Here is a 458,778-nt window from a genome sequence, read left to right as displayed (position 1 = left end):
TGCTGGAGGGGCTGCGTGCCCAAGGTGATATCACGCTGCGCGCTTTCGACACCGAGATGGCGCTACTGGAGCAGCGCCTGAGGGGCGACGTGACGCTGCATTTACAGCTTACCGAAGGCGATATCGAGACACGTCGGTTCACCGCCAACGACTCCTACCTGCGCTTGGAAAACGTCTTTCGTCGCAGCGACGATGGCACTCAGGATGCGGGCTGGTGGGTACAGCTCACCATGGAGGAGGCGCAACTGGAGTGGAGTGATCCGATTCAACTCACTAGCCAGCTACGTTTAGGGATGCGCGATACGGGGCTCTTGGCACGGCTCTTTCTCGCCCGCGCCCGGGAGAGCGACTGGCTGGGTAGGCTACTGAACGTGCATGACATCCATGGCAGTGCGGCACTGGCGATGAGCGGAGAGCAAATACGCCTGCATGATCTCACGCTCACAGGCGGGCCGCTGCGACTGCTCTCCGATGTGACCCTAGCCAACGGCCAAGCCAATGGCGCCCTCTATGCCCGGCTTGGTGCCGTGGGCCTTGGCGTGGAGCTGAACGACAGCGAACCGGCCCTGCGTGTACTCCAGCCCAAGCGCTGGTTTGACCGCTGGCGCGACGCCCAGCGTTTTCCCAGGCCTTAGCGGCGCGTGCGCTCCCGACGAATCATACGTACACGCTCTTTGGCCTTTTGCGGTGTCGACAGCGGCGCGTTGGCGTCTTGGTGTTTAGGCGGCAGCGTGACCCAGGCAAACACCGGCAAAGCCAAGTGCCAATGAATCGCCGCTAAGCGCAGCCCCAGTGTCACACTGAGCGAGGCGGCAATGGCGAATGTCAGTGGCGCATCGAGCGCCTGCAGCGCGACATAGACAATTCCACCCGCCATGGCGGCGGTGGCGTAAATCTCTTCGCGCAGCACCATCGGCACTCGTTGGGCCAGCACATCACGAATCATGCCGCCCGCCACGCCGGTCATCATGCCCATCAGTACCGCGACGACGCCAGAGGTGCCCAGCAGCAGCGCTTTGTGCGTGCCGATGACGGTAAACAAGGCCAGCCCAAAGGCATCCGCCACCGGTAAAAAGCCCCGAGAGAGCCGGTGAATATAGTGAAACCCCACCAGCGACACGCCCACCGTGGCCAAGATCACCCACAAGTAGGTAGGGTCGGTCACCCAGAACACCGGCCGCACACCCAGCACCAAATCTCGCAGCGTACCGCCCCCAATGCCCGTCACCGCCGCCAGCACCAGCATACCGAACGGGTCCATCCGTGAACGGCAGGCCAAAATCACGCCCGACAGGGCAAACACGATCACACCCGCCATATCCAACCCATAAATCACACCCGACACGCGGCTCTCCTTTTCATCGCCATCAGAGGCGAAGATTACCACTTCTTGCCAGCCCCACCCTGCCATATCTGCTCATTTTTTAATCAATCAACGCGCATTTTGTAAGAGATTGCCGACACGGCTTGTAAGACATTGCCGCTTTGTCGCCTTGGCGGGTTGCAGTATCGATTCTGATGATTAACCTGAGCGTTTCTCATTTGTACTCATGAGCATTGAAACTTCCCAGGAGGGGGCATGGCACTCAGCACCGGACTGCACTTTACCGTGACGCTACCCGGCGTTGACGACGTGGCCGTGATCGACTTCACCCACCGTGAAGCCCTCTCCCAACCCTTCGAGCTAACGCTGAACCTGGCCAGCCGCGACGGCAGCCTCGATGCCGCCGAGTTACTCGACCGCGAGGCCAGCCTCACGATTTGGCAGGATGGCGAGCCACTGCGCCGGGTACACGGCATCATCAGCGAGTTTGGCCGGGGCGACCGCGGCCACCGCCGCACGTTTTACTCGCTGGTACTACGCCCCGCTCTATGGCGACTCTCGCTGCGCCACAACTCGCGCATCTTCCAAAAGGTCGACCCGCTGACCATCATCAATACCCTGTGCGACGAGCGGGGCATTACCGACGTAGCTTTTGCCGTGAACCGCGAACTGCCGGAGCGCGAGTACTGCGTGCAGTATCGCGAGACCGACCTGGCATTCATTGAACGTCTAGCCGCCGAAGAGGGGCTCTTCTACTTCCACGAATTCGAGGAGAGCGCTCACCGTCTGGTGTTTGCCGATGATCCGCAGGTGCTCACTAACCTGGGCGCACGCAGTTACCACAACCGCGCTGGTGGAACGGCCCCCAACCGCCATGTTCGCAAACTCAGCCACACGGCAAGAGTTGCCGCGGCCACCGCCACGCTAAAAGACTACAGTTTTAAAAAGCCTGCTTACGCACAACGACATGAACACCTGGGTCGCGATGTAGAAAACCATGGGCAGCAAGTCGATTACGAACACTACGACTATCCTGGCCGCTATAAACAGGACGCCTCAGGTAAACCGTTTGCCCGCATTCGCTTAGAACAGCTGCGTCGCGAGGCGATCGTCGCCAGTGCCGAAAGCGACCTCCCCGAACTCGCTCCCGGCCTGCGTTTCACACTGACAGATCACGATACTGACAGCCTCAACCGCGACTGGCAGGCCATTGACGTCCATCACGTCGGTGAGCAACCCCAAGCGCTGGAAGAGGATGGGGTTACGCAAGGGGATGCCAACGGCATGACCCGCTATTACAACCACGTCACGCTAATCCCTGGCGATACCCCCTGGCGCGCCACACCCAACCCCAAACCTCGTGTCGATGGCCCGCAAGTCGCCTTCGTGGTGGGCCCAGAAGGTGAAGAGATCCACTGCGACGAGCACGGCCGGGTCAAGGTCCAGTTCCCCTGGGACCGCTACGCCGAACCCAACGACACCGCCAGCTGCTGGGTACGCGTGGCCCAGGGCTGGGCTGGGGGCGGGTACGGCAGCATCGCCATTCCGCGTATTGGCCACGAAGTGATCGTGTCGTTTTTAGAGGGCGACCCGGACCAACCGCTGGTCACCGGGCGCACCTACCACGCGGTGAACACCGCCCCGTACCCGCTGCCGGAGCACAAGACCCGCACGGTACTACGCACCCAGAGCCACAAGGCCGACGGCTTCAACGAGCTGCGCTTCGAAGACGAAGCGGGTGAAGAGCAAATCTGGCTCCACGCCCAGAAAGACCTGGAGCTGCTCACCCTTAACGACCGCACCGAAGAAATCCGCCACGACAGCTTCTTGAAAGTTCAGAACGACCGCATCAGCGAGATTGGTAATGACGACCATCACACGGTGCACGGCAACCGCTTCGAGCACACCGAGGGCCAGCAGCACCTCACCATAGACGGCACGCTGCACATCAAGGCCGGGCAGGCCTGGCTCAGTGAAAGTGGCCGAGAACTGCACATCAAGGCAGGCCACAAGGTGGTGCTGGAAGCCGGTAACGAACTCACCCTGAACGCCGGGGGCAGTTTTCTCAAGCTGGACGGCGGCGGCGTGACGATGGTCGGCCCGAAGGTGCGGGTCAACGCAGGCGGCAGCCCTGGCAACGGCTCCGGGCAGGCAGTGGAAGGCCCGCTATTGCCGGGGCGGGCGGTGGCGGAAGTGCATGAAGCCATACCACCTACCTCGCTGCCCAAGCTAAAGGATTACCAGCTCAGCGAAGCAGCCATCATGCCGCTATGCGGCAAGATCAACGACACCCAGTGCAGTCGTGAGGATTGCCCATGTCTCGCTGGTTGAGCCAACTGGCGGAACGTACCCGCCACGCCCAAACGCTGACAGGCAACCTCACTGCGGGCCAGACCGCCTATATGGTGCTCGATCAACGGCGTGCTCCCGAACAAAGTCGAACTCTGCTGGCCTGCGAGGGCAAGCGCGATTTTACGAGCCTATTTGCAGGCACCGCTTTATCGCCGTTGCTGGACGCCAGCCCTTGGCTGCTAGAACTCAGCGTGGGCAGTGCCGCTTGGCGGCATGCCCAAACCCTCTGCCACCAGCGCCTGGGATGGGTGTGCCAGCCTGCCCCTGACCAGACACTACTTAGTCTCGCCAACTACCTTCAGACGTTATTTGTGCTGGATGACCCGCAGGGGGGCAAATCGCTCATCAACCTTCAGCAGCCCTCCGTTTGGAGTGCGTTGCTGGCCAGCGCACCCCCAACTTGTTACGCCCAGTGCTCGTTACTCCTGGGCCAGGTGGCCACGCCCACGCCACAGAGCCAATGGCTCCTCTGGCAGCCGGGCACATCCGAAGAGCCTGCCACCCCCACCTGGTCACTGACGAGCGATATGGAAACCGCCCTGAAGGAGAGCCAGCAAGCGTGGTGGCTGAGCCGCATGACAGAGACGCCACTCACCTCTTTACCCGCTGTATGGCTGGCTCGCATGAACACCCTGGTGAGCGCAGGCATCAGCCGCTCTGATCATTTGAAACGACTGCTACCGCTGATGACGGATGAAAGCGATAGGCGGCATGAGCAGTTAGACGACATTCTCCACTCCCACCTTCCTACACGCCAAAAAGTACAGCAGTTGGAGCGCCTGTTATGAGTGCCGAGCAAACCCAAGAGCGCCATTTGAACCCTGTGGTGGTGAATGTGTTCGAACCACCCGAATCTGATGGTGAAAGCGCTGGTGAAAACGCAACGCATGTCTGTCAGGAGCAGTGCTGGGCCGATATTTTGTATCTACCCGGCACCCATACGTTTTGGCTGCTGACAGAAGAGGTCTCAGACATACTGCTGGAGGCCGCCGAGCAACTGAAAGCGTGGACCCAGGAAGAGGACGCATTCGAGCGACTTCGCCTGCTCAATGATGAAGCGGGCCTGATGGAGTGCCTGTTACCGACGAGAGCCGAAAATTTTCTCGACGAGAGCGAGCGAGCGCGTTACCAATCTTGTTTCGAGCAGTTGATAGACATCACGACCGATGACGAAGCCACACTTGAGGAACAGATCGCACATCAACGCTCTTTTCTGGAAAGCCTTTGGCAGTTGACCACGCCAGCACTACTGAATCAATTGGCGCGCCACCTGACCAATGCCGAAGCGGTGCGGCTGGAAAGTGAACTACGTGACCTTTATCAAGCAGGTTTGCAACGCGCGCAGGAAGCGGGCTACAGCGTAGAAGGCGAGCGCTATTACGGCCCTTGGGAAGCCGAGATTGCAGAAGCATTGGAAACCTACCGCACGTGCCGAGCGGCGGCGCAGCGTGAATACCATTTCAACCCAGGCAGCGAAGGAGAAGCTACGCCTTTTTCACTGCAAGAGGTGCTCGCCGAGTATCAAACCTTCATCCGCTTATGTGAATCCATGCCCCCTGACGAGGCTGCGCAGGCGTGCCGTTTCGTGGGCTACGTACAGCAGTTGTCAGAGCATCAAGAAAGCAAATACACCGACTACCTCAATAGCATCTTGACGCTCGCTTCCCTGGGCATTGCCACGCCTGAACTGGCCCTATCGTTCACGGAGGATGGCGCTCCACCATTAGAAGACGGCGTCAGCGCCTTCGATACCTACTGCCGCACTCTGAAGCAAAGCGTTGAGCTGCACCGTGCGGTCGAGGAAAAACTCAGCGAGTGGGAAAGCGGTACGGCAGGCCAAGCCAAGCTGCCTATCTTTTTGTTCGAGCAGGAACGGCAGCTCTATGAAAGTATTCAGGAAGAATTAGGTGATCTATTCCAGCAAGCGGATGCTGCCATTAAAAAAATGGAGCCCAACCGCGTATTGATTTGGCACACCGATATCGAAGATGACCGTCATGCCATGGGTTATCAGAAGCGTCAGATCGAACTGCTGGTGCGTCGCGACTTCCCCTTGAGAGAGTTCAGCTCTCCTCAGGCGGATCAATCGCTTAGCCACCTCAGCCTGTACCAGTTGATGCCCGCCATGACGCCCATCGAGCGGCAACGGCTAGACGCGGCGATGAGCGCGGATGGCGTGCTGCCCGCTCAGCTATGGGAGTCACTGGAAACGGCGCTTTCGCAGTGGCTACGCGGGCGTGGGTGTGAACCCATCGAGCACCGAGGTGAGTGGCACGATGACCCATTGGGATTCTTCCAGCCTGAGCGTTTTTTCGCCTACCTGGAGGAACAAGGGCATGACATCACCTCTCTAAACGGCGACAGCAAGGAACGCTGGGGAGCCGCCTTGCAGAAAGTGCTCTTTACGGGGCCAGGGCGGGAACAGCTACGCCTGTTTGATGCCAGCGCTCAGGCACAAATGATGCGACTGGTCGGCATGGCCCGATTCGACCTTAACGAACCACGTAGTGACGACGAACGCGATACGCCATGGGAAGTGGTCGCCCAGCAACCCACACTCACCTTTTTCGACGCTGATCTTGAAATGAGCAGCGGGGGCAGCAATGGGCTTTCTACAACACGGCGCGATGAGCTAGCCATTAAAAAGCCTTCTAATGGACAATGGCAGCTAGATGAGAGCGACCCGAACAAGACGGCAGCCTCGGTGGCCTACCGCTGGGAGGCCAAGGGTACCTTCAGCCTGGCACGGGGAGAGCTGCCTTTGGGGCGTCTGGTGCTACCCCGAGAAGAGCAGGCCCAGCAAGTCGTTGCCACCTTGAATGAAGTGAACGAGCAGCGTGAACTGGGCCGCTATGTAGTCGTCGTGGATGCCGTAGCTAAAGGCTTTGCCGGGGCCAGCTTGGCACTGGCCACTGAGACAGGCTTTTCGCTTGGCGAAGACGGGCTCAGTATTACTGGGATTGACTGGGCAAAACGGGAAGCCGAGGGCGCGACCATCGAAGCCTTCGCGGGGGCTAAGCTGGGCGTCGAAACCCGTTGCTCGCTGAGCTGGGAGCCCCCCGCGAACCTGGAACGCCTCCTCCCCGGTCGCGCAGCGCTCTCCGACATGAGTATGGCCAATCCCAATCAGTCACTCACTGGGTGGCGCAGTCTGGGTACTGCCACCCTGGCGGTGGAGCTTGCCGCAGGCTTGGGGGGGACACTCGGTTTCGCGCTGGGCATGCAGAACGGTAAGTTCGTGTTGCGCATGGCCGCACGTGTCGTCATTGGTAAAGGCGCAGGGGGTGGGCTCTCGGTAGAGCTGGATGTCGATAGCCTGGACCTGTGGCTCGCCATGCTCCATCGCGCCATGGTGGACAACAACTACGTGAAGCCCGAGTGGATCGACGAAGAGGCTTACGAAAGCATGAGCTGGCTGGGCTACCTCGCTACCACGACCCTGCTGAACGTCGGTCTACTGGCCGCACGAGGACAAGCCGGTATTGAACGGCTCTACAACGCCATGACGGGTGGCCAAAATGCGGGGCCGATTGCATATGTAATTGTTAATGACCCAAGACAAGACAAAATGCGTGACTGGGTGCAGCAATTAACCCCAGAAGGGCTCGGAGCACTGCTATATCTACTCGTTAGTGAGCCAAGGGCATTTGAAGTAGAAGAGCCCGGCAGGGGCAGGAGTGCCGGAAGAATCCAACGCTTTAGTTCTCAGGAAGCACTGGATTTTCAGCAGATGGCCATTGCCAACTGCTTGGGCTGGATAGTGGAAGGCGTCACCATGAGCGTTTACGGCCCGCTTTGCCGCTTCAGCCGCGAAGACCCCACCCCTTCACAATACCTGTTTACCAAAGCAGTGGTCAGAATGACCGCCAACGGTCAACCGCCCCATAATTATCCAGACACCGCTTATCATAACCATAAGCTGGCCTTGGATCGTTTTATGGAACGGATATCAGGCACTGATAATCCTGATGTTCCTGGTTCAAAGATTGATTATCGCAGGTACGTTGCTGGCCTAGGGACTGACATCTGTGCCAGTTAATAAGATGGCTATGAAAGGAATGACATCATGCGATCAATTACCCTGACAATGTTAGCCGGTTTAACGCTAACGTCCTTTCTGTCCCACGCCTGGGCTCCGAATGACGAGGCGCAAGCTGCCAAGGATGAAGGCATGCGGCTATGGGGTATTCATCAGTGGGAAAAGATGCAACCTCCACTAGAAATAGCCGCAGCCAGTGGTGACGTAGAGGCAATGTATTACCTAGGCGAGGCTAATAGACTACTTAGCCGTGGGCTATCTCAGGCCGCCTTGGACTGGTACTACCAAGCTGCCCAACACGGTGAACCTTATGCCATGCTGCGCCTGTTCGATGGCGGCGCCTGTGAATTAGGCGATGTCTGCCCCGAAAACGGTGATGACTGGCCACAGGCGGCGCTGGAACTGACCTTACCCAAGGCCGAGGCGGGTGATCCTGAGGCGATGTCCGTCCTGTATGACATCTACTTCTACGTCGAAGAGCCCGACGAAGAAAAAGCCATGGAGTGGTTACTGCGCGCCGCCGAGGCAGGCCATGTGGAATCAATGAACTTACTCGGCAAAATTGCCCGTAACGATGAAGATAGTTATGCCAACGACACTGAGCGCTTGGAAGCGGCAGAGCCATGGTTCCGCCAAGCCGCAGAGGCGGGCTATGCACCTGCCATGCATAACCTCTCATCTGTATTAAACCACCTAGGCCAGCCCGAGGAATCATGGGAATGGGTCAACAAAGCTTCCGATGCAGGACATATTTACGGACGAACCTGGTTGGCTGCCTGTAACATTGCACCTGATTGGGAAGAGTTGACTCTATGTAATTCTGCTACCGCCCCAGAGCCAGCAAAAGGCTGGGCGATTTTCCTTGCTATACATGAAGAGGTCCCCGGCACTTCTTCAGAACGATCACTGCGTGTTTATCGGGAAAGCGTCACCCCAGAACAGCGCGAGGAAGGAGAGCGCATGATGGATGAGTGGCTGAACCTCGAACCGCCTCTCTCTTATTTCCCAGAAAAGTTTGGCCCCTGATGCGGTTAATTCAACGCTCCGTGATATTCGCCGGACTAACGCTGACAACGTTCATGTTTCCGCACGCCTGGGCACTGGATGACGAGACGCAAGCTGCCAAGGATGAAGGCATGCGGCTATATGGTATCAGTAGACCACAAACAGCTATATCTTATTTAGAACAAGCAGCAGTGGCTGGTGATGCAGAGGCGATGTATTACCTGGGCGAAGCGAACCGCCGTTTGGTGATGGGTGGCATGAACCAAGCCGCCTTGGACTGGTACTACCAAGCAGCTCAACACGGTGAACCCTACGCCATGCTTCGCTTGTTCGATGGCGGTGCCTGTGAACTAGGCGATGTCTGCCCAGACAACGGTGACGACTGGCCTCAGGCGGCACTGGAGCTTACCCTGCCCAAAGCCGAAGCGGGTGACCCTGAGGCGATGTCCGTCCTGTACGACATCTACTTCTACGTCGAAGAGCCCGATGAAGAAAAGGCCATGGAGTGGTTACTGCGCGCCGCTGAGGCAGGCCATGTGGAATCCATGAACTTACTCGGTAAAATCGCCCGTAACGATGAAGAGAGTTACGCCAACGACGTGGAGCGCTTAGAAGCCGCAGAACCATGGTTCCGCCAAGCGGCAGAGGCGGGTTATGCACCAGCAATGAATAATTTAGCTGCTATTCTGACCAATTTAGGACGCAACGATGAAGCTTGGGAGTGGATAACAAAGGCTTCTGAAGCAGGACATATAAATGGCCGCCGATGGATAGTGGCTTGCCATATTGTGCCTGATGAAGAGGGGCGGAACTTATGTAACTCTGCACCAAAGCCAGATCCAGCCCAAGGATGGGCAATGATGCTGGCAATCCAAGAAGAAGTGCCAAACACATACTCAATAGCGACCACTCAGCGTTTTGGTGAACAAATCCCCCCAGAACAGCGCGAGGAAGGAGAACGCATAATGGATGAATGGCTCAACCTCGAACCGCCCCTCTCTTACTTTCCAGAGAAGTTTGGACCCTGATGCCGTTAATACAACGCTCTGGCTGGCGGGCAGAGTTAGCAGGGCTAACGCTGACAGCGCTCATGGCGCCGCTCGCCTGGGCGCTGGATGACGAGACGCAAGCTGCTAAATAGCAAGGTATTGGCTGTAGGTCTCCAACAATGAAAAAAGTTATCTCTCATGCAAGTGCAGCTGAAAAAAATTAAAAATGATTCTTTGGCTGAACGCAAGTATTGCCTGGCAAACCACAAGGGAGCTCCTATCTAATTTTTACTTAAAAACCAACAGCATAAACACCTCAAAAAGCATGCGAAATGAATTTAACCAAGAAGATAAAGACCTATTCTTTAACACTTCAAAATCACAGCAAAAACATCATCAAGGATGAGAAGAAAATGAATTTTTGGATAAAACTCATTACCCTAATTATTATCACAATACTTTTGGCAGGATGTTCAAAGGAAGAGCGTGAAGCAAACAGCCTACATGAGTCCTTAATGAAAGATATTGAAGCAATCGATGCGTTAGAAAACAACACTTCTATCATCGAAAAGCTTACAATCTATAGTCAAGCGAAACACAAAATAGAAAGACTTCGTACACGCTATGCAGCTACCAAAAAAGGTGAAGAGCTTCTCGAAAACTCAATCCTTTCATCTGACTTGACTGCCGAGGATATAATATCAGAAGCATTAGCGCTCGAAGACAGGGCATCAGATGAGCTTTCTGAAATTCAAATACAGCGTATTATCATTGATGCAATACCCACACCTGAAATTCGCAACCACCGTTTGGAAAGCCATGGGATATCGCTGGCTAGACAAGGAAACATTGAAGAAGCTAACGAAGTTATTCCCAGTTTACAAAATTCGCTAAGCATAGCTATCGTGCAACTGGAAGTTGCCAAAGCGTATCATAGAAACAGCAATATTGAAGCGGCTAAAAATATTTCGTTAGAAGCTAGCGATACAATTTCACAGTATAGTCTAGATGAACAATTCTGCAGCACAATCAACTGTGAAAATGAAGAAGCAAGAAAAAGATTTGTAGAGGCCGAATTGCGGCTGTTTAGGTCTGAGCTCTACTCATCTTAATATCTTAATAAAATTTTACGCCAACTATTTCTCGGTTGGCGTTCAACCGGCGAGCTTTTTTAAAATGAAACTCAAGATCATTATATTTTCAATAGTAGCGACGTTTTCAGTATCAATATTTTTATACATGCAACCAAAAGGGCCTCCCCCTCACCCTACAATGACCAACTTCATTGAAGCTATTAAGAATCAAGATCATGAGCAAGCAACATTGTACTTGCTTTCATCTCACAATAGAGAGATATACCGTAAAAAATATGTGAGAGAAAACAAAACCAATGAAAGCGATCAGTCTTATCAAATGGATTTCGATGGAGCGTGGCCATCTTATTCAGAAGCTAGCCAGACGAGTATTAACCCAAGAGAGTGGATCGAAGATAAAATAACACAGCTTAACTGGATGGCCAACAATCTTCGAGTTAGCTGGAGAAAAATGCATCCAAAAGAATGTAAAGAATTTTACCAGTCTAGACAAACCTTGACATGTGAATATTCTAATGAGGCACGAATTTGGTCACCTAATAGATTTCATAGAACCTATGAGATGAAGTTAAATTATGATTATGAAGAAGACCGGATTATTTCTTACTGGGTTTACCCAAAAAGTCAGCAATAATAGTAGCGAACTAAAAAATCAGCTGACACGAAGTTAACAATGGAGGTGGCTCTTAGGCACTGAAAAGTTAGGAAAAAGCAGCTAAGAAAAAATAAAGCTGAGAGACTATCTCACAAAAAGACATGCAACTCCCGCTTGGACTCACAAAAGAGCGGGAGTATCGAGGCAACATACCTCTTTAAATAATGAATCGCGCATTATTACAGAGTCAAACAATTAATTCTTTAGCTCACCCTACTCAATGCTTGCGTTAATACCCTTGCCTAGCCAACCACGCTTTCAAGAAAGCAATTTCACTCTCTTGGGCGGCAATAATGTCCTCGGCCAGTTGACGAATTTCGTCATCTTCGCCGTGCGCCAGCACAATTTCTGCCATGGCGATAGCGCCCTCATGGTGTGGAATCATGCCCTGCGCAAAGTCCACGTCGGGTTGGCCGGTAAACGCCATATTCATATCGTTGTGCATGCGATCATTTGCGGCTCGATAAGCGATAACAGCAGGGTTGTCGCTATGGGTAGCGCTGTGCTCTCCCCCATGCTGCTGATGGCCGCCATGCCCCTCTTCTGTGTGATGGTGCGCATAGCTATTCGAGGAGATTAAAAAGCCTGACAGCAAACAAAGGCTCAGTACCGGCATCACACGTGGCTTTGCAGACACCGCCCGAAGTGCAACATAACGAAACATAGACTTCTCCTGATGAAGGAACGCGTGATCGCGTGTCACAACCATTAACACTTACCAATAAAGCCGAACGAAGTGTAAAACCTATAGGCAGCCCACAGGTCAATATGGGCTAAGTGCGTTACTCTGTTAAACAATCTTTTTCGTCATTCATGGAGTCAATATGGATTGGAACCCTGCTTACAGCTGGCTGGTGCTCGCCTTGCTGTTGAGTCTTGCCGAACTGACCTCGGGCGCCATGGTGCTGTTGGCGCTCGGCATCGCGGCGGCGCTGACCGCCGCCGTCACGGCATTGGGGCTATCGCTGCCCTGGCAGTTGCTCAGCATGGGCATCTTTGCGGGCGTGATGGTGCCGGTGAGCGTGATGGTGATTCGGCCACGCTTCTCCCCCAAAGGGGTTGCCTACGGCACCACCGGGACCGGCGTCGAAAAAGGCAACCGCTATACCACGCTTTTACGAGAGTATGATCAGGCCACCGGCATTAAAGTAAACGGCGATTTTTACCGTTTACGTGTGCTCGAAAGTGGCCAAACCGAGCTGCCCGAAGGCACTCAGGTCGTGTTCAGACGCTTTGAAGGCACGACCGCGCTGGTGAATTTAACGTCATTCGTCACGGATGATCATTCACGTGCCCCCACTCAGGAGTCTTAAAATGGATTTACCGATAAGCCCCGGCCTACTGATTAGCCTGATCATCGTCGTCATCGGCATTTTGATCATTTCGAAAGGCTTGGTGATCGTTCGCCAATCGGAAGTGATGGTGATCGAGCGTCTCGGCTCTTTTCACCGCGTGCTGGAGAGCGGTATCAACATCATCATTCCGTTCATCGAACAGCCCCGCGCCATCACTATGCTGCGCTATCGCAAAATGGGCGAGGAGTACACGGCCATCACCACCGATGAGACCCGCATCGACCGCCGCGAGACAGTGATGGATTTCCCCGGCCAACCCGTGGTGACCACGGACAACGTCACCGTGCGCATCAACGGCGCGCTGTATTACCAGATCATCGATCCCAAGCGGGCGGTCTATGAAGTCGAGAACATGAGCCAAGCCGTCGAGGTATTGGCGAAAACCACGCTCCGCTCGGTGGTGGGTAAGATGGAGTTGGATAAACTGTTCGAGTCCCGCGCGGAGGTCAACAACGAGATTCAGGCGGCGATGGAAGAGCCCGCCTCCAAGTGGGGCGTCAAGATCTCCCGTGTGGAAGTGCAGGATATCGCCATGCCGGAAGAGGTCGAGTCGGCCATGCGCCTGCAGATGGCAGCCGAGCGGAAGCGTCGCGCCACCGTGACCGAAGCCGAGGGTGAAAAATCGGCCGCCATTGCCATGGCCCAAGGCCAGCGTGAATCCGCCATCTTGAATGCCCAGGGCGATAAAGAGTCTGCCATTCTGCGCGCCCAGGGTGAGCAGGAGTCCATCAAGCTGGTGCTGAGCGCTATTGGCGATAGCGAAGAGAACAAGCGCACGGTGGTAGGTTACCTGCTTGGCCAAAGCTATATCAAAGTGTTGCCCACGATGGCGAAAGACGGCGAGCGAGTCTTCGTGCCTTACGAATCTTCGGCTCTGCTGGGCTCCATGGGCATGTTCCGTGAAATGGCAGGCTCCCCAGAAGACACCGTGTCTCATCATTTAAAAAGCCGCTCCGGTCAGGAAAGCGGCTTGAGAAGTGGCATCGTCGGTGGTGCCAGTAGCAGCTAACGCGTTAAGTATTAAGCCACTGGCACGGCACTACTCAACCTATGATGCCGTGTCGTTGGCTTGAAAATGCTCCATGAACACTTGGTAGTCTTGAGTAACACAGTCGGCATAGGCCTTAGCAAGCGTTGCGACCACGCCAATAAACTGCTCCTCACGCCCTTCTAATCGCTGGCATACCGCGTTGGCAAACGGTGCGGCTTTGCCTCGGTTAAGCGCCTGCGCGCCGCGCAGGTGTTCCCGGGCCAGAATCTCACCCCACTGCCGTGCCAGCTTGCGGTAGGCTTTACCGCTAGAAAGCTTATGGGTGGGATAGTCTTTTTTGAACGGTGATCGCTCGCGTACCGAAAACACCTTGCCGTTCATGGTCAACCAGCCAAGGTAGGCATCCGGGTGTTCGGCAATGGCATGGAACGCCGCGGCATGGCGAATGCCTTCATTGGGAAATAGCTTGCGCCACGCCTGCTGCTGCGCTTTGTCCATCAGGCGGTAGGCTTCTGGCGTGATCTGCTCTTTAATGTCTAGGATCACATCGTCGTGCTCGTGATCCGCACCGCCTTCGATCAGCACATAGTATCGCTCGACGCCCAGCGACCCGGTGCCGGCATCCAAACGCCGTGCGGTGTCTTTGACGAAGAAGTGCTGCGGGTCGCTCTCCTTGATGGGGTGCTGCAGCGTTTGCTGGTACTCCTGCTCGATGATGCGGCGTAGCTGGCTTGCTACATCGGCAGGCAGATTGGCGAGCTTGCCGGGGCGCTCGGCAAAGTGACGTCCTTTGTCGGGGTCAAGAGTCGTCCACTTCTCCAGCATGCGCGCCCGGCTTTGTTTATCGGCTACTTTACCCATAAAGGATTTGAGCGGGTCTTTCGCGCTGTCGAGTGTTACCGCATAAATCGGCCGCTCTTCATCACGGTACGCACTCAGCGTCTCCATGTAGCCTTCCAGCAATTTTTTGAGCGCTTTATCCACCGCTTTGGAGCTTAACTCAGCGTTCTCACAGGCATCCAACACGAGACTGATAGCTAGCCGCCACACGTCGTACTGATAATCCCCAATGAGCGCATCATCGAAGTCATCCATGCCGTAGCGTACTTGGTCATCGTGATGGCCGTAAGCGCCAAAGTTGTAGGCATGGGCATCGCCTTGTAGCCATGTTTGAGTATTGGGCCAGCCGCCGAACAGCGCGAAGCGCCAGTCGTGCCAAACATCCTGCCAATACAGATGGTTGGAACCGCGAAAGAAACGATAAGGAGAGGCTGCCATTTTGGCGTATTTCGCCTGCCGATGCGCCGCGCTCAGCGACGCATTCGCCTGTTGAATGGCCTCGATGACCTGTTGAGGGCGGTTATGTCCAGTCAATGCATGGCTCATTGCAGTGCCTTTGTCAGTGCATTAAAACGCTCTGAGATAAGCGTAGACGATGGACGTTAACAGATTAAGACACCCGTCTGCCCAAACGCGTCAGTCCGCGAGGGGCTGAAATGCGAAAGAAACGCTCGACCACCTCTTCACACGTAGCAGGCGTCACCAGCGACACCAGCACGAACAGCGGCAAATTGACCATGAGCCCCCAAAAACCGGCATGAATGCCGAGCGGGTGTCGCCATAGCGTGGTGAATGCCACCGTCACAACGAAACCGCCCAGAATGCCCGCCATGACGCCCAACCTAGAGGCGCGAGGCCAAAAGAACATACCAATGAACGCAGGCAACACCTGCGACGCAAAACCAAGCCCTACCAGCAGAATCATTACTAGGCTACCCGGCTCGGCAATCGCCAACGGCGCAATCAGCAAGAACATGATGGGTAGAATCAAAAGCCGCGCCAACTGGGCGGTGACACCCTCCGAGAGCTTCAAAAGCGGCTGCAGCACGTCTTTGCTCACCGAGAGAGAAACCGAGTGAATGAATGGCTCGCTGGAGGACATGGAGGCTGCCAGGGTGCCCGCGCCCAGCAGCCCCACCAGCACCACGGGCAAGTGCTGCGTGGCGTATTCCAGCACCACGATATCTGCCCGCGCCAACTCCGGCAGAGAGAAAATACCGATGAACCCCACCACCACCATGGGCAGAATCACCACGTAATAGGTAGGCAGCCACGTTGCGCTACGACGCAGGGTACGTGCGGAGGAGGCGCTCATCCACTGCGTCCACACTGGGGGCATGAACGACAGCATCGACACGATGATCGAAGTGGTCCAGAAGCTAACACTCATATCGCCACCTGCGCCGGGTAGGGTCAAAAACTCAGGGTGCTCGGCAGCGATACGTTCGAACACCCCGGCAACACTCAGCCCGCCGGTGGCGCTGTGTACGGCCCACAGGCCTACCGCCCAGGCCACCGCCAGCATCAGCACACCCTGGAACGCGTTAGTGCGGCCTATCGCCCGCTGCCCGCTGGCGTAGAGATACACGGCTATACAAGTCAGCACCAACAGCACGCCTAGCCAAACGGGTAACAACCCGCCGCTCATAACAAACAGGATATAAGCGGAACCAATGGTTTGTAGCACTGCGTAGGCCACCGAGCCCACCGCCATCACCAGCGCGGAGAGCGCCCCTAGCGCAGGGCTTTGATAACGGTCGGCAATGGCGCTTGCTTGGGTCACATGGCCAAACTGCTCGCCGAACTGCCACACCTTCGGCCCGAAGTACCACGCCACCAGCGCTAAATAGGCCAAATAAACCGCCACATAAAATACCGCCACGCCCTTGGAGTAGGCCCAGCCCGGTGCGCCCATGAAGGTGTAAGCACTCACACTGCCCGCCGCGATCAGTAAGTAGAGGGTCACTGGCCCCATACTGCGCCCAGCCACGCCCCACTCTTCTAGCGTATTCATAGAGCGCCCCGCCCGTGCGCGAAGGCCGATCAACATGGCGGTGGCCACGTATAACAGCGTGATCACTAACGGCCAGGCACTATTCATGGTCGTCTCGCTCTACAATGCGATTGCCCACCAGCATGACCGCTACGCAGGAGAGGATGATCACATAGCTCCACACCACCATCAGCGGCAGCCCCATTACCAGCGTGGCCCGATTGACCAGGCCGATCACCGGCCATGTGCCTGCTAGCACCAGCATCATAAAGGCAATGAAAAGCCCCCAGCCCGCCCAGGACGTGGGCAGCACAAAAATACGTCGCATGTCATATCCATCATGATGAAAAGAAGTCGACACCACCACGGCTGTCATGGCGGTGTCACGGCGCGTTGCCATACTGGCAGCCACCCTAGCCGTTAAGTCGTTCATGATGAAGATTTTAATGCTTTCCGACGTCTATTTCCCTCGGGTGAACGGCGTGTCGACGTCGATCGAAAGCTTTCGGGGGGCGCTGGAACGCCAGGGACATCAGGTGAACCTCATTTGCCCTCGCTACACCGACCACGACGAGGCGGGGCCTCAGATTTGGCGCATCGACTCGCGCGGGGTGCTCGGCGACCCGGAAGACCGCATGATGCGCTACCGCGCCATCATGGCGCTGGCGACGAGACTGCAAGCCAACGAATTTGACCTAATTCATATCCACACGCCCTTCGTAGCCCACTACGCGGGCGTGGCACTGAGCAAACGGCTTGGGATCCCTGTGATCGGCACCTACCACACGCTGTTCGAAGAGTATTTGCACCACTACGTGCCGTGGCTACCCCGCCGCTGCCTGCGTTTTGCCGCTAGGCGCTTTTCGGTACACCAGTGCCAGCAACTCGCGACCGTCGTGGCGCCGTCATCGGCCATGGCTGCCGCACTGAATGCCTATGGCGTTCGTACGTCCGTCGCCACCATCGCCACGGGTTTATCGCTTACCCGCTTTACCACGCAAACCGTGGGCGCCCACTTTCGTGAGCGCCACGGACTTCCGAAGCACGGTCGACTACTGCTCTTCGTGGGGCGTGCGGCACACGAGAAGAACATCGGTTTTTTGATCGATATGCTGCCCGAAGTGCATCGGCACCACCCAGAGACCCACTTGGCGGTCGTGGGCGAGGGCCCTGCCTTGGCATCGCTCAAGCAGCAGGCCGAATACGCGGGGCTTTTAAATTCCGTTCACTTCCTAGGCTACCTGCCACGCGATGGCGCGCTACAGGACGCATATCGAGCAGCCGACGTCTTCGTGTTTGCCTCGCGTACCGAAACTCAAGGCTTGGTGTTACTGGAAGCTTTGGCGCTGGGCACCCCCGTCGTCTCGACCGCCATCATGGGCACCCAGGATGTTCTACAGCAGGACGAGGGCTGCCTAATTGCCGAAGAACACCGTAGCCACTTCGCCGAACAGATCAACCGGCTGCTCGACGATGACGCCCTTCGCACACGCCTCGCCCAGCGAGGCCGCATCTACGCCCAGCGCTGGAACGAGGATACCCAAGCGGAAATGCTAGTCAGCCTGTATCACTCTCTGTGTCCCAATGCATGGGGGTCATCACCCGCCTAATGGCCAAGCCGACTATCGAGAAATCTCCTGCCGCACGATCGCTGCGCCAGCGCTCAGCGCCTGCAGCTTACCCTGGGCGACTTCACGAGGCAGGGGCGTCATACCGCAGTTGGTGCAGGGGTAGAGCTTGTCGGCATCGACGAACTGCAGCGCCTTGCGCAGCGTGTCGGCGACCTCTTCCGGCGTCTCGATGGCGTGGGTGGCCACGTCGATGGCCCCGACCATCACCTTCTTGCCGCGAATCAGCTCGATCAGCTCCATCGGCACGTGGGAGTTCTGGCACTCCAGCGAAACGATGTCGATGTTCGACGCCTGAAGTTTGGGGAAGATCTCTTCGTACTGGCGCCACTCCGACCCGAGGGTCTTCTTCCAATCGGTGTTGGCCTTGATGCCGTAGCCGTAGCAGATATGCACGGCGGTCTCGCACTCGACCCCTTCGATAGCTTTCTCCAGGGCGGCGATACCCCAGTCGTTCACCTCATCGAAGAAAACGTTGAAGGCGGGCTCATCGAACTGAATGATGTCCACGCCCGCCGCTGCCAGATCACGGGCTTCCTGGTTGAGGATCTTGGCGAACTCCCAGGCAAGCTTTTCGCGGCTCTTGTAGTGGCCATCATAGAGCGTATCGACCATGGTCATGGGCCCGGGCAGCGCCCACTTGATCGGCTGGTCGGTCTGCTGGCGCAGGAACTTGGCATCCTCGACGAAGACCGGCTTCTCACGCGCCACGGGGCCAACCACCGAAGGCACGCTGGCGTCGTAGCGGTCGCGGATCTTGACGATCTCGCGCTGTTCGAAATCGACGCCGTTCAAGTGCTCGATGAAGGTGGTAACGAAGTGCTGGCGAGTCTGCTCACCGTCGCTGACGATGTCGATACCCGCCAAGCGCTGATCGTGCAGCGATACCCGCAGTGCATCCTGCTTGCCTTGGGTCAGCTCCTCGCCCTGCAGCTTCCAGTCCGACCAGAGTTTTTCGGGCTCGGCCAGCCAAGCGGGCTTGGGCAGGCTTCCGGCCGTCGATGTGGGCAGCAATGTCTTCATAACGATATCCTTGGTAAACAGTGAATCAAAGGGCGACATCGGCCGACCAGCGCTCGAGCACGTGACGAAAAGGTTCGATGAAATAGCGCTCGGCAAACTTGCCCTGCTCGACGGCTAACTGGCTACGCTCTTCGCGGTCGTACTCGATACGGGTCAACGAGTAGTCCTGATGGGTCAGATGCGGCTGATAGACCTTACCTGCCGCCGAGTTAGCGTTGTAAATTTCTGGACGATAGATCTTCTGGAACGTCTCCATGGTGCTGATGGCGCTGATCAGTTCGAGATCGCTGTAATCGGCCAGCAGATCGCCGGAAAAGTAGAACGCCAGCGGTGCCACGCTATGGGGCGGCATGAAGTAACGCACCTGCAGGCCCATCTTGGCGAAATAGAAATCCGTAAGTGACGATGTGTCGTTCACGTATTCGACGCCCAGCACCGGGTGGCGATTTTCCGTCTGGCGATACACCTTGTTGCTGGAAACGCTGAGACAGATCACCGGCGCCTTGCTGGCAACGGATCGATACGCCTCGGAGTCGACGAAACGCTTGAACAGCTTGCCGTGAAGATCGCCAAACCCCTCCGGAATACCAAATTCCGACCGCTCCTTGTTGTGCTCCGAGAGCCACACGCTGAAGTCGTAGTCGCGGACGTAGGAGGAGAAGTTGTTCCCCGTCATGCCCTCGATGCGTTTGTCGAGATGCCGATCGATGATGGTCGTCTTCAACATCTCGATCGCCGGGAAGGTAGTGCCTTCAGCCGCCACGCTCAGCTCACCGGTAATGATCTCCAGCTCAACGGCGTAGCGGTCTGCCTTGGGGTTATCCCAATGGGCCAGGGTATTGAAGCGATTGCCGATCATGGTCAGCGCGTTACGCAGGTTTTCCCGGCAGCGCTCCCCCCTGGCGAGGTTAGCGAAGTTGGTCGTGGTACGCGTGCTCTCGGCAGGACGGTAGTTTTCGTCGAACCGGACGCTCTTGATGTCGAAGGTAAAGTCGTAGCTCATCGCGAACAGGCACCCTGTTGGTCGAGATTGGCGACGGCGCTGCCAGTGAACAAGCAACATCCATCGAAGCGAATGCGCCCTTTATGCCAGACCACGCAGATGAATGAAAAGCGATATCGGCTCAAATAAAAATGAATTAAATTCATGTCACGAAAAGCACTTGCCCTGGCAGGGCGGATGTTGCCCAGCAGGCGTCCATCGCGGGCAGCAGTCAGGACTCGGGCATGACCGCCGGGAGAAGGTGATTTAACGCAGTGTTCGCTGCATGGTGATGACATCGCCGTCGGTTCGACACACTCGAAACCCCAGGCGCTGATAGAGATGGCGGGCAGGGTTGATACGAAACACGCGCAGACGCAGTGAGGCGACGTCGGCCTGCCGAGCGAGATCCTCGACGTAATGGATGGCCGCCGTACCTAACCCTCGCCGCTGCCATGGAGGATCGATCTGCAATTCGCGAATGTCGTAAGCAGTGTCGTCGCGATAAAGACACAGCAGCCCGACGCGCGAGGTGTTCACGCAGAGTTCGATGCTGTCCATCTCGCCCCACTGCTTAGCGAACAGTTGGGTATCCCAGTGCCATCCCAACCGTTCGTAGTAAGCCGTCATGTTGCGACGAATGAGCGTTTCAGCAAAGGTCCTATCGTTCGTCGCGCGGAATACCGGCGTCATAGCTTCTCGCTCTATCGCCGACAAAAGGTGGATGAAGGACCTGCAACCGTTACCCCAACTGGAAGGGATACACCGAGCCAATGTTCAGCAGCTGCGTCAGCTCATCCAGCGCGGTGAGCACCTCCGTCGCGAGCTGCGGATCGGCCAGGTCGTCGGTGGCGAGGCGGTCGCGGTAGTGGCGGCTCACCCAGGCGGTGAGGTCGTCGTAAAGCGCATCATCGAGCAGTACCCGACCGCTGAGGGCAGCCCGCTCGGCCTCGCTGAGCACCACGCGCAAACGCAGGCAGGCGGGGCCACCGCCGTTGCGCATGCTCTGCTTCACGTCCTTGACGATCACTTCGCCAATGGGGTTATTGCCTGCCAGGATGAAGTCCTTCAGCGTGCGCCACACGGATTCCCGCTCCTGGCACTCGCTGGGCACCACTAGGGTCATGGTGCCATCCGGGTTGGAGAGCAGTTGCGAGTTGAACAGGTACGACGCTACCGCGTCTTCCATGCTCACCGCTTCCACCGGCACCCGGACAGGAATCAGCGGCGTGCTCATCTTGGCGCGCAGCTCGTTAAGCGTGTGCTCTTCATCAAGAAATGCCATTTCGTGGTAGAGCAGCACCGGGCCGTTGCCCACGGCAATCACATCGTTGTGGAACACCCCGGCATCGATGGCCTCGGGATGCTGCTGAGCAAATACGGTCTGGGCGTCGCTCAGCCCGTGCTGGCGGGCCACCGCCTGGCTGGCTTCCAGCGTTTGCCGGGCCGGATAACGCTTGGGCTCGTTCCGCCCGCCGCCAAACGCCTGTCGGCCATACACGAACAGGTGCACGCCGGGCTCGCCATACTCACCGCACAGCCGGGTGTGGTTGGCCGCCCCTTCATCGGAAAACGCGGGGGTGGCGGGCAGCACCGGGTGGTGGGCGAAGTGCTGCTCATCGCGGAAAATCGCCTGGAGCACGCGCCCCGTGGTGCGCGGCTCCAGGTAGCGGTGGAAACTCGACTGCAGGTTGGCCGGGGTAATGTGCATCCGACCATCGGGTGCATCCACGCTAGGCGTAATGGTGCCCGCGTTGGCGGTCCACATGCTGGACGCCGAGCACACGGCTCGCAAAAGTTGAGGGTCTTGTGTCGCGGCACGTGCCAGCATCTCACGGTCGCTGCCGGTGAAGCCCAAGTCGCGCAGCGCGCCCAAATCGGGGCGCTGCTGAGGAGGCAAAACGCCCTGGGCGTAGCCCGCGTCCATCAGCGATTTCATCTTGGCCAGCCCCTGCAGCGCCCCCTCTTTGGGGTTCGAAACCAAGCCGCCGTGGCTCATGGAGGCCACGTTGCCGTGGGCAAGCCCCGAGTAGTTGTGGGTCAGCCCTACCAAGCCATCGAAGTTGACTTCCCGGATGCTGTTCAGGCTCATAGATGGACTCCCGGTGGCAGGGTTTCGGGCATTTCCAGGCTTTCGGCCTCCATGGAGGCGACCGGGTAAGCGCAGTAGTCTGCGGCGTAGTAGGCACTGGGGCGGTGGTTGCCGCTGTCGCCCACGCCGCCGAAGGGCGCATCGCCCGAGGCACCGGTGGTCTGGCGGTTCCAGTTGACGATACCGGCGCGGATACGCAGCAGGAAGTCGTCCCAATCCGCCTGCTCGCCCCCGATCAACCCAGCCGACAGGCCATAGCGGGTGTCGTTGGCCAGGGCAAGCGCCTCATCCCAATCCGTATAGCGATGGACTTTCAGCAGCGGGCCGAAGTGCTCCTCGTCGGGCACGTTCAACCCCGTCACGTCGATCAGCGCGGGGCTGAGCAAGCTAGTGCCCTCTTTGAGGCGCTGCATACGATTGATCACCGTGCCGCCCATGGCTTCCAGTTCATCCTGCGCCTTGAGCAGGCCATCGGCGGCGACAACGCTGACCAAGCCGCCATAGAACGGCGCAGGCTCCTCGTCGAACTGCCCCGCCACGTGCAGCTTGGCGATGGCATCCGAAAGCGCATCGATGAGGTGGTCGCCCACCTCCCCCTGGGGCACAATCAAGCGGCGGGCGCAAGTGCAGCGCTGCCCCCCTGAGAGAAACGCCGACTGGAGAATCGTCAGCACGGCAGCGCGCTCATCCTCCACATCCTTCACCACCAGCGGATTGTTGCCGCCTAATTCCAGCGCGAGGATTTTATCCAGCTGCCCGGCAAACTGCTGCTGCAGCATGCCACCCACTTTGGCACTGCCGGTAAACAGCAGACCGTCGATACCGGGGTGGGCAGAGAGCGCCTGTCCCACGGCCACACCGCCCTGCACGAGGTTGATCACCCCAGCAGGCAGCCCGGCTTCTATCCAGCACTGCAGGGTGAGATCCGCGGTGAGCGGGGTTTGGTCGCTGGGCTTGAACACCACGGTGTTACCCGCCAGCAGCGCAGGCACCATATGGCCATTGGGCAGGTGGCCAGGGAAGTTATAGGGGCCAAATACTGCCATGACGCCGTGGGGGCGATGACGAAGGACCGCTTTGGCACTGCCGACGGCTTTTTCACGCTCCCCGGTGCGCTCGTGGTACGCCTTGATGGAGAGCGCGATTTTACCAATCATCGCACCTGCTTCGGTGCGGGCTTCCCACAGCGGTTTGCCGGTTTCCGAGGCAATGGCAATAGCTAAGTCTTCTCGTCGAGCGGTGACGACCTCGACAAACCGCTCAACCAGCGCCTGACGCTCAGCAAAAGGCGTACGTGCCCAGGCCGGGAATGCCGCTCGCGCCGCCTCCACCGCAGCGCCGACTTGGCTGCTGGAAGCTGCCGCTCCTTGCCAAAGCAGCATACCCGCCACCGGATCATGCTTGGTAAAAGGCTCGGCGTTGCCGACGACCCAAGTGCCGTTGATCAGTTGTTGCTGCTGGGCATGCATGTTCTCGGTGTGCATCATGCTCTCCTTTACTGAATTTTTGTCGTCGTTCGCACGGGTAGAGGGACGTTCCAGGCGTTCATGTTAGGTTTCCAGCAGGCGAACGACGTCGCCGGTGGAAACCCCTAGCCGATCGGCCTCATCGGGGGTGAGCACGATCGTGCTACTGTCGGCAGGGCCACGGCCGATCCAGCTCGCGGTAAAGTTCAGCATCTGGGTAGATGCCGCCAACCAGCGGCTAACGCTCTCTTGCGGCGCGTTAGGTGACACTTCCACCTGATAAAGCTGGGAGTTGCGAATCGCCCGCACGTCATCGATGTAGGCTTCTACCGTAGGGCCACCGTCGAAGATGTCGATATAGCCTTCCCAGCGCAGCCCCTCTTTTTTGAGCATTTCTAATGCCGGTCGGGTGTGCCGGTGCACCTGACCAATACACCCCCGCGCCTCTTCCGACATAAAAGTGGTGTAGATCGGGAACTTGGGCATCAGCTCGCCGATGAAGCTCTTCTGGCCCAGGCCGGTCAAGCGGTCGGCTTCGTTGAAATCCATGGGGAAGAAGTGTTTCCCCAGGCTCTCCCAGAAGGGACTAACGTTGTTCTCGTCGAACACGCCGCGCATCTCGGCCAGCACTTTCTGCGGAAAGCGGTCGCGAAACTGGGCAATGAACAGCCAGCGCGCTTTGGAAAGCAGCGCCCCGTTACGCAGGTGCTTGTTGGCCTCGCCGCGATACTCCGGACGCAGAAACAGCGAACACACTTCGGCGTCGCCGGTGTGGTCGGAGCTCAAGAATAGCGTGTCGATGGTGCGATGCAGATCGAGCTGTACCGACGAGTGCGCCAGCGTACCCAACCGGTAGTTATAGAACGGCACTTCCCGCCCTACTTGGCCCTCAATGGCACAGCAGCCCGCCAGTTCACCATTAGTCTCATCTTCCAATACGAAGAAGTAGAGACGGTCGTCTACCGGCGTGCGCTCTTCGAAGGCGCGGGCGGCGGACTCGATTTTACCGGCCAAAAACTCGCGGTTATCCGGCAAGGAGGTAAAACCAACGCCTGCCTGCTGCGCAAGTGCCTGGAGCCCATCCAGATCATCACGGGCAATGGGTCGAATGCGCATTACATCTCTCCTTCATCGAGCGCGTCCACGGCGCTGGGCAGACTCAGCGGCGCGGCCAGCACCGCCCGTCCCTCTTCGACGCCCAAACGCGCGGCATGCTGCGGCGAGAGCATCAGCTGCCCCGTGGGCGAGAGCGCGTAGCGCGCGACGATGCATCGGAAATCACTCAGCGTTTGGTTGGCAATCATCGCCGGTTCGGCATCGGGTAGCGCGTGCTCGGGGCGTATCCGTACCGGGTGCCAGGCGGCGCGGCGGAAGGTTTCCAGGCGCTCGCGCTCGGCTTTGACGATGGGGCCTGCATCGAAAATATCCACGTGTCGGGAGCGCACGAACCCTTCGGCCAGCATTTCGCCCAGCGCCTCTTCATGGGCAGGATGCTCGCGGCCAATGGCAGCACGGGCCTGGGGCGTGAGCAGTGGCAAATAGAGCGGAAACTGCGGCATCACCTCGGCAATGAAGCTCTTTGAGCGCACGCCCGCTATGTGATTCATTTCTTGGAAGCTGCGGGCAAAAAAGTGGCGGCCCACGCTCTCCCAAAAGGGGGACTCGTTCTGGCTATCCAAATAGCCGGGGAAAGCCACCGCTAATATCCGCGAGAAACGCTCCGGGTACTGGGCAATAAACATCAGCCGCGCCCGGCGCAGAAGGCTCTCGGCGCTGGTGCCCTTGTAGCGCGGGTCGAGCGACAGTGCACAGAGCAGTGTGGCATCCGAGGCTTCATGAGAGAGCGCCAGTGTTTGCACCTCACGGCGCACGTTGAGCTGCTGCGATGCGTGAATCAGCGTCTCTTGGCGGTAGGTGTAGTAGGCCTCGGCAGCCCCCGCCTGGGCGCGGATGGTGGCCGTCCCCAGCACCTCGTTGCGGCTATCGTCCGCCAGCACGAACATATAGTGCTCGTTACCGGGGTACTCGATCTCGCTCTCGAATGCTTCTTGGGAGCGCACGATGCGCTCCTCGAGGCGATCCCGATTGGCGGGCAGGTTGGTAAGCCGAGGCACCGCATGCTCTGCCAATTGCTCCAAGGCGGGAAGGTCAGCCAGCGTGACCGGTCGGATTACCAACATAGTTAACGCCCCCTCTTGTGTGACTTGCGCCTGACTCATGCGCTAGCGACAAGTCGCTCGATGGCACGCTCGAGACGCGCCATGCCCTCGGCGATGTCTTCCTCGGGAATCACCAGCGAGGGCGCCATACGCAGCACGTTGGGGCCTGCAATCAGCGCCATCACGCCCTCTTCGATCGCCAACGGCAGAATATCTTTGGCGCGGCCTTCGAAAGCGTCCGACATCTGGGCCCCCATCAGCATGCCCATGCCGCGGATCTCTTTGAAAACGCCGTGTTTGCGGTTGATGGTTTCCAGATGCTCGCGGAACAGATCGTGACGATGTTTGACCCCCTGCAGCACCTCGGGCGTATCGATGAACTCGACCGCCGCCAGCGCCACCGCAGAGGCCAGCGCGTTGCCGCCGTAGGTAGAGCCGTGGGTACCGATGGCCAGCGACTTGGCAATGGCATCGGTGGTCAGCGTGGCGCCAATCGGGAAGCCGCCACCCAGCGATTTGGCGCTGGTGAGTATGTCTGGCGTGATGCCAAAATTTTTATAAGCATACAGCTCGCCGCTACGGCCAACACCGGTTTGCACTTCATCGAAAATCAGCAGCGCATTGTGCTCGTCACACAGATCGCGCAGGCCCTGCAAGAATTCCTGAGTGGCGGGTACGATGCCGCCTTCGCCCTGCATCGGCTCGACCATGATGGCGCAGGTATCGTCGCCCACGAGCTTGCGCACGCTCTCCAGGTCGTTGAAGTTGGCGTGCAGAATGCCGCCCGGTACTGGGCCAAAGCCTTGGGAGTACTTGGGCTGGCCGCCGACACTGACGGTAAAGAAGGTGCGGCCATGGAACGATTGGTAGAACGAGATGATTTTGTCTTTGTGCTCACCGTAGTGGTCGACCGCCCAGCGGCGGGCCAGCTTTAATGCGGCTTCGTTGGCTTCACCGCCAGAGGAGCACAGGAACACTTTATCGGCGAACGTGCGCTCGGTGAGAGTTTTGGCCAGCTTTAACGCCGGTTCGTTGGTGAATACGTTGGAAAGATGCCAAAGCTTTTCGCCCTGCTCTTTTAACGCGTTGACCAGCACCGGATGGCAGTGACCCAGGGAGTTCACCGCAATACCGCCAGCGAAATCGATGTACTCGCGGCCTTCTTGGTCCCACAAGCGGCTGCCTTCACCACGTACCGGAATAATCTGCTGCGGCGCGTAGTTGGGCGCCATGTAGTGGTCGAAGTCTTGACGGTTCGGGGTGTGGCTCATGGAACGATACCTCCAGTGGAGTAAACAGTGGATTCAGTATACGGGGGGCAATGGGCGCCCTGCTTTCAGTATTGGGACGGTAAATTACGAATAGCGACGTGCGCCTGCCGTTGATCGTATCACCTTGAAGAATGGCCGAAGCCCCCCATAGTGAGTAAAGGGTAATGACCCGCGCTTTATGGCGCAGTACGGATATTTTTGACCCAAGGAGCGTAATCATGAAGATCGATCTGAGCGGCAAACGTGCCATTATCACGGGATCCACCGCTGGTATCGGCTATGCCATTGCAGAAGGATTGGCTCACGCAGGGGCCGACATCGTCATTACTGGGCGAACGCAGCAACGGCTGGATGACGCCATCGAGGCGGTCAAAAAGCGCTACCCACAAGCTCGCGTCACCGGGGTGGCTGCCGATTTGGGTACTGCAGAAGGGTGTCAGACGTTGATCGACCAGCAGCCCGATACCGACATCCTCATTAACAATGTCGGGATATTCGGCCCGCAAGACTTTTTCGACGTGGATGACGCCACTTGGCAACAGTTTTTCGATGTTAACATCATGAGCGCCGTTCGCTTGTCACGCCATTACGCCAAAGGCATGCGCGAGCGCGATTGGGGACGCATTCAGTTCGTATCAAGCGAATCTGGTATCAACATTCCCAGCGAAATGGTCCACTACGGAATGACGAAGTCTGCATTGCTGTCCATTTCACGCGGCCTGGCGAAAGTATTGAGCGGCTCTCAGGTGACGGTCAATGCCATTCTGCCAGGGCCCACACGCTCGGAGGGTGTATTGAACATGCTCAGCGATATCGCTCAGCAAGAGGGCACCTCACAACAGGATGTCGAAGCGCGTTTCGTTCGAGAGAACCGTCCGTCGTCGATCATTCAGCGTTTGGCCACTCCTGAAGAAGTCGCCCATATGAGCGTCTATGCTGCTTCGCCCCAGGCAAGTGCCACGACCGGCGCCGCACTGCGTGTCGAGGGCGGCATTGTGGACACCCTGACATAGTGCGTTACCCAAGACGCTCTTCTCGGGGCGTCATGCCAAAGTGGTGGCGATAAGCCGTCGAGAAGTGTGCACCCGACGAAAATCCGGTGGCAAAGGCAATCTCGCCCACCGCCCGGTCGCTCTCACGCAGCTGCTTGCGTGCTTCCTGTAAACGTAAATCCAGGTAGTAGCGACTGGGCACTGCCTGTAAGTACTTCTTGAATAGCCGCTCTAACTGCCGCCTGGAAATTCCCAGATGCTCAGAGAGTTCCAACGTCGAGAGCGGCTCTTCGATATTGGCCTCCATCAGCGTCACCGCATCCACGAGACTTTGTGGCGCATGCCCCAAACGGCTGCGCAAAGGTACGTGCTGGCGCTCATCGGCCAGTCGAATACGGTCGCAGACGAACTGTTCGGAGACCTGCTCGGCCAAGCGCGGACCGTGATGCTTACCAATCAGCGTAAGCATCATGTCCATCGCGGCGGTGCCGCCTGCGCAGGTCAGGCGGTCGCGATCGATTTCGAACAGCTGCTGTGAGAGTGTGACTTGAGGGTACGCCTGGGCAAAGGCGTCAAAACGCTGCCAAGGAAGCGTCGCGCGGTAGCCCTCCAGCAGACCACAACGGGCCAATACTTCGGTGCCGCCCGCCAGCCCCCCAAAGGCGACGCCTCGCCCTTGGTGACTACGCAGCCACTCATTCAGCTTTGCGGGTAGTGCGTAGGGAAGTGGCGTCGGTGCACATATGAAAAGCAGATCCATCGGCCCAAGGGGTGCGCTCAGCGTGTGCTGCGCCAGGAGCGAAAGCTGCGCGCCGCTGCGCACGGGCTCGTCATCCAAACTGAGGGTCACGGTATGATAGAGCATGTGACCGCTAAGCTGATTGGCCATCTGTAGCGGTTCGATAGCGCTGGCGTGAGCCAACAGAGAAAACCCGGGAAGCAACACAAACGCCACCCGCCTGCGGTGGCTAGGTGGCGTTAACGTATTGGAATGCATGTGACTTCGCTATGCTGCCTATCGCGCTGCATGAAAACCGCCGCTGGCTAACTGGGTCGTGGGTGTAAACGACATCTTACCCAATTGTGCCAATGAAGGCAGCGCCTGCTGTCGCTATCTAAAAAAAGGCGTCGCAGGGGTGTAGCGAAGTCACGTTAGGCATTCTCTTCGGCGTCTGAGAGCGCCGTCTGGTTATCGATGATTTGGTAATCGCTTTCGCGATATTCGTCCGCAGAGGCCTCGATCTCCTCGCTACCATAATCGGTATTGACGACCAGTTGGTCCTCTTCACGCTGCATCTCTTTGACGGGAAGCGCGACATCACTTGCACCAAAACCCCAAAAACCGCCAATCGCGACAATCGCGAATAGCTCACCGCTCTCTTGATGACGCGCAATGTGCTGGATGTCACCCACTTCGTCTCCCTGCTGGTTAACGACGGTCATGCCCTCCAGATCACGTGCGCGCTCCGACATCAGCGAATGACCCTGCTCGTCCTGCTGAACGTCTTCTCGCACTACTTGTTGGCTTTGATTTTGGTTTTGCTGAGCTGACTGCTGTGAGCCATCACGCTCGTCCTCGGCCCGGTTTACCTCTACCTCAGCATTATCGGCCTGCTCGATGGAGACATCGGGCTCGCCCTGCTGCTCGACCGTCACGTTCGGCTCTGCTTCTTCGACCGTCACGTCTGGTTCCGGCTGCTCGATGGTCACTTCAGGTTTAGGCTGCTCGATAGTGACATCGGGCTTGGACTGCTCCACTTTGATGTTGGGAGACTCCTGCTGAACCTGCACGTCCGCTGGCGCTTGATCGACCGTGACGTCCATCGTTTCGCTGCCATCTTGGGTCTGGCCATCTCGACGCTGCTGCTCGGCCACCTCGTTCTGTCGCTGTTGCGACATGTCCCTGGCGGTTGATGGGTCTGTTTGGTCATCATTTTGTGCCAAGGCGACGCCTGAGAAGCTGGCACATACCATTCCAATGGCGACTGCGAGTGCTGTCCGTTTCATACCTTTGCTCCTTTCGCTGAAGTACCTAATTTCCTAAAGCACTTTTCCCAAAGCACTTCTGTACTGAAGTACACTTTGCAAACTAGTGAACCAGCGCGCATAAATGCAAAGCGAAAAGGCAAAAATCGACAACGTTGTACTTAAATTAACGGTCTTTTAGCAGGAAATAGGCGCAAAAGATTACAAACATCAAATTGACATGTTTACTCTGGGTATTTCTCAGCGCGCCACGCCAGGGGCTCAAACGCAAATCGCCGGGCCATGTAGCCCGGCGATGTCTTTTACAATATCTCACAATAGCGTAGCCGTTAGCCGCCGCTATTGCCCAACCCCAACAGCACGATACCCGCGACGATGATACCCATCACCACGATGACCAATGGCAGCATCTTATGGAGACCATTGGCGGGTTTTCTCGCTTCGGGCTGCTGCTGGGGTTGCGAGGTTTCGAAGTCCTCGGGGACGCGTTCGCTCAGCACGTGCTCTTTCTCTTCTTCCGGGGTTTTGCTTTCTCGGGTATCCATACAGCACCTCATCCAGTCCGGTCGATGATTCATAGCGCGTCGGCGTGCGCTGCCCGTCGCGCTGCGCTTATAACGTTACGACATCGAACTCGACCTCGGGGTTCACATCGGCATCGTAGTCCACGTCGTCACGCTCGAAGCCAAACAGCTTCAAAAACTCATGCTTATAACCAGCATAGTCGGTAATGTCGAAGAGGTTGTCCGTCGTGACTTCCGGCCAGAGGTCTTGGCAGGCTTTTTGAACGTCCTCGCGCAGCTCCCAGTCGTCCAACCGCAAGCGCCCCTGATCGTCAGTGACCATGTCGCCCGGCTCACCGGAATAAAGACGCTCGCCGAACAGGCGGTTCAACTGGTCGATGGTGCCTTCGTGCAGGCCCTGCTCTTTCATGATGCGGTAAACCATGGCGATATACAGCGGCATCACCGGGATCGCAGCACTGGCCTGAGTGACCACGGACTTCAGAACGGCGACGTTGGCACCGCCCCCGCTCTCTTTGAGTTTGGCATCGATGGCCGCAGCCGCGCGATCCAGGTCCTCTTTGGCTTTACCCAGAGCACCGTGCCAGTAAATCGGCCACGTGATTTCGGTACCGATATAGCTAAACGCCACGCTGCGCGCGCCTTTGGCCAACACGCCCGCATCATCTAGCGCACTCATCCAAAGTTCCCAATCTTCGCCACCCATGACGGTAATGGTGTCGTCGATCTCCTCCTGAGTCGCCGGTTCTACTTCGGCTTCGATGATAGCGTCCTTGTTGGTGTCGATCGCCGTGGCGCGGTAAGTCTCGCCAATCGGCTTCAGGCTAGAGCGCTTCAGCTCGCCGCTGTCGGGCAGCTTGCGCACTGGGGAGGCCAGCGAGTAGACCACGAGATCGATTTCGCCCATATCCTGCTTGATCAGCTCGATGGCTTTGTCGCGCGCTTCATGGGAGAACGCGTCACCGTTGATGGATTTGCTGTACAGGCCTTCCTGCTTGGCAAACTTGTCGAACGCGGCGCTGTTGTACCAGCCTGCGGTGCCCGGCTTCTTCTCGGTGCCCGGCTTTTCGAAAAACACGCCCAAGGTATCGGCGCCGTAACCAAAGGCGGCGGTGATACGTGCCGCTAGGCCGTAGCCGCTAGAGGCACCGATTACGAGCACTTTCTTCGGGCCTTGGCGTTTATCCAAACCACGGGCGCGGGTCGCCTCGATTTGCTCGAGCACGTTCTGCTCGCAGCCTTTCGGATGGGTGGTGGTGCAGATAAAGCCGCGCACTTTCGGTTTAATGATCACGTTGGACCCCTTCATCAGATGAGTATCGCATTCGGCACGGCGGGTGCCGAGTTACCAATGAGGGTATTCTAGCGGTCTCGGCGCGCCCTGTCCGCTCTTGAGCTTATCCGCCATTCGGGGCACGATAGCGCCCTGCCCACCACTTGCCGACGGGATCTTGGATGAATGCACAGCAGCTAGTCGATGAGCGAGGCGATTTATGGCTGGCCCTTGCCCCTCTCTGGCTCGATCGTGAGCCCAGCGAGCGCGACTACGCCCATATGATCGAAGTGATCGAGCAGCACGCGATGTCACTCAAGGAGCTGGAATGGGTGCTGCGCCTGGAGCTAGCACCCGTCATGTCACGTCACCAGCTTTCCGTCGCCAGCGAGTGGCGAAAGTTCGACGATTACAAGCTGATGAAGCAGCTCGTGAACCACAACATGAAACTCACTGGTTGGCGGCGCAAAAGCTGGGCGCTCTTTTCGGGGCTGACGACCATGATGGTACGCCACCGTTGGAACGAACTGATGCAGCGTCTCATGGTCTTTCGCGGGGACGTCTAGGCCTACTCTTTGTCGAGGGCAGCCTCGAGGGCCAAACGTAGCGTGAGACCGCGATCCCTAGGACCAAAACGAGCAATTACTTTGCCATCTCGGCCAACGAGGAACTTGGTAAAGTTCCACTTTACGGCCTTGGTACCCAATACCCCCGGCGCTTCTTGCTTGAGCTGTGCGAACAGCGGGTGGGCATCGGCGCCGTTGACCTTCACTTTCTCCATGAGCGGGAAACTCACGCCAAACTGCTGCTCTCCGAAGGCACAAAATGCCTCGGCGCTCTCTGGTGACTGGCGGCCAAACTGGTTACAGGGGAAGCCCAACACGGTAAATCCACGATCCCGGTAACGCTGGTACAGCCCCTCGAGCTCTTTCAACTGCGGCGTAAAACCGCACTGGCTGGCCACATTGACCACCAATAATACCTGCCCACGCAAAGCGCGCAGATTGAAGGGCTTACCTTGATGGGTATAACAATCCTGCTCGTAAATCGTCATCGCCAGGCCTCTAAAATGCCTTTGCCAGCATACGCTTTACCTTGCCACGGCAACGTTGGCGACACCAGCCTCGTGATCAAAGGATCGGCCCCGCCGCCACCCGCAGCGCCAGCGCGATCAGCAATACGCCAGTCATCCGATTGATCCAGTGCGCGTGGCGTTGCAGCCAGGGCAATACCCGTGAGTGAGACAGCCCAACGGCGACCAGCACGTACCAGCCACCATCGATGATAATCGCCGTGGCCACGATGATCGCCTTGGCAAGCAAGGACATCTCCGGCGTCACGAACTGGCTCAATAGCGCGACGAAAAAGATGATCAGCTTGGGATTGCCCAGGGCCACCAGTACGGCTTCCTTGGCGGCTTGCTGCGGCGTCGTGGCCACGGCACTCGGCGAGAGCGCACCGCTACGGCCAGCGCGCAGCGCCTTGATACCCAGCCACGCCAAATACGCCGCGCCGCACCATGTAATCAACTGAAACAATTCGGGAAAACGCACCACCAGCGCGCCTAACCCCAATACCGTCAGCAGCGCGTAGACCCCAACGCCGAAGGCGTGAAAAATAGCCGCCGTGATGCCTGGCACGCGGCCACCGCCCAAGGTATGACGCAGCACCAACGCCAAGCTCGGCCCGGGCGACATGGCCCCCATCGCACAAATAGCGGCCAATGAAAGCCATAGTGTCAGCGGCATGGTCTCCTCCCTGAAGAATTCGTGGAACACTCGATGAGCCGCCAGTATACGCCAGACAGAAGAGGTATAGCGCCTATCTTGATCTTAGCGGTCGTCGTAACGTCTCGACGCAACGCATTAACGTCTCGCACGCTTAAATAACGCTGTTAGCATGGTACGCTGTTGGGTAGAATTTTCTCCTTTTTGAACACGATGACGCCTGCCATGCAGGCGTTTCATGGCTAATGAAGGACTTCAATATGGGTAGGGCGTTTCAAAACCGTAAGGAATCCATGGCCAAAACGGCCGCTGCGAAAACCAAGGTTTACAGCAAGTATGGACGTGAAATTTACGTCTGTGCCAAAGCGGGCGGTACGGATCCCAATGGCAACCTTGCGCTGCGCGGTTTGATGGAGCGCGCCAAGAAAGACCAGGTGCCCTCTCACGTGATCGACAAGGCCCTGGATAAAGCCAGCGGCGCAGGCGGTGAGGATTTTTCACCGGCGCGCTACGAAGGCTTTGGCCCTGGCAACGCCATGGTGATCGTCGACTGCCTGACCGACAATCCCAACCGTACCTTTGGCGATGTGCGCGGCTGCTTCACCAAAACCAAAAGCAAGATCGGCACGCCAGGCAGCGTCAGCCACATGTTCGACCACTGCGCTATTTTCTCCTTCAACGGCAGTGATGAAGAAGCCGTCCTAGAGGCGCTAATGGAAGCCGACGTGGATGTGACCGATATCGAGCAGGAAGAAGGTCGTATTACGGTGTTTGCTCCCCATACCGATTACGCCAAAGCCAAGCAGGCCTTGCTGGATGCGTTCGGCGAGATCGACTTCGAGGTCGACGAGATTCAGTTCCTGCCGCAAACCACCACGCCCATCGAAGGCGATGACGTGGCGATGTTCGAGAAATTTCTCAATATGCTCAACGAGCTGGACGACGTACAGAACGTCTTCCATAACGCGGAGCTACCGGAAGAGAGCGCTTGAGCCGTTAGGCGCTTAACGCATCTTTGGGTACGAAGATCCACCCTTCCGCCGCTGGCATCTCTGCTGGCGGCCAAGCCACACACCCTTTGGCATGCTCCAAGCTCCACGCCAGTAGTGCACAGTGCCAGGCATCCTGGATATCCTGCTGCTTCGGCGTTGGTTGATGAAGCATGGCGTGCAGCCCTTCAGTCATGCACACGCGCCGACGCAGCGCTGCAAATTCAGCCGATCGTTTAGCGGGCGATGGATACCCCTCCACCGCACACAGCTCGCCCCCCTTCGATTGCCACTGCCCGCAGGCCGCGACGTGTGGGGCAAAGCGAGCTAGAAAGTGCATGCCTTTCGTGGCTTGACTGCCGATCATGTCTTTGATGGGAGACAGCGGCGTGATCCCCCGAGCGAACAGCCAGCGCTCGGTTTCCCGATACAGGTAAGGATTTTCTTGGGAGCGGCCCAGTTTATCCACCGCCTCTCCACGTGCGAGCGCTAGGAGCGCCTGAGGGAGTGCCAACGGCGTATCGATGGCCATGATCACCCGCTCATCGCCGCTGGCCACGTGCTGGCAAAGCGCCAGCAGCCGATGGATCACATCACGACTCGAGGTCGCCTCGTTCAGCGTCTCACGGAGGTTGCCTCGCCAAGGCGTGCCGATCACATGGAGTGCGTCATCCAACACCACCAACGCATCGCGGCTGGCGGGATTGTGGTCGCAATTCCAACCGCCCACGTCCCACCCAATATAGAGCGTCGAAGCCGTCATTATCGACTTTCCGCACCGTGGGCATCGAGCGCTGCATCCGGGGGCAAGAGCGCGGGCGTGACGCCTGCCTCGCTCAGCACCGCCTTGCCACGCACCGTCAAATCGGTGATGAAGAGAAATTGCTGACGCGGATCCACCGGATACGCGCGGATGCGATAGTGAGTGCCCCAAGGTTTTTCTTCGGCCACCACGATGATCGGTTCATCGAATTTTAAATAAGCGCTGGTCAGCGCCACGTCACGAAGCGCCTTGCGTACCCAGCCCGCCTCGTGCTCGGGGTGAAGATAAAAACTCGCCACGCACTGCAGGCTAGTGCCACCATTATTGGCGTTGTAAATCGCGGTGTCCCAGAGCTTCAAATGCGGCACGGCGACCAGATCGTCATCAGGAGTTTGTACTTCTACCGTACGCATGCCCACGTGTTTCACTTCACCATAAGTGTCTTCGATCCGGACCCAGTCCCCTGGGCGGTATGGCAACTCGACCGCTGAGACGACGCCAGCAATCAGGCTACTCACATAATCTTTCATCGCAAAACCAATGGCCAAGCCAATGGCACCTAGCAGCGTCACCATATTACGCAACGACGGCTCGACGATGATCGGCACAGCGATGGCCAGTGCCACGATGAGGATGATCAGGCGGGTTAGCGGTACCAACGCAAAGACGCGAAAGCGCACCTGACCATGCAGCCGATTGGCCAGCCAGTTGAGACCGCGCTGGCTGGCAATGATCAATACGATGGCACTGCCCACCACAATGCCTAGCGTGATTAGCGCTTGGCTATCGAGCTCATTAAATAACTTGGCATACTGCCCTTGATCGTCCATCGACGCTCCTTAAAGCGGATCTACCAAATAATTACGCGACGCCAGCAATTGTCGTACGCTGGCGTAGCACAGCGGCGCCACCTGCCAACGCCCCTCCTGACCGCTCAGAATGCCGCGTTGCGCCAAGGAGAATCGTGCGTTCAACGCTTCATGATCGGAAAACGGCAGCACGTACCTCAACGCTTGGTCATCGAGCCCGCCGTGTATGAGCAGCGTATGAAGCAGCAGGGTAGCGACGTCGCCGGTATCCGCCGGTAGCTCGGCATCGGCCAACGCATCAAGGAGCCACAGCTCTTGCATGTCGCTGCGCGTCTCTTGGCCGTCATCCGATGCATTCTCCTCCGATGGCTCTCGCAGCCGCTCGCGCCAGTAGTGCCAGGCAATGCCCAAATGTCCGCGACAGTGCGCGGCCAATCGCTGCAGTTCGCTGTAAACCGCCTTATCGTCGCTTTCGCTCGTGAGCACCGGCCTCCCCGTGCGTGTGCTGTACACCGTTGGGCACACCTGCACCGTTCGATCCACGTGGTGGGCAAAATAGTGGGCCAGCTGCTCACCTTCGAGCCCTTGGAGGGTGAGCACCGGCACGCCCTCAAGGCCTACGGCGTGCTGTAAGTAGGCATACGTCCAGCTATCGCAGCCAATCACGCTCTGCCCCATTCGGCCGCTCAGGGAGCGCTCGACCAGCTCACGCACGCCCTGCAAGCCGTTGGTGTGACGCAGAAAGTGGCGCTCGAGGGCGGGGATGGCCCAGCGCTTGCGCGGGGCTACATGATCGAGCCATACGGTACTTCCCTCGAGCAGCTCGGGAAGCGTAGGAGGAGTAAGGCACTCCACGCTTCGCTGCGCGGCCCAGTGCCGCACCACTGCTGCATGTCCACCATGAGGTGGCGAAACGAACATCACCATGGGCGCTTCATCATAGGCTTGCAGTGACTGGGCCAAACCACGCGCGGCGGGTGTCCAGTCGATACTGGGCGCCCAGTGGGCCAATTTGACCTCCGGCAGCGCGCGTAGCTCGCTCTCTCGTTTGGCTTGGCGTTCGGAAGCTTCGCGGCCAACCATCCAAGTGGTAGCTGCTCGAAAGCTGCGCCGCCACTGGCTTGCCTGGGTGCGTTCAGGGGTGTGAAAGCTATCCAATGACACTACTTTCCATGGCGATAACGCCGCGTTCGTTGAGCTCTGCGCCATCGTCTGCCTCGGTTAGGTAAAGTAGATTAAGGTTAGCATGCCTGAGACTCCTCCCAAGGGGCCAGTCGAACTTATCGTCTAGAATAAAGTCGTTATTGCCAAGTAACTCACTTTTGAGCGATGCGCAGGAGGCAACGATGAGCGTGGTGAATGTCACGATGGCTGAACTACACGAGAAGCTTGCGAAGTGCATTGCAGGCGAGCGGGTGCTCATTGAGCAGGAGGGCAATCGATTCAGCGGCCGCATCCAACATGTGGGTGTCATGGGGGTGAAGATCATCCCCGAAACCGTCATCAAAAACAGTACCGGCGACCCTGGGGACGTGGATGGCGTCACCGTACCCTATGACGATATCTGGGAGTTGGAAGTCAAAGGCGTGGTCTACAGTCGGTTAGGAGAGTAATGTCTCTGCCCTTGTACGACCTTCCTCCGGCTGGCCAATAAAAAAGCGCGTCCGCCCATGGCAGACGCGCTTTTCTCACTCTTTACGCAACGTGCATTTTACGCAAAGTGCATCGCGTCGCTCAGAACGTCAGGCAAATTTTACCAAAGTGCTTGCCCGATTCTTGATGACGAAACGCCTCGGCAATCTCGCTAAGCGGGAACTCACGATCGATGATCGGTTTCAAATTCGCCGCTTCGATCGCGTCGATCATCTCGATCTGGTGGCGACGGCTACCGACGATCAAACCCTGCAGCTTGGCCTGCTTGGCCATGAGTTTGGCAGTGGGAATGTCTCCCTCGCGGCCGGTCAGCACGCCAATCAGCGAAATGTGTCCACCAATTTTCACGGCGTCGATGGATTGCGGCAGCGTACCGGGGCCGCCTACCTCGACGACGTGATCCACGCCTTTGCCGTCGGTCAACGCTTTGACCGCTTTTCCCCACTCGGGTGTCTCGCGGTAGTTGATGGTGTGCTCCGCGCCTAAAGCGCGCAGGCGCTCCAGCTTCTCATTGGAAGAGGAGGTCGCGATCACTCGAGCCCCCATCAGCTTGGCGAACTGCAGTGCAAAGATCGACACTCCGCCGGTACCCAGTACCAGCACGGTATCGCCCGCTTTCAAGCCGCCGTCCACCACCAGCGCGCGCCAAGCGGTCAATCCCGCAGTGGTCAGCGTGGCGGATTCTGCATGGCTGTAGCCGATCGGCTGGCGAGTGAACCATGTGGCCGGTCGAATTACCTGCTCCCGGGCATAGCCATCGACGCCATCACCGGGGGTAGTGGTGAAGTCGCCTACCCGTGCCGGGCCTTCCAGCCAGTAGGGAAAGAACGTCGAGACGACCGCGTCGCCCACGGCAAACTCCTCAACGCCTTCGCCCACGGCCTCCACCACGCCCGCGCCGTCGGACATCGGGATGCGCTTGTCGTCGGTGGGGATCATCCCCGCCACCACCGCGTAGTCGTGAAAGTTCAGCGAGCTGGCGTGCAGGCGCACTTTGATCTCGCCAGGGCCAGGCTCGCCGGGCGCGGCCGTGTCGACGACGTTCAATTTATCTAAACCGCCGGGTTGTTGAAGCTCAATCGTTTGCATCTCTACCTCCTGTTGAAGCGCCTTCACTAGGCGACCGGTCTAGTCTCAAATAAGGGCGTTGTTATCAGGATCAAGGTCGTTACCCAAAAAGCCGCCCGACTGCCGCTGCCAAAGACCGGCATAGATACCATTGCGGGCGAGCAATTCCTGATGGGTGCCGCTCTCCACCATGCGCCCTTCGTCCACCACGATCAAACGATCCAGCATGGCGATGGTAGAGAGCCGGTGGGCAATGGCGATGACCGTTTTGCCCTCCATCAACGCATCCAATTGCTCTTGAATCGCCGCCTCGACTTCGGAATCCAGCGCCGAAGTGGCTTCGTCCAACACCAGAATCGGGGCGTCCTTGAGCAGCACTCGGGCAATGGCAATGCGCTGGCGCTGACCGCCGGAGAGTTTGACGCCCCGCTCTCCCACGTGGGCATCCAGACCACGCCGACCTTTGGGATCGACCAGATCATTGATGAACGTGTCGGCATGGGCGCGGCACACCGCCTGCCAGACGTCCTCATCGCTGGCGTTAGGGCTGCCGTAGCGGATGTTGTCCCGCAGCGAGCGGTGCAACAGCGAGGTATCTTGGGTCACCATGCCGATCTGGTGGCGTAGCGAGGTTTGGGAGACCTCGGCGATGTTTTGACCATCGATCAGAATGCGTCCGCCCTGCAGGTCGTAAAAGCGCAGCAGCAGGTTTGCCAGGGTCGATTTCCCGGCCCCAGAGCGGCCAATCAGGCCAATTTTCTCGCCGGGCTTGATGGTCAGGCTCAGACCATCGAACACGTTTTTGCTCTCCCCTTTTGCCTGGGCATATTGGAAACGCAACGCGTCGAAGACGATCTCGCCGTTGGGCACGCACAATGCTTTGGCATTAGGAGCATCTTTGACAGTCGGTTCCTGGGCGATGGTGTTCATGCCATCCTGCACCGTGCCGATGTTTTCGAACAGCCCGGCCACTTCCCACAAAATCCAGTCGGACATGAAGCGAATCCGCATTACCAGGGCAATGGCAATGGCCAGTACGCCCAACGAGATCGCCTCCATGTACCAGGCGGCGATGGCCATGCCGGCGGTGCCGACCAATAGTAGCGTGTTGAGTAGCGTCAAGCAGACGCTCATCACGGTCACCAGCCGCATCTGGCGATGCACGGTAGTCATGAAGCCTTCCATGGCATCTTTGGCATAGCGCTCTTCGCGCTGGGTATCGGCAAACAGCTTGATGGTTTGGATGTTGCTGTAGCTATCCACCACGCGACCGGTCATTTGCGCACGCGCATCCGCCTGGGCCATGGAAACGTCCCGCAGACGCGGTACGAAAAAACGCATGATGCCCAAATAGCCGACCAGCCAAAGCCCCAGCGGCAGCAGCAGCCATGGGTCGGCGCGGCCCAGCAAGATGGCCGCCCCGGTAAAATAGACGATGGCGTACACCAGTAGATCCATCACTTTGGTGACGGTTTCCCGCACGGCCAGCGCGGTTTGCATCACTTTTTGCGATACCCGCCCGGCAAACTCATCCTGATAAAATGCCAGGCTCTGGCTGAGCATATGGCGATGCGATAGCCAGCGGCCAATCATCGGGTAATTGCCGAAAATGCTCTGATGCGTCACCAGCGACTGCAGCAACACCAGCAGCGGCAATCCCACCACCACCAACACCGCCACACCCGCCAGCCAGAGACCGTGGCTCGACCAAAAGTCGGCGCGCTCGACGCCGCCCAGCCAATCCACCAAATCCCCCATGTAGCTAAAGAACACGACCTCGGCGGCGGACACCACCGCCGTGATCAGCGACATCACCAGCAGCCACGGCCATACCGGGCGGGAAAAGTGCCAAATGAACGGCAACAGCCCTTTGGGCGGTGTGGTGACCTCACCCTCTGGGTAGGGGTTGACGCGCGCCTCGAAAAAGCGGAACAGCGGCGAGAGCAAACGTGACAGCATGGACATTCCTTACAAGACGCAATAAAAGAAAGGACGGCGTAAGAACGCTTAGAAGCATGATCGCGACGTCAAGCGTCAGGATGATGACGCATGAGCCAACGGGCCCAAAAAGGAGCGACGACCATGAGTGTGACCATGCGCAGCAGGTGATGAAACGCCACGAACACCGGGTCGATGTTGAGCGCGACGGCGAGTATCGCCATTTCACCAATGCCGCCTGGGGCCAGCGCCAAGAGCGCCACATCGCGCCCTACCCCCACGGTTTGGTGGATGAGTTCGGCAAACAGTGCCAGAACCACCAGCGCAAGCAACGTCGCCACCCCCGATTGCCAAAGATAGCGCCCGAGTAGCCGCCGCGTCATACCTTGAAAGCGCGAGCCGATGGCGCTACCTAGCACCCAGAGCATCACGTTCATACCCCAGCTTGGCAGGGCGAGACTCGCCATATCCAGCCCGGAGAGCAGCGCGGTGGCTAACAAGGGAGCGAGCAGCGCAGGGCTTGGCAGGCGCAACCACTTACCCAACGGAAGTAAAAGAGGGATGGTGAGCAGTAGCCAGCCATCCGTGAGTGACGACGCCGCCGGACCCAGCGTGCCCTCTCCGCCCTCGCAAGCCCAAAATAGCGGCGGTAGGAAAAGAATCACCAGCACGATACGTAGCGACTGTGCAATGGCAATGCGCTGCGGGTCGCCGCCGCACCGTTCACCGAGCAGGATCATCGCGGTCATGGCGCCCGGTGATGCGCCAAACCAGGCGCTGACGGGGTCGAAGCCGCAGCGGCGATACCAGGCAGACGCCACGGCGGTCGACGCGGCCACGCCTGCAAGCAGAAGCATGGCCGAGATGGGCCAATCAAGCACCCGCTGGGCCAGCTCAGGGGTGACCTGGCTGCCCAGTACCATGCCCATGACGGCTAGGAACACACTGCGCAGCGACTCGGGCACCGCTACGCTCAGCCCTCTGGCAGACACCAGCAAATTCGCCACTAGAGGGCCCAACATCCAGGCTAGCGGCAGCCCGGTCACATGAAACAGCGTGCCGCCTGCGGCGCCAACACCGAGTGATAAGACAAGCGCCTTGGCTCTCCCTGCACTGTAACGGCTGCCCTTCACACTCCCCTCCCATGATCTCTCAGGCGATGCGGTATGGCAGAGTCGTCTCGTTCAACTACTTACTCTGCTAATCGTTGCCTCAGTTTATCACTATTGGGGTCAATCCTCGTCGTCGTCATCGCGCAGGCGCGCTTGGCGCTCGGCCTCCTCCTCTTTGGCGTCGTCGATCACTTCCATCAGCTCGTCCACATTGGCAATGTGGTCATCGAACTCGAAGTGGCCGGTCAGCTGGCTATCGGGATGCAGCTTCCCCGCTTCATACAGCGCCCACATCTCTTTACCGTAATGGGTAGCGAGCAGCTCGGGCGCAAAACGGCCAAAATAGGCACGCATGTTGTTCACATCGCGCTCCAGCATGGCAGCAGCGCTGTTATTGCCCGCCGCATCCACCGCCTGAGGTAAATCGATGATGACCGGGCCATCGGCGTCGACGAGCACGTTGAATTCCGATAAATCACCGTGGATCAAGCCTGCACAGAGCATTCGCACCACGTCTTGGATCACTTTGGCGTGATAGCGCAGCGCCTGCTCTTCGGTCAGGGTGACCTCGTCCAAGCGCGGTGCCACATCCCCCTCTGCATCGGTGATCATCTCCATGAGCAGTACGCCATCCACGAAACCATAGGGCTTGGGCACACGCACCTCGGCCGCGGCCAAGCGGTACAACGCATCCACCTCGGCGGTCAGCCACGCCTGCTCCTGCTCTTTCTGGCCGTAGCGGGTCTTCTTGGCCATGGCGCGGGCGCGGCGGCTGTTGCGCTCTTTACGCCCTTCCTGGTACTGCACCGCCTGCTTGAAGCTACGCTGTTTGGCCTCTTTGAAGACTTTGGCACAGCGCGTGTCGTCGCCACAGCGCACTATGTACACCTGCGCTTCCTTGCCGCTCATCAACTGCATCAGCACCTCATCGATCAGGCCATCGTCGACCAGGGGCTGTAATCGTTTGGGTGTTTTCATAACTTGCTGCGAAGGCTCCTTATGATAGCGACCACGTCATTGGGATCGTTAATGGCGAATGCGTCGCACGCGGAAAGCGCGCCCTTTGAGTTTATCCCGCTCCAGCTTGGCCTGAGCTTTCTGGACAGCGCTGCGCGCCACCGCGACGTAAGCGCTTCGAGCCAACACCTTGATCTTACCCACCTGATCACCGCGCAGACCGCCTTCGCTGGTCAATGCGCCCAGAATGTCGCCAGGGCGCAGCTTATCTTTCTTGCCACCCGCCAACTGTAGCGTGGCCATGGGGGGCTCGAACGGCGAACCGTTGGTGGCTTTCGGCAGCGGCTCGGTCGCGAGCGGCTCGCCCAACAGCTCAGCGAGGCGTTCGAGTCGATAATCTTCTTGCGGTGTGACCAGGGTACAGGCGATACCGCTGGCTCCTGCGCGCCCCGTGCGGCCGACGCGATGAACGTGGACGTCCAGCTCGCGGGCGATTTGGTAATTGAAGACGGCGTCTAGTTGAGCAATGTCGAGCCCGCGGGCGGCCACATCGGTGGCGACCAAGATCGATGCGCTCTGATTGGCAAACAGCACCAGCAGCCGGTCGCGGTCTTTCTGCTCGAGATCGCCGTGCAGCGCGACGGCGCTAAATCCCGCATCGACCAAGCCATCGGCCACGGCCTGGGTTTCCCGCTTGGTATTACAGAACACCACGCTAGTGGTAGGACGCGTGGCGAGCAACAGCTCGATCAACGCAGCAAAACGGTCGTCCTCATGGGACACCCGGTAAAAGTGCTGCTCGATGGTCGTGGCATCGTGGGTCTCTGCCACCTTGACACTGACCGGGTCGCGCAGCATACCGCGCGTCATGGCTGCCAGCCCCTCCCGCTCGTCGGGAAACGTCGCGCTGAACAGCAGCGTTTGTCGGTCAGCGGGGGTATCGGCGATGATGTCGTCGATGGTGACCTGAAAGCCCATGTCCAGCATGCGGTCGGCTTCGTCCAGCACCAGCACGGCCAGCGACCCAAGCGTGAGCGAGCCTTTGCGCAAGTGCTCGTCCACCCGCCCCGGCGTGCCCACCACGATATGCGCACCGTGCTCCAGCGAGGCGAGCTGCGGCCCAAAGGGCGCGCCGCCACACAGTGTGAGTACTTTGACGTTGGGCATGCCCCGCGCCAGGCGTCGCAGCTCCTCGGCGACCTGATCCGCCAGTTCGCGGGTGGGGCACAGCACCAAGCCCTGTACGCTGAAGGCTTCTACACGCAGCTGTGACAACAGCGCCAAACCAAACGCGGCGGTTTTACCCGAGCCCGTTTTGGCCTGCGCCATCACATCGCGCCCCACCAGCATGGGCGGCAGGCTCTGCGCCTGAACGGGCGTCATGTCGTGATAGCCCAGAGAGTCGAGCGTGCTCAGCAGCGCGGGCGAGAGGGCAAGGGAGGCAAAAGAGGTATCTGACACAAAAAATTCCTGAAGGGGCGGCGGTGCCCAGCGATCCGATTGATGGAAGCACCATACCAGAAAGCGCCCTCTCCTGCTTTGCCAGGCACTTAACCCGATGCGTATCGTTCTATGCAGAGAGCGCTGCGAAACGGCCCTGGCTGAGTGCAGCGAGGTCCTCCGGCGAGAGTTCGATTTCTAACCCTCGCCGACCAGCACTCACGTAAAGCGTCGACCACGCTTGTGCCGAGGCATCAATGAACGTCGGCAGGCGCTTTTTCTGGCCTAGCGGGCTCACTCCTCCTAGCACGTAGCCGGTGATACGTTCGACGATATCCGGCGCGGCCATCGCGGCCTTTTTAGCGCCGGCCGCTTTGGCGATCTGCTTCAGCCCCAACTGGCTATTCACGGGGACGATACCCACGGCCAACTGCTTGCCATCCAAGCTAACGACGAGGGTTTTGAAGACCTGTTCGGCGGTAACGCCAAGTTTGTCGGCCGCTTCTAACCCGTAGGACGGGGCGGTGGCATCGTGCTGATATTCATGGAGCTGAAACGCAATACCTGCGTGCCTTGCGCTGTTGATTGCCGGTGTCATGGAGGTCTCTTAAGTTAAACGCGCCAGCCTATCTGAAAACATCACTTCCCACTGCTAGGCTTAATAGCGTGACCACCTCATGGAAGTCAACTGACAGGAGTCGTTAAATGAAAGCCACGTCGAAAGCCCAGCAAAAAGCCGCTGGCGCCGCCCTTTCCGCCAAACGCGGCGAGACCAAGCCCAGCGAGCTGTATGACGCCTCGAAAGAGATGTACGACTCGATGAGCGAAGAGGAATTGGAAGAGATGGCGGGTACCCAACGTAAAGGCAAACCGCAAAAGAAAGAGGACGATTGAGCGAGGCTGCGCCAGCGGCTTGCGCTGGCGCAGCTTTCGTGAGCCTATGTCAGCCAATTATTGGCAAGGCACCACGCGGCGCAGCGTATCTTTCGCCCACAGCGTTTGGCCATCGGGCGTGCGGCCATGTTCGTTCCAGCGCTCGGTGGTTTCCAGGCAGAACGAACCAGCGTTTTCGGTACGCGGATCCGCACTGACGGGGCGATCTCCGCCGATCCGCATGACGTCCGGATTTTCAGTGGTGTAACGTGGGGCAATGGTAGAACTTGCGCAGCCAGCCACCAAAGCGGTGACCAGCAGCACGGGCAAACAGCGGCGCAGTGGCATGTTTTTGCAACCCTCAAAAGTGCAGTGTTAAGCCGACACCCGTTGTCGGTAGCGCTTGATATCACCACACCTTCGATAGCGTCAACACTTTTTCAATGCACGCATTACGTGACCAGCGTAATGCTCGTCACCGGGCGTAAATTACGCAGCTTACAGTGCTGCTCGACGCTCTCGACGATCTCTTCCGCGTCATCGATTTGCTGCTTATCGAGCTGAATGTCGACCATCAGGAAGCTGCCTACCTGCGCAAGGCGTACATCGTCGTCGGCGATATCGAACTCCGCCACTTCTTGCACCACTTCCTGGCGCACGCTGCCGACCGGTTCGCCGAACATCAACTCGCGCAGCGCGCCTTTGACCATACGAATGGGCATGGGCAGGAAGTAACCGGCAATGATAAGAACCATCACCGGGTCCGCAAAACGCGCCAAGTGTGCCCAAGGCGAGAGGGTTAACCCCCAGGTAAGGGCAAAGCCCAGCATGACGGCGGCACTCAGCCAAGTATCCATTTGCCACTGGCGAAGCTCTGCAGCCAGTAGCGAGGACTTTGCCACCTTGGCGTAGCGGTTCAACCACCCCCAGGTGAGCAAACAGCCGCTCACGTTGACCACGCCAAACATCAGCGCCAAGTCCAGCGTGACCAAACGTCCTCCCTGCGCCAAGCTCCACAGAGCAGAGACCAGGGAGAACAGGCACACCAGCGCAATCACCACGCCTTTGAGCAGCACGGCCAGCGGCTCGACCGTCAGCCGCCCAAAGGGGTAGTGATCATCCGCCGGTTTGCGGGCCTGCTGAAGCGCAAACAGAGAGAGCGATGCCAGCACTAAACTTAATAGCGAATAGCCGCTATCGAAGAGGATCGTTATCGAGCCACTCGCAAGGCCCAAGGCAAGTCCGGTAAAGGCAAACAGACTAGCGGAGATGGCGGAAAATCTGAGCGCACGGCGCTCGGCGACAAAGGGGGTCACGCGGGTTGCTCCAGTAGAAGGGGAGATAAGAGCAAGCCATCATAGTGAGTAAAACAACGCTACACTAGTCGCTCAGCGCCAACTATATTGGCGCTCGAAAGCTTTTACTTTATGAGGTGGTTTGCATGCGCGCGGAACAGGTCCAAGCGTTCATCGATGTCACGGAGCACGGCTCGTTTGCCGCCGCCGCACGGCACACCGGCATGAAGCGCAGCACCCTGAGCGCCGCCGTCAATGCGCTGGAAGATAGCCTGGGCGTGGCACTCTTCGAGCGGTCGGGGAACAGCCTTCAGCTCACGGCCGTGGGGGAAAGCGTGCTACCCGACTGCTACCGCCTGCTGACCAGTGCCAACCGCATCAACAAGCACTGCCAGCAGCATTTGCAGGGGGTAGAGAGCCAGCTCTGCATCGCGCGGGACGACGCGCTGCCCGAAGCGTTTTGGCGACAGGTCATGCACGACCTGAAGCAGCGCTACCCGCTCACGGCCATTTCGGTATACCTGCTCCCACCTCAGGAGCACGCCCAGTTCGTGCTGCGCCAAACGGTAGATATTGCCTTTGGGCTGTATACCGCCGAAGGAGCCGCGGTGAATGCCAGCAACCTTGCCCCAGTGAGCATGAGTCTCGTGGCGGCACCTGGGCATCCACTCAGTCGCCTGCCCAACGTCACCAAAGATGATTTGGCACAGTACACCCAGGTATGCCTGACCTTCGACCAAGGCGACAAATTGGTGAGCGAGGCGCTGTTCTCCACCAACTATCTGGGCCTGACCATGTTCGAGGTGATTCGTGATGCGGTGATCAATGGCACCGGCTGGGCCTTGCTGCCCTACCCGCTCGTCAAAGACGCCTTGGCCAGCCACACTCTGTGTGCGCTCAATCACGACCTGCTGCTGGAAAGCCATTACTACCGTTACGTGGAAGGCGAGAGCCTCGGGGTGGTCGCCACGGCGCTGCTGACCAACGTCATCCGTTTCTTGGGTACCACACGCTGAGGCCCCCTCTCAGTCGGAAAGCCGAGCACGGCGCATGAGTAACGTTGAAATTTAGCAGTGGCGAAAAAAGCGATTGCCCACCACGCTGTAAAAAAAGCCATTGAAGGAGCCCAAAGGACACGCTAGAGAACCGACACAGGCACGTGTCATCTAAGCGTAAAGTGCATCTGCCAGTGTCGATGTTGCCGTCAACCAAGGAGTAGTTTCCGCGATGGTACGACTCGATAAGAAAGCGACTAGGCTGTATGTCCTAGACACGAATGTCCTGATCCACGACCCCGCCGCGCTCTACCATTTCGATGAGCATGATGTGGTCATCCCCATGACCGTGCTCGAAGAGCTGGACAAGCATAAGAATGGCATCCGCGAAATCGCCCGAACGGCACGGCAAATCAGCCGCACGCTGTCCGATCTCACCAGCCAGGTGACGTTCGACGAAATTCAGCAAGGTATCCCCATTCCCCGCATCAGCGGAGAGTCTGGCCGCCTACACTTTCTGTGCTACAACGATCTCAAGCCCTTCGACGCGTTAGACGATAGCCCCGACAACCGTATTCTGGCAGAAACCTGCCGGTTGCGTGACGAACGCCCGGATGCGTCGGTCATTCTCATCACGAAAGACATCAATCTGCGGGTAAAAGCCGCCGCGCTAAAAGTCCCGGTGGAGGATTACCTCAACGACCGCGCCTTCTCCGATAGCGATGCGATGATCGAAGGCGCGCAGGTGTATACCCAGGCAGGCCAGAATGGCGCATCGCTCTGGGAAGCGCTGAATGTCGATGTCACGGTCGAACGCGTGGATCATCACACCTTTTATCAACTAAGCGGCACTATGCCCCGCGACTGGCACGTGGGTATGCTAGTGTCCGACAGCGAAAACGGCGCCGAATTCGAAGCCATCGTGCGCGAGCTTTCCCCCAGCTCGGCGCGGCTGCAGCTGCTCACCAACTATCGCCACCACGCGGGCGTATGGGGCGTGCACGCCCACGACAGTCGCCAAAATTTTACCCTCAACCTACTGATGGACCCAGAGATCGATCTCGTCACCATTGCCGGTAACGCAGGCACCGGTAAAACCTTCATGACCCTTGCGGCTGCGTTTCAACAAACCCTGGATGCCAAACGTTTCGAGCGCATCGTCTTTACCCGCGCGCCGATTCCCATGGGCGAGGACATTGGCTTCTTGCCGGGCACCGAAGAGGAGAAAATGTCACCGTGGATGGGCGCCTTCCACGACAACATGGATAACCTGTTGCGCAACGACGAGGGGGAGTCGAGCTGGGACAACGGCGCCACGCGACAGCTGATAGGGTCGCGGGTACAAATCCGCTCGCCCAGCTTCATGCGCGGGCGCACCCTGAACGACACCTTTTTGATCATCGACGAGGCGCAAAACTTCACACCCAAGCAACTGAAATCGCTGGTCACCCGCGCCGGGCGCAACACCAAAATCGTTTGCCTGGGCAACGTCGGGCAGATCGACACGCCCTACCTGACCGCCAACACCTGCGGCATGGCCGCTGTGGTCGAACGGTTCCGAGACTGGCCCCACGCTGGGCATATCACTCTAAAAAGCGTCGAGCGCTCCCGCTTGGCACTGGCCGCCGAGGAGCTGCTGTAGCGCTCTTTCCCCCGAACGTCTACACCGCCCAGCTCACTGGGCGGTTCACTCTTGACCTCCATCGCACGGCGGCCGCTGTCTCGCGGCACGGTCGCTATTCCAGGGGTTTTCGATGCCGATGGTATCGGCAGCAAACGCCTCGCGCTCGCCTAACGGGCGCGCCTCGCCCACGGTGGTGTCGTGGCAGGTTTGACGCTCCATTTCGCAGTTGAGCTCCGCTCCGAACAACACGACGAAGGCCGAGAGCCAAAACCACAGCATCAGGGCCACCACGGCACCTATCGAGCCGTACAGTTCGCTAAAGGTCGAAAAGTAGCGCACGTAGAGTGACAACCCTCCCGAGCCCAGCAGCCACATAAGCGTCGCAAACAGCGTGCCGTAACTCAGCCAACGCCACTGCGGTGAGCGGCGATAAGGTGCAAAGCGGTAGAGCAGTGCGATCAGTAGGCTCATCAATACCAGCAGCGCCGGCCAGCGCAGCCACTGCAGCACTCGATCCATAGGAGGCTCGATCATCAATCGGTCCACTAGCGCTGGCACGATGGCGATGAATCCCAGGGAGACCAGCGTCATGCAAATCAAGCCAAAGGTCAGCGAAACGAGGACCACCCCTCGATAGAGCAGTGAACGCTGCTCTTGCTCGCCATATACCGCGTTGAGACCAATGACCAGCACCGAGACTGCTTTCGAGGCAATGAACATGGCAATGAGCAGCCCCGCCAACGCGGTCAGGACATTACCCGACTCGGTGCTCTCGACCACGTCTTGCGCCTGCTGATCGATCAAGTTGGCCGCGTCCGGCGGCATGAAGCGGCTGATCGTATAGAGCTGCCGCCCCGCCTCGACAGGATCGAACAGTAGTCCCCATACCGACACTACCGCCGCAATGGTCGGAAACAGCGCCAGCAGCGCGTAAAACGCCACCCCTGCGGCAAACATGGTGACCCGGTCTCGGCGCGCGGCGCGCACGACGCGCCATGCAATATCCTGCCAACCACGCTTTGGAATATCGTTGGGCACATCGGCACTTCGGCCGCGCTCACCCAATGGCTCTCTTGCTTGTTGCCCCACTACTGTCCCTCCCAAATGAGCAAAAGTGCCAGGAGAACGGCCAACGCCATCATCAAGCCTCCACCATGCTGGCGCATCCATGACTCCACTGATAGTCCGCGCAACAACCCCTTCATGAGCAAACGCTCACCCTTCAGTGCCAGCGCCACGGAGGTTGTTTTACCTCTTCCACATCGCGCGGCCAGTGAGCGTGCGGCGCTCAAGCCTAGAGTGGCAAGGGAATGGTATCCCCACCACCAATCCCCGGCAGGTGGCGTTGGCACATCAAAACGGCGCAGCGCCAACAAGCCTAACGCCATGCCGACAACGCCTACCGGAAAAGGCCAAATAATGCCCAACCACTCGTTCAAGGGAGGAGCGATCACACTCCCCTCCGGTAACGGCAGCCACAGCGGTGTCATTAGCGCAGCGATCAATGCCGCTAGCCACGCCCCCCACTGAAACGAATGGCTGTTTCCTCGCTGCCGCTGCTGCCATTGTCGCCACACGCAGACCGTCACCAGCGCGGCCGTGCCCATCGCCGCCCAAGTCAATAGTGCGATAATGCGCTCTTGCTCGAACTCATAGAGCGCATGCTTCACCCCCCACTTGCTGAACATGCCTGCCGCGAGTGCGCCTGTCAGCGAAATGCCCGGTAGAGCAATCAAAAGAAACAGCAGCGAGGTGGGCCACTTGGGCATATGCTCACTCACACTGGTACCCATAAAGAGAGCGCCCTTCGCTAACGCATGGTGACCCGCAAACAAAATGATGGCAGGTAGCAAGGCCGGCCATACCGCTGGCACGACGATTCCCATACCCACTAACGCCGTTAACATGCCCATTTGGCTGATACTGGAGTAGGCCAAAATCGCTTTGGGATGCGACTGCCAAATGCCGTACAGGGCCGCACCAAATGCTGCTGCAAACCCTGCCACCAATACGACATTGCCAAACTGCATCATGGCAGGAGATAGCGACTCCATTCCCAACGGCAACACGGTCAACCAACCCAACAAGCCTGCCTTGATCATGGCGCCGCTGAGGACAGCGCTGGCGGGCGCGGGAGCCACGGGGTGCGCTAATGGTAACCAAGCATGCAGCCCGATCACCCCCGCTTTCACGCCTAAACCCAGCCACAGCAACAGCGCCATCCACGCACCATGGTCTGCCGTGGCCAGGGTGTCGCGCACGCCTTTGAGTGTTAACGTATCCGAGGTGCCTGCGGCCCAGAGAAAACCACCTAATATCAAACCTTCACCGATAACGGCCAGCACAAGATAGGCCTTAGCCCCCAGCTTCGCGGCCGGAGTGCCGTTATGCACCACCAGCGCATACGCAGCGAAGGTCATCAGCGCAAAGCCAAAATAAAAACTGGCAATATCCTGGGCGACTATCAGAAGAATGTTGCCCAGCAAGGTTAGCGGCCACAGTAAGGTTAAACGCTGTAAACGCCGTTGTGCCGACGCATCCCCTCCTTGTGCCTGACGCTGTTCATCGGCGAAGTAACCTCGTGCATGAAACGCCGCCATACTCCAAAGCAGAGCAGTAAAGGCTAGCCACGGTCGGCTGAGCGCATTCAGCTCCCAATACCCACCTAACATCCAAGCATCCATGGTCCACTGCACGTCACCCACATACGCCAGCGGTAAAGCAGGCCAGGCAGCACTTACCCACAGCATCGAAATGAAATGACGCTGTTGAACAGGGACTCGGTAAGCGCTCCAAACGCTACTGCCTGCCACGATAAGCGGCCAGAGTAAGGCCACGGCCAACAGCAGTGAACTCATGGCAGGTACTCCCCAACGGCTACGCGCGTTGCCCAATCCAGCGGACTAAATGGCAACCCAGCCAACAAACCAGCCCCTATACTAATGACGGCCGTCAATACCGCTGGCCACAACAGCCATCCGTGGGTTTCCAGCCGCCCTAATGACTGCTCTTTAGGCCATTGCCCCTTGCCATGGGCCGGACCCTCACGGAACCAGAGGCGATGTACGATAGGGAGAAAATAAATCGCATTCAGCGTACTGCTTGCTACTAGCACGGCCACTACCCAGTACATATCTGCCTCGATAGCGCCCATGCCTAGGTACCATTTAGTAATGAACCCAGCGGTCGGTGGCAACCCGATCATCCCTAGCGCCCCCACCGTAAACGCTAGGCTAGTCAATGGCATGCGCTTGCCTGCACCGTCCATTTCATCAAGGCGATGAATCCCCAGCTCTTCTGCATAATTGCCAGCACAAAAGAACAGCGTCACTTTCATCAGGCCTTGGTGAAGCAAATGCGCCAGCGCGCCTATCGTCCCGAAAGGGCCAAACAAGCTAACGCCTAACACCACATAGGAAACTTGGCTAATCGTCGAAAACGCCAAGCGTGGCTTTAACTCCTCTTGGGCAATCGCCCGCAGCGACCCATAAATAATGGTGATAGACGCAGCGACGGCCAGCACGGTGGTGACGCCCAACTCCACGCTAAGTTCAATGCCGTATAGGTCGTATATGACACGCAAAATGCCAAACGCACCGGCTTTTACCACAGCAACGGCATGCAGCAATGCACTCACCGGCGCCGGTGCCACCATCGCCCTGGGCAGCCAGCCATGCAGCGGCACCATGGCTGCCTTCACCGCCAAGCCACCGACCAGCAGCGCAAAAATAAGGGTTAGCAAACCACGGTGATCATCCAGATAGGGGGACAACCCTTGCTCTGACGCAAAAGAGTGATCGTTGGTTAAGCTGTACAGCAAGACAACGCCTAGCAGCAGCACGACGCCCGCCGTGAGGGTGTAACGCAAATACACTCGACCGGCCGCTAAGGCTTTTGCTGAACCCGCGTGCACCACGAGCGGGTAAGTTGAGAGTGTCAGCATTTCGTAGAAAATCAGGAAGGTAAACAGGTTTCCCGACAGGGCAATCCCTAGCGTACTGGTGACACACAGGCTGAAGAAGCCAAAGAAACGCTTCCGATTGGCCGCCCCTTCCAAGTACCCAATCGCGTAAATCGTCGTGCATAGCCACAGCAGTGACGAAAGACCCGCAAACATAACGCCGAGGGCATCCGCCCGCAGCACAAAATCAACGCCTCCCACGATTTGAAAGCTAAAGGTGTCTTCATAGCCTTCTGAAACACGCCCAACCATCACTATCACTAGGAGAATTTTAACGACCGCCGCCAGTAAGTTGATGCTCGTGCGGACACGTCGAGCCTCTTCTGGCAACGAGAAAATAATCACCGCCGCGAATAAGGAGGTTGCCAGCGTCGTCAGGGGTAACCAAGCCGCGTTCATCCACCACCTCCATGCAGCAACCCCAGCGGAAAGTGGGCGAGTAAGCCAAGCGCAAAGGCTGCTACCGCCAAACACAGAGCAATGGCATCCATGCCGGGCGCAAGCGGCTGATAATCGTGTCGCGGTGCGGTTTCATCAAACGAGTAGCGAAATACGCGAAACACGTAGGCAGCCGTCAATAGCGTGCCTGCCAGTAGGGCCGCCACGGCTAACCATTGCTGAGTCAGCACCATGGATTGAAGCAAGAGCCACTTTGCCGTAAAGCCAGCGCTGGGGGGTAGCCCCATTAACGTAACGGCAGCCATGCCAAAGATAAGTAGCGAAAGTGGCAGCCGACGACTGGTTCCTGCCAGCGCTTTCAGTGAGCTTTCACCCGTGGCAATGATCAAATTGCCTGCCGCCATAAACATGGCTGCTTTGGCTAGTGCGTGTCCCACCAAATGTAACCAAAACCCGTCCCATGCCAGCGACAAAGGCAGCGGAGCGATGTTGGGACCTAATACCAGAGGAAAGGCCACCATCAAATAGCCCAACTGGCCCACAGTGGAAGAGGCAATCAGCGTTTTGAGTGAATCGGCTCGCCAGGCCACCAATCCACCCCAAACAATCGCCAACATGCCCAACCAGGCCACCAAACGGGGAGCAAACAGCGTCTCCGGCAGCAAGATGCCCCACAGCATCATTAAAATATAGAGCGAGGCCTTAATGACGAGCGCTGCATGCAGTGCACTGACCGGCGTCCAAGCATTCTCGTGTACGGGGGTTAGCCAACCATGCAAAGGGAATAGCGCCGCCTTTAAGGCAAGCCCCGCGCCTATAAGGGCTGCTGCAACCCAAGTAAGGGGCTCTGGCTCCACCCGTGCTTCAAGTGCGATTAAATCTAACGTTCCCCATTGACTCATTAATAGGGCAACGCCCAGTAAAAACGCGAGCGACCCCACCAGAGCCAAAAGGAGGTAACGCATACCGGCCTGTAGCGCCGCAGACTTACCCGACAGCAGCAACATCCCCACGGCCGCGAGTCCCATTGCCTCCAGCGCGGCATACAGAATCAACAGATCCGCCGCCAGCCAAATCAGTGAAAGCGCACTAACGAGCAACCCCATTAATGGCCATAACCAACGGACGCTGGCATTGGGGAGCGTTAGGCGGAGATAGCCAGGGGTATAAACGGCAACGGCGGCGGCCGTCCACTGGGTAATCAAGAGCATTAGAGCACTAAGGCCACTCAAGCGCAGCGTTAGCTCGATACCCGCCACCTCCCACTGCCAACGCAGCAATCCGACCTGTTGGTAGTCCAATACCATGACCCCTCCAGCCAGTAAAATCGGCAAGCAGGCCAAGGCCACCGGCAGCAAACGAGAGGGGCGAAACACGGCTCCGAGCGCACCAAACACCATCGGCAGCAGTAGCACAGCGGCGAGTGCCCAGTCCGTCATCCATAAGGGATCAAAGGTATTGTCGTACAGACCAAAGCGCCAGATCATGAAGGCGGCCTTACAGGGGCGTATTCATCGTTGAGGGCGGCGCTACCTTCCTGGTGCACTAGCTGGCGAAGGAGTAAAACCCCCAATAGCGACCCCAGCCAAGCGATGAGCAACCCCACCGTGATGAGCGCCTGGGCGCTGGGTGACGTACCCGCCATGCCTGCGAGCATCAAGAAAACGCCCGATCCAAGCACATTAAAGGCCATCAAGCGGCGCATCAGATGGTGGTGTAAAGCAAACGCCCCCATTCCCAACGATACAATGACCACAGAGCACAAAATAAGCGGATGCGCGGTCAGTGAAAGCGCCATATCAGGTAATAGAAACTGAGTCGCCACGCCTAGCATGATACTCCAGGCAATGATGAGCAGCCCCTTCGTCAAACGGTGTGGCCACTCGACGCGCGTACGATCATAACGTGGCATCGATAGCCTCTGACTGGGCAGTGTGCGCAAGACGTAAATAAAGCCACCCCCCGTGAGCGCACTCCCTAATATCACTTCCACCAAGGCTAACCACGGGGCGTTCAGGTACCACCACGCTGCACTCATCAACAGCGCAAATAGCACCAAAAGCCAACACGCCCTTAATAGGTGGCGATCGAATAAGCACCCAATGGCGGTCATCAGTAGACAAACGGCTAACCCACTTTCAACGGTATCGATAGACGCTATCATGTGCCCCTGCCTGTCCCTTGCCGCGGCATTAATAGCAGCAGCGTACTATCAAAGGCGCCGAACGCCTACTGCTCTCCCCTTAACCCAGACGCTCGCTTAGCCATTTGCCGATATCGTTGACCTGCTGCGGACACAGTGCATGTGCCATGGGGTACTGGCGATAGTTGACGCTGTAGCCCATGGTTTTCAAACGATCGACGCCGCTGCGACCCAGCGTCTCGGGCACGATGGGGTCGAAGTTGCCGTGATGGACTTCGATCGGCAGCTGACGGTTCGCCTCGGCAGGCGAGATGCTGTCGGCAGTGGCAAAGTAGGTGGACATCGCCAGCAGTCCGCCTAGCGGCTGCGGAAACGACAGCGCGGCCTGATACGCCACCGCACCGCCTTGCGAGAAGCCCGCCACGATGATGCGCTGGCTATCGATCCCTTGGTCGATCTGCTCTTGGATCAGCGCCTGGATGCGCTCGGCGGATTTCTTGAGCTGCACCTCATCGACGCGGCGTCCCAGGTCCATTGCCAGGATGTCGTACCAAGCAGGCATCACCATACCGCCGTTGATGGTCACCTGTAGGCGCGGCGCATGGGGCATGATGAAGCGCACATGGGCGCTTTCCGGCAGCGCCAGGGCGGGTACTAGCGGCTCGAAATCGTGCCCATCGGCACCCAGGCCGTGGATGATGAACACGCATGCATCGGCGGGTTGACCATTTTTCGGTTCAATAATCAGTTCGCCAGGGGCTGTCATGGGCTATGTCCTTGCTGATATTAAAAGCGCCACCCTAGCGTAAAGCAGCCCAGGGAGCGAGTCATTCGCGGCTTAGAATGGCCACACCCATGGAATCAGCGCCACCACGATCACCCCCGTCAGCACGTTCAGGCCACCCCCGACGCGGAGAAAATCAGCGATCCGATAACCACCGGGCCCGTGCACCATGAGGTTGGTTTGGTAGCCAATGGGGGTAAGAAAACTGGCCGACGCCGCAAACATGACCGCGACCACATAGGGCATGGGGCTAACCCCTAGGCTTTCCGCCGCCGCCATGACCACCGGAAAAATGATCACGGCGGCGGCATTGTTAGTCACCAACTCCGTAAGCAGTGCCACGACGGCATAAGTGCCCACAAGCAGCAGCCATGGATTGCCAGCCACCACCGAGAGCACCCCACCGGCCATGGCATCCGCCGCCCCGGAGACGTGCAACGCCGCCCCTACCCCAAACGATGCCGCAATGGTCAACAGCACCTGGGTATCCAACCCGCGCTTGGCCGCCCCCACCGAGCAGCAGCCGGTCAACAGTGCCATGGCGGCGCCCAACATGGCGGCATTGAGCATGCTCAACACACCCAGCGCCGCCAGCAGCACCGCGCCAATCAGAATACCCCAGGCCAGCGGAGCCTTCTCGTGGATGGGCCGCGCCGAGCCATTGAGCTCACTGATCAGCAAAAAGTCTTTCGACTGTCGGTGGCGCTCGATGAACGGCGGGCGCGCCTCTAATAGCAACACATCGGCAGGCTGCAGGCGTACCTGTCCAAGGTTTCCCGTCACCCGCTCGCCGCCGCGACAAATGGCCAGCACGGCCGCACCGTATAGCGTTCTAAATCGTCCATCTCGAATCCGCTGACCAATGAATTGACACTGGTTGGAGACCACGGCCTCGACCAAACGGCGCTCTTTGAACTCCTTCTCCAGACTCGACGCGCCATCCCGTGAGGGGATCAGCCCGCGAATCTGCTGTAACTCGACGGCGGCGTCAGAGGTGCCCACGAAGACGAGGCGGTCTCCGCCTTTTAACTGCTCGCCAGGGCCGACGACGCTGACCACGTTACCGGCGCGTTCGATTTCGACGAGAAACAGCTCCTGCAAATGGCGCAGACCTGCCTCCTCGACGGTGCGGTCGACCAAGACACCGCCCGGGTCGACTTCCATTTCGATCGTGAACTCGCGGGGGTTGGCAAAGGCTTTGGCCGTACCGCCACGGGCAGGTAGAAGGCGCGGGCCGAGAAGAATTAGATACGCCAACCCCGCCACGGCGACGGGGATACCGACCCATGCCAGGTCGAACAACCCCATGGATAAGTCCGGATAGCGCTCGATCAAAAGCCCGTGCACGACCAAGTTAGTGCTGGTGCCAATAAGCGTGATCGTGCCGCCCAGAATCGACGCGAAGCTCAGTGGCATGAGCAGGCGCTGGGGAGAGAGTCTCAGGCGGCGGCTCCAGCTCAAAACGGCAGGGATATAGGTGGCTACCACCGGGGTATTATTGAGAAAGCCGCTGAGCGATGCCACCGGCAATAGCAGCCGCGTCAGCGCGCCACGTTCGCTCGAGGGACGGCCCAACACATAGCGAATGATCAGATCGATACCGCCGGTTTCACGTATGCTGGCCACCAGTACATACATGAACGCAACGGTAAACAGACCGCTATTGGAAAACCCGCCGAGTGCCTGCTGAGGATCGATGACGCCCAGCGTCATCAGCACGACCACCGCACCCATTAAAATGATATCCGGTCCGAGGCGTGAGAGCGCCATCAGCGGAAAAATCGTCAGCACGACCCCTACTGCAATCCAAGCATCCAGCGACATAACCCCACATCCTTTCTCAAGCCCACTCACTGACATAACCGAATAGTACGAGGGGCATTGTGCCGCTTATCGGATATTCTAAAAAGTTATTTTTAGACACACAGTAAGAAGAAAATAGAATATATCGTGAGGCGTGAGGCGTGAGGCGTGAGGCAGATAAGCATACACCAACGAAAAAACCCCGCATTAAGCGGGGTTTTTCTAGCTCGCTAGCAGACGCTGCTAGCGGCAAACATCAAGCTGGAATTAACCCAGAACTTTGATGTTAGAAGCCTGAAGGCCTTTTTTACCCTGGGTGACGTCGAAGGAAACCTTCTGGCCGTCTTGCAGAGTTTTGAAGCCGTCAGCTTGAATTTCGGAGAAGTGAGCGAACAGGTCGTCGCCATTGTCGTCCGGAGAAATGAAGCCGAAGCCTTTAGTGTCGTTAAACCACTTAACGGTACCAGTTGCCATGATCGAAATCCTCGATTTAGCTTTAATGTAGAGCCGGGTAATACCCGAGTTGCAGTGGGTAGAACAAGAAACCTTCACCAGACTCAACGCTAGAGCGTTTCGATACTGCTGACAACGTTCGACTTGCTAACCAACTGCATGCAGCATGCGCTTAACGACGCTGCACGTCAACACTATGATGGAAAAAAAAGTCAATGCAATGAATTTTCTTTTAAAATCCATCCGGCGGCTTTTTCAGCGATCATGAGGGTCGGCGAATTGGTGTTTCCACTGGTGATGGTGGGCATCACGCCCGCATCCGCAATCCGCAGCCCCGACACCCCTCTCACGCGCAGTGTTGCGTCCACCACCGCCATTGGGTCATCACCTTTACCCATTCGTGTGGTGCCCACCGGATGAAAAATCGTCGTACCGATATCCCCTGCCAGCCGCGTTAACTCCTCGTCCGTTTGATACTCGACGCCCGGCTTCACCTCTTCAGGTGAGTACTTCGCAAAGGCAGGCTGTTCGGCGATACGCCGGGTTACCCGCAGCGAATCGGCCGCCACCTTGCGATCCTCCGGCGTGCTGAGATAGTTCGGCGAAATCGCCGGTGCCTGACGCGGGTCGGCGCTTTTCAACCGCACCGTTCCTCGGCTGGTAGGGTTCAAGTTGCATACGCTCGCGGTAATGGCCGGATAAGGATGCAGCGGCTGCCCAAAGGCCTCTAGGCTGAGCGGTTGGACGTGATACTGAATATTGGGGTACGGCTGATCGTTGGAGCTGCGAGTAAATGCGCCAAGCTGCGAGGGGGCCATGCTCATTGGCCCGGTGCGTTTGGTCACATATTCCCAGCCGATGCCCGCTTTGCCCCACAGCGTGCTGGCAATGGCATTGAGCGTCTTGGCGTTACTGACACGATATACCGAGCGTATTTGGAGGTGATCTTGCAGGTTTTCGCCAACGCCCGGCAAATCGTGAATGGCCTCGATACCATGCTCGCGCAGATGCTCCGCAGGCCCAATGCCCGATAGCTGTAAAAGGTGGGGCGAGCCAATCGCCCCTGCGCACAGCACCACTTCTTTTTGCGCCTGCACCCGCAGGGTTTTGCCGCTGCGCACCACCTCTACCCCGGTACAGCGAGGCGCTTGCGAAAGATCGAAGCAGAGCCGGTTCACCTGGGTAGAGTGCCAAAGCGTCAAGTTGTCCCGCTTTAGCGCGCTACGCAAAAATGCCTTGGCGGTATTCCAACGCCAGCCATCGCGCTGGTTCACTTCGAAATAGGCGACCCCTTCGTTACTGCCCCGGTTAAAGTCCTCGGTGCGGGGAATGCCCGCCTGAACCGCCGCTTCGGCAAAGTCGTCCAGCACTTCCCACTTTAGGCGCTGCTTCTCGACCCGCCACTCACCGCCATGGCCGTGAAACGCACGGTGTGTCTCGTCACCGTCGCTGCCCTTATCCAGCCGGTAGTGGTTTTCGTGTTTGATGAAGTCCGGCAGGCAGTTCTCCCAGCGCCACTCGTCACTGCCGGTGACCTCCGCCCAGTGGTCGTAATCCCGCGCCTGGCCACGCATATAGATCATACCGTTGATGCTGGAGCAGCCCCCCAGGGTTTTTCCTCGAGGGTAGATCAGCGAGCGGCCATTTAGCCCCGTGTCCGGCTCGGTGCGGAACAGCCAGTCGGTGCGCGGGTTATTGATGCAATACAGGTAGCCCACCGGAATATGGATCCAGTGGTAGTTATCCCGACCGCCCGCCTCGATCAGCAGCACCCGATTTTGTGGGTCGGCGCTGAGCCGGTTGGCCATCAGGCACCCTGCGGTGCCTGCGCCTACCACGATGTAGTCGAACGACTCAGCGTGGGAGTTTGTCATTGTATTCGTTGGCATAGGCTAGGCTCCCGTAACGGTCTGGCGCTACTTCGCCGTCGGCATCACGAATTCGGCGCCCGCGTCGATGGAGTCGGACCAGCGCTGCATAATCGACTTCTGTTTGGTATAGAAGCGCACGCCCTCTTCGCCATACGCGTGGGTATCGCCAAACAGCGAGCGCTTCCAGCCACCGAAGCCGTGCCACGCCATGGGCACTGGGATAGGCACGTTGATGCCGACCATACCCACCTGAATCCGCCGACCAAATTCGCGGGCGACGCTGCCGCTTTCTGTAAAGCAGCTCACCCCGTTGCCAAACTCGTGGTCATTGATCAGTTGAATAGCGGTCGCCACATCCGGCACCCGCACGCAGACCAGCACCGGGCCGAAGATCTCTTCTTTATAGATAGTCATTTCCGGCGTGACGTGATCAAACAGCGTGCCGCCCATCCAAAAACCGTCAGAACAGCCCTCGCCTGCTTGCGCGCCGTCGAACTCGCGGCCATCGACGACGAGCTCGGCGCCTTCTGCCACGCCCTTTTCTATATAGCCGGTGATCCGCTGGTGCGCCTGACGGGTCACGATCGGCCCCATTTCTGCATCCAGCTGCATGCCATCTTTCACCTTCAGCGCCTTGGCGCGTTCGGTGAGCATCGGTACCACCTTGTCGGCCACGTCGCCGACCAACACGGCCACACTAATCGCCATGCAGCGCTCGCCCGCACTGCCGTAGGCCGCACCGATCAGCGCATCAACGGCTTTATCCAGGTGGGCATCCGGCATCACGACCATATGGTTTTTTGCGCCCCCCAGCGCCTGGACGCGCTTGCCGTGCTTGGCGCCACGCTCATAGATCAGGTTGGCGATCGGCGTAGAACCCACGAACGACAGCGCCTTCACGTCAGGGTGATCGATTAGCGCTTCGACCGAATCTTTATCGCCCTGCACCACGTTGAAGACGCCATCCGGCAAGCCTGCTTGCTGCAATAGATCCGCTATCATCAGCGAGGCGCTGGGGTCCAGCGGGCTAGGCTTGAGAATGAAGGTATTGCCAGCGGCAATGGCAATGGGGAACATCCACATGGGCACCATCGCCGGAAAGTTGAACGGCGTGATGCCCGCCGCCACCCCCAGTGGCTGGCGCACGGTCCAGTTATCGATACCGGTGCTGACCTGCTCGGTGTAATCACCCTTCAAGAGCTGGGGGATGCCGCAAGCGAATTCGACGATATCGATGCCCCGGGCCACCTCGCCTTGCGCGTCGGTGAAGACTTTGCCGTGCTCTTTGGTGATTGCCTCGGCCAGGGCATCTTTATTAGCGTTCAGCAGCTCCAGAAATTTGAACATGACCCGAGCGCGGCGGATGGGCGGCGTATCGGCCCAGGCGGGGAATGCCGCCTGAGCGGCTTGCACGGCCGTATCTACGTCAGCGCTCGACGCCAGGGCTACACGCCCGGTGACCTGCCCGGTGGCGGGGTTGAACACCTCTTGGGCGCTACCGGAGGTGCCTTCGCTACGCTGGCCGTTGATGAAGTGATGGATGGCGTGGGTGGTCATGGTCGCTACCTTTATAAAAAAAGCTTAAGTGATTAGAGAATGATCACAAGACTACCCCGCCGAACAGGCTAATCAATTGAGTAATTTTTAACCAAGATATAAGATTCATTAATAACATATCGGGGTAGGTTCATCACCATGCAGGAGTACGCCACGCTGCGGGCCTTTGTGACCGTTGCCCACACCGGAAGCGTCTCGCGGGCGGCCGAGCAGCTCCACCTGACTCAACCCGCCGTCAGCCTAAAGTTGAAGCAGCTACAGCAGCATCTAGGATTAACGCTCTTTACCCGCCGCCCGCAGGGGTTAACCCTCACCGCTGACGGCTATGCACTCCTACCCGCTGCAGAAAATGCGCTGGCCAGCGCGCTCGCCTTCGAGCAGACCGCCAGCGCTTTGCACAGCACCCTGCGTGGCAAGCTGCGCATTGGCACCATCGTCGACCCAGAGTTCATCCGCCTTGGCGGCTTTCTCAGCCGCTTGATGGCCCGCGCGCCCCAGCTGGAAACCGAACTTCACCACGGCATGAGCGGCAATGTTTTGAGTAAGGTGGAACAGGGGGAGTTGGACGTAGGCTTCTTTCTCGCCACGCCCGGTGAAGGCACCGGCCGTCCAGCCCTTGATTGGCGCGAATTGACCCACTTTCATTATCACGTCGTCGCCCCGCCAGGCTGGGAAGCCAAGCTCGTCGATACCCGCTGGGAGACGCTTGCCCAGTTACCCTGGATCGTCACCCCCACCGTGTCAGCGCACTCCCGGCTACTCGAACGGGCTTTGGCCGACAGCGGCGCGATACCGCGCCGCGTTGCCCAAGTCGACCAGGAGGTCTGTATGCTGGATTTGGTCAGAGCGGGTGTGGGGCTAAGCTTGGCGCGCGACGCGCTGGCCATGGCCGAACGGCAGGAGAGCGGTTTGACAGTGGCGGATAACGTTCGCTTGCCCTGCGCGCTCAGCCTGATTTGGCGCAGCGACCGCGCTACCGAACCCACCATAAAAGCCGCACTGGATACCCTCGATACGGTGTGGCCTCAGCGTGGTCGGTCGCGTTAAGAACGCGGAACCTCTCGATACTAATGGGCTCAATACCGAGCATCGATTCGTCACTGGAGTGCTAGACATGTACCGATTTTCCTCTTTTCGTCCGTTGACGCTGTGCGTGATGGCCGCCGCCGGTCTGGCAAGCGCACCGCTCCAGGCGCAATCCAATAGCGAGGCAACGTTTGCTGGCGGCTGCTTCTGGTGCATGGAGCCGCCCTACGACAAACAGCCGGGCGTCAGCGCCACCACCTCCGGCTATATGGGCGGCGAGCTGGACAACCCCACCTACGAACAGGTCTCCCGGGGCGGCACCGGCCACATAGAAGTCGTCAACATCGAGTACGACGACAGCCAGATCAGCTACGAACAGCTACTGGAGATTTTCTGGCGCAATATCGATCCCTTCGCCGTCAACCGCCAGTTTTGCGATAGCGGCGATCAATACCGCTCGGCCATCTTCTACAGCAACGAGGAGGAGCAGGCGTTAGCGGAAGCCTCGAAAGCCGAGATGGAAGCGAGGTTCGATCAAGAGATCACGACCGAGATCCTGCCGGCCAGCGAGTTTTGGCGCGCCGAGGAGTACCATCAGGATTACTACGAGAAAAACCCGCTCCGCTACAAGTTTTACCGCCTGAGCTGCGGCCGAGATGACCGTTTAGAAGAAGTATGGGGCGAAGAGGCAGGCGGTCCTACTTTTGAGTAATCACGCCCTGTGACCTTTAAAAGCGCCAAGTCGGTTTATCTGTCTTGGCGCTTTTTATGGAACCATTGTCTACCCGTCTTGCCCCAACGAGGGTGTCACGACATGCCTGATAATTCATTTGGGCAAAACGCCATTTATCTACTAAGGTAGAAATTCAGCATTAATAGACCAGTCGGCTAAAGGACTGCTCTACCTGATCGAACGCCCGTTGATCTAAAGATAGGAGATCTTATGAGCAACACCATCTCGACAGTCAATCCGACCACCGGCGAAACGCTTGAGACCTACACGCTGATGGATGAAAGCCAGGCCAAGCAGATCGTCGAGGCCAGCCATGAGGCGTTTCTGGATTGGCGGCTCAAGCCGCTAGAGCACCGCGCCAAGGTCGTCAAAGCCATTGGCGAAGCGATGAAGGCGCATAAAGACGAGCTTGCCGACCTAATGGTCAAAGAGATGGGCAAGCTGCCCTCACAGGCGCGCCAGGAAGTGGATCTGTGTGTCGGCATCTGTGATTATACCGCCGAGCACGGACCCACCAAGCTCGCCGACGAAGAGCGCAAGCCCGGCAACGGCGAGCGCGGAATCGTCACCTACTCCCCGATGGGCGTGATTTACGGCATTCAGCCGTGGAACTTCCCTGCGTATCAAGTCGTGCGCTACTCCATCGCCAACATCATGGCGGGCAACAGCGTGCTGCTAAAACACGCAGAGAACGTTACGGGTAGCGGGCTGCTGCTGGAGAAAATCTACCGCGAAGCGGGCCTGCCGGAAAACGTCTTCCGCACGCTGGTGATTTCTCACGATGTCTCCGACACGGTGATTGCCCACAAAGCCGTGCGTGGCGTCACCTTGACCGGCAGCGACGGCGCTGGTCGAAAAGTGGCCGCCAAAGCCGCCGAGCATCTGAAAAAGACGGTACTGGAGCTGGGCTCCAACGATGCCTACCTGGTACTGGACGATGCCGACCTTGATGTCGCGGTCGACACCTGCGTGACCGGTCGCGTCTTCAACGGCGGCCAAACCTGCGTGGCGGCCAAACGCTTTGTGGTCACCGAAAAGAACTACGAAGCATTCAAAGAGCGCTACGTAGCGCGCATGAAGGATTTGAAAGCGGGCGACCCAACCAAAGAAGATAGCGACCTAGGCCCGATGGCCCGCGTCGATCTTCGCGACGACCTTCACGAGCAGGTGGAAGAGAGCGTGCGTAAAGGCGCGACAATCCTCTGCGGCGGCGAAAAACCCGAAGGCAAAGGGGCGTTCTACCCGGTCACCGTGCTGGATAACGTCACCCCTGGACAGCCTGCCTACGACGATGAGCTGTTTGGCCCGGTCGCTGCGTTGATTCGTGCCAAAGACGATGAAGACGCTATGCGCATTGCTAACGACAGTCGCTACGGCTTGGGCGGCGGCATCATCTCCAAAGACGTGAAGCGCGCCACCGAGCTTGCCAGCCAGTATTTCGACACCGGTATGGTGTTCATCAACGGCTTCGGTGTCGCCACGCCGGAAATGCCGTTTGGCGGCGTGAAGGATTCAGGCTATGGGCGTGAGCACGGCGGCTTTGGGATGCACGAGTTCGTCAACGCCAAATCGGTGATCGTCGTACAAAGCTAAGGTGACCACGCTTTTCGTCTAGCGCTAGGCGGAGAGCACGTTACCCAAAACGCCGCAGCGTCGTTTTCACGACCTGCGGCGTTTTCGTGGTCCGCCTTGTTTGCAGCCTCTTTTACAGTATCAGGCGATTTGCCGCCGACGCTGCCAGAGCGTTAGCAGCAGCGCGACCACCAGCCAGCTCACCAGCGCGGCAATGACGTCATCCAACACGATACCGAACCCGCCGCTCACGTATTCTGCCAAATGAATGGGCGGCGGTTTCAATCCATCGAAGAAGCGGTAGACGCCAAACGCCAATGCCAGTACCAGCGGATGGCGGGCGGCTTTTAGCCCCAGCACCGCGAGCGGAAAAGCGACGTACTCATCGGCGACGATGCTGCCATGGTCCAGGCCATCATAATGCCACGCAGCGATATGACAGACCGGCACGGCCGCTATCAGCATCAGCGCGATGATGACCGCCTGCTGCCCCGTTGGGCGGCCCAAGAGCCACCACGCCAGCGGCAGGCCAATCAGTGACCCAAAGGTACCCGGCGCAACGGGCGCTAGCCCCAACCCAAAGCCAGTGGCTAGCCAGAAGTTGAGCGTATCGAGCATTAGCCAGCCTGCTGCGCCTGACGCTCGAGCTCTGCCGCCATCTCAGGCGTTAGGTTTAGCGCACTGGCGAGTTGATCCAACCAGGCGCGCTCCATGGGGTTTTGGTCGTCGATTACGGCGACGCTGATCAAATACATTTCGCGAGCGGCCTGGGGAGAGTCCGCTTCACGGGCCAAGGCCTGGGCGTCCAGCGGGGCTTTTAGCTGCTGTTCGACCCAGCGGTGCATCTCCTCATCCGCGCCGAGGGCATCGATCTGATCGGTAATCAGCGCCTGCTCCTGCTCGTCGATATGGCCATCCGCCCGGGCGGCCATGATCATGGCCTGCAGCAGCTCCAAGCTGCGGCGCTCTTGAACCTCGCCGCTCAACACCTCGACACGCTCGCCTTCCGAGGAGGATTGGGTCCCAGCCCCCTTCTTCTCCTTCTCCTGAGTACTTTGCCACGCCTTCCAGGCCAGTACGCCGACTCCCGCAATGGCACCATATTTGAGCGCTTTGCCGCCCATGCTGCGGCCACGCTTCGAGCCCACCAGCATGCCCAGGGCACCGCCGCCCAGCAGGCTTTTCATGTCGAAACCGCTGGAACCGCTGCTTTGGCGCGAGCCTTGGCTGCCACTGCCGCCCAACTGGCGGGAGAGGCCATCGATCACCCCTTTGACATCCATGCCGCCGCTACTGCCCTTGCTGCCGCTGGCCTGACTCATCAACTGCTGAAGAATTTTGCTTGCGTTCATCCTTGCACTCCTCAATGGTTACTCATTCGACGGGTCGAACGCGGGTCGTTTAATGTTCGTTATAGCGCATGCTACATGAATACAGCATGAATCGATCCTGCACTCGCGCTTAGCCCAGCGCCCCTTTTACCGCGACCGAACTGCCATGACGGCTAGCGCTCACCTCGATGCGCACTGGCATCTGCTCTTTGAGTTCGCTGACGTGGGAAATGATCCCTATCGTTCGCCCGCTCATTTGCAGTTCGCTCAACATGGCGATGGCTTGATCCAGCGCGTCTTGGTCCAGACTGCCAAATCCCTCGTCGATGAACAGCGTATCCAGTTGAATTCCCCCCGCGTAGGCCTGGACCACATCGGAAAGCCCTAGGGCCAACGATAGCGCGGCCATGAACGATTCCCCACCAGAGAGCGTGGCCACCGGACGGTTCTTGCCAGTGTAAGTATCGGCCACGTCGAGCTCGAGCCCTGAGGCTTTATTGCCTTTGGAAGGATCTTCCCGGCGCACGAGCTGATAACGCCCGCGGCTCATTCGCACCAAACGTTCGGAGGCTTGGATCAGCACATCGTCCAGCAGCACGCCCAGCACGAAGCGCTGCAGGCTAATGCGGTGACCGGTGCGGCCGTTGGCGACCTCGCTGAGCGTTCCCCAAAGCTGATACTGCGCCTCGAGCGCTGCCTCGGCGCGGCGTGCCTCCGCCAAGCGCTGCTGGGTACTCGTAAGCTGATCGACGCGTGCCGCCAAGCGCTGATACGTTTGGCGGCACGCCGCTTCGTGAGACTTGGCCGCTTCGGCGTGGGTCTCCCAGGCAGCAACGTCGGGGGGCGTTTTGCCTTCCAGCAGCGGCTCGCTGGCCTCGAGCTGCCCCTCCAATTTGGCGAGCTCCCGCTGAAAACGCGCGACGCTTTCACTCAGGCGCTGCTGTTCCGACGCCTCTAGGCGGGCAGCGGTAAACGCCGCTTCGTCTCTGAAGGGGCTGGCCTGCAGCGCTGCTTGCCACTCGGTTCGAGCGGTGCCTAACGTGTGCTGCGCCTCGGTTTGGCGCTGGGTGGCCTCGGTTAGCGTGGTTTGTGCTTGAGTGAGCGCCATATGAGCCGTTTGGGCCTGGGCCTGGGCCGTTTTCCAGGTCCGTTCGCAGGTGTCGATCTCGCGGTTCACAGAGGCTAACGACGCGTTCACGCTCTCCAGCGACACGCTATCGCCCAACTGCTCGCGAAGCCGTTGGCAACGTTCGTCGAGGTGGTGAGACTGCTGCTCCAAGCCCTGGGCATGCTGCTGGGCACTCACCCAGGCCTGGCGAGCGTGCTCGTAAACATTGCGTGCCTGCTTCATCTCCGCTTGCGTCACCAGCGCTTGGGAGGGAGTGGCGGGAGCCGGATGCTCACGGCTGCCGCACACCGGGCAGGGCTGGCCGCTGTCCAACCGCTGGGCCAGCAGCGCCGCCTGGCCCTGGTGCCAGCGCATCTCTTGCTCGATGGCGTGCTGCTCTTGGCGGGTGGCCTCTTGCTGCGTCTGCTCTAACGTCTCGAGCGCTTGGGCGACCTGTTGGGCAAGGGTGGCGCGCTGCCCTTCCAGCGTGGCCAGCTCCTGACACGTAGCGAGGGATTGCTCCCACTCATACGCTTGACGCTGCAGCGCGGGCACCCGCTCATGCTGGGCATTGGCCTCCGCCAGTGCCGCCTGGGCCTGCTGGTGGGCGGCCTGTCGAGGGGCTATGGCCTGCTGGGCGGCCTGGCATTCGCTCTCGGCGGCAGCGGCGTTTTTCTCGGCGCTTTGCAGCGCGTAAAACGGCGTGGCGAGCGCTTGGGTTTGTTCGTGCCGGTGCAGCTGCGCTTGGGCGTGCTGAATCGCGGGCTGCTGCTCCAATAGGGCCGCTTTTGCCTTGACCAGCGTGGCGTGCTGCTCGAACTGGCGGGCCAGCGCCGTGCCCGCCTGGGCGGTCGCCACGGCCTGCTCGCGCTGCTCGGTGGCGGCCGCCAGCGCCTGTTTGGCGGCGTGATGATCCGGGTCGAGCGCGGCGAGCGCTTCCTGTAGCGCGGCCTCGCTCTCGACATCGCTGGCCGACAGGATGCCCTGCACCCGCTGGCGGTGGTCGTTCACCTCACGGACGATCTGCTTGGCTCGATCCAGCAGGCGCTGCTCGATACGCTGAAAAATTTCGGTTTGAAACAGCTGGGCAAAAATCTCTTCGCGCTCTTTCGAGCCCGCCAGCAGCAGCTCGCGAAATTTACCCTGGGGAAGCACCATGACTTGGCGAAACTGACGCGCATCCAAGCCCAGCAACTGCTGCAGCTGGACGTTGGCATCGGTGATCTTTCGTGCCACCAAGCATTCGTCCTCCTCGCCCTTGGGAGTAACTCGCCATAATTGAGCTTCCGCCGCTTGCGTGGTCGTGCCTTCGCCGCTGGCTTTGGGGCGCTCCTGCTGCGGCACTCGGCGCACTCGATAAATGGCATCTCGTAGACGGAACGTCAGCGTCACTTCGGTCAACAGGGTCGCGGGCGCTTGGTCGCAGCGCATTTGGCCAGCGTCGCGCTCGTTGCCGGTGGTTTGGCCGTACAAGGCAAAACACATCGCATCGAGGATCGAGCTTTTACCCGCCCCGGTGGGGCCGTTGATCAGAAACAGCGGGCTTCTACCCAGCGCGGTGAAGTCGATGGCCTCAGTACTCGCAAAGGGGCCAAAGGCCTGCATGGTGAGTGTCAACGGCGTCATGCTTGGCCCTCCTGCTCACGGCTGAGGGTGGTGATCAGCTCGCTCATGGCGCGGGCCTGCTCGTCGCTCATTGGCTCACCGCTGGCTTGGGTGAAAAAGTCGCTGAACATATCCAGCGCGCTGAACTGCAGCCGCTCGCGGTCTAGCTGCTGGCGCCCTTTTGCTTCCAGCATGCCGGGCTTCTCCAGGTGCAGCACGTTGGGGTAGACCTCCCGCAGTTTGCCCATGGGGTCGAGAATGGCATGGCGGTCGGTGAGGCGCACCAGCAAGTAGTCATCGGCGTAGGGATCGCTGGCGCCTTGGGCCAGCAGCTGCGTCAGCTCGCCTTCCAGTACGCGTACGTCACGACGGGGTAGCAGCGGATGATGCTCGATCTGGGTGACACCTTCGCTGCCCACCTCGACGAGGGTGACGCCTTTACGCTGAGTGGCTTCGGAAAAGCTGTACTTCAGCAGCGAGCCGCTGTAGCGAATGTGCTCGCCACCGCGAGTTTGCGGGCCGTGAAGATGGCCAAGCGCCACGTAGTCGAAACGCTGCATGGGCTCCCAAGCCACGCTCTCCGCCCCGCCCAGGGTGAGCGGGCGCTCGGAGTCGCTGGCGGTGCCGCCATCGACAAAGCAGTGGCTCATGAGCATCGTCGGGCGGCCCGGCTGGCGCTGCGCCTCGATGCGCTCCAGCAGGTAGCGGTGGGCGCCGTCGAAGTCGCGCACGTCCACGCCAAACGCGCTGCGCACGTACTCCGGATCGGCGTAGGGGATGCCGAACACATCCAACGTGTCACCGCCCATCGTTAGCGTGACCGGCTGATCGCAGGTGGCCAGGTCGGTGAGGATATGCAGCCCGGCCTGACGCAAATGGCGGGCGCCAAAACCCAAGCGCTCGGCACCGTCGTGGTTACCGGAAATCATGATGACCGGCAGGCTGCGCTTCTCGCACAGCTCGACCAATATCTCATCCAGCAGCGTGACCGCCGCAGCGGGTGGCACCGAGCGGTCGTAAATATCGCCCGCGACCAGCACGGCATCCACCTGCTCGCGGTCGATGATCGCCAGCAGCTGCTGCAACACATGGCGCTGGTCTTCCAGCAGGGAGAGGTTATGGAATAGCCGCCCCAAATGCCAATCGGCGGTGTGAAGTAATCGCATGACGCACTCGATACAGAAACGTTAGCTGCATCATAACAACCTCACACCGCGACGCTAGCGCTCAGGGGGTGATGGGCAGGTGCCGTTTATGCGCTGAGCGCTGATACGTTTGTATCATCGTGGCACGCGCTTCCTCGCTTACCTGTTTACCCGTCAAGAAAGCATCGATATCTGCGTAGCTAACGCCAAGTGCCTCCTCATCGGCTAGCTGGGGTTTCAGAGTCTCTAGATCAGCCGTGGGCTGCTTCTCTACCAGCGCTTCGGGCGCGCCTAGCACCGCACCTAATTGGCGTACCTGGGCTTTAGTCAGACCGGTTAATGGAGCGATATCGCAGGCCCCATCGCCATATTTGGTAAAAAAGCCCATGAGCGCCTCCGCCGCCTGATCGGTTCCCACGACCAGCCCCGCGTTAGCCCCTGCGACAGCATATTGAGCCAACATACGTTGACGCGCTTTGATATTGCCCAGGACGAAATCGCGTTGCTGCGCATCGGTAAAGCCCAGCCCACCTGCTTCAAGCGAAGCCAACATTGCATCGCTCGCGGCCTGGATATTCACACTCAGCACGCTATCGGGTTTGATGAATGCCAACGCCTGCTGGGCGTCTACTTCATCGTGCTGAGTATCGTAGGGTAAACGCATCGCATAGAAGTGGGCTGACACACCCTCTTGGCGAGCTTTTTCTACCGCCAACTGCGCCAAGCGCCCTGCTACAGTGGAATCGACCCCGCCACTGATACCCAACACCAAGCTCTTTTGCCCAGAGTTTAGGAGTTGGCGATAGAGAAACATCACACGGCGCTCGACTTCTTGCTGCGGATCGATGGCGGATACGACCCGCAACGCGGTTTGAATATGCGCTTGATGGGCTTGATGAGCGACGGCGCTGACCTCTCCCTCTACCACTGCAGCGTGGTGAGTCATTAAGCGCTTCAAAGCGTAGTGGGCCGCCGCTAAACGCACTTCGTTACGGTCACCTGAAAAATGCCGTGTCTCTGCGATGAGATAAATCTGCTGCTCGTACCGAAACGCCCAGGCAAAGCATACCGTTCCTACGGGAATGCCATCGTGGGGCTCTGGTCCAGCGATACCGGTATTGGCTATCGCAACGTTGGCATCATTGTTAGTGAGTGCCCCCACGGCCATTTCTTTGGATGTCGCCTCGCTGGTCAAACCACAACGCTCAAGGGTTTGAGCGCTTACCGAAAGATAACGCTGCTTAGCCTCTGGCGAGTACACGGCAAGGCCGCAATCCATCGATTGGCCACTGCCTGGCACCCGCGCCAGTTCCGACGCAATCAGTCCTGCCGTACAGGATTCGGCAGTAGCGAGCTTAAGTGAGTAGTCTTGTAAATAATCGCGAACTTGTCTCAGCAGTTCCATTGCGGGTCTCCTTGAAGGATGCATCCGTGCAGGTGGGGTTACTAAAGCCACTATAGATAATCACTCTGGTTTGTCGAAAACCCTCCTCGTCGTCTTAAGGTCATCTTTCGCGCCGTAACCCGCATACACAAAGCCCCCATCGCAAGGATGAGGGCTTTGTGTTAGTGACATAAAATTAACCTAGATTAATCTCTAAACGCATCCGGATAGGTGGTGAGATCCACGCCCCACAGCATCGGCAGCAGGAAGTAGACCGCGGCCACGATCAACAGCATCGCAATGATGTTGAGCCAGAAACCGTTGCGCACCATCTCGATGATTTTGATTTTACCCGTGGCGAAGATGATCGCATTGGGCGGGGTGCCTACCGGTAGCATGAAGGCGCAGTTGGCCGCCATGGCCGCTGGCACCATCAGCACGAACGGATGAATATCGAGCGCCAGCGCCAATGAGGCTAGCACCGGCAAAATCATCGTCGCTGTGGCCGTGTTGGAGGTGATCTCGGTCAAAAATAGCACCATGCCTGTCGCCAGCAAAATGACCAGCAGGAAGTTGACGCCTTCTAGCACGCTCATTTGGCCGCCAATCCATGAAGCCAGACCCGATGAGCCAAAACCTGCGGCAATCGCCAAGCCGCCACCGAACAGCAGCAAAATGCCCCACGGCACGTCTTTGGCTACGTCCCACCCCAACAGGCAGCCACCTTTATTGGGCGAAGGAATCAGAAACAGCGCCACGGCAGCAGTGATCGCAATCATGGTGTCGTTAATGCCTGGAATATTGAAGATCTGTCCCTGCCAAAGAAACGAGCGGGTAATCCAGAAGAACGCGGCAAACAGGAACACACCGAGCACCGCCTTCTCTTCGAAGGTGATCCTACCCAGCGCTTCTTTCTCTTTTCGAATCAGCGCCCGGCCGCCCGGCAATTTGGCGAGCTTGATCGGATAAATGAAGCGCGTCAGCATCACCCAGCCAATCACCAGCAGCGTCACTACCACCGGGAAGGCAAACATCAGCCAGCCCGCGAACGAAATCTCGACACCGAACAGCTCGTTCACGATCGCCGCCAGGATAATGTTCGGCGGCGTGCCGATCAGCGTGCCTAAACCACCAATGGTGCCACCATAGCCCACGCCGAAAATGAGCGCCTTGCTGAATTTATCGATTTCGTCGCTGTGGTCACCTTCGGTTTTATTCAGTTCCTGGGTGACTTGATAGACAATCGCAGTGCCAATAGGCAGCATCATCATCACAGCGGCGGTATTGGACACCCACATGGACAAGAAGCCCGTCGCCGCCATGAAACCAAACACGATGCTGTTGATGCTAGTACCGAGCACGGAGATGATCGACAGCGCAATGCGTTTATGTAGATCCCACTTCTCCATCGCCAGGGCGATCATAAAGCCGCCCAGGAACAGGAAAATAATCGGGTTGCCGTAGGCCGCCGTAACGGCGTTGCTCTCCAACGCCCCGGTAATGGGTAGGAGAATAATCGGCAGCAGAGAAGTGACAGGAATCGGGATGGCTTCGGTAATCCACCACACCGCTACCCACAAGGTAGTGGCCAGCACCATCCGGCCTTCGAAGCTAAGATCAGCCGGGTGGAAAAACATCACTACCATTGCAAACAGCAATGGCCCCAGCACCAAGCCGATTTTCTGCGCTCGGTTATACGCAGGAGGACGGGGTGAGTGGCCGCTGCTGCCTTGTGTACCATTAGCCTCGCTGCGGGATGAGGAGCCACCGGTACTTGAGGTAGGCAACGCACACATCAGAAGGTTTTTGACTTGATCGTGGGAGTGCCAAAGCTGATCCCACAGCGTCATCGTAGCAGTTCTGCGCATTATTAACGTACCGCTCGCAGTCAGGGTGAACGAAAGGGCTCAACACGGGGCAGGCCCTACGGCATTTTTACCAGCGCCGCTGGCGTTTGTGGTGCCCTTTATTCACTGCAATAAGCCTTTAGTCCAGCGAATTGGCCGTTATTACAACCAAAGTCTAAACACTTTAGTCTTAATTATTAGCCGCTACTAACATTAAACCCAGTCCCCTTTTACGGAGATATCATCGTGTTAGACCGCTTTACCATGCCGCTGACCCAGCGACCGCTTCTCGCGCTTGCTGACATCCTGCATCGTCAAAAAATTACCGCTGATCAAGTCACGCTAGCGGCCTTCATCGTGGGGCTCAGCGCCTTGCCGCTACTGGCATTCGAACAGTACGGGTGGGCGTTGGCTGCAATCGTGCTCAATCGTGTGGGAGATGGGGTAGATGGTGCCTTGGCCCGGCTGAATAATCAGCAAAGCGACGCGGGCGGCTTTCTAGACATTGGGCTTGATTTTGTCTTTTATGCGTCGGTAGTGCTCGGCTTTGCGCTGGCCGACCCTGAGCAGAATGCACTGCCTGCTGCGCTGCTGCTCTTTGCGTTCATTGGCACCGGCACATCATTTTTGGCCTTCGCCATCGCCGCCAAGGCCCGGCAGATAGAACGGCCTAACTTTCCTAAAAAAGCCTTTTACTATTTAGAAGGCTTGACCGAGGGCACCGAAACGGTCGCGGCGTTCGTGTTGTTCTGTTTGTTCCCCACGGCGTTTCCCTTGTTGGCTTGCCTGTTCGCTGCTGCGTGCTTGATCACCACCATCACGCGGCTCTGGGGTGGCTACTGGACACTGCGTTCATGACCCGATCATGTCATCATCGTTAACATTTTGTATAGCTTTTATGAACTCCTTTTCGGTGCCGCTGGTCTATGCTGTGGGTATGAGTTCATCGCGCTCGTCAGGGCATGAAACTTGGCGCAGCTGTACTCTCTGAGGGGGGATCGACCACATTACCGACCGTTTGGGAGGTTGCATGATCCGTCAACACATCTACCAGGGCACCCAGCCCGGCAGCCGAGAGCATCTTGAGAAATTTCTTACGGAACAAAAGCATAGTCGTGCAAAAGCAAAACAACCTGACGTAGTGACCGTTGCCACCGTGTCATTCTTCACAGGTTGTTTAGTCACTTTGCTAGCCACTATGACGCTCTAATGATAGACACTGAGCGCTCCATCACAGCGAAAATCCCCACACGAAATGTGGGGATTTTTTATGGCTTTTGATCCATGTGAATTTTTGCAGACAGTCGAAAACGGTGATTGATTCTCACCAATCTCTGTATTACTCTCGAAGCGTACAAGACGCGTACAAATAGCGTTTCGACACTTACGCTGCTATTTCGAGCAGCCAATGGCATTCACAAGGAGTCGTGGCATGCATACCCATTCTCTGGTCGATATCTCGCAGGCGGGCCTTGAACTGGCCATTCAAGAAATCAAGGAAGAGATGTTCGATACACCGCAGTGTGACTACACCATTGCCAAACTGCTGAGCCATTGTGGCCAGTTTGAGGCGGCTGAGCGCCATATTGATGACATGTTGTTGAAATGGGGCGCTTCTCCCGATGTGCTCGCCCTTACCGAACAGGCTTATGCCGACATGGCACGTTTCAGCGTCGATCAAACGGCTAACGCCTTGTCAGCGGCCAACCGCGCTTCCGTGGCACAAGCCAGCGCCGCAGCTTGAAGTTTTGAGCGCTCGTCCCTAACGAGCGATGCGAACGGCCTGCCGCTCTTCGAGTGGCAGGCCGTTTTTATAATTAGTCTAAATGCTCTAGCGTCACCACGATATCTTGGGTAGAAACATCGACGTTCCAGAAGGTATAGCTGTCATCGTCCTCGTCGACCAAGCGAATATCGAATAAGGGACTTTTATACCCCGTTAGCGTCACGCGCTGGGTATCCCCATTCATCAACACGTCGCTGCCCAGCACGTCCTCCTCCCAACTTTTCGAATCCGCCGGGCTCACGTACATATAGTAAATGGTGTAGCCAGTACGGTTGGTGATATCGACGTAGTAGTCGGCCGCCATGACGAGCGACGAGCTGCACATCATCAGCAGTGCGGCAAACAACACTTTCATACGCATGAAACGTTCCTTCTTCTTCTTTTGGGGATAGGCGGGAAGTAGCACTAAAGCCACGCTGCGATGATGCCCCGCAGCAAGCGAAGTATAGTCTGGCGCTCATCTCTGTGACAGCGAGTGCCGATTTTTGGCACCCCCACCCCAGAGAAGCCCTCAACTGATAGAATGCTGCCCCTTTCAGGCGCGGTGGCGCTTACCGCCGCATCGCTTCCCCCCTTTTACTACCTGAGAGTCACGCAATGATTGCCACCGCTACCACCGTTTTTCGACCCTTGTTACGGCTGGGGCTTATTCCTCAAATCGTCATCGGTATTGTCGCTGGGGTGCTGTTGGCCCTACTCGTACCCGACATAGCCAGCGATGTAGCGCTTCTCGGGCAGCTTTTCATTGCCGCGCTGCAAGCCGTGGCGCCTATTTTGGTCTTCGTACTGGTGGCGGCGGCCATTGCCGCCCATCAGGCGGGCCAGCCGACCCATATTCGCTCGGTGCTCTTACTCTACGTCGCAGGTACGCTGATTGCCGCGTTGATTGCCGTAGCCGCAAGCTTCGCACTTCCCACGGAGCTGGCCTTGGATGCGGGACAAGTCGACGGCAACCCGCCGAGCGATATTTTTACCGTGCTGCGTGACTTACTGCTCAACGCGGTGGCGAACCCTGTGACGGCTCTGATGGACGCCAATTTCATCGCCATTCTGGCCTGGGCCATTGGTTTGGGGTTGACACTTCGCCAGGCCAGCGACACGACTCGCCAAGCGCTGAGCGATTTATCGGCGGCCATTACGCGTATCGTCACCCTGGTGATTCGCCTGGCCCCCCTGGGTATCTTCGGTCTAGTGGCCGGTACACTCGCGGAGTCTGGCGTTCAGGCTCTGCTGAACTACGCCCAGCTATTGGGGGTGATCGTTGGCTGTATGCTGTTCGTCGCGCTAGTAAGTAACCCGCTATTGGTCTACTTGGCTACCCGCCAAAATCCTTACCCGCTGGTGTTTGCCTGCCTGCGGGGCAGCGCCATTACGGCGTTTTTCACTCGCAGCTCGGCGGCCAACATTCCGGTCAACCTGGAACTTTGCCGCCACTTGGACCTGGATGCCGACACCTACGCGATCTCTATTCCATTAGGTGCCACCATCAATATGTGCGGGGCGGCGATCACCATTACCGTGATTACGCTGGCGACTACGCACACCCTGGGAATTAGCGTGGATTTCCCCACCGCGCTGCTGCTCTGCATCGTATCGGCGCTGGCGGCCTGCGGTGTGTCTGGCGTGGCGGGCGGTTCGTTGATGCTGATTCCCATGGCCGCCAGCCTGTTCGGCATTCCGACCGAAGTGGCCATGCAGGCCGTCGCCATTGGCTTTGTGATTAGCGTGGTGCAAGACTCTACCGAAACGGCGCTCAACTCCTCCACCGATGTGCTGTTTACCGCCGCCGCCTGTCGAGCGCGCAAGCCTGATTAACGCTCCTTTGTGGCTCGTCGATTGACAGATCGGTGTTCCTTATATAGAACGTTCTATAAAAGGAACAGCGAGGACGTCCATGGACGAGCACTCTCTTGTTACGCTAGGCCAACACCTCCAAGCGCTTCGTAAAGCGCAGGATTTATCGCTCTCGCAACTTGCCAACGCGGCGGGCATCGCGAAATCCAACCTATGCCGCTTAGAGCAAGGCAATGGCAACCCGACGCTCGACACGATCTGGCGGCTGGCCGTCCAACTCAACGTTCCGTTTGGCACCCTAGTTGCACCGATTAGCGTGCCGCTCGGCGAGGATGGCGTGCAGGTACAATTGATTGACCAAGGTAAAGGCGCACCACAGGTAGATGCCTACTGGATGCGCTGCGCGCCCCACACCCTGCGCCACGCCGAGGCCCACACACCGGGCACCCAAGAGACGCTGACGCTGATCAGCGGCTATTTGGAAGCCGGACCAGAAGGCGCAACGCTCTCGCTCGCTCCCGGCGATAGCGTCACTTTCCCCGCCGATCAGCCACACCTTTACCGCACTCAGGCGGCAGAAGCCACTCTGCTGCTCACCGTCACCTACGGGCTAGAGGGCACCCGCTCATGAGCCAGCCAGCCGATCACACCGTTAACGCCCAGCACTCATCGCTGCGCTCTGCCTTACAGGGTGTGCGTGAAGCCATTCCGCTACTAGGCGGCTATATTCCAGTCGCGCTCTCGTTTGGTTTGGTCGCGACGCAGGCCGGTTTTACCACCTGGGAAGCCGCCGCCATTTCAGCACTGATCTATGCGGGTGCGTCGCAGTTTCTGTTCGTGGGCATGATTGCCGCGGGCGCACCGCTGTGGCTGGTGGTCATCATGACGCTGCTCATCAACGTGCGCCACGTGGTGTACGGCCCCAATTTGGCCGCGCTGCTGCCCCGCAGCCGCCACTGGCCTTGGTTGATGCACGGCCTGACCGACCAAGTCTTTGCCTTGGCACTCACACGGCTACCCCAGCTACCGGAAGTCAAGCGGTTCAGTTGGTTCGTGGGTGCCTCGCTGCTGGCGTGGGCGGTGTGGATCATCGGTACCATCGTCGGCGCGTCCGGCGGCGAGGCGGTCACCGCCCGCTGGCCGCTGCTGGGGGAGATCATGCCCTTCGCCCTTCCAGCCCTATTTCTTACCATGGTGGCACCGCGCTTTACCGACCAGCGCTGGGCCGCCGCCATGCTGTGTACCATCCTTGCCGCGCTGGCCTTGAACTTGGCCGGGTGGAGTAATGTCGCGATTCCGCTGGCCGCCGCCTGCGGCGCGCTGTGCTTTTATACGGTCACGTTCCAACCACGGAGGAGCCGCCCATGAGCAGCACCATGTGGATCGCCGTCATTATCTGCGCACTCGGCACGTTGCTGATGCGAGTGGTGCCCTTTTTATGGATGCAGCGCCGTCTTGGTAGCGCAGCGGGCATGAATGCCATGCCCCAATGGCTGGTGATTCTGGGCCCGATGATGATTGCCGCCGTGTTGGGCGTCTCGATCGTACCGGTCAACCCCAACGCCATCTCTTGGCTCGCCACAGCGATAGGCCTTGGCGTCACGCTATTGGTGTGGCTACGGCTGCGCTCACTGGGCTGGCCGGTGGCCGCCGGGGTGGCGATGTTTGGTGCAGTAGAGGTAGCGGCTGCTCTCCTTTGAGAGCGCGGCGACTGACGCACCCCCGCCCAATCACAACTGATAACTATTTGCATTAAATACCTTTAACATGGCATCATCCCCCTCTGGCTAAGGCGTCATAGCAGCACGTCTGCTTTGCCATATCCCCATGACATCTCAGAAAGCGGGTTTCATGCCGAACGCGACCTCCAACGGCAAAAAAGTGCTGATCAGCGTGCTACTGGGCACCTTTACCGTCAGCCTCAATAACAGCGCTCTTAACCTAGCCGTCGCAGACCTCATGGTGACGTTTAACGCAAGCGCCACCCAGGTCAGCTGGGTGGTGACCATCTTTATGATTGCCATGGCGATGACAATGCCGCTAACGGGCTATTTAGCGGGCAGATGGGGGCGAAAAACGGTTTACCTCGTGGGCCTGTGCGGTTTTTTGGCCGGCTCGGGGCTGGGTGCCTTAGCGCCACATCTCAATGGCATCATCGTAGCCCGAGGCGTGCAAGGAATCGCCGCTGGCTTGATGATTCCGCTGTCTCTGTCGTTGATTTTTTCTGCTTACCCGCGCGAACAGCGGGGACGGGCCAGCGGTGTGTGGGGCTTTGCCGTGATGATGGCGCCCGCCATCGGACCGACGGTGGGAGGGCTACTGCTGGAGGTCAGCCACTGGCGCGCCCTGTTTTTGATGAATATGCCCTTCGCGATCCTAGGGCTGATATGCGGCTATCGTTATTTATCCGCCGACTCGCGGCCGCCTCGACGCCAGTTTGACTTACCGGGCTTTTGTCTCATCACGCTGGGTATCGGGGGCGTACTGCTGTCTCTCAACGGCGTTGAAACGTTATCAGACCTGTTGCGTCCCGCTACTCTCGTACCGCTCCTGCTAGGTGCCATCGCGTTAACGCTTTTCATACGCGTCGAGCGACAGCAAGCTCAGCCGCTACTCGACCTGTCACTGTTTCACCACCCTCGCTTTCGCTACAGCGTGCTGCTCGCCTGTTTGCAATCGATCATCCTGTTTGGATGCATCTTGTTAATCCCTCTGTGGATGCAGAACACGCTGGGCTTTAGCCCGCTGACGACAGGCCTCGTGTTTCTCGCCACTGCGCTGGCTGCCGCTGCCTGTTCGCCCATTGCAGGCCGCTGTATCGACCGGGCACCCCCTCAATGGTGTATTGGTTTAGGCCTGATTGCCACGGTCATCAGCTTGATAGGCCTCGGCACGCTGAGCGCGGCGACCTCCGTTTGGATCATCGCAGCCTGGATGGGGCTTCGCGGCATGGGGTTGGGGTTCGCTTACTTACCGGCGACCACGGTGGGCATGAAAGATCTTCCTGAGCAGCAAGTGGCCCAGGCCTCGGCCATGAACAACATGGCGCGTCGACTCGTCTCCTCACTCGGGGTGGTCGCCCTATCGGTCTACTACGACATGAGTGTTCGCGCCTCCCTGGACCTGGGCACCGCCTACTCCGAGGCCAGTGCCTCTGCCCTGCATGTGGCCTTTTTTGTCTTGGCGGGTATCGCGCTGGCCTGTCTACCTTTGGCGTGGATGCTGGGGCGCACAGGTGCCTCGTTGAACATGGCGATACCTTCCTCCTCAAACGGCCAGCCGCAAACGTCGCTTCAAGGAAGAGCCAAATGATCCCCTTTCAAACGCACCAAATCACATGGCGACCTTCATTGGGCAAAACGCTGCTGAGCATTGCCTTCGTCGTGAGCTTGATGGGCGCTACCTGTGCCGCCCAACCCCTTAGGAGCCAAACATCCTCCGTTGAACGCGTCGTAACGCTTTACCAAGGAGCCACCGATAGCGCCGTCGCCTTGGGGATCACTCCCATTGGCGTGGTGGACTCATGGTTGGAAAAACCCATGTATCGCTACCTGCGCGACGAATTAAACGACGTGCCGCACGTGGGCCTGGAAACACAGCCAAACTTGGAAAAAATCGCTTGGCTGAACCCTGATGTCATCGTGGCCACGGATTTTCGTCATCAGAGAATACGGCCGTTGCTGACAGCCATTGCCCCCACTGCCACGGCCGATAACGTTTATGACTTCAAAGAGACGCTGACCCTGGTGGCTGATGCCACAGGTCGCGAGGAAGCAGCCAATGCGTTACTGCGCGATTGGGCGACACGTGTCGACGACTTTCACCGACAGATAGCAGACGCGCTCGGAGACGCGTGGCCGCAAAAAGTCGCGGTGATCCGCTTCAAAAGTGATCACCTGCGTATCTACTCGGGCGGCTTTGCAGGCTATATTCTCGACGAGCTAGGGTTCGAACAACCCGACACCTTGAACACGCACGGGTGGGGCATGAAGCTTTCCAGCACGGAGAACATCCCTATGTTGGATGCCGATGTCATTTTCGTGCTGCTGGAGCCGGACCCCGCCATTCTCGATAACTACCAGCACTGGTCGTCCCACCCTTTGTGGCAGCAGCTAGAGGCCGTCGAACATCAGCGGGTATTCGAAGTCGACCCCGTCAACTGGATGATGGGCGGCGGTATACTCGCCGCCAATGCCATGCTCGATGACCTGTATCGCCACTATGGTCTTGAAGGCCTCGAGCAAGGTGATGCGCTTGCTAGCCGCCAGGAGACGCAGGATGCTAGATAGCCACATCGCTAAAAGTCTCGGGCTGCTGTTTGGGGTGGTGGTGACCTGGAGCGCATTTTTAACCAGCACGCTATCAGGAACGACCGATATTGCGTGGCACGCGCTCTGGTCAACCTTACATCACTATGATCCCGGCAATGTCGCGCACATCATCCTCATCACCGAGCGTCTGCCGCGGGCGATCATCGCAGCGTTAGTGGGTGCGAGCCTCGCCATTGCCGGGGCTCTGATGCAAACCATCACACGCAACCCGCTGGCCTCACCTAGCATCCTAGGCATCAACGCGGGGGCCATGTTTTTTGTCGTGGTGGCCGTGTCTTTACTGCCGCTTTCAGCGCCTGCCCACTATGTCTGGGCGGCGCTTTGCGGTGCATCGGTGGCGGCGCTCTTAGTCATTCTGCTCAGTAGAGGACGACGCGGAGAGCTATCCCCGCTGCGCGTCGTACTGGCCGGGGTGGCCGTGACGGCCATGTTCGTCGCCTTTAGCCAGGGGCTCCTGGTGATCGATCAGCAAAGCTTCGAAAGCGTGCTCTACTGGCTGGCAGGCTCGGTATCTGGGCGAGAACTTGCGCTGGTAGTTCCTTTATTACCGCTATTTGGCGCAGCGCTCCTGCTCTGCACCCTGCTGGTCCGTCATGCCAATGCGCTCTTGTTAGGCGATGACATGGCAACAGGTCTGGGGTTACAGGCCACCACGATCAAACTGCTGCTTGGGCTCGTCGTGATCGTATTGGCGGGTAGTTCCGTGGCCTTGTCAGGGATGATCGGGTTCGTAGGGTTGATCGTTCCTCACATGGCGAGGAGTCTGTTTGGTATCGATCACCGCTGGCTGTTGCCCGCCTGCGCGCTAATGGGCGCCAGCCTTCTATTGCTGGCAGATGTGGCGTCGCGATTTTTAATTGCTCCCCAGGAGATCCCTGTAGGCGTGATGACCGCTTTGCTAGGGACGCCTTTCTTCATTTATCTGGCGCGACGCAACATGGCAGCCCAATGACATCGCATATCTCAAGCTCCTTTATCTCTTCTGAACAGCGCCATGACGATCGGTCGCTGCTCACGGTCGTCGGTTTGGCCGTTTTGCTGTTTGCCAGCGCGGGCGTATCGCTGAGCTTGGGTAGCTTTCCTACCTCATTCGCGGACGTTTTAAAGGCGTTAGCAGCGCCGCAGAGTAGCGACATTGCCTTTATCGTTTGGGAGTTGCGTCTACCGAGAATCGTATTGGCTATCTTGGTGGGTGGCGCCTTGGCGATGGCCGGCGCCATTTTGCAGGGTATCGTCCGCAATCCGCTGGCATCTCCTGATGTCATCGGCATGACTAGCGGCGCCGCACTGGCGGCGGTCCTATTTTTAGCGCTATTCAGCAGTACTTTGGGTATTCACTGGCAGCCACTCTTTGCCATGCTGGGTGCCCTGGTATCGGCCTTGCTGGTCTTTGTACTCGCTTGGAAAAGCGGGCTGCACCCATCGCGTATGGTACTCGTGGGTATTGGTTTGGCAGCAGCCATGGGCGCAGGCACCACGCTATTGATCGTCATTAGCAGCGACGCTGCTGCCATGTCGGCCTACGTCTGGCTCACCGGCAGTCTCTATGCGGCACAGTGGCGGGACGTCAATGGCTTACTGCCGTGGCTGGTGGTGACCACACCGGTATGTTTGGCCTTCGCCCGCCATGCAGATGCCATGGCGCTGGGGGATCAGGTGGCACAAGGGCTAGGCGTCGCGGTGATACGTAGCCGAGTCATCCTACTGGCCTGTGCTGTGGTGTTGGCAGGCGCTGCGGTGGCCTATGCAGGGGCCATCAGTTTCGTGGGCTTAATAGCGCCGCATATCGCGTCTAAATTCGTGGGGCGCCATATGGCACGCCTCCTTCCCGTATCGGCGCTGGTCGGGGCACTGATCGTCCTATATGCCGATTTGCTGGGCCGGGTCGCTTTTCTTCCCAAAGACCTGCCCGCAGGCATTTTCGTGGCCGGCATCGGCGCGCCCTTCTTCGTTTATTTACTTCACCGCACGCGCTATTAGCGCGCTCGAGGTAAACAAAGAGAGTCCCATGTTCCATGTCCTTCCCCGGCAAGAAAACATCACCCCCCAGCAGCGGCAACGATTCGAGGACATTGCCACCTCGACACTCGGACATTTTACCGATATCGGAGCCATCGCGACCCTTCTGCCACTCAAGCGCCCTGTTCGGCTTTTAGGCACGGCCCTCACGGTACGCATTCCCCATGTGGATGGCAGCATCATCCGTGAGGCGCTGATCATGGCACGCCCAGGCGACGTGCTGGTGATCGACGTCGGCAGCGATGTTCAACGTGCCTGCTGGGGGGAGTTTCGCGCTTACGCCGCCTTACAAAAGAGCTTGGCGGGCGTGGTGACGAATGGACCGGTCACCGACTGGGCCTATCTTTCTCAGCTGCCGCTCCCCACCTTTGCACGGGGAACAAGCCCGTTAACCACCCGGGCACTCTCGCTAGAGGGTGAAATCAATACGCCCGTCACAATCGAGGGGTGTGTCATAACCCCAGGGGATCTGGTCATTGGAGATGACGATGGGCTCTTCGTGGTGCCTCCTCACCGCGCAGAGGCGCTAGCGAGTGCTGCAGAGGAAAAGCAGACGCAGGAGGACGAGAAGCGGCGAGCGCTGAAAGCAAACCATCCCGCTTGGTTTTGCTAATTCGGCATGTTGATTGAATAGCCGCCTAGCAGATCTACTAGGCGGCTTTTGACTCAGTGCTCCGTGACCGCTTCCTGGTGGCGTTGCTGCTTCGAAACGATAACTTGGCGAAGCGGATTACAGGTTGCGCTGGTGCCGAAGGGCATACTGCCTGGCCCCCCCGCTCGCTCGATGATGGGTGAAATCAGGCGTTTATAGGGCCACTGCTCCTGTTCGAACAACTGCTTTAGCAGTCTATCCCGGTCATGTTGGTCAAAAGCAACCTCGTTCAGCTGGGCTCTCAACCGTATCGCCAACGTCTCCCATAGAGTGTGCGCCGAGACTCCGTAGTAGCCTACCAGCGCGTCGATGATGGCGCGTAGATTGACTTGAATGGCAAGGGTTTGCAGCCAAAACAGCAGGGCTTCCAGGCTATCGTGGTAAAGGGTATTGGAGTGACCTTGCTTGATGCGGTAGCACGGGTCCTGCATCCCATGCTGTTCCAGCCGCTCAACGCAAATACGCAGCGAGTCATGATCGCGTAACAGCACGCCGTGGCACCGGCCTGATTTAAAGACCATGACCGCATTCTGCCCATGGACTTCTGCCAGCATCCCCAACCGAAACAGGCGTAGGTTGATCTCGAAGAAGCGGTCGCACAGCTCGCCGAAGAGGGCTGTCACGGATGATGCACTCGCAGGCCACTCCCGCTCGGCTAACCAGTCATCGAACACATGGTGCTCACCACCCGGTAGTGGCGTTCCCAGCGTGGCCATGGGCACCAAACGCACGGTATCGTCTTCCAGTAACTCAGAGGGGTAGCTACGCACCATGGCCGACAGGTGACGAGGCGCTTCATCAAAGAGCGTTGCCCCTTGCGGCATATACGCCCACCACTTGCTTTCATCACATAGATAGAGGCCTTGCGCTAATCGAGCGTCGCGTGCCTTGGCCTGCTGCAGCAAGCGGGCACTGAGATCGCCATTGATCATTTTCACGGCCGGTAAATAGCGAGAAGCCCCCAGAGAGTAAATGGCCATGGGCAGTTTGAGAAAGTGCGGACTGGCCGTGGTGGGCGCAAGCGACCGTAACGAGGAGGTGGCTAGCCAGGGTTCCGTGACGGTCGTGAGTGACACGCAGGCACCGGCTTCAAAGGCGTCTTGCAACCAATGGGGCAACGCATGCTCGTACTGCCACGGATGTACCGGAAGGGCGGTATGCGTATGCGCTAGGCCTCGCTCGACCATCTCCTGCTCCAACATCCCAGCGCTGGTCTCGCTGGCGAGCCAGCGCACTGGCAGCGGCGTTTCTTCGTTGACACCGTCACCACTGAGCAAAGCGTTATTGTCGATGGCGACCCAACGGAGTTCGATAGGCAGATTGAACTCCGCCATATAGGCGTGATACTCCTGATTATTCAACCCCTGCTTGGCTTTCGCCGTGGGGTGATAAGGGCGATCCAACAGCGATGCCCACTGCTCCATCACAGCAAAATGATCAGCCGTGGCAAGCGCTGGCAAACCCGCCGTTCTTACCTGATGCTTCACCGAGCTGGTCGCTTGCCAAAGCGTATCGGAGAGCGCCTGCAAAAACACCTCCTGCCCCTGGGTTAGGGCTGCGTCATCCCCGCCTCCGTTAGCAAAGAGGTAATGCATGAAGGCCTCAGGTGACAAAGCGTGATGCTGACCTGCGGCATGGTCGACCAACACGACCGGCGTCTGCGGCACTTTCTCCCAAGCCTGCGTGATACCAGGCTGAAGCAGCATCGCGACATGCCAACCCGGCTTTGCTGGCCAGCGCCAAAGACGCTGCGCGGGATCACGGGTAAAACCACCAAACAAGCCAGTCAGTGCTTTCTCGTCGTCACCGACGATGCTCCACTGCGCATCGAGCCCCTCTAGCAAGCCTTCTACCAAGCACCCATCGACCAAACATTGCAGAATCTGCTGTTGCGCATAGTGCTGAGCATTAACGGATGTCATGTGCCTAACCTCCAAAACGGTATCAGTAACGTGAAAACATCGATCAGTGTGAAACGTCTTTAGCTTCGTGAAGGCTCTTCTGCAGCGCGCGAAACGCAATCCCTCGTTCATCTCCCAGCATGAAGGTACGAACACCCCGTGCCTGCCATCGCGCTTTAGCGCGGGATTGGCGGAGAAAGGCGCAATAAGGGATCCCGAATGCCTGGGCCGTCTGCTGAACATGCTCGAGCGACTGGACGACATCTGGATGGTCGGTTTGCCACGTCACCCCCAGGGACTGGGAAAGATCCGCCGCACCCTCCAGCACCATATCCAAGCCAGGCACGGCACAAATCGCTTCGATTTGCTGCACGCCTTGGTGGCTTTCAATCATGGCAACGACCATCGTTTCTTGGTTGGCTTGCCCCACGTACTTGGCGAGAGAGGACTTACCAAACCCTCCAGGGCGACCGGCGTTGAGGCTTCTTGCTCCCTCAGGCGCGTATTTACAGGCAGCCACCGCGTCGGCTAACGACGCGGCCGACGCCACATTGGGCAACACGATGCCTTGCGCACCGCCGTCCAGCAGGCGCAGCAGCTGTTTGGGGTCCGTATCCGCCACTCGAACCAGTGGCGTCATCCCATAGCTCTCTGCGGTACGGATCATGTGTTCGATGGTTTCTGGGTTGATCAGAACGTGCTCGGTATCGATGACCACGTAGTCAAAGCCTGCTTCTCCGATCAACTCAATCGAGGCAGCAGTCGGCATGGAGGCCATCACCCCGTAGACTTCCCTGCCCTCTAGCAGCGCACGCTTTAGCTGATTCGTTCTCAACATACGCGCGCTCCTTCAGGTGCATAGGCGGCCAGTGGGTTGGGCACCTTTTTGACCTGGGGCTGCTCGTCTCCAAAGAGACGGCGACGAGTCAGTGCCTCTACCTCCCACTCTGGAGTAAACACGTCAAAACAGCGATAGCGCTCAGCGTGCTGGGGATGCTCGCGCTGGTACTCTTTGACGACCTCTGCCGCCATGGCCCAAAAGTGCGTCTCCTCCAAGCCAAAGTGGCGCTTCAAAAAAATGGCCATGTCACCAAGCGCAATGAAGAAAAAGGCATCGCAAGAGTAGTCACGCACCGCTGCTAGATCATCGGTGACGATAAAGGAGTTGCGATTGAGCGCGGCATGGCGCGGAGGCACCGGCTCGAGCTTGGGTGCCAGCTCGGGCCGGGCGAGCTGCGCCTTGCTAAAACGTACGCCGTCATGAAAATCTTTGAGGGCAACGCGTGTAGGCCAGCCATCACGATGAATGACGACGATATTTTGCCCGTGGGACTCCATTCCGATACCTTCCGCAAACAGCAGATGGATGATCGGCAGCGTCGTGACGCGGATCAGTTGGCGCGTCCACGCAACGAGCCCGTAGCGCTCTACCCAGGGGGTGATGAATGGGTCAGAGGGCTCCCCTTGCGACGTGCGAGTAAGCTGGCTCAACCCGTTGAGTGGGGCAGCTTGCTCGCCCTCATGTAAATATTGGCGGATATTTTGTCGCCAAATAGCCCCGACCTTGCCATACACCTCTGCATAGCGCTTGTCAGCAAATGCGCGCTCATCCAAGGCCACGCCAGCGATCTCTCCCAATAGGACGAAACCCGCAGAGGAGGCGGTCTCATTCGTCTCGATCAGCCGCTGAAGCCACTGCGTGATGAGGGGGCCGTTGGTGACGGTATGGCGCGCCAAGATACGTGTGCTAGACGTATTCGTGATACTCATCGCCAGCTTGAGATAGGGCAGATGACGCGTTACCGGAGCCAGGGTACGTATCGACTGCTGAGGGGTATAAACCGCTTCGCCCTCCCCTAGGAAGGCAATATCGCCACTGGCAAGCTCGGGATAGAGCACCTCGACCAGAGCATTTTCCCACTGCCATGGATGCACGGGCATGAGCACGACCTCATCGCGTCGACGCTGCTGGCGTTCGAGATAGTCCTCCAACCTCGCCAGCACCTCAGGCCCGGCCTCCTCCATGGCCCGGCCTAGGCAGGTTTCTCCGTCCACCGCACTTGCATGAGCCAACTGGTTGGGCACTGCCAACCAAATGACACGCAGCGGTTGAGCAAACTCAGGGCCGTAGCGCTGATTATCCTGTAAGGAGAACCCCAGCCGTGACTTGTAGCAAGGATGGTAACTATGGGCATCCGTGAAATAGCGCTCTAATGCATCCGCCTCCAACGTTTGAGGCGATGCAGTGTCACTTAGCGCATACGTGGCCGATTGGGTGTCTTTGATGAGTGTCTGCACCAACTCGTTGACGAAGCCTGGCTGAATGGCTCCCTCCCCCAGCGTCTCTTCGAGATCCGTGATGAAGCACTGCAAACTGACGGTATCGGGTTGGTTCGGCGCGCCACTCACCGAGAGCGTGGTATGGTCCAGGCGGATCAAATGGAAGCTGTGGCATACCCACCCATCAACGCTATAGCAGCGGCTACCCAACGTGATCGAAAATCGTGACGCTCCAGCCCGCGTTGCGGCCGGGTTTGGCACGACGGTATAGCTCAGTACATCCTCATACAGCAGGGTTTGCAGCAGTTGACCAATGACACGCTGCTCGATACGGCGGTAGTGGCGCCAGCTATCCAAAGAAGAAAAGGGTGTGGAGACAACGGAGTTCTCGATGACCGCCCGCGTGGGCAGCCAAGATGCTTGAGACGTCATGGAGTACCTTCACAACATAGAGAAATGGATAACGATTAGCCTGAGTAACCTTCAGCCAACACGCGACGAAGCCCGGGGCGAGAATGCAGCGCTTCAGCGGTGTCCGTCACAAAGTGCTGAGATGGCCGGGGATGGCAAAGGAAGTCCGCATGGGAAATGTTGTAGCCATAGGCACCTGCCAAAGGCAGCACCAATAAGTCCCCCACCCTGACGCCACGCAGCTCTTGGTGTCGGCTCAATACATCTTTTGGGGTGCAAAGCTGCCCCACGACCGTCCAAGCGCGTTGTTCGCCATTGCTCGACTGCTCTGGGTCACGGGGTAAGTGAATAACCGGATGGTCGTGCCCCTGCGCCACAGGCAAGCGGAATTGATGCGTTCCCCCTCGACAGACTAAAAACCCTTCACCATGACTGACTTTGGCATCCAACACTTCCATGACGTAGTAGCCACAAAAGGCGGAGAGGTAGCGCCCAATCTCGAAACGAACGCGTGGCTGTTCGGATAGGGTGTCGAGCTGTTGCCCAAGCGCGTGGCAGAGACCAGCCCAGTCGAACTGGTGGGAAGGCTGGCGATAATTCACCCCAATGCCGCCTCCCACGTTGAGCTGAGTCAGTTGCTCGGGGTAACGGGCCAGCGCTCGCCACGATGGCCAACGCTCCAGGTAGAACGCGAGTAACTGTTGATGGCGCTGCTCACTTGTTTGATGCGACATGGCATGCACATGAAAGCCGCAGAGCGTTAGGTTTGGCGCGTTATCCACGGCACTGACGGCCTGGGGGAGCTGTGCTTCATCGATACCAAACGGTGTCGCCGTGCCAGCCATGCGCAAACGGCTGGAAAACGATTCAGGTAACCAAGGGTTGATACGCAAAAGAACGGGCTGTGTACGCCCCACCGCAGCAGCGATGGACTGCAAACGCGCAATTTCTCCGAGACTTTCGACATGAAACGCCTCTACGCCCCGTTCGATGGCACTCCGCATGTCCGCATCCAGCTTGCCAGGCCCCGATAACACCCATGGCCGTGGCGTGGCACTTCGGCACGCGCGCTCGATTTCTCCACCGGAAGATAACTCTAGGCCATCCACGATAGGGGCCAAGGTATCGATGATGGCGGGCTCGCTATTCGCCTTGATGGCGTAGTACAGCTCCACTCCAAGTGGCAGCGCCGCTTTCATGGCACGCGCGTGGGCGGCCAAGGCAGGCAGATCGTAGAAAAAGGCGGCCATGGGATCGCTACACTGCTGTCGGTATCGCTCTATTGCTGACAGGATCGTACGTGGCAGCGCATTTGGCTCAGCCATAAGCCACCTCCCGCCCCATGACCCGAAGAGCGTGCCAAGGATTGGGCAACGACACATACTGCGCCTGGCGATCAGCCTGAGCCATGAGCCGTAATTTGAAGTTGGTCTTGCAGGGCAGCGCGCCGCCTTGCAATAGCGCATCGAGCTCTGGCGCGGCTACCTCCAGCTGGCTACGCACATGCTGCAACGCCGTCGATGTGTCTTGCCATAACGCATCCGCCAACGCGGGACGTCGCCAGCTCAGCGCGAGAATGGCCTCCGCAATGTGGTTGACGAACAGGCAGTAGGCGATTCGGTTCCAACCTTGCTCCCGGCTGTAGATCATGGAGGCTTCGACGCGAGGGTGAAGGACTTCACCCGCCAACCAGGCGGTGCCCTTATCACGGGTCAACTTGACCCCCTCGAAGTCACGTAACAGCATTTTCTGGGGCGTTCCAGCCTCATGAATCAAGACGCAGTTTTGTAAGTGCGGCTCCATGACGATACCGTGCCGAAAGAACAGCCCCAGCACCGGTGGCAGCAGCGCCTTCAAATAGGCCTGAAACCATGCTCTCACTTGGTTCTGTTCAGGCAAGGTACTGGTACCGGTACTGAGCGAGCCTTCATACGCCTGTGAAATGAAGTGGAGCACCATAGGCACCAGCGTCGTATCACGCGCAAACAGCGTCCCCGTCAACAAGCAGGCTTGAGGAGAAAACCGTCGGCAGAAATTTTCTCGCAAGATGATGCCCGTTTGTTCGCGGAACCAGCGCTGCTGCTCCTCGTTGCCCTCGTTAGGCGTCCAATGCACCGTGGCGGGCTCCTCGGCAACGAGTAGCGTCGCCAGGGAAGGGTCTTCCAAGCGACCCAGTTGATGCATGATGCGATCGATCACCAGCGTGCTTTCCAGCTCGTACCACGCGTTTTTACGCACGCAGTTGGTGATGCGCACATTGAGCGATCCTTTGATGAACCAGGGATGCTCTTCGATATACCACGTGCGCATGGAGGCCGTTGGCACTGCGCTAAAACCACTTTGACCAAGATCTCTGATCACGTTGCGCTGAAGCAGCGCTTTGACGGCAGACGATTGTTTGAACATGGCCGCTTGCACCGGATGCATGCTCAGAACGATGCGTTCACCGCTCTCGGCGGCCGCTTGGTCTGCCACGTAGGAAAGGACGTCCTCTTCTTCAACACGGTTGGCCAGAACGCGTACCCCGTCTGCGGGAAAGGAGAACTGGTAGAGCGAGGTAGCGACGCCATATTCCGGGGCGTAAGAAGGCGTGCCATCAGCCAAGCAGTCATCAGGCCACTGGCGTGCTTTGGGCGTGGGATGATTCGGATGGCCAAACCATAACCCTTGCTCGCTGCTCGGATAGTCGGCTAGCGGCTGCCGGTTAGATTGCTTGGCAGCATGTCTGACAATCTCAGCCATCACTTGACGACTCTGACGAACCTGCTGCGCCAACTCTTGATTGATGCCGGCATCGACTCGCAGCAGATGTTTGAGCAGACGGCTGATGAGCATCTCGGCACTAGCGGCCATCCACGTCGTGTCGTCTTTACTCTTTAAGTAAACATCGGAAAGATAATACTGGCTACCTACCGTCGACTGGCGGTCTACCATCACCCATAAGTGCAGTGAGGTTGACCACTCGATCAGAAGAGGAATACCCGACAGCGCCTCAGGTAACCCGCGACGATGGCTCGGCCATTGAAACGCTAACGTTCGTTCAGGTATGGCGACTTCTTTGATAATACAGTTGAGTAACGCATGCACCGAGGCACACTGACTGATATCGCTCGCTGAGCGATGCTCCTGTGCGTAGCTCATATAGCCCCCGCAGAATGTCATCCTTTTGAAAGGTTTACTTACCTATCGATAGGTAAACCCACGCATCCATGGCTAGTCACATCGCGCGGTTTTTATTGTGTTACTGCTTGAACGAAACACGTTCCTTCATGCACGTTCAGTTGGTTGACGGCTAGCCACCCCTTCCATCGAAGGAGTGGCCAGACGTTAGACAGCACAAAAACAAGACGCCGAAGCCTTAGAAATCCAGCTGATATCCAACCGTGAACGTGCGCCCACGACCGGTGAAGTAGTACTCATCGCTGATGCGAGCGGCTTGGGAGTAATAAGTGAGGTAGTCTTCGTCGGTCAGGTTCTCGATACCCAGCGATAGCTGCCCTGCGGGAAGCTGGTAAGCCAGCGAGGCATCCACCAACCCGTAGCCATCGAAGTCGAGCGCCGGATTATCGACGCTGCGGTCGAAGTAGTAGCGGCCCTGTAGGCGCGTCGAGAGACGGTCGTTCCACACGGCGCTCCAGCCCAACTTGAGCGTATCGGGCGCGATGTTGATCCCGGTGAGTTTGGTATCCACGCTGCCATCGCCGTCTTGGTCCGACTTACCTTCGGTATGGGCATAGGAGAGCGACAGATCATGCTGGTCATTGACCTGCATGTTGCCGGTCACTTCCACCCCTTGGATTTCGGTTTTTTCCCGGCTGCCCACCCACGTACCGTTCTGCTCGGCCAAGCGCTGGCCAAAATCAGAGTTCGACTCGTAGTAGCTCACTTCCAGGCCGTAACGCTCCCAGTCGAAACGCGCGCCAATTTCCTGGTTATCGGTGACGATGGGCTGCAATTGAAGCAGCGTATCCACATCCTGGCCCGGTTCGCTGATGCCCCGCAGCACGCGGCCAACGTCCGGCATGCCAAAACCTTCCGAGTAGCTGGCATATAGCTGTGCCCACTCCGTGGCCTGGTACGTCAACCCCACGTTGTAGAGCGTTTCATCGAAGCTGGGATTGCCGCCCCCTACCGCGACGTTGTCTTGAGTGACGTTGCTACGGTCAATCGTCTCGTAGGCATCCACCTCAAGATCGGCGTGCTCATGGCGAACCCCGGCATGCAGCGTGAGCGGGTCGGCGATCTTGAACTGCCCCTGCAGGAACGGCGCAATGTTGCTGTAGCGGCTTTCCGGCACGTAGGTGCGACCGGTCTCTACCAGCATTTGGCGGGTTTCATCCTCGAGGATGTCGAGCCCCACCGTCACACCGAGCCGGTCGTCCAGCATACCCTGGCGGTTCAGGGTGAACTTGGCCCCCTGCTTATCGGACTCGTTACGGGTTTGGTCGTACTGGGTATTGCCGTTGCCGTCCAGGTAAGGGAAGAACGGTGTGGTGGCAAAGCGCGCCCGAAAGCGCTGGTGGTACACCTGAGCATCGACCGCGTTGCCGTACCAATCCGCGTGGGAGTAGGCCAAGCGAGCCGTGGTCACTTCATTGAAGCCCGGGGCGCCATCGGGTGTGCCCCGCTCGGCGCTAGTGGGAATGCCTGCATCACGGTCGCCCACCACGGGCACGTAGTCGTCGCCCTCTTCCAAATCGAAATGATTGAGCGACAGCTCGATATTCTGATTGTCGTCGATCCAGTAGCCCAGCTTGCCGAACAGGTCGTAACTTTCGGAGTTTTGCAACTCGCCGGGGTAGGCAATGCCCACGCGGCGGTCGCCGCCATCGTAAAACACGCCCCGCTCCTGGCGGGTGGCCGAGGCCACGAAATCCCAGTCGCCCTGCTGACCGCTAATGCGATAGTTGAGCTTGTTGCCCAGGCCTTCCGAGTGCAGGTCGTCGTCAATGGTGACGCTAATGCCCGCGCTTTGGCTAATACCGCCCCCTTCGGCCCGACGGGTGACGAAGTTGATCAAACCGCCGGTGGCCCCCAAGCCATGCTCGGCGCTGGCCCCGTGAATCACTTCAATCCGCTCGACCATGGAGAGGTCGATGGTGTAACTATCACGAGAGCTATCGCGCAGCGGATTGGACTGAGGCACGCCATCGATCAGGAACAGCGCATCGCGCCCGCGCAGCGTCTCCCCAGCGTTGGACAGCTTCTGACGGCTAGGTGAAAAGGAGGGAATCAAGTTGCTCAAGACCTGGCCAGGGTCGTCGGTGATGGCGAGCTGCTGTTCGATCTGCTCACGGGTGATCACTGTCACCCGCCGCGGGGTTTGACCCTCTTCGCTGCGGCTACGCGTCGCCGTCACGACCATGGTGGGTGATGACTCGTTGAGCGCCTGCCCCACGTCAGTTGCCTCTTGCTGGGCATTGGCCTGAGTGGCCGCCACTAATCCTGCCAAGGTGACCGTTGGCCAGAAAGCGGCGTGTTTCATCGTTTGCATGTCTGCTCCCTTGCGTTGTGTGTGTTGCGTCGTGTTGATGAGCCCTTGTTGACTATCACGTTAGCGCGCACTGAAATGACAATGCGCATCTAAATGATAATGATTATATTATCCATAAAGAGCCAAGCAGGTCTACCTTTGCGAACGAACCGTTCGAACTAACGAACTAACGAACTACCTCGACATGAGGCAGCCACAAGAACAACATTGAAAATGAGAATATTTTGTCTTAGGGTGCTGGCTGCCCTGATTTCGTGACTGAGCTTGCCTGAGCCTACCTTATGCCCGCCTATTCCCACCCTGCATCACGACTCACCGCTGACGGCCTGCACGCGGGCTACGACACCAAGCGCATCCTGCAAGGGGTAGATATGGCTGTAGCGGAAGGCCAACTCACCGTGCTGCTAGGGCCCAATGGCAGCGGCAAATCGACTCTGCTGAAAACGCTGGCGCGCACGCTGACGCCCAGCGGCGGGCATGTCTATCTCGATGGCAAGGATATTCATCGCAGCAACACCCGGGAGGTCGCCCAGCGGCTAGGCATTTTGCCGCAAGGCCCCATCGCCCCCGAGGGGTTGAGCGTAAAACAGCTGGTGGGGATGGGACGCTTTCCCCACCAAGGGTTTTGGAAAAAAGACCCGCAGCAGGATGCCAACGCCATCGCCGAAGCCATGGCCTATATGCACGTGACCGAGTTTGCCGACCGAGATGTGGAAGCGCTCTCTGGCGGCCAGCGCCAGCGCTGCTGGATCGCGATGGTGCTCGCCCAGCAGACCGATTTAATTTTGCTGGATGAACCCACCACCTTTTTAGATTTGAAGGTGCAGGTAGACCTGTTGGCGCTGCTATCTCGGCTGGCCCACGACCATGGCCGCACGCTGCTGCTGGTACTGCACGACTTGAACCTCGCCGCCGCCTACGCCGACCATCTAGTGATGATGCGCGATGGGCAAATCGTCACCAGCGGCGCGCCAAACGACGTGTTCACCGCGGCCAACCTAAAGCGCGTCTTCGACCTAGATGCGCATATTCTGCGCGACCCCGCTAGCGGCAGCCCAGTGTGCGTGCCCTTCACCTCGGCGACGTTACAGGCAGCTCTATGAACCATACCTTCTGCGCAGATTTAAGCCGTGAACAGCACGATCCGCTGGCCGGTAGCGCCGCCCATGCCGAGCGCAACTTACTGCTTAGCTGGCCGCGCGCGAAGTGGCAGCGCAAACTGCGCCACGCCAGCGATATGAGCGATTCATTAAAGCAAACGCTGGATACACTGGCCGACGATGGCCTACGCATCAACCTGATCCAACAGCCGGGCATGGAAAAGTACCAGCATCAGCTCTTTCTGATGCCGGAGAGGCGCCGCTTTCGCGTGGCACGATGGGAATTAGAGGCGTTCTTCAGCGCCTTTCAAAGTGGCAGCCGCCTTAGCCAGTGGGAGCAGCCAGCGATGCTCAATGATTTGGTTCTTTGCTGTACCCACGGCACCAAAGATAAGTGCTGCGCGAAGTACGGTTATAAAACGTTCAAAGCGCTAGCCAGCACGGTAGCTGAGCACCCGCTGCCGTTCGAGGTATGGGAGAGCAGCCACCTCGGCGGCTGCCGACTCGCTGCCAGCGTGATCGTGCTGCCAAACGTGCGCAAATATGGGCGTATTACGCCAGAACAAGCGCTGCCCTTCTTACAGGCCGAAGCCCGCCAACAGCGCTTTTTGCCCGGCTATCGCGGCGGCTCGCAATTAACCCCCGCACAACAAAGCGCTGAAATCGCTGCGCTAACACACCTCAGCACAGATACCGCACAACCAAAGCTTGCTCTGATCAGCGATCACGGCGACGACCAAACACGAGAGATACGCTTTCAGTGGCGGCTCGACCAGCAGCAAGGTGAACTGACCGTGCACTGCCAAGCCACCACGCTATGGCGGGTAGACACCTGTGCCGACCTTGAGCAAGGCCCCACCGAAAGCATCGTATGGCACGCGATGGTGAATGGGTAATACATAGACGAACAACAACGCCCGGCTTAAAGCCGGGCGTTGTGGGTTAAAGCTGAGTGCGAGTGATCGCTCTTACCAGCGGTATTTCACGCTGCCGATGATGCTGCGAGATTCGCCGTAGTAGCACCAGTACTCACAGCTGGCCACATACTCTTCATCAGTCAGATTATTGACGTTTACCTGAGCCTGCCAGCCATCGGCAAACTCATAACCGACCATGGCATCCGCCACCATATAACTATCGACGGCGGTATTGTCCGCAACGCTCGTGTCCACCGTACTGCCCACGTAGCGTACACCAGCACCCAAACTCACGCCTTGCAAGGCCCCATTGGTAAAGGCGTAATCCAGCCAAGTAGACGCTTGATGGCGCGGAATTAATGGCGCGCGCTGATCATCTTCCAAGCGTGAATCCGTGTAGGTATAGGCAGCCGTCACTTTTAACGCATCGGTGAGGTAACCCACGCCCTCCAGCTCAAACCCTTGAGAGGTACGCTCGCCTTCCTGAACCTGGAACCCGGCAGGAGAACTCACGAGCGTATTGTTCTCTTTCAGATCGAACACGGCAGCCGTCACGTAGCCATCCCAGCCAAACGGCGCGATTTTGATACCGGCCTCCCACTGTTCGCCTTCGCGGGGCTCGTACAGATCGCCCGCATCATCCACACGCCCCACCGGATCGAACGACTCGGTGTAGCTGATGTACGGGTTGATCCCTTGGTCGCTCAAGTACATCGCGCCGCCCGACCAAGAGACCTGGTCATCATCAGAGCGCTGCGTGACGCCTGAGGTCAGATTGCGGTTCTCGGTTTCGGCCTGATCGACACGCACACCGCCAAGCAGCACCCAGCGATCATCGATGCGCAGCTGGTTTTGAGCGTACAAACCGGTCTGCTCTTTATCGATCTCGCGGCTCAACAAATCATCCGCGCCCACCGGCGTGAAGTTGCCGTAGGTAGGGTCGAACACATCGATAGGATCGCCAAATGGGAACGGGTCGGCTTCTTGCCCACTCACCCCCAGGTTCTGATAATCGACACCCAATAACAGCGTGTTTTCGGTGCGGTCCGTGTACCAGTTACCCACCATGCGGTTATCGACCGTCCAGCTGTCGATAGAACCATCGCGATAGACATGGCCACGCGTTGCCCGACGGGCGTCCGACATGAAGAACGCATAGGTGCTGCGTAGCTCCAGGTCTAGCTCGCTGTAGCGTAAATCTTGTTCAAACCGCCACGTATCGTTGAGGTCATGGCGCAGCTCGTAACCCAGCGCCCACTGCGTGCGGTTATCACGGTCGTAGCCCGGCTCGCTGAGGTTGGTTTGCGGGTCGACGCGGCCAAACGGCGTATCCTGCACGGTGCCGTAGGGCAGTTTGAACGGGTTGACCGGTACGCCATCGTCTTTCTGCACGCTGGCCAAGAAAGTAACGGTTGTATCGTCGCTCATATCGACGGCGAGGCTAGGCGCGAAGTAATAACGCTCGTTGTCCGTGTGGTCGAGATCGCCATCGCGCTCTTTGTACAAGCCCACCAACCGATAGCGAACGTCACCCGACTCACCCAACGGCCCGCTGGTATCGACGCCTACTTGGCGATGATTCCGGTTGCCCAGCTGGAAATTCACCTCGCCCTGCGGCGTTTCCGTAGGACGCTTGCTCACCGCATTGATCAAACCGCCGGGAGGCGCCTCGCCGTACAGAATCGAGGAAGGCCCTTTGAAGACTTCGACTTGCTCCAGGCCATACGGCTCAGGCAGCCACTGGTAAAAGCCTTCACGGTAAATGCGCAACCCATCCTGATAAGTGGACTGGTCAAAACCACGCACCTTGAACCAATCCGTATTGTTGTCACTGCCATAGTGGCCTGACAGTACACCGGCACGATAGCGGAAGGTTTCATCCAGCTGCTGCACGTTGCGGGTTTCCAGCTCTTCCCGATCCACGCTAGAGACCGGGCGCGGCGTCTCCACCAGCGGCGTATCGACCTTCAACGCGGTCGCGGTGACCACGGTGGTGCCGGTGTCAATGGTATCTTCTTGGGCCAGCGCGGCCAGCGGCGCAGCGCACAGCATTCCACCGAGCGACACCACCAGTGAACGACGAACGGCAGCAGGCAACGGCGCGACGGAAAACGGGAGAGTTTTACGGAGCATGAGAAGTCTCAACGGGTAGGAAGAGGAGTATCGTTATAGTAAGGCGAATGATACGGATTTTTATTCACAACCACAATCACTCTGGTGGGGCAAGGGGCTAGGCGGGAACGGAGTGTTCGAGGGGGATCATCGGTGGAAGAGCCCACAGAGAGACATGAGGTTTTGAGAAATAGAAAATATGGCAAAGGAGCCGTTTACTGATGTTAGTCAGCGGCTTGAAGATAAGGCGATCTAGGGGGAGAGGCTAAGAAATGGTGGGCCCAGTAGGACTTGAACCTACGACCTAGGGATTATGAGTTCGCTTTTAAAACTATAAGATACTGATACCCAAGGAAAAGCAACCGTAATCGAGCGAAAGGTACAGTTCATTGAAATCAATAGCTTACCAAAATTTGAGGATAGCATACGAAGCTGGTGTGTGTACCGCTGGTGTACCGATGAGTAACTTTTGTCACGCATCCCTATGCTAGATGCGTAAGCGATGGCAACCAGGCGTGCAGCATCATCAGATGAATGCAGCCATCACCAACCGAGCATGGCCGGTAGCTGGGGTCGCGATCGTCCACTGATACCAACCATTCCGTTAACGTGAAGAGATATTCAGCGAAATGAGGAAAACATCAAAAGGGAAACGTATCGAGATTGATATTCTCCGGAATAACCTCAGGCTCACGTTCGATTTTAACGAAATGCTTCTCGAATGCGGTGATCAAACTCGGATTGCGGGTCTGTCTTATTATCTCAAAAAGATCGCGTCCCAATTTCAAGTCGATCGTATAGCGGCTCGGCCGGATTCTCTCTTTGGCTTTAGCGAACAACGCCATTGATTCATCGGATAGCGGCGCGGTCGTCCAAAACTCGAAGGCAACTGGCAAGTTCTTCCAGTCAGGGTGCTGTTTGATCGCCGCGTAGCAGGTCGGGACATTGTGCTCAAGCCAGCGTTTGAATAGCTTGTCTGGGATAGTTGCCCTAGGGCTATAACCCTTGCACTCAATAAGAGTAATTCTATGGTGCGGTGTCACAGCAACGATATCCGCTTCGGCCTCACTGCCAGGCACCTTGAAGATGCGGTTCATGCTGACTTCAGTCGCGAGTTTCTGACGGGCGACCTCTGCGGCAATATACTCGAACAGAGTGCCACGAAGCTGGTTAGCAGCGCCTTCGATTTTGCTGAGCTTCCTGAACAGGTCATCGAACTGGCCGGGATCGATGATCGCGTGTGCAGCATTGATCAGCACCGAAGTGAGCTGGGTTAGCGCTTCGGCCACCTCCTCGCCGAACAGTGTCTTTGGCGTTGCGGGAATAATCCCGTGGCGCTTGAGTAATAGGAAGGCATCATGATCGAAACGATTGGCGACGAGAATTTGCATGCATGGCCCAATCTTGGGAAGGCTGCGCAAGGTTAAACATTTACGGATGAAAGGTGCAACGCCAGCCCCGGTCATGTCCTCGCCCAGGAAGACGTCACAGGCGACAAAACCGGGCTTTGCCTTACCATCTGGGCCTTTGCGAACCATGTGGCCGAGATAGCAGGGAGCGGACAGGTCCCAAGCGAAGGTTCCAACCTGAGGTATTTTTTCGCCGCCACGCAGCGCCACCTGCCCGAAGCTCGCAATTCCGAGCCTGCGCAGCCAATCCTTGACGGCAGTGAGTAGGATATCTTCGGTGAGGAGCTCTGCACGCATTTGGTCGGCTTGGGTTCCGTAGTGCCCCTCCTCCTGGATGAAAGCAATGCACTCCCCGACACCCGAGAGTGTGACCTTGGTCAGCAGCTTGGCATCGGATAGCCGCTCGAAGATCGTGTCAGGCGAGAGTTGGCGTTGCTGACGAAGCGGCGCACCGCAGATGATGGGAAACTGCTTTGCTGGCACGATACCGCCACGCTGTCGAAGGGCGGCGATGGTATAGCCATATGCTGAGTTGGACTCGATTAGTGCTTGCGCCAAGTTATCCCAATACCACGGTGAACCGAATTGATGCTGGAGGTAGAGGAAACGCGCCTTGTGCGGGAAGACGATCCCCGCCAGCCGACGCACCTCGCTGCCTGCCCGCGAGACACGTTTACGCGCTGCTGATGGTGTGAGGCTGTAGGTGTCGATCAGATATTGGGCGACCTCACTGGTGAGCGAGGGCCCATTGGTTTCAAGATAGTCAGTGATTAGATCCATACTCGCTCCCCATGCCTCATGTCACACAGCGCTATTAATAACATTAATACATGTGCCTGCTCTTCGTTTTTTAATAATCTAATATAGCATTGATTCAAAAAGATAAATTTTATGATTCTCACCAATTCTACAGGCCTTCGGTCACAATGTACGGGAGTGAGTTAGTCACACGACCAGTTGCGGGAGGCTGCTATTGACCTTAGCTGCACGCTGATCCTGCCCCTCCGACCCAGATCACTGATCCAAGATTACGCGGGCTCCGCACTTACAACGGCAGGTATGTGGCTAGCGAGGGTGTGAGCGGTCTCGCAGCTTCTCACACCGTATCACGGCGTTATTGCCGTCTAAGGTCGATTGGCTTTGGCAAGCTTCGTGAGATCACTTGGTCTCTTTCGTCGGCCGGGAACCTTGACGATCAAAATCAGCCGTGACTGGGATTCGCTGTGGCGGCGGACGTGGCGTATTTCAAACAAGCTCGTTAAATGTGGAGTGCCTTCGCGGTTGGGTGTCGCCAGGTCGAGCACCAGCAGTACGCCCAACCGGATGCTGACGTTCTGATAGTCCGTCGTTTGTGCTGCATACGATTTGAAAAGTGTATCGAAGGAGCAGTCCTTTTCCTCGCGCTTAACCTCGACAACGAGACGTTCGGGGCCAGACCTAAGGCGTATGTCGGCCCTGCCACTTGCAATGTTTGTCGATTCAAGGTCGCTTGCTGCGGCATACGTTGCCACCCAGCGAAAAAAGTCTTGCTGGAGTGCATCTTCATGAGGCAGTGAACCGTCAGTGCGTTCGAAGAGATAGGCACCAGTTGGGTCGTCGCCCTTAGTTAATTCCAGGCGATTGAAGATAAAACGGACCAACCAGAGAAGAACGGTGTCGAAGAGACGCGCCCCGTTTGTATTCGCGCTGTAGTCGGTGTGGTTCCTCGCCTCCTTACAACAGCGTTCGATAACATCAACTTCAGCCTTTGTCAGATTGGAAAGTTGCAAAGACACTGCGTTCGCAACTACATCAAGGACGACATTCCTCTGCTCTTCCGGGATGCTGGATCTTGCGATGATGGCGGCGAGCGAGGTCCGTTCGCTCGCCGCCTCAGAAGGGTTTTCCCGGCTACCTGACTGTTCAATGTACGCATCAATCTGCGCAATCAGATCTCGTGTTTCCGTGGCCCATTGGTGGGAGGTGTTTTGTTGGAGCCACATGCGCACTTGATGCGCCTGCCCGGCCTGCATGGCGACACTTGCGCGTATTCGAGGTCTGAGCATCGCTTCAACGCCACCATACTGATCTCGACGCAGGATCGATCGACCTGCGCTGTACACAGACAGGAGTCCCTCTTCGATGACAGCTGCCGGTTCCCACCAACTTGGCTCATCAAGTGAACCTGCCAGTCCTGCAACAGCACTGGCCAACGCGCTCCAACACGCCGCCTCGGCCTGCCTTATCCCCAACCACGGAGGGCCGGATCCTCCGGACCAAGCGTGCAGCTCGAACGCATGCTGCTGGACGCGGGCGCTCACGGTGCCGAGCGATGTGCTTGCTGCACCGCTGTGGAAGCTAATGAGTAGGTCAAGGCCATCAATGTACAAGCTGGCTTCCGGACGGTGCTCAGATACTGCGTCGCACTCACCAAACCAGTCTCTGGCCTCACGGAAGGCGGTAGCTGCGGCGGTGCTGTCCGCTCTGTCCATCGCTTCAGCAAGAGCCGCCATCCCCAACTCGAAAGCTGCCTCAGGCCGGACCGCTTCGAGTTGAGCGAGTTTATTCAGAACCTCGACCAGTTCCTTGTCACGCCAATGGGAATAAGCGACGCCGACAATCTTGGCGGTCCGTCGCAGGAATTCTGTGTCGTCGCTTGGCGCGAGACCGAGGAAAAAGTCCAGTAAGCGAAGCTGCCAGCGTCTGTTGTCGCTGGCCCAGCGAAATGCACCATCAAGCGCTGCGCCGCGTGAGAGCCCGGATAGTGAGTGGTCGCCGATTGCCGCCTTCTCCAGGAAGAGCATGAAGAAACACTCATCTCCGTCGTCAGGCAGCGGCCGATGATGCTCGAGGATATCGATTGCCTCAAGCAGTATGAAGTCCGTTGTCGCGACCTCTAATAGATCGTGCAGGATTCCCTTGTGTATATCTCTATCTGCCCCCTTGGCATTGCTCCACTCCAACACAAGGGGGTGAAGCAGCTCAGGCATCATCGGCGTATTGCCGAGTGAACGCGCTGCCGGTGCGAGCATCTCGATTCCACCAAGATCTTCCAATTTACAATCTCGACCACCTTTCACGATCTCTAGGAGTTCGGCTTCGATAGGATGCATGCCAGTCACCATAAGAAGGCATTTCCGGCAACTTCACGGCGATGCGCTTTTGGTATGTGATCGGTTATCGCCTTGGATGAGATACCAGCAACAAACACTTGAAAATGCGGAAGCTTGGTGGAGACTGTCTGAAGCCCGGCGATGAGGTGATCCACGTCAATGGGAGATACCTCTTGAGCGGCGGGGGAATCAATCATAAGCAATCCCGGGTGACGACCAACACCTCGCACTTCAGCAATTTCGATCATCGCGAGAACGGTAGCCACCTTCAGACGCAGCTTCTCACCCTCCGTCACCTTACTGTAGCTTGTAGGCACCCCACCTTTGATCAACGAGAGCGATGCATTTCCCTTCAATGATGCTTTCGACAGGTTCTCCATTCCGAAGGCATTAGCGTACTCGACCAAGCGCTCAGAAACATCCTTGAGCAATCCGTCTCGTACGGCCCTAACCCGAGCCTCCGTTTCTGTCACGATAGCAGACAGAATTTTTAATTCGCCGCTTCGGTCATTATCTTGCACGCTAGGACTTATCGAGGCTTCAGCTTCCTCCAGACGTCCCTCTAGGACTGCCACGGCTGTTGCAGCCTCCTGCCGCCGCACTGCGGAGCCTAGCTCTTTAGAAGCTGCCTCAAGGCGACTCTGTAGGAGATCAATCTTTCCGCGAAGGTCTGCTAGTTCATTTTCCGCCTCGTCCTTCTTGGCCGAGGCGCGTGCTACTGCGGCCTTGGATGCCACAACACGTTCCTGCAGCTCAGCCTTGATGGCCTCGCCATCTTCAGAGTTCGTGATCGACTCACCGCAAACAGAGCATGAGTGCGTAGAACTCTCAAGCTCTTTCTTTGCCTTGGAAATCGTATGATCGCAGCGAGGACAACACTTCGGTTCCAGACGACGAAACACTGCCGTCGCGGACATGGCATCTATGTGCGTCTGGAGGTCTCGCCGATCTTCTTGGTGGACAGTGGTCAACTCTCGGAGCGCGGCAATGGCGCGTTCCGTATGTTCCACCCTGACTCGCTCTTGGCGACGAGCATCAGCCAGCTCTGTCGTATAAGCATCAATGGCGTTGCGCACGGCCTCATCGCTTGGAATCTTTGCTAGCTCAGCACGCTTCTCTGCCAGTTGGGCTCTAATACTTCCAATGCGCTCTTTAGTCGCCTCATGTGCTTGTTCTGTTCTTCGAGCAGAAATTTGAACAGCTTGCTCAACGCCCTGGTGCGCAGTTTTTGCAGCAGCGAGTGTCGAAACCCATGGAACTCCTAGGTACATCTGCATCAATCGTGATGTGAGACCAGTGGCAACGGGCATGTCGCCAAGAAGCACCTCATAGTTGGTACCGATGAACATGGCGCCTGAGAAGGCTACCCAGCTATGTGTAACTGATTGCCCCCCTTCCTCTCTTCCCTGTCGCCAGCTTGATATCGGGTCCATCGCGAATGTGCGCATGAAGAAATCCGCCATGACTGCTTCGAACTCACCATCACTGGCAAAGTTAGCAAGAACAGTTCTCCCCGGTTCGCCTCCGGCAGTGCCTGGCGCACGAATACGATACAGGCTACCAATAGGCTCGCCCTGAGTCTTGGCAACAATCCCGTATTCGTCTGAGTCAAGGGAGAAGTCCAGCCGCACGGCATGGACCCATCGCCGAACATCATCTTGCAAGTTGCTTGATGGCCTTCCTCTTATCATCCATCGAACGATTTCGATGATGGTTGATTTACCCCGGAGGTTATGCTCAGAGAGCATGGCCCATAGGCCGCGATCAAGAGCAGTCCATAAAAACGTGAAAGTCCCAGCGTTCGCCACGCCGTCCTTCTCGCCAGAAAATTCGATCTCTCGCAGAACAAGTCTGCGAGGCTGGGCGAGTACAGGTGATGGTTGAATTCGGTGAGCGGAAAGCACTCCCTCAACTACGGACGTTTCCACGTCTGCCCTCGTGGCTATCGCTTGTAGCCATTCTTCCTTGGGTTGCGCCATATTTCCCCCACTCGCTAGTCGGTTTGCAGCTGCGTTAGGCGAACTCTCACATCTTCTGTGATGGCAGGAATAACCCCGCCCAACTTGGTCTCCGCGTAGCTCGCTCGCTGATACTGTTTTTGCTTCAACGCTGTCCCGCCCATGGTTCCGGCAACTTTCGCTACCAACTCAGCCCTGTCCGCATACCATTGAAGGATTGGCTCTTGCGACACTGCGGTCGAACATGTGTCATGGCCGGTCTGAGTGAGAACGAAGTTTGTCTCCAAGACCTTGTCGTTAGCTCCTTTGGTGCCAGTAATGCGAACGAGATCGCGGGACCTCAGTAACGACAAGGCATCATCCAGGCGTTCATAGGCGCCAAAGAAGTACCGGACCATCGGAACGCGGCGAAGGTCGGGTTCATCGTCGTCCAGGATCGCCTGTGCTACTTCGTAGTAGCTCTTGTCCTTTGTCTCTACGAACAAATCAAGCAACTCAGCCGCAAGATAGTCTGGATTTCGCATCCAGAAGTCGAACGCTTGTAGTCGTGCTTCGCCTTTGAAGATAAGAGCATGCTCTGCCGTTGGTGGTTCGACGGGGCTACCTCCCGCCCTCAAGACAAACAGAATTCGCAGGGCGTCGCGATGGGGTGACCGAACCGTCATATTGCCGTGCCTCTTCTCGAAATAGGCGCTGTCACAGGCCAAAGGCCATGAGCTCGCAGCAGGCGCGCTGTCGTAATACCATCCATGAAAACGATCTGGCAGGGGACGACAAAACTGCATGCAAGCGCAAACGCCTCTGCCTGGTTGCGTACGGCGGCACCAATAGCGTGGCAATGTTGTACGACGTAGATCCGGGCAGGAATATTGGGGAGGCGATAGAGTTGGTCGCTATTTTTCACAAGGTCGGTTGGCTTCATCGGGTGAAACCGTTCTGGCCCCTTGAGTAAAAATGAGAAGGGACTAGGTATACGCTTCGATACCCGCTTCGAGAACGAAAATAGTCGGGAGCATCCCTTCACTACCCCATAGGTGGAAAAATCACGTACCGAGCCGCACATTTCCCTCGATCCTCCCCACCAAAAGCTTCAGTATCAGCAGCGCGAACTGCCTACCCGTTTCCTTATCCTCCAGCAGCGGCATGTTGAGTTTCTCGTAGTCGCTGAGGGCATCGAGCACTGCGTCGGTAACCTTCTTCGGAAACAGGCCTTGCGTAACCAGGTCTTCGCTGTGGCTGCCAACCTGGGCCATCATTGCCTCATCGCGCTCGTTGCGATCGGCGATGCCGTTGGCGAAGTGCAGCTTGTCGTCGCTGACCTCGGCGCCGTAGAGGCATTGAGCCGGTCGATGATCTCGGCTAGGCGCTGCTTCTCGGCGTGGTGGGGCTTGCCAGAGCGGGCATCATTGACCGAGGTAAGGCCATAGCCCTCCCCGGCCACTTCCAGGAGCAGGCGTTCCTCCTCACGCTTGATGAGGCGATAGTGGGGCAACTCCAGCCAGCTGACGTACTCCCAGCCGCCGGCAGACATGGCCTTGGTGATGCTCCACTGGAACAGAGCTTCCCTGCTGTTCGCCATGTCATCCCCTGCGCGTAGCGTAATTATGAGTAACAGCTTAGCGTTTAAAGGATATAAGGAGAAGTCTACTTAAGACGGTACGTCGCTGGGATATTTGGCATTATCTCCGAAAGCTACCCAAAGCCTGTTCCAACAGCTCCAGAGACTGACGATGTTTGTCAGCCCCCATCTTCTGGATGTTAGCGAGCTTCCAGCGAACGGCAGGCAGTCGATCCACGCCCGCCAGCGGAAGCAGTGCCCAGTCGGGTGCACCCTGCTTGAAGGACAGAAGAAAGCGAACATCCTCGTCCGTCATCAGCTGGCCTAGCCGCGTCAGAAGTTCATGCCGGGCGCCCTCCAACTGCTGCAACGAGATATCAGCCCTGGCCATCCCGACAAACTCCTGTCGGTAGACATCATCTAACGCTTTCAGCCGTGGGTTGATCACTTCGTTCAAGGGCCTCGGGTGCCCCAGCAGATAGACCAAGTAGCCTTCGAACACGCTTCGGTCCAGGCCGCCCTGGTCCAGCAGAAGCTTCACATCGAAGAGATCTCTGGGGTGCTGGCGATCCAGCGCGGCGCAGATCTTGCCACCATATAAGTCCGGCAGTGACACCACCTGCACCGCAGCAAATCCGTACTCGTCCTCCACGGCTTCCACGACATCGCGTTCCTGGGGCGGGTGCAGAGTGCCACGCAGTACCGGTGATACCTCCACCTTCACCTGGCTACGCCCCCGGCGCACCAGGATTCTCAGCTCGTCTCGGCGATTATCCTGAAGCTCGGCGCGCACGCCTGGCAGCCGCGCAGTGAAGGTCCCTGTCAGTCGCTGCAGCGCCTCGCGACAGCGTTGCAGTGCCTCGTCACGGGGCTCCAGCGGCAGGTAGGCCAGGTCGATGTCGACCGAAAGGCGGGGTAATGGCTGCACGAAGAGATTGATGGCCGTACCGCCCTTCAGGGCGAAGCACGGCTCGTCATTGAGGAATGGCAGCAGCGAGACCAGCAGCCTGACCTGTTCGTGGTAGCGAGCTTCAATCGGCATGCAGGAACGCCTCCGGCACCGTCACATGATATTCCTTGTCCAGCTTGCCGCCCTGGCAGAGCTGCCGTTTGCCTTTGCCGAGATCCAGTCGACGTGGTTCCAGACGACCGTACCAGGCATGCCCGGCGTGGCGAGCCAGCACCAGGAAGGCCCGCTTGGTTCTCACCGAACGGCACCCCTCAAGCAATGGCTGCAGCCGTCGCGGACGCAGTGTATTGAGCCCGCCGAAGGTATCTACCAGCTCACTACTGAACAGCAGCTCGTTCGGCGTCACGGAAATCCACTCCAGAACCGCTCTCTCAGGGGTCGATACCTGCAAGTTGAAGGCCCTGCCATCCGGCGCGTAGTCCGTGAAGCTACCTGGAAGCTGCGCTGGCAGGCCCTTTTCAGAGTGGAGCACCATCCGCCCTGCCCACTCGGCATCATTCAACCACCGGGGCAGTCGAGCGGCCTCCTTTCCATACAGGTGCGTTGTGCGCTCCCCCATGGGCAGATAGTGGACAAAGCCATGCAGTGCCAGGGCCGTCTGGCCACCCGGCCAAGATGGTGGTATCCCCGAGCCATCGTTCGCCTGCAGGGCGAAAACTGCGCTCTCCCAGGTAAGAGGCTCCCCCGCTTGGCAGTAGGCGCCGTGACCCACGCGTTGCAGCCAGCCACTGCTGGCCAGCTTACGCGCCTGATCAGATGTGACGCCGTGTGACGCCAGCCAGGCGGTCGTCACGACGGCACCATAGGGGATCTTGTGCAGCAGCTGGTTTATTTTCACATCAAAAAGCGGCCTTTAATTCCGTCTTCAGAGTGAAGAATAAACCACGATGGTTTATTTTCAAGCACAAAAGCGACCTTTAAAGTCGCTTTAAGAAAGAATTTTAAACCTCGATCTCCGCTAAATTTAGCACGTGCTCATTTTCTCAAAGAGTGGCTAAGTAATAGGCGATAGGCATTGAGTGAAGAAAAGCCAATGAGTCAAAGTGATCAAAGGAAAGAAAATGCCAAAATACGTTTCGTATGAGACGTCCGTAGACACGTTGTGGACGCTCAGAAAAAGGCGCAGCTGGGAGAGGTCAAAAAGGCGGGTAAGTCTTTGAAAATATGGTGGGCCCAGTAGGACTTGAACCTACGACCAAGGGATTATGAGTCCCCTGCTCTAACCAACTGAGCTATAGGCCCGAAAAGCGTGCATATCATAGCGAATGTGGGGGGGCGAGGCTACCCCTTCGGGCGCTATCTTACGGCGTGATCGGCATTTTTTCGGCACTAATTACCGGCGCTGGGGTCTGGTGGTGAATGCTTCTATGGAGAACCGCTTTGAAAGCTTTGATGGCTCTTTTCCCGCTGCTGTTGGCGCTGCCGGTGCAGGCGGATTGGCAGCTCGATCCTGGCCAGTCTCGGGTGCAGGCGTCGATTACCCAACTGGATGGCGAGGCCCCGCAAACCCATCACCATCGGGTGAGCAATTTACAGGGCGATATTTCGGCCGATGGCACGCTGCGCCTGCCGCTGCGCTTGAGCCAAACCGACCTGCTCGACCGCTTTGGCGAGCTGCCGCCGTGGGTGGGCATGCTGGCGAACACCCCGCTGGTGACGCTGGTGGCGCAAATGCCGCCGGAGCGGTTAGACGGCTTGGATATTGGCGAGTCGATGGTGGAAACCCTCACCTTTCGGGTGCAAACCGATCTGATTAACCAGGAAGAGGCGGTGCCGCTGCGCTTTACCCGCGAGGGGTTGAACGAGGTGCGCGTGACCCACGCCGAACCCATGGCGTTGGATGGCAACGCGCTGATGGCCAACAGCACGGTACGCACCGTGCTGTCGATGTTGGGCTACCAGCAGATCGATGAGCATGTACCCGTCACGCTCAATGCGCTGCTGGTGAACCGCTAACGCTTGGCTTAGCCACTAAGCGCTTAGTGGCTAAGCGCTTCCACATCGCCTGCTTGGGCGGCCCCGGTTTGTACCCGCCACTGGGCGGCGTAGTGGCCGTTGGCGTCTAGCAGGCTGGCGTGGGTGCCGCGCTCGGCCACTTGGCCTTTATCAATCACCACAATCTCGTCAGCGTGCACAATGGTGGAAAGGCGGTGGGCAATCATGATCACCGTGCGGCCATGGGCGATGCGTTTTAGCGAGCGCTGAATGGCCGCTTCGGTTTCGTTATCCACCGCGCTGGTGGCTTCATCCAGCACCAGAATCGGCGGGTCTTTTAATAGCGCCCGCGCCAGTGACAGCCGCTGGCGTTGGCCGCCGGAAAGGCGCACGCCCCGCTCGCCCACCGGCGTATCCAGCCCTTGGGGCAGTGTTGCGATAAAGCCCCAGGCTTCGGCGGTTTTAGCGGCGTCGATAATCGCGGCATCGCTGGCATCCGGCTGTCCGTAGGCGATGTTGTCGCGAATGCTGCCTTCGAATAGGTACACGTCCTGGCTGACAAGGCCAATCGCTTGGCGAAGTGAGTGCATACTGACGTCGGTGATCGGCTGGCCATCTACCAACACACGGCCGCTGGCGGGGTCGTAGAAACGCAGCAGCAGTTTGATCAACGTCGATTTACCCGAGCCGGTGGCCCCCACTAGCGCCAGTGTCCTGCCTGCGGGCACGTGGAGGTCCACGCCGTTCACGCCTACTTGGCTAGCCTCATATTGGAAACTCACCGCCTCGAAACGCACGTCGCCTTTTACCGGGGCGGCCAACGGCGTGGTGCTGTCGTCCTTCACGGTAATCGGTACTTCGAGCAAATCCAGAATCCGTTTGGTGCTGGCCATGGCGCGCTCGAACAGATCGATCACCTGGGCAAGGCCAGTGAGCGGCCACAGCAGGCGCTGGGTCAGGAACACCAGCACGCCGTAAGCGCCGACGTTGAGGCTGCCGTTCAGTGCCATCATGCCGCCGACGGTGAAGGTAGCAAGAAAGCCCGCAAGAATCGCCATGCGAATGACCGGAATGAACGCAGAACTGACTTTGATCGCGCGGCGGTTGGCGTCCACATAGGCTTCGCTGGCCTCCCGCAGCCGCTCGGCTTCCCGCGCTTCGCTGGTGAAGCTTTTGATCGTGGCGATGCCGCTGAGGTTGTTGGAGAGACGGCTGGCCAGGTCACCTACTTTCTCGCGCACGTCGCTATATAGCGGCCCCGCTTTGCGCTGGAAGAAGAACGCGCCCCAAACGATCAGCGGAATCGGCGTGAATGCCAGCAGCGCGATGAGCGGAGAAAGCACGAAGAACACCGCGCCTACGGCCACCACCGTTACCACCACTTGAATCAACGCGTTGGCACCGCCGTCCAAAAAGCGCTCCAACTGGTTGACGTCGTCGTTCATGGTGGCCACTAGCTGGCCGGAGCTTTTCGATTCGAAAAACGCCATGTCGAGGCGCTGGGCGTGCTCATACGTGTCCTGGCGCATATCTGCTTGCAGCCGCTGAGCCAAGTTGCGCCAGAGGATCTGGAACAGGTACTCGAACAGCGACTCCCCCGCCCAAATAAAGAAGGTGAGCACCGCCAAAATGGTGATTTGTTCCTGGGGGGACTCGAACCCCAGCCGCGCCACGAAGCTGCTCTCCTGGTTCACTACCACGTCGATGGCGACACCGATCAAAATCTCTGGAGCGATATCGAACAGCTTGTTGATGATCGAGCAGATCGTCGCGGTGATGATTTGCCGTCGATAGCCTTTGGCGTAGCGCAGCAGGCGCATCAAGGCATGAAAGCTTTGATTGACGGACGCTTTGTCAGCGCGGGGTGGGGAAGAAGCCACATCGATTCCTTTTACGTCGTTATCTAGCGTTGTTATAGAGCATTAGCCGCCTTTAAACGGGTGGCTCAGCTCGGCGCACGTTGGCCAGCAAAGGGCTGCCGGTATCGGGGTCGAGCAGCAGCGTGCACTCTACCTGATACAGCTCCCGCACTAGCGCTGGCGTAACCACTTCAGCGGGCGCCCCCTGGGCAACGATTTGCCCGTCGCGCATGGCAATCAGGTGGTCGGCGTAGCGGCAGGCGCTGGCCAGGTCGTGCAGCACCATCACCACCGTGCGGCCGTGGCAGGCCAAGTCGCGCACCAGCTCAAACACCTCTATTTGGTGGCCTAAGTCTAACGCGGAGGTGGGCTCGTCGAGTAGTAAAAGCGGCGTTTGCTGGGCGATGGTCATAGCGATCCAGGCGCGCTGGCGCTGGCCGCCGGAAAGCGCTTCCAGCGGCCGGTCGGCCAGCGCTTCCAACCCCGCAGCGGCAAGGGCATGGTGCACCACCTGCTGATCTTCCGCCGACCACTGGCGCAGCCAGCCTTGGTGGGGCTGGCGGCCAAAGCGAATCAGCTCGGTCACGGTCAGCCCTTCCGGCGCAACCGCCTCTTGGGGCAGTAGCGCTAGCTTAGTAGCCAATTTGCGGGCGGGTATCTGGGCGATGTCGTGGCCGTTAAGCAGCACGGCACCGCTGTCCGGTTTATGCAAGCGGGCAAGCCCAGAGAGCAGCGTGGATTTACCGCAACCGTTGGGGCCGACGATGGCAGTCACCTGCCCGCTAGGGAGGCTGACGCCGAGGTCGTGAATCACTTGGCGCTGGCCGTAGCTCATGCGGAGTGCATCGGTGGAAAGCTTGGGTAACGAGATCATGGGCGGCTCCGTTGCGGGCGCATTAGTATCCAGAGTAGCCAGGGGCCACCCACCACGGCGGTGACGATCCCCACGGGAATCTCGATGGGGGCAAACAGCGTGCGGCCCGCTAAATCGGCCAGCACCATCACCAGCGCCCCCGCCAGCGTGGCGGCTAAAATGGGCACATGGCGGGCGCTGGAGAGCGAACGGGCAATTTCAGGGCCAATCAGCGCCACCAAGCCCACCGGCCCCGCCACGGCAACGGCTAGCGCCGTGAGCACCACTGACAGTAACAGCACCTGCAGCCGCCGCGCTTTCACCGCGGTGCCCAGGCCGCTGGCGGTCGCATCTTTAAAGCGCAGCAGCGTGAGCGAGCGGGCCAGCGCCAGCGCTGCCACCAGCCCAAGCGCTAAGCCAATACCCAATAGCTGTACCGCGCTTGCCGGGCGGGCATTGAGGGAACCGACGGTCCAGGGGTAGGCGGCGTTGGCGGTATCGATCGCTACCCGCGCCAGCATCAGCTGCGTGACCGCACCAAATACCGCGCCCACGCCGATGCCCGCCACGATAAAGCGGTAGCCCTGGGTGCCGCTGCCCGCCGCCAGGCCAAAGGTGAGTACCGCGGCGGTAGTCGCCCCCGCCAGCGCCATGGCGGACGGGGCGATGCCGACGCCCAAGCCGACAATCGAGGCCACCGCAAAGGCAGTGGCACCGTTATCGATGCCGATGATGCCGGGGGTCGCCAAGCGGTTACGGGCCAGGGTCTGCATCAGCACGCCGGCCAGCGCAAAGGCAGCCCCGGTGAAACAGGCAGCGATCAGGCGCGGCAGGCGCAGCTGCTGTACCATGAATGTGGTCATGCTATCGCCCTGCCCTATTATGGAAGCCACCACCGCATTCGGGGAAAGCGTCACGCTCCCCAGGCTTAAATAGAGCACGCAGGCGGCCAACAGCACGGCACTCAACCCGATATTGACCGCCACGGCGCGCTTTTCCAGTAGCACGCTCACCCCATAACGGGGCAGCGCGGCGCGCCAGTAGCCCAGCGGGGCAGCCACCGTCTGGGCACTCGCCTCTTCTTGATACGCGGGAGATGTGCGGGGCAGTGCCACGCCGCTCATCGACTGTTTTGCCGTGATTTTCATAGCATCAGATAACCAAAGGGAACGTTAGAGCATCGGCAGGCGCTTGGCCCGCACCACCGCAATCAGCACCGGCGCGCCGCATAGCGCGGTGAGCACGCCCAAGGGCAGCTCGGAGGGAGCAACGACGACGCGGGAGATGATATCGGCGGTAAGCACGATCAGCGGGCCAATGGGCAGGCAGAACCAGAGCGTGCGGCGAATATCCGGCCCGGCGATGGCACGGGCCACGAACGGTACCACTAGCCCCACGAAGGCAATCGGCCCGGCAATGGCGGTCGCCGCGCCGACCAGCAGCGCCACACAGCCCACCGCCAGCCAGCGAATCAGCCCAGGGCGGTGCCCTAGTCCGCTTGCGGCCCTTTCCCCTAGCGCCATTGCGGCCAATGGCCGGGCAATCACGACAACGCCCGCTCCTGCTATCAACAGGCTTGGCAGCACGGCCCATAAATCGTCCAGTCGCCTTCCTGCCAAGCTGCCTACCACCCAAAAGCGAATTTCATCGGCGGCGCGCTGGTCGTAAAGCAGCATCAGGGCGCTGAGCGAACCGAGCAGCCCAGAAAACGCAGCCCCCGCTAACACTAAGCGCACCGGGTCGCTACCAACACCGCGCAGCCGCGCCACGCTGAGCACGCACACACAGCCGATGAGCGCGCCTAGCTGGGCCACGGGAATACGCAGCGTGGCCGCGCTGGCACCGAGCACCAGCGCCAGGGAAACGGCAAATGCCGCGCCTGCGCTCACGCCCAACAAGCCCGGCTCGGCCAGCGGGTTGCGGGAAACCGCCTGCAGCAGCGCCCCCGCTACGCCCAGCGCCACGCCAACGGCAATGCCAATCAGCGTGCGGGGCGCGCGCAGCTCCCAGACGATAAAACGCACTTCCGCGTGATCACTACCGCTCAGCAGCCCTAACACTTGCCGGGGGCCAACGCTGCCTGCGCCTATCAATAAACTAACGACGCTCACCGCCACGAGGGCGGTGAGCAGAATAAGCATCCAAGCGCGTGGCGAACAACGCCAGCCGCTCGCGAGGTGAGCAAAACGATTCACGGCACTCGTCACGGCAACAGGGCGTTCTCGATATCATCCAGAATCGCCTGGGCCGCCAGCGGGCCGTTGGCGCTGCTCCAAAGCTGGCCGTTGACTGGCACCACCCGCTCGTTCTGGACCACGCTCAAGCGGTTGAAGGCCGCGCTCTGTTTAGCGCTCTCCAGGGCGGCTTGGCCATCGTCGTTCAGCGTGGCCAGGAACAGCCAGTCGCCGTCTACCTGGGAGAGGTTTTCAAGGCTCAACACGTCGCTATGCACACCCCGCTCCCCAATCAGCTCGCCGCCTTGAACGTCCAAGCCCACGCGCTCCAACAGGCCAGTGGCAATCAGTTTTTCCGACATGACCATGGGGCCGCCGGGCATCCAGCGCACCAGATAGGCGTTGTCGCCTACATCGGCGTCAGCCACCGCCTCTGCCATCGCGTCGACCCGCTGATCGACGGCGCTGATCGCTTCGTCAATGGCCTCTTCCTGGTTCAAGGCCTGGCCGAACAGGCGCGCTTCGGCTTCCCAGTTATCGGCTGCCAGTGGCTGTGTGGGAGGTACCACGGTGGGGGCGATTTGCGATAGCAGCTGGTACTGCTCCTCCGGCAGTTGGGCCGCGGTCAGAATCAGATCCGGCTGCTGGGCCAACACGGCTTCGATATTGATTTCCCGCACGACGCCCACGATCTCGGGGTGCGCAAGCTCGTGGGCATTCAGGTAGTCAGTAACGTATTGCGCCACGTTATCACCGCCACGGGTGGTGACGGCCCCTATCGGCGTCACGCCCGCCGCCAACGCGGCATCCAGCGCGCCTTCATACAGTGTGACGACACGCACCGGGTTATCAGCAACCTCCACGTCGCCATAGGCCGTCTCCAAGGTGCGCGCTTGGGCAGTACTCGCCAGCAAACCGCCCATCAACATTCCCAGTAAACCGCGCTGCAGTAACGTGTGTCGCATATGACTCTCCGGTGAAACGCTATGCCTAAATGATCCTCGCCGCTGATAATAACGATTCTCAAAAACACTTGCACCTATATTCCAACGAATCTCCCGTTGCATGTCATGCAACGCTGGGTGGAACGGCCCATGGCGCTTCTAACCCCATGGGCAAATCAGCGTCTCTCTGCCAGCGATCGTTCCATTACTAGCAACGCATTGTTCGATAAAACCATCTCGCAAGTGGGAACTTTTATTCTTAGAATCCGCAACTCATTTGATAATCAGTTTCATTAACAAACAAGATTCATATCAGGGGATCGCCATGCCACGCTTTACTCGCACCGCCCTCGCGAGCGCCATCGCGCTTAGCGTTACTGCGGTGGCTCATGCCCAAGAAGCCACCCAAAGCAGCACACCGCTCAACAATATGGTGGTCACCGCCGCCGGTTATGAGCAAACGCTGAACAATGCCCCTGCGAGTATTGCCGTGATTACCCGTGAAGAGCTGGAGCAACAACAGTTCTCTAACATCGCCGAGGCGATTGCCGATGTGCCGGGGGTCGATGTGCGCGCCGGGACGGGCAAAACCGGCGGATTGAACATCTCCATCCGCGGCATGCCTAGCGACTACACGCTGATTTTGATCGATGGCCGCCGCCAGAACACCTCAGGTAGCGTCACGCCGAACGGTTTTGGCGAAACCTCCACCAGCTTCATGCCGCCGCTCTCTGCCATCGAGCGTATCGAGGTCATTCGTGGCCCGATGTCGACGCTATATGGCTCGGACGCCATGGGCGGGGTCATCAACATCATTACGCGCCGCATTGGTGACGACTGGGCGGGCTCGGTGAGTGTCGAAAACACCTTCCAGGAAGATCGCGATGCGGGCAACCGCTCGGCCATCAATCTCTACAGTGCCGGGCCGCTGGTGGAGGACACGGTCGGCCTGCAAGTACGTGGCCGCCTGTTCGACCGCGACAGCTCCGAACGCATGATCGAGAACAGCGCTGGTCGCGACCCGCGCCCTTCTGAAGCGCGCATTTACTCCATCGGCGGGCGTTTGAACGTTACCCCGGATGAAGCCAACGAGTTGTGGCTGGATGCAGAGCGCGCTCGTCAGGTGTACTCCAACGACGATAACCGCCTGGGTACCCAGGATGGCACCGACCGTGCCGGTCAGCCTTCGCCGGGCCGGATCAACGGCTATAGAGACGAGCTGCGCTTCAATCGCGACCAAATCGCCATTGGCCACACCGGCCACTACAGCGCAGGCACATGGGAAAGCAGCGTAACGCGTAACTTCACCGAAACCCTCGGCCGCACGCTGCCAGCAGGCAGCGCCCCGGATTACGGCTATGAAGCCCAGGGCGGTGAAGATCGCCTGCTGGAAAACCGCGATATTATCGTCGACACCAAATTTGTAGCGCCTTTAGGTGACCACATGGCCACTATTGGCGGCCAGTACATCGATGCCGAGCTGCAGGACGGCACCGCAGGCGATATTACCTTCGAGCAAACCAGCTGGGCGCTGTTTGCCGAAGATGAATGGATGCTGCGCGACGACTTAGCGCTAACACTAGGTGGCCGCTATGAACACCACGATGCTTTCGGCGGCCACTTTAGCCCACGGGGTTACTTGGTGTGGAACACCACGCCCGAATGGACGCTGAAAGGCGGCGTGAGCCGTGGCTACAAAACGCCGAGCCTGAACGACCTGCATAGCGGTATAAACGGTTTTGGCGGCCAGGGCACTACGGTCAACATTGGCTCGCCGGACCTAGAACCCGAGAAGAGCACTAACTACGAAATTGGCGCTATTTACGATAACCAAAGCGGCTTCTCGGCAGGGGCGACGGTGTTCTACAACCGGTTCACCGACCGTATCGCCGATGCGGCCGACATTCCTAACTGCCAGTTTGTGGATGGTAATGGCAATACGCCCAACGCCGGGCTGGCGAACTGCCTGAGCGTCGGCAACTTTACCCAGCAGGAGAGCTTTGGCCAGCTGACCAATATCGACGAAGCCGAAACCCGTGGCGTCGAGCTGAATGCCAGCTACCAGCTAGCGCCGGCATGGCGGGTCAGCGGTGGCTACACCTTCACCGATTCCAAAATCACCTCGGGGGCCAATGAAGGCCAGGTGCTGACCAACACGCCTGATCACAAGCTGACCGCTGACCTCACCTGGGCGATCAACGACCGCTGGAGCACTACGCTGGAAGGTGAGTACTACTCTTCCCGCGAGCGTTTCGTGGGCGAGGTAAGCGGTGAATCCGCCTCGCTGGTAGAGCAGTTGGGCAACAAGCTGGATGGTTACGAGCTGTTCAACCTGCGCAGCTCCTACCGCTTCAGCGACAACGTGCGCCTGACCGGCACCATCTACAACCTGTTCGATAAAGACTTCACCGGCGCGGATACCTTCGTGCACAACGGCGACACGCTGCTGGCCTACCGCTTTACCCAAACCGGCCGTTCCACCGACGGCGTAGCGCTGGATGGCCGCAGCGTCTGGGTCTCTGCCACTTACGACTTCTAACGCTTGAGGTTTCACTTACTGTTTCAATGCTGACTTGCTGCCCCGGCTACGGCCGGGGCTTTTTTATGACGTGCTGTTCGTGACGTGCTGTGCGTGAAGCGCCCCTACAGTAGCTTTCCTCTATGGCGATCATTCATGGTTTTAATCTATGTCAACGCATGCGCTTGGGTAGTATGGGCAAGGAACGTGACTTGCGCGCCTACGCCTTGACCACCCTTCACCTAAGTGAGGATACGACCTGTTATGACGGTGCCTATACTTGCCCGCCCGCTTCCATTAGCTCGCTTAGTGCTGCTACTGGCTTTTTCACTCGTTGCTGGCGACGCGCTGGCCCAATCGGCCCCACGGGTGGAACTGGCGAGTGTCCACCGTGAGCCCATTTATCAAGAGCTCAACCTGGTCGGCACGGTGAACTCCTTGGAGGATGCGCTGCTCTCCTCCTCGGTGGCCGGGCTGGTCGCGGCGATTAACGTGAACCCGGGCGACCGAGTCGATGCAGGCGACACGCTAGTGGCGCTGGATGATGATTTGGCACGCTACGAGCTCGCTGGGGCAGAAGCAGCGGCGGAGGAAGCGCGGGCCGCGCTTAGCGAAGCGCAGCGCCTGCTGCGCGAGGCGGAATCGGTCGGGGCGGGACGCAACATCGCCGCCACCGAAGTGAGCGCTCGGCGCAGCGCGGTAAGCGTCGCCAACGCCGCCCTTTCCCGCCTGAACGCCGAACGATCACGGCTCGAGGCGCTACTGGAGCGCCACACCCTGACGGCACCGTTCAGCGGCGTGGTCAGCGAGCGAAGCGTCAATCTGGGCGAGTGGGTCACGCCAGGCGACAGCGTCGCCCGGTTGGTCAACCTAGACGCTCTGCGCGCTGATTTTCAGGTGCCCGAGGCGTTCTATACCGCCTTGGAGGAGAACGCCACACTCACCCTGTCTGCGGGCGAGCAGAGCGCCGACGCCCGCATCGCCACCCTGGTGCCAGTCAGCGCCAGCGGTGCGCGCACGTTTTTGCTGCGCGCCGAGGTGCCCGAGTCGCTGCCGCTCTACCCTGGCAATGCGGTCGACGCCGTGGTAAATGCCGCCACCGGCCGCGATGGGCTCACCGTCTCTCGGGATGCGCTAAGCCGCTACTCGGATGGCCGCGTGACGGTGTGGGTCGCCGTGCCTGATGATACCGGCACGCACCAGGTGCGCGAACAGCGGGTCGAGGTCGGCATCAACTTTGCCGAGCGCGTCGAAATCACCAGCGGGCTTTCCGGCAACGAGCAGGTGGTGATACGCGGCAATGAAGCCTTGGTGGAAGGCGTGAACGTCGAAGCCGTCTCGGAGGGTAGCGAATGATGTTTGCTGCCCTGCTGCGCCAGCAAACGCTGGTGATCGTGATTGCGCTGATTTTCCTGCTGCTGGGCATCGCCGCGACGCTGCGCATTCCGGTGCAGATGATTCCGGATATCGAAGCGCGCACCATCACCGTGGAGACGCGCTGGGCGGGCGCGACGCCCCAGGATATCGAAAAAGAGATATTGATCGAGCAGGAGCAGTATCTGCGCAACGTCCCCAATCTCACCCGCATGACGGCGGTGGCGGAAAGCGGCAGCGCCGAGATCGAGCTGGAGTTTCCATTTAGCGTGGACATGACCGCCGCGTTGATTCAAGTGAACAACGCGTTGAGCCAAGTCTCCTCCTACCCCAATAACGTCGACCAGCCCCGGGTGGTGTCGGCGGCGTTCTCCACCGATGCGTTTTTGCGTTTTCACGTTGGCACCCTGCCCGGCAACCCCAAGGCGCTGGATATCCAGCTGATGAGCGACTTCATCGAAGACCGCGTGCGCCCGCGTTTAGAGAGCATCGAAGGGGTCTCGGAAGTCGGTGTGAACGGCGGCGCCCAGCGCCAGCTACAAGTGTTGGTCGACCCCGCCGCCCTGGCCCAGCGCGGCGTCTCGCTGCTGGAGCTGCGCGAGGCGATCACCCAGCGCAATCGGGATATCTCCGGCGGCGAGCTGGACGCGGGCAAGCGGCGTTACCTGGTGCGCACGCTGGGCCGGTTCGATAGCGCCGAGGCCCTGGCGCAGCTGGTGGTGACGCGTGAAGGCGATAGCATCGTGCGGCTGGCCGACGTGGCGGAGGTTCGCCAAGGGCAGTCGCGGCTCAACCAGCTGTCGTTCTTCAATGGCGAGGCGGGGATCGGGATGGACCTGCGCCGGGAGAGCGGCGCCAATGTCATCGACATCAAATACGCAGTACAAGAAGAACTGGCAGCGATCAACGAGACCGTGCTGCGCCCTGCCGGTATGGAGATCGTCCTCACCGCCGATGACGTGCGCTACGTAGAAGCCTCGGTGAGCAACGTATGGAGCAACCTGCTGCTCGGGGCCGCCTTCGCGACCCTGGTAATGTACCTGTTCTTGCGCTCGGCCCGCGCCACCTTCATCGGCGTAATTGGCATTCCGTTCTGCACCATTGCAGCCTTCGTCGGCCTGATGCTGACCGGCCGCACCATCAACGTGATCTCCATGGCGGGCATTGCCTTTGCCATCGGCATGAGCGTGGATAACAGCATCGTGGTGCTGGAGAACATCGAGCGCTACCGCCGCCAGGGGCTGGACCGCATCGAATCGGCGCTGCGCGGCGTGCAGGAAGTGTGGCCCGCCACGCTCGCCTCCACCGCCACCACCATATTGGTATTCCTACCCATTCTGTTCATTGAAGAAGAGGCCGGGCAGCTCTACTCCGATGTAGCCATTGCGGTATCGGCGGCAATTTTTGCCTCCATGCTGGTGGCGGTCACCTTGGTGCCTTCGCTCTGCTCTCGTTTCAATTTTTCGATGCATCACGCCTCTAAACTCGACGGCGCTCTAGCGTCCGGCGACGAGCGACCTTCACGGCTGGGCGCACTACTTGAGCGGCTGATGGCGACCCCGCTGCGCCGCGGGGTGACCCTAGTGCTGACGCTGCTGATGAGTGGCTGGACGATACTCGTTCTGACACCACCCGCCGAGTACCTGCCCGAAGGCGAAGAGCCCAAAACCTTTGCCCGCATGAGCCCGCCTCCTGGCTACAGCCTGCAGGAGATGGCTGGTATTGCCGAACAGATCGAAGCGTACTTTCTGCCCCATGTGCAGGCGGAGCCGGATGCCTTCTTAGCGGGCGACACCGAGGTGCCGCCGCTGGCCTACATGAACATGCGCGTGGCGCCCACGCAGCTGTTCATCGTCGCAGAAGCCGCCGACCCATCACATATCGAAGCGTTGATGGAAGCGCTCACGAACTACTACGAGCGCTTCCCCGGCATGCGCGCCTTTGCCTCGAAAGGCTCGATCATTTCCAGCAACGACGGCGGCACGCGCAGCATCAACCTGGATGTGGCGGGCCCAGACTTAGCCACGGTGTACGGCGCGGCCAACACGCTCTACCGGGAAGCCCAGGCGCTATTTGGCAACCCGCGTATTCAAAGCCAGCCCTCGTCGCTGTCGCTCGACCAGCCCTTGATCCAAATTCGCCCCGACTGGGCCAGAGTCGCGGAACTGGGGATGTCTGCCGAGGCGGTGGGTTTCTCGGTCTCTGCCTTGGGAGAAGGGGCGTATGTGGATGACTTCTTTTTAGACGACGAGAAGATCGATATTTACTTCTATGGCTCACAGGCGACGCTGCCATTAGACCAACTGCCGAACCTGCCGCTGCACACCCCCGATGGCTATACGCTGCCGCTGTCGGCGGTGGCGCGTATCGATGAGACCATGGATACCAGCGTGATTCGTCGGGTGGACAGTAGCCGCACGGTGACGCTGAACGTGATCCCCCCAGACAGCGTTGCATTAGAGGTCGGCGTCGCGCAGGCCGAGGCGATGCTAGAGCGGCTGCGCCAAGAGGGCGTATTGCCGTCGTCGGTGGATGTGTCGATTTCCGGCGCCAGCGACCAGCTAAACGCCACCCGTGAGGCGCTTACCGGCAACTTCCTGATCGCTATCGTGATCGTTTACCTGCTCCTGGTGGCGATCTTCTCCCACTGGGGTTATCCGCTGCTGATTCTGACGTCGATACCGCTGGGCGTGGTGGGCGGCATCATGGGGCTGGCCGCCATGAACGGCGTGGGCAGCCTACTGCCATTGATCGGTATGGCACCGCTCAGCCAGCCCTTCGATATGATTACCATGCTGGGCTTTTTGATTCTGATGGGCACGGTGGTCAACAACCCGATTTTGGTGGTCGACCAAGCCAGACGGCGCTTGCATGACAAAACACTCAGCGTTCAGGAGGCGGTGTCCCAGGCGGTACAGACCCGCCTGCGTCCCATCGCCATCACCACGCTGACCACTCTGTGCGGGCTGTCGCCGCTGGTCTTTTTACCCGGCGAGGGCACCGAGCTGTACCGCGGCGTGGGGGCCATCGTGCTGTTTGGCCTGTTAGGTACGGCCATCGTCACAGTGACGTTCCTCCCTGCGTTGATGATCAGCGTGCTCAATATCACCGAGCGCCGCTCTGCTCGCTCGCAGGCATGAAAAAACGCGGCCACTTGGCGGTGGCCGCGTCGATTGACGACTTGCAGGATGATGAATGACGTTCGCGTTATTTAGAAAGCGACGTTCAGGCCCAACCATACCCGGCGGCCGTCATCCACGTAGCCATACTCATCGTAGGTGATGCGCTCGTCGAACAGGTTGTAGATTCCGGCATTCACCGTGGTGCTATCGTTGAGCTGATAGCCGATACCGGCATCCACGAAGGTGTAAGACGGCGCGATGATGGCGCTTTGCGAGGGCCCGGTGGTGGGCTGGCTCTCTTCTCCCCGGTAGGTCACTTTGGTCCACTGGCTGAGCCGTGCGCTCATGTCCCAATCCAGCGAGGCCGACACCTGATGGCGGGGCAGCTGGGTCAGCGGCTCGCCGGCGTACTCACCGCTTTTCTGTTCGGAATCGGTGAACGTGTAGCTGGCGGTCAGCGCCAGCGTATCGCTCAACGGTGCGCTCAGGCTGGCCTCGACCCCTTGGGTCACCGCGTCATCGATGTTGACGCGATACGTCGGGTCGCTGCCAAACTGATTCGCGCCATCATTGCAAATATCAATCGGGCAGGCGATACGGGTAATTTTGTCTTCGAAGTCGTTGTGGAACAGCGTCAGGCTGCCGTTCAGGCCTGCGTCGTTACCGTAAAGCAGCGCGATCTCTTTGTTGAGCGAGGTTTCCGGCTCGAGATCCGGGTTGCCATAAATATTACCGCCGCGGCTGACCTGCCCCCAATCCGGGGTGATTTCCCGCAGGTTGGGCGAGCGGTAGCCGGTAGACACGCCGCCTTTCAGGGTCCATTCCGGCGTCATGTTCCATACGCTATAAAGACGCGGGCTCAGGTGGCTGCCGTAGTTGTCGTCATCGTCCAAGCGCAGCCCGCCGGTCAATGCCCAAGCGTCGGTCAGCATCCACTCATCTTCCACGAACAGCGCCCACTGGCTGTTTTCGATGGTCTGCCGGTCGGAGATTTGGTTGGTCGAGCTATCGTCCAGCGACTCCTCCTCCCAGCTCGCGCCGACGGTCACCATGTGCATACCCAGAGGAATCAGCGCGCTGGTTTTCGCGGTGGTGTTGGTAATCTCGATATCCCGAGACTGGTTTTCGCTGCGCTCGCGCTGTACGAAGGTCTCGCTGGTGCCCCAATCGAAGCGTCCGCTGTGGGTCACCGCCACGTGGGTGTTGGTGTACTCGCCGATGCTGTCGGTGCAGCCGCCGCGGCAGCCGTCCACCGGCCCGGAGCGGCCCACTAGCGAGCGCCGGTCCTGCTCGGTAATCCCCGCTTCGGCAGTCACGTCGTGGTTGTCGCTAGCCGCCAAGCTCAACCGTGCGGTGAGGCTCTGCAGACGCTTCTCTTCGTAGCCGTATTCGATGTCGTCTTCGTCGCGCTCGGAGGTGCGGCCATAGAGCTGTAGCCCTAAGCGCTCACCCACCAGCGGCCCGCTGAGATAAAAGTTCGCTTGGCGGCTATCGCCAGAGGCGCTGTCTTCCTGCAGTACGGTGTCGAGCTGGATGTTGCCGTGCCAGGTATCCGCCACTTTGCGGGTAATCACGTTGATCACCCCGCCGATGGCATCGGAGCCGTACAGGGTCGACATCGGCCCTCGCACCACCTCGATGCGCTCGATGGCCTGCAGCGGTGGCAGCCAGTCCTGCTCGAAGCCCGCATCGCCGTTGGGGCGCGATTCGCGTGAGTTGATCGGGCGACCATCTACCAGAATGAGCGTGTACTGCGACGGCATACCGCGAATGGAAATATCGTTGCCGTTATCGCCACGTCCACCGCCGGTGACCACCACGCCCGGCACGTCGCGCAGGGCATCGGTGACGTTTTGATAGTAACCCCGCTCCAGCTCTTCACGGGAGATCACGCTGATCGAGGCGGGGGCGCTGCTGATTTGCTGCTCGAAGCCGGAGGCCGTCACCACGATATCGTTGAGCTGGGGCGTTTCTTGTGCAACGGCGGTCGTGCAGGCAACAGAGGCGACAGCGCTGGCCAGCAGCGAACGGCGCAAACGAGAAGACATAGTGGGTTCCTTGAGATGAAAGAGCACTTTTTACAAATACGAATTATTAGCATTTATATTTTTACATACTCTTTGCACAAAGGGGCGGGACGGTGCGTTCAATCAAACGGAACACAAATGGCAATTATTTTCATTCAGCCAATTCGGTGGCACAATAGCGTGACTCCGTTTCGCCAGTGGTCCCGACTATGTACGATTTCGACGAACTTGCCGCTTTTGCCGATGTGATGACCACCGGCAGCCTGACGCGCAGCGCACAGAAGCTCGGGCTGGCAAAATCGACGTTGAGCCGCCGAATTAGCCAGCTAGAGGCGCGCCTGAACCAGCCGCTGCTGCGTCGCCAGGCGAACCGTTTGATTCCTACCGAAGCGGGCCTGCTGTTTCATCAGTACTGCACCGAGCTGCTGGCCATGGCCGCCCACAGCCAGGAGGCGCTGGCGGAGCTGCGCGAGGAGATCAGTGGGAAAGTGACGCTGGAAGTCCATGGCGCGCTGGCACGGGGCTGGATGGCAGGCGTCGTGGATGCGTTTCTGACCCGCTATCCCAAGGTCGAGCTGACCCTGCATACTCGGGAAACGCCGCCCACCAAGATGCACAGCAACAGCGTGCACATTTGGCTAGGCGCCACCCATGAGTGCGGGCTGAATCAAGAGCGCTTGGGCCACCTCACCCGCGGCCTCTACGCCAACCCACACTATCTGGCCCACGCAGGAACGCCGCAACACCCCCAAGAGCTGGATACGCATGCCTGGATCGACTTGTTGGATACCGCATCGAGCGGTCTTATGCTGCATCACCCCGAACACGCCGACTACCTATTCAACGCGCCCCGCTCGCGGCTCCGGGTAGATCTCACGGCACTGCACATCGATGCCATTGCTTATGGCCAAGGGATCGGCCTGCTGCCCCACTGGGTGGTCGAAAAACGCGAACGCCACCACCCTGGGGATCTGGTCAACTGCCTGCCCGGCTGGGAGCCCGCCCCCTTACCCGTGACGCTGCTGTATGCCTATGGGCATCACTCCCGCCGGGTCAACGCGCTGCTGGACTTTCTGCGTGACCAGGTGCCTAACGAGTGGCAAACCCACGCAAACGCCGTTTACGCCCATTAGCAATTCGCCTTGCCAGTTAGCCGCCTAATTACCCACAATAGGCGGCCGATGATCGTCAAGGAACGTTAATGCTCGCTGAACTCTTCGCCGTCATGGCCCCCGTGTTGGCCGGTGCCGGACTGGGCTTTTTATGGGTTCGCCTTGGCCAACCCTACCCCGTCGACTTTGTGACACGCCTCGTTTTCAATATTGGGACGCCCGCGCTGGTGCTGGCGTCGCTGTCGGGGGCAACGATCGATGCCAGCACGTTCGGTCAGGTCATGCTGGCTGCCGCCCTAGTGATCGTCGGCATGGGGGCCGCTAGTTTTGCCGTTGCCAAGGTGTTGCGGCGAGACTGGCGAGTGCTCATCGCGCCGATGATGTACCCCAACACGGGCAATATGGGGCTGCCGGTGGTGCTGTACGCCTTTGGGAGCGCGGGCTTTGCTTACGGCATTACGGTCATGGTGACGGTCTCGCTGTTTCAATTCACCTTGGGAGCGGTACTCAGTAGCCAGGGCAACCCGGTTAAAACTCTGCTCAAAACCCCGACAGTGTATGCCATCGTCATCTCCATGGCGCTGCTGCTGACCGAGACCCCGCTGCCGCTGTGGATGGCCAATACGGTCGATCTCATGTCGGGCTTTACCGTGCCCCTCATGCTCATCACGCTTGGCGTATCGCTCGCCAGCATTCAGGTGAAAAGCCTGCGCTCTGGGGTTGGCTTCAGCCTCATCCGCATTCCCCTGGCCGCGGCGGCCGCGTGGCTCATCGCTGGCTGGCTAGGCCTGCCGCCGCTAGCGCAGAACATTCTGGTGGTACAGATGTGCATGCCAGTGGCGGTCTTCAACTACCTATTTGCCCAACGCGCCCAACGCGAACCAGCCTATGTGGCCAGCCTCGTGTTCTGCTCGACCTTGATGGCACTGTTCTATTTACCGGCCTTGCTGGCGCTACTGATGTAGCGCTGGGGAACCCCCACCCGTCGATGGCAGTCACTGCTAGACTACTACAGACGTTGCGCCACTCGAGGACCTACAATGCCCATGCGATACGCCCTGCCCATTCGACCGCAAACGCCACACCCCCGCTCGCTCTGCCATCGCGCCGCTCGCTGGGTGGCCCCTTCTTTAACGGGGCTTCTGCTTGCCAGCGCTGCCCATGCGGACGTCGTTCACCAAGCACTAGACACCGATCATCTAGCCATCACTATCGAGCGCGTGGCCGATGGCTTCGAGAATCCCTGGGCGGTGGCGTTTTTGCCCGATGGCCGCTACCTGGTCAGCGAGCGCAGCGGGGAGTTGAATCTGGTCGACGCCGAGGGGCACGTTGAGGAACTGAGCGGCCTGCCCCGCGTCAGCCAAAACGGCCAGGGAGGACTGCTCGACGTGGCCCTGCACCCTGAGTTCGGCGACGGCGAGCACGATTGGATCTACTTCACCTGGAGCAAGCCGGAAGGCAGCCAAAGCCGCTCGGCGCTGTCGCGCGTCAAGTGGCAAGACGACGCCTTGGGCGACGTCGAGCATTTGTTCGAGCAGGATCGCGCCTCCTCCCCCGGCCGACACTACGGTTCTCGTATGGCGTGGCTCCAGGATGGCACGCTGCTGATGAGCATTGGCGACCGTGGCGTCGACCCTTCCCGTGCCCAGGACAGCGGTGACCATGCGGGCTCGACGCTGCGGCTCACCGAAACCGGCGGCGTGCCCGATGACAATCCCTTCGTGGATGACGACGACACGCTGAATGAGATTTACAGCCTAGGCAACCGTAATATTCAGGGCATGACCGTGCTAAGTAATGGTGAGTCCTGGGCCACCGAACACGGCCCGCGCACCGGCGATGAATTGAACCAGATCGTGCCTGGCAACAACTACGGCTGGCCGGAGGTGAGCTTGGGCAACGATTATGCCACCAACGAACCCATCGGCGTGGAATCCAAACCCGGCATGGAAGACCCGGTTTACCGCTTCGAGGGACGCTTTGCCCCTTCTGGCTTGGCCGAAGTGACCAGCGATGCCTTCGCACCTTGGCAAGGTAGCTTGCTGGCGGGCGGCCTGGGCAGCCAAAAGCTGCTGCGCCTCACCCTCGACGAGGGTCAAGTGGCCGATGAAGAGCTGATTCTGGAAGGCGAGATTGGCCGTATCCGCGACGTTCGCCAAGGGCCCGATGAGGCGATTTACTTGCTAACCGACGGTAGCCAGGGCAGCCTTTATCGCTTGACGCCCACACAGCGCTAACCTTGTTCGACTCCCGAGACACCACCAGGAAGCACGATGCGATTACGTAACCTCATCATCTTAACGGTCATCGTGCCGCTCTTCGTGATCCTGGTGGTGTTTAGTCTAGTGGCGATCAAATCGCTGGAAGACAACGTTCGCTCCAAACTGCAAACCGAAGTCGAGATCATTACTCGCGCACTGAGCACGTCGTTGAGCTATGCGGTAGCCCGCGACAGCGCCACCCCGTTGGAAGAGGCGCTGCAGTCGGCGTTTTCGTTTCACCGTATCTATGGCGCTTACGTGTTCGATCCCCAAGGGCGTGAAGTATATGGTTTAGGGTTGGGTAAAGATCTCTTCACGCCAGAAGAGATCCAGCAGGTCATCGAAACCGACGACATGCATAGCAGCTACCGTCAGCAGGAGGGCTGGACCTACTACTCCGCCCTGACGCCGTTGCGCACCCAAGATGGCACGGTGCTGGGCGTGCTGCAGGTCAACCGCCTCAATACCGGCATCGAGAATTACACCGGTTTCATTAGCATCGTGGCGGTGCTGGTCTTCGTCATTGGCGCGGCGGGCATCGTGTTCAGCATTTGGTGGGGGTTTCGTCACTACATCGAGCGGCCGCTCAACCGCCTGCTGCGCGTCATGCTCTTGGTCGAAGATGGTGACCGCAGCCAGCGGGCCACGGCAGATGGCCCCACGGAGTATCGCCGCTTAGCCTCTGGCCTGAATGGCATGCTGGATGCCATGGCCGAAAAAGATCGCGACATCGATGCCCGCCAGCGCCGTGAAATCGAGCTGGAAAAACGCCTGCGCAAATCCAAAAAGCTGGCCGAGCTGGGCGTGCTCGCCGCCGGGGTCGCCCACGAGATCGGTGCCCCGTTGACGGTCATCAACGGTCAAGCCCAACGACTGGCACGCCGCGATACGATTGGCGACGATGAGCGGGCACGGCTGGGCAGGATACGTGGCGAAGTGGAACGTATCGTCGATATCGTCCGTCAATTGATGGAGCTTGGCCGACAACATAACGTAGAGAAAGGACACCAAGCGCTCGATCAGCTTATCATCAGCGCCAGCGAGCTGGTCGAAGAGGAGCTGGAACCACGAAATATCCACTTGGATATTGATCTTCCCACTCCGACACCCCATTTATTGGTCAATGGTCAGCAAATCGTTCAGGTGTTGACCAATTTATTACGCAATGCCGCCCAAGCTCCCCAGGTCAGCCACATTCGTGTGCGCGCGCAGGCACACAGTGAAGAGTTGACCCTTTGGGTTGAAGACGACGGGCCCGGCATACCTGCATCGCACCATCACCAAGTGTTCGATCCTTTTTTCACCACCAAGCCGGTGGGTCAAGGCAGCGGCTTGGGATTATCGATGGTGCACCGCATTATCAACGACCACGGCGGGACGATTGGCGTATTTGACAGCGCACTTGGCGGCGCTGGCTTTGAAATTACGCTGCCCCTTAGTGAAACCGCATCCGCTTGAGGACGACGTTTGTGACCCATCAGGAACACCTTTTACCGTTATTGGTGGTGGAAGATGACGCCGCTATCCGTGAGTTGCTAGAGGAGGAGCTCAACGACGCGGGCTACGACACACTGGGTGTCCCCAGCGCAGAAGAAGCCATTGCCCTACTGAGCCATACGCCGGTGGCGATGATGATTACCGATGTACGGCTACCGGGCATGACCGGCATTCAGTTACTTCAACAGCTCCGCCAGAGCGGCAGCGAGCTAGGCATCATCGTGATTACCGCCTTTGGCACCATCGATCAGGCGGTAGAAGCCCTCAAGCTAGGTGCCGATGACTTTTTGACCAAACCGCTCGATTTGGATGCCATTCGTGACGCCGTTTTTCGCGTACTGGAGCGTCAGCGCTTGTCGCTGTCTCATGATACGGAGCTCAGCCATTTCCACGGCATCGTGGGTAAAAGTCCGGCCATGCAGTCGCTGTTTCACGATGCCTCTCGGTTGGCGAAAAGCGATGCGCCCATTTTGATTCTGGGTGAAAGCGGCACCGGCAAAGAGCTGCTGGCCCGGGCGATCCACCAGGAAAGTAGCCGTCACGACGCGCCCTTCGTGCCCGTGAACTGCGCCAGTATTCCTGCCGATCTGATGGAGAGCGAATTCTTCGGCCACGTAAAAGGCGCTTTCACGGGCGCAAACGAGGCCAGAAAAGGGCTTTTCCAAAGTGCCCAAGGCGGTAGCCTATTCCTCGATGAGATTGGTGAAATGCCGATCAATCTGCAGGCCAAGCTGCTGCGCGCCCTGCAAGAGAAAACCGTACGCCCCGTGGGCGGTGAGCGGGAGGAACCGGTGGATGTGCGCATCATTGCCGCTACGCACCGCCACCTGGAGAAAGAGATCGAGCAGGAGAACTTCCGTAGCGACCTGTTTTACCGCCTGGAAACCTTCTCGCTGCGCATTCCACCGCTACGTGAGCGCGGCACGGACATCGAGCACTTGGTGTTCGCCTTGATCGACAAACATGCCGACACCCAAGGGAAACAGATCGAGCAGATCGAGCCGGAGGCCCTCAATAGCCTGTTGAACTACTCCTATCCCGGCAACGTGCGCGAGTTGGAGAACGCGATCATGCGCGCGGTCACGCTCAGCGAAGCAGGCGTGCTACAGCATCAGGATCTCCCCGAGCGCCTGCGCGAACAGTCCAGCCAGCAAAAGAGCAGTACCGACACGACGCCCACGCTAAGCGGGGAGGTACTGCCAGGCACGCAAATTCCGGCACCCGCGCCAGCTCGCTGGCCAAGTTTGGAAGAGGTGGAAAAGCGCTATATTCGCAAAGTGTTGGAAGCGACAGGAGGAAATAAACGGCGGACGGCCGAAGTATTAGGCATCGCCCGCCGCACTCTTTATCGGCGTTTGGAAGATAGCGAGGAGTAAGTCCAAGCCGGTCGCACTCGCCGACCGGCTTTTTCATGCTTACTCCGGGTCACTCACGCCATCGCCGGGCGACTCACGTGTCGCTTGCCCATCATTCGCCATGGGGCCGGTATCCATGGGCTCTTGAGGTTCGTCGGTCGGTACTTCCGAATCGGTGGTCGGTGCTTCGGAATCACCGCAGCCTGTCAGCACGCCCGCCATGAGCAGTGCGCTCAACAGTAGCGCCGTCCCACGCGCATTGCGTAATCGTGACATCATGTCCATTCTCCTTCCTTGTTCATGGGCTAGCAGCCGCCAAAGCAGCGTCTGCTCCCCCTAACCTTAGCGGCTGTCGGGTAACTTGCAACCGCCCAAACTCACCGTCATACGCTTTAAACAAGCAAAAAAAGCCCCCGCGGGCGCGGGGGCGAAAGGATGATAAACCGTGTGGAGCAGCCGCAGGGAACAGACAGCTGGGTCGGCTTACCATCGTAGGGAGCGTTGACGGCTATTGGCCGTTAACCATGTCGTCTTCATCATCGGTACTGTTAACGTCGTCGGTAGTGGTATCGCTTGCACCGGGCATGGGATCGGTACCTTCACCGAAACCAGGGTTCTCTTCAGGATCATTGACAGCGCCCGTTTGCGTATTCTCACCCGGCATTGGCTCTTGCGTCGCCGCGGGATCTTCGCCTAAGCCCGGGTCTTCATTCATCGGCTCGTCTGCCATGGTAGGCTCGTTACCGGAAGCCGGAGCCGTCGTGGTCGTCGCGTCCTGCTCCATGGTGTCAGGTTGCTGCGCCGGGGGCATTTCCTCTTCGCCGTTGCCACACCCCGCCAGGGCCAAGGTGCTAACGGTTGCGGCTAACATGCACAGTGTCAGCACACGTGGACGCTTGCGCGATTGGCTCACTTGTTTATCCATAAAGATTGCCTCCTTTTTCAACTAACGTGCTTGCGTCACTTGCCAAGCTTTTCTAGAAAGATACTTTCACACTTCGTGCCAACATTGAAAAAAATAAATTTATTTTTTAAAAAACAGCAACTTATTAAAAAATCGTAGCCACCATTCGCTGTCACGACAGGGTCATGGTTGGGGGTTCAAAATGGCACATGTGGCGTAAATTGCCGGGGTGAGCAGGAGCGTTGTGGCACATCCTGCTCACTTATGTATAATAATTTGTAATAACTTGTTAAATATAATCTTAACTCCTACTTATGAACCGTTTTGTGTCGCTGCTTGCAGGAAGCACGTCTAGGCCGCAGGTAAGCGCGTTGAGTAACGACACAAGGCTGCTCATTCAATCAAAAGGCACCGCTGATGGACGAGACACGCCCTGTCAAAATTCAGGTACGCGGCTTGAGCAAGGTCTTTGGTAAACAGCCCAAAAAAGCTCTCGAGTTACGCGACCAGGGCCTCAAACGCCCTGAGATTCTCGAAAAAACCGGCCAAACCCTCGGCCTTTCCGATATCTCCTTCGACGTCTACGAAGGGGAACTACTGGTCATTATGGGCCTGTCTGGCTCGGGTAAATCCACGCTGATTCGCTGTTTGAATCGCCTGATCGATACGACCGAAGGCGAGATCATCATCGACGGAGAGAACATCCCCACGTTGGGTGAAAAAGCGCTGCTGGAGTGCCGCCGCCGTCATTTCTCGATGGTGTTTCAAAACTTCGCGCTTTTCCCTCACCGGACGGTACAGCAGAACGCCGAATTTGGTTTGGAGATTCGCGGGGTAGAGAAGTCCGAGCGGCAGTCGATCGCCCACAACGCGCTCAAGCAGGTGGGCTTGGAAGGCTGGGAAGACGCCTACCCCAACCAGCTATCGGGCGGTATGCAGCAGCGGGTAGGACTTGCCCGCGCACTGGCCAACGATGCCAGCGTACTGCTCATGGACGAGGCCTTCTCAGCCCTTGATCCGCTCATCCGCAAGGACATGCAGCAAGAGCTTCTGCAGCTGCAAACCAAAATGCAGAAGACTACGGTTTTCATTACTCACGACTTGGATGAGGCGCTCAATATCGGCGACCGCATCGTGCTGCTGAAAGATGGCGAGGTGGTGCAGATCGGTACGCCCGAGGAGATTTTGACCAAGCCTGCCGATGATTACGTGCGTCGCTTCATCGAAGGGGTCGATCGTTCTCGTATCTTGACCGCCGAAAGCGCCATGCGCCCGGTGCGCACCACCGCCCGCGACAGCGACGGCCCGCGTACGGCACTGCACCGCATGCGTGATCACAGCATCGACTCCATCTATGTGACCGACCGTGACCGCCAGCTATTGGGCTTGCTGGAGGCCGACGCTGCTAGCCGTGCCATCGAGGAGAAAGCCGACACCATCACCGATTACCTGACCCAAGATTTCCGCAAAGTGCCGCCAGACGAGCCGCTGCAGCATCTTTTCGCCATGTTCAGCGAGAAGAGCTACCCCATTGCCGTGGTCGATGAGCAGCAGCGCCTATTGGGCGTCGTGGTAAAAGGCGCAGTCCTGGATGAACTGGCACGAGCAGGAGAACAGTAATGGAGATAACACGCATTCCTTTAGGTAGTTGGATTGAATCCGGCCTGACATGGCTGACCAGCGAATACTCCGCCGTGACGCGCGGCATTTCGCGTATTACGCAAACCGGCATCAATAGTTTGAACGATAGCCTGATGTGGTTGCCCGAGTGGGCGTTGCTGGCGATCATTGCCCTGCTGTGCTGGAAACTGGCCAGCATGCGCTTGGCGATTGGCGCCACGGCTGGGCTTGCGTTGATCTGGAACCTAGGGCTTTGGAACCCGATGATCGAAACGCTGACGCTGGTGGTGATTGCCACACTAGTGGCGGTGGTCATCGCGCTGCCCGTAGGCATCGCCGCGGCGCTTTCCGAGCGACTCTACCGGCTGATCATGCCCGTGCTGGACTTCATGCAGACCATGCCCGCGTTCGTGTACCTGATCCCTGCCATCCCGTTTTTCGGCATTGGCTCGGTGTCGGCGATTTTTGCCACGGTCATCTTCTCCATGCCGCCCGCCATTCGCTTTACTACACTGGGCATCCGCCAAGTGCCGACCGAACTCATCGAAGCTGCCGACGCCTACGGTGCCACGCGAGGCCAAAAACTGTTCAAAGTGCAGTTGCCGCTGTCGCTGCCCACGGTGATGGCGGGCATCAACCAAACCATCATGCTGGCCCTGTCGATGGTGGTCATTGCCGCCATGATTGGCGCCGATGGTTTGGGTAGCGAAGTCTGGCGTGCCATTCAGCGCTTGCGTCCAGGGGATGGCTTCGAGGCCGGGATTGCCGTGGTCATTCTAGCCATGCTGCTGGACCGTCTGACGCAGTCGCTGCGCAAATCGCGCCGCTCGTCTTAGCATTGAGCGCTGCGTTGATTGGCATGCTTGAACCACCGGTCATGAATGACCATGCTGATCGATTCAAGCGATCATTAAGGTCAAGACCTTGAAGTAAGCAAAGAACGACCTCTTCATACCGCAGTGGCAAGTGCCACTGCCCATCAACAGGGAGCAAGTGAATGAAAACGCGTACGTTGAATCACCGCATCCGTCTCGCCTCTTTGGCCCTGGTCGCGGGTACCGGGCTAGCCGCTGGCAGCCTGGCCCACGCCCAAGATCAAGGCACGGTCAACTTGGCCTATGTCGAGTGGTCCTCTGAAGTCGCTTCCACTAACGTCATTGCTGCGGTTCTCGAGCAGGCAGGGTTCGAGGTGGAACTGACCTCGCTGTCCGCAGCGGCCATGTTCCAAGCCCTCTCCACGGGTGATGCCGATGCCATCGTCGCCGCCTGGCTGCCGACGACCCACGCAGACTACATGGAGCGTGTCGGTGACAATACCGAAGACTTAGGCCCCAATCTGGATGGCACCAAACTCGGCTTGGTCGTACCTGAGTACACCGACGTGGACTCCATCGCCGATCTGAACGACAACGCCGACAGCTTCAACGGCGAGATCATCGGTATTGACCCCGGTGCTGGCCTGATGGCACTCACCGAAGAGGTCGTGGATACCTATGACCTCGGGCTGAACCTGCGCAGCGGCAGCGGCGCCACCATGACGGCTGCTTTGGCCAGCGCCATCCAAAACGAAGAAGATGTGGTCGTCACTGGCTGGACGCCGCATTGGATGTTTGCTCGGTTCGATCTGAAATATCTCGAAGACCCAGAAAACGTCTACGGCGGTGCCGAGCAGATCCATACCGTCGTACGTAGCGGTCTGGAAGAAGACATGCCAGAAGCCTACGCCATTCTGGATGCCTTCGAGTGGACGCCCGAGCAGATGGGCGAGGTGATGCTGATGAACCAAGAAGAGGGCAGCGACCCCTACGAAAATGCCAAGCAGTGGGTAGAAGAGAACCAAGACGTGGTCGAGCAGTGGCTCAACGGCTAGTCATACTCTGCCCCGAGCGTTAAATGACAGAGGGCTTCGGCCCTCTGTCGTCGTTGTAAATGTGACGTTTTTTCGTGCTAATGTGCCCGCGCGTTGAACAAAGATTAAGCAACGTTTGCTACTGTTACTGATGTAATACACGCCTGCTAATGCATTTGTGATTGACCAGAAGGTAACTGCTGGTCCATCCAGGTGCGTTTGGCGGTTTCTGTCCGACATGGAGAGGCTCCCGTGGATAATCCTGACTCTAAGCGTCCCGCTGATGAGCCGGTATCAGAAGGCATCCCCGCCCCTGATGGCCCGGCTAACCTGATCGATACCGATTATGTGATCGGCCAAGACAACATTACGACGAGTGCAATGGGCTTCAACCTTGACCTACACGGCAAGGTATTCACCATTTCGTCACTCGTGGTGCTGCTGTTCGTCATACTCACCTTGGCACTGCAAGATACGATTTCGCCGATCTACGACGCCGTTTTTGGCTTCCTGACCGGCAATCTGGCTTGGTTCTTCATTTTGGCCGCCAATATCTTCGTCATTCTTTGCCTGGGTTTGATCGTCTCTCCCCTGGGTAAAATCCGCATTGGCGGGGCAGATGCCAAGCCGGACTTTACCTATGCCGGCTGGTTTTCGATGCTGTTCGCCGCCGGTATGGGCATTGGGCTAATGTTCTTTGGCGTCAATGAGCCGCTGACCCACTTCGGCACCTCTTTGGATGGTGGCGACTGGGCACCGCTGGCTGGCGCTGAGGGCGATACGGCAGGCGCAGCGGCGCTGGGCATGGCGGCAACGATCTTCCACTGGGGTCTGCATCCGTGGGCGATTTATGCCGTGGTGGCTCTGTCATTGGCGCTATTCTCGTTCAACAAAGGCTTGCCGCTCTCCATGCGCTCGGTGTTCTACCCGCTACTGGGTGAACGCGTTTGGGGTTGGCCGGGCCACTTGATCGACATTCTGGCAGTGTTTGCCACACTGTTTGGTCTGGCCACGTCACTGGGGCTGGGCGCTACCCAGGCCGCTGCTGGCTTGACCTATCTGTTTGGCGCGCCGGAAAGTGATATCACGATGATTCTGCTCATCATCGGTATCACGATGATAGCGATTGGCTCGATCGTTGCCGGTGTCGACAAGGGCGTACAGCTGCTGTCGAAAATCAACATCGCCATGGCTGCCGCGCTGCTGTTCTTCGTGATCGGTGTCGGCCCGACGCTGCTGATCGCGACCGGTTTTTTCGAGAACCTATTGAGCTACGTGGTTCATCTTCCGGCGCTGTCGAACCCCTTTGGCCGTGAAGACGCGAACTTTAGCCAAGGCTGGACGGCCTTCTACTGGGCATGGTGGATCTCCTGGTCTCCGTACGTCGGCATGTTCATTGCGCGGGTATCCCGCGGCCGTACCGTACGTGAGTTCCTGGTCTCAGTGCTGATCGTGCCGTCCGTCGTTTCGGTACTGTGGATGACGACCTTCGGTGGCACCGCCATCGATCAGTACGTCAGCCAAGGCATCGAGGCCGTGCGCGACGCAGGCGTGGATCTGCAGCTGTTCATCATGCTCGAGCAACTGCCGCTGTCACAGATCACCTCGTTCATCGCCATCGTGCTGGTCATCGTGTTCTTCGTGACCTCGTCGGATTCTGGCTCGCTGGTCATCGACTCCATTACCGCAGGTGGCAAGGTCGATGCACCGAAACCGCAGCGCGTGTTCTGGGCGATCATCGAAGGCGCGATTGCCATTGCACTGCTGCTGGGGGGCGGTTTGACCGCGCTGCAAACCATGGCCGTGTCGACCGGGTTCCCGTTCACCATCATTCTACTGGTGGCCTGCTACGCCATCATCAAAGGCTTGATGAGCGAACCCAAAGCAGTGTAAGTAACAGCTTCAACTCGGCAAGACGTCAACGGGCAGCCCAAGGGCTGCCCGTTTTATTATGCAAAGAAGGTGCGAGCGCTAACACCACAGCGCTTTTAAAGGCGTCTCAGGGCTATAGCGATTGGCGATTTGCGCCTGCAAAAGCTCGGCAGTGGCCAGAGCATCAATGAGCGCATGGTGGCCTTGGTAAACGGGTAAGCCGTAGCGCTCGCGGCTGGCGTTGAGGCGAATCGATACCGGCGGACGACCCAGCCAGCGGCGAAAGCGGGCCCACAGTGTTTGTCGATGCAACCGCGCTTCCAACGACATGGTATCGATCATGGGAAACAACACTCCCTCACCACGGCGCGCCTTCACCGCCGCATCGAGAAAAGGTCGCTCGATATTACGAAAGTGAACCACCACGACCCGCCCGGCCAACACCGCCAACAGCTCGTCTAGCACGCTATCCAAGTCTGGCGCATCGGCAATCTCCGAGTGCGTGATGTGGTGATACGCTATCGAGTCCTCATCTAACGGACGGGGCGGTTTCACTACCCAGTAACGGCGCTGAGCCATGGATATACGCCCTAACGTAAACGGCACGACGCCAATGCTGACGATCGCATGGCGTCGCTCATCGAGTCCGGTGGTTTCCATATCCAGCGCGACGAGCGGCACCTCGGACAGCGGCGTCTCGGGATCAGGCATCGGCGTATCGAAAAAGCGTATCAAGGTGTCATCTTTGGCCCGCTCGGCCCGAGCGGCCATATAGCCCTTCCAATCGGCTTGAGTGACCTTTTGGCGCGGACGAATACCGTGCATATCAGCGCCTCTGCCGTTGGGTGGGAACGGGGTAGCGGAACTTCAAAAACTTCTGAGCATTGCTCAACACCTGAAAAGCATCCTTTAGGGTGTGCCGTTCGCTGTCTTCTACGTTCTCCGGCTCGATATTATTGTCCGGCTCACGCTCCTCCTGCAGGTCGATCATTTGGTGACGGATCCGCGACATGCACAAGAACTCGAGCGCATAGCTGAGTTTGTCACTCACCCCGGTGGCTAGCAGCTGGGTTTTGCTGATGTCGTCCAACCGTTGAAAGGAGCTTTGAGCTTTAGAACCACAGGCCAAGGCATGCACACGAATCAAATCTACCATCGGCGCCGTGCCGCGCCGCTTGAGGTTGATGGAGTTGTTGTGCTTGCCATCTTTTTCCATGACGATAGTGCGGAAAAAGCCCAAAGGTGGGGTGCGATTGAGCGCATTACGCGCCATGGCCGCCAGGAACAGCGGTGATTTGGGAGCCGTTTGGGCAATTAAATCCTGCAGCGTTTCAACGAACAGGTCCTCCCCGTAAACACTATCGAGATCGAAAAAGATCGAGCTGTGCAGCAGCTTCTCGGGCGTTGGGTTCGCCATCCAGTCCTGGAAGTAGCGCTTCCATACCGCCAACGGCTGACGCCACTGCCGGTTGGTCGCCATGACATCCCCTTTGCAGTACGTATAGCCACAGGCGGCAAGGCCGTCGCTGACGAACGCGGCCAACGCATGGAAGTACTCATCATGCTCTTCGGCAACGAAGTCATCGGAGAGAATCAGCGCGTTATCCTGATCCGTGACGATGCTCTGCTCGTTACGCGCCATGGAGCCATTGACCATGAAGCAGTAGGGTACCGGCGGCGGACCCAACGTATCTTCTGCCAACTCCAGCAGTCGGCGGGTGAAGCTGCGGCCGATGGTAGAGAGCGCGCTGCCCACCATTTGCGAGTTTGCGCCCTCCTGCACCATGCGTACGAACGCTGCTCGAACGTCGGGCGCCAGCTTGGCAAGCCCTTGTGCACTGGACTGGTTGAAGATATTGCTCACCAGGTAGAGTCCGCTGTGCGTTTCGTAGCGAATGATATCGGATAGGTGCACCACACCCACCGGGCGCTGGCGGTAGAGTACCGGGAGGTGATGGACGTTGCTACGCAGCATGGTCAGCATCGCTTCATACACGGATGCATCGGACTGGACGGTAATCAGCCGCTCGGAGATGACCTCTCCCACAGGGGTGCTGGGCGATAGCCCCTCGGCCACGACCCGCGTGCGGAAATCGCTATCGGTGAGAATACCGCACATCTGCCAAATTTGGCCTTCGCTATCCTGAAAGCTATAGCGAGGGTTATCGCTCCCCTCTTTGATGACCAACACCGCAGACGCCTGGGCATCGATAATTTGCCTAGCCGCCTGCTGGACACTCGTCGTCGCCTCCACCATGACCGGATAGCGGGTGACCAGTTTGCGAATACGCGTCACCATCATGTCGTTCGACTTCTTCTGCTGCTCTGCGGCAGTTTCTAACCGTGGGCGCTCGAGTTCGACGAAGTCGGCAAAGTCATCGTCCTCTTCACATAGGCGCTGAAATACCGCGTCGGGAATAAAGTAAATCAGCGTGTCTTCAATGGCTTTGGCAGGAAAGCGAACCTTGTGATTTCGCAGCAGGCTGAAGTGACCAAAAATATCGCCCTCGCCCAAGCGGTTGTAGAGCTCTCCTTGGCGACGATACACCTCGACCGCGCCGCTGCGGATGTAGCAAAGCTCGTCGAGGGTATCGTTGAGCGCCAGAATATCGCTGCCCGTTTTGAAGTAGCTTACCTCTACCTGCTCGGCAATCGCATCCAGCAGTTCATCCGATAAGCCATCAAACGGGGGAAACTGCCCCATGTGCTGGCGTATTTCTAATAACTCGACGTCCATACGCTCTCCTGCTGGGCGCTGACTCTGTTGAACGGACGGTGCTTTGATGCATCATGGGACGACAATAGGCCGTCCTGGTCTCAGTGTGTCGTGAACATTCACCTTGGACAACCCTTTGAGGTGAAACGAAAGTGCCGGACTCAATGACCCGCACAAAAAAAGCCCAACGCATGTACGTTGGGCTTTGGTCGGCTTGCGGCGTGACAGTTACTTCGCTCGTTAAGGAAAATCTGGCACTATCCACATAGCCTTGGGTAAAACATTCAATTCATGGCCTTTACGACTGGCTAGCCATTTCCTGAACGCGCTGCATCATTTCTGGATCTTGCTGAATGGACTGACCGATTGCGTTGAACGTATCGACATCCAAGCCGCTATCTTCGACGACTTCGATCATGCGGTCGTTAGCTTCAGCGCGTACTTCCTGTTGTGCGGCTTCGTCTTCTGCTTCCTGCAGACGCTGTGTGTACTCTTGCGAGATCACGGCGATTTCTTGAGAAGCATCGGCGAACTGCTGTAGCTGCTGATCAGAAAAATCCTGAGTCGGGGCTTGTTGAGTAGCCATTGGGTCTTGCGCTTGACCGTCGGCTTGTTGGGCGTGAGCGGTGCCCGCCATCAGACCCGTCGCAAGAAGTGCAGCAGAGAACAAAGCAGTCATACGTTGCATGGTAAGAAACCTCATTGGCGCGTTATGAATGTGCCCAGTGTGACGCGTCGTTTGGGCGCTGGTTCAATCTTTTATGTAAAACTCAGTAACAAAAAGAACAAAGCGTAAGTCACCCAACTCACGAATCATGCTACTCCAGGAAGATTATGTCTATTAATTTCAGAAAGTTAACAGATAAGGACGCTGCCTCCCTTGGTTTGACTGCCATGCCAGGCCTGTTCGTTCTGTTGTGGAGTACTGGCTTTATTGGCGCAAAATTTGGCCTCCCCTACGCCGAACCCTTCACCTTTTTGTTCATCCGTTTCGTACTCACCCTACTGCTACTGACTCCCTTGATATGGGTAATGCGTATTTCTTGGCCTTCATCACCTACGTTATGGAAACATATTGCGGTATCGGGTTTGCTGGTCCATGGCACCTACTTAGGCGGTGTATTTTACGGTATCTATTTGGGCATGCCTGCAGGTCTGGCTGCGCTCTTGGTCGGCCTGCAGCCACTCCTCACCGCCGCCTGCGCAGGACCGCTGCTCGGCGAGCGGTTGACCAGACGGCAGTGGTTAGGCCTGTTGTTGGGATTGGTCGGCATCAGCTTGGTTCTGGGCAGTAAGCTGGAGCTCGGCAGCACGCTCTTTAGCGGCTTCGGGATGGGTGCGTTGGTGAGCGTGATGGCCGCCCTAGTGGGTATCTCGCTTGGCACCCTATACCAAAAGCGCTACTGCACCAGCATGCCACTGCTGTCGGGCGCAGCGATCCAGTACATGGCGGCAGGTGGACTGTTGGGCATTGGCGCCCTACTGTTCGAAAGCCGCGAGGTGGAGTGGAGCACAACGTTCATACTCACGCTTGGCTGGCTCGTGCTGATTCTCTCAATTGCCGCTATCCTGCTATTGATGGCCTTGATAAAGAAGGGGGAGGCTTCTCGTGTAGCGAGTCTCTTTTATCTGGTGCCTCCAGTCACGGCGCTTCAGGCGTGGTGGCTATTCGATGAGCGTTTGCCGCTGCTGGGATTGGCAGGCATGGTCATTGCCATTATCGGTGTGGTCATGGTGGTACGCCCCTCGACGACATAATTCGATACGAAAAAAACGAATCTTCCAGGGCTTGGAAAAAATGACTGCACAACCTCACTGCGCCAGGGTCGACGGCGTTTGCAACCGATGCGATACCCCAGTTCCCTTTGCGTTTACGATGGCCTTTCAACCCATTGTCGATGTTTCCCAACGACGAGTGGTGTATTACGAAGCATTGGTGCGCGGAGTTAACGGCGAATCGGCCTTTTCGATCCTGAATCAAGTGACCGATGAGCTGATGTATCGCTTCGACCAAGCCTGTCGCGTAAAGGCCATCGAGCTTGCCAGCGAACTGGGCATGACCGAGCGGCTGTCGATCAATTTTTTACCGAATGCCGTGTACGAACCGGAGGCGTGCATTCAGTCCACGCTCGACACGTCACGCCGCGTGGGCTGGCCCACCGAGCGGCTTAACTTCGAAATCACCGAAACTGAGCGTGTCGTCGATAGAGCGCATATGCGTAATATTATCGATAGCTATCGACGGATGGGGTTTACCACCTCGCTAGATGACTTCGGCAATGGCTACGCCAACTTGGATTTGTTGACCGACCTTCGCCCCGACACCCTCAAAATCGACCGCGAGCTGGTCATGGGCTGCGATAGCAACGTGCGTCGTCAGGCCATTCTCAAGAGCATGGTGTCATTGGCACGCACCCTAGGCACACAGCTCGTCGCTGAAGGGGTCGAAACCCGAGAAGAGTCCCGCTGCCTGCTGGCGCTAGGCATTTCCGTGCAGCAAGGTTACTACTTTGCGCGCCCTCAGATCGGCGAACTGCCTACCGTGGCACCCGTGCGATACGACTGAGCCAAGCGGCTCAGTCAAACGCCCACCTCATTACCTCTACGCTCATAGCCGCTCCAAGTAGGCCGTGCCGCCTAAATTGCGCATCTGCTGACGAATCCACTGGCTGCGACGCTCGACCTGGGCGTCGGGCCGGGAAGCGCTGCGAGTACGTGGGCTGGGTAGTATGGCGGCCAACAAACTAGCCTGACGCTCGGTCAACGCGCTGCCTGAAGCACCGAAGTAGTGATTGGCCGCCGCTTCCAAACCGAACACGCCGGTATCCCACTCGGCGACGTTGAGATACACCTCTAGAATTCGCTGTTTCCCCCAGAGCGTTTCGATCAACAGAGTGAACCACGCTTCTAGGCCTTTGCGTAACCAACTACGCCCGGTCCATAGAAACACGTTTTTGGCAGTCTGTTGGCTCAGGGTACTGGCGCCGCGCAGCCGCTCACCGTCTCGACTTGCTTCCCAGGCGCGACGCATTTCGACGAAATCGAACCCGCGATGCTGGGGGAACCGCTGATCCTCTGCGGAGATCACCGCCAGTTTGGCATTGCTAGACAGTTGCTCCCAACTACGCCACTGACGCTGAATGTCGATGGGCTCACTGTTGATCCAGCTCTGCACTTTACGCTCGACCATCACCATGGAGCCAGGCGGCGGTACGAAACGAAATAGCAGCACCAACGCCACGGAGAGCACCACGAACCCCAGCGCACCACGCCAGACAAGCCGCCATAGCAGACGAAGAAAACGGCGCAGCGCGCGATCGAGCATCTCGGAATCCTTAGCGTTTCATGAGGTGTTCCGCATGATAGCGCAAATGATCCTCGATGAACGAGGCGATGAAGAAGTAGCTATGGTCATAGCCCGGCTGGCGACGCAATGTCAGCGGGTGATCGTGCTCTTCACAGACGGCTTCCAGGCGCTCAGGCATGAGCTGCTCTTCCAAGAACTGGTCCGCCTCGCCCTGGTCGATGAACAGCCGCTGGCGAGACGCACCGTTGGCCACTAGCTCACAGGCATCGTATTGACGCCAGCGCGACTGGTCGTCGCCCAAGTAGCTGGTAAAGGCTTTTTGGCCCCAAGGGCAGTTCATTGGATTGACGATCGGCGCGAAGGCCGAGACCGAACGGAACCGACCGGGATGGCGCAGCGCAAGGATCAGCGCGCCGTGCCCGCCCATGGAGTGACCGCTGATCGATTCACGACCATTGACGGGAAAGTGCTGGCGCACGACCGACGGTAGCTCCTCGATCACATAGTCGTACATCCGGTAATGCGGCTTCCACGGCGCTTGGGTGGCATTGACGTAGAAACCGGCCCCAGAGCCGAGATCGTAGCTGTCGTGCTCGCCGGGTAGATCGGTACCTCGCGGGCTGGTATCGGGGCAGACGATCGCCACCCCAAGCTCAGCAGCAATCCGGTGGGCGCCCGCCTTCTGCATGAAGTTTTCGTCATTACAGGTCAGCCCGGACAGCCACCACAACAGCGGCACCCGCTCGTTTTCCGCTTGCGGCGGCAGGTAAACGGCGAAGACCATGTCGCAGTCAAGCGCCCGGGAGTAGTGGCGGTAGCGCTTGTGCCAGCCGCCGCTGCTGCGGTTGGCCGACACCAGTTCTAAGGTTTCACTCATGCTCATGGGGCAGGCTCCTCGAGAAGATGAAAACGCGGAGGGTCGCCCCTACCGCGTTCGTTTACCCGGTTTCGTTGACTTGATGATACTCAGTAATGCAGCACGGTACGAATGCTCTTGCCCTCGTGCAGCAAGTCGAAGGCTTCGTTGATCTGCTCGAACGGCATGTCGTGGGTGATGAAGTCGTCGATATTGAGCTCGCCGTTCATGTAGCGCTCGACGTAACCCGGCAGCTCGCTGCGCCCCTTCACACCGCCAAACGCAGAGCCTTTCCAAACACGACCCGTGACCAATTGGAATGGACGTGTAGAGATCTCTTCGCCTGCGCCAGCCACACCAATGATGATCGATTCGCCCCAACCCTTATGGCAGCACTCCAGCGCCGAGCGCATGACGTTGACGTTGCCGATACACTCGAAAGAGTAGTCGACGCCACCATCGGTCATATCGACGATGACCTGCTGGATCGGATCGCTGTAATCTTTAGGATTGACGAAATCCGTCGCGCCGAACTGCTTGGCCAGGGCGAATTTATCCGGATTGACGTCGATCGCGATGATTTTGGACGCCTTGGCCATCACCGCACCCTGAATGACCGCCAAGCCGATGGCGCCCAAACCAAACACGGCCACCGTCGAGCCGGGCTCTACTTTAGCGGTGTTCAAGACGGCACCAATGCCCGTGGTCACGCCACAGCCCAATAGACAGATTTTGTCCATGGGTGCTTCTTTGGACACCACCGCTAGGGACACCTCCGGCAGCACCGTGTACTCGCTGAACGTGGACGTCCCCATGTAGTGGTGCAACATCTTACCGTCTAGGGAGAAACGCGACGTGCCATCAGGCATGACGCCTTTGCCTTGAGTCGCCCGTACACTGCCGCACAGGTTGGTTTTACCTGACAGGCAGAATTTGCACTTGCCGCACTCTGCAGTGTAAAGAGGAATGACATGATCGCCTGGCTTGACGCTGGTGACGCCTTCCCCCACCTCTTGAACGACGCCCGCACCCTCGTGCCCGAGCACTGCCGGGAAGTTGCCCTCTGGGTCGGCGCCAGAGAGCGTGTAAGCGTCGGTATGGCACACGCTTGTAGCGGCCATTTTGACCAACACTTCTCCCGCCTTCGGGCCTTCTACATCGATCTCTACCAGCTCTAGGGGCTTACCCGCTTCGAGTGCAACTGCCGCGCGTGATTTCATGGTGACTCCTTGGGGTTCACGGTCATCGAACGCGTCGTGACGCGTTCGCGAAAACAGACAGAAAGTGTAGGTCAGCTAGGCGACCGGGATAAAGCGGGATACACTCATAAGATTATTGTCACTGAGCAACAATCCACTCGATTAAGGGCTCGCCATGCAGCGCTGGGATCGTATCGAAGCCTTCGTCGAGGTGGTCAGGCTGGGCACCTTTTCCGCCGCTGCTCGACACCTCAAAGTCTCTACTTCACATATCAGCCGTTTGGTCAGCCAGTTAGAGAACCAGCTAGGCGTGCAGCTACTCTACCGCACCACGCGGCAGATTCGGCTGACCGATGCGGGGGCGCTTTACGTGGAGCACTGCCGGCATCTCTTCGACGGACTGCGCGACGCCGAGCAAGCCATCAGCGAACTTCAAGCCAGCCCGCAAGGTCTGTTGAAGCTCACCTCGGCCACCACCTTTGGCGAGCGCTATATCGCGCCGCTGGTCAACGACTTCCAGCGCCTGCACCCCCAGTTGGAAGTCCACATGCACTTTACCAATCGCCCGGTCGAGCTGATCGAGGAAGGCTTCGACATTGCCATCCGCATGGGCGTACTCAAAGACTCCAGCCTGATTGCCCGACGGCTGTGTGAACGCCAGGAGTACGTGGTGGGGTCGAGCGCCTACTTTCGTCAAGCGCCCAGGCCACACACCCTGGCGGAATTGAGCCAGCACCGCTGCCTGATCGGCTCGCGGCCCAACTGGCTCTTCGAAGTCAACGGCCAGCGCCGGGAGGTAAAGGTAGAGGGATGTTGGAGCGCTAATTCTGGACCGGCCCTGCTGGATGCCGCCCTCAAAGGGCTGGGGCTCGCCCAGCTGCCGGATTACTACGTGGCGCCTTATCTGGCCAGTGGAGAGTTAGTGTCGGTGCTGGAGCCGTTCCAACACCACGACACGGCGGTCTGGGCGGTGTACCCTCGCCACCGCCACTTATCGCCCAAGATTCGTCAGCTGGTCGATCATTTGGTCGACCATATCGACACTCTGTTACCTGCTCATTAGCACTCGATGGCATTGACTGCGAGACCACCTTTCGAGGTCTCTTTGTACTTGTCCTGCATATCGCGACCGGTATCGCGCATGGTGCGGATCACCTTATCCAGCGAAACGAAGTGGTCTCCGTCGCCATGTAGCGCCATACGCGCGGCGTTGATTGCCTTCACCGAGGCGATCGCGTTGCGCTCGATACAGGGTACCTGGACTAGTCCTGCCACTGGGTCGCAGGTCAGCCCCAAGTTATGCTCCAAGCCGATTTCGGCAGCGTTCTCTACCTGCTTGGGCGTGCCGCCCAGCACCTCGGCAAGGCCCGCGGCGGCCATGGCGCAGGCGGAGCCCACCTCCCCCTGACAGCCTACTTCAGCGCCGGAAATGGACGCGTTCTTTTTACACAGGATGCCCATGGCCCCCGCCGCCAACAAGAAATCCACCACATCGGCATCGCAGGCGTCCGGCTCGAACTTCAGATAGTACGCCAGCACGGCGGGCACGATGCCCGCAGCGCCGTTGGTCGGCGCGGTCACCATTCGCTTACCGGCGGCATTCTCTTCGTTCACCGCTAGGGCAAACAGATTGACCCAATCCATGACCGAGAAACTGGTCACGATGAGACGCTGATGGTCGGGCGGTGCAAGCAGCTGCTGATGCAGCGAATGAGCGCGGCGGCGGACGTTCAAACCACCCGGCAGCCGCCCGGTGGCCATCAAACCGTTATCGATACTCTGGCGCATGGCGTGCCAAATCGTTAACAGCGTTTGGCGAATCGACGCTTCGCTGCGCCACGCTTTCTCGTTTTCGAGCATCAGCTCGCTAATCCGCAGATCGTGCTGCTGACACAATGCCAGCAGCTCATTGGCCGATTCGAACGGGTATGGCAGCGCCGTTTTATCCTCATCCAGCCCCCCCTGATCGGCACAGGCCTGGTCCACGTAGAACCCACCGCCGAGCGAATAATAGGTGTTCGTGCTAACCACCGTATCGTCATGGTAGGCCGTTAGCGTCATGGCGTTAGGGTGGAAGGGCAAGCAGGTGTCGTCCCATTCGATGTCCTGAGCGCGCTGAAATACCAGGGACTGGCCGTGGGGAAGCGTCAACGGCTTACCGTCATCCAAACCGGCCAATCGCCCGGCAATGATGTCCGGGTCGATCGCTTCGGGTGTCTCACCCATGAGCCCCATGATGACCGCACTATCGGTCCCGTGCCCAACGCCAGTGGCGGCCAGCGATCCATGCAGCCTTACCACCACTCGGGTGACGTCTGGTACGGTCAGTGACATCACGAAATCCCGCGCGGCCCGCATGGGGCCCACGGTATGCGAGCTGGAGGGCCCAATCCCTATTCGAAACAGATCAAACACGCTAATGGCCATAATAGTGCCCGCCCCTCAACGGTCATGCTTAGTAGTGACGACGACTTGATACCATCGCCGCTTGGTATTTTCTTGGTTACTCTTACTTTGCAGCGTTATCGACTGTCCGTCGAGTCATGCATAGAAGGTGAGACGTGCGAGCACAGGAAAGTGACGATATAATGAACATTCATTTCTGAATGTTTACTCTCCTCGCCTCACCCCCAATAAGGATGTTGGTATGCCATCGTCACCCCCCTGGGCGATCAGTTTTCGCACCGCGCTACTTCGTGCCACTCTGTACACGCTCGCCATCGGCGGTATCGCCCAAGGCGGTTACCTGGAAGTGCTTTACCTGCCCGAGGTTCGCTACACCGAGCTTGGTTTTACCGAATTCACACAAACCTTGGTATTGGCAAGCTGCTGCGCGCTACTGATCTATATTCGCCACGTATTGAAAGTATGGCCCACCGTCACGCTGCTGCTGCTGGCGTTTATCGGCGCATCGCTCGTGCGTGAGCAGGACTACTTTCTCGATCACTACGTGGCGGAAGACACCTGGAAATATCTCGTCGCGCTGATCGTGCTCCCCAGTCTTGGCTGGGTCATCTTTCACCGCCAGCGGTTTTTGGAAGAGTTTCGCCACTACAGCAACACCTTCTCGTTTGGTCTATTTGCGGCAGGCGTGCTGGTCACCTATATCTTTTCTCGCCTTTATGGACGCCAAGATTTTTGGCGAGCCGTGTTGCAAGAGCACTATATCCGTGACTTCAAAGATATTGCCGAAGAGGCCATCGAACTACTCGGCTACAGCTTGATTCTGTTTGCCACCATCGAGCTTCTCTTTCTCGCACGACGCATCTATCGCGCACGGCAAACGCCTTAACCAATCACTTATCCCCCCAGCCAAACACCGCTGACGCCCCGCATCAGCGGTGTTTCATTTTTTACATCTCGCTATACGTAAAGCCATTTGCGCCCTTGGCACCATCAACGTAGTGTCAGCCGATCTGTTTTCATAGGCATTTTTGCTAAACAATAACCTACCAACGATATAAACCTTATGACAAACCCACGAAATCGCGAAGAAAACCTGAACCGCGGAGCGTTCACACGCTTTCTCGATAGCGTCGAATGGCTGGGAAATCTATTACCGCACCCGGTCACACTGTTTGCCATTCTCTGTGTACTGGTCGTGCTGGCTAGCGGTATCGCTGCCGCCCTGGGCGTATCCGTCGCCGACCCGCGCCCCGCGAACGAGGGTGAGTGGATTGCGGTGAATTCACTGCTCAATGCGGAAGGGCTACGCCTTCTCGTCACCAATATGGTGACCAACTTCACCGGTTTTGCACCTTTGGGCACGGTGCTGGTGGCCATGTTAGGAGTCGGCGTTGCCGAACACTCCGGCCTATTATCGGCGAGTATGCGCGCGCTGGTGCTCAACCGCTCTCCGCGCATCGTGACTTACGCCGTAGTGTTTGCCGGGATCATGTCGAACATGGCCGCCGAGCTTGGCTATGTGGTGCTCATTCCGTTGGCCGCAATGATCTTCCATTCCTTGGGTCGCCACCCACTGGCCGGCTTGGCAGCGGCTTTCTGCGGCGTTTCCGGTGGCTATAGCGCCAACCTTTTGATCGGCACGGTCGACCCGCTGCTTTCCGGCATCACCCAAGAAGCCGCACGCCTGCTCGACCCTGCCTACGTCGTTGGCGCTGAGGCTAACTGGTTCTTCATGTTTGCCAGCACGTTCTTCGTCACCCTGATTGGCGGTTTGGTTACCGAACGCATCGTCGAACCCAAGCTTGGCAAATTCGATTCGGCCTATGCCGATAGCGATATCGACCAGCACCGTATGGATGGTCTGACCGCTACAGAGAAACGGGCACTCAAAGGTACGGGCTTAGCCGCCCTGGCGCTGGTAGCGTTAGTGGCCGTCATGGTGGTGCCGGAGAGTGGCATTCTGCGCAACCCAGAGACGGGCCTCGTGAGCGGTTCGCCGTTCCTACGCGGTATTGTGGTCATCGTTGCCATTGCGTTCACCGTACTGGGCTTTGTCTATGGCCGTTTGGCGGGCACCATGCAAAACGATCGCGATATCGTCGATGCCATGGCCAAAAGCATGAGCAGTCTCGGCCTCTATATCGTGCTGGTGTTCTTTGCCGCTCAGTTCGTGGCGCTGTTCAACTGGAGTAATTTTGGCACTGTGACTGCCGTGGCGGGCGCTGACCTGTTGGACTCCCTTGGCTTGCGAGGCCCCGGTCTGTTTGCGCTGTTCATTCTCATGTGTGCCTTCGTCAACCTGTCGCTGGGTAGCGCCTCGGCGCAGTGGGCGGTCACCGCCCCTATCTTCGTCCCCATGCTGATGCTCATGGGTTACGCGCCCGAAGTCATTCAGGCGGCGTATAGGATCGGCGATTCCGTCACCAACCTAATTACGCCCATGATGAGCTACTTTGGCCTGATTCTCGCGGTGGCGACCCGTTATCGTAACGACATGGGCATCGGCACGCTGGTGGCGCTCATGCTGCCTTACACGCTGTTCATGCTGATCGGTTGGAGTGTGCTGTTCTTTATCTGGGTGTTTATTCTTGGCCTACCGGTTGGTCCAGGCTCTGCCACTTACTACACGCTCTAAGCTTTAAACGGCATAACATAAAAAGCCCGCCGTTCAGAGAACGGCGGGCTTTTCGGTCTTCGTGGCTACTCTATTCACCACTCACTCTGCACTACTCGCGGCTTTACTCGTCCAGGAACGAGCGCAGCGGTTCTGAGCGGCTGGGGTGACGCAGCTTGCGCAGCGCTTTGGCTTCGATCTGACGAATCCGCTCGCGGGTAACGTCAAACTGTTTGCCCACTTCTTCCAGCGTGTGGTCGGTGTTCATGTCGATACCGAAACGCATACGCAGGACTTTCGCTTCGCGGGCCGTCAAACCACCCAGCACGTTGCGGGTCGCTTCGATCAAGCCTTCGCCGGTGGCCATATCGATCGGCAGTAGCATGGTGCCGTCCTCGATGAAATCCCCCAGGTGCGAATCGTCGTCATCACCAATCGGCGTCTCCATGGAGATCGGCTCTTTGGCGATCTTGAGCACCTTACGCACCTTGTCTTCAGGCATTTCCAGACGCTCGCCCAGCTCTTCCGGCGTCGGCTCGCGCCCCATCTCTTGCAGCATTTGACGGGAGACGCGGTTGAGCTTGTTGATCGTCTCGATCATGTGGACCGGAATACGAATGGTCCGCGCCTGATCGGCAATCGAGCGAGTGATGGCCTGACGAATCCACCATGTCGCATAGGTCGAGAACTTGTAGCCACGACGGTATTCGAACTTGTCCACCGCCTTCATCAAGCCAATGTTGCCTTCCTGAATCAGATCGAGGAATTGCAGGCCGCGGTTGGTGTACTTCTTGGCAATCGAGATCACCAAGCGCAAGTTCGCCTCGACCATCTCTTTCTTGGCACGACGTGCTTTCGCTTCGCCAATCGACAGCTTGCGGTTGACCTCTTTCAGATCGGCTACCGAGAGCTGCACCATGTCCTCTTCGAAGGCAATCTTGCGCTGAGAACGGGCGATATCGGCACGCAGTGGCTCTAAGCGGTCAGCGTACTTGGGCTGCGCTTCTTGGAAGGCGTCCAGCCACGTCTGATCCGACTCGTGGCCCGGGAACGACTTGATGAACGTCTTGCGCGGCACCTTGGCTTTCTTGACGCACAGCTGCATGACCGCTTTTTCTTGGGCACGCACCTGCTCGACGCTGATCCGCACTTGGCCTACCAGTCGCTCGAAGTGCTTCGGCACCAGCTTGATCGGCGAGAACAGCTCGGCGAGGCGCTCCTGTTCGAATTTCAATTCGGAGCTACCACGACCGTGTTTGGCCAGCGCGGCTTCCACCGCCGCGTTCTGCTCACGAATCTGCTCGAAACGCGCTTTAGCCTCTTCTGGATCTGGACCGCCTTCGCTGGCGCTGGTGTCTTCTTCGTCATCGTCGGCGTCGCTATCGATATCGTCATCGTCGCTCAGCTCGGTATCGACGTCAGGTTCCGGCGTTTCTGCCTCGGCAACCCCGGGGATACCTTCGTCGGGGTCGATGAAGCCAGAGAAAAGATCGGATAAGCGCCCAGGCGCTTCTTCGTCCTGAGTGGCGTCGTAGGCTTCGAGGATCGACGCGACCGCGCCCGGCAGATACGCCAGTGCGGACATCACTTCCCGCGTGCCTTCTTCGATTCGCTTGGCGATTTCGATTTCGCCTTCGCGGGTCAAAAGCTCGACCGTTCCCATTTCACGCATGTACATGCGCACGGGGTCGGTGGTGCGACCTACGTCGCTTTCCACGGCGGCGAGCGCCGCAACGGCCTCTTCCGCAGCGGACTCGTCCGTGGAGTGATCCGACATCATCAAAGTGTCTTCATCTGGCGCTTCCTCAACGACACTGATACCCATGTCGTTGATCATGCCAATGATGTCTTCCACTTGATCCGGGTCGGCGATATCCTCGGGTAGATGGTCGTTGACCTCGGCATAGGTCAGGTAGCCCTGCTCCTTGCCGCGCGCGATCAACTCCTTCAGACGTGACTGCTGCTGCGCATTTCCAGCCATAGAAACCCTATCTCGACGAAGAAGAATGAAACACCTGGGGCGCTGAATCGATTAAACTCAACAAGCCGAACAGTATAGCGTAAATAGCGGGATTTTTTCCAGCGAAACGTATTTGCGCGGTCATTCAGGTGTGTTAGGTTGTTCGGTTAGGCCAGCGCCTGGCGACTAACCCTGTATGTGGTGTTGAAGCGTCGTAATTCAACCCCTCGCTATGTATTGCTCTTGACTGGTCTGTCTCCTGAGCGCTGAACCAGCTCCATCATCAGACTTGCCAATCGCTGACGCTGCTCCTTATTCAGTCTCTGTCCAGAGCGCTCCAGCGCCAGCAGCGCATCGTACTCTTCCTGAGGCGAGCGCTTGCGCTGCTTTTCTAGCAAATGCTCGACCAAGCCATTGATCTCCGCCTCCCGAGTGCTTTTCGGAATCAGCAGCTCGCGCTGGGCGAGCTCGGCCAACACCTGACCCTCATGGCTACCCTGAAAATGCGCCAGCACCACCTGCGGACTCCGGTAGCGCCCGGCGCGCAGCAGCGCGATCAGGTCGCGACACAGCGGTGCCTCTTCGCTGTTGTCGGGTAGCCACTCCAACGTCTCGGGCAGCACCGTCACCAAGCGTGGTTCGTGAAGCAGTAGCTGTACGATCCGAGCCACCGTCGATAGCGCCTGCAGCTTCGCTCCCTGACGGCGGCGGGCAGCAGGGCGTGAAGCCTCGTCCGCCACCACCGGCTCGAGCGGCGCGTCATCCACTGGCTCCCACTGCGGCGGTGCGCTGGCGGCAGCGGTGCGCTTATCCAGCAGCGCCTGAAGCTGCGACTGGGCCAGCCCGCTGCGTTTGGCCAGTGACTCGAGCAGTAGCGATTTCAGCATACCGTCAGGCACCTTGTTCAGCGCCTCCAGCACTTGACTCGCAAATCGCTCGCGCCCTTCCACCGTATTCAAATCGCGCCCCTGGGCGGCCTGCTCGAAGAGAAACTCCGAGAGCGGCATCGCACAGGTGACACGATCTTCGAACGCCTCTCTGCCCTCTCGACGCACCAGCGAATCCGGGTCGTCACCTTCCGGCAAAAACAGAAACCTTGCCTCGCGCCCATCGATCATCTGCGGGAGAGCGGTTTCCAGCGCGCGACTTGCCGCCTGGCGGCCCGCCCGGTCACCGTCGAAGCAGAACACTACCCGGCTCACCAAACGAAACAGGCGGCTCAAGTGATCTTCCGTGGTCGCCGTGCCCAACGTAGCGACGGCGTTATGAATGCCGAACTGAGCCAGCGCCACCACGTCCATATAGCCTTCGACCATCACCAACTGCTCGAGTTTGCTAGACGCTTGACGCGCCTCGTACAAACCGTATAGCTCGCGCCCTTTATGAAAGACAGGCGTTTCTGGTGAATTGAGATATTTGGGCTGTTCATCCCCCATGACCCGGCCGCCAAAGCCTAGGGTACGACCACGCAAGTCGCGGATGGGAAACATCACTCGGTCGCGAAAACGATCGTAGGTGCGCCCAGTGTCTTCGCGGTGGATCAGCAGTCCGTACTCGACCTGTACCGGCTCGCCGATCCCTTTTGCCGACAGATGCTGCTTGAGCGCCTCCCAGCCACCCGGCGCATAACCAATACCGTAGGTGTCGATGACCTCTGGCGACAGTCCGCGGCCCTGCAGGTAGCGCTGAGCACTTTGACCCTCCTGCATTTTCAGCCGCTCGCGGTAGAAGCTGGCGGCCACTTCCAGCAGGTTGACGCCCTCTTTACGCTTTTTCTCGCGCTGCTGAGCACGCGGGTCATCCGCTCCCTCACGGGGAACATCGAGACCTAAACGCCCGGCCAACTGCTCTACCGCTTCGGGGAACGGCAGCTTGTCGTACTCCATCAAAAAGCGCAGCGCGTTGCCATGAGCGCCACAGCCAAAGCAGTGGTAAAACTGCTTGTCGGCACTCACCGTGAACGACGGTGTTTTTTCCTGATGGAAAGGGCACAAACCGGAGAAGTTACGACCCGCTTTCTTAAGCTGCACGCGCTCGCCGACAACCTCCACCACGTCAACGCGGCCGAGCAGGTCGTCAATGAAACGCTGTGGAATTTGGCCTGCCATGAACTGCGGGCATCCTCGCGCGAAGCGCTAATGGGCGGGTCTAACGTCATCAGACAATGCGCCTGATCACCTTAAACCGCGCAAAACACACATCACAGAACGAAAAACAAACGGCCACCTAGTGGCGGCCGCTTGGCATCCCTCTTGGGATAACCGGTCAATTGCGCTGGCTATCCCCAGGTACGGATCAATAGAGCCGTTCGAAACGCTTACGCTCACGCTGCAACTTCTTAGCGTGACGTTTTACGGCAGCGGCCGCTTTGCGTTTACGCTCAGCAGTCGGCTTCTCGTAGTGCTCGCGACGACGTACTTCAGACAGAACGCCAGCTTTTTCGCAAGAACGCTTGAAGCGACGCAGGGCGACGTCAAACGGCTCGTTATCACGTACTTTTACAGAAGGCATTAAGCACTCACCTACCTTAAGGAGTCTTGAGTTCGGATAGTACGCACACCGAACACAACGGTGTACGACCCAGTTTTACAGCGCACAGTAGTCTAGTCGCGGTTGGCGATCTTTGCAAATGCTTACGCCCCTCTACTGCCATAATGCTAGACTAGCCGGTTTGTAACCTCTGCCTTACCACCTACACGAGTTCTTTTGCCATGCGCGTACTGGGCATTGAAACGTCTTGCGACGAAACCGGCGTCGCCATTTACGATACCGCGTTCACCGGCGGGCGCGGCCTGTTGGCCGATGCGCTGTATAGCCAAATCGCCATGCATGCGGAGTACGGCGGCGTCGTGCCGGAGCTGGCCTCCCGAGATCACACCCGCAAGCTGTTGCCGTTGATCGAGCAAGTATTGAAAGACGCCCAGCTCACCCGCCAAGACCTGGACGGTATCGCTTACACCGCCGGACCGGGCCTCGTCGGCGCTCTGATGGTTGGCGCCAGCACTGCCCACGGCATGGCCAAAGCGCTGAACATACCGGTGCTGGGCGTTCACCACATGGAGGGTCACCTGCTCGCCCCGATGCTGGAAGATGACGCCCCCGATTTCCCGTTCGTGGCCCTTCTGGTCTCGGGCGGCCACACTCAGCTAGTCGAAGTACAGGGGTTAGGGCACTACCAACTGCTGGGGGAGTCGGTGGATGACGCCGCCGGGGAGGCTTTCGACAAGGCCGCCAAAATGCTCGGCCTTGCTTATCCAGGCGGACCGCTGGTCGCAAAGCTTGCCGAACAGGGCGACCCGACGCGCTTTCGTTTTCCGCGCCCAATGACTGATCGTCCGGGGCTGGACTTCAGTTTCTCAGGCCTTAAAACCCACACCCTAACGGCCATTCGACAGCTAGAAGCGGCAGACGAATTGGATGATCAGGCGAAGGCCGACGTTGCGCGAGCCTTCGAAGAAGCCGTCGTCGATACACTGGTGATCAAATGCCGCCGCGCCCTTGACCAAACCGGCCTAAAACGCATCGTGATGGCAGGCGGCGTCAGCGCCAATACTCGCCTGCGTGAACGGCTAGCGCTGGAGACCCAAAAGCGCCAAGCCCGTGCTTATTACCCTCGCGGGCGCTTTTGTACCGACAACGGCGCCATGATTGCCTATGTCGGTGCGCAGCGCTTGGCAGCCGGCGAGCGGGATGACAACGGCGTGATGCAGGCGACCCCTCGCTGGCCGCTCGATACGCTTACCGCACCACGGTAGCTCTCGCGCCTATCCGCGTAGGGGCGGCTCTTCCCCGCGGCGCAAACGGCGAATATTGAGGCCATGGCGGGCCAATACGAGCAGGCTAAAGCCCCCTACAACGCTGACGTAGCCGGGGGCTAGCCAGAGACACAGCAGCGGTGCCAACAGCGCGCTAACGAGCGATGCCGCCGCCGCCGTGCGCAAACGCCACGCGAGTAGCGCCCAGCAAAGCGCCGTGAGCAGCGCCACGCTGGGTACCAGCACCAACAGCACGCCAAACGCGCTGGAGACCGACTTTCCGCCGCGAAAGCCGTGCCAGATCGGATAGCTATGACCCAGCAACACGGCCAGCCCCACAATTCCCTGCAACCATACCGGCAGCGCCAGCAGCTTGGCAGCCAGTACGGCAGGCACCCCTTTTAACGCATCGAGCAGCAGCGTGGCCGCGGCGAGCCTTGGACCATATAGGCGGAGCACGTTCGAAAATCCTGGGTTGTAAGAGCCGCAAAACCGTGGATCCGTCACACCGGCCCACCGACATACGCTCACCGCCGCCAGCCAACTACCGCTCAAATAACCGATTACGATCCATATCATGGACTGCCTACCCTGGCATGGGCGGCCGACGCCGCTGCCTTACTGTCGTTTCTGGTCATCCTCAAGTACAATCGCCCGCTTGTTGACCCTGGGGGAAGGCCTGTGGACCGCATTTTGATCGAAGCACTCACCGTCGACACCGTCATCGGTGTGTACGACTGGGAACGCACGATAACGCAATCGCTGAGCCTGGATCTATCGCTGGCAACGGATATTCGGCCAGCGGCCGCCACGGACGAGCTACGCCTAACGCTGGATTATGCCGCTATCTGCCAGCGAATCCAGCAGTTTGCCGACGAGCATCAATTCGCCTTGGTGGAAACGTTCGCAGAGCGCCTTGCTGCCTGCTTGCAGCACGAATTTCCGATCAGTTGGCTTCGCATGACCGTCCGCAAACCCGGTGCCGTTCCTCAAGCGGCCAGCGTCGGCCTGGAAATCACGCGCGGCACGCTGCCGGAGGCCACGCAGGACACATCGTCATGAATCTGGTCACACTCAGCTTGGGCAGCAACATCGATCCTGACACCCATATCCGACTTTGCCTAGACGCCCTGGAAGATACCTTCGGCCCGCTGCAGATATCACGCATTTTCGAAAGTGAGCCGGTCGGCTTCAACGATAGCCGCAACTTCTACAACTTGGTGGTCGCTTTCTATAGCGACTGGTCGGTGAGCGAGCTTCAAGCATGGTCCAAAGAGCTCGAAATCGCCCACGGCCGAACGCCGGACATGATGAAATGCAGCCCCCGCGCGCTGGACATCGATCTACTGACCGTCGGCGATGCCTGCGGGGTCATCGATGACGTCGCGCTGCCGCGTGGCGAAATCACCCGTAACGCCTTCGTGCTTCAACCCCTGGCGGAGCTTTTGCCCAACACGCGCCACCCCGCCTGCCAAACCCCCTATGCCACACTCTGGAAGCGCTTTACCTTAGGCGACCAACGCCTATGGCCGATCGATTTTCACTGGCGAGGCCGCTGGATTTCCCAAGCCGACCCGCAGCTCCGGGTGGCCATAGCGCGCTAGCGCGACGCCCCCTCGTCTAACGCGCCTGCCACCGCTTTTTGGCGATGCTGGCGCAGCGCGTCTCCTAGGGCGGCGCCACGATACCCCTCACCGAGCAATGCCTGGGGGCTCACTGCCTGAGCGGCTTGCCACGCCTTCTCAAGCCGGGGTTGGCGCGCCGGTGCCAAACGGCTGACAAGTTGTAACTGCGCAATGACTTGAGCGGGTTTGCGCCAGCCATCCAAGCGCTCCAACCAGTGCAGCACTCGCTCATCGTCGAGCGGTTCATCGAGCAGCGCTTTCGTCAGCGCGGTATGGCGGGCCAACTGCGCCACCGCGTTGGGCAGCCGCAGCCTGCTCGCTAACGCGTCGCGCTGCTCATCACTAAGCACCGACACCAATAGCGCATAGCGCCAGTGGGCCAGCGCGGGTGACGAGGTCTCAGGCGCGCTGGCTAGCGCATCGAGGGCAGCAGCCAACGTTTCGTCATCGGCAAGTTCCGGCCACCAAGTGGCCAGCGCTTGGCACTCGTGTAGCGTCGTGAAATAGCGCTCTGGATTGGGTTCGCCAAGCGCTTTTTCGGTCTCGACCCACACCCGCTCTGCGGCGAGATGGCCAAGTTCGCCGCTTTCACTGACATGACGCATCAACGCCTGGGTATCTGGGGCGATGGCAAAGCCCAGATGCGCATAGCGAGCTAAAAAGCGCGCGGTACGTAGCACCCGCAGCGGATCTTCGCTGAAGGCAGGCGATACGTGGCGCAACAGGCGTTGCTGGATATCCTGCCGACCGTGAAACGGGTCGGTCAGCGCTCCGTTAGTCCCTTGAGCGATGGCATTGATCGTCAGGTCACGCCGTGACAGATCTTCCTCCAGCGTCACGTCCGGGCTGGCATACACCTCGAAGCCCCCGTAGCCATGACCGGATTTGCGCTCGGTGCGCGCCAGCGCATACTCCTCTGACGTATGGGGATGCAAAAAAACCGGAAAGTCGCGACCCACAGGCTTGAAGCCCCGCCGACGCATGTCGTCCGGCGTCGCCCCTACTACGACCCAGTCGTGATCGACCACCGGCCAGCCCAGCAGCGCATCCCGCACTGCTCCACCTACCCGGTACACCTCTAACCCTTGGGTAAGAGCATCCTGTTGAAACACTTAACGGCCTCCTTGCTGGCTAATCACGCAGGTGCGCTCGCCGGTCTCCAGATTCATAGCGGTCAACGCGCCGCCCCATACACAGCCGGTGTCCAGCCCCTCGACGTTGATCTTGGCGTGGGGCGTGCGCCCCTCCAACGCGGCCCAGTGGCCAAACATTAGGCGTATATCATCCTGACGTGGAAACTGGAACCAGGGAGCGAATCCATCAGGGGCGCTATCGAGCCCCTCTTTGGCCGCAAAATCGAGACGCTCCTGGGTGTCGATGAAGCGCATCCGGGTCAACACGTTGACGATACAGCGCAGACGATCCATGCCTTCCAGGTCGTCCCGAAAACGATCCGGCTGATTGCCAAAAAGCTGGGACAGAAACTCGCCCGAACGCTCGCTCTGAAGTGCCGACTGCACTTCACCGCTAAGCGCTAGCGCCTGCTCGGCACTCCAACTTGGCAGTAGGCCCGCGTGCGCCATGAGCGTACTCTCCTCGCGCACGACCAGGGGCTGGTTCTGCAGCCAATCCAGCAGCGACTCACGCTGGGGAGATGCCAGAATATCGTCCAAGGTATCGTTCTTTTTCAACTTGCCGCCCCCACGAGCCACCACCAGCAAATGAAAATCGTGGTTGCCCAGCACGCAGCGCACGGCCCCCCCCAACGCCTTGGCCTCCATCAGGCAAGCGAGCGAACCAGGGCCGCGATTAATCAGATCCCCTACCAGCCAAAGCCTATCCTGGGCCGGGTTGAAGCGTAGTTTTTCCAACAGGCTGACAAATTCGGCATGGCAACCATGGAGATCGCCAATGGCGTACGTACTCATAGGCTAAGGCCTTGTGATGAATGGAATGAAAATGATGGACAACACGCCTAACGACTCAAGGGAACGCCTCGGCGTTATCTCCCTCCGTCAGCACAAAAATTCTGGAGCAATCGGCAAAGTTACATCACTATGTACTCAGACAGCTCGCGACTCTCTGTTAAGGATAACGGTACGCTAATGAGCCCTTACTTTCCGCGTCACTCCCCGATCGATCTTGCCCGCCGAGACGTTTTAAAATGCCTGCTTGTTTCGACAGGCACCGTGCTCACCCTAAGCCGGTGGCCGATAGCGGCTGCACAATCCGTCTCTCCACCGGCGCCGGCACTGGTGAACGGTTGGCTGCTAAGCGCTGAAGACCGCTAATGTATCTCGCCTTTGACACCCTCGCGACCCAAGCAATCGACTACGACATCTGCATCATCGGTGCCGGTGCAGCCGGAATCGCCATGGCCGTGACGCTGGCTGAGCAAGGCCATCGTACGTTGCTGTGCGAAGGTGGAGAGGCCTCTTACAGCGAGCGCTCCCAAGCCATTTACCGAGGCGAGGTCGTCGGCGACCCCTACATTCCCCTGGATGACGCACGCCTACGCTATTTAGGTGGCTCTACCAATCACTGGGGCGGGGTATGTAGGCCTTTGGACGCCCACGATTTTACTGCAAAGACGGCCGCTCCTGATACGGCTTGGCCAATTACTCAAGAGGCGCTCGCGCCCTATTACACCCAGGCCGCCAAGCTACTGAATTTAACGCAGCCCCATGCCGATTACCCGGTGCCCGGCTCAGGATTTGAGCGTATTTACTTCTCTTTGGGCAACCCTGTGCGGCTGAAAGATAAATATGCCGCCACACTCAATGCGTCTGCCCATGTTAACTACTGTCTGACGGCCAATTTGGTGGCGCTTGAACGTCACGCTGGCCGAGTCGAGCGCGCCACCTTGCGTAACTTTCAGGGGGATGAGTGCCAGGTTCGTGCACGATACTTCGTACTCGCCTGCGGCGGCATCGAAAACTCGCGACTGCTGCTGTGGTTAAACCAGCAGTCCAATGGTCAGCTTATCCGCAACGCCTCGACATTGGGTCGCTATTGGATGGAGCATCCGCATGCTTCCGTGGGCCAAGCACTGCTGTTTGAGCCGCAGGCACTGGGGCTGGATCAAGAGTACAACGTCTTTTTATCCCCCACTCCCGATATGCTTTCCAAGCGCCAGTTGCTCAACTGCGGCCTGCGCTTACACCGCATGAACAGGGAGGCCACTCAGCAGTTGATCAATACGCTGTCACAAGACGCGCCAGCACTAGGAGAACAGCTCTCCACGTGGCAAGCCCAAGGTCGCGTCATGCATGGCGTGATTCTACGCGCCGCCTGGGAGCAGGAGCCGCGTTTCGACAATCGAGTGGCGCTGGATACGGAGGTCGATGAGTTCGGTATCCCACGCAGTCGGCTTATTTGGCAGCAGTCAGCGCTAGACCGCCACACCATTCGCGACAGTATGCTGCTACTTGGAGAACACCTGCTCAACCAGAATATCGGGCGCTTAAAGCTCGCTGATTGGTTAGCTGCCCAGCCTGTCGTAATGCCCAGCGAAGGCGAGCTGGCGGGGCGCCACCATATGGGCGGTACTCGGATGAGCCATCGCGCCGAACAGGGGATCGTCAATAGTGACTGTCGCCTGTTCGACCAAGAAAACATGTACTTAGCGGGGTCAAGCGTGTTTCCAAGCGTCGGCCACGCCAACCCTACGCTGACGATCGTTCAACTGGCGTTGCGCCTTTGTGACCATTTAGATCGTCAACTCAGGCGACCGTCCCACGCCTGATCAGCGTCAATGTAGCTGCCGTGGAACGGCGAGCCGAAACGGTGCAATGGGCACGTCGAAGGCTCGTTGGGTATAGGTATTGAGCAGCGTATAAGCCCCCTCCATCACCCCCACCGGCGTTTGTAAGATCGCTCGACTGGTGTAGCGAAAACGCTGACCAGGGCCAATCAGCGGCTGCTGGCCCACCACGCCTTTGCCGCGTACCTCTTGGCTATCGCCGCTGCCCTGGGTGATCTTCCAGTAACGCGCCATTAGCTGCACGCTATGTGGGCTTTGATTGTGGACCGTTACGGTGTAACTAAACACGTAGCGGGATTCACTGTCGCTCGACTCGGCATCACGAAACTCGGGCGTAACGCTGACCTCGATCTCCAAACCACTCACCCCTCGTCGCCTCCCTGGCGGTCGTTGTCTGCGCTGGCCGACTCGTTGGCCGCGACCTGATTGGCGATGGTGACGTACTCCGCCACCGTCAGGGTTTGCGGGCGTCGCGCCGGGTCGATGCCCAACGCTTCCAACGTCTCGGCGCTGACCCGCCCTTTCAGGTTATTGCGCAGCGTTTTACGCCGCTGCCCAAAGGCCAGCTTGACCAGTTCGAACAGCAGGGCCGGATCGTCGGCGATGTGGGGCAGGTGCTCAAAGGGAGTGAGACGCACGATCGCGGAGTCCACCTTCGGGCGCGGCACGAAGGCCTCCGGAGGCACGATGAACAGCTGATCGACCTGACAGTAGTACTGCGCCATCACCGACAGGCGACCCCAGTCGGTGCTGCCCGGCTCGGCGGCCAAGCGCTCCACCACCTCTTTCTGCAGCATGAAGTGCATATCGGCGATGGCGCTACCCATACTCAGCAAATGCACGATCAAAGGCGTGGAAATGTTGTAAGGCAGGTTACCCACTACCCTCAGCGCCGGGCCCTCGCCCTTGAGCTCGGCAAAATCGAACTTCAGCGCGTCGCCTTCATGAATCACGAATTCAGGGTAGTTAAAAAACTGTACTCGCAAGCCTGGAACCAGATCGCGGTCCAGCTCGATCACCTCCAGCTTTCCCGCCGCTTCCAGCAGCGGCGCCGTCAGTGCACCTTGCCCGGGGCCAATTTCGACGAGTCGGTCGCCTTCGCGTGGCCCAATGGCGCGGACGATACGCGAAATGATGCCGAGGTCACGCAGAAAGTTCTGACCGAAGCGTTTACGAGCACGGTGCTGCTGAGGCACTTGAGACATCTAACAGTGTTCCTTGGAGGGTTGATTCATGAAGCGGCCAGGGAGCTGGCACGCTGAGCGGCAAGCCGCTGCGCGAGGGCAAGCGCGACGCCCAGGCTATTGGGGTCGGCAGTACCGTGGCCCGCCAAATCCAGCGCGGTGCCGTGGTCCACCGAGGTACGCACCAGCGGCAGCCCCAGGGTAATGTTCGCGGCCTGACCAAAGCCGGCGTATTTTAGCACTGCCAAGCCCTGGTCGTGATACATCGCGAGAACGGCATCGATCCCGGCCAAATGACGCGGCGTGAATAGCGTATCGGCGGGCAGCGGCCCTTGGATATCCAACCCGTCGGCACGCAGCGCGTCGAGGGCCGGAATGATCGTGTCCAGCTCTTCGCGCCCCAAATGCCCTTCCTCCCCGGCATGGGGGTTGAGGCCGCACACCGCAATGCGCGGATTCGAGATGCCGAATTGGCGCTTCAAGTCAGCGGCCAGCAGGCGAGTAATCTGGGTGACCCGCTCGAATGTGATGGCATCGGCCACGTCACGCAGCGGCAGGTGAGTCGTCACCAGCGCCACGCGCAAATCGCCGCTGCCTTGCCAAAGCGGGTTCTTGGCATGCAGCGCGGCATCGGTCGCCAACAGCATCACCACCTCATCGACGCCACAGGCGTCGCGCAACCACTCGGTATGGCCGGTGAAATGGGGAAAACCCCCTTCGATGATGACCCCTTTATGCAGCGGCGCGGTGACCATAGCCGCAGCCTGCCCTGCTTGGCAGGCGTCTACGGCGATTTGCAGTGTCTCCAACACGTAGCGGGCATTGGCGGGATCGAGCACCCCAGGCGTGGCAGGCGCTCGCAGTGTGGCGGGCCACACCACCAAACGCCCTGGAGAGGATATATCCAAGCCACCCGGCGTGGCCTCGACGACCTCTACGGCCAGCCCGAGCAGCGCGGCGCGCTGGCGCAGCATCTGCGGGTCACCCACCGCCACCGTGTTGGCTAATTGCCCACGAGCGGCCAGCATCAGCGCAAGCTCTGGCCCGATGCCCGCGGGCTCACCGGTGGTCAACAGCAGCGGCCGCGTCATTAGAGACGAATATCCACGAAGGCCTGTTCACGGATTTCACGCTGCCAGGTTTGCAGCTCTTCGTTGGCACGACGCTGGAAAATCGCTTGGCGCACCTGCTCACGACGGCTCTCTTCGGTCACGTCCTGACGGCGACGCTCCAGCACTTCGATGACGTGATAGCCGAACTGCGAGCGCACAGGCTCGGAGAGCTGGTTCGGGCTGAGAGACGTCATGGCTTCTTCAAACGCAGGGACCGTTTGTCCAGGGCGCACCCAGCCCAGGTCGCCGCCGTTCATGGCGCTACCACGATCGTCGCTGTACTCACGGGCCACCGACGCGAACTCTGCGCCCTGCTGTAAACGCTGGCGAGCCTCTTCTGCGCGGGCACGGGCTTGGTTCTCGTTACGCGTAGGCGTCAGTTCCACCAGGATATGGCGGGCACGGGTTTCTTCGATAAAGGCTTGGCCCTGCTGCTGGCTCGGCTGCTGGCTCAAGAAACGCTCCACATCGCGATCGGAGACCGTGACACGCTGACTGATCTGGCGCTGCTGTACTTGGCGCATCAACATTTCACGACGTACGTCTTCGCGCACGTCGGCCAGGGTAATGCCGTCGGCTTCTACCGCATCGGCAAACTGGTCCAGCGTCATGCCGTTGGATTCGGCAATGCTGCGCAGCTGGCGGTTGAGTTCGGTGTCATCCACGCTCAGATTGGCTCGGCGGGCCATTTGCAGCTGGATTTCATCCATGACCATACGCTCCAACACTTGCTGGGCCAGCTGGTTACGCGGCGGCAAATTGCCGCCCTGAGCCGCTGCTTGCTGCTCCACCTGGGCAATGCGGTCATCCAACTCGCTGCGCATGATGACGCCATCATTGACGACTGCGACGACGCTATCCAACTGCTGACGCTGGGCCGACTCGAAGTTTTGCGCATGAACGGTCAGCGGAACCAGCGCCGCACCCGTGCCCAGGCAGAGCACCATCAGGCTGCCTGCGGACAGCTGGGTGGCTCGTTTCTTCAGCGCGCAGCTCAGCAAGGTCTTTCTGATCATCATAAAAAGTCTCTTTCAGTCGCTATTTTAAAGTGGTCGTTCATAAGGGCGTGGGACGGTAGCCAGGAATCGCCTGTTCAAAGTAGCCGTCGGCCTCTTGGCCCACGCCACCTAGACCACGAAACACGAAGCGCAAAAATAGCCCGCGGTCGTTGAAGTCATCGCCAACCCGCGCCGTATCGTTGTCGTCGATCCATTCACGCCATACCAGCTGTACGCCGTAGCAGCAGTCGTTCCACTGCAGGCCCGCGAGCTGTTCCAAGGGACGGTTGTTGGTTTGATCGTGCAGGTAGCGGCCAATCAAATCAATCCTTGGGCTCGCTTTCCACGCCAGCGAAAGATCCCACTCTTCACGGCTGTAGTCGCGGAAACCATCGTCCCCCGGCACCACGCTCGGATCGAACCCTTCGATCTCCCAACGGTAGCCAAGGTTCACTACGTGCCCCTCCGGATGGCGATAGCGAACGTCCACGCTGGATCGCTCGGTCTGTTCACGCTCATCATCGTAAAGCCACTCGTAACCGGTACTCCAGCGATCCGATATTTGCCAATCCAGGCGAGTGACCAGCGGAGAGCGGTCACGGGTGGCCTGATAGCGGCTTTCCGGATTCACGGAAGGGTCTTCGCTGGGGCGCGGCGGCAGCGTGTCCGGGTCGCCTTCGCTATCGATGCGCCGCTCGGAGAAATAGTAACTTTGACCGACGCCGAAGGTGAGCCGGTCCCGACCAGCGCTATCTTCGATCAAGCGTGACTGTACGCCGAGCGAGACGCGGTTGAGGTCGCCCACGCGGTCAGCTCCAGAGAAGCGGTGCGGCGACCAGAGCTGATCCCAGGAGAACGCCCGCTCACGACTATCGAAATCGGGTAGTTGGGTCTGGTCGGTGCGCGGCACATAGGCATAGTTCACCCGGGGTTCGAGGGTTTGGCGATAATCGCGCCCGCCGAGCTCCAGTTCACGTTCGAAGACCAAGCCGCTATCGATGGAGGTGATCGCCACGCTGCGCGAAGGCGAGGTGGCGCGATCGGTCACCCGATCGCCATAATCCAATTCGTACGCGGTGTGCCAAAGCTCGGTGCGCGGCTCGATATAGCCCCAAGGCTGCTCGTAGCGCCAGCCCACGGCGGGCGTCAGGTGCAGGCGCGAACCGATGGCCGCTTCGCGTTCAGGAACTCGCCGCTCATCCACGTCGCGCCAGAAGTAGGTCGCGTTCGAGCGCCACTGCGTATACAGGCCGTTGTCTAGCTGCCAGTTGGCGTTGGCGGTCAAACTCGGCAGGCGGTAGAACGGACGATCGGTATCGCTGAGCGGGTCTTCCAGGCGCTGAAAGCCCTGGGCCCTTGCGTCGAGCTGCCAGCGCTCACCGCGATAATCGACCTGGGCCAGACGCTCCATACTGACGCGGTCGCTGTTGCCGAACTCGCCGCCAAAGTCGTCGAAATAGCGGCCATCGCTGGCCGCGCCGTAGCGCAGTCGATAGTCGCTGCGCGGCGTGAGCCGTCCTGCATGCTGAGCATCAATGTACCAGCGGTCGTCGCCTTCGAAGCGGTTATCGCCGTTATTGGTGCCGCCGTCGCTATCGAGATAGCCGCCCTCCACCAAGCCCTGGCTACCCTCGAGCAGGTAGCGATACTCTCCGTTGAGCAGCAGACCACGGTCCGACATCCAGCGCGGGGTAATGGTGGCATCCTGGTTCGGTGCAATGTTCCAGTAGAAAGGCTGCGTATAATCGAAGCCATCGCTTGAGAAGCTCACTGACGGCGAGAGCAGCCCGGTATGGCGGCGGTCATCGATGGGGAAACGCAGCCACGGCCAGTAAAATATCGGGACGTCTTTGACTTCCAGCCGCGCGTGACGGGCGGTACCAAACCCCGAGGCTTGATCGAGACGAATATCGCTACCCACCAGTTGCCAGCTATTGGCACCGGGGTCACAGGTAGTAAACGTAGCCTCCTGAAGGCGGTACTGATTTTCGCCAGTCTGCTCTAGCTGTCGGGCTTGCCCACGCAGATGCTGTTCGTAAAGCACGTAGTGGCTGTTACGCAGCGAGGCGCGATCTTCGTTCAGCATCAGCGTGGCTTGTTCACCGCGCACGAGGGCCTGTCCATCACGAATGGCCAGGCTCCCCTCGGCATCCACCCGCTGGCGATCCGCCGGAAGAAAGACGCGCTCGGCCTCCAGCTCGGTATTACCTCGGCGCAGCACCACATCGCCCCGCAGCAAGGCTTCGCCATCGGCGGCGTAGTCCACTTCGTCGGTTTCCACCGAAAGCGTTTCTGGGTTCTGTTCCGCTGGCAAGCGGTAGCCGGGCATCACATAGCGCCCCCGGCATAGCTGTTGCGACGCTTCGTCTTGGCGCCAGGCCTGCCAGTCCAGCGCCTCTGCGGGCAGGGTTGGGTCCTGTGCCACCGCTGAAAACGAGGCGCCAGCGAGCAAACTGCCCAGCAGCGTATGCGCAACCGGTACGGTGCGCGAGATTCGCTTGCCCATGTTCGTTATCCTTGGCATCCAGAATCGGTATTATACAGCCCGCATGATGCCCGACCAGCAAGGAGCTTGCATGTCCTCTTCTCGGATCGACGCCCTCACTCAGTGGGCGGCGCAACACCACGGCCTCGACCGTGCCACTCTTCGCCTCTCTGCTGCGGGCGGTGACGCCAGTTTTAGGCGCTATTTTCGGCTAACGCTACCGGATGGCAACACGCAAATCATCATGGATGCGCCACCTGCCCAGGAGGACTCCGCGCCGTTTGTGACCATCGGCCAGCGCTGGCACGCCGCCGGGCTACCGGTTCCCGCCATTCACGCCAGCGACTTGGAGGCCGGCTTTTTGCTGCTCGACGATCTGGGCGATACGCCGCTGCAGGCTACCTTTACCGACCCGGCACGCACGAAAGAGAACCACTTGGCGGCGCTGTCACTGATTGCCGAGTTGCAAAACCGCGCCAATCCGGCCGCTCTTCCCGCCTACGATGCCGCCCTGCTCGCCCGGGAACTGGATCTCTTTCCCGAATGGTGCCTGGAGCGCTGGCTGTCGCTATCCGCTCCCGATAGCTGGGAAACGCTGCGCACGGGCTTGATCGAGCGCGCCCTAGAACAGCCGGTGGTGAGCGTTCACCGCGATTTCGATGCGATGAATCTGATGTGGCACGATCAGACGCTTTATATGATCGACTTTCAAGACGCCGTGGCAGGCCCGCTCAGCTACGACGTCATTTCGCTGTTGCGAGGTCGCTACTGCCGTTTCAGCGCTGACCAGTTTGCCGCGCTGGTGAGTACCTTCTATCAGCAAGCCCGGCAAGAGGGTCGCTTGACCCGCTCGGTGAGCGAGGCTGCCTTTTTGGCCCAGTGCCACGCGATGGCCGCCCAACGCTCGCTCAAAGTCCTGGGCATTTTTTGTCGATTGACGCTGCGTGACAGCAAGCAAGGCTACTTGGCCCGCCTGCCGCACTTTTTAAGCCACTTGGAAGATAGCTTAATGGCCCTTCCCGAACACGATGAGTTTGCCGACTGGGTCCGCGAGGTGCTGCGCCCCGCCATTCTCCAGCGCCTGGAGGCATCAGCGCCATGAAAGCGATGATCCTAGCAGCGGGCTTGGGCAAACGGATGCGCCCACTCACCGACCACTGCCCGAAACCGCTGCTACCCGTAGCGGGCAAACCGCTGATCGTCCACCACCTGGAGCGTTTGAAGCGTGCGGGCATCGAGGAGGTGGTGATCAACGTAAGCTACCGTGCCGAGCAGATCATGGAGGCGCTGGGTGATGGCTCGGCACACCAACTGCACCTTCACTGGAGCGTGGAGCCACAACCACTCGAAACCGGCGGAGGCATTCGCAAGGCGCTGCCTCTGCTAGGTGAGGCGCCGTTTTTACTCGTCAATGGCGATGTGTGGTGTGATCGCCTGCCCAGCGCGGCCGCGCTGACAGAGGGCGATCTTGCCCACTTGATCTTGGTGGACAACCCGGAACACCACCCAAACGGCGATTTTGCGCTCGACCGGGGCCGCGTTACGCCAATGGGAGAGCCACGCCTGACCTACGCCGGTATTGGCATCCTACACCCCGAACTCGTCGCTCGAGAGCCCCTTGGGGCGTTTGCACTGGCACCGTTGCTAAAGCAAGCCATGGCCAAGCAACGAGTCAGCGGTGAGCATTTTTCCGGCCACTGGGTAGACGTAGGCACCCCGAAACGGCTCGCCGAACTGGAACAGCATCTGGTGCAGCCTTGACGCCTGTTAACCGCGCGCGATGAAGCCGTGCGCTGTCGCCTAGAAATGTTATGCTGCGCGACTTACCTATCGTCGCCAAGATGAGGAGAGCAACGTGAAAGCACGGGTAAAATGGACCGATGGTCGTCAGTTCGTCGCAGAGTCGGGTAGCGGGCACAGCGTAGTGATCGATGGTCCGCCCGATCACGGTGGCCGCAATACCGGCCCGCGGCCGATGGAAATGCTGCTGATGGGCATGGGAAGCTGCACCGCTTTCGATATCTTGAACATTCTCGATAAGGCCCGCGCCGATGTCACCGACTGCGTGGCGGAGCTCGACGCCGAGCGTGCCGACGAAGTGCCCTCTGTGTTTACCAAGATTCACGTCCACTTTGTCGTTACAGGCCGCAGCCTGAAAGAAAAGCAGGTACAACGGGCGGTAGAGCTGTCCGCGGAGAAGTATTGCAGCGCCTCGATTATGCTCGTCAACGGCGGCGTCGAGATTACTCACTCCTTCGAGATTATCGAAGCTTGAGCCCTGCGCCGCGAGACGGTCGCTCTGCGTCAAAAAAAATCGCCTGGCCGGATGCAACCCACGCCACGGGCGGGCATAATACGCCCGCTTGTTTCTCCCCCTACTGCGTAGTGCGGGGCCGCGTCGGACGTCGCGGCTGCTTCAGCACGGTAACAAGTGTTTATCGGTTCCGGCGCTGGATCGTCGGGGTGTCTTCATCTGCCATAGGGAGGTTCGGACGTGTCAGATAATCTCCGACTCCACGGGTTCAACAACCTGACCAGCTCGTTGAGCTTCAATATTTACGACATCTGTTACGCCAAGACCGAAGAGCAGCGTGCGGCTTACATCGACTATATCGATGAGCTCTACAACGCCGAACGTTTGACGCAGATTCTCAAGGACGTGACCAATATCATCGGCGCCCACGTGCTGAATATTTCACGCCAGGATTACGAACCCCACGGGGCGAGCGTCACCATCCTGATCGCCGAGCACGAGCTGGATGAACCCACGCCGGGTCAAACCGAGCCGGGGCCGGGCCCGCTACCGGAAACCGTAGTCGCGCACCTGGACAAGAGCCACGTGACGGTGCACAGCTACCCAGAATCGCACCCGGACAACGGCATTAGTACCTTCCGTTTGGATATCGATGTCTCGACCTGTGGTCATATCAGCCCACTGAAAGCGCTGAACTACCTGATCCACAGCTTCGACTCCGACATCGTGACCATGGATTACCGCGTACGTGGTTTTACCCGGGACGTGGATGGCAAAAAACTGTTCATTGATCACGACATCACGTCCATTCAGGACTACTTGGCAGAAGATACCAAGCAGGCCTACCAGATGATCGACGTGAATGTGTATCAAGAAAACATGTTCCACACCAAGATGCTGCTCAAGGATTTCGAACTGGATAACTACCTGTTCGGCACCTCACGTCGCGACATCACCTTCGAAGAAGCACGAGACATCGAAAGCCGTCTGCGCAAAGAGATGCTGGAAATTTTCTACTCCCGCAACCTCGACTAACACATGGCTGTAAGACCGCATCGATACCAATGAAAAGCTGCCCGCGGGCAGCTTTTTTCTTACCTTGACTGGGCTGCGATGGCTAGTAAACACTCTCCTCGCCCTCTGGGCGAGTCTTGAACCGCCGATGCAGCCATAGATACTGCTCGGGATGTTTGCGTATTGCCCGCTCGATGAAGGCATTCACCCGCGAAGCATCGGCCATTTCATCCCCACTAGGGAAATCCTCGAACGCCGGCAAACACTCGATGGTGTAGGTGCGATTATCCGGGTTGCGGTGGAACATCAGCGGAACGACGGGGGCGCCCGTCATGCGGGCGATTTTCGAGGTGAGACGGATGGTCGCCGCCGGCTGACCAAACAGCGGCGCAAAGACGCTGACATCGCGGCCGAAATCCTGATCCGGTGAGTACCACACGATATGCCCCGCTTTGATGCGGCGCACCACGCCGCGCAGGTCATGGCGATCGATGGCTTGGCCAAAGATGCGTGAACGTGCTCGGGTCATGAATCGCTCGAAGAGCGGGTTGTTATGGGGGCGGTAAACCACATCCGCCGGGAAGAACAGCGAGTGTAACGCCCCGCCTAAGTCCAGCGTCGAAAAGTGGATACCCACCACCAGCACGCCTTTGCCCTGGGCTTTAGCGCGTGCAAGGTGCTCTTGGCCGTGATAGGCCACTCGATGACGCAGCCCTTCGGCATCACGACACCAGCCAGTTGCGGTTTCGACCAAACCGATCCCGTTGGCAATGAAGGTCTCTTTGACCAGTTGGCGCTGCTCGTCGGCGCTTTTTTCTGGAAAGCAGAGCGCGATGTTCGTGGCGGTGATGTGCCGACGACGCTTCACGAAGCGCCACGCCAGCAGGCCAATCGCTTTCCCCACCCAGAGCTTCACGCGCCAAGGAAGCCACGCGGCCACGTACATTAGGCCAATCGCCAGCCATGTTGGCCAGTAACGAGGGTGCGCAAAGGAGCGCGGATTAGACGCGTTAGACATACCGATAACCGTTCAAACGTTAGCCCCATGATAACGCCGAGGAACTCTAGGCAGCACCCCGGTGAGCAGTGTATAGCTGATGGTAGCGCAATAGCGGGCCACCTCATCCACCGGCAGTACGGCGCCATTGCTGGCTGCTCCCCATAGCACCACTTCACTGCCAATGGCCGCTTCGGGTACATCGGTCACGTCCACCGTCAGCATGTCCATCGACACCTTTCCAGCAATCGGGCAGCGCTGGCCATTGACGAGCACCGGCGTGCCGTCGACCGCGTGGCGATCATAGCCATCGCCATACCCTGCCGCCACCACGGCAATCTTGGAGGGACGCGGGGCCTTCCAGCGCCCGCCGTAGCCAACCTGCTCGCCGGTATCGAGTTCGCGCAGCGCGATGATTTCCGAGCGTAACGACATGACCGGGCGTAGCTGGCGGGTGACGTCGTTGGCCACTTCCAGCGGGTCGCTGCCATAGAGCATCACCCCAGGGCGATTCCAATCACCGTGAGCGACTGGCCAGGCCAGCGTCGCCGGAGAGTTGGCCAAACACAGCGGTGCCTTCAGTTCATCCGCTAGCCCTTGCAGCACGCGCATCTGCTGGTTGAAGACGCTAGGGTCTTGGGCATCGGCACTGGCAAAGTGGCTCATCAGATGCAGCGCCGTTACCTGGGGTGTGTCGACCAGCCGCTGCCACACGCTGGCCGCTTGCTCGGGCGAGAACCCCAGCCGGTGCATGCCGGAATCCACCTTCAGCCAAACAGGAATCGGCTGCCGGGGCGAATAAGACAGCAGCGCCTCTACCTGCCAGGCGCTATGAACGCTGATCCACAGACGGTGTTCATCTACCAGGGCCAGCTCGTCGGCGTCGAAGATACCCTCGAGCAGGACAATGGGGGCTTGGATACCGCCTTCACGCAGGCTCAACGCTTCTTCGATGCACGCCACGGCAAAGGCCGGGACGTCGGCTTCCAGCGCACGGGCGCAGGCCAGTGCTCCATGCCCATAGGCGTCGGCTTTGATCACCGCTACCGAGCGGCTTTGCGGGGCGCAGCGACACGCCAGTTGATAGTTGTGACGCAGGGCGTCCAAATCAATATGGGCCACTAGCGGGCGCATGGCATTCTCGCTCTTTCATCTACCATTTCATTCACTATCTCGTTCACCCTCTCATTCACTCCTGCATGGGCAGGTAGTGCCGCTGGCGGATGGACAATGCTGACACGATCAAGCGTCCCGCCCGGCAGCGGTGGAAAACCTTTCGCCCAAAAACAGCGCACCGAGTGGGTCACTCGGTGCGCTATCGGTGCTGCGGCCAGAACGGCTGACGCGACTCACGACGATCGCCTAGCTCTCGAAAATCGCGTCGAGAGAGAGGCCCTGTTTTTCCAGCGAGCGGCGTAGCTTCTTTAGCGCTTCTACCTGGATTTGACGCACCCGCTCACGGGTGAGACCAATTTCGGCACCCACTTCTTCTAGCGTTGCCGCCTCGTGGCCGCGTAGACCAAAGCGACGCACCACGACTTCTCGCTGCTTCTCGCTCAGTTCATCCAGCCAGTGGTCTACGTGCTCACGCACGTCGCCGTCCACTAAGCAGGCTTCCGGGCCGAGTACTTCATCATCGGTGAGCGTATCGATCAGCGGCTTGTCGCTTTCGCCTCCCATGGGATAATCCACCGATGATACTCTTTCGTTCAGCCCGAGCATTTTCTTGACCGTCTCGACCGGCTTGTCGAGATGTTCGGCAATCTCTTCGGCGGTGGCTTCGTGGTCCAGCTTTTGGGTCAGTTCACGAGCAGCGCGCAGATAAATATTCAGCTCTTTAACCACATGGATAGGCAGACGAATGGTGCGCGTCTGATTCATCAACGCACGCTCGATGGTCTGGCGAATCCACCATGTGGCGTACGTCGAGAAGCGAAAACCCCGCTCGGGGTCGAACTTCTCTACCGCACGGATCAGACCAAGGTTGCCTTCTTCGATCAGATCGAGCAGCGTCAACCCCCGGTTCAAGTAACGTCTGGCAATTTTAACCACCAAGCGCAAGTTCGACTCGATCATCCTCGAACGTCCCAGGGCATCGCCTTTACGCGCCAAGCGTCCGTAATACACTTCTTCTTCCGGCGTCAGTAGCGGAGAAAAGCCAATCTCATTGAGGTAGATCTGTGTCGCGTCCAAGCTTTGAGTCGATTGACGATCTTCACGGCCCAGCGCTTTTTCGAACGCATCCTCTTCGGCTGTGGCGTCGTCATCGGCGTCATCCAACGCCTCTTCAACTTCATCCAGGTCAATCTCCTGTAGGTCCTTCTCCAGCATACTCATGGTCATACCCCCGTGGTTTCGCCTATCCGCCATGTAGAAAAGTAAGGGTGGTCGCACTTCCTGTGCGCGTGCACCTTATTGTTATATGACGCCCTGAATCAGCTGTTCGGGTAGTCTTGGCAGGTCTACCTTACACCCGCCAAGGGATGACTAGCGAGAGGGCAGATAGTCCAACGGATTTTGCGGCTGACCATCGCGGCGCACCTCAAAATGCAGTTTGACGGCATCTGCATCGCTATCGCCCATCGTGGCGATGACTTCACCAGCCTCGACGACATCATTCTCTTTTACGCTCAAACTATCATTGTGTGCGTAAGCACTGAGAAACTGATCGTTGTGTTTCAGTAGTATTAGGTTACCGTAACCGCGTACGCCGCTACCGGCGTAGACCACGATACCAGGACCTGCAGCACGGACAGGTTGCCCCTTTTGTCCGGCGATATCAATCCCAGCGGTGATGCTGCCGCCTTGCCCGAACTCGCCGGTCACTTGGCCGTCGGTGGGCCAGCGCCAGTCGATGTTTTCGGCAGGCGTAAAGGTCCGTGACGAACGATCGGTGCGGGCAGCTTGAGTCGGCTCAGCGGCAGGCTCTGGTGCGGCGGCGGGTGTCGGCTCAGGTTCCGGCGCGGGGGCCCGCTCGGGCTCGGGCTCCTGCTCGGGTTGAGTGCTTGGCTGCTGAGGAGCAGCCACCTCAGACGACTCGGTAGCGGCAGCGACCTGTTGAGACGCCTCGACCGCCGTGCGCTCCGCACGCTCTGCCGTCAGCCGCTGGTTGCGCTCGATGGCACTCTCGTCCGGCAGCAGCCAGTCGAGTTCCTGGTCATTGCTCGCCACGGCAGTGGCTTGTGGTTGCAGCCCCGTAGCAACGGCACCGCTGGTCGAAGCGGGTGACGCGTTGCCGCCAGACGAAGTCGACATACCTCCCGCGCCTTCACGCAAAGCGATGGTTTGACCAGGATAAATTTGGTAAGGCGCATCGATATTGTTGATGGCGGCGAGCTGGCGATAGTCCAGATTGTGCTGCCACGCGATGCCATAGAGCGTATCGCCTGCTTTGACGGTGTACTGTGGTGAGTTTTCCACCGCACGGCGTGCGTCGCTCAAATCGCGCACCTGGGGGGTGTTGGACTGCTGACTGGCACAGCCACTCACCGCCAGTGCAAGCACCGTCATCATAAAAACCTTACGCATGGAAACCCTACTCCTGTTCAACGCCGTGCTAACGATCAATGGAACGATTATCTGTCGAGTGATGCTGGGCATGAGTGGCCGCACGACGGTTGAGCGCTACGACGAGTAGCGCACCGACGACCATCAACGTTATCACGCCAGTTACCTGTGCCGACGCCCCTGTCAGCACGGCGTAATCGCTGGGTAACAAATAGCGGTAAGCCAGCGGGATCATCTGCCCATCGGGGCCTAGCTGGTAGCGTAACAGTTCACGCCAGGGCCAGAGAACCGGTAGCGAGCCGATAATGAAGCCCAACAGCAGCTGCAACGTCGCGCCATGGTAGCGCCGTAGCAGCCACGATAGCAGGCGCGACGAGAGTGCCAGCCCCACCACACAGCCCATTCCAAACAGTATGATAATACCGATGTCGAAGCTGCGAATAGCCCCCATGATGGTGCCGTAGAGCCCCATCGTCAGCAGTAAAAAGCTGCCCGATACGCCGGGCAGCAACATGGCACTGATCGCAATGGCACCCGCCAGGATGACGACCAGCGACTCGTTACCCACCATGAGTACCAGCGGCATTAGGCTCGGCAACCATTCGGCGAGCATCAAGCCGATGAGCAGCGGCAGCAAGTACCAAATTTTCCATCGATCACCGGCTTGACCGACCACCAAGGCCGACGCCGCGACCAGCCCAAAAAAGAAGCCTTCCAACAGTAGCGGATAGGCCTCCATCAGCCACAGCGCCAAGTGGGCAACGCTGAACAAGCTGACCGCCACACCCAGCAGCAGCGGCAGCAAAAAGGCCACGTTCAAATGCTGCGACAGTCCTTTCCAGCCGCCGCGGCGCCATGCGCCAAGGGCGCTGGGGCCAAACTGCTTGATGGTATCGATGAGTTCTTCGTAAATACCGGTAATAAAGGCAATCGTGCCTCCCGAGACGCCGGGAACGGCATCGGCCGCGCCCATCCCAGCGCCTCGCAAAAACAGTCCTAGGGGTCGACGCTTCAATCCACCACTCCTTGCAATAAAGGTACGAAACGCACGGGTTCTAAGCGGCGCTTTTCGAAGGCGGAGCCAATCCGCTTGATTTGGGTCAGCCACTGGCTGCCGTCTGGCTCTTCCAGCGGCGCGATCATCACGCCATCGGGGCGGAGCTGTTCCAGCAGCGCCTCAGGCAGCGTTTGCGCACAAGCGGTGAGCAGGATGACGTCGAAAGGGGCTGCTTCCGGCCACCCCTCACCGCCATCGGCGACGGCCAGCGTGGCCGGTGCTTGCAGCCGCCAAAGACGTTCGGCGGCACGCTCGTGCAGGGTATAGATTCGCTCCACGGAGTAAAGCGTTTCTACCAGCCGCGATAGAATCAGTGTTTGATAGCCTGAGCCAGTGCCCACTTCTAGCACGCACCGGGGCGATGCGCGCAGCACTAACTCCGTCATGCGCGCCACCGTTAGCGGCTGCGACAGCGTTTGGCCGAAGCCAATGGGCAGTGCGGTGTCTTCATAAGCGCGATGGGCCAGCGCTTCGTCGACGAACAGATGGCGAGGCTCGCTGGCCATGACGTCCAGTACGCGCGGGTCGCTCACGCCTTGCTGGACCAGGCGCTCGATCATACGATCTCGAGTGCGCTGAGAGGTCATGCCCCGCCCGCGCAGCTCCCTAGGGGATAGATCAGGCAAAGGCATCCAACCAATCCTGCACATCACGACGCGCCGGGTGGCGCGTTAAATCGGTTTGCAGCGGCGTGATCGACACATAGCCTGCATCGACGGCGGCAAAGTCAGTATCCTCTCCGTCATCCGCATTCGCCGCCACAGGCGCGATCCAGTAGCGCGTACGCCCTCGGGGGTCTTTGACGGGCACCGGTTTTTCTGCGGGCCCGCGATAGCCGAGACGCGTGACCTTGACGCCCTTGATCGCTTCCCAGGGAACGTCTGGCACGTTCACGTTCAGCAGCGTGCGCGGCGGCAGCGAGAGCTGGTCGGCCGCGCCGATCAAGCTGGCAGCAAACTTGGCTGCCGTGGCAAAGTGCTGGGTGCCGCATAGCGACATGGCGATGGCCGTCATGCCGAGATTGCGTCCCTCCATCGCGGCGGCCACTGTGCCCGAGTAAAGCACGTCGTCCCCCAGGTTACTGCCATGATTGATACCCGAAATGACCAGGTCCGGACGCTCGTCCCATACGCCGTTGACGCCCAGATAAACGCAGTCCGCGGGCGTGCCATCGACACTGTAAAAACCATTCTCTAGCGCGGTGAGCGACAGCGGACGCGACAGCGTGAGCGAGTTACTTGCGCCGCTACGGTCGCGATCCGGGGCGACCACACGCACATGGGCATGGGGCAAAAGCGCCTCGTAGAGCGCACGTAAGCCAGGAGCATGGACGCCGTCATCGTTGGAAAGCAGCAGTCGCCGCATCAGAACCTCCTTCTTACTTCGGCGTCATGCCGTGTCGGGATGATGAATCAATTCGCCAATCACCGCCGTCGCGAAACTGCCTCGGGGCAGCGCGAACGAGAGTAGCACGGACTCTTGTTCGAAGTTGGCCTGAGGCGCGATCAACCGGGCACGCAGCGCACGCTGTCCACGCTTGACGCCGCTCTGCTCGAGGCCGGCGCACAACGCAGGATGGCGTGCCGCCAGTTGCGCTTCGTAACGGCCCGCATCACCGTGCGCCCCGCCGCCCACACCCCACAAAACGCCCGTGGGATGAACATCCAGCGCGGCGGCGCGTGCCACCAGGCTCTCCTCGACGTCATCGATGGAAAACACGCTTTGCGTGCCATCAAGCATCAAGGTATCGCCCGCGACGGGCTGGCACCAGTTACCGTCTGCCAGTCGGGCACTGAGCAGCTCGTTGAACAGAAAGCTGCGCGCGGTCGAGAGCATCATCCCCTGGCGATCATCGCGTTTGCGCCAACCTTTGGCCAGTACGGCGGCGGCGCGCTGCAGATTGCGCGCTCCAGCGCCAAACCGCTGGTGGCCAAAGTAGTTGGGGACACCTTGGGCGCAGAGCGCTTCCCAACGTGGCAATAAATCGTTTGGGCGAACCGCGTCGCCACTTAGGCGCAGCGTAAAATGATTCGTGCGGTGCACGCCCCGCTTTAGCTTTCGCGGATGACGCGCCATGGCCAGCACCGTGACGCCCGCAGCGCCAAGCGTGGCAGTTAAGTCCTCAGGCGCTTCGCGACCGGGCAGATGAACGCTCAGCCACTGGCGCGCAACGGCCACGCGATCCTTCATACCGGAGTAGCCGATATCGCGCGGGGTGACACCGCACAAACGGCTGAGCAGTTTCACCACATCTAACGTGGTTTGGTTACGCTTTTCAAGGCGTAGCCACAGATGCTCGCCGTGAGCCTCCGGGGTAAAGTCGAGCTGTTCATCGACGATGAAGTCTTCCGGCCGAGCGCGATACTGGCCGGGCGCAGGCACGCCGAATGTCGGCGTCAAGCTGCGCTGCCAGGCGGGGAGATCAAGCATTCGATGCCTCTTGCGCGGCCAGCAGCACCACCGCTTCGGCGGCGATCCCTTCCCCCCGCCCGGTAAAGCCAAGACGTTCGGTGGTGGTGGCTTTAACGTTGACCTGCCCCAGCGTCACGCCTATTTCCTCGGCAATCGCGGCACGCATGGCCTCGATGTGCGGCGCCATTTTGGGCGCTTGCGCCATGATGGTAGCGTCCAGGTTCACGACGTCGAACCCTTCGTCCCTCACCAGCGCGACCACATGACGAAGTAAGCCGCGACTGTCCGCGCCTTTCCATGCCGGGTCGGTATCGGGAAAGTGGCGGCCAATATCGCCCAGCGCACAGGCGCCGAGCAGCGCATCGCTGATGGCGTGGAGCAGCACATCGCCATCGGAGTGGGCAACGAAGCCCTGTTCGAACGGCAGCTTGACGCCACCGATCATCAAATGATCACCCGGCCCAAAGCGGTGTACATCGAAGCCGTGGCCAATTCGCATTAGAAACTCCTGTTACTTGGGCTGCGCTGGGCTGCCATGATGGCCGTTGCCAACGCTAAATCGTCAGGGTGGGTGACTTTCATATTATCGCGCCGCCCACTAACGAGCTGGGGAGCTTCCCCCAACGCCTCGACGGCCGAGGCTTCATCCGTGACCACGGTGCCCTGCTGCTGGGCCTTGGTCAGCGCGCGCCGCAGCAGCGCATAGCGAAACCCTTGCGGCGTCAGCGCGTGCCACAGGCCATCACGGGGTTCGGTGGCGTGGCTTAGTTGGTCCCCCTGATCGCGCTTCATGGTATCTGCTACCGGCATGGCCAGCAGGGCACCACTGGGATGAGACTGGGCCGCCCGATACAAGGCGTGCAGATCGGCGCGGGTGATACAAGGTCGCGCGACGTCGTGCACCATGACCAAGTCGCTGTCGTTGGCCGCGATGGCCTCCAGTGCGTTCATCACGCTATCCATCCGTTCTATACCGCCGGGCACCTGCTGCCAGTGACTGAACGGTACCCAGTCTGGCCGAAACCAGTGATCCTCTGAGTCCAGGCAAAGCACTAAATGCGCCTGGGGGAAGGCATCATGCAGACGTGCAAGGGTGTGCGCCAAGATGGGTTGGCCTTCCAGGGGAAGGTACTGTTTGGGCTTGTCGGCGCCCATTCGTTTCCCCTGCCCGGCCGCAGGCACAACGAGCCAAAGCGGCGAGGTCTGCATCACTCGCTCTCACCGTCGGCTGGAATGACACCGGGCTGAGCGACTAGCCCGGCATGAATGCCGACCAACTCGTTTTCGATGGCCACGCCCGGCACCCAGAAGAACTGCTCGTCGGTGCGCACCATGCCCATGTCGCTGCGGGCGCGTTCCTCGATGGCATCCAACCCGGTTTTCAAATCGGTGACTTCCGCCGCCAGCCGTGCGTTGCGTTCACGCAGCGGATCATTGGCCGCCTCCTGCAGGGCCACCCGCTGCTCCACCTGCTGCAGATCTTGCCAGCCGCCGTTGCCCAGCCAAAGTTGGTACTGTAGCAACCCCAACACGGTCAGTAGCAGGCCCACGAGCCATTTGTGCATCCCAGACATCCTTCGTGAAAGCGGAAACGGCGCGCATTATGCCATTAAGGGCAGAGTCCAGCGAGCCGCGACGCGGTAGGCGTTACTTGAACGGTAAAGCATCTTCGGCGGCGCGGCGATAGGCCATGATATGGACACCCTCTTGCTGACAAAACTGCGCCACGCCAGCGGCCAACCCCGGGTGGGCCAAATAGTGCAGCGAACGAACCCGCTGGGGAGCAAACCCCCGCACGAGCTTGTGTTCGCCCTGGGTGCCGGGATCGAATAGCGTCATGCCCTTGGCCAAGCACGCGTCGATGCCCTGGTAGTAGCACGCTTCGAAATGCAGACAGTCGGCGACGACCTCACTCCCCCAGTAGCGACCGTAGAGCGTCTTGCCTCCCTGGAAATAGAGCGCTGCGGCGACGGGACGCCCCGCTAGCCGCGCCTGCACCAGCATCAGCGCTTCGGGCATCACGTGACGCAAACGTTCGAAGAAGGCGTGATTGAGGTAGGGCGGGCGTCCGCGTTCGTGGTAAGTGATGGTGTAGCAGCGGTAAAAATGCGCCATGTCGACATCGCGGATCTCCCCGCCTTCCAAACGGTGCAGGGTAATGCCCTGGTCGGCCACTAAACGCCGCTCACGCTTGATCATTTTCCGCCGCTTGGAAGTGAGGCTGGCGAGAAAGCCTTCGAAATCACCGAAACCACGATCTCGCCACTGAAACTGTACGCCTTCCCGAGCGATCAGACCTGGGCAGTGGCGCTGCCACGCCTCGACTTCCGGCTCTTCGGCAAACAGCAGGTGCCAACTCGACAGCGCCAGGGTGTCACACTGCTCCCGCCAGCCTATCGCCAACTGGGCTCGAACGGCGTCGGCATCGGCGTCTGGCGCGATCAAGGTACGAGGGCCTGGCACTGGCGTGAAAGGTATCGCACTCAGCGCCTTGGGGTAATAATCGCCGCCGGCGCGCTCCAGCGCGTCGGCCCACCCCCAGTCGAACACGTACTCCCCATAGGAATGGTACTTACGGTACATTGGCAGCGCACCCACCAGCGCCTCGCCCTGCCAGACACACAGATGACAAGGCTCCCAGCCGGTGGCCGTGCTGACGGAGCCGCTGGCCTCCAGCGCGTGTAAAAACCCGTGACGTAAAAAAGGCTGTTCGTCACGCACGAGCGCATCCCACTGGCTTGCCGCAACGGCCTCGATGGCAGGTAGAATGGAGTAGGAGAGCGGACGAGAAGGCATAACATCTCCCTGGCACATTGGCACAGATGGCGTATGCCTTACTGTACCACTCCGGCCGCTGACGCGTGTGAACGCCTAGTTTGTAAACAATTGTCGATCCTGCTCAGACAGCGTTTCAAGGTCGCTCGGTCCTGCGTATCGTCGGCAGTCGGTATACCCCTAAGGAGAGGCCATGAATCGCGACTTAACGGATACGTTACAGGCGCAGCGCGAGGCGGCAGGCCCGGCGCCTTTTCCCACGCTGGCCGTACGGCGCGAGCGCTTGGCGCGCCTCGCCCGCATGACGAAACGCCATCAGCACGACATCGTGCGAGCCATCCAGCTCGATTTCGGCCAGCGCAGCGAAATCGAAATCCATCTCGCTGAAATTCTTCCCGTCCTTCATGCCGCTCGCTATGCGCGCCGCCACCTGTGGCACTGGATGCGCCCTCGTCGCGCACGCGTTCCGCTGCGGCTCTGGCCAGCGCGCGCCCGAGTCGCTCCTCAGCCGCTGGGCGTCGTGGGGGTGATGTCTCCCTGGAACTATCCTTGGAGCCTTAGCATAATGCCCGCCATCGATGCGCTAGCGGCTGGCAACACGGTGATGCTCAAACCCAGCGAGCACGCGCGCCACACCAGCGCACTGCTCGCCAAGCTGATTCCCCAACACTTCACGCAAGAGGAGTTCTGCGTGATCGAGGGCGGGGCCGACGTCGCCAAGACGTTCAGCGCGCTGGCGTTCGACCATCTGGTATTTACCGGATCGACCCAGATAGGCAGGCAGGTCGCGACGGCTGCCGCCGCCAACCTAACACCGGTCACGTTGGAGCTAGGCGGCAAATCACCAGCGCTGGTGGCCAGTGATGCGGACCTCGACAGCGCCGCTGAGGCGATTATCTTCGGTAAAGGTTTCAACGCAGGACAAACCTGTATCGCGCCGGATTACGTCATCGTTGAGAGCCGCCGCTTGGACGCTCTAACCCACGCCTTGGAACGAGCCATTCGCCGCCAGCGACCCGATGCCAAAGACGCCACCGGCTACGTCAGCGACGCCCACCACGCACGAATCGAACGGCTGCTCGATGATGCCCGAGCGCGCGGCTGTCGCGTGCTCGAACACGGCCCCCACGCGCCGGCGTTGGTCATCGACCCGCAGCAGAGCTTATCGCTCATGCAAGAGGAGATCTTTGGGCGGGCGCTACCGGTGATCAGCGTCAAGCATATCGATGATGCCATTCGGGTGATCAATGCACGCCCTCGCCCCTTGGCGCTATATGCCTTCACCCACCAGAAGGCGCTGCAGGAGACGCTTCGCCATCAAACGTGTTCCGGGGCGTTGGTGTTCAATGAGACCCTCCTTCACCACGCCGTGCCGACTCTTCCTTTTGGTGGCGTTGGCGAGAGTGGCAGCGGCGCTTACCACGGCCGCCACGGGTTTGAACGCTTTAGCCACCAACGTAGCGTGTTCTACCAGCCCAAGCGCTCCAATAGCGGCTGGTTAAGACCGCCCTATCATCGCTGGCTGCTGCATTTGCTGCGTCTTGGCTAAAGCTAGGGGATTAATGTCCGATATTTATTTAATACGTTTTTTTCAATCCCCCCTCACGTCTAGGAAACGCCATGCAAGCCGCCAAGCGACCGGAGAATGAAACACAGCGCCTGACGGCCTTGCGCGCGTTGAGCATCCTCGATACCCCGGCCGACGACGCCTTCGAGCGTCTGACACAGCTTGCCCGGGACCTGTTTGACGTGCCGATGGCACTCGTGTCACTGGTCGACGAAGAGCGCCAGTGGTTCAAGTCTCACCCGGGGCTACCCATCTGCGAAACCAGCCGAGAGGTCTCTTTTTGTGCCCACGCCATCGCCGCCGATACGCCGCTGGTCATCGAAGATGCCCAGAGCGATCCGCGCTTTGCCGATAACCCGCTCGTCACCGGGAAACCGCATCTCCGCTTCTATGCGGGGCACCCGCTCAGGCCTTCCGATTCGCTGGCCGTGGGTACGCTATGTTTGATCAGTGATCGGCCACGCGCTTTCTCGTCGCGGGATAGACAGCTACTGGCCAGCCTGGCAGGGCAAGTGGACGAACTGTTGCGCCAGCATCAAATGCGCCACACCTTGTCGCAAACCACGCGTCGTTACGAGGCGCTGTTCAACGAGAGTGCCACCGGCATCGTGCGAATCGACCTAGCTGGCAACGTGCTGAGCATCAACCCTTTTGCACTCACCATGTTGGGCTATACCAGAGCCGAGGTGTTGGGTCGTAACGTCTCGATGCTGACCCCGGCCGCGATTCGCGCCGAACATGACCAATTCATTGCGCGCTTTTTGGCAGGCAGTGACCCTAATGTCATTGGACGGGGTCGCGAAGTAGAGGCGTTGCACAAAGAAGGCCACCTCGTTCCCGTTCATCTAGCGGTCAACGCCATCCATAATGAGCAGAACGACGTGGTGGAATTCCTTGGTATTTTGACCAACCTGAGCGACGTTTACGACGCCAATCACCGCATGCATAAAGAGCAGAGCCTGCTGAAAGTGCTGCACCAGGGCATTACCGATTATCAGGCGCTAATGTCCGGCGAGCAGCTCTGGACCTTTCTCATGGAGGCATTGCGCGAGCTGACCGACAGCGATTACGCGCTGATTGGCGAAGTAATGCCAACGAGCACGACCAATACGCTCAAGATCCACGCCATTACCGATCTCTCTTGGAGCGATGAGTCGCGCCATTTGATGGAACAGCTGCGCAGTGGGGATATGATGCTGACCAATCCCGACTCGCTGTTGGGCCGTGTGTTTGCCCACGGCGACGTGGTGATCACCGACGACGTTTATCGTCACGCCAAACGCGGCGGCTTTCCACCGGGCCACCCGCGTATCGATAATTACCTGGGCGCGCCGATTTTCAGTGGCGATAAATTGATAGGCATGTTCGCCATTGCCAACAGCCAACAAACGCTGAGCCATTCGTTGTTACACTGGCTTCAGCCGTTTACCGATACCTGCGCGCTGCTGATCAACCTCTATCGACAGTTGGCAGAGCGCGAGCAGGCCACCATGGACCTCGCGGCGGCGAGGGACCAAGCCGAACAGGCCAATAGGGCGAAGAGCGAATTTCTATCGTCCATGAGCCACGAGCTACGTACGCCGCTCAATGCCATCATTGGTTTTGCGCAGCTGCTTGGCAAAGGACGGCGCGAGCCGCTCAGCGATAAGCAGAAGCGACAGGTAGGTCAAATCCAGAAAAGTGGGCAGCACCTGCTTAGCTTGATCAACGAAGTGCTCGATTTGGCTAAAATCGAGTCCGGCCACATGGCGCTCTCCATCGAGCCGATCGCGATAGAGAGCGTGATCGAGGATGCCTGCAGCACGTTAGAAGCCAATATTGAGGCAGCAGGGCTAGTGCTTCAGCGCGAGCCACTCCCTGCGCCTTGGTGGGTCGCCGCGGATTACACCCGCACCAAGCAGGTATTGCTCAACTTACTCTCCAATGCCATCAAATATAATCGCCCCCAGGGCTCGATACGGATTGCCGTCGATCAACGGGGCAACGACGTGTGCGTTCGCGTCACGGATGCCGGGCATGGCATCGCACCAGAGCGACAGCACGAGCTTTTCGAACCCTTCAATCGGCTCGATGCCGAGCATGGCACCATCGAGGGGACGGGTATTGGGTTAGCGATCACCCGAGAGTTAGTGGAGCGAATGCAGGGCCAAATTGGCGTGACGAGTGCACCCGGCCAAGGCGCGACGTTCTGGTTTACCCTCCCCATCACCGAGGCCGATGCGCTTAGCGAGACGCCCTTGCCGATGACGCTGGCCAGCGCCGCCCCTGGCCAGCGTCATCACCTACTCTATATCGAAGACAACCCCACCAACCAGCGCTTGATGGAAGATATCATGGAGGACTTTGACCAGGTGCGGCTGCAGACCGTCACCAGCGCCGAGCTAGGGCTTGATCTCATGCGTCAATCTCCTCCGGATCTGGTGCTGATGGACATTCACCTACCCGGCATGAACGGCTATCAGGCGCTGGATGCGATTCAAAAAGATACCTCGTTACGCCACATTCCAGTGGTGGCCCTCTCGGCCAACGCCATGGAGCGTGACCGTGCGCACGGCCTAGCGGCAGGGTTTGCCGATTACCTCACCAAGCCGCTCGACATTGATCAGCTCTCGGCGACACTGAGCCGCTATGTGTCTACAGACGCCATACCAAGGAAGGCGCCATGACGTTCATGAACAAACACCTGCTGGTAGTGGATGACAACAGCATCAACGTCGAGCTACTGCTGGATCTGCTCGACGATCATGGATTCGATAACGTGCATGGTCTGAGCGACCCTCGCCAAGTCCTGCAACATTGTCAGCAAGCGATGCCGGACCTCATCTTGCTCGATATCCGTATGCCTCATTTAGATGGCTACAGCGTGATGGAGCAACTGCAGGCGACGTTTGCCGAGCATGCGCCGCCGATCATCGTGCTGACCGCACAAATCGATGACGAAACCCGCCATCGCGCGCTGAGCATGGGTGTAAGGGACTTTCTGACCAAACCCTTCAAACACGATGAAGTGCTTCAGCGGATTCACAACATATTGAGCGTGGAGCACCGCTATCGTGTTCGCGACCAGCAGGCCGAGACGCTGGAGGAGATGGTGGCCAAGCGCACCGAGGAGTTGGATCGCCAGTCACGCACCGACCCTATCACCCAGCTACCCAACCGTCGCGCCTTGACACAACGCTTGGCCGATGCGGCGCAACAGGGCTGTCCCACGGGGTTGTTGTTTATCGCGCTGGATCACCTCGATGATGTCGTGCGTTTACATGGCTACGGCATTGCCGACCAGCTCATGGTGCACATTAGCCGCCGGCTCGACGGCCAGTTGGACGTTAGCAGCACACTCGGGCTGTGGGGCGGCAGCGAGCTGCTGGTGATTACCCCAACGGCCGAGCTGAGCGAGCTGCGTCAGCTCGCTTCACGGCTGCTCGACTGCTTCGAACACGACCAGTCCCTAGACGACCTGCTACTGCCGCTTAACGCGCGTATTGGTATCAGTTGGTCGCAGGGCCACTTCGACATCGAGCGCTTGGTGCACATGGCCGCCCTGGCACTTCCGCAGAGCGGCACACTGCGACTGCAAAGCTACAATGAAGCTCTGGAAAACCAGCAGCGCCACCGACTGCACCTACAGCAGGCCATTCGCGGCGCCACACAGCGAGGGGAAATGTCCCTGGCCTTCCAACCCAAGCTGTCACTCGAAACTCAGCGCGTAGTGGGCGCCGAAGCGCTGCTACGCTGGCACCACCCAGAGCTGGGCCACGTCTCCCCTGGCGACTTCATTCCCCTGGCAGAAGCCAGCGGTGATATCCTCTCGATTGGCGAGTGGGTACTCGAGGAAGCCATGCGCTATATTGCCGACTGGCGGGCCAAGGGACTGTTGGACGACGATTTCCATATTGCCGTGAACGTAGCAGCACGTCAGCTAGCGCGTAAGGACTTTGCCGAGAACCTGCTGGCGCGACTGGCTAATCATGGCATCCCGGCAAGGTTCTTTGCCCTGGAAGTCACCGAATCGGGTCTGCTCAGCGATATGCACAATGCGCGCATCCAGCTCGCGCAGTTGGCAGAAGTGAACATTGCCGTGGCCATCGATGATTTTGGTACCGGGCACTCGTCACTGGCGTATGTCAAAACGCTGCCCTTCTCGACGCTGAAAATCGATCGCGCCTTCGTGATGGACCTGGAGGAGGACGCCATCGATCGCCATTTGGCTCTCACCATCACCCAGCTTGCCCATGCCGTGGGCTGCGACGTGGTCGCCGAGGGTATCGAAACGGCTGCGCAGGCCGACTACTTACGTTCAATTGGTTGCGAAGCTGCTCAGGGGTATTACTATGCTCGTCCATTGCCTGCCGATGAGTTCTATCGCTGGTGCAGGGACTGGACACCTTCTTCACACCTAACGCTTGCCACGGAGTCAGTTAATGGCGCATGACCTGCTAGACCGCTTACGGGAACGCTTGGAAGAGTTGAATCGCTCAGAGCGTAAAGTTGCGAACGTCATTCTGGTAGACCCCGCAGCGGCCACCAGCCTGAGCATCGCCAGCCTTGCTCAAGCGGCGAGCGTCAGTGAACCGACCGTCAACCGCTTCTGTCGCAACTTCGGCGCCAAGGGCTATCCCGATTTCAAAATCAAGCTGGCCCAGAGCTTGGCAGGCGGCACGCCCTACGTCACCCGTGCCGTCGAGCCGGGCGATACCGCTACTCAGTACACCCATAAAATCTTTGGGGCGACCATTGCGGCGCTAGACGAAGCGCAGCGGGAAGTGGACATGGCCGCCGTCGAAAGGATGGTGGATTACCTGACGCAAGCAAAACAGATCCACTTTTTTGGATTGGGTGCCTCCGGCGCCGTGGCGCAAGACGCCCAGCATAAGTTTTTCCGCTTCAACCTGCCGGTGATGGCCTACGTCGACGTGCTGATGCAGCGAATGGTGGCAGCCGCTTGCCATACCGGCGATGTGGTAGTGATCATCTCCTACACTGGGCGTACCCGTGAGCTGGTCGACATTGCCAAGGTAGCCAGGGAAGCAGGCGCCGTAGTGCTGGGCATCACCGCGCCCCACTCTCCGCTCGCTCAGGAGTGCACGGCCACGCTGGAAGTCGCCACCCCTGAAGATACCGACCACTACATGCCGATGACGTCTCGGGTCATTCAACTGACGCTGATCGATGCCCTGGCCACGGGTGTCACGCTCAGGCGCGGCGAAGATTTTCTGCCGCACCTAAAAAAGATCAAAGACAGCCTACGCGACACCCGCTTTCCGGCAGAAAAGCCTGTCAAATAAGCGATAGCAGTTACGCACCCACGGCCGTCGTCACGGTAATCTCGACTTTCAGCTCATCGGCAGGCATCGGCGCGCATACGCAGGTGCGTGCCGGTGCATGGCCTTCCGGTACCCAGGCATCCCATACCTCGTTCATGGCGGCGAAATCACTGCCATCTTTCAAGTAAATCGTGGCGCTTAGCAGTTGTTCTCGGCTAGAGCCGATCTCTTTTAAAAGCGCATCGACGCGCGCCAGCATGCTCTCGGTTTGTGCTTTGATATCGCCGTGGCGAGCCTCGGGGCCTGCTACCTGACCGCATAAATAGGCCACCCCCTGATGTATGACGGCACGGCTCATGCGGGCTTTTGTATCATGGCGCTGAAGATGCATAGATCGAACTCCTGGCTAGAAGAAAAAAAGCAGTGTAAACCGCTATGCCGCCGCTGCCTACGCTTCGTTAGCCAGCGAGTATGAGGTAGGCACGGGGCGATGCTCGAACACCCGGCGCAACACGAAACTCGTATGGGCGCCGGTGACGCCTTCGATGCGGTTGATCACATGGAGCAGCAAGTGTTGATAATCGTCCATGTCTCTCACCAGGATTTTGAGCTGAAAATCGGCGGCTTGCCCGGTAATGATCAAACACTCCACCACGTTGGGAATGTTACGGATATGACGCTCGAAGTTATCGAAGCGCTCGGGGGTGTGCTGATCCATCGAGATATGCAGCAGCGCCATGAGTTGAAAGCCGAGCGGCCGCGCATCGACCACCGCTCGATACTGGATGATCAAGCCGTGCTCTTCCAGGGCTCGCACGCGCCGTAAGCACGGCGAAGGGGACAGTCCAATGCGTTCGGCCAGTTCCTGATTGCTGATACGCCCCTCCTGTTGCAACACGTCGAGGATGCGGCGATCAAAACGGTCGAGGGTCAAAGGCGCGTTGGCCACAGCGATATCTCCTACCAAAATAAGAATTTAATTCGATATATTCTGCCATTTTTTTGCGCTAACGCCATATTTTCGCAATAACCTTTCGCGCCATGTGTCGTAGACTATGTTGACTGCCAAAAGCAGTCCTCGATTGACGCCTTACCCAGGCGTCCTCCCTAGGCTCTCCCTGACCCGGAAGAGCACGCCACAGCGGCTTGCGCCACCAGCGGCCGCCCCAAACAACTCACCGTTCTCAGGAAATTCACCATGCCTGCTTTTGATCATCGCAAATATCGTCCTGCTCCCCGGGTGCCCGCGTTCGACCGTCAGTGGCCCGACCGGGAGCTGACTCAAGCGCCCATCTGGGTGAGTGAAGACCTACGCGATGGCAACCAGGCCCTGCTCGAGCCGATGACGGTAGAGCAGAAACAGCGCTTCTGGCATCAGATCATCAAGGTCGGTATCAAAGAAGTGATGGTCGGCTTTCCCTCCGCCAGCCAGCCGGATTACGATTTCGTGCGCTGGCTGATCGAAGAGGATCAAATTCCTGACGACGTGACCATCGCCGTGCTCGTGCAGTGCCGCGAACACCTGATCGAAAAAACGTTTGCGTCATTGGTGGGCGTCAAGCGCGCCATCATCCACCTGTATAACTCCACGTCCACGATCCAACGGGAGCGGGTGTTCGAGATGGATCGCGACGGTATCACCGATATCGCCGTGCAAGGCGCAACGTGGGTCAAGACCTATGCGGCCCAATATCCCGACGTCGATTGGCGCTTCCAGTACTCACCGGAGAGCTTCTCCAGCACCGAAATCGATTTCTCCCTGGCCATCTGCGAAGCGGTGATGGATGTCTGGCAGCCCACCCCAGACAACAAGTGCATTCTCAACCTGCCCACCACCGTGGAAGTGGCAGGCCCCCACCATCACGCCGATCAGATCGAGTACTTCTGCCAGCACATCAGTCGCCGCGATAGCGTGATCATTTCGGTGCATACCCATAACGACCGGGGCGGTGCCGTGGCGTCGGCAGAGCTTGCACTACTGGCGGGGGCCGACCGTGTCGAAGGCACCTTACTGGGAAACGGTGAACGCACCGGCAACATGGATATCGTTACGCTGGCCATGAACCTCTACAGCCAGGGTATCGATCCCAAGCTGGATCTTTCCAACCCCGACGAGATCATTCAGGTGGTGCACGAGTGTACAGGGATTGCCATGCATCCCCGTCACCCCTGGGTAGGTGAGATGGTGTATACCGCCTTTTCTGGCAGTCACCAGGATGCGATTCGTAAATCGCTCAAGCACCAAAAACCCGACGAACCGTGGCAAGTGGCCTATTTGCCCATCGACCCGCACGATATCGGGCGGGACTATCAGGCCGTCATTCGGGTTAACAGCCAGTCGGGCAAAGGCGGCATGGCCTTTCTGTTGGAGCGCGACTACGGCATCAGCCTGCCTCGTTGGATGATGCTCGCGCTGGCCCCCTACGTACAACAAGAGAGCGAACGCCGTAATAGCGAGCTCTCCAGCGAAATGATTCGACAGGTGATGTTCGACCATTTCTCCCATGGTGCGCCGCTGTCCCTCGCCGACTATCGACTCTCGAAGGGGCAGCAGGAAGGGATCGACATCACGCTGTGGCAGGGTGCCGACACGCTGCGCTTATCAGGGACCGGCAATGGCGCCATGTCGTCGTTCACCGATGCCTGGAGACGCCATACTGGTAGCCACGTCGCCATTCTCGATTACAGCGAACACTCACTGGGCGGCGACAGCGAAGCCAACGCCATTGCCTTCGTGCAGCTCAACATCGATGGTCAGCGGGTGTGTGCCGTGGCGGAGGATAGCGATACGGTGAGCGCATCGCTCAAAGCCGTGCTGTCAGGGATTAATGCGACTCAGCCCGCTCGCGCCGAGCAGCGGGAAGTGGCTAGTAGCACCGCCTGATCGGTACCCCGGCCGCTGCCAAACGCGCGGCGGCCGGGCGACCATCGCTTTACATCAGCGTAAAATCAACACCGGTAAGTGGGCATTACGCAACATCGCCGTGGTAGTGCTACCCACCAGCAGATGACGAATGCGCGAGTGACCGTACGCGCCCATCACGAGCAGGTCGATCCCCTTTTCCTCTTTATAGGCACGCAGCGCTTCTTCGACGTCTCCCGCTCGAATGGCACCTTCGGTATGGTGTCCTGCCGACCGAAGCGTCTCGGTGGCCCACTCGAGCTGCGAGCGATTCTCGGCGGTTTCGGCCCCCACGATCACCACGTGACACTCAGCGCCCTCGAATAGCGGGCTTTTTGCCAGCATTTCTACCCCTTTGCGGGCGGTTTTGCTGCCATCGAAGGCCATCAGAATGCGCTTGGGTGGGGCGAATGCCTTCGGCACCATCAATATGGGCCGATGCAGCTCGCGAACGACGCGCTCGAGGTTAGACCCTAGATGGCCGCTGGCTTGGTGCGCCGTTTCTCCTCGTTTGCCGAGCACCAACAGGCGGATCTCCTTTTCATGCTCCGCCAAGGTATCCACCAATGTGCCGTTACGCTGCATGCAGGGAGTGTCTGCAAAACCGGCTGCCTCGCTGCGCGCTTTGGCAGCATCCAGCATCAAACGCCCCTGCTCGCGGGCGAGCTTTCCCCTCTGCTCTTCGATGTCCGAAAGCTGTTCCAAGAGGTGCTCGCGGGTGCCTAGGCCAAGATGGCCGGTCAGATCGGGCTCGGCGACTTGGGCATGGTTATCGACGGTGTGCAGAAAACGCAGCGGAGCCGAAAGCGCCGTGGCGGCCCACACCGCATAGTCACAGACACTTTCTGAGTAGTGGGAACCATCGATGGCGGCTAACACGTAGTCAGACATGGGGGTGTCTCCTTACACGGGTGCATGAACAGTGATCGTCATTCTGACTCTTTTGTACACGAAGAGGTGGATCGGCAACACCGTAGCACCGGCTTTTTTGAGTAATGGCCGACTTCTGCGTCCCTCCCGTCGCAATGCTACACTTAGCCGCCTAGCGATTTCACCACGACAGCGCGAGGCGTAGCATGGGGCACGGCATCACGAGTCTATTACTCGTCGCACTGGGCGGTGCACTGGGAGGATTGGGACGCTTTGCGATCTCCAATACCATGGCCCGCTTACTGGGCAACGCCTTCCCCTGGGGAACACTCGTCGTCAACGCTAGCGGAGCGCTGCTGGCAGGCTGGCTGCTAGGCGTTTACGGCGTGCCCAACACACAGCCGTTTTGGCTATTGGCGGTAGCGGGCCTGCTCGGCGGCTATACCACGGTGTCGTCGTTTAGCTTACAGACCCTCGAGCTGTGGCAGCGCGGCAAGGCGATGCGCGCCGCCCTCAATATGATCGCCACGCTACTGCTAGGCGTCGCCATGGCGGCGCTGGGCTGGTGGCTGGCCCAACAGGTTTGAAGAGCAGAGGTGCCCACGATGCAGCTTAACGCCTATCTCGCCGTTGGCCTTGGCAGCGCTCTGGGTAGCGTGCTGCGCTATGGCGTCTCGCTGGCGTCGATGGCCGTGCTGGGTAGCCACTTCCCCTGGGGAACGCTCTTGGTCAACGTGTTGGGTTCTTGCCTCATCGGCTGGCTAGCCGCGACGGCGTCCCGCCTGCCCCGAGGCGCACTGGCACGACAGCAACCGCTTTGGGTGGCGGGCTTTTGCGGCGGTTTTACGACCTTTTCACTGTTTAGCTTGGAAACGCTGCACTTGGCACAGCAGGGCAGCCTAGGGCTGGCACTGTTTTATGCTGTAGGCAGCTTACCGCTGTGCGTAGCCGCCGCCTGGATGGGCGAGCGCTTGGCCTTTTTAAACCAACCAGTGGCCTAAGCTCTTGATACGTGAACAGCTCGAACAGCAGCAGTCATGGATTTATCTGGCGTTTATCGCGCTCGGACTTTGCCTTGGCCTATTGGCTCCAGAACCAATGGCAGCGTTTGAGCAGGCACTATGGCCGCTGCTCGGTTTACTGCTCTTCGCCACGTTCACCCAAATCCCGCTGCTGCAAATAAAGCAGGGACTTCAAGATACGCGCTTCATAGCGGCGCTGTTGATAGGTAATTTTGTCGTGATTCCTGCACTGCTGGGGGTATTGGTGGTGTGGATTCCCTTGCCGCTGCCCGTGCTGGCAGGCGTTTTATTGGTGCTGCTGATGCCTTGCACCGACTGGTTTATTACCTTTACGCACTTAGGCAAAGGCGACGCAGCCCGCGCCATTGCCGCGACACCCCTTTTATTGCTCGTGCAGATGGTGGCACTACCTGCCTATCTATGGCTATTGCTAGGCAGCGAATGGTTGCAATTAACACTCTCCCCTACGTTACTGAGCGCCTTTTTGAGCTTGATAGTGCTGCCCCTGCTGCTCGCCTGGCTCACGGAGCGCGCAGCGCAGAGATCCGCCACTATCGAACGGGCTACCCGAGCACTGGGATGGATGCCGGTACCGCTTTTAGCCTGCGTGTTGCTGATCATTGCGGCGACTCAGGTCACACAGGTGTTGACCCTGCGTCAGCTACTCGGGCACGCAGTGTTGATCTTCATAGGCTTCTTGATCGTCGCGGCGCTGCTCGGCAAAGCGCTTGGCCACCTCTTTCAACTGCCGCCCACCAGCACACGCACACTGGTGTTTAGCTTCGGCACCCGTAATTCCTTCGTCATGCTGCCCATCGCTCTCACCCTACCCAATGGCTGGCAAGCCGCGGTGGTCATCATCGTGTGCCAATCGCTGGTCGAGTTACTGGGTATGGTGGCATACCTTCGCTGGGTACCGAAGCGTCTAATTCCCAGCAAAGACACAAAAAAAGCCGACGCTCACCGAAAGTAAGCGTCGGCGATGACAGGATGCCCGTGAGGATTAATGGCCGCCCATCAGTTTATCGACCGCTTCTGGGTCGTTATGAACGGCGTAGCGATCCACGACAGTGGCGCTTGCTTCGCTCAAGCCCACTAGGTCTACCTCGGTGCCTTCGCGACGGAACTTGATCACCACGCGGTCCAGTGCCTGAACGGCGGTCACATCCCAAAAGTGCGCTTTCGATAAATCAATGGTGACTTTGTCGATGCTCTCTTTGAAGTCGAACGCAGCCATAAAACGCTCGGATGAGGCAAAAAACACCTGCCCCACCACCTGATACTCGCGCTGTTTGCCGGCCTCTACCTCTTTCGAACCAACGTACATGATGTTGCCGACTTTGTTGGCAAAAAACAGCGCCGCCAGCAGTACGCCCACGAAAACCCCGATCGCCAGATTGTGGGTACCGACCGTGACGGCCACCGTTGCCAGCATGACGATATTGGTGCTCAACGGGTGCTTCTTCAGATCGCGAATGGACTCCCAGCTAAAGGTGCCAATCGAGACCATGATCATCACCGCCACCAGCGCTGCCATGGGAATTTGCGACACCCAGTCTGCTAGGAATACCACCATCAGCAGAAGCACCACGCCCGCGATCAGTGTCGATAGGCGCGTCCGGCCGCCCGACTTGATGTTGATCACTGACTGGCCGATCATCGCACAACCGGCCATGCCGCCCATAAAACCCGCCCCAATGTTGGCGATGCCTTGGCCTTTACACTCGCGATTTTTATCACTAGGCGTATCGGTAAGGTCATCTACAATGGTGGCCGTCATCATCGACTCAAGCAGACCCACCACGGCCAACATCACAGCATAGGGGAAAATGATCATCAGCGTTTCAAGGTTCAACGGCACGTTTGGCCACAGGAAAACCGGCAGCGTATCCGGCAGCTCGCCCATATCCCCCACGGTGCGAATATCCATACCGCTCACCATGTACACCACCGTCAGTACCACGATGCATACCAGCGGCGAAGGCACCGATTTTCCGATCATCGGCAGATAGGGGAACAGATAGATAATGCCCAGGCCTACCAGCGTCATGGCATACACGTGCCACGTCACGTTGGTCAGCTCCGGCAGTTGCGCCATGAAAATCAGAATCGCCAGCGCATTCACGAACCCGGTGACCACCGAGCGAGATACGAACCGCATGAGTTCCGCCAGCCGCAGGTAACCCGCGATGATTTGCAGCACGCCGGTCAGCAGCGTGGCGGCCAGCAGGTACTCTAGCCCGTGCTCTTTCACTAGCGTCACCATCAGCAGCGCCATCGCCCCTGTCGCGGCAGAAATCATACCTGGGCGGCCACCGGTAAAGGCGATCACCACCGCAATACAGAACGAAGCATAGAGCCCTACTTTCGGGTCCACGCCAGCAATGATCGAAAAGGCGATCGCTTCAGGAATGAGCGCCAGCGCGACGACAATACCGGACAGCGTGTCGCCCTTGATGTTAGAAAACCACTCATGCTTGCTGAAAGGTGCCATTCAGGGAGTCCATGGTTTGAAGTTTAAAGATAGTGCGTGCCATAGCCGCACAGAGGCAGCAAATGAGCACACATTAGTCATAGCTTGTCGAATGAATGCTACCGAACGAAGACGCACACGCGTCGGTAGCCAAATAGCGGCATCGGAGTGCCATAGCGCCGGGATGACGCGACAAGCATCATGGCGCTGATAAGGAGGGAAAAACCTAGGGTGGAGTCATCAGCCCTGAAGTCGGCAGAGCAATGAATGCCCATGCATTGTTCATTACGGTTACACCTTGCTGTTCTATCATCGTTATTCAGGCGAGAGGCCAGACGTGCTGGTCGCCGTGAGCGCGGCATTCTACCAGCAAACAGGCCGATTGACACCCGCCTCCCTAGACGTTTAGACGATGACCTGCCCCCTAAGCTTGGCTTACCATGGCACTTGTATGGCGATATTACCGTCGCCTTCTCGACATCTTGATTCTTTCCCACGCTATCGAACGAGAGGACCCGCACATGAGCCAGACAGTCGCAGTGATCAAAGGTGATGGCATCGGCCCTGAGATCATGGACGCCACCCTGCAAGTGCTCGACGCACTCGAGTGCGGGTTGACCTACGAATTCATCGACGCGGGCTTGGTCGCGCTAGACAAACACGGCACGCTCATCCCGCAATCCTCGCTGGATGCCATCGAAAAGCACGGTATCGCTCTGAAAGGCCCGCTCACCACGCCGATTGGGAAGGGATTTTCATCGATCAACGTACAGCTACGCCGCCACTTCGATCTCTATGCCAACGTGCGTCCCGCCATCAGCTTTCCGGGCACGCGCTCCCGTTACGACGATATCGACATGATCACCGTGCGGGAAAACACCGAAGGGGCCTACCTCTCCGATGGCCAGGAGATGATTGACGACGGCAACACCGGCATTTCAGTGATCAAAGTGACCCGCCAAGGCTCCGAGCGCATCGTGCGTTACGCCTTTGAACTCGCCAAGCAAAACGGCCGCAAGAAAGTCACTGCCGTTCACAAAGCCAACATCATCAAAACCAGCTCCGGCCTGTTTTTGGACGTAGCCCGCGACATCGCCAGCGAGTATCCCGAGATCGAATTCCAAGAGATGATCGTGGATAACGCCTGTATGCAGCTGGTCATGAACCCTCATCAGTTCGATGTGGTGGTCACCACCAACCTATTTGGCGATATTCTATCCGACCTCTGCGCCGGTCTCGTAGGCGGTTTGGGCCTCGCCCCAGGGGCGAACATCGGTGAGAAAGCAGCTATTTTCGAAGCGGTACACGGCTCAGCCCCCGACATTGCAGGCAAGAAAATTGCCAACCCCTGTGCCCTACTGCTCGCCGCCGCCCAGATGCTCGACCATCTCGGCATGACCGCCAAGGGGGATGCCATTCGTCAGGGGATTCGCGCCGTGCTCGAAAACCGCCGCGACATGGTGACACCCGATATGGGCGGCACCGGCACTACCGATACTTTTGCCCAAGCGCTCGTAGAACACTTGCAACGCTGAGCCTAGCCCAGCCACACATCGAGAAACAGCATGATCACCAAGCCCATCGCCAGGCCAAACGTCGCTTTCTTCTGATGGCCGCAGCGGTGGGTTTCGGGAATGATTTCATGGCTGATCACATAGAGCATGGCCCCTGCCGCAAACGCCAACCCCCAAGGCAGCAGTACTTGGGAGACGGTGACGACGCTAGCACCAAAGAGCCCCCCAATTGGTTCGATGAGCCCGGTCAGCGCGGCGATCGACCAGGAGCGCCACTTGGAGTAACCCTCGCCCATCAGCGCGACGGCCACCGCCAGCCCTTCCGGCATGTTCTGTAAGCCAATACCTATCGCTAGCGGCATACCTCCTTCTAGGCCATTGGCACCAAAACCAACGCCGACCGCTAACCCTTCCGGCAGATTGTGAATCGCAATGGCAAACACGAATAGCCAAACGCGGCGCAGCGATGCGGCTTCGGGCCCTTCCCGCCCCTGTTGAAAGTGCTCGTGGGGCAACCCCTCGTTGAGTAAGGCAAGGGCACCCATACCTAGCAAAATGGCAGTGCAGACGAGAGCCGCAGGCACCGGCCCGCCAGCATAGTAAATCTCAGCGGCGTCGAGTGCGGGAATGATCAGTGAAAAAAACGAGGCCGCCAGCATCACACCCGCGGCAAAACCCAGCGCTAAATCTCGAAACCCTCGACTCGGCGTGGTTCCCAGCAGTACTGGCAGAGCCCCCACTGCGGTCAATGACCCCGCCACCAAACTCCCTACGACTCCTAGTACCAGCGTATTTTCCATGAGAAATCATTGACTCGATATGTCATATAAAAAGGTGAGATAACCGCTGACGACGTCTGTAAGGAAACGGGCGTCTGGGTCACCCATTGGCGAATCAGTGTAACCTCACATGGCGATGTCTTAGAGAGCACTCGAAGTACAGCTGGGTTCGCGAGCAGGGGACAATCGTAGGTTAACGTGCATGAAAGCGACACCCTGCGCGCAGTTAGAGAGATGACCACTATGACAACGAAAAGAAAGCATCAAAACGGTATGTGCGGCACGTCTTGGCCATGTCTCATCATGACGTTCTTAATCAGCGTTAACATCACTCATCACGCCTCGGCGCAAGAAGTACGCTTTACACCAGAGCGAATCATGACATGGCCAACGCGCAGCTTCGCTGGGGAAACGCGCTACCGCGTGGTGGAAAAATTCGGCCAGCGCGTGCTTCAAGCAGACGCCTTGGGGCAAGCCTCCGCTCGCTATCTTGAGCGAACCATCGACCTAAACGCCACACCGTATCTGCACTGGTGCTGGCAAGTTAGCACTACCTACCCGGGGCTTGACGAAACGACCAAAGCGGGCGACGACTACCCCGCAAGAGTATACGTTGCCCGAAAAACAGGCCTATTGCCCTGGCAAGTGGAATCCGTGAATTACGTTTGGGCGTCTGAGCAGCCGCAGGGAGCTCATTGGCCCAATGCGTTTACTGACCGCGCTCAGCTTCTGGCACTGCAAAGCGGCGAACACAATGTCGGCCAGTGGCAGGCGGAAGTACGCGACGTGCGCGCCGACTATCGCTCCCTGTTCGGCAGCGCGCCCGATGAGATTCACGGCATCGCTTTAATGAGCGACGGCGATAACGCTGGCGGCAGCGCAATAGCTTGGTTCACCCACTTGGGGTTCTCCGCCGATGCCACCCCACCTACTTGCTCACACTAGTCAACATACGTTAAAACAGATACATCAGGCTACCCATGTGACATTTTGTATCACACTGATACAAAACAGTGTTTTCTATAAGAAACTGGTCTACTCTTAGCGGATTTATAATAACGTGATTGAGAGTCTGTCCCATGTTTAGCCCCTTCCCCTCTGATAACTTGCGCGACGCCCTGGCGCAACATACGGCCTGCATTTACTTCACTCCCGCAGGCATCATTCAAGATGCCAGCCCGCAGTTTCTGGAAACGGTGGGATACTCTCTGGCAGAGATCAAAGGCCAGCATCACCGTCTTTTCTGCTATCCAGAGGATACTCAGAGCGCAGCCTATGCCACCTTTTGGGAAGCACTCGCCGCAGGAGAGCGTCAGCAAGGTCGTTTCCGGCGCATCAATGCCCACGGTGAGGAAGTGTGGCTAGAGGCCACTTATGTACCTATTAAAAATCGTCGTGGCAAGGTCGTACAGGTGTTCAAAGTGGCCACTGATGTCACCGAAAAACACCAGCGTGCCGCCCGTGAACGCGCTATTTTACAGGCGCTGGATAGCTCCATGGCAGTCATCGAATTTACCCCAGACGGTTACATCTTGGATGCTAACCGTAACTTCGAGCAGGCCATGGGCTATTCGCTAGGTGACATTCGTGGCAAGCATCACCGTATGTTTTGTACGAAGGAGTTCTACCAGCAGCGCCCAGACTTCTGGAAACAGCTCGCCAACGGTGAGTTCAAGCAAGGCAAGTTCATGCGCTTGAACGCAAAGGGTCGCGTGGTATGGCTGGAAGCCACGTACAACCCCATCGTGGACGATGATGGCAAGGTGGTGAAGGTGGTGAAATTCGCCACGGACATTACCCGTGCCATGGAAGCATCCGAAGCCGCTCGCGCGACCGTGGGTAGCGCCCGCGTGTCGTCTCATCAGACCCAGCGCATTGCGCAAGAGGGACTCGAGCATCTGCGAAATGTCCTCTCTCACTTTCAGCATGCCAGCCACACGCTGGGAGACGCGCAGCGTCTGATTAGCGACCTAAACAAACAGGCAGAGCAAATCAACAAAACGGCCAACACGATTGCTCAAATTGCCAGCCAAACTAACTTGCTTTCCCTCAATGCTGCCGTGGAAGCCGCCCGTGCGGGTGAACAAGGGCGTGGTTTTGCTGTCGTGGCTAACGAGGTTCGCCAGCTCGCCCGAGGCTCAAGCGACGCCGTCAACGAGATCACCCGAGTGCTCAAAGAGAATAGCGCTCTGGTGCTGCGCACCACTGAGGCGATGCAACAGGTCGTGGAGCAGGGGCAAACCAGCCAGACCAGCGTGCAGGAGATCGAGGCGATCGTGAACGACATTCTTCAGGGGGCACAAAGCGTTTCTCACTCCATCGAACACCTGACGCTCGAACCTGCATGACGGTGACGCCCTATGAACACGAAAGCCCCGCCAGCTTGCGCTGACGGGGCTTTTAACACGTGCTATCGGCGTGCTTAACGCAGCTTGGTCTTGCGCAGGTAAGGCAGCACGGCATCAAACTCACCAAACTTCTGCTTGGCATCCTCGTCGGAGACACTGGGTGGAATGATGACATCCTGTCCGACCGTCCAATCCGCCGGGGTGGCGATGCCATGCTTCGCGGTGGTTTGCAACGCATCCAACGCCCGCAAAATCTCCGCAAAGTTACGGCCAACGGTCATCGGGTAGGTCATGGAAAGCTTGAGCTGCTTGTCCGGGCCGATGATGAAGACCGAACGCACCGTGGCGCTATCGGCGGGCGTGCGGCCATCAGGCAGGTAGGCATCTTCCGGCAGCATATCGAACAGCTTGGAGACCTTGAGACCTTCGTCGGCAATGATCGGGAAGCCGACGCTGCTGCCGCTCACGGTTTCGATGTCGCCCGCCCAGCGCTTGTGATCCTCTACACCATCGACGGACACACCGATGACCTTGGTGCCACGCTTTTCCCACTCGGCACTTAGCGTTGCGACGGCGCCGAACTCCGTAGTGCACACCGGCGTGAAATCTTTCGGATGTGAGAACAGAATCGCCCAGTTGTCGCCGATCCAATCGTGAAAACGGATCGGCCCGTGGCTCGTCTCTGCTTCGAAATCAGGCACGACTGCATTGATACGTAATGACATCGTTGCTCCTCGTTAAAATGAAGTGGTTCTCATACCTTATATGAATTTCAACGCCTTCACTATAGAACGTTTAGTGCTAAAGCAATGAAATGATGGCAGCGTTCACTCGGCCGGTTTTACCTCTTTCTCTTCGCGTTTGATCCGCTTAACCCAGCGCTGTTTTGCATAATGGCGCAAGTTCGCCACGCTATCGGTCTCATCGACGATATCTTGACCCAGGATGGTTTCGATAATGTCCTCCAGGGTGATCAGACCCACGAAGGTACCGTGCTCATCGTAGACCACGCGCATATGAAGGTGATCTTTCAACATGGAGGTGAAGACCTGCTCCACATTATTGGAGACGTCGACGCTGCCGATGGGATGCATCAATTCACGCATCGTCTTGGTGTCATCGGCGTGGTACATATCCGATTTATGCACATAGCCAAACGCCTGCTCGCCGTTATCCATCACCGGAAAGCGTGTGAATGGCGCCTTTCCGTACTGCTCGTCGAACTCGCTGACGGTCATGTTGGGTGGCACGGTCTCACATACGGTGCGTGGCGTCATAGCCTTGTTCACCGTAATATCGTGCAGGTTGAGCATGTTGATGATGGTGCGTGATTCGTCAGCATCCAACACCTCCTCTTCGAGCCCCACCCGCGCCAATACTTTAATTTCGTCACGCAAATCCACGTCATGTTCAGATTTACCTAGACGGCGAGTAATCTGCTCTGACATCCAAATGAACGGTAGTAAACCTACGATCATTGGATTGAGGAGTTTTGGCAATACAGGGGCCAAACCACGCCAGTAGGTCGCACCAATCGTTTTGGGGATGATCTCTGAAAGGATCAGAATCAACATGGTCATGACCGCAGACACGATCGCAATGGAAGACTCGCCGAACACCACCGCCGCCTGGGCACCGACAGCCGTGGCACCGACGGTATGCGCAATCGTATTGAGCGTCAGAATCGCCGCCAGGGGCCTATCGATATTGGTTTTTAACTTGGTCAGCGCGGTATGTAGCTTTGGATTGTCTTCTTTTTGCTTGGCAATATAGCTCGGCGTAATCGACAGCAGCGCTGCCTCAAGGATGGAACACAGAAAGGAAAACGCGATTGAAAGGGTAGCAATCGTGATGAGAAGGAACATGGAAGCTCTGGGTAGTGGGTGAAATAGCCTTATAGAGACTCAACAGTGGGCTGTCAATCATTAGCTTAGGCAATTCATTGCTGCACTGCTAGCCCACCTATGTAAAATGTGTCGATATGCTCGGCATGTGCCATCTCACCCGATTGCGTCCCTCTTTTTTGGCACGATATAGCGCCATATCGGCATGGCGTAAATCCTCTTCCCAATGTTCATCACTCCCGCAGGGGCTTACTTGGCAAGCGCCAATGCTCACTGTGACATGCACCGCCCCTTCACTGGTCAAAACAGGCTTTTCGGCGATCCCTCGCCGAAGTGTCTCTAGCGTTGGGGCGTCATGAGTGTCGCACAAGCAGACGCCAAACTCCTCGCCGCCCATACGTGCGACCAAGTCATCCGTACGTAACGAGTTGCTGAGACGATTGGCCACCTCCTTGAGTACCTCATCGCCTACATGATGTCCGTATTGATCGTTGATCGACTTGAAATAATCAATATCGATGACAGCAACAGTAAAGGTAAACCTCGCTTGTAAATAAAAGGCCATTGCGCGCTCCACAAAAGCGCGCCGATTTGGCAATGTCGTCAACATATCGGTTTCAGCAAGATAACGTAGCTGCTGTTCTGCATGATGGCGGGACTTTTCCACTTCCAAGGCGTAAAAGAGGGCGCCTAACGTATCTAAAAGTGGCTGAAAAAAGAGGGCGTCCTCGTCAGTGTAGTCGTCTTGTTTATTGGCGAGCCCTATCATACCGACAGTGTCATCGGCAATTTTGATAGGTAACCCTAAAAACCTCTGTAGCGGTGGATGCCCGGCAGGCGTACCGCGAGATGCATGATGCTGACGAGGGCGATTGGCAATCACGACATGACCACTGGTCACTACGTGGCCAAACAAATTGTCCAGATTGTTGAAAAACAGTTCGCCCCGTTGGTAAGCCCGGTACTGTTCATTGGTCTCCTCGCTCCAGCTAATGTTCGATAGGGCGTGGATAAACAGGGATTTCTCCCCGTCGCTTCGCACTTGCACCTGGCCGATCAGTCCAAACTGGCTCTCTGCGAGATATAACAGCTCATCGAAGATCAGTTCACAGGAGTGGCGAATGTCTTTTTCGCGAAGAAAAACGCTCTGGGCGCGGTTCATGAAGTTGAGTAGCTGCACCTGCTTTCGCTCCCGAAGCTCGGCGCTCTTTTTCTCCGAAATATCCCGCGTGATGCAGGTTAAACGCAGCGGCCTCCCTGCGCTGTCATTGGCCACCACCCGGCCATAGGAGTTGACCCACAGCCAATGGCCCTGGGCATGACGCATGCGATACTCGACATTCAATACACCGTCCTCCTGCGCCAAGAGCCGCCGGATAGCGTTATTGACCGACGTGAAGTCCTCCGAATGAATCAAACGTTTCCAGAAGCTGGAGCGACTCTCCACCTCATCGCACTCCAGACCCAGCATCTCACACCAACGCTGATTGAATACACTGTGATCGTTGGCTATCTCCCAGTCCCAAACGCCCACGTCAGCAGACTCGATCATCATGGCGAAATCACAATTGCTGATGCCTGATCTTTGCTTATCGATAAGATAAATGTAATCGCTAATGAAGTAACTCAGCGACTCCAAGAAACGTAGGTCTTTCTCAGACAGCGTATTGGGCCGGTTATCGATTAAGCAAACGGCCCCTACTTCGCGACCGCCTGCCGTGAGGGGCACGCCCGCATAAAAGCGTATATGCGGCGCTGCTAGCACCAGTGGGTTATCGCAAAAATCAGGATGTTGGCTGGCATCCTCGATCACAAGTGGAGCCCGTAAAGCTACCACGTGGCGGCAGAATGCATCCTCCAACGACGTAACATCTACGTCTAACCCTGATTTGGCGATAAACCACTGTTTCTGACCCAGAACGGAAACCAGCGCAATGGGAAATTCGAAAAAGTCTGCGACGGAAGCAATGAGCTTATCCAGTGCGTCGGTGTCGACGTCAAGAGACAACTTATAGTGACGAATGTGTTGCCAGCGCTTGTTGAGCATTACGTTATACCCTGGTGGCATCGACCCAGTTGCCCAAATCATAGGCTAGCTATACTTTATCTCGCGCCAGGGTAGCACTGTCAATTGGTAAAACGCCTCGTTTTCTAAGCACCATTACTTTCAGATGCTTACTTCAAAGAATTGATAATTTTTAACATTGATGAAACACATGGAGTGATACGACCAGTGTGCAATTAGGCTAAAACCTAAAGAGCAATGAAATAGCAAAAGAACCAAGCGGACACTTTTTATTATATGCTTCATCAAACATTTAGCTGCGCTGATAGGCGTACTGCACATGCACAAGTACGTGCACCTTAGCGACTCGCCAGCGTGCGTAATACATGTTCGACCTGCGCTTTCGCTTGCTGTTGATTGACACCACTTTTGAGTAGTAACCGCAGCCCTGACATAGAGAGCGTCAAGAAGTACGCCAAGCTGCCTGCATCATGTCCCGGAGAGATAGCGCCTTCTTGCTGTGCTTGTTCAATCACCGTAACGAAGAAATCGGTGATGGCCTGAACACTCTGCTTGGCCGCCTGGGCCTCTGCGCTGTCACCGTTACCCAACTCAGTGGCCGAGTTGAATATCAAGCAGCCCAACGCCGCTTGCTCGCTCTCTGCCTGCTCGGCAGTGCGTGTCAGTAAACAGTCGATAAAGTGCCAAGCGCTCTCTTGTTGCGCGAGCAATGTCGCTAGCTCTCCCAAAAGCTGATCCCGGTAACGTGTCAGCGCTTCGGTAAAAAGCGCTTCTTTACTGCCATAAGCATGATAGAGGCTACTGCGGGAAATATTCATGGCACTCAGCAAATCGCGCAGCGATGTATGATGGTAGCCCGAACGCCAAAAGGATTGCATAGCAGCGCTCAATGCGGTTTCTGGCTCATGCTGCATCGGTCTTCCAACACCCATGTATCTACCCCACTGCCTGTCTGACTCATTAGCGGCCTAATATACCATGGGCGGTCTCGTTTGCGCCGGGCGCCCTGCCACGCGTTATACGACAACTGTCGCAGTTTTGTTAAGGTAACGGCTGTACCCTGCTAATCGACGCCCCACGCTTGATGGCGTTTATGTGAAAACAAGCTTGGGTCCGTAAGGCAACAAGTGACTTTGCTAGTTAACTAGATGCACAACGCGACTAGGCAGAGCAACCGAAAATGAAGCCTTGTTAAAAGCGGGTAATGCGCACTATCGGGTGTTAAAGAGGCTCTTGGCCTACGCACCAAAGACGCTGCCCCCACACCAAAACGCCCCCAATTAAGGGGGCGTTTGGCGTTTTAGATTAACGCCAGGGTTTTAAGCAAAGACCTCGGTCCATTCACTGCGCTTGGCCAGCAGACCTTTGGCAAGCGCCTGAGCGCCTTCCAGGCTGTGGCTGGCGGCCCAGCCGCACTGCATCTCATTGCAGGCGGGTACTTCGGTAGCGGTGAGTACGTCGTTCAAAGTTCGTTCAATGATCGACAGCACGTCATCGTAATCATCGTGGTTGATCAGCGCGATGTAAAAGCCGGTCTGGCAGCCCATCGGGCTGATATCGACCACTTTATCCGTGTGATTGCGCGACATTTCCGCCATCAAATGCTCCAGGGAGTGCAGCGCAGGCATCTCCATATGCTCTTTGTTGGGCTGGCAGATACGCAAATCGTATTTATGGATACGGTCGCCGTTCTGGCCCTCTTTGATATCGGCCAAACGTACGTAGGGGGCTTTTACCTTGGTGTGATCCAGGTTAAAGCTTTCGACGTTCATCTTTTTCTCGGTCATATGGGCTCCATCATCGTTCGGTTTTGGTCGCCTATTCTACACGTTGTGCCCTCATGACACCTTGGGCGCATCAAAATTCCACGGCTCATCGGTGTAGACGCACACGTTGGCATCTTCGATATCGCCGTCGGGCGACTCAACGTGCTGGGCGAAGAACTCTTGAATTTCTTTGCGCTGGCAGTGCGCCTCGAACTCTTCACGACTGGCCCAAATCTCGTGAAACACGATGGGATAGCTAGTGCCCTGGGCAAACGGGTTATCGATTTGGCGGGTCACCGTGTAGTGCAGGCAGGCATCTTCGCGATGCGTATTAGGCTCCAGGCTCTGCAGCGCTTTGAAGACGGCTTCCTCTTTACCGGCTTTGGGTTTGAAGCTTGCGATGCAGTAGATTTTTTTCGACATGTCGTCTTACCCGTGATAACGAAAGCTGCCCCCATTATGGGGTCGATAGCGATGGATACCAACCTATCGCATCATGCGTTCTGCCAACGTCTCCAACTCGGGCACCGTCATATCGGGTTCGATCCCCCAAGGGTCGAACGGTGCATCCGAATGGCGACGTACCCAGGCACTGCGCAAGCCCGCATGGGTGGCACCAATCACATCGAACGGGTTACTGGAGATGAGCCATGTGGTTTCCGGCCGTGTCTCTAACCGTGTGCGAAGATAGGCGTAAACGGCGGGGTCGGGCTTGAAGCGCTTGATGGCGTCGACACTCACCACGGCGTCCATGTGACTTTTCACCCCGGCGCGCGTCAACAGCTGATTGACGGCGTCTTCGGTACCGTTCGAAAACGCCACGCAGCGAATACCGGCATCGCGCAGTCGATCCAGCGCGGGCACCACGTCGGGGAAAGCGGGCAGCTCAGCATAGACGGCCATCAAGTGGTCACGATCGTTATCCGACAGGCCGGTTTGCAGCGCGCGGTCGGTAAACACCAGCGCCTCGCGAGTACACTCGGCAAAGGGCACGTAGGCGCCCATCAGCCCATGGCGAAAGCTGTACTCGAGCTGTTTTTCCCGCCAGCGCTTGGCGAACTCTCCCGCCTGCTGCGCATCTTGCAGGCGACGTTCCAGCTCGATCGTCACGCCTTGGGTATCAATCAGCGTGCCGTATACGTCAAAAGCGAGTACCGGTTGCATGACAGGCTCCTTTTCAAACATTGATGGCTTTATGACGTTAAGCGTAGCGGGCTGGCCGAAAACCTCCATTAGCATGACATCTCACTTGGCCGTGAAAAGAGACCTCGCCTTGCGGTGTTCGTTTCATTACTTGCCAACAGTAATGCAAACAATCATTATTATCATTCGCCAGAACAATGCTCTTTATGGTTCATGATGCCTGCTCCTCACCACCTCTTATTGATCGACGATGACCCTATCCTTGGTGAGCAGTTGATCACGCTGCTCAGCCAGCGTAACTACCGCGTTACTCACTGCCTGGATGCCGACAGCGGTTTTCGATGTGTACAGGAAAACGATATCCATCTACTGCTACTGGACGTCCGACTGCCGGGTATGAGCGGCTTGGAGCTACTCGCAGTGCTGCGCGACAGGTTCTCCCTGCCCGTTTTAATGCTGAGCGCGTGCGGGGCCGAAGAAGAGCGCATCAAAGGGCTACAGCACGGCGCGGATGACTATTTGGCCAAGCCCTTCCACCCGCTCGAATTGGCGCTGCGTATCGACGCATTGCTGCGTCGCTCGGCCCCGCCACCCGCTGCCCAAGCGCAGTGCTTGCAGGTGGATGACCTCTCCCTTGACGCCTCTCGCACAGAGCTCAAAGTGGCAGGGCAAGCCGTCGAGCTTACCCCGCTACAGTTTCGTTTACTGTGGCTGTTGGCCCATCACCGAGGCAAAACGCTGAGCAAGACGTATCTCTATCATCGCCTGTTTCAGCGGGAGTACAGCCCCTATGACCGTAGCCTGGATATGCACGTCAGCCGCGTTCGTCGTAAGCTCAGCGGTGCCGGGTTCGACGCGCTAAGGCTGCAAACTCAGCACGGCAAAGGGTACTGCTTGCAATGAGACAGCGATTGCTATGGAAGCTGTGCGGCATCGTGGCGACCGGCGGCATTGCGTTAGTGGTCTCGACGTCACTGCTCGAGAAATGGGCAGAGCGCCAAATGAGCGTGATTGCCCCGCATCACCAACACACCTTGGCAAGCTGGGGCGAGACTGCCGAAGCCCTTTACCGCGAGGGCGACGACGCCGCACTCGCCGACTGGCTAGACGCACTGCAAGCCCAGGAGAACACCTGGGCAGCGGTGGTTACCTCCAGCGTAACGCCAGTGGCTGGGGGCACGCTCTCCGAACAGTTTCGAGAGGGTTATCGGTTGGGCCGGCTGATCGAGTGGCCGATTCATCTCTATTTTCCCGACAATCCCATCATGGACATCACCTTCGAAGGCGGCCACCGCCACTTTTTAATTACCCTGCCCCAGCGCATGCGCCCGGGTAGCCACTTGAGAAGCGTCATTTGGCTCGTCAATGGTGTTATCCCGCTTCTGACGCTGTTAGCCATTGGCTGGCTGCTGTATCGACACATTAGCGGGCCGCTGCGCTACCTGCGCGATGCCACGCAGGCCATCAGCGACGGTCAGCCTCATCCATCACCGAGCACGATGCCCCGTGACGACGAGTTAGGCGAGCTCATGCTCCGATTCGACGGCATGGCCAGCAAAACCCAAGCGACCATCGCTGCCCAGCGGCAGCTTTTGGCCGATCTCTCCCATGAAATTCGCGCGCCGCTGACACGCCTTGGCTTGGCGATCGAGCATATGAAAGCAGGCGCTAGCTCGCCTTCGTCCGTCGCTCGCCTGGAGCAGGAAAGTCAGCAGATGCGCCAGTTAGTCAATGATGCCCTAACGCTTGCTTGGCTGAGCCATGAGACACCGGTTTTGGGTACCGACACCTTTGATCTGGTCGACCTACTGGACGCTTTGTTGGACGACGCGCGTTTCGAGTACCCCGATCACCGCTGGAGCGTGTCGCTGCCGGAGAGCGCTCTGCTGTACCACTCTAGCCAGCGCGCATTGGGACAGGCGCTGGAGAATCTGTTACGCAACGCCTGCCACTATTCGTTGGCTACGTCACCGCCGCCCACAGTGACACTGTCTCTGACCCCCCAGCCGCGCGGCTATCGACTAACCCTGCGCGATAACGGTCCAGGCGTCGAGGCCTCGCAGTTACCGCACTTGTTTACCCCCTTCTATCGCACAGCCGATGCACGCCAACGCCGCCCAGAAGGCACGGGGCTAGGACTTGCATTGGCACTGCGTCATATCCATGCCGTGCGCGGCAACATCGTCACACGTAACCACCCCGAGGGTGGTTTGGAACACCTCATCACACTGCCGAGAGATGCAGCCCAGCAAGGCATCGACCTACCCGCACACGATCAGTTGTAACAGTTGTAAAAACGGTAGCCAGCCGCGCACACTCAAACGAGAATAATAATCAAATAGAAAAATATGGGAGCCTACTCGTTACCATGCAGCCAACCGCTCGCTTTCTTCGTCATCCTCTTACGCTAACCATCGCTACTCTGATGAGCAGCACCGCGTTTGCTCAATCGCCAGCGTCGCTGGATACCCTTCACGTCGTCGGGGAAGCGCCTCTCCATGGCGACAGCGTGGTAGAGGCCGAGACGCTGGAGCGCTACCAAGCCGACGATCTTGGCGATCTATTCGATCAAGACCCACAAATCAGTGTGGGCGGCTCGCTCGGCATCGCACAGAAGCTCTACGTGCGAGGCATCGAAGACCCGCTGTTGAACGTCACCATCGACGGCGCGGCACAAAGCGGCAGCCTGTTTCACCATACGGGCCGTATTGGTGTAGATCCTGCCCTGCTCAAGCGCGTCGAAGTCACCACGGGGGCCGGTCGTGCCACTGATGGCCCCGGTGCCCTAGGCGGCAGCGTTCGCTTCGTCACTAAAGACCCCGATGATCTACTGCGTGATGGAGAGCGCTTGGGCGGGCTATTGTCGGCGGGAGCGGGCACCAACCCAGAAAGTTATCGCGTGAGCACCACCCTGTTTGGTCGCGTCAACGACCAGTGGAGCGCCATGGGCACTCTCGTCGAACGCGACCAGCAACGCTATGAAGACGGCAACGGCAGCGAACAGACCGGCACCGAGGCCAATCAGCAGTTGGGCCAAGTGAAACTGCTAGGGGACTTCGGCACACAGCGTTTTACGCTCAGCCATGAGATTCGTCAGGACGAAGGCGAGCGGGCCCAGCGGCCTCAATGGGTCGTTAGCGGCTTCAATCGCCTGTACTCGCTGGATGCCGAGCGCCAAACCAGTACGCTGAATTACCAACTGCGCCCGCAGGGGCAATCATGGCTCGACCTGGAAGCCACGCTATACCACACCACGGCCGATGTGGAACAAAACGTCGCGGACCGCTGGGGACGTTATTTCGGCGAATCCGAGTCCACCGGGCTGACCCTTGCCAATACGAGCCGTGTGGGCAGCCACCGTATCGTTTACGGCATTGACTATCGGGATGACGAGGTCACCGCAGGTTACGAGGAAAACCCTACACAGGAACGCGAAAGCGGTGATATCGCCGGGATATTCGTACAAAACGACCTGCAGCTCACCGATGACGTTCGGCTGGGGATCGGCGCCCGGTACGACCGCTATCGCCTCACCGATAATAGCGGCCTCTCTTACCGCGAGGACGACATAAGCCCCAATATCGACGCCGAATGGATGGTCTCCGATCACGTCACGTTGAGCGCTGCCCATGCGCGCGCATTCCGCGGCCCGAAAGCCCACGATGCGTTCAAGCTCGAAGGCGCCGCCAACGCCCCGGATCTTCGCGGAGAACAGGCCCGTAACAGCGAAATCGCCGCGCGCTTCGAGCAGGGTCCTTGGCAACTCAGCGCGGAGCTGTACCGTTCGACCATTGATGACGTCATTGCCGACCCCCTGGGCCGCCCTACCCTGTATCAGAACGTCGGCGATCTTGAATCCAACGGTTATGTGCTCAGCGCGAATTACCAGTGGGCATCGCTGTCCGCCGGGCTGAGCTTCCATCACAATGATATCGAGCTGAATGGCCAGCCGCTGACCGTTTATGAGTACAACGGTATTGGTAACACCATCGGCAATACCTGGACGGCAAACGTCGACTACCAAGTCAATCGCGCCTGGCAGGTGGGCTGGCGTGGCCAGTTCGTCGAGGGCATTAGCGCCTTGGAGACCTCGGTGGGCACCATTGGCAAACCGGGGTATGGCGTACACGATGCCTATGTCCGATGGCTTCCCACCCAAAGCGAGGACTTAGCGGTCACGCTAACCGTCAACAACTTGCTGGATAAGCAGTATCTGGACCATGCCAGCAACGCAGACTTCGAGCACCTCCCAGGCTATGAGGGCATCGTAGGGCTGGCCGAGCCCGGGCGCGACGTCCGTCTGGGCGTCGACTACCGGTTTTAATCCCAGTGTTCACTACGTACTGAAACGACACTGCCCGCAGCAAGCGGGCAGTGTCGTTGGTCGAGTTATGCGTTCAGGCGTTAAATCGTGAAGGCGGCTTCCTGCTGGCCGGTTTTCAGGTCACCCGCGCGCACCAGCTCATCGGTCACGCGGTCGATGGCGCGCTTGGCACGACCGATCATCTCGTCCACTTCGCCACGGTTGATGGTCAGCGGCGGCGCGAAGCCGAGAATGTCGCCCTGAGGCATGGCGCGGGCAATCAGATTTTCTTCCATAGCCGCTGCCGCCACCCGAGGGCCGACTTTCAGCGTGGGGTCGAAGTGCAGGCGCTGCTTGGCATCCGGTGAAAACTCCAGCGCCGCCATCAGGCCTACGCCGCGCACGTCGCCCAGCAACGGGTGGCCTTCGAAGGTCGCTTTCAGCTGCTGCTGGAAGTAAGCGCCGGTTTCTGCTGCGTTGCCCACTAGGTTTTCGCGCTCGATGATATCCAGGTTGGCAAGGCCAGCAGCACAGCCCAGGGCATGGCCAGAGTAGGTCCAGCCGTGGCCGATGGGGCCGAATTCACCGGTGCCCTGCTCCAGCACTTTCCATACCTTGTCGCCGACGATGACGCCGGACAGCGGCTGGTAGGCACTGGTCAGGCCTTTGGCGATGGTGATCAGGTCTGGCTTCATGTTGTAGTGGTGGCTGCCGAAGTCGGAGCCGGTACGGCCAAATCCACACACCACTTCGTCGGCAATCAGCAGCACGTCGTACTTGTCCAGCACCGGCTGAATCGCTTCCCAGTAGCCTTCTGGCGGCGGCACAATACCACCGGTGCCTAGCACCGGCTCGCCGATGAAGGCGGCCACGGTGTCCGGACCCTCTTCCAGAATCATCGCTTCGAGCTTGTCCGCGCAGTAGGCGGAGAATTCGAGCTCGGTCATGCCGTGTTGTTCGGCGGCACGCAGGTAGTAGTGCGGCGCTTCGGTATGACGGATGGTTTCGATGGGCAGATCGAAGTGGTCGTGGAACGCCTTCAGGCCGGTCAGTGAGCCAGACGCGATGCCGGAGCCGTGGTAGCCGCGCATACGCGAGATGACCTTTTTCTTCTGCGGGCGGCCCAGCACGTTGTTGTAGTAGCGCACGATCTTGAGCTGGGTTTCGTTGGCGTCAGAGCCGGACATGCCGTAGTAAACCTTGGACATGTTGAGGCCCGCGATTTTCAATACGCGCTCGGACAGCTCGATTTGCGGCTCGTTGGAGTGGCCGACGTAGGTGTGGTAGTAGGAAAGCTCAAGCGCCTGCTTGTAAATCGCTTCCGCCACTTCGGTGCGGCCATAACCGATGTTGACGCAGTAAAGGCCCGCAAAACCGTCGATGAACTCACGGCCATCTTTATCCACGATGTGGATGCCTTTACCGCCGGTAATCACGCGGCCCGGCGCATCGCCATGGGCGAAATCACGCAAATGGGTAGAGGCGTGGAAGGTGACTTTGCGGTCGCGTTCGATCAGGTCCTGATGCAAGCTCATAACGTTCTCTCTGTACGATACGCCTTTCACATATTAGAAAGGCTTCAATTCAATAGTACTGGGGCCAGCGGGGCTGGATAGGGGCTAAGCGAACCGTCTTTTTCAGGGATGAAAAAGCCGAGCGCCCAGGGATGGGTGTACAGCGTGTTCGTGTGCCCCTATCCAGCCATGCACAATGGCGATATTTAACTACCCGATACGGAACCCAGCGCCCCCAGGCAGTAGTACTTCGTTTCCAGGTACTCATCGATGCCCGTCGCGCCACCTTCACGGCCAAGGCCGGACTGTTTGACGCCGCCGAAAGGCACGGGCGGGCCGGTCATCTTCACCGAGTTGACGCTCACCATGCCGTACTCCAGCGCGCGCATCAGCTTCCAGATGCGGCGAATATCGTGGGTATAGATATACGCAGCCAAACCATATTCGGTGTCGTTGGCCATCTCGATCACTTCGTCGTCGCTACTATAAGCGGTAATGCCGGCCACGGGGGCAAAGTTCTCTTCCCGCCATACTTTCATTTGCGGCGTTACGCCCGTCAGCAGCACCGGCATGAAGAAGTTATCGCCCGGCGCTTGGCTTTGGTCACCCGCGATCAGGGTGGCACCTTTCGAAATGGCATCGTCCACAATCGCAGCAGCCTTTTCCACTGCCTGGCGATGAATGAGCGGGCCAAGGTCGACTTCGCCGTGCAGGCCGTTACCCACGGTAAGCGACGCCATACGCTCGGTGAACTGGGCCACGAACTCATCGTGAATCGATTCGTGCACCAAAATCCGGTTAGCCGCTAGGCAGTCTTGCCCCGCCGTTTGGAACTTCGCGGCCACCGCCGCATAGGCGGCTTCTTTCGGGTCCATATCCGGTCCAACGATGAACGGTGCGTTACCACCCAGCTCCAGCGAAAGACGTTTTACCGTATTGGCGCTCTGTTCGATGAGCAGGCGGCCCACGCGGGTGGAGCCGGTGAACGAGAGCGCACGAATGCGCGGTTCGCTGCATAAAATCTTGGAGACTTCCGCAGGGTCACCCAACACCACGTTGAAGATACCCTCCGGAATGCCCGCACGCTCGGCAAGCTCGGCCAGCGCCAGTGCCGAAAAAGGCGTCTCGTTGGCGGGCTTCACGATCACCGGGCAGCCTGCGGCCAGCGCAGCGGCGGCTTTACGGGTGATCATCGCCAGCGGGAAGTTCCAGGGTGTGATCATCGCCGCAATGCCCACCGGCTCCTTGATGGTGCCGAGCGATGCATTGGGAATGTGGCTTGGGATGGTTTCGCCGTAGGTGCGTTTGCCCTCTTCGGCGAACCAACGCACGAAGCTGGCACCGTACTCCACCTCACCACGAGCATCCGGCAGCGGTTTACCCTGCTCCAGCGTCATGATAGTGGCCAGGTCTTCACGGTTGGCTTGAATCAGGTCGTACCACGCCAGCAGGCGTTCGCAACGCTCATCGGCGCGCAGGGCGCGCCAGTGGACGAAGGCCGCTTCCGCTGCGTCCACCGCCGCGGTGATTTGAGCCGCCTCTAGCAGAGGAATATGACCAATGGCCTCATTCGTCGCGGGGTCAACCACCGCTTCTTCGCGGCCACCCTCGCCATGGGTCCATTTGCCATTCACATAGGCGTACTGCCGAAACAGGCGCGGATCTTCCAGACGTTTCACGAGCGTGGTGGATAGTGTGGTCATGAGTATCTCCCCAGGTGCAGCCAGTACGGTGAAGCCAGCCAACGGCGACACACCGTGTACATCGAAAGAGCCATTAACGGCGGTTAAGGCCGTGTGGAATCTATGTGCCTAGCGTAAGGGAGAACCATCACGAAGTGTTTTCGAAAGCGCCGGAGATTTCCGGCACTTTTTTTGTGGCAGGACGATTTAAATCGGTTTTTTTTGGCAGCCAATAAACGTAGCTACAGTGCGGCGCTGGTATCGATGCCGATGGGCTGATGCTTGACCGTTTTCGTCACGATATAGGTGAAGTAACGCTCGATGCCCGCCTCGGAGACCAGCCACTTATCCATTAGGCGCTGATAGCTGTCGATGCTGCGGGCCTCGAACTTGACCAGATAATCCACCCCGCCGCCGACGGCCACGCACTCGGTCACTTCGGGGGTTTGCATCACCAGGGCTTCGAAGCGGGCAAAGCTATCGGCGTTGTGCTGTTTGAGTTCGATCTGCACCCACACGGGGTTGCGCGGTACCAACACGTCGGCATTGATGCGCGCGGTGTAGCCCTCGATCACCCCAGCCTTTTCAAGGCGCTTCACCCGTTCCCAGCAGGGGCTAACGGACAGGTTAATCGCCTCGGCCAGTTTGGATTTGGTGATTCGCCCATCCCGAGAGAGGATATCAAGGATTTTGAGATCAAAACGGTCCAGTTTCATCATGCCGGGGGCTACGCCTCCAGGCGTTCGACAACATCGGCGATCACCGCCAGGGTATCCCCCATATTGATCAGTGACGGCGCACGGCGAGCCATGAGAATGCCGTCACGCTCAGCTTGGTAGGCCACCGGAGCCGTGCCGCTGCGGGTCATGTCGTAGACATAGGCGATGGTTTGACCCTTCTTCACTTCATCCCCCAGGGCCACTAACAGTTCCAACACGCCGGAGTGTTGGCTCTGAACGTAGCAGCTGGCATCGGGCATATCGAGGTACATCTGCCCACCTTCGGGCATCTCAACATCACCCGCTACTAGGCCGTAATGAATCAAGAAGTTGCGTACGCCACGCTCGGCAATGGCGATGCTTTGCGGTGTAGAGGTGCCGCCGCCGCCCAGCTCAGTGGCTACAAACACTTTGCCCTGGCGCTCGCAGGCAGTGTCGAACAGCTTTTCGGCATCCAGCTCGAACATCACCATGGCGTAAGGCGCACCAAAGGCCTTGGCACCTTCCAAGGCGGCCTGCTGCTGCTGTTTGTCATCCAACACATGAGAGGCACCAAACGGCAGGATATCCAGCGTGCGGCCGCCGGAGTGCAGATCGAGCACCACATCGCTCATGGGCACCAGTACGCGGGTGAAGTAGTCGGCGATTTGCGAAGTCACCGTGCCGTTGGGGTCACCGGGAAAGCTGCGATTCAGGTTGCCCTTGTCCATCGGCGAGGTGCGTTTGCCTGCCATGACCGCCGGGGTGTTCATGCAGGGTACGATGATGACGCGGCCGGTCACGTCCTCTGCTTTGAGCGTCGAAGAGAGCTTGAGTAGGGAGGTAATCCCCTCGTACTCATCGCCGTGGTTCCCCCCCGTCAACAGCGCCGTGGGGCCTTCGCCGTTTTTCACCACCGTGACGGGAATCATCACCGCGCCCCAGGCCGACTCATCGGTGGAGATCGGCAGTTTTAAAAAGCCGTGCTGAACGCCGTCGGCGTCGAAATCAACGGTGGCAGCAATAGGGCTTGGGCGCAGTGAGTTCGGTTGAAGCGTCATTGTGTGTCCCTTGTGTTGTCACGCAGCTACTTGACGAACAGCTGGCGGGGGAAGTTTGCCAGCGTTTCGCAGCCGTCTTCGGTAATCAGTATGCTTTCGGTAATTTCCAGCCCCCAGTCATCGACCCACAGGCCTGGCATGAAGTGGAACGTCATACCGGGCTGCAGGATCGTTTCGTCCGACGGGCGTAGGCTCATGGTGCGCTCGCCCCAATCGGGGGGATAAGAGATACCGATGGGGTAGCCACAGCGTGCGCCGCCGCGGTCAAAGCCGTACTTGTCCATCGCCGCGCCCAGCGCCATGGCGATATCGGCCGTGCGGTTACCGGGTTTGGCCACCGCCAATCCGTGCTCGATGCCTTCCAGCAAGGCCGACTCGGCGCGGATGAAGTCGGTGGGCGGCGTGCCGAGAAACACGGTCCGAGACATGGGGGCATGGTAGCGTTTGAACACCCCGGCAATTTCGAAGAAGGTGCCCTCGCCGCTGCGAAAGGGCGTGTCGTCCCAGGTCAAGTGTGGAGCAGCGGCGTCTTTACCGGTGGGCAGCATCGGTACGATGGCCGGATAGTCACCACCAAACACCTTGCCGTTCTCGTCCACGAAGCCTTCGATACCGACGCGATAGATTTCAGACACCAGCTTGCTCTTCGGCAGTCCTGGCTCGATCACCTCTAGAATGCGTGAGTGCATGCCTTCGACGATTTTGGCCGCCACGCGCATATAGGCGACTTCTTGCGGTGACTTGATCGCCCGGCACCAGTTGACCAGCGCATTAGCATCCATGAAGCGTGCGTGTGGCAGCTCCTTGAGCAGGCTTTGGTAGGCTTTAGCAGAGAAGTAGTAGTTATCCATCTCCATACCCACCACGCCGGTGTGCCAACCGCGGTCGGGCATGATCGACTGCGCCAGATACTCCATCGGGTGCATGTCGGGGTTCTGTACGTAGTAATCCGGGTAGTAGGTAATGTTGTCTGGATGAATCCAACAGGTGCGCAGCGCGCCGTTGGCATCCATACGTCGCCCAAACCACACCGGCTCGCCTTCCAGCCCTACCAATACACACTGGTGAACATAAAACGACCAGCCATCGTAGCCGGTTAGCCACGCCATGTTGGAGGGATCGCTGACGATCAGTACATCGATGCCGCGAACGGCCATTTCGGTACGCACCTTCCAAAGGCGGTTTGCATACTCTTCACGAGTGAAAGGCAGGGAAACCTCAGTCATCGGGCAACTCGCCATCAAAGATCACTAAGAACCAGCGCGAGCCGCAAGGACATGCCGCACTGGGCCACAGGATCGACCTGGCCACCGCCGCTGTTGGCCCGCCAATGTCGTCTTAAGCCGATACTAGCACCCACCCTTGGTTGCCGGTCAAAACCTTTATGACAAAAATTTCATATGCCGTTAACGTTGTATACATCGAGGTGTTAACAGCGCTCTTACTCCTTGGCACAAGGCGCTCTACGGGTTGCGAACTCGTAAGACTCTCACCCATGATAGTGAATGACGGCATTGGCTAGATGACGAGGAGATCATATGAAAATTGTCGTGCATATCGACGACGCGGCCCAGTGGCAGAACGCCATTGCCCAAGCGCTACCCCACGCGGACGTCGTGACGAGCGACGCTCCCCCTAGTGAGCGCGCCAATGCCGATTACCTCGCGGTGTGGAAAGCGCCCGCGCATCTCTTCGAGGAACAAACCCAGCTGAAGGGAATTATCAACCTGGGAGCCGGCGTCGATCATTTGCTCAAGACGCCTGAACTACCCAAAGACGTGCCCATCGTCAAATTGCGTGATGCCGGGATGAGCGAGCTGATGGCCGACTATGTGCTCTACGGCGTGCTGTATTTTTATCGCAGTATGGATCGTTACGCTGCGCAACAATCCAGCGCTCGTTGGCAGCCCCAGACAGTGCCGGATAAAGCAAACTGGCCAGTCGGCGTATTAGGGCTGGGCGCCATCGGTAGCTACGTCGCCAGTGCACTCCAGCAAGCAGGCTTCCCCGTTTTGGGCTGGAGCCGAACGCCCAAGCACATCAACGGTGTGCGCTGCTTACATGGCGATGAGGGTCTGAACGACCTGTTGAGCCAAGTACAAAGCGTGGTGACGATCTTGCCTGACACCGCGGCAACCCGGCACATTCTCGACGGCGAGCGGCTGGCCCAACTGCCTAAAGGGGCCAGTGTCATCAATCCAGGTCGCGGTAGCCTGATCGACGAACAGGCGCTGCTCGATGCGTTGGGTCAGGACGAGCGTTCAGGCCATCTGCGCGGCGCGCTACTGGATGTGTTCGATAAAGAACCCTTGCCCGCTGACCATCCGCTATGGCGGCACCCCAAGGTCATCGTCACGCCTCACATGGCGGCCCCCACACCGCTGAACGATGCCATCGACCAGGTCATCTCCTACCTGCATGCCTTCGATGCAGGAGAGCCGGTCGCCACCGTCGATCCCAAGCTGGGCTACTGACGGCAAGTAGCCCGCTCGCTATACTCACCCAAGGAACCAAGCGCTTGCTAAAGGCTCTTAGGACGACACACTGTAGGGAGGAAGAGCCTTTGCAACACACATTCGCTCGTAACACACGGCACGGCCTAATGGGCGCTACACTGACTGCCGCGCTGATGACGACCAGCGCCGCCGCGCTTGCCGATGACAGCGCTTCCTTGGCCTCTCCTCAGCCATTCGAGGCGCAGTACCGGCTTGACATTCGCGGCTGGCCGAGCGCCAACATTACCCATACGCTCACGCATGAAGGCTCGCATTGGCTGAGCGACATGAGTTTCTCCATTGCCGTCGCCCGAGGTAACGAGCGCAGTCGTTTCTACATCGATGATGGCGACACACACTCTTTGCTTTATAACAGCAGCTACTCTCTCTTCGGCGTCGGCGACAGCTATCAGCTCAACCAAGACGACATTCCCTCCATCGATCGTCAAGCCGCCCTGTTCGACCTCTCCCGCCGGGCTGGCACAGAAGGCTGCACCGAGAGCAACCCCTGCGATATCGACTTCGTGGATCACCGTGGGCGCGACGAACACTTCCAGTACTTCGTGAACGAGCCCACTACAGCCCGTGTGCCTGCCGGTGAGTTCGACGCCAAGCAGGTCACGCTGATCGATGCTGAAAAGCCCGATCGGCATTTGCTGATCAACTTCCATCCTGACTGGCCGGGGCTCATCCTCTCAGCCACCTATGAAAAAGAGGGGCGCCGACAAACGACGCTCACCATGACCCAGTTCACCCCTGCCGAGGATAACGCGCCCTAAATGCTGTCTGGCCTATTGATCGTTTTACTGCCGCTGTTTTTGGGCTACTTGGTACGCGTTGGCTCATCAACTTTACTCAACCTGATCAACCGAGCCGTTAGCAGCTCGGTATATGTGATCCTGCTGTTGATGGGCATCAGCCTTGCCGGTCTCGACAACCTAGGCAGCCAGCTCTCTCGTTTGGGGGGCAATGCCCTGCTGCTGTTTAGCATGACCACCCTATTTAACCTAGCGGCGCTATGGTGGCTGTCACGGCGGGTACGACTCAGCGCGGGCGGCTCGCCAGTGGTGAAAGATGCCCCCACCAGTAAACTCGCCGCGATGCAGGGCTCGTTAATGTTAGTGGGAGTGGTCGCCGCGGGTGTCACTGCAGGTCTGCTGCTGGGGCCTAGGGTTGGCGAGGCGCTATTCACCACGGCTGACCGGCTGGCGGAGTGGGTGCTCTACCTGCTGTTGGCGTTGATTGGCTGCCAGTTACGCAACTCCGGCATGCCATTGAAGCAGATTTTGCTAAACCGCTTGGGGCTTGCCATTGCCATCACGCTGGCGCTGAGCTCGCTGCTGGCGGGACTGGCCGCCGCGCCGCTGCTCTCGCTTAGCTGGAACGAAGGATTGGCCCTGGCTTCTGGGTTTGGATGGTACTCGCTGTCGGCCATCCTGATTGGCGACCAGCTCGGCCCTTTGATGGGCGGCGTGGCGTTCTTCAACGACCTCACCCGCGAGCTGCTGGCGTTCATTTTGATTCCCTTGGTCATTCACCGCCACACCGCGCTAGCAATTGGCTACGGCGGGGCCACCTCCATGGACTTCACCCTGCCCGTCATACAGCAGCACGGCGGCGTGGCCTGCGTGCCGATTGCGGTGGTTAGCGGTTTTATCCTGTCGCTGCTGTCGCCTCCGCTGATACTGTTTTTTCTTTCGCTGTCGGGTTAGCGCGTACGGGCGCTCCTTGGGTAGGATACGCAGCAAGTGCTCTGCTTTATTCATCACCAAGGACGCCCACCCGCCATGCTCAACGGAATTTGGTTAAGTTTTTTCATTGCCGCCTTTGCGGCATCGCTTTGGCAGTGGCTGGTGGGTGGCGACAGCGAGGTGTTTGCCCGCCTAGTGCAGTCGCTGTTCGATATGGCGAAGGTCAGCGTCGATATCATTCTGGTGCTGCTGGGCACCATGACGCTGTGGCTGGGGTTTCTGGCCATTGCCGAAAAGGCGGGCTTGATACGCCTGCTGGGGCGAGTGCTCGACCCGCTGTTCTGCCGATTGATGCCCGAGGTGCCCCGCGGCCACCCAGCCATGGGCCTGATCAGCATGAACTTTGCCGCCAACATTCTGGGGCTGGACAACGCTGCGACGCCGATTGGCATCAAGGCGATGCACTCGCTGCAAACCCTGAACCCCAGCCGCGATACCGCCAGCAATGCGCAAATTCTGTTTCTTGTACTGAACACCTCGTCGCTGACCCTGCTGCCCGTCACGATCTTCATGTACCGTGCCCAGCAAGGGGCGGACGAGCCAACGCTGGTCTTTCTACCGATCCTGTTGGCGACAAGCGCCTCCAGTCTGGCAGGGCTGTTAGCCGTGGCGATCATGCAGCGCTTGAAACTATGGCAGCCGGTGGTGTTGGCCTATCTGTTAGCCGCAGCACTCGCGCTGGGCCTGCTGATGACCACACTCGCCGGGATGTCCGCCCAGGCACTGGCGGCAGCGTCTACTCTGGTCGGCAACCTAACGCTATTTAGCATCGTGATACTGTTCTTGATGGTTGGGGCGCTACGCGGCGTCAAGGTGTACGACGCTTTTATCGAAGGGGCTAAAGAGGGCCTGAGCTTTACCATCACCCTACTGCCCTACCTGATTGCCATGCTTGTCGCGGTGGGTGTGCTGCGCGCCAGCGGCGTGCTGGATGCCGGGCTTGGCGGTATCCGCTGGCTGGTGGAGGGCATTGGCTGGGATATCCGCTTCGTGGATGCGCTGCCCACCGCCTTTGTGAAACCGCTTTCTGGCAGTGGCTCCCGTGCCATGATGATCGAAACCATGAACACCTTTGGGGTCGATAGCTTTCCTGGGCTACTGGCCGCGACCTTCCAAGGCAGCACCGAAACCACGTTTTACGTGCTGGCGGTTTACTTCGGCGCCGTGGGCATTAGCCGCATTCGCCATGGGTTGGGATGCGCCCTGGTCGCCGATATAGCAGGCATCACCACCGCCATTCTGGTGTGTTACTGGTTCTTTGGCTGAATCAGCAAGACCGTTCGCCACGAATCGCTGCGCTGAGTGCTTTGCGCAGCGCTGGCCCGGAAAGCCCACGGCCAAGCAGAACGATGAGCTTGGCCACGGCGGCTTCCAGCGTGATGTCTCCTCCAGCGATCACGCCCGCCTGATTGAGCGCCGCCCCGGTGGCGTAGGCGCCTTGAATGACCTCCCCCTGAGCGCACTGAGTGACGTTGAGCAGCGCCACGCCCCGCTCATGGGCTGCCTTCAAGGCGTCGAGCAGTGCACCGTCAAAGCTGGGCGGGTTCCCCACGCCGTAGCTGTGTAGCACCACACCTTTCAGCGTGTCGTCTGCCAGTAGCGCTTTTGCGCGCGTTAGCGACATGCCTGGGTGTAGCGATAGCACCGCTACCGCCTCGTCATCGAGTTCGATGGGAGCAAAGTTGGGCTCCCCGCTGAGCAGCGCCGAGGGCTGGGGAAAGGTGATGCCAATGCCGATCTCGGCCAGCCAAGGGAAGTTGGGTGAGTCGAAAGCATCCAGACCTTGCGTGCGCACCTTACGGGCGCGATTGCCGCGCAGTAGCCGGTCATGAAAGAGCAGGCTCACTTCGCAGGGCGTTGCCGGATGAGCCGCTAACTGTAATGCGCTGACCACATTGTTCAGCGCGTCACTTCTTGGCTCACCCAGCGGAATTTGGGAGCCGGTGAAGAGCACCGGCTTGTTAATCGCACCGAGCATGAACGACAGCGCCGCCGCGCTGTAGGCCATGGTATCGGTACCGTGCAGGATGACGAGCGCATCGTAACGCTGCCAGTGCGTTTCCAGCACGGCCACGAGGCGATTCCACGCCTCGGGCATCAGCTCAGCGCTGTCGATCAGTGGCTGTATTTCAACCACCTCGAAGACAGGCAGCCGATAAGGATCACCTACGGCCAAGTGCGCCGCCAAGCGCTCGGCCAGCCCCGCGCTGGGCACGTACCCTTGGGGCGAGGGTTGCATACCGATGGTGCCGCCCGTATAGAGGATGAGGACGCGGGGCATGGGTTCTCCTTATGAGCTGAAAAGAAGCGAACTTACTTCGCTAGCGCACTTTCCAGGCGCTGTTTTAGCGCTTCGGCCTCTTGGGGCTCCAGCTCCCACGCTTTGGGGTCCAGGTCGAGATCCGGGTGCTGGTTGGCGTCGAAAATCGGCTGTTCGATGCCCTGACGGCGCTGGCTGTCAAAATCCTTCATAATGCGCAGACCGCATTTGAACAGCAGAATGAGCGCCACGAGGTTCACGACCGCTAAGAGGCCCATGGTGACGTCGGCAAAACCGAACACGGTGCCTAGGTCGGTCGTCGCGCCCCAGCACACCAGCAGCACGATGGCCACGCGGAAGGCGTTGAACAGATTCTGGTTATCACGGCTGAAGAAGTTCAGGCTGTTTTCGCCCAGGTAGTAGTTGTACAAAATGGTGCTGAAGGCAAACAGCAGCAGCGCTAGGCTCACGAAGGTGCGGCCCCACTCACCCACATGGTCTGCCAGAGCAGCTTGGGTCAACGCAATACCTTCGACACCCGCACCAGCAGCCGGGTCATACACGCCACTAAGCAGAATCAGAAACGCCGTGGCCGAACAGATGATGACCGTGTCGATAAACACCGAGAACGCCTGAACGATCCCCTGGTTGGCCGGGTGCGGCACGTAGGCAACGGCGGCCACGTTGGGCGCACTGCCCAAGCCCGCTTCGTTGGAGAACAGGCCGCGCTTCAAGCCCATCATGATGGCCGCGCCAATACCGCCGCCCACCAGCGGCTCCAAACCAAAGGCGCTCTTCACGATCAGCGCGATCACGCCAGGAATCTCAGTGATGTTCAACGCAATGACCAGCAGCGCCACAGCGATGTACCCCACGGCCATGAACGGCACCAAAAATTCGGAAATTCGGGCAATCCGCTTGATACCGCCAAAGATGATCAGCCCCACCAGCATGGCCAGCGCGATACCGCTGTACAGCACCGGCACGCCAAAGGCATCGCCAAAGGACGTGGCAACGGCATAGGACTGTAGGGCTGTAAAGGCAAAACCGAAGGTAATCAGCAGCAGAACCGAGTAGAACGCCGCCAGCCAGCGCCACTGCTTGCCCAGGCCTTTGACGATGTAGTACGCCGGGCCGCCACGGTAGGTGCCGTCGCCCTCGGCCTCTTTATAGGTTTGCGCCAGCGTACACTCCAGAAAGCTGGTGGCCATGCCCATTAGGCCGACGAGCCACATCCAGAAAATGGCCCCAGGACCGCCCAGCGTAATCGCCACGGCCACACCGGCAATGTTGCCGCCACCCACACGACCCGCCACCGACAGCACCAGCGCCTGGAACGAGCTCAAGTGGCCGTGCTGGTTACGCTTGAAGGCTTGTCCTGTGCCCAGGATGCGGAACATTTCACCAAAATAGCGAAACTGTACGAAGCGGGAGGCAACGGTAAAACCGATCCCCACTCCCACCAGTAAAACAAGTAACACCTTCCCCCAGAGGAGGTCATTGAGCATATCGAGCATGGAGTACTCTCCGCGTTATTATTGAGCGTTATGTTGTAAGTTGCGTCGTTAACGATCGCGTCTTTGTGCTATTGGGATGCGCGGAGAGTGTTGTACCAAGCCAAGGGCGGGATGAAATTTGGCGCAGCGATGCAGTTGGTTGCACTCACTGCGCCAATTGCTGCACCACAGTGCATCACATAAAAAACGGTGCGGACCAATGAGGCCACGCACCGCTGTCGTTAATCACCGATATTACTCACCCATAAACGCCGTTAGAGACCCGCTTTAGCCGCTCGGGCTGCGTGAAGCTTCTTGTAGCTCTCGATCAGGCGCTGGTGGCGATCCAAGCCCTCTAACTGCATATTGGTGGGCGTGAGGCCGTGAAAGCGTACCGTGCCGTCTACCGAACCGACGACGGCTTCCATGGTGGCTTCGCCGAACATGCGTTTGAAGTTGGGTAGATAGTCGTCTAGCGCCAGCTCGTCGTCCAGGGCAATCTCCAGCACCGCGTTGACCGCCTGATAGAACAGGCCGCGCTCGACGGTGTTGTCGTTGTACTGGAGGAACATCTGCACGCAGTCCAGCGCCTCTTCATGGCGCTGCAGGGCCAGGTAGACCAGCAGTTTGAGCTCCAGAATGGTCAGCTGGCCCCACACGGTGTTCTCGTCGAACTCGATACCGATCAGCGTGATGATATCGGCGTGGTCATCCATCTGGCTCTCTTCCAAGCGCTCGACCAGATCGGTGAGCTGCTCGTCGTCCAGGCGGTGCAGGTTGAGGATGTCCTCGCGGTAATCCAGCGCCTTATTGGTGTTATCCCAAATCAGGTCTTCGATGGGGTACACCTCGGAGTAGCCCGGCACCAGAATACGGCATACCGGTGCGCCCAGGTCTTCATGCACCGCCATGTACACTTCGGCCCCCAGCTCCTCGAAAATGCCGAACAGGGTCTCGGCTTCCTCTTCGTTGCTGCCGGAGAAGTCCCACTCGCTGAACTCGAAATCAGGCTTGGCACTGAAGAAACGCCAGGAGACCACGCCCACCGAGTCGATGAAGTGCTCGACGAAGTTGTTCGGCTCGGACACCGTTTGCGAGTTGAAAGTCGGCAGCGGCAGGTCGTTCAAGCCTTCGAAGCTGCGGCCCTGGAGCAGCTCGGTCAGACTGCGCTCCAGCGCCACTTCGAAGCTTGGGTGGGCACCGAAGGAAGCGAATACCCCGCCGGTGCGCGGGTTCATCAGCGTCACGCACATCACCGGGAACTGCCCACCCATGGAGGCATCCTTCACCAGCACGGGGAAGCCCTGAGCTTCCAGGGCATTAATGCCCTCGACGATACTGGGGTACTTGGCCAGCACCTCCTGAGGCACGTCGGGCAGGGCCAATTCCTGTTCGAGGATCTCTCGCTTCACCGCCCGCTCGAAAATCTCTGAAAGGCACTGTACCTGGGCTTCCACCAGGGTATTGCCCGCGCTCATACCGTTACTGAGGAACAGGTTTTCGATCAGATTGGAGGGGAAGTAGACCGTTTCGCCATCGCTCTGGCGCACGAACGGCAGCGAGACGATGCCGCGATCTTCGCGGCCCGAGTTGGTATCGATCAGGTTCGAGCCACCCAGCTCGCCTTCCGGGTTGTAAATCGCCAGGCAGTGCTCGTCGAGAATCTCCTCGGGCAGCTCGTCATTCGGGCCGGGCTTGAACCACTTCTCATTGGGATAGTGTACGAACGCGCTGCCCGCGATCTCTTCACCGAAGAATTGATCGTTGTAGAAGAAGTTGCAGCTCAAGCGTTCGATGAACTCGCCCAGCGCCGAGCAAAGCGCGCTCTCTTTGGTCGCGCCTTTGCCGTTGGTAAAGCACATGGGGGACGCCGCATCGCGGATATGCAGCGACCACACGTGGGGCACGATATTGCGCCAGGAGGCAATCTCGATCTTCATACCGAGGTCGGCCAGAATACCGCTCATGTTGGCAATGGTCTGCTCCAGCGGTAGGTCTTTTCCTTCGATGTAGGTGCAGCCTCCTTCCGGCGCGCCCATCAGCAGCGCCTGAGCATCCTCGTCGATGTTCTCGACCACCTCGATCTGAAATTCCGGGCCGGTCTGCACGACCTTCTTCACCGTGCAGCGATCAATGGAGCGGAGGATGCCTTCGCGATCCTTTTCCGAGATATCCTCCGGCAGCTCGACCTGGATTTTGAAAATCTGCTTGTAGCGGTTTTCCGGGTCGACGATGTTGTTTTGCGAGAGGCGAATGTTCTCGGTGGGGATATTGCGCGCGTTGCAGTACACCTTGACGAAGTAAGCGGCACACATGGCCGACGAGGCCAGGAAGTAGTCGAACGGGCCGGGGGCCGAGCCGTCGCCCTTGTAGCGAATCGGCTGGTCGGAGATGACCGTAAAATCGTCGAACCTGGACTCCAGGCGGAGGTTGTCGAGGTAGTTAACTTTGATTTCCATGGGCGGGCGTCCAGAATAATGAGTGTGCCTGAGCGCCAACGCATCAGGCGAATGGCGGCCATTATCCAGTTTTTTGCCCGCTTCGTCTTGGGCCACCGCCTAAATCACCGGCTGCCGTTATGTGCCAATGGCAGTGCCGGCCATAGCAGCATCCTGGCGATCCGTTCAGGAGAGTAACGTCTTACTGCGCTTGCAACATACGCTCGGCCTCGGTGTCACTGATCCCGAGCATGAGTAGAATCTGGCGCTGTGTGGCGATCAATACCTGCTTGCGCTCTGCCTCGCTAGGTAGACTTTTCGCAATCGCCACGGCTCCCACTAGAGATGCCAATATTACCCGCGACTTATCCGCAATCGCGTTGCGATCAGCGGCAAAGGGAAGTTGTTTCAACTTACTAAGCGCCATCAACCGCGTTTCGAGCATCTTTTTCATACTCATGTAAGACGCTTCGAACAGGGTACGGATTTCGGCTTTTTCACTGCCTATTTCATTGAACAGCACCGCTTCGGGCCCAGGCTTATGCTTCGCTTCCAGCTCTTGGAGATTGCAGTAATTATCGACTAACTCGGTCAGGTGTTTTAACGAAAGAGGGCCTTTTACCAGTCTAGCGGCCCGACTGTTATCGATGGTCAGGCGTACGGATTCATGGTAGAGGGCCTCTTTTGACGCGAAATGGGCATAAAAGGCGCCGTGAGTCATCTTCGCCAGCTTCATGATCTGGCCAATTGATACCTTCTGAAACCCGTTGCGGCTGAATAGCTCGGTCGCCGACGCCAAAATGCGCTCTTTGGTTTTCGATTTATGGCTCTTGGGGTAAGGCATACTCACCTCATCGTGCGTCAGCTAAATATTATCTTGATCATATACTGCCCATTGCTAGGGTGCCCACACTACTGATTCAGGAGTCACTTATGCAGTCACCTATTGTGATTACCGGCATGGGCATGGTCAGCCCGCTAGGCAACAGCGTCCATAAAAGCTGGCAGCGCCTGGTTGACGGCCAGTCTGGCATCAGCACCATTGACCGCTTCGATACCAGCAATATCCCGATCAAAATTGCTGGGACGGTACCAAGCATTCACCAGGACCCTAGCGGCGGCGTTGACGTGAGTGCCATCGCCGCCCCCAAAGAGCAGCGCAAAATGGACCTGTTCAGCCTGTACGCGTTAGCAGCCGCCCAAGAGGCACTGTCGCAGGCCGACTGGTTCCCCGTCGAGCAGTCGCAAAAACGCCGAACGGCTACCATCATTGGCTCTGGTATTGGCGGGTTTCCTACCATCACACAAGCGCAAAGGACGCTGGTCGAGCGCGGCTATCGCAAACTTACCCCTTTCACGGTGCCTGCCTTTCTAGCCAATCTGGCAGCGGGCAATCTCTCCATTCGCTATGGATTCCAAGGCCCCTTGGGGTGTCCGGTAACGGCGTGCGCCGCAGGACTACAGGCGATTGGCGACGGCATGCGCATCATCCGCAGTGGCGAAGCCGATGTCGCCCTCGTCGGCGGGGCTGAAGCATGTATTGATCCGCTTTCGCTCGCCAGCTTTAATGCTTTAAAGGCCGTTTCCACTGAATCAGACGCCCCGGAGCTTGCTTCCAGGCCGTTTGATAACGCCCGTAATGGTTTCGTCATGGGAGAAGGCGCTGGCGTCATGGTAATCGAACCCCTTGACCATGCGATGGCACGGGGCGCCACGCCCTTAGCAGTGATTAGCGGTTACGGTACCAGCGCGGACGCCTACCATCTGACGGCAGGTCCAAAAGATGGATCTGGCGCAGCCGCCGCGATCCAAGCGGCGCTAGGGATGGCCAAACTAGATCCTGATGCGATTGACCATATCAATGCCCACGCCACCTCCACACCCGTTGGCGATCGGGCTGAAATAGCGTCATTGCGCAACGTATTCGGTGAGCGCTTGCCCGCTATTCCCATATCGGCCACGAAAGCCGCCACAGGCCACTTGTTGGGCGCAGCCGGCGGCATAGAGAGTATTTTTTCCGTACTGGCCCTCCGGCATCAGCAACTCCCGCCCACCATTAACCTGGAGGCGTGCGACGAGGATATGCAGGATTTGACCTTCGTCACGTCGGCGCATCAGCACGCCACTCAGCATGTATTGTGCAACGGGTTTGGTTTTGGTGGCGTCAATGCGGCACTGATCGTCAGCAGCATGGAACGTTAAGAGTAGCGCTAGCAGAACCGACGCGATGTTCAGTGCTGCTAGCGCCTAATGTCATTCATCCTGGTGTAGAAACGACAGCGCTTCTTCCAGCAGCAGGTCAGGAGCCTCCTCGGCAATGTAGTGCCCGCAGGGCAGAGCCTTACCCTCTACCTGCGTCGCTACCTTGCGCCATTCAGCCAAGGCATCGAAGCAGGCTTCAATCGCACCTTTGGCGCCCCACATCACGTTGATCGGACAGGTGAGCTTCACCCCCGCGTCGATATCCGCCTGGTCGTGCTCCAAGTCGATGGTGGCGCTGGCGCGGTAGTCGCCGCAGATACCGGTGGCCGTGCCCGTGCCGGGAAGTGCCAGGCAGCGCTCATACTCCGCCAGCGCTGCTGGGGCGAAGGGCGCCATGCCCGCGCTGCGGGCGCCCATCACGCTTTGTAGATACTGAGCGGGGTCGGCTTGAATCAGCATTTCCGGCAGTGGCTGAGGGCGAATCAGAAAGAACCAGTGCCAGTAGCTGCGTGCGAACGCTTCATTGGTGCCACGGTACATGGCCAGCGTGGGGGCGATATCTAAAAGCACCATGCGCTCGATCCGCTCGGCGTAATCAACGCCTAAACGATGCGCCACCCGCGCGCCGCGGTCGTGGGCTAGCACCTTGAAACGCTCAAACCCCAGCGCGCTCATCAGTTCGGCCATATCGGCGGCCATGGTGCGCTTGGCGTAATTGAGGTGCTTGGGGTCATCGTCCGGCTTACCGCTGTCGCCGTAGCCGCGCAGGTCGGCGGCAATCACCGTGAAGTGCTGGGCAAGCGTATCCACTACCTTGTGCCAAATCACATGGGTCTGCGGATGGCCGTGAAGCAGCAGCAACGCCGGGCCACTGCCCCCCATGCGGTAGGCAATATCGACGCCGTTCACACGGCGCATCTGTTTTTCAAACCCTGCAAACATAGCGAGCTCCTCGAGGATAGATGATGCTCTTCACTTGGCATCCTCTTGTAACCGTTCGATCAGAAAGTCTTTCAGCGCGACTACGGCGGGCGTGAGCGACAGCCGGTGCGGGCAGACCAGATACAGCGGCGCGGGCTCGGTAGGAAATGCAGCCAACAGCGCCACCAAGCGGCCTGCCTCTAGGTCTGCCTGAATATCCAGCCGAGATTTATAGGCAATACCCTCTCCCGCCAGCGCCCAGCGGCGCACGCACTCAGCATCGTCGCTCACCCGATTGCCCTGCACGCTGATACGCTCACTGCCGAACTGCCACTGATTGTGCACCCGCTCACCAAGATTGAAGCAGAGGCAGTTGTGCTGGCGTAGCTCATCTGGCGTGGCGGGCTCGCCGTGGCGCGCGATATAGCGAGGTGCGGCGCACACCACCCGTTGGTTATCGTCTTTTAGCGGCAGGGCGACCAGGCTGGAATCCTCCGGCACGCCGTAGCGCAGTGCAATCTCCACTGGCTGGCGAAATAGATCGCTCACCCGGTCGCTGACCCGAAGCCGCAAACGCAGCTGCGGATGCAGCGCCACAAAACGGTCCAGCCAGCCCAGCAGCACGTTGCGGCCCAGATCAGACGGCATTGAGAGGCTGAGTTCTCCCACAATCTCTTGGCGTTCGCGGTGCAGCTCTTTTTCCCCTTCGGCAAGGGCACCCAGCGCCGTTTTCGCATGCACTAAATAGTGCGCCCCGGCGGGTGTTAGCCGCAAACTGCGGGTAGAACGTACCAGTAGCCGCGTGCCCAACGCGTCTTCAAGGCGTTTGATTGCCACGCTAGCCACTGCCGGGGTAATCGCCAGCTCCCGCGCGGCGGCGGAAAGGCTGCCGTGCTGGGCAGCATAGACAAACACGTTTAGGTCATCGGTACGCATGGAGCGATAGGCCCCTTATTTTCAAATAAAATTGGAAACTGTTAGCTACATTAGCCCTCTTTTTCATAAAACGACACCCAGGCATGATGTCACCATTCATCATCGCTTGGAGAACGACCATGAAAGCATTCGCGTTTACCAAAAGCCTGCCGATCGACCACCCAGACGCCCTGCACGCCGTCGAGCTGCCGCTGCCCACCCCCGAGCCCCACGATATTCGGGTCGCGGTAAGCGCAGTTTCTGTCAACCCGGTAGATGCCAAGGTGCGTAAAAGCGCGCTGCCCGACGGCGGCGAGCCGCGGGTGCTGGGTTACGATGCGGTAGGCGTGGTCGATGCAGTGGGCAGTGCAGTCACTCGCTTTCAGCCGGGTGACCGGGTGTGGTACGCGGGCAGCATCGCGCGCCAAGGCTCCAATGCCGAGTACCAACTGGTCGATGAGCGTATCGCCAGCCTGGCGCCAAAAAGTCTGTCTGACGTCCAGGCAGCGGCTCTCCCCCTCACCGCCATTACTGCCTGGGAGCTACTGTTTGACCGCCTGGAACTGGGCCTGCGCGACACCAAAGGCAAAACATTATTAGTGGTAGGTGCTGCCGGTGGCGTTGGCTCGATTCTGATTCAGCTTGCCAAGCAACTCACCGATATCACCGTGATTGGGACGGCCTCTCGCCCGGAAAGCCAAGCCTGGATCACGTCGCTCGGCGCCGATGCGGTGATCGACCACCGCCAACCGCTGGATGAAGCGCTCAAAGCCGCAGGCTATGATCAGGTGGATATGGTCATCAGCCTGAACCAAACCGATCACCACTTCGAGGCGATCACCAATGCCTTGAAGCCCCAGGGCAAATTAGCACTGATCGATGACCCGGAGCTAATCGACGTGCGTAAACTCAAGCTCAAGAGCCTGTCGCTGCACTGGGAGCTGATGTTCACTCGACCTTTGTTTACTACCGAGGACATTGCCAAACAGCACGACCTATTGGCTGAAGTGGCCGCCATGGTGGATAGCGGCCGTTTGACTACGACGTTAGGCGAGGTGCTCGGCCCTATCACTGCCGACAATTTAACGCGCGCTCACGCACTGATCGAGAGCAACCGCACCGTGGGCAAGTTGGTGCTGGAAGGGTTTTAAACACGCTCGCCGATCATTTTAAGACGGCTTGGGGCATCAGCCGTTGCACTCTTGGGCGCAAGGCGGCACATTAGCCGCCACCGCCCAAGAGCTCCGAGTCACGCCCATGCACGATGAATTTGTGGCCAATTTGCGCCTGCTGTGCAGCTACTACCCGTCGATTGCCGACGTGTGCCGTCGCCTGCCCATCAACCGGGCACAGTTCAATCGCTACCTCAGCGGACGTTACTATCCCAGCCATGCGGCGCTCCAGCGGATCTGCCACTTTTTTGGCGTAACGCCAGACGATATTGCCCTGCCCCATCACGATTTCCGAGCGCTGGTTCAAACCGGGCAGCTCAACGCCGACACCGCAAGCACCTCACTGCCCTGGCCCAATGCGCTCATCCAGCGGGGTAGCGAAGGTTTGGAACGCTATCTGGGGCGCTATTTCGAGCTTTATCACTCGATGTCGCGCCCCGGCTATTTAATGCGCACACTGGTGTGTTTGGAAAAACGAGAAGGCGGCGTGGTCTACCAGCGTACCGAGCGCATGCAAGTAATACCGGGTAAGCGACCCTGTCATAACCGCTACGTCGGCGCCGCGGTCAAGCTGGCCGATCGGCTGTTTTTGGTCGACCACGAAACCCTGAACGGACACGAAATCACCCAAACCATTCTGTTTCCCAGCTTTCAGAGCCAGGTCACGCGTCTCACCGGCCTGAAAATGGGCGTGGCGGACAACAGTGAACGTATGCCCTGCTGTGTTCGAGTGGTGTATCAACGCCTGGATGAACAGGTCAGCCTACGCGAGGCGCTAGCCAAGTGCGGTTTGCTAGCCATGGATGATCCGTCGCTAGATGCGTCGCTGCTCGCCGCCGTGAGCAACGACGTGCAGAGTGGAGATCACCACTTCCGCGCGCGTCACTGAGCGCTAGCGTGCTAGCGAGGTACCAAGACGTGCTCGAACAAAATGGCTTCGAAGTGTTCCATAGGCGCAACGGATTTGAGGGTTTTGGCTCGTAGAATCGCGCCTTCCCAGCCAGAGAGTATAAAGCTCGCCAGCGACTCGGGCGCGATGGCTGTATTAATCGTCCCGTCGGTTTGGGCGTGGTTTAGGCAGGTGACGAAACGCCTTTCCCAACGCTGAAACACCACGTTCAACGCATCGCGAAAGGTATCGCTCTGACCGGAGAGCTCTTGACCAAGGTTGCCGATAAGACAGCCGGTGGTGTGATCACAATCGAGCATGTGGGCGCGACCGGTGGCAAAGTAGCGGCGCAGGCGCTCGAGAGGCGCCAGCGTCGTATCTTCCAGCAGCGCCGCCAAGGATGCATCGTAATCGTCGGCAAAGCGCTCGATGACCGCCAAGCCGAAGTCTTCTTTACTGGAAAAGTAGTGGTAAAACGAGCCTTTGGGGACACCGCAGGTTTTTAATACAGCATTGATACCCGTCGCATTATAGCCCTGCTGGGCAATCAGCTCGGCACCAGAATCAATGAGTTTGTCGCGGGTGGCGGTGTTTTTCATAACGTCGTACAGACCAGGAAGTCTATGGCTTTTCACATGGATGATGGCAGTTATAGCGCAGTTCGTCAGCGCCGGGTGCAAAAAAAGCGCTTCTTGTCGGCTTGCACACTCTTTGCACAAAGCTTACCTAATCGCTGCTCGGCAATCGGTGATGCTAGCATGATACGCCTATTTTTCTGGAATTTTCGCTCTTAGCCAACGGATATCACCCGTCCATGACCCCCTTTCGCTCTAACGCTTTCTTTCAGCAAGGCCGCATCGGTATTGGTGCACTGGCATCACTGCTGGTGTTCGTCGGTGGTTTGGCGCTCGCGTGGTGGATCGTCAGCCAGCCGCCTCGGATCGAGCGTCGTCCGCCCCCGCCGCCAACGCCGCCGGTGGTCGATGTCATCACCACCGAACAGCGGCTGCAATCCCCCACGCTAGAGGGTTTCGGCCGCGTGGAAGCAGAGAAAGCCACCGAGCTTGCCAGCCGCGTAGCGGGCCAGCTCGAACGCTTTGGCGAGGGCGTGTTGCCTGGGCGAGTCGTGGAACAGGGCGAACCGGTGGCCTATATCGATCAAGCCGACCTGCGTTTGGCTCTCGAAGACGCCGAAGCTCAACTGGCGAATGCTCAGGCGCAGTTAGCATTGGAGCAGGCCGAACAGCAGCGCGCGCGCAGCGAGTATGAATCCTTTGGACGCCAACTCAGCGCCGAACGCCGCTCCCTGGTACTGCGAGAACCACAGCTTCGTCAGGCACAGGCCCAATTGACCCAAGCCCGCGTGGTGCGAGACCAAGCGGCGCTCAACCTGGAGCGTGCGACCTTGACCGCCCCGTGGCGAGCCATGGTCCAAGAGCGTTTGGTGGGCGCTGGCAGTCTATTGAGCCAAGGCACCGCCGTGGTGAGTTTGGTCGGCGTCGAGCAGTTCTGGGTGCGCGCATCACTGCCGGGGGAATCGCTGGACTGGCTGTCGCCGGGGGGCAGCGTCACGCTCTCCAGCCAAGGCTGGCCGGAAGGCGCTTCCAGAGAAGGCACCCTGCTCTCTATTTTACCCAACCTCGAAGAGAACGGCTTGCAGGCCCAGCTATTGATCGCCGTGGACGATCCGCTGGCGCTCGATCACGATGGCCCTGCCCTACGGATGGGCGATGTGCTGCGTGTGGCGTTCCACACCACCGCCGAAGAGCCACTGATCGCGCTGCCTTCGGCAGCGCTGCGCCCCGGCGAGCAGGTGTGGTGGGTAGACGACGAGAACCGCCTACAGCGCACTCAGGTAACGCTGGCCTACCGCGGCCAAGACGACGTGTTGGTGCGCAGCGGCCTGGCGCCCGGCCAACGGGTAGTGGTCGCGGGCCTTGCCCAGCCGCGAGAAGGTCAGGAAGTTCGCCTTCGCCAGCGCGGCGACACGCCCGCTCAGAATGAGGGAGCGGCTCGATGATGCGCAAAGGACCGTTGGCATGGATGGTCGATCATGGCGTTGCTCCTAACCTGTTGATGGTGCTGTTCATCGTTGGCGGTTTGATGGCGTCGCTGGCGATCAAAAAAGAGGTGTTTCCCGAATTCGAGACGGAAATCGTCCAGGTCACCATCAGCTATCCGGGCGCTACGCCAGAGGACGTCGAGCAGAGTTTGCTACTGCCGGTCGAGGCCGCCATTGCCGATGTCGAAGGCATCGATGAGCTAACCGCCAGTGCCAGCGAGGGCAGCGGGGTGGTCAGCGCTACGTTGATCGATGGCATCGACGTGATGCGGGCGTACCAGGATATTCAGCAATCCGTGAATGCCATCACTACCCTGCCCGCCGCCGCCGACCCGCCCCGCTTCACCCTGGCAGGCCGCTCACGCAGTGTGGTCAGCCTGCAGGTGTATGGCAGCGTTGGGTTGGCCGCGCTCCACGACGCCGCCGAGAGCGTGCGTGCCGAGCTGCAGGCCACGAGCGGTATTTCACGCGCAGAGCTCTCGGGCAATCGTGAGCGAGAGATTCAGGTGCATTTGGATGAAGAGGCCATCGAGCGCTACGGATTGGATCATCAGCAGTTGGCCAGCCGCATTGCCGAGGAGGCGCTGGACCTTGCCAGCGGCCAGCTCACTACCGCCGAAGGCGAGTGGCTGATCCGCTACCAAGGACGACGCAATAGCGCCGACGAGTTCGCCGAGCTGCCGATCTTGACCACCGCCCAGGGCGCTCCCGTGGTGCTGGGCGATATTGCCAGGGTCAGCGAGGGCTTTGCCGAAACCGACCGAGAGGAGTTCTACAACGGTTTGCCAGGGCTATCGGTGGACGTGTACCAAATCGGCGATCAGACCCCTACTAGCATTTCCAATGCGGTTTATGGCGAGCTGGAGCGACTACGCACCAACCTACCTGATGGCGTTCGCTTGGACGTGTCACGGGATAGTTCGGAGGTCTATGAGGACCGTCTTAGCCTACTGTTGAAAAACGCCTGGATGGGCTTGGCCCTGGTGCTGTTCTTGATGGCACTTTTTTTAGAGGCGCGGCTGGCCTTTTGGGTCACGCTCGGCATTCCCACGGCGTTTTTGGGGGCCATGCTGTTTCTACCCTGGGTCGGCGTGTCGCTCAATATGATGTCGATGTTCGCCTTCATCATCGCCCTGGGCATCGTGGTGGATGACGCCATCATGGTGGGTGAAAACATCTACAGCTATCGGGAGCAAGGCTATTCGCTGCGCGATGCGGCCGTCAAAGGCGCTCAAGAAATCGCCACCCCGCTGACCTTCGCGATTCTCTCCAATATCGTCGCCTTTCTACCGCTGCTATTTCTGCCGGGCTTTTTGGGGCTGATTTTTGCCACCGTACCGGTCGTCGTGATCACGGTGTTCATCATTTCTCTGGTAGAAGCGCTGTTCATTCTGCCTGCCCACTTGGCGCATGCCAGCAAGCCCCGCCAAACGCCCGCCTGGCAGCGACCCATCGAAGCGGTGCGCCTGCGCATGCAGCGCGGCTTGCATCACGTTACCTACCGACAGTTCGAACCCTTGTTGCAGCGCGCGCTCGACCAGCGCCTGCTGACCGTATCCGTGGGGGTGGCCATTCTCTGCGTGACGCTGGCCTGGGCGATGAGCGGCCGGCTTGGATTCTCGCTGATGCCCCGGGTCGAGTCGGATCAGGTGCAGGCCAGCGTGACGCTGCCGATTGGCAGCCACATCAGCGTGAGCCGCGAGCTGAGCCAGCAGTTGCTCGACGCCGCCGAGCGGCTCAGCGAGCGAGAAGAAACACTTAGTTTTCGCAGCACTCGTAGTCGTTTGGACGGCGAAAGCCTGGAAGTGCGTCTGGATATCGCGCCAGAAAGCCTGGACGCCTGGCCACCGTCACGTATTGCCCGGGAGTGGCGAGAGCTCACTGGGGATCTTTTAGGCGCGCAGTCGGTTCGCTTCGAATCTGATGTGGGCGGCCCAGGCAGCGGCGCGGCCTTGAGCCTACGCCTTTCCCACCCTGACACTCACGTCTTGGAAGCCGCCGCCTCCCGTCTGGCAGAACGACTTGGGGAGTATGGTTTGACCGATATCGACAGCGGCTTGGGCGACGGCAAGCCTCAACTCGAAATGCGCCTATCCGCCGAGGGGCGCTCGTTAGGGCTGACCGGTAGTGACCTGGCTCAGGCGCTGCGCGGCCCGTTGCAAGGCGCCACGGCAGTGGAGCAGTTCATCGGTCGTCAGGAAGTCAGTGTGGAAGTGCGCCTGCCAGAGACGTCGCGTAACAGCCTTAGCGAGCTCTACCGTCTGCCGATCCGCACGCCGGACGGCATGAGCGTGCCGCTCTCGAGAGTCGCCGATATCACACTGAGCCAGGCCTCCAGCAGCCTACAGCGGATCGATGGGCGGCGCATCATCACCGTCACCGCCGATTCCGAGGGTGACCAAGCGATTAATCAGGTAATCGCCACCCTGCAAGAAGAGGTGTTCCCAACGCTCAGCAACACTTGGCCGGGGCTCGAAGTGAGCATGGGCGGCCGACAGCAGGACACCGCCGACAACCTCGCCACGCTGCGCACCGCCATGTGGCTGATGCTCGCCGCGCTTTACGCGCTGCTCGCCATTCCTTTCAGAAGCTACCTGCAGCCGCTGCTGGTGATGGCTGCCATTCCGTTTGGCATCGTGGGCGCGGTAGGTGGGCATCTACTCATGGGCTTTGGGCTGTCGATCATCAGCCTATTGGGTATGCTAGCACTCTCCGGCGTGGTGATTAACGATGCGCTGGTGTTGATCGACTACGCCAACCGCAAGCGTCGTGAAGGCTTGGCCCCGCGAGAAGCCATCGTGGCGGCCGCAACCCGCCGCCTGCGGCCGATCATGATGACCACGCTGACCACCTTTTTGGGGCTTGCGCCGATGATTTTGGAAACCTCCCGTCAGGCTCGTTTTATGATTCCCATGGCGATTTCGCTTGGTTTTGGCATGCTGTTCGCCACCCTGATTCTGCTGCTGGTGGTGCCGTGCCTCTATCTAAGCCTGGAAAATCTGCGTGAACGGTTGAGCGCACCACACCCGCCTAGCCAAACGGATATGACCTAATGCGTAGATGGAGTCGACTTCGCCAGTGGCGACCGTCGCGGCTGGGGCTAAAGCTGTTCGTCGTGATTCTCAGCGTCAACGTCGCCATTGCGGCCAGCGTGTTTCTGGCCGTGTCGTACAGTATCGACCGCGGTTTTCTCGAGTACCTCAATCAAGCCCAAGAGCGGCGGGCCACGCTGCTCGCCGACGGGCTCATTACCCGCTGGGAGACCCAAGGCGACTGGGCATGGTTGGAAGCGTCTCCAGAGCGCTGGCCCTACATCGTCCGGTTCGAGTTGGGGCAAGAGCATCGTGATCGCCCTTCTCCCTTGGGCGAGGCACAAGACTTCGCGCTGCGCGATAGCGACGGTGAGTATGTGATACCGCCGACGGATACCCCGCGCGGCTCGATAGGCTGGCGCTGGCTGATGCTGTATAGCGATATGACCCCAAGCGGCCAGCGAGAAGCGATTGGCGCGCTGGGTTTTCGTCCACCGCAAGAGATGATGGAGCGCATGGAGAGCCGGTTTTTGGAGCGCCAGCAGCGCAATCTGGTACTCATCGTCATCTCGCTGGGGCTTGCCTCGCTGCTTCTAGCAGGAGGCCTCTCCTGGTGGCTTGGGCGACGCACCCGAGCGTTAGCCGGCGCCACCCTGCGGTTGACCGAAGGCGACTATCACACCCGCTTGCCAGAGCGCGGACGAGACGAACTATCGCGCTTGGCACGGGACTTCAACGTGCTGGCCGCCACGCTCGAAGCCAGCCGCGAAGCCCGCGCCCGCTGGGTCTCGGACACTGCCCACGAACTGCGCACACCGCTGGCCGTTCTGCGCGGAGAAATCGAAGCCATGCAGGATGGCATCCGCCCGCTCAACCAAGAAAATCTGGGGTCGCTGGCCCAGGAAGTGGCCCAACTCGAGCGGTTGGTGGCCGATTTACGCTTGCTCTCCCAAAGCGACGCGGGCGCGCTGGATATTCAGCTAGCCCCCATGAATCTCAGTGAGAGTCTGGAAAGTCGCTTGAACGATGCCGACCGTTGGCTAGAAGAGAGCGGCCTTTCGCTGAGCACCGATCTGACACCAGACGTCATGATACGTGGCGATGCCCAGCGGCTGCGCCAACTATGGAACAACTTACTGGACAACAGCTGTGCCTATACCCAGCCGCCTGGTCAGCTAAGCGTCGCCCTGACCTGCGAACGCGACCACGCAGTGATTACTTGGCAAGACAGCGCGCCTGGCGTACCCCCAGAGGAGCTGTCACGATTGACCGAGCGGCTCTATCGTGTGGAGGGTTCCCGCAACCGCGCCAGCGGTGGCAGCGGCTTGGGGCTTTCCATTGCCAGCGCCCTCGTCGCCGCCCACGGCGGCACACTCACGCCTAGCGCTTCGCCCCTGGGCGGTTTGACCTGGATCCTCCGCTTACCGCTGCTAAGCGCCTCATAATCCGATCATAAGCGAGCCGATATGTCTCAGAGTGCTGCACACCCCGACGCTTCATCTCACGACGGCCTCACAGAGGATACTCCTCTACTGATCGTCGAGGACGAGCCCAAAATCGCCCGGCTCATGGCCGACTATCTGCAAAACAACAACTTCGCCCCGATCATCATCAGCCACGGTGGCGAGGTCATGCCATGGCTCACTCAACACGCGACGTCCCTGGTGCTATTGGACGTGATGCTGCCAGGTAAGGATGGCCTGACGCTCTGTCGGGAAATTCGCCAACAGTGGCCCACGCTCCCGATCATCATGGTCACGGCCAAAGTCGAGGAGGTCGACCGCTTACTCGGGCTCGAACTGGGCGCCGATGATTACATTTGCAAACCCTTTAGTCCCCGCGAAGTCGTCGCCCGGGTAAAGGCCGTGCTGCGCAGAAGCCAGGCCGCCGCTCAGGGCGATGCTCCGACGACCGTCAAACTCGCCCCGGTCACGCTGGACGAAGAGGGCTGGCAAGCGCTGGTCAATGGTCACGACCTGGGGCTCACGGCAGTGGAGTTTCAGTTACTGCGAGTCATGATGCAGTCGCCCGGACGTATTTTCAGCCGCGAGCAGCTAATGGACCATATGTATCGTGACAACCGCATCGTCTCCGAACGTACCGTTGACAGCCATATCAAGAAGCTGCGTAAAAAAATCACCGAAGCGCTACCCGAGCAGGAGATCATTCGCTCGGTGTATGGCGTGGGCTACAAATATCAGCCCGAGGGGTAAGCCGCTTCCCTAAGTGCAACCTGGCGATTCAAAAACGCAATGCCCGCTTCGATGGCACTGCCACGCAGCAGGAAGCTCGTGACATGGCCTCGCCCACGCTGTAGATAGAGTTCGCTAGGCGTTCCCTGGGCTTTCAACGCCGCGTAGAAGTCAGTGGCGTGGTCGACCGGCACGAGCTGATCCCAACTGCCGTGAAACAGAAAAAAGGGCGGTGCCTTCGCGGTAATCTGGCGTGCCGGAGAGGCCAATGCGTAAGCTTCCGGCCGCTCGGCCCGCGTCCCGCCGATAAAATCGACCACCAAGCGGCCATCGTCGAACTTCAGCAGATCACTGGGTAATCCTCCGGCCATGACCGCAGCCAAGCGTGCGTGCTCACCGCCGTAAGGATCTGCCAGCGGGCCGTCACTGCCCGCAAGCGCCAGCAGGCTGACCAAATGCGCGCCGGAGGAGAAACCGACACCGACAATGCGGTCGGTATCGATCTGCCATGTCGCGGCGTTCGCGTGTATCCAGGCCATGGCCTGCTGAAGATCGTGTAGCTGGGCGGGGAAGCGATAGTCGGGGGCAAAACGGTGTTCGATATTTACCGTCACGTATCCCTGAGCCGCTAACTGCTCTGCGATACGCTCCATATCCTCCGGCCCACGATTCCGCCAGCCGCCCCCATGCACGACGAGCGCTGCTGGGCGAAGCGCGCTGCTTTGCGTACTGGGGAGCAGCACGTGGGCACGTAAGGGTTCGGGCCACGCCTCTGGTGTATAGCGTTGGGGGTCCAGGCGGGTGAACGGCTGGGGCTCACGCAGGGCACTCTGCTCGATGGCAGGCTCACCCTGAGTGACTTGATGGGTGGCGCCGCAGCCGCTTAACCATAACGCAAGCGCGCTGAAGCCCACGATTCGTCGAAGACCAAGCATATCAGGCATGCAATTCTCCTTCTGACCATCGGTAGTGGCGTTTCCCCTCACCGCTCGATCGCCCCGTGTTCTCGTTGTCGAATTGTCTGAGCAAGATCACGGTTGTTGCACACTTTGTGCAACCGTTTTACACCAAGCCATTGAATACTGACATCGTCAAATTACCACGTATTCACCGATGAGGTATGCCATGAAGATGTCACTTCGCCAACTGTTTGCTCCCGCGTTTCTGGCCGTTGCCCTAATGCCACTCGCCTTCACTGCACAAGCGGATCATCACGACGGACAAGGCATGGATCGAGAAGCCATGAAAGAGCGCATGGAAGAGCGCCGTCAGGAGGTCTACCAGCGCGCGGAACTCAGCGAGGAGCAGCAAGCAGCGCTCGATGAGGCCCACGCCGAGCACCGTGAAGCCGTTCTGGCGCTGCGTGAAGAGCATCAAGCCCGAGTCGCCGAGATTCTCTCCGAAGAAGAGCAGCAGGCGCTCAGTAATGCCATGCACGAGATGCTCGCAGAATATCGCCAGGAGCGCGGCCATGGTGGTCATGGCAAGCGCGGCCACCACGACGATGCTGCCCACGAGATGAACGCTGAGTAAACCTCTATCGAGCAAGCGTTTATTTAGCGTCTAATGCGCTCTTCGCGCCCAGCCTAGCTGGGCGCGTTTGTTTCTATACTCCTCTCATACGCGACCACCCCATCTCTCACCCTCGGCCAACGACTTGAAGCGAGCGTCTAAACCGCGTATTTTATTTGAACGTTCATTCAAAAATAACGTATTTTCTTCTTTGTCTTAACAACAGGAGTCCGCCTCCATGGCGAAAGACAACCCCGTCCTCCCCTCCCGAGACCGCTTGAACCCCGTGGTTTTCCACGGCAGTGTCGCGGGTATTCTCGTGTTCTTGATCATGACGATGCTGTTCACCGAGCAAGCAGGCGCCTTCTTCGATGCAGGTCTCGCCTGGGTGAGCGAAACCTTTGGCTGGTACTACATGTTGGCCATCGTGGCGTACCTGGTGTTCGTCATCCTCATTGGCATGTCCCGTTACGGCAGCATTCGCCTAGGACCCGACCACTCACGGCCCGAGTTCTCGTTACTCTCCTGGTCGGCCATGCTGTTTGCCGCAGGTATCGGCATTGACCTCTTGTTTTTCAGCGTTGCCGAGCCGGTCGCCCACTATTTGGCGCCGCCCGATCTAACTCCTGAAAGCCAAGAGGCCATGCGTAACGCCGTCGTTCAAACCTATCTGCACTGGGGGCTCTCCGGTTGGGGGCTGTACGTGCTGATGGGCATGGCACTGGCCTACTTCAGCTACCGCCACCGTTTGCCGCTGGCGATTCGTAGTGCGCTCTATCCGCTGCTGGGCAAGCGCATTCACGGCCCAATTGGCAACGCCGTGGATATCACCGCCGTGATCTCGACCGTATTCGGGATTGCCACCAGCTTGGGTATTGGGGTGATCCAGCTCAACTACGGCTTGAATTATATGTTCGACGTGCCGGAAACCTTGACGGTTCAGGTCATCTTGATCGTCCTGGTGGTCGTGCTTGCCACGATCTCGGTGGTGACGGGTGTCGAGAAAGGCATCCGCCGCCTCTCCGAGTTCAACATGCTGCTGGCTCTGGCGCTGATGCTGTTCGTTCTTTTCTCCGGTGACACCCTGGTGCTGCTGGATAAAGTGGTCAACAACGCTGGCGACTACCTCTCAGGCTTCGTTGCTGCCAGCTTCGATACTTACGCCTTTGCCGATGAAGGTGCCCAAGAGTGGAAAATGTGGTGGACCATCTTCTTCTGGGGCTGGTGGATCGCCTGGACGCCTTTCGTCGGGCTGTTTCTGGCGCGCATCTCCCGCGGCCGTACCATTCGCCAATTCGTGGCTGGCGCCCTGTTCATTCCGCTCTCGTTCATGATGGTATGGATGTCCATTTTCGGTAACAGCGGTATCGAACTGGTGGCCAACCAAGGCGTTGCCGAACTGGGCGAGCAGGCCTTGAATTCGCCACAGACCACGCTCTATACGCTGTTGGAGTACTACCCCTACGTGGGCATCACCGCTGCGGTCGTGACCGTTCTGGGGATCGTATTCTTCATTACCTCGGCGGATTCGGGTGCGCTGGTGCTGGCCAACTTCACTTCGATCTTGAGCGACGTGAACCACGACGCACCGGTGAAACTGCGTATTTTCTGGTCGGCCGTGATTGGCCTGATCACCGTCGCGCTATTGATGGCTGGCGGGCTGAACGCGCTGCAAAGCGCCGTGGTGATCACCGCGCTGCCGTTCTCGGTGGTGATCTTCGCCATCATGGTGGGGACTTACAAAGCACTGAAGTTGGAAGGTAGCAAAGCCGACGCCCGCCGCATGATTGCGGGCAGCGCGCCCGGCGGCGACTGGCGCGAGCGCCTGGACCGCGCGCTGGACACTTCCAACCGTGCAGGTGCCGCCGCCACCATCGAGCACTCGATTCGTCCGGCGATGACACAGTTTGCCCAGGAGCTCGAGAGCCGGGGCCAGACGGCCAACGTCACCGAAGAACAGGTCGAGGGGGAATCACTGCCCACGCTGACGCTGCAGGTCGACCTTGGCGACGCGACGAGCTTCGTCTATCAGGTTTGCCCGCACCGCATGCGCACACCGAGCTTCATCCCCGCAGACGATGACTTCTACGTGCGTTTGGACGTCTATTTGGCAGAAGGTGGTCAGGAAAAAGACCTTAACGGCTACACCCGGGGTCAAGTGATTGGAGACCTGGTGGCAGAGTACGAACGTCACCTACACTTCCTCACCCTGGCGGGCCAGCAAATGGGCCATGTCCAGGCTATGCCAGGCACCATCGGCGAACCGCCGGAGGATGCTCAGATGTAATGACATTCGCTCAATAAGAAACCCCGGTCACATCGACCGGGGTTTTTTGTGCTTTGCGTACTCGCGCGGCTTAGAAGAAGCCCAGCGGATTGATATCGTAGCTGACCAGCAGGTTCTTGGTTTGCTGGTAGTGCTCGAGCGCTACCTTGTGGGTTTCGCGGCCAACGCCGGATTTCTTGTAGCCCCCAAAGGCCGCGTGGGCGGGATACTGATGGTAGCAGTTAGTCCATACGCGGCCCGCTTGAATGCCACGCCCCATGCGGAAGGCGACGTTGATATCGCGGCTCCACACGCCAGCCCCCAAGCCAAACTCGGTATCGTTGGCAATCGCCAGCGCTTCTTCTTCGTCCTTGAAGGTGGTCACCGCCACCACCGGACCAAAAATCTCCTCTTGGAACACGCGCATCTGATTATTGCCTTTCAACAGCGTCGGCTGAATGTAGTAACCGCTATTGATGCTGTCATCCAACGTCTCTTTATTGCCCCCAGTGAGGAATTCGGCGCCCTCGTCACGGGCGATATCCATGTACGACATGATCTTGTCGAACTGCTCTTGGGAAGCCTGCGCACCTACCTGCACATCGGTATCCAGCGGGTTCCCACGCTTGATGGTCTTGGTACGCTCGATGACCTTTGCCATGAACTCGTCGTACATGCTCTCTTGAATCAGCGCACGCGATGGGCAGGTACACACTTCGCCCTGGTTGAAGAACGCCAGTACCAGCCCTTCGACCGCTTTGTCGATGAAGGTCGGCTCGGCGTTCATGATATCGGCGAAGTAGATGTTGGGGGACTTACCGCCCAGCTCGACGGTAGAGGGAATGATGTTCTCTGCTGCGCATTTCAGAATGTGTGAGCCCACGGGCGTCGAGCCGGTGAAGGCAATCTTGGCAATGCGCTTACTGGTGGCCAGCGCCTGACCGGCTTCTGCGCCGAAGCCGTTGACGATATTGAGTACGCCAGGCGGCAGCAGGTCGCCAATCAACTCGACCACTTTCAAAATGGAAGCAGGCGTCTGCTCGGCGGGCTTGAGAACGACACAGTTACCTGCCGCTAGCGCCGGGCCTAGCTTCCAGGCCGCCATGAGAATCGGGAAGTTCCAGGGGATGATTTGCCCCACCACGCCCAGCGGCTCGTGGAAATGGTACGCCACGGTATTGGCGTCGATATCGGCCGCTGTCCCCTCTTGGGAGCGCAGGCAGCCAGCGAAGTAGCGGAAGTGGTCGACCGCCAGTGGGATGTCCGCATTGAGGGTTTCACGCACAGCTTTGCCGTTGTCCCACGTTTCGGCCACGGCCAGCATTTCGAGATTCTGTTCGAGGCGGTCGGCGATTTTGAGCAGGATATTGCTGCGCTCTTGCACCGACGTTTTGCCCCAGGCCGGGGCGGCTTTGTGGGCAGCATCCAACGCTTTTTCGATGTCTTCCGCGCTGGAGCGGGGAATTTCACAGAACACTTTGCCATTGACTGGGCTAACGTTGTCGAAATACTGACCGTTCACGGGGGGAACGAATTCGCCGCCGATGTAGTTGCCGTAGCGCTTTTCGAACGATACAACCGAGCCCGCTTCACCTGGGTTGGCGTAGATCATGGTACTGCTCCTGAGTATTATGATTGTTAAAAGGTGCCTACCCAGTGTTGGCCACTTGCGCCGATCACGATATAGCCCGATGGCAGGACGCACCCTCATTCCTTGGTAGGAGACGCCATGTACTCGCTGTTAGTGGCAGATGACCATCCGCTGTTTCGCGATGCGCTGCAAGCAGTGATCGTCAGCGGCTTCACCGATACGCAGCTGTTCGAGGCCGATAGCCTCGCCGCGGCCATGGCACGTATCGATACACAAGAAGGGTTGGATCTGCTGCTGCTGGATTTGAGCCTGCCGGATGCCGATGGGCTGGAGGGGTTGAAAACCCTACGCGAGACCTTCCCCTGGCTGCCGGTGGCCATCGTCTCGGCGCATCAAGAGCGCCAGCTCGTGCTCGATGCCATTACGCTCGGTGCCGTGGGCTACATCCCTAAATCGACCCCGCGCGCGCAGCTGCTGGCTGCTCTGCAGCAAATTCTTCAGGGACAGCTCTACTTACCCGCTGATATCATGCGCCGACCTCCCCCTCCGTCACGCGCGGCATCGGTCGCTTCCCCTTCGACTACTCCGTCAAGCAGGCTGACGCGGCTCACGGAGAAGCAGTTAGACGTGTTGAGCTGTATGAGTCAGGGCATGTCCAACAAACAGATCGCCCGGGAACTGAACATTGCCGAAACCACGGTCAAAACCCATGTATCGGCGATTTTGCGTAAGCTCGGCGCGAGCAGCCGAGTGCACGCCATTGTCATGGCGGGTGAGGAAGATTTGAGCGGCTATTTAGCCAAACGCCCGGCGCGCTAGCCGTTCTCCAACAGCGTGCCCAGCAGCATTTTGAGGCGCAGCGGCTTGAGCGGTTTCAACAGGCAGTGGATGCCCGCTTCGCGGGTGGCCCGCTTTACGGCGGCTTCGTGATTGGCCGTAATGACCACGGCCGCTAATCCGGGATAGCGGCGGCGCAGCCTGGCAGCGAGATCGATACCGTTCTCACGATGCTCGCCGAGGTGGTAATCCACCAACAGCACGGCCGGACGTTCACCGTCGCTGGCCGCCTCCAACGCGCTCACCGTCGCGGCCGCTCGTACCCGGCATCCCCAACCGCCCAAGAGCGCCTGCATACCTTCGGTAATGGCCGGATCATCGTCCACCACCCACACGATGCACCCCTGCAAGGGATCGACATCCCACTCGATGGACGTTCGCAGCGGGGCAGCTTGGTCCTTGCCGATATCGGCATAGGGCACCAAAATCGAGAACAGAGAGCCGTGGCCCAGTTGAGAGGCCAACCGAACAGGATGGCCCAGCATCGTGCTAATGCGGTCCACGATGGCCAACCCCAATCCCAGCCCACGACTCTGGTTCGCCTGAGGCTGACTGGCGCGGCGAAACTCCAGAAATATCGCTTGACGCTGTGGTTCTGGAATTCCTGGCCCCGTATCACCCACCATGATCTCCAACCCCTCACGGCGACGGCGGCAGCCTAATAGCAAATGGCCATGCTCGGTGTAGCGCACCGCGTTGCTGAGAAAATTGCGAACCACCCGCGCCAATAGCGCCAAGTCCGACTCCACCCATACCTGAGAAGGTACGTAGTGGAGAGTTAGCCCGCGTACCCCGGCGACTTGGCGATACTCCTCGGCCAGCGCATCCAACAGCGTGCTAACGGCAAAGGGTGCTTTATCAGCGTGGAGCACACCGGCGTCCAGGCGGGAGATGTCCACCAGCGTTCCCAACAGCCCTTCGACATCTTTCAGCGACCGGCCAATATGGCCGACCAGTGCTTGGGACGCTGCCGGAAGCGCATGGGCTTCCAGGGCACTGGCAAACAGTCGAGCCGCGTTGAGCGGCTGAAGCAGGTCATGACTGACGGCTGCCAGAAATTTGGTTTTCGATGCGTTGGCCGCCTGGGCGTCGGCATTGGCGGCCAGCAGCCGGCCGTTGACCTGGCTTAGTTCATCCAACGTGCGGTGCAGCGCGTCGGTGCGCTCGCGCACCTGCTCGGCCAACAGCACCGAGCGCTCGAAGGCCGCATAGGGCGCCCCGTTAGGGCCACCGCCGGACTCCACGCGCTCCATGAGCGCTGCACACACTTTGCGCAGGCGCTGATTCTCTTCACGCAGGGCCGCCACGTCGTTCGACGACGGCGCATCAGAGAGCTGGAAGAGTGCCAAAGGCCACCCCCGTAAAGGTTTGATTCACATGCATCCCGTGGTGCTGCTCGCCGTAAGTATTGAAACCGATCACTCTTGCCTGGCGCAGTAGTGCGGAGGCTCGATCGAGTTGACCCAGCGACTCGAGCGCCATTCGCCGCAAAAAGCAGTCACAGCCGATGATCGCTGCGGGTTCGCCGAGGCGCTCTTCCACGTCCTGCAGCATACGAGCCAAATCTTCCAATAGCGGCGTGGGTTGCATGGCGGTCAGCACAATGCCGTTTTCCACCGCACAATAGAAGCTGAGACTACCGTCGTCGTTGACCCGCTGAATCGAGCGAATATAGTGCTGCCCACCTAAATGCACCGCCAGCGGATGCTGGGCAAAGACCGCAGGCGTCAGTGCTTCCACCGGGCATCCTACGAGGGAAGCATACAACTCGGCAGCCGACAGGCCATTGAGTTCCAGCACCCGGCGGCGCTCTCGGTCGACAGCGGTGACTACGAGCTTATGCGCCAGCGGCTCTAGGTGATGGGTAGAGAAGACGTCGAACGGCAGCCGCGTATTGATCATGACCACCACGGCCGCCCGAGTATGGAAGCGACCCTCAGCATACACATGGGTGTGGGTGAGGTGGTTGTCGTCCCCGGCGGAGCCGCCAAAACTTGGAATGCGCCCAAGCGCGGCATCCAGCGTTGCCAGCACCTGCTCTTCACGGCTGGAAAGCCCATCCAGCAATGTCAGAGCAAAGCTATGCTCATTGACCGGCGCCACGGCTTGCCGACGACAGCGCTCCAGTAGCCCATCGACCAGCGGTTGAGCGGTGGGCAAATCAAAGTGTTCGAGGTCATCGATCAGCGCGGTTTCGACGGCAAACAAGCGCCTATCGAAACAGATGGCGACAATAGAGCCGCGATCGTAGCCATCGGGCGTCAGCTCACCCGCCGTCGTGCAGCCACTGACTGGAAGCTCGCCAAACGCCTGACAAAGCGCGTCCGCTAGCTGCGACAGCGGATATTCAGCGCTACAAAAGAACAGCACGAAACCGGCGTGCTCGTGACACAGCGCGAGAGCCAGCGCATGGGCAGCATCCTGAGGGTTGGGCTCACGGCTCGCGGCCGCGCTCAAACCATGATTAGTGAAGCGGGTGGTCACGACGCCATTTCTCCAGCGCGGCATAAGTTCGTGCAGCGCAGTGACGCAGCGTGTCAAAACACGCTGTTAGCGGCTCGAGCGATGCCTCGTCAAGCGCAGCCATGCTCTCCAACCGCTTGGCTTGCGCAGCCAACTGCTCTGCGCCCATGCTCACTGACTCGCCCCGCAGTTGATGCGCTAGCCGCTCGACCTGACGCCAGTGGTCACGACTCGACGTGCTCCCGGCAGCAAAGTAGCCAGAAAGCTGCGCAATGTAGTCACTCGCCTGCTGATGATAGAGCACTGCCAGTTGATCGACACTATCAGCCCCCAGCGAGCCGACGAGGGTGGCCAACGTCGTTTCATTGAGTAGGGCCGCGTCACCTCCTTCCTCACGCAACGCAGAAGGGATCGGCATCATCGGTGTTGGTGTCGTTGATAGCTGCAGCGCCAACACGTTGCCAAGCGCCAACAGCGAGAGCGGCTTGGTGATGTAGTCATTCATACCCGCAGCGAGGCAGCGGCGACGATCATCCTCTGCCCCCCCTGCGGTCATGGCCACGATGGGCACCTCGCTGCACCAGCCGCCCATTTCACGCAATCGCTGAGTCACCGTCACGCCGTCGATATCAGGAAGCTGTATGTCCATGAAAATAAGATGTACCTGCTGGCGTCGTACCATGGCAAGGGCTTCGCGGCCGTTTTCTGCGCACACCACCTCGCAACCAAGTCGCGACAAAAGTCCCACCGCGACTTTGCGATTGACCGCATTGTCCTCGACCAGCAGCAACGAGGTGCCGTCAAAATCTCGCGCTGGCTCAACGGGCAGGGGGGAGCTGACAGGAGAAGCCTCGACTAACGGCAGTTCGCACCAAAACGTACTGCCTTGACCCGGCGTGCTGTCGACACCCAGACGTCCCTGCATGGCTTCACTCAGCCGTTTACAGATTGCCAATCCCAAACCGGTGCCGCCGTAGCGGCGTGCGACGCTCTCATCCGCCTGCTGAAAGGGTTCGAAGAGCGTCTCTTGCTGTTCACTGTTCAGACCACAACCGGTATCGCTGATATCAAAGAGCAAATGCTCGACGGTCGAGGAGACGCGTACCGAGACGCTGCCGTAGTCAGTGAATTTGATCGCATTAGCAATGAGATTGAGCAGTATCTGTCGCAGACGCCCCGCATCGATCATGACCCATGCTGGCACGAGTGGGTCCACATGAAGCGATAGTTGCAGCCCTTTTGCTTGCGCTCTTGGCTCGAATAGCGCCATGACACCTTCGACTAGCGGCGTCAGCGCCGTAGGCGACGTCTCCAGGGTCAAATGGCCGGCCTCGATTTTAGAAAAATCGAGGATCTCATTGATCATTGCCAGTAACTGATTGGCACTATCGTGAATAGTGCGAGCATAGTCTTCGACCTGGGCGGGGCTGGCGGGCTCGCGCAGCAGCTCGCTCATGCCAATCACACCATTGAGCGGCGTACGAATTTCGTGACTGACCATGGCGAGAAAGTCTGACTTTGCATGATTGGCCGCTTGGGCCTGCTTCGCTGTGACCTGGAGCTGTTTACTGAGCTGCTCTTGTTCTCGACGCGCCGCTGCGCTTTCGCGCATTTCACGTACCAAAAAGACGATGACCGTCAACACTGCAAAGCTGATTCCAATCAGCAGCGAAATGAGCAGCTTATAGAGCGTACTTAGCAGCGCCCTCTCTTCGGTGGCGGATTCCGCTAGATAACCGTTGATCGCAATCACCAAGCGCTCGGTCAAACGGGTAAGCGATTGAAGCTCGCTCTCCAAGGCCGTGACGGGCAGCCGATCCATCTCCTCGTGGGGTTCGAACATGGGATCGAGGGTGTCGAGCTGCTGCTGAATCTGATCCAACAGCTCGCTCGCTGCACCAATACTTTGCAATAGCGAACTAACCTCTCCCTCTCGCAGCAGGGTGATCCGGCTATAGAGCAATTCGAAGCGAAGATTGAGGGCATCCTGGGCGGCAGGCGATAGGGGGCCCCGCGTGTCGGCCAACAAATGATTGAGCAATTGCACGGCATCGCGGTCGAGTTTATAGACCACCCAGGCGGTGTCCTCTCGCAAACTCTGCGTCAAATTATCCTGCCGCCATGCCGAAAGGCCAGCCACCACCAACGCAGCCGCAAACAGCAGTACGGTGATGATCGCTACCAGCTTGAGGCGGCGCGGGTAGCGTAGCAGGCGGGGTGCCCGAGCGGACTCACTAACGGACATTGATGTGCATGACCTGCCATACGGCCCTGAAACGCATACGCTCGCTCAACAGCGCCTCATCATGGTCGAATGGATATAGCACCCATAGTGGGCCATATTCGCGGATAGGAATGGCCTGCCCGTCCCGCTCTAGTGCCAAAATAACGTCGTAGTCGTAAAAATCCTCAATAGGAATTTCGGCCTCATAACCGTTCAAGGCCGCTACGTTAATGGTGTTGCCTTCGGCCCCTACATGCTCGAGCAGCGTGCGCATCAGCGGGCCGCGGTAGTGGCTCGCTCCCTCGGTCCACGGTGTACCGGTCGTAAAAGCGTGCTGCGGCAGCGCGCCCAACATCTCACGGTCAAAATGGGCCTCTTCCTCGACGTTGGCTGCCGTTACTTCACCATCTATTTTGAGGATGACGGGCCCATCAGGAGCGGCCAATTTATCCACGTCTGCCTCAGCCGCGTCCGCTAGCCCCGTATGGGGAATGCTGAACGCCAGCATAGTCCACCCCAATAACAACGCTTTCACCATCGACTCCTCGTATCGCAGTGCCTGAACGACGCAGCAGCGGCCGCTCCAGGCAATAAAAAAGAGATGGCGTTAGGGTACGCCATCTCGTTTCATTGGTCAGTCGAATGTCGACTTTTTTACTTAGCGATGAGAAATGTAGCGGAGATGTCGTTAAGTACTCAGCTTCTCGACCGGCTCGAACCGAACGAGTTCTTCGTAGGCATGCCAGCTAGCGTGACCAAGCACGGGCAGTATGAGGGCCAGACCGATGTAGAAGGTCATCACCCCAACGACGACGCAGCCGGTTAAAATAGCAGCCCATAGCAGCATGGTCCGGAAGTTACGCGCCACGCAGCGCACGCTAGCCTCGATGCCTTCCATGAACGTCAGATCTTGATCCATCAGAGTTGGAATAGCGACCACGCTAATGGCGAAAGCGCCAAAGGCAAGAATGCCACCTGCCACTGTGCCGACCGCCAGCATGCTGAGCCCTTCCGGTGTGGTGACCAAGGCCGTATAAAGCGTTGCCGGGCTAGGTACTTCAAAACCGAAGAAAAGTGCAAACAGCAGCGTAGCCAGACGTATCCAGGCTAGAAAGAAAATCATCATCATCACGCCCATCATGGCCAACTGCCCAGCATGCGGCCGCCAACTGCCGAAGGCATCGCCCAAGTTAGGCACCCGCCCACGCTCGAGCGCCAAGCTGATGCCGTAAGAACCCACCGCCACGAGCGGCCCAATGAACATGAAGCCCGCAATCATGGGCAGCAGCCAGTGCCAATAACCCAGTGTGTAGGCCCCTAACGTGATGGCAATACTCAAACCAACCCAAAACATGCCATACGAAAGACTGACGGCAGTCGCACGGCGGAAGTCTTCCATACCGGCGGCAAGCCAAGCCTTTGGTCTGTCCATCCCGACTTTGTTGATGATGATTTTAACGTTGGGCGCGTCGGCTGATTGGCCGTGTGTTTTTGTTGTTACTGCATTCATGGCGTAACTCCTGTGATTTACCCCAAATGGCTGTCTCTGACCCAAGCACCAAGGTAAATAGCTACCATGTGTGTTGACACCATTAATCCAACGTTAATGGCTTAATGTTCTTTTAATGTAGCTGAGCCAATGCCGACCGAAGAGCTTTACCGCCACTCGGTACAAAAAATCCTCCTTTAGCGCTCTCAACGACGATTAAATCGATGCGTTAGCAATTCACGATATTGATGACAAAAAAAAACTCCAGGCCACTGGCCTGGAGCTTCGTTGGGGTGACGGCGTTCAGCGCACGATCATCACTGATACCTTGGCATGATGAACGACATGTTCCGCGTTGGGACCGAGCACATAATCGACGAATTTGCGCTTGGTGTGCGACGCCATCACGATCAGATCAGCATCGATCTTCTTGCCGACCTTGATGATGGCTTCCCACGGTGAACCATCGACGATTACGCTTTGGGTTTTGATCCCTTCCGGCACATGCTCTTGAATGAAGGTGTGCTGCGCCTCTTTCATTGCCAAGTGCGCTTTTTCCGAGAAGTTTTTCGGAAAATAAGCGCCCACCATAGGCATAGTGAATTCTGGAAGAACCGATACCACATGCAGCGACGCACCAAAGGTTTGGCACAGCGTTACTGCCGTAGGCAGCGCTTTCTTCCATGAGGCTTCTTCGTTCAAATCCACGGGGAGTAGCACTTTATGGTACATGGCAACCTCCTTAGGCAGCGGCCACTTCGTTGGATTGCTCATGACGCCGACGACGGCGTTGCATCACCACGACCAAGCCAAAGATGCCCAGTGCAGGGAGCCACATCCACTCTTTGGTCCAGCGATCCACCGGGGCCAGCACTTCGAGAATCTCTTGGTCGAAATCAAAGCCCAGCTCGGCCGCTTGGCTGCCGAACTCGACGAAATCGACCAAGGTTTGGTCACCATCTTCGTAAAGTTCGATACCTAGATTCGCCATGCGCTCTTCACCTGTTTCACCGCGCGGCACGGGGACGAGCATATAGGTGGTCATCGGCGCCCCGAAATCGTCTTCACCGGCAATTTGCACGCGCAGGTTGCTACCGTCATCGACCCGGCCCAGTGCCTCGGCAAATTGCGCAGGTGGCACCGATTCATAGGGGTCGTGGATTTTGTCCATCCAGAAGCCGGGGCGGAACAGCGTAAAGGCGACCAGCAGCAGCAGCAGCGATTCGTACCAGCGGTTGCGGGTCAGCATGTAGCCCTGAGTGCCTGCCGCAAAGATCAGCATGGCAATGGTGGCCACTATGAACACCAAAATACCCTGCATCACCGTGACATCGATCAGCAGCAGGTCCGTATTGAAGATGAACAGGAATGGCAGCGCAGCGGTACGCAGGCTGTAATAAAACGCCTGGAAGCCAGTGCGCAGCGGATCCCCACCCGACACGGCCGCCGCCGCAAAGGAGGCCAAACCTACCGGTGGCGTGACATCCGCCATGATACCGAAGTAAAACACGAACAGGTGCACGGCAATCAGTGGGACGATCAGGCCATTTTGCTGGCCCAGTAGCACGATGACCGGCGCCATCAGCGCCGACACCACGATGTAGTTCGCGGTTGTCGGTAAGCCCATGCCCAGGATCAGACTCAGCAGGGCCGTCAGCAGCAGAATCATCATCAGGTTGCCGCCGGAAAGAATCTCGACGACGTCTGCCAGCACCAAGCCCACACCGGTTTGCGACACCGCCCCGACCACGATACCCGCTGTGGCCGTCGCGATACCGATCCCAATCATGTTTCTGGCACCCGTCACTAAGCCATCCCACAGGTCTTTAAAGCCTTCTTTAATATCCGCCGCCATCCGGCTACGACCACGGAAGAGCGCAATGATCGGGCGCTGCGTCACCATGATGAAGATCATGAACATGGTGGCCCAGAACGCTGATAGCCCAGGAGATAGACGCTCGACCATCAGGCACCACACCAAAACGACGACAGGGAGAATATAGTGAAGGCCCACCATCACCGTGGGACGGGTTTGCGGCAGCTTCACGACCTCCGAATTAGGATCATCCATCTCCAGTTCGGGGTAGTTAGCACTCACTTTCAGCAGCGCCACGTAGACAATCGCAAGACCGACAGACACCACCCATGGCGTCGCTTCACCCAGCACGGGTTTTAACCATCCCAGGCCATAGTAGACGGCAATCGAGAGCCCCATGAGCAGCAGCAAGCCGGTCATGAAACCGATCACCTTGTTCAACAGCGGGCGCGCCGGGTTGCTGGAAGGCAGGCCTTTCATATTGGCCTTGAGCGCTTCCAGGTGAACGATGTAGATCAGGGCGATATAAGAGATCAGCGCTGGCAAGAAGGCGTGCTTGATCACGTCGACGTAGGGAATACCGACGTACTCCACCATCAAAAACGCTGCTGCCCCCATGACGGGTGGCATGATTTGGCCGTTCACCGAAGACGACACTTCCACCGCGCCCGCTTTTTCAGCGCTAAAGCCGACTCGCTTCATCATCGGAATCGTAAAGGTACCGGTCGTCACGGTATTGGCAATCGACGACCCCGAGATCAAACCGGTCATGCCTGAGGCGACCACGGCGGCTTTCGCCGGGCCGCCTTTGAAGTGGCCAAGCATCGAGAACGCTACTTTGATGAAGTAGTTACCGGCGCCTGCTTTATCCAACAGTGCACCGAACAGCACGAACAGGAACACGAAGCTAGTGGAGACCCCTAGCGCAATCCCGAACACGCCTTGCGTACCCAGCCACTGGTGATTGATCAAACCGCCGAGGCTCACGCCACGGTGGGCCAAAATGCCGGGCATGTAAGGACCAAACAGTGAATAGGCGATAAAAACCGCCGCCACAATCATCAAGGGTGGCCCCAATGCGCGGCGCGTGGCTTCTAACAACATCAATATGCCGACGACGCCCACGACGATATCCTGGGTAATCGGCAACCCAGGCCGCTGGGCCAAATCCGCATAGAAAATAAACAGATAGGCGCCGCAAAAGGCTGCCACTGCCGCAAGAACCCAGTCGGCCAGCGGCACGCGATCGCGCGGCGAACGTTTGAAGGCGGGGTACGCCATAAAGGCTAGAAAGAGCGCAAACGCCAAATGAATCGAGCGCGCCTCTGTGGCGCTGAACACGCCAAAGCCAACGATGTAGGGAAGTGGCGATGCAATCCATAGCTGAAACAGCGACCAAGCGGCTGCAATACTCACTAGCAGCTTACCGGGTACGCCTAGGGGTTTCCTTGCCCCTGTATCGCTGGAAGCGACCATATCCTCCAGGTCGTTCTCAGCGGCTGCCGAAGGGTGTTTGTCATCACGCATACGCTTGCCCTGCCTAATGGTCAGCGCTGACAATCAGCGCTCTCAACAAGAAGCGCGGACACCCAAGGTGCCCGCGCTTTGCAACTCAAAGCGACGCCATTCACCTTTCGTCAATAGCGTCACTCTTTTTACGACTTATTCGATCCAGCCGCGCTCACGATAGTAACGTGCTGCGCCATCGTGCAGCGGCGCCGTCAAGCCATCAGAGATCATGTCTTCTTCGTTCAGGTTCTCGAACGCCGGGTGCAGACGCTTGAAGCGATCGAAGTTTTCGAAGACGGCTTTCACGGTTTCGTAAACGATGTCTTCATCGACGGCGGTCGAGGAAACGAACGTAGCCGCAACGCCGAAAGTCTCGACGTCTTCGTCGTTACCACGGTAGAGGCCACCCGGAATCACGGAACGGGTGTAATAGGGGTACTCTTCGATCAGGCCATCGATCTCTTCACCGGTCACGGAGACCAGACGCGCATCGATGGTGGTGGTCGCTTCTTGGATAGAGCCATTGGGGTGACCTACCACGTACACCATGGCATCGATGTTGTTGTCAGACAGGGCAGCCGCCTGCTCGGCCGCGTCGAGCTGAGACGCCAGTGCGAAGGTGTCTTCATCCCAACCGAACGCATCCATGACCACGTCCATGGTGTTACGCTGGCCAGAACCGGGGTTACCGATGTTGACGCGCTTGCCAGGGAAGTCACTGATGTTTTCGATACCGGAATCCGCGCGGGCCACCACGGTCAGCGGCTCACCGTGCATGGTGAAGACGGCACGCATATCTTCCCAAGCGCCTTCTTCCTCGAAGTTAGCTTCGCCATTATAAGCGCGGTACTGAACGTCGGACTGTACGACACCCATGTCCAGCTCGCCGCTCTTCATGCCGTTGACGTTAGCCACGGAGCCACCGGTGGACGGAGCGTTACAGCGGATGTTGTGCTCATCGCTGCCACGGTTGACCATGCGGCATACCGACTGGCCAACGACATAATAAACACCGGTTTGGCCACCGGTACCGATCGTGATGTAGCGCTCCTGGGCAACGGCCGGAGAGGCGAAGGTTGCCGCCGCGATGAACGCGCCTGAAAAGGCCGCGGTAGAAAATACATGGCGTTTCATGAACACACCTCTTTATCTTGATGTTGTGAGCGTTATGCGCTTTGAAGCCACCTGCAGAACGGTTCCCTTCAGGTGTATAGGTTCCAAAACGTTGTCAAGACAGTCTGTTATCAACCTCGGCATTTAGTGCCGACTGTTCCTACTTTAGCGAAAAAAAAGCTAATTGGCGAAGCGCGATGTCATTTAACCGAGGATGCAGTGCAGCATCGCCACTTGACGTTTCGTTCTTTTCACCAGTGGTGATCGCTGAGATAGGCACTGACAAAGACGCCACTCGGCCTATTGTTCTAAGCCACACCAAGCATCCCCGTGTGCACGTTGGGTGATACTCGACAAGTCTAGCGGCCTGTAACGTTTAGTAAGCGTTAAACATAGGCATAAAGGTATGCCGGTTTGGCATGGGCCATCACTGATCGTATCCCTGCCATGCTCAAACGTTATAGCCCAGCACCGTGGGGAGCCAGAGCGCGATGCTTGGAAAGATGGCGACGAGCGCCAAGGCGCCGCCCATGGCCACCACAAAGAGCAGCGCCCAGCCAAGTGTGTGCTCCAAGCGAATCTTGGCAACTTCCGTGGTCACCATCAGATTCACCGCCACCGGCGGGGTAAACTGACCGATCGCAATGTTCATGGCCAACAATATGCCAAACCACACCGGGTTCCACTCGAAGTGCTGCATTACCGGAATCAGAATCGGCATCATGATCAGGTAAATGGAAATCGCGTCTAGCAGCATGCCCGCTACCAGCACCGCTAACATGATGAGTATTAGCAGCAGCACTCCGTTGTCGGTCAAGCCAATGATCCACTCTGCCAAATGACGGAAGGTGCCCAGCATGGTGCCTGCCCAAGCGAAGATACCTGCCAACGCAATGATCAACATGACCACGCCTGAGATGATCGCGGCCTCCCCTAGCAGCTCCCATACATCGCGTAACGTGAGTTCTCGCGTCAAGAACAGGCCTACTACCGCTCCGTAGGCAACGGCGACCACGGCGGCTTCCGTGGGGGTAAAGAGGCCTGAACGCAGCCCCCCTAAAATCAGCACCGGCGCAAACAAAGCAGGTAGCGCTTCACGGAAGGTGCCTCGTACCGTCAGCCTTTCAGCTCCTTCTACCGGTGTCCCCTCCCAGCCATGACGCTTGGCAGCCAGCATGGCTGGCACCAGCAGCGCCAATCCGGCTAAGACGCCCGGGAAAAGCCCCGCTGCAAACAGCGCCCGGAGATCAACGCCGGGTACCACAATCGAGTAGAGAATCAGCGCCACCGATGGTGGAATCAAAATCGCCGTAGAGGCCGACGCCGCAATGAGCGTGGCAGAGAACGGTTTGGGGTAGCCCGCTTTGGTCATGCTGGGTAGCATCACCATCGCCACGGCGGCGGCATCGGCGGGCCCAGAGCCGCTCATCCCCCCCATGATCATGCACACCAATACCGCGACCAGTGCCAGCCCGCCGTGGCGGGGACCAATCAGCGCTTGGGCGAAACGCACTAGGCGTAGCGCGACCCCTGCCCGCTCGAAAATCAGCCCGGTAAGAATGAACAGCGGAATGGCAATCAGAGGATACTTGGCGATGCTGTTGTAGGTATTGGTGCCCAGGGTAGCCAACATATCCGGTGACAGCCCCAGTACGATGCCCACCGCTCCAGACAGGGCCAGCGAGAACGCCACCGGCACGCCAGCAATCAGCAGTCCGGCGAACGCTAAAATCATCCAGATATCAGGTGTCACCGTTGATCTCCCCCGCAAACCGATCACGGGTTTGCTGCACCAAACGCCACAGCATGGCCGCCGACAGCACGGGCAGCCATACCAAATACCACCACTGTGGCAGCCCTAAGCCCGGCGAGAGCGACTCCCATTGGTACTCCTGCCACGCTAGCTTGCCACCGTACCAAGTGATCAAGCCCAGCACGATCAAGCCACACAGGGCTTGAAAGAGAATCAGCGCACCACGCCAGCGAGGTGGCAATGCGCGCTCTAAAAAGCCAATACGGATATGACGGTCGCGCCTCAAAGCAACCGACGCCCCAGCAAAGGTCAGTACAACCAATAGGAAGACGGAAAACTCCTCGGTGAACGAAAACGAGCCGCCTGTCAGATAGCGCGTGACCACATTGCCTAGGCTAATCAGCGCAATCACGATCAACGAAAGCGCGCCAAGCCAGCGTTCGGGGCGCGCATCGGGAAAGCCTTTCATGGCAGCCTCACATCAGCAAGCTGCCGCCCTGTAAGGGCGGCAGCGAAAACATGCGAACATCAACGGGCGTCGATAGCGGCTTGGGCGGCTTCGACCACCTCTTCACCAATGCGCGGGGCCCACTTTTCATAAACGGACTGAGTGGCATCCACGAAGGCTTGGTACTGTGCATCGGTCAGCTCGGTCACGGTGACACCACGCTCTTGAATCGCGGCCAGACGCTCGCCCTCCTGCTCACGAGTCATGGCGATTTCCCAGGCACCCGCCTCTTCGGCCGTCTCGCGCAGCATCGTTTGCTGCTCTTCGCTCAATGTCTGCCAGACTTGCTGGTTGACGGCAAAAATCAGTGGATCGTTCATATAGTTCCAGAGCGTCAAATGCTCCTGGCCTACTTGGTCGATACGCGCCACGTCAAAGACCGACAGCGGGTTTTCCTGGCCATCCACCGCGCCCGTGGTGAGAGCGGGTTGGGCGTCAGTCCAGCTCATCTGCGTAGGGTCGGCACCTAGCGCAGAGAACGTATCCTGGAACAGCGGCGAGCCCACCACGCGGATCTTCAGACCTTCCAGATCCTCTGGCTGACTGATCGGGCCGCGGGAATTGGATACCTGACGAAAGCCGTTTTCGCCCCAGGCCAAAGGAATAACGCCACGTGATTCGATCGCTTCGAACACCATCGTGCCTGCGTCCCCGCCGGTCACGGCATCGACGGCGGCCTCGTCAGGAATGAAAAACGGCAACGAGAACAAGTTCAGTTCCGGTACCTGGGGTGACCAGTTGATGGTGGAGCCAACAGCGGCATCAATCAGGCCAGAGCGCATGGCAGAAAATTCGCGGGTTTGGTCACCCGATACCAGCTGTGAATTCGGATAGACCCGCAGGGTAAGTTCACCCCCGCTGCGTTCTTCAACCAGCTCTGCCCACTTTTCAGCGGCCTGCCCCCAAGGAAAGGCATCTGAAAGCACGGTAGAGACCGAGAGTTCGCGGGCCTGCGCGGAAAAAGCAGCCGAGAGCAGTGCAGCGCCAGCCAAGCCAGCGGTAAAACGAGCCATAGAGCGTGTCAGCGTCATTATTGTCGATCCTTTTTTCTTTTTTATGGGGTGTTCATGGAGTGTCGGGGCAAGCTTACACCTCCTGCCCAAGTGTCGCTCAATGGCGGCAATCGCCATAGCGAGCGACACCCCATTGTAGGCACTCGACGAATGAAAGAAAGCCATTGATTAGGCTTTTAACCATCAACTTTCGATGCATCACGTGCTTGCTGATAAGCTGTTGTCTCCTTCAGCGTTTCAAGGATAGATACGTGCCGCTTCGTGATTTTCTCCTGGGCCTGCTGGTCATTGCCATCTGGTCGCTCAACATCATCGTGATCAAAGTGGGCGTAGCGGAGCTGCCGCCACTGTTAATGACGACTCTGCGCTTTATGTTGGTCGCCGCGCTGCTGGTGCCGTTTTACCCGGTCGCTCGGGCACAGCTACCCTTTTTAATATTGCTATCCATCACGTTTGGCAGCCTTCACTTTGCGTTGTTGTTCATTGGGCTAAGGCAAGCCGAAGCAGGCACCGGGGCGCTGCTCGTTCAAATGGGCACGCCCTTTGCCACCCTATTGGCGGTGATCTTCTTGAAAGAGACATTGGGCCCCAAGCGTTTGGCGGGCTTGCTGCTCTCGTTTGCGGGGGTGGTGGTGCTAGCAGGCGGGCCCACGCTTCCGTCACCGCTGCCATTGACCATTCTGCTGCTAAGCGCACTTGGCTGGGCCGTCTCACAGCTCTTGATCAAGCGCGGACCGCCCATCGCCCCGCTGGCGCTGGCAGGCTGGGTGGCGCTCTTTGCGGTGCCTCAGGTGGCCGTCGGTTCGTGGCTCTTTGAACAACACCAGTGGCAAGCCATCACTCAGGCCAGCTGGTTGGGCTGGGGAGCGGTGGCGTACACCGCGATCATGTCGTCCATAGCGGCTTACGGCATTTGGTACGCGCTGCTACGCCGCCATCCGGTGAATCGTGTGGTGCCGATGACACTACTCACCCCCGTGTTTGCGGTGGGCTTAGGCGCGCTACTGATGGACGACCCGCTGGGGGTGCATAAACTGGTCGGCGGCGGCTTGGTGGTCGCAGGCATCGCCCTGATCGTGCTGAAACTTGGCCAACAGCCGCCAACCAGGGCGTGAGCGTGGGCATTAGTCGGGGCGACAAAAGCCCGCCAACGCAGGTACCGAGACACAGTCGCCTACCTGGATGCCACGCTCGGCAAAGTAGCCCGCATTGACTTCCAGCGCCGCATGATAGGCCGCACCTGCTGGATAAGAGGGGCACTCTTGAGGCGCACTGGATTCGCAAGGCGGCATGGTGTTGATGGCGACAATGCGGCCTTCACCATCGATATAGGCAATATCCAGCGGAATCAGCGTGCGGTACATCCAAAATGCATTGCCTGCAGGCTGCTCACGCTCGAAGCGAAACAGCATTCCTCGTGTTTCTGGCAGATGTTCACGTCCCATCAGGCCGCGCTGGCGCTGGGAAGCGGTTTCGGCGACTTCGACATCCAGACGGTGCGGACCACCTTCACTGTGTATCGCCAGCGGTAGCGTGTTGGCAGATGTCGATTCCGCGGCCCACGCCGTCAACAAAGGAAGCGGCAAACAAGCCGCAAGCGAAACGCCTAAAGCGGTTTTGAGCAGTTGGCGGCGTGTCAGGGTCATAACAGGTTCCTTTTGTTGTTGGGTGCCATATGCATCTGCTGCTCGGGCATGAGGTGAATGCCCTCGGCCAGTAGCGAGACGTGTACCCGCTCTCCCAGTCGAAGCTGATTACGTTTAGCCGCGTGGGTGGCGATGTCGAAACGTAGCATATCTTGATGAGAAACGCGCAGCGAGATGGACGTCATGCCGCCCAATACCACCATTTCGCTGACCGTTGCCGCTACCGGATTTTCGCGCTCACCTTGAGAGGGCCGTCCCCGCCGATGCAGCACGATATCCGACGGCGGCAGGTACCAGGCTAGCGGTTTGCCGAGTTCAACACGGTCTAGCCCTTCTGCTTCTGCCACTTCCAGCCGCCACTCTCCCCACTGCAGGCGTCGCCCAGCGTCCGTCTCTACCACTTCCCCGCTAAAGACGTTGTGGCGATCCAGCAACCTAGCGACAAGCGGCGAAGCGGGCCGTCGAAACAGCGCTTCAGGTGTGCCCTGCTGTAGGCTCACCCCGTTATGCAACACGCAGATTTGATCGGCGAGCGCGGTGGCTTCATCCAAGTCATGCGTAACGAGAATGATGGGGATGGAGATGTGTTGGCGCAGCAGTGCCAGCTCGCGCTGCAAGCGGCGACGCGTCACTTGATCCACCGCAGAGAACGGCTCGTCCAGCAGCAGCGCTTGGGGCTCCCTCGCCAATGCTCTCGCCAATGCCACTCGCTGGCGTTGGCCGCCGGAAAGCTCGCTGGGATAGCGCGCTTCGAGCCCTTGCAGGCGCACCCTGCTCAACCACTGCGTAGCATGCTCGAGGCGCTGGACGCGGGGCAGATGCCCCATGGCGAGCTGAACGTTCTGCAGCGCCGTCAAGTGCGGAAACAGCGCATAGTCCTGAAACACCATGCCGATCCGACGCGCTTGCGGCGTCAGCGATCGGCGCTGGCCCTCCTGCGCCCAAAACCACTCCGCGCCCGCGCAGCTCACCCGTCCCTGCTCCGGCTGGTAAAGCCCCGCAATGGTGCGCAGCAAGGTGGTTTTGCCACTGCCGGACGGTCCGACGAGTGCCAAAAGCTCGCCAGGAGCGCAGCGAAACGACGCATTGAGCGGAATCGGGCCAGCCTGTTGGGCAGTCACTACCAGCTCATCCACGTGACCACCTGCGCTTGCCAGCGAGCCCATAGACCAGACCTAAGGTGGCCAAAGAAATGACCAGCAGGAGGGCAGACATATTCGCAGCACCCTGCTCATCGAAGGCTTGCACACGGTCATAAATGGCAATCGAGAGCGTGCGGGTCTCACCATCGATGGCCCCACCGACCAGCAAAATCACGCCAAATTCGCCTAGTGTGTGAGCAAAGGTTAGCGCTGCCGCCGATAGGATGCCCGGCCATACGAGAGGCAGCTCGATACGCCATAGGGTTTGCCAGGGGCTTAGCCCACTGCACCAAGCGGCCTCGCGTAAGTTGGCAGGCACGTGCTCGAAGGCGCGCTGAATCGGCTGGATGGCAAACGGAAGATTGGCGATCAGAGACGCCAGCAAAATACCGCTGAAGGTAAAGTTGAGCCCACTCCCCGTCAACGCGGCCCAAGCGCTGCCCAGCGGTGCATCGCGGCCAAACTGCTGGAGAAGATAAAACCCCAACACCGTGGGCGGCAGTACCAGCGGCAGCGCAATCAGCGCCTCGCATAGCCCCTTACCTCGAAACGACGTCGTCGCCAGTCGACGTCCCCACCATATACCGAGGGGTAACAAGAAGAGACAAGTAAACGCCGCGAGCCGCAGCGAGACGGAGAGGGCCGACCAGTCCATCAATCGGTACTGAATCCGTAGGTGTCGAAAATCGCCTTCGCCTCAGGCTGCTGCAACCACTCATAAAAGGCATGGGCTGCCCGGGTGGCCTGGGGCGTTAACACCATGCGCTGGCGCAGCGGCGTATGCCACGTCTCAGGAATCAATACCGTTTCGCTACGCCCGGACAGCGCAGGCGCCACGGCTAGCGAGTAAGCCACCAAGCCGCCGCGCGCTTCATCGGATAGGGCAAACTGCATCGCTTGGGAGACGTTCTCACCCTGCACGCGAAGCGGCTCGCTAGTTTCCCAAAGCCCCGCTTTTTGTAGCACTTCTTGGGCGGCCACGCCGTAGGGGGCGTGTTCAGGGCTAGCAATGGCGATACGCAGCCGCTGACCTTCTTCTAAAGCGGCAATGGCCTCCTCCACACCGGCGAGTGGCGTTTGTTCGTCGGGCTGGGCATAGCGGCCGACAGGCTGCACCCAGGCCAAACGTCCCCGAGCATAAATCACGCCCGCGTCATCCACGTGCCCCTCGTCGTACAGCGCCTGTACGTACCCTTCATTGGCCGATAAAAACAGCTCAAAGGGCGCACCCTGGGCGATTTGGCGGCGAAAGTTGCCAGAAGAGCCAAAATTGAGACGCAGCGCCTGGCCGGTTTGCCGAGTGAACTGCTGGGCAGCCTCTTCCAAGGCGAACTGCAGGCTAGATGCCGCCGCCACGATGGGCGCGCCCGCCATCACAGGCGCGCTCAGTAGCCAACCGCATAGCAACAGCAGTGAGCGCATATGCTAGGCCTTTGCGCTGTCGGCGTGTTGCTCGGTAATAGCCATCACTTTCATGGTATTGGTACCACCGTGGGCGTTCATGTGATCGCCACGGGTCAAGATGACGTGGTCTCCCGGCTTGGCGACGCCCTGCTTCACCAGCAGCGTGAGCGCTTGATCATTCAGCTCGGTGGCGGTCATTTGCGACGTGTCGAATGGCAGCGATACCACGCCCCGGTACAGGGCCATGCGACGCTGGGCAATCGGGTTGTGAGCCAACCCCACGATAGGCAAGCCCGAGCGGATGCGCGAGGCGATCAACGGCGTGTAGCCCGAGGCGGTCATGCAAGCAATCGCCACCACGCCGTTCATGTGGTTAGCAGCGTACATCGCCGATAGCGCAATGGTTTCGTCCGGGCGGGTAAAGCCTTCGTGGATACGGTGGCCCGACTCTTGAGCGACCCGCTCACGCTCGGCGCCAAGACACACCCGCGCCATCGCTTCCACGGTCTCCAGCGGGTAATCCCCTGCGGCGGTTTCTGCCGAGAGCATGACCGCATCGCTGCCATCCAGCACCGCGTTAGCGACGTCGAAGACTTCAGCGCGAGTGGGTAGCGGCGCTGAGATCATGCTCTCCATCATTTGGGTCGCGGTGATCACGGCACGGTTGAGCGAGCGGGCACGCTTGATCATACGCTTTTGCACGCCGACCAGTTTGGCATCGCCAATTTCTACGCCCAGATCACCACGGGCGACCATCACCGCCTCGGAAGCTTCGATGATACCATCCAACGTGGCTTCATCGGCCACGGCTTCGGCGCGCTCTACTTTGGCAACGAGGCCAATCTCCTTGCCCTCTTCCCCTAACAAGCGGCGGGCTTCCAGCATGTCTTCCGCCGAACGCGGGAAAGAAATCGCTAAGTAATCGACGCCAATCTCGACGGCGGTTTTCAGGTCGGTTTTATCTTTGTCCGTCAGCGCGGGGGCCGAGAGTCCTCCGCCCTGTTTGTTGATACCTTTATGGTTAGAGAGCTTGCCGCCCACCACCACCTCGGTATGTACCTGCTTGCCCTCGACACGGGTAACGTCCAACACCACACGGCCATCGTCCAGCAGCAGTCGGTCGCCTGCGGTGACATCGTCGGCCAGCGTTTTGTAATCGCAGCCAACGCCGTGACTGTCACCGGCATCACTGTCCATGGCCATGTCCAGGACAAACGGCTGCCCCTCTTCCAGGTACACCGCGCCGTCTTTGAAACGCGCAACGCGGATTTTAGGCCCCTGTAAATCGCCCAGCGCGGCGACACTGCGGCCAAGCTGAGCAGCAATCTCACGCACACGCATCAAGCGGCGGCGATGGTCGTCAGCAGTGCCATGGGAAAAGTTCAAGCGAACCACATCCACCCCCGCCTTCAGCATGGCTTCCAGCACGCCTTCACGATCGCTGGCGGGGCCGAGGGTCGCGACGATCTTGGTACGACGAAGGGGCGTATGGGTGTGTGCGCTCATAAATGTCCTAACCGTTCATGGAGTGGAGTGTCAGCTTATCAGGATAACCCAACCAAGATGACACTCGCATGCACTTGAGGTGGGCTACTGCGCTAACGTGACGGTAACATCCAGCGGGTACTCGTCACAGTTGTTGCCCTCCCCTCCGCGATCTACCACCAAAAACTCCCCCTCGCGCTCCAGCACCGACTGAATGGCATGCCAAGTCCCGGCGCGGTAGTTCACCCCCTGGCGGCCGTCGGTCACGAACGCCTGCACCTCGTCTAGCACAATGCTGTCGCCCGGCGGTGCCACGACAATGATGAAACGCTCCTGATGCAGCGGCATGAACGCTTGGCTGCCCTGCGGGTGGCGCTCTAAAAACGTGAGGGTTAGCGGCAGCGTCACCGGTTGGCTAACGAAAATATTGATCAGCGTATGGGCGTTCTGGCCCAACGTTTCCACCTTGGCGAGGTCGTGATGACGCTGGGTGCGGCCGGCATTAATCGGAAACGAGGCCGATGTTCGGGCATCCAACACATCCCCAAACGGTGCAAAGGCTTCTGCCGTGAGCGGCTTCGCCGTCAGCTCTAACATAGAATCATCCTAGCAAGTGAGGTGGGGGATCGGCTGGCCGACTCAGATTTTTAGCGCCGCGTGGCGGTTAACGTCTTTGTACAGCAGGTAGCGGAACGGGCCGGGGCCACCTGCGTAGCACGCCTGTGGGCAGAAAGCGCGTAGCCACATAAAGTCACCTGCTTCGACTTCCACCCACTGCTGGTTCAAGTGATACACCGCCTTGCCTTCCAGTACGTAAAGACCGTGCTCCATGACGTGGGTTTCATCGAACGGAATGACGCCGCCCGGCTGAAAGGTCACGATATTGACGTGCATATCGTGGCGAACGTCGCTGGGGTCGACAAAGCGCGTCGTCGCCCAGCGACCTTCGGTGCCCGGCATCTCGATCGGCGCGATCTCCTGCTCGTTGGTCACGAAAGCTTTGGGGACATCCAACCCTTCTACATACTCGTAGGCTTTGCGCACCCAGTGGAAACGCACCGGCTCGCGGGCTTCATTGCGTACCTGCCAGTGGCTGCCCGGGGGTATGAACGCGTAGCCACCGGGCCCCATGGTGTGGCGCTCACCCGCCAAAGTAAGCGTTAACTCACCTTCCACAACAAACAGCACGCCCTCCGCCTGGGGGTCCAGTTCGGGCTTATCACTACCGCCTTCCGGCTGCACTTCCATGATGTATTGGGAGAAGGTTTCCGCAAACCCTGACAGCGGCCGCGCCAGCACCCATAGCCGAGTGCCCTCCCAAAACGGCAGGTTGCTGGTCACGATATCGCGCATCACGCCTTTAGGAATCAGCGCGTAGGCCTCGGTAAAGACCGCACGGTCAGCGGTGAGCTGGGTTTGCGGCGGATGCCCGCCGGTGAGGGCGTAATAGTGAGCGGGTTGGCGTGTTGTTGGCATTGTCTCTCCCTGAGAGTGTAAGCGTACTCGACGACGATGCAGCACAAGCGTGCTGCATCGTCTTTTTTGTATACAATATTATGGAGTGCGGCTTCAAACAAACCTTAAAGGCCCGCTTCACTTAAAGTACCGCTGAGATAAACTGCCTGAGCTCTGGGGTTTTAGGATTGCCGAACAGCTCGGCAGGCTCGCCCTCTTCGTGAATGCGCCCTTGGTGCATGAACACCACGCGGTCGGCCACATCCCGAGCAAAGCCCATTTCGTGGGTGACTAGAATCAGCGTCATGCCTTCTGCTGCCAACGCCTCCAACACGCGCAGCACTTCGCCGACTAACTCAGGGTCGAGAGCCGAAGTGACTTCATCGCACAGCAGCACCTTCGGGCGCATGGCCAGCGCACGGGCGATGGCCACCCGCTGCTGCTGGCCGCCGGAAAGCTGGGCGGGGTAAGCATCGTACTTGTCTGCCAAACCCACTTTATCCAGCACTTCTCGGGCCACTTTCTCGACATCGGCGCGGGCCTCGCCACGCACCACCACGGGGGCGAGGCACACGTTGTCGCCCACAGATTTATGGGGAAATAGATTAAAGCTTTGAAACACCATGCCAACGTTTTCACTCAGCTCTTTGGGCGACATGGAGCCCGCATCGAGCTGCTGTTCGGCAATGGTGATCTCGCCGCTATCGTGCTGTTCGAGCTGGTTCAAGCAGCGCAGCAGCGTACTTTTACCCGAACCACTGCGGCCGATGATGGCGACCACTTCCCCCTGAGCAACGTTGAGGTCGATCCCTTTGAGCACTTCCAGGTCGCCAAAGGCTTTATGAACGTTATTAACGCAGACCAGCGTCATAGAGCTTTTTCTCCAAATGGCGCGCGTAGCAGGAGAGCGGGTAGCACAGCGCGAAATAAAAAAGGGCCACGAGGGTGAAGATAGTGAACGGTTCAAACGTGGCGTTATTGAGCATCGTGCCCGCTTTAGTGAGCTCCACGAAGCCAATGATGGAAGCCAGCGCCGTACCTTTTATCACCTGTACTGAAAACCCCACCGTGGGTGGAATCGAGAGTCTCAGCGCCTGCGGCAGAATCACATGGCGCATGGTTTGGAAATAGTTCATGCCCAGCACGCGAGCGGCATGCCACTGCCCCTTCGCCACGGCTTCCAGGCAGCCCCGCCAGATATCGCAGAGAAACGCGCTGGTAAAGAGCGTCAGTGCGATGGAGGCGGCCCACCAGGCAGAAATGGGATGCCCCATCGCCGCCGCGCCAAAAAAGATCAAAAAGAGCTGCATCAATAGCGGCGTGCCTTGAAACAGGTCCACGTACAGCGAGGTAAAACGCTGCAGCCAGCGGCGGCTGGAAAGACGCATAAAGGTGAGCACCAGCCCCACGGTAGCCCCGCCGATAAAGGCAATCAGTGACAGCACCACGGTCCAGCGGGCGGCGAGCAGCAGGTTGCGCACGATATCCCATAGGGTGAACTCGATCATCGTTGCTCTCCTTGCTGATACGCGAACACACGCTTACCCACCAGCATAAAGGCGCGGCGCATACCAAACGCCAGCAGCAGGTACACCAAGGTAATCAGCAGGTAGACTTCAAAACTTCTAAAGTTGCGCGACTGAATGAAGTTGGCCGCGTAAGTGAGGTCGAAAACGGAAATCTGCGACACCACCGCCGAGCCCAGCATGACGATGATCGACTGGCTAATCAGTGAGGGGTATACCCTGGCAAAGGCGGGCACCAGCACCACATGGCGGTAACTTTGCAGGGTACTCATGCCCAGCGCTCTGGCGGCTTCTAGCTGCCCTTTCGCCGTGGCGCTAATGCCGGCGCGTAGTATTTCGGCGCTGTAAGCGGCGAGGTTTAGCGTCATGGCGATGAACGCGGCGGTAATGGCATCGATTTTGATACCCAGCCCCGGTAAACCAAAAAAGATAAAAAACAGTTGAACGATAAAAGGCGTGTTACGGGTGATTTCGACATAGCCCCCCAGCCCCCAGCGCATCCAGGGCTGCCCGTTCACACGCAAATACGCCACCGCTACGGCCAGCCCCAGCCCGGTCAAGGTGGTCACCACGGTCAGCACGACCGTGGTGGTCAAACCTTTGATCAGCTCGCTGGCGTAGGGCAACAGGGTGAGAAAATCGAGTGTTGGCCCCATACCGCCTCTCAGCTACCGAAGTTGTCAGGAAGGTCCGCGCTGAACCAGCGCTGGGAAAACTCGTTGAGCGTGCCGTCTTCCAGTGCCTGGGCAATCAATCGATTCACTTCTGCTTGTAGCGCCGCTTCGTTTTTGTTAAGTCCAATGTAGCAAGGGGAATCTTTCAGCTGATACATCAGCGAAGGCGCACGATTGCTGTTGCGCTCGGCAATTTCGGCGGCCACTACGTTACCGGTGGCAATGTAATCTACTTGGCCAGAAAGAAACGCCGAGATGGTGGTGGCATTATCTTCAAAGCGCTGAATGGTGGTGGAGTCGGGAGCGACGTTGGAAAGCTCCATATCCTCGACGGCACCGCGAGTCACGCCAATGGTTTTATCGGCGAAGCCTTCTGGTCCCTCGACACGCTCGTCGGCATCCGCACTAAACACGCCCAGGAAGAACGGCGCGTAGGCATCGGAGAAATCGATCGCCGCTTCGCGCTCCGGATTTTTACCCAGACTCGAGATCACCAGATCCGCCTGACCTGTTTGCAGATAAGGAATGCGGTTGGCGCTGGTCACGGTAATCAGTTCCAGGGTGACGCCCATCTCGTCGGCAATGTAGTTGGCCATGTCGATATCGTAACCGCGCGGCTGTAGGTCGGTGCCTACCGAGCCAAAGGGAGGGAAATCCTGCGGAACCGCGATACGAATCGTGCCGCGAGATTCAATGTCTTCCAGCGCATCGGCGTGAACCGCGCTGCTGGCACCCAGCCCACCCATAGCCAGCGTGGCCGCTATGCCGGTGGCCACCACGCCGGTTTGAAGACGTTTCAAGTAGTGCTGAACCGAATCTTTAAAGCCCTGAAGGGTAGTTCCCATGACGCTCTCCTGAAAGTGTGTCGCAAGCCAATGCCGAGAAGAAGGTGTAACGCGTGTGATGTCGCCCTCTGAAAAGTTCGTTGCACAAATCTCATCAAAGAAACTTTTGTTTCACACGCCCACTAGCATTAGCAATAACGAGACCAGCCGCAGGGAAAGCAGCGCAACAACAGTGCGTTAGGTTACAATCAGGCAGGAGAGCACGCAGGGTAACCCAGCGTGCGTTCAGTAAAGCGATTACATTTGGTGCATCAGGCAGTCAAAGCGCACCATTATTGATGGGCGTCCCAATCGACGCTCATGATGGGCGATGCCAGCTCGTTCAACTCAGCATAGTGGTCGCTTATCGCGCTGATTCGCTCGCGGCCCTCCGCTAAGCGCTGGTGCAAAACGGCATTTGCCAACAGGCAAATCACGCTGTTGGCGGTGGCATAGCTATCGAACGCCGAGAGACTCTCTAACGGTACTTCCAACCACCACGTCACTTGCGAAGCAAACGGAGAGGCGGTGGGGTCAGCGATCAACAACACCTTGGCAGGCGAGCGTTCAAGGGCGTCCACTAACGCGCCAAATGCCGATGGACGACGGCGAAAACCAAACAGCACCACGGTGTCGTGTTCAGTTAAATCCACCAGCTCTTCGGCCAACGACTGGTTCGGCTGCGGCGCCAAGCGCACGTGGCGACGGGCTTGCACGAGCTGCTGACGTAAGTGCAGTGCCAGCGGATAGCTGTTGCGGAAACCGACGATCACGACCTGCTGCGCCACCGCTAACGCCTCGACCATCGCAGCAAATTCCTGGGGGACAAGGCTCGCGAAACAGCGCTGCAGATTCTCCTGCTCCCGCTGCAGGTGGCGCTGGAACGAGGTGCCGCTCTCGCTCTTCTCCTCCATGGCATGGGCGTCGATCACCAACGGCACGCCCAAATTACGCAGCTGTCGAGCGTGATCCTTTACCGTGCGATAGCTTTCGAACCCTAGTCGCTTGAATAGGCGGCTGACGGTGGACTTTGACACCCCGGTCAAACGCGCCAAGTCGGCGGCGCTGTACACGGCCAAATCATCGAAGTGATCCAGAATGAAACTCGCCACGCGCTGCTCTTGGGCGCTGAGCGCATCAAACTGGGCGGCAATCCGTTGTCCGATATGGGGTGTCATGGTGTCCTGTTTGTTTATTTGGGTGCTGGGTGATGCTCTGCCCAGTGACGGGCGATATCGACCCGTCGGGCTACCCACACACGGTCGTGGGCTTCGATATGGTCTAAAAAGCGCTGCAGCGCCCGGAAACGCCCAGGGCGGCCCAGCAAACGGCAGTGCATACCAATAGAGAGCATTTTCGGCGAATCCTCCCCTTCGGCATACAGTACATCAAAGGCGTCGCGCAGATAGGTAAAGAAATGATCCGCCGTGTTGAACCCTTGTGGAGCCGCAAAACGCATGTCGTTGGTATCTAAGGTGTAGGGCACGATCAGGTGGTTATGCTCCGCGCCTTGGCTATCGCTCACCGTGGTCCAGAACGGCAGGTCGTCGCCGTAATAGTCGCTGTCGTAAAGAAAGCCACCTTCGTCCAGAATCAAACGGCGCGTATTGGGGCTGTCGCGCCCGGTGTACCAACCTTGGGGCTTTTCACCGTACAAGCGCTGGAAGATCTCCATAGCCTTTTGCAGATGCTCGCGCTCGATATGCTCGGGTACTTCCTGGTAGTGGATCCAGCGGTAGCCGTGGCACGCCACTTCATGGCCCAGCTCTTTGAATGCCTGGGCCACGTCCGGGTGGCGCTCTAGCGCCATGGCCACGCCAAATACGGTGAGCGGCAACCCGCGGCGCTCGAACTCGCGCAGAATACGCCACACGCCAGCGCGGGAGCCGTATTCGTAGATGGACTCCATGCTCAAATGGCGGTCTGGATAGCTGGCTGCACCAATGATCTCGGACAAAAACTGCTCCGAGCCTGCATCGCCATGCAGTACGCAGTTTTCCCCGCCCTCCTCATAATTCAGCACGAATTGAACGGCGATCTTGGCCTTGCCTGGCCAGTTAGCGTGGGGCGGCGTACGGCCATAGCCGATGAGATCGCGAGGGTAATGAGAGGTCATGGACAGGCTCCTTGATAAAGGCAGAGCGTTTTAGTTTGTATACAAAATAGCCATTTTGAATAGTCATCGCAATTCAACGCAGGGCTAATCAATTGAGATGACGGCGCTTTTCGGCTCAATAGCACGCTAACCCTTTGAAACTTGAACACTTGGTCAACTCTTCCAGCGCCTACACGTCGCATGAAAGGGCTTGCGCATCGCAGAAAAGCGCCCTATTTTCGTATACAAGATAGAAAATATTGTTCACATGCGAGTATCACCCCGTGCATATACGCCTGATTAACCCCAACACGACGGCTGCCATGACAGCGACGATTCGGCAAGCGGCCGAACGATTGGCGGCTCCTTCGACCACCGTGAGCGCCACTCAGCCCGACGCGGGACCGGTTTCTATCGAGAGCCATTTCGATGAAGCCGTGAGCGCGGTGGGCGTGGCCGAAGAGGTTTTGAAAGGCGAGCGAGAGGGCAACATCGATGCTTACGTCGTGGCCTGTTTTGGTGATCCCGGCCTACTGGCTGCCCGCGAACTGACCCGCGCGCCGGTGATCGGCATTGCCGAAGCCGCCTTTCATATGGCGACCCTGATTAGCACGCGCTTCTCGATCGTGACCACGCTAGGCCGCACCGGGATTATTGCCGAACACCTGCTCGAGCAGTACGGCTTTAGCCACCACTGCCGCCGCATTCGCGCCGCTGAAATCCCGGTACTGGATTTGGAAGACCACCCTGACGCCGCCTTCAGCCGGATCGTGCAAGAGTGCTGCCGTGCCCGCGATGAAGATGGTATTGGCGCGATCGTGCTGGGCTGTGGCGGGATGGCGAACCTCACCCACGCCATTAGCCGAGAAGTGGGCCTGCCCGTGGTGGAAGGGGTCAGTGCGGCGTTGAAGCTTGCCGAATCGCTGGTGGGGCTGGGCTTATCTACCAGCAAATACGGCGATTTAGACTACCCGCGCCCGAAACCTTTTACCGGCAAGTTTGCGGATTTTTCAAACCTCACCTTGCCACCTACACGCCGTTGAGACATTCCGCATCACACTAACAATAGGCTACACAGCACGACTAAAAAAGATAACAACACAACGACTACCGCCATCAGCACGCCACGCCGCAAGCGTCTCCTGGGCCAGTAGCGCCCAGGTTACCAATAACATCGATAATCTTGCGAGGACGGTAACATGAGCACTTCAACCTCTGCTCTTACCTCAGATGAAGCGCCGGAAGCAACTAGCCCCGCCACCGCCAAAGCCGTTGGGGCCGAAAGCCTAGCTCCGCAAAGCACCCGCATCATGGGGCGCACCTCCTATTTTTTAGCCTGGTTTGGGGGGTGCGTGTCGATTGGCACCTTCGCCATGGGCTCAAGCGTAGTGGGCACGCTCAATCTACTGCAGGCCACCCTGGCGATTGCCATTGGCTGTTTTGTGATTGGCGTGGCGCTCGCCATTAACGGGGCCGCTGGTTATAAATATGGCATTCCGTTCATGGTGCAGGCCCGCAGTGCATTTGGTTTTACCGGCACGCGTATTCCCGGTTTGGTGCGCGCCGTGCCCGCCATCGTCTGGTACGGTTTTCAAAGCTGGATTGGCGCGGGCGCCCTCAACATGGTGTCGGCGACGCTGTTCGGTTTCGATAACCTGATCTTCTATTTCATTGCCTTTCAGTTTTTGCAGATTGGCCTTTCGGTACTCGGCTTTCAGGGCATCAAGTGGCTGGAGAACATTGGCAGCGCCTTCATTCTCTGCTCGCTGATGTACATGTTTTACGCCACGGTGCAGCGTTACGGCGACGAGCTTTCCACCAGCCTGCTGACCATGGAAGGCTCTTGGGGGATGCCCTTCTGGAGCGCCACCATGCTATTTTTGGGCATCTACAGCACCATGATGCTCAACGTTAGTGACTACTCCCGGGAGCATAAAAAGGGCACCGGCCCAGGGCTATTGACCACCATTTACGCGATGTCGATTCTACCCTGCACGCTGTTTATGGGCCTAATTGGCTACATGGTGTCGCAAGCTACCGGCACCGCCGACCCTATTCAGGTGTTCGCCAACGCGGTAGATAATACACCGCTACTCATGATCACCCTGCTGTTCATCGCCTTCGCCCAGGTGACCACCAACGTGCTGAACAATGTGGTGCCGCCCACCTACGTGCTGATGGACGTGTTCAAACTCAAGTTCTCCGTTGCCACCGTTATCGTGGGGCTGCTGGCCTTCGCCACCTTCCCTTGGAAACTGGTGCAGCCGGAATCCGCCGCAGGCCTACAGCTCTTCGTGCAAACCTACTCCGCATTCCTTGGCCCCATCTTCGCTATTCTGGTGGTGGACTACTACGTCATTCGACGCCGCACGCTGGATATCGGCAAGCTCTACGATGAAAACGGCCCCTATCAAGGCATTAACCAAGCGGCGTTAATAGCGACAGCGGTAGGGATTATCGCCGCGCTCTCGTTCTCGGCGGTCTCTTGGTACGCCAGCCTAATTCCTGCCGGGCTGACTTACTACCTGCTGATGAAACACTGGCCCGCCTGCCAGCGCTTCACCCAATAATCCGCCCTACCCGCGCCTGTCACCTTCGTGGGGCAGGCGGCCATTCCCGGATAACGAGCCTTGCCATGAATGAACAGCCCAACCAAAGCGATCTCAACATCCAGCAGATCGATCCAACGCTCTATAACGATGACCTCGCCCCGCTAAAGCCAGAGCACCGCACCTGGGGCGCATTCGAGATTTTCAACGTCTGGTCCAACGACATCCAAAGCCTGTTTGGCTATACCCTGGCAGCGTCGCTGTTTCTCTCTTACGGTCTGAACGGCTGGGCCGTGATGGCCGCGATCATTCTGGCCGGGGTGGTCGTCATGTTTCTAGTCAACCTGACCGGCAAACCCAGCGTGAAATATGGCATTCCCTTCCCGGTGATGGTGCGCGCCAGCATGGGCGTGCGTGGTGCCAACCTGCCCGCCATGCTGCGCGCCATCGTGGGGATCTTTTGGTACGGCGTGCAGACCTACTTCGCCTCCACCGCGGTGGCGCTGCTGATTACCGCGCTGTTTGGTGTAGGCAACGGGGGGACTTTCCTCGGCCTTTCCGGAGTGGCGTGGCTTTCGTTCGTGATCGTGTGGCTGTTTCAGATCGCGATTTTTTGGCAGGGCATCGAGCGCATCAAGCACTTCCTGAACTGGGCAGGCCCGCTGGTCTATGCGGTGATGGTGGTGTTGATGCTCGTGGTATGGATGCAAGCTGGTAGCGAGCTGCTCCCCGCCATTAGCACCATTTTTAGCGGCAGCGGTGAGCAGGGTGGCCTGGGGGCGTTTCTCGCCATCGTGGGTACGATGGTGGCCTACTTCGCCGCGGTGGTGATCAACTTCGGCGACTTCACCCGTTTTGTGAAAACCGAGCGCCAGATGAAGCTGGGCAACCTGCTGGGCCTGCCGTTAAACGTGGCATTCTTCTCGTTCATTGCGCTGATCATCACCGCGGGCACGCTGGTGCTGTTTGGCGAAGCGCTCACCAACCCAGCGGATATCGTGGAGCGCGTCGATTCGCTGCCGCTGACCATCGTGGCCGCTCTCACCTTCTTTGCCGCCACGGTGGGTATCAACTTGGTCGCCAACTTCATTCCCCCCGCCTACGACCTCGCCAACCTGTTCCCCAGCAAAATCAGCTTCAAAATGGGCGGCTTGATTACCGCCGTGATTGCCTTTTTCGTCGGTGCACTGTGGATCTCGGTGATCAGCCAAATTGGCGTGCCGGGCTTCGTGAATGCGCTGGGCGCTATCGTCGCGCCGTTTTACGGCATCATCGTGGTGGACTACTACCTGATCAAACGCCAGCACCTCAATATGCAGGAGCTATTCTCCTCAGCCACCGGCAGCGCTTACTACTACGTCAACGGCTGGAACACTCGCGCCCTCATCGCCTTTGGCGTGGCGGCGATGTTCTCGCTATCTACCGTATTGGTACCGGCCTTATCCAGCCTGGGCGGCTACGGTTGGCTGATCGGAGCAGGCTTAGGTGGGATATTTTACTACGGGCTAATGAAGCGGTTTGAGGCAGCACCTGTGATGGCTGCGCAGAAAACGCACTAAGCCATGACGTGATGACTCACAGAAAAACGCAGTAACCACTCAACACGCCACAGGATGAGCTTTGGTGGCGTGTTGACGTTAATAGAAAGCCTCAAAAACGCTGCCTAACCGTCATTGCCGTTGAGCAGAGCGAGCAGAGCGGCTACGTCGCTAAACGCCAAAAATCTGCTGCAGATCCGGTACGTTTTCCTCCTCTTCGACCATGGAAAGCGACGCCTCGATGGCTTTGAGATGACGGCTCATGAAGGCTTTGGCGCGCTCTCCGTTGCCGGTTTCCAAATAGCCAATCAGGTCGTCATGGTCGTGGGATTCGCAGCCTAGGTGGCCGCGATGCCCGTAGACGGCGAGGATCAGCGAAGAGCGGGAGCAGAGGCGTTCCACGAACTCCGCCAGGGTGGCGTTGCCGGAGAGCTGAGCGAGCCGCACGTGAAAATCCGCCGAGAGGCGAATGGCCACGCTCTGCTGACCGCTGCGCAGGGCTTGGCGCTCTTGGCGGGCCATCTCGCGAAGCTCCGCCGCTGCGGCGGTGTTCATTCGCCTGGCCACATCGGGCATGAGGCCGCATTCGATCAACTGGCGGGCATCGAACACGTCTTTCGCTTCCTCGGCGGTAGGTCGCGTCACGCTAGCCCCACGACGCGGGGTCAAGGTTACGAGCTGCTCCAGCGCCAGCCGCTGGAGAATTTTACGAATCCCCGTGCGGCTAATGCCGAACACCTCCGCGAGCGCATCTTCCCGCAGCCGAGCGCCGGGTTTGAGGCGTTGCTCCACAATGGCATCGCTCACTGCCCGGTAAATCGCTTCGTGGCGCTCGTCACCCTCTTTCTCGGAGGGCCGTCGTTTTAACGCCGCCTGCGCATCGCTCATAGTGTCTCCTGTCCGCGACTCTTATCACTGATCACTCCTTCCAGGCCGCAATGATATCGCGCTCTTCGTCACTCATGTTGGTGATATTACCCAGTGGCATGTAGCGACTGCCAACGACCTGCTGGATGTGCGCTTTGTGGCCTAGAATATCGTCCCAGCTATCGAAGGCATAGCCTGCCGGTGGCGCGGAGAAACCGGCGTGCTCAGGGTTGCGGGCATGGCACTGGGTGCAGTGTTGCTCAATCAATCCAGAAATCTGTGCTTGTGTGGGCGCACCGCCAGTGCTTTCTGCGGTGCTACTTGGGCTGGGCGCCGCCACCCAGAACGCGAGCAGAATCAGTCCAACGCCCACCGCCGGGTAAGCAGGCTGAATCTTCCCGGCATGCATCAGCACGAAGAACTGACGAATCAACGCACCGGCAAAGATGAACAGCACCATCACTACCCAAGCAAGTTCATGGGCGTAGATAAAGGAGTAGTGATTACTCACCATTAGCAGTACTACGGGGAGCGTGAAGTAGGTGTTGTGCACCGAACGCTGCTTGCCGCGCTTGCCGTCTAGCGGGTTGGGAGCCTCGCCCGCCTTCATGGCTTTCACCATGCGGCGCTGGCCGGGAATGATCCAGAAAAAGACGTTGGCCGACATGGCCGTGGCCATCACCGCGCCGGTGAGTAGAAACGCCGCACGTCCGGTGAACATCTGGGTACTTAGGTAGGCCACCACCACCATCATCACCGCCACGGCAATGCTCAGCAGGCCATCGCGCTCCATGTTGGGACTGATGCGCTTACATAGCTCGTTATAAACCACCCAGCCGCCGAGTAGGAAGCCAAGCGCCAGCAGGTTCGCCTGCCAACCGGTCAGGTTAGCCGCCCAGGCCCAGTTGCTGTCCGGGTTCACCAAGTAAAAACCGGGATTCACCATGTAAAGAATGACGAACAGCGCAAACCCCGATAGCCACGTGGTATAGGCTTTCCAGAACGACCAGTGCAGGTCGTTGGGCAGCTTGGCGGGGGCCGTCGCGTATTTCTGGTTATGATAGAAACCGCCGCCGTGAACGGCCCACATCTCACCAAAGATGCCTTTCTCACGATCTTCAGCGGCTTTGGGAGTGCGCAGGCCGTTATCGAGCATGACGAAGTAAATCGATTCGCCGATCCAGGCAATGGCCGCAATCACGTGCAGCCAGCGCAGCAGCAGGTTGACGAATTCGATGATGTACGCTTGCATGATCTGCCCTCTTAACTACCGCGATAGGTCGAGTAGCCATACGGCGAGAGTAGCAGCGGCACGTGGTAGTGCTGGCTTGCATCGGCTACGCCAAAGCGCAGCGGAATCGCGTCTAAAAAGCGTGGCTCGGCGGCTTCGATACCCTGACGGCGTAAATAGTCCCCCGCGTGGAACACTAACTCATACTCACCGGCCGTGAGCGCATCGCCTTCTAAAAGAGGCGCATCACAACGGCCATCGCTGTTGGTGACGGTCGAGCCTAAGTGCTCGCGGTGGCCGCCCGCTAGCCGAAAGACTTCAATGGTAATGCCTTGGCCGGGCTGCCCTTTGGCGGTATCCAGCACGTGGGTAGTTAAGCGTCCCATTGTCACTCCTTACATTGGCGAGGTTGTTGGCATTATGAATAGACGTTATGAGTAGGGTTTGACCTATTGGTCAAAGAGTACCGTCGATGCTATTTATTGTATACAGCATTTCCCTTTTCGCACGCCTGGAGAATTTTTGTGTCAACCGCCACCTCACTCACGTTATTCCCTCTTCCCAGCCAATCCAACTTGGAAACGTTCATTGCCCACTATGGTGATGTGTATGAGCACTCCCCCTGGGTGGCGGAAGCCGCTTGGCAACACGGCTTACGCCAAGAGCATGATGCCCCTGATGCACTGGCCGAATTGATGGGCTTGATGCTTCGACAAGCTACTCCTGAGCAGCAGATTGACGTCATTCGCGCCCACCCCGATCTAGCGGGCAAGGCAGCGTTGGCGGGCGAGTTGACCCACGACTCCACCAGCGAGCAGGCCGGCGCAGGGCTCGACCAGTGCTCGCCCGAGGAATTTACTCGCTTCGAACAGCTGAACGCCGCTTATAAAGAGAAATTCGGCTTTCCGTTCGTGATTGCGGTGAAAGGTCTGGATCGCTACGACATCCTTGCGGCGTTTGAAGAGCGTTTGGATAACGGCTTGGCCCAGGAGCGTGAAACCGCGATTCAACAAATTATTCGCATCGCGCGCTTCCGTCTTCGAGCCCGTGCTGACGAGGCATCCTAGTCATCTTTCCTCCATCCCAAAAAAATGCCGCACCCAGAATCGGTTCTGGGCGCGGCATCTTTGCCATCAGACGGTTGCTTACTGCTTGGCAGTCTCTACCGCTTTCTTGGTGGTTTCTTCGGCCATTTTCTGGCTGTCTTGCATGAAGCTCTGGCTAATGGAGGTGACTTTTTCAGAGTCGCCTTTCATGCGCTCCATTAGATCGGTAGCGGTTTTTTGCTGGCTCTCCATCGCTTTTTTGAAGCTGTCCGCGTCTTTCACGTCTAACCATGTACGCGCTTGGGCGATGGTCATGTCGGAGTAGGCACGGGCTGCATCCATCTGCGCGCCCACTAGCTGCTCGTAGTAGTTCAGCGCAGCGAGCGTGTAAGAACGCATCGGGGACACGAAAACAGAGTCGAACTGTTGGCTGGTTTTTTCTGCGGCCTTGTTCATCACATAATCTCCTTGAGTGAGATAGTGGTTCGGCCTGCATTGACGCAGGTCGTAAGCGGGCGTTTGCCTTTGCTACCCACAAAGCTAGCAGCGCTTTTTGTGCAGCGCAACATGATTTTTGGTCATACTGCGCTTGCTCATCTGTCGTTCTCTCGGACGCTCGAAAAGGCCGTTTGATTAACGATTTCCAAACAGGTGCTTACGAGCTTCAGCATCCATCGTCACGCCTGACTCGGGGTTCACATCTTCCACTAAGGCATAGGCTTTACGCACGGCGGGGCGTTGCGAGACGTCGTCGAACCAGCGTTCAAGATCGGGAAACTCCTCAAGCGTTTGGCGCTGCTTCTCCCAGGGAACGATCCAGGGATAAATCGCCATATCGGCAATGGAGTAGCGGTCACCGCCAACAAAATGCTGCTGGGAAAGCCGCTGATCCAGCACGCTATAAAGACGATTGGTCTCACGCACGTAACGCTCGATGGCGTACTCGATTTTTTGCGGCGCGTAGTGGCAGAAGTGGTGATTCTGCCCCGCCATGGGACCCAGTCCGCCCATTTGCCAATGCAGCCACTGCAGCACCACGTAACGTTCGCGCCCTTCTGTCGGTAGAAACTGGCCCGTCTTGTCGGCGAGATACTCCAAAATAGCGCCAGATTCGAATAGCGCCATGGGTTGGCCGCCATCTTTCGGGGCATGGTCCACGATGGCTGGGATACGGTTATTCGGCGCAATGGTCAAAAATTCAGGGTCAAATTGCTCCCCCCGACCAATATTGATCGGCTTGACGCGATACGCCAGTTTGGTCTCTTCGAGCATGATGGAGATTTTGTGGCCGTTCGGGGTTGTCCAGTAGTACAGGTCGATCATCGCCATCTCCTTTCACACCAACGACCTAGGTCGTTGGTGTTGCCTGTGGGTCGTCTGACGGCTTATGGCCGTCTCAACGATTATAGATCACGAACAGTGACGGCCTTGCCTGCCACTGAATCGTGCACCTCTAGCATACGCTTGAACCAAGCCGCGACAGGGTCTTTTTCATCCACTAGTGTTTCGGTTGAAACGGTGTAGGCCCACATCATGCTGCCAAACAGCAAATAATCGGCACCGCTTGGGGTATCGCCATCTAAAAACGGGCTCTCTTTCAACTGAGCATTCACCGGTACCAGCGCTTGCTTCAACAGGTGTCGCCCCTGCTCAGGATCGTTGACGGCCTCTAAAGTAGCTCCAAAGCGCGCCTCACGTGTTTTACGAAAGTAATCACGATCCTCAGGATGAATCGCGGCTAACAGATCTAACGCAACGATCTTGAATAGCGCAGGAGTAATGCTCCGCTCTACCGACTGCTTGAACAGCATCAAGCGCTGCAGACTCATCCCTTCACCCACCACGGGGGCATCTGGGTAAGCGCGGTCTAAGTAGCGCATGATGTCAAAGCTATCGGTGACCACGTTGTCACCATCCGTCAGCACGGGAACTTTGTCGTAATCGGCAAACGCGAGCGCCTCTTTTTCCTGAAAGCGCCAAGCCACGGTGGTGACCTCCAAGCCTTTGTGGGCCAGCGTCATACGTACACGCCAACAATAGGGAGAAAAACGCAGGCGTTCGTCACGGCCGCACAGGTCATAAAGGGTGATTGCCATCGAGTCATACTCCTTTTGTCATTGGGGGGCATCGCCACTACAGTGAGTCTAAGTGATCGACAGCGCAAGCGGCGCGTTTGGCGATGTCGGTGCAAGCGCTTCACACTGTCTATTAGTCTAATGAGGCCCACCTAGCTAGCATGCTAACGCAAACTTTAAAGCTCCATAAAAACAACATCTTATTTTAAAACGACCGCTTGGTTCCCATGCTATCTTGCGCCTATTTACTGGTAAGACCAATTTTCCAATGTAGTCATTCAGCCTGCCTGACCGTATCTTTCACGCTGACCCAACTATCATTGCAATGACAAGTTGGCTTTCGCGGAGCATACCAAATCAATAACAAGGGGCCGTTCCTCCCATGAATGAATCTATACTCGCTCTTCTGGCGTTTCTGCCGCTGTTGCTAGCCGGAATATTGCTCATAGGCTTTAAGATTCCGGCCAAAATAGCGATGCCAATTGTCTTCCTCACGGCAGCCATCATTGGTCTGACCGCCTGGGATATGTCGTTTAGCCGCGTGGCGGCATCCACGGTACAGGGTCTTATCCAAACCGCTGGTCTATTGTGGATTATCTTCGGCGCCATCTTGCTGCTCAACACGCTCAAGCACTCGGGAGGCATTACCGCGATCCGTAACGGCTTCTCGGGCATCAGCCCTGACCGCCGCGTACAGGCGTTGATCGTTGCTTGGCTGTTTGGTTGCTTCATCGAAGGCGCTTCCGGTTTCGGCACACCGGCGGCTGTCGCCGCTCCGCTGATGGTAGCGCTGGGCTTCCCGGCGCTAGCCGCGGTGGTCGTGGGCATGATGATTCAATCCACGCCGGTATCGTTTGGCGCTGTGGGCACGCCGATCGTCGTGGGTGTCGGCAGCGGCTTGAACCGTGCTGACATTACTGCTCAGCTGGAAGCGAACGGCTCCACCTGGGACGTGTTTTTTCAACAGGTGACCAGTTCGGTGGCGATCACCCACGGTATCGTGGGTATTTTGATGCCGCTAATCCTCGTGCTGGTAATGGTGCGCTTCTTCGGTGCCAACCGCTCTTGGAAAGAGGGGCTCTCGATTGCACCGTTTGCCATCTTCACGGGTGTCTCTTTCGTGGTGCCCTACATGCTAGTAGGCGTACTGCTTGGCCCGGAGTTCCCCTCCATGATTGGGGCAATGGTGGGCTTGGCCATCGTGGTGCCTGCTGCTCGTAAAGGCTTCCTGCTGCCCAAAGAGACCTGGGACTTCCCTGAATCGACCTCGTGGCCTGATGAGTGGATCGGTAATCTGCAAATCAAGCTCGACGATGTGGCCGGTAAAGCCCCAATGTCCACCTTCAAAGGCTGGGTACCCTATGTACTGCTAGCACTGTTCCTGGTGGCCTCTCGTACCATCGAGCCACTGCGGGCGGCGTTGACCTCGGTTAACCTGAACTGGGCCAATATCTTCGGCGAAGCAGGCGTGAGCGGTGGCGTTCAACCACTTTATCTGCCGGGCGGCATCATCCTAGCCGTCGTATTCATCACTTACTTCCTGCATAAGATGAACCCTCGCCAGATGAGCGCAGCAGTCTCCGAGTCCACCAAGACCATTTTCGGAGCTGGTTTCGTACTGATCTTTACCGTGCCGATGGTGCGGATTCTGATCAACTCTGGTGTTAACGGTGCCGACTTAGTCTCGATGCCGGTCATGATGGCGCAAGCAGTGGCTAACGGTGTGGGCGGTATCTACCCGTTCTTTGCGCCTGCCGTCGGGGCAATGGGGGCTTTCATTGCGGGCTCCAATACGGTGTCTAACCTCATGCTGGCAGAATTCCAATTCAGCATCGCTGAAACACTGGGACTATCAACGGCCATGATGGTGGCACTGCAAGCCGTTGGTGCTGCGGCAGGTAACATGATCGCTATTCACAACGTGGTGGCAGCATCAGCGACCGTTGGTCTCTTGGGACGCGAAGGTACCACCATTCGTAAAACGATCATCCCGACCATCTACTACCTGGTATTCACCGGCGTTATCGCGATGATTGCGTTTTATGTTTTAGGGGTGACAGATCCGTTGATGTAGTCCTCTTCTCAACCCCGTAAAACGATTTACCCCCAGGCATTGCCTGGGGGTAAATTTTTTACGACTTACTCACCTCAACCAATCCGCTTCAGAGTCGTTGCATGCTGCTGGCCTCGAATCACATAGCTTTGCGCATTGAGCTTCAGTGCTTCCACCGCCTCCGCCGTCAGCTCTCTGACCACTTTGGCGGGTGAACCGACGATCAACGAGTTTGGCGGAAATACCGCCCCTTCCTTGATGAAGGCCCCCGCGCCTACCAAGCTGTTCTCGCCAATCACGGCGCCGTTGAGCACTACCGCCTGAATGCCGATCAAACAGCCCTCCCCTACGGTACAGCCATGCAGCATCGCCTGGTGCCCGACGGTCACCCCCTTTCCTACCTTCAGCGGGTAGCCGGGGTCCGCGTGCAGCACGGCGCCATCTTGAATGTTGCTCTCTTCACCGATGTCCAGATGGTCGCTGTCGCCGCGCAATACGGCTTGATACCACACGCTAGCGCGAGCCTTCAGGGTAACCTGACCGATGACGTCCGCCGTGTCGGCAATGTATACGTCTTCATGAATAGCGGGCTGATGCTCGCCAAATTGATAGATGGCCACGTAACGCTCCTTTTGTTGGTTATCGCTATCAGGCTAGCGCTTGCGCCAGCAGACGAGCAACGTGAATCGCTTGGCGTCCGCTGCCATCCTGAATTTGATGGCGACAGCTGGTGCCATCGGCCACCAACACCGCCTGCTCATTCGCGCTTCGCACGGCAGGCAACAGCGTCAGCTCTGCCATTTTCATCGAGGCTTCGTAGTGTTCGGCTTCGTAGCCAAAACTGCCTGCCATGCCGCAGCAGGACGACTCGATCGTCTCGACCGCCACGCCAGGAATCCAGCTCAGCACTTGTTCTACCGGACGCAACGCATCAAACGCTTTCTGGTGGCAGTGGCCATGCAGCATCACGCGCTGGCCTTCCATGGGCTTGAGCGTTAACGACAGCGCTCCTGTCGAGTGAGCATGTAGCAAAAACTCCTCAAACAGATAGGCAGCTTCCGACAATGCCTGCGCCTGTTCGCCAAAGCCATACTGCAAGAATTCATCACGCATGCTGAGCAAACACGAGGGCTCCAACCCCACCACGGCCACGCCACGCTCCACGAACGGCATCAGGAAATCCAGCGTGCGCTGTGCCTCGGCCTTGGCTTTCTCGAACTGGCCCGAAGAGAGGTAGGTGCGGCCACAGCAGAGCGGCCGCTGACCTTGGGTCACGTTAAGATGAACCTGATAACCAGCGGCCTCCAGCACTCGCTTGGCGGCGGAGGCATTATCGACCTCCATATAGTTATTGAAGGTATCCACAAACAGCAGGACTTCTTTCTCTGCAATCGGCCTCTCTGCAATCGGCCTCTCTGCAGTTGGCCTCTCAGCGGTTGACGAAGAGGCCGCCGTCGCCAGGAAGTTGCCGTTAAACGCGGGGAGCGCTCTTTGCGGGGCGAGCTTGAGCGCCTGCTTGATGCGCTTCGCCAGCCAGGGAGCCCGTTCGATACCGTTCACCAAACCTGAGAACCGGCTAGCCCAAGGGGCGTAACGGGGCATTTCGCCGACCATGCGATCACGCAACGTGAGGCCTTTGGCACGCACTCGAGCCGCCCGCGCTTCGATCTTGAACTTGGCCATATCAACGCCCGTGGGGCAGTCGCGTTTGCAGCCTTTACAAGAAACGCATAGGTCCAGCGCTTCTTTTACATCATCGCTGGCGAGTCCTTCATCCCCCAACTGCCTCGAGAGCACTTGCCGTAATGTATTCGCTCTGCCCCGAGTCAGGTGCTGCTCCTCTTTGGTGATGCGGTAGCTTGGGCACATGGTGCCTGCATCGAACTTGCGACAGTGGCCGTTGTTGTTGCACATCTCAACCGCCATGGCCAAGCCATGGGTCGTGTCTCCAGCACTGCCAGGAGGCGTTTGCTCACCCGTGAGCGGATCTCGCTTCACGTTCCAGGAGGACCAATCGAATACCGGTGTCATCGGAATACGCTGATAGGTGGACGGAAAACGGAAGTAGCGCTCGTCATCCATTTTCGGGGTATCGACGATTTTTCCAGGATTAAGCAGGTTCTGCGGATCAAAGAGCTGTTTCACTTCGCGGAAAGCATCATTGATGGTCTCGCCAAACTGCCAAGCAACCCACTCGCCACGGCAAATACCGTCGCCGTGCTCACCCGAGTATGCGCCCTTGTACTCACGTACCAGCGCAGAGGCCAGCTCTGCGATTTCACGCATTTTTTGCGCCCCGTCGCGGCGCATGTCCAGAATGGGGCGAACGTGTAGCGTGCCGACCCCCGCATGGGCGTACCAAGTGCCCTCCGTGCCATAGCGATTGAATACCTCGGTGAGCTTTGCGGTGTACTCGGCAAGGTGCTCAAGGGGAACGGCACAATCTTCGATGAAGGAGACCGGCTTACCATCGCCTTTCATGCTCATCATGATATTGAGCCCAGCCTTGCGCACGTTCCACAGCGCTTTCTGCTCGGCCGCCTCCGGCATATTCACCACGCTGCCGGGCAGTCCTAAATCACTCATCAACTCATTCAAGCGGCGTAACGCTTCAAGCTGGTCATCTCGGTCTTGCCCGGCAAACTCCACCAGCAAAATGGCTTCCGGCTTGCCGATCAGCGCTTTTTCGATCACCGGTCTGAACGCCGGATTCTCAAGCGAGAGCTCAATCATCGTGCGGTCGACGAGTTCGACCGCCATCGGCCCCAGCTTGACGATATGCTGGGTAAAATCCATGGCTTGATAGAACGTGGGGAAGTTGACGACCCCCAGCACTTTTTGTTCGGGGAGCGGCGACAGCTTCAGCTTGATACGGCGGCTTACCCCGAGCGTTCCTTCAGAGCCGATAAGCAAGTGCGCTAAATTCGCCCGCCCATTCGAGTCATAGGGGATAGGGTTTTGGCAGTCGAACAGGTCGAGGTTATAGCCCCCCACGCGGCGCAACACTTTGGGAAAGTGGTCGCGAATATCATGGCCGATCCGCTCGGCAATGGCTTTTACCTGCTGGGCAAGTTGGTGTTCTCTTGTGCCCTCAGCGAACCCATCCACAAAGCTGAAATTCACGTCGCATCCATCGGCCAGCGTGGCTTCGATGCCCTCGACGTTGTGCACCATGTTGCCGTAGTAAATAGAGCGCGACCCGCAGGAGTTGTTACCTGCCATACCGCCAATGGTGCACTGGGCACTGGTGGAGACATCCACCGGATACCATAGCCCATGGGGCTTGAGCCAAGCATTGAGATGATCCAGCACCATGCCTGGCTCCACCACCACGGTGCGTGCGTCGGGGTCGAACTCCACCACTTGGTTCAGCCAGCGCGTGGTATCGATGACCAATGCCTCACCCACGGTTTGACCACACTGGCTGGTGCCTGCCCCACGTGCCAACACCGGCACGTGGGCGTCACGGGCAATGTCCAGGGCAATTTTCAAATCTTCCTGATGGCGTGGGAGTATCACGCCCACGGGGGTTACCTGATAAATGGATGCGTCAGTGGCATAACGCCCCCGAGTCGCCTGATCAAATAAGACATCGCCTGTGAGCTCTCGTGAAAGCCGTTCAGCCAGACCGCTGATCGGCTTGATCTTGGCATCTCTAGGCGCAGGTTGGCTGGTCAGTGACGTCATGACACTTCTCCCCTTTTTAACGCGCCTGATGGTCGCTTGACGCTTGCAACGGGTTTGCCGCGAAGTACTCCAACGCTGCCAAGACACCGCTGCCGCGCAGTGAAACGCCTGCCAGCTTCATGCCCGCTTCGCAGCCGCCCAGCGTGGCAATCAGGGTCAAGTCGTTGCAATCCCCCAGGTGCCCGATCCGGAACATCTTGCCTTTCGCCTTGCCAAGGCCCATTCCCAGCGACAGGTCAAAACGCTCATAGATGATCTTGCGCACGGCATCCGCATCCACGCCTTCCGGCATCACCACCCCGGTGAGTACCGGGGAGTACAGCGCGGGGTCCTGGCACTGAATCTCCAAGCCCCACGCTTGTACCGCCGCACGCACCCCTGCCGCCCAGCGCTGGTGGCGGGCCAGTACCTGTGGCATACCCTCATCCAGCAGCATGTCGAGCGCCTCGTTAAGGCCGTACAGCAAGTTGGTGCTGGGGGTATAGGGCCAATAGCCGTTCTGGTTGGCTTCCAGGATTTCATCCCAGGCCCAGAAACTCTTGGGCAGCTTGGCCTGTTTGCTCACCTTGATCGCTTTGGGTGAGAGCGCATTGAAGCTGATGCCCGGTGGCAGCATCAGACCCTTTTGTGAGCCGGACACCGTGACATCCACGCCCCACTCATCGTGGCGGTAATCGGCACTGGCCAACCCGGAAATAGTATCCACAATCAATAAGGCCGGATGATTGGCCTCATCGATGGCGCGACGAACCGCTGCAATGTCACTGGTGACCCCCGTGGAGGTTTCGTTGTGCACCACACAGACCGCTTTGATCTCGTGCTCGGGGTCGTCTTTTAGCCGCTCTTTGATCATCTCGGCCTGCACGCCTTGGCGCCAGCCTTCATACCCCGGCAGACCAATGAATTCCGGCGTTAGATCCAGACGCAGCGCCATCTTGTGCCACAGCGTAGCGAAGTGGCCTGTTTCGAACATCAGCACCCGGTCGCCAGGCGACATGGTGTTGGCAAGCGCCGCCTCCCATGCGCCCGAGCCTGAGGCGGGGTAGATCACTACCGGGTGCTCGGTCTTGAATACCTGCTTGGTCTTGGCCAGCAGTTCGCGGCCCAGCGCGCCGAACTCTGGCCCGCGGTGATCGATCGTTGGGAGGCTCATGGCGCGCAGGATGCGGTCGGGCACCGGCGATGGGCCAGGAATCTGCAGAAAATGACGACCGGAGGGGTGAAAATCTAGCTTCAACATGATGTCGCTTCCTCATTGTTGTTGTAATGCGGTTGTTGTGATGCGGTTATCGCGAAACAGCACGGCACTAAATTGGATAATGAATTCAAACTGAATTTTTAAAAAAACTACTTTATGCACCCTTCGGCACGCAGTGTGTCACGCTCTTCATCCGACAGGCCCAATTGCTCGAGCACCTCGTCGGTATGCTGAGCAAAGAGCGGCGCTGAAGAGCGGATCTGAGCAGGTGTGCGTGAGAACTTGCTGGGAAAGCCGATGGTTTTCATTTTGCCGATCACCGGATGGTCCATCTCCTCCACCATGCCACGGGCCAAGTAGTGCTCATCCTGCATGGCCTGGGCAAAGTCATTGATGGGGCCTGCCGGTACGCCTGCGGTATCGCAGAGTGTCAGCCACTCATCGACGGTCTGGTGGGCCATCAGCTCTTCGAGCAGCGCCTCCAGTTCATCCACATGCTGGCCACGGTCATGGTTGGTCAGAAAGCGGGGGTCTTCCATCAGTGCGGGACGTTTCAATACATCGCCGCAAAACCGCTCCCAGGTTCGTTGGTTGGCGCAGCCCAGCATCAAATAACCATCCTTGGCCTTCACCGCCTGATAAGGCGCAGACACCCGATGGCGCCAGCCAGTGGGGCCAGGCACGGTGCCTTCAGAGAAGTAAGCCGCCGCTTCCCAGGTAAACCAGGGCAACCCGCATTCGGTAATGGCGATATCGATATGCTGCCCTTCCCCCGTCTTCATCTTGTGGATGTGGGCGGCCAAAATCGAATAGACCGCCGTGATGCCACCGCCAATGTCGTAGACCGCGATACCGGTTTTTAGCGGGCGCCGCCCGGCTTCGCCGGTCATCGACATCAGCCCAGTCATGCCTTGCGCCACCAGATCGAATCCGCCTCTGTGGCTGTAGGGCCCGGTTTGGCCATACCCCGAAATGGAGCAGTAAACGATACCTGGGTTGATGGCTTTGATGGTGTCGTAGTCGATCGACAGTGACTGGGTGACCCCCGGCCGATAGTTCTCGACGATGACATCCGCATCGGCTGCCAGTCGATAAAAGATCTGGCGGGCACGCTCGTCTTTCAGGTTGAGTGAAATGCTTTTCTTGTTGCGGTTGATTTGCGAAAAGCAGGTCGACTCGCCGTTCACATACGGCCCCATCTGACGGCTGTCATCACCGCCATTGAGCTTCTCTACTTTGATGACCTCGGCCCCCATATCCGCTAGCACCATGGTGCAGTAAGGACCAGCCATGATTTGTGACACATCGAGGACTTTTATATCTTGTAAAGGAAGCATGCGCTTTCCTCCTCAAGCCTGTGATAGGCATCTACTGAGCAGAGCGGCAGCCTTACTGGCCGCGCCACTCAAAAGGCGTTTTATTGACGAATTTGTTCACCGCTGCCGAGAAATCCTGGCTCAGGTAGCAAGTGGCCACCCAATCGTCGCTGGCATCGGCCGGGAGCCGCCGCTGGGCCTGCACGCGATTGATCAGCGCCTTGCTGGCCTGCAGGGTCAGGGGTGCATATTTGGCAAATTCGGCGGCAATGGTGGCAACTTCGGCGTAGATATCCGCCCCATCGAACAGCTGATTGACCAAACCCGCGCCCAGCGCCTCTTCTGCCGTCACCAGTTTCGCCATCATCAACACTTCTTTCGTGCGCGGGATACCGACCATATCCACCAGTCGAGACACATTGGAAATGGAGAGCGTATTGCCCAGCGTCTTGGCAATGGGCACGCCAAATTTCAGCGTGTCGGTGGCATAGCGAAAATCACATACCAGCGCCAACGCCGCGCCACCGCCTACACAGGCCCCTTCGATCAGCGCCAGCGTGGGTTTCGGAAAGGCTTCCAGCTTTCCCACCACGCGGTCGATGCGCCGCTCGTAGCCAATGGCATCCTCCGCTTCCGCAAAATGTGCAAACTGGGTGATGTCGGTACCCGCCACGAAGGCTTCCCCGCCGACACCGTGAAGCACCAGGGCGTGGATCTCGGTATCGTCGGCTAACGTGTCGCAGTAGTACTCCAAGGCGTTGTACATTTCCCACGTCATGGCATTGCGGCTTTGGGGACGGTTGAACCCTAACCAGGCCACACCGTCTTTCACCTCGAAGCGCACACTCTCAGTGGTGGGTGCTTGTCGTTGCTGTGTCATGGAGCACCCCTTATCCGTAGATGAAGTTGACCAGTGCCAGGGCAAAGGCAGGAATGTAGGTATTGATCATCAAAATCGTGAACAGTACGGCAATAAACCATAGATTGGTTCTGGACGTGGCCCAGATGTCTGATTTCGCAATGGAGCAGGAGGCAATCAATACGCTGGCAACCGGCGGGGTCTGCTGCCCAATGGCCAGGTTCAGCGTGACGATCAGACCGAAGTGCAGCGGGTCGATACCCACTTCCAGTACCAGCGGCAGCACGATAGGGACGACCAGAATGATGGCGGCTGCCGAGTGCAGGAACACACCGAGAATCAGGAAGATGATGTTCAGCAGTGCCAGGATCACATACTTGTTGCTGGTCAGGTCGCTGATTTGCAAAGCAATGGCCTGAGGAATACGGGTTTCGGTCAGATACCCGCCCACCACCGCAGACGCCGCCACGAGCAGCATGACGACGGCAGTTTGCACACCCGCGCTTTTGCACGAGTCGATGAAGTTCTTGAGGGTAAACTCGCGATAGACCACCGCACTGATGAAGATGGCGACACACACTGCCAGCGCAGCACCTTCCGTCGCCGTCACGAAGCCGCCGAAAATCCCACCCAGAATGATGACCGGAATCAACAGCGCCCAAACGGCCTCTTTCAGTGCCTTCCAGAGTTGCGACACCCGGAAACGACCTTCAGAGGGGAAGTTGTACTTACGCGCCAGGTAGTAGCACATGGCCGCCAAGCCCATCGCCCCCAGCAGGCCAGGAAAGATACCGGCCACGAACATCTGAACGACCGACTCACCCGACATGACCGCGTACAGAATCATGGGTATGGAAGGCGGAAGGATAATTGCCAGACTGGCCGCCGAAGAGGAAATCGAGGCGGCAAACTCTTTGGAGTACCCCTTCTTGCGCATGGCAGGAATCAAGATACTGCCAATCGCCGACACGCCCGCCACCGATGACCCGGAAATTTCGGCAAAGAACACCGACGCACCGATGGTCACCATCGACAGGCCACCCTTGATGAACCCCACCATGGCCATGGCCAGATCGATCAAGCGTCGCGAGATGCTGGAGGCGTTCATGATGGCACCTGCCAGAATGAACAGCGGGATGGCAATCAACGGAAAGTTGGTTGCCCCCTCGAACATCGTCATACCCACCGTCGGCATCGCCATGCTGCCGTAGGTAATGAAGGTGGCGATCGTCCCCACCAATGCCAGAGCGACCGCCACCGGCACATTGATCAAGATCAGCGCAATCAGTGCAATGAAGATATAGAGAATGATCATGATGGTTACTTATCCTCGCGGCTGGGTGCTAACGGCTTCAATGTCGTCGGCATCGATACCGGCCTCTTCAAGCTCGTGGTCGATGAAGCCTTTGCCGCGGGCACTTCTCACTATGTCGGGTAGCCGTAGCAGCTCCGCGATGATGAACAGCACCGATGCAATGGGAATGGCCGACTGCACCACTTGCATGGAAATAGCCGGCAGACTCACCATGTTCATGCCGTCGAGAATCAGCATGACTTGATAGCTCGCCAGCCCCAGAAATATGAAAAAACCAATGGTGATCGCTTCGGCGAGTAATGCGACTGGCACACGAATGGAGGGCGGACACATATTCAGTACACTAGGACATGTAATGTGAGCCCCTTTAGCGGCCGCCAAAGCCGCCCCGTAATACGTTACCCAAGCTAATAGAACGGCCGCCAATTCGTCATACCAACTCAACGGAGAACCTAAATAGCGAGAAACGAAGCCAATGGTGACCACCCCCGCTAACGCAATCACCAACACCACAACGATACCTTCAAGAAATGCAAAGTAAGCATTCTTGAATTTGGTATAAGCGCTCATTGAAACCTCCTTTAGGAAGAGACGCCCACCTCCAAAGAGGTGGAACGCCGCTTCGAGATGATGGCTTGGTTATTCGCGCAGGGCAGCGACGGCATCCAGCATTTCCTGGCCGCCTTCGACATCATTGGCAAAGGTGTCATAAATGGACTGAGAGGCGGCCACGAAGGCATCGAAGTCTACTTCGTTCACTTCCATTCCCGCATCACGCATCAGAACCAACGTCTCATCATCCAGACGCTGCCCCTCTTCCAGAGCAAAGTCTTCGAGTTCAAGAGCGACTTCCTGCAGCACGTTACGGACATCGTCAGGTAGGCGATTCCAACTGGCACCGGCGGTTAAATAGGCGGGGGTATAAACGTGATTGGAAATAGAGAGATAGTCTTGCACTTCGTGAAAACGCGAGGAGTAGGTTTGAATCAGCGGGTTCTCTTGACCATCCATGGCTCCTGTCTGCAGGGCCACGAATACTTCGGAGAGCGACATGGGAGAAGGCGCGGCACCATAGCTGCGGAACATCTCTATCCGCCAAACACCGCTCGGGGTGCGTAATTTGATGCCGCCAAGATCTTCAGGAGTGGTAATAGGGCGTACGTTATTGGTGATTTGGCGGAAGCCATTTTCCCACACGGCAATAATGTTAAAGCCCTTGGCTTGGGCCGCCTCATAGAGCGGGCCACGGACGACTTCATCGCGAACGCGTTTCATGTGCTCGCGATCCTCAATCAGATAAGGCATTTCAAACAGTGCAAACTGCTCGGCTTCTGAGCTCATGACCGTTGAGGGAATCGCAAGATCGAGCGAACCAAGACGCAGACGACGCATCATGGACTCGTCGCTACCTAACTGGCTATTGCCATAGACATTCACTTCGGCAGCGCCGTCCAAGCGTTCATTGGCCAGCTCAGCAAAGCGGTTAGCAGTAATTTCGAACAGCGAGCCAGGCCCACCGACGTGGCCAAGCCTCACCTCGAGGTTAGCGCTGGCAACCGATGCGTGTAGCCCGAAGGTAACGGCAGCTGCCGCTAGCGCAGTCTTGATAAATTTCATGAGGTACTCCAAGTGAACCGTTGTTGTTGTTGGGTCTTCACCATTTCAATTTGAATTCAAAATTCAAAATTAGGTATTAAACTTTCGTCTTGAAGCAGCCTCCTAAGCGTCAACTTACTGATACACCTAGCATTTAAAAAAAGTGATGACATAAAAAAAGCAGCGTTCGACGAACGCTGCCTGCTTGAACGACCACCTCGTTGGCCTAATGCTCTTCGCCACCGGGCGCTAACCCCCAGTGCAAATCGGCCGCTTTGATACCGGCAATGGCGACTTGCTGATCCTCTTCTGACGAAGCGCCACTCACCCCCACGGCACCTATGACACATTGCTCTCCATCAAGAATAGGCACGCCTCCCGCCACCGGCACAAAATGCCCTTTCGAAGCCGCTGCAACGCTAGCAAGAAACGCAGGGCGTTCGATATTGCGTTCACCAATAATGCCGCTGGCAATGCCCATACCCAGTGCGGCGTGTGCTTTTCCCTGAGCCACCGGAAAACGTAGTGGCGCGCAGCCATCTTCACGCTCGGCAGCCACCAGATGGCCACCTCCATCCAGCACTACGAGCGTGAGAGGCGGAAGACCGACTTTTCTCGCCTGTGCCCTCGCCCCGTCTAAGATGGCTCTGGCCTGCTCTCGACTCAACTGAACGCTACACATGAAAATATTCATTGCCATACATTGGCTCCTACATGGTTATTGATTGTTATGGGGAGCAGTTGGGTCACTGCCGCCTATCTAGCATAGCTCGACTTGCTACAATTGAATTCATAATTACTTTTGCGAATCATACAAAGAGTCGCCAATATAAGCGTATGGCTTTGTGTTCAAATGGTGTTTACAAAGCGGCACCCGTCGCTTGGTGGATACCAAGCGGATACACAAGAAGGGACAGAACAATGACGAAAATTTTACAGCGTAATCTTTATCGTGAAGTCGCTGACCGCATTGGTGAGCTGATTGAGCACGGTGAACTGGCCCCGGGTGAGCGGATCTCAGAAAAGCAGCTTTGCGAACGGTTCGGCGTATCACGCACGCCGCTTCGAGAAGCACTCAAGGTGCTGGCCACAGAGGGGCTTATCGAGCTGCTGCCCAATCGAGGTGCGCGGGTGGTGCGCTTGACGTTCAAAAAAGTGAAAGATACCTACGACTTAATGGCAGCATTGGAAGGTTTGTCCGGCGAGCTCGCCTGCCAGCACATCAGCGACGCTGAAATTGCGGCTATACGTGCCTTACACGATGCCATGCTCGAACACTATCGCCATCGAGATCTGGCCACTTATTTCGAGATCAACCAGCAGATCCATGAAAGCATTTTGGCCGCTTCGCGTAATGAGGTGTTGCAAGAGATGTACAGCAACCTCAGTCAGCGCGTAAAGCGAGTGCGCTACTCGAAAAAAATGACCCAAAAATTTTGGAGCCAAGCCGTTCAAGATCACGAGAACATGATCTCCGCGCTCGAGCAGCGCGACAGTAAACGACTTGGGCAAATTTTACGCGACCACCTGTGCAACAAGCTGGAAGTGGCCACCTTGGCAGGCGTCATTGAGGATGACAGCCTGAGTGCGGCCAACGCTTAACCTGCTATTGCCACTGTTCGAGGCGCATTGCTGAACGCTCTAAACGATCATGCTCCGCTTCTAGCTCACGAAGTAGCTCGCTGATACTGGTCAAGTGTTCCAACGCAATCTGTCGCGCCTGCTCGGCATCACCACTTACCACCGACTCATGCAGCCGAGCGTGCTGTTGATTGATCATCTCGCGAGGACCAGGCCGATGGTAGAGATGCTTTACCGAAGCAAACACGGAGCTGAGCAGCAAATCGGTCAAACTCTGTAAGGTATGCACCAAAACCGGGTTATGGGAAGCTTGCGAAATGGCGAGGTGAAACGCATGGTCTAGTCGAGCCAGATGCTCTACCTCTAACTCATCTGGCGAGGCAGCAGCATACGCCGCCATTTCGCGGTAGCGGCGAGTGATCAATACTCGATCCATCGATGTTCCCCGCCGTGCGGCCAGATAGGCGGATTCTCCCTCCAATAAGGCACGCACTTCGAGCAAATCAAACAGGGTACGCGGATGGTCGTTAAACAGGTGCATCAGCGGGCTTTGCTGGTGCATGGGGAGCAGCGACGCCACGGTCGAGCCGTGACCCTGGCGGGTATTGATAATGGCTTTACTGCGCAGAATGCGCAGCCCTTCCCGCAGCGAAGCCCGCGAAACGCCTAGTCGTTCGCACAGACGCCGCTCGGAAGGCAGCAACTGCCCAGGCCGAAAAACACCTTCCAGTATCAACTCTTCCAGGCGAGCAGCCACATGCTCGGGCGTGCGCCGCCCCATGGAGATATCGTCTCTGCTAAACGCCATACGCCGCTCCCTTGGATCAATTGGCCATCTCAACTGTGTAAGACCAAGTCATTCAGGCTCTTCTTCAAACTTACCACCGCCCTACTATCGACCAATTACTGGTCAGACCATTGCACCACAACCTAGACAGGCGCACAAAAAAAGCTCAAATTGAGCGCCATGGTAAAGCAACGCTACCGTTACTTTTAATGATAAAAACTTAGGGATGTCGTTATGAATATCCTTTTCGACGAGCGCCTCGATGGCGAGCTTGTCCACCGTGATAAAGCTGACGTACTCAGCGACCTGCAAGGCGCTGTCCCCTCTTTGACGCTATTGCATCGCGAGGAAGATTTACGTCCTTTCGAGTGCGATGGCCTCGCCGCCTATCGCGTGCTGCCCATGTTGGTGGCGCTACCGGAAACGCTGGAACAGGTCGAAGGCCTGTTGAAGCGCTGCCACGCGCTGGGCGTACCGGTGGTTACCCGCGGCGCAGGCACCGGCCTGTCCGGCGGTGCGCTACCGCTCGAACAGGGCGTGCTGCTGGTCATGTCGCGGTTCAACCAAATTATTACCGTTGACCCCGACGCGCGCATTGCCCGCGTGCAACCAGGAGTGCGCAATCTTGCCATTTCAGAGGCGGCCGCCCCTTACGGGCTCTACTACGCCCCGGACCCCTCCTCACAAATTGCCTGCTCGATTGGCGGCAACGTGGCTGAAAATGCAGGCGGCGTGCACTGTCTGAAGTATGGTCTTACCGTGCATAACGTCATGCGCGTGGATGTCCTGACCATTGAAGGCGAACGTATGACGCTGGGCTCTGAAGCCCTGGATGCCCCCGGTTTCGACCTTCTGGCTTTGATGAACGGGTCAGAAGGCATGCTAGGCGTGGTCACGGAAATTACCGTGAAGCTGCTGCCCAAGCCGGAAACCGCCAAGGTATTGATGGCCAGCTTCGATGATGTGGAAAAAGCGGGCCGCGCGGTGGGCGACATCATTGCCGCAGGCATTATCCCCGGTGGCCTGGAAATGATGGATAAGCTCGCCATCAAAGCGGCGGAAGATTTCATCAAGGCAGGCTACCCCGTGGAGGCCGAAGCCATTCTGCTCTGTGAGCTGGATGGTGTGGAAGCCGACGTGGACGACGACTGCGAGACCGTGCGCCGCGTACTGGAAAAGGCTGGCGCCACTAACATTCAACAGGCACGTGACGAAGCCGAGCGCGCCAAGTTCTGGGCCGGGCGCAAGAATGCCTTCCCTGCCGTAGGCCGCATGTCGCCGGACTACTACTGCATGGATGGCACCATTCCCCGCCGCGAGCTGCCGCGCGTGTTGAAAGGCATTGCCGCACTTTCAGAAGAGAGCGGCCTGCCCGTGGCCAACGTCTTCCACGCGGGTGACGGCAATATGCACCCGCTGATCCTGTTCGATGCCAACAAAGAGGGTCAGCTTGCCCTGGCGGAAGACGTAGGCGGCAAGATCCTGGAGCTATGCGTGGCCGCCGGTGGCTCGATTACCGGCGAGCATGGCGTAGGTCGCGAAAAAATCAACCAGATGTGCAGCCAGTTCCAGCCCGATGAGCTGACGGTCTTCCACGCGCTGAAAGCGGCGTTCGACCCCAAACGGCTGCTCAACCCAGGGAAAAACATTCCAACCCTGGCGCGCTGTGCCGAATTTGGCGCGATGCATGTGCATAACAACGAGTTACCGCATCCGGAGCTGCCACGCTTCTGATGCTATAAGGAACCACCATGACCGAACTAGCGATACACGCTGCCGACCGAGACATTGCCATTGAGCTGAGCGAACAGGTTCGCAGCGCCTACCACGACCGCACTCCGCTGCGCATCGTGGGGGGCAATACCCGGGCCTTTTATGGTCGTCCGGTGGAAGGCACGGAACTCAGCGTCGCTGCCCATAGCGGCATCGTCTCTTACGACCCTATAGAACTCGTCGTCACGGTTCGGGCAGGCACCCGCCTGAGCGCGCTGAACGCGGCGCTGGCAGAAAAACATCAGATGCTGCCTTTCGAGCCGCCCATTTTTGGCGACGCCAGCACCATTGGCGGCGCGGTGGCCACCGGTATGTCCGGCCCTCGTCGCCCTTGGGCAGGTGCCGCACGGGATTTTGTCCTGGGCACTCGAGTGATTACCCAAGAGGGCAAACTGCTGCGCTTTGGCGGCGAAGTCATGAAAAACGTGGCGGGCTATGACCTGTCCCGCATGATGGCAGGTGCCCAGGGCACGCTGGGCGTGCTGGCCGATATCTCGTTTAAGGTGCTGCCCATTCCCACCGCCAGCCACAGCCTGCGCCTTGACATGGGCTTGCAAGATGCCTTAGCGAAGCTCTCTGAGCTTGGCCGCCAGCCATTGCCCATCACCGCTGCGGCATGGCACGCAGGCGAGCTTTTTATTCGGTTGGAAGGCGGTGAAAGCTCCGTCAAGGCCACCAAAGAGCGCCTAGGCGGTGAAGAACTATCTGCGGATTTCTGGCAACAGCTGCGTGACCAGCAGCATGGCTTTTTCAGCCTCAATGAAGAGCAAGCACTGTGGCGCCTCTCGCTACCGCCCCATACCCCAGCGCTAGAACTCGCCGTTGATGAAAGCGATATCTTCTATGATTGGGGCGGCAGCCAACGCTGGGTGAAAACCGCACTACCCGCAGACACGCTGCGCGATGCATGCCAGAAGGCCGGTGGCCACGCTACCTGCTATACCCCGCATGCCCAAGGGGGTGCAGAGTCACCCTTTACGCCACTGAATCCTGTGGTCGAGAAGTACCATCGCAACCTGAAGGCCGAGCTGGATGCCCACGGCATTTTCAACCCTGGTCGTCTTTATGCGGCATTTTAATCAGGAGAGCTGACATGCAGACGCACTTTACCGATGCCGACCGCCAGAAACCGCATATCCAGGAAGCCGAGCGCATTCTGCGCACCTGCGTACACTGCGGCTTTTGTAACGCCACCTGCCCTACCTATCAGCTACTGGGCGATGAGCGAGACGGACCGCGCGGGCGCATCTACTTGATGAAAGAGTTGCTGGAGAGCCGCGATGACGATGACCAAGTCACCGAAGAGACTCGTCTTCACCTCGACCGTTGCCTAACCTGCCGCAACTGTGAGACGACCTGCCCCTCTGGCGTGGAGTACCACAAACTTTTGGACATTGGCCGCGCCGAAATCGACCGCCGCGTGCCGCGACCAGCCGCCGAGCGCGCCCAGCGCTATGCGCTGCGCAAAATGCTGGTGGACCCGAAACGCTTCAAAGCGCTACTAACGCTAGGGCAAACCTTCAAGCCTCTAGTGCCCGGCAAACTGCGTAGCAAAATGCCGCCCGCACCGGTCGATGCAGGCCAGCGACCCAACAGCCAGCGCCATGCCCGCAAGGTGTTGATTCTAGAAGGCTGTGTGCAGCCCGGCCTGTCGCCCAACACCAACGCAGCCACGGCGCGCCTGCTCGACCGTTTGGGCATTAGCGTCACACCGATTAGTGAAGCTGGCTGCTGTGGTGCTATCGACTTCCACCTCAATGCCCAAGAGGCGGGCCGCGAGCGGATGCGCGCCAACATCGATGCCTGGTGGCCGCAAATCGAGCAGGGCGCCGAAGCCATCGTACAAACCGCCAGCGGCTGCGGCGCGTTCGTCAAAGAGTATGCCGACATGCTCAAGGACGACCCCGCCTACGCTGAAAAGGCCAAAAAAGTCAGCGCACTGGCGAAGGATATCGTCGAAATACTGCGCGACGAGCCGCTCGAGGCGCTGCAGCTTAAAGAGCACCAGCGCCTAGCCTTCCACTGCCCCTGCACGCTGCAGCACGCCCAGAAACTCAACGGCGCAGTGGAAGGCGTGCTTAGCAAACTCGGCTTTGCACTAACGCCCGTGAAAGATGCTCACCTGTGCTGCGGCTCAGCAGGCACCTACTCGGTCACACAGCCAGAGCTCGCCACTCAGCTGCGCGATAACAAGCTGAATGCGCTGGAGGCAGGCAACCCTGAGGTGATCGTGACCGCCAACATCGGCTGTCAGACGCATCTCGCCAGCGCCAACCGAACGCCGGTACGTCACTGGGTGGAAGTCGTGGACGCTGCCCTGGTATAAACCTCTAACACTTGCGGCGCTCGGCACAACGCTAACCGTCGTGCGCCTCGCTTCACCCCCGATGACAAAAAGGAATCTTCGATGCAAACCAAAGCTGTTTTAGGCCAAGCCGACGTTATCCAAGTTCTCGACGCTGCCCAGAAAGAAGCTGACAACAACGGCTGGCCGGTCACCATTGCCGTTACTGACGATGGTGGCCACCTACTGGCACTGCGCCGTTTAGACGGTGCTGCCCCGTTCAGCGCCGATGTTGCTACCCAAAAAGCGCGTAGCGCGGCCCTGGGTCGTAAGGAGACGCAAGTGTTTGAAGAGATGATTAACGGTGGCCGTACGGCGTTTGTCTCTGCACCGCTACAGGGTCTGCTATCTGGCGGCGTGCCGATCATCGTGGATGGTCACGTCGTCGGCGCTGTCGGCATCTCTGGCGTCAAGCCAGATCAAGACGTGCAAATTGCCAAAGCAGGCGTCAGCGCGATCGCCTAACGCTTACCTAGTCAGTAACAGCAGCGTGCAGCGCATTGACTGCACGCTGTTCGTTAACGTGTGGTGTACACGCAATAAAAAAGCCCGAATCATAGATTCGGGCTTTTGGGAATTTGTTCGGCTTTATCAAACGATTGCCGATGAGTGCTTAATGGCGGACCGGACGAGACTCGAACTCGCGACCTCCGGCGTGACAGGCCGGCATTCTAACCGACTGAACTACCGGTCCACTATAAGACACATAACCATTCAACAAACAATTTAAGCGGTTCAGGGGCGCATAAATGTGAAACTGAATGGTGGGTGGTACTGGGTTCGAACCAGTGACCCCCAGCTTGTAAGGCTGGTGCTCTCCCAACTGAGCTAACCACCCGAAATACTGAAAGCTCATTGCTTATCAATATTGCTACTTATCAAGTTATCGTGGCGGACCGGACGAGACTCGAACTCGCGACCTCCGGCGTGACAGGCCGGCATTCTAACCGACTGAACTACCGGTCCGAATAGCGATAACCAACTGCAGGCTTATATGATGATGGCGGACCGGACGAGACTCGAACTCGCGACCTCCGGCGTGACAGGCCGGCATTCTAACCGACTGAACTACCGGTCCACTAATGCATCATTAACTGCGTTACGTTTCCAGGGCACCAAATAAGTGGTGGGTGGTACTGGGTTCGAACCAGTGACCCCCAGCTTGTAAGGCTGGTGCTCTCCCAACTGAGCTAACCACCCGCTGGTCACGTGGCGCTGCATTCTACAGAAGCCTGCTTGAATGTCAACACATCGTGTTTAAATTTTTGATTTAAACCAGTGTGCTGCACCTACTCAAGGCAACCGCTTACTGAGCGCGGACGAAGGATGCCGCAACTATGGCGGCTTCGTCAATCAAAACCTGTTGATTGACGCCAGAACGTCGTCGCGGCTTAAAGTCATGGTCACCATCGGTGAGCCAATGAATGCGTAGCGAGTCAGGTAACGCATAACAGGCTACCTCTTCACGCGTGCCGAATGGGTCACGCTCACCTTGTAGAATGAGCATGGGCACCGAGAGATGAGAAAAGTGGCCGGTGCGAAGTGACTCAGGCTTTTTGGGAGGGTGAAATGGATAGCCTGCTGCGATGACGCCTGCGCAAGGATATTGGGTGGCAAGCAGCGAGGCCACTCGACCGCCCATCGATTTCCCCCCCAACCAAAGTGGCGTATCGTGCAGCGGCGCGAGCAAGTCATACCAAGCGGCAAAATGATCGACCGATGTCGCCACGGGCGGTGGAGGCCGACGTTTCGCTTGCTCGCTCATCTGCTGCATATAAGGAAAGTCGATGGCCCAGACTTGAAGCCCTTGGCTAACCAGCATCGCGGCAAATTGCCGCATGAAATCGGACAGGTGACCTGCACCAGCACCATGGGCCAGAAGAATTCTTCCCCCTACGGGCATTCCCGAAACGCTCACCGGTCCAACACCCTCCACGACGAACCGCTGAACTGCGGGGCTAGCGGGCCGTCCCTTTAGGTCATTTGGAGCGACAGCCTCGAAACCATGGTCGGCGTAATACGACACCCTGCTCTCCTAATAATTCAGCGTTACATCCATTGGCGTGTTCAGCTTAGGGCGCGGCTGCGATAGAATCTAGGCCGGATCTTGACCTGCATCATCAAGCGGGTGGCCGCACCCGTGCACAATGCGATGGCAGCGTGCGATTGCAAAATGCCACGGGTTACCCCCTAACCGCGTTCGATGGGAACATGAAATGAGCACAGCATTGGAACACCCGACCTACAATTACAAGGTAGTTCGGCAGTTCGCGATTATGACCGTTGTGTGGGGCATCGTAGGTATGACGCTTGGCGTTATCCTTGCCTCCCAGCTGGTCTGGCCGCAACTGAACCTCGGCCTACCTTGGACGAGCTTCGGGCGTCTTCGTCCGTTACACACTAACGCCGTTATTTTCGCCTTTGGTGGTTCAGCGCTCTTTGCGACGTCTTACTACGTCGTGCAGCGTACCTGTCAGACTCGCCTGTTCTCTGACAAGCTCGCAGCATTCACCTTTTGGGGGTGGCAAGCGGTGATCCTGTCGGCGGTAGTCTCTTTACCGCTGGGCTACACCACGACCAAAGAGTACGCAGAGCTCGAATGGCCGATCAACATCCTGCTGGCGGTGGTGTGGATCAGCTATGCGATTGTGTTCTTGATGACGATCAAAAAGCGCACCACGTCGCATATCTATGTGGCCAACTGGTTCTTTGCTGCGTTCATTTTGACGGTTGGCGTTCTGCACATCGTGAACAACGCCGCGATCCCCGTCACGCCCATGTACTCCACCTCCATTTATGCCGGTGCCGTCGATGCCATGGTGCAGTGGTGGTACGGCCACAACGCGGTGGGCTTCTTTCTGACGGCGGGCTTCCTGGGCATGATGTACTACTTCGTACCCAAGCAGGCTGAGCGTCCGATCTACTCTTATCGTTTGTCCATCGTCCACTTCTGGGCGCTGATCATGATCTACATGTGGGCGGGCCCGCACCACCTACACTACACCGCACTGCCGAACTGGGCGCAGTCGCTGGGCATGATCATGTCGATCATTCTGCTGGCACCGTCTTGGGGCGGCATGATCAACGGTATGATGACCCTATCGGGCGCTTGGCATAAGCTGCGCACCGATCCGACCCTGCGCTTTTTGGTCGTCGCGCTGTCGTTCTACGGCATGTCGACGTTCGAAGGCCCGATGATGGCGATCAAGACCGTCAACGCGCTATCGCACTACACTGACTGGACCATCGGTCACGTCCACTCAGGCGCACTGGGCTGGGTAGCGATGATCACCATCGGCTCCATGTACCACCTGATCCCGCGTCTGTTTGGCCGCACCGAAATGTACTCCGTCAACCTGATTGCCGTGCACTTCTGGCTAGCGACCATCGGCACCGTACTCTACATTGCCGCCATGTGGGTCAACGGCATCATGCAGGGCCTAATGTGGCGCGCCATCAATGCTGACGGCACGCTAATGTACACCTTCGTGGAATCGGTCGAGGCCAGCGGCCCAGGCTATTTCGTGCGCATGGTGGGTGGCCTTTTCTGGGTAACCGGTATGCTCTTGATGGCCTTCAACGTGTATATGACCGTGAAGCGCCGCGAAGCCATTGGCCTCACTGCGCCACAAGCCGCCTAAACCGGGGAAGTTAAGACCAATGAAACACGAGATTGTCGAAAAGAACGTTGGCCTACTCGCCGTATTGATCCTGGTCGTGATCAGCTTTGCCGGTTTGGCCGAAGTCGTTCCGCTGTTCTTCCAAAAACAAACCACCGAGCCGGTCGAAGGGCTACGCCCGCTGACGGCGCTCGAATTGGAAGGTCGCGATATCTACCGCCGCGAAGGGTGCGTGGGCTGCCACTCACAGATGATCCGCCCCTTCCGCGCGGAGACCGAGCGCTACGGCCACTACAACGTTGCCGGCGAGCAGGTGTATGAGCACAATTTCCTGTGGGGCTCCAAGCGCACTGGGCCAGACCTGGCGCGCGTAGGCGGTCGTTACAGTGATGATTGGCACCGAGCCCACCTCTACAACCCGCGCGATGTGGTGCCAGAATCGATCATGCCAGCCTACCCCTGGCTGTTTGAGCGTACCCTCGACGGCGAAGCCACACCGGATAAAATGCGCACCCTGCGTCAGCTCGGCGTGCCCTACACCGATGAGGACATCGCCAATGCTACCGCTGACGTACGCGGCACCCAGGAAATCACTGCCCTGGTCGCCTATTTACAACAGTTAGGAACCGTGCTCGAGGGCACACGTTAAGTTATGGATACGGGAACTTTCCGCGGCCTGATCACGCTGATTTTGATCTTCGCTTTTATTGGCATCTTTTTCTGGGCCTACTCGAAGCGACGCAAGCCAGACTTCGACGAAGCGGCTAACCTGCCCTTTGCCGACGATGATGAGCAGCCGACCCGTGACAAGCATGCTTCGACCAAACACGAAGCGGATTCCCGCCACGACAGGGGAGATAAGAATAGATGAATAATTTATGGGGTGACTCCCTATCCAGCTTCTGGAGCGCCTGGATCATCGTCATCACACTGGGCACGATCGCGCTAAGCGTTTGGATTTTGCTAGCCAACCGCCGCACCGACAAAACCCCAGACGCCGATGGCAATGTCGAGACCACTGGCCACGCAGCTGATGGCATCGAAGAGTATGACAACCCGCTGCCACAGTGGTGGTTCAAACTCTTCATCTTGACCGTGGTGTTTGCGCTCGGCTACTTGGTGCTCTACCCCGGCCTGGGTAACTATGCCGGTATCCTGGGCTGGTCCCAGGAGAGTCAGTGGGAAGAGGAAGTGGCCGAGGCCGAAGAGCGCTTCACGCCCATTTTTGCTCAGTATCAGGAAGTGCCCATCCCCGAGCTGGCGCGTGATGGTGACGCCATGCAGGTGGCCGAGCGTATCTTCCTGAACAACTGTGCCGTGTGTCACGGCTCGAACGCCCAAGGCGGCTACGGCTTCCCCAACCTGACCGACGATGACTGGCTTTACGGTGGCGAACCCGAGAACATTCTGACCACGCTGAACAACGGCCGTAACGGCCTGATGCCGTCCTGGCAGCAGCTCGGTGAGAACAACATCGAAAACCTGACTCAGTACGTGCTGTCACTCTCCGGTGAGGAGCATGACGCCGAGCGCGCTGCCAGTGGTGAAAGTACCTTCCTGGCCGCCTGTGCGGCGTGCCACACGCCCAGCGGCACGGGGAACACTGCGCTTGGTGCGCCGAACCTGACCGACGACGTGTGGCTCTACTTGGCCCCAGGCCAAAGTGTGGCCGACTCGATTCGTCAAACGCTGCGTAACGGCCGTAACGGCCACATGCCTGCCCAGGCAGCGTATATCGGTGAGGAACGCGTCCATCTCGTCGCCGCTTACGTGTATAGCCTGCGCTTCAACGACTAGTCCCGTTGACAGGCGTTTAACGCAAGCGTGAACGAAGGGGTGCGGTTACATACCGCACCCTTTCTACATCTAGCGACCGCTCAGCCGCCCGACGATCCGTTACACTATCGCTAGTCATGTGCGAACAACGACTCGGCATAGCACAACGCAACCTGCGCTGTGTGTTGACGTCGAGTTTGCCGGGCTGATGTCCACTCCTGCCTATTGAGCTGCGATCACCGCCATGGAAAAAATACCTAGCCACGATATTACGCCGCCAACCGTTGGGCACCACACGCCGGGTGACACCACCACGCAAGAGATGTACGCCAAGCGGCGACATATCTATGTGCGTGAGATCAAAGGGCTGTTTCAAAAGGTACGACGCAGCGCCAACTGGGCGCTCATGTTGGGCTTCTTTTTGCTGCCTTGGGTGAACTGGGGGGATCGCCCCGCCGTATGGTTCGATCTGCCAGGCCGCGAATTTCATATTTTTTCGGCGACCTTCTATCCGCAGGAATTCATCCTCTTATCGTGGCTGCTGATCATTTGCGCCTTTGGATTGTTTTTTATTACCGTTTTCGCTGGGCGCGTTTGGTGTGGCTATACCTGCCCGCAGAGCGTCTGGACCTTTCTGTTCATCTGGCTCGAACATCGCATCGAAGGGTCGCGCAATCAGCGCATGAAGTTGGATAACCAACCAATGAATGCCCATAAAGCCTGGCGCAAAGGCGCCAAACACGCCGCCTGGTTGCTGATCGCCCTGGCCACCGGCGTGACGTTCGTCGGCTACTTTACGCCGATTCGTGACCTGGTCACGGAGCTCCCCACTTTGGAAGCCCACGGCTGGTCCTATTTTTGGGTAGGCTTCTTTTTAGTCTTCACCTATCTCAATGCGGGCTGGCTGCGCGAGCAGGTGTGCATCTATATGTGTCCCTATGCCCGCTTCCAGTCGGTGATGTTCGATCGCGATACGCTGATCGTTTCCTATGACGCCGCGCGCGGCGAACCCCGTGGCCATCGTAAAAAATCCCTCGACCACGCCCAGGTTCGTGAAGCGGGCTTGGGCGACTGCATCGATTGCGAACTCTGCGTTCAAGTTTGTCCTACCGGTATCGATATCCGCGACGGGCTGCAGTACGAGTGCATCACCTGTGCAGCCTGTATCGATGCCTGCGATAGTGTGATGGACAAAATGGGCTACCCCCGCGGCCTCGTTCGCTACACCACCGAAAACGCGCTGGAAGGTAAAAAGAGTCATATCCTGCGTCCGCGTTTGATCGGCTATTTCGTCGCACTGCTGGTGATGATAGCGACCTTTGCCTGGGCGGTGAACGATCGTACGCCGCTGAGTTTCGATGCCGAACGCGAGCGAACGCAGCTCTATCAAGTCACTCGCGATGGGCTGATCAGCAACGTTTATAGCCTCACCGTACGCAACCTGGATTCGCAAGATCACACCTACGTGATCAGCGCCGCCGGGCTCCCCAACCTACAGGTGGACAACACCTCGCTGCGGGTACCCGCAGGCGAGTCGCGCATTCAGGTCATTACCGTACTGGCAACCCCAGATACGTTGAGCGAGCCTAGCCACGCCATCACCTTGACGCTGCAAGCGCAGCAAGACGAACAGATTCAACAGACCCGTGAAGCGCGGTTCTTGAGCGACATCAGGAGATAAGTACGTCATGTCCGACACCCCCATTCCGCCTTGGTACAAACAGTTCTGGCCGTGGTTTTTACTCGGACTGCTGTTTTCGTCCATCCTCTTCAGCACTGGCTTCGCCATCATGTCGATCAAAAGCTACGACGGCATGGTGGTTCAGGAGGATTACTACGAGCACGGTAAAGCCATCAACATGGTGCTAGCGAAGCAGGAGCGCGCACGCGAACTCAACTTGAGCGCCGATCTGCGCATCGATCCACTCACCAGCGATATCGTCATCGACCTGACTGGGGACGCTCGGCCAGATAAGCTCTATCTCGATCTGATCTTCCCCACCGAAGATGATCGCGATCAATCCTTCGTACTGGAGCACGTGCGGGAGGGCCGCTATATCACGCAAGGTCCAGATAACCTGCGCTACCGGTGGTACCTTCAAATTCAGCCCGAGCAAGGCAACGACGCGGACTGGCGTCTCATTGGCGAAGCTCGCTTTCCCAATGAGCAGACTATTGCGCTGCTACCGGGAGGGCGGTCAGAGAGCGAATGAGCACCCACCCGCAAAGCTGCTACCACTGCGGTAGTCAGGTGCCTGACGGGGCGACATGGCGCATCGTCGTCGATGACACGTCCCACCCCTTGTGCTGCCCCGGCTGCGAAGCCGTGGCACACGCCATTGTGGATGGCGGGCTAGAGAGCTACTACCGCTACCGCACCGAACTACCCGAGCGGCCCGACGAGCGCCAAGCGGCCAAAGCGGAAACCTGGTCCGTGTTCGACGACCCTGGACTTCAGGCGCAGTTCGTTCACCCGGACGGAGAAGAGGGCCACGTCAGGGCAACGCTGGCCATCGACGGCATTACCTGTGCCGCCTGCGCCTGGCTCATCGAACACCGCCTGAACGCACTCGAAGGAGTCGCTTCCAGCGCGGTCAACCTGACCCATCACCGCCTACGCGTCTCCTGGGCTCCCAGCGCCATCAAGCTCTCCCAGCTCTTTGCCGAGCTTGCCGCCATCGGCTACGAGGCACAGCCCTACGAGCCCGACCACGCCCAAACGCGCTTGCAGCACGAAGAGCGTATGAACGTGCGCCGGTTGATCGTGGCAGCGGTAGGCATGATGCAGGTGATGATGTTTTCCATCCCGATCTATGTGTCAGGGCCTGGGGAACTCAGTGAAGATTTCTTTGCGCTTTTTCACTGGCTCTCGTTCGCGTTGGCCACTCCGGTGGTCTTCTTCTCAGCACTACCCTTTTTCCGCAACGCCCTTCGTGATCTCAAAACGGGCGTCTTGGGCATGGATGTGCCCGTCTCACTGGCCATCGGCGGTGCCTATCTGGCCAGCAGCTATGCCGTACTGTTCAACGTTGGCGAGGTCTATTTCGACTCTGTCGCCATGTTCACCTTCTTCCTACTATTTGGCCGCTACGTGGAAGGACGCGCGCGGCGGCGCAGCGGCCACAGCGGCAATGCATTAAGTGGTGTGCTGCCGGTTTCTGCTACCCGACTGGAGGCGGACGGCAGCGAACGCATCCTACCCGCCAGCGAGCTAGCTCCCGGGGATCGAGTGCTCATCAAGCCCGGCCACGGTGTGCCCGCCGATGGCATCATAGAAGATGGTGAATCCAGCCTGGATGAGTCGATGCTAACCGGCGAATATCTACCCGTCACTCGCCGAGTAGGCGAACAGGTCGTGGGCGGCAGTCAAAACATGGAAAACCCGCTCACGGTGCGGGTTACCCATGCCGGCAGCCATGCGCGCGCGGCGGGTATCGTGGATTTGACCGATCGGGCCTTTGCCAGCCGCCCAAGGCTGGCCCAGATGGCAGCGCGAATGGCGCACCTATTCGTTCTACGCCTACTGGTGGTCACCGCATGTGTCACCGTGGCGTGGTGGTTCATCGACCCGTCCCGTATGCTCTGGGTGCTGCTGTCGGTGCTCGTGGTCACCTGCCCGTGTGCACTGGCGCTCGCCACTCCAACGGCTCTCACGGCAGGGCATGGTCAGTTGCGCCAACGCGGCGTCCTGATCACCCGAGCCGATGCTATTGAGTCACTTTCGAACGTGACACGGGTGATTTTTGATAAGACCGGCACGCTGACCCGTGGCGAGATGCAGCTCACCCAGACGCATCCGTTAACCGAGCAGAGCAGCGAACGGCTACGCGCGATCGCTGCCGCACTAGAAGCTCACTCCGAGCACCCGATTGCCCGCGCTTTTCGACCGTATAGGGACGCCACGCTGCAAGCGCGGCAGGTCAAAAGCGTTACCGGCAGCGGACTGGAGGGCATACTCGACGGCGCTACATGGCGCTTGGGCAAGCCCGATTTTGCAACGAGCCAAACACTCAGCACGCCTGGCCGCGGTCAGTGGCTACTACTTAGCGAAGACGATGCACCACGCGCCTGGTTCAAACTCCATGACGGTGTCCGGGAAGACGCTGCGCACACCGTTGCCGCCCTACAAGCGAAAGGGCTTACCGTGGAGCTACTCTCCGGCGATACCCACGAAGCGGTAGAAAGCCTGGCCGAGCAGCTCGATATCCCCGTATGGCACGCGGGCAAGTCACCGGAAGGCAAACTCGAGCGGCTGCGCGAGCTGCAGGCCCAAGGCGAGCGCGTGGTGATGATTGGGGATGGCATCAACGATGTGCCGGTCTTGGCCGGCGCCGATGTAGCCATTGCCATGAACGGTGCCACCGACTTGGCGCGTACCCGCGCCGATGCGGTCTTGCTCAGCCCACGTTTGATGCGTATTTTCGAGGCCATCGAGATTGCCAACGCGACGCGACGCATCATGCGTCAAAACATGATCTGGTCGGTGTGCTACAACTTCTCTGCACTGCCTCTGGCTGCGATGGGGTTGGTGCCGCCCTGGCTGGCGGCCATTGGCATGTCGCTCAGCTCACTCGTGGTCGTGGGCAATGCGCTGCGCTTGACCCGCTGGCGTAGCTCGACCGTTTCCCAGGCAGCTCCCGCGAGACCGGTGACCGCATGACGATTCTCTATTTATTGATTCCACTGTCGCTGATTTTGCTAGGGCTCGCAGTGTGGGCCTTCTTCTGGGCGGTGAAGAATGACCAGTTCGACGACTTGGAAGGCCCTGCCCATCGCATTCTGTTCGACGACGATGAGAACGATCTCCCCCCCGAACAGCGCGCCGAGCGCAAAAAAGGCACCAAGCCACCCCGTGACCGTGAGCCACCGCCGTGAACCCGACCGGACTTGACTTGCCGCCACTGCTGGCAGCCTTCGTATTTGGCTTGATGGGGGGTGCCCACTGCATTGGCATGTGCGGCGGCATCATGAGTGCGCTCACCTTTGCCGTGCCACCCAGCATGCGACACCCTGCCCGTATGGGTGGATTATTGCTCGGCTATAACCTAGGGCGCATCATGAGCTACTTGACGGCTGGCGCTTTGGTAGCCGGACTAGGCACCTTGATCTCACTATCGCCTCAGGCGCGTCTCGCGCTACAGGTCGTCGCGGCGGTGATGCTGATGTTGATGGCGCTGTATATCGCTAACTGGTGGAAAGGCTTATTGAAAGTGGAAGCGATAGGGCGCAGGCTTTGGCGCCATATCGAACCCATCGGCAGGCGCTTGATGCCCGTCGTGTACCTGCCCCAGGCGTTTGCTTTAGGCGCCCTGTGGGGCTGGCTACCCTGCGGATTGGTCTACTCGATGCTTGCTTGGAGCTTGGCCATTGCCGATCCGTTACAAGGGGCGCTATTGATGGGTGCCTTTGGTTTGGGCACCCTGCCCGCGCTGCTTGCGACGGGCCTAGCGGCACGCCAGCTCAGCCACTTGATTCGCCACCGTGCCACGCGCAGTATCGCCGCGCTGACCATCATCAGTTTTGCGCTGTGGCAGCTCTGGACGCTGTTCTCCCCCACCGGGCACTGAGCCTATCGGCGGGCCGCACTTTCTCACCTTTCTAACTAGCTTAGCCGCTTCGGCATGGGCTTTTACGCCATTGCTTGATACAGCTCAACGCATTGCGCTACCCCCTGGCGTAGCATGAACGCATCCGTTCACTCGCTTGTTCTGTTACACCGGAGCGTTGCCTATGCCCGTTCATGCTACTGCTGCCCACGCTCAGCCCACTTCATCAGTGGCTGAGGCCACTGCATGGGACGACGCCCTGATACGTCGTTATGACACGAGCGGCCCGCGCTATACCTCTTATCCGACAGCGCTGTCGTTTCACGACGGCTTCACCGCCGACGATATGGCCCAGGCACTAGAACGCAGTAACGCCAGCCAAAAGCCACTGTCGCTCTATGTCCACGTCCCATTTTGCCGCAATATCTGCTTCTACTGTGCGTGCAACAAAATCGCTACGAAAAATACGTCGCTGGCCGAGCCCTACCTGTCTCGGCTAGATCGTGAGATGGTGCTCACGTCGCGCCATTTAGATACCCAACGACCGGTGCAGCAACTGCATTGGGGCGGCGGCACGCCGACGTTTCTTACCTTGGCGCAAATGAGCGATTTGGTCGACCGGCTTGATGCCCGTTTTGGGTTATCGAACGCGCCAGATCGGGACTATGCCATTGAAATTGACCCACGCGAAGCGGATGTCTTTACCCTGCGACATCTCCAATCGCTAGGATTTAACCGCCTAAGCCTTGGCGTTCAAGATCTCGATCCGCAGGTTCAAGCGGCGATCAATCGCGTGCAGCCCCGGGTGCTCACCGAAACGCTCATGGACGAAGCGCATCGGCTCGGCTTTCGCTCGCTCAACCTCGATTTAATCTATGGCCTTCCCTTTCAAACCGAACGGCGTTTTGCCGAAACGCTTCGTCAGGTCATCGAGCTGGGACCAGCACGATTATCGGTCTTCAACTACGCCCACATGCCAGCCCGCTTTGCGCCCCAGCGACGTATCCAGTTGGCCGACCTGCCCAGCGCCGATGAAAAGCTGGCCATGCTGCACACCACTATCGAGATGCTCACCCAGGCGGGCTATGTGCATATTGGCATGGACCACTTTGCACGCCCCGACGACAGCTTGGCCCAGGCGCAGCGCAACGGCACGCTGCAGCGTAATTTTCAAGGCTACTCCAGCCACGCCGAGTGCGATTTGATTGGTTTGGGCGTATCCGCCATTTCTCGGGTCGACGATATTTACGCCCAAAACCCTACTCAGCTCGCCCACTATGAAGCCGCCTTGGATGAAGGTAGGCTGGCAACGATAAAAGGACTACGCTTAAATAAGGATGACCTAATAAGAAGAGACGTCATCGAGCGATTCATGTGCGATATGGCCATTGATCTCGACGCGATCGGTCAGCGTTGGCATATCGATGCGGCAGACTACTTTGCCACTGCCTTCGAGCGACTGGCGATCGCCGAACGGGATGGCCTCGTACAGCGTGAGGGCCTTCGGCTGAGCGCCACGCCGATCGGGCGATTGCTCATTCGGCATTTGGCCATGGCCTTCGACACTCACTTACAACGTCAGGATGGTCAGCGCTACTCGAAGATCGTGTGAGCGCCTTGAGCCGCCTGCCCCCTGTGCCTATGATGGCGAAAGAAGAAGGGAGACTCCTATGCCATATCCTGCCAGCCAACGACGTTCACTGCTGCAAGAGGCGCGCTGCCAGACGTGTAGTCTAAGCTCGCTGTGCTTACCGCTCGCCTTGGAGCTCGAGGATATGAGCCAGTTCGATGCGATCATTCGCCGCCGCTCGCCGTTGAAGAAAGGCGAACCCCTGTTCCGCCAAGGGGACGCTTTCACCAGTGTCTATGCGGTGCGCTCGGGTAGCTTGAAGCAGGTCACCAGCGAAGGCAACGGCCATGACCAGCTCACCAATTTCTTTCTACCCAGCGAACTAGTGGGTTTGGACGGCATCGACGAAGAGCACTACCCCGGCACGGTGATGGCTCTGGAAACGACGACGGTGTGCGAAATTCCGTTCGACCGCCTGGACTCGCTCTCCGAGGAGCTGCCCGAGCTCCGCGGCCAGCTCTATCGCAGCATGAGTAAAGAGCTGCGCGACGATCGGCGAATGATGCGTCTACTGTCGCGTAAGACCGCGGATCAGCGGCTGGCGAGCTTTTTGATTACGCTCTCTGATCGCTTCCGGCGGCGGGGCTACTCGCCATACAGCTTCCGCCTATCCATGTCCCGGGCCGATATGGGTAACTACCTGGGCCTAGCGGTCGAAACGGTCAGCCGCATTCTTAGCCGCTTTCAGCAGCAGGAGGTCGTGGCCGTCTCAGGGCGCGAGGTCAATATTTTGGACATGCAGCGCCTCATTACCCTGGCAGAAGAGGAGGCGCCAACGATCACACGTTGAAGGCTTGGATGCGTCCTTCCATCAAGGCCGCCTGCTTGGCTTCGAGACCGGCAAAGTCGAATAGCTCGCGATCGGCAAGCTGCGAGGGTGCCACGTTGGTGACTGCTTTGAACATGCTCTCCAAGCGCCCAGGATGCTTCTTGTCCCACTCCGCCAACATCTCTTTGACGATTTGTCGCTGCATGTTCGGCTGCGACCCACACAAATTACAGGGAATGATGGGAAACGCCATCTGCCGCGAAAACTCAGCAATATCCGCCTCTTTACAGTAGGCCAGCGGGCGGATCACGATGTTTTTACCGTCATCCGAGAGCAGTTTCGGCGGCATGGCTTTTAGCGTACCGCCGAAGAACATGTTCAGAAACAGCGTTTCTAGAATGTCTTCGCGATGGTGGCCGAGGGCAATCTTGTTCGCGCCGATCTCTTCGGCAAACCCATACAGCGAGCCGCGGCGCAAGCGCGAGCAGAGCGCGCAGGTGGTTTTACCCTCCGGGGTTTTCTCCTTTACCACCGAGTAGGTGTCACGCTCGAGAATGTGATACTCCACCCCCAGCTTATCCAAATACTGGGGCAAGACGTGCTCTGGGAAACCAGGCTGTTTTTGGTCCATGTTGACCGCCACCAGCGAAAAATCGACCGGCGCGTTGCGTTGCAAGTTGCGCAAAATCTCCAGCATCGTGTAGCTATCTTTGCCGCCGGAGAGGCACACCATGACCCGATCGCCATCCTCGATCATGTTGTAATCGATGATCGCGTTTCCCACTTCGCGCCGCAGGCGTTTTTGCAACTTGTTGAATTCACGCTTCTGCTTGGCATCCTGCAGCTCGTGCTGCGTGGCGGTAGGCTCGTCAGACGCGCTGTCTGACAAAGTAGGGTCAAAGTAGTCAGGTGATAACATGGTCGTCGCACTGCCGGTGGGTAAAGGAGCAGTATGTATTCTAACAACACTCCGAAGCTCTACCCAATACAAACCCTAGGCGGTCAGGGCGATCTCGCGCTGCAAACGTAGATACAGAAGTGCACTCGCGGTGGCTTCGCTGGTCACGCTAGGCCAGATCAGCCGTGGCAGCCGCCAACGGGTCAGCGCCTCGCCAAGCGATTCGAGGGTATCGACCTGCGGATGCAGCCGCCGTAGCTGTCGCCCGTGCAACTTGGCAACGTCGACCTGGGCGTTGGGTAAACCGAACCCCAATACGCGTTTGAATAGCCCGTTGAGCGGCTCGATCGTGCGCTCTAACTGCCAACCGACGAGCGGCCGATTCTCGATGAATTCGGCCAGCTCTGTCAGGCATTCGATATCTGGGGAGCGCGGGGTATCCGTCGCGTGTAACTGCTGATGGCGGCGCAGGGTGGCAGACACTGGCACGGGAGATTCTGACAGTGTGGCCCACCAGATACGGCTAGTGTGCACACGCCGCGGACTAAGCACGACGGCCGCCACGCTGACGACATTGGGCTGACCGTCACTCACCTGGCAGGCCATCGCGACGGACTCCTCGCCCATGTACGGCTGAAATAGCCACGCGTAGGGCGAATCGGCCCATCGGCGTCGATCGCTTTCCCGCTGCAGCAGCGTTCTTAACGAGCCGCTCAGCAGCGTCATGTGTCGATCTAACAAGCGCATTCCGCTCACGAATACTCCAAATGATAGCGGTGGGAAAGGCGCTGCTTGAAGTCCTTCACAATGTGGAGGGCTTCTCGCAGCAGGTCTCGCTCCAGCGAAGAGAGCTCTTGCACTACGACCCGGTTAGTGCGCTTGGCGTGGGCGCTATCCAGCTCCTGAAGCTGCTGACGCAGGCGCAGCTCGGTGAACAGTGCCAGCGCCTCACCCACATCGTCGGCAAAGCGTCGATCCAGACGCCCGTCGGTGGCCAGATCATCCAAACGATCCAGCGTCGAAGTGACCGTTATCCGCCGCTCGAGGGCCATGGTGCGCACGCCGTGCACGATGGGGAAAATCCCGCCTTTTTTGATATCGATACCGTGCTGCGGCTTCTTCAGTGAGCCAAATAGGGTCAGCGGCGTCGAGAAGCGCAGTGCCGCACGGGCAAAGTACGAGAGCAGCAGCTCATCGTGGGAGCAGTGCTCGAACAGCGCGTGGCGGACTTGGTCGAGCAGCGTCGGATTGCCCGCCACGCCATGAGAGTCGAGCAGAATGGCCAGTTTCATCAAACTGTCACCATCGCGGGCACTGACCCATTTGGCGATACGCTGCTGCCACTGGGAGACCGTGCCCACCCACTCAGGGTTGGACACCATGATATTCCCCGGACAGGGCGGGTAACCCAGCGTTATCAACGTTTGGGTCAAGGTCGCCATGTCGTCAGCGACCGTGGGCCACTGGCAGTCGTCAGCGAGGATCAAACCGTTATCCTGGTCGGTTTTTAGGATTTGCTCGCCGCGCCCCTCACTGCCCATCACCATCAGGCAACTTTGGCGGTGATACTGCTCGGGCACCGTAAAACCCCAGGCTTTACTCATGATGCGGCCATTGAGCGCTGCCAGTAACTCCATGGCAAAGCGCAGCTTCACGCCCTGCGCCATTAGCGCGTTGACCAACTCTGGGGTACGTTGGCTGGCAGCCGCCAAAGCTTCCAGGCCATTGGCTTGCTCGACCTGTAAACTCACCACGTAGCTACGGCTGGAGAAAAAGCTCAGCACGTCCATCAATTCCACGACGCCTCGGGCGTGCTCATCCTCCATTACCACTACGCGAGCGACCTTATGCCGAGTCATCATAATCAGTGCTTCGAACAGGTATTGATCGGGCGCGACGGTGACCAGTGATTGGTTGGCCAGCGACGCCACAGGCGAGTGCTGGGTACTCTCCCCCAATACCAACCCATTGAGCAGGTCGGTTTTAGTGACCATGCCCAGCGCCTCTTGCGTATTCACCAGCAGGCTATCGGCATGGCTATCGTTCAGTTGGCGAACGGCGTCGTGAATGGTGCTCGATGCATCGATGAGTACCGGCTCGCGCATACATTCGCGCACTTTGGCCAGCATGAAACCCGCCATCGTGACGCCACCATCAGCGCGTTTTTCCGTTAGCAGGCGCGCTTTGTGTGACAGCGACTGCTTGAAAAACTGTTCAAACGGTGGGTAGTGACGGCAGAGCTGGGTAAACAGTGCTTTGGGCATCACATAGCACAAGCACTCCTGCTCGGCTTGGAAGCGGTAACGGCTCTTGCCATTGAGAATACTGATCGCTCCGAACAGATCACCGGCGGTGTAGTGACCAATTCGCGCGCTAGCGGCAGGCAGCGTGGGGTCCAACTCAGCGACCTCCCCCTTATGAATCAGAAACACCGACTCGCCTGCCTGCCCCATCTCGAGGATGACTTCATCGCGATCGAAGAAAGCAAGATCCATCCCACGACGAACATGATCACGCCCGGCGTCATCGATCAGCGTAAACGGCAGCTGGGAGAGATCCACGTCTACCATGGGCGACCTCGCTTAAGGGCAGTGATTGAGACATACCACCCACGGGGTGGCGAACGTTAGACATATCGACTCATTATACTTTTAGCTATAGCGCTTACGTCTTAACGACCTTTGTTTAGCGACGAAAGTAGTGACTTTCCCGAACGTTTTAAATTCGGCTAAACACCTTTGGTTAAGGTAGCAAACATTGTTTTTAAGCGAGCCATAGACCATTGTCCTATCGCGACATGAATGGCGTTAAAATAACGCTTAAAATTCATCAAAAATAATGCTTTATGTCTTCACGCCCGGCTCTGACCCCGCCATTTAAACACCCTGATACCAAAGTCTGGGATTTATTTTTGGTGATTATTGCCCAGTATTACCCATGAGTCATACAGGGTAATCGCATGCCGCTTGTCTTATGCACTTCAAGCCGCTAACGATAACTTGCCGACCACCCCTTAACGACATAAACGGCTTAACAATAAGAAGGTGACGTGTTTGGCAGCACTGTTTTACCGCTCACTCAACAGCGCGGTTTTCCATGCGGGGTTGCCCTGATGAACCACACGCTATCTTGAGTTCACTTTCCAACCCTAAAAATCACAACTGGAGAGCAACACAATGGCAGACGATAAATCCAATGCTGCTGAATACTGGAAGGCCAACGTCCGGCTGATCTTCGGATGCCTCGTAGTCTGGGCATTTGTCTCCTACGGCTGCGCCATCCTCTTTCGCCCACTGCTCGCGGGCATTCCCGTCGGCGGTACGGATCTGGGCTTCTGGTTTGCTCAGCAAGGCTCCATTCTCACCTTCATCGTGCTGATCTTCTTCTACGCCTGGAGAATGAACGCGCTCGATAAAAAATACGGCCTGGGGGAGTAAGCCAGCATGAGCCAGTTTGCAATCAACTTACTGTTCGTTGGCGCCTCGTTTGCGCTCTATATCGGCATTGCGATATGGGCGCGAGCAGGCTCCACCAAAGACTTCTACGTTGCCGGCGGCGGCGTACACCCGATCACCAATGGTATGGCCACGGCGGCCGACTGGATGTCGGCGGCGTCGTTCATCTCCATGGCGGGCCTGCTCGCGTCGGGCGGCTACGCCAACTCCACGTTCTTGATGGGCTGGACCGGTGGCTACGTCATTCTGGCGATGTTGCTGGCCCCTTACCTGCGTAAGTTCGGCAAGTTCACCGTGCCAGACTTCATTGGTGACCGCTTCTACAGCAACACAGCGCGTTTGGTCGCGATCATCTGCTTGATCGTGGCTTCCGTCACCTACGTTATCGGTCAGATGACTGGTGCGGGCGTCGCGTTTTCCCGCTTCCTGGAAGTGAGTAACACCTGGGGCATCTGGATTGCCGCTGCCATCGTCTTCATGTATGCCGTATTCGGCGGTATGAAAGGCATCACGTATACCCAGGTAGCGCAGTACATCGTACTGATCATTGCCTATACCATTCCGGCGGTGTTCATCGCCATGCAGCTCACCGGCAACCCGATTCCGATGTTCGGCATGTTCAGCACCCACACCGAGTCCGGCATCCCGCTGCTGCAAAAGCTGGATGACGTCGTGAATGCACTCGGCTTCCGTGACTACACCGCCGACGTGGACAACAAGCTCAACATGGTGCTGTTCACCCTGTCGCTGATGGTCGGTACCGCCGGTCTGCCCCACGTGATCATTCGCTTCTTCACCGTACCGAAGGTCGCCGATGCACGCTGGTCGGCAGGCTGGGCACTGGTGTTCATCGCCCTGCTCTACCTGACAGCCCCCGCGGTTGGCTCCATGGCACGCCTGAACCTGATGACGACCGTTTATCCGGAAATGGCTGGCCAAACGGAAAACTACGAAGAAGCTGCGCGTAACCCGATCCTCTACGAAGATCGTCCGGAATGGTTCCGCACCTGGGAAGAGACCGGCCTGATCACCCACAACGATCTGAACGACGATGGCCGTATCCAGTTCTACAACGGTGCTGCTGACTATTCAGACCGCGGCTGGGAAGGCAACGAACTGGAGGTCAACAACGACATCCTAGTACTGGCCAACCCTGAAATTGCCAACCTGCCCGGCTGGGTAGTGGGCTTGATCGCGGCAGGTGGTATCGCAGCGGCACTCTCCACGGCAGCGGGTCTGCTCTTGGCGATCTCGTCAGCGATCAGTCACGATTTGATCAAAACCATGATCAACCCGAAAATCTCTGAAAAAGGCGAAATGCTGGCAGCCCGTATCTCCATGGGCGGCGCGATCTTACTGGCGACCTACTTAGGGCTCAATCCGCCTGGGTTTGCCGCACAAACGGTAGCACTTGCCTTCGGTATTGCCGGTGCCTCGCTGTTCCCTGCGCTGATGATGGGTATCTTCTCTAAGCGCATGAACAACAAAGGCGCGGTTGCCGGTATGCTGGCGGGTCTCATCTGCACCCTGCTCTACATCTTCACCTACTTGGGCTGGTTCTTCATTCCGGGCACCAATATGCTGGCCAACACGCCGGATAACTGGATGCTGGGTATCTCACCGCTCTCGTTTGGTGCCGTAGGTGCGATCATCAACTTCGCCGTGGCCTTCATTGTCTCCAACGCCACCGATGCACCGCCGCAAGAAATTCAGGACCTGGTGGAAAGCGTACGTTATCCGAAAGGTGCTGGTGCTGCGGTCGATCACTAAGTCATAATCGTTCCACTCTATTGCGCCGTGGGCCAATAGCGAACGGAACCACCCTCCATCGGGCTTCCTTAGGGAAGCCCGATGGCTTTTCAGAAGGAAAACGTATGATTTGGCACTTAGTGGCCGCCGTGTTTGCAGGTCTTGCCGCGGCTGGGATTGGCCTTCTGCTTCGCACTTTGAGCCGCAAGCGGCTTCCCAAATGGATTGTGCCAGTGTTTGGCGGACTGGGCATGCTGGGCTATCAAATACAGTTCGAGTACGGCTGGTATGAGCATAAACAACAGCAGTTACCGGAAACGGCCAAAGTGATCTCCAGCGATACCACTCGCCAGATCTGGCGGCCGTGGACACTACTGTTTCCCATGACGACTACCTTCAGCGTGGTGGATAGCGACAACGTGCGTTCGCAAACCGTCGAGGGCGACATCATCGCCGAGTTCATTTTGTACCAGTTCGAGCGTCGCCATACCGACCTGATCACCACGCAGCCCTATCTTCTCAACTGCGCTAGCCGAGAGCTGATTCCCCTCAACCTAGAGAGCGGAGAAGCAGATCTCAACGAGCTTCGCCCTCTACGGGAAACGTCCCCCCTACTGACCACCGTTTGCCAACTAGCCAACGAACGGCAGACGTAGCGCCTCACCTTCGCCTAGAATGGAGCCCTTTACTGGGCGAAGGGCGGTTTAAAGCTCCGTTCAAAGCAGGATGGGTGAGGAGACACTATGTTTCATGGCGGGCTGCTGGTCGCAGTGTCACTGCTCTATATTGCAGTGCTGTTTGGAATTGCCTGGTTTGGCGACCGGCGGGCGCGTACTCATGGCGCCAGCCGCCGCCGCCCCCTCATTTACAGTCTGGCGCTCGCCATTTACTGCACCTCATGGACCTTCTACGGCGCGGTCGGCCAGGCTGCCACGGCGGGCTGGTCGTTTGCCAGCATCTTTGTCGGGCCCATTCTGACGTTTTTGCTCTTCTGGCCCGTGCTGGCGAAGATGATCCGCGTTGCCAAGCACCAGAACGTCACCTCCATTGCCGACTTCATCGCTTCTCGCTACGGTAAAACCCAATCTCTAGCAGCCTTTGCGAGCCTAGTAGCCCTGATCGGCACGCTGCCTTATATCGCGCTTCAGCTAAAGGCCGTTTCGACGACCTTTAGTGTCTTGACCGACGCCCCCGACATGACCTACGCCCCTCTGTTTGGCGATACGGCCTTTTACGTAGCGGTGGTGATGGCCATTTTTGCCATTCTGTTTGGCACCCGGCACACCGATGCCACCGAGCATCACGAAGGGTTGATCCATGCGGTCGCCTTCGAGTCGCTGGTCAAACTGGTAGCGTTCTTGGTGCTGGGTGCCTTCGTCACCTGGGGGATGTTCGACGGCCTTGGCGAATTGATGGGCCATGCCGAAAGCCAGCTCGAGTTGCAGCGCCAGCTCGCCAACCAAGACTTTGGCCAAAGCTTCTGGGCGCAAACATTGCTCGCCATGCTCGCCATTTTGTGCCTGCCGCGCCAGTTTCACGTGGCCGTGGTGGAAAACATCCATCCAGACGATGCCACCAAAGCGCGCTGGTTGTTTCCACTCTATTTGCTGGCGATTGCCTTCTTCGTCGTGCCACTGGCGGCCGCTGGCTTGCTGCTGTTCTCAGAAAGCGGTGTAGAGCCCGATACCTATGTGCTTGCGCTCTCCATGGCCTCCGGCCAGCAGTGGCTCACGCTGCTGACCTTCATCGGCGGCTTCTCTGCCGCCACCGGCATGGTCATCGTGGCGGCGGTAGCGGTCTCGATCATGATCTCGAACGAGATCGTGATTCCCGCGCTCTTTAGATTGCGCTGGTTCGACACCAAGGCCCGCGACTATGGCCGTTTGGTACTGCGCGCTCGCCGCTTGACCATCGTGGCCGTGCTGGCCATGGCGTACGGCTTTTACCAGCTGATTGGCGAGTTCACCTCGCTGGCCTCCATCGGCATGCTCTCGTTTGCGGCAGCGGCCCAGTTTGCCCCCGCGCTGATTGGCGGTCTGTACTGGAAGCGTGGCAACCGCTTGGGCGTGATCGTGGGCATGAACGTGGGCTTTGCCATTTGGGCGTATAGCCTGCTGATGCCCGCCATGATCAATGCCGGCGTGCTGCCACAAGCATGGTTAGCGGGCGGCCCGCTGGGGCTTAACTGGCTGTCACCCACGGCGCTATTTGGTTTGAACCTGGGGGACACCTTTACTCACGGGGTCATGCTGTCACTCGGCATCAATCTGTTTTGCTATATCTTCGTCTCTCAGGTGACGTCTCAACGGGTGGTAGAGCGCATTCAAGCGTCGCTGTTCGTCGATAGCGTCGAAACCCGACAAACCTCGGTGAATCGCCCCTGGACGGGGGCCACGACGGTGGGCGATTTGAAAGTGCTGTGCGAGCGCTTCCTGGGTGCAGGTCAGGTCGACCGAGCCTTCGATGATTACGCTCGCCGAGCGGGCAAGCCGCTGGATGATGGCACCCGCGCCTCCATCGACGTGATCCAATTCACCGAGCGGTTTCTCGCCTCTGTCTTGGGGGCATCGTCGGCGCGGATCGTGGTGAACTCGGCCCTTCAGGGGCGCGGTATCGGCATTTCCGATGTGATCTCCATCGTGGATGAAGCCTCCCAAGTACTCGAGTTCAACCGCGCCCTGCTGCAGGCGACCATCGAGAACATCAATCAGGGCATTAGCGTGGTCGACCAGAACTTACGCCTGGTGGTGTGGAACCAGCGCTATCTGGAGCTCTTTCGCTTCCCCGACCACATCATTCGCGTTGGCGCACCGATGGACCGTATCTTTCGCTACAACGCCCACAACGGCGAGTACGGGCCCGGCGATCCCGAAGAGCACGTTCAACTGCTGCTGGACAACATCCGAGAAGGCCAGCCCCACCGCTACGTGCGTTACCGCCAGGACGGCAGCGTGCTGGAAGTACAGGGCAACCCCATGCCCGGCGGCGGCTTCGTCTATACCTATCAAGACATCACCCAGCAAAAGCGTATCGAAGAAGCGCTGATCCGCTCAGAAAACAATATCCGTATCTATACCGATAACGTCCCGGCTCTGATCGCCTACTTCGATAAAGAGAGCCGCTACCTGTTTACCAACCGTGCCTACGAGCAGGCTTTCAACATCGACCGCAACGCGGTGATCGGGCGTCGCTACGAGGACGTGCTACCGGTGAAGCAAGCCGAAGAGCGGGTGCCTTGGGTACAGCGTACCCTGGCCGGCGAGCGGGTGAGTTTTGAAGTTTCCATGCGGGTCAACGATGCCATGCGCTACATGCTGGTAACCTACACCCCGCACTTTGGCGATAGCCAGTCGATTCTGGGCTTCTTCGCGCTGTATCAAGACATTACCGAGCGCCGCCAAGCAGAAATTGCCCTCAAAGAGACCAACGAAACCCTGGAAGAGCGGGTGCGCGAGCGTACCCAGGCGCTCTCCGAAGCCAACGCCGCGCTACGCCAGGAGAACCGCGTGCGTGCCGAAGCGGAGCAGGCCCTGCGCCAGGCCAAACAGCTAGCGGAAGACGCCAACGCCTCGAAAACGCGCTTCCTGGCGGCCGCCAGTCACGACTTGTTGCAGCCTCTGAACGCGGCGCGCCTGTTTACCTCGGCGCTGATGCAGAACGTCACCGCCAGCGATACCCAGCGCACCATTGGCCATATCGACAACTCGCTACAGGCCGCCGAAGAGCTGCTGGGCACGCTGTTGGACATCTCCAAGCTGGATGCAGGAGCGCTGACGCCTCGGCGCAGCCACTTTGCCCTAGCCGATATTTTTCGCCCGCTGCGCGCCGAATTCGACGTCATGGCGGACGATCGAGGGCTCGATTTGGTCGTGGTGCCCACCCAGCAATGGGTGGATTCCGACCCGCAGATGCTGCGCCGGATCGTGCAGAACTTCCTTTCCAACGCGATTCGCTACACTCAAGAGGGGCGCGTACTGCTTGGCTGCCGCCGCCAAGGGGGGCGACTGCTGATCGAAGTATGGGACAGCGGGCCAGGGATACCCGAATCCAAATTGACGGAGATCTTTCAGGAGTTCCGACGCCTCGATCAGGTTTCCCGTCATAAAGAGAGTGAAAAAGGCCTGGGGCTGGGGCTCTCCATCGCTGATCGCATGAGCCGAGTGCTCGACCACCCCATCAAAGTGCGCTCCTGGGAAGGCGTTGGTACGGTGTTCTCGGTCAGCGTGCCCATCGTAGCCGCTCGGGAAGTGTCCGTTGTCGAGCAGGAACCCAGTAGCCGACGCAGCGGCAATAAGCTGGCCGGTACACGGATCGTGTGTATCGATAATGAGACGCTGATTCTAGAAGGGATGACCGCCATGCTCAGCGGCTGGGGCTGCGAGGTATTCACTGCCACCAGCATTGGTGGGGCCAAATCCATTCTGCGCAACATGGATGGCGACCCTGATGCTATCTTGGCGGATTACCATCTGGATAACGAGGTCACCGGCCTGATGGCGCTAGAGGCACTGAGCGAGCGTTTTGCTGGTGCCGTTCCTGGAATTGTGATCACCGCCGATCGCACCGAAGCAGTCGCCGAAGAGGTCAAGCGTGCGGGCTACCAGCTGCTGCTAAAACCGGTGAAGCCCGCCGCACTTCGCGCACTGCTCACCCGCACCCTCCAGGCCAGCCGCGCCAAAGCGTGACTGGACAAAGAGTTCCAACCAAAACGACGGCGCCGCGCTTAGCATTCTCTAAGCGCGGCGCCTCTGATCGACCGTCCGCCGTTACGACTCGACTTTTGGCGGCTCCACTTCCAGTTTCTGTGCCGCGATCACCGCTTGGGTGCGTGAATGGACACCCAGCTTGCGCAAAATAGCCGTCACGTGGGCTTTGATGGTCGCCTCCGAAACGTTTAGCTCGTAGGCAATCTGCTTGTTCAACAGCCCTTCGGTGAGCATATTGAGCACGCGGAACTGCTGCGGCGTGAGCGAGGCGATCGCCTCGGCAAAGCGCGACTCCTCTTCGCTGGTCTCTTCGAGGACGTTGGCCAGCGCCTCCGGCAGCCACACCTCCCCCTGCAGAATCTCACCCACCGCCTCGGCAATCAGCTGCAGCGATGACGACTTGGGAATGAAGCCAGAAGCACCGTAGTCGATGGCACGACGTACCACGTAGGGTTCATCGCTGCCAGATACTACGGCGACCGGAATATCCGGCATCTGACCGCGCAGTTGAATGAGGCCCGAAAAGCCGTGGGCACCGGGCATGTGCAGATCCAGCAGAATCAAATCTGCATCGGGGTGTCGATTGACGACCTCAGTGGTGGCTTCCATGGTGTCGGCTTCGACAATCTCAGCCTGGGGGGCCAACTGGCGCAACGCCTGGGTGAGTGCTGCACGAAACAGCGGATGGTCGTCAGCGACGATAAACTTATGGGCTACTGCCATGGATATTCCTCCGGTTCCTCGAGCAGCGGGGTTGCCTGCCGCCGCGACGCTAGGCTCATACGGTTGAAGCATGGTACCCCATGGGCTTCATCATGCCCAAGCATCACATGCACAATTTGTCATTGAGACGTCATCCGCACAAAAACAGCAGTGCCGGCCCTGTGGCCGGCACTGCATCGGGTAAGCGCAGTTTGCCTGACAGCAATGCGCCAATGCTTGACGCCCGTCATTGAATACCCCCACTGCCATGGGCAGCGGGGCGAGTCGATTACTGATTGGCCCGATGCTCGATCAAATCGTCGACGACCGACGGATCCGCCAAGGTACTGGTATCGCCCAGACCATCGCACTCGTTGGCAGCAATTTTACGCAAAATACGCCGCATGATTTTACCCGAGCGCGTTTTCGGTAGCCCCGGAGCCCATTGAATCACGTCGGGTGATGCAATCGGCCCGATATCTTTGCGTACCCACTGGGTCAACTCTTTCTTCAGCTCGTCCGTGGGATCGATACCGTCGTTCAGGGTCACGTAGATGTAGATGCCCTGGCCTTTGATATCGTGGGGGAAGCCCACTACCGCCGCTTCGGCCACGGCAGAGTGCGCCACCAGCGACGACTCGATCTCGGCGGTGCCCATGCGGTGGCCGGAGACGTTCAGCACGTCGTCCACCCGGCCGGTGATCCAGTAGTAGCCATCCTCATCACGACGGCAGCCGTCGCCCGTGAAGTACATGCCGTCGTAGGTAGAGAAATAGGTCTGAACGAAGCGCTCATGATCGCCCCAGATAGAGCGCGCTTGCCCCGGCCAGGAGTCCAGAATCACCAAGTTGCCCTCGGTGGCTCCTTCGAGTTGGTGGCCTTCGTTATCGACCAGGGCAGGTTTGACGCCAAAGAAAGGCGTGGTCGCCGAGCCTGGTTTCAGGTCGGTGGCCCCCGGCAGCGGTGCAATCATGATGCCGCCGGTTTCGGTCTGCCACCAGGTATCGACAATCGGACACTTCTCATTGCCGATGACGCGGTAGAACCACTCCCAGGCTTCGGGGTTGATCGGCTCACCTACCGAGCCCAACAGTCGCAGTGAATCGCGTTTGCTAGAGTCCATCACGCCGTCACCGTGAGCCATTAGCGCACGCACGGCGGTGGGCGCCGTATAAAGGATATTGACCTGATGCTTGTCGACGATCTCGCCCATGCGGCCGTGGGTCGGATAGCTCGGTACGCCCTCGAACATCAGCGTCGTGGCGCCGTTTGCCAGCGGACCGTAAACGATATAGCTATGGCCGGTCACCCAACCCACGTCCGCCGTACACCAGTAGATCTCGCCCTCCTGGTAGTCGAAGACGTACTGATGCGTCATGGCCGCGTAAGTCAGGTAACCGCCGGTGGTGTGCTTCAAGCCTTTTGGCGCGCCGGTGGAACCGGAGGTGTAGAGAATGAACAGCGGATCTTCGGCGTTCATCGCCTCGGCCGGGCACTCGGTTGACTGCTTATCGACCAGCTCGTCGAACCAGATATCGCGACCTTCCTGCCAATCGATATCGCCGCCGGTGCGCTTCACCACCAGGACGTTCTTGCATACGTCGGTGCCGTCACGCTTGAGCGCGGAGTCGACGTTCTCTTTGAGCGGTACATGCTTGCCACCACGCACTGACTCATCGGCAGTGATGACCAGCTTGGAGTCCGCACCGATGACCCGCTGGGCCACCGCGTCGGGGGAGAAGCCGCCAAACACCACCGAGTGCACCGCGCCGATACGGGCACAAGCCAGCATGGCCATGGCCGCTTCGGGTATCATCGGCATGTAGAGCGTGACAGTATCGCCTTTCTTTATACCCAGAGATTTCAGGCCGTTGGCTAGCTGGTTCGTTCGCTCGTAGAGCTCACGGTAGCTAATGTGCTTGGATTCATTGGGATTATCGCCTTCCCAAATGATCGCCGTTTGGTCACCGCGCTTCTCCAAGTGACGATCCAGACAATTCGCCGCGACATTCAGCTCGCCATCTTCGAACCAGCGAATGTCGACGTTATCGCGGGCAAACGAGGTGTTCTTGATCTTGCTGGGCGGTTTGATCCAGTCAAGGCGTTTGGCCTGCTCGCCCCAGAAACCTTCCGGGTCGTCCATGGACTGCTGATACATTGCCGCATATTTATCTTTATCGGCCCATGCCTTGGCAGCGATGCTATCGCGCACTGGATAGACGTTGTTATGCTCGCTCATGAAATTGCCTCTGTCCGTGAAGTTGCACTCTCTGGTAAGTGTGGTCGGTTTTGTTATTGGCTGCACCGACGCGCGTAATATTTACCTAGCATAAACCTGTCCCGATCGGCTTCCCTTTAGACATTGGTATTAACAATTTTTATTTAAAAAACAGTAGCTTAAAATAACAATTACGAACTAACGAAAGCACGATAGACCAAGGTCTGATCGCAATGACGGCAGCGGTAGCGACGCCCCTTTGCGACTAAGGCATGACGTCTCGACGTAAAGCGATGCACTCGACAGCCACACTCATAGTGAAAAGGGCGCGGTTGCGAGCGCTGAATATCGAAACGGTGGGTGACCCGAGGCGCGAGCCCAAACAGATCCCGCATGACCGTCTGCCACTCGCGGCCATGCGGTTTAAAGCGAGTCCCCTGGGCCAGATGAAAGACCAGCCAGTGGGCCATCTCATGAGGAATCACCTCGTCGAAAAACGCCTCGCGATTATCGGCCAGCAGCACCGGATTGAAGCGCAATCCGCCCCGACCAAGGTGTGCCTGCCCCGCCGATGCGCCCTTTAGATCAAACCACACCTTGGGCGCGGGCAGCGCGGGATGTACCTCTCGACAGCGTGCCAAAGCTTGCTCGACCCGCTCTTGGACGGCGCGAAGCAGTGCCTGATGAGAAAGCGCCGATAGTTCATCGCGCGGCCAAGGGGGGAGTGGAGACGTCTTCATTAGTGATAAACTAGCCATTAGTGACGTTGATCGATTGTGATGGATCGACAGCGGTTTTCAAACATGACGTTGATAACGAGGCTCCCCATGGCAGAGCGCAATACCATGACCGACGCTAACTCGCCCGACAGTGCCCCGCCTCAGCCGCTGCTTGACGACGAACAGCTCGACAGGCTGGACGATTTTCTCGACTCTGAACAAGTGGGCGAAGATGCCCTCGACCTGATTTCGGCCCATGGCTTTCTGGTCGCCCTGGCGGTCGCGCCTAGCGAGCAGCCCACCGAGCAGTGGCTGGAGGAGCTTTTTCAAGGCGAACCCAACTACCGCGATGCCGCCGAGCGCGATGAGATCGTCCGACTGCTGACACTGCTGCGCGACAATGCCATGGCGGTCCTGGAGCAAGGGGGCCTACCGGAACTGCCCTTCGAACTAACGCTGGATGGTCTGCCCGCAGAAGAGACGCCGATTGGCGACTGGTGTGCAGGCTTCATGGAAGGTGTGTTCAGCGACGAGAGCGCTTGGTTCCAGGAGGATGAAGAGGCTGCCGCCACGCTGCTGCTGCCGTTCATGTCGCTATCGGGGCTCTTCGACGACGAACCCGACATGGCCGAGATGGCCAAAGATCAGGCCAGCCAAGAATCCTTCGTCGCCCAGCTGCCCGAGCTCGTCCTTGACCTCTACCTGCACTACCGGGTACCACCAGAAACGCCCAAACCCAAACCGCGCAAAAAGACGCCCGCCAAAGCGAAGGGCAAAAAGCGCCAGTAGCCGCGTTATTTCAGGCGCATCACCAAACCGTCCACGACACCATACACCCACTCCTTGGCCCGCTGCCCCCAGGGGCGCGCGGCCCAGGCGGCAGCATCCACCTCTTGGCTGGCAGCAAAATTACGTTCGAAAAGCGCCTGCACGTCGCTGGCGAATCCTGGATCGTCTATCTCCTGGTTGGCCTCTAGGTTCCAGTGCAGGTTCCAGTGATCGAAATTACAAGAGCCTAGGCTAACCCACTCGTCGGCCAGGACGAACTTGGCATGTATGAAGGTCGGCTGGAACTCGAAAATGCGCACGCCCGCTTTCAGCAGTGCCTGATAAAAACGCTGGCCCGCATAGCGCACGCCGGGGTGGTCGTGCTTGGCGCCGGGCAGCAGCAAACGTACATCCACGCCTTGTCGAGCGGCGCGGATCAAGCGGCGGCGCAGCGCAAACGTAGGCACGAAGTAGGGCGTGCATAGCCACAGCCGCTGACGCGCACGACTGACCCGGGCATACAGCGAGTGGCGAATTGCTTGGTAGCGATAGCCTCTGGCCGACATTACTCGCCCACGCACGCCATCGGCATGGGACGTCGCGCTGCGCTGAGGCGGGAGCGGAGGGGGCGCTGGATCCCCCGACGCCTGGCGGGTCAGCCGGGAACGCCACAAACGGCGAAACAGTGCCTCCCAGTCTGCAACGGTCGGTCCGTCGATACGTAGCGCGATTTCGTACCACGCCTGCAAAAAATCATCCACCGCGCCAAAACCGCCGGTAAAGGCAAGCTCACCGTCCACCACCACGATCTTACGGTGATCACGGCTGAGATTGCGGGCCAGGGAGTGAAAGCCAATCGGGTTGAACAGCTGCAAGGCTATGCCAGCGCTCTGTAAGCGTTCACGGTCGCGTCGCTCCAGCCCCATCGCACCGTAGCCGTCCAGGAGTAGAAAAACCTGCACGCCGCGCCTAGCGGCGGACACCAGCGCGTCGATGACTTGGGTGGCAAGCTCCCCCGACTCCATCAAGTAGAGTTCCACCAGCACGTAGTGCTGCGCTTGGCTCACCGCGTCGAACATCGCCGGTAAAAAGCGCGACGCTTCCGGCAGCAACGCCACCCGGTTCCCTTCTCGCCACTCGTGCTGCATAGAGACTCCTTCTCTGGCTCCGCTGTGTCATCAACGCTCAGCGACTTAGGGAGCGATGGACATATAGATCGTAACGGCTCGTTTTGCCTTCCAACGTGTGCTGCGGCGCGGGCCCTGCAATAGGCGGCGCTTTACGGGGGCGTTTCACTACCACCCGGTGGGTCGCCACGTCGAGCGCGGCTTCCAACAAGCGAGGAGCATCGTCGTCGTCTCCGGCCAGCTCGCGAAACACGCGCATCTCTTTTTTCACCAGCGCGGACTTGTCGCGATGGGGGAACATGGGATCCAGGTGGACGACTTGGGGCGTAAACTCGGCGTCCGCCACCAGCCTCGCCAACCGCTCGGCGGCATCGCCATGACGCAAGTACATGCGCGCGGCAATCGCGGCGGTGTCCTCTGCGGCCGCCGCACGCGCTAGGCCGTCGCTGAGCAAGGCGGCGATGGCCGCGACCCGCTCGATCATCAGTACCGGCGCCCCGAGGCTGGCCAGTACGAAGGCGTCGCGACCCAGGCCCGCCGTGGCATCGACCACGCTCGGCGTCACGCCTTTGGCTAGCCCGCAGGCCTTTGCCACCAGCTGTCCACGGCCGCCGCCGAACTGACGACGGTGCGCGGCCTTGCCCGAGACGAAGTCGACGCTGAGCGGTTTGCCGTACTCGCGCTCGTCTCCCGCCAGGGCAAGCCGACCCTCCATGTAACCCAGCGTCAGCCCAGGTGGTAGCAAAACCTCCGGTACTGCCTGGCTCATGCCGGTTTCTTCCAAGCCACGTCATTTCGCAGATACACCGGCTGTACCTCATGGGCCGCCTGGCCCAGACCTGCGTCCAAGTCGCGCGCGGCCAGCCACGCCATCTCCTCCGCGCGTGGCTCTAGATCCGTGAGATGTTGCGACAAGCTGGCCTGCACGCCGACGGCAAATTCGTCCCACAGATTAAAGCCCGAGCCCACGCCCACCCAATCGGTTTCACCGGCTGGCAAACGGAATGCACCGGGCGGGATGACGACCTCGTCACTCTGTAAGCTTAGGGTATCGTTCAGGCAGTGCCAGGTAGCGGCATACACTTCGCCCATGCGCGCATCCAGCGCGGTGACCACATGGCGAAAGTGATAACGCCGATGCGCCTGAAGCGCGAGCGCTTCCAGGGTCGACACGCCGAGCAATGGGCAGTCCAAGCCAAACGCCAATCCTTGCGCGGCACCGGCCGCAATGCGCAGGCCGGTGAACGAGCCGGGGCCGCGCCCAAAGGCGACGGCATTCAACGCTTGTGGGGCAATGCCCGCATCGGCAAGCAGCTCATCCACCATTGGCATCAAGCGCTTGGTGTGCGCGCGTGGCGTCATCTCGAAGCGTGCCAGGCAGTCACGTTGGCCGCCTGTTTGGCGGAGTAGTGCCGCAGAGCAGGCGCTGGAGGAGGCATCCAGTGCCAGAAGGTATAACGACGACATAGCGGTATTGCACTCCGTAAAAATAGGCCTCTAGTATACCGCCGCACGCCTGAAACGACGATGGCCCGCAGGAAACCTGCGGGCCATCGAGGCACGTAACACTGAGGCGCGCTTAGCTGAGCGCTTCTTTCACCTGACGAGTGATGTCTGCCACACTGCCTACGCCTTCGACGCGGTGATACTGCGGTGCAGTCGCCGGATCCTCTTTCGCCCACTGCTGGTAGTAGTCCACCAGCGGAGCGGTTTGGTCGTGGTAGACCGACAGGCGATTACGCACCGTGGACTCCTGATCGTCTTCACGCTGGATCAGCGATTCGCCGGTTACGTCGTCTTTACCCGCTTCTTTGGGCGGATTGTGCTCGATGTGATACACACGACCAGAGGCCGGATGCACGCGGCGACCCGCCAAGCGACTGACGATCTCTTCGTCCGGCACGGCGATTTCCAGCACGTGGTCCAGTTTGACGCCGCCCTCTTTCATGGCGTCTGCTTGGGGGATGGTCCGCGGGAAGCCGTCGAACAAGAACCCATTCTCACAGTCCGGCTGGCTGATGCGCTCCTTGACCAGGTCGATGATGATGTCGTCCGACACCAGTCCCCCGCTGTTCATAATCTCTTTGACCTTCAGGCCCAGCTCGGTGCCGTCTTTGATGGCGGTGCGCAGCATATCCCCGGTGGAAATTTGGGGAATCTTGAACTGCTCACAGATGAATTGAGCTTGAGTCCCCTTCCCCGCGCCGGGGGCACCCAACAGGATTAAACGCATGGCACTGCTCCTTGAATGATCGTCTTGAATGATAGTGATCGTTGAAATCAATGAATCGACAATAACCGTGCCGTTCAGGCGACACAACTCCCCAAAAGCCTGAGAGCACGATTATTTTGTGTTTTTTTGAGTAAAAACAGCAAAGTGGCCAGCGTTAGTACTTTGGTCACCCTGTTTTAATCAAACTATCGTTTAAGTGGCCTAGCTATAAACACAAGCGGCGCCCCTCAGGGCGCCGCTTGTGGCTTGCTCGGTCGACCGCTTACAGCAGTAAGCGACGGATATCGGTGAGCACGTCCGCCAGGAAGGCGGTGAAGCGCGCTGCATCTGCCCCGTTGATCGCGCGGTGATCGTAGGAGAGCGATAGCGGCATCATCAAGCGCGGTTGGAAGGCGTTGCCATCCCAAACCGGCTTCATCTGCGCTTTCGACACACCCAAGATCGCGACCTCGGGGGCGTTGACGATCGGTGTGAAGGCCGTGCCGCCAATCGAGCCCAGGCTCGAAATGGTGAAGCAGCCACCGGTCATCTCTTCCCGCTTGAGCTTCTTGCTCTGCGCTTTCTTGCCTAGCTCCGCCATCTCCTTGGCAATCTCGATCAAGGATTTCTTATCGGCGTCGCGCAGCACGGGCACCATCAGGCCGTCCGGTGTATCCACCGCGATGCCGATATGGACGTACTTCTTCCACACCAGCGTATCGCCGTCGCCTTTCAAGCTGACGTTGAACTGCGGGAACTTACGCAGTGCAAAGGCACACGCCTTGACCAGGAAGGGTAGCGGCGTGAGCTTGGCCCCCTGGGCTTCGGCCTCGGCCTTCATGGCCTTGCGGAAGTCCTCGAGCTCGGTGATGTCGGCTTCGTCGAACTGGGTCACGTGGGGCACGTTGAGCCAGCTACGATGCAGGTTCGTCGCGCCCATCTTGAGCAGGCGACCCATCGGCTTCTCTTCCACTTCACCAAACTGGCTGAAGTCGACGTCCGGCACGGCGGGAATGCCTGCTCCACCGCTGGCCGCAGGAGCGGCGGCCTGGGCTTTACCCTGATTGGCCATCGCCTGTTTGACGTAGGCCTGCACGTCCTCTTTCAGCACGCGGTCTTTCGGGCCGCTGGGCTTCACGAGGCCCAGATCGACGCCTAGCTCACGGGCCAGCATACGCACGGCGGGGCCTGCATGCACCAGCTTGCCGTCGCGAGGCTTGTGAGACGCCATTTGCGCTTCGGGACTTGGGGAACCCGCCGGAGACGCCTGCTTGGCGCTGGGCGCGCTCTGCGGCTTGCTATCCGACTTTTCAGGAGCCGCTTTTTTGGGTGCGGCTTTCTTGGCACCCGCGACTTCCATATAGCCGATCACGTCACCTTCAGAAACCGTATCACCCTCTTTGACGGTGAGCTCCAGAATCTTGCCCTTGAAGGGGCTCGGCACGTCCATGGAGGCTTTATCGGACTCCAGGGTGATCAGCGGATCTTCGACGTCGACCTCGTCACCGGCGGCAACACCAATCTCGATGATCGGCACGTCGGAAGAGCCCGACAGATCCGGCACGCGAATCTCTTTGCGTTCGGGCTCGCCGCTGCCGCTATCGTCGTCAGCCGCGTCGTCTTCGGCGTCGGCAGATTGGTTAGCGGAGGCGGGCGCGTCAGCCTGCTCAGGCGCGTCCGCGTCGTCGGTATCGTCACCTTCGTCCGCGATCTCCATCTGGCCAATCACGTCACCTTCAGAAACGGTATCGCCCTCTTTCACCGTTAGCGACACGATCTTACCGCTGTGCGGGCTAGGCACGTCCATGGAGGCCTTGTCAGACTCCAGGGTGATCAGCGGGTCTTCGGCGTTGACGTCATCGCCTTCGCTCACGGCGACTTCGATGATTTCGACGTTATCGGAGCCGCCAAGGTCAGGCACCTTGATGTCGACGGTCTGCTTGCCACCGCTGGCTTTCTTCGGCGCCGGAGCGGCGTCTTCTTGCTGTTTGGCGGGCGCTTCGTCTGACGACGACGCTTCGTCGGCTTCCGCTTCTGGCTCGGCATCGCTCTCACCGCCACCTTCCACTTCCAGCTCGACGATATCGTCGCCTTCCGAGACTTTATCGCCCTCTTTGACCAACACTTTGATCACCTTGCCGCCTTTCGGGGCCGGTACGTCCATGCTGGCTTTGTCGGATTCCAGAGTGATCAGGGTGTCTTCCGCTTCGATGACGTCGCCTTCTGACACCGCAATCTCGATGATTTCGACATCGGTATCCCCACCGATGTCGGGAACTTTGATGATTTCGCTACTCAAGGTCGCGCTCCTTCCAAATCGGATCGAGCCGGCGGACATCTGTCCGCCGGGCAGCGGTTTAGCTGGTCAGCGGGTTCGGCTTGTTGGCATCGATGCCATACTTCTTCAGCGCTTCGCCAACCTGCTTGCGATCAAGCTCACCACGGTCGGCCAGCGCACGCAGCGCAGCAACGGTGACGAAGTAGCGGTCTACTTCGAAGAAGTAACGCAGCTTCTCGCGGGTATCGGAACGACCAAAGCCGTCGGTACCCAACACGGTGTAATCACCGGGCACCCAAGCACGTACTTGATCCGCGTAGAGCTTCATGTAGTCGGTAGACGCAATCACCGGACCATCACGACCTTCCAGGCACTTGGTAACGTGGGGCTTGTTGGCCTCGGCATCCGGGTTGAGGAACGCTTCACGCTCCAGCAGCAGCGCTTCACGACGCAATTCGTTGAAGCTGGTCACGCTCCAGATGTCGGCACCGATGCCCCAGTCGTTGGCCAGCAGTTCGGCGGCGGCTTCCACTTCGCGCAAAATGGTGCCCGAGCCCATCAGCTGAACGCGACCTTTGTCACCCTTCGTCTCTTTGAGCAGGTACATGCCCTTGACGATATCGTCAGCCGGTACGTCCTCTAGTTCGGGGTGCTCGTAGTTCTCGTTCATCACGGTCAGGTAGTAGAAGCAGTTCTCTTGATCGGTGAACATGCGCTTCAAACCATCCTGAACGATGACCGCCACCTCGTGACCGTAGGTCGGGTCGTAGCTGCGGCAGTTAGGGATGGTGGACGCCTGAATCAGGCTGTGGCCATCCTGGTGCTGCAGGCCTTCACCGTTGAGCGTGGTACGCCCAGCGGTACCGCCGACCATGAAGCCACGCGCCTGCAAGTCGCCTGCGGCCCAGGCCAAGTCGCCAATACGCTGGAAGCCGAACATCGAGTAGTAGATGTAGAACGGCAGCAGCGTGACGTTGTTGTTGCTGTAGGAGGTCGCAGCGGCAATCCACGCTGACATCGCGCCTGCTTCGGAAATCCCCTCTTCGAGAACCTGACCTTTCTGGTCCTCGCGGTAGTACATGATCTGGCCCTTATCGACCGGCTCGTACTTCTGACCTTCAGAGGTGTAGATACCGAGCTGGCGGAACATACCTTCCATACCGAAGGTACGCGCTTCGTCCGGAATGATCGGCACGACCTGTTTGCCCAGTTTCTTGTCTTTCACCAGACCGTTCAGAATACGCACGAACGCCATGGTGGTAGACACTTCGCGCCCTTTGGAGCCGCCCATTTGCGAGGCAAAGGTCTTGTCTTCCAGGGTCGGAATGTCCAGCGGCTCGAACGTGCTGCGGCGACTCGGCAGATAGCCGTTAAGACGCTCGCGCTGCAAGTGCATGTACTTGAGTTCGGGAGAGTCCTCTTCCGGCTTGTAGTACGGCACGTCCTTGAGCTGCTCGTCGGTGAGCGGAATACCGAAACGGTCGCGGAATTTCTTCAGCGCTTCGTACTCCATGCTCTTGACCTGGTGCGCTTCGTTGGCCGCTTCGCCATCGCCGCTGCCCATGCCGTACCCTTTGATGGTGTGCGCCAGGATGACGGTGGGCTTGCCATTGGAGGTATTGACCGCTTCGTGATAGGCCGCGTAGACCTTGAACGGGTCGTGACCGCCACGGTTGAGCTTCCAGATATCTTCGTCGGAGAGGTCTTTGACCATTTCTTCGGTTTCCGGGTACTTACCGAAGAAGTGCTCACGGGTATAAGCACCGCCGTTCGCCTTGTAGTTCTGGTACTCGCCGTCGACCGCCTCGTCCATGCGTTTTTGAAGGATGCCTTTCTTATCCTTCTCGAACAGCGGATCCCAGTGACGACCCCAAACGACCTTGATCACGTTCCAACCGGCACCGCGGAAGACGCCTTCGAACTCGTCCATGACGCGGGAGTTACCGCGTACCGGGCCGTCCAAGCGCTGCAGGTTACAGTTGATGACGAAGATCAGGTTATCGAGGTTCTCACGGCCCGCCAACGAGATCGCGCCCAGGGATTCCGGCTCGTCACACTCGCCGTCGCCCATGAAGCACCAGATCTTGCGGTCGTGCATGTCTTTCAGCTCACGGTGATGCAGATACTTCATCACGTGGGCTTGATAGATGGCCTGAATCGGGCCCAGACCCATAGACACCGTGGGGAACTGCCAGTAATCCGGCATTAGCCACGGGTGCGGGTAAGAAGAGAGGCCGTCGCCGTCGACTTCGCGACGGAACTTGTCCATTTGCTCTTCGGTCAGGCGACCTTCCAGGAACGAACGCGCGTAGATACCCGGCGCTACGTGACCCTGAATGTAAATCAAGTCGCCTTCGAAATCGCCTTTAGGGGCACGGAAGAAGTGGTTGAACCCCACATCATATAGCGTGGCAGACGACATGAAGCTTGCAATGTGACCACCCAAGCCCGGGTTGGCCCGGTTGTTACGAATGACCTGTGCAATGGCGTTGTAACGGATCAAAGAGCGAATACGGCGCTCCATGAACAGATCGCCAGGCATGGGCGCTTCGCGGTGAACCGGAATCGTATTACGGTGGGGGGTTGTCACCGAGAAGGGCACCTTCATCCCGTCCCGGCGCAGGCGATCCGCCAGGCGGGTCATCAGGTAGCGGGCACGATCTTCGCCCTCACGATCCAGTACCGATTCCAGGGATTCCAGCCACTCCGTGGTTTCGACCGGATCGAGATCTTCTCTTGTCTCCAGACTCATAGAGGTCTCTCCGAATGACGATAAATGACAATGAGCCCCGCCAACCCTTCGGGCCTGGGGCGGCTGCGGTGTTGGGCCACCACAGGCCATGCAATGGCACGACGCGTTTGCATCGTACGGGGGTTTTCGTTCTACATTCAACGAGCTACGCTCGCCTTGATGTAGTAAAGCTACACGTATAGAGTGAAAGTTAGCCTTTTGTATATGCGAAGATACCGCAAAGTCGCCACGCTGCCAATTCCAGTGAAACGTAAAAGGCTATCCAAAACAAACTATTGCACTGCAACATAAGCGCTTTATAAGACCTTTGTCGCTACGACTAACACCCCCAAAATGTAGTTAAACTACCGTTTTATTACCTGCCTCAAGAATCACTTAACATGGCTTTTTAACCAACGGGCTTACTCTAATTAAAAGGTAGCAAGTGTCAGCTGTTGGCGAAAATACGCCCAGTCGAAAGCGGGCCCTGGGTCGGTCTTACGCAGCGGCGCCACCTTGGCGTGGCTGGTGATACGCTGCGGCGTCACATTGGGGTAGCGGGCCATCAGCCACCCCACCGCTTCCACCAGCGCTGCATACTGCGCCCGGGTAAACGGGGTGACGTCATCGCCTTCGAGCTCGATGCCCACCGAGAAATCATTGAGCCTGGATCGCCATTCGCTCAGCGCTGGGTCCCACCACAACGAGCGTCCTGCGTGCCAGGCGCGACGGTCGGTATCGACGAACTGGACGCACGCGCCGTCGCGGCGAATCAAAAGATGTGCCGACACCCGCAAATGGGCGATCTCGGCAAAAAAAGGGTGCTCGCCTGGATGGAGCCGATTGGTGAACAGCGCCTCGATGGCATCGCCTGAAAACTGCCCAGGCGGCAGGCTAATGGCGTGCAAAAGCAGCAGCGAGACCTCGTTTTGAGGGCGTGCGTCCTGGTTAGGCGATGGCAGCTGCCGCGCCTTGGCCCACTCCCCCGGCCGGTTTTCTTGGTTCATGCGCGCACGCACTCCTCTACGTTGGCGTTCCCTTTCACTATAATGCCCGTCATCGAAGACGACGCCCAGAGACCTCACCGCTATGGATTATCAAACTGCTCTTGCTGAAGAGATTCGCGCTTGTGCCGCCCGCCTGCTAGCAGAAGACGTAGGAGCGGGCGATATCACGGCTCAGCTGATTCCTGAGAACCAGTGGGCCACCGCCAAGGTGGTGACCCGGGAGCCCGCCGTGCTCTGCGGTGTTGCCTGGGTCGACGAGATTTTTCGCCGATTGGATGCCCGCGTCACGCTGCGTTGGCAAGCCGCCGACGGTGACCGTTTGGCGGCCGACGAGTGCTTTCTCGAATTAGAAGGTCCGGCGCGTAGCTTGCTCACTGGCGAACGCGCCGCGCTCAACGTGCTGCAAACGCTGTCGGCGACCGCGAGTGCGACGCGACGCTATGTCGACTTGCTCGAAGGCACCGGCGTACGCTTGTTGGATACTCGGAAAACCCTTCCCGGCCTGCGACTGGCTCAAAAATACGCGGTCACCTGTGGAGGCGGCCACAATCACCGCATCGGCCTATGGGACGCTTTCTTGATCAAGGAGAACCACATTGCCGCCTGCGGTGGCATTCAGGCGGCCGTAGCGCAAGCCCGCAAAGTGGCCAGCGACCTGCCCGTAGAGGTAGAAGTCGAAACCTTTGAGGAGCTCGACCAAGCGCTAGCGGCCGGGGCGGATATCGTCATGCTGGACAACTTCGCCATCGAAGATCTCCACGTGGCCGTCGAAATCAACGGCGGGCGAGCTACCCTAGAAGCCTCTGGCAACGTAAAGGATGCCACACTAAGGGCGATTGCCGACACAGGGGTCGACTGCATCTCCAGCGGCGCACTGACGAAAGACGTCACCTCCATCGACCTGTCGATGCGGATCACCCAAACCTTCAACGTTTAGCGCGCTACGTTTCTATTGCGCTGAGCCGCTTCACTAATCGGTAACGACGCAGCATTTCACCACTGCGTTCGACCCACTGCTCGCCGAGGTTGTCGAAGCCTCGACGCAGCAGGCGCTCATAGAGGACCAGGCTCGCCTCGATCTCTATGCTAGACACGCCGTTCTCAAGCAGAATGCGCTCGGCGTGGATCAGTAGCGTGGTACCGATCCCTCGCCCCGCCAGCGATGGCCAGACGTAGAGCGTTTCGATACGACCTGCGCTAATGTTGAGTTCCAGGAAACCAACACAACGGCCATCGCAAGCCGCCACCAGCGTGGTATAGAGCGCTTGGCGCGCCGCCCAAGCGCTCGCCTCGCGAGGTAGCGCGTTGGCCCAGGCGCGGCGCTCATCCAACCCGTAGTGAGTGGCCGCCCCCTGCATGACCGCATGATAGAAGACTTCCGCCTGGTCAGCGGCATCTTTGGCTAGCGCCGCGCGGTAGGTCACACGGGCCGTCGGCGCAGCAGAGGGTGCGCGTTCGTTCGTTTTCAACATGCTTCGCCTCAATGCGATTTAGCGGCTGGTAACGATAGCGGACTGTCGGTCACCAGCGAGCTATTTTATACTCGTTGCCACGTTACGAAAGTACCACCTCGTCGACCCCGTCGGTGTCGGTCAACCACAAGGCAGTGCTATGCATGATCGCTCGGACAGCGCGTCGTTTACACTGACGCCCATTGGCCATATCGTCAGCGACTATCCGGATAAGTTCGGCGTCCCCCGCCAGCCTGGGCTCGCGCCAGCGGCCAACGCGCGTTTGCTACTGACTGCACCGTTCGATGATCCTCTCACCGTACGAGGCTTGGAAGCGTTTAGCCACCTGTGGGTGACGTTTATCTTTCATCACAGCCCGACCCGCTGGACGCCCTTGGTGCGCCCACCCAGGCTGGGCGGCAACCGCAAAGTCGGCGTCTTTGCTAGCCGCAGCACTCACCGTCCCAATCGACTTGGGCTGTCATTGATCGAGCTGTCGCACATCGACACTCGGCAAGGCGTGAGCCTGCACCTCGCCGGGTGTGACTTGATTAGCGGTACGCCCGTGGTCGATATCAAGCCCTATCTGCCGTGGGCCGAAGCCAAGCCTGAAGCACGGGGCGGGTTTGCTCCCCATGCACCGACACTGCTGCCCGTGCACTTTAGCCAGGCCGCCCAAGCAAGCCTTGCCGCTCGTGCCGATGGGGCGTCACTCCATGCGCTGATCGAGCAAGTATTGGGCCAAGACCCCCGCCCTGCCTACCAGAAAGACCTCCAGAGCGAGCGCATATACGGCGTACGGCTGCGGGATGTGGACGTCAAATTTCAGGCGACTAATGCCGCCTCTGGAAACGACGCCACCACCTTCAAGGTGGTGGCAATCGATCCGCTGACTGACGAAACGGTCCTAGGCGGGAAAGGTAATGCCTAGACGACGACCCACCTCTTCGTAGGCCTCGATCACACCACCTAAGCCCTGACGGAAGCGGTCTTTATCCAGCTTCTCGCGGGTGTTGGCATCCCACAGGCGGCAACCGTCCGGTGAGAACTCATCGCCCAGTACCACCTCGCCGTTGAATACGCCGAACTCCAATTTGTAATCCACCAGCAGCATGTCGCCTTCGGCAAATAGCTGCTTGAGAATGTGGTTCACTTTGAATGTCAATGCCTTCATTTTGGCAAGCTGCTCGGGCGTTGCCCATCCAAACGTTTCTGCCAGCGACTCGTTGATCATCGGATCGCCCTTCTCGTCGTTCTTCAAGAACAACTCGAAAGTCGGCGGATTAAGGGCGATCCCCTCTTCCACTCCCAAACGCTTCACCAAACCGCCCGCTGCAATGTTGCGCACCACGCACTCGACCGGAATCATCTGCATTCTCTTGACCAAGCTCTCGTTATCGGAAAGCTGTTTCTCGAAATGCGTGGGGATACCCCCCTCTTCCAAGCGCTCCATGATGAAGGCGTTGAAGATGTTGTTCACCATCCCCTTGCGGGCGAGCGCCTCTTTCTTCTTACCATCGAAAGCGCTGGTGTCATCACGAAAGTGCAGTACCAGAAGGTCAGGATCGTCAGTGGTGTAGACGGATTTTGCCTTGCCGGCATAGAGTTCTTGGCGCTTTTCCATGGAGGCTCCGTGAGAAAGTGAGAATCAAAAGGTTAACGTAAGTAGCCGGAGACACGCTCAAGCAACTCGCGCTGATCATCAGCACTAAAATTACGCTCGCTGGCGTTGATGGCACGCAGTACGGTTTGGTCGCCGTTGGGCTCGAGCGCCAAACGAATCTGCTGGGACATCCGGCGTACGTCTGGGCTAAAGACGATCTGCAACGGGTTACGTCCACGCTCGGTTTCGGTCATGTACTCCACCAAGAACTCGTAGTCATCAGCGGAGGTCGCGAGCAGGTCGCGCTGACCCTCTTGGGTGAAATCGAGCGACAAATAGTGGTTCAGCTCGGCCCATACACGGTCGATGGGCTGCGGAATGACGACTTCCCACTCCTCACCTTGCTGACGTAGCTGAAGCGTTTGCTCATTGGCCAAACGCTGGGCAGTCCACGAAGAGGAGCTGGCAGTGGCACTGCGTGCGCCCAAATACTGTTCTAGGGCAGCAAGACAGCTCTCGACGCTTTGGCCGTTCTGGTCGCAGCGTACTTCGCTGCTACCGGCACGCAGAGCGCTTTGCAGCCTTAGCGTCGCTTGTGGGGTTACGATGACGCCTTGATTGGCACTGCTGTCTTGAACGGGAAGCTGGCGGCTGCGCACGAAGGCTTCCAGCTGTGGCCACACGCTGCCAGGGTCTGCCGCCACGACCAGCCAGCTTTGATCGCCGACTTGGCGACGCTCGACGTAGTCGGGCTCCAATCCGCTGCCAATGGCCAGTGACTGCGGCGGCTGAATCTCGGCCGGCTCATCGAGCCGCGTGCCCTGCATGGCCACCTGGGGGACCGGCATTGCGTCGCGGTAACGCTGGGTGTCGCGGGTGTCAGGCAGCACGAGAGGCGGCGCAGGAGCCGCTTCGGTGTAGTCCAAGTTGCGGTCGTGGTAGTAACCATCGCGCGCGCAACCTGCCAGTGTGACAGCGGCTGCGAGTGCCAGCGGTATCCATTTAAGCGCACGTTGTTCAAGCACAGAGCTCATCAAGCCACCTTAACAGTCAACAGATCGGTTACCCGGCAGGCACTGCCTTCACCGGGTAGCAAAAGGGTTTCGAGCGCCGGACTACTCCTCTACGACGCCCGCCAGCTGTAGCGCTTCGCTGACCGTGCCGTGGTACTTCTCCGACAGCCAGGTCAGCGGCAGGCGAATACCGGCGTCCATATAGCCCATGCGGTGCAACGCCCACTTGACGGGAATGGGGTTGGATTCGATGCCCAGATTGGTATGTAGCGGCATCAGGCGCGTATTGATTTGGTGCGCCTTGTCAGCGTCACCGGCCACAGCGGCCACGCAAAGATCGTGCATCGCTTTTGGGGCCACGTTCGCGGTGACGGAGATGTCACCGTGGCCGCCCATCAGCATGAAATCACAGGCCGTGGCGTCGTCACCGGAGTAGAGCATGAAGTCGCTGCCTTTCAGGCGTGAGATTAGATCCTCAGCACGCTCAAGGTTCCCGGTCGCGTCTTTCAGGCCGATAATGTTGTTCACCTCGGCCAAGCGCACCACGGTCTCGTTATAAAGGTCGGAACAGGTGCGGCCCGGTACGTTATACAAAATCACCGGCAGCTTGCTGCCTTCTGCCACCGCCTTGAAGTGCTGATACAAGCCTTCCTGGGTAGGCTTGTTGTAGTAAGGGCAGACCGACAGGCAGTAATCCGCACCCACTTCACTGGCGTAACGCGCCAATTCGACGGCTTCCGAGGTCGCGTTCGCCCCGGTACCGGCAATCACCGGAATGCGACCGTTCACCTCTTCCACTACGCTGCGGATCACATCGAAGTGTTCGGCAAATGACATGGTGGTGGGCTCACCCGTGGTGCCCGCAGCGACGATGGCATCGGTACCATTGTCGAGGTGGAAGTTCACCAGACGACGAAGCGCCTCCCAGTCGATGTCGCCATTGACCTTCATCGGCGTCGCCAGGGCGACAATGCTGCCTGTGATCATCCGTATTTTCCTCACCTGCAAAAAGTTGAAACCAAGCTGCCACGTGGGATGCAATGACGTACATTGCGACAAGACGCAGCGTTGATGCCTTGAAGGAGCGCCGTCACCCCCGCCCACAAACAGCAAATGGTACTCAGGCGATTCGAGCCTGTACAGCGTAAAGCGCTGTGAGTTTATCGAACGCTTTGACAGTTGCGCGGCGCTTGCGTGTAATTCTCTATGAAAGTCACCCTTGAAAGGAGCCTTTATGACCATTGAACTTGGCCAGCCCGTCCCCGACTTTTCCGCCCCCGCCACCGGCGACACCACCATTACGCTGTCCGAACTGCGCGGTAAGCAAGTGGTGGTGTATTTTTATCCAAAAGCCAGCACGCCAGGCTGCACCACCGAAGGCGGCGACTTTCGCGACCGCAAAGCCGCCTTCGATGCGGCCAACACCGTGATCATTGGCGTGTCACGCGACGGACTGCGTGCCCAGGAGAATTTCAAAGCCAAACAGGATTTCAATTTCGAGCTGATATCAGATAAAGACGAAACCGTTTGTCGGCTATTCGATGTCATCAAACTCAAGAAGATGTACGGCAAAGAGCACTTGGGCATCGAGCGCAGCACCTTCTTGATCGACCAGGATGGCAAACTGGCCCAGGAGTGGCGCGGCGTCAAAGTGCCCGGCCATGCAGAGGAGGTGCTGAACGCAGCGCAGGCGCTTCACAACCAGTAATCACGGCGCTCAACGCGGTGCCCCTCGGGGGGCACCGCGCTTAGGGCGACTCCTGCTCCAACTGAGGTGGCTGCACTGCCTGTCGGCTTTCGAGCCCCCGTGGCCAGGCGTATACCAACGCCTTGAGCAGCGTGGCCAGCGGGATAGCGAAGAACACCCCCCAAAACCCCCAAATACCGCCAAAGAACAGTACGGCGACGATAATCGAGACCGGGTGAATGTTGTTGGTCTCCGAGAACAGCACAGGGGCCAGCACGTTACCATCCAGCGCCTGCAATATCCCGTAAGCCACCAGCACGTACACGAACTGCTCGCTAATGCCAAAATGAAACCCGGCCACCGCTGCCACGGGGAGCGTGGCCACCGCCGCACCAATGTAAGGCACCAGGACGGAAAAACCGACCAGCACCGCCAGCAGCGCCGTGTAGGGCAGCCCGAAAAAGGCGAAGGTGATGTACGCCACCGTACCGACGATGACGATTTCGATGGATTTTCCGCGAATATAATTAGCGATCTGACGATCCATTTCGTGCCAAATGCGGGTCAACAGCGTCCGCTTTTGCGGCAGCAGCGAGAGCGTAAAACCCACCAGCGCCTCACGATCTTTCAACATGAAAAAGACCAAAATGGGGACTAACACCAAATAAATGATCAGTGACATGATGTTGCCCAGCGACGTCAATGAAAGCGTTAGGGCACGCTGGCCAAGCTGACTGATCTCCCGCCCGGCCACGCCGATCCAGCTCTGTATCTGATCGGGCGTTACGATATTGGGAAAGCGCTCCTGCAACTGATCCAGCCACCCTTGACCACTAGCAAACATCCGCGGTGTCTCTTGGACGAGTCCCACCAGCTGATTCCAAATCAGCGGCATCAAAATGAAGGCAAGCGCCAGCAGGACGCTAACGAATGCCACAAACACCAAAATGACGGCCAGCAAGTGCGGCACTCGCCGCCTCGTCAGGGCGCTGACCACGCCTTGCAGCAGAAACGCCAACACCAGAGCGGTGAAAAAAGGCGCGAGCATACGCCCGAACCAGATGATCGCGGCAAAACCGCCCACCAAAACGAGCAGCAGAATCAACGCCTCTTCGTCTGAAAAATAGCGCTCGACCCAGCTTTTCAGAATGCTGCGCATGGTCATGAGCGAGCGTTCCCTGCTTTACGAATCCAAAACACATACACATCGCCGCGCTGCGTCCGCGCTTCCATGACATGCTCGCTTAGCTCGGTAAAGGCCGCCATATCGCGCCAAGACCCGGCATCGGTGGCGCTTACTTCCAGCAGCTGACCGGGAGCCAAGCCAGCCAGTGCCTGCTTGGCTTTCAGTAGCGGTAGCGGGCAGTGCAATCCAGTGGCGTCCAATAATTGGTCAGGCTGAACCCCTTCGGCCAACCCAGACGCTATTTGCTCAGACATACTTCTCCCCAAAGGCAGCTTTTATGGTGCTCGATCGTTCGATGGCTACATAAGCGTCGCATTGTTGCATAAACTGTTTTTTTGCGATGCCCATCGTGACGATGATTTAACGGCACTTCCTGGCCCGAATCAATGTCACACCGCTGTTCGCCGCGCCCACTACTTGAACGAATGGGGACGTCATGCTGCTTTTTAGACCCACCAACGCCCGCTGGGCCTGTGCGCTAGCACTGTCGCTTGGCACCCTGTGCGCGAGCTTGCCCAGCCACGGGTATGATGACTATCGGCTGCCCACGCTAGGGGGTGCATCGGCCTCCGCGAGCAACGAAGAGTTTCGTTTAGGTCGCGCGTGGCTACGCCAGTTTCGCGCTCAGGCACCGCAATGGCAGGATCCCATCGTCAGCGACTACCTGGAAAGCCTAGTCGCACGCTTGGCCCCCTACAGTCAGTTGGGCAGCCTGCAAACCACCACGGTGATGGTCGATAACCGATCGCTCAATGCCTTTGCCGTTCCCGGCGGAGTCGTCGGCATCAACTCTGGCCTGTTTGCCTTCGCCGAGGATGAAGGGTCGTTCGTTTCGGTGATTGCCCATGAGCTTGGCCACCTTTCCCAACGACACTACGCGCGCGGTAGCGCCCGCGCGGAGCAAACCCAACTGCCCGCCATGGCGGCCATGCTCGCTGGGATGCTGATTGCCGCCAGCGGCGGCGGCGACGCGGGCATTGCCACCGCCATGGGATCTCAAGCGGCGCTGATTCAAGACCAGCTTGCCTACTCAAGGCGCTTCGAACAGGAGGCCGACCGTATCGGCCTGCAGGCCATGGCCGACGCCGGTTACGATCCAGAGGCCATGGTGCGCATGTTCGATACCATGCAGCGGCTGTCACGCCTTCAAGGTGGTACACCGCCTGAGTTCTTGCTGACTCACCCGGTCTCGGACAGCCGCCTGAGCGACGCCCAAGCGCGAGCCTCTCAACTTAGCGTCGCCAGTCGTTACACCAGTGATACGCTGTACGACATGATGCGCGCACGAGCGCTGCTGAGCATTTATCGCAACACCCCCCAGCAGGCGGCCTCGCGGCTGGCACAAGAAGGTGCCGAGGCACCTGCACTACGCTACATCGACGCGCTGATCGCAGCGCAAAACGGCCAAACCGACCGCGCGCTGCAAACCCTCGACCAGCTAGCCAACGAACTGCCTGATTACGGCATGCTGCCCGCCACGGCGGCGCAGGTAGCTCTGGAAGCACAGCGCTACGACGGCGCCATCGACCGCAGCCAGCGGCTGCTGCGGCTGATGCCCCACTATCTGCCTGCTCAACTCACCCTGGCGGAAGCACAGTTACAGCGTGATCCTAACGCCGCCTACGATTTGCTCCGGGAGATCACTACGCAGCACCCGGAGAATCCTCAGGGCTTCAACCTGCTTGCGGAGGCTGCTGGGCGCAGCGGCTTTAACGGTTGGGGGCACTTGGCGCGCGCCGAACACCTCCAGCTCACCGGTCGCATAGACCGCGCCATCCGCCAGCTGGGTATTGCCAAAGACGCTGCCCAGCAGGAGAACGACGCCCAAGCGCTCGCGCGCATCGAGCAGCGCCGAGAAGCGTTTCTTGAGTATCGGGAGGCGCTGGAGAAGTTTTAATACCTATCAAGACATGCCAAACGCCCGAGCATAGCGTTCGGGCGTTTGGCTGACGATAGGGAGGTCGTGCGGTGGCTTAAGCGTTGAAATTCAGCATACGCTCGAGGGGCTTTAGCGCCTGCTGACGTAGCGCGTCGTCGACGAAAATTTCGCCGCTGCCTTCACGCAGCGCGCCCGCCAAATTATCCAGTGCGTTCATCGCCATCCACGGACAGTGGGCACAGCTGCGGCAGGTCGCGCCGTTCCCAGCAGTGGGCGCTTCAAAGAGCGTTTTGTCAGGCACCGCCTGCTGCATTTTGAAGAAAATGCCGCGATCGGTCGCTACGATCAGTTGCTCGTTGGGCAGGGTTTTCGCCGCCTTGATCAGTTGCGAGGTGGAACCCGCCACATCGGCCAGCTTGACGACGGCCTCCGGCGATTCCGGATGCACGAGCACGGCGGCGTCGGGGTAGAGGCGCTTTAGATCCTCGATACCTTTCGCCTTGAACTCCTCGTGCACGATGCAGGCACCGTCCCACATCAGCATGTCGGCACCGGTTTTCTTCTGAATGTAGCTTCCCAGGTGCTTGTCCGGCGCCCAGAGAATCTTTTCGCCCTTTGCCTGCAAATGCTCGATGACGTCGACGGCAATCGACGAGGTCACGACCCAATCGGCACGCGCCTTCACCGCCGCCGAGGTGTTGGCATACACCACCACCGTGCGGTCAGGATGAGCATCGCAAAACGCGCTGAAATCTTCGATGGGGCAACCGACATCCAGGGAACATGTCGCTTCCAGCGTCGGCATCAGCACCCGTTTTTCGGGGGAGAGGATCTTGGCCGTCTCGCCCATGAAGCGCACCCCGGCGACCACCAGCGTGGTGGCATCGTGACGAGCGCCAAAGCGGGCCATTTCAAGGGAATCAGCTACGCAGCCACCGGTCTCTTCGGCCAACTGCTGAATGGCGTCGTCGGTATAGTAATGCGCCACGAGCACGGCGTTGTTCGCCTTGAGTAACTGCTTGATCTCAGCGACTCGCGCTTCGTCTTCCGCTGGAATTCGGGTAGGGCAGTACGGGCTTGGCAGCGGCGCGTCTAGCGCCGCTTGAGAGGTCATCATAGTCATCGTGTCTACCACTGTGACGAACAGGGAATCCCCCTGTTAAACACCAGTCACGGCGTATGCACTCCGCATGCGCCGCACTCAGGGCAGCGGCCGCTGCGTCTCTCGCGGTGGCACGCTGCCAACCTGACTGCTGAGAGTCAGGACAATAACGTCGTTGTTATGACATTCGTTGTTATGACATTGTGGTGGACAACCCTTCGTTGCTGCAAGCACAACGTCACTTCGCCATGCACCACGATGCACATAGCAAAACGCCCCTGGCAGCAAGCTACCAAGGGCGTCGGAATTTGGTGGGTCGTGTAGGATTCGAACCTACGACCAATTGATTAAAAGTCAACTGCTCTACCAACTGAGCTAACGACCCAAATTTGCTGCGTCAGGACTATCGCCAGTATCCATGAAGGACGCATCGACTGGCATTAAAAACAACGCATTAAATCGAAGACGGTTTGATGCAATTGTTTGGTTCGTATGGTGGGTCGTGTAGGATTCGAACCTACGACCAATTGATTAAAAGTCAACTGCTCTACCAACTGAGCTAACGACCCGTCCGAACGGATGCATATAGTACGGATATGGCTTTTGAATAGCAAGCCCTTTTTTATCTTTCGTCTATAATCCGCTCCCTGCGGCGTTGTAAGCGCCAACGCCGCAGAGGTCACTTACTTAGCCGCGCTTGGGCTTTGGCTTACGCATCGCCTGCACCGGACGGCGCTTGTGCTTGTCGCGGCTCCAGCGATTCTTCTCATCTGGCGTCAGCTCAGGCACTTTACGGGTTTCCAAGTTGGCAAGCGTCGCCAAGTCGTCCACCTCGTCTTGAGAGAGTTCGACCCACTCACCGGCTTTCGCCCGCTTGTCGAGGAAGATGTTGCCGTAGCGAACGCGCTTCAAGCGGCTAACGGTGAGTCCCTGGGACTCCCACAAACGGCGCACCTCGCGATTACGCCCTTCCAAGATCACCACGTGGAACCAAGTATTGATGCCTTCCCCACCGAACTCCTGCACGTCGGTGAAGCGCGCCGGGCCATCTTCCAGCATGACGCCGTCGACCATGGCGACGATATGCTCACGCTTGACGTCGCCCATGACCCGCACGGCGTACTCACGCTCCACCTGAGTAGACGGGTGCATCAAGCGGTTGGCCAATTCACCGTCGGTGGTGAACAGCAACAAGCCGCTGGTGTTGATGTCCAAGCGGCCAATCGCAATCCAGCGCTCGCCTTTCAGGCGCGGTAGGCGCTCAAAGACCGTGCGGCGGCCTTCCGGGTCTTTACGAGTGCACAGCTCACCTTCCGGTTTGTTGTACATGATCACCCGGCGCGGCACGTCCTCTTCCGGGCGCAGCGTCACAGGGCGATCATCGAAACTGACCTTGTCCCGGGCCTCCACCCGGTCACCCAGTTTGGCGACCTGGCTATTCACCTTCACCCGGCCGTCGGCAATGGCGGTTTCCATTTCACGGCGGGAGCCAAGGCCCGCACGGGCGAGGACTTTCTGCAGCTTTTCGCTGGTGGGGGGCGTGGTGTTGTTACTCTGACTCATGGTCGTCTGACCTCACATCGTTGGTCTGCGTGCTAGCGTCTTCGTGTTGACGCTTTGCACGTGCCGCTAGCCGTGCCTCTAAATCGGCAAAACTAAGCGGCTGGGTTAACGCCGTCTCGGCGTGGTGATCGGCACTCGCTGCCGACGTGTTCTCATCTTGCTGGGGTGGCGCATCCTGCACGCTTTCCGTCGTTTCGTCCAGTGGTGGGGGCGGGTTTTGTTCACCCGACGCCTCTTCGACGGCGCGCTCTTCGTGATCGTCGCCGTTGACCAGCGTATGCATGGGCGGCAGCGCATCCAGGGTTTTCAAACCGAAGTCATCCAGAAAACTGCGCGTGGTGGCATAGACTGCGGGGCGACCCGGCACGTCCCGGTGGCCTACCACACGTATCCAGCCGCGCTCCATCAATGTACGAATGATCGAGCTGCTGACGCTCACGCCCCGCACGTCTTCGATATCGCCACGAGTCACCGGCTGGCGGTAAGCGATCAGCGCAAGGGTTTCCAGCAACGCTCGCGAATAGCGCTGGGGCCGCTCGTCCCACAGCCGCGAGACCCAGTGAGCCAAGCGTGGACGAATACGTAGCTGAAAGCCCGAGGCAGTCTCGACCAGTTCCAGCGCGCCATTCTCGTGGCGCAGCGCCAGCCGCGACAGCGCTTCCCTCAGCGCTTTTCGGGTGGGGCACTCCTCTTCTAAAAAGAGCGTTTCCAGGCGCTCGACCGGCAGCGGCTCCCCCGCCGCTAGCAGCGCCGCTTCAATGATGTCATCTAACGTGGTGTCTCTCACCGCGACTCCTCGTCAGGTTCAAACGCAGACTCTTCGAATGTCGAGGCGGCATCGCCCTGCTCCTCTTCCAAACGCTCGAATGCACCCTCTTCCTCATCGGCCAGCGCCGCTTGGCGGGCGCGCACGTGAATGGGCGACAGCGGTGCGTTTTGAACGATCTCGATCATGGCCTCTTTGGCGAGCTCCAGAAGCGCCATGAAGGTGACGACCACCCCGGCCCGCCCCTCATCTAAAGTAAATAGCGCCTCGAAAGGCGTATAACGGCCGCTCTCTCCATCCTGGCTGAGCTGTTCCATGATTTTCAGCATTCGCTCGCGGGTGGAGAGCACTTCCCGGCTGATCTGGTGGGCCTGAGCCAGCTCGGCGTGTTTGAGAATATCGGACAGCGCCTCTAGCAGCTCGTCCAGCTCGACATCGGGATGGATTACCCGCGTTTCCAGCGGCGGCAACCCCGCCTGCACGCTGAACCAGTCTCGGCCGACGCGTGGCAGGGTATCCAGTGCTTCGGCGGCCTCTTTTAGACGCTCGTACTCCTGTAAGCGGCGAATCAACTCGGCACGGGGGTCCTCCTCTTCCTCGCCCTCCGCTTTAGGCGGGCGCGGTAGCAGCGTCCGGGATTTGATCTCCGCCAGCATGGCTGCCATCAGCAGGTACTCTCCCGCCAGCTCGATCTCCATGGCTTTCATCAACTCCACGTACTCGATGTACTGATGGGTGATGGTCGCCACGTTGATGGTCAGAATATCCAGGTTCTGGCGCCGGATTAAATAGAGCAGCAGGTCCAGCGGCCCTTCAAAGGCTTCCAGAAAGACCCGCAGCGCCTCAGGAGGAATATAGAGATCCTCCGGCAACTGCGTAATGGGCTCATCAAACAGGCGCCCAAGCGCCTCCACCACCGGCTCGGCAGTAGCTTCCGCCACGTCTTGGTCTTGCTCTGGCGCTGCGCTGGGCGTCTCGCTCACGCGGGTCGAATCCTTGATTGATGAGTTGAAAAAAGACAGTGTAACAGCGCGCTGTTAGCACGGCATCTAGCCCGCATCGGCGGCTTTACGATAGCGCCCTTGATAGTCGAACAGCTTGTCGCGGATTTGAAAGTGACGACCCACCTTTCGCCCCACCACGAAATCCGGGTGGCGCAATCGGCGCTGCTCGTTGACGACCTCATCAGGCGTCGTCGGTTGCCATTGGCCGCCCGGCGCCCGTAGGTGGGCACGTAAAAAAACGGCATAAAACGCGCGGCGCTGGGCCGGAGTTTCCAAGGCAAACCATTCACTCAGGCTGTCGCCATCTTCATCGTGGTAGGTGGCTTTCAGGCGCGGCAGGCCACGGCCATTGGTGGTCGCTTCCAACTGCATGCCGCTGACGCGCAGTACTTTGGCATCTTTTAGCTTCAGCGCATCCTTAAGCTTGTCATCGGCATCCACCAGCAGCTTCTCGCAGCCATGGCAGCGGCGGGCAGCGATATCGTTCTCGGCGCCGCACGTATCGCAGACCTTGAAGCGAAAGCGGAACGTACACTGGCAGCGCCGACCTGCGTCATCCTCCATCAGCCCCTGACAGCGGCGACCAAAGTGCTCGATCACCAGCTCGCCGTCGCGCTTTCCCCAAAACAGGTTCGCGTGACCACACTCCGGGCAGGGCACCTGCACCGGTTCGCTGTCGCCATCCGGCTTGGGTTCGCCTACTTCCGGGGCGTAGAGATCCCACGGGTTGCCCGCATAGTCGAGAATCAGGCACTCCTCTTTGCCTGGCGAGAGGCGCAACCCGCGACCCACGATCTGCTGATACAGGCTGACCGACTCGGTGGGCCGCAATATCGCAATCAGATCGACGTGGGGAGCATCGAAGCCGGTGGTCAGTACCGCCACGTTGACCAAATACTTCAACTGGCGCGCCTTGAAGGCCTCGATCAGCGAGGTGCGCTCGGTCGAGGCCGTGGCGCCGGTAATCAGCGCGGCCTGATCGGCGGGCAGATAGCCCATGATCTCTTCGGCATGGGCGACCGTGGCGGCGAAAATCATCACCCCCTGACGGTCGGCGGCGTACGCCACCACCTGGGCAATGATGCCCGGCGTGGCGCGGTGGCCCGCCACCACGCGGTTGAGCTCCTCCTCCCGAAACAGGCCGCTGGTCGAGGGCGCAAGCGCCGAGAAGTCGTACCCCTCAATGGCCATGTCCAGCCGCTTGGGCGCGGCCAAAAAGCCCTGCTTGACCATCAGCCGCAGCGGCTGCTCGAACACACAGTCGGCAAAAAAGCTCTCTTCCGAACCGCGCACCATGCCGTGGTGATGGCGATGGTAGATAAATCCTTGGCCTAGGCGAAACGGCGTCGCGGTTAGCCCTAAAATCTTCAGCTGTGGGTTTTGGCTCTGAAGATGTTCAATCACCTGCCGATAGCTGGAGTCCTCCTCCAGCGACACACGGTGGCACTCGTCGATCACCAGTAGCGTGAAGCTGGCGTCGTTGAACTGCCCCAGGTTGCGCACCACCGACTGCACCGAGCCAAACACCACTTGGCGGTTTGCCTCTTTGCGCTTTAACCCGGCACTGAAGATATCCGCTTTCAGTCCGTAGGCCTGATATTTCCCGTGGTTCTGCTCCACGAGCTCGCGCACATGAGCCAACACCAGTACCCGCCCACGGGCGAGCCTTGCCAGCTCGGCGATGACCAGTGACTTGCCGCTACCCGTGGGTAGTACCACCACGGCGGGGGCGCTGGTAGCGCGAAAGTGGGCGACCACCCGCTTCACCGCCTCTTTTTGATAGGGGCGCAGCGAAGGCGCTGCCGCGTTAGCCAAGAAAGGCGGCCCGGAGGCCGCCTTTTCAGAATGTGTCATCCATCACCTGTCGGGTTGGTCACATGACGTTAGCCTAGCCACACCCGCGCATTGCGGAACAGGCGCAGCCACGCACCATCGTCGGTCCACTCCGCCGGACGCCAGGAGTTGGTGACCGCACGAGTCACTCGCTCGGGGTGCGGCATCATGATGGTCACACGGCCATCTGGGGTGGTCAGGCCCGTGATACCCGACGGCGAGCCGTTGGGGTTGGCCGGGTAGCGCGTAGTGACTTGGCCGTAGTTATCGATATAGCGCAGGGCAATTTGGCTGCTCGACTGCATGCTGCGCAGGTGCGCCGTATCGCGGAACTCGGCGCGGCCTTCTCCGTGTGCCACGGCAATCGGCAGCTTGGAGCCTTCCATGCCCGCCAGCAAAATCGAGGGGCTCTTTTCTACCCGTACCATCGATACGCGCGCCTCGAACTGCTCAGACTCGTTACGCACGAAATCGGGCCAGCTTTCAGCCCCAGGAATCAGCGTCTTGAGCTGCGAAAGCATCTGGCAGCCGTTGCACACGCCCAGTGAGAAACTGTCGTCCCGAGTGAAGAAGGCCTCGAACTGCTCGCGGGCGCGCTCGTTGAACAGCACCGATTTCGCCCAGCCGCCGCCTGCGCCGAGTACATCGCCGTAGGAGAAACCGCCACAGGCCACTAAGCCTTTGAACTCCTCCAGCGAGACACGACCTTCGAGGATGTCGCTCATGTGCACATCCACCGCGTTAAAACCCGCTTTGTGGAAGGCCCAGGCCATCTCGACCTGACCGTTGACGCCCTGCTCGCGAAGCACGGCCACGGCGGGCTTGGTGGTGTTGATATACGGCGCGCTGATATCGTCGTTGATATCGAAGGTCGGTTCGGCGCTAAGCCCTGGATCGCGCACGTCGAGCAGGTTATCAAACTCGTTTTTCGCGCACTCGGGGTTATCCCGCAGCGCCTGCATGCGGTAGCTGGTTTCGGCCCAGGTACGCTGGGTTAGCTGACGCGTAGTCTCCAACAGCGGCTCTTCGAACAGCGTCACCCGCACTTGGTCGTCGTAGCGCGGGCGGGCAATCACCCCGCAGGTTTCGATACCCGCCATGGCGAACTGGGTCAGCACCTCTTCGGTGTGCTGGCGATTGACCTGAATCACCGCGCCCAGCTCTTCGGAGAACAGCGCGCTGAAGGCTTCCACCGGCTCATCGATCAGCCAGTCGAGCTTGATCTCGAGCCCGGCGTGCGCGGCAAAGGCCATCTCCAGCAGCGTCACCAGAAGGCCACCGTCGCTGCGGTCGTGATAAGCCAGCAGCTTGCCGTCGCGGTTCAGGCCCTGGATCACTTCGAAAAATGCTTTCAGATCTTCCGGGTCGTCCACATCGGGGCACTCGTCACCCACCTGCCCGTACACCTGCGCCAGCGCCGAGCCGCCGAGGCGGTTCTGGCCGTTCCCCAGGTCGATCAGAATCAGGTCGGACTCGTCCTGCTCCAGATTGATCTGCGGCGTCAGCGTCGCTAGCGCGTCGGTCACCGGTGCAAACCCGGTCACGACCAGCGACAGCGGCGAGGTAATGCTTTTCTCTTCGGCGTCGCCGCCCTCTTGCCACGCGGTGCGCATGGACATGGAGTCCTTGCCCACCGGCACGGCGATCCCGAGCGCGGGGCACAGCTCCATGCCAACGGCATGAACCGCGTCGTACAGCGCCTGGTTTTCACCGGGGTGATCGGCGGCACTCATCCAGTTGGCGGAAAGCTTGATATCCGAGAGTTTGGCAATTGGCGCAGCGGCGAGGTTAGTAATGGCTTCCGCCACCGCTAAACGCGCACTGGCGGCAGGGTTAATCAGCGCCACCGGCGGGCGCTCGCCCATGGCCATGGCTTCACCGGCGTGGGTATCGAAGCTCGCGGTGGTCACCGCCACATCGGCCACCGGCACCTGCCAGGGGCCGACCATCTGATCGCGGGCGACTTGACCAGTGATGGAACGGTCGCCGATGGTGATCAGGAAGCTTTTCGAAGCCACCGTAGGCAGGCGTAGTACCCGGTCCATCGCTTCGCGCAGGTCCAGGTTATCCAGCATCACGCCCGACAGCTCCGGCGTTTGGCGCTCGAACGAACGGGTCATTTTTGGCGGCTTGCCAAACAGCACGCTCATGGGCAGATCGACGGGTTTGGTCTCGAAGTGGCCGTCACGCACTTCCAGATGGTGCTCCGCCTGGGCTTCACCCACCACCGCGTAGGGGCAACGCTCGCGCTTGCACAGCGCGTCGAAGGTATCGAGATCCTCTGGAGCAACCGCCAGCACGTAGCGCTCCTGGGCTTCGTTGCACCAGATCTCTAGCGGGCTCATACCCGGCTCGGCGTTGGGCACCGCGCGCAGGTCGAACAGGCCGCCACGGTTACCGTCCTTGACCAGCTCCGGCAGGGCATTGGACAGCCCGCCCGCGCCCACGTCATGAATAAAGCGAATGGGGTTTTTCTCGCCCAGCGCCCAGCAGCGGTCGATGACCTCTTGGGCACGACGCTCGATTTCCGGGTTTTCCCGCTGCACAGAGGCAAAGTCCAGATCCGCGCTGGACTCACCGGACGCCATACTGGACGCCGCACCGCCGCCCAGACCGATCAACATCGCCGGGCCGCCCATCACGATCAGCTTGCCGCCCACCGGAATCTCGCCCTTCTGGACGTGCTGGGCACGAATGTTGCCGTAGCCACCGGCAATCATGATCGGCTTGTGGTAACCGCGACGCTCGATGCCTTCGGCACTGAGGGCATCCTGCTCATAGGTACGGAAGTAGCCGGCCAAATTGGGTCGGCCGAACTCGTTATTGAAGGCCGCACCGCCAATCGGGCCGTCCAGCATGATAGTGAGCGCCGACTGCATACGCTCGGGTTTGCCGTAATCGAAGGCCTCCCAGGGTTGCACGAACTCGGGGATACGCAGGTTGGAGACGGTAAAGCCCGCCAGGCCTGCTTTTGGCTTACCGCCGATACCGGTCGCGCCTTCATCACGAATCTCACCGCCAGAGCCGGTGGCCGCACCGGGGAAGGGGGCAATGGCCGTGGGGTGGTTGTGGGTCTCCACCTTCATAAGAATGTGGATGGGCTCTTGGTGGGCGTCGTAGCGGGCGCGCTCTCCCTCGGCCCCGGTAAGCGGCGTGGGGAAAAAGCGACCGCCATGGCTGCCTTTGATCACCGCCGCGTTATCGCTGTAGGCGGAGAGCACGTTGTCCGGCGACGTGGCGAACGTGTTCTTGATCATCTTGAACAACGAATGGCTCTGAGCTTCTCCGTCGATGATCCAATCCGCGTTGAAGATCTTGTGACGGCAGTGCTCCGAGTTCGCCTGGGCGAACATCATCAGTTCTACGTCGCTGGGGTTGCGGCCAAGCTCGATGAAGGCGGCTACCAGATAATCGACCTCATCGTCTGCCAACGCCAGTCCCAGCTCACGGTTGGCGACCACCAGTGCCTCGCGGCCGCCTTCCAAAATGTCGACGCTGCCCAGCGGCGCCGGCGCGTGGTGAGCGAACAGCTTGCTGGCATCGGCCGCGTCGGCCAGCACGTTTTCGGTCATCCGATCATGCAGCAGCGCGCTGATCGTTTCGAGCTGTTCGGCACTGGGGGTGCCGCGCAGGCCTATACGGTAATCGATGCCGCGCTCGATGCGGCTTATCTGGCTTAGCCCGCAGTTATGGGCGATGTCGGTTGCTTTAGAGGACCACGGTGACTGGGTACCCAGACGCGGCACGACCAAAAAACGCTGTGCGTCATCGGGGGTTGCCTGGCGCTCGCGACTGCCGTACGCCAGCAGTTCCGCCAACCGCTCCTGAGCAGCCTGATCGAGCTCGTCGTGGTGGTCGATGAAGTGGACGTAGTGGGCAGACAGTGCCTCCACCTCTGGAACACGGTCACGCAACACCGTTAACAGCCGTTCATGGCGGAAGGCGGAAAGGGCGGGTGCGCCTCGCAGTTCGAGCATATCTGGGAGCCTCTAAAGCAGGAAGAGTTCGAGCAGGAAATCACCGGGCCGCTGTGCGGCAATCCCGCTATGATACTGGAAAGCGGCGTTCACACGAAATCAACAAGGTGACAGCGTCTAACAGGCTGGGTATCGTGGCAGACTGTTCCATGTTGACAAGCCCCCATGCCGACATCGATTACCCAACACTTTCTTGCCTATTACCGGGCGTATTTCGCGATGATCGCGACGCTTTTACTATTTTTAGTGCCGCGCAGTGCATCCATGACGAGCGGTGAACATCTCGCGCAGATCCAAGCCAAAGAGTTCATCACGATCCACACTCGCAACACCCCCACCACCTATTATGAAGGCCGTCAGGGCCCTACCGGTTTCGAGTACGAGCTGATGCACCGCTTTGCGGACTACCTGGGGGTCAGTCTCAACCTGAACGCGAGCCACCATCCGGAGAGCGTGCTACCCGCCGTGCGCGAACAGGGCGACCTGGGCGCCGCCGCCCTGCCCTTGCTGGCGGACTCCCCAGGCATCCACTACACCCGCTCGATCATTCACATGCAGCCCTTGGTGGTGTACCGACGTGGGCTCAACGGTATCGACGAACCCGCCGACCTCGTTGGCTTGGAGCTAGGCACGCTGAGCGAAGCGGGCACCAGCCAAGCGCTACGCTCGCTGCAGCGCGACTACCCCAACCTGAGCTGGAAGGAGTCCCACGAGCTCGAAGTGGCCGAACTACTGGCCCGCGTCGAGCGCGGCACCCTGGATGCCGCGATCATTTTCGATCACCAGTTTCGTTTGAACCGGCTGTTTTTCCCTAACGTCGAGCGTGGTTTCTTTTTAGGCGAGCCGCTCTCGTTGGCGTGGGCCGTACCCAGCGGCCGGGGGCTAGGGCTGCTCGACGCCGCCAACCAGTTCCTGCAAGAGCTGCAGGAAAACGGCACGCTCGACGGGCTCGTGAGCCGCTATTTTGGTCACGATGACTACCTCGAATACGTCGGCACACGGACGTTTCTTGCCCATCTCGATGAGCGCTTACCGAGCTACACCGAGCTCTTCAAACAGGCTGCCCGGGACACGGGGTTCGATTGGAAACTGCTGGCTGCCGTGGGTTATCAAGAGTCGCACTGGGACCCAACCGCCGTCTCCCCCACCGGAGTACGTGGCCTCATGATGCTGACCAATCCCACCGCCAGCGAGATGGGCGTGGCCGACCGTACCGATGCTGCACAAAGCATCGACGGCGGCGCGCGCTACCTGCGCAGCATCAAAGATCGTCTGCCCGACAGCATTACGGGAGACGATCGACTCTATATGGCCATGGCGGCGTATAACGTGGGGCTTGGCCACCTTTACGATGCCCGTAAGATTGCCGAGATGCGTGGCGGCGATCCCGATCGCTGGCAGGACGTTCGCGCAGCGCTGCCGCTGCTGCAAGAGCGGGAGTGGCATAGCCAAACCCGCCACGGCTATGCGCGGGGCGGCGAGCCGGTGATCTACGTGCGCAACATCCGTCGCTACTACGAGATGATCGAGTACGTGGAGCGCAGCCGACAGCAATTCTTTCAGCTAGAGCAGGCCCCTGCTAGCGAAGAGCCGCTGCTGCTGTTCGATATCGTGCCACCCATCGGGCCATAGCCCGGCTAGCGTTTCTCGGCGAAGAACTGCTTGAGCAGCCGCTTGGCGGGCGCGGCCAACACGCCGCCCGTCACCACGATACGATGATTGAACCAGGGCTGCGCCAGCAGGTTGGCCTTCGACTCCACCATGCCGGTGCGCGGCTCAGGCGCGCCGTATACCAGCCGGGCGATACGCGCATGCACCATGGCGCCTGCACACATCATGCAGGGCTCTAGGGTCACGAACAGCGTGCAGCCCTCCAGGCGGTAGTTGCCCAGCTGCTGGCCCGCCTCACGCAGCGCGCGCACCTCAGCGTGGCCGCTAGGGTCGCAGCTCGCCAGCGGTGCATTATGGCCAGCGCCAATGATCTCCCCATGGGCATCCACCACCACCGCGCCCACCGGTACTTCCCCGGCGGCAAATGCCAGGTGCGCTTGGTCCATGGCGCGGTGCATGTAAAATTCATCGCTGCGTATCAAGGCAAACTCCGCTAAGGTAGCAAAACGATCGTTTTAATAGCGTGATGGCCGCACTGGGTGCGCTTGCAATCATCGGTGGGATCACAGACAGCAGCAAGGATACAGAGAATGAACGATGCGCTGAAGTCACTGGTTGACTTGTTAGAGCTTGAAACCCTAGAGGAGACGCTATTTCGCGGCCAGAGCCAGGATCTGGGCTTTCCTCAACTGTATGGGGGCCAAGTATTGGGCCAAGCGCTCGCCGCAGCGGCGCGCACGGTGCCGGACGAGCGCCGCCCACACTCCCAGCATGGCTATTTTTTGCGGCCCGGCGACCCCCACCGCCCGGTGGTGTATCAGGTCGATACCATCCGCGACGGCGGCAGCTTTACCACCCGTCGTGTGACGGCCATTCAAAAAGGTCGACCGATCTTCTTCTGCAGCGCTTCTTTCCAGAGTGCTGAAGAGAGCCTCCACCATCAGCGAGCCATGCCCCAGGTGCCTACACCGGAAGCACTCATCGAGAGTGGCGATGCCAAGCACGCGCGCTTCCCCGGCCACCCGATCGAATTTTTACACTTGAAGGACAATCCAGACAGCGCCTCACCGGCGGGCCAATGTCTTTGGTTCCGTTTTGCTGGCGGGCCGCTGCCGGACGACCCGGCGCTGCATCGTCACCTGCTCTCGTATGCCTCGGATTTCAATCTGCTCACCACCGGCCTGATTCCTCACGGCATCAAGTACACCGATCCGAAACTGCGCATCGCCAGTCTGGATCATGCCCTGTGGCTGCATGAAGATACGCGGCTGGATGAGTGGCTGCTCTACGCCATCGACTCCCCCTGGACAGGCGGCGCGCGGGGCTTGGCCCGCGGTCATATCTATCGCCGCGATGGGCGTTTGGTGGCATCGACGGCGCAAGAGGGGCTGGTACGCTATCCAACTTCGTGAACCACTGTCCCAAAAACGGCAACGCCCGCGATGAGCGGGCGTTGTAAAATACCGGTCAGCACAACCCTAGACGGGGGCGCTGTAAACCCATCCTTGGGCGCTACTTTCGCCATCTGACCGCCATGGATGGTGGAAATGCCGAAATTGCAGGGAGCATTTTTCGGCCATGGCGAAAGCCCCCCGTTACGGTCTGTCCTGACCTAAGTGGCCTTGTTGATTATCCACCATACACATCATTAATAGTTTTCAGCGGGTAGTGAGCCGGATACGGCTTGCGGGCCACGCCGGAGTCGACCGCTGCTTGGGCCACTGCTGATGACACACGGGCCAGCAGGCGGATATCCACCGGCGTGGGGATGATGTAATCGCGGCCAAAGCTCATCTCGGTACGCTCGTAGGCATTGAGCACTTCCTGGGGAACAGGCTCGCGCGCCAAATCTTTCAGCGCATGAACGGCGGCCAGTTTCATGGCTTCGTTGATACGCGTGGCGCGAACATCCAGCGCACCGCGGAAGATGAACGGGAAGCCCAGCACGTTGTTCACCTGATTCGGGAAGTCCGAGCGGCCGGTGGCCATGATTACGTCCGGGCGCGCTTCGCGGGCTACATCCGGGTGAATTTCCGGGTCCGGGTTCGTACAAGCGAAGATCACCGGGTCAGCGGCCATCTTTTTCACCTGCTCCGCCGAGAGCAGGCCCGGGCCAGAGAGGCCGATGAACACGTCCGCACCGTCGATGGCATCGTCCAGCGTACGCATGTCGGTATCGCGGGCAAACTCGGCTTTGTACTCGTTGATCCCATCGCGATCAGTGTGAATCACACCGCGACGGTCCAGCATGACCAGATTCTCTTTCTTGGCGCCGCAAGAGACTAGCAGGCGCATACAGGCAATCGCCGCCGCTCCCGCCCCCATGCAGACGATCTTCACGTCTTCGATGCGCTTGCCCGCGATATCCAGCGCGTTGAGCATACCTGCAGCGGTGACGATGGCCGTGCCGTGCTGGTCATCGTGAAAGACAGGAATGTTGCAACGCTCGATCAGGGCTTTTTCGATCTCGAAGCACTCGGGCGCTTTGATGTCTTCCAGGTTGATGCCACCCCAGGTATCGGCGATGCGCGCCACGGTGTCGATGAACGCCTGCGGGCTTTCAGCATCCACTTCGACATCCACCGAGTTGATGCCCGCAAAGCACTTGAACAGGACGCCTTTGCCCTCCATGACCGGCTTGCTGGCCAGCGGCCCCAGGTTGCCCAAGCCAAGAATCGCGCTACCGTCCGAAATGACCGCAACCAAGTTGCCCTTGCCGGTATAGCGGTACGCATTTTCCGCTTCGCGGGCGATTTCGCGAACCGGCTCGGCAACGCCTGGGCTATACGCCAGGGCCAAGTCCCGCGCTGTCGCAGTGGGCTTGGTCAGCTCCACGGAGAGCTTACCGGGAATCGGTTTAGCGTGATAATCCAAAGCTGCCTGTTTGTTTGCATCCGTCATGGTCAAGGTCTCATCAGCCTAAAGTAGAAAAGTCGTATCAGAATATAGAAAAAACCTAGGCGTCTCAAGCACGTAGTAAACTTACCTACGAAACGATCGTTTTAGCTACATTCCCAACAACTTCGGAACTTTTAAGCGATATTTGCTGCAACTTATGCTTCTCGCTATTAGCCATAAAGGTTTCCTTATTGATGCATCGCAGTAATTTTGGAAATTAATTCCAGCAAACAGCGCAAACCAGTTATCCACACCCGGGCAGCAAGAGCACCCTGTGGAAAAGAGAGACAGAGGGAAGAGCGTGAAAAGGGGCAGACAGCGCGGGGGAGAAGAAGATCAATCGTTTTGAAGGTTGGCGACGGGGGGGGTAAACGAAGAACTCGCCGTTGCCATGAAAGCCTAGTTCTCTAGGGGCAAAAAGCCCACGTCATAGCGTGGGCTTTTGCACAGGGCACGCGAAGTGCCTGCGATAGACTGAATCCGTTAGGATTAGCCGCGCTTGATAGCAGCGCCGAAACGCTTGTTGAAGCGCTCTACACGGCCACCGGTGGTCGCTTGCTTCTGCTTGCCGGTGTAGAACGGGTGGCAGTTAGAGCACACGTCCAGTGCGAAGTCCTGACCAGAGGTAGAACCGACCTGGAAGCTTGCACCGCAAGAACAGTTGGCGGTGACCGTGTTGTAATTCGGGTGGATACCTTGTTTCATCTTGAGCCTCATGAGCTATATGCCGCCACCTGATCCGTTGCCAGGCACCGCATACGGGTTTGAAAAAACTGCTAACCGGTTAACCGCTCCATCCGATAGATTCAGAGCGGCCGCACATTCTAGCAAACTAATCGCCGGAGGCCAATTGTCCGACTCTGTTTCTTCAAAGTCCTCTACATGGGGGCAGCCTCAAGGCGCTTTTCAGGTCTTAAAAGTGGCGCTACCCTCGCCGCTGCGCCGCCTGTTCGATTATCTTCCCGCACCGCGTGCGCCCGCCTGTGGCTGGCAGCCAGGGCTTCGAGTGCGAGTGCCGTTTGGCCGCCGAGAGGTGGTGGGCGTGGTGGTGTCGCTTGCTACCGGCAGCGAACTTCCCCGCGCGCAGCTACGGGCCATCAGCGAAGCGCTGGATGACGCCCCCCTGCCCAGCGACTGGCAGTGGCTCTGCCACTTCGCGGCGCGTTACTACCAGCACAGCCTGGGCGACACGTTGCAACACGCCATGCCCGCGAGGCTGCGCCAGGGACACCCGATGGCGGGCCGTACCCAAACGCTGTGGCTTCCGCTTCCCAACGATGACACGGCTCTAACGCGCGCGCCCAAGCAGGCGGCGCTCTACGCTCTGCTTCGCCAGCACCCGCACGGCCTGCCTGGCCGTGCCGTCAACGCCCACGGTTTCACTCGGGAACAGCTGTTGGCGCTACACAAAAAGGGCTTTGCCGAGGCGCAGGAGATCACTCTGACTGCCGCGCAACCCACCGGCGGAAGCTTGCTCGCCTCCCCGTCGCTGCCGCTCAACCGTGAACAAGCCGCTGCGCTTGCCGTACTGCATGAAAAACTCGACGGCTACCACCCCTGTTTATTGGAAGGCGTGACCGGTAGCGGCAAAACCGAGATTTACCTACAGCTCATCGAAGCGCTCGCCGCCAAAGGCAAACAGTCGCTAGTGCTCGTGCCCGAAATTGGCCTCACGCCGCAAACGCTTGCACGTTTCAAAAACCGCTTTCGCGTGCCGGTGGTGGCACTTCACTCCGGGCTTACCGACCCCGAGCGTCTGGATGTCTGGGAGGCCGCTGCCAACGGCCGTGCACTGGTGATCATCGGCACCCGCTCGGCCATTTTCACCCCGCTGGCGAACCCTGGGGCAATCATCGTCGACGAAGAGCATGATGGCTCGTATAAACAGCATGACGGGCTGCGCTATCACGCACGGGACCTTGCCGTTGCCAGAGCGCACTACCACGGCATTCCGCTGCTGCTGGGCAGTGCGACGCCCTCGTTTGAAAGCCTCCAGCAGGCGCTTACGGGCGCTTACCGCCACCTACGGCTGACCCAACGACCCAGCCGCCACCCGCCCGCCAAACTGGAGTTGATCGATCTGCGCCACCAGCGCCGTCAGGGCGGGCTGCTGCCCAGCGCCATCAAAGCGATCAAAAGCACGCTTGCGGCGGGCAAACAGGCGCTGGTGTTCATCAACCGGCGTGGCTTCGCGCCGAGCCTGGCTTGTCATAGCTGCGGCTGGATGGCCGAATGCGGCCAGTGCGATGCGCGTATGACACTGCACCGCCAGCCGCCGCTACTGGCCTGCCACCACTGCGACAGCCGCCGAGCGCTGCCCGATGCCTGCCCGGAGTGCGGCAGTGGCGACTTACGCGCCTTGGGTAGCGGTACAGAGCGCACCGAAGAGACCCTTCAAGGGCTATTCCCTGACACGCCCGTCCATCGCATCGACCGCGACAGCACGCGTAAAAAAGAGAGCTTCGAGCAGGTGCTCAAAGAGATTCAGCGCGGCGAGCCCTGCCTGCTGGTGGGCACCCAAATGCTCGCAAAAGGCCATCATCTGCCCCACGTCACGCTAGTGGTCGTCGTCAACGCCGATGGCGGCCTCTATGCGGCTGACTTCCGCGCCCTGGAGCACAGTGCCCAGCTACTGGAGCAAGTGGCGGGTCGTGCTGGCCGCGCGGCCCACCCTGGACGAGTGCTGGTGCAAACCCTACATCCCGACGACCCGCACTTGGGCCAGTTAGCCGAGCACGGCTATGGCGCGCTGGCACGCAGCCTGCTGGAGGAGCGACGTATCGCCAAACTGCCGCCGTTTAGCTTCATGGCGCTTCTACGCATCGAGAGCCCCCAAGAGCAGGCAGCACTTGCGCTGGCTCAGCAAGCGGCACAAGCGCTGCGCCAGTGGCTAAACGACGCCAGAGTACCGGTCCGCTGCCTGGGCCCGGTACCCGCTCCCATGGAGCGCCGCCAAAACCGCTATCACCTGCATGTCATGCTGGTAGCAGACAAACGCAGCCACCGTCATGCCGCTGCCAACTGGCTAGTACAGTGGCTCGACGCCCACCGCGAGGCGCGCAAAGTGCGCTGGTCGATCGACATCGACCCACAAACCCTGGCCTAAGGGAATACGGCTTTGAAACTGCGCGCCAATTGCCGATAATGACCGCCTTATCGCTGCATTCTCTTAGCGACTGCACACGCCGCCACCGACGACATCCGGATGTTTACATGAAAGATACGATTATTTCTCTGCTCGAAGGCGCGGTTGACGCGCTCAAGCACCAAGGCGTGCTGCCCAACGATTTAACGCCCACCATCAAAGTGGACCCGACCAAAGACAAGGCCCATGGCGACTACGCCACCAACCTCGCGCTGATGCTGGCCAAGCCCTCCGGCATGAAGCCCCGCGATCTGGCGGACACCCTCGTCGCCGCCCTACCCGCCAGCGACGCCATTCAAAAAACCGAGATTGCCGGCCCCGGGTTCATCAACTTCTTTGCCGCCGCCGACGCCGCTGCACAGATCGTTGCGCAGGTGCTGGACAGCGGCGACGCCTTCGGCCGCAGCCTGATCGGCAAGGGCGAAAAAGTGCAGGTGGAGTTCGTTTCCGCCAACCCCACCGGCCCGCTCCACGTGGGCCATGGACGTGGCGCAGCGATTGGCGACTGTCTCTGCCGCCTGCTGGAAGCCACCGGCTATGACGTCACCCGCGAGTTTTACTACAACGACGCGGGCGCGCAGATCAAAAACCTGGCGCTCTCCGTTCAGGCCCGCGCCAAACAGCTTGGCCCCGACGATGCCAGCTGGCCAGAAGATGGCTATCGCGGCGAATACATCATCGACGTCGCCAACGACTACATGGCCGGCAAGACCGTCACCGCCGACGACCGGGAAGTGACCGCCAAAGCCGACGCCGACGATCTGGAGGCCATCCAGGCCTTCGCCGTAGCGTGGCTGCGTCGCGAGCAGGATCTCGACCTCAAAGCCTTTGGCGTCGAATTCGACGTCTACTTCCTGGAGTCCTCGCTGTACGACGACGGCAAGGTCGAGGCCACCGTCGAGAAGCTGGTTGCCAATGGCCACACCTACGAAGAAGACGGCGCCATGTGGCTGCGCACCACCGACTTCGGTGACGACAAAGACCGCGTGATGCGCAAGCGCGAAGGGGGCTACACCTACTTCCTTCCCGACGTGGCGTACCATCTCGACAAGTGGCAGCGCGGCTTCACTACCGTCATCAACGAGCAGGGTGCCGATCACCACTCCACCGTGACGCGGGTGCGGGCGGGTCTACAGGCACTCAAAGTCGGCATCCCCAAGGGTTGGCCCGACTACGTGCTGCATCAAATGGTGATGGTCACCCGCTCAGGGGTCGAGGTGAAGCTCTCGAAGCGGGCGGGCAGCTACGTCACCGTGCGCGACCTGATCGACGAAGTCGGCCGCGATGCCACGCGCTTCTTCCTGGCGGCGCGCCGCGCCGATTCTCAGCTGACCTTTGACATCGACCTCGCCCGCTCGCAGTCGAACGACAACCCGGTCTACTACATTCAGTACGCCCACGCGCGGGTATGCAGCATGCTGCGCAAAGCCGAAGAGGCTGGCCACCCCTTCGATCACGGTATCGCCACGGCCCATTTGGCACTGCTCGACAGCGATCAAGAAAAGGCGGTGCTAAACCGCTTGGCCCGCTATCCCGAGGTGGTAGAGCACGCCGCCAAAAACCGCGAGCCCCAGCAAGTCGCCCAGTACCTTTTGGATTTGGCCGGTGACTTCCACACCTGCTACAACGCGGTCAAAGTGATGGTCGACGACGACACCCTGCGCAACACCCGCTTGGCGCTGGGCTTGGCAGTGCGCCAGGTGCTGCGCAACGGTCTCGATCTGATGGGCGTCAGCGCCCCAGAGGAGATGTAAGTCATGGCCAGCCCGCGTAACAAACCCGCTCGCCGCGGAGCCACTACGCAGCGCAAGTCGGCCCGCCGCTCCGGCGGCGGGCTACGACTACCCGGCTGGCTATGGGGGATTGCCGGGGTGGCCGCTGGTTTCTTCCTGGCGCAGCATCAGCACGGCACGGCCCCTTGGCAAGAGCAGCGCGAAGCCCCTCAAGCCACGGTACTGCCTAAACCGGCAGGAAGCGATGAGCGCAGCGCCGCGCGGCAAACGGAAACGCCCGCCGAGCAGGCAATGCCCACCTTCGAATTCTACACGCTGCTGCCCGAGACCGAAGTCATCGCGCCGGGCGGGGCCATTCCCTCCAACGTCACACCGCCCACCGTGGCAGCCAGTGACGAGGACACCGGGAGCGATACGGCCACTACTGACCCATCAGAAAGTACCGCAAGCACCCCAGGAAGCGCGGCGGACGACCCCATTGCCCAGGTCATTGCAGCCAACACGCGTCCAAGTGACCAGGCCTCAGCCGTCCAACAATCACCGGCCAGCGCAACGAACCGCTACATGCTGCAGGCGGCCTCGTTTCGAGAGCTCAGTGATGCCGAACAATTGCGCAGCCGCCTACGCAACCTGAGCTTGCTGGCGCAAATCAGCGAGGTGCAAGCCAACGGCGATACCTGGCACCGGGTTCAGGTCGGCCCTTACGACGACACTCGCGAGCTCAACCGCGCCCAAGACCTGATGAGCACCCAAGGCATCGAGCCGCTGCTGATTCAGCTACAGAACTAATTCCCAAGGCGCTATTCGCCTCTCTCCACGCTTTATTGGGTGGCTTTCGCCTGCGGGCGGTTGATTTTTTATCGGCCGCCCGCATTTTGTTGGGAATCGCTTTTTATGCGGCCGCCCAGTGCGGCCGATCAGTCATCGGGAGCGCGCCTCCCCCAAGGAGTTATCTCCATGACCACGATTGTTTCCGTTCGCCGCGGTAATCAAGTTGCCCTGGCAGGCGACGGCCAAGTTTCCCTCGGCAACACCGTCATGAAGGGTAATGCCAGCAAAGTACGCCGCCTATATCGCGGCAAGGTGCTGGCCGGTTTCGCCGGCGGTACCGCCGATGCGTTTACCCTGTTCGAGCGTTTCGAAGCGCAGCTCGAGAAGTACCAGGGCCACTTGACCAAAGCTGCAGTCGAGCTCGCCAAAGATTGGCGCACCGACCGCGCCCTGCGCCGTTTGGAAGCGCTGCTGGCGGTCGCCGACCACAGCGCTTCGCTGATCATTACTGGGAACGGGGACGTGGTCGAGCCCGAGCGTGGCATCATCGCCATTGGCTCCGGCGGCAACTACGCTCAGGCCAGCGCCCGTGCGCTGCTCGAAAACACCGAGCTTTCGGCACGTGAGATTACCGAAAAATCCCTCGCCATCGCGGGTGACATCTGCGTATTCACCAATCACCACGTGACGCTCGAAGAGCTGAATATCAACGACCGTTGAGGCCCCTTTATGACTCAGATGACACCCCGCGAAATCGTTCATGCGCTCGACCAGTACATCATCGGCCAGCAGGATGCCAAGCGCGCCGTGGCCATAGCCTTACGTAATCGCTGGCGTCGCATGCAGCTCGATGACGAGTTGCGCCCGGAAGTCACGCCGAAAAACATTTTGATGATTGGTCCCACCGGCGTCGGCAAGACTGAAATCGCTCGCCGTCTGGCGAAGCTGGCCCGTGCGCCGTTCATCAAGGTAGAAGCCACCAAGTTCACCGAAGTGGGCTACGTAGGCCGCGACGTCGAGTCGATCATCCGCGACCTGATGGAAGCCGCCATCAAGATGGTTCGTGAGCACGCCAAAGAGGAAGTGGGCCATCGCGCCGAAGACGCCGCCGAAGACCGTGTGCTCGACGCGCTGCTACCGCCGCCCCGTGGCCAGGAAGACAAGTCGCGCGAAGAGAGCAGTACGCGCCAGAGCTTCCGCAAAAAGCTGCGCGAAGGCCAATTGGATGATAAAGAGATCGATATCGAAATCTCGTCGCAAGGCCAGGGTATCGACATCATGACCCCACCGGGCATGGAAGAGATGACCAGCCAGCTGCAGAGCCTGTTCTCCAACATGGGGCAGCAGAAGCGCGAGCAGCGCCGCGTGACCGTCAAAGAGGCGCTGGTGCTGCTACGTGATGAAGAGGCCGGCAAACTGGTCAACGAAGAAGAGATCAAAGCCCGCGCGGTGGAAGCCGTCGAACAGCACGGCATCGTCTTCCTGGACGAGATCGACAAGGTCGCCAAGGGCAGCGGTCAATCCAGCGGTGGCGAGGTATCTCGTGAAGGCGTGCAGCGCGACCTGCTGCCACTGATCGAAGGCTCGACGGTATCGACCAAGTACGGCATGGTCAAAACCGACCACATCCTGTTCATCGCTTCTGGGGCTTTCCACCTGTCGCGCCCGTCGGACCTGATTCCAGAACTGCAGGGTCGCCTACCCATCCGCGTCGAGCTGGATGCGCTCACACCGGGCGACTTCAAGCGAATTCTCACCGAGCCTTCCGCCTCGCTGACCAAACAGTATCAAGCGCTGCTGGCCACCGAAGGGCTCGACGTCGAATTCACGCCCGACGGCATCGAGCGTATTGCCGAGATCTCCTGGCAAGTGAACGAAGGTACCGAAAACATCGGCGCTCGCCGTTTGCACACGGTGATGGAGCGTCTGCTCGAAGAGGCGTCGTTCAAGGGAGGCGACATGGATAGCCCGCTGGTGATCGATAGCGATTACGTCAACGCTCAGCTCGGCGAACTGGCGGTCGATGAGGATCTGTCGCGCTACATTCTGTAAGCGCCACTATCGGTAGAGCCCCGGTCGCCTTCCCGCTTGACGGGTAGGCGGCCTTTGCGATTGATCGTTACGAGGTGCTATATCCATGAACGCCCCCACACCCACTCGGGTTCACTACCATAAGCAGGCACGTGAGCTGGAGCTTGGCTACGCCAGTGGCGAGACGTACCGGCTCCCCGTTGAACTGTTACGGGTCTACTCCCCTTCTGCCGAAGTGCGGGGTCACGGCGGCGATACGGCCATTCTGCAGGTAGGCAAAAAAGACGTTGGGTTACAAAATATCACCCAAGCTGGTAATTACGCCCTCAAGCTGCACTTCGACGACGGCCACGATAGCGGCTTGTATAGTTGGAACTACCTCTTCGACCTGGCCACCCACCAAGACGCTTATTGGCAAAATTATCTCGAACGCTTGGAAGCGGCAGGCGCTTCCCGTGAGCCTGCAGGCATTCAATTCAAACAGCTGTGACGCGGTGCCCCAGGTGCAGCGCAGACAAATCGGGGTCGAGAAGGCTACAATGTTGCCAACCATGACTTGCGATGACCTAACGGTCGACAACTAACGCCTCGAACTCGGGAGCCAGAGCCCCATGAGCCCCACGGAAAAGCGCACTACCCATTTTGGCTACCAAGAGGTGCCGGTCGACGAAAAAGCCTCCCGCGTGGCTGACGTCTTTCACTCGGTGGCCGCTCGTTACGACGTGATGAACGACCTGATGTCCATGGGCATCCACCGCGTGTGGAAGCGGCTGACCATCGAGCGTGCAGGCGTCCGCCCAGGGCATCAGGTGCTCGACATTGCGGGCGGCACCGGCGATCTTACCCTCAAGTTTTCCCGTCTCGTCGGCCCACGTGGCAAAGTGGTGCTGGCCGACATCAACGCCTCCATGCTCAACGTCGGTCGCGATAAACTGATGGATAACGGTGTGGGGGGTAACGTCGAGTACGTGCAGGCCAATGCCGAGTGCCTGCCCTTCCCCGACAACACGTTCGACTGCATCACCATCGCCTTTGGCCTGCGTAACGTCACCGATAAAGATGCGGCGCTGCGCTCCATGGCGCGGGTACTCAAGCCAGGCGGGCGCTTGCTAGTGCTGGAATTCTCCAAACCCAATAACCCGCTGCTCTCCAAAGCCTACGACGAATACTCCTTCCGCTTGCTCCCCAAAATGGGCGAACTGGTCGCGGGAGATGGCGAGAGCTACCGCTATTTGGCCGAGTCGATTCGCATGCACCCGGATCAAGAGACGCTCAAGGGCATGATGGAGAGCGCTGGCCTGGAGCGGGTGGAGTACACCAACCTGACCGGTGGTATCGTTGCCCTCCACCGTGGCATCAAACTATGACCCCTTGGAACATGAGGTCAGTATGCTAGTCACCCCGACCCTGCTGTTGGCCGGATGTGAACGCACGATCAATGCCCTGCTTTCCCGAGACCCTGCGGCGCCTAACCGTTTGGCGACGCTAGCGGGCAGCCGCTTGCTGATTCGACTGGAGAAGCCCCACCTCGCGCTATTGATCTGCTATCACGTGTCAGGCATCGACCTACAGCACGGCGATGAGGTGGAGGAAACCGATGTCGATGCCGTGGTGGAACTGACCCCCGAAACGCTCTCCGAATGGCTGAGCGGCGCGTCCATCGAACGGCTGATGTTCGATGGCAAGCTCGCCGTGCGCGGCCGTCTCCATCTGCTGGAGGCAACGCGCGATCTGCTGTTCGATCTGGATATCGACTGGGAGGGCGAGCTGGCCCACTGGCTGGGCGATATACCCGCCCACTCGCTGGCAGAAGGGATTCGCCGCGCCGCACGCTGGGGACTGCGTGCCAAAGACGAGCTGCTGCAGGATGTCTCGGAGTATGTCTTTGAGGAGGCTCGCCTACTGCCCGGCCGCCAACAGCGCGACGTGCTGCGCGACCATCTGACCGAACTAGAGATCGCCACCGACCGACTGGAAGCACGGCTAGCACGCTTGCATAAGCGGCTGACCCAACCAGCAGCGCCCTCAACGCCTAAGCCTTCAACGCCTAAGGAGCAGCGCGGATGAGCCTGCGGCTGTTTAAAATCGTCTGGGTCGTCACGCGGCACCGATTGGATACCTTGATTCCCGCCGAGCGCTTGCCGCTATGGATACGCCTACTGCTCAAACTGTCCCCGCTGCAGTTGGTACCCGTTGGGCAGCGAAGCCGTGGCGAGCGTTTGCGTTTGGCACTGGAGGCGCTGGGACCGATTTTCATCAAGTTCGGTCAGATGCTCTCTACCCGCCGGGACTTGCTGCCGGAAGACATCGCCGACGAGCTAAAGCGTTTGCAGGACCAAGTGCCGCCCTTCCCTGGCGAGCTGGCCGCTGCAAGGGTGGAGAAAGAGCTCGACATGACGCTGCCGGAGGCCTTTGCCGCCTTCGAACGCGTTCCACTGGCCTCGGCCTCGATTGCCCAAGTCCACGCCGCCACGTTGCACAGCGGCGAGGATGTGGTGGTCAAAATCATTCGCCCCGGCATCGACCGCATCATGCGCCAAGACATGGGCTTGATGTACCAAGTGGCCAAGCTGCTGGCCAAAGTGCCCGACGCCCGACGCTTACGGCCGGTCGAAGTGATCCGCGATTACGAGGCCACGCTGTTCGACGAGCTGGATCTCTATAAAGAAGCCGCCAACACCTCCCAGCTCAAGCGTAATTTCAAAGACTCACCGCTGCTATTCGTACCGACGATCTATTGGCCCTACACCCGTCGCCACGTCATGGTGCAGGAGCGTATTCGCGGCGTCCCGGTCGCCGACCTGGAGACGCTCATCGCACGGGGTACGAACCTGAAAAAGCTCGCCGAGCGCGGGGTGGAAATCTTCTTCACCCAGGTATTTCGCGATAACTTTTTCCATGCCGACATGCACCCCGGCAACATCTTCGTGAACTGCGACGACCCAGAGGATCCGCAATATATCGCCATCGACTGCGGTATCGTCGGCAGCCTCACTCGGGAAGATCAGGACTACTTGGCGCGTAACCTGCTCGCATTTTTTCATCAGGATTACTACGAAGTCGCCGCGCTGCACATCGAGTCGGGGTGGGTCGGTGAAAACACCCGCGCCAACGAGTTTGCCGCCGCCATTCGTACGGTATGCGAGCCCATTTTGGAAAAGCCGCTCAAGGACATCTCGTTTGGACAGGTGCTGCTCGGACTGTTCCAGACCGCCCGACGCTTCAATATGGAAGTGCAGCCGCAGCTGGTGCTGCTACAAAAAACGTTGCTCAATATCGAAGGTCTGGGCCGCCAGCTCTACCCGGAGCTGGATCTCTGGAGCACCGCCAAGCCCTATCTAGAAAAGTGGATGAAAGAGCGGGCAGGCATTGGTGGCCTGTGGCAATCGCTCAAGCGCCAAGCGCCAGAGCTGTCGCATCAACTGCCCGAGCTGCCGGTGCTGGCCCATCAAGCGCTGAGCCGTATGGAGCACGAACACCGCCAGCGCCATCAGCAGGTCACGGCGATTAGTCAGATGCGCCGCCAAATGAGCCAGCAAAGCAAACGTCAGCACCGTTTACGCATTGGCTTGGCCTTGGTCGCCATTGCCCTGGCCTGGCAGCCGCTCAGCAGTTGGGCCGCTACCCAGGACTGGCCGATCCTAGCCGCTGCGGGGGTAGGCTTACTCCTCCTGTTATGGCATTGATACGCTGACATCACTTGACGAAACGACGCCGCCGATCGATAAAGAGAACACCATGACCGACGCTAACCACGCTCCCGTACTCGACGCCCTTGCTGAGGTTTTAAAGCAGCGTCGCCACGCCAATCCAGAAGATTCTTATGTTGCCTCCTTGCATCATAAGGGTTTGAACAAGATACTCGAAAAAGTCGGTGAAGAAGCGACCGAAACGCTGCTGGCCGCCAAGGACGCCGAGCACGGCAGCGACGAGGCCCGTGAAGCGTTGATCGCCGAAACGGCCGACCTGTGGTTTCATAGCCTTGTCATGCTGTCGCATCTGGATCTCGACCACCAGCGAGTACTCGATGAGCTCGCTCGACGGTTCGGGGTCTCAGGTCACGACGAGAAAGCGTCCCGATCACAACGTTAACCCTGCTCCCATGAGGAAATGCATATGTTAGGTGGTATCAGTATTTGGCAGTTGCTGATTGTTCTGGGCATCATCATCCTGATTTTCGGCACCAAAAAACTACGTAACGTGGGCACCGACCTAGGCGGTGCCGTCAAAGGCTTCAAGAAAGCCATGCACGAAGAGGAGAAAGAGGGCGACAAGAAGGATGCCGATCAGCCTCAAGCCAAGGTGAGCCACGAAGACACCGGCAACACCTACGACGTGCAGGCCGAAGAGAAACGCGCCGCTGCCGACCGCGACGAAGAGCGCAAATAAGCCATGCTGGATATCGGTTTCCTTGAACTCATGCTCATTGGCATCGTGGCGCTGCTGGTGCTCGGCCCTGAGCGGCTGCCCAAAGCAGCACGCACGACGGGGCTATGGATCGGCAAGATCAAGCGTACGGTATCCGGCATGCAGCGTGAGATCAGCGCCCAGTTGGAGGCAGAAGAGCTGCGCCAAAAGCTGAACGAGCAGCAGAAAAAGCTCGATGATAGCTTGAAGAAAGCCAAGCAGGACGTGGAGAGCATTACCGAGTCTCCCGAGCCTAGCGGTCAGACGACCAAGCGCCAACAGGCAACCGAGCAGCGCGTGGCTAACGCCAGCGCCCGGCTGGACGACGCGCTCAAAACGGTGCGCGAAGAAGAAGATGCCCCTGCCACTAAAACAGCCGATCATCATAAGGATAGCAACCCCCAATGAGCATGTCTGGCGATTCTCAGGAGCCGCACAACGACCAAAGCCAAGCGCCTCTCATTGAGCACCTGATCGAGCTGCGTTCGCGTTTGATGAAAGCCGTCGTGGTAATCCTGGTGGTGTTTCTCGGGCTGTACGCGTTTGCCAATGACATCTACAGCTTCGTGGCGGATCCGTTGATGTCGCTACTGCCGGAAGGCTCGCAGATGATCGCCACCGAGGTGGCGTCGCCGTTCTTGGCGCCGTTCAAGCTGACCCTGGTGGTGGCCGTCTTCATCGCCATTCCGTTCGTCTTGCATCAAGCCTGGGCGTTCGTGGCGCCGGGGCTGTACGACAACGAGAAAATGCTGGCCATTCCCATTTTGGTCTCCAGCGTGGCGCTGTTTTATGCCGGTGCAGCCTTTGCCTACTACGTGGTGTTTCCGCTGCTGTTCGAGTTCTTCACGCAAACCGGCCCGGAAAACGTCGCGGTGATGACCGACATCAACCAGTATCTCAATTTCGTCTTGAAGCTGTTCTTTGCCTTTGGGGTCGCCTTCGAAATTCCCATTGCAACGTTTCTACTGATTTTGTCCGGCGCTACCACCGTCGAGAGCCTCTCCAAAAAGCGTCCTTATATCGTGCTGGGTTGCTTCGTGATCGGCATGCTGCTGACGCCGCCGGATGTCATCTCACAAAGCCTGCTGGCCATTCCCATGTATCTGCTTTACGAAGTCGGCCTGCTGTTTGGCCGCCTGGTACGCAAACGCCGCGCAGAGGCCGACACCGACGAGTAGGCGTCATCGCCCTTGCGACGTTCCACTAAAAAGCCTCTGCCATCCCACGATGACAGAGGCTTTTTCACTACGAGTGGCCCCGCGCATGCGCTAGTGTGCCCCTCACTCCATCATTTCATCGATACGATCCACCAGCTTGAAAATTCCCGTCGCGGCTTCGCTAATACGCGTGGCGAGCATGTACGCCGGGGTCGTGACCACCCGGTGCTCGTGATCCACGACGATATCTTCCACGCCGCAACTACGATGCAGACCACCCATAGCGCTGATCGCCCCCGACACGCCCGGATCATGGCCAACGGTCACGGCAATCCCATCGCCCAACAGGCGCGGCACCATTACCGGAGCAATACACATCAAGCCGATGGGCTTGGCGTCTTCTTTGAAGCCGGCAAGCGCTTCTTTCACGCTCTCCAAGACCTGCATGCTGTCGCCCTGCGTGGCAAAGTCAGAGAGATTTTTGGCGACCCCAAAACCACCCGGCACGATGACCGCATCGAAATCGTCGGCCTCCAGCTCGTTAATCGGGCTGATATCACCACGCGCCAAACGGGCCGATTCCTGCAGCACGTTGCGGCTCTCCCCCTCCACTGGCGACTGGTCCAAATGGTTGATCACATGATGTTGCGCTACGTCCGGGGCAAAACAGCGATAGCCGATACCCAATTGATCCAAACGCAACAGCGTCAGCGTCGTCTCATAGATTTCCGAGCCATCGAAGACGCCACACCCCGCCAATACGACCGCTACCTGCTTTGTCATGTTTATCTCCTTGAGTGAGCCATTCGTGCGGCTGAATGGCTCACTTTAGACAGTCTCCATCGCCGCCACAAGGCGGCTTTCGCTGCATGGCATGGCTGATATACTCACAGCAAGCCTTAGACAAGGCACCCACATAGCTACTGCTTGGAGAGAGCCGTTGACTACCTCAACCCCACGCCACTTCCCCGCCACCCGGATGCGCCGCATGCGCCGGGACGATTTTTCGCGCCGCTTGATGCAAGAGTCGACGCTGACGCCCAATGACTTGATCCTACCGGTCTTCGTTCTGGAAGGCGAAAATCAGCGTGAAGCGGTGGCTTCCATGCCTGGCGTCGAGCGGCTCTCGATCGATCTACTCATCGAGCAGGCCCGAGAGGCGTATGCGCTGGGCATTCCCGCGCTGGCGCTATTCCCCGTCATTGGCGCCGAGCAAAAAAGCGAACTGGCCGAAGAAGCCTACAACGCCAACGGGCTAGTTCAGCGCAGCGTGCGCGCACTCAAGCAGGCGCTACCGGAGCTGGGCATCATTACCGATGTAGCCCTGGACCCCTACACCAGCCACGGTCAGGATGGCATTCTCGATGAGCACGGCTACGTTCAAAACGACCGCACCGTCGATACGCTGCTCAAACAAGCGCTCTCCCATGCCGAAGCAGGCGCCGACGTAGTCGCACCCTCCGATATGATGGATGGTCGCATTGGTGCCATTCGCCAAGTGCTAGAGCAAGAACACCTGCACAACGTGCGCATTATGGCCTACAGCGCCAAGTACGCCTCAAACTACTACGGCCCCTTCCGCGATGCGGTCGGCTCGGCAACCAACCTTGGCAAGGCGGACAAACGCACCTACCAGATGGATCCCGCCAACGGTGACGAAGCGTTGCACGAAGTGGCCATGGACATCGCCGAAGGTGCCGATATGGTGATGGTCAAGCCGGGTATGCCCTACCTAGACGTGGTGCGTCGGGTCAAAAGCGAGCTGCAGGTGCCCACCTTTGCTTACCAAGTAAGTGGCGAATACGCCATGCACCGAGCCGCCTTCGACAACGGCTGGCTGGAGGCCGAGCCGGTGATTCTGGAGTCGCTGATGTGCTTCAAGCGGGCGGGGGCCGACGGTATTTTGACCTACTTTGCATTGGAGGCCGCACGTCTACTGCAGCGCTGAGCGACGTTTATGCCCTTTAGATGACAACCGAGTGACACTCGTTTGTCATCTTTCCCCCGCATACTGCTTTAATGAACGTTATAACGCTATGATGGGCCAGTACCACGACTGCGGGGGCAACCATGGACGACAACGCAACAGATTCCACGTCGACACTATCGTCGACGTTACCGCCCAGTGAGACATCGAGCAGCGACGTCGATATCGTGCCGCTGCGCATCAACCGCACCCCCACGGGTGTACAGGCCAAAGAGTCGCATGTCGAAGCCGATTTGGACGACCCGCAGCTCTACTTCAATCGCGAGCTGTCACACCTACAGTTCAATATCCGTGTCTTGGAGCAGGCGTTGGACGACGCCCACCCGCTACTCAACCGGCTGATGTTCCTGCTCATCTTCTCCTCCAACATGGATGAGTTCTTCGAAATTCGCGTCGCCGGGCTCAAGCACCAGATGGCCCTGGGCGACGACACCACCGCCGCCGATGGCCGCTTACCAAAAGCCGTATTGGCCGAGATCTCCGAGGTCGCTCACCAGCAGATTGCCCGTCAGTACGAGATTCTCAACGACACGCTGCTGCCCGCGCTGGAGGCTCAGGGGCTGCGTTTTCGCCGTCGAGATCAGTGGAATGACAAACAAAAGGCCTGGGTACGTGACTTTTTCGATAACGAAATCATGCCGGTCATCAGCCCCATTGGCCTCGACCCCTCCCATCCCTTTCCGAGACTGGTCAACAAGAGCCTCAATTTCATCGTCGAGCTGGAAGGCAAAGATGCCTTTGGCCGCTCAGGGGGCATGGCGATTCTACCCGCCCCGCGCTCATTACCGCGACTGATGGCACTGCCCAAAGAGCTGTGCGCCGAAGGCTTCTCCGAGTACGTCTTCTTGTCATCGATGATTCATGCACACGCCGAGGAGCTCTTTCCCGGTATGCGCGTGCGGGGCTGCTATCAGTTCCGCCTGACCCGTAACGCGGACATGACGGTCGACCCCGAAGAAGTGTCCGATCTAGCCTCAGCCCTGCGCGGTGAGCTGTTGGCCAGGCGCTACGGCAGCGGTGTGCGTTTGGAAGTCGCCGACAACTGCCCAGACGATTTGATCGACTTCCTCCTGCGCCAATTCGACCTAGAAAGCGGCGATCTTTATCGCGTCCAGGGACCCGTAAACTTGACCCGAATGATGGCCGTGCTGGGCGATGTCGACCGTCCCGAACTGCTCTACCGCCCGTTCACCCCCAGCGTACCCAAGGTGCTGAAAGGCGGCAGCTTGTTCAGCGCCATCGCTAAAAACGATATCTTGCTGCACCATCCCTTCCAATCCTTCTCGCCTATCGAAGACCTGCTGCGTGAAGCAGCCCGTGACCCCGACGTATTGGCCATCAAACAAACGCTTTACCGCACCGGCTCCGAATCGCCCATCGTCAGTGCCCTGGTGGATGCCGCCAGCCAGGGCAAAGAAGTCACTGTGGTGATCGAGCTGCGGGCGCGCTTCGACGAGGCGGATAACCTGCAGCTAGCGTCACGCCTGCAGGAAGCGGGTGCGATCGTGATTTACGGCATCATGGCGTACAAAACCCATGCCAAGATGCTGCATATCGTGCGCCGCGAAAAAGGCGAGCTGCGCCACTACGCGCACCTGGGCACCGGCAACTACCACTCCAAGACGGCCAAGCTCTACACCGATTACAGCCTGCTGACCGCTAACCAGACACTGTGTGCCGACGTGCATAAAGTCTTTCAGCAGCTTTCCGGTATGGGCCGGGCGCGTAAGATCGATACGCTGTTACACGCACCCTTTACGCTACACGAACGCCTCGTCGAGATGATCGACCGTGAGGCTCAGGTGGCTCGTAAGGGCAAACGTGGCCATATCATCATCAAATGCAACTCGTTGACCGAGCCCAAGTTGATCAAGGCGCTGTACCGCGCATCGCAAGCGGGCGTGGAGTGCGATTTGATCATTCGTGGCATGTGCTGCTTGAAACCGGGTATTCCGGGCGTGTCGGACAACATACGCGTCCGCTCGATCATTGGTCGTTTTCTCGAACATACCCGAGTATTTCACTTCCACAACGACGGCAAACCGGAAATCTGGTGCTCCAGCGCGGATTTCATGTCGCGCAACATGTTCCACCGGGTCGAAACCTGCTTTCCGCTGCTGGATAAGAAACTGGCCACCCGGGTACGCAAAGACCTGGAAACGTACCTCGTGGATAACTGCCAGAGCTGGCTGTTACAGAGTGACGGCAGCTACCAGCTACAGGACCCTGGTAGCGGCGACGCGATTAGCGCTCAGGAAACGTTGCTATACGCCTACGCGTCGAAGAGCTGACGACAACGCCCCGCTGTGGTACGCAGCGGGGCGAAGGTGAGAGGTGTTGGATCTAGGCGTAGCGCTGGCGTAGCTGCAAGGCAGCCTCGACCATATTGGCCAATGCAGGCTCGACTTCGGCCCAGCGGCGGGTTTTCAATCCGCAGTCCGGGTTGATCCATAGCCGTTCGGCTGGGATTTTCTTCAACGCTCTCTCCATGAGTGACACCATCCACGCTATATCGGGAATATTCGGCGAGTGTATATCGTAGACACCTGGCCCGATTTCATTGGGATAGGCAAAGTCCTGAAACGCATCCAGCAGTTGCATGTCCGAACGCGATGTCTCGATGGTGATTACGTCGGCATCCAGCGCGGCAATGGCGCCGATGATATCGTTGAATTCCGAGTAGCACATGTGAGTATGGATCTGGGTACTGTCGGCTACCCCGGCAGCACTCAGTTGAAAGCTCTCGACGGCCCAATTCAGATACGTTTGCCACTCGCTCTGGCGAAGCGGCAGCCCCTCGCGCAGCGCCGGTTCGTCGATTTGAATAATAGAGATGCCCGCTGCTTCCAGATCGCAAACTTCATCCCGCAGGGCCAGAGCAATTTGGCGGCAGGTGGTCGCACGGGGCTGATCGTCGCGCACGAACGACCATTGCAAGATCGTCACCGGCCCAGTCAACATGCCCTTCATCGGCGTTTGGGTCAGCGACTGGGCATACTCGCTCCAGCGCACGGTCATCGGCGTAGGCCGCGATACGTCGCCCACGATGATCGGCGGCTTCACACAACGGGTGCCGTAGCTTTGCACCCAGCCAAAGCGGGTAAACGCAAAACCGTCGAGCTGCTCGCCAAAGTACTCCACCATGTCGTTACGCTCGGCTTCACCGTGCACCAACACGTCCAAGCCGAGCGCTTCCTGGCGCGCTACCGCGTGGGCGATCTCTTCGCGCATCTTCGCTTCGTAGTCCGTCTGACTGAGCTCACCCGCTTTGAACGCCCGACGTGCAGCACGGATGGCATCCGTCTGCGGGAAGGAGCCAATCGTGGTGGTGGGAAACAGTGGCAGTGCCAGCAGCCGTCGCTGGGCCTGTGTGCGCTCGACGTAGGGTGACTGACGCTGGCTATCTGCGGACGTCACGGCGGCCAAACGCTCGCCCACGGCGGGCTGGCGGGTACGCGGCGACTCGCGCCGTGCATCCAGCGCACGGGTGGCATCGCTCAACCGCTGCTCATCCTCCGGCGTGGCGCGGTTATCGATCAGCCGCGCTAGCGTCACCACCTCATCCAGCTTTTGGCGGGCAAACGCCAGCCAGTTCAAAAGCTCGGCGTCCAGCTCGGTCTCTTGACGCAGGTCGACCGGCACGTGAAGCAGCGAGCAGCTAGGCGCGAGCCACAACCGCTTACCTAGCCGCACTTTCAGTGGTAGCAACCGCTCGCGCAGCGTGGCCAAGTCAGCGCGCCAGATGTTCCGTCCATCGACCAACCCCACCGACAGTACCTGCTGGGGGCTCAACCGATCGATCACATCCGCCACCTGCTCGGGAGCTCGCACGGCATCGATGTGTAGCCCCTCCACCGGCAACCGCGTCGCGAGCGGAAGGTTATCGCCCAGCGAACCGAAGTACGTGGCGACCAACAGCTTCAGCGGTGTCGACTGTAAGCGATAGTAGGCACGCTCGTAAGCCTGCTGCCAGGAGAGCGGCAAATCCTGTACCAGCGCAGGCTCATCGAGTTGCACCCACTCGACGCCTTGCGTCGCTAGGCGGGACAGCGCCTCGCTGTAAACGTCCAAAACGCTATCGAGCAGGTCGAGGCGGTCGAACTCGCTCCCCTTGGCTTTACCCAACCATAGCCAAGTCAGTGGGCCGATTAGCGTCACTTTGGGCGTAAAGCCCGCTTTCAACGCTTCATCCACCTCGTCAAACAGCCGCGAGGAGGCTAAGGTAAACGTCTGGTCACGATGCAGTTCCGGCACTAGGTAGTGGTAGTTGGTATCGAAATATTTGGTCATTTCACAAGCGGCCGCTGGCGTACCGCTCGGTGCGCGGCCACGGGCCATACGAAAGGCGGTATCCAGGTCGATACAGCCTGCGTTCACTTCATCCTCAGCCTGAAAGCGGCCAGGCACCGCCCCTAGCAACACGGAGACGTTTAGCACGTGATCGTAAAAGGCGAAGTCACCCACGCTGACCATGTCCAAGCCGGCCGCCTGCTGGGTTTGCCAGTGGGCAAGACGCAGTGCTTGACCTGCGGCTTCCAGCTCATCGCGACGGACCTCGCCCTTCCAGTAGGCTTCAGTGACTTTTTTCAGCTCGCGCTGTGCTCCGATACGGGGATAGCCGAGAATATGCGACACTGTCATGATGAATCCTTCCAACGTGAATGATTTCACACAGTTTGATCACCGCACAAACGTGAATCAAACTAAAGATTCTAATACCAACCATGAAAATTAATCACAATGATTGAACTACGCCACCTGCGCACACTACTGGCCCTACGCGAGACCGGCTCGCTCGTCGAAGCTGCTGAGCGGGTGCACTTGACGCAGTCGGCCCTATCACATCAATTAAAAGACTTGGAAAGCCGCGTGGACGGACCGCTGTTCGTCCGCAAAACCCGGCCGGTGGAGTTCACTCGCGCCGGGCTACGGCTGCTAGCGCTGGCCGATGAGATTTTGCCCGAAGTGCGCAAAGCCGAACGGGATTTGGCCCGTCTAGCTGGCACCGAACAGGGGCGCTTACACATGGCCATCGAGTGCCATAGCTGTTTTCAGTGGTTAATGCCGACGGTGGATTACTTTCGTGATCACTGGCCGGAAGTAGAGATCGACATTCCCAGCGGGCACCATTTCGACCCCCTACCAGCGCTGGCGCGTGAACAGCTCGACCTGGTGATTACCGCCGATCCGCAGCCGTTGGAAGGTGTGCGTTATGTGCCACTGTTTCGCTATGAGGGCCTGCTTGCCGTTGCCCGTCAGCACCGCTTCGCGGGACAAGCCTATATCGAGCCTGAGGCACTGGCCGATGAAACGCTCATTACCTACCCGGTGGAACAGTCGCGTCTAGATGTCTTCACGCAGTTTCTGGCGCCAGCCAACGTGCGCCCCAAAGAGATCCGCACGGCGGAGCTGACGATCATGATGATGCAGCTTGTGGCGAGCGGACGCGGCGTGTGTGCGCTGCCCAACTGGGCGCTCACCGAGTATTTGGAGCGCGACTATGTCAGCGCCGTAAAGCTCGGCGATCAAGGCATTTGGAGCACACTTCATGCGGCCATTCGGGAAGAGAGCGCCGAGGCGCCGTGGATGCAGGACTTTTTACGCACCGCCAAGGAGACCTCCTTTGCGGTACTCTCTGGCATTAAACCGGCGATTCGCGACGAGGAATCAGCAGCGTAAAGCGCGCGCCGCCCAGCGTGGGACTGCTGTCCACGGTAACGCTGCCACCGTGACCCGCCATGATTTTTTGTACGATCGACAGACCAAGGCCGTAACCACCGGAGCTACGAGCGCGGCTATCGTCCAGCCGCGCAAAGGGCTTGAAGACATCGGCCCGCGCCTCGAAAGGAATCCCCGGCCCGTCATCCTCGACATCGATACGCACCAAATGCGGCTCATCCCACAGGCGAATCACCACTTGGGATTTGCCGTAGCGACAGGCGTTACCCACCAGATTCTGCAGCGCCCGCTGAAGGTAGCGGGGCTCTGCCAGCAGCTCGATATCCGGCCCTGGCACCAGGGTCAGTTGCTGACGAGCATGCAGCGGGGCCAGCGTGTCGATCACCCTTTCGGCCATGGCTCGGCACTCAACCAGCGCCATTTCGAGTTCGGCGCCGTTAACCGTTTCACCGCCCAAGCGGGCGTACGTTAGAATTTCGTCCACCAGTTCATCGAGCTCGGCGATATCGGCATCGATACCCTGTAGCTGACGCTGAATAGCGGGTTGGTCGGTCATGTCTTCGACCATCTGCACCGCAAAGCGGATACGCGCTACCGGCGTGCGCAGCTCGTGAGATACCGCGCGAATCATCTCCTGCTGACCGCGCAGCAGGCTCTGCACCTGGTTCGCCATACCATTGAAGGCCATCCCCAAGCGTCCCAGAAAGTCGCCGCTCTCCACTTTGACCCGCGTCTCCAAACGACCGCTGGCGATCCGCGTTGCGGCCAATTCCAAACGTGCCATCCGCGACTCGATACTGCGCATGATCAGATAAATGATCAGGCTGAGGACCACCATCAGTGCGACAAGCAGCGGCAGATGCAGGTTCAGCGGCAGGGTGTCCCCCCGGGAAATGGGGCCTGCCTGCAACCACTGCTCCGCGCCACCTGTCTCATTCGGCAGTTGATAAAGCAGCGTAATGGAGAGTTTGTCCGAGACGAGCCGGGTAATGACCCCGCCCAGGGTGAGCTGAAACTGCTGTTCGGTGGTTAGATCGTCGGGAAGCGCATTGAGCAGGCTCAGCGGCCAGTTGCCCGGCCGCAAACGCGTGAGCGCCGTCAGCCGCTCCTCGGCAGGCATACCGGCTAGCCAATCACCTAACAGCACCATACTGCCCTGCCATTGGCGCTCGCTCCAGGCACCAAAGGTGGCTTCCAGCAGCCACTGCTCTCCACTGCCAGTCGTCGGTAGGCGCTGACGTAGCTGCCACGGCGGCTCTGACACCAGCACCGTGCCACGCTCGATGCGCGCCCGCTCAAAATAGCCAAGGGACGCGTCGCTGAGGCTACGCAGCGCGAGCTGCATTCCCAACTGTTCCGAAAACTCCCCCAGCAGTGCTTCCCGCCTCTCCATGGGCACGTCCGCTAACCGCTGAGTCATCAGCGACATAGGCAGCGCAGCGAGCTGCTCACGGTAATCCTCACGGCGCACCTGCTCGATAAAAGAGCGCCCGCCCAGCGCGATGAAAAACACCACGCAAAGCGCTAACCCCAGCAGCAGGTAGAAACGCAAAAACGTGCCGTGACTCAGCACTCGCCGCATGCCACAACCTCTCTTAACTGTCCTTGACGAACAGGTAGCCTTTGCTGCGCACGGTTTTGATGCGGTGCGGCTGATTGGGGTCGTCGCCAATTTTGGGACGAATCCGCGACACCCGCACGTCGATGGAGCGGTCCTGACCGTCGTACTTGATACCGCGAAGATCGCTGAAGATCTCTTCACGGGTCAGCACACGACCCGCATTCCGCGCCAACAACCATAGCAAATCGAATTCGGCGCTGGTCAAGTCGATGCGATCACCAGAGAGCCAAGCTTCACGGGTGGCGTTGTCGATCTCCAAATTTTCGAACTTAAGACGCATTTCGCCATCTGGAGCAGGACCATCGGCACGCCGCAGCAACGCGCGCATGCGTGCTAGCAGCACGCGCGGCTGCACCGGTTTAGGCACGTAGTCGTCCGCGCCCATTTCGAGTCCTAATACCTGATCGAGATCGTCCGTTCGGGCGGTTAGCATCATGATGGGGCCGACAAAATTGGGCCGAACACGGCGACAAATCGCTAAACCATCTTCCCCCGGCAACATTAGATCCAAAATGACGAGATCAGGCTGCAGCGTCAAAATACGGTCGACTCCTTTGGCGCCATCCGCTTCTAACGTGACTTGAAAGCCGTTTGCCTCCAGGTAGTCGCGGGTGAGCTCCGCCAAGCGCTGATCGTCTTCGATGATAAGCACGTGATCCTGGTCGGGGTAGTCGGGGGTGACCGCATCCTGTTCCCCAAGTGCTTGAAATTGCTGTTCCAAGTGATCTACCATCCTTTTTCTTCACTCCGCTTAGGCAGTTTGTATTATCACCCGCTCACCCGATGCAAAAGCAGGTCGTGATAGCTCCCAGGATACCTCAAAACCTCGCCAGCGCCTGCCCTTTGATCAATGTTCCCTGGCTTTCGTTACTGGGCAGCTTGGGTCGGCTTGATTCTTCTAACATCAAGCGCTAATGTGAGGTGGCAGACTGTCGACAATCTGACAGGAGGAGATCCCATGGGAGATGGCAAAGCCAAAAGTGTCATTAAACGTGTTTATGTGCCGACACAGGTGCGTGACCTGCCCAACGGTGAGAAGCTGAAGATCCCCGGGCACTACAAGGCACCGCCTACCGATGCCAATAGCGCAATGGATGAATAGCCGCTATTCATGATGCTCAATACAGAAAAGGCAGGCCCTCACGGCCTGCCTTTTTATATCTCTACTGACTAACACTCGCTATCCCTTGGGGCCAAATAAGAACCAAGCGATTAGCCCTACAAGGGGAAAGACCAGTAGTGCGATGATCCAGAGCAGTTTGGCCAACCCACCGGCCGAGCTTTTAGCGACTTTTACGATGGCCCATACGACGATGACGAGCCAGATCAAACCTAATAAACCGCCGACTTCGATACCCATTGTCACTCCTTGCGTTTAAGCGTCCATGAGCCTTCAGCTAAGCACATGAGTGCGCTTAACACAAACCAGCATTAAGGTTCTGGCAGTCTAAGCACCATCTCTCCGCCACGGATCTCGATGGCTAACTGATTCAGAAAACTCATGCCTAACAGCACCGTATCCCGTTCCATGCCTGGACTGATGGAGCCTTGCACGTTGCTCATGCGTATTCCACCGAGCGCGACTTCTTCCAACTGGGTCAGGTTCCCCTCTACGCGCCCGTTGGCCGTATTGAACCAAGCACGCCGCCCTGGCTCCAGACGCAGGCGTTCGGCTAGCTCGCTGGGCACCGCCACATAGGTGGCCCCGGTATCCAACAAAAACGTAACGGGCTCTCCGTTGATACGGCCAGGTGCCTCGAAGTGCCCCGCTCGGTTTCGTTTGAGAGTGACCGGCGCATTGTCGGGAGCGGTATTCATCAGATGTACATTTGGCTGCCACATCTGCTCCAGGCCGCCTTGGATCCACCAAGTGCCCACTGCCATGAGCAGCACCCAGAAGAGCAGCATCATGACGATGCCGCCGCGCTGTGCCCGGCCTGTCATCATCGCTCACCTCGTGGCATTAGACACTTTTCCAGGCCACCGCCGCCTGACGCCCGCGGCGCTCGTTGACGCCTAAGCAGATCAGCATGGCCGCCATGAACAGCCCCACACAAAGAAGAATAGACGCTTGTAGTCCAATTAGCGTTTGCAGTATGCCCAGCATGACGATGCCTAGCACCCCGGCGAGCTTGTTGGCCAACCCCCAGAAGCCGAAAAATTCTGCTGACTTCTCCAGCGGCGAGAAAACACCCACCAGCGCGCGGCTGGCCGACTGGCTGGAGCCCAAGCTCAAACCAGCCAGGCAGCCCACGATTAGAAATACATGCTGCGCTTGCCACTGCCAACCCAACTGCCGATTGAGCCATGCGGTCACTTCGGGGGTCGCCCAGATGGCCACGATAGCAGCCACCCACAGGGCCAGGGTCATTTGGTACGTATGCTTGGCCCCGAGTTTATCCTGCAGAAAGCCAAATCCGATCGCACCAGCAGCAGCGGTGACTTGCACGATGATGAACATGATATTGCGCACGCTCTCATCCCATCCGATGACTTGAGCACCGTAAATGAACGCGAAGGCGATGATGATGTAGACCCCCGCCATGGAAAACAGCAGAGAGACAAGAAAGATGCTCAAATCCTTGAAGGTGCGCAGCTCCTTGAAGGTGCCCACTATTCGCTGCTGAGCGATTTGGCGATAAGAGACACCGTGGGGTTTGGGCACACCGCGCTCTTTTAGCCACAAAAACGTTGGGATGGCAGCCACCAAAAAGAAGCCAGCCGCAAATGGACCCACCCAGCGGATGCGCTCGAAGTTGTCGGCCGTCGCCTCTCCCAGCACGATGAGCGTAAAACCAGCAGCGACTAACCCTCCGATATAGCCCAGTGCCCAGCCAAAGCCAGAAATCTTCCCCAGTGCATCCGGCGGACCCAACTCAGGTAAGAAGGCGGCAATGAACGACTCTCCCATGGAGTAGGCATAGTTGGAGAGCACGATCAATAACAGGCCCAGCACCACGTAGCCAGGCTCGACAAAGTAGAGCATCGCCGTCGTGGCCACCGTTGCCAAATAGCTAAACAGCAGAAAGCGTTTTTTCTCAGCGCGATAATCCATAACGGCACCGCATAGCGGGGCACTGATCACGACCATCAAATAACTGATGGCAAGCGCAAGACTCCATAAAAAGTTGGCGAGCCGATAACCATCGTTGCGTTCGCCCACGATAACCGTGGTAAAGAGTTCGCCAAATACCACGGTAATAATGAGCAGTGTGTAGGCTTGATTAGCAAAATCAAACATGGCCCAGCCGAAAATTTCGCGCCGGGTCGCATAAACAGTGGCATTGGGCATGACGGGGGCAGACGACATATCAGCGCTCTCTTAAAAAGAGCCATAAGAGTATCAGTTCGCCGTATCGCTTCGCTATCCAGTTCGTTAACAGATTAGAGGTGACAGACACACAAAGTTACTCTAACTTTGCTAGATTAAATTAATAACAGGGACGCTATTAGATGGCGCATGGCAACGTTATAAAAAAGCGTTTACTGGCCACCCTTTTTCTACTGCTAGGGTGCGCTGACGTCACCGCCTCTCTTTTTGACGACCGTGTGTTCGCGGACGACTCAACGGTATCCCTGGCATCGCTGACGTTTATCACGGAAGAGTATCCGCCTTACAACTACTTAGACGGGGACCGCTTGATGGGCAGCTCCGTCGAGCTGCTTGAAGCCATGCTGGCCCATGCGGGCTCTCCCCTGGGCAGGGATGACATCCGCTACTACCCTTGGGTACGCGGCTACGAACTCGCCCTGCATCGGCCCAACACCGTCCTGTTTTCCACGACCCGCACGCCGAGCCGAGAATCGCGGTTTCACTGGGTAGGTCCCATCGCGCGAGACCATGTCGTGCTGCTTGCACGTCAGGGAGCGAACATTCGAGTGTCCTCACTGGACGATGCCATCGAACAGGGATTGAGCGTGGCGGTCATACGCGAGGACATTGGTGCCCAAGCCCTAACCGAGGCAGGCTACCCAGAGGCACTGATACGACCAGCCATGGATAATCGCAGCGCCCTGCATATGCTGCTCCACGAGCGCGTCGACCTGTGGGCTTACAGCAGCGATGTCGCCCAGTGGATTGCCGAGCAAGCAGGCTATCCCGCCGAGATCGTGGTACCTCTCTATACCCTGAGCGAATCTTATCTCTACTTCGCGCTCAACGCTGAGACGGACTCACGCCTCGTTGCCCAACTCCAGCAGGCTTTCGAACACGTCACGACTCTCCCGGTGGCCATACAGGCAGGTAGCGATGGTTAATCGAACGCTCTTGTACGTGATGCCCTACGGGGTGATCGTTGCAATCGGCTTGCTGCTCATCGGTATCAGTCTCGCCAGCCGTGCTCAATCACCGCTGCTCACGATCAATACCGAAGAGTATCCACCGTTCAATTATCAGACGCCTCAGGGCGACATCGACGGGATTGCCACACGACAGCTACGCCATGCATTGACGCATGCCGGGATCGACGCTCGCTTTCGCCTCTTACCCTGGGCGCGGGCGTATACCGAAGCACGGCTACGCGAGCACCACTGCGTCTACTCCACCACCCGTACCTCTGAAAGAGAGCCGCTGTTTCACTGGGTTGGACCACTGGTCATCAACGAGTGGTCGGCATTCGGCCTATTGTCGAGACACTGGGAGCTTACAGAGCTTGATCAGTTGGGTAAGTGGCGGGTAGGCAGTTTTCGTGAAGATGCCGTGGGAGATTACGTGGCTAACCAAGGGGTCGAGGTGCTGCGCGCGCCCACCGAGCGTGAAAACATGGTGAGGCTAGGGGCAGGGTTGATCGATGTCATCGTCACTGGACGAGCGACCGCAGAGCGACTGGCAGCAGAAGAAGGCGTTGCCATCGAGCACCTGTTTACCTTCCATTACGCTCCGCTTTATCTCGCCTGTCACCCCAGCGTCGAACGCAGCGTGATCGAGCGACTGCAGCGCCACCTAGACACGCCGCCCACCCCGAAAAGGGAGCCACTGTCGTGAGTATCACCAAGCCTTATCTCGCCAGCGGTCGCTTGACGCTCAAGCAAGCCCTGCTAACGCTGTTAATCGCCATTTTGATCAGCTTGGTATCCGGTAGCATCGAGCTACTCGGTCACGCCAGTAGCATGCGCGAAGACGTACAAAAACGCACCTTACAGCAATTGGCCATCGTCAACGGCGCAGCGGCCGAAGCCGCTTTTCAGCTCAATCCCGATTTAGCGCATCAAATCGCGTTTGGCTTGTTCAGTAACAGCGACATTGCTCACGTGGCGATTCGCGACGATTTTGGTCGTGCTCTGGCAGAGTTTTACCCCACTCGACCAGCCGCCGCTAGTTGGCTCAGTCAGCGGTTATTTGGCGACATCGTCAATCATGACATGCCGCTACGCTACTACATCGGCAGTGACATGCCCGACGCGACGGTGGGCGATATCTCGCTCACGCTGGATGCGGACTACCTGACACAAGAGTTTTTAGAGCGTAGCTACGAGGTCGTGGGACGAAGCGTGGTGGAAGCCTTTTTACTGAGCGGCTTAGTCATTGCGCTGTTCCATATTTTCATTACCCGTCCGCTCTTGAAAGTGCACGCCGCAATTACTCAAACCGACCCCGCACGGCCAGGACAGTGGCCCAAACCATCGTTGAAAGGCCATCACGACGACGAGCTGGGCCATTTGGTCGAGAGCTTGGACCACCTCCTCAATGCCTTTCAATCAGGGCTGGAGCAGCGCGATCATCTTCATCAGCTTTCTCAATACGATGGACTGACGGGCGTGGCCAACCGCCGTCACTTCGATATGTTCATCGCCCAACAGTGGCAGTGGGCGCATCGCGCCAAACGGCCCCTGTCGGTGATTTTCATCGATATCGACAATTTCAAAGAGTTCAACGACCACTATGGCCACGCCATGGGAGATGACACGCTGCGGGCGGTCGCAACGGCGCTGAATCAGTGCATCGACCCCAGCCGCGACCTGCTGGCACGTTACGGCGGAGAAGAGTTCATTTGTGTGCTACCAGGCACCGCGAGCGCTGGAGCGCTGGACGTCGCCAACTGTCTTCGCCAAGCAGTGCTCTCACTCGCCATTCCTCACGTTTACTCCAGCACACATTCACATCTGACGGCCAGTATGGGGGTAGCCAGCATGTCCGCCGAGCGGCCGCTGAGTACCGACGACCTGCTGAGCCTTGCCGACCAACAGCTCTATTTGGCCAAACGGCGTGGCCGCAACCGAGTCGAGATACACGAACGCCCGGCATAGCCGGGCGTTATCACACTCTCCTTGGACACTGCATCATAACAGCCAGTGAGCCATCACCGCCGAGATGCCCACCACCATGGCCGTGATCACCGCCACGGTGACCAAGCGATCCAGCCAGCGGTCGAAAGCAGCGCCTTTGGGCTGTCTTCGCGTGGCTCCGTGGCGTCCTTGTCGAGCCATTAGCACGCTGTTTCCATGAGTGCTTCCTCTATTGAAGCCATTGCTTAGCTATTGATACGCCGGTTGACCACGCTAGGGGCACGACGCAACCGCTCCTCTTCACCCAGCTGCTCGGCCTCGAAGGCGTCGGCCCCTACGGGCGTTTCGCCGTGGCGACGATAGAGCTGGGTCAGCATGGCTTTACGGTCAGCACGCAGCTCACGTACCAGTACGATGACCATCATATACAGAATAAAGGTAAACGGCAGTGCTGACAGCACGGCGGCAGATTGTAATCCAGAAAGACCGCCAGCGACGATCAGCGTCAAGCAGATCGCTGCAATCAGTACACCCCATGCCACGCGCTTGTAGAGCGGCGGATTGATCGAGCCGTTGTCGGTCATCTGCGCGACGATATATGAAGCGGAGTCTGCCGACGTCACCAAGAAAATGAAAATCAGCAGCATGGCCACCACGGACAGTACCCCAGAGAACGGCATGAGATCGAACATCTCGAACAGGGCGACGGTGATGTTGGCTTCCGTTGCAGCCGCGAGGCCCACATCGCTCCCGCTCATTTCCAAATTGAGCGCGGCCCCGCCAAATACGCCGATCCACAGACACGCCAGCAGCGGCGGCACGAACAGTACGCCGAACACGTACTCCTTGATGGTACGACCACGCGAGACGCGGGCAACGAACGTGCCGACGAAGGGCGACCAAGCGATGACCCAGGCCCAGTAGAAAATGGTCCAGCTACTGGCCCACTGATTATCACTGTAGGGCGAAATTCGTAGGCTCATACCAATGAAGTTCTGCAGATAATCGCCGATACCCAGCGTAATGGTTTCGAGAATCGCGATGGTCGGGCCGGTGAACAGCACGTAGAGCATCAAACCGATACACAGCGCCATATTAAGATTCGAGAGCCGTTTAATGCCCTTGTCGAGCCCTGACCAAGTCGAGGCCATGTAAGCACAAAACATCACGAATAGAATGGCAAACTGCCAAAGCCCGTTCTCAGGCAGGCCAAACACCGCATTGAGCCCACCATTCATTTGCAGGACGCCTAGCCCTAACGACGTTGCCACGCCCATGACGGTCGCCACTACCGCAAAAACATCCAGCCAAGACGCATAGGGACGAATACGCGGATGTTTGGCTGTCACCGATGAGAGAACGGACGACACCAGCCCTGCTTGCCCTTTGCGGAATTGAAAGTAAGCGATGATCAGTCCCACCACCGAGAAAGCGGCCCACTGGTGGATCCCCCAGTTGAAGTAGCTGTATTGGATTGCATAGCGCGCGGCAGCCTCGCTTTCGGCAGGCACATCCCCGTAGGGCGGGTTGATGTAGTGCGTCATGGGCTCCGCCATGCCGTAAAACACCAAGCCGACTCCAAACCCCGCGGCCAGCAGCATGCTGATCCAGGAAAAAAAACTATAACTGGGTGTACTGTCCTGAGGCCCAAGGCGCACTTTGCCGTATTTGCTGAGCGCAAGACCGATCAGAAAAACGACAAAACCGAATACCGAGAAGAGATAGAACCAGCCAAACAGTTCGGTAATGGACGTCAGCGCCGTCTCTGCGGCGCTGCCAAACGCATCGGGAAAAGAGGCCCCTACGATTACTAAGCCAAAAATGATCACCGCCGATGCGATAAACACCGACTTACCTCCATGGTTTGTCATAGCACCACCCTGGTTAATGAACGAAATATACGCATGTAGTGCGTTCGTTTATTTAGATCCCTCATTCGCTGTTCTTAAAACATTAGCTCATAAAAACATGACGCATCATGTTAGTGTTTTCATGTAAAGCCTAACATTCAGCGCGTGTCATCGCATGTCGAGCGCTCAAGAGAGCCCATTTAGCCACCTCTGATTGATGACGCTTTAAAAGAAGTCGAGTGGAAAATTCGACCGGCAGTGAACTTGCCTGCCTGAACAAGCTCCAAAGGGGGCAAACGAACGATGGAGGCTTTCATGCCACAGATGAATCGCGAACAACGTAATGCCGCTTGGCAAGCCGCGCACCAGTGGCGTGCCCGGGCTGCCCAAACGCAGCCGACCGGGCTCGTGGGCAGCTTAAAGCTTTTACTGACATGGCTTGCGTTTGGCGTGCTGATGATCGTTGGCGTCGTCTTAGGGCTATTTTTCTTGCTCGTTGGCTGGGCAATGATGCCGTTCGTGCGCCATAAGATGAAAAAACGCATGGAGCAGATGCGCGCCGACCAAGCTCAAGACATCGGCGGTAGCTACGCTGGCAAGGAGTCCACGGGGCAGCGTGATGCGCTCGAAGGCAGTTACGAAGTCAAGGACGAGCCGCGCCACTAATCCGTTTTTCTTACTCCGTACCCTGTTGAGTGTGTCCCCTTGTTTGCACCAGCCGCTGTCAGGGTGGCGGCTGGATCCAGGCAAAGGCCGCCGCCAGGGTCAGCGGCATGACAATCAAGCTCCCCAGGTTACCAATCAACACCAGCGATGCGACCTTGTGCGGTGCAAGTCGATACTGCTCGGCGACCAAGTAATTCAACACGGCTGGTGGCAGCGCTGCGAACACGAGTAATGTGGCGGTTTGCAGCGGCGTCAGCGGCAGCAGCCACATCAGCGGAAGCGCAATGATGACCCCGGAGAGCGGGCAGAGCACTGCCCCCAACAAGCCCGTACGCCAATCGCTAAAGTCGATCTCCAGCAGGCGTACGCCCAGGGCGAAGAGCATCAGCGGGATACATACGCCACCGAGCATATGCATGGCCTCTAGCAGCCACCCCGGCAGCGGCACGCCTCCAACGTTGACCAGTAGCCCCGCCACACTGGCCGCGACGATAGGCATTGTAAGCATCCGCCACAGCGACGTGCGCGGGTCCAGCATATAAAGGCCCACCGAAAAGTGCAGCAGCATCTCCACGATGAAGACCACCACGGCTGCCGGTAGCGCTTCTGGCCCGAATGCCAACACCAGCAGCGGCACTCCCATGTTGCCAGAGTTATTGAACATCATCGGCGGCAGGAAGACCTTACTTTCCAGCCCAAGCCACTTCACCACGGGCCACAGTACGACTCCTGACCCCAGGACCACCAATGCGGCAGCGCTGGCGAGCCACGCGTACTCTGTCAGCGGCGCTTGGCGGTCAGCCAGAACGGCAAATACTAGCAGTGGAACGAACAGCTCCATATTGAGCGTATTCAGACTGCGGATATCAGGCGTTCGGAAACGTCCATAGGCGGCGCCACTTCCAGCAATCAAAAAGACCGGCAGCAGCGTGGCTAAAATTTGCCCAATCATTGGCAAGCCGCCTCATGGTGAGGCCGCGCGGATGGGTGAGTGCGCATACGTTCATCCTTGTTTTTATTGGAATAGCCGCTCTGGAGCAGTCGTTAACAGGCTAGCTTTTTACCGATGCTACTGAAAAATGCTTGGCGCGCCAATCAAGGCTCCAAAAAACGCTGCCACAGCGCCGTCACCACTTGGCGATGCTCTGCAAACTCGCTGACTTGGCCCAACGCCTTCTCTCCCGTCAACGCCGCGCGGTGCGTGCGGCTGCGATAGGCCAAATACGCCTCGCGCAGCTGCTCGGCCTCCTCTGGTGTGATATGCCCACTTTCCGCCAGGGTTTCCAGAATACGAATGTTATCGCTATAGGTGATCAGCGCTGGCGTTTGGTGGGAAAGCGCCAGCACGGCGTACTGACACAGGAACTCGATGTCCACCATGCCACCGGCGTCATGCTTCAAGTTAAAGGTGGCGTCGGGACCACTCTCCAGCGGCCCTTTGGTCCCCAAGTGGTCACGCATCTTATGGCGCATGCTGACCACGTCGTCGCGCAGTGCGTCGGGATCGCGCTCATTGCGTAAAATATCGCCGCGCAGGGCGTCGAATTTCTTGGCCAACGCCGCGTTACCTGCCACAACGCGCGCGCGCACCAGCGCCTGATGCTCCCAGGTCCAGGCGTTTTGGTGCTGATAATCGGCGAAGGCATCCAGCGAGGTGACCAATAGCCCCGCATTGCCTGACGGTCGTAGACGCATGTCCACCTCGTACAGGCTGCCTGCGGGGGTCACGGCGGTGAGCAGGTGGATGATGCGTTGGCCCAGACGAGTGAAGAACACCGGTGTATCCAGGGGACGTGGACCGTCGGTACTGCCTTTGCCGTCACTGTCGTGCAGGAAGACCAAGTCCAGATCCGAGCCGTAGCCCAACTCGATACCGCCGAGCTTCCCATAACCGATCATCAAAAAAGCAGGCTCACGGCTATTACATCCGGCAGGGGCGCCGTGCTTGCGCGTCACGTGCTTCCATGCCATGGCCAGCACCGCCTCCAAGATCACTTCGGCGATGTAGGTCAAGTAATCGCTGACTTTCATCAAGTGGCGGGTACCGGCGATATCGGAGGCGGCGACGTGGAGCATCTGGGCATGCTTGAAGACCCGCAGCGCCTCTAGCTGTGCCTCTTCGTCATCTTCGGGTATCCGGTTGAGTGTCTGGCGTAGCTCGTCGCCCAAACGCGCCTTGTCGGCGGGCGTGTAGAGCGTGTCGGGGGTCAATAGCTCGTCCAGTAGGATCGGGTAGCGCGCAAGCTGCTCGGCTATCCAAGGGCTCGCCGAGCAGAGCCGCATGAGATGCTCCAGCGCCTGAGGGTTTTCCCGCAGTAGCGCCAAGTAAGCGGTACGGCGCAGTACGGCCTCGATGAGGGGTTGCACCCGCGCCAGCGCGGTATCCGGCATATCGCTCTCGGCAACGGCACTCAGTAGAAGTGGCATGAGCGCATCCAAACGCTCGAAGCCGATGCGCTGCATGCTCTGCACGGCCCGGGAGCTGTAGAGGCTCTGCACACGCTTGAGCGCCCGCTCGGACGTCTGAAACCCCGCGTCACTAAGCAGAGCCAGCGCTTCGCCCTCTTCCAGCTCGCCGCGCCAAAGCAGCCGCCACTGGGCAAGGCCGGCCTCGCTCTGTTCCTCCTCTACGTCCTCCTCCGGGTCGGCAATCACTGCATCGAAATGCTGACGAACACGCTCGCGCACCTCGTCGAGCTGGGCGATGAGTCCAGGCCAATCCTCATGCCCCATGGCCAACGCCACGCGCTCGCGATCTTCGTCATCGCTGGGCAGGGTTTGGGTTTGGCGATCTTCGAGTGCCTGCAGAGCGTGCTCCACGTCGCGCAGAAAGGCGTAATCCGGCAGCAGCTCGTCCACCACGGCTTGGGGCAATAACCCAAGCTCCGGTAAGCGCTCGAGCGCCGTATGCAGCGAGGTGACCTGCAGCTCGGTATCGCGGCCGCCACGAATCAGTTGGAACGCCTGCACCACGAACTCCACCTCGCGAATGCCTCCCGGCCCCAGCTTGATGTTGCTCTGCATGCCTTTGCGCTTCACTTCGCGGTTGATCATTGCCTTCAGCTCGCGCAGCGATTCGATGGCGCCAAAATCGAGGTAGCGGCGATAGACGAACGGCCGCAGGCTGGCCAGCAGCTCATGCCCGGCGTCGAGGTCCCCGGCAATGGGCCGCGCCTTGAGCATCGCGTAGCGCTCCCACTCTCGGCCCTGGTCCTGATAGTAGCTGGAGAGCATCGAAAAACTGCCCACCAGCGGGCCGCCGTCGCCCAGCGGACGCAGGCGCATATCCACGCGGAACACGAAGCCATCCGCCGTCATGGCATCCAGCGCAGCGATCAAACGCTGGCCCAACTTGGTGAAGTACTCTTGATGTTCCAAAGGCTTACGGCCGCCTTCGGTCTCGCCCTTTTCAGGGAAGGCAAAAATCAGGTCGATGTCCGAGGAGAGGTTGAGCTCGCCAGCCCCTAGCTTGCCCATCCCCAACACGACGAGGCGCTGGGGCGAGCCGTCGCGGCGCGGAGCAGGCGTGCCCCAGCGGGTGGCGTAGAAACGCTCCAGCCAACACAGCGCTGCGTCGGTGCATACTTCTGCCAGCCAAGAGACCGACCGGGCGGTGTCCCACATGGAGGCGCCGTCGGGGCGTTCAAGATCGCGCCAAACGATACCCAGCATGCGCGCACGGCGAAAACGACGCAGGACCCGGTGCAGCGCCTCTTCGTCCTCGGCGCTCTCTAGGGCTTCATCCAACCACTGGGTCAGCGCTTCCTTACTGGGGGCGCTATCCAACTCTCCGGCAGCATCCAACTCGGCCAGCCAGTGGGGAAACCGCGCGAGCGTATCGAGAGCAAAGGTGGAAATCGTCACCACCCGCGCCAACGCCTTGCGGCGGGCAGGGGCTAGAGCGTCCCAATGACGGGAGGGTAGCGACTGTTTGGTCATCGAGGCGATGTTATCCGCTTGGCTCAGTGCCTCACTCAGGCGCTGGTGGGCCTGGGCGGCCGCCGGTGCGAGCGACTTGGGGAGCGTATCCGTGGGAAATAACGCATCGTGGGACTGCATAAGCACCTCTTTGCCAAGCGATTGTTATGATTCTCAACGACATTCTAGGCCAACTAGCCCATCCATTTTTCCCAGCCTAACAGCCCCCAGGTCAGCCCCGCCATCATCAGCGACAGCATCACCGCGGCCGAGCCGATGTCCTTGGCGCGCCCTGACAGCTCATGGTGTTCGGTGCCGATACGGTCGACCACGTTTTCGATGGCGCTGTTGAGCAGCTCGACAATCAGCACGAGAAACAGACTGCCGACCAGCAGCAGCCAACTGATCGGGCCTTCGCCAATCCACCAGGCAAATGGCAGCAGCACGGCAGTAATCGCCAACTCCTGGCGAAAGGCAGACTCATTACGAAACGCTGCTTTCAGGCCTTTCCAGGAGTAGCGTGTGGAGTGCAATAAATGGGTTAACCCCGTGTGACGTGGTTTCATGCCCGTTGTGCCTCAGCTAAGCGTTTCATTAATTGGCCAGTATCATTGCATCGAGATCTAACGACAGTGGGTCGAGCACCTCGGGCCAGCTGAGATAAGGCGTGCTGCCGCTACCATTCACCAGCACGCTGAACACGCCCCAGCGCCCTTGGGCCGTGCGGAAATAGCCTGCCGCAGCGCGCACGGCAAACGGTTGGTTGAGCGTGCCAGTTTTCAGCATGACGTTATGTTGGAACGTGGATGTGCCGCGACGAATGAAGCGCATCACCCCATTGGCGGGCGATTGAAAAGAGGCTACGAAACTGGGGAACAGCGCGCTTTGACGGAACATGTCCTCCAGCATCACGTTGACACCATGAGCTGAGGTGCGATTGTCAGTGGTCAGCCCACTGCCGCTGTGTAACGTGATCGGGCCATGCCCGGGCAGGCTCTGCACATAGGTTTCGATGGCCTGCCCTGCTTGACGAAGCTGCGCTTGGGGTGTTTCCACCAAGTTCAGCGCCAGCACGTCGGCCATGTAATTGTTGGAGTAGTTCATGGTGCGTAGCAGCAGCTCCTGGAGCGGCTGGCTATCCACGGCGGCTAGGCGCTGGGCGCTACTCGGCGGCTGGCTGGCGCTGACGCGCCACGGATCGCGCACACTGATACCGGACTGGTTGAGCATACTGAGCAGTACCTGGGCCGTCTTCTCTGCGGCATCGCCCGCACCACGGTAGACATCCCGCGCCACCGCGTTGGTGGAAATCTGCCCCGTCAAGCGCATGACATCACCGCGTTCGTCGGTTAGGCGCTCTGCGCTGATCTCGGTGCCGCTATTGGCCGGACGCGTGACGACCTGATTATCGATGACGATCAGCGGATCTTGGCTGTCGCACAGACCCACCCGCGCAGGCGTCCCCGGCTGGGCCGCCGGGGCGACGTTGACGCACCAGGTGCCAAAGTTGACACCCGCCGAGGAGAGCGGCGCACTATAAGCGTTGGTCACTCGGGTACGGGCATTGCAGCGGTCCGTGGTGATGCACTCCACCGGGCCAAAGCGCCACTGGCTGACGATGAGTGCCCCGTCGACATGGGCAACACCTGCCAGCCGCAGCCGATGAACGAGCCGCCACAGGTCTTCGGTCGTCAATCCAGGGTCGCCGCCGCCCTCGAACACGAGATCGCCACTCAACACGCCGTCCTGTACCTGCCCAGTACTGACGAGCTGGCTGGTGAAACGATGCTGGGGGCCAAAGCGGTTCAGCAGGGCCGCCGACATATACGCTTTCGTGACCGAGGCGGGCGAGAGCTGACGCTCCGGATTCAGGCTACCCAACAGCGGGTTACTGCCGCTATCGGCATCCAACAAGCGTGCCTCAGCGCTGATGGCAAAGCCTTTTGCTTCGAGTTGGCTCAGCCGAGTGAAATCGGCCCAAAGCGCTGAACTGGCGCAGAGCGCAGCGGTCGTCACCCCGGCAACGACGCCGTTACGTAGCCAGCGTGTGGAGAAAGTCAGAAAACTCGTCACGTCGAGCAACCTCAATGAACGTTCATTTTGGAAAAGACCTGCAGCGTTACCACACCCGCCACGATCAGCGTGATACCCAGCACGGCGGGCAGGTCTGGCGTTTCACCAAACACCACGATGCCAACCAGCGTCACCAGCACGATACCCAAGCCCGCCCAAATGGCGTAGGTAATGCCGACGGGTAGCGTGCGCAGTACCAAACTCAGTAAATAGAACGCGACCCCGTAGCCCCCTACCACCAGCAGACTCGGCAGTGGGCGGGTAAACCCCGCCGAGGCTTTCAAGGCACTAGTGGCGATTACTTCCGCCACGATCGCGAGAATCAGATAGATAAATGTCATGGGCGCTCCAACTCGATGCACAAACGCCAGAGCGTTTGGCCACTTTGGTCATATTTGGCTTCGAACGGAGTGAGATAATCACCGTTAGGTTGCAGCGCGGTGACGCTAGCTGCTTGGCCTGTGACGATGTTCACGGCCTGGGCAAACTCTTCCACATAAAGCTGCCAATTCGAGCGCAGCTCCAGCCGTCCTCCCAAGGCTAATAGTGTGGGGAAAACAGGATGGCCATGCCAGCGCATTTTCAAGTGGGCCGACTTAGGGTACGGGTTGGGATACAGCAAATAGTGGCGCTCGGGCGCCCAGCCTGCTTCCAGTGCTAGCCGCCAAAAATCGACCAAATCGGCACGCACCAGTAACGCATTGTCCGGCAACTCGCCGTGCTCGCGCCCCAGCCGATCTTCGCTACGATCGACGCCGATGACACTGCACTCAGGGAACCTTAGTGCCAATCGTCGGGTCGATAGGCCCACCCCGCAGCCCGCGTCGAGGATCAAAGGCGCACCGCGCTGCTGTCGCCACGCGTTGGCCCGTTCGAACGCTCGCCGCGTGTGATCAGCAACGGGTTTGCGCAGCGGATGTGCGAGCGCGCGGGTGACTCGCCGGGCCACATCGTGATGCGGCCCGGGCTGATTGGACGTCACTGGCCGTGAGGTGTGCTGCATGCCATCCCCTGGGTTAAAAAAAGCGTGATTCTATCAGTCTCCCGCGCGCTCGGCATGACGCCGTTGCACGCCCGGTGCTATGATCACGCCCGAGCCATACGTTCAGCTCACTGATTAAGCTCGGATCGGTCGCCATTATCGACTCGGTCTGACAATAACTGTTATTAAAAACCACCGCACCACGAGGAACCCGGCTTGTCACACTTACCGGTGATTGTCGGCATGGGCGGCATCAATCCCGCCGGCAGAACCTCGGGCCATCAGGCCTTCCGCCGCACCGTGCTTGATGCTTTACCTGCTGACCAGCAGCGCCAGACCCTGGAAGGCTTGGCGGCGCTCATGCGTCTTGCCGAGCACTCCGACAACGGATGGCACGACAGCGCAGGACAGCCCATCGACGCCCCTGCCCTACGGCTGCGTAATCAGGTGCTTAATCACACGCTGATTCGCCGCAACGAAGACCCGCGCTTTCTGGCCCCGGGCCTGCCCGCGAATCGACGCGCCGACATGACCCTAGCCGAGCCGATGTGCGTCACGCTGCGCCGCCGCCAGCTTCCCGATCAGTTGCCCGACGGATGGCAAGTGCGCGAGATCGACGCGCGGCAGGTCGAAGTCACCCTCCCTGCCGGTGCTTTCGACGTGCTGTTGCCTGACGCGCAAGAGCCCAAAGTCAGGGCGGCGGCCCAGTTGCCCAGCGGCTTCGATCCCGCCAGTCTGTACCGCAGTGTTCACCACCCGCGCGGGCTCTCCATGGCGGTCTTCGGTGCTAGCGATTGCCTGGGGGCCAGCGGCCTCTCTTGGGAAACACTGCGCCAGCAGCTCAACCCCGACCACATTGCCGTCTATGCGGGCAACTCCATTGGTCAGCTCGATGACCAGGGGTGGGGAGGGCTGCTGAAAAGCTTGGTAACCGGTCAACGAGCCACCTCCAAGCAGATGCCGCTGGGTTATGGGCAAATGCCCGCTGACTTTCTCAATGCCTACGTGTTGGGTAGCGTCGGCGGCACCGGCGCGGCGCTGGGGGCGTGCGCGAGCTTCCTCTACAACCTGCGCCTGGGCATCGAGGATATCCGCGCGGGTCGCCGCCGGGTGGTGATGGTGGGCACCGCCGACGCGCCGATCACGCCGGAGATCATCGAAGGGTTCCGCGCCATGGGCGCGCTGGCCGATGACGCCAGCCTGAAAGCGCTGGATGCCTTGGAGCTGCTTACCGACACCGACTACCAGCGCGCGTGCCGCCCGTTCGCTCGCAACTGCGGTTTCACCATGGCCGAAGCCAGCCAGTTTGTGCTGCTGATGGACGACAGCCTCGCCCTAGAGCTAGGGGCCGATATCCTCGGCGCGGTGCCCGAGGTCTTCGTCAACGCCGACGGCTACAAGCGCTCTATCTCTGCGCCCGGCATCGGCAACTACATCACCTTGGGTAAGGCAGCCGCACTGGTCAAAGACATGCTGGGGGAGACCGCGCTAAAAGAGCGCACTTTCCTGCATGCCCACGGCACCAGCACGCCGAAAAACCGCACCACCGAATCCCACGTGTTCGATGAAATCGCCCGCGCGAACGGCATTGAGCAGTGGCCGGTGGTGGCTATCAAAGCCTTCATTGGCCACTCGCAAGGCTCGGCGGCGGGCGACCAGCTGGCCAGCGCTTTGGGCAGCTTCGCCCACGGCCTGCTGCCAGGCATCCCAACGCTGGATGCGGTGGCCGATGACGTATATGCCGAGCGGCTGCGCTTTTTCACCACACCGCAAGCGTTTACCGCCGATGCCGCCTTCGTCAACGCCAAAGGCTTTGGTGGCAATAACGCCACGGGTGTCGTGCTCTCGCCCGACGTCACCGAGCGCCTGCTGGTCAAGCGCCACGGCCGCGCGGCCATCGATGCATGGAAAGGCCGCCGTGAAACCGTCCGCGCCAACGCCGCAGCGTATCTGGCCGACGCCGACCGGGGGCACTACGCCCCTCGCTACCAGTTTGGCGACGCGGTACTCGAAGGCCCGGAACTCGAGATACACGCTGACCGTATTCACATACCTGGCTACGATCAGGCGGTGTCGCTGGCCCCCAACAATCCGTTTGGTTCGCTAGACGAGGAGACGCCGACATGAGCCTGCGCCGCGAGAATATCGCCGTCTATCCCGGCACGTTCGACCCGATCACCAACGGTCATTTCGACCTGATCGAGCGCGGCGCGCGCATGTTCGACAAAGTGGTGATTGCCGTAGCGGCTAGCCCCGGCAAACGTCCCAGCCTGGATTTAGAACAGCGAATCGCGCTGGCGGAAGCGGTATGCGCGTCGCTGCCCAACGTCAGCGTCATTGGTTTCTCGACGCTACTAACGACCATGATGCACGAGCAGGGCGCTACGATCATTTTACGTGGTCTGCGCGCCGTCTCCGATTTCGAGTACGAGCTGCAGCTGGCCAACATGAACCGCGCTCAAAATCCCGAACTCGAGAGCGTGTTTCTCACCCCCGCCGTGGAAAACTCTTATATCTCCTCGACCATCGTGCGGGAAATCGCCAAGCTGGGCGGCGATATTTCACCGCTCGTGCATCCACAGGTCGCAGAGACGCTGCGTAAGCACTACACTACCTAGCTATCGATAATTGTTGAGTAAAACACTCGGGTATCTCGCTGCTCGGGTGATACGCCATTCGTGAGGTATGCCCATGGCCCTGATGATCACCGACGAATGCATTAACTGCGACGTCTGCGAACCGGAATGCCCCAATGACGCGATCTCTCCCGGTGAGGAGATTTACGTGATCGACCCCAATCTGTGCACCGAGTGCGTCGGCCACTTCGACGAGCCGCAGTGCCAGCAGGTATGTCCGGTGGATTGTATCCCCCTCGACCCAGAGCGCCCCGAAACCCAAGCGCAATTGATGGAGAAGTACCGCATCATTACTGCCGTTTAACTCGCCACTCCAGGTGTGCCTCAACCTCTGCGAGCGAAGGTCACTCTGAATGCGTATTTGGACCCTCGCTTGGCCCATCATTCTCTCCAATATCACCGTACCGCTACTCGGTTTGGTGGATACCGCCGTGGTCGGGCACTTACCCGACTCTCGCTACCTGGCCGGCGTGACCCTTGGCGCAACGCTATTTAGCTTTCTCTACTGGGGCTTTGGCTTTTTACGCATGGGCACCACCGGACTGGTCGCCCAGGCCATCGGGCGCGATGCGCCGAGCGACGTGCGCAACCTGCTTGGCCAATCGTTGATCATGGCGGGCGTCATCGGGACGCTTTTGATCGTGTTGGGCTCGCCGCTGATCTCGCTTGGCCTTTGGCTTCTGGATGGCAGCGCCGACGCGACACCGCTGGCGCGGGAATACGCCGAGATTCGTCTTTGGTCGGCCCCTGCCGTACTGGCCAACTACGCCATTTTAGGGTGGTTTTTAGGGCAGCAGAACGCCCGCGTTACGTTGATGATTCTGCTGCTGACCAATAGCGTGAACATCCTGCTCGACCTGGGGTTCGTGGTGGGCTTGGGGATGACCAGTAACGGCGTGGCGCTAGCCAGCGTGTTCGCAGACTACAGCGCGCTGGCCTTCGGCGGCTACTTGGTGCTGCGCCAGCTAGGGTATGTGGAAGGCCACTTTCAGCGCCAGCGACTGCTAGCACTTAAGGCGTACTCGGCGCTGTTCAACGTCAACGCCAACCTGTTCGTGCGTACCCTGGGGCTGCTGTTTGCCATGGCGTTTTTTACCGCGCAAGGTGCCCGTCAGGGCGATACCGTGCTCGCTGCCAATGCCGTGCTGCTGCAATTCATCATGCTCACCAGCTATGCGTTGGATGGCTTTGCCCATGCCGCCGAATCGCTGGTGGGGCGCGCTTACGGCCGCCAAGACTGGCGCGAGTTTACCGCCACTGTACGCGCGACGGCCCACTTTTCGTTCTGGACCTCTGCCGCTGCGGCACTGCTATTTGCCTTAGGGGGAAATCAGCTGATCGCCCTGCTTACCGGGCTCAGCGACGTGCGCGCTACCGCAGCGGCCTATCTGCCATGGATGGTCGTCATGCCGCTGATTGCCGTGTGGAGCTACCTGTTGGATGGGGTCTTCATCGGTACCACGGCAGTGCGAGAGATGCGTAACAGCATCTTTGCGGGCCTTGCCGTCTACCTGCCGGCCTGGTGGTTCTGTCAGGGTCTGGGCAATCACGGCCTTTGGCTAGCCTTCACACTTTTTATGCTCACCCGCTCGGCCGTGCTCATTGGCTATTATCGGCACTACCGGCTGACCCGCTGGCGGCCGTCATCCGGCGTTTCTCACCTTTGATCAGCAGCGTTGAACGCCACAACGGGCAGGGCGAGCGAACTGCGCTAACGTAAGGTGATGTGACAATGTTAAGCACCCCACGCATTGGCCGTGGAGGGATGAAAATTGTACCGCACCACCGTATATTAGCCGCGCACTTCCTAATAACGAATAAAGTGAGCACTTCATGCTAAAACTCATATCAAAACCAGCGGTCAAGCTGGTCGAGCGTTATTTGCCAGACCCGTATATCTTCGTTCTCCTGCTAACCCTGATTGCTGCCGTCGCCGCCATCGCGGTAGAGCGCCAAACGCCCTTGGCCGTGCTGCGTATGTGGGGCGACGGTTTCTGGGGCTTACTGACCTTCTCGATGCAGATGCTGCTCGTGCTGGTTACCGGCTTCATGCTGGCAAGCTCTCCGCCCGTGAAACGCATTCTGCAAAAAATTGCCGGTACGGCGAAATCACCCGGCGGCGCGATCATTCTCGTCACGCTGGTCTCGCTGGCGGCTAGCTGGATCAACTGGGGCTTTGGCTTGGTGGTCGGCGCACTGTTCGCCAAAGAGCTGGCCCGTCTGATCAAGGTCGACTACCGCTTGCTGGTGGCCAGCGCCTACTCCGGCTTCGTGGTGTGGCACGGTGGCCTGGCCGGTTCCGTGCCGCTGACGATCGCCACCGAAGGCCACTTCTCTGCGGACCAGATCGGCGTCATCGGCACCGGTTCGACCATTTTCGCCTTCTTCAACCTGGCTATCGTCATCTGCCTGTTCATCGCCGTACCGCTGGTCAACCGCATGATGCTGCCGGATGAGAAAGACAGCGTCTACGTCGACCCCAAACTGCTCGACGACGAACCAGAGCCCGTGGGCCGTCTCACGCGCCCTGCCGAAAAGCTCGAAAACAGCATGCCGCTGGCGCTGCTGGTGGGCGTACCGGGCCTGCTGTTCTTGCTCGACCACTTCCTTCTGCGCGGCGGCGGCCTGAACTTGAACGTGGTGAATTTCATGTTCCTGTTCCTGGCGATCGTGCTGCACCGCACGCCCCGTAACCTGCTCACTAGCCTGAACGAAGCCATTAAAGGCGGCGCAGGCATCGTCATTCAGTTCCCCTTCTATGCAGGCATCATGGCGATCATGGTGCAGTCAGGCTTGGCCCAGAGCATGTCCGAATGGCTAGTCTCGTTTGCCACCGCTAACTCGCTGCCGTTCTGGTCGTTCCTCAGCGCCGGTATCGTCAATCTGTTCGTGCCCTCCGGCGGCGGCCAGTGGGCGGTACAAGCGCCGGTCATGCTACCTGCCGCAGAAGCGCTGGGTGCCGACATTGCCCGCGTGGCCATGGCGGTGGCCTGGGGCGACGCCTGGACCAACCTGCTACAGCCCTTCTGGGCCCTGCCGGTGTTGGCGATTGCCGGCTTGAAAGCCAAGGACATCATGGGATTCTGTCTGATCCAGCTATTCATTACCGGTATTATCATTTCCGTAGGCTTGGTCTGGTTCTAAGCAGCTAAGCACGACGTCAACGCCCGCCCCTATCGCCTGGGGGCGGGCATTTTTAATCGTAGGGTGACTTTTATGTCCGACGCCTCTGATGTACCCAACGCCTCAGACCAGAGCCTTGAACACAGCGCCTTACCGGGCCAGCACGAGCTTTCCATGACGGTCTTGATGACGCCGGACATGGCGAACTTCAGCGGTAAAGTGCACGGCGGTGCTATTCTGAAGAAACTCGATGAAGTCGCCTACGCCTGCGCCAGCCGCTACTCTGGCCACTACGTGGTGACGCTATCGGTGGATCAAGTGCTGTTCAAACAGCCAATCCATGTCGGCGAGCTGGTGACGTTTCTCGCCAGCGTGAACCATGTGGGGCGCTCCTCCATGGAAATTGGCATCAAAGTGGTGGCCGAGGATATTCGCCAGAAGCTGATTCGTCATACCAATAGCTGCTACCTCACCATGGTAGCCGTGGATGCCAACGGCAAGCCCGCCCGGGTGCCGCCGCTGGCGTTGGAGACCCCGCTACAGAAGCTGCGCTTCGAAAAGGCGGCGCTGCGCAAGAAGCTGCGTAAGCAGGCCGAGCGCGAAGAGGAGCTGACTCAACAGCATCACCAGCAGCGCTAAGCGCTACCCTACCCGCGACGACAAGGAGTCATCATGCCCATCAGGCAGCGCTACCCCCACCTGCCCAAGGCCGTCGAGTATGCGCACATCGGCTGGGATCTCTTGATCCTTGCCGCCGTTGTCCTCAACCTAAGCCTGCTGCTGTTTGACTCGCTGTTCCTTATCGGTCCAATCAACCAGTCGCTGGCCACCATCGCACCTGGCTTTCACGAGTTTTACGATACGACGATTCACAGCCGCTTCATCACCATCGACTTGGTTTTCGTCAGCGTCTTCATTGCCGATGTACTCCTGGGCTGGGCCGTCGCGATTGCCGAGCGGCGCTATCACCGCTGGTTTTTCTATCCCTTCGTACACTGGTACGACGTGCTGGGCTGCATCCCACTCAGTGGGTTTCGTTGGCTACGTGCCTTACGCGTCATTTCGCTCCTACACCGGTTACATCGACTGCGCTTGATCGACGTGACCCGTTGGTCGGTCTATCGATTTTTTGCCAAGTATTACGATATTTTGCTGGAGGAGCTCTCAGACCGTATAGCGCTGCGTTTGCTAGGCAACGCTCAGGAGCAGATCATGTCCAGCGACTCGCTCACCGAACGCGTCATCGAGCGGGTGATCATGCCGCGCAAAACCCAGTTGATCCATGAAATTGCCGAGCGCCTCGAGGCGACGGCCGGACGGGCGTATCAGCAAAATCGCACCGCCATCATGATGGCCATCGACGATCTGGTGAGCCGCACGCTGCGGGAGAGCCCGGAAATTCAACGACTACACCGCTTACCCATGGGAAAAACCGCATCAAGCGCGATGCAAGCTTCTATCAGCAGTGTCGCCCAGCGGCTGGTGGATGAAATGGCGCAAGGCATGCACTCCCCCGCCTTTCGTCAACTCGTCGAGCGCACCGCCGACACCAGCTTTGACAGTTGGTTGACCGTCGACGACACCAGCGCCAAAGTGACCGAACAGGTGCTTTACGACGTGCTCGACATGCTCAAAGAGCAGGTGCGCCATCAGGGTTGGAAAGATCGCTATGACTAGCTAGACCGTTGCGGTCGCAAGGGGCGTCTGCTCTAGGCTCGCGCGCACAATGGACAGCGCACGCGTAAGCGCCGCCTGATCAACGGCCGCTCCGATGCAAATCCGCACCGCCTGGGGGGCCGGTGCGCTGCCTACGCAGAAGGGTTCCGCGCTGGTCACTTTGACGCCCTGCTGGTTGAGCCGCTCGCACAGCTCGAGCGCCCGTACGCCATCGGGTAGCGTTAGCCATACGTTGCTGCCGTTTGGCCGACGGCTCAGCGAGTAGCCCGCCAGGTGGTCCGTGACGAGCTGCTGCCGTGCCGCCAGCTCCTGGGTTTGCCACGTCAGCAGCTCGTGTGACGCGCTTTGGCTCACCCAGTGGCAAACCACATCCACCATGAGCGGTGGCACCATCCAGCTTTGCGCTCTTAAGGCCGCCGCCAGCCGCTCCAGCAGCGCAGGTGGCGCGCGCAGCACGCCCATACGCAGCCCGCCCGCCAGCACTTTTGCCGTGCTAAAGACGAACAGCGTGCGCTCTGGCGCTAACCGATAGAGCGGCGTGCCACGCTGCTCGACGGGTAGGTACTGCACGCCATCCTCTAGCAGCCATATATCGTAGCGCCTTGCGAGCGCCACGAGCTGCTCTCGGCGCGCTTCGCTCAGGCAGATGCCGGTGGGATTATTTTGATCAGGCGTAAGGTATATCAATCGCGGCGGCTGACGCGCGCACTGGGCCGCCAGCGTCTCCATACACATCCCCTCCTGGTCGAAAGGGATGGCGACCATCTTGAGATGCGCCTGTTGGGCTGCGCTGATCGCCCCTGGGTACGTCAAGGCATCGGCGGCGATCAGCTCTCCGGGGCGTAACAACGTGCCGATGGCCAGGCTAATGCCGTGCTGCCCGCCTTGAGTGATCAGCAGTTCCTCAGCGTCCAGGGCCATGCCTAACTGGGTGAGCCACTGAGAGAGAGCGGCGCGGTGGTGGTCGCTACCCTGGGAGCTTGAGTAAGCCACGCTGCGCCTGAGCGCATCCGCCGAAGTACTGAGTGTGGTCAGAGCCGCACTCAGCGCCTGCTCTCTTAAAAGATGCGGTGGCGGCAGGCTGAGGCTTAAATCGATCGTATCGTCACCGGCTTGCGTACTGGGCTGACTGCCAAAGACGTGGCTTGGTCTGCGCTCTTTCACATAGGTGCCGCTGCCTACCCGGGCGCTCACCCATCCGCGATGCTCTGCTTCGGCATAGCCACGGGTGACGGTGCCCACGGTGACGCCTAACGCATCCGCTAACCGGCGTTGGGGCGGCAGTTTCTCTCCTGGCGCCAAACCACCCCTGGCAATGGCATCGCCAATGGCCTGGGCAATCGCCCGATAGCGTGGGCCGGTCATGTGTTCAATGGAAGGCACCCAAATTGTCATGGTGACAATAAAACCTTTGACGTAAAAAATAGCCACATTATGCTAACAAAAACGCCCACCAACAACCCAATTCATCCAAATTGTATGGATACAAAATGAATAGCGAATGGCTCATCCTTGGCCCCGCAGCGCTCTATATGATGTCGATGACGCTCACACCTGGGCCCAATAACATCATGCTCACCGCCTCGGGGGCCAACTTTGGCTTTCGGCGCACCATGCCGCATATGTGGGGCATTTTAGGAGGTTGTTTCTTACTGTTTGCCAGCATTGCGCTGGGGCTAGGCGTGCTGTTCGAACGCTTCCCGGTGGTGCAAACCACGCTGCGCTGGGTAGGGAGTGCGTATTTGCTCTACCTTGCCTGGAAAATCGCCACCGCCCCGCCGCCCAACTTACACGCCAGCCAGCACGGGGTGCCGCTGACGTTTTGGCAGGCAGCCATGTTTCAGTTCGCCAACCCTAAAGCGTGGGTGATGGGGTTGGCGCTGATGGCGGGGTTTCTACCGGAGAGCGGCCAGCCGATCGTCAATGCCCTGATACTGGCCGGGTTTGCGGAAGTGGTGGCGCTGCCCTGCATTGCGCTGTGGGCCGCATTTGGCAGCGCCATTGGGCAGTGGATCAAAAGCGACCGGGCGTGGCGTGGGTTCAACATCGCGATGGGCATTCTCACCGCCGCCTGCGTATGGCTGATTTTGCGTTAGCCGCAGCGCAGCGCCTCGATCATGTCGTTGCTTTCCAGATGAATATTGAGTCGATCGTCACGGTAATCCATGGTGGCGGCGCTGCCCGGGCGCAGCACCCGCACTTGGTTGGCGCCACTCTGCGCTTCAAGTGTTTCGACGTTGGCTTCATCGAAGGGCGCACCGATGGCGTACTGCACGGCGCTAGCATCGCATGTTGGTCGAGCCGGTGCCGTTTGATCGACCGTTGGCGGTGTCGGCGCGGCCGTTTCACTGGGTGCGCTGCTGCACCCTGCAAGCAGCAGCACGGCCAGCGCGCTGCTCAAGCGTTTCACATGGCCCTTTGCGATCATCATCCCCGTGCTTCCTGGCGTCATGATTGATGTTCCTCGATGAAGTTTGTTCTGACTCACACGTGTCTCTGGCTCACTAAGCAGTGCGGGCTAGGCATTGCTGCCTAGCCCGCACGTAAACACGACAAGCCGTTGAGGCCGAGCCTTAGCTTGCGGCGTCTTGAACGGCTTGGCCGCCTTCTTCCACGTCTTGTCCTGCTCCTGCAATGGTGTTGCAGCCCGCGAGTGCGCCTGCCGTCATGAGCAGAATAAAGCTAGTCGCCAGTAATTTTTTCATGGTGTTCTCCTTAACAGGTCATTCGACATCGGGAAGCTCCGGCGGCAGCCTTACCGCCTAGGAGTGTTTTCAGCGTAACAGATTTTAATCATTTCGCCTGTTTTCCCTGACATAATCACTGCCTGCTATGATGCTAGTCCAACCGTTTGGCTTAGGAGCACTCCGCTTGGCAACCTTCGAACTCGATTCACGCTTAGAGGCCGATACCTTTCCCCTCGCTGACCTACCGCTTTGCCGCGCTCTGCTGATGAACGATGCTCGCTACCCTTGGGTGGTGCTCGTGCCCCGCGTGGCCTCGATCAGTGAGGTATTCGAGCTGAGCCAGGCCGAGCAGGCCCAACTTTGGCAGGAGGCGACGCAGCTGGGCGCCGCCATGAAAGAGGGCTTTCAAGGCGACAAGCTCAATATTGCCACGCTAGGCAACATGGTTAGCCAGCTACATATCCATCTGGTGGTGCGCTATACCGATGACGCCAGCTGGCCCGCGCCCGTGTGGGGCAACGGCACCGCCACGCCTTACGAGCTCGACCAGCAGGGTGAGCGCCGTGAACAGCTTCTGGCGCACATCGAGAGCCTGACGCTTTAAGCTTAGCCCCCCAGCAGAGAGCTGCGCGCGGGTGGCTCGTTGAGTAATGTGCCGCTGGCGGGCTGCGCCGCACCTGCCAGCGCCAAGGAAACACCCAAGGCAATGATCACGACCCCACCAGTGAGCGCCGCCCAGCCCGCCGCTTTCTCGACCCGCTGCTGGCTCTGCTTGTGTAGCCGCTTGGTCGCCCACCCTCTAGCCACGATGCTGGCCAGGGCCAATATCGACACGGTGATACCCGTGCCCAGCGACATTGCCACCACCGATGCAACCCCCACATAAAATTGCCCCAAGAGACTTGCGGCCCCCAGCATCAGAATGGCGCCACTGCAGGGGCGCATACCGATCGCCCCAACGGTCATCAACGCCGTATGCCAATCCAGCGCCTGCGCGGGTTCGACGTGATGAGCCCCGCCACAGCAGTGGGTATGATCGTGGCTGTGGCTGTGATCGTGGCTGTGGTCATGAGAATGCGTATGTTCCATCACGGGCTCATGGCGAGCCGCATAGGCGTGGCGCAGCTGCTGCACCGCCCGCCAACAGAGCCAAGCACCCAATAGCGCTACCAGAAGAAAGCTGGCCTGTTCCACCCAAGCCACACTGCCCATGGCTTGTCGCGTCACCCAGCCTAGCCCGTGTACCAACACCGCCACCATCGCGATAGCCGTGAGGCCCTGCAGTAACGAGGCAGCAAACGAGAGCCCCAGCGCCCGGCGAGTCGCACCGCCATGGGACGCCAAATAGGTCGCCAATACCGCTTTACCATGCCCCGGCCCTGCGGCATGAAAGACGCCGTACGCAAAGCTCACGCCGAGCAGCGTGACCCACGTGGCGGTGGTGGGCGTCCGCGACAGCTCGGTAATCGCCAGGGTCAGACTACGGTGTAGCTCCCGCTGCCACGCCAACAGCTGAAGGCTAACGCTCTGTAAATTCACCTGTATGGCCCATACCAGCAGCACCACGCCCACTATCGCCACAGCGCCGATGGTAAGTTGTCGTCGGCTTAACGGCATGCCCCCTCCGCATAAAAGATATAAAGTAACACTTTATACACGACTCGCCCGATGGGCGGCTAGCGACAATCCACGCGGCCCGTTTCCGCAAAGTGGCGGCCTAACCCTGGCTCGCCCTCTTCGTCTACATCCAACAGCGCCGCCTGCATGACCCGCTCAGGGTCGGGATCGGCAGGCAAAACGCTGAGCGCGCAGTCAGGGTCGCCGTTGAGAATCAGCGCCCGAGGAGAGGGCTCGTTGTCCTCTTCCTCATGTACCATCTCGATGTAGTACGTGGGGTCGAAGACTTGGTACTCCAGCACCTGCCCGCTGAGCGCTTGGGGAGTCGCCAGCGGCAGGATGAACATAAACGTCAAACGCCCGTCTCGCGCCAGCGCGGTGTACTCGGTGACCTCGCCAAACGTCTGTGGCTCGTCGCCGATCCGCACCTCGGTAAAGTAGTGCTGAGGAGTCAAGTTATCGCGAATCTCACTGCCCAACTGATCCAGCCCCTGCTCCAGGCTCGTGCCTGGTACCTGCTGCAACTCCTCCATGACGACCAAGCTATAAAAGGGGTCCATTCGCCACGTTTGATGAAGCCCGGTGACTGCACCGTCGTCGTTGGTAATGACACGCACGCTCATGTCGATCCAGCCGTGAGGGTGGGCCTGTGCCATCGAACTGACCAACAGGCTGCCCACCAGCAGCGCTTGGCCAGTACGACGCAGCGTGGCAGGTGACCATGCATTCATCACGGCAATTCTCCTAAATTGCGCTGTAACGCCACGAGCCAGGGGTCTAGCACATAAGGGGGTATCGGCTGGCTACCGCGCAGTGCTGACACGCTGACCAGACTCCCCCCTTGAGCTTCGCTTACTTGAAGCTGAACCCGATATCCGGGCCAGCGTGCCAGGCTTGCCTCGGCGCGCCCTAAGGTCAAATCGGCGTGGCGTATCACATAGCCCTGCTCCATCATCAGTGCCACCGCCTCGCGGAAGGCTTGCTCCATTGGGGCGTTGTAGCGCAGCTCTCTGGGTTCTAACGGCTGCGTCGTGGCGCAGCCTGCCAGCCACAACGTGGTGCATAGCGTGAGGGCTGCCAATACGGTGGGACGGGACGGTGTCATGATGCCCCCTGAGGCGTGGCGGACGAATAAAAGGCTTCCTGGAAACGGCCACAAAAATCATCGTTACTGGCGCTGTAAGACTCGCGCAGCTCGCCCAGATGGTCGAAACGACGAATGTCACGAGAGATGCGCATGTGGCCATCGCGGGCCAGCAGCGATACCCGTTCCACCTCGACCGGCTGCTGACCAAACGCAGGCCCGAAGGAGCCACCCACGCCGACGCCTATCCCACGGCCAATGCCAAACCCACCAAACAGGCGGAAGCCGCTGCCGTAGCCATAGTCGTAGTCATAGCGGTCGTAGTAGCCGATGAGCTCGCGCTCCCGCGAAGCGCTGACCAGTCCAAGCTCGGTATCGGTGGTTTCCAACGAAAATCCCCAGGCTTCCAGGACGTCGATGCTTTGCGTCAAAACGTGCAGCGTTTCATCAGGCGCAGGCTGGCCGGTGGGAAGGTCGGTGGGAGGGTCGGTGGGAAAGTAGCACGCCGCCGCTGGCGCAGGCTCTGCTTGGGGCAGACGGTCGGGAACCGTTTGGCAACCTGCCAGTGCCAATAGGCAGATGATGCTAAGGGGTATGGCCTTCATGAAAAATCCTCTCGCTACCGTCATGGCTGGTGTGTCGCCAAGCAGCGCGCTAAGCTCGCCAACAGACATTAAAAGAACGACAACACGCTGAGACAACGTTTTAAGGAGGTCGTGCGATGAATGTACTGCTTTGCCCTGACAGTTTTAAGGACGCCCTAAGTGCCGACGAGGCCGCCAAAGCCATGGCAAAGGGCATCAAACGGGCAGTTCCCAGTGCCATCACACAGCTTTGCCCCCTGGCCGATGGCGGCGAAGGCAGCCTGGACGCCTTGATTGCCACCACGCGCGCCGAACGCCGCACCCTTACCGTCAAGGACGCCCTGGGACGGCCCCGCCAAGCCGCCTGGGGCTGGCTCGATGAGCAGCGTACCGCGTTTATCGAGCTGGCAGAAGCCAGCGGCTTACAGCACCTGACCCGCGACGAGCGCAACGCACTGCACACCACCACCTACGGCGTGGGCGAGCTATTTCTTGCTGCCTTGGACGCAGGCGCCACCCATGCCCTGCTGCTGCTCGGCGGCAGCGCTACCAACGACGCAGGCGCGGGTATGCTCCAAGCCCTGGGCGCCACGCTGCGGGATACCCAGGGCCAGCCGTTGCCACCCGGCGGCGCGGCGCTCCAGCAGCTGGCCACCTTGGACCTGTCGACGCTGGACCCGCGGTTGGACAACTTGCACGTAGAAGCCGCCGTGGACGTGGATAATCCGCTGCTGGGCGAACGCGGCGCCAGCGCCGTCTTCGGCCCGCAAAAAGGCGCGACGGAAGGCGATGTCGCCATACTCGACCGCGCGCTTGGCCACTTTGCCGACCTGACGGCCAAAGCGCTGGGGCGTGATGACCGAGAGCTCCCAGGGGCAGGGGCGGCAGGCGGCATGGGCTTTGCGGCGCACTGCTTTCTGAACGCCACGCTGACGCCGGGCATCGAGATGATCATGCAGCAGGCGAACGTTGACCGGTTGCTGAATGAGGCCGACGTGGTCATCACCGGTGAAGGCCGTTTGGATGGCCAGAGCCTAGCGGGCAAGACGCCGATTGGCGTCGCCCGCGCCGCTAAGCGCCAAGGCAAACCGGTGATCGTGCTGGCGGGCAGCCTGGGCGATGGCTGGCAGGCGTGTACCGACGAGGGGGTAACCGCCGCCTTTGCCCTCGCCGATGGATTGATGACGTTAGAGCAGGCGCTGCCACGCACTGCGGAGCTGCTGGCAGACCGCTGCGAAAGCATTGCGCGGCTTTGGCTCGCCTGCCGCTAAGCGCCCCTTGAAATCCTGTGATGGTGCCTGCACGTATACCTTATCCGCTATGACGGCGATGCAAAAAATCTGTTTCACCTCGCCGTTGCAGCACTCTAAGCTGAACTCGACACGAAATAGACACACGTTGAAATGCAACGCCCACCAAGGAGGAGCAGACAATGGACGATACCAATAGCATTGGTTTACACGAAGGCAGCGCCAGCCAGCTCGCCGAGAAACTCAACCACCTGCTGGCCAACTATCAGATTTTTTACATGAACGTGCGTGGCTATCACTGGAACGTGAAAGGCAACGACTTTTTCGAACTGCACGCCAAATTCGAAGAGTTCTACACCGACCTGCTGACCAAGGTCGACGAGGTCGCTGAGCGTATTTTGACCTTGGGCCACAAACCGGTTCACGCGTACAGCGATTACACCAAGCTGTCGCGCATCCAAGAAGACAAAGACGTCCACGATGGCAAGACCTGCGTGCAAGGCGTTCTGGCAGGCTATCAAACGCTGATCGAACTGCAGCGCGAACTGTTGGCGCTAGCGTCCGACGCCGATGACGAGGGCACCGCCGCCCAGGCGGGCGACTACATCCGCGAGCAGGAAAAAACCGTGTGGATGCTCAACGCCTATCTAGGCAAATAAGCGAGGCGATTGGCCGCCATCGATATCGCAGGCGGTCATCACGCTTCATCAAAAACGGCACCTCTAGGGTGCCGTTTTTGATGGTGTTGGGCATGGCGAGAGGACGTTACTTCGCCAGCGCCGCCACCAGATCGCGCAGCATGGCCCAGAACTCCGCCACGGACTCGATCTCCACCCGCTCATCCGGCGAGTGCGCGCCGCGAATCAGCGGGCCGAAGGAAATCATGTCCAAGTGCGGGTATTTGCTGCCCAAAATACCGCACTCTAGCCCCGCATGGATCACTTTCACCTCGGGCTCGTGGCCCATCAGCGACGCGTGGCGCGCCTTGAAGGTGGCCAGTAGCGGGCTATCCGGGTTGGGTGCCCAGCCGGGGTAGCCGTTTTCGACTTTCACCCGTGCGCCCATGAGCCCAAACAGCGCCTGAAAGCGCTCGGCCATCGCTTGGGCAGCGCTATCGTGCAACGAACGCACCAGGGCACAGAGATGAAAGCGACCGGCTTCGACGCTTAACACGCCCAGGTTGTTGGAGGTTTCGACTACGCCTGGCACGTCGGCGCTCATGCGCTCGACGCCGCACGGGGCGGCATGCAGCGCCGCCAGCAGCATCGCGCTGGCATCGAGCGTCAGCGGCTCGGCGTCGGCCTGCTCGGCGCGCTCGGCGGTCAATACCAGGCCGCTATCGCCACTGCCCAGCTCGGCCTTGAGGGTGGCGGCCAGCCTCTCGACGGTGGCCAGGGCGGCCTCCATATCGTCGGCGGGCAGCGCCACCTGGGCAAAGGCTTCACGGGGAATGGCGTTGCGCAGCGTGCCGCCCTGATAGCTCACTAGACGAGCATCGTACTCTTCTAGCGCCCAAAGAACGCGCACCAACAGGCGATTGGCGTTGCCCAGAGGCTGGTGAATGTCCATGCCCGAGTGGCCGCCTTTAAGGCCCGTCAGCGAGAGGGAAAGCAGTCGCTCATCGGCTTGCAGGGCGGTGCAAGGCAGCTGCGCATCGACCACCACATCGGCGCCGCCAGCACAGCCGATATACACCTCGCCACGGTCTTCACTGTCCAAATTGAGCAGCAGCGAGCCTTCCAACCAGTTCTCGGCAAGATTCAGCGCACCGCCCATGGAGGTCTCTTCTTCCAGGGTGAACAGGGCTTCGAGTGGGCCGTGGGTCAGGTCGGGGTCTTCCAGCACGGCCAATATCGCGGCCACGCCCATTCCGTTGTCCGCTCCTAGCGTCGTGCCTTCGGCGTGCAGCCAGCCCTCTTTAACCACGGTGCGAATGGGGTCGCGGGTAAAGTCATGCGCATGCCCCGCATTGGCCTGGGCCACCATATCCAGATGGCCCTGCAGTACGATTCCCGGCGCGCCTTCACAGCCAGGGGTGGCAGGCTTGCGGATACGCAGGTTGCCGAAGGCATCCTGGTCGTGGGCAAGCCCTTGCGCATCCGCCCAGGCTTCCAAGGTAGCGACCAACGCGGCCTCATGACCGGAGGGGCGCGGCGTGTTACACAGAGTACGAAAGTGCTGCCATACAAGGCGTGGCTCGAGCGCTGCTAGATGTGCGTTCATGGAAACTCTTCATTATCGATAACCGACTTACTTTACCGCTCTGGCTCACTGGGGAAAAGCTCGCACGCGGTGATCACCTGTTGCGCCGACTCGCGCAAGCGCTGCACGGCGAGGTTCTGGGTCTTGTCCAGCGGCTGGTTTTGGTAGGCCCAGGCGGCGAGCTGCTGGTGCGCCTGCTGAGCTTCGCCCAGCGGCTGTCGACTGGCTTCCCGCGCTAGCGCCTGGAGCGCGGGTCGGGCCAGCGCAGGGTCGCGACGGGCATAAGCCACGTCATGAATGGCTTGGCGCTCGGCCGTGCCGAGCGGCTGAGCGGGCAGTGCAGCGAGCAGCAGCGCCACGACCGACGCAGGCAATGCGGCCAGCTCGAAGGCCAGCAGGCTAGGCAGCGAAGCGGCAAAGCCGCTCCTCAAGGTGTCCAGCACCGCGTGCCCCTCGGGGTTGAGCGCCCTGGCGACCATCACAGCATACTCGCCGGTGGCGGCTTCGCGGGTCATGCCCAAACGGACAGGTACGAACCCTAGCGCCAGCCAAAAGCGCAGTAGCGACGCTTCCGCCCCGAAGGTGGCGCCATACAGGGACAGCCCTTGCTGGGTGGCGCTATCGATATCCTCTTCCAGGAGCTGTCGCCCCAGCCCTTCTCGGCGGCGCTGGGGATGCGTGGCAATACGCGCCACCCGCCGCCAGCGGGCGATGAGGGCCGCTCGACTGCCACCATGGGCTGCGAGCGACTGCGCCAGCAAATGCCCCTGGGGCCTGCGTTCGCCCCTGGCCACCTGGTCGGCCAGCTCGGCCGCGAAGCCGCCCTCCTCGCGGGTGACCAGAACGGCTTGCGGGTCGTCCCCGTCGCGGCTGGGTATCATGCGTAGTCCCGTGCCGGGGCCATCCAGCAGTTGGCGTAAATCGCTCGGCGTGGTGCGGTAGTGGGACTGCACCAGCAGACCAAACAGCGTTTCTAATCGTGCATCCTGACTCGCGAGCTGCGCTTGGCTGAGCACGACGCTCGCTGGCAACTCGTCTTGTGAAGGAGTTGCGTTAGGTAGCGGCGCATCCAATAAGAGCAAGCGCTGGATGAGCGCCTCCAGCGGGTCTCCGGTCGACCAGCGTATCGGCGTTTGCAGCGTTAGCTCGCGCCAGTGGGGTGCTTGGCGGTCCAATACATCGCGAAAACGCAGCGCAAAACCGCGCCCAGAGCCTTCGTAGCCATGCACCGTGGTGGCGAAGGCAATGCGCGGAAACGCCGACAGCCAGCGCCCCAACAGCGAGGCGGGAATGGCAGCGGCCTCATCGACCAGCAGCGTACTGCCACTGCCCCCCAACGTACCCTGTTCGACGAGCTCCGTTAGGACATCCGGTGGCAAAAAGCGCAACCGACTGCCGTTGGCCAGCGACACCTCGGCGGGGCCGTGGCGCTGCAGCGCCGGGCACAGCGCCGCCACACGGTTGAAGACGCTTTCCACGGCGCTTAGCCGAGGCGCGGTGAGCAGCCACTCGCCACCGTCGCTTTGCTGCAGTAGCCGTGCGCAGGCGATGCCCAGTGCGGCGCTCTTGCCCCGACCTCGGTCGGCAGTCACGACCAGCGGCCGACGCCGCTTGAGCTTGACCAGCGCGCTCACCGCCAAGGCTTGGTCCGCGGAAAGACAGTCCGCGTCTTCACTGGGCTCAGGGGCGCTTGGCCGTTTGCCCAGGATCGGCAACCGCAGTGCCCCTCCCACAGGCCAGCGCACCACCTGATTCGACGCCCTCAGCAAGCGCGCCAAACGCGCCAAATAGTGGGCACTAAAGTGCTCCCAAGGCCAGGGGTAATCGGCAAAGCGAGCGTAGTTGGGATCGGGCTGTCTACCCCAAGCCGAGGGCGTCATCAGCACCAGAAGACCGCCCGCACTCACCGTCCCCGCCAGCGCGCCCAGCGCATCGGGATCCAGCCCTTCGTGGCCACTGGCATCGAGAATCACGAGCTGGTGCTCGGCCCCCAGCCGGGTACGCGCTTTACGGCTAGATAAACTGGCTGAGACAGGGGCCTGTTGGGCATCGCCTACCCACAGTGGCGTCTGCCAGTCGGCGGCCTGCCACAGCGCCAACGCTTGCTGACGGGCCTGCTCCGGCACACCGCTTAACCACACCAGTCCGCGCCAGCCCCGCTGCTTTAAACGGCGGGCATGGCAGATGAGCGTGGCGGCGTCTCTGTCGATGCGTTCGCGGGATAAGGTGGGCTCGGCGTGGCGTGACCCGCTCATAGCGACTCCTTAGGCAAGAATTCTCTTACAACTTTGGTTGAACAAACCCGGGCTTTTCAACGTTTTCTCACCCCTCAAGACGGGGTAAAGATCGTAGAAGTACCTTTTAAAGCAATGTTTTAACGGCTTTTTCCACATTATCTCTGCGATGGCTGTCGCGTTAACTTCCTTGATTTACTGATATTGCGCTGCAGCGGGTGGAGTGTGCTAGCTTAGCGATGCAGCGCAGCGTTGTTTTACTTTACGTAAACGTCAGCATGCTGCTGTACTTTCCTGCTTTCAGGTCTCCAACACTAATAACGCTAACCGCCAAAGTACCAGGAAACATACAATGAAAAAGACCACAAAATTCGCACTCACCAGCCTTGCCGCTGGCGTCGCCTTCGCCGCCCTCACGTCTACCGCTCAAGCGCAGGAGCAGTGGACCATGACCACCACGTGGCCGGAGAACCTCGACCTGATCAAGATCGATCAGCACTGGGCCGAGCTGGTCAACCAACTGGCGGGCGATGAAGTCCAAATCAATTTCCGCGCAGGCGGCACCTTGATGCCGGGCACCGAGGTATTCGATGCGACCGAAACCGGTGCGATTCAAGCCGCAGGCGACTGGCCCGGCTACTGGGCGGGTCTGAACCCGGCGTTCTCGCCGCTGGCCACCACCACCAGTTTGTTCAACGGTGTCGATTATCTGAACTGGATCCAACAGTGGGGCGGCTTCGAGCTCTACCAAGAGATCTACGGCCAGTACAACATGGTGTACCTGCCCTACGGCATCACCAACAACGAATCGGGTTTCATGGGCCGCACGCCCATCGAGAGCATCGCCGACCTAGAAGGCAAGCGCCTGCGTCTCTCTGGCCGTGACCAGGGCCGCGTACTCGAAGAGCTGGGCGGTTCCCAAGTCACGCTGGCCGGTGGTGAAGTATACCAAGCCATCGAGCGTGGGGTGATCGACGCAGGTGAGTTCTCCACCCCTGGCGTTGACTTCAATGCAGGCTTTGCCGAAGTCGCCGACTACTGGGCGACCCCCGGCTGGCACCAGTCAGCGAGCGTGTTCGGCGTCATGATCAATAAAGACGCGTGGGATGCCCTCTCCGAAGAGACCCAGGCCAAACTGCGTATTGCCGCCGAAGCCACCATGGCGTGGTCACTCTCCTGGTCCGAGCGCGAGTCCACCGAAGCGACTCAGAAGTTCATCGACGCGGGCGTGACCATCAACCAGTTCTCGGAAGAGGATCTGGCGCGCATCCAGGAGATCACCAACGAGGTCATCGTACGCGGCGCCTGTGAGAATCCAGACCATGCCAAGGTCTACCACTCCATGATCACCTACCTGCAAGAGTACGCCGCATGGCGTGATGTGACGGCCCCCTTCAACATGAGCCGTACCATGGACAACCTCCCCTCACTGGAAGAGATCGAAGCCTGCTTATAAGGCACTCACTATAAAAGCGTAACATGGCCGCCCCTCCCCTTGTCGGGGCGGCCTTAGCTCAGTTGCGGAGATCTTCCATGAATGCGATTGCCAAGGCGATCGATGCGATTAACGAGCTGTTTGGCCGCATCATTGCGCCGTTAATTGCCATCATTACTCTTATCGTGCTTTACGACATCGTGTCGCGCTTTTTCTTTGGTCGCCCCAGCGACTGGGCGTTCGATGTGACGAAGATGCTGTTTGGCGCCCACTTCATGCTCATGGCCGCCTACGGGCTGCGCCATCACGCCCACGTGGAAGTCGACGTGGTGAAACGGCTGCTATCCCGTAAAAAGCAGGCCGTGCTGGATCTCATTGGGTATTTGGTCTTTTTCGTCCCGTTCATTTGGCTGCTGCTGACCTACGGCTGGGCCTTTTTCGAGCGCTCCTTCAGCCGTGGCGAAACGACTTACGGCATGGTCTCGATTCCCGTTTACCCGGTGAAAGGGGTCATCGTCGTGGCCGCTGCGCTGATTTTGCTGCAGGCGATTGCCATCGTCCTACGCGCCATCATGCAACTGCGTGAGGAGACATCCGCATGAGTGCAGAACTACTAACGCTGGTGATGTTTGGCGGACTGCTGGTCGGGCTATTCATGGGGCACCCATTGGCGTTCGTACTGGGCGGTATGGCGGTCATCGGCGCGTATCTAGGCCCCGGTATCAATACCCTGGGCATCATCATCAACAACGTCTATGGCAACGCCATGGACAACTACGTGCTGGTCGCCATTCCACTGTTCATTTTGATGGCGCGCTTTCTCAACGACTCCGGCGTCACGGAGAAGATGTTCGACGCCATGCGACTACTGTTGGCCAACGTACGCGGTGGCCTGGCGCTAACCGTGGTCGTGGTCTCGGTACTGCTGGCCGCCACCACCGGCATCGTCGGGGCGTCCATCGCCGTCATGGGGATGATCGCGCTGGTGCCGATGCTGAAGTATGGCTACAACAAAGAGCTCAGCGCGGGCGTGATCATGGCGAGCGGCTGTCTAGGCATTTTGATTCCGCCCAGCATCATGCTGATTTTGATGGCCAGCTACTCGCCCGTATCGGTGGGCGCGCTGTTTGCCGGAGCGCTGGTGCCCGGCCTGCTGTTGGGGGTGATGTACGCTCTATACGTGGTGCTGATCTGCTGGCTGAAACCCAGCTACGGCCCCAAAGTGCCGAAAGAAGAGCGCGCCGAGGTCAGCACCAAAGCGCTGCTGATCATGCTGGGTAAATACGTCGTACCGCCGATGTCGCTGATCCTGGGCGTGCTCGGTGCTCTATTTACCGGGATCGCCACCGCGACCGAGGCCTCGGCGATTGGCGTGTTTATCGCCTTCTTGCTGTTCTTGATCTTTGGCGACCGTAAGCTCTCGACTTGCTACAACACGCTGATCGAAGCGGGCAAAACCACCACCATGGTGATGCTGGTACTGGTGGGCGCCACGGCGTTTACCGGCGTGTTCTCCATTGGTGGCGGTATGACGGTGATCAGCGACTTCGTCCTGGCCATGCCGGGTGGCACCTTTGGTGCGCTGCTTCTAATGCTGTTCCTGGTCTTCATTTTGGGTATGTTCCTGGATTGGACCGGCATCGTACTGCTGAGCTTCCCGATCATGCTGCCCATCATCGCCCAAATGGGCGTCGACGTATTGTGGTTCGTGGTGATGGTGGCCGTGGTGCTGCAAACCTCCTTCCTAACCCCGCCATTTGGCTATGCGCTGTTCTATCTAAAAGGAGTGGCGCCGCCTGGGGTCGAGATCGTCGATCTCTATAAAGCGGTGGTGCCGTTCGTCATCATCATCCTTTTGGCGTGTATCTTGATGTCGATCTTCCCCGGCTTGATTACCGGCCTGCCGAGCCTGATGGTCGGTTACTGACCGCGTCATTTTCGGTACCACACATCCCTTCGCGCTGCGGAGGGATTTTTTTTGCCTGTCGATGTGACGGCAGGAATGCTGGCTGCACCCTGTCAGCCCAGGTGATACTATTTGCAGCCGCTATCTTTTCGCATTGACGAGCCACGCTGCCTCTCGTCCTAGGAGTTCACGACGTGTCTACGCCTGCTCGCCGCTCACCCACGGCTCTGCTGTCAGGTTTCGCCTCGCGCTTTACGCTGTCGCTCAGCCCTTGGTCAGTGACGCTGTTCTTGATTGCGCTGATCGTGGCGCTGCCCATCTTAGTCGTACTCGCGCATATCGTGATGCCCACCGAAGGCGTTTGGCAGCACTTGGCCAGTACCGTTTTACCGCGCTATCTTTCCAACACGTTTTGGCTGGTACTGTGGGTCGGGCTAGGCACCTTGGTGATCGGCACCGGCACCGCCTGGCTGGTGGTCATGTGTCGCTTTCCCGGCAAGCGTCTGTTCGAGTGGGCGCTTCTACTGCCGCTGGCCGTGCCGACGTACGTGATCGCCTACGCCTACACCGACTTTCTACAGGTGGCCGGGCCGCTACAAAGCCTGCTGCGGGAGTGGTTCGACTGGCAGGTGGGCGACTACTACTTCCCCAACGTGCGCTCGTTGGGCGGTGCCGCCACGCTAATTACCTTCGTGCTCTACCCCTATGTCTACCTGCTGGCCCGTGCCACCTTTTTAGAACAATCGGTGTGTGTGCTGGATGTGGGACGAACATTGGGGCGAGGCCCCTGGCGGCTGTTTGCCAGCGTGGCGCTGCCGTTGGCGCGCCCGGCGCTGGTAGGCGGCGTCTCGCTGGTCTTGATGGAAACCCTCAATGAGTTCGGCGCGGTCCAGTTCTTTGGCGTGGATACCTTCACCACGGGTATTTACCGCACCTGGTTTGGCCTGGGTGAGCCGATTGCTGCGGCCCAGCTTGCCGCCTGCCTGCTGACCTTCGTGATCGCCTTCGTGCTGCTGGAGCGCTGGTCGCGGGGTAAGCGCCGCTACTTCCACACCACCAACCGCTATCAACAGTTGCCTGAGTACCGGTTGCACGGCTGGCACGCCGTCGGGGCGACGCTGGCCTGCCTGTTACCGATCACCGTTGGCTTCTTGCTGCCCAGCGGCATTCTGTTGGAAATGGCGATCACCACCGGGGACCGGCTGTTCGGTACGCGCTTCATCGGCTTTGCCATGAACAGCCTGAGCCTCGCGACGGTTGCAGCGCTGATTGCCGTGGGGCTAGCGGTGCTGCTGAGCTACGGCGTGCGGCTGCACGACTCCCCCAGCGCGCGGCTGTTTACCCGCATCGCGGCCATGGGCTACGCCATTCCGGGGTCGGTGGTGGCCGTGGGGATTTTGATTCCGTTTGCCTGGCTAGATAATGCCATTAATACCTGGCTGCACACCCATTACGACACCATCATCGGGCTAGTCTTCAGCGGCACGGCGTTCATATTGATTTACGCTTACGTCGTGCGCTTTCTGGCCGTCTCGTTCAACGCGGTCGAGGCAAGCTTGGGCAAGGTCACCCCGAGCATGGACGCCGCCTCACGTACACTGGGACAAACCGCTGGAGGGACGCTACGGCGCATTCATACGCCGCTGATGCGCAGCAGCCTGCTGGCGGCTGGCATTCTGGTGTTCGTGGATGTGATGAAGGAGCTGCCCGCCACGATCATTCTCCGCCCGTTCAACTTCGATACCCTGGCGGTGCGCGCCCATAGCTTGGCGTCCGACGAACGCTTGGCGGAGGCCTCCACGGCCTCGTTAACCATCGTGGTGGTGGGTATTTTGCCGGTGATCCTTCTTAGCTTGGCGATGCGCCGGGCGCGCCCGGGCAGCCAAGCCGAGTAAGCGGACGCCTTACAAAACAAGGCGCTTAACGCGGAAAGATAAACACCTGGGAGTGGTCGAGGTCGATATCGATCGGCTGTCCCTCTTGGGGGAGGAAAACACCCGGCACACGGGCGTGGAGGTGTGCCTCCTGGCCCTTTGCGCCGTGGGCGCAGAGGTGAATCAAACTCGTGCGGCCGAGCAGCTTTGCCATCACCACATGGCTGTGGCTATGAGCGTCGGCCGGCAGATCGCGCTCTTTGATGCGCAGCGCCTCAGGGCGAATCATCACCTGCGCGGCGCTGCCTTCGGGCAGCCAGCTTGCGTCCACGGGCCCCACCGGCGTTTGCACGACACCGCCTTTTACCACGCCCTCGAGCTCGTTGACTTCACCGAAAAACGTCACGACGAACGGGTCGACCGGGGCGCAGTACAGCTCTCGCGGCGTGCCCGTCTGCACGATCCTACCATCGCGCATCAGGGCGATGCGGTCGGCCATGAACATCGCCTCTTCCGGGTCGTGGGTAACCAGCAGCGTCGCAGACCCCAGCTTTTTCAACACGTGCAGCGTATCGTCGCGAATCCGATCACGTAGCCGGGCATCCAGGCTAGAGAAGGGCTCATCCAATAACATCAATTTTGGGGTGGGCGCCAGGGCGCGAGCCAGCGCCACCCGCTGCTGCTGGCCACCCGAGAGCATATGGGGGTAAGTCTCGGCGTAATCGGCCATGCCCAGCTGTGCCAATAGCTCCAGCGCTCGGGCGCGGCGCTGGCCAGAGGGCAGATGCTTCAAACCAAAAGTGACGTTTTCCAGCACGCTCAAGTGCGGAAAAAGGGCAGAGTCTTGAAACGCCAGCCCGACATTGCGCTTCTCCGGCGGCACATGACGTCTACCGGGAGCAGCGATGGCCTGCCCTTCTAGACTGACGGTGCCCTCTTGAACCACTTCGAGCCCTGCGGCGATGCGCAGTAGCGTGGTTTTACCGCAGCCAGACGGGCCAAGCAAACAGACCACCTCGCCCTGGGCGATATCGAGATCGATGCCCTTAACGACGTGATTGGCTGCAAACGTATGCTGCACACCGCGCAGCGATAGCGCCGATGCGGGCGCAGCCACCTCAGAAAGGGACACTGTTGCCGTCATTCGTTCACCCATGAGTTGTTCGCAACATAGCGCTGAGCATATGGATATTGCAAACACGGTTGAAAGGTATTTGCATTCTATTTTCTATCAACGAGAGATGCACGTCTTGCGCGGACCCGCCTGACATAAAAAGGGATGCGTGTCATTACCATTTCACTTGACGTGTGTTGAACAAGACGTTTCAATAGCCTACGGCGCTAATGCAACTTATTATCATAAACATTCAGGATGCTATTTATGAAAAAGGCACGTCTCTCGGCTTCCGTTGCCGCCATCATGGCCGGCTCCGCGTTTGCCAGCAGCGCACTCGCTAACGAAGTCAACATCTACTCTGCTCGTCATTACGACTCTGATGAAATTCTCTACCAAGCGTTCACCGACGAAACGGGTATTGAAGTCAACGTGCTGGAAGGCGACGCCAACCAGCTAATGGAGCGTATGCAGCGTGAGGGCGTGGCCAGTCCTGCTGACGTCATGTTGACCGTCGATGCGGGCAACCTGTGGCGTGCCGAGCAAGATGGCCTGTTCCAGAGCGTCGAATCCGAGGTACTCAACGAGCGCCTGCCGGCCTCCATGCGTCATCCGGAAGGCATGTGGTTTGGCTTTAGCCAGCGTGCGCGGGTCATTTTCTACAACCGCGAAAACTTCGACCCGAGCCAGATCGCCACGTACGAAGACCTGGCCGATCCACAGTTCGAAGGCCAAGTGTGCATTCGCTCGTCCAATAACATTTACAACCAGTCTCTGCTGGCGTCGATGATCGAGCACCACGGCGAAGAGGGCGCGCAAGAGTGGGCCCAGGGCGTCGTGAATAACATGGCTCGCGACCCAGAAGGCGGTGACACGGATCAGATTCTCGGCGTTGCCAGCGGTGAGTGTAACCTCGCCGTCGCCAACCACTACTACTACGTGCGTCTGCTGCACTCTGACGATGCCGCCGAGCGTGAAGCCGCACGCAAAGTAGGCGTGATCTTCCCCAACCAGGATGACCGTGGCACCCACGTGAACGTGGGCGGTGCAGGCTTGGTTGCCAACGCTCAAAACCCAGAAAACGGTATTCGCTTCCTGGAGTTCCTGGCCTCCGACGAAGCGCAGGAAGTGCTGGCCGAGCGTAACTACGAGTTCCCGGTGGTCGAGGGCGTGAAGAAAAACCCGGTGCTGGAGTCTTGGGGCGATTTCGCCAAAGACGACATCAACATCAGCATCCTGGGTGAGAACAACCCGGAAGCGGTACGTATCTTCGACCGCGTTAGCTGGCGTTAAGCGCGGCTTGGGCACCCGCTTTTGAAGCCGGTGCTTAAGTAACGCACTCAACACAACCCCCGCAGCGACCGCTGTGGGGGTTGTGTGTTATTGGCGAGTGCTCTCTCGTTCGTTAGTGAGCTTCATCCCAATTCGCGCCGCTTTGCGCTTCTACAATCAGCGGGACGTTGAGCGATGCCGCCGCCTGCATGCGCGCCTGCACCTGCTCGATAAAGCGATCTACCTGGGCCTCGGCCACTTCGAACACCAGTTCATCGTGTACCTGCATGACCATCAGTGCATCGAACTCTCCCTCCGCTAGCAACGTATCTACGTCGATCATCGCCTGCTTGATGATATCCGCCGCCGTGCCCTGCATGGGCGCGTTGATCGCCGTACGCTCGGCGCCTTGTCGTCGGCTGCGGTTTTGTGAGTGGATCTCTGGCAGGTAAAGCCGCCGTCCCATCACGGTTTCGACGAAGCCATCTTCCGCCGCCTGGGTACGAATACGGTCCATATAGCGGGCCACACCGGGGTAGCGGTCGAAGTAACGGTCGATGTAGGTTTGCGCCTGGTTACGGTCAATGTGCAGCTGGCGAGAGAGCCCCCAGGCACTCATGCCGTAGATCAAGCCAAAGTTGATGGCTTTCGCACTGCGCCGCTGGTCGGCGGAGACCTTGTCCAGCGAGGTGCCGAAGACTTCCGCCGCCGTCGCGGTGTGGATATCGCGCCCTTCGGCAAACGCCTCTAGCAGCCCTTTGTCTTCAGATAGATGCGCCATGATGCGCAGCTCGATCTGCGAGTAGTCCGCTGCGACGATGCGGTAGCCAGGGCGCGCCACGAACGCCTGGCGAATCTTGCGCCCCTCCTCGGTGCGGATGGGAATGTTCTGCAGGTTGGGGTCCGACGACGACAGCCGCCCGGTCGCCGTGACCGCCTGGTGATAGCTGGTGTGAACCCGCCCCGTCGTCTTGTTGAGCAGGCGCGGTAGCTTATCGGTGTAGGTGGATTTCAGCTTGGCCAGGCCACGGTGCTGCATGATGACTTTAGGCAGCGGGTAGTCTAGCGCCAGCTCTTCGAGTACCGCTTCCGCCGTGGAGGGCGCGCCTTTGGGCGTTTTCTTGATCACCGGGATTTTCTGCTCGTCGAACAGAATCTGCCCTAACTGCTTGGGCGAGCCCAGATTGAACTCGCGGCCCGCCAGCTCGAAGGCCTCGCTCTCTAACTCACGGATACGCTGTTCGAGCTGCTGGCTCTGTTCGTGAAGGCGCTCTGCATCGAGGGCAACGCCATTGCGCTCGATGCGCGACAGCACGTTGATCAGCGGCAGTTCGAGGTGGTCGAGCACCTCGGCCAAACGCCCTTCCCGTTCGACCTGCGGGCGCAACGACTCTTGTAGGCGCAGGGTGATGTCGACGTCCTCACAGGCGTAAGGCGCCGCCTGCTCCAGGGCGATCTGGTTGAAGGTGAGCTGCTTGGCCCCTTTGCCTGCGATCTCTTCGAAGGAAATGGTTTTCTCACCCAGGTACTTCAACGCCAGCGAGTCCATATCGTGACGCGTGGCGGTGGAGTTGAGCACGTAAGAGGCCAGCATGGTGTCCGCCAGCGGCCCCACGACATGAATGTCCACGTTGGCGAGCACGGAGATATCGTACTTCAGGTTCTGGCCAATCTTGGTCTTGGCAGGATCTTCCAGTAGCGGCTTCAACGCCTGGAGAACCGTGTGGCGGTCCAACTGGGCCGGGGCGTCCAGATAATCATGAGCCAACGGAATATAGGCGGCCTCGCCTGCCTTCAATGCAATCCCCACGCCGACGATATCGGCATCCATATAGTTCAGGCTGGTGGTTTCCAGATCGAAGCAGAAGCGTTCGGCTTCGTTGAGCCGTTCGAGCCACGCCTCCAGCTCGGCCTGCTCGGTAATCACATGGTCGTGGCGCTCGGTCGGCGCCGTCTCCGTCGCGCTGTCGGCTGCTTCCGAGACGGGCTCACCGCCTGCCACATCGTCCACGCCTTCGTCGTTACCTTCCAGCAGCTCGGCGAGCCACTGTTTGAACTCCATCTGTTTGTACAGCTCGACCAGCGCTTCGCGGTCCGGGTGGGCAATGTCCAAATCATCCAATCCCACGGGCAAGTCGCAGTCGGTTTTGATGGTGGCCAGCTGATAAGAGAGAAAGGCCTGCTCCCGATGCTCTTCCAGTTTTTTGGGTAACGTTTTCGCGCCACGGAAACCGAGGGTGGTCACGCGTTCTAAATCGCCATAAATCGTGTCCAAACCGCCGCCCATACCTTGCAGCAGACCGATGGCGGTTTTTTCGCCCACCCCAGGCACGCCGGGGATGTTATCCACCTTGTCGCCCATCAGCGCGAGGAAGTCGATGATCAGTGCGGGAGGAAGGCCAAACTTCTCCTCCACGCCCGCTTCATCGAGGGTTTCCTCTTTCATGGTGTTGACCAGCGTGATGTGACCGTTCACCAGTTGGGCCATGTCCTTATCGCCGGTGGAGATCACCGCGTCGCGGCCAGCCTGAGTGGCGTGGTGCGCCAACGTGCCGATCACGTCATCCGCCTCGACCCCTTCGATGCACAGCAGCGGCAGGCCGAGTGCTTTGACACAGGCGTGCAGCGGTTCGATTTGGCTGCGAAGGTCGTCCGGCATGGGCGGACGATGGGCCTTGTAATCGCTGTACAGCTCATCGCGGAAGGTTTTACCCGGCGCGTCGAACACCACCGCCATGGGGCTATCGGGGTAGTCTTTCATCAGCCGTTTGAGCATGTTCAGTACGCCCTTCACGGCCCCGGTCGGCTGACCGTTAGAGGTCGTTAGCGGCGGCAGCGCATGAAACGCGCGGTAGAGGTACGAAGAGCCATCGACGAGCACGATTGGGGCACGGGCCATAACCAAATTCCATAGTCAGCAAAACGGTAAGGATGTCTGCTCTCTATGATACGCGTTCAACGCCGGGCCTGCAGAAAAGAGCCGTAAAACACGAGGCGCATCGCCACACAACGCTGCCAACTCGTGCGGCAAGCCGCTACAATAATGGGCTTAGCAACCTGGGCGAGATCCTCATGGCAGTATTCACCCCGCTTAGCGACGCACAGGTCGCCGCGTTTTTGGAAAAATTCGATGTTGGCAGCTTTGTCGCACTTCAGGGTGTGGCCGGCGGCACGGAGAATTCGACGTTTTTCGTGACCACCGACCGCCGCGAGCTGGTGCTCACCCTGTTCGAACAGGGCGAGCACGAAGAGCTGCCGTTTTTCGTGGAACTGCTCGACTACCTAGACGAGCACCGCCTGCCGGTACCGGGCACCATTCACGACCGTGAGGGCGTTGCCCTACATAGCTTGGCGGGCAAGCCCGCGCTACTGTTCCCGCGCCTACCGGGCAAACACCCCAGCGCCCCCAACTTGGCGCAGTGTCATGCGCTGGGCACTACTCTTGGTCAACTGCATAAAGTGTCGCAACGGTTTCCTGGGCACCGCCCCAACCCCCGCGACCTGCACTGGCTGCGAGCGGTCCACCATAAGGTGCTCACCTACATCAGCCCCGACGATCAGACGCTGATGAAAAACGAAGTCGACGATGTCGAGAGCGAGTTCCATCAGCACGGCGCGCTGCCCCAGGGGGCGCTGCACGGCGACCTGTTCCGCGACAATACGCTGTACGAAGGCGACAGCCTCGGCGGCATCATCGATTTCTACAACGGCTGCACTGGCGACCTGCTGTTCGATCTCGCCATCGTAATCAACGACTGGGCCTCCAATGAGGATGGCTCGCTGAATGCCGAGCGCTACCATGCGATTTTGAGCGCCTACCAAGCACGTCGTCCGCTTACCGAGACCGAGCGCACCCTGTGGCCGACCATGCTGCGGATGACGGCTCTGCGCTACTGGCTGTCGCGGCTTCTGGTGGTGTATGTCGACCCGCCGGCCCACGACTTGACTCCCCATGACCCCGAACGCTTCCGCGTGATTCTCAAGGCACGCATCGCGTGGGGCGCACTTCCCATTCCAGAGGCATCTTCATGAGTGACATGGCAACGAGCAGTAGCCCCGCCGTGCGTGCCCGCCGCACGTGGAACATGGACCAGTGGGGCAGCGGTTACTTCGACGTCGACGACCACGGCCAAGCCCTGGTGCGCCCACTCGGCAGCGATGCGGAAGGCCCTGCGCTGCCCATCAGCGCGCTGGTCCGCCAGCTGCAAAGCGCCGGGCTGCGCCTGCCGGTACTGGTGCGCTTTAGCGACATTCTCCACGACCGCGTCGAGCAGCTCTGCGGTGCCTTCGATGCCGCCATGCGGGACGTGGACTACCAAGGCGGCTATACCGCCGTTTACCCCATCAAAGTGAACCAGCAGCGCCGCGTCGTGGAGGAGATTTTGGCGACCTCCGAGCGCGGTAACGGCCGCGTCGGCCTGGAAGCCGGAAGCAAGCCGGAGCTGCTGGCAGTGTTGGCGCTGTCGGATGGCGGCTCGTCACTGATCGTGTGCAATGGTTATAAAGACCGCGAGTACGTGCGCCTGGCGCTGCTGGGCGAGAAGCTCGGCCACAAAGTGTACCTCGTGGTGGAGAAACTCTCCGAGCTGGCGCTGATTCTCGAGGAGGCCCGCGAGCTGGACGTGACGCCGCGCATTGGCCTGCGAGCACGCCTGTCCTCGGTGGGTAAAGGGAAGTGGCAGAACACGGGCGGCGAGAAATCGAAGTTCGGCCTCACCGCCAGCCAGATTTTGGAAGTGGTCGACACCCTGCGCGTCGAAGATGCCTTGGCGAGCCTGCAGCTCGTGCACTTCCATCTAGGCTCGCAGATCGCCAACATTCGCGACATTCAGCGCGGCCTGCGCGAATGCGCCCGCTTTTATCAGAATCTAATGAGTCTGGGCGCGCCCATCGACACCGTCGACGTCGGTGGCGGCTTGGGCATCGACTACGAAGGCACCCGCTCGCGCAGCTACTGCTCGGCGAACTACTCCATGCAGGAGTACGCCCGCAACGTGGTCAGCGCGTTCTCCCAGCTCTGCCAGGAGGCTGACCTGCCCCAGCCGCACTTGATCAGCGAATCGGGCCGCTCGCTCACCGCCCACCACGCAGTGCTGATCACCAACGTGATCGGCGAAGAGCGTGTCAACGACACGCCGCCAGAGCGGGCAACGCAAGAGCAGGACCCGCAGGTCGAAGAGCTGTGGCGGGTGTTCGACCAGTTGGCCGAGACCCAAGAACCGCGGGTGCTGGTCGAGGCGTGGCACGATCTGTTGCAGGCAGTTAGCGAGCTACACGACCGTTTCGTTCTGGGTCTGAGCAGCATCAACGCCCGTGCCGAGGGCGAACGCCTTTACATGGCCGCCTGCACGCGCCTGCGCGGTAAGCTGGATACGCGCAATCGCGCTCACCGCGAGATCATGGACGAGCTGGCCGAAAAGCTCGCCGACAAGCTGTTCGTCAACTTCTCGCTGTTCCAGTCGGTGCCGGACGTATGGGGCATCGAGCAGATCTTCCCCGTGCTGCCTCTCACCGGTTTGGACAAAGCGCCGACTCGCCGTGCGGTGATTCAGGACATCACCTGCGATTCCGATGGGCGTATCGATAGTTACGTGGATGGACAAGGGGTAGAAAGCACTCTGCCGCTACCCGAGTGGGCCAACGATGACGAGCGCTGGCTGGGCTTCTTCCTAGTAGGAGCGTACCAAGAGATTCTCGGAGACCTACATAACTTGTTCGGCGACACCGACTCCGTCGATGCGGCGCTCAGCGCTGACGGCGAGTGGGTGCTCTCTAACCCCCAGGCGGGCGACACAGTGGCCAACGTACTGGCTTACGTCAATTTCGATGCCCGCGTACTGAAACAGAAGCTCACCGAGCAGCTGGTCACGAGCGGTTTCTCTCAGGAGGAGCAGGCGCACTTTGCCGCTAGCCTGACCGAAGGCCTCGAGGGCTACACCTACCTGGAGTAGCCCCTCTGGTTCAATGTGTATAAGAAAGGCCACCGAGATACTCGGTGGCCTTTGCGTTACAAGCGAGCAGGTAGACGACGTTATTCGACGACGCTGGTGGTGATCTCCAAACCGCCAGTGAGCGTCAGACGTAGCGATGCGCCACGCGGCAGCTCGCCCACGCCCGCAGGCGTGCCGGTCAAAATCACATCGCCCGGTTCAAGGGTGAAATGGCGGCTCATTTCTGCCACCAGCGTGGGAATGGCAAAAATCATATCGGCCCCTTCGCCGTGCTGGCGTTCTTCCCCGTCGATTTCCAGGGTAAAGGCCAGCGCGTTCCAGTTAGGCACGCGGCTCAGTGGCAAAAAGGGCGATAGCGGGCAGGCACCATCGAACGCCTTGGCGATCTCCCAAGGGTGGCCTTTCTCTTTCAGCTTGGTTTGCACATCGCGCAGCGTCAGATCCATCGCCAAACCAATGCCCGCAATGGCACGCTCGGCTTCATCCTGAGTGGCGTGGGTCAGACGTTCGCCTACTAGTAGCGCCAGCTCGACTTCGTAGTGTACGTCACCACGTGAAAATGGCGGATCGAGCGGTTTGGTTAAATCTACCACGCTGGTGGCGGGCTTGATGAACAGAAGCGGTTCGCTAGGAACCGGGTTATCCAACTCTTTGGCATGGTCGGCATAGTTGCGGCCGACACAGATGACCTTGCCCAGCGCGTGGGGAAACTCCTGACCATCGGTAAACTGTGGAACAAAACGCATGGCGGGTCTTCTCCTTCTCGTTATGCGTGCCGTATTCGCAACGACAGGCGCATTAGTCTACCCCAGCCATGCCCATGTTCCACAGTATCGACCGCGTATTTCCGAATTGCAGGAGTATCTGGATCCTTATGCCTCGGGATACCCGCTCTCCTCAGGCCCATGCGCCAAGAACGAAGGACGCTGTTTAGGCGCGGCAAACGGGGCAACGCAGCGGTTATCGGGCCGATTGAACACGAAGAACACGTTGCTGCGCGGATCCGGCGAGAGGTTGGCGTTGGACGCATGCAGCGTGTTGCAATCGAACAACAGCAGCCCGCCAGCTTTCCCTTTAGGGGCATCGATGCCGTATTTATCGACCAAGTGTGTCAACGCCTCTGGGCTCGGCACGCCCACTTCCTGCGCTTTCAACGAGCGCTTGTGGTTGTCTTCCGGCGTTTCTCCCAGGCAAGGCACGAATTCCATATGCGAGCCCGGAATCAACATCAGCGGGCCATTGAACTCGTGGTTGTCGGTCAAAATCAGCGAGGCGCTGACCGCGTGCATGTTAGGCATACCATCTTCAGCGTGCCAGGTCTCGAAGTCCGAGTGCCAATTGAAGCCTTTACCGGCAAAGCCCGGCTTGTAGTTGATACGCGACTGATGCACGTAGGGGTCGTCACCGATGATCTGACGAGCCGCACCGGCCACGCGCTCGTCGCTGGCAAGCGCCCCTAATCGCTCAGAAAGGCGATGCACGGCAAACAGTGAGCGAATCTCATGGCTTTCTGGCTCGGTGATGCTGAACGCCTTATCGCGATAGGCGTCGTTGCTCAGCAGGGCGTTCATCTCTTGGCGCAGCGCCTCCAGCTCTTCGCCATCGATCAAATTGGGAATGAACAAATATCCCTTGCGTTCGAACTCATCGAGCTGAGCCTCACTCAGCGGTCCCGGTAGCGCACGCCCTTTTACGACGCCATCCTGGCGGGGTTGCGTGAGTGATGCAGGCGCTTGGGCCAAGCGTGTGGGATAAGCGTCTACCATCCTAGCATTGCCAGCCGTGGGCACGTCGGCCATCTCGCTATACTGTTTGTGGGCGGTCACATGGTTAAGCGGTGTATTGCTGACTGTCATCTAATCCACTCCTTGTATGATTAAACTTCAGTTAAAACGTGTCTCATTTAGAAACACAGCGCAGTAGATAGGGTAGCTAACCTTTCTGCGCTTGCAACCTAGGATGGCTCCTTTCATAACGTGGGTTATGACATTCACCCCCTCATCTCTGACTATCGCAAAAAACGCCTTAAGAAAAATCCTTATTATTTATCGATATAACTTATAACTTTAACGCCTGATAATAGTGACCTCTTGTTTCGCCCTGATCGATAGACCTAAAAAAACCAGAGAAGCCTTTACAAGCGCCGCTCTGGTTATTCTAGCTCTCGGAAACGCTAACCAAGGCATAAATGGCCATAAATAAAATCGCGATCAAACCCGGTATTTCGCGCCATTTCCTCGGGCTTCAACAGTTTGATACTGCTACGTGTTTTACGGATTAGTTTTTTCTGCTCTAGTGCTGTCATACACCGGCTCACATGCACGCTCGTCATTCCCAGCAGTTCACCCACGACATCTTGAGTGACCGGGAACGAGAACACATTGCCTGTTAGCAATCCTTTAAAATTAAAGCGAGCATACACTTCTAAAAGAAAGTGTGCCACGCGCTCTTCCGAGCGATGATGCGTACAGCTTCTTAATCGCTCGATCGTAATATTGTCATTGACCATGACATAAGAAGTGATGGCCTTTCTTATTTCCTCATTGGTTTTAAGCAACTCGTGCAAGTCATCGACCGATACTTTTTCGAGTTTGCAATTAGTTAAAGAAAGAATCACGATATCATGGCTTTCAAAAAAACTTTCACGCATGCCAATGATATCGCCCGGCATAAAGACATTACATATGTCCTGCCCTCGTGTGCTGGTCGCGTGCGAAAGGCTCGCCCACCCCTCCTTGACCACAAAAATGTCGGCGCGACCCTCGCATAGCGAAAACACTTTTTGGTTACGCCGTAGCTCGACGGGTTTTTGTCGAATGTTCGCCAACGCCTCTCGGGCATCGCCCCCCAGCTCACCGTAAAGGCCAAGCACTTCACCCAACCCTATACAAGAACTGTCACTACTCAAGCTGCCATGTACGCTTTTACGATTTTTATCTTCCACTTGCTGATACTCTTCTTCAGTAACCTTATCCATCTCTACACTCCCTTGTAGTTAGACAAAAGCTATACTCGCCAGGAATTATTTATAATGCCGATATACAGAAAGGAAGATAACGCGACAAAAATATAGACAAATATAAATGAGTAAACAAGGCGGCTTTATAATCCATGTTAGGAAACGACAAAAAAAATATTGATCATTAACATTTGTTAAATTTTTTGACACTGCCCATATTCGACGATAGTCAATTAACCCTATCGCACCCTGCAGCATAACAGAATCAAAAACAAACACCCCGACTAAAACATTCACCCCCGTACATAACCCACTAAAAGTGCCACATATATTAATTTTTAAGCTTTAATACTTACGTACCCTGGAAAATAAAAAAAGTCTTTCATACGCTCAGTGCGGGGTAATAGGGAGCGTTCGCCCACTTGCCGACTAATGGAGTAGCGCATGAAACGTCACGTTTTCGTCATTGCTTTAGAAGACAAGCAAAAAAAAGCCATGCAAACACTAAGAGAGAAAAAGAACTTAGATATACATGGAGTATTAGATGTAAAGAGCGCCGTGGAAGCAGAGAAAATCTCTTTTAATTATCTACTTTCATTAGCCAAAGAGCACCTAGATGCGTATCCCGGCACTGTCGATGCGATTATTGCACAATGGGACTTTCCCACGAGTGTGATCGTGCCTATTTTATGCCAACAGTACCAAATTCCCTCACCCTCAATTACGAGCGTTTTAAAGTGTGAGCATAAGTATTGGAGCCGCATAGAGCAGCAAAAAGTCGTGCCCGAGGTGGTACCTAAATTTTGCGGGATCGATCCTTTCGCCGATGATCCGCTCTCCCAAGTGACGCTCGACTACCCGTTTTGGTTGAAGCCAGTGAAAGCGTTTTCTTCCCATCTAGGCTTCAAGATCGAAACGTCGGCTCAATTCGAAGAGGCTATCAAAGAGATTCGCGCGGGCATCCGCCAACTCGGTGACGCTTTTAATGAAGCACTTTCTTATATAAACGTACCCGATGAGATAGCGCATTTAGACGGCAATGCCTGTATCGCTGAAGAAATCATCAGCGGTGTTCAAGGTGCCCCTGAGGGTTCTGTCTTCAACGGGGAGTTCAATGTTCACGGCATCATCTCACAACCTAAAGCCAAGAACTCCATGTCACTGTTCGATCGTTTGGAGTACCCCAGTAATCTTCCTGAGCACGTTCACCATAAAATGGTGGAAACCGCCAAAACCTTTCTTACCCATATCGGCTATAACAACGGTTGTTTCAACGTCGAGTTCATGTGGGACGAGGCACGAGAAAAACTATGGTTAATCGAAGTGAATACGCGCATCTCGCAATCTCATAGCGAGATTTTCGTCATGGTCGATGGCATGTCGAATCATGAAATCGCCCTGGATATCGCCCTCGGCCAACGCCCATCGCTGCTGAACCGTCAGGGCGTTGCCCCGATTGCCGCCAAATGCTTCATTCCCTTTGCCCACCAAGATGGCGTGGTCAAGCGCATCCCCAGTGACGCAGAGATCGCAGCGCTGAGAGAACGGCTGCCGCATACAGAGGTCGTGATCGATGTCGCCCAAGGCCAACAGCTTAGCCATCTGATGCATCAGGACAGTTTCTGTTACCGCCTGGGCACGCTTTACGTGACTGGCAACACTCATGAGGAGATCGAGCAGAATTATCAGTTCTGCCTGGATGTTCTCAATTTCGATATCGAGCCCATCGATACGTAAGGAGGCCCCTATGGAAATCGTTCGCGATTTTCCCTACCCCATCCGCGAGATTGAAAACCTCTTCATCCCCATGCGCGATGGACAACAGCTCGCCGCCAAGGTATGGCTCCCCGACACGCCCGACGCCACACCGTTTCCTGCCATCATGGAGTATATTCCCTACCGCAAACGCGACGTGACGCGAGGCCGCGATGCCAGCAACCACCCTTACCTGGCGGGCCACGGCTACGTTTGTGTGCGAGTGGATATGCGCGGAAGCGGCGACTCCGACGGCGTACTTACTGACGAGTACACTCAGCAAGAGCAGCAAGACGCGGTCGATGCTATCGCCTGGTTGGCCGAACAGCCGTGGTGCGATGGCAACGTCGGTATGATGGGTATCTCCTGGGGTGGTTTCAATAGTCTGCAAGTGGCGGCCAAACAGCCGCCCGCCCTCAAGGCGATCATCAGCCTGTGTTCTAGCGACGACCTTTATGCCGACAACATGCACTACATGGGTGGCTGTCTGTTGGGCGATAACCTTTCCGAGGCGACGGTGATGTTTGCCTTCAATGCACTGCCTCCCGATCCAGAGATCGTCGGCGACCGCTGGCGAACCATGTGGTTCGATCGCATGGAGCACAGCGGGCTATGGCTCGATCAGTGGCTGCGCCATCAGCGTCGAGACGCCTACTGGTCGACCAGCTCGGTGGGCGAACATTACGAGGCGATACAGTGCCCCGTTTACGCCGTGGGCGGCTGGGCCGATGGATTTACCAATACCGTCTTGCGGTTGATGGAGCATTTGGAAGTACCCCGGAAAGGGCTCATTGGTCCCTGGGGGCATAAATACCCTCACCAAGGCATTCCCGGCCCGGCCATTGGGTTCCTCCAGGAAGCGCTGCGCTGGTGGGACTACTGGTTGAAAGGTAAACAGAACGGCATCATGGAAGAACCCATGTTGCGTGTCTGGCAACAAGACAGCGTACCGCCGGATAATAGCTACGCCGAGCGGCCTGGGCGCTGGCTAAGCGAAGCGCAATGGCCCTCCCCCAACCTCCACATGCAGCGCTACTACCTACAGCCCAACCGCCTGACGACCGAGCCGATGCCAGCACACCTCGTGCCGTCCACACTGGGTTTACAGTCGCCTGTTAGCGTAGGGATGTCGGCGGGGAAATGGTGCTCCTATGCCGCCACGCCAGACCTTCCCGGTGACCAGCGTGAAGAGGACGGAGGATCGTTGGTGTTCAGCAGCGAGCCGCTAGAGGAAGCGCTGGATATGTTCGGCGTCGCCACATTGTCACTGACGGTTTCCTGCGATCAACCCCAGGCCATGCTGGCCGCGCGCCTATCCGACGTGGCTCCCGATGGCAAGGCGACCCGCGTGACCTACGGACTGCTCAATCTGACCCACCGGGAGAGCGATGAGCACCCGAGCGAGCTGGTGCCCGGCAGAGAGTACCGAGTACAGTTGGCCATGAACGGTATTGCTCAGCGCTTCCCTAAAGGACACCAGCTTCGCCTGTCGATCTCGACCACTTACTGGCCGTTGGCGTGGCTATCTCCTGCGCCTGCTCAGGTCGACATCACACTACAAGAGTGCCAATTGCATCTCCCCGTACGCACGGTGTCTCTCGCAGAGACGCCCTTTGCCTTTGCCGCTCCCGAAGCAGCGCCACCGCTGGCCACCACCACGCTTGATCCCAGTCAACATAACTGGCTATTACACCGAGACCTGGCCACCAAACGATCGACGCTGGAAGTCATCAACGACCAAGGACGTTTTCGCATCGACGATACGGGCACCGAGATTCACCGGAGCGCGCGGGAGTACTACAGTACCGTGACCGATGACTTCACATCTGCCCAAGGCGAAACCCTCACCGAAAGCCACTTCAAACGCGGCGACTGGGATACAGAGGTGTATACCCGCACGGTACTTACCTGCACCGACACACACTTTTTGGTTCACGCCCAGCTAGATGCCTATGAAAACGCCTATCGTGTCTTTTCCAAGAATTGGTCGTCCAAGATTCCTCGAGACCACCTGTAACCTGTCAGGCTCTCAGTGATCGTCAGACGGCCCTTCGTTATTAGCAGGGGCGGTCGTGGCTCAATGTGCATGGATACATGCATAAAAAACCCCGGTCAGGGCTACCGGGGAAAAGGGCGTTGCCAAGTAAGCTACTGGGCTTGACAGCGTTGCTTCGCGCTATTTTTTAGCCTGCACGTCGTTGTCATCCGCGCGCGCCAGGAACGTGCGCGTGGTATCGTCCAGATGCTGGTCCAACCAATCGGCCATGGCCTGTTCTTCTTCAAGGATCTCACGGCATACACGCACTACCTCCGGCTGATTGGCCTGCTCTGCAGCGGCAATCAATGCCTTATAGTTGGCAATTTCGAAACACTCGAAGGCGTAGCTCGCAATCCCGCCTTTGACCACTTCGTCCCCGGCCATCATACCGCCTAGCGATTGGCCGAAAGCGGTTAGCTTACCGCCCATATCTTTGACGGCGGACGTATCGATACCCAGCTCGTTCATTACCCGCTCTAGCTTTTCTGCCTGATGCTCGGTTTCGTGCAAATGCTGATCGATGCGGGCGCTCAGCGCCGGGTAGTGCTCTATCCGCTTGGCCTGTGCTTTCAACATCTCTTCCGCTTGCTTTTCCATAGCATGCGCATCGCGTAACCAATCTTCCAAATACTTGGCTTCCATCGTGTGCTCTCCTTGTTCATTCGCGGCGTAGGATACTTTCCCTTATTTGTTGGGGTCGATTTGCTCCTTCTGTGCCCCGGACTTTTCCTTGGCACTCCCCAGGCTAGGCTCTTGGCCTTCGGAGGCGGGCTGATTACGTACGCTGTACTGGCTCCGGCCATCCAACGAGGGGCCTTCGGACCAACGACCCTTCGGCGCCTCCTTGTCCATCAAGGTGTTGAGGTAGTAATAAGAGTGCTGCATCGCCTCATGATCTTCCGGCGTGGCATTGGGGATTGGCAGCTGTTTTTCGAAGCCGCCCAACTCTTCGATGACTGCGAGCCATTGCTGCTGATGGTAGGTGTCACGAGCAATCAAAAAGGATAGAAAATCCTTCATGCCGTGATCATCGGTCCAATTGTAGAGACGCGATGCCAAGACACGACCTCCAGCTTCGGCCGTAGCGTTGGCCAGCATATCAGCAGCGATATTGCCCGTGGCGTAAACGTGGCTCATATCAAAAGGGACGCCATTGGCATTCACTGGCATCGCCGACAAGCCCGATGAAAGCAGATGACGTGGATTGGCACCGCCCAAAATGGCGTTCATAACCGGGTCTTTAGCTGTCGCCTCTTGATAGGAAACCGGCGCCCCTTCCAAATTGAGCGCCACTGCATGACCCAACATCTCGATGTGGGACAACTCCTCGGTGGCCGTGGACATCAACATATCGCGGATACGGTCATCACCACGAGCCCCCATTGCTTGAAAGAAGTACTGCATGGCCACTCGGATTTCACCCTCAATACCGCCAATAGCCTGCTGCAGCAGCATGGCAAATTCTGGGTTCGGAGTGTCGACTTTAACGGGATACTGCAACTTTCCAGAGTGGTGGAACATAGCGCTACTCTCCTTCGTGAATTGCCAGGGAGCGCACTCCCTGGCAACGTATTTAAAGCGTTTGCTTTAATAGCTTCCGTGCTTCGTCTGCAATGTCCTCATAATGCTGCGTGACGCGATCAAAAAACGCTTGCGTCTCTTGATCCGACTTTTCTTTGGCATCTTGAGAAAACTGCTGGCTTAGCTGAACGCCTTGAGAGGCATGATATAGCGTGCTCACCATATCGAAGTTCTTATCGTTCACAGGATGATTCATCCTTGACTCCTTGTGCCTTTTACCTAAAGGCAAAAGGCACTCTTGAACGTGTAAAGAGAACGCGGCAGCTACCTAGTTAGCGGTTGTTACCACCACCACTGTGGCTATTCTCACCGCCTTTCTTACCGGCTTCTGAAGCGCGCTTGGGATCATTGGCAAAGTTGCCTCCGCTGTTTTCACCGCCTTTTTGGCCAATATCTTCGTAAAACTCTTTGCCATGGCTATCAGCGGTGGCTTCGCCACCCTTTTGGCCGATATCCTGATAAAACTCTTTATCGTGGGTTTTGGAGGTAGTTTCACCCCCCTTTTGTCCTGCCTCTTCGCGACTCATTCCATTATCGTTGCGGTTATTCGCCATGATAAATCTCCTTTTCATGAATTCGGCAAAACCAACTCATTGACTCGCACTCGGTGTGTCACTCGAGTAATTTGAGACTAGCCAACCTCACTCTCTTATCAAGCGAATGGCGGCTTAAACGACAACGTTTAACCTTTATGATCACAGCCAACCATTTCCATCAAATAACTTTTTAACCATCTCCCCGTAACCAAAGATAAAAAGATTGACTAAATTCCTAAACTGACAACACACTTTCTGGGCATACCGACATCAAGGAACCGGCCATCCCATGCGCTCACGATTCGCCCTCGCCACCACGCTCGGCCTTTGGCTGACCGGATGCCAAAACCATGCGGCTTTGCAAGCCTCCATGGCAGCCGATGAATCGCTCATCAATACCTACTGGAAGCTACTGACCGTAAACGACGACCCCGTGGTGGCCGCAGACAATGTTCGCGAAGCACATATAGTGCTGCACATCGACAACAGCGCTCGCTTGGCAGGCGCCACCGGCTGCAACACGCTCAGCGGACGCTACCAGCACACCCGCCAGCAGCTCACGTTCCACCCCATCGTCACTACGAAAATGACCTGCCCTGCTGCACTAATGCACATCGAGAAAGCCATGTTGAGCGCGCTCTATCAAACCACGCATTGGAAGATCTACGGTGAACGCTTAGTGCTCTTCAATGATAAAGGGGAGCCACTGGCAGGGCTCAGGGCAGTACACCTTTATTAAAAAATACAAAAGCTTAGCGATAGTATGGACGAGGAAGAGCTACGCCGCGCTGCTACGCACTAGTGAAATATAAAAAATCAATCATTTAAAAAGTTTTTCACGTAGGTGCCCACCTGCCCTCTCAACTCACCCAAGCTATTACTACCTCCATCATAAGCAACGGGGTGTTTTCTCGTTTTTGAAGGTACATCTCTCTACTCATTACTGGTAACATTATGTTACCTATCTTCGATTAGGATTCACGGATGAGGAAGAGTTTCGCGTTGACTGCGCTATTGGTATGGATACCTTTCTCTACTCAAGCAGAAGTACATAAGTGTATCGATGGCAATGGGCACACCACCTACCAGGATGCCCCCTGCGCAGATGGCACCTCAGAGACAGTCAATATCAACAACCTCACTATTATTCCGCCACCCAGCGTCACCGCTCGCGCCGAGCCATCCGTCAGGGCTAGCCCTGTTCCACGCCTTGCTGCGCCCTACAGAAACCAACACCAAACGGCTCTCGAACTGCGTAACAGCCGAGTGAAAACACGCGCTCGCTATCCATTGAGACGCGGCTGGTAAAGCGAGCGTGACGCCACGTCTTTCGGAAAGTTCTTTTATCGCTTCAGGAAAACGCTGATAAACAGGCCGCTCGATTGAGTGGCTTTTCTTCATAGCTATTAGATTGCTACCGGCATTAGAAGTCGATTGAGCGCCTAGTCGATACAACTCTCAACTATTCAATAAATTTTAATGAACTTAAAATCGACTTCTTGCAGCGATTCGACACATAGTAACCAGAGAGGGGGGGAGAGTGAGATAACGTCAGAACAGCCTGAAACGCTTTCTAGAGCGGCTCGAAGGGTATAGAGAGGGCATGAGGCGTCATGCCAAAATAAGCGATATTAGTCGGCTATTCGTTTATCTCACACATACGAAAAAGGCCATCCGACTGGATGGCCTTTTATATTCTCTAATGCTTTGGTGCCGACACCAGGAGTCGAACCCGGGACCTACTGATTACAAGTCAGTTGCTCTACCAACTGAGCTATGTCGGCGCTTCGCATTTTCTTGAGAACTTGACTGGGCTGCCCTTAGGCAAACCAATCAACAAGAAATCTTGTTGGCAATGGCTGGGGTACCAGGATTCGAACCTGGGAATGCCGATACCAAAAACCGGTGCCTTACCACTTGGCGATACCCCAACGTTGTGGTGGCCAGAGACGGAATCGAACCGCCGACACGGGGATTTTCAATCCCCTGCTCTACCAACTGAGCTATCTGGCCCTTGCCAACGGTGCGTATTAAACCAAAAGCTCCTCTTTTCGTCAACACCTTTGTGAAACTTTCTTTCTAGTCACATGCTTAGGGCACATCAGGTGCTTGCCGAAAAGCATTAAAGGCCACGTCATCCGTAGCTTAGCGCAGCGTTGCTGTTTTTATGCTTGGCTGGGCGGCACGTACCCTTCCGCTTGGTCGGTGGTTTCGTTATCCAAGAAACGTTGCATCTGCTCCATAAGGTAAGCGCGTGCTTCCGGCTCCAGCATGTTGAGGTGCTTCTCATTGATCAGACGGGTTTGCAACGCCTGCCACTCTTCCCAGGCTTGTTTCGATACGGTGGCCTGAATCTCTTGGCCCTGCTTACCCGGCAGCGGCGGGAAAGGCAGTGCGGGTAGCTCTTGCTGGTACTTGCGGCAAAAAACCGTGTTGCTCATGGTGTGCTCCTATAGAATGTGTCTGTGTCGGCCAATCGCCCGTATCGTTTAAGGCCCGGGGGCAGGGTCTAGGGTAAACGGCGTTAGCTGGCTCAGTAGTGATTTGACCGGTGCCGCCAAGCCTAGCGCAGGCGGGTGGTGAACGTCATACCATACGCCGTTTTCGCGCACGCCGCTGATACGCTGGCAGTTCACCGGCTGCGGCGTAATCGACAGCTTAAAGTGGCTGAAAGCGTGCGTGAAGCTAGGCAGCGCGGCTTGACGCTCGGGGGCTTCGGTGTTGTCTTCCAGCCAGTCGTTGAGTTCGCTGTGGCGCTCAAACTGCGGCAGGCTCCATAACCCGCCCCACAGGCCGCTGGGTGGGCGCTGCTCTAGCCAAACGCGGCCTTGGGGATCGCGCAGCAACAGCATAATGGTATCGCGGGTAGGCGTGGTTTTCTTAGGTTTAGATTCCGGATAGCGCTGCGGCTCACCTTGGGCATAGGCGCGGCATACGTCATTGAATGGACATATCACGCAGTCAGGCTTGCTGCGCTTACAGAGCGTCGCGCCGAAATCCATGACTGCTTGGGTGTAATCCGCCAGTCGCGTGGTGGGCGTAAAGTAGTCGGCCAGCGCCCACAGCGAGCGTTCTACCGCGGGCTTGCCGGGCCAGCCGGTGACGGCGTGTAGGCGCGTGAGCGAGCGTTTGACGTTGCCATCCAGTATGGCCGCCTGCTGCCCGGTGCTTTGAGCGATGATGGCGCCAGCGGTAGAACGGCCTATGCCGGGCAGCGCCATCAACGCGTCTACGCTAGCGGTGGGCAGCTCACCCCCGTTCGTTTCCATGGCAACCTGAGCCGCTTTGTGCAGGTTGCGGGCCCGAGCGTAATAGCCCAGGCCCGTCCAGTGGTGCAATACGTCATCTTGCGGCGCGGTAGCCAGGGCTTCCAGCGTGGGAAAGCGGGCCATGAAACGCTCGAAGTAAGGAATGACCGTTGCGACCTGTGTTTGCTGCAGCATAATTTCGGAGACCCACACGCGATAAGCGCTGCGGGGTGACTGCCAGGGCAGATCGTGACGGCCATGCTTGTCGAACCAGGTGAGCAGCCGTTGTTGAAACTCTTCCGCCGGTAGGCAAGGCGTGGGCATCTCGGCCATTGGGCTTCCTTTGAACACTCGCTTTGAACGACAGCGCCGGCCCAAGGCCGGCGCATACGGTGCATCGTGCGTCAACGCAGGCTTCGGTTAATTGAAGAGGCGACGAATGCCTTCGCGCAGCTCTTGACCTGCGCCTTCGCCAAGGCGCTCATCGATGCGGTCGAGGGATTCGCCAAGCCGCTCTTCCAACTCTTCTTCTACCCGGCTGCCGGCTTCGCCACGCAGCAGATCGACCACAGAGGCCTGAAAGGCGGTCCGGTCGAAACGGCACCACTGGGTTTTATCGTCGCCAACGTGGCCTTCACAGCGCACCGGTAATGGTAACTGTTGAAGCCGTGGGTTTACTTGGCAAGCAGCATCGGCGGTATCTACTAAGCGTGCATTGGCTTGCGTAGTGAAATCAAGGCTGTTGAGGTTGAAGCTCCCCTCCCCTTGCACATCGATTCCCGGTAGGCGAACCAGCAGATCGTCACTCTCTACGACTCCATTACGCACTTGGAAAGTGGCGTCGAAACGCTCGAAGCGGGTGTCGGGGTGCCATTCGCGGTCTACCTCCCGCCCCTCTAGCTCTGCCACCAGCTCACACATCTCACGGGAGACGTTAGAGCGCAAAATGGCACCGTCGTTCAGCCGGGCGTCAAGCTCGCCGTTGAGGTTGCTCACCAGCACATCGCGGCGGTTGCCTTGGGTGGTCAGCGCGCCTTCCAAGTTGAAGCGGCCACGTAGCGGGGCCTCTTCCTCGCTGAAGGTTTCGATCAGCGGGGCGACCTGCACGTTACGGACGTTCGGTGAGAGCTGCCACTCCAATACGTTACCAGTGGCGTCCAGCTGGCCGGTGGCGTTGAGCTCCCCTTCGTAGAAGTCGGACTCGAACGATGTCAGGCGATGGCTACCGTTCTCACCGCGTAGTGCCAATTGGGTATTGCTGAAGGTCAATCCGGCCAACACTAGTTGCTCGACACTCAAATCGCCCTGCAGCGTGAGGGTTCTGAGCCACTCTTGGGGCAACAGTGCTTCTTCACTTTGAGCAAATGCTTTACGCAGTAACCCACGACTGGCCTGCTGCGCGGTGGCCGCCCCAGGCAGGTAGTGATCGAGGTTAAGTGCATCTCCTTCAAGAGTAAAAGAGAGCTGATTACCATCCAGCGCCGCGCTGACGTCACCGGTAAAGGTGCTGTCATCGACGACTAACGAAAGGCGCGGTAGCGCTACTCGCTCCAGGCTCCCTTCGATGGGGCTGGTCAGCGCAACATCGCTCAGTGCGGCTTCGCTGGCGGTATCGAGCGATGCGCCGGTACGCGCAATCCAGGGACGCAGGTTGAATGGGGCGGCGGTGAGCTGGCCGCTATATTGAGGTGCATCGAGCAGTTGCTCGAGATTGAGATGACCACTGACTCGCAGTCCATCAGGTCCGGTCAATTGCAGATCCTTTAATTGGGCCGTTTGCGCAGCGAAGTCGCCATCGAAACCAAACGCCAACGAAAGCGCCAAGCTCCCTTGCCAATTGTCGGCATGCCGAAGGCCGGTTTCCAACACTCCCTGGCGAATGCTGAGCTGTCGCTCGCCCATACGCGCAACGATCTCAGCCGCTTTCAGGGCTAGCTGCTGCGGCTCGCTATCGGCACCGCGCCGAGTTTGGGTGGTGAGCTGGGTATTTTCGAAAACGATTTGCTCCTCTTCAAGGCCCAGCCGAAGGCGTGTTTCTAGGTTGACGTCGCTGGACAGGTCCGGGCCTCGCTCTAGCACTTCGGCATCCAGACGGTTGTGCTTGGTCAACGTAAACATCGCTTTCAACGGAAACGAGCGCACCGGGTTGACGTTGGTGCCCGACATATTCAGCGGCTGTATCCGCCAAAGCGCTTGGCTCTGCTCGTCGCGGTAGCGAATATCGGCCTCTTTGATGTCGACGCTGGCGATATTCAACACCACTGAAAGGTTGCCTGCATCGACATTGGGGCCAGCGCTGGCAGGCGCCAGCACGGTTTCGGCGGTTTCGTTGTTGTGCTCGGAAAGACGCTCCAAAAGCGGCTGCCAGTTGGCCTCACCCTCGGCGTTTTTCTCTAAATTCAGGCGCATGCCATCCAACGTGAGGCCATCCACAGCGATCTCGCCACGAAGCAGTGGCGCAAAGGCAACGCTCACTTCTGCACGGTTGATGGCGGCAAAGGCGGTATCGTCTTGAGACTGCTCGGGCAGCCAAGCGCGGGCCTGCTCGACGCTCACCCCAATACGCGGGTAGAACGACCAAGTGATGGGGCCTTCCAGGGCAAGATTGAGGCCGGTTTGCTCTTCGACCACGGCCGTCAGGCGTGGCTTGAAGTCTTCGGGGTCTAAAAAGGTGGTGACATAGACCACGGCGGCCACGGCCACCATGGCGAGAATGCCCACTGCCGCCAGCAAAATGCGTAATAGCTGTTTCATTTACCCTTTCCCTTGTGGGTCTAGCTCGACAAAATCACTGGTCGCCGTTAGGCCCGGCTCGGACGACTCATCGGCCATTGGCCGATAGCCAAGCTTCGATAGCAGGACGCGGTCCGCCAGCGGCAGCGTCGTCGTGGCAATACGCAGCACGCGGCCGTCTTGCTTGGCCTGCTCGCCCAGCAGCGCCATGAGTCGAGAGCCGACGCCGCGGCGGCGCGTGGTTTTACGCACGCACAGTTCAGAGAGCCACCATGCCCGGTCATCGGCTTCCTGTATGGCCACCGCACCTAATAAACGGTCGTTGAAATGCGCACAGGCAAAAAAGTGCTGGCCGCTCAAATGCTGTTCGATGAAGGGCAAAACCGTGGGGGTGGGCATGCGCTCTTGAGGCGCATCTTCATAAATGCGCACCAGATCGATGCGTACCTGCTCGTCTGCTTCCCAACGGGCCTGGTCGACATATTGCAGTGTCACCGGCATGGTGAAATCCTCGTTGCCAACGCAGCTAGGCTGCTATGTTTGCGCCGCAAACGGCGGCGACATTCCCCGCATTGTAGCGGATGGGGGCGCCGATTCTCTATAATGGTTGTTTTGGCCACAGTTGCCGCCCGCCGATTATTCCTCAGAGTGCGCCACGGCGCAGGAGATGCAACATGTCAGCGCGTATTGCCACGGTAAGCCGTGACACCAACGAAACGCAGATTACGGTCAGCGTCAACCTCGATGGCGAAGGCCGCTTGAAGTGCAACACTGGCGTTCCGTTCTTGGACCACATGCTGGACCAAGTGGCTCGGCATGGCATGGTGGACCTCGATATCGATGCCAAAGGCGACCTGCATATCGATGACCACCATACCGTCGAAGACTTGGGCATCACCCTCGGCCAAGCATTCAACGAGGCCATCGGCGACAAGCGCGGCATCTACCGTTACGGCCACGCATATGTGCCGCTGGATGAAGCGCTGTCTCGCGTGGTGATCGACTTTTCTGGCCGCCCTGGTTTATTCATGAACGTCGAGTTCACCCGCGATACCATCGGCCGACTGGACACGCAGCTGTTTTGGGAGTTTTTCCAGGGTTTCGTCAATCACGCCCGGGTCACGCTGCATATCGACAACCTGAAAGGCTTCAATGCTCACCACCAGGCCGAGACCATTTTTAAAGCCTTTGGCCGCGCGCTACGCATGGCCGTTGCAGAAGATCCGCGCATGGCGGGCCAGATGCCGTCTACCAAAGGAAGCTTATAATGTTGGGCGTTGCGATTAGCAGCGTGGCGGCACGCATCTCCCCCGCGACTCCCAAGACCATGACCTTCTCGCCTACGACCTCAAGGAGCGCTTCATGACCATTGCGGTAATCGATTATGGAATGGGCAACCTACACTCGGTGGCCAAGGCGCTCGAGCACGTCACCCATGAAAACGTGATCATCACCCGCGATCCGCGCCGCATTCTGGGCGCGACCCGTCTAGTGCTGCCCGGCCAAGGGGCGATTCGTGACTGCGTTGGCGAACTCGAACGCACCGAACTGCGCGGCCTAGTGGATGACGTGTTGACCCGCCAAGCCAAACCGCTGCTGGGCATTTGCGTGGGCCAGCAGATGTTGATGGAGCGCAGCGAAGAGAATGGCGGCGTGGACTGCTTGGGCTTTTTTCAGGGCAGCGTGGACCGCTTTCCGGCCAACATGCGCGACGCGCAAGAGCAGCGCCTAAAAGTACCGCACATGGGCTGGAACTTGGTGGATCAGCACCACGAGCATCCGCTCTGGGCAGGCATCGATAATCATGAGCACTTCTATTTCGTGCACAGCTATTACGTCAATGCCGCCGACGATGCCCAAGTATTCGGCACTACCCAGTACGGCAGTGTGAGTGCTCACGTCGCGATTGGTCGCGACGCTACTTTCGCCGTACAGTTCCACCCGGAAAAAAGCTCCCGTGCGGGCCTGCGCCTGCTGGAAAATTTTGTCACCTGGACGCCCTGAGAGGTTTCACTATGTTGGTAATTCCCGCGATCGATCTCAAAGACGGCCAGTGTGTGCGCTTGAAGCAGGGCCGCATGGATGATGCGACCTCCTACGGCGACGACCCGGTCGCGATGGCGGCGCGTTGGGTAGAAGCGGGCGCGCGCCGTTTGCACTTGGTGGACTTGAACGGTGCCTTCGAGGGTAAGCCCGTCAACGGTGAAGCGGTAACGGCCATCGCCCGCGCCTACCCGAACCTGCCAATCCAAATTGGCGGCGGCATTCGTTCGGCGGAGACCATCGAGCACTACCTCAGCGCCGGTGTGTCTTACGTGATCATTGGTACCAAAGCCGTCAAAGAGCCCGAGTTCGTGACTGACATGTGCCGCGCCTTCCCCGGTCATATCATCGTGGGGCTGGATGCCAAAGATGGCTATGTGGCCACCGACGGCTGGGCGGAGGTCTCCACCGTCAAAGCCACCGAGCTTGCCAAGCGCTTTGCCAACGACGGCGTTTCCAGCATCGTTTACACCGATATTGCACGCGACGGCATGATGCAGGGGGTCAACGTCGAGGCCACCGCGGCGCTGGCCCGTGACGGCGGCCTGCCAGTCATCGCCTCCGGCGGCGTGACCAACTTGGAGGACATTCGCGCGCTGTGCGACGTGGCCGACAGCGGCATCCTCGGTGCGATTACAGGCCGGGCCATTTACGAAGGCAGCCTGGATGTGGCGGAGGCCCAGCGCCTGAGCGACCAACTCAGCGGAGGCCAAGAATGAGCTTAGCCAAACGGATTATTCCCTGCCTAGACGTGGACGCCGGGCGGGTGGTGAAAGGCGTGAACTTCGTCGGTATTCGTGACGCGGGCGACCCGGTCGAGATCGCCCAGCGCTACAACCAGCAGGGTGCCGATGAAATCACTTTTCTCGACATCACCGCCAGCCATGAAGATCGCGCCACCACGGTCGAGATGGTCGAGCGCATCGCAGGCGAGGTGTTCATTCCCTTGACCGTGGGCGGCGGCATCCGCACCTGCGACGACATTCGTACCATGCTGAACGCAGGTGCAGACAAAGTCTCGATCAACACGGCTGCCGTCACCAACCCCGAGTTCGTACGCGAAGCCGCCGAGCGTTTCGGCAGCCAGTGTATCGTGGTGGCGATCGATGCAAAAAAAGTGTCCGAGGAGGGTGAGCCCGATCGCTGGGAGATTTTCACCCACGGCGGCCGCCGCCCTACCGGCCTAGACGCGGTGGAGTGGGCCAAAAAAATGGTCGAATTTGGCGCAGGCGAGCTGCTGCTCACTAGCATGGACCGTGACGGCACCAAGATTGGCTTCGACCTGGGCGTCACCCGCGCCATTTCTGAGGCGGTCAGCGTGCCGGTGATTGCTTCCGGTGGTGTCGGCAACCTAGATCACTTGGTCGATGGCGTGCTCAAAGGCGGTGCTGATGCAGTCCTAGCGGCCAGCATTTTCCACTTTGGCGAATACACCATTCCGGAAGCCAAGCGCTACATGGCCGAGCGCGGCATCGAAATGCGTTTGTGATGACTCTTATCCCTTTACTGAGGGGCTGTTAATGCGCCGCAATATTCCATGGATTGGAGGAGTGGCAGGAGTTTGGCTGAGTGCATCTGCCTCAGCCTTCTCTTTGCCGGACTGGCCTCCCACTCTTACGCTCGATCATACGCTCGTGCAAACCAGCCTGCTGACACGCCACTTCGAGCCCGACCCAGAGCACACCAACCAGCAAAATCTGGTGAGTATCGAGCTTCACAATCCAGAGCGCTGGCTAGCCGGTGCGGCTTGGTTCAAGAACTCGTTCGACCAACCCACTTGGTACTTTTACGCTGGCCGTGAGTTTCCACTATGGCAGCTCACCGATGAGATTAGCGTGCGCGCCAAGCTAACGGGCGGTTTACTACGCGGCTATAAAGACGAATACCGCGATAAAATTCCTCTCAACCATTTAGAGATTGCCCCCGCGCTCCTGCCCAGCATTGGCGTTCAGTGGGGGCGAGTGGAGTCTGATCTCATCATCTTCGGAACGGCGGGCGTGATGATAACGGCAGGCATGCGCTTTTGATGCTCTAGCCGTCGGCGTCTTCCAGGCTCAACCCCAAATTACTAATACCGCCATTGCGACCCAGCCTACGAATCTCTTTGAGCGTCGTTTTATTGATCGGCCCGCTGACCGCCTCAAGCACTGCGTCTTGGAAGTCGTTTTCGTCCTCCATCAACGGATGGTCGCGAATGATCAGTGCCAGCGCTTGCGCGTCCACTTCCCCCTCGGTGAGTTCGATGAACGCTCGCACGCCAGCCCGCGACGTGCGGCTGACGTCCAGCACGGCTTCGGGGGATTCACCTTGCAGCGTATCGAGTAGCGCAGAGATCGACACCACCGCGTCCAGCGCCCGACGTGCACCAAAACTCTCGTCCCCCTCCGGCGGCTCGCACTCGGCCAACTTGTCTGCTTGGCGGGCAAAATCGATGCTGGCTTGGGGGACGCTCAAGCGCTCCCACACCAAATTCAGTACGGTGCGAAGGGTGTGTCCATCGCCCTGGCCACTGGTTTGCTCGTACAGGGCGTAATTCGGCAGTAGGCGCTCACACAGCGCTGCCATGAAGGCTTGTTGGGCGGGCAGCGGCAGCAGTTGCAGCCGCTGATAGAATCCTTGGGGTTTAGCCACCATGCTGATGTCCTGAGTCACTCTGTTGGTGAAAGTATGTGGGTGAAACTGAGTTGGCGAAACTGAGTTGGTGAATCGAACACGATACGTTATCGTCGCACCCACGCGGCGGGTACACCGCTGCACTCGATGTGCTCGGCCGGCGAGGAGATTACCATGCATATTCATCTGCTACAGCACGGCCCTGACCATGGCCCCGCCCGTCTGACCGACTGGCTTGAGAGTATGGGCCATAGTTACACCGTTTTTCATCTTTACGCGGGAGAGCTCACGCCCCGCCCTGGGGAGTCCGATGCGCTCATCGTGCTGGATGGCCCCGACGCTCTATTTAACGAGCCTCCCGCCTGGCACAAAGCGGAGCGTAAGCTGATCCATCGCTACCTGGATGGTCAAAAACCCGTGATGGGCATTGGCTTGGGCGCGCTATGGATCGCAGAAGCACTCGAGGCCGTCATCGCCCCCGGCACCTACCCCGAAACCGGTTGGCACACCGTTACCCTAGCACCGGAAAGCGGCTTCGATTTACCCGAGCAGTTCGAGGCATTCATGTGGCATCGTTTGGTATTCAGCCTACCCGATGGTGCGATTCCGCTGGGCGGCAGCGCGGCGGCGCCGCTACAGGGGTTTAGCTGGGATGTCGGTCGGGTAGTAGGCTTGCTATGCCACGTCGAGACCACCCAAGCGAGCCTCGCTCCGCTGCTTCGCGATCCCGACCGACCCAAGGCGAAAAGCACCTCCACCGGGCGTTTTTTGCAAACCGATGAGGAGATACTGGAAGACCCCGCGCGCTTTCAGCGCTTGGCACCGCTGCTGGATCGCGTCATGACCCAGTGGCTTAAGAGCGCTTGATACCCCACCGCTCGGGGCGTCATCGTTAAGTACTCCACTGCCGCGCAGCGGCAAGACAGTTCTCCCAATCGCCCACGAAGAGCTCTGCGGGCCGACTGTTCTGCTGCTTTTCCAGGTGGTAACGGTAAAGCGGGTCGTAATACTCGGTGAGTAGCGGAGCGAGCCACGCCTCATGGGCCTGGATATCGCCAGCGGCATGAGCTCTGAACGCCATGGCCTGCAGACGCTGCAGGCGATGTAGACGCGCATTGCCCAGGCGCTTGGCCAGCCGTTCCAGGGCGCTCGACAGTTGGCGCTGCATACGTCGTTGTCCCTCTTCCGGGCCAAAGCGCGCTGCATAGCCCTGCTCTAGCGCTTCGATATAGTCGCGACGCAACTGATCTAGTCGCCAATCGAGCGGCATCTCGATGCGAATACGCGGCGCGCGCTGCAGGGCGTACCAAACCTCTAGCGGAATGTTGGCGTTGCCGATTTGCCGCGACTCATCCTCCAAGACGAGCTTGCCCGTCTGCCCTATCAAACGCTGGGCCAAGGCATGCTCGAAATCGATTTGCGTCGTGGGTTCCTCGGGCTGTCGGCCAAACGCGGAGCCTTTGTGATTGGCACAGGCTTCCAAATCGATCCCATTGGGCAGTCGATGGATCAGCGCGGTCTTCGCGCAACCGGTCAGCCCGGCAATCACCAGCATGGGTTGGCGAGCGGCTTCATCGATCCGCTGGCAAAGCCGTTGGCGAAGCGCCTTCCAACCTCCCTCGATACGCGGACGATGAACTCCAGTATCGGCCAGCCACTGCTGAGCAATTTTCGAGCGTAGCCCGCCGCGAAAGCAGTAAACGATCGCCTCTGGGTGCTGGGCCAAGTACTGCTGCCAAGCAGCGATCCTGGCTTGTTTCACCTCACCACTGACCAGCCGCTCACCTAACGCAATGGCGGCCTGTTGGCCCTGCTGTTTGTAAGCAATGCCGACCTGATGGCGCTCTTCGTCTATCATCAGCGGCAAATTGACCGCCCCCGGAAGGCTGCCTTGGGCAAACTCAACCGGGGCGCGCACATCGATCAGCGGTGTGTTCGCTGCAATCAGTTCAAGAGAGGCTGGCGTGGTCGACAGCGTCATCCAACGACCTCGATGCTTATCTTGCCCTGGGCTGCTTTGAGGGTACCGAACGGCGCTAGCGTGAGCCCATGCTCGCGTCCAATACGTTCTACGTCATCTTCCCAGGCGGGATCCACACTGATCAGCAGGCCACCAGAGGTCTGCGGGTCGCATAGCCACTGCCAGTGGGCGTCATCCATCGCCGGTAGCGCGCTCCCCAGTGCGTCACGATTACGCAAGGCACCACCGGGCACGGCGCCTTGGCGACGGTAACCTTCCGCCTCGGCGAGCCTAGGCAGGCGACGAAAATCGATCTCGGCCATCACGCCACTGGCACTACACATTTCACTGAGATGACCCGCCAAACCAAAGCCGGTCACGTCCGTCATGGCATTGACGCCCTTCACTTGAGCGAGCGCGACCCCGATGGCGTTGGGTTTGAGCATGGTTTCCCGAGCGAGACCATGGTGCCCAGCTTCCAGCAGTCCGCGCTTTTCGGCCGTGGTGAGCATGCCGACACCGAGCGGTTTGGTCAGAAACAGTAGATCGCCGGGTTTGGCTTGGCTGTTGAGTTTCAAATGGTCGAGATCGACCAGGCCGTTTACCGCTAAACCAAACATTGGCTCTGGGGCATCGATGGAGTGTCCACCGGCCAGGGCAATGCCCAGCTCGCGGCAGACCGCTTGGGCACCTGCGACCACATCGCCGGCAATGTCTGGGCCCAGCTTATCCAGCGGCCAACCCAAAATGCCCAGCGCCATGACGGGAGTACCTCCCATGGCGTATACATCGCTAATGGCGTTGGTCGCGGCGATACGACCAAAATCGAACGGGTCATCGACGATGGGCATGAAAAAGTCGGTGGTCGCAATCATGCCGCGACCATCGCCCAGATCATAGACGGCGGCATCTTCACGACCTTGATTGCCTACGATCAGCCGCTGGTGCCCTGCTGCAGGCCCGGCTTTGGCGAGAATGCCATCGAGTACGTCCGGAGCGATCTTGCAGCCGCAGCCCGCTCCGTGGCTATATTGGGTCAAGCGAATCGAACTCATCATCCCTCTCCTTTTTGGTTAAGCATAGCCGAAGTTACAGCGCTTCCAGGGCATCGCTCAATTTATCCACGGGAATCACTTCCATGCCTTTGGGGGCCTGCTTGGGCGCATTGGCACGCGGCACGATGGCACGCAGAAAACCGTGCTTGGCCGCCTCTGCAATACGCTCCTGGCCGCTGGGGACCGGGCGTATCTCACCGGAAAGTCCTACCTCACCAAACACCACCAGCTCCTTGGGAAGCGCGCGGTTTTGCAGGCTGGAAACCACGGCCAGCAGTACGGCAAGATCCGCACTGGTTTCCAACACCTTGACACCACCTACCACATTCAGGAAAACGTCCTGATCCCCGGTAAACAGCCCACCATGGCGATTCAATACCGCCAGCAGCATGGCCAGGCGATTCTGGTCGACCCCGACGGCCACACGACGCGGGTTACCCAGAGCAGACTCATCGACGAGGGCTTGCACTTCGACCAGGATCGGCCGGGTTCCTTCCCACACCACCATGACGAGGCTGCCCGGCGCCTGCTGTTCCTGACGCGAGAGGAAGATGGCACTGGGGTTCTTGACCTCCTTGAGGCCTTGTTCAAGCATGGCGAAAACGCCCAGCTCGTTGACGGCACCAAAACGGTTCTTCTGGCCGCGTAGGGTGCGAAAGCGGGAGTCGGCGCCGCCTTCCAGCAGTAGCGAGGCGTCGATCATATGTTCGAGCACTTTGGGACCCGCCAGCGTGCCATCCTTGGTGACGTGCCCCACCAGCAGCAGCACGGTATGGGTCTGCTTGGCAAAGCGAGTCAGTGCAGCGGCGGACTCGCGCACCTGGGCAACGCCGCCAGGGGCCGAGCTAATATCCTCCAAATGCATGGTTTGAATGGAGTCGATGACCAATATTTCCGGCTTCTCTCGCTCTGCCACCGCTAGAATGGTCTCGACACTGGTCTCTGCCAACATCTTCAAGCCATTGGTGGGTAACTGCAGGCGGTGGGCGCGCATGGCCACCTGGGACAGCGACTCTTCTCCCGTGACATAGAGAATACGCCGCTGCTGGGCAAGCTTGCAGGCGGTTTGTAGCAACAGCGTCGATTTACCGGCTCCCGGGTTACCGCCCAGCAGCACGGCAGACCCTGGCACCAAACCACCGCCGAGTACGCGGTCGAACTCTGCGAAGGTCGAGGTCAGCCTGGGAACTTCGCTTAAATCGACATTGCTGAGATCCACCACGTCGCGCGACAGATCGCCTGCGTAACCAGCTCGCCCGCTGGATGCGGTGCCGCTACCGGGACGAGCGCTTGCCAGTTTGACCTCTGTGAGCGTGTTCCACTCTTGGCAGCTGGTACATTGACCTTGCCATTTACGATACTCTGCACCGCATTCAGTGCAGACAAAGGCACTTTTCGCTTTTGCCACCGCCTGTTCGCTCCTTTTCTTGCGTCACGTAAAGGGCTAAAAGAGTGCTCAGAAATGCAAAAGGCGGCCAGTGGCCGCCTTCGAGCGTCGTATAGGGCTTATTGACGCTGTAACTGCAACATCTCGCCATTTTCGAAACGGCGGCGCTCAGGGTCGATCAGCTCCAGAGTACGCTCATCGATGCGCTGGAAGTAGTAGATCTGACCGTCGCCGTTCGGCGTAAGCTCGTAGACCGTTGCGTCGGGGTCAGAGGGCGTACCGGTCAACACTTCCCAGTTACCGGCGTAGTTCTCGTCTGGCGGTGTCTGGGGATGGTTACGGTAGGTAGCATCTAGAGTGAACGTACGCTCTTCCGGAGCACTCATCTCTTCACCAACCAGCGTCACATCCAGGTCAATGCCGTCACAGTTACGGCAAGGCAGGGTGCCTTGATAGTTAGCCTGCGATGCGGTCATCCCTGCATCGTCGCGCTGATCCGTTGGGCCAGCTGCACAGCCCGCCAACAGTGCCAACATAGCCGAACCGGCTAGCAAACTCCTGAATTGCATTGGGTGTCTCCTTATGGTGTTGGACATACATTTCTTTCGCGCGCTTATGACAGCATAACCGCTACAAGGTGCGACGCCCACCCCCACGCAGACAGTTATCGCATGCCACAGGGAAGGCTTGCGCTCTTGCGGCCATCAGGCGACCATGGTGCGATTACCGCTAGGATAATCAGGTTACGCTCATGAGCCAATATTGGAGCCCTGCCATTAGGGATCTGACGCCTTACGTGCCGGGTGAACAACCCCGCGAACGTGTCATCAAACTCAATACCAACGAAAATCCTTACCCGCCCGCGCCTGGCGTGAGTGAGGCGCTGCGCCAGTATGCGATCGATCATTTGCGTCTTTATCCTGATCCAACCTCGCTGTCGTTGCGGGAAACCTTGGCAAAGACCTATGGCGTTAGCGTAGCAGAAACCTTCGTAGGGAACGGCTCCGACGAGGTGTTGGCCTTCGCTTTTCAGGCGTTTTTTTGCCAAGGCGCTCCGTTGGATGTTCCCTCGATCACCTACAGCTTCTATCCCGTCTATGCCAATTTGTATGGCGTCGAGTTACGTAAGCACTCACTCAACGACCAGTGGGAAGTCGATCTGGACGCTTTGGCGAGCGCCTCTGAGCGTGCTGGGGTAATTTTTGCCAACCCTAATGCGCCAACCGGACATGCCCACCCGCTCGCCAGTATTGAAGCCCTGCTGAAGCGCGTGACGGATCGGGTGGTGTTGGTCGACGAAGCTTACGTCGATTTTGGCGCTGAGAGCGCGGTGGCTCTTATCGAGCGTTATCCCAACCTGCTGGTCACCGGTACGTTTTCGAAGTCGCGCAGCTTGGCCGGGCTTCGCCTCGGCTACGCGATTGGTTCTCCCGAGCTGATCGAAGGCTTACAACGAGTGAAGGACTCGTTCAACTCCTATCCGGTCGACAGCCTAGCCAGCGTCGTAGGGATCGAAGCATTGAAAGACACCCAACACTTCGACGCCTGCCGAAACAACGTCATAGCTACTAGGGAGCGCACGCGTCAGCGCTTGGAAGCCCTTGGCTTCGAAGTGCTACCCTCGAAAGCCAACTTCCTGCTGGCCCAGCACCCGGACGTTGCCGGAGCGCAGCTGTTTGCAGGGCTTCGTGAGCGAGGTATTTTGGTACGCCACTTCAATACCGATCTGCTCAACAACTTCCTGCGCATCTCCATCGGCACCGATGACGAGATGGATAGCTTTATCGAAGCGCTAGAGTCCCTATGCGGTCAATAGCTTTACTTAGCTTCCCGCAATGCTGAAGCACCTGATGCTTGAACACCAAAACCCAGCCACTTGGCTGGGTTTTTAATAAGCAGTGTACATTCTCTGTTGGGTACTGCGTCCACACAGCAGAAAGCCCCGCACACGGTGTGTACGGGGCTTATCGAGCGCGCAACAAAAAACCCAGCCGGTTGGCTGGGCTCTTTGCGGTATAAGTGCCTGATTATGTTCGGGCCGGCCACCCGGCGGGCGGCGCTCCGCGACTTTACTCGTCTCATCCTGAGACTCGCCCTTCGGGCCCGCTGAAGCGGTTCCCGTTCGTTCCCGACAAACGGCTCCAGGGAGAGACCCCTTAACGACAAAACCCCGACCAGATGGCCGGGGTTTCTTAATAAGTGCCTGACGATGACCTACTCTCGCATGGGGAGACCCCACACTACCATCGGCGCTAAGCGGTTTCACTTCTGAGTTCGGCATGGGATCAGGTGGTTCACGCGTGCTATGGTCGTCAGGCGTAACGGGTAATGCATATCATGCTGAGTGCGTCGTTGACGCGGTAAGTGATCGTCTCATGTCCGCCAGCGTCTTGGCGGGCGAATGCGTATCCGGTTTTCCGAGTGGCTGTCCACTCGATCGTTATCACGGCGACCAGACCCCTTGGGTGTTATAGGGTCAAGCCTCACGGGCCATTAGTACACGTTAGCTCAACGCCTTGCAGCGCTTCCACACCGTGCCTATCAACCAGCTGGTCTCGCTGGGCCCTTTAGGAGACTCGAGGTCTCGGGGATGTCTCATCTTGAAGGGGGCTTCCCGCTTAGATGCTTTCAGCGGTTATCCCGTCCGACCATAGCTACCCGGCAATGCCACTGGCGTGAC

408 protein-coding genes, 11 tRNA genes and 2 rRNA genes (1 of these 421 only partly in view) are annotated in these 458,778 nt (G+C 58.8%); 171 read left to right on the top strand and 250 right to left on the bottom strand.

Annotated features, from left to right (window positions below; all coding sequences use genetic code 11):
* Positions 1-635 carry the 3' portion of a hypothetical protein gene (locus FHJ80_RS08830; protein ID WP_139526639.1) on the top strand. The gene continues 2,314 nt to the left of window position 1, outside the view, so the window shows 635 of its 2,949 coding nt (coding positions 2,315-2,949); its start codon lies off the left edge, out of view; it ends in the stop codon at positions 633-635.
* Here FHJ80_RS08830 and FHJ80_RS08825 read toward each other — a convergent pair.
* Complete coding sequence (locus tag FHJ80_RS08825; protein ID WP_139526925.1) at positions 632-1,345, bottom strand: trimeric intracellular cation channel family protein; 714 nt, start codon at positions 1,343-1,345, stop codon at positions 632-634. The genes FHJ80_RS08830 and FHJ80_RS08825 overlap by 4 nt on opposite strands.
* A 234-nt stretch (positions 1,346-1,579) precedes the next feature.
* On the opposite strand from FHJ80_RS08825, the gene FHJ80_RS08820 reads away from it, so the two are divergent.
* The 7 genes from FHJ80_RS08820 (at position 1,580) to FHJ80_RS08790 (ending at position 11,437) form a co-directional block, all read left to right on the top strand.
* A complete protein-coding gene (locus FHJ80_RS08820) occupies positions 1,580-3,655 on the top strand; it encodes a type VI secretion system Vgr family protein (RefSeq protein WP_139526637.1) in 2,076 nt (691 codons plus the stop codon).
* The gene (locus FHJ80_RS08815; RefSeq protein ID WP_139526635.1) at positions 3,640-4,464 is read left to right on the top strand and encodes a DUF4123 domain-containing protein; all 825 of its coding nucleotides are present in this window, start codon (positions 3,640-3,642) and stop codon (positions 4,462-4,464) included. Before FHJ80_RS08820 ends, FHJ80_RS08815 begins: the two co-directional genes overlap by 16 nt.
* The gene (locus tag FHJ80_RS08810) at positions 4,461-7,715 is read left to right on the top strand and encodes a hypothetical protein (RefSeq protein ID WP_139526633.1); all 3,255 of its coding nucleotides are present in this window, start codon (positions 4,461-4,463) and stop codon (positions 7,713-7,715) included. Before FHJ80_RS08815 ends, FHJ80_RS08810 begins: the two co-directional genes overlap by 4 nt.
* A gap of 27 nt (positions 7,716-7,742) precedes the next feature.
* The gene (locus FHJ80_RS08805; RefSeq protein WP_218013973.1) at positions 7,743-8,741 is read left to right on the top strand and encodes a tetratricopeptide repeat protein; all 999 of its coding nucleotides are present in this window, start codon (positions 7,743-7,745) and stop codon (positions 8,739-8,741) included.
* Positions 8,741-9,748: a tetratricopeptide repeat protein gene (locus FHJ80_RS08800; protein WP_255303900.1), complete on the top strand. Its 1,008-nt coding sequence runs from the start codon at positions 8,741-8,743 to the stop codon at positions 9,746-9,748. The genes FHJ80_RS08805 and FHJ80_RS08800 overlap by 1 nt, the downstream gene beginning before the upstream one ends.
* A gap of 293 nt (positions 9,749-10,041) precedes the next feature.
* The gene (locus FHJ80_RS08795; RefSeq protein ID WP_139526631.1) at positions 10,042-10,821 is read left to right on the top strand and encodes a hypothetical protein; all 780 of its coding nucleotides are present in this window, start codon (positions 10,042-10,044) and stop codon (positions 10,819-10,821) included.
* A 64-nt stretch (positions 10,822-10,885) separates the two neighbouring features.
* The gene (locus tag FHJ80_RS08790; protein WP_139526629.1) at positions 10,886-11,437 is read left to right on the top strand and encodes a hypothetical protein; all 552 of its coding nucleotides are present in this window, start codon (positions 10,886-10,888) and stop codon (positions 11,435-11,437) included.
* Positions 11,438-11,687: 250 nt separating this feature from the next.
* Here FHJ80_RS08790 and FHJ80_RS08785 read toward each other — a convergent pair whose 3' ends face one another.
* Positions 11,688-12,122: a DUF305 domain-containing protein gene (locus tag FHJ80_RS08785; RefSeq protein ID WP_255303899.1), complete on the bottom strand. Its 435-nt coding sequence runs from the start codon at positions 12,120-12,122 to the stop codon at positions 11,688-11,690.
* A gap of 160 nt (positions 12,123-12,282) precedes the next feature.
* Here FHJ80_RS08785 and FHJ80_RS08780 point away from each other — a divergent pair, with 160 nt between their 5' ends.
* Positions 12,283-12,771: an NfeD family protein gene (locus FHJ80_RS08780; RefSeq protein ID WP_139526627.1), complete on the top strand. Its 489-nt coding sequence runs from the start codon at positions 12,283-12,285 to the stop codon at positions 12,769-12,771.
* Between the two features lies 1 nt (position 12,772).
* Positions 12,773-13,822, top strand: coding sequence for an SPFH domain-containing protein (locus tag FHJ80_RS08775; protein ID WP_044629248.1), 1,050 nt, complete (start codon positions 12,773-12,775; stop codon positions 13,820-13,822).
* Between the two features lie 39 nt (positions 13,823-13,861).
* Here FHJ80_RS08775 and FHJ80_RS08770 read toward each other — a convergent pair whose 3' ends face one another.
* From FHJ80_RS08770 to FHJ80_RS08760, 3 genes are all read right to left on the bottom strand, one after another.
* Entirely contained in the window at positions 13,862-15,190 is a 1,329-nt protein-coding gene (locus tag FHJ80_RS08770) for a DUF2252 domain-containing protein (protein ID WP_139526626.1), read from the bottom strand.
* A 64-nt stretch (positions 15,191-15,254) separates the two neighbouring features.
* Positions 15,255-16,745, bottom strand: a complete 1,491-nt coding sequence (locus FHJ80_RS08765) for a sodium:solute symporter (RefSeq protein WP_139526624.1) — start codon at positions 16,743-16,745, stop codon at positions 15,255-15,257.
* On the bottom strand, positions 16,738-16,965 hold the full coding sequence (locus FHJ80_RS08760) for a hypothetical protein (RefSeq protein WP_139526622.1): 228 nt from the start codon (positions 16,963-16,965) through the stop codon (positions 16,738-16,740). Before FHJ80_RS08760 ends, FHJ80_RS08765 begins: the two co-directional genes overlap by 8 nt.
* A gap of 103 nt (positions 16,966-17,068) precedes the next feature.
* Between FHJ80_RS08760 and FHJ80_RS08755 the strand changes: the two genes are divergently transcribed.
* Positions 17,069-18,247 (top strand): glycosyltransferase, encoded by a 1,179-nt coding sequence (locus FHJ80_RS08755; RefSeq protein WP_255303898.1) that lies wholly within the window; start codon positions 17,069-17,071, stop codon positions 18,245-18,247.
* 12 nt (positions 18,248-18,259) lie between these two features.
* Here the strand turns inward: FHJ80_RS08755 and FHJ80_RS08750 are convergent, their stop codons facing one another.
* The 8 genes from FHJ80_RS08750 to FHJ80_RS08715 form a co-directional block, all read right to left on the bottom strand.
* Positions 18,260-19,288 (bottom strand): methionine synthase, encoded by a 1,029-nt coding sequence (locus FHJ80_RS08750; RefSeq protein WP_139526620.1) that lies wholly within the window; start codon positions 19,286-19,288, stop codon positions 18,260-18,262.
* A 25-nt stretch (positions 19,289-19,313) separates the two neighbouring features.
* Positions 19,314-20,291 (bottom strand): DUF1852 domain-containing protein, encoded by a 978-nt coding sequence (locus tag FHJ80_RS08745; protein ID WP_139526619.1) that lies wholly within the window; start codon positions 20,289-20,291, stop codon positions 19,314-19,316.
* Between the two features lie 246 nt (positions 20,292-20,537).
* Entirely contained in the window at positions 20,538-20,963 is a 426-nt protein-coding gene (locus FHJ80_RS08740) for an N-acetyltransferase (protein ID WP_139526618.1), read from the bottom strand.
* Between the two features lie 49 nt (positions 20,964-21,012).
* On the bottom strand, positions 21,013-22,362 hold the full coding sequence (astB, locus tag FHJ80_RS08735; protein WP_139526617.1) for an N-succinylarginine dihydrolase: 1,350 nt from the start codon (positions 22,360-22,362) through the stop codon (positions 21,013-21,015).
* Positions 22,359-23,831: a succinylglutamate-semialdehyde dehydrogenase gene (astD, locus tag FHJ80_RS08730; protein ID WP_139526915.1), complete on the bottom strand. Its 1,473-nt coding sequence runs from the start codon at positions 23,829-23,831 to the stop codon at positions 22,359-22,361. Before astD ends, astB begins: the two co-directional genes overlap by 4 nt.
* An 81-nt stretch (positions 23,832-23,912) precedes the next feature.
* Positions 23,913-24,944 (bottom strand): arginine N-succinyltransferase, encoded by a 1,032-nt coding sequence (gene astA, locus FHJ80_RS08725; protein ID WP_139526616.1) that lies wholly within the window; start codon positions 24,942-24,944, stop codon positions 23,913-23,915.
* Positions 24,944-26,008, bottom strand: coding sequence for an arginine N-succinyltransferase (locus FHJ80_RS08720; protein ID WP_139526615.1), 1,065 nt, complete (start codon positions 26,006-26,008; stop codon positions 24,944-24,946). Before FHJ80_RS08720 ends, astA begins: the two co-directional genes overlap by 1 nt.
* Before the next feature lie 35 nt (positions 26,009-26,043).
* A complete protein-coding gene (locus tag FHJ80_RS08715) occupies positions 26,044-27,258 on the bottom strand; it encodes an aspartate aminotransferase family protein (protein WP_139526614.1) in 1,215 nt (404 codons plus the stop codon).
* Between the two features lie 218 nt (positions 27,259-27,476).
* On the opposite strand from FHJ80_RS08715, the gene FHJ80_RS08710 reads away from it, so the two are divergent.
* Positions 27,477-28,271: an SDR family NAD(P)-dependent oxidoreductase gene (locus FHJ80_RS08710; protein WP_139526613.1), complete on the top strand. Its 795-nt coding sequence runs from the start codon at positions 27,477-27,479 to the stop codon at positions 28,269-28,271.
* A 4-nt stretch (positions 28,272-28,275) separates the two neighbouring features.
* Here FHJ80_RS08710 and FHJ80_RS08705 read toward each other — a convergent pair whose 3' ends face one another.
* From FHJ80_RS08705 to fabV, 4 genes are all read right to left on the bottom strand, one after another.
* Positions 28,276-29,247: a GlxA family transcriptional regulator gene (locus FHJ80_RS08705; RefSeq protein WP_176558231.1), complete on the bottom strand. Its 972-nt coding sequence runs from the start codon at positions 29,245-29,247 to the stop codon at positions 28,276-28,278.
* 155 nt (positions 29,248-29,402) lie between these two features.
* Positions 29,403-30,257 carry a PRC-barrel domain-containing protein gene (locus FHJ80_RS08700; RefSeq protein WP_139526612.1) on the bottom strand — a complete coding sequence of 285 codons (855 nt, stop codon included), beginning with the start codon at positions 30,255-30,257 and terminating at the stop codon, positions 29,403-29,405.
* 308 nt (positions 30,258-30,565) lie between these two features.
* Positions 30,566-30,781, bottom strand: a complete 216-nt coding sequence (locus FHJ80_RS08695; protein WP_139526611.1) for a hypothetical protein — start codon at positions 30,779-30,781, stop codon at positions 30,566-30,568.
* Between the two features lie 67 nt (positions 30,782-30,848).
* Complete coding sequence (fabV, locus tag FHJ80_RS08690; RefSeq protein WP_139526610.1) at positions 30,849-32,054, bottom strand: enoyl-ACP reductase FabV; 1,206 nt, start codon at positions 32,052-32,054, stop codon at positions 30,849-30,851.
* Positions 32,055-32,215: 161 nt separating this feature from the next.
* Here fabV and FHJ80_RS08685 point away from each other — a divergent pair, with 161 nt between their 5' ends.
* Positions 32,216-32,599 carry a hypothetical protein gene (locus FHJ80_RS08685; RefSeq protein WP_139526609.1) on the top strand — a complete coding sequence of 128 codons (384 nt, stop codon included), beginning with the start codon at positions 32,216-32,218 and terminating at the stop codon, positions 32,597-32,599.
* A 2-nt stretch (positions 32,600-32,601) separates the two neighbouring features.
* On the opposite strand, the gene FHJ80_RS08680 is transcribed toward FHJ80_RS08685, so the two are convergent.
* Together FHJ80_RS08680 and FHJ80_RS08675 are read right to left on the bottom strand one after the other, a co-directional pair.
* Positions 32,602-33,087 (bottom strand): glutathione peroxidase, encoded by a 486-nt coding sequence (locus tag FHJ80_RS08680; protein WP_139526608.1) that lies wholly within the window; start codon positions 33,085-33,087, stop codon positions 32,602-32,604.
* A 76-nt stretch (positions 33,088-33,163) separates the two neighbouring features.
* Positions 33,164-33,781: a LysE family translocator gene (locus FHJ80_RS08675; RefSeq protein ID WP_139526607.1), complete on the bottom strand. Its 618-nt coding sequence runs from the start codon at positions 33,779-33,781 to the stop codon at positions 33,164-33,166.
* A gap of 239 nt (positions 33,782-34,020) precedes the next feature.
* On the opposite strand from FHJ80_RS08675, the gene FHJ80_RS08670 reads away from it, so the two are divergent.
* Positions 34,021-34,752 carry a YebC/PmpR family DNA-binding transcriptional regulator gene (locus tag FHJ80_RS08670; RefSeq protein ID WP_139526911.1) on the top strand — a complete coding sequence of 244 codons (732 nt, stop codon included), beginning with the start codon at positions 34,021-34,023 and terminating at the stop codon, positions 34,750-34,752.
* A 4-nt stretch (positions 34,753-34,756) separates the two neighbouring features.
* Here FHJ80_RS08670 and FHJ80_RS08665 read toward each other — a convergent pair whose 3' ends face one another.
* Genes FHJ80_RS08665 through FHJ80_RS08655 form a run of 3 tightly spaced genes read right to left on the bottom strand, consistent with a single transcriptional unit; the run spans position 34,757 to position 37,530 of the window.
* Positions 34,757-35,512, bottom strand: a complete 756-nt coding sequence (locus FHJ80_RS08665) for a DUF429 domain-containing protein (protein WP_176558230.1) — start codon at positions 35,510-35,512, stop codon at positions 34,757-34,759.
* On the bottom strand, positions 35,512-36,342 hold the full coding sequence (locus tag FHJ80_RS08660; RefSeq protein WP_139526606.1) for a mechanosensitive ion channel family protein: 831 nt from the start codon (positions 36,340-36,342) through the stop codon (positions 35,512-35,514). The genes FHJ80_RS08665 and FHJ80_RS08660 overlap by 1 nt, the downstream gene beginning before the upstream one ends.
* A 9-nt stretch (positions 36,343-36,351) precedes the next feature.
* A complete protein-coding gene (locus FHJ80_RS08655) occupies positions 36,352-37,530 on the bottom strand; it encodes a hypothetical protein (RefSeq protein ID WP_139526605.1) in 1,179 nt (392 codons plus the stop codon).
* A 137-nt stretch (positions 37,531-37,667) separates the two neighbouring features.
* On the opposite strand from FHJ80_RS08655, the gene FHJ80_RS08650 reads away from it, so the two are divergent.
* Positions 37,668-37,934 carry a hypothetical protein gene (locus FHJ80_RS08650; RefSeq protein ID WP_139526604.1) on the top strand — a complete coding sequence of 89 codons (267 nt, stop codon included), beginning with the start codon at positions 37,668-37,670 and terminating at the stop codon, positions 37,932-37,934.
* Positions 37,935-38,055: 121 nt separating this feature from the next.
* Here the strand turns inward: FHJ80_RS08650 and FHJ80_RS08645 are convergent, their stop codons facing one another.
* From FHJ80_RS08645 to ybaK, 6 genes are all read right to left on the bottom strand, one after another.
* Positions 38,056-39,063, bottom strand: a complete 1,008-nt coding sequence (locus FHJ80_RS08645; RefSeq protein WP_139526603.1) for an NAD(P)-dependent alcohol dehydrogenase — start codon at positions 39,061-39,063, stop codon at positions 38,056-38,058.
* Positions 39,064-39,108: 45 nt separating this feature from the next.
* Positions 39,109-41,001, bottom strand: coding sequence for an ABC transporter ATP-binding protein (locus FHJ80_RS08640; protein WP_139526602.1), 1,893 nt, complete (start codon positions 40,999-41,001; stop codon positions 39,109-39,111).
* A 68-nt stretch (positions 41,002-41,069) separates the two neighbouring features.
* Positions 41,070-42,113 (bottom strand): AbrB family transcriptional regulator, encoded by a 1,044-nt coding sequence (locus FHJ80_RS08635; RefSeq protein WP_139526601.1) that lies wholly within the window; start codon positions 42,111-42,113, stop codon positions 41,070-41,072.
* Between the two features lie 99 nt (positions 42,114-42,212).
* Positions 42,213-43,070 carry a PA4780 family RIO1-like protein kinase gene (locus tag FHJ80_RS08630; protein ID WP_139526600.1) on the bottom strand — a complete coding sequence of 286 codons (858 nt, stop codon included), beginning with the start codon at positions 43,068-43,070 and terminating at the stop codon, positions 42,213-42,215.
* A gap of 48 nt (positions 43,071-43,118) precedes the next feature.
* Positions 43,119-44,510: an ATP-dependent RNA helicase DbpA gene (gene dbpA, locus FHJ80_RS08625; RefSeq protein WP_139526599.1), complete on the bottom strand. Its 1,392-nt coding sequence runs from the start codon at positions 44,508-44,510 to the stop codon at positions 43,119-43,121.
* Between the two features lie 109 nt (positions 44,511-44,619).
* Entirely contained in the window at positions 44,620-45,087 is a 468-nt protein-coding gene (gene ybaK / locus FHJ80_RS08620; protein ID WP_139526598.1) for a Cys-tRNA(Pro) deacylase, read from the bottom strand.
* 107 nt (positions 45,088-45,194) lie between these two features.
* On the opposite strand from ybaK, the gene FHJ80_RS08615 reads away from it, so the two are divergent.
* Positions 45,195-45,383, top strand: a complete 189-nt coding sequence (locus FHJ80_RS08615; protein ID WP_139526597.1) for a DUF3008 family protein — start codon at positions 45,195-45,197, stop codon at positions 45,381-45,383.
* A gap of 57 nt (positions 45,384-45,440) precedes the next feature.
* Here FHJ80_RS08615 and FHJ80_RS08610 read toward each other — a convergent pair whose 3' ends face one another.
* Both FHJ80_RS08610 and FHJ80_RS08605 read right to left on the bottom strand, forming a co-directional pair.
* The gene (locus FHJ80_RS08610; RefSeq protein ID WP_139526596.1) at positions 45,441-45,710 is read right to left on the bottom strand and encodes a hypothetical protein; all 270 of its coding nucleotides are present in this window, start codon (positions 45,708-45,710) and stop codon (positions 45,441-45,443) included.
* 104 nt (positions 45,711-45,814) lie between these two features.
* Complete coding sequence (locus tag FHJ80_RS08605; RefSeq protein WP_139526595.1) at positions 45,815-46,678, bottom strand: cation diffusion facilitator family transporter; 864 nt, start codon at positions 46,676-46,678, stop codon at positions 45,815-45,817.
* Between the two features lie 125 nt (positions 46,679-46,803).
* Between FHJ80_RS08605 and FHJ80_RS08600 the strand changes: the two genes are divergently transcribed.
* Entirely contained in the window at positions 46,804-47,673 is an 870-nt protein-coding gene (locus tag FHJ80_RS08600) for a LysR family transcriptional regulator (protein ID WP_139526594.1), read from the top strand.
* A 211-nt stretch (positions 47,674-47,884) separates the two neighbouring features.
* A complete protein-coding gene (locus FHJ80_RS08595; protein ID WP_139526593.1) occupies positions 47,885-49,294 on the top strand; it encodes a PhoH family protein in 1,410 nt (469 codons plus the stop codon).
* Between the two features lie 45 nt (positions 49,295-49,339).
* Here FHJ80_RS08595 and FHJ80_RS08590 read toward each other — a convergent pair whose 3' ends face one another.
* The 10 genes from FHJ80_RS08590 to FHJ80_RS08545 form a co-directional block, all read right to left on the bottom strand.
* Positions 49,340-50,365 carry a YihY/virulence factor BrkB family protein gene (locus tag FHJ80_RS08590; RefSeq protein ID WP_231125560.1) on the bottom strand — a complete coding sequence of 342 codons (1,026 nt, stop codon included), beginning with the start codon at positions 50,363-50,365 and terminating at the stop codon, positions 49,340-49,342.
* The gene (locus tag FHJ80_RS08585; RefSeq protein WP_139526591.1) at positions 50,365-52,134 is read right to left on the bottom strand and encodes a complex I subunit 5 family protein; all 1,770 of its coding nucleotides are present in this window, start codon (positions 52,132-52,134) and stop codon (positions 50,365-50,367) included. The genes FHJ80_RS08590 and FHJ80_RS08585 overlap by 1 nt, the downstream gene beginning before the upstream one ends.
* Positions 52,131-53,636 (bottom strand): proton-conducting transporter membrane subunit, encoded by a 1,506-nt coding sequence (locus tag FHJ80_RS08580; RefSeq protein ID WP_139526590.1) that lies wholly within the window; start codon positions 53,634-53,636, stop codon positions 52,131-52,133. Before FHJ80_RS08580 ends, FHJ80_RS08585 begins: the two co-directional genes overlap by 4 nt.
* The gene (locus tag FHJ80_RS08575) at positions 53,633-55,123 is read right to left on the bottom strand and encodes a complex I subunit 5 family protein (protein WP_139526589.1); all 1,491 of its coding nucleotides are present in this window, start codon (positions 55,121-55,123) and stop codon (positions 53,633-53,635) included. Before FHJ80_RS08575 ends, FHJ80_RS08580 begins: the two co-directional genes overlap by 4 nt.
* Positions 55,120-55,800, bottom strand: coding sequence for a DUF4040 domain-containing protein (locus FHJ80_RS08570; RefSeq protein ID WP_139526588.1), 681 nt, complete (start codon positions 55,798-55,800; stop codon positions 55,120-55,122). Before FHJ80_RS08570 ends, FHJ80_RS08575 begins: the two co-directional genes overlap by 4 nt.
* A 79-nt stretch (positions 55,801-55,879) precedes the next feature.
* Positions 55,880-56,545, bottom strand: a complete 666-nt coding sequence (locus tag FHJ80_RS08565) for an alpha/beta hydrolase (RefSeq protein ID WP_139526587.1) — start codon at positions 56,543-56,545, stop codon at positions 55,880-55,882.
* A gap of 72 nt (positions 56,546-56,617) precedes the next feature.
* The gene (locus FHJ80_RS08560; RefSeq protein ID WP_139526586.1) at positions 56,618-58,387 is read right to left on the bottom strand and encodes an SLC13 family permease; all 1,770 of its coding nucleotides are present in this window, start codon (positions 58,385-58,387) and stop codon (positions 56,618-56,620) included.
* A 246-nt stretch (positions 58,388-58,633) separates the two neighbouring features.
* Positions 58,634-58,840: a cold-shock protein gene (locus FHJ80_RS08555; protein ID WP_054641278.1), complete on the bottom strand. Its 207-nt coding sequence runs from the start codon at positions 58,838-58,840 to the stop codon at positions 58,634-58,636.
* A gap of 191 nt (positions 58,841-59,031) precedes the next feature.
* Positions 59,032-60,708: a GMC family oxidoreductase gene (locus tag FHJ80_RS08550; protein ID WP_255303896.1), complete on the bottom strand. Its 1,677-nt coding sequence runs from the start codon at positions 60,706-60,708 to the stop codon at positions 59,032-59,034.
* Between the two features lie 27 nt (positions 60,709-60,735).
* Entirely contained in the window at positions 60,736-62,247 is a 1,512-nt protein-coding gene (locus FHJ80_RS08545) for a CoA-acylating methylmalonate-semialdehyde dehydrogenase (protein ID WP_139526585.1), read from the bottom strand.
* Positions 62,248-62,385: 138 nt separating this feature from the next.
* Between FHJ80_RS08545 and FHJ80_RS08540 the strand changes: the two genes are divergently transcribed.
* The 3 genes from FHJ80_RS08540 (at position 62,386) to FHJ80_RS08530 (ending at position 65,599) form a co-directional block, all read left to right on the top strand.
* Positions 62,386-63,294, top strand: coding sequence for a LysR family transcriptional regulator (locus FHJ80_RS08540; protein WP_139526584.1), 909 nt, complete (start codon positions 62,386-62,388; stop codon positions 63,292-63,294).
* A gap of 67 nt (positions 63,295-63,361) precedes the next feature.
* Positions 63,362-63,985, top strand: a complete 624-nt coding sequence (gene msrA / locus FHJ80_RS08535) for a peptide-methionine (S)-S-oxide reductase MsrA (protein WP_139526583.1) — start codon at positions 63,362-63,364, stop codon at positions 63,983-63,985.
* A 231-nt stretch (positions 63,986-64,216) separates the two neighbouring features.
* On the top strand, positions 64,217-65,599 hold the full coding sequence (locus FHJ80_RS08530; RefSeq protein WP_139526582.1) for an NAD-dependent succinate-semialdehyde dehydrogenase: 1,383 nt from the start codon (positions 64,217-64,219) through the stop codon (positions 65,597-65,599).
* Between the two features lie 120 nt (positions 65,600-65,719).
* Here FHJ80_RS08530 and FHJ80_RS08525 read toward each other — a convergent pair whose 3' ends face one another.
* From FHJ80_RS08525 to FHJ80_RS08500, 6 genes are all read right to left on the bottom strand, one after another.
* The gene (locus FHJ80_RS08525) at positions 65,720-66,196 is read right to left on the bottom strand and encodes a phosphatidylglycerophosphatase A (RefSeq protein ID WP_139526581.1); all 477 of its coding nucleotides are present in this window, start codon (positions 66,194-66,196) and stop codon (positions 65,720-65,722) included.
* The gene (locus FHJ80_RS08520) at positions 66,196-66,930 is read right to left on the bottom strand and encodes a tellurite resistance TerB family protein (RefSeq protein ID WP_139526580.1); all 735 of its coding nucleotides are present in this window, start codon (positions 66,928-66,930) and stop codon (positions 66,196-66,198) included. The genes FHJ80_RS08525 and FHJ80_RS08520 overlap by 1 nt, the downstream gene beginning before the upstream one ends.
* Before the next feature lie 109 nt (positions 66,931-67,039).
* Positions 67,040-69,643 (bottom strand): AAA family ATPase, encoded by a 2,604-nt coding sequence (locus FHJ80_RS08515; protein WP_139526579.1) that lies wholly within the window; start codon positions 69,641-69,643, stop codon positions 67,040-67,042.
* Positions 69,640-70,788 (bottom strand): exonuclease SbcCD subunit D, encoded by a 1,149-nt coding sequence (locus FHJ80_RS08510; RefSeq protein WP_139526578.1) that lies wholly within the window; start codon positions 70,786-70,788, stop codon positions 69,640-69,642. Before FHJ80_RS08510 ends, FHJ80_RS08515 begins: the two co-directional genes overlap by 4 nt.
* Positions 70,789-70,849: 61 nt before the next feature.
* A complete protein-coding gene (gene nadE, locus FHJ80_RS17370) occupies positions 70,850-72,172 on the bottom strand; it encodes an ammonia-dependent NAD(+) synthetase (protein ID WP_369692946.1) in 1,323 nt (440 codons plus the stop codon).
* A 185-nt stretch (positions 72,173-72,357) separates the two neighbouring features.
* Positions 72,358-74,001 carry a DASS family sodium-coupled anion symporter gene (locus FHJ80_RS08500; protein WP_139526904.1) on the bottom strand — a complete coding sequence of 548 codons (1,644 nt, stop codon included), beginning with the start codon at positions 73,999-74,001 and terminating at the stop codon, positions 72,358-72,360.
* A gap of 243 nt (positions 74,002-74,244) precedes the next feature.
* Between FHJ80_RS08500 and FHJ80_RS08495 the strand changes: the two genes are divergently transcribed.
* Together FHJ80_RS08495 and FHJ80_RS08490 are read left to right on the top strand one after the other, a co-directional pair.
* A complete protein-coding gene (locus FHJ80_RS08495; RefSeq protein WP_139526576.1) occupies positions 74,245-74,856 on the top strand; it encodes a CDP-alcohol phosphatidyltransferase family protein in 612 nt (203 codons plus the stop codon).
* A gap of 574 nt (positions 74,857-75,430) precedes the next feature.
* Positions 75,431-75,742: a hypothetical protein gene (locus FHJ80_RS08490; protein WP_139526575.1), complete on the top strand. Its 312-nt coding sequence runs from the start codon at positions 75,431-75,433 to the stop codon at positions 75,740-75,742.
* A 73-nt stretch (positions 75,743-75,815) separates the two neighbouring features.
* Here FHJ80_RS08490 and FHJ80_RS08485 read toward each other — a convergent pair whose 3' ends face one another.
* Positions 75,816-76,145 (bottom strand): hypothetical protein, encoded by a 330-nt coding sequence (locus FHJ80_RS08485; RefSeq protein WP_139526574.1) that lies wholly within the window; start codon positions 76,143-76,145, stop codon positions 75,816-75,818.
* A gap of 236 nt (positions 76,146-76,381) precedes the next feature.
* On the opposite strand from FHJ80_RS08485, the gene sstT reads away from it, so the two are divergent.
* From sstT to FHJ80_RS08440, 9 genes are all read left to right on the top strand, one after another.
* Positions 76,382-77,599: a serine/threonine transporter SstT gene (sstT, locus tag FHJ80_RS08480; RefSeq protein ID WP_139526573.1), complete on the top strand. Its 1,218-nt coding sequence runs from the start codon at positions 76,382-76,384 to the stop codon at positions 77,597-77,599.
* Positions 77,600-77,678: 79 nt separating this feature from the next.
* Positions 77,679-78,209 carry a helix-turn-helix domain-containing protein gene (locus tag FHJ80_RS08475; protein ID WP_139526572.1) on the top strand — a complete coding sequence of 177 codons (531 nt, stop codon included), beginning with the start codon at positions 77,679-77,681 and terminating at the stop codon, positions 78,207-78,209.
* Positions 78,206-78,946, top strand: a complete 741-nt coding sequence (locus FHJ80_RS08470; protein WP_139526571.1) for an AzlC family ABC transporter permease — start codon at positions 78,206-78,208, stop codon at positions 78,944-78,946. Before FHJ80_RS08475 ends, FHJ80_RS08470 begins: the two co-directional genes overlap by 4 nt.
* Entirely contained in the window at positions 78,943-79,278 is a 336-nt protein-coding gene (locus FHJ80_RS08465; protein ID WP_139526570.1) for an AzlD domain-containing protein, read from the top strand. Before FHJ80_RS08470 ends, FHJ80_RS08465 begins: the two co-directional genes overlap by 4 nt.
* Before the next feature lie 151 nt (positions 79,279-79,429).
* The gene (locus tag FHJ80_RS08460; RefSeq protein ID WP_139526569.1) at positions 79,430-80,890 is read left to right on the top strand and encodes an MDR family MFS transporter; all 1,461 of its coding nucleotides are present in this window, start codon (positions 79,430-79,432) and stop codon (positions 80,888-80,890) included.
* Positions 80,887-81,867: an ABC transporter substrate-binding protein gene (locus tag FHJ80_RS08455; protein WP_176558229.1), complete on the top strand. Its 981-nt coding sequence runs from the start codon at positions 80,887-80,889 to the stop codon at positions 81,865-81,867. The genes FHJ80_RS08460 and FHJ80_RS08455 overlap by 4 nt, the downstream gene beginning before the upstream one ends.
* Positions 81,857-82,861, top strand: coding sequence for an iron ABC transporter permease (locus FHJ80_RS08450; protein WP_139526568.1), 1,005 nt, complete (start codon positions 81,857-81,859; stop codon positions 82,859-82,861). Before FHJ80_RS08455 ends, FHJ80_RS08450 begins: the two co-directional genes overlap by 11 nt.
* Positions 82,858-83,889: an iron ABC transporter permease gene (locus FHJ80_RS08445; RefSeq protein ID WP_139526567.1), complete on the top strand. Its 1,032-nt coding sequence runs from the start codon at positions 82,858-82,860 to the stop codon at positions 83,887-83,889. Before FHJ80_RS08450 ends, FHJ80_RS08445 begins: the two co-directional genes overlap by 4 nt.
* 28 nt (positions 83,890-83,917) lie before the next feature.
* A complete protein-coding gene (locus FHJ80_RS08440; RefSeq protein WP_139526566.1) occupies positions 83,918-84,541 on the top strand; it encodes an RraA family protein in 624 nt (207 codons plus the stop codon).
* Between the two features lie 53 nt (positions 84,542-84,594).
* On the opposite strand, the gene FHJ80_RS08435 is transcribed toward FHJ80_RS08440, so the two are convergent.
* The 6 genes from FHJ80_RS08435 to FHJ80_RS08410 all read right to left on the bottom strand — a co-directional run bounded on the left by FHJ80_RS08435 (position 84,595) and on the right by FHJ80_RS08410 (position 94,666).
* Positions 84,595-86,502 carry an IucA/IucC family protein gene (locus tag FHJ80_RS08435; protein ID WP_139526565.1) on the bottom strand — a complete coding sequence of 636 codons (1,908 nt, stop codon included), beginning with the start codon at positions 86,500-86,502 and terminating at the stop codon, positions 84,595-84,597.
* 43 nt (positions 86,503-86,545) lie between these two features.
* A complete protein-coding gene (locus tag FHJ80_RS08430) occupies positions 86,546-87,319 on the bottom strand; it encodes an HpcH/HpaI aldolase/citrate lyase family protein (RefSeq protein WP_139526564.1) in 774 nt (257 codons plus the stop codon).
* Positions 87,313-89,193: an IucA/IucC family siderophore biosynthesis protein gene (locus tag FHJ80_RS08425; RefSeq protein ID WP_139526563.1), complete on the bottom strand. Its 1,881-nt coding sequence runs from the start codon at positions 89,191-89,193 to the stop codon at positions 87,313-87,315. Before FHJ80_RS08425 ends, FHJ80_RS08430 begins: the two co-directional genes overlap by 7 nt.
* Before the next feature lie 35 nt (positions 89,194-89,228).
* The gene (locus tag FHJ80_RS08420; RefSeq protein ID WP_139526562.1) at positions 89,229-90,497 is read right to left on the bottom strand and encodes a type III PLP-dependent enzyme; all 1,269 of its coding nucleotides are present in this window, start codon (positions 90,495-90,497) and stop codon (positions 89,229-89,231) included.
* A complete protein-coding gene (locus tag FHJ80_RS08415; RefSeq protein ID WP_139526561.1) occupies positions 90,490-92,313 on the bottom strand; it encodes an IucA/IucC family siderophore biosynthesis protein in 1,824 nt (607 codons plus the stop codon). Before FHJ80_RS08415 ends, FHJ80_RS08420 begins: the two co-directional genes overlap by 8 nt.
* Before the next feature lie 217 nt (positions 92,314-92,530).
* On the bottom strand, positions 92,531-94,666 hold the full coding sequence (locus FHJ80_RS08410; protein ID WP_139526560.1) for a TonB-dependent receptor: 2,136 nt from the start codon (positions 94,664-94,666) through the stop codon (positions 92,531-92,533).
* A 281-nt stretch (positions 94,667-94,947) separates the two neighbouring features.
* On the opposite strand from FHJ80_RS08410, the gene FHJ80_RS08405 reads away from it, so the two are divergent.
* Entirely contained in the window at positions 94,948-95,769 is an 822-nt protein-coding gene (locus FHJ80_RS08405; protein ID WP_139526559.1) for an ABC transporter ATP-binding protein, read from the top strand.
* Entirely contained in the window at positions 95,766-96,662 is an 897-nt protein-coding gene (locus FHJ80_RS08400) for a sucrase ferredoxin (RefSeq protein ID WP_139526558.1), read from the top strand. The genes FHJ80_RS08405 and FHJ80_RS08400 overlap by 4 nt, the downstream gene beginning before the upstream one ends.
* A 72-nt stretch (positions 96,663-96,734) precedes the next feature.
* On the opposite strand, the gene FHJ80_RS08395 is transcribed toward FHJ80_RS08400, so the two are convergent.
* From FHJ80_RS08395 to FHJ80_RS08340, 10 genes are all read right to left on the bottom strand, one after another.
* On the bottom strand, positions 96,735-98,816 hold the full coding sequence (locus tag FHJ80_RS08395) for a TonB-dependent siderophore receptor (RefSeq protein ID WP_139526557.1): 2,082 nt from the start codon (positions 98,814-98,816) through the stop codon (positions 96,735-96,737).
* A gap of 620 nt (positions 98,817-99,436) precedes the next feature.
* Positions 99,437-100,984 (bottom strand): hypothetical protein, encoded by a 1,548-nt coding sequence (locus FHJ80_RS08390; protein ID WP_139526556.1) that lies wholly within the window; start codon positions 100,982-100,984, stop codon positions 99,437-99,439.
* A 344-nt stretch (positions 100,985-101,328) separates the two neighbouring features.
* On the bottom strand, positions 101,329-103,296 hold the full coding sequence (locus tag FHJ80_RS17310) for a hypothetical protein (protein ID WP_176558228.1): 1,968 nt from the start codon (positions 103,294-103,296) through the stop codon (positions 101,329-101,331).
* Positions 103,297-103,301: 5 nt separating this feature from the next.
* Complete coding sequence (locus FHJ80_RS08375) at positions 103,302-105,275, bottom strand: large ATP-binding protein (RefSeq protein ID WP_139526555.1); 1,974 nt, start codon at positions 105,273-105,275, stop codon at positions 103,302-103,304.
* A gap of 14 nt (positions 105,276-105,289) precedes the next feature.
* The gene (locus tag FHJ80_RS08370) at positions 105,290-106,039 is read right to left on the bottom strand and encodes a hypothetical protein (RefSeq protein ID WP_218013971.1); all 750 of its coding nucleotides are present in this window, start codon (positions 106,037-106,039) and stop codon (positions 105,290-105,292) included.
* Positions 106,040-106,297: 258 nt separating this feature from the next.
* Positions 106,298-106,507 carry a hypothetical protein gene (locus tag FHJ80_RS08360; protein WP_176558227.1) on the bottom strand — a complete coding sequence of 70 codons (210 nt, stop codon included), beginning with the start codon at positions 106,505-106,507 and terminating at the stop codon, positions 106,298-106,300.
* A complete protein-coding gene (locus FHJ80_RS08355; RefSeq protein WP_139526552.1) occupies positions 106,507-106,833 on the bottom strand; it encodes a hypothetical protein in 327 nt (108 codons plus the stop codon). Before FHJ80_RS08355 ends, FHJ80_RS08360 begins: the two co-directional genes overlap by 1 nt.
* Before the next feature lie 100 nt (positions 106,834-106,933).
* A complete protein-coding gene (locus tag FHJ80_RS08350; RefSeq protein ID WP_139526551.1) occupies positions 106,934-107,854 on the bottom strand; it encodes a nucleotidyl transferase AbiEii/AbiGii toxin family protein in 921 nt (306 codons plus the stop codon).
* Positions 107,844-108,620 carry a type IV toxin-antitoxin system AbiEi family antitoxin domain-containing protein gene (locus tag FHJ80_RS08345; RefSeq protein WP_139526550.1) on the bottom strand — a complete coding sequence of 259 codons (777 nt, stop codon included), beginning with the start codon at positions 108,618-108,620 and terminating at the stop codon, positions 107,844-107,846. The genes FHJ80_RS08350 and FHJ80_RS08345 overlap by 11 nt, the downstream gene beginning before the upstream one ends.
* 327 nt (positions 108,621-108,947) lie before the next feature.
* Positions 108,948-109,024: transfer RNA gene (locus FHJ80_RS08340), tRNA-Ile, on the bottom strand.
* A gap of 138 nt (positions 109,025-109,162) precedes the next feature.
* On the opposite strand from FHJ80_RS08340, the gene FHJ80_RS08335 reads away from it, so the two are divergent.
* The gene (locus FHJ80_RS08335; RefSeq protein ID WP_139526549.1) at positions 109,163-109,738 is read left to right on the top strand and encodes a hypothetical protein; all 576 of its coding nucleotides are present in this window, start codon (positions 109,163-109,165) and stop codon (positions 109,736-109,738) included.
* Positions 109,739-109,761: 23 nt separating this feature from the next.
* Here the strand turns inward: FHJ80_RS08335 and FHJ80_RS08330 are convergent, their stop codons facing one another.
* The 5 genes from FHJ80_RS08330 to FHJ80_RS08310 all read right to left on the bottom strand — a co-directional run bounded on the left by FHJ80_RS08330 (position 109,762) and on the right by FHJ80_RS08310 (position 115,568).
* On the bottom strand, positions 109,762-111,537 hold the full coding sequence (locus FHJ80_RS08330; RefSeq protein WP_139526898.1) for an ABC transporter ATP-binding protein: 1,776 nt from the start codon (positions 111,535-111,537) through the stop codon (positions 109,762-109,764).
* Between the two features lie 112 nt (positions 111,538-111,649).
* Positions 111,650-112,450, bottom strand: a complete 801-nt coding sequence (locus FHJ80_RS08325; RefSeq protein ID WP_139526548.1) for an ABC transporter ATP-binding protein — start codon at positions 112,448-112,450, stop codon at positions 111,650-111,652.
* Positions 112,447-113,577 (bottom strand): iron chelate uptake ABC transporter family permease subunit, encoded by a 1,131-nt coding sequence (locus FHJ80_RS08320; protein ID WP_139526547.1) that lies wholly within the window; start codon positions 113,575-113,577, stop codon positions 112,447-112,449. The genes FHJ80_RS08325 and FHJ80_RS08320 overlap by 4 nt, the downstream gene beginning before the upstream one ends.
* Before the next feature lie 24 nt (positions 113,578-113,601).
* Complete coding sequence (locus FHJ80_RS08315) at positions 113,602-114,570, bottom strand: iron ABC transporter permease (RefSeq protein WP_139526546.1); 969 nt, start codon at positions 114,568-114,570, stop codon at positions 113,602-113,604.
* 62 nt (positions 114,571-114,632) lie between these two features.
* Positions 114,633-115,568, bottom strand: a complete 936-nt coding sequence (locus tag FHJ80_RS08310) for an ABC transporter substrate-binding protein (RefSeq protein WP_139526545.1) — start codon at positions 115,566-115,568, stop codon at positions 114,633-114,635.
* Between the two features lie 304 nt (positions 115,569-115,872).
* On the opposite strand from FHJ80_RS08310, the gene FHJ80_RS08305 reads away from it, so the two are divergent.
* The 3 genes from FHJ80_RS08305 to FHJ80_RS08295 all read left to right on the top strand — a co-directional run bounded on the left by FHJ80_RS08305 (position 115,873) and on the right by FHJ80_RS08295 (position 122,579).
* Entirely contained in the window at positions 115,873-118,086 is a 2,214-nt protein-coding gene (locus tag FHJ80_RS08305) for a TonB-dependent receptor domain-containing protein (protein WP_139526544.1), read from the top strand.
* Between the two features lie 243 nt (positions 118,087-118,329).
* Positions 118,330-119,421 (top strand): efflux RND transporter periplasmic adaptor subunit, encoded by a 1,092-nt coding sequence (locus FHJ80_RS08300; RefSeq protein WP_139526543.1) that lies wholly within the window; start codon positions 118,330-118,332, stop codon positions 119,419-119,421.
* Positions 119,418-122,579 carry an efflux RND transporter permease subunit gene (locus tag FHJ80_RS08295; protein ID WP_369692945.1) on the top strand — a complete coding sequence of 1,054 codons (3,162 nt, stop codon included), beginning with the start codon at positions 119,418-119,420 and terminating at the stop codon, positions 122,577-122,579. Before FHJ80_RS08300 ends, FHJ80_RS08295 begins: the two co-directional genes overlap by 4 nt.
* 71 nt (positions 122,580-122,650) lie before the next feature.
* Here FHJ80_RS08295 and FHJ80_RS08290 read toward each other — a convergent pair whose 3' ends face one another.
* Positions 122,651-124,609, bottom strand: coding sequence for a ligand-gated channel protein (locus tag FHJ80_RS08290; RefSeq protein WP_139526542.1), 1,959 nt, complete (start codon positions 124,607-124,609; stop codon positions 122,651-122,653).
* Between the two features lie 188 nt (positions 124,610-124,797).
* Between FHJ80_RS08290 and FHJ80_RS08285 the strand changes: the two genes are divergently transcribed.
* From FHJ80_RS08285 to FHJ80_RS08265, 5 genes are all read left to right on the top strand, one after another.
* A complete protein-coding gene (locus tag FHJ80_RS08285) occupies positions 124,798-125,721 on the top strand; it encodes a LysR family transcriptional regulator (protein WP_139526541.1) in 924 nt (307 codons plus the stop codon).
* A 68-nt stretch (positions 125,722-125,789) separates the two neighbouring features.
* Positions 125,790-126,665: an AEC family transporter gene (locus FHJ80_RS08280; protein WP_139526540.1), complete on the top strand. Its 876-nt coding sequence runs from the start codon at positions 125,790-125,792 to the stop codon at positions 126,663-126,665.
* 75 nt (positions 126,666-126,740) lie between these two features.
* Positions 126,741-127,937 carry a PQQ-dependent sugar dehydrogenase gene (locus FHJ80_RS08275; protein WP_255303893.1) on the top strand — a complete coding sequence of 399 codons (1,197 nt, stop codon included), beginning with the start codon at positions 126,741-126,743 and terminating at the stop codon, positions 127,935-127,937.
* 36 nt (positions 127,938-127,973) lie between these two features.
* The gene (locus tag FHJ80_RS08270; RefSeq protein ID WP_139526539.1) at positions 127,974-129,419 is read left to right on the top strand and encodes a sensor histidine kinase; all 1,446 of its coding nucleotides are present in this window, start codon (positions 127,974-127,976) and stop codon (positions 129,417-129,419) included.
* Positions 129,420-129,430: 11 nt separating this feature from the next.
* Entirely contained in the window at positions 129,431-130,834 is a 1,404-nt protein-coding gene (locus FHJ80_RS08265) for a sigma-54 dependent transcriptional regulator (protein ID WP_139526538.1), read from the top strand.
* A gap of 39 nt (positions 130,835-130,873) precedes the next feature.
* On the opposite strand, the gene FHJ80_RS08260 is transcribed toward FHJ80_RS08265, so the two are convergent.
* A complete protein-coding gene (locus tag FHJ80_RS08260; protein WP_139526537.1) occupies positions 130,874-131,092 on the bottom strand; it encodes a hypothetical protein in 219 nt (72 codons plus the stop codon).
* A 229-nt stretch (positions 131,093-131,321) separates the two neighbouring features.
* Entirely contained in the window at positions 131,322-131,738 is a 417-nt protein-coding gene (locus tag FHJ80_RS08255; RefSeq protein WP_139526536.1) for a hypothetical protein, read from the bottom strand.
* Between the two features lie 396 nt (positions 131,739-132,134).
* On the opposite strand from FHJ80_RS08255, the gene FHJ80_RS08250 reads away from it, so the two are divergent.
* From FHJ80_RS08250 to FHJ80_RS08235, 4 genes are all read left to right on the top strand, one after another.
* Complete coding sequence (locus tag FHJ80_RS08250; RefSeq protein WP_139526535.1) at positions 132,135-133,337, top strand: glycine betaine/L-proline ABC transporter ATP-binding protein; 1,203 nt, start codon at positions 132,135-132,137, stop codon at positions 133,335-133,337.
* On the top strand, positions 133,337-134,173 hold the full coding sequence (locus FHJ80_RS08245) for a proline/glycine betaine ABC transporter permease (RefSeq protein ID WP_139526534.1): 837 nt from the start codon (positions 133,337-133,339) through the stop codon (positions 134,171-134,173). Before FHJ80_RS08250 ends, FHJ80_RS08245 begins: the two co-directional genes overlap by 1 nt.
* 161 nt (positions 134,174-134,334) lie before the next feature.
* A complete protein-coding gene (locus FHJ80_RS08240) occupies positions 134,335-135,207 on the top strand; it encodes a glycine betaine ABC transporter substrate-binding protein (RefSeq protein ID WP_139526533.1) in 873 nt (290 codons plus the stop codon).
* A gap of 231 nt (positions 135,208-135,438) precedes the next feature.
* Entirely contained in the window at positions 135,439-137,079 is a 1,641-nt protein-coding gene (locus tag FHJ80_RS08235) for a BCCT family transporter (RefSeq protein WP_139526532.1), read from the top strand.
* A gap of 78 nt (positions 137,080-137,157) precedes the next feature.
* Here FHJ80_RS08235 and FHJ80_RS08230 read toward each other — a convergent pair whose 3' ends face one another.
* The 3 genes from FHJ80_RS08230 to FHJ80_RS08220 form a co-directional block, all read right to left on the bottom strand.
* Positions 137,158-137,883 (bottom strand): 3'-5' exonuclease, encoded by a 726-nt coding sequence (locus tag FHJ80_RS08230; protein WP_139526531.1) that lies wholly within the window; start codon positions 137,881-137,883, stop codon positions 137,158-137,160.
* Between the two features lies 1 nt (position 137,884).
* Complete coding sequence (locus FHJ80_RS08225; RefSeq protein WP_139526530.1) at positions 137,885-139,795, bottom strand: DUF294 nucleotidyltransferase-like domain-containing protein; 1,911 nt, start codon at positions 139,793-139,795, stop codon at positions 137,885-137,887.
* A gap of 277 nt (positions 139,796-140,072) precedes the next feature.
* A complete protein-coding gene (locus FHJ80_RS08220; protein WP_139526529.1) occupies positions 140,073-140,462 on the bottom strand; it encodes a DUF4168 domain-containing protein in 390 nt (129 codons plus the stop codon).
* Positions 140,463-140,608: 146 nt separating this feature from the next.
* Here FHJ80_RS08220 and FHJ80_RS08215 point away from each other — a divergent pair, with 146 nt between their 5' ends.
* Positions 140,609-141,532, top strand: coding sequence for a DMT family transporter (locus FHJ80_RS08215; protein ID WP_139526528.1), 924 nt, complete (start codon positions 140,609-140,611; stop codon positions 141,530-141,532).
* Between the two features lie 118 nt (positions 141,533-141,650).
* Positions 141,651-142,340, top strand: coding sequence for an EAL domain-containing protein (locus FHJ80_RS08210; protein ID WP_139526527.1), 690 nt, complete (start codon positions 141,651-141,653; stop codon positions 142,338-142,340).
* Positions 142,341-142,382: 42 nt separating this feature from the next.
* On the opposite strand, the gene mtgA is transcribed toward FHJ80_RS08210, so the two are convergent.
* From mtgA to FHJ80_RS08195, 3 genes are all read right to left on the bottom strand, one after another.
* Entirely contained in the window at positions 142,383-143,099 is a 717-nt protein-coding gene (mtgA, locus tag FHJ80_RS08205) for a monofunctional biosynthetic peptidoglycan transglycosylase (protein WP_139526526.1), read from the bottom strand.
* 10 nt (positions 143,100-143,109) lie between these two features.
* The gene (gene fghA / locus FHJ80_RS08200; protein ID WP_139526525.1) at positions 143,110-143,964 is read right to left on the bottom strand and encodes an S-formylglutathione hydrolase; all 855 of its coding nucleotides are present in this window, start codon (positions 143,962-143,964) and stop codon (positions 143,110-143,112) included.
* Between the two features lie 83 nt (positions 143,965-144,047).
* Positions 144,048-145,157: an S-(hydroxymethyl)glutathione dehydrogenase/class III alcohol dehydrogenase gene (locus FHJ80_RS08195; RefSeq protein ID WP_139526524.1), complete on the bottom strand. Its 1,110-nt coding sequence runs from the start codon at positions 145,155-145,157 to the stop codon at positions 144,048-144,050.
* Positions 145,158-145,311: 154 nt separating this feature from the next.
* Between FHJ80_RS08195 and FHJ80_RS08190 the strand changes: the two genes are divergently transcribed.
* The gene (locus FHJ80_RS08190; RefSeq protein ID WP_139526523.1) at positions 145,312-146,199 is read left to right on the top strand and encodes a LysR family transcriptional regulator; all 888 of its coding nucleotides are present in this window, start codon (positions 145,312-145,314) and stop codon (positions 146,197-146,199) included.
* On the opposite strand, the gene FHJ80_RS08185 is transcribed toward FHJ80_RS08190, so the two are convergent.
* On the bottom strand, positions 146,196-147,563 hold the full coding sequence (locus FHJ80_RS08185) for an L-serine ammonia-lyase (RefSeq protein ID WP_139526522.1): 1,368 nt from the start codon (positions 147,561-147,563) through the stop codon (positions 146,196-146,198). The genes FHJ80_RS08190 and FHJ80_RS08185 overlap by 4 nt on opposite strands.
* A gap of 220 nt (positions 147,564-147,783) precedes the next feature.
* On the opposite strand from FHJ80_RS08185, the gene FHJ80_RS08180 reads away from it, so the two are divergent.
* Together FHJ80_RS08180 and FHJ80_RS08175 are read left to right on the top strand one after the other, a co-directional pair.
* The gene (locus FHJ80_RS08180) at positions 147,784-148,428 is read left to right on the top strand and encodes a hypothetical protein (RefSeq protein WP_139526521.1); all 645 of its coding nucleotides are present in this window, start codon (positions 147,784-147,786) and stop codon (positions 148,426-148,428) included.
* 177 nt (positions 148,429-148,605) lie between these two features.
* Complete coding sequence (locus FHJ80_RS08175; protein ID WP_139526520.1) at positions 148,606-150,177, top strand: AbgT family transporter; 1,572 nt, start codon at positions 148,606-148,608, stop codon at positions 150,175-150,177.
* 103 nt (positions 150,178-150,280) lie between these two features.
* Here the strand turns inward: FHJ80_RS08175 and rpoD are convergent, their stop codons facing one another.
* The 3 genes from rpoD to rpsU all read right to left on the bottom strand — a co-directional run bounded on the left by rpoD (position 150,281) and on the right by rpsU (position 154,627).
* Positions 150,281-152,137 (bottom strand): RNA polymerase sigma factor RpoD, encoded by a 1,857-nt coding sequence (gene rpoD / locus FHJ80_RS08170; RefSeq protein ID WP_139526519.1) that lies wholly within the window; start codon positions 152,135-152,137, stop codon positions 150,281-150,283.
* Between the two features lie 209 nt (positions 152,138-152,346).
* A complete protein-coding gene (gene dnaG, locus FHJ80_RS08165; protein ID WP_139526518.1) occupies positions 152,347-154,224 on the bottom strand; it encodes a DNA primase in 1,878 nt (625 codons plus the stop codon).
* Between the two features lie 187 nt (positions 154,225-154,411).
* A complete protein-coding gene (rpsU, locus tag FHJ80_RS08160; RefSeq protein WP_016416934.1) occupies positions 154,412-154,627 on the bottom strand; it encodes a 30S ribosomal protein S21 in 216 nt (71 codons plus the stop codon).
* A 200-nt stretch (positions 154,628-154,827) separates the two neighbouring features.
* On the opposite strand from rpsU, the gene tsaD reads away from it, so the two are divergent.
* Entirely contained in the window at positions 154,828-155,871 is a 1,044-nt protein-coding gene (tsaD, locus tag FHJ80_RS08155; protein ID WP_139526517.1) for a tRNA (adenosine(37)-N6)-threonylcarbamoyltransferase complex transferase subunit TsaD, read from the top strand.
* Positions 155,872-155,880: 9 nt separating this feature from the next.
* On the opposite strand, the gene plsY is transcribed toward tsaD, so the two are convergent.
* Complete coding sequence (gene plsY, locus FHJ80_RS08150) at positions 155,881-156,450, bottom strand: glycerol-3-phosphate 1-O-acyltransferase PlsY (protein ID WP_139526516.1); 570 nt, start codon at positions 156,448-156,450, stop codon at positions 155,881-155,883.
* 102 nt (positions 156,451-156,552) lie between these two features.
* Between plsY and folB the strand changes: the two genes are divergently transcribed.
* Together folB and folK are read left to right on the top strand one after the other, a co-directional pair.
* Positions 156,553-156,933, top strand: a complete 381-nt coding sequence (gene folB / locus FHJ80_RS08145) for a dihydroneopterin aldolase (RefSeq protein ID WP_139526515.1) — start codon at positions 156,553-156,555, stop codon at positions 156,931-156,933.
* Positions 156,930-157,475, top strand: a complete 546-nt coding sequence (gene folK / locus FHJ80_RS08140) for a 2-amino-4-hydroxy-6-hydroxymethyldihydropteridine diphosphokinase (protein ID WP_139526514.1) — start codon at positions 156,930-156,932, stop codon at positions 157,473-157,475. The genes folB and folK overlap by 4 nt, the downstream gene beginning before the upstream one ends.
* Here folK and FHJ80_RS08135 read toward each other — a convergent pair.
* Together FHJ80_RS08135 and FHJ80_RS08130 are read right to left on the bottom strand one after the other, a co-directional pair.
* Positions 157,472-158,608: a polynucleotide adenylyltransferase gene (locus FHJ80_RS08135; RefSeq protein WP_139526513.1), complete on the bottom strand. Its 1,137-nt coding sequence runs from the start codon at positions 158,606-158,608 to the stop codon at positions 157,472-157,474. The two genes, folK and FHJ80_RS08135, sit on opposite strands and share 4 nt — an antisense overlap.
* Positions 158,609-159,424, bottom strand: coding sequence for a symmetrical bis(5'-nucleosyl)-tetraphosphatase (locus FHJ80_RS08130; protein WP_139526512.1), 816 nt, complete (start codon positions 159,422-159,424; stop codon positions 158,609-158,611).
* 362 nt (positions 159,425-159,786) lie between these two features.
* Between FHJ80_RS08130 and FHJ80_RS08125 the strand changes: the two genes are divergently transcribed.
* Complete coding sequence (locus tag FHJ80_RS08125) at positions 159,787-161,241, top strand: FAD-dependent oxidoreductase (RefSeq protein WP_139526511.1); 1,455 nt, start codon at positions 159,787-159,789, stop codon at positions 161,239-161,241.
* A gap of 6 nt (positions 161,242-161,247) precedes the next feature.
* On the opposite strand, the gene apaG is transcribed toward FHJ80_RS08125, so the two are convergent.
* The 5 genes from apaG to FHJ80_RS08100 are packed head-to-tail and all read right to left on the bottom strand — an operon-like array spanning position 161,248 to position 167,059.
* Positions 161,248-161,625 carry a Co2+/Mg2+ efflux protein ApaG gene (gene apaG / locus FHJ80_RS08120; protein ID WP_139526510.1) on the bottom strand — a complete coding sequence of 126 codons (378 nt, stop codon included), beginning with the start codon at positions 161,623-161,625 and terminating at the stop codon, positions 161,248-161,250.
* The gene (gene rsmA, locus FHJ80_RS08115) at positions 161,622-162,464 is read right to left on the bottom strand and encodes a 16S rRNA (adenine(1518)-N(6)/adenine(1519)-N(6))-dimethyltransferase RsmA (protein WP_139526509.1); all 843 of its coding nucleotides are present in this window, start codon (positions 162,462-162,464) and stop codon (positions 161,622-161,624) included. Before rsmA ends, apaG begins: the two co-directional genes overlap by 4 nt.
* A gap of 26 nt (positions 162,465-162,490) precedes the next feature.
* A complete protein-coding gene (gene pdxA, locus FHJ80_RS08110) occupies positions 162,491-163,534 on the bottom strand; it encodes a 4-hydroxythreonine-4-phosphate dehydrogenase PdxA (protein WP_139526508.1) in 1,044 nt (347 codons plus the stop codon).
* Entirely contained in the window at positions 163,534-164,574 is a 1,041-nt protein-coding gene (locus FHJ80_RS08105; protein ID WP_139526507.1) for a peptidylprolyl isomerase, read from the bottom strand. Before FHJ80_RS08105 ends, pdxA begins: the two co-directional genes overlap by 1 nt.
* A 37-nt stretch (positions 164,575-164,611) precedes the next feature.
* The gene (locus tag FHJ80_RS08100; protein ID WP_139526506.1) at positions 164,612-167,059 is read right to left on the bottom strand and encodes an LPS-assembly protein LptD; all 2,448 of its coding nucleotides are present in this window, start codon (positions 167,057-167,059) and stop codon (positions 164,612-164,614) included.
* A gap of 70 nt (positions 167,060-167,129) precedes the next feature.
* Here FHJ80_RS08100 and FHJ80_RS08095 point away from each other — a divergent pair, with 70 nt between their 5' ends.
* The 4 genes from FHJ80_RS08095 to speD all read left to right on the top strand — a co-directional run bounded on the left by FHJ80_RS08095 (position 167,130) and on the right by speD (position 170,327).
* On the top strand, positions 167,130-168,140 hold the full coding sequence (locus tag FHJ80_RS08095) for an aminoglycoside phosphotransferase family protein (protein ID WP_139526505.1): 1,011 nt from the start codon (positions 167,130-167,132) through the stop codon (positions 168,138-168,140).
* Positions 168,137-168,799: an N-acetylmuramate alpha-1-phosphate uridylyltransferase MurU gene (murU, locus tag FHJ80_RS08090; protein ID WP_139526504.1), complete on the top strand. Its 663-nt coding sequence runs from the start codon at positions 168,137-168,139 to the stop codon at positions 168,797-168,799. The genes FHJ80_RS08095 and murU overlap by 4 nt, the downstream gene beginning before the upstream one ends.
* A gap of 94 nt (positions 168,800-168,893) precedes the next feature.
* On the top strand, positions 168,894-169,313 hold the full coding sequence (locus tag FHJ80_RS08085; protein WP_139526503.1) for an OsmC family protein: 420 nt from the start codon (positions 168,894-168,896) through the stop codon (positions 169,311-169,313).
* Between the two features lie 219 nt (positions 169,314-169,532).
* Positions 169,533-170,327: an adenosylmethionine decarboxylase gene (gene speD, locus FHJ80_RS08080; RefSeq protein WP_044629679.1), complete on the top strand. Its 795-nt coding sequence runs from the start codon at positions 169,533-169,535 to the stop codon at positions 170,325-170,327.
* An 82-nt stretch (positions 170,328-170,409) separates the two neighbouring features.
* Here speD and lpxL read toward each other — a convergent pair whose 3' ends face one another.
* The 12 genes from lpxL to FHJ80_RS08020 form a co-directional block, all read right to left on the bottom strand.
* A complete protein-coding gene (gene lpxL / locus FHJ80_RS08075) occupies positions 170,410-171,324 on the bottom strand; it encodes an LpxL/LpxP family Kdo(2)-lipid IV(A) lauroyl/palmitoleoyl acyltransferase (protein WP_139526502.1) in 915 nt (304 codons plus the stop codon).
* Positions 171,325-171,336: 12 nt separating this feature from the next.
* On the bottom strand, positions 171,337-172,437 hold the full coding sequence (gene alr, locus FHJ80_RS08070) for an alanine racemase (RefSeq protein WP_139526501.1): 1,101 nt from the start codon (positions 172,435-172,437) through the stop codon (positions 171,337-171,339).
* Between the two features lie 228 nt (positions 172,438-172,665).
* The gene (gene rpoS / locus FHJ80_RS08065) at positions 172,666-173,640 is read right to left on the bottom strand and encodes an RNA polymerase sigma factor RpoS (RefSeq protein WP_139526500.1); all 975 of its coding nucleotides are present in this window, start codon (positions 173,638-173,640) and stop codon (positions 172,666-172,668) included.
* Positions 173,641-173,790: 150 nt separating this feature from the next.
* On the bottom strand, positions 173,791-174,831 hold the full coding sequence (locus FHJ80_RS08060; RefSeq protein WP_139526499.1) for a peptidoglycan DD-metalloendopeptidase family protein: 1,041 nt from the start codon (positions 174,829-174,831) through the stop codon (positions 173,791-173,793).
* Positions 174,832-174,859: 28 nt separating this feature from the next.
* On the bottom strand, positions 174,860-175,825 hold the full coding sequence (locus FHJ80_RS08055) for a DUF368 domain-containing protein (protein ID WP_139526498.1): 966 nt from the start codon (positions 175,823-175,825) through the stop codon (positions 174,860-174,862).
* Complete coding sequence (locus tag FHJ80_RS08050) at positions 175,822-176,499, bottom strand: protein-L-isoaspartate(D-aspartate) O-methyltransferase (protein WP_139526497.1); 678 nt, start codon at positions 176,497-176,499, stop codon at positions 175,822-175,824. Before FHJ80_RS08050 ends, FHJ80_RS08055 begins: the two co-directional genes overlap by 4 nt.
* A complete protein-coding gene (surE, locus tag FHJ80_RS08045; RefSeq protein WP_139526496.1) occupies positions 176,486-177,232 on the bottom strand; it encodes a 5'/3'-nucleotidase SurE in 747 nt (248 codons plus the stop codon). Before surE ends, FHJ80_RS08050 begins: the two co-directional genes overlap by 14 nt.
* A gap of 24 nt (positions 177,233-177,256) precedes the next feature.
* A complete protein-coding gene (gene truD / locus FHJ80_RS08040; RefSeq protein ID WP_139526495.1) occupies positions 177,257-178,297 on the bottom strand; it encodes a tRNA pseudouridine(13) synthase TruD in 1,041 nt (346 codons plus the stop codon).
* Positions 178,290-178,778, bottom strand: a complete 489-nt coding sequence (ispF, locus tag FHJ80_RS08035) for a 2-C-methyl-D-erythritol 2,4-cyclodiphosphate synthase (protein WP_139526494.1) — start codon at positions 178,776-178,778, stop codon at positions 178,290-178,292. Before ispF ends, truD begins: the two co-directional genes overlap by 8 nt.
* Positions 178,778-179,488, bottom strand: coding sequence for a 2-C-methyl-D-erythritol 4-phosphate cytidylyltransferase (gene ispD / locus FHJ80_RS08030; RefSeq protein WP_139526493.1), 711 nt, complete (start codon positions 179,486-179,488; stop codon positions 178,778-178,780). The genes ispF and ispD overlap by 1 nt, the downstream gene beginning before the upstream one ends.
* A complete protein-coding gene (gene ftsB / locus FHJ80_RS08025; protein WP_139526492.1) occupies positions 179,488-179,844 on the bottom strand; it encodes a cell division protein FtsB in 357 nt (118 codons plus the stop codon). Before ftsB ends, ispD begins: the two co-directional genes overlap by 1 nt.
* 82 nt (positions 179,845-179,926) lie before the next feature.
* Positions 179,927-181,075: a GNAT family N-acetyltransferase gene (locus tag FHJ80_RS08020; protein ID WP_139526491.1), complete on the bottom strand. Its 1,149-nt coding sequence runs from the start codon at positions 181,073-181,075 to the stop codon at positions 179,927-179,929.
* Positions 181,076-181,247: 172 nt separating this feature from the next.
* On the opposite strand from FHJ80_RS08020, the gene FHJ80_RS08015 reads away from it, so the two are divergent.
* The 4 genes from FHJ80_RS08015 to FHJ80_RS08000 all read left to right on the top strand — a co-directional run bounded on the left by FHJ80_RS08015 (position 181,248) and on the right by FHJ80_RS08000 (position 187,906).
* Positions 181,248-182,603, top strand: coding sequence for an aldehyde dehydrogenase family protein (locus FHJ80_RS08015; protein ID WP_139526490.1), 1,356 nt, complete (start codon positions 181,248-181,250; stop codon positions 182,601-182,603).
* Positions 182,604-182,674: 71 nt separating this feature from the next.
* Positions 182,675-185,287: an ATP-binding protein gene (locus FHJ80_RS08010; protein ID WP_139526489.1), complete on the top strand. Its 2,613-nt coding sequence runs from the start codon at positions 182,675-182,677 to the stop codon at positions 185,285-185,287.
* A complete protein-coding gene (locus FHJ80_RS08005) occupies positions 185,284-187,053 on the top strand; it encodes an EAL domain-containing protein (RefSeq protein ID WP_139526488.1) in 1,770 nt (589 codons plus the stop codon). The genes FHJ80_RS08010 and FHJ80_RS08005 overlap by 4 nt, the downstream gene beginning before the upstream one ends.
* Positions 187,043-187,906: a MurR/RpiR family transcriptional regulator gene (locus tag FHJ80_RS08000; RefSeq protein WP_139526487.1), complete on the top strand. Its 864-nt coding sequence runs from the start codon at positions 187,043-187,045 to the stop codon at positions 187,904-187,906. Before FHJ80_RS08005 ends, FHJ80_RS08000 begins: the two co-directional genes overlap by 11 nt.
* Before the next feature lie 10 nt (positions 187,907-187,916).
* On the opposite strand, the gene FHJ80_RS07995 is transcribed toward FHJ80_RS08000, so the two are convergent.
* Both FHJ80_RS07995 and FHJ80_RS07990 read right to left on the bottom strand, forming a co-directional pair.
* Positions 187,917-188,276, bottom strand: a complete 360-nt coding sequence (locus tag FHJ80_RS07995; protein WP_139526486.1) for a RidA family protein — start codon at positions 188,274-188,276, stop codon at positions 187,917-187,919.
* A 57-nt stretch (positions 188,277-188,333) separates the two neighbouring features.
* Positions 188,334-188,834 (bottom strand): Lrp/AsnC family transcriptional regulator, encoded by a 501-nt coding sequence (locus FHJ80_RS07990; protein WP_139526485.1) that lies wholly within the window; start codon positions 188,832-188,834, stop codon positions 188,334-188,336.
* Positions 188,835-189,083: 249 nt separating this feature from the next.
* On the opposite strand from FHJ80_RS07990, the gene FHJ80_RS07985 reads away from it, so the two are divergent.
* On the top strand, positions 189,084-190,769 hold the full coding sequence (locus FHJ80_RS07985; RefSeq protein WP_139526484.1) for a 2-isopropylmalate synthase: 1,686 nt from the start codon (positions 189,084-189,086) through the stop codon (positions 190,767-190,769).
* Positions 190,770-190,823: 54 nt separating this feature from the next.
* On the opposite strand, the gene FHJ80_RS07980 is transcribed toward FHJ80_RS07985, so the two are convergent.
* Positions 190,824-191,678: a universal stress protein gene (locus FHJ80_RS07980; protein ID WP_139526483.1), complete on the bottom strand. Its 855-nt coding sequence runs from the start codon at positions 191,676-191,678 to the stop codon at positions 190,824-190,826.
* Between the two features lie 185 nt (positions 191,679-191,863).
* Here FHJ80_RS07980 and crcB (FHJ80_RS07975) point away from each other — a divergent pair, with 185 nt between their 5' ends.
* The 3 genes from crcB (FHJ80_RS07975) to FHJ80_RS07965 are packed head-to-tail and all read left to right on the top strand — an operon-like array spanning position 191,864 to position 193,652.
* Positions 191,864-192,244, top strand: coding sequence for a fluoride efflux transporter CrcB (gene crcB / locus FHJ80_RS07975; RefSeq protein ID WP_139526482.1), 381 nt, complete (start codon positions 191,864-191,866; stop codon positions 192,242-192,244).
* Between the two features lie 18 nt (positions 192,245-192,262).
* Positions 192,263-192,658, top strand: a complete 396-nt coding sequence (crcB, locus tag FHJ80_RS07970) for a fluoride efflux transporter CrcB (protein ID WP_139526481.1) — start codon at positions 192,263-192,265, stop codon at positions 192,656-192,658.
* A 7-nt stretch (positions 192,659-192,665) separates the two neighbouring features.
* Positions 192,666-193,652, top strand: a complete 987-nt coding sequence (locus tag FHJ80_RS07965; RefSeq protein ID WP_139526892.1) for an arsenic resistance protein — start codon at positions 192,666-192,668, stop codon at positions 193,650-193,652.
* 30 nt (positions 193,653-193,682) lie between these two features.
* Here FHJ80_RS07965 and FHJ80_RS07960 read toward each other — a convergent pair whose 3' ends face one another.
* The gene (locus tag FHJ80_RS07960; RefSeq protein ID WP_139526480.1) at positions 193,683-195,173 is read right to left on the bottom strand and encodes a SulP family inorganic anion transporter; all 1,491 of its coding nucleotides are present in this window, start codon (positions 195,171-195,173) and stop codon (positions 193,683-193,685) included.
* 500 nt (positions 195,174-195,673) lie between these two features.
* On the opposite strand from FHJ80_RS07960, the gene FHJ80_RS07955 reads away from it, so the two are divergent.
* Entirely contained in the window at positions 195,674-196,687 is a 1,014-nt protein-coding gene (locus tag FHJ80_RS07955; RefSeq protein ID WP_139526479.1) for an isocitrate dehydrogenase, read from the top strand.
* Between the two features lie 2 nt (positions 196,688-196,689).
* Here the strand turns inward: FHJ80_RS07955 and FHJ80_RS07950 are convergent, their stop codons facing one another.
* Positions 196,690-197,466, bottom strand: a complete 777-nt coding sequence (locus FHJ80_RS07950; RefSeq protein WP_139526478.1) for a ZIP family metal transporter — start codon at positions 197,464-197,466, stop codon at positions 196,690-196,692.
* Between the two features lie 357 nt (positions 197,467-197,823).
* On the opposite strand from FHJ80_RS07950, the gene FHJ80_RS07945 reads away from it, so the two are divergent.
* Together FHJ80_RS07945 and FHJ80_RS17500 are read left to right on the top strand one after the other, a co-directional pair.
* Positions 197,824-198,390 (top strand): DUF3047 domain-containing protein, encoded by a 567-nt coding sequence (locus FHJ80_RS07945; protein WP_255303890.1) that lies wholly within the window; start codon positions 197,824-197,826, stop codon positions 198,388-198,390.
* A gap of 134 nt (positions 198,391-198,524) precedes the next feature.
* Entirely contained in the window at positions 198,525-199,793 is a 1,269-nt protein-coding gene (locus FHJ80_RS17500; RefSeq protein ID WP_139526477.1) for a PAS domain-containing methyl-accepting chemotaxis protein, read from the top strand.
* Between the two features lie 74 nt (positions 199,794-199,867).
* Here the strand turns inward: FHJ80_RS17500 and FHJ80_RS07935 are convergent, their stop codons facing one another.
* The 7 genes from FHJ80_RS07935 to FHJ80_RS07905 form a co-directional block, all read right to left on the bottom strand.
* Positions 199,868-200,518 (bottom strand): peroxiredoxin, encoded by a 651-nt coding sequence (locus FHJ80_RS07935; RefSeq protein ID WP_139526476.1) that lies wholly within the window; start codon positions 200,516-200,518, stop codon positions 199,868-199,870.
* A gap of 102 nt (positions 200,519-200,620) precedes the next feature.
* Positions 200,621-201,658: a CNNM domain-containing protein gene (locus FHJ80_RS07930; RefSeq protein WP_139526475.1), complete on the bottom strand. Its 1,038-nt coding sequence runs from the start codon at positions 201,656-201,658 to the stop codon at positions 200,621-200,623.
* 97 nt (positions 201,659-201,755) lie between these two features.
* On the bottom strand, positions 201,756-203,684 hold the full coding sequence (locus FHJ80_RS07925) for a diguanylate cyclase (RefSeq protein WP_176558226.1): 1,929 nt from the start codon (positions 203,682-203,684) through the stop codon (positions 201,756-201,758).
* 317 nt (positions 203,685-204,001) lie between these two features.
* Positions 204,002-204,541 carry a TetR/AcrR family transcriptional regulator gene (locus FHJ80_RS07920; protein WP_176558225.1) on the bottom strand — a complete coding sequence of 180 codons (540 nt, stop codon included), beginning with the start codon at positions 204,539-204,541 and terminating at the stop codon, positions 204,002-204,004.
* A 441-nt stretch (positions 204,542-204,982) separates the two neighbouring features.
* Entirely contained in the window at positions 204,983-205,450 is a 468-nt protein-coding gene (locus tag FHJ80_RS07915) for an S-ribosylhomocysteine lyase (protein WP_139526472.1), read from the bottom strand.
* Between the two features lie 51 nt (positions 205,451-205,501).
* The gene (locus FHJ80_RS07910; protein WP_139526471.1) at positions 205,502-205,852 is read right to left on the bottom strand and encodes a putative quinol monooxygenase; all 351 of its coding nucleotides are present in this window, start codon (positions 205,850-205,852) and stop codon (positions 205,502-205,504) included.
* A 63-nt stretch (positions 205,853-205,915) separates the two neighbouring features.
* Positions 205,916-206,593, bottom strand: a complete 678-nt coding sequence (locus tag FHJ80_RS07905; RefSeq protein ID WP_139526470.1) for a haloacid dehalogenase type II — start codon at positions 206,591-206,593, stop codon at positions 205,916-205,918.
* A 192-nt stretch (positions 206,594-206,785) separates the two neighbouring features.
* Here FHJ80_RS07905 and FHJ80_RS07900 point away from each other — a divergent pair, with 192 nt between their 5' ends.
* From FHJ80_RS07900 to FHJ80_RS07890, 3 genes are all read left to right on the top strand, one after another.
* Positions 206,786-207,475: a response regulator transcription factor gene (locus tag FHJ80_RS07900; protein WP_139526469.1), complete on the top strand. Its 690-nt coding sequence runs from the start codon at positions 206,786-206,788 to the stop codon at positions 207,473-207,475.
* On the top strand, positions 207,472-208,857 hold the full coding sequence (locus FHJ80_RS07895) for a sensor histidine kinase (protein ID WP_139526468.1): 1,386 nt from the start codon (positions 207,472-207,474) through the stop codon (positions 208,855-208,857). Before FHJ80_RS07900 ends, FHJ80_RS07895 begins: the two co-directional genes overlap by 4 nt.
* Before the next feature lie 83 nt (positions 208,858-208,940).
* Entirely contained in the window at positions 208,941-210,896 is a 1,956-nt protein-coding gene (locus FHJ80_RS07890; RefSeq protein ID WP_139526467.1) for a TonB-dependent receptor domain-containing protein, read from the top strand.
* An 80-nt stretch (positions 210,897-210,976) separates the two neighbouring features.
* Here the strand turns inward: FHJ80_RS07890 and FHJ80_RS07885 are convergent, their stop codons facing one another.
* The 5 genes from FHJ80_RS07885 to doeA all read right to left on the bottom strand — a co-directional run bounded on the left by FHJ80_RS07885 (position 210,977) and on the right by doeA (position 217,056).
* A complete protein-coding gene (locus tag FHJ80_RS07885; RefSeq protein WP_139526466.1) occupies positions 210,977-212,410 on the bottom strand; it encodes an aspartate aminotransferase family protein in 1,434 nt (477 codons plus the stop codon).
* A gap of 185 nt (positions 212,411-212,595) precedes the next feature.
* On the bottom strand, positions 212,596-214,092 hold the full coding sequence (locus tag FHJ80_RS07880) for an NAD-dependent succinate-semialdehyde dehydrogenase (RefSeq protein ID WP_139526465.1): 1,497 nt from the start codon (positions 214,090-214,092) through the stop codon (positions 212,596-212,598).
* 221 nt (positions 214,093-214,313) lie between these two features.
* Positions 214,314-214,790, bottom strand: coding sequence for an Lrp/AsnC family transcriptional regulator (locus FHJ80_RS07875; RefSeq protein ID WP_139526464.1), 477 nt, complete (start codon positions 214,788-214,790; stop codon positions 214,314-214,316).
* Between the two features lie 8 nt (positions 214,791-214,798).
* On the bottom strand, positions 214,799-215,830 hold the full coding sequence (gene doeB / locus FHJ80_RS07870; RefSeq protein ID WP_139526463.1) for a N(2)-acetyl-L-2,4-diaminobutanoate deacetylase DoeB: 1,032 nt from the start codon (positions 215,828-215,830) through the stop codon (positions 214,799-214,801).
* Between the two features lie 26 nt (positions 215,831-215,856).
* Complete coding sequence (doeA, locus tag FHJ80_RS07865) at positions 215,857-217,056, bottom strand: ectoine hydrolase DoeA (protein WP_139526462.1); 1,200 nt, start codon at positions 217,054-217,056, stop codon at positions 215,857-215,859.
* Between the two features lie 312 nt (positions 217,057-217,368).
* Between doeA and FHJ80_RS07860 the strand changes: the two genes are divergently transcribed.
* From FHJ80_RS07860 to FHJ80_RS07845, 4 genes are all read left to right on the top strand, one after another.
* The gene (locus tag FHJ80_RS07860) at positions 217,369-218,304 is read left to right on the top strand and encodes a glyoxylate/hydroxypyruvate reductase A (protein WP_139526461.1); all 936 of its coding nucleotides are present in this window, start codon (positions 217,369-217,371) and stop codon (positions 218,302-218,304) included.
* 155 nt (positions 218,305-218,459) lie between these two features.
* Positions 218,460-219,104, top strand: a complete 645-nt coding sequence (locus tag FHJ80_RS07855; RefSeq protein ID WP_139526889.1) for a hypothetical protein — start codon at positions 218,460-218,462, stop codon at positions 219,102-219,104.
* Positions 219,105-220,037 carry a lysine exporter LysO family protein gene (locus FHJ80_RS07850; RefSeq protein WP_139526460.1) on the top strand — a complete coding sequence of 311 codons (933 nt, stop codon included), beginning with the start codon at positions 219,105-219,107 and terminating at the stop codon, positions 220,035-220,037.
* Between the two features lie 75 nt (positions 220,038-220,112).
* Positions 220,113-221,342 carry a nucleoside recognition domain-containing protein gene (locus FHJ80_RS07845; RefSeq protein ID WP_139526459.1) on the top strand — a complete coding sequence of 410 codons (1,230 nt, stop codon included), beginning with the start codon at positions 220,113-220,115 and terminating at the stop codon, positions 221,340-221,342.
* A gap of 1 nt (position 221,343) precedes the next feature.
* Here the strand turns inward: FHJ80_RS07845 and FHJ80_RS07840 are convergent, their stop codons facing one another.
* The 4 genes from FHJ80_RS07840 to FHJ80_RS07825 form a co-directional block, all read right to left on the bottom strand.
* Positions 221,344-222,357, bottom strand: a complete 1,014-nt coding sequence (locus FHJ80_RS07840; RefSeq protein ID WP_139526458.1) for an asparaginase — start codon at positions 222,355-222,357, stop codon at positions 221,344-221,346.
* Positions 222,358-222,389: 32 nt separating this feature from the next.
* Positions 222,390-223,853 carry a sodium:alanine symporter family protein gene (locus tag FHJ80_RS07835; protein ID WP_139526457.1) on the bottom strand — a complete coding sequence of 488 codons (1,464 nt, stop codon included), beginning with the start codon at positions 223,851-223,853 and terminating at the stop codon, positions 222,390-222,392.
* A gap of 254 nt (positions 223,854-224,107) precedes the next feature.
* Positions 224,108-226,291 carry an OsmC domain/YcaO domain-containing protein gene (locus FHJ80_RS07830; protein ID WP_139526456.1) on the bottom strand — a complete coding sequence of 728 codons (2,184 nt, stop codon included), beginning with the start codon at positions 226,289-226,291 and terminating at the stop codon, positions 224,108-224,110.
* Between the two features lie 181 nt (positions 226,292-226,472).
* Positions 226,473-227,114 (bottom strand): TetR/AcrR family transcriptional regulator, encoded by a 642-nt coding sequence (locus tag FHJ80_RS07825; protein WP_139526455.1) that lies wholly within the window; start codon positions 227,112-227,114, stop codon positions 226,473-226,475.
* 89 nt (positions 227,115-227,203) lie between these two features.
* Here FHJ80_RS07825 and fabF point away from each other — a divergent pair, with 89 nt between their 5' ends.
* Positions 227,204-228,472: a beta-ketoacyl-ACP synthase II gene (gene fabF / locus FHJ80_RS07820; protein ID WP_139526454.1), complete on the top strand. Its 1,269-nt coding sequence runs from the start codon at positions 227,204-227,206 to the stop codon at positions 228,470-228,472.
* A 51-nt stretch (positions 228,473-228,523) separates the two neighbouring features.
* Here the strand turns inward: fabF and FHJ80_RS07815 are convergent, their stop codons facing one another.
* On the bottom strand, positions 228,524-229,414 hold the full coding sequence (locus FHJ80_RS07815; RefSeq protein WP_139526453.1) for an alpha/beta fold hydrolase: 891 nt from the start codon (positions 229,412-229,414) through the stop codon (positions 228,524-228,526).
* Between the two features lie 30 nt (positions 229,415-229,444).
* Entirely contained in the window at positions 229,445-230,329 is an 885-nt protein-coding gene (locus tag FHJ80_RS07810; RefSeq protein WP_139526452.1) for a LysR family transcriptional regulator, read from the bottom strand.
* Positions 230,330-230,448: 119 nt separating this feature from the next.
* On the opposite strand from FHJ80_RS07810, the gene FHJ80_RS07805 reads away from it, so the two are divergent.
* Positions 230,449-231,459, top strand: a complete 1,011-nt coding sequence (locus FHJ80_RS07805; RefSeq protein WP_139526451.1) for a zinc-binding alcohol dehydrogenase family protein — start codon at positions 230,449-230,451, stop codon at positions 231,457-231,459.
* A 106-nt stretch (positions 231,460-231,565) separates the two neighbouring features.
* Positions 231,566-232,369: a helix-turn-helix transcriptional regulator gene (locus FHJ80_RS07800; protein ID WP_139526450.1), complete on the top strand. Its 804-nt coding sequence runs from the start codon at positions 231,566-231,568 to the stop codon at positions 232,367-232,369.
* An 11-nt stretch (positions 232,370-232,380) separates the two neighbouring features.
* Here the strand turns inward: FHJ80_RS07800 and FHJ80_RS07795 are convergent, their stop codons facing one another.
* Positions 232,381-232,968 carry a TetR/AcrR family transcriptional regulator gene (locus FHJ80_RS07795; RefSeq protein WP_139526449.1) on the bottom strand — a complete coding sequence of 196 codons (588 nt, stop codon included), beginning with the start codon at positions 232,966-232,968 and terminating at the stop codon, positions 232,381-232,383.
* A 215-nt stretch (positions 232,969-233,183) separates the two neighbouring features.
* Here FHJ80_RS07795 and FHJ80_RS07790 point away from each other — a divergent pair, with 215 nt between their 5' ends.
* Genes FHJ80_RS07790 through FHJ80_RS07775 form a run of 4 tightly spaced genes read left to right on the top strand, consistent with a single transcriptional unit; the run spans position 233,184 to position 239,676 of the window.
* Positions 233,184-234,389: an efflux RND transporter periplasmic adaptor subunit gene (locus FHJ80_RS07790; protein WP_139526448.1), complete on the top strand. Its 1,206-nt coding sequence runs from the start codon at positions 233,184-233,186 to the stop codon at positions 234,387-234,389.
* On the top strand, positions 234,386-237,484 hold the full coding sequence (locus tag FHJ80_RS07785; protein ID WP_139526447.1) for an efflux RND transporter permease subunit: 3,099 nt from the start codon (positions 234,386-234,388) through the stop codon (positions 237,482-237,484). Before FHJ80_RS07790 ends, FHJ80_RS07785 begins: the two co-directional genes overlap by 4 nt.
* Positions 237,484-238,908, top strand: coding sequence for an ATP-binding protein (locus tag FHJ80_RS07780; protein ID WP_139526446.1), 1,425 nt, complete (start codon positions 237,484-237,486; stop codon positions 238,906-238,908). The genes FHJ80_RS07785 and FHJ80_RS07780 overlap by 1 nt, the downstream gene beginning before the upstream one ends.
* A 21-nt stretch (positions 238,909-238,929) precedes the next feature.
* Positions 238,930-239,676, top strand: a complete 747-nt coding sequence (locus tag FHJ80_RS07775) for a response regulator (RefSeq protein WP_139526445.1) — start codon at positions 238,930-238,932, stop codon at positions 239,674-239,676.
* On the opposite strand, the gene FHJ80_RS07770 is transcribed toward FHJ80_RS07775, so the two are convergent.
* Positions 239,661-240,599: an alpha/beta hydrolase gene (locus FHJ80_RS07770; RefSeq protein ID WP_139526444.1), complete on the bottom strand. Its 939-nt coding sequence runs from the start codon at positions 240,597-240,599 to the stop codon at positions 239,661-239,663. The two genes, FHJ80_RS07775 and FHJ80_RS07770, sit on opposite strands and share 16 nt — an antisense overlap.
* A gap of 181 nt (positions 240,600-240,780) precedes the next feature.
* On the opposite strand from FHJ80_RS07770, the gene FHJ80_RS07765 reads away from it, so the two are divergent.
* Together FHJ80_RS07765 and betT are read left to right on the top strand one after the other, a co-directional pair.
* Positions 240,781-241,188, top strand: coding sequence for a hypothetical protein (locus FHJ80_RS07765; RefSeq protein WP_139526443.1), 408 nt, complete (start codon positions 240,781-240,783; stop codon positions 241,186-241,188).
* 217 nt (positions 241,189-241,405) lie between these two features.
* Positions 241,406-243,454 (top strand): choline BCCT transporter BetT, encoded by a 2,049-nt coding sequence (gene betT / locus FHJ80_RS07760; RefSeq protein WP_139526442.1) that lies wholly within the window; start codon positions 241,406-241,408, stop codon positions 243,452-243,454.
* Positions 243,455-243,524: 70 nt separating this feature from the next.
* On the opposite strand, the gene FHJ80_RS07755 is transcribed toward betT, so the two are convergent.
* Entirely contained in the window at positions 243,525-245,045 is a 1,521-nt protein-coding gene (locus tag FHJ80_RS07755; RefSeq protein WP_139526441.1) for an aldehyde dehydrogenase family protein, read from the bottom strand.
* A gap of 117 nt (positions 245,046-245,162) precedes the next feature.
* Here FHJ80_RS07755 and FHJ80_RS07750 point away from each other — a divergent pair, with 117 nt between their 5' ends.
* Entirely contained in the window at positions 245,163-245,843 is a 681-nt protein-coding gene (locus tag FHJ80_RS07750) for a response regulator transcription factor (RefSeq protein ID WP_139526440.1), read from the top strand.
* Here FHJ80_RS07750 and FHJ80_RS07745 read toward each other — a convergent pair.
* The 11 genes from FHJ80_RS07745 to FHJ80_RS07695 form a co-directional block, all read right to left on the bottom strand.
* Complete coding sequence (locus FHJ80_RS07745; protein WP_139526439.1) at positions 245,840-247,210, bottom strand: hybrid sensor histidine kinase/response regulator; 1,371 nt, start codon at positions 247,208-247,210, stop codon at positions 245,840-245,842. The genes FHJ80_RS07750 and FHJ80_RS07745 overlap by 4 nt on opposite strands.
* A complete protein-coding gene (gene nosP, locus FHJ80_RS07740) occupies positions 247,188-248,345 on the bottom strand; it encodes a nitric oxide-sensing protein NosP (RefSeq protein ID WP_255303889.1) in 1,158 nt (385 codons plus the stop codon). Before nosP ends, FHJ80_RS07745 begins: the two co-directional genes overlap by 23 nt.
* Entirely contained in the window at positions 248,326-250,569 is a 2,244-nt protein-coding gene (locus FHJ80_RS07735) for an ATP-binding protein (RefSeq protein ID WP_139526437.1), read from the bottom strand. Before FHJ80_RS07735 ends, nosP begins: the two co-directional genes overlap by 20 nt.
* Positions 250,559-251,086 carry a molybdopterin-dependent oxidoreductase gene (locus FHJ80_RS07730; RefSeq protein ID WP_231125552.1) on the bottom strand — a complete coding sequence of 176 codons (528 nt, stop codon included), beginning with the start codon at positions 251,084-251,086 and terminating at the stop codon, positions 250,559-250,561. Before FHJ80_RS07730 ends, FHJ80_RS07735 begins: the two co-directional genes overlap by 11 nt.
* A gap of 150 nt (positions 251,087-251,236) precedes the next feature.
* A complete protein-coding gene (locus FHJ80_RS07725; protein WP_139526436.1) occupies positions 251,237-252,058 on the bottom strand; it encodes a DUF2189 domain-containing protein in 822 nt (273 codons plus the stop codon).
* Positions 252,059-252,340: 282 nt separating this feature from the next.
* Positions 252,341-252,769 (bottom strand): universal stress protein, encoded by a 429-nt coding sequence (locus FHJ80_RS07720; RefSeq protein WP_139526435.1) that lies wholly within the window; start codon positions 252,767-252,769, stop codon positions 252,341-252,343.
* Positions 252,770-252,779: 10 nt separating this feature from the next.
* Complete coding sequence (locus tag FHJ80_RS07715) at positions 252,780-255,380, bottom strand: TRAP transporter permease (RefSeq protein ID WP_139526434.1); 2,601 nt, start codon at positions 255,378-255,380, stop codon at positions 252,780-252,782.
* Between the two features lie 135 nt (positions 255,381-255,515).
* Positions 255,516-256,496, bottom strand: coding sequence for a TAXI family TRAP transporter solute-binding subunit (locus FHJ80_RS07710; protein WP_139526433.1), 981 nt, complete (start codon positions 256,494-256,496; stop codon positions 255,516-255,518).
* Between the two features lie 430 nt (positions 256,497-256,926).
* A complete protein-coding gene (locus tag FHJ80_RS07705; protein ID WP_139526432.1) occupies positions 256,927-258,228 on the bottom strand; it encodes a TRAP transporter large permease in 1,302 nt (433 codons plus the stop codon).
* Positions 258,218-258,697 carry a TRAP transporter small permease gene (locus FHJ80_RS07700; RefSeq protein WP_139526431.1) on the bottom strand — a complete coding sequence of 160 codons (480 nt, stop codon included), beginning with the start codon at positions 258,695-258,697 and terminating at the stop codon, positions 258,218-258,220. The genes FHJ80_RS07705 and FHJ80_RS07700 overlap by 11 nt, the downstream gene beginning before the upstream one ends.
* A gap of 59 nt (positions 258,698-258,756) precedes the next feature.
* Positions 258,757-259,767 carry a DctP family TRAP transporter solute-binding subunit gene (locus tag FHJ80_RS07695; protein WP_139526430.1) on the bottom strand — a complete coding sequence of 337 codons (1,011 nt, stop codon included), beginning with the start codon at positions 259,765-259,767 and terminating at the stop codon, positions 258,757-258,759.
* A gap of 233 nt (positions 259,768-260,000) precedes the next feature.
* Here FHJ80_RS07695 and FHJ80_RS07690 point away from each other — a divergent pair, with 233 nt between their 5' ends.
* Entirely contained in the window at positions 260,001-260,864 is an 864-nt protein-coding gene (locus FHJ80_RS07690) for a DMT family transporter (RefSeq protein ID WP_139526429.1), read from the top strand.
* 9 nt (positions 260,865-260,873) lie between these two features.
* Here the strand turns inward: FHJ80_RS07690 and FHJ80_RS07685 are convergent, their stop codons facing one another.
* The 13 genes from FHJ80_RS07685 to puuE all read right to left on the bottom strand — a co-directional run bounded on the left by FHJ80_RS07685 (position 260,874) and on the right by puuE (position 272,021).
* Positions 260,874-261,395 (bottom strand): DUF192 domain-containing protein, encoded by a 522-nt coding sequence (locus FHJ80_RS07685; protein ID WP_139526428.1) that lies wholly within the window; start codon positions 261,393-261,395, stop codon positions 260,874-260,876.
* Positions 261,392-262,531 (bottom strand): ABC transporter ATP-binding protein, encoded by a 1,140-nt coding sequence (locus FHJ80_RS07680; RefSeq protein ID WP_255303888.1) that lies wholly within the window; start codon positions 262,529-262,531, stop codon positions 261,392-261,394. Before FHJ80_RS07680 ends, FHJ80_RS07685 begins: the two co-directional genes overlap by 4 nt.
* The gene (modB, locus tag FHJ80_RS07675; protein ID WP_139526426.1) at positions 262,524-263,192 is read right to left on the bottom strand and encodes a molybdate ABC transporter permease subunit; all 669 of its coding nucleotides are present in this window, start codon (positions 263,190-263,192) and stop codon (positions 262,524-262,526) included. The genes FHJ80_RS07680 and modB overlap by 8 nt, the downstream gene beginning before the upstream one ends.
* Positions 263,192-263,959, bottom strand: a complete 768-nt coding sequence (modA, locus tag FHJ80_RS07670) for a molybdate ABC transporter substrate-binding protein (RefSeq protein WP_139526425.1) — start codon at positions 263,957-263,959, stop codon at positions 263,192-263,194. The genes modB and modA overlap by 1 nt, the downstream gene beginning before the upstream one ends.
* Positions 263,960-263,962: 3 nt before the next feature.
* Complete coding sequence (gene pyk / locus FHJ80_RS07665; protein ID WP_139526424.1) at positions 263,963-265,447, bottom strand: pyruvate kinase; 1,485 nt, start codon at positions 265,445-265,447, stop codon at positions 263,963-263,965.
* Between the two features lie 84 nt (positions 265,448-265,531).
* Positions 265,532-266,023, bottom strand: coding sequence for an ureidoglycolate lyase (locus tag FHJ80_RS07660; RefSeq protein WP_139526423.1), 492 nt, complete (start codon positions 266,021-266,023; stop codon positions 265,532-265,534).
* A 42-nt stretch (positions 266,024-266,065) separates the two neighbouring features.
* Positions 266,066-266,902 carry a bifunctional allantoicase/(S)-ureidoglycine aminohydrolase gene (locus FHJ80_RS07655; RefSeq protein ID WP_139526422.1) on the bottom strand — a complete coding sequence of 279 codons (837 nt, stop codon included), beginning with the start codon at positions 266,900-266,902 and terminating at the stop codon, positions 266,066-266,068.
* A gap of 121 nt (positions 266,903-267,023) precedes the next feature.
* Complete coding sequence (locus FHJ80_RS07650) at positions 267,024-267,752, bottom strand: amino acid ABC transporter ATP-binding protein (protein WP_058577177.1); 729 nt, start codon at positions 267,750-267,752, stop codon at positions 267,024-267,026.
* Complete coding sequence (locus FHJ80_RS07645) at positions 267,733-268,389, bottom strand: amino acid ABC transporter permease (RefSeq protein ID WP_139526421.1); 657 nt, start codon at positions 268,387-268,389, stop codon at positions 267,733-267,735. Before FHJ80_RS07645 ends, FHJ80_RS07650 begins: the two co-directional genes overlap by 20 nt.
* Complete coding sequence (locus FHJ80_RS07640) at positions 268,386-269,063, bottom strand: amino acid ABC transporter permease (RefSeq protein WP_058577175.1); 678 nt, start codon at positions 269,061-269,063, stop codon at positions 268,386-268,388. Before FHJ80_RS07640 ends, FHJ80_RS07645 begins: the two co-directional genes overlap by 4 nt.
* A gap of 8 nt (positions 269,064-269,071) precedes the next feature.
* Positions 269,072-269,926 (bottom strand): transporter substrate-binding domain-containing protein, encoded by an 855-nt coding sequence (locus FHJ80_RS07635; protein WP_139526420.1) that lies wholly within the window; start codon positions 269,924-269,926, stop codon positions 269,072-269,074.
* A gap of 272 nt (positions 269,927-270,198) precedes the next feature.
* Positions 270,199-271,083 (bottom strand): MurR/RpiR family transcriptional regulator, encoded by an 885-nt coding sequence (locus tag FHJ80_RS07630; protein WP_139526419.1) that lies wholly within the window; start codon positions 271,081-271,083, stop codon positions 270,199-270,201.
* 14 nt (positions 271,084-271,097) lie between these two features.
* Positions 271,098-272,021: an allantoinase PuuE gene (gene puuE / locus FHJ80_RS07625; RefSeq protein ID WP_139526418.1), complete on the bottom strand. Its 924-nt coding sequence runs from the start codon at positions 272,019-272,021 to the stop codon at positions 271,098-271,100.
* A gap of 263 nt (positions 272,022-272,284) precedes the next feature.
* Between puuE and FHJ80_RS07620 the strand changes: the two genes are divergently transcribed.
* The 3 genes from FHJ80_RS07620 to FHJ80_RS07610 all read left to right on the top strand — a co-directional run bounded on the left by FHJ80_RS07620 (position 272,285) and on the right by FHJ80_RS07610 (position 276,108).
* Entirely contained in the window at positions 272,285-273,043 is a 759-nt protein-coding gene (locus FHJ80_RS07620) for an aspartate/glutamate racemase family protein (protein WP_139526417.1), read from the top strand.
* Between the two features lie 156 nt (positions 273,044-273,199).
* Complete coding sequence (locus FHJ80_RS07615; protein ID WP_139526416.1) at positions 273,200-274,570, top strand: NCS1 family transporter; 1,371 nt, start codon at positions 273,200-273,202, stop codon at positions 274,568-274,570.
* A 65-nt stretch (positions 274,571-274,635) separates the two neighbouring features.
* Positions 274,636-276,108, top strand: coding sequence for an NCS1 family nucleobase:cation symporter-1 (locus tag FHJ80_RS07610; RefSeq protein WP_139526415.1), 1,473 nt, complete (start codon positions 274,636-274,638; stop codon positions 276,106-276,108).
* A 150-nt stretch (positions 276,109-276,258) separates the two neighbouring features.
* Here the strand turns inward: FHJ80_RS07610 and FHJ80_RS07605 are convergent, their stop codons facing one another.
* From FHJ80_RS07605 to uraH, 3 genes are read right to left on the bottom strand one after another with little or no spacing between them, the layout of a single operon-like run.
* Entirely contained in the window at positions 276,259-276,975 is a 717-nt protein-coding gene (locus tag FHJ80_RS07605) for a GntR family transcriptional regulator (protein ID WP_139526414.1), read from the bottom strand.
* Between the two features lie 31 nt (positions 276,976-277,006).
* Positions 277,007-278,206, bottom strand: coding sequence for a urate hydroxylase PuuD (locus FHJ80_RS07600; RefSeq protein ID WP_139526413.1), 1,200 nt, complete (start codon positions 278,204-278,206; stop codon positions 277,007-277,009).
* Positions 278,207-278,217: 11 nt separating this feature from the next.
* A complete protein-coding gene (uraH, locus tag FHJ80_RS07595; protein WP_139526412.1) occupies positions 278,218-278,571 on the bottom strand; it encodes a hydroxyisourate hydrolase in 354 nt (117 codons plus the stop codon).
* Between the two features lie 138 nt (positions 278,572-278,709).
* On the opposite strand from uraH, the gene uraD reads away from it, so the two are divergent.
* Positions 278,710-279,252 carry a 2-oxo-4-hydroxy-4-carboxy-5-ureidoimidazoline decarboxylase gene (gene uraD, locus FHJ80_RS07590; protein ID WP_139526411.1) on the top strand — a complete coding sequence of 181 codons (543 nt, stop codon included), beginning with the start codon at positions 278,710-278,712 and terminating at the stop codon, positions 279,250-279,252.
* A gap of 78 nt (positions 279,253-279,330) precedes the next feature.
* Here uraD and FHJ80_RS07585 read toward each other — a convergent pair whose 3' ends face one another.
* The 3 genes from FHJ80_RS07585 to FHJ80_RS07575 form a co-directional block, all read right to left on the bottom strand.
* Entirely contained in the window at positions 279,331-279,687 is a 357-nt protein-coding gene (locus FHJ80_RS07585) for a phasin family protein (RefSeq protein WP_139526410.1), read from the bottom strand.
* A gap of 177 nt (positions 279,688-279,864) precedes the next feature.
* Positions 279,865-280,554, bottom strand: coding sequence for a glutathione binding-like protein (locus FHJ80_RS07580; RefSeq protein ID WP_139526409.1), 690 nt, complete (start codon positions 280,552-280,554; stop codon positions 279,865-279,867).
* 80 nt (positions 280,555-280,634) lie between these two features.
* Entirely contained in the window at positions 280,635-281,327 is a 693-nt protein-coding gene (locus FHJ80_RS07575; protein ID WP_139526408.1) for a glutathione S-transferase N-terminal domain-containing protein, read from the bottom strand.
* A gap of 361 nt (positions 281,328-281,688) precedes the next feature.
* On the opposite strand from FHJ80_RS07575, the gene FHJ80_RS07570 reads away from it, so the two are divergent.
* Positions 281,689-283,380, top strand: coding sequence for an L-lactate permease (locus FHJ80_RS07570; RefSeq protein ID WP_139526407.1), 1,692 nt, complete (start codon positions 281,689-281,691; stop codon positions 283,378-283,380).
* A 74-nt stretch (positions 283,381-283,454) separates the two neighbouring features.
* On the opposite strand, the gene FHJ80_RS07565 is transcribed toward FHJ80_RS07570, so the two are convergent.
* From FHJ80_RS07565 to FHJ80_RS07525, 9 genes are all read right to left on the bottom strand, one after another.
* Positions 283,455-283,979: a gamma carbonic anhydrase family protein gene (locus FHJ80_RS07565; RefSeq protein WP_139526406.1), complete on the bottom strand. Its 525-nt coding sequence runs from the start codon at positions 283,977-283,979 to the stop codon at positions 283,455-283,457.
* Between the two features lie 28 nt (positions 283,980-284,007).
* On the bottom strand, positions 284,008-287,046 hold the full coding sequence (locus tag FHJ80_RS07560; protein ID WP_139526405.1) for an FAD-binding and (Fe-S)-binding domain-containing protein: 3,039 nt from the start codon (positions 287,044-287,046) through the stop codon (positions 284,008-284,010).
* A gap of 16 nt (positions 287,047-287,062) precedes the next feature.
* Entirely contained in the window at positions 287,063-288,286 is a 1,224-nt protein-coding gene (locus FHJ80_RS07555) for an alanine--glyoxylate aminotransferase family protein (protein WP_139526404.1), read from the bottom strand.
* Between the two features lie 107 nt (positions 288,287-288,393).
* Complete coding sequence (locus tag FHJ80_RS07550) at positions 288,394-289,581, bottom strand: CaiB/BaiF CoA-transferase family protein (protein WP_139526403.1); 1,188 nt, start codon at positions 289,579-289,581, stop codon at positions 288,394-288,396.
* A gap of 52 nt (positions 289,582-289,633) precedes the next feature.
* The gene (locus FHJ80_RS07545) at positions 289,634-290,440 is read right to left on the bottom strand and encodes an enoyl-CoA hydratase (protein ID WP_139526402.1); all 807 of its coding nucleotides are present in this window, start codon (positions 290,438-290,440) and stop codon (positions 289,634-289,636) included.
* A gap of 10 nt (positions 290,441-290,450) precedes the next feature.
* The gene (locus FHJ80_RS07540) at positions 290,451-291,734 is read right to left on the bottom strand and encodes a TRAP transporter large permease (protein ID WP_176558224.1); all 1,284 of its coding nucleotides are present in this window, start codon (positions 291,732-291,734) and stop codon (positions 290,451-290,453) included.
* Positions 291,735-291,743: 9 nt separating this feature from the next.
* Positions 291,744-292,304, bottom strand: coding sequence for a TRAP transporter small permease (locus FHJ80_RS07535; protein WP_139526401.1), 561 nt, complete (start codon positions 292,302-292,304; stop codon positions 291,744-291,746).
* A gap of 69 nt (positions 292,305-292,373) precedes the next feature.
* Positions 292,374-293,351, bottom strand: a complete 978-nt coding sequence (locus FHJ80_RS07530) for a TRAP transporter substrate-binding protein (protein WP_139526400.1) — start codon at positions 293,349-293,351, stop codon at positions 292,374-292,376.
* Between the two features lie 205 nt (positions 293,352-293,556).
* The gene (locus tag FHJ80_RS07525; RefSeq protein WP_139526399.1) at positions 293,557-294,030 is read right to left on the bottom strand and encodes a heme-binding protein; all 474 of its coding nucleotides are present in this window, start codon (positions 294,028-294,030) and stop codon (positions 293,557-293,559) included.
* Between the two features lie 221 nt (positions 294,031-294,251).
* Between FHJ80_RS07525 and FHJ80_RS07520 the strand changes: the two genes are divergently transcribed.
* The gene (locus tag FHJ80_RS07520) at positions 294,252-294,932 is read left to right on the top strand and encodes a GntR family transcriptional regulator (protein WP_139526398.1); all 681 of its coding nucleotides are present in this window, start codon (positions 294,252-294,254) and stop codon (positions 294,930-294,932) included.
* 4 nt (positions 294,933-294,936) lie between these two features.
* On the opposite strand, the gene glcC is transcribed toward FHJ80_RS07520, so the two are convergent.
* On the bottom strand, positions 294,937-295,719 hold the full coding sequence (gene glcC / locus FHJ80_RS07515) for a transcriptional regulator GlcC (protein ID WP_139526397.1): 783 nt from the start codon (positions 295,717-295,719) through the stop codon (positions 294,937-294,939).
* 213 nt (positions 295,720-295,932) lie between these two features.
* Here glcC and glcD point away from each other — a divergent pair, with 213 nt between their 5' ends.
* The 4 genes from glcD to FHJ80_RS07495 all read left to right on the top strand — a co-directional run bounded on the left by glcD (position 295,933) and on the right by FHJ80_RS07495 (position 300,280).
* Positions 295,933-297,432, top strand: a complete 1,500-nt coding sequence (gene glcD / locus FHJ80_RS07510) for a glycolate oxidase subunit GlcD (protein WP_139526396.1) — start codon at positions 295,933-295,935, stop codon at positions 297,430-297,432.
* Between the two features lie 17 nt (positions 297,433-297,449).
* The gene (gene glcE / locus FHJ80_RS07505; RefSeq protein WP_139526395.1) at positions 297,450-298,550 is read left to right on the top strand and encodes a glycolate oxidase subunit GlcE; all 1,101 of its coding nucleotides are present in this window, start codon (positions 297,450-297,452) and stop codon (positions 298,548-298,550) included.
* Positions 298,551-298,564: 14 nt separating this feature from the next.
* A complete protein-coding gene (gene glcF, locus FHJ80_RS07500; RefSeq protein ID WP_139526394.1) occupies positions 298,565-299,797 on the top strand; it encodes a glycolate oxidase subunit GlcF in 1,233 nt (410 codons plus the stop codon).
* A gap of 81 nt (positions 299,798-299,878) precedes the next feature.
* Positions 299,879-300,280 carry a heme-binding protein gene (locus FHJ80_RS07495; protein ID WP_139526393.1) on the top strand — a complete coding sequence of 134 codons (402 nt, stop codon included), beginning with the start codon at positions 299,879-299,881 and terminating at the stop codon, positions 300,278-300,280.
* A 152-nt stretch (positions 300,281-300,432) separates the two neighbouring features.
* Here the strand turns inward: FHJ80_RS07495 and FHJ80_RS07490 are convergent.
* The 6 genes from FHJ80_RS07490 to FHJ80_RS07465 form a co-directional block, all read right to left on the bottom strand.
* Positions 300,433-300,509: transfer RNA gene (locus FHJ80_RS07490), tRNA-Asp, on the bottom strand.
* Between the two features lie 68 nt (positions 300,510-300,577).
* Positions 300,578-300,653, bottom strand: a tRNA-Val gene (locus tag FHJ80_RS07485).
* Between the two features lie 51 nt (positions 300,654-300,704).
* Positions 300,705-300,781: transfer RNA gene (locus FHJ80_RS07480), tRNA-Asp, on the bottom strand.
* A 35-nt stretch (positions 300,782-300,816) separates the two neighbouring features.
* Positions 300,817-300,893 (bottom strand) — tRNA-Asp (locus FHJ80_RS07475).
* A gap of 46 nt (positions 300,894-300,939) precedes the next feature.
* Positions 300,940-301,015: transfer RNA gene (locus FHJ80_RS07470), tRNA-Val, on the bottom strand.
* A gap of 106 nt (positions 301,016-301,121) precedes the next feature.
* Positions 301,122-301,841, bottom strand: a complete 720-nt coding sequence (locus FHJ80_RS07465) for an alpha/beta fold hydrolase (protein WP_139526392.1) — start codon at positions 301,839-301,841, stop codon at positions 301,122-301,124.
* Between the two features lie 190 nt (positions 301,842-302,031).
* Here FHJ80_RS07465 and ccoN point away from each other — a divergent pair, with 190 nt between their 5' ends.
* From ccoN to fnr, 11 genes are all read left to right on the top strand, one after another.
* Positions 302,032-303,456 (top strand): cytochrome-c oxidase, cbb3-type subunit I, encoded by a 1,425-nt coding sequence (ccoN, locus tag FHJ80_RS07460; RefSeq protein WP_139526391.1) that lies wholly within the window; start codon positions 302,032-302,034, stop codon positions 303,454-303,456.
* Positions 303,457-303,475: 19 nt separating this feature from the next.
* Positions 303,476-304,084: a cytochrome-c oxidase, cbb3-type subunit II gene (ccoO, locus tag FHJ80_RS07455; RefSeq protein ID WP_139526390.1), complete on the top strand. Its 609-nt coding sequence runs from the start codon at positions 303,476-303,478 to the stop codon at positions 304,082-304,084.
* 3 nt (positions 304,085-304,087) lie between these two features.
* The gene (locus FHJ80_RS07450) at positions 304,088-304,306 is read left to right on the top strand and encodes a cbb3-type cytochrome c oxidase subunit 3 (protein WP_139526389.1); all 219 of its coding nucleotides are present in this window, start codon (positions 304,088-304,090) and stop codon (positions 304,304-304,306) included.
* Positions 304,303-305,232 carry a cytochrome-c oxidase, cbb3-type subunit III gene (gene ccoP, locus FHJ80_RS07445; protein WP_139526388.1) on the top strand — a complete coding sequence of 310 codons (930 nt, stop codon included), beginning with the start codon at positions 304,303-304,305 and terminating at the stop codon, positions 305,230-305,232. The genes FHJ80_RS07450 and ccoP overlap by 4 nt, the downstream gene beginning before the upstream one ends.
* Positions 305,233-305,455: 223 nt before the next feature.
* Positions 305,456-306,892 carry a cytochrome c oxidase accessory protein CcoG gene (ccoG, locus tag FHJ80_RS07440; RefSeq protein WP_139526387.1) on the top strand — a complete coding sequence of 479 codons (1,437 nt, stop codon included), beginning with the start codon at positions 305,456-305,458 and terminating at the stop codon, positions 306,890-306,892.
* Positions 306,893-306,899: 7 nt separating this feature from the next.
* Positions 306,900-307,424, top strand: coding sequence for a FixH family protein (locus FHJ80_RS07435; protein ID WP_139526386.1), 525 nt, complete (start codon positions 306,900-306,902; stop codon positions 307,422-307,424).
* Complete coding sequence (locus FHJ80_RS07430) at positions 307,421-309,871, top strand: heavy metal translocating P-type ATPase (protein ID WP_139526385.1); 2,451 nt, start codon at positions 307,421-307,423, stop codon at positions 309,869-309,871. Before FHJ80_RS07435 ends, FHJ80_RS07430 begins: the two co-directional genes overlap by 4 nt.
* The gene (ccoS, locus tag FHJ80_RS07425; RefSeq protein ID WP_139526384.1) at positions 309,868-310,086 is read left to right on the top strand and encodes a cbb3-type cytochrome oxidase assembly protein CcoS; all 219 of its coding nucleotides are present in this window, start codon (positions 309,868-309,870) and stop codon (positions 310,084-310,086) included. Before FHJ80_RS07430 ends, ccoS begins: the two co-directional genes overlap by 4 nt.
* Positions 310,083-310,778 (top strand): sulfite exporter TauE/SafE family protein, encoded by a 696-nt coding sequence (locus FHJ80_RS07420; RefSeq protein ID WP_139526383.1) that lies wholly within the window; start codon positions 310,083-310,085, stop codon positions 310,776-310,778. Before ccoS ends, FHJ80_RS07420 begins: the two co-directional genes overlap by 4 nt.
* A 163-nt stretch (positions 310,779-310,941) precedes the next feature.
* Positions 310,942-312,369, top strand: coding sequence for an oxygen-independent coproporphyrinogen III oxidase (hemN, locus tag FHJ80_RS07415; protein ID WP_139526382.1), 1,428 nt, complete (start codon positions 310,942-310,944; stop codon positions 312,367-312,369).
* A gap of 58 nt (positions 312,370-312,427) precedes the next feature.
* Entirely contained in the window at positions 312,428-313,177 is a 750-nt protein-coding gene (gene fnr, locus FHJ80_RS07410) for a fumarate/nitrate reduction transcriptional regulator Fnr (protein ID WP_139526381.1), read from the top strand.
* Here the strand turns inward: fnr and ttcA are convergent.
* From ttcA to FHJ80_RS07395, 3 genes are all read right to left on the bottom strand, one after another.
* The gene (gene ttcA / locus FHJ80_RS07405) at positions 313,167-314,075 is read right to left on the bottom strand and encodes a tRNA 2-thiocytidine(32) synthetase TtcA (protein ID WP_139526380.1); all 909 of its coding nucleotides are present in this window, start codon (positions 314,073-314,075) and stop codon (positions 313,167-313,169) included. The two genes, fnr and ttcA, sit on opposite strands and share 11 nt — an antisense overlap.
* A 75-nt stretch (positions 314,076-314,150) precedes the next feature.
* Positions 314,151-314,801: a DNA polymerase III subunit epsilon gene (locus FHJ80_RS07400; protein WP_139526883.1), complete on the bottom strand. Its 651-nt coding sequence runs from the start codon at positions 314,799-314,801 to the stop codon at positions 314,151-314,153.
* A 5-nt stretch (positions 314,802-314,806) separates the two neighbouring features.
* On the bottom strand, positions 314,807-316,624 hold the full coding sequence (locus FHJ80_RS07395; RefSeq protein WP_139526379.1) for a putative nucleotidyltransferase substrate binding domain-containing protein: 1,818 nt from the start codon (positions 316,622-316,624) through the stop codon (positions 314,807-314,809).
* A 606-nt stretch (positions 316,625-317,230) separates the two neighbouring features.
* On the opposite strand from FHJ80_RS07395, the gene FHJ80_RS07390 reads away from it, so the two are divergent.
* From FHJ80_RS07390 to FHJ80_RS07375, 4 genes are all read left to right on the top strand, one after another.
* On the top strand, positions 317,231-317,491 hold the full coding sequence (locus FHJ80_RS07390; RefSeq protein WP_054641318.1) for a DUF4212 domain-containing protein: 261 nt from the start codon (positions 317,231-317,233) through the stop codon (positions 317,489-317,491).
* Positions 317,492-317,497: 6 nt separating this feature from the next.
* Positions 317,498-319,279 carry a sodium:solute symporter family protein gene (locus tag FHJ80_RS07385; RefSeq protein ID WP_139526378.1) on the top strand — a complete coding sequence of 594 codons (1,782 nt, stop codon included), beginning with the start codon at positions 317,498-317,500 and terminating at the stop codon, positions 319,277-319,279.
* A gap of 104 nt (positions 319,280-319,383) precedes the next feature.
* Complete coding sequence (locus FHJ80_RS07380) at positions 319,384-319,914, top strand: hypothetical protein (protein WP_139526377.1); 531 nt, start codon at positions 319,384-319,386, stop codon at positions 319,912-319,914.
* An 87-nt stretch (positions 319,915-320,001) separates the two neighbouring features.
* On the top strand, positions 320,002-323,943 hold the full coding sequence (locus tag FHJ80_RS07375; protein ID WP_139526376.1) for a NahK/ErcS family hybrid sensor histidine kinase/response regulator: 3,942 nt from the start codon (positions 320,002-320,004) through the stop codon (positions 323,941-323,943).
* Positions 323,944-324,024: 81 nt separating this feature from the next.
* Here FHJ80_RS07375 and FHJ80_RS07370 read toward each other — a convergent pair whose 3' ends face one another.
* The 3 genes from FHJ80_RS07370 to FHJ80_RS07360 all read right to left on the bottom strand — a co-directional run bounded on the left by FHJ80_RS07370 (position 324,025) and on the right by FHJ80_RS07360 (position 327,624).
* Complete coding sequence (locus FHJ80_RS07370; RefSeq protein WP_016916171.1) at positions 324,025-324,687, bottom strand: response regulator transcription factor; 663 nt, start codon at positions 324,685-324,687, stop codon at positions 324,025-324,027.
* A gap of 268 nt (positions 324,688-324,955) precedes the next feature.
* A complete protein-coding gene (gene acs, locus FHJ80_RS07365) occupies positions 324,956-326,905 on the bottom strand; it encodes an acetate--CoA ligase (protein ID WP_139526375.1) in 1,950 nt (649 codons plus the stop codon).
* Between the two features lie 170 nt (positions 326,906-327,075).
* A complete protein-coding gene (locus tag FHJ80_RS07360) occupies positions 327,076-327,624 on the bottom strand; it encodes a SprT-like domain-containing protein (RefSeq protein ID WP_139526374.1) in 549 nt (182 codons plus the stop codon).
* An 87-nt stretch (positions 327,625-327,711) separates the two neighbouring features.
* Here FHJ80_RS07360 and FHJ80_RS07355 point away from each other — a divergent pair, with 87 nt between their 5' ends.
* Positions 327,712-328,392, top strand: a complete 681-nt coding sequence (locus FHJ80_RS07355; protein WP_139526373.1) for a YecA family protein — start codon at positions 327,712-327,714, stop codon at positions 328,390-328,392.
* A gap of 5 nt (positions 328,393-328,397) precedes the next feature.
* Here the strand turns inward: FHJ80_RS07355 and FHJ80_RS07350 are convergent, their stop codons facing one another.
* From FHJ80_RS07350 to ampD, 7 genes are all read right to left on the bottom strand, one after another.
* A complete protein-coding gene (locus FHJ80_RS07350) occupies positions 328,398-329,519 on the bottom strand; it encodes a phosphatidylserine/phosphatidylglycerophosphate/cardiolipin synthase family protein (protein ID WP_139526372.1) in 1,122 nt (373 codons plus the stop codon).
* A 37-nt stretch (positions 329,520-329,556) separates the two neighbouring features.
* On the bottom strand, positions 329,557-330,267 hold the full coding sequence (locus tag FHJ80_RS07345) for a class I SAM-dependent methyltransferase (RefSeq protein ID WP_139526371.1): 711 nt from the start codon (positions 330,265-330,267) through the stop codon (positions 329,557-329,559).
* The gene (tsaB, locus tag FHJ80_RS07340; protein WP_139526370.1) at positions 330,264-330,965 is read right to left on the bottom strand and encodes a tRNA (adenosine(37)-N6)-threonylcarbamoyltransferase complex dimerization subunit type 1 TsaB; all 702 of its coding nucleotides are present in this window, start codon (positions 330,963-330,965) and stop codon (positions 330,264-330,266) included. The genes FHJ80_RS07345 and tsaB overlap by 4 nt, the downstream gene beginning before the upstream one ends.
* A gap of 112 nt (positions 330,966-331,077) precedes the next feature.
* Positions 331,078-331,731: an adenylate kinase gene (gene adk / locus FHJ80_RS07335; protein ID WP_139526369.1), complete on the bottom strand. Its 654-nt coding sequence runs from the start codon at positions 331,729-331,731 to the stop codon at positions 331,078-331,080.
* A gap of 262 nt (positions 331,732-331,993) precedes the next feature.
* Positions 331,994-334,009 carry a pyruvate dehydrogenase complex dihydrolipoyllysine-residue acetyltransferase gene (aceF, locus tag FHJ80_RS07330; RefSeq protein ID WP_139526368.1) on the bottom strand — a complete coding sequence of 672 codons (2,016 nt, stop codon included), beginning with the start codon at positions 334,007-334,009 and terminating at the stop codon, positions 331,994-331,996.
* A gap of 58 nt (positions 334,010-334,067) precedes the next feature.
* Positions 334,068-336,740, bottom strand: a complete 2,673-nt coding sequence (gene aceE, locus FHJ80_RS07325; RefSeq protein WP_139526367.1) for a pyruvate dehydrogenase (acetyl-transferring), homodimeric type — start codon at positions 336,738-336,740, stop codon at positions 334,068-334,070.
* 410 nt (positions 336,741-337,150) lie between these two features.
* Positions 337,151-337,726, bottom strand: a complete 576-nt coding sequence (ampD, locus tag FHJ80_RS07320; RefSeq protein ID WP_139526366.1) for a 1,6-anhydro-N-acetylmuramyl-L-alanine amidase AmpD — start codon at positions 337,724-337,726, stop codon at positions 337,151-337,153.
* 82 nt (positions 337,727-337,808) lie between these two features.
* Here ampD and nadC point away from each other — a divergent pair, with 82 nt between their 5' ends.
* Positions 337,809-338,663 (top strand): carboxylating nicotinate-nucleotide diphosphorylase, encoded by an 855-nt coding sequence (nadC, locus tag FHJ80_RS07315; RefSeq protein ID WP_139526365.1) that lies wholly within the window; start codon positions 337,809-337,811, stop codon positions 338,661-338,663.
* 4 nt (positions 338,664-338,667) lie between these two features.
* Here the strand turns inward: nadC and FHJ80_RS07310 are convergent, their stop codons facing one another.
* Positions 338,668-339,198, bottom strand: coding sequence for a GNAT family N-acetyltransferase (locus FHJ80_RS07310; RefSeq protein WP_139526364.1), 531 nt, complete (start codon positions 339,196-339,198; stop codon positions 338,668-338,670).
* 139 nt (positions 339,199-339,337) lie between these two features.
* Here FHJ80_RS07310 and tsaA point away from each other — a divergent pair, with 139 nt between their 5' ends.
* Positions 339,338-340,108 carry a tRNA (N6-threonylcarbamoyladenosine(37)-N6)-methyltransferase TrmO gene (gene tsaA, locus FHJ80_RS07305; RefSeq protein WP_139526363.1) on the top strand — a complete coding sequence of 257 codons (771 nt, stop codon included), beginning with the start codon at positions 339,338-339,340 and terminating at the stop codon, positions 340,106-340,108.
* Here the strand turns inward: tsaA and purC are convergent.
* The 3 genes from purC to dapA all read right to left on the bottom strand — a co-directional run bounded on the left by purC (position 340,085) and on the right by dapA (position 342,780).
* The gene (gene purC, locus FHJ80_RS07300) at positions 340,085-340,801 is read right to left on the bottom strand and encodes a phosphoribosylaminoimidazolesuccinocarboxamide synthase (RefSeq protein ID WP_139526362.1); all 717 of its coding nucleotides are present in this window, start codon (positions 340,799-340,801) and stop codon (positions 340,085-340,087) included. The two genes, tsaA and purC, sit on opposite strands and share 24 nt — an antisense overlap.
* Before the next feature lie 32 nt (positions 340,802-340,833).
* A complete protein-coding gene (bamC, locus tag FHJ80_RS07295; RefSeq protein WP_139526361.1) occupies positions 340,834-341,814 on the bottom strand; it encodes an outer membrane protein assembly factor BamC in 981 nt (326 codons plus the stop codon).
* 81 nt (positions 341,815-341,895) lie between these two features.
* The gene (dapA, locus tag FHJ80_RS07290; RefSeq protein WP_139526360.1) at positions 341,896-342,780 is read right to left on the bottom strand and encodes a 4-hydroxy-tetrahydrodipicolinate synthase; all 885 of its coding nucleotides are present in this window, start codon (positions 342,778-342,780) and stop codon (positions 341,896-341,898) included.
* A 247-nt stretch (positions 342,781-343,027) separates the two neighbouring features.
* Between dapA and FHJ80_RS07285 the strand changes: the two genes are divergently transcribed.
* Entirely contained in the window at positions 343,028-343,501 is a 474-nt protein-coding gene (locus FHJ80_RS07285; RefSeq protein ID WP_139526359.1) for a peroxiredoxin, read from the top strand.
* A 40-nt stretch (positions 343,502-343,541) separates the two neighbouring features.
* Here FHJ80_RS07285 and FHJ80_RS07280 read toward each other — a convergent pair whose 3' ends face one another.
* On the bottom strand, positions 343,542-344,645 hold the full coding sequence (locus tag FHJ80_RS07280) for an AI-2E family transporter (protein ID WP_139526358.1): 1,104 nt from the start codon (positions 344,643-344,645) through the stop codon (positions 343,542-343,544).
* On the bottom strand, positions 344,642-344,920 hold the full coding sequence (locus FHJ80_RS07275) for a sulfurtransferase TusA family protein (protein ID WP_139526357.1): 279 nt from the start codon (positions 344,918-344,920) through the stop codon (positions 344,642-344,644). The genes FHJ80_RS07280 and FHJ80_RS07275 overlap by 4 nt, the downstream gene beginning before the upstream one ends.
* Positions 344,921-345,102: 182 nt before the next feature.
* Here FHJ80_RS07275 and FHJ80_RS07270 point away from each other — a divergent pair, with 182 nt between their 5' ends.
* The gene (locus FHJ80_RS07270; RefSeq protein ID WP_139526356.1) at positions 345,103-346,563 is read left to right on the top strand and encodes a M48 family metalloprotease; all 1,461 of its coding nucleotides are present in this window, start codon (positions 345,103-345,105) and stop codon (positions 346,561-346,563) included.
* Positions 346,564-346,639: 76 nt separating this feature from the next.
* On the opposite strand, the gene nadA is transcribed toward FHJ80_RS07270, so the two are convergent.
* From nadA to purL, 8 genes are all read right to left on the bottom strand, one after another.
* Positions 346,640-347,668 carry a quinolinate synthase NadA gene (nadA, locus tag FHJ80_RS07265; RefSeq protein WP_139526355.1) on the bottom strand — a complete coding sequence of 343 codons (1,029 nt, stop codon included), beginning with the start codon at positions 347,666-347,668 and terminating at the stop codon, positions 346,640-346,642.
* 288 nt (positions 347,669-347,956) lie between these two features.
* Positions 347,957-348,032: transfer RNA gene (locus FHJ80_RS07260), tRNA-Lys, on the bottom strand.
* Between the two features lie 108 nt (positions 348,033-348,140).
* Positions 348,141-348,216, bottom strand: a tRNA-Lys gene (locus FHJ80_RS07255).
* Positions 348,217-348,334: 118 nt separating this feature from the next.
* The gene (gene rluB / locus FHJ80_RS07250) at positions 348,335-349,210 is read right to left on the bottom strand and encodes a 23S rRNA pseudouridine(2605) synthase RluB (RefSeq protein WP_139526354.1); all 876 of its coding nucleotides are present in this window, start codon (positions 349,208-349,210) and stop codon (positions 348,335-348,337) included.
* Positions 349,197-349,997 carry an SMC-Scp complex subunit ScpB gene (gene scpB, locus FHJ80_RS07245; protein WP_139526353.1) on the bottom strand — a complete coding sequence of 267 codons (801 nt, stop codon included), beginning with the start codon at positions 349,995-349,997 and terminating at the stop codon, positions 349,197-349,199. Before scpB ends, rluB begins: the two co-directional genes overlap by 14 nt.
* Complete coding sequence (locus tag FHJ80_RS07240; RefSeq protein ID WP_139526352.1) at positions 349,994-350,959, bottom strand: ScpA family protein; 966 nt, start codon at positions 350,957-350,959, stop codon at positions 349,994-349,996. Before FHJ80_RS07240 ends, scpB begins: the two co-directional genes overlap by 4 nt.
* Positions 350,960-351,025: 66 nt before the next feature.
* Positions 351,026-352,834 carry a DEAD/DEAH box helicase gene (locus tag FHJ80_RS07235; RefSeq protein WP_139526351.1) on the bottom strand — a complete coding sequence of 603 codons (1,809 nt, stop codon included), beginning with the start codon at positions 352,832-352,834 and terminating at the stop codon, positions 351,026-351,028.
* 29 nt (positions 352,835-352,863) lie between these two features.
* A complete protein-coding gene (purL, locus tag FHJ80_RS07230; RefSeq protein ID WP_139526350.1) occupies positions 352,864-356,790 on the bottom strand; it encodes a phosphoribosylformylglycinamidine synthase in 3,927 nt (1,308 codons plus the stop codon).
* 165 nt (positions 356,791-356,955) lie between these two features.
* On the opposite strand from purL, the gene mltF reads away from it, so the two are divergent.
* On the top strand, positions 356,956-358,422 hold the full coding sequence (gene mltF / locus FHJ80_RS07225) for a membrane-bound lytic murein transglycosylase MltF (RefSeq protein WP_139526349.1): 1,467 nt from the start codon (positions 356,956-356,958) through the stop codon (positions 358,420-358,422).
* A 5-nt stretch (positions 358,423-358,427) separates the two neighbouring features.
* Here the strand turns inward: mltF and tadA are convergent, their stop codons facing one another.
* Positions 358,428-358,880 (bottom strand): tRNA adenosine(34) deaminase TadA, encoded by a 453-nt coding sequence (gene tadA, locus FHJ80_RS07220; RefSeq protein WP_218013975.1) that lies wholly within the window; start codon positions 358,878-358,880, stop codon positions 358,428-358,430.
* Between the two features lie 111 nt (positions 358,881-358,991).
* Between tadA and FHJ80_RS07215 the strand changes: the two genes are divergently transcribed.
* Positions 358,992-359,813 carry an acyl-CoA thioesterase II gene (locus FHJ80_RS07215; protein ID WP_139526347.1) on the top strand — a complete coding sequence of 274 codons (822 nt, stop codon included), beginning with the start codon at positions 358,992-358,994 and terminating at the stop codon, positions 359,811-359,813.
* A 217-nt stretch (positions 359,814-360,030) separates the two neighbouring features.
* Here the strand turns inward: FHJ80_RS07215 and FHJ80_RS07210 are convergent, their stop codons facing one another.
* Together FHJ80_RS07210 and rpmE are read right to left on the bottom strand one after the other, a co-directional pair.
* Positions 360,031-361,302 carry a malic enzyme-like NAD(P)-binding protein gene (locus FHJ80_RS07210; protein ID WP_139526346.1) on the bottom strand — a complete coding sequence of 424 codons (1,272 nt, stop codon included), beginning with the start codon at positions 361,300-361,302 and terminating at the stop codon, positions 360,031-360,033.
* A gap of 486 nt (positions 361,303-361,788) precedes the next feature.
* Positions 361,789-362,004 carry a 50S ribosomal protein L31 gene (rpmE, locus tag FHJ80_RS07205; RefSeq protein WP_139526345.1) on the bottom strand — a complete coding sequence of 72 codons (216 nt, stop codon included), beginning with the start codon at positions 362,002-362,004 and terminating at the stop codon, positions 361,789-361,791.
* Between the two features lie 19 nt (positions 362,005-362,023).
* On the opposite strand from rpmE, the gene FHJ80_RS07200 reads away from it, so the two are divergent.
* The 13 genes from FHJ80_RS07200 to tatC all read left to right on the top strand — a co-directional run bounded on the left by FHJ80_RS07200 (position 362,024) and on the right by tatC (position 374,564).
* The gene (locus FHJ80_RS07200; RefSeq protein ID WP_139526344.1) at positions 362,024-364,405 is read left to right on the top strand and encodes a primosomal protein N'; all 2,382 of its coding nucleotides are present in this window, start codon (positions 362,024-362,026) and stop codon (positions 364,403-364,405) included.
* 107 nt (positions 364,406-364,512) lie between these two features.
* Entirely contained in the window at positions 364,513-366,198 is a 1,686-nt protein-coding gene (argS, locus tag FHJ80_RS07195) for an arginine--tRNA ligase (protein WP_139526343.1), read from the top strand.
* 3 nt (positions 366,199-366,201) lie between these two features.
* On the top strand, positions 366,202-366,966 hold the full coding sequence (locus FHJ80_RS07190; RefSeq protein ID WP_139526342.1) for an SPOR domain-containing protein: 765 nt from the start codon (positions 366,202-366,204) through the stop codon (positions 366,964-366,966).
* 168 nt (positions 366,967-367,134) lie between these two features.
* Positions 367,135-367,668 carry an ATP-dependent protease subunit HslV gene (gene hslV / locus FHJ80_RS07185; protein ID WP_139526341.1) on the top strand — a complete coding sequence of 178 codons (534 nt, stop codon included), beginning with the start codon at positions 367,135-367,137 and terminating at the stop codon, positions 367,666-367,668.
* Between the two features lie 9 nt (positions 367,669-367,677).
* Positions 367,678-369,000 (top strand): ATP-dependent protease ATPase subunit HslU, encoded by a 1,323-nt coding sequence (hslU, locus tag FHJ80_RS07180; RefSeq protein WP_139526340.1) that lies wholly within the window; start codon positions 367,678-367,680, stop codon positions 368,998-369,000.
* A gap of 85 nt (positions 369,001-369,085) precedes the next feature.
* On the top strand, positions 369,086-369,469 hold the full coding sequence (locus FHJ80_RS07175; RefSeq protein WP_139526339.1) for a gamma-butyrobetaine hydroxylase-like domain-containing protein: 384 nt from the start codon (positions 369,086-369,088) through the stop codon (positions 369,467-369,469).
* Between the two features lie 121 nt (positions 369,470-369,590).
* On the top strand, positions 369,591-370,346 hold the full coding sequence (gene ubiE / locus FHJ80_RS07170) for a bifunctional demethylmenaquinone methyltransferase/2-methoxy-6-polyprenyl-1,4-benzoquinol methylase UbiE (RefSeq protein WP_139526338.1): 756 nt from the start codon (positions 369,591-369,593) through the stop codon (positions 370,344-370,346).
* A 22-nt stretch (positions 370,347-370,368) separates the two neighbouring features.
* On the top strand, positions 370,369-371,046 hold the full coding sequence (locus tag FHJ80_RS07165) for an SCP2 domain-containing protein (RefSeq protein ID WP_139526337.1): 678 nt from the start codon (positions 370,369-370,371) through the stop codon (positions 371,044-371,046).
* Entirely contained in the window at positions 371,043-372,665 is a 1,623-nt protein-coding gene (gene ubiB / locus FHJ80_RS07160) for a ubiquinone biosynthesis regulatory protein kinase UbiB (protein WP_139526336.1), read from the top strand. Before FHJ80_RS07165 ends, ubiB begins: the two co-directional genes overlap by 4 nt.
* A gap of 52 nt (positions 372,666-372,717) precedes the next feature.
* Positions 372,718-373,071, top strand: a complete 354-nt coding sequence (locus tag FHJ80_RS07155; RefSeq protein WP_139526335.1) for a phosphoribosyl-ATP diphosphatase — start codon at positions 372,718-372,720, stop codon at positions 373,069-373,071.
* Between the two features lie 24 nt (positions 373,072-373,095).
* Positions 373,096-373,368 carry a Sec-independent protein translocase subunit TatA gene (gene tatA, locus FHJ80_RS07150; protein ID WP_139526334.1) on the top strand — a complete coding sequence of 91 codons (273 nt, stop codon included), beginning with the start codon at positions 373,096-373,098 and terminating at the stop codon, positions 373,366-373,368.
* A gap of 3 nt (positions 373,369-373,371) precedes the next feature.
* A complete protein-coding gene (gene tatB / locus FHJ80_RS07145) occupies positions 373,372-373,794 on the top strand; it encodes a Sec-independent protein translocase protein TatB (RefSeq protein WP_139526333.1) in 423 nt (140 codons plus the stop codon).
* Entirely contained in the window at positions 373,791-374,564 is a 774-nt protein-coding gene (gene tatC, locus FHJ80_RS07140; protein WP_139526332.1) for a twin-arginine translocase subunit TatC, read from the top strand. Before tatB ends, tatC begins: the two co-directional genes overlap by 4 nt.
* Positions 374,565-374,666: 102 nt before the next feature.
* Here tatC and elbB read toward each other — a convergent pair whose 3' ends face one another.
* Positions 374,667-375,326: an isoprenoid biosynthesis glyoxalase ElbB gene (gene elbB / locus FHJ80_RS07135; RefSeq protein WP_139526331.1), complete on the bottom strand. Its 660-nt coding sequence runs from the start codon at positions 375,324-375,326 to the stop codon at positions 374,667-374,669.
* A 157-nt stretch (positions 375,327-375,483) separates the two neighbouring features.
* Between elbB and hemB the strand changes: the two genes are divergently transcribed.
* Positions 375,484-376,491 (top strand): porphobilinogen synthase, encoded by a 1,008-nt coding sequence (gene hemB / locus FHJ80_RS07130; RefSeq protein WP_139526330.1) that lies wholly within the window; start codon positions 375,484-375,486, stop codon positions 376,489-376,491.
* A gap of 122 nt (positions 376,492-376,613) precedes the next feature.
* Positions 376,614-378,821, top strand: a complete 2,208-nt coding sequence (gene ppk1 / locus FHJ80_RS07125) for a polyphosphate kinase 1 (protein WP_139526329.1) — start codon at positions 376,614-376,616, stop codon at positions 378,819-378,821.
* A 52-nt stretch (positions 378,822-378,873) separates the two neighbouring features.
* Here the strand turns inward: ppk1 and metE are convergent, their stop codons facing one another.
* Positions 378,874-381,171 carry a 5-methyltetrahydropteroyltriglutamate--homocysteine S-methyltransferase gene (metE, locus tag FHJ80_RS07120; RefSeq protein WP_139526328.1) on the bottom strand — a complete coding sequence of 766 codons (2,298 nt, stop codon included), beginning with the start codon at positions 381,169-381,171 and terminating at the stop codon, positions 378,874-378,876.
* 99 nt (positions 381,172-381,270) lie between these two features.
* Here metE and FHJ80_RS07115 point away from each other — a divergent pair, with 99 nt between their 5' ends.
* The gene (locus FHJ80_RS07115) at positions 381,271-382,209 is read left to right on the top strand and encodes a LysR family transcriptional regulator (RefSeq protein ID WP_139526327.1); all 939 of its coding nucleotides are present in this window, start codon (positions 381,271-381,273) and stop codon (positions 382,207-382,209) included.
* Here FHJ80_RS07115 and FHJ80_RS07110 read toward each other — a convergent pair.
* Together FHJ80_RS07110 and FHJ80_RS07105 are read right to left on the bottom strand one after the other, a co-directional pair.
* The gene (locus FHJ80_RS07110) at positions 382,172-383,791 is read right to left on the bottom strand and encodes an ATP-binding protein (protein ID WP_139526326.1); all 1,620 of its coding nucleotides are present in this window, start codon (positions 383,789-383,791) and stop codon (positions 382,172-382,174) included. The genes FHJ80_RS07115 and FHJ80_RS07110 overlap by 38 nt on opposite strands.
* 13 nt (positions 383,792-383,804) lie before the next feature.
* A complete protein-coding gene (locus tag FHJ80_RS07105; protein WP_139526325.1) occupies positions 383,805-384,563 on the bottom strand; it encodes a winged helix-turn-helix domain-containing protein in 759 nt (252 codons plus the stop codon).
* Between the two features lie 225 nt (positions 384,564-384,788).
* Here FHJ80_RS07105 and FHJ80_RS17305 point away from each other — a divergent pair, with 225 nt between their 5' ends.
* Positions 384,789-384,932 carry a hypothetical protein gene (locus FHJ80_RS17305; protein WP_168444470.1) on the top strand — a complete coding sequence of 48 codons (144 nt, stop codon included), beginning with the start codon at positions 384,789-384,791 and terminating at the stop codon, positions 384,930-384,932.
* A gap of 78 nt (positions 384,933-385,010) precedes the next feature.
* On the opposite strand, the gene FHJ80_RS07100 is transcribed toward FHJ80_RS17305, so the two are convergent.
* The 3 genes from FHJ80_RS07100 to FHJ80_RS07090 form a co-directional block, all read right to left on the bottom strand.
* Positions 385,011-385,190, bottom strand: coding sequence for a PLDc N-terminal domain-containing protein (locus FHJ80_RS07100; RefSeq protein WP_139526324.1), 180 nt, complete (start codon positions 385,188-385,190; stop codon positions 385,011-385,013).
* Between the two features lie 71 nt (positions 385,191-385,261).
* Complete coding sequence (locus FHJ80_RS07095) at positions 385,262-385,777, bottom strand: TIGR02281 family clan AA aspartic protease (protein WP_139526323.1); 516 nt, start codon at positions 385,775-385,777, stop codon at positions 385,262-385,264.
* A 16-nt stretch (positions 385,778-385,793) separates the two neighbouring features.
* Complete coding sequence (locus FHJ80_RS07090) at positions 385,794-387,140, bottom strand: MFS transporter (protein WP_231125549.1); 1,347 nt, start codon at positions 387,138-387,140, stop codon at positions 385,794-385,796.
* Between the two features lie 143 nt (positions 387,141-387,283).
* Between FHJ80_RS07090 and FHJ80_RS07085 the strand changes: the two genes are divergently transcribed.
* The 3 genes from FHJ80_RS07085 to FHJ80_RS07075 are packed head-to-tail and all read left to right on the top strand — an operon-like array spanning position 387,284 to position 390,076.
* The gene (locus FHJ80_RS07085) at positions 387,284-388,087 is read left to right on the top strand and encodes an ABC transporter substrate-binding protein (RefSeq protein ID WP_139526322.1); all 804 of its coding nucleotides are present in this window, start codon (positions 387,284-387,286) and stop codon (positions 388,085-388,087) included.
* Positions 388,080-388,814: an ABC transporter substrate-binding protein gene (locus FHJ80_RS07080; RefSeq protein ID WP_231125548.1), complete on the top strand. Its 735-nt coding sequence runs from the start codon at positions 388,080-388,082 to the stop codon at positions 388,812-388,814. The genes FHJ80_RS07085 and FHJ80_RS07080 overlap by 8 nt, the downstream gene beginning before the upstream one ends.
* Positions 388,811-390,076, top strand: coding sequence for a GGDEF domain-containing protein (locus FHJ80_RS07075; RefSeq protein ID WP_139526321.1), 1,266 nt, complete (start codon positions 388,811-388,813; stop codon positions 390,074-390,076). Before FHJ80_RS07080 ends, FHJ80_RS07075 begins: the two co-directional genes overlap by 4 nt.
* Positions 390,077-390,109: 33 nt before the next feature.
* Here FHJ80_RS07075 and FHJ80_RS17300 read toward each other — a convergent pair whose 3' ends face one another.
* Positions 390,110-390,256: a hypothetical protein gene (locus tag FHJ80_RS17300; RefSeq protein WP_168444471.1), complete on the bottom strand. Its 147-nt coding sequence runs from the start codon at positions 390,254-390,256 to the stop codon at positions 390,110-390,112.
* A 44-nt stretch (positions 390,257-390,300) separates the two neighbouring features.
* Positions 390,301-391,926: a BCCT family transporter gene (locus FHJ80_RS07070; protein WP_139526320.1), complete on the bottom strand. Its 1,626-nt coding sequence runs from the start codon at positions 391,924-391,926 to the stop codon at positions 390,301-390,303.
* A gap of 294 nt (positions 391,927-392,220) precedes the next feature.
* Here FHJ80_RS07070 and FHJ80_RS07065 point away from each other — a divergent pair, with 294 nt between their 5' ends.
* A complete protein-coding gene (locus tag FHJ80_RS07065) occupies positions 392,221-392,571 on the top strand; it encodes a hypothetical protein (RefSeq protein WP_139526319.1) in 351 nt (116 codons plus the stop codon).
* Between the two features lie 58 nt (positions 392,572-392,629).
* Here FHJ80_RS07065 and FHJ80_RS07060 read toward each other — a convergent pair whose 3' ends face one another.
* The 6 genes from FHJ80_RS07060 to FHJ80_RS07035 form a co-directional block, all read right to left on the bottom strand.
* Entirely contained in the window at positions 392,630-393,523 is an 894-nt protein-coding gene (locus FHJ80_RS07060) for an AEC family transporter (RefSeq protein ID WP_139526318.1), read from the bottom strand.
* Between the two features lie 143 nt (positions 393,524-393,666).
* Positions 393,667-396,630, bottom strand: coding sequence for a bifunctional [glutamate--ammonia ligase]-adenylyl-L-tyrosine phosphorylase/[glutamate--ammonia-ligase] adenylyltransferase (glnE, locus tag FHJ80_RS07055; protein WP_139526317.1), 2,964 nt, complete (start codon positions 396,628-396,630; stop codon positions 393,667-393,669).
* A 53-nt stretch (positions 396,631-396,683) separates the two neighbouring features.
* Positions 396,684-397,055 (bottom strand): diacylglycerol kinase, encoded by a 372-nt coding sequence (locus tag FHJ80_RS07050; protein ID WP_062362369.1) that lies wholly within the window; start codon positions 397,053-397,055, stop codon positions 396,684-396,686.
* 28 nt (positions 397,056-397,083) lie between these two features.
* The gene (gene dacB, locus FHJ80_RS07045) at positions 397,084-398,505 is read right to left on the bottom strand and encodes a D-alanyl-D-alanine carboxypeptidase/D-alanyl-D-alanine-endopeptidase (protein WP_139526877.1); all 1,422 of its coding nucleotides are present in this window, start codon (positions 398,503-398,505) and stop codon (positions 397,084-397,086) included.
* A gap of 68 nt (positions 398,506-398,573) precedes the next feature.
* Positions 398,574-398,903: a multidrug efflux SMR transporter gene (locus FHJ80_RS07040; protein ID WP_139526316.1), complete on the bottom strand. Its 330-nt coding sequence runs from the start codon at positions 398,901-398,903 to the stop codon at positions 398,574-398,576.
* A complete protein-coding gene (locus tag FHJ80_RS07035; RefSeq protein WP_139526315.1) occupies positions 398,900-399,565 on the bottom strand; it encodes a tRNA (guanosine(46)-N(7))-methyltransferase TrmB in 666 nt (221 codons plus the stop codon). Before FHJ80_RS07035 ends, FHJ80_RS07040 begins: the two co-directional genes overlap by 4 nt.
* A 222-nt stretch (positions 399,566-399,787) precedes the next feature.
* Between FHJ80_RS07035 and FHJ80_RS07030 the strand changes: the two genes are divergently transcribed.
* The 7 genes from FHJ80_RS07030 to FHJ80_RS07000 all read left to right on the top strand — a co-directional run bounded on the left by FHJ80_RS07030 (position 399,788) and on the right by FHJ80_RS07000 (position 406,980).
* Positions 399,788-401,671 (top strand): beta-ketoacyl synthase, encoded by a 1,884-nt coding sequence (locus FHJ80_RS07030; RefSeq protein WP_139526874.1) that lies wholly within the window; start codon positions 399,788-399,790, stop codon positions 401,669-401,671.
* The gene (gene coaD / locus FHJ80_RS07025) at positions 401,668-402,162 is read left to right on the top strand and encodes a pantetheine-phosphate adenylyltransferase (protein WP_139526314.1); all 495 of its coding nucleotides are present in this window, start codon (positions 401,668-401,670) and stop codon (positions 402,160-402,162) included. Before FHJ80_RS07030 ends, coaD begins: the two co-directional genes overlap by 4 nt.
* A 73-nt stretch (positions 402,163-402,235) precedes the next feature.
* Positions 402,236-402,484, top strand: a complete 249-nt coding sequence (locus FHJ80_RS07020; protein WP_139526313.1) for a YfhL family 4Fe-4S dicluster ferredoxin — start codon at positions 402,236-402,238, stop codon at positions 402,482-402,484.
* 49 nt (positions 402,485-402,533) lie between these two features.
* A complete protein-coding gene (locus tag FHJ80_RS07015) occupies positions 402,534-403,847 on the top strand; it encodes an MATE family efflux transporter (RefSeq protein ID WP_139526312.1) in 1,314 nt (437 codons plus the stop codon).
* A 166-nt stretch (positions 403,848-404,013) separates the two neighbouring features.
* Entirely contained in the window at positions 404,014-405,324 is a 1,311-nt protein-coding gene (locus FHJ80_RS07010; RefSeq protein WP_139526311.1) for a short-chain fatty acid transporter, read from the top strand.
* A 72-nt stretch (positions 405,325-405,396) separates the two neighbouring features.
* Positions 405,397-405,942 carry an acyl-CoA thioesterase gene (locus FHJ80_RS07005; protein WP_139526310.1) on the top strand — a complete coding sequence of 182 codons (546 nt, stop codon included), beginning with the start codon at positions 405,397-405,399 and terminating at the stop codon, positions 405,940-405,942.
* Between the two features lie 33 nt (positions 405,943-405,975).
* Positions 405,976-406,980: an ion transporter gene (locus FHJ80_RS07000; RefSeq protein ID WP_139526309.1), complete on the top strand. Its 1,005-nt coding sequence runs from the start codon at positions 405,976-405,978 to the stop codon at positions 406,978-406,980.
* Here the strand turns inward: FHJ80_RS07000 and FHJ80_RS06995 are convergent, their stop codons facing one another.
* A complete protein-coding gene (locus tag FHJ80_RS06995; RefSeq protein WP_139526308.1) occupies positions 406,981-408,375 on the bottom strand; it encodes a PLP-dependent aminotransferase family protein in 1,395 nt (464 codons plus the stop codon).
* 95 nt (positions 408,376-408,470) lie between these two features.
* Here FHJ80_RS06995 and FHJ80_RS06990 point away from each other — a divergent pair, with 95 nt between their 5' ends.
* On the top strand, positions 408,471-409,076 hold the full coding sequence (locus FHJ80_RS06990) for a LysE family translocator (RefSeq protein WP_139526307.1): 606 nt from the start codon (positions 408,471-408,473) through the stop codon (positions 409,074-409,076).
* Here FHJ80_RS06990 and FHJ80_RS06985 read toward each other — a convergent pair.
* The gene (locus FHJ80_RS06985) at positions 409,073-409,432 is read right to left on the bottom strand and encodes an I78 family peptidase inhibitor (RefSeq protein ID WP_239286109.1); all 360 of its coding nucleotides are present in this window, start codon (positions 409,430-409,432) and stop codon (positions 409,073-409,075) included. The genes FHJ80_RS06990 and FHJ80_RS06985 overlap by 4 nt on opposite strands.
* A gap of 121 nt (positions 409,433-409,553) precedes the next feature.
* Positions 409,554-409,685 (bottom strand): entericidin A/B family lipoprotein, encoded by a 132-nt coding sequence (locus tag FHJ80_RS06980; protein ID WP_139526306.1) that lies wholly within the window; start codon positions 409,683-409,685, stop codon positions 409,554-409,556.
* 166 nt (positions 409,686-409,851) lie between these two features.
* On the opposite strand from FHJ80_RS06980, the gene FHJ80_RS06975 reads away from it, so the two are divergent.
* The gene (locus FHJ80_RS06975; protein WP_139526305.1) at positions 409,852-410,271 is read left to right on the top strand and encodes an HIT domain-containing protein; all 420 of its coding nucleotides are present in this window, start codon (positions 409,852-409,854) and stop codon (positions 410,269-410,271) included.
* 2 nt (positions 410,272-410,273) lie between these two features.
* Here FHJ80_RS06975 and FHJ80_RS06970 read toward each other — a convergent pair whose 3' ends face one another.
* The 4 genes from FHJ80_RS06970 to FHJ80_RS06955 are packed head-to-tail and all read right to left on the bottom strand — an operon-like array spanning position 410,274 to position 412,973.
* Positions 410,274-411,284: a nickel/cobalt transporter gene (locus FHJ80_RS06970; RefSeq protein WP_139526304.1), complete on the bottom strand. Its 1,011-nt coding sequence runs from the start codon at positions 411,282-411,284 to the stop codon at positions 410,274-410,276.
* A 59-nt stretch (positions 411,285-411,343) separates the two neighbouring features.
* Positions 411,344-412,015, bottom strand: a complete 672-nt coding sequence (locus FHJ80_RS06965) for a DUF1007 family protein (RefSeq protein WP_139526871.1) — start codon at positions 412,013-412,015, stop codon at positions 411,344-411,346.
* Entirely contained in the window at positions 412,015-412,389 is a 375-nt protein-coding gene (locus tag FHJ80_RS06960; protein ID WP_139526303.1) for a hypothetical protein, read from the bottom strand. Before FHJ80_RS06960 ends, FHJ80_RS06965 begins: the two co-directional genes overlap by 1 nt.
* Complete coding sequence (locus FHJ80_RS06955; protein ID WP_139526302.1) at positions 412,386-412,973, bottom strand: hypothetical protein; 588 nt, start codon at positions 412,971-412,973, stop codon at positions 412,386-412,388. Before FHJ80_RS06955 ends, FHJ80_RS06960 begins: the two co-directional genes overlap by 4 nt.
* A gap of 116 nt (positions 412,974-413,089) precedes the next feature.
* Here FHJ80_RS06955 and FHJ80_RS06950 point away from each other — a divergent pair, with 116 nt between their 5' ends.
* The gene (locus FHJ80_RS06950) at positions 413,090-414,223 is read left to right on the top strand and encodes a glycerate kinase (protein ID WP_139526301.1); all 1,134 of its coding nucleotides are present in this window, start codon (positions 413,090-413,092) and stop codon (positions 414,221-414,223) included.
* Positions 414,224-414,384: 161 nt separating this feature from the next.
* Complete coding sequence (locus FHJ80_RS06945) at positions 414,385-414,861, top strand: Dps family protein (protein WP_139526300.1); 477 nt, start codon at positions 414,385-414,387, stop codon at positions 414,859-414,861.
* A gap of 106 nt (positions 414,862-414,967) precedes the next feature.
* On the opposite strand, the gene FHJ80_RS06940 is transcribed toward FHJ80_RS06945, so the two are convergent.
* Positions 414,968-416,425 carry an aminoacyl-histidine dipeptidase gene (locus tag FHJ80_RS06940; RefSeq protein WP_139526299.1) on the bottom strand — a complete coding sequence of 486 codons (1,458 nt, stop codon included), beginning with the start codon at positions 416,423-416,425 and terminating at the stop codon, positions 414,968-414,970.
* 32 nt (positions 416,426-416,457) lie between these two features.
* Positions 416,458-418,659, bottom strand: a complete 2,202-nt coding sequence (locus FHJ80_RS06935; RefSeq protein WP_139526298.1) for a tRNA(Met) cytidine acetyltransferase TmcA — start codon at positions 418,657-418,659, stop codon at positions 416,458-416,460.
* 331 nt (positions 418,660-418,990) lie between these two features.
* On the opposite strand from FHJ80_RS06935, the gene dctP reads away from it, so the two are divergent.
* The 4 genes from dctP to FHJ80_RS06915 all read left to right on the top strand — a co-directional run bounded on the left by dctP (position 418,991) and on the right by FHJ80_RS06915 (position 423,874).
* Positions 418,991-420,094 carry a TRAP transporter substrate-binding protein DctP gene (gene dctP / locus FHJ80_RS06930; protein WP_139526297.1) on the top strand — a complete coding sequence of 368 codons (1,104 nt, stop codon included), beginning with the start codon at positions 418,991-418,993 and terminating at the stop codon, positions 420,092-420,094.
* Positions 420,095-420,171: 77 nt separating this feature from the next.
* On the top strand, positions 420,172-420,675 hold the full coding sequence (locus FHJ80_RS06925; protein ID WP_139526296.1) for a TRAP transporter small permease subunit: 504 nt from the start codon (positions 420,172-420,174) through the stop codon (positions 420,673-420,675).
* Positions 420,672-422,000, top strand: coding sequence for a TRAP transporter large permease subunit (locus FHJ80_RS06920; RefSeq protein WP_196781559.1), 1,329 nt, complete (start codon positions 420,672-420,674; stop codon positions 421,998-422,000). The genes FHJ80_RS06925 and FHJ80_RS06920 overlap by 4 nt, the downstream gene beginning before the upstream one ends.
* Positions 422,001-422,173: 173 nt before the next feature.
* Positions 422,174-423,874: an iron ABC transporter permease gene (locus FHJ80_RS06915; protein WP_139526294.1), complete on the top strand. Its 1,701-nt coding sequence runs from the start codon at positions 422,174-422,176 to the stop codon at positions 423,872-423,874.
* 25 nt (positions 423,875-423,899) lie between these two features.
* Here the strand turns inward: FHJ80_RS06915 and FHJ80_RS06910 are convergent, their stop codons facing one another.
* Positions 423,900-424,997 carry an ABC transporter ATP-binding protein gene (locus FHJ80_RS06910; protein ID WP_139526293.1) on the bottom strand — a complete coding sequence of 366 codons (1,098 nt, stop codon included), beginning with the start codon at positions 424,995-424,997 and terminating at the stop codon, positions 423,900-423,902.
* 237 nt (positions 424,998-425,234) lie between these two features.
* Here FHJ80_RS06910 and FHJ80_RS06905 point away from each other — a divergent pair, with 237 nt between their 5' ends.
* On the top strand, positions 425,235-426,260 hold the full coding sequence (locus FHJ80_RS06905; protein ID WP_139526292.1) for a Fe(3+) ABC transporter substrate-binding protein: 1,026 nt from the start codon (positions 425,235-425,237) through the stop codon (positions 426,258-426,260).
* 112 nt (positions 426,261-426,372) lie between these two features.
* Here the strand turns inward: FHJ80_RS06905 and polA are convergent, their stop codons facing one another.
* The gene (polA, locus tag FHJ80_RS06900) at positions 426,373-429,138 is read right to left on the bottom strand and encodes a DNA polymerase I (RefSeq protein WP_139526291.1); all 2,766 of its coding nucleotides are present in this window, start codon (positions 429,136-429,138) and stop codon (positions 426,373-426,375) included.
* Positions 429,139-429,311: 173 nt separating this feature from the next.
* Here polA and FHJ80_RS06895 point away from each other — a divergent pair, with 173 nt between their 5' ends.
* Positions 429,312-430,271, top strand: a complete 960-nt coding sequence (locus FHJ80_RS06895) for a homoserine kinase (protein ID WP_139526290.1) — start codon at positions 429,312-429,314, stop codon at positions 430,269-430,271.
* Positions 430,268-432,190: a biosynthetic arginine decarboxylase gene (gene speA, locus FHJ80_RS06890; RefSeq protein WP_139526289.1), complete on the top strand. Its 1,923-nt coding sequence runs from the start codon at positions 430,268-430,270 to the stop codon at positions 432,188-432,190. The genes FHJ80_RS06895 and speA overlap by 4 nt, the downstream gene beginning before the upstream one ends.
* 80 nt (positions 432,191-432,270) lie before the next feature.
* Here speA and FHJ80_RS06885 read toward each other — a convergent pair whose 3' ends face one another.
* From FHJ80_RS06885 to FHJ80_RS06875, 3 genes are all read right to left on the bottom strand, one after another.
* A complete protein-coding gene (locus tag FHJ80_RS06885; RefSeq protein WP_139526288.1) occupies positions 432,271-432,936 on the bottom strand; it encodes a fumarylacetoacetate hydrolase family protein in 666 nt (221 codons plus the stop codon).
* Positions 432,937-433,062: 126 nt separating this feature from the next.
* Complete coding sequence (thpD, locus tag FHJ80_RS06880) at positions 433,063-434,046, bottom strand: ectoine hydroxylase (protein WP_139526287.1); 984 nt, start codon at positions 434,044-434,046, stop codon at positions 433,063-433,065.
* A gap of 317 nt (positions 434,047-434,363) precedes the next feature.
* Complete coding sequence (locus FHJ80_RS06875) at positions 434,364-435,167, bottom strand: Crp/Fnr family transcriptional regulator (RefSeq protein ID WP_139526286.1); 804 nt, start codon at positions 435,165-435,167, stop codon at positions 434,364-434,366.
* Positions 435,168-435,593: 426 nt separating this feature from the next.
* Between FHJ80_RS06875 and FHJ80_RS06870 the strand changes: the two genes are divergently transcribed.
* Both FHJ80_RS06870 and FHJ80_RS06865 read left to right on the top strand, forming a co-directional pair.
* The gene (locus FHJ80_RS06870; protein ID WP_139526285.1) at positions 435,594-436,886 is read left to right on the top strand and encodes an acetyl-CoA carboxylase biotin carboxylase subunit family protein; all 1,293 of its coding nucleotides are present in this window, start codon (positions 435,594-435,596) and stop codon (positions 436,884-436,886) included.
* A 10-nt stretch (positions 436,887-436,896) separates the two neighbouring features.
* Complete coding sequence (locus FHJ80_RS06865) at positions 436,897-438,921, top strand: CocE/NonD family hydrolase (protein WP_139526284.1); 2,025 nt, start codon at positions 436,897-436,899, stop codon at positions 438,919-438,921.
* 159 nt (positions 438,922-439,080) lie between these two features.
* On the opposite strand, the gene FHJ80_RS06860 is transcribed toward FHJ80_RS06865, so the two are convergent.
* From FHJ80_RS06860 to FHJ80_RS17540, 4 genes are all read right to left on the bottom strand, one after another.
* A complete protein-coding gene (locus tag FHJ80_RS06860; RefSeq protein WP_139526283.1) occupies positions 439,081-439,584 on the bottom strand; it encodes a ferritin-like domain-containing protein in 504 nt (167 codons plus the stop codon).
* Positions 439,585-439,626: 42 nt separating this feature from the next.
* Positions 439,627-440,463, bottom strand: a complete 837-nt coding sequence (locus FHJ80_RS06855; RefSeq protein ID WP_139526282.1) for a manganese catalase family protein — start codon at positions 440,461-440,463, stop codon at positions 439,627-439,629.
* Between the two features lie 52 nt (positions 440,464-440,515).
* On the bottom strand, positions 440,516-440,719 hold the full coding sequence (locus FHJ80_RS06850) for a hypothetical protein (protein WP_139526281.1): 204 nt from the start codon (positions 440,717-440,719) through the stop codon (positions 440,516-440,518).
* A gap of 76 nt (positions 440,720-440,795) precedes the next feature.
* Complete coding sequence (locus FHJ80_RS17540) at positions 440,796-441,077, bottom strand: general stress protein (RefSeq protein WP_139526280.1); 282 nt, start codon at positions 441,075-441,077, stop codon at positions 440,796-440,798.
* Between the two features lie 271 nt (positions 441,078-441,348).
* Between FHJ80_RS17540 and FHJ80_RS06840 the strand changes: the two genes are divergently transcribed.
* Positions 441,349-441,798 (top strand): META domain-containing protein, encoded by a 450-nt coding sequence (locus tag FHJ80_RS06840; RefSeq protein WP_139526279.1) that lies wholly within the window; start codon positions 441,349-441,351, stop codon positions 441,796-441,798.
* Between the two features lie 245 nt (positions 441,799-442,043).
* The gene (locus FHJ80_RS17535; RefSeq protein ID WP_139526278.1) at positions 442,044-442,367 is read left to right on the top strand and encodes a DUF4124 domain-containing protein; all 324 of its coding nucleotides are present in this window, start codon (positions 442,044-442,046) and stop codon (positions 442,365-442,367) included.
* Positions 442,368-442,767: 400 nt separating this feature from the next.
* Here FHJ80_RS17535 and FHJ80_RS06830 read toward each other — a convergent pair.
* The 7 genes from FHJ80_RS06830 to FHJ80_RS06800 form a co-directional block, all read right to left on the bottom strand.
* Positions 442,768-442,843, bottom strand: a tRNA-Thr gene (locus FHJ80_RS06830).
* Between the two features lie 72 nt (positions 442,844-442,915).
* Positions 442,916-442,990, bottom strand: a tRNA-Gln gene (locus FHJ80_RS06825).
* A 6-nt stretch (positions 442,991-442,996) separates the two neighbouring features.
* Positions 442,997-443,072, bottom strand: a tRNA-Phe gene (locus FHJ80_RS06820).
* A gap of 152 nt (positions 443,073-443,224) precedes the next feature.
* Positions 443,225-443,500 (bottom strand): oxidative damage protection protein, encoded by a 276-nt coding sequence (locus FHJ80_RS06815; protein ID WP_139526277.1) that lies wholly within the window; start codon positions 443,498-443,500, stop codon positions 443,225-443,227.
* A 48-nt stretch (positions 443,501-443,548) separates the two neighbouring features.
* The gene (gene mutY, locus FHJ80_RS06810) at positions 443,549-444,640 is read right to left on the bottom strand and encodes an A/G-specific adenine glycosylase (RefSeq protein ID WP_139526276.1); all 1,092 of its coding nucleotides are present in this window, start codon (positions 444,638-444,640) and stop codon (positions 443,549-443,551) included.
* Between the two features lie 87 nt (positions 444,641-444,727).
* The gene (locus tag FHJ80_RS06805; protein ID WP_139526275.1) at positions 444,728-447,061 is read right to left on the bottom strand and encodes an AsmA family protein; all 2,334 of its coding nucleotides are present in this window, start codon (positions 447,059-447,061) and stop codon (positions 444,728-444,730) included.
* Entirely contained in the window at positions 447,062-447,541 is a 480-nt protein-coding gene (locus tag FHJ80_RS06800; protein WP_139526274.1) for an acetyl-CoA sensor PanZ family protein, read from the bottom strand. It lies immediately after the preceding gene.
* Between the two features lie 173 nt (positions 447,542-447,714).
* On the opposite strand from FHJ80_RS06800, the gene hisB reads away from it, so the two are divergent.
* The 5 genes from hisB to FHJ80_RS06775 all read left to right on the top strand — a co-directional run bounded on the left by hisB (position 447,715) and on the right by FHJ80_RS06775 (position 451,110).
* The gene (hisB, locus tag FHJ80_RS06795; protein WP_139526273.1) at positions 447,715-448,308 is read left to right on the top strand and encodes an imidazoleglycerol-phosphate dehydratase HisB; all 594 of its coding nucleotides are present in this window, start codon (positions 447,715-447,717) and stop codon (positions 448,306-448,308) included.
* 94 nt (positions 448,309-448,402) lie between these two features.
* Positions 448,403-449,044, top strand: coding sequence for an imidazole glycerol phosphate synthase subunit HisH (gene hisH, locus FHJ80_RS06790; protein WP_139526272.1), 642 nt, complete (start codon positions 448,403-448,405; stop codon positions 449,042-449,044).
* 11 nt (positions 449,045-449,055) lie between these two features.
* A complete protein-coding gene (gene hisA / locus FHJ80_RS06785) occupies positions 449,056-449,802 on the top strand; it encodes a 1-(5-phosphoribosyl)-5-[(5-phosphoribosylamino)methylideneamino]imidazole-4-carboxamide isomerase (protein ID WP_139526271.1) in 747 nt (248 codons plus the stop codon).
* A complete protein-coding gene (hisF, locus tag FHJ80_RS06780; protein WP_139526270.1) occupies positions 449,799-450,572 on the top strand; it encodes an imidazole glycerol phosphate synthase subunit HisF in 774 nt (257 codons plus the stop codon). The genes hisA and hisF overlap by 4 nt, the downstream gene beginning before the upstream one ends.
* Positions 450,573-450,603: 31 nt before the next feature.
* The gene (locus tag FHJ80_RS06775; protein WP_139526269.1) at positions 450,604-451,110 is read left to right on the top strand and encodes a hypothetical protein; all 507 of its coding nucleotides are present in this window, start codon (positions 450,604-450,606) and stop codon (positions 451,108-451,110) included.
* 4 nt (positions 451,111-451,114) lie between these two features.
* Here FHJ80_RS06775 and FHJ80_RS06770 read toward each other — a convergent pair whose 3' ends face one another.
* Positions 451,115-451,717, bottom strand: a complete 603-nt coding sequence (locus FHJ80_RS06770) for a YjaG family protein (protein WP_139526268.1) — start codon at positions 451,715-451,717, stop codon at positions 451,115-451,117.
* A 153-nt stretch (positions 451,718-451,870) separates the two neighbouring features.
* Between FHJ80_RS06770 and FHJ80_RS06765 the strand changes: the two genes are divergently transcribed.
* Positions 451,871-452,563 (top strand): type 1 glutamine amidotransferase, encoded by a 693-nt coding sequence (locus FHJ80_RS06765; protein WP_139526267.1) that lies wholly within the window; start codon positions 451,871-451,873, stop codon positions 452,561-452,563.
* Between the two features lie 25 nt (positions 452,564-452,588).
* Here the strand turns inward: FHJ80_RS06765 and mnmH are convergent, their stop codons facing one another.
* The 4 genes from mnmH to FHJ80_RS06745 all read right to left on the bottom strand — a co-directional run bounded on the left by mnmH (position 452,589) and on the right by FHJ80_RS06745 (position 456,667).
* A complete protein-coding gene (gene mnmH, locus FHJ80_RS06760; protein WP_139526266.1) occupies positions 452,589-453,677 on the bottom strand; it encodes a tRNA 2-selenouridine(34) synthase MnmH in 1,089 nt (362 codons plus the stop codon).
* A complete protein-coding gene (gene selD / locus FHJ80_RS06755) occupies positions 453,674-454,711 on the bottom strand; it encodes a selenide, water dikinase SelD (RefSeq protein ID WP_139526869.1) in 1,038 nt (345 codons plus the stop codon). The genes mnmH and selD overlap by 4 nt, the downstream gene beginning before the upstream one ends.
* Before the next feature lie 34 nt (positions 454,712-454,745).
* Positions 454,746-456,119 carry a DNA repair protein RadA gene (radA, locus tag FHJ80_RS06750; protein ID WP_139526265.1) on the bottom strand — a complete coding sequence of 458 codons (1,374 nt, stop codon included), beginning with the start codon at positions 456,117-456,119 and terminating at the stop codon, positions 454,746-454,748.
* 98 nt (positions 456,120-456,217) lie between these two features.
* Positions 456,218-456,667 (bottom strand): copper resistance protein NlpE N-terminal domain-containing protein, encoded by a 450-nt coding sequence (locus FHJ80_RS06745; RefSeq protein ID WP_139526264.1) that lies wholly within the window; start codon positions 456,665-456,667, stop codon positions 456,218-456,220.
* Between the two features lie 182 nt (positions 456,668-456,849).
* Here FHJ80_RS06745 and hisC point away from each other — a divergent pair, with 182 nt between their 5' ends.
* Positions 456,850-457,914: a histidinol-phosphate transaminase gene (gene hisC / locus FHJ80_RS06740; RefSeq protein WP_139526263.1), complete on the top strand. Its 1,065-nt coding sequence runs from the start codon at positions 456,850-456,852 to the stop codon at positions 457,912-457,914.
* A gap of 385 nt (positions 457,915-458,299) precedes the next feature.
* On the opposite strand, the gene rrf is transcribed toward hisC, so the two are convergent.
* A 5S ribosomal RNA gene (gene rrf / locus FHJ80_RS06735) occupies positions 458,300-458,415 on the bottom strand.
* A gap of 155 nt (positions 458,416-458,570) precedes the next feature.
* Positions 458,571-458,778: ribosomal RNA gene (locus FHJ80_RS06730) — 23S ribosomal RNA — on the bottom strand; the annotation flags it as partial.

The organism is Halomonas sp. BL6 (assembly GCF_006228115.1).
GTDB classification, from domain to species: Bacteria; Pseudomonadota; Gammaproteobacteria; order Pseudomonadales; family Halomonadaceae; genus Vreelandella; species Vreelandella piezotolerans.
The sequence above is the reverse complement of the archived record's forward strand: the minus strand, read 5'-3'. Positions and strand labels throughout refer to the sequence as shown.

What these genes read in the sequence shown, in the direction of transcription:
- FHJ80_RS06970 (WP_139526304.1), bottom strand. Translation starts at nt 411,284, where the DNA reads ATGCCGTTAAGCCGACGACAACTTACCATCGGCGCTGTGGCGATAGTG.
- FHJ80_RS08740 (WP_139526618.1), bottom strand. Translation starts at nt 20,963, where the DNA reads ATGACGCCGGTATTCCGCGCGACGAACGATAGGACCTTTGCTGAAACG.
- fghA (WP_139526525.1), bottom strand. Translation starts at nt 143,964, where the DNA reads ATGAGCATGAGTGAAACCTTAGAACTGGTGTCGGCCAACCGCAGCAGC.
- surE (WP_139526496.1), bottom strand. Translation starts at nt 177,232, where the DNA reads ATGCGGCGACTGCTGCTTTCCAACGATGACGGCGTCCATGCTCCTGGC.
- FHJ80_RS07530 (WP_139526400.1), bottom strand. Translation starts at nt 293,351, where the DNA reads ATGAAATTTATCAAGACTGCGCTAGCGGCAGCTGCCGTTACCTTCGGG.
- FHJ80_RS08700 (WP_139526612.1), bottom strand. Translation starts at nt 30,257, where the DNA reads ATGAAACGGACAGCACTCGCAGTCGCCATTGGAATGGTATGTGCCAGC.
- FHJ80_RS07855 (WP_139526889.1), top strand. Translation starts at nt 218,460, where the DNA reads ATGACGACCAGCGCCGCCGCGCTTGCCGATGACAGCGCTTCCTTGGCC.
- FHJ80_RS07115 (WP_139526327.1), top strand. Translation starts at nt 381,271, where the DNA reads ATGATTGAACTACGCCACCTGCGCACACTACTGGCCCTACGCGAGACC.
- astA (WP_139526616.1), bottom strand. Translation starts at nt 24,944, where the DNA reads ATGCGCATTCGACCCATTGCCCGTGATGATCTGGATGGGCTCCAGGCA.
- FHJ80_RS07050 (WP_062362369.1), bottom strand. Translation starts at nt 397,055, where the DNA reads ATGAAACCACGTCACACGGGGTTAACCCATTTATTGCACTCCACACGC.
- FHJ80_RS07830 (WP_139526456.1), bottom strand. Translation starts at nt 226,291, where the DNA reads ATGGAAATCAAAGTTAACTACCTCGACAACCTCCGCCTGGAGTCCAGG.
- FHJ80_RS07190 (WP_139526342.1), top strand. Translation starts at nt 366,202, where the DNA reads ATGGCCAGCCCGCGTAACAAACCCGCTCGCCGCGGAGCCACTACGCAG.
- FHJ80_RS06775 (WP_139526269.1), top strand. Translation starts at nt 450,604, where the DNA reads ATGCGCCGCAATATTCCATGGATTGGAGGAGTGGCAGGAGTTTGGCTG.
- FHJ80_RS08455 (WP_176558229.1), top strand. Translation starts at nt 80,887, where the DNA reads ATGATCCCCTTTCAAACGCACCAAATCACATGGCGACCTTCATTGGGC.
- ftsB (WP_139526492.1), bottom strand. Translation starts at nt 179,844, where the DNA reads ATGCACAAATGGCTCGTGGGCCTGCTACTGACCGTGTTGGGGTTGCTA.
- FHJ80_RS06875 (WP_139526286.1), bottom strand. Translation starts at nt 435,167, where the DNA reads ATGGATAAGGTTACTGAAGAAGAGTATCAGCAAGTGGAAGATAAAAAT.
- FHJ80_RS08325 (WP_139526548.1), bottom strand. Translation starts at nt 112,450, where the DNA reads ATGATCTCGTTACCCAAGCTTTCCACCGATGCACTCCGCATGAGCTAC.
- FHJ80_RS06860 (WP_139526283.1), bottom strand. Translation starts at nt 439,584, where the DNA reads ATGGAAGCCAAGTATTTGGAAGATTGGTTACGCGATGCGCATGCTATG.
- FHJ80_RS07345 (WP_139526371.1), bottom strand. Translation starts at nt 330,267, where the DNA reads ATGAGCCAGGCAGTACCGGAGGTTTTGCTACCACCTGGGCTGACGCTG.
- FHJ80_RS07920 (WP_176558225.1), bottom strand. Translation starts at nt 204,541, where the DNA reads ATGCAATCCTTTTGGCGTTCGGGCTACCATCATACATCGCTGCGCGAT.
- FHJ80_RS07580 (WP_139526409.1), bottom strand. Translation starts at nt 280,554, where the DNA reads ATGATCGACCTGTACTACTGGACAACCCCGAACGGCCACAAAATCTCC.
- FHJ80_RS07710 (WP_139526433.1), bottom strand. Translation starts at nt 256,496, where the DNA reads ATGAAACGCCATGTATTTTCTACCGCGGCCTTTTCAGGCGCGTTCATC.
- FHJ80_RS08370 (WP_218013971.1), bottom strand. Translation starts at nt 106,039, where the DNA reads ATGCAGTTTTGTCGTCCCCTGCCAGATCGTTTTCATGGATGGTATTAC.
- FHJ80_RS07080 (WP_231125548.1), top strand. Translation starts at nt 388,080, where the DNA reads ATGGTTAATCGAACGCTCTTGTACGTGATGCCCTACGGGGTGATCGTT.
- FHJ80_RS07385 (WP_139526378.1), top strand. Translation starts at nt 317,498, where the DNA reads ATGAGCCAGTTTGCAATCAACTTACTGTTCGTTGGCGCCTCGTTTGCG.
- FHJ80_RS08410 (WP_139526560.1), bottom strand. Translation starts at nt 94,666, where the DNA reads ATGCAAACGATGAAACACGCCGCTTTCTGGCCAACGGTCACCTTGGCA.
- FHJ80_RS07040 (WP_139526316.1), bottom strand. Translation starts at nt 398,903, where the DNA reads ATGACATTTATCTATCTGATTCTCGCGATCGTGGCGGAAGTAATCGCC.
- FHJ80_RS07540 (WP_176558224.1), bottom strand. Translation starts at nt 291,734, where the DNA reads ATGATCATTCTCTATATCTTCATTGCACTGATTGCGCTGATCTTGATC.
- FHJ80_RS08400 (WP_139526558.1), top strand. Translation starts at nt 95,766, where the DNA reads ATGAACCATACCTTCTGCGCAGATTTAAGCCGTGAACAGCACGATCCG.
- FHJ80_RS06855 (WP_139526282.1), bottom strand. Translation starts at nt 440,463, where the DNA reads ATGTTCCACCACTCTGGAAAGTTGCAGTATCCCGTTAAAGTCGACACT.
- FHJ80_RS08350 (WP_139526551.1), bottom strand. Translation starts at nt 107,854, where the DNA reads ATGCCGATTGAAGCTCGCTACCACGAACAGGTCAGGCTGCTGGTCTCG.
- FHJ80_RS07890 (WP_139526467.1), top strand. Translation starts at nt 208,941, where the DNA reads ATGCAGCCAACCGCTCGCTTTCTTCGTCATCCTCTTACGCTAACCATC.
- FHJ80_RS07805 (WP_139526451.1), top strand. Translation starts at nt 230,449, where the DNA reads ATGAAAGCATTCGCGTTTACCAAAAGCCTGCCGATCGACCACCCAGAC.
- FHJ80_RS07850 (WP_139526460.1), top strand. Translation starts at nt 219,105, where the DNA reads ATGCTGTCTGGCCTATTGATCGTTTTACTGCCGCTGTTTTTGGGCTAC.
- FHJ80_RS08810 (WP_139526633.1), top strand. Translation starts at nt 4,461, where the DNA reads ATGAGTGCCGAGCAAACCCAAGAGCGCCATTTGAACCCTGTGGTGGTG.
- FHJ80_RS07105 (WP_139526325.1), bottom strand. Translation starts at nt 384,563, where the DNA reads ATGGTAGATCACTTGGAACAGCAATTTCAAGCACTTGGGGAACAGGAT.
- dctP (WP_139526297.1), top strand. Translation starts at nt 418,991, where the DNA reads ATGAAAAAGACCACAAAATTCGCACTCACCAGCCTTGCCGCTGGCGTC.
- FHJ80_RS08555 (WP_054641278.1), bottom strand. Translation starts at nt 58,840, where the DNA reads ATGGCAACTGGTACCGTTAAGTGGTTTAACGACACTAAAGGCTTCGGC.
- betT (WP_139526442.1), top strand. Translation starts at nt 241,406, where the DNA reads ATGGCGAAAGACAACCCCGTCCTCCCCTCCCGAGACCGCTTGAACCCC.
- FHJ80_RS07215 (WP_139526347.1), top strand. Translation starts at nt 358,992, where the DNA reads ATGAACGATGCGCTGAAGTCACTGGTTGACTTGTTAGAGCTTGAAACC.
- FHJ80_RS07495 (WP_139526393.1), top strand. Translation starts at nt 299,879, where the DNA reads ATGCAAACCAAAGCTGTTTTAGGCCAAGCCGACGTTATCCAAGTTCTC.
- FHJ80_RS08450 (WP_139526568.1), top strand. Translation starts at nt 81,857, where the DNA reads ATGCTAGATAGCCACATCGCTAAAAGTCTCGGGCTGCTGTTTGGGGTG.
- FHJ80_RS07980 (WP_139526483.1), bottom strand. Translation starts at nt 191,678, where the DNA reads ATGTCTGACTACGTGTTAGCCGCCATCGATGGTTCCCACTACTCAGAA.
- hisA (WP_139526271.1), top strand. Translation starts at nt 449,056, where the DNA reads ATGTTGGTAATTCCCGCGATCGATCTCAAAGACGGCCAGTGTGTGCGC.
- FHJ80_RS07790 (WP_139526448.1), top strand. Translation starts at nt 233,184, where the DNA reads ATGACCCCCTTTCGCTCTAACGCTTTCTTTCAGCAAGGCCGCATCGGT.
- FHJ80_RS08185 (WP_139526522.1), bottom strand. Translation starts at nt 147,563, where the DNA reads ATGGCCATTAGCGTGTTTGATCTGTTTCGAATAGGGATTGGGCCCTCC.
- rpoS (WP_139526500.1), bottom strand. Translation starts at nt 173,640, where the DNA reads ATGAGTATGCTGGAGAAGGACCTACAGGAGATTGACCTGGATGAAGTT.
- FHJ80_RS07895 (WP_139526468.1), top strand. Translation starts at nt 207,472, where the DNA reads ATGAGACAGCGATTGCTATGGAAGCTGTGCGGCATCGTGGCGACCGGC.
- FHJ80_RS08770 (WP_139526626.1), bottom strand. Translation starts at nt 15,190, where the DNA reads ATGAGCCATGCATTGACTGGACATAACCGCCCTCAACAGGTCATCGAG.
- FHJ80_RS08760 (WP_139526622.1), bottom strand. Translation starts at nt 16,965, where the DNA reads ATGCGACGTATTTTTGTGCTGCCCACGTCCTGGGCGGGCTGGGGGCTT.
- FHJ80_RS07010 (WP_139526311.1), top strand. Translation starts at nt 404,014, where the DNA reads ATGCTAAAACTCATATCAAAACCAGCGGTCAAGCTGGTCGAGCGTTAT.
- FHJ80_RS08245 (WP_139526534.1), top strand. Translation starts at nt 133,337, where the DNA reads ATGGAGATAACACGCATTCCTTTAGGTAGTTGGATTGAATCCGGCCTG.
- FHJ80_RS08520 (WP_139526580.1), bottom strand. Translation starts at nt 66,930, where the DNA reads ATGAACGCAAGCAAAATTCTTCAGCAGTTGATGAGTCAGGCCAGCGGC.
- FHJ80_RS08320 (WP_139526547.1), bottom strand. Translation starts at nt 113,577, where the DNA reads ATGAAAATCACGGCAAAACAGTCGATGAGCGGCGTGGCACTGCCCCGC.
- FHJ80_RS07880 (WP_139526465.1), bottom strand. Translation starts at nt 214,092, where the DNA reads ATGACCACACTATCCACCACGCTCGTGAAACGTCTGGAAGATCCGCGC.
- FHJ80_RS07770 (WP_139526444.1), bottom strand. Translation starts at nt 240,599, where the DNA reads ATGCCTGATATGCTTGGTCTTCGACGAATCGTGGGCTTCAGCGCGCTT.
- nadA (WP_139526355.1), bottom strand. Translation starts at nt 347,668, where the DNA reads ATGACTATGATGACCTCTCAAGCGGCGCTAGACGCGCCGCTGCCAAGC.
- FHJ80_RS08745 (WP_139526619.1), bottom strand. Translation starts at nt 20,291, where the DNA reads ATGAGCTACGACTTTACCTTCGACATCAAGAGCGTCCGGTTCGACGAA.
- FHJ80_RS07085 (WP_139526322.1), top strand. Translation starts at nt 387,284, where the DNA reads ATGGCGCATGGCAACGTTATAAAAAAGCGTTTACTGGCCACCCTTTTT.
- FHJ80_RS07735 (WP_139526437.1), bottom strand. Translation starts at nt 250,569, where the DNA reads ATGTCCGTTAGTGAGTCCGCTCGGGCACCCCGCCTGCTACGCTACCCG.
- FHJ80_RS08250 (WP_139526535.1), top strand. Translation starts at nt 132,135, where the DNA reads ATGGACGAGACACGCCCTGTCAAAATTCAGGTACGCGGCTTGAGCAAG.
- glcD (WP_139526396.1), top strand. Translation starts at nt 295,933, where the DNA reads ATGAATATCCTTTTCGACGAGCGCCTCGATGGCGAGCTTGTCCACCGT.
- FHJ80_RS07660 (WP_139526423.1), bottom strand. Translation starts at nt 266,023, where the DNA reads ATGTTAGAGCTGACGGCGAAGCCGCTCACGGCAGAAGCCTTTGCACCG.
- FHJ80_RS07435 (WP_139526386.1), top strand. Translation starts at nt 306,900, where the DNA reads ATGTCCGACACCCCCATTCCGCCTTGGTACAAACAGTTCTGGCCGTGG.
- FHJ80_RS07910 (WP_139526471.1), bottom strand. Translation starts at nt 205,852, where the DNA reads ATGTCGAAAAAAATCTACTGCATCGCAAGCTTCAAACCCAAAGCCGGT.
- FHJ80_RS07985 (WP_139526484.1), top strand. Translation starts at nt 189,084, where the DNA reads ATGCCTGCTTTTGATCATCGCAAATATCGTCCTGCTCCCCGGGTGCCC.
- bamC (WP_139526361.1), bottom strand. Translation starts at nt 341,814, where the DNA reads ATGAGCTCTGTGCTTGAACAACGTGCGCTTAAATGGATACCGCTGGCA.
- FHJ80_RS07560 (WP_139526405.1), bottom strand. Translation starts at nt 287,046, where the DNA reads ATGACGTCACTGACCAGCCAACCTGCGCCTAGAGATGCCAAGATCAAG.
- FHJ80_RS08680 (WP_139526608.1), bottom strand. Translation starts at nt 33,087, where the DNA reads ATGACGATTTACGAGCAGGATTGTTATACCCATCAAGGTAAGCCCTTC.
- FHJ80_RS07450 (WP_139526389.1), top strand. Translation starts at nt 304,088, where the DNA reads ATGGATACGGGAACTTTCCGCGGCCTGATCACGCTGATTTTGATCTTC.
- FHJ80_RS08220 (WP_139526529.1), bottom strand. Translation starts at nt 140,462, where the DNA reads ATGCAACGTATGACTGCTTTGTTCTCTGCTGCACTTCTTGCGACGGGT.
- tsaD (WP_139526517.1), top strand. Translation starts at nt 154,828, where the DNA reads ATGCGCGTACTGGGCATTGAAACGTCTTGCGACGAAACCGGCGTCGCC.
- rluB (WP_139526354.1), bottom strand. Translation starts at nt 349,210, where the DNA reads ATGAGTCAGAGTAACAACACCACGCCCCCCACCAGCGAAAAGCTGCAG.
- truD (WP_139526495.1), bottom strand. Translation starts at nt 178,297, where the DNA reads ATGCTTGATCTCCCCGCCTGGCAGCGCAGCTTGACGCCGACATTCGGC.
- FHJ80_RS07165 (WP_139526337.1), top strand. Translation starts at nt 370,369, where the DNA reads ATGCTAGTCACCCCGACCCTGCTGTTGGCCGGATGTGAACGCACGATC.
- FHJ80_RS07635 (WP_139526420.1), bottom strand. Translation starts at nt 269,926, where the DNA reads ATGGGAACTACCCTTCAGGGCTTTAAAGATTCGGTTCAGCACTACTTG.
- uraH (WP_139526412.1), bottom strand. Translation starts at nt 278,571, where the DNA reads ATGGGACGCTTAACTACCCACGTGCTGGATACCGCCAAAGGGCAGCCC.
- tsaB (WP_139526370.1), bottom strand. Translation starts at nt 330,965, where the DNA reads ATGTCGTCGTTATACCTTCTGGCACTGGATGCCTCCTCCAGCGCCTGC.
- FHJ80_RS07015 (WP_139526312.1), top strand. Translation starts at nt 402,534, where the DNA reads ATGCGTATTTGGACCCTCGCTTGGCCCATCATTCTCTCCAATATCACC.
- hslV (WP_139526341.1), top strand. Translation starts at nt 367,135, where the DNA reads ATGACCACGATTGTTTCCGTTCGCCGCGGTAATCAAGTTGCCCTGGCA.
- FHJ80_RS07875 (WP_139526464.1), bottom strand. Translation starts at nt 214,790, where the DNA reads ATGATGAAACTGGACCGTTTTGATCTCAAAATCCTTGATATCCTCTCT.
- FHJ80_RS07785 (WP_139526447.1), top strand. Translation starts at nt 234,386, where the DNA reads ATGATGCGCAAAGGACCGTTGGCATGGATGGTCGATCATGGCGTTGCT.
- glnE (WP_139526317.1), bottom strand. Translation starts at nt 396,630, where the DNA reads ATGCAGTCCCACGATGCGTTATTTCCCACGGATACGCTCCCCAAGTCG.
- FHJ80_RS07605 (WP_139526414.1), bottom strand. Translation starts at nt 276,975, where the DNA reads ATGAGCGATGCGCAGGCGGCGTTAAAACGACGGCCCTCCGAGAAAGAG.
- FHJ80_RS08500 (WP_139526904.1), bottom strand. Translation starts at nt 74,001, where the DNA reads ATGACGCTGTGGGATCAGCTTTGGCACTCCCACGATCAAGTCAAAAAC.
- argS (WP_139526343.1), top strand. Translation starts at nt 364,513, where the DNA reads ATGAAAGATACGATTATTTCTCTGCTCGAAGGCGCGGTTGACGCGCTC.
- FHJ80_RS07645 (WP_139526421.1), bottom strand. Translation starts at nt 268,389, where the DNA reads ATGATCGAGTTCACCCTATGGGATATCGTGCGCAACCTGCTGCTCGCC.
- plsY (WP_139526516.1), bottom strand. Translation starts at nt 156,450, where the DNA reads ATGATATGGATCGTAATCGGTTATTTGAGCGGTAGTTGGCTGGCGGCG.
- FHJ80_RS07900 (WP_139526469.1), top strand. Translation starts at nt 206,786, where the DNA reads ATGATGCCTGCTCCTCACCACCTCTTATTGATCGACGATGACCCTATC.
- FHJ80_RS07200 (WP_139526344.1), top strand. Translation starts at nt 362,024, where the DNA reads ATGCCGCCACCTGATCCGTTGCCAGGCACCGCATACGGGTTTGAAAAA.
- FHJ80_RS08610 (WP_139526596.1), bottom strand. Translation starts at nt 45,710, where the DNA reads ATGCCACTGCGCCGCTGTTTGCCCGTGCTGCTGGTCACCGCTTTGGTG.
- purL (WP_139526350.1), bottom strand. Translation starts at nt 356,790, where the DNA reads ATGCTCGAACTGCGAGGCGCACCCGCCCTTTCCGCCTTCCGCCATGAA.
- FHJ80_RS07650 (WP_058577177.1), bottom strand. Translation starts at nt 267,752, where the DNA reads ATGACGCTGGTCTGCGTTAATAACGTTCATAAAGCCTTTGGCGACCTG.
- FHJ80_RS07630 (WP_139526419.1), bottom strand. Translation starts at nt 271,083, where the DNA reads ATGACACCCCATATCGGACAACGGATTGCCGCCCAGTTTGATGCGCTC.
- FHJ80_RS08000 (WP_139526487.1), top strand. Translation starts at nt 187,043, where the DNA reads ATGGCGCATGACCTGCTAGACCGCTTACGGGAACGCTTGGAAGAGTTG.
- lpxL (WP_139526502.1), bottom strand. Translation starts at nt 171,324, where the DNA reads ATGTCTAACGCGTCTAATCCGCGCTCCTTTGCGCACCCTCGTTACTGG.
- FHJ80_RS17535 (WP_139526278.1), top strand. Translation starts at nt 442,044, where the DNA reads ATGAGGAAGAGTTTCGCGTTGACTGCGCTATTGGTATGGATACCTTTC.
- FHJ80_RS08420 (WP_139526562.1), bottom strand. Translation starts at nt 90,497, where the DNA reads ATGGCTGAGCCAAATGCGCTGCCACGTACGATCCTGTCAGCAATAGAG.
- FHJ80_RS08640 (WP_139526602.1), bottom strand. Translation starts at nt 41,001, where the DNA reads ATGCTGTCACGTTTGCTCTCGCCGCTGTTCCGCTTTTTCGAGGCGCGC.
- FHJ80_RS06950 (WP_139526301.1), top strand. Translation starts at nt 413,090, where the DNA reads ATGAATGTACTGCTTTGCCCTGACAGTTTTAAGGACGCCCTAAGTGCC.
- FHJ80_RS08475 (WP_139526572.1), top strand. Translation starts at nt 77,679, where the DNA reads ATGGACGAGCACTCTCTTGTTACGCTAGGCCAACACCTCCAAGCGCTT.
- FHJ80_RS08515 (WP_139526579.1), bottom strand. Translation starts at nt 69,643, where the DNA reads ATGACGCCGTTGACACTCACCATGCAGGCCTTTGGCCCCTTTGCGAGT.
- elbB (WP_139526331.1), bottom strand. Translation starts at nt 375,326, where the DNA reads ATGACAAAGCAGGTAGCGGTCGTATTGGCGGGGTGTGGCGTCTTCGAT.
- FHJ80_RS17305 (WP_168444470.1), top strand. Translation starts at nt 384,789, where the DNA reads ATGGGAGATGGCAAAGCCAAAAGTGTCATTAAACGTGTTTATGTGCCG.
- mutY (WP_139526276.1), bottom strand. Translation starts at nt 444,640, where the DNA reads ATGGCCGAGATGCCCACGCCTTGCCTACCGGCGGAAGAGTTTCAACAA.
- FHJ80_RS07520 (WP_139526398.1), top strand. Translation starts at nt 294,252, where the DNA reads ATGACGAAAATTTTACAGCGTAATCTTTATCGTGAAGTCGCTGACCGC.
- glcC (WP_139526397.1), bottom strand. Translation starts at nt 295,719, where the DNA reads ATGGCGTTTAGCAGAGACGATATCTCCATGGGGCGGCGCACGCCCGAG.
- FHJ80_RS07950 (WP_139526478.1), bottom strand. Translation starts at nt 197,466, where the DNA reads ATGGAAAATACGCTGGTACTAGGAGTCGTAGGGAGTTTGGTGGCGGGG.
- FHJ80_RS07175 (WP_139526339.1), top strand. Translation starts at nt 369,086, where the DNA reads ATGAACGCCCCCACACCCACTCGGGTTCACTACCATAAGCAGGCACGT.
- FHJ80_RS07730 (WP_231125552.1), bottom strand. Translation starts at nt 251,086, where the DNA reads ATGGTGAAAGCGTTGTTATTGGGGTGGACTATGCTGGCGTTCAGCATT.
- dapA (WP_139526360.1), bottom strand. Translation starts at nt 342,780, where the DNA reads ATGATCACAGGCAGCATTGTCGCCCTGGCGACGCCGATGAAGGTCAAT.
- rpmE (WP_139526345.1), bottom strand. Translation starts at nt 362,004, where the DNA reads ATGAAACAAGGTATCCACCCGAATTACAACACGGTCACCGCCAACTGT.
- FHJ80_RS07235 (WP_139526351.1), bottom strand. Translation starts at nt 352,834, where the DNA reads ATGACACATTCTGAAAAGGCGGCCTCCGGGCCGCCTTTCTTGGCTAAC.
- FHJ80_RS06800 (WP_139526274.1), bottom strand. Translation starts at nt 447,541, where the DNA reads ATGCCGGTGACACTGCAATATGTCGACCAGGCCCGTTGGGAAGCAGAC.
- ubiE (WP_139526338.1), top strand. Translation starts at nt 369,591, where the DNA reads ATGAGCCCCACGGAAAAGCGCACTACCCATTTTGGCTACCAAGAGGTG.
- FHJ80_RS08645 (WP_139526603.1), bottom strand. Translation starts at nt 39,063, where the DNA reads ATGCAAACGATTGAGCTTCAACAACCCGGCGGTTTAGATAAATTGAAC.
- FHJ80_RS07780 (WP_139526446.1), top strand. Translation starts at nt 237,484, where the DNA reads ATGCGTAGATGGAGTCGACTTCGCCAGTGGCGACCGTCGCGGCTGGGG.
- FHJ80_RS07845 (WP_139526459.1), top strand. Translation starts at nt 220,113, where the DNA reads ATGCTCAACGGAATTTGGTTAAGTTTTTTCATTGCCGCCTTTGCGGCA.
- FHJ80_RS07935 (WP_139526476.1), bottom strand. Translation starts at nt 200,518, where the DNA reads ATGTCATTACGTATCAATGCAGTCGTGCCTGATTTCGAAGCAGAGACG.
- FHJ80_RS08280 (WP_139526540.1), top strand. Translation starts at nt 125,790, where the DNA reads ATGCTCGCTGAACTCTTCGCCGTCATGGCCCCCGTGTTGGCCGGTGCC.
- FHJ80_RS08510 (WP_139526578.1), bottom strand. Translation starts at nt 70,788, where the DNA reads ATGCGATTACTTCACACCGCCGATTGGCATTTGGGGCGGCTATTCCAT.
- FHJ80_RS07310 (WP_139526364.1), bottom strand. Translation starts at nt 339,198, where the DNA reads ATGTTGAAAACGAACGAACGCGCACCCTCTGCTGCGCCGACGGCCCGT.
- fabF (WP_139526454.1), top strand. Translation starts at nt 227,204, where the DNA reads ATGCAGTCACCTATTGTGATTACCGGCATGGGCATGGTCAGCCCGCTA.
- FHJ80_RS07655 (WP_139526422.1), bottom strand. Translation starts at nt 266,902, where the DNA reads ATGCCAACAACACGCCAACCCGCTCACTATTACGCCCTCACCGGCGGG.
- FHJ80_RS07525 (WP_139526399.1), bottom strand. Translation starts at nt 294,030, where the DNA reads ATGGCAATGAATATTTTCATGTGTAGCGTTCAGTTGAGTCGAGAGCAG.
- FHJ80_RS06980 (WP_139526306.1), bottom strand. Translation starts at nt 409,685, where the DNA reads ATGAAAAAATTACTGGCGACTAGCTTTATTCTGCTCATGACGGCAGGC.
- FHJ80_RS07775 (WP_139526445.1), top strand. Translation starts at nt 238,930, where the DNA reads ATGTCTCAGAGTGCTGCACACCCCGACGCTTCATCTCACGACGGCCTC.
- FHJ80_RS07070 (WP_139526320.1), bottom strand. Translation starts at nt 391,926, where the DNA reads ATGACAAACCATGGAGGTAAGTCGGTGTTTATCGCATCGGCGGTGATC.
- hslU (WP_139526340.1), top strand. Translation starts at nt 367,678, where the DNA reads ATGACTCAGATGACACCCCGCGAAATCGTTCATGCGCTCGACCAGTAC.
- FHJ80_RS07840 (WP_139526458.1), bottom strand. Translation starts at nt 222,357, where the DNA reads ATGCCCCGCGTCCTCATCCTCTATACGGGCGGCACCATCGGTATGCAA.
- ccoS (WP_139526384.1), top strand. Translation starts at nt 309,868, where the DNA reads ATGACGATTCTCTATTTATTGATTCCACTGTCGCTGATTTTGCTAGGG.
- FHJ80_RS06920 (WP_196781559.1), top strand. Translation starts at nt 420,672, where the DNA reads ATGAGTGCAGAACTACTAACGCTGGTGATGTTTGGCGGACTGCTGGTC.
- FHJ80_RS06985 (WP_239286109.1), bottom strand. Translation starts at nt 409,432, where the DNA reads ATGACGCCAGGAAGCACGGGGATGATGATCGCAAAGGGCCATGTGAAA.
- FHJ80_RS17540 (WP_139526280.1), bottom strand. Translation starts at nt 441,077, where the DNA reads ATGGCGAATAACCGCAACGATAATGGAATGAGTCGCGAAGAGGCAGGA.
- FHJ80_RS08445 (WP_139526567.1), top strand. Translation starts at nt 82,858, where the DNA reads ATGACATCGCATATCTCAAGCTCCTTTATCTCTTCTGAACAGCGCCAT.
- adk (WP_139526369.1), bottom strand. Translation starts at nt 331,731, where the DNA reads ATGCGTTTAATCCTGTTGGGTGCCCCCGGCGCGGGGAAGGGGACTCAA.
- FHJ80_RS06995 (WP_139526308.1), bottom strand. Translation starts at nt 408,375, where the DNA reads ATGACAATTTGGGTGCCTTCCATTGAACACATGACCGGCCCACGCTAT.
- FHJ80_RS08560 (WP_139526586.1), bottom strand. Translation starts at nt 58,387, where the DNA reads ATGTCGCTGGATGCTTGGATTGCAGTAGGGGTCGTGCTGACGATTTTT.
- FHJ80_RS06770 (WP_139526268.1), bottom strand. Translation starts at nt 451,717, where the DNA reads ATGGTGGCTAAACCCCAAGGATTCTATCAGCGGCTGCAACTGCTGCCG.
- FHJ80_RS08415 (WP_139526561.1), bottom strand. Translation starts at nt 92,313, where the DNA reads ATGAGCTACGCACAGGAGCATCGCTCAGCGAGCGATATCAGTCAGTGT.
- FHJ80_RS08010 (WP_139526489.1), top strand. Translation starts at nt 182,675, where the DNA reads ATGCAAGCCGCCAAGCGACCGGAGAATGAAACACAGCGCCTGACGGCC.
- FHJ80_RS08525 (WP_139526581.1), bottom strand. Translation starts at nt 66,196, where the DNA reads ATGCTCGATACGCTCAACTTCTGGCTAGCCACTGGCTTTGGGTTGGGG.
- FHJ80_RS08355 (WP_139526552.1), bottom strand. Translation starts at nt 106,833, where the DNA reads ATGGCGAACAGCAGGGAAGCTCTGTTCCAGTGGAGCATCACCAAGGCC.
- FHJ80_RS08800 (WP_255303900.1), top strand. Translation starts at nt 8,741, where the DNA reads ATGCGGTTAATTCAACGCTCCGTGATATTCGCCGGACTAACGCTGACA.
- FHJ80_RS07795 (WP_139526449.1), bottom strand. Translation starts at nt 232,968, where the DNA reads ATGAAAAACACCGCCACCCGCGACAAACTCATTGATTCTGGTGCCGAG.
- ccoG (WP_139526387.1), top strand. Translation starts at nt 305,456, where the DNA reads ATGGAAAAAATACCTAGCCACGATATTACGCCGCCAACCGTTGGGCAC.
- FHJ80_RS06895 (WP_139526290.1), top strand. Translation starts at nt 429,312, where the DNA reads ATGGCAGTATTCACCCCGCTTAGCGACGCACAGGTCGCCGCGTTTTTG.
- FHJ80_RS07860 (WP_139526461.1), top strand. Translation starts at nt 217,369, where the DNA reads ATGAAAATTGTCGTGCATATCGACGACGCGGCCCAGTGGCAGAACGCC.
- FHJ80_RS08750 (WP_139526620.1), bottom strand. Translation starts at nt 19,288, where the DNA reads ATGAAGACATTGCTGCCCACATCGACGGCCGGAAGCCTGCCCAAGCCC.
- FHJ80_RS07000 (WP_139526309.1), top strand. Translation starts at nt 405,976, where the DNA reads ATGCCCATCAGGCAGCGCTACCCCCACCTGCCCAAGGCCGTCGAGTAT.
- ttcA (WP_139526380.1), bottom strand. Translation starts at nt 314,075, where the DNA reads ATGTTATCACCTGACTACTTTGACCCTACTTTGTCAGACAGCGCGTCT.
- ampD (WP_139526366.1), bottom strand. Translation starts at nt 337,726, where the DNA reads ATGAACCAAGAAAACCGGCCGGGGGAGTGGGCCAAGGCGCGGCAGCTG.
- FHJ80_RS08305 (WP_139526544.1), top strand. Translation starts at nt 115,873, where the DNA reads ATGCCACGCTTTACTCGCACCGCCCTCGCGAGCGCCATCGCGCTTAGC.
- FHJ80_RS08705 (WP_176558231.1), bottom strand. Translation starts at nt 29,247, where the DNA reads ATGCATTCCAATACGTTAACGCCACCTAGCCACCGCAGGCGGGTGGCG.
- FHJ80_RS07925 (WP_176558226.1), bottom strand. Translation starts at nt 203,684, where the DNA reads ATGCTCAACAAGCGCTGGCAACACATTCGTCACTATAAGTTGTCTCTT.
- FHJ80_RS08050 (WP_139526497.1), bottom strand. Translation starts at nt 176,499, where the DNA reads ATGCCTTTGCCTGATCTATCCCCTAGGGAGCTGCGCGGGCGGGGCATG.
- coaD (WP_139526314.1), top strand. Translation starts at nt 401,668, where the DNA reads ATGAGCCTGCGCCGCGAGAATATCGCCGTCTATCCCGGCACGTTCGAC.
- FHJ80_RS07395 (WP_139526379.1), bottom strand. Translation starts at nt 316,624, where the DNA reads ATGGTAGACGTGGATCTCTCCCAGCTGCCGTTTACGCTGATCGATGAC.
- FHJ80_RS08215 (WP_139526528.1), top strand. Translation starts at nt 140,609, where the DNA reads ATGTCTATTAATTTCAGAAAGTTAACAGATAAGGACGCTGCCTCCCTT.
- ybaK (WP_139526598.1), bottom strand. Translation starts at nt 45,087, where the DNA reads ATGACACCGGCAATCAACAGCGCAAGGCACGCAGGTATTGCGTTTCAG.
- FHJ80_RS08430 (WP_139526564.1), bottom strand. Translation starts at nt 87,319, where the DNA reads ATGTTGAGAACGAATCAGCTAAAGCGTGCGCTGCTAGAGGGCAGGGAA.
- rpsU (WP_016416934.1), bottom strand. Translation starts at nt 154,627, where the DNA reads ATGCCTTCTGTAAAAGTACGTGATAACGAGCCGTTTGACGTCGCCCTG.
- FHJ80_RS08755 (WP_255303898.1), top strand. Translation starts at nt 17,069, where the DNA reads ATGATGAAGATTTTAATGCTTTCCGACGTCTATTTCCCTCGGGTGAAC.
- FHJ80_RS08375 (WP_139526555.1), bottom strand. Translation starts at nt 105,275, where the DNA reads ATGGCGCAACCCAAGGAAGAATGGCTACAAGCGATAGCCACGAGGGCA.
- FHJ80_RS07550 (WP_139526403.1), bottom strand. Translation starts at nt 289,581, where the DNA reads ATGCTTCCTTTACAAGATATAAAAGTCCTCGATGTGTCACAAATCATG.
- FHJ80_RS08100 (WP_139526506.1), bottom strand. Translation starts at nt 167,059, where the DNA reads ATGGGCAAGCGAATCTCGCGCACCGTACCGGTTGCGCATACGCTGCTG.
- pyk (WP_139526424.1), bottom strand. Translation starts at nt 265,447, where the DNA reads ATGAGCGCACACACCCATACGCCCCTTCGTCGTACCAAGATCGTCGCG.
- FHJ80_RS07430 (WP_139526385.1), top strand. Translation starts at nt 307,421, where the DNA reads ATGAGCACCCACCCGCAAAGCTGCTACCACTGCGGTAGTCAGGTGCCT.
- FHJ80_RS08395 (WP_139526557.1), bottom strand. Translation starts at nt 98,816, where the DNA reads ATGCTCCGTAAAACTCTCCCGTTTTCCGTCGCGCCGTTGCCTGCTGCC.
- ppk1 (WP_139526329.1), top strand. Translation starts at nt 376,614, where the DNA reads ATGGACGACAACGCAACAGATTCCACGTCGACACTATCGTCGACGTTA.
- speA (WP_139526289.1), top strand. Translation starts at nt 430,268, where the DNA reads ATGAGTGACATGGCAACGAGCAGTAGCCCCGCCGTGCGTGCCCGCCGC.
- purC (WP_139526362.1), bottom strand. Translation starts at nt 340,801, where the DNA reads ATGGAAAAGCGCCAAGAACTCTATGCCGGCAAGGCAAAATCCGTCTAC.
- FHJ80_RS07945 (WP_255303890.1), top strand. Translation starts at nt 197,824, where the DNA reads ATGACATGGCCAACGCGCAGCTTCGCTGGGGAAACGCGCTACCGCGTG.
- hisC (WP_139526263.1), top strand. Translation starts at nt 456,850, where the DNA reads ATGAGCCAATATTGGAGCCCTGCCATTAGGGATCTGACGCCTTACGTG.
- hisH (WP_139526272.1), top strand. Translation starts at nt 448,403, where the DNA reads ATGACCATTGCGGTAATCGATTATGGAATGGGCAACCTACACTCGGTG.
- FHJ80_RS08630 (WP_139526600.1), bottom strand. Translation starts at nt 43,070, where the DNA reads ATGAAAACACCCAAACGATTACAGCCCCTGGTCGACGATGGCCTGATC.
- FHJ80_RS08715 (WP_139526614.1), bottom strand. Translation starts at nt 27,258, where the DNA reads ATGAGCCACACCCCGAACCGTCAAGACTTCGACCACTACATGGCGCCC.
- FHJ80_RS08545 (WP_139526585.1), bottom strand. Translation starts at nt 62,247, where the DNA reads ATGACCACCCACGCCATCCATCACTTCATCAACGGCCAGCGTAGCGAA.
- FHJ80_RS08530 (WP_139526582.1), top strand. Translation starts at nt 64,217, where the DNA reads ATGAGCAACACCATCTCGACAGTCAATCCGACCACCGGCGAAACGCTT.
- hisB (WP_139526273.1), top strand. Translation starts at nt 447,715, where the DNA reads ATGTCAGCGCGTATTGCCACGGTAAGCCGTGACACCAACGAAACGCAG.
- crcB (WP_139526481.1), top strand. Translation starts at nt 192,263, where the DNA reads ATGCAGCTTAACGCCTATCTCGCCGTTGGCCTTGGCAGCGCTCTGGGT.
- rpoD (WP_139526519.1), bottom strand. Translation starts at nt 152,137, where the DNA reads ATGGCTGGAAATGCGCAGCAGCAGTCACGTCTGAAGGAGTTGATCGCG.
- FHJ80_RS07685 (WP_139526428.1), bottom strand. Translation starts at nt 261,395, where the DNA reads ATGACCCTGACACGCCGCCAACTGCTCAAAACCGCTTTAGGCGTTTCG.
- FHJ80_RS06905 (WP_139526292.1), top strand. Translation starts at nt 425,235, where the DNA reads ATGAAAAAGGCACGTCTCTCGGCTTCCGTTGCCGCCATCATGGCCGGC.
- FHJ80_RS08275 (WP_255303893.1), top strand. Translation starts at nt 126,741, where the DNA reads ATGCCCATGCGATACGCCCTGCCCATTCGACCGCAAACGCCACACCCC.
- FHJ80_RS07755 (WP_139526441.1), bottom strand. Translation starts at nt 245,045, where the DNA reads ATGATCTACGCCAACCCAGGTGAAGCGGGCTCGGTTGTATCGTTCGAA.
- dnaG (WP_139526518.1), bottom strand. Translation starts at nt 154,224, where the DNA reads ATGGCAGGCCAAATTCCACAGCGTTTCATTGACGACCTGCTCGGCCGC.
- FHJ80_RS08685 (WP_139526609.1), top strand. Translation starts at nt 32,216, where the DNA reads ATGAATGCACAGCAGCTAGTCGATGAGCGAGGCGATTTATGGCTGGCC.
- FHJ80_RS06815 (WP_139526277.1), bottom strand. Translation starts at nt 443,500, where the DNA reads ATGAGCAACACGGTTTTTTGCCGCAAGTACCAGCAAGAGCTACCCGCA.
- FHJ80_RS08310 (WP_139526545.1), bottom strand. Translation starts at nt 115,568, where the DNA reads ATGCGACACACGTTACTGCAGCGCGGTTTACTGGGAATGTTGATGGGC.
- FHJ80_RS07545 (WP_139526402.1), bottom strand. Translation starts at nt 290,440, where the DNA reads ATGACACAGCAACGACAAGCACCCACCACTGAGAGTGTGCGCTTCGAG.
- ispF (WP_139526494.1), bottom strand. Translation starts at nt 178,778, where the DNA reads ATGCGAATTGGCCACGGCTTCGATGTACACCGCTTTGGGCCGGGTGAT.
- FHJ80_RS08675 (WP_139526607.1), bottom strand. Translation starts at nt 33,781, where the DNA reads ATGCCGCTGACACTATGGCTTTCATTGGCCGCTATTTGTGCGATGGGG.
- FHJ80_RS08720 (WP_139526615.1), bottom strand. Translation starts at nt 26,008, where the DNA reads ATGTTGGTAATCCGACCGGTCACGCTGGCTGACCTTCCCGCCTTGGAG.
- tatB (WP_139526333.1), top strand. Translation starts at nt 373,372, where the DNA reads ATGCTGGATATCGGTTTCCTTGAACTCATGCTCATTGGCATCGTGGCG.
- FHJ80_RS07005 (WP_139526310.1), top strand. Translation starts at nt 405,397, where the DNA reads ATGTCCGACGCCTCTGATGTACCCAACGCCTCAGACCAGAGCCTTGAA.
- rsmA (WP_139526509.1), bottom strand. Translation starts at nt 162,464, where the DNA reads ATGTCTCAAGTGCCTCAGCAGCACCGTGCTCGTAAACGCTTCGGTCAG.
- FHJ80_RS07575 (WP_139526408.1), bottom strand. Translation starts at nt 281,327, where the DNA reads ATGGCAATCACCCTTTATGACCTGTGCGGCCGTGACGAACGCCTGCGT.
- FHJ80_RS08225 (WP_139526530.1), bottom strand. Translation starts at nt 139,795, where the DNA reads ATGGACGTCGAGTTATTAGAAATACGCCAGCACATGGGGCAGTTTCCC.
- polA (WP_139526291.1), bottom strand. Translation starts at nt 429,138, where the DNA reads ATGGCCCGTGCCCCAATCGTGCTCGTCGATGGCTCTTCGTACCTCTAC.
- FHJ80_RS07100 (WP_139526324.1), bottom strand. Translation starts at nt 385,190, where the DNA reads ATGGGTATCGAAGTCGGCGGTTTATTAGGTTTGATCTGGCTCGTCATC.
- FHJ80_RS08650 (WP_139526604.1), top strand. Translation starts at nt 37,668, where the DNA reads ATGAGCGTGGTGAATGTCACGATGGCTGAACTACACGAGAAGCTTGCG.
- FHJ80_RS07275 (WP_139526357.1), bottom strand. Translation starts at nt 344,920, where the DNA reads ATGTCTGAGCAAATAGCGTCTGGGTTGGCCGAAGGGGTTCAGCCTGAC.
- FHJ80_RS07700 (WP_139526431.1), bottom strand. Translation starts at nt 258,697, where the DNA reads ATGAAAGGCTTTCCCGATGCGCGCCCCGAACGCTGGCTTGGCGCGCTT.
- FHJ80_RS08815 (WP_139526635.1), top strand. Translation starts at nt 3,640, where the DNA reads ATGTCTCGCTGGTTGAGCCAACTGGCGGAACGTACCCGCCACGCCCAA.
- FHJ80_RS17300 (WP_168444471.1), bottom strand. Translation starts at nt 390,256, where the DNA reads ATGGCTCGACAAGGACGCCACGGAGCCACGCGAAGACAGCCCAAAGGC.
- hemN (WP_139526382.1), top strand. Translation starts at nt 310,942, where the DNA reads ATGCCCGTTCATGCTACTGCTGCCCACGCTCAGCCCACTTCATCAGTG.
- FHJ80_RS08580 (WP_139526590.1), bottom strand. Translation starts at nt 53,636, where the DNA reads ATGAACGCGGCTTGGTTACCCCTGACGACGCTGGCAACCTCCTTATTC.
- folK (WP_139526514.1), top strand. Translation starts at nt 156,930, where the DNA reads ATGAATCTGGTCACACTCAGCTTGGGCAGCAACATCGATCCTGACACC.
- FHJ80_RS08600 (WP_139526594.1), top strand. Translation starts at nt 46,804, where the DNA reads ATGCGCGCGGAACAGGTCCAAGCGTTCATCGATGTCACGGAGCACGGC.
- doeB (WP_139526463.1), bottom strand. Translation starts at nt 215,830, where the DNA reads ATGACGCTTCAACCGAACTCACTGCGCCCAAGCCCTATTGCTGCCACC.
- FHJ80_RS08470 (WP_139526571.1), top strand. Translation starts at nt 78,206, where the DNA reads ATGAGCCAGCCAGCCGATCACACCGTTAACGCCCAGCACTCATCGCTG.
- FHJ80_RS07905 (WP_139526470.1), bottom strand. Translation starts at nt 206,593, where the DNA reads ATGCAACCGGTACTCGCTTTTGACGTATACGGCACGCTGATTGATACC.
- FHJ80_RS06990 (WP_139526307.1), top strand. Translation starts at nt 408,471, where the DNA reads ATGAATAGCGAATGGCTCATCCTTGGCCCCGCAGCGCTCTATATGATG.
- FHJ80_RS08175 (WP_139526520.1), top strand. Translation starts at nt 148,606, where the DNA reads ATGACAAACCCACGAAATCGCGAAGAAAACCTGAACCGCGGAGCGTTC.
- FHJ80_RS06885 (WP_139526288.1), bottom strand. Translation starts at nt 432,936, where the DNA reads ATGCGTTTTGTTCCACAGTTTACCGATGGTCAGGAGTTTCCCCACGCG.
- FHJ80_RS07035 (WP_139526315.1), bottom strand. Translation starts at nt 399,565, where the DNA reads ATGCAGCACACCTCACGGCCAGTGACGTCCAATCAGCCCGGGCCGCAT.
- FHJ80_RS08490 (WP_139526575.1), top strand. Translation starts at nt 75,431, where the DNA reads ATGCATACCCATTCTCTGGTCGATATCTCGCAGGCGGGCCTTGAACTG.
- FHJ80_RS08360 (WP_176558227.1), bottom strand. Translation starts at nt 106,507, where the DNA reads ATGGCCCAGGTTGGCAGCCACAGCGAAGACCTGGTTACGCAAGGCCTG.
- FHJ80_RS06850 (WP_139526281.1), bottom strand. Translation starts at nt 440,719, where the DNA reads ATGAATCATCCTGTGAACGATAAGAACTTCGATATGGTGAGCACGCTA.
- FHJ80_RS08230 (WP_139526531.1), bottom strand. Translation starts at nt 137,883, where the DNA reads ATGCACGGTATTCGTCCGCGCCAAAAGGTCACTCAAGCCGATTGGAAG.
- FHJ80_RS08060 (WP_139526499.1), bottom strand. Translation starts at nt 174,831, where the DNA reads ATGCGTAAGGTTTTTATGATGACGGTGCTTGCACTGGCGGTGAGTGGC.
- FHJ80_RS07610 (WP_139526415.1), top strand. Translation starts at nt 274,636, where the DNA reads ATGAATGAACAGCCCAACCAAAGCGATCTCAACATCCAGCAGATCGAT.
- fnr (WP_139526381.1), top strand. Translation starts at nt 312,428, where the DNA reads ATGCCATATCCTGCCAGCCAACGACGTTCACTGCTGCAAGAGGCGCGC.
- FHJ80_RS07060 (WP_139526318.1), bottom strand. Translation starts at nt 393,523, where the DNA reads ATGATTGGGCAAATTTTAGCCACGCTGCTGCCGGTCTTTTTGATTGCT.
- FHJ80_RS07720 (WP_139526435.1), bottom strand. Translation starts at nt 252,769, where the DNA reads ATGTACCATAAAGTGCTACTCCCCGTGGATTTGAACGAAGAAGCCTCA.
- FHJ80_RS08240 (WP_139526533.1), top strand. Translation starts at nt 134,335, where the DNA reads ATGAAAACGCGTACGTTGAATCACCGCATCCGTCTCGCCTCTTTGGCC.
- FHJ80_RS07390 (WP_054641318.1), top strand. Translation starts at nt 317,231, where the DNA reads ATGGCAGACGATAAATCCAATGCTGCTGAATACTGGAAGGCCAACGTC.
- FHJ80_RS08485 (WP_139526574.1), bottom strand. Translation starts at nt 76,145, where the DNA reads ATGCGTATGAAAGTGTTGTTTGCCGCACTGCTGATGATGTGCAGCTCG.
- FHJ80_RS08655 (WP_139526605.1), bottom strand. Translation starts at nt 37,530, where the DNA reads ATGGCGCAGAGCTCAACGAACGCGGCGTTATCGCCATGGAAAGTAGTG.
- mnmH (WP_139526266.1), bottom strand. Translation starts at nt 453,677, where the DNA reads ATGACGCTGTCGACCACGCCAGCCTCTCTTGAACTGATTGCAGCGAAC.
- modB (WP_139526426.1), bottom strand. Translation starts at nt 263,192, where the DNA reads ATGGACTGGTCGGCCCTCTCCGTCTCGCTGCGGCTCGCGGCGTTTACT.
- FHJ80_RS07600 (WP_139526413.1), bottom strand. Translation starts at nt 278,206, where the DNA reads ATGCAAGCGTACATCATCGAATTCGTCAACCTGCTGCTGCGCTGGCTG.
- FHJ80_RS07210 (WP_139526346.1), bottom strand. Translation starts at nt 361,302, where the DNA reads ATGACGGATGCAAACAAACAGGCAGCTTTGGATTATCACGCTAAACCG.
- FHJ80_RS08790 (WP_139526629.1), top strand. Translation starts at nt 10,886, where the DNA reads ATGAAACTCAAGATCATTATATTTTCAATAGTAGCGACGTTTTCAGTA.
- FHJ80_RS08180 (WP_139526521.1), top strand. Translation starts at nt 147,784, where the DNA reads ATGCCATCGTCACCCCCCTGGGCGATCAGTTTTCGCACCGCGCTACTT.
- FHJ80_RS07810 (WP_139526452.1), bottom strand. Translation starts at nt 230,329, where the DNA reads ATGCGTACCGATGACCTAAACGTGTTTGTCTATGCTGCCCAGCACGGC.
- FHJ80_RS08290 (WP_139526542.1), bottom strand. Translation starts at nt 124,609, where the DNA reads ATGTCTTCTCGTTTGCGCCGTTCGCTGCTGGCCAGCGCTGTCGCCTCT.
- FHJ80_RS08795 (WP_139526631.1), top strand. Translation starts at nt 10,042, where the DNA reads ATGAATTTAACCAAGAAGATAAAGACCTATTCTTTAACACTTCAAAAT.
- FHJ80_RS08660 (WP_139526606.1), bottom strand. Translation starts at nt 36,342, where the DNA reads ATGGACGATCAAGGGCAGTATGCCAAGTTATTTAATGAGCTCGATAGC.
- FHJ80_RS06960 (WP_139526303.1), bottom strand. Translation starts at nt 412,389, where the DNA reads ATGACACCGTCCCGTCCCACCGTATTGGCAGCCCTCACGCTATGCACC.
- FHJ80_RS08130 (WP_139526512.1), bottom strand. Translation starts at nt 159,424, where the DNA reads ATGAGTACGTACGCCATTGGCGATCTCCATGGTTGCCATGCCGAATTT.
- FHJ80_RS08615 (WP_139526597.1), top strand. Translation starts at nt 45,195, where the DNA reads ATGAAAGCCACGTCGAAAGCCCAGCAAAAAGCCGCTGGCGCCGCCCTT.
- crcB (WP_139526482.1), top strand. Translation starts at nt 191,864, where the DNA reads ATGGGGCACGGCATCACGAGTCTATTACTCGTCGCACTGGGCGGTGCA.
- FHJ80_RS06935 (WP_139526298.1), bottom strand. Translation starts at nt 418,659, where the DNA reads ATGAGCGGGTCACGCCACGCCGAGCCCACCTTATCCCGCGAACGCATC.
- ccoN (WP_139526391.1), top strand. Translation starts at nt 302,032, where the DNA reads ATGAGCACAGCATTGGAACACCCGACCTACAATTACAAGGTAGTTCGG.
- FHJ80_RS06965 (WP_139526871.1), bottom strand. Translation starts at nt 412,015, where the DNA reads ATGAATGCATGGTCACCTGCCACGCTGCGTCGTACTGGCCAAGCGCTG.
- FHJ80_RS17310 (WP_176558228.1), bottom strand. Translation starts at nt 103,296, where the DNA reads ATGCATCCTATCGAAGCCGAACTCCTAGAGATCGTGAAAGGTGGTCGA.
- FHJ80_RS08095 (WP_139526505.1), top strand. Translation starts at nt 167,130, where the DNA reads ATGTCCTCTTCTCGGATCGACGCCCTCACTCAGTGGGCGGCGCAACAC.
- FHJ80_RS08540 (WP_139526584.1), top strand. Translation starts at nt 62,386, where the DNA reads ATGCAGGAGTACGCCACGCTGCGGGCCTTTGTGACCGTTGCCCACACC.
- FHJ80_RS08775 (WP_044629248.1), top strand. Translation starts at nt 12,773, where the DNA reads ATGGATTTACCGATAAGCCCCGGCCTACTGATTAGCCTGATCATCGTC.
- FHJ80_RS07280 (WP_139526358.1), bottom strand. Translation starts at nt 344,645, where the DNA reads ATGACCATGCGCAGCATTCTGAAAAGCTGGGTCGAGCGCTATTTTTCA.
- FHJ80_RS07825 (WP_139526455.1), bottom strand. Translation starts at nt 227,114, where the DNA reads ATGCCTTACCCCAAGAGCCATAAATCGAAAACCAAAGAGCGCATTTTG.
- FHJ80_RS08465 (WP_139526570.1), top strand. Translation starts at nt 78,943, where the DNA reads ATGAGCAGCACCATGTGGATCGCCGTCATTATCTGCGCACTCGGCACG.
- hisF (WP_139526270.1), top strand. Translation starts at nt 449,799, where the DNA reads ATGAGCTTAGCCAAACGGATTATTCCCTGCCTAGACGTGGACGCCGGG.
- tatC (WP_139526332.1), top strand. Translation starts at nt 373,791, where the DNA reads ATGAGCATGTCTGGCGATTCTCAGGAGCCGCACAACGACCAAAGCCAA.
- FHJ80_RS07375 (WP_139526376.1), top strand. Translation starts at nt 320,002, where the DNA reads ATGTTTCATGGCGGGCTGCTGGTCGCAGTGTCACTGCTCTATATTGCA.
- glcE (WP_139526395.1), top strand. Translation starts at nt 297,450, where the DNA reads ATGACCGAACTAGCGATACACGCTGCCGACCGAGACATTGCCATTGAG.
- FHJ80_RS17500 (WP_139526477.1), top strand. Translation starts at nt 198,525, where the DNA reads ATGTTTAGCCCCTTCCCCTCTGATAACTTGCGCGACGCCCTGGCGCAA.
- FHJ80_RS07615 (WP_139526416.1), top strand. Translation starts at nt 273,200, where the DNA reads ATGAGCACTTCAACCTCTGCTCTTACCTCAGATGAAGCGCCGGAAGCA.
- FHJ80_RS06955 (WP_139526302.1), bottom strand. Translation starts at nt 412,973, where the DNA reads ATGAAGGCCATACCCCTTAGCATCATCTGCCTATTGGCACTGGCAGGT.
- puuE (WP_139526418.1), bottom strand. Translation starts at nt 272,021, where the DNA reads ATGACCTCTCATTACCCTCGCGATCTCATCGGCTATGGCCGTACGCCG.
- FHJ80_RS07695 (WP_139526430.1), bottom strand. Translation starts at nt 259,767, where the DNA reads ATGACGCTGACACGCTCTATGGCTCGTTTTACCGCTGGCTTGGCTGGC.
- FHJ80_RS08435 (WP_139526565.1), bottom strand. Translation starts at nt 86,502, where the DNA reads ATGACATCCGTTAATGCTCAGCACTATGCGCAACAGCAGATTCTGCAA.
- ccoP (WP_139526388.1), top strand. Translation starts at nt 304,303, where the DNA reads ATGAATAATTTATGGGGTGACTCCCTATCCAGCTTCTGGAGCGCCTGG.
- FHJ80_RS08570 (WP_139526588.1), bottom strand. Translation starts at nt 55,800, where the DNA reads ATGATAGCGTCTATCGATACCGTTGAAAGTGGGTTAGCCGTTTGTCTA.
- FHJ80_RS06805 (WP_139526275.1), bottom strand. Translation starts at nt 447,061, where the DNA reads ATGAAACAGCTATTACGCATTTTGCTGGCGGCAGTGGGCATTCTCGCC.
- FHJ80_RS07995 (WP_139526486.1), bottom strand. Translation starts at nt 188,276, where the DNA reads ATGCATCTTCAGCGCCATGATACAAAAGCCCGCATGAGCCGTGCCGTC.
- FHJ80_RS06865 (WP_139526284.1), top strand. Translation starts at nt 436,897, where the DNA reads ATGGAAATCGTTCGCGATTTTCCCTACCCCATCCGCGAGATTGAAAAC.
- selD (WP_139526869.1), bottom strand. Translation starts at nt 454,711, where the DNA reads ATGAGTTCGATTCGCTTGACCCAATATAGCCACGGAGCGGGCTGCGGC.
- FHJ80_RS07915 (WP_139526472.1), bottom strand. Translation starts at nt 205,450, where the DNA reads ATGACCGAGAAAAAGATGAACGTCGAAAGCTTTAACCTGGATCACACC.
- FHJ80_RS08330 (WP_139526898.1), bottom strand. Translation starts at nt 111,537, where the DNA reads ATGCGCCTGCTGCGCTACGCCAAAGGCTATCGACGGCAAATCATCACC.
- FHJ80_RS08780 (WP_139526627.1), top strand. Translation starts at nt 12,283, where the DNA reads ATGGATTGGAACCCTGCTTACAGCTGGCTGGTGCTCGCCTTGCTGTTG.
- FHJ80_RS08260 (WP_139526537.1), bottom strand. Translation starts at nt 131,092, where the DNA reads ATGATGTCACGATTACGCAATGCGCGTGGGACGGCGCTACTGTTGAGC.
- ccoO (WP_139526390.1), top strand. Translation starts at nt 303,476, where the DNA reads ATGAAACACGAGATTGTCGAAAAGAACGTTGGCCTACTCGCCGTATTG.
- FHJ80_RS08575 (WP_139526589.1), bottom strand. Translation starts at nt 55,123, where the DNA reads ATGATCTGGCGCTTTGGTCTGTACGACAATACCTTTGATCCCTTATGG.
- metE (WP_139526328.1), bottom strand. Translation starts at nt 381,171, where the DNA reads ATGACAGTGTCGCATATTCTCGGCTATCCCCGTATCGGAGCACAGCGC.
- FHJ80_RS07570 (WP_139526407.1), top strand. Translation starts at nt 281,689, where the DNA reads ATGAATGAATCTATACTCGCTCTTCTGGCGTTTCTGCCGCTGTTGCTA.
- FHJ80_RS08315 (WP_139526546.1), bottom strand. Translation starts at nt 114,570, where the DNA reads ATGCTTATTCTGCTCACCGCCCTCGTGGCGGTGAGCGTCGTTAGTTTA.
- nadC (WP_139526365.1), top strand. Translation starts at nt 337,809, where the DNA reads ATGGATTATCAAACTGCTCTTGCTGAAGAGATTCGCGCTTGTGCCGCC.
- FHJ80_RS07535 (WP_139526401.1), bottom strand. Translation starts at nt 292,304, where the DNA reads ATGAGCGCTTATACCAAATTCAAGAATGCTTACTTTGCATTTCTTGAA.
- FHJ80_RS06765 (WP_139526267.1), top strand. Translation starts at nt 451,871, where the DNA reads ATGCATATTCATCTGCTACAGCACGGCCCTGACCATGGCCCCGCCCGT.
- FHJ80_RS08695 (WP_139526611.1), bottom strand. Translation starts at nt 30,781, where the DNA reads ATGGATACCCGAGAAAGCAAAACCCCGGAAGAAGAGAAAGAGCACGTG.
- FHJ80_RS07090 (WP_231125549.1), bottom strand. Translation starts at nt 387,140, where the DNA reads ATGTCGTCTGCCCCCGTCATGCCCAATGCCACTGTTTATGCGACCCGG.
- FHJ80_RS08550 (WP_255303896.1), bottom strand. Translation starts at nt 60,708, where the DNA reads ATGCCAACGAATACAATGACAAACTCCCACGCTGAGTCGTTCGACTAC.
- FHJ80_RS07270 (WP_139526356.1), top strand. Translation starts at nt 345,103, where the DNA reads ATGCTGCTTTTTAGACCCACCAACGCCCGCTGGGCCTGTGCGCTAGCA.
- FHJ80_RS08595 (WP_139526593.1), top strand. Translation starts at nt 47,885, where the DNA reads ATGGTACGACTCGATAAGAAAGCGACTAGGCTGTATGTCCTAGACACG.
- nadE (WP_369692946.1), bottom strand. Translation starts at nt 72,172, where the DNA reads ATGGAACTGCTGAGACAAGTTCGCGATTATTTACAAGACTACTCACTT.
- glcF (WP_139526394.1), top strand. Translation starts at nt 298,565, where the DNA reads ATGCAGACGCACTTTACCGATGCCGACCGCCAGAAACCGCATATCCAG.
- FHJ80_RS08190 (WP_139526523.1), top strand. Translation starts at nt 145,312, where the DNA reads ATGCAGCGCTGGGATCGTATCGAAGCCTTCGTCGAGGTGGTCAGGCTG.
- FHJ80_RS07640 (WP_058577175.1), bottom strand. Translation starts at nt 269,063, where the DNA reads ATGGGGCCAACACTCGATTTTCTCACCCTGTTGCCCTACGCCAGCGAG.
- tsaA (WP_139526363.1), top strand. Translation starts at nt 339,338, where the DNA reads ATGCATGATCGCTCGGACAGCGCGTCGTTTACACTGACGCCCATTGGC.
- FHJ80_RS07350 (WP_139526372.1), bottom strand. Translation starts at nt 329,519, where the DNA reads ATGCAGCACGAGTGGCGAGAAGGGAACCGGGTGGCGTTGCTGCCGGAA.
- FHJ80_RS07585 (WP_139526410.1), bottom strand. Translation starts at nt 279,687, where the DNA reads ATGAACAAGGCCGCAGAAAAAACCAGCCAACAGTTCGACTCTGTTTTC.
- pdxA (WP_139526508.1), bottom strand. Translation starts at nt 163,534, where the DNA reads ATGACGCGGCCGCTGCTGTTGACCACCGGTGAGCCCGCGGGCATCGGG.
- FHJ80_RS08295 (WP_369692945.1), top strand. Translation starts at nt 119,418, where the DNA reads ATGATGTTTGCTGCCCTGCTGCGCCAGCAAACGCTGGTGATCGTGATT.
- FHJ80_RS07800 (WP_139526450.1), top strand. Translation starts at nt 231,566, where the DNA reads ATGCACGATGAATTTGTGGCCAATTTGCGCCTGCTGTGCAGCTACTAC.
- FHJ80_RS08125 (WP_139526511.1), top strand. Translation starts at nt 159,787, where the DNA reads ATGTATCTCGCCTTTGACACCCTCGCGACCCAAGCAATCGACTACGAC.
- FHJ80_RS07885 (WP_139526466.1), bottom strand. Translation starts at nt 212,410, where the DNA reads ATGAGCTTGCATCAGGACCTGATCGAACGCGACCGCAAAGTCACCTTC.
- acs (WP_139526375.1), bottom strand. Translation starts at nt 326,905, where the DNA reads ATGAGCGAGCATAACAACGTCTATCCAGTGCGCGATAGCATCGCTGCC.
- FHJ80_RS06910 (WP_139526293.1), bottom strand. Translation starts at nt 424,997, where the DNA reads ATGACGGCAACAGTGTCCCTTTCTGAGGTGGCTGCGCCCGCATCGGCG.
- FHJ80_RS08020 (WP_139526491.1), bottom strand. Translation starts at nt 181,075, where the DNA reads ATGCCTTCTCGTCCGCTCTCCTACTCCATTCTACCTGCCATCGAGGCC.
- FHJ80_RS08210 (WP_139526527.1), top strand. Translation starts at nt 141,651, where the DNA reads ATGGCCTTTCAACCCATTGTCGATGTTTCCCAACGACGAGTGGTGTAT.
- FHJ80_RS07835 (WP_139526457.1), bottom strand. Translation starts at nt 223,853, where the DNA reads ATGCTCGATATGCTCAATGACCTCCTCTGGGGGAAGGTGTTACTTGTT.
- FHJ80_RS06945 (WP_139526300.1), top strand. Translation starts at nt 414,385, where the DNA reads ATGGACGATACCAATAGCATTGGTTTACACGAAGGCAGCGCCAGCCAG.
- FHJ80_RS07725 (WP_139526436.1), bottom strand. Translation starts at nt 252,058, where the DNA reads ATGAATGCAGTAACAACAAAAACACACGGCCAATCAGCCGACGCGCCC.
- FHJ80_RS07765 (WP_139526443.1), top strand. Translation starts at nt 240,781, where the DNA reads ATGAAGATGTCACTTCGCCAACTGTTTGCTCCCGCGTTTCTGGCCGTT.
- FHJ80_RS07380 (WP_139526377.1), top strand. Translation starts at nt 319,384, where the DNA reads ATGATTTGGCACTTAGTGGCCGCCGTGTTTGCAGGTCTTGCCGCGGCT.
- FHJ80_RS08300 (WP_139526543.1), top strand. Translation starts at nt 118,330, where the DNA reads ATGACGGTGCCTATACTTGCCCGCCCGCTTCCATTAGCTCGCTTAGTG.
- FHJ80_RS08665 (WP_176558230.1), bottom strand. Translation starts at nt 35,512, where the DNA reads ATGACGGCTTCGACGCTCTATATTGGGTGGGACGTGGGCGGTTGGAAT.
- doeA (WP_139526462.1), bottom strand. Translation starts at nt 217,056, where the DNA reads ATGACTGAGGTTTCCCTGCCTTTCACTCGTGAAGAGTATGCAAACCGC.
- FHJ80_RS08270 (WP_139526539.1), top strand. Translation starts at nt 127,974, where the DNA reads ATGCGATTACGTAACCTCATCATCTTAACGGTCATCGTGCCGCTCTTC.
- FHJ80_RS08785 (WP_255303899.1), bottom strand. Translation starts at nt 12,122, where the DNA reads ATGTTTCGTTATGTTGCACTTCGGGCGGTGTCTGCAAAGCCACGTGTG.
- thpD (WP_139526287.1), bottom strand. Translation starts at nt 434,046, where the DNA reads ATGACAGTCAGCAATACACCGCTTAACCATGTGACCGCCCACAAACAG.
- FHJ80_RS07095 (WP_139526323.1), bottom strand. Translation starts at nt 385,777, where the DNA reads ATGATGACAGGCCGGGCACAGCGCGGCGGCATCGTCATGATGCTGCTC.
- ispD (WP_139526493.1), bottom strand. Translation starts at nt 179,488, where the DNA reads ATGCAGACCTCGCCGCTTTGGCTCGTTGTGCCTGCGGCCGGGCAGGGG.
- FHJ80_RS06870 (WP_139526285.1), top strand. Translation starts at nt 435,594, where the DNA reads ATGAAACGTCACGTTTTCGTCATTGCTTTAGAAGACAAGCAAAAAAAA.
- FHJ80_RS07020 (WP_139526313.1), top strand. Translation starts at nt 402,236, where the DNA reads ATGGCCCTGATGATCACCGACGAATGCATTAACTGCGACGTCTGCGAA.
- FHJ80_RS08405 (WP_139526559.1), top strand. Translation starts at nt 94,948, where the DNA reads ATGCCCGCCTATTCCCACCCTGCATCACGACTCACCGCTGACGGCCTG.
- FHJ80_RS08460 (WP_139526569.1), top strand. Translation starts at nt 79,430, where the DNA reads ATGCCGAACGCGACCTCCAACGGCAAAAAAGTGCTGATCAGCGTGCTA.
- FHJ80_RS08585 (WP_139526591.1), bottom strand. Translation starts at nt 52,134, where the DNA reads ATGAGTTCACTGCTGTTGGCCGTGGCCTTACTCTGGCCGCTTATCGTG.
- FHJ80_RS08710 (WP_139526613.1), top strand. Translation starts at nt 27,477, where the DNA reads ATGAAGATCGATCTGAGCGGCAAACGTGCCATTATCACGGGATCCACC.
- FHJ80_RS08670 (WP_139526911.1), top strand. Translation starts at nt 34,021, where the DNA reads ATGGGTAGGGCGTTTCAAAACCGTAAGGAATCCATGGCCAAAACGGCC.
- mtgA (WP_139526526.1), bottom strand. Translation starts at nt 143,099, where the DNA reads ATGCTCGATCGCGCGCTGCGCCGTTTTCTTCGTCTGCTATGGCGGCTT.
- FHJ80_RS07555 (WP_139526404.1), bottom strand. Translation starts at nt 288,286, where the DNA reads ATGTTGAAGCTAGATTTTCACCCCTCCGGTCGTCATTTTCTGCAGATT.
- FHJ80_RS08440 (WP_139526566.1), top strand. Translation starts at nt 83,918, where the DNA reads ATGTTCCATGTCCTTCCCCGGCAAGAAAACATCACCCCCCAGCAGCGG.
- FHJ80_RS07155 (WP_139526335.1), top strand. Translation starts at nt 372,718, where the DNA reads ATGACCGACGCTAACCACGCTCCCGTACTCGACGCCCTTGCTGAGGTT.
- FHJ80_RS07955 (WP_139526479.1), top strand. Translation starts at nt 195,674, where the DNA reads ATGAGCCAGACAGTCGCAGTGATCAAAGGTGATGGCATCGGCCCTGAG.
- murU (WP_139526504.1), top strand. Translation starts at nt 168,137, where the DNA reads ATGAAAGCGATGATCCTAGCAGCGGGCTTGGGCAAACGGATGCGCCCA.
- FHJ80_RS08195 (WP_139526524.1), bottom strand. Translation starts at nt 145,157, where the DNA reads ATGAAATCACGCGCGGCAGTTGCACTCGAAGCGGGTAAGCCCCTAGAG.
- FHJ80_RS08255 (WP_139526536.1), bottom strand. Translation starts at nt 131,738, where the DNA reads ATGGATAAACAAGTGAGCCAATCGCGCAAGCGTCCACGTGTGCTGACA.
- FHJ80_RS06940 (WP_139526299.1), bottom strand. Translation starts at nt 416,425, where the DNA reads ATGAACGCACATCTAGCAGCGCTCGAGCCACGCCTTGTATGGCAGCAC.
- FHJ80_RS08005 (WP_139526488.1), top strand. Translation starts at nt 185,284, where the DNA reads ATGACGTTCATGAACAAACACCTGCTGGTAGTGGATGACAACAGCATC.
- sstT (WP_139526573.1), top strand. Translation starts at nt 76,382, where the DNA reads ATGATTGCCACCGCTACCACCGTTTTTCGACCCTTGTTACGGCTGGGG.
- FHJ80_RS06745 (WP_139526264.1), bottom strand. Translation starts at nt 456,667, where the DNA reads ATGCAATTCAGGAGTTTGCTAGCCGGTTCGGCTATGTTGGCACTGTTG.
- FHJ80_RS08285 (WP_139526541.1), top strand. Translation starts at nt 124,798, where the DNA reads ATGTACGATTTCGACGAACTTGCCGCTTTTGCCGATGTGATGACCACC.
- FHJ80_RS07285 (WP_139526359.1), top strand. Translation starts at nt 343,028, where the DNA reads ATGACCATTGAACTTGGCCAGCCCGTCCCCGACTTTTCCGCCCCCGCC.
- FHJ80_RS08820 (WP_139526637.1), top strand. Translation starts at nt 1,580, where the DNA reads ATGGCACTCAGCACCGGACTGCACTTTACCGTGACGCTACCCGGCGTT.
- FHJ80_RS07750 (WP_139526440.1), top strand. Translation starts at nt 245,163, where the DNA reads ATGTACTCGCTGTTAGTGGCAGATGACCATCCGCTGTTTCGCGATGCG.
- FHJ80_RS07400 (WP_139526883.1), bottom strand. Translation starts at nt 314,801, where the DNA reads ATGCGCTTGTTAGATCGACACATGACGCTGCTGAGCGGCTCGTTAAGA.
- FHJ80_RS08765 (WP_139526624.1), bottom strand. Translation starts at nt 16,745, where the DNA reads ATGAATAGTGCCTGGCCGTTAGTGATCACGCTGTTATACGTGGCCACC.
- FHJ80_RS08105 (WP_139526507.1), bottom strand. Translation starts at nt 164,574, where the DNA reads ATGATGATCAGAAAGACCTTGCTGAGCTGCGCGCTGAAGAAACGAGCC.
- aceE (WP_139526367.1), bottom strand. Translation starts at nt 336,740, where the DNA reads ATGAGTCTGGAGACAAGAGAAGATCTCGATCCGGTCGAAACCACGGAG.
- astB (WP_139526617.1), bottom strand. Translation starts at nt 22,362, where the DNA reads ATGAGCCTGAACAGCATCCGGGAAGTCAACTTCGATGGCTTGGTAGGG.
- modA (WP_139526425.1), bottom strand. Translation starts at nt 263,959, where the DNA reads ATGCGCTCACTGCTGTTGCTATGCGGTTGGCTACTGAGCGCGCCTGTG.
- FHJ80_RS07360 (WP_139526374.1), bottom strand. Translation starts at nt 327,624, where the DNA reads ATGAAGACGTCTCCACTCCCCCCTTGGCCGCGCGATGAACTATCGGCG.
- msrA (WP_139526583.1), top strand. Translation starts at nt 63,362, where the DNA reads ATGTACCGATTTTCCTCTTTTCGTCCGTTGACGCTGTGCGTGATGGCC.
- FHJ80_RS08805 (WP_218013973.1), top strand. Translation starts at nt 7,743, where the DNA reads ATGCGATCAATTACCCTGACAATGTTAGCCGGTTTAACGCTAACGTCC.
- FHJ80_RS08565 (WP_139526587.1), bottom strand. Translation starts at nt 56,545, where the DNA reads ATGACAGCCCCTGGCGAACTGATTATTGAACCGAAAAATGGTCAACCC.
- ubiB (WP_139526336.1), top strand. Translation starts at nt 371,043, where the DNA reads ATGAGCCTGCGGCTGTTTAAAATCGTCTGGGTCGTCACGCGGCACCGA.
- FHJ80_RS07030 (WP_139526874.1), top strand. Translation starts at nt 399,788, where the DNA reads ATGGGCGGCATCAATCCCGCCGGCAGAACCTCGGGCCATCAGGCCTTC.
- FHJ80_RS06925 (WP_139526296.1), top strand. Translation starts at nt 420,172, where the DNA reads ATGAATGCGATTGCCAAGGCGATCGATGCGATTAACGAGCTGTTTGGC.
- FHJ80_RS07065 (WP_139526319.1), top strand. Translation starts at nt 392,221, where the DNA reads ATGCCACAGATGAATCGCGAACAACGTAATGCCGCTTGGCAAGCCGCG.
- FHJ80_RS07960 (WP_139526480.1), bottom strand. Translation starts at nt 195,173, where the DNA reads ATGGCACCTTTCAGCAAGCATGAGTGGTTTTCTAACATCAAGGGCGAC.
- alr (WP_139526501.1), bottom strand. Translation starts at nt 172,437, where the DNA reads ATGCGCCCGCTAGTGGCCCATATTGATTTGGACGCCCTGCGTCACAAC.
- FHJ80_RS07110 (WP_139526326.1), bottom strand. Translation starts at nt 383,791, where the DNA reads ATGCGGCGAGTGCTGAGTCACGGCACGTTTTTGCGTTTCTACCTGCTG.
- FHJ80_RS07355 (WP_139526373.1), top strand. Translation starts at nt 327,712, where the DNA reads ATGGCAGAGCGCAATACCATGACCGACGCTAACTCGCCCGACAGTGCC.
- FHJ80_RS06840 (WP_139526279.1), top strand. Translation starts at nt 441,349, where the DNA reads ATGCGCTCACGATTCGCCCTCGCCACCACGCTCGGCCTTTGGCTGACC.
- FHJ80_RS08425 (WP_139526563.1), bottom strand. Translation starts at nt 89,193, where the DNA reads ATGACGTCTCAAGCATCTTGGCTGCCCACGCGGGCGGTCATCGAGAAC.
- FHJ80_RS08015 (WP_139526490.1), top strand. Translation starts at nt 181,248, where the DNA reads ATGAATCGCGACTTAACGGATACGTTACAGGCGCAGCGCGAGGCGGCA.
- FHJ80_RS07715 (WP_139526434.1), bottom strand. Translation starts at nt 255,380, where the DNA reads ATGCGTGATGACAAACACCCTTCGGCAGCCGCTGAGAACGACCTGGAG.
- tatA (WP_139526334.1), top strand. Translation starts at nt 373,096, where the DNA reads ATGTTAGGTGGTATCAGTATTTGGCAGTTGCTGATTGTTCTGGGCATC.
- FHJ80_RS07815 (WP_139526453.1), bottom strand. Translation starts at nt 229,414, where the DNA reads ATGTTTGCAGGGTTTGAAAAACAGATGCGCCGTGTGAACGGCGTCGAT.
- FHJ80_RS07370 (WP_016916171.1), bottom strand. Translation starts at nt 324,687, where the DNA reads ATGGCAGTAGCCCATAAGTTTATCGTCGCTGACGACCATCCGCTGTTT.
- astD (WP_139526915.1), bottom strand. Translation starts at nt 23,831, where the DNA reads ATGCATGCCCAGCAGCAACAACTGATCAACGGCACTTGGGTCGTCGGC.
- FHJ80_RS08390 (WP_139526556.1), bottom strand. Translation starts at nt 100,984, where the DNA reads ATGGATCTAATCACTGACTATCTTGAAACCAATGGGCCCTCGCTCACC.
- FHJ80_RS07930 (WP_139526475.1), bottom strand. Translation starts at nt 201,658, where the DNA reads ATGTTCCTTCTCATCACGATTGCTACCCTTTCAATCGCGTTTTCCTTT.
- mltF (WP_139526349.1), top strand. Translation starts at nt 356,956, where the DNA reads ATGCCGACATCGATTACCCAACACTTTCTTGCCTATTACCGGGCGTAT.